Below are 456,138 nucleotides of genomic sequence, written 5' to 3' on the forward strand. Positions count from 1 at the left end.
GAACAGATCATCGTCGCCGACCTCGTACGCCACGACATGATTTGTTTTCGTGTGGATCACCGGCATCATCGTTTCTCCCGTGCGAGGCGTTGGCGGCAGGCTTCATCGAACCGCAGTGCCTTCGAAATAAGGCCGGTCGGGTCGCGCATGACGTCGCTGGGGGCCGGGCCTGCTGCATTGAAAAGCAGAATGTCGCGGTTGCCGGGCCGAAGTAGCGCCGTGGCTGTGCCATGGGTGGTGCGTTCGTTTTTCATACTGGTCTTGCCTCCAACAGAGTGATCCGGCCTTCGAGCTCTTCGACAGCCCTCGCGTTGGACAACGTGCCGATTGCCTCAATGATTTGGCGTCCAACATCTGGCGCCACAGCGCCTTGGGAAATCGAGGCAAGCACAGCTTCGATCTGCTTTGCTATCGGCGCGGACGGGTCCAGATCGAACCGCACCTTCTCTGCCTGGCTTTTTATTGCAGGAAGAATCCTGCCGAGGATCAGGTGAGCCGCGCCTGCGTCTCCATCGAGCGCCTTCTCGATCATAACCCCTACGATGCCGTCAGCGTCCGCAAGCATCTTCTCAGCGAGCTTTGCTCTCCGATCCACAATTCCTTTGGGCCTGCCGCGCGGATTGCCGCTCTGGCCCGGTATCCAGCGTCCGCTCGAAGCTGGCGGAGGAGCATCTGTGCTTCCGCCGTCGAGCCAGGGTGGTTGAATCTTGGTCATGCCTGATCCTGTTCAGAGCAGTGAGCGATCAGGCGCCGGGTTCGATCTGCAGGGCATCCAGCGCCGCCTGGTTCAGCGTGTCGATACCGCGCACTTCCTTCGCAGGCGCGCCGACAGCCTTCTGGATTTCCTTGATGATCTTGCGCGCGTCGCGGTCGATCTTTTCGCTGGCGCTCCGCATTACCTGAAGCCGCTCCACCAACGCGGGATTCTTCCTGGCGTGGTATTCATGCACGAAATGAGAATGATCCACGTTCGTCAGCCCCGAAAGGAAGGCCGGGCTGCCAAGGATGCTCGCGAGAGTGGTGTCGTCACCTGCCTCCATCGCTTCCCGAATGAGCGTCGAGCGCTCCGTCCGGCTAAGCGTCTTACAATGCCCCCGAATTTCGGCGTTGAGCGTCCCTAGGGCACGGGCTTCGAGAGGCTGCGATAGCTGCGCCTCAGTATGTGTGATCGTTGCCTCGAGGTCGCGGGACACTTGGTCCATGCGGCGAAGCAACCGTTCCTGCTGCTTCGACGCCTCTTTGCCAACTACAAGAAGACGCTGTTCCTCGGTCCAGGCAGGGTTTGCCTTCCCCGCTGAAGTGGCGTCATGTAGTTTCCCAATCGTGAGGTAAGCGTCCTGAAAGGCATTGACCACACCAGAGATGAACGGTGCCGTCGCATCGTTATAGCCCTCAATGGACTTGAGCGCTTCTCCGTCCAGCGCCGGTGATACGCGAATATCTACTTTGACTGTCATTGCGTGTTCCTAACCTGTTGGGGCTATTAATACGCTTATAGCAACTTGTTGTCTCCGTGTTTATTTAGCAATATCAATGTGATGCATCACAATTCCAACAGTTTGGTTGTTTGTTGGAGGAGTAATGGCGGGGTCCATCCGCCCCGCTCACTGCAATTTGCCCAGGACGTGGTGGCTTCGGCTCGGCTTATCTGACCACGCTATTGGTCGTTGCGCATCCATTCGCCCGCACGGCGGTTCGGCCAAGCATCGCAAATTATCCGCTGTGCCATGGCGAAAGCGCAGTCACGATGGAACATAACGCGGACTTGCCCTACGTGGGGCAGCGTCATATCGTAACCCACGGTTGGCCCGGCGCTCCGCTCGCCGCAGGCGGGGCAGGTTTCGTGATTATTGAACGGACTAGCCTTTGCGGCGTCGGTGTCCCTGTAAAAGGTCATTTTGCTCTCCTGAATTGATGTAGGCTCCCAGTATCTCTGCCAACTCTGCCTTACACACACGGCACCCTAGTGTAGGGAGGAGGTAAGCCCACCCCCTATGGTGCGCGCAAGGCAGAGATGGCAGGGATGGCACCATCACAATTTGATCCCTGCCATGTCTGCGTGCAAGTCAAGCCGTTTCGCCGATTGCATCGCGTACAGCGGCGCGGCGTGCTCGCCATTGCTCGCCCTCGCGGGCGAATAACTCTGCAACTCTGTGGTGAACCGCGTACCTGCTCGGCCATCCTCCGTAAGAGCGGACGTGCGTTTGGGCGCTCAACCAGTCGGCGTCTTCTAGTATCTGCACAGCTTCACGGCGCAGGCGGTCATCGGCCTTCTTGAAACCCTGACAGTGCTGGGTCATCCAATCGCGGCTGATTGTGGTCACCGCCTCCTCAGACGCCACCACCGAGCGTGCCAGTGCACGCGCCAACTCGAACGCCGGGGCGCTGCTCAGGATGCTGGAGTACAAAGTGTGTGCGTGTCGGCGCGCCTTGCGCATGTATCGAATGGCGTAGCCCATAGCCTCGGCCCCTACCTCTTGCCCAGGCGGACACCGCTCGACAGCGCAGAATACGTGGAAGGTCAGCGCCACCTCGGCCAACATGCCAGGGTGCTTGCCGAGGTGTGCGGCGTAGGCGGGGAAAATTCCTCGGTCGAGATAACAAGTTGTCGAAGTTGCCGGACCTCGGCCTCGAATAATGCGCGTGCTTCGGGCCCCAGCGAGATCTCTGTCGGCAACCCCGACGAGGTTACTTGGTACGCATATTCGAGCCGCCCGGCCCAATTCAACATGGCCTGCCGTGCGTCCCCAGTGGCGTCGAGGTTAGGGGAGGACAGGATGCATGGCACGAAGCGCTGGATGAGCCCATCTTCCGGCATTTGCTTCATCTGCTTTGCCAACCCGTCTGGCGTGCAAGCGGCAAGGACGGAAACTCCCCAGTTTGGCACGTAAACTGAACCGCGCTCGACCCGGTTGATCTGGTGCGGCCCTCCATCGCGCAGTTGGAGCCAGTCACCACGGTTCTTAGCCCCTTCCCCACGATCCGCAGCGTCTATCGCCCCGATCCACGAAGAGAACTCTTCCGTCAGCATGAGCATGCCGCGAGGATTGGCCTGCAACGCAATGGACAGCGCGGGGATCGTGCTGTCGCTGGTGTACAGCGCGGGCACCGGATCACGTTCGTTGCTGTGGAGGCTTTCGTTAGCCTCCCGCCAACGCTCGTAGAGCACGCCATGCATTTGCTTGATGTGGTCAGTAGCAGCTCGGATGCATGGAGACTTTCCCGCGCTCGGCCCGCCGCAGAGGAATGCCCACTGTCGTGCCGAAACGTTCCAATTGGACTCGGGACGTACCGAAAGCCGGTAGCCGTCATCAATTACCGACGATGCGGCGGTTACGCACGCAACGATGGAGCCGCTTCGGTCATAACCCGTAGCTTGGGAAAAGTGCCAAGCGAACTCTCCGATGCAGCGCGGCACGTCGTCAAATTCGTATGGCGGCGGCGCCGCCCGTCGCAGTATGTCGCGCGGTTCGCGTAAGTTGAAGTTCGGGTCGACGCGCGCAACCATGCCACCCGCCTTTATTCGTGCCTGCTCCGCTTTAGCTTCCTCGACGCGAGCAAGGTCTGCGAGAAGTTTGGATTTATGCTGCTCGTGAGCCTGTTTTTCCTCAGCACTCCAATAAAGATCGGCATTTGCGGTGCGTTGCTTGTGACTGTGATAATCCCAATCCGTCTTGCCGTCCTCTGTCAAAGGAGGATTGTAAGGCGGTTGCGTTTCACCATTAGGTTCTGGTATAGTCGCCATTGCTCAATAATACTTTCACTTAAGCGGTAGGTGGGATTAAGGCTCCTTCTGCCGCTTTTTCTTTTCCTGACTTACGATAAACTCACACGATACTTTCGTAACACGTATTTCCTTTAGATTTCAGGCGCTTGGATCGGAAGATGTGAAGTTATGGGATTTGGCAGGGGTTGCCGCAGCGCTGTACGCGCTGGTGCTGGCATAGGACTGAGCGTCCAGCCATCGCGCCACATCGTCACGACGATAGCGAATGGGGGATTGCTTTTGTCGGCCCAGCTTTACGAAGCGCGGCCCTTTGCCTTTGCTCCGCCAGATTTCGAGCGTGTTGGGGCGGATGCCGAGAAGTCCGGCGGTCTGCTCGTTATCGAGCAATTCATCGATAGCACTGAATTGGGACATGATGGGTGACCCGCGACAAGCGTTAGCTTTGTGCTGTGGTCACCAGCACCGGAAAAGGCCGATTACCTTTCCGGCAGTGTCCGGTTCCTGGGGGCTAGTTGGATTGCCCTTACTCACCGACTCACGTCACGGGTTCTTTTTTGTCGGCGCTCCGTGCAGCCCCGCCCCCGAAGGGACCACCCACCAACCTGGGTGTGCATAGCTTTACGCTACTGGCTTTACTTCAAGCAAGGCATTATTTTAGCAATAGCCCTATGGCAACTTTTCGAGCGAGCACCTTATGATCGAATTTACGACAGGCCAGCTTGTGCAGTTAAAATCTGGTGGTCCCAAGATGACCGTGGACAGCATAAACGAGTTTGGAATTACCGTTAAGTGGTTCGCTGGCGCGAAAATGGAATCTGCTCGTGTCGCACCCGAGGCCCTACAGCCCTATACTGAGGCAGAAAAGTGACCCCTAAAGAAGCGGCCGAATGGATGGTGGTAGAACTCAACCAACTCCAATGGCTCGACCAAGAGCATGTAGCGTATCATCTGCTGGAAAACGCCCCTGATTTGGTCTTTCTCAACGACAATGGCAATTATGGCATCGACAAGAAGGTGCTTGCCGCATTCAACCAACTTACGCCTGACGTTGTTTGGTCACGGGGCTCACGGCATTGGCGCATGCGGGAAGACTACGACACTCCCGGAAAGCGCCAGCAGGATTAGGCGCGGATAGGAACAACGTTCGCGCCATCTTTTACTTTGGCCTGTTGCTCGATCCAATCAGCTACGCGCTGAGTCTCCGGCTGTAAATATTGGAGACGAGACGTTTCAAGATAATGTCGGGCAGTGACGCCCTTCGGAACATGATTGGTTAGCAGTTCCACTTTGTAGTAATCGATGCCGCACTTAGCGACGGCTATGGTTGTGAATGTACGTCGTAGGTCGTGGGGCGTAATTTTTTCGCCAGCTATACCGCTGAGCTTTTTCATTATGTCGCGAGGGTCTTTAATATGCCCTGCCTCGCTCCATGACGGAAAAACGTATTTACTGCCTTCAACTCTCTTGCGTGTGGTCAGTAGATGCACCGCTTGTGTCGAAAGTGGCAACCAGACGGGGTTGGAGTTTTTGGGGTCCGGGAGATGAAACCATTCCTCCTCCAGATTCACACGATCCCATGTAAGCGGTGCTGCTTCACCGATGCGGCAGCCGGTTAGCAGCAGAAAGATCACAAGGTCGAGGCTAGACGCTGTATCTCGGTTATGCGCCGTCGCCCGCCATTCTTGAAGCCCTGACCACACGGCCCCTACCCTGCTATCGGGCACGCGGCTGGTGCGGGGCTTTAGTGTCACCCAATCATCTTTGAGTGCGGAGACAGGATTATGTACGATCAGGGGCAGGCCATTCGCCTGCCGGTGCTGGCGTCCGGCGAAATTGATGAGAGCGCGCAATACTGAAAACGCTTGGTTCGCCTGCCCGGGAGCACCCGCCTTCCCCCGCAAGCCCTTAGTGAGCATTTCGCGATATCGCTTCCGAACGTCGTCCTCCGTGATGGAGACGACCGGCTTGTCCTTCCACGCGACGAAAGTTGTGGCCACATGCCGCTTGATTTCGGCTTTGCTGCTGTTCTTTAGCTTGCCGGGGCGCGCAAGGTAGGCGTCGGCCACCTGTCCAAGCGTTACTTTGGTGGCAGCGGCTTGCTTGGCCACTTCCCTAGGGTCGGTGCCCATGCGCATTGTCCGAAGGTGCTCGCGGGCCTGGTCGCGCCCCTGCTCAACCGTAAAGACGCCAAATGGCCCTATGGTGATGCGCGCCTCCTTGCCGCTCCCTTCAACCCTACCTTGAACTACGAAGGTCATCTTGCCTCGTGAGGTGACCCTGACGCCGAAGCCCTTCACCTCCGTGTCCCAATGGAACTCGTCTTTCGTGCCGTGCTGGATTTTCTCGATGTACGTTTTCGTCAGCTTGGCACGGTTTGGCTGTGTGGCCATCGTATTCCTCGTAAGCAGCCCATAAGCAATGCGGGTAAAGCTACGACAACCTACAACAAATGTCTCGCGCCTTCAGAGGCGCAGTTTTCCGTCATTCTTATGCTTATGAACAGCTGCGCAAAGCTTGGTAAAGTAGAGCCTAGGCAAACTTGAAAACCGCCGTGGGTGCAAGCTCACCGTGGGTTCGAGATCCCACCCTGTCCGCCACTTGCTTTCGTCATCCGCTATCGCCGCCTTTGCTCTGTCTCTCGATGCGCCACTTGTGACGAGCAAGCCGCGTGATCGGTCGGGAGCAGCGGCGGCAATCGCTGCGATAGTGCGAGCCATCCCATTCAACCGAACGGCGAGGGCGATGGCGATTGAACAAACAGAAAAAGCGCCCGAAAGCCACGCTTAGCCCCCATACATGCAGAAAATTGAGACCAGATAATTCGCCGCCCCCTTCAGGCTCAACGAAACAAATCCGTCGCATTTCTCCGTGCATTTGCGGAAGAGCAAGGCGCCGCGAATAGTGAGAGCCTGCGCCATTCGGCGCGGGCTCTCATCGTTGCGTCTCAGTTCAGGCGCTGACGGGTTGGGGCCGGTTTGCCAGCAGGTTGTCGACCACCGACGGATCAGCCAGCGTCGAGGTATCCCCCAAGTTGGAGACGTCGTTCTCGCCGATCTTGCGCAGGATGCGGCGCATGATCTTCCCCGAGCGGGTCTTGGGCAGGCCCGGTGCGAACTGGATTACGTCTGGCGTGGCGATCGGGCCGATCTCGTGGCGCACCCACGCGATGAGTTCCTTGCGCAAGGCGTCGTCGGGCTCAACTTCGGCGTTGCAGGTGACGAAAGCGTAGATGCCCTGCCCCTTGATCTCGTGCGGCATGCCTACAACCGCCGCTTCCGCCACCTTGGGGTGAGCGACGAGTGCGCTTTCGATCTCCGCGGTGCCCATGCGATGCCCGGAGACGTTGATGACATCGTCGATGCGGCCGGTGATCCAGTAGTAGCCGTCCTCGTCCCGGCGGCAGCCGTCACCGGTGAAGTACGTGCCCTTGAAGGTGCTGAAATAGGTCTGGAAGAAGCGCTCGTGATCGCCCCAGACGGTGCGCATCTGGCCGGGCCAGCTGTCTGTGATGACGAGGCAGCCATCGCCCGGCCCCTCGATCTCCTTGCCGTCGTTGTCGAGCAGTTTCGGCTGCACGCCGAACATCGGGCGGGTGGCGGAGCCGGGCTTGAGCGGGGTCGCGCCGGGAAGCGGTGAGATCATCACGCCGCCGGTCTCGGTCTGCCACCAAGTATCGACGATCGGGCAACGCCCCTCGCCCACGACCTCGTGATACCAGGACCATGCCTCCGGGTTGATCGGCTCGCCTACCGAGCCGAGGAGGCGCAGCGACTGGCGGCTGGTCTTCTTCACCCAGTCGTCGCCTTCGCGCATGAGCGCACGCAGAGCGGTGGGGGCACCGTAGAAAATCTCGACGCCGAACTTGTCGACGACCTGCCAGAAACGGCTGGGATCGGGGAAGTTGGGGACGCCTTCGAACATCACGGTGGTCGCACCGTTCATCAGCGGGCCGTAGACGACGTAGCTGTGGCCGGTGACCCACCCGATGTCGGCCGCGCACCAGTAGATCTGGCCGGGGCGGTAGTCGAAGACGTACTCGTGGGTCATTGAGGCCCATACCGAATAGCCGCCGGTGGTGTGCAACACGCCCTTGGGCTTTCCGGTGGAGCCCGAAGTGTAGAGGATGAACAGCGGGTCTTCCGCGCTCATTTCGACCGGCTCGCATTCGGCGGCCTGGTCGGCGATGGCCGAGGCCCAGTCGATGTCGCGACCCTCGGCCATCGGTACGCCGGACTTGGTGTGCGCGAGGACGATCACGCTGTCGACGCCGGGACAGGCCTTGAGCGCCTCATCGACATTGGCCTTGAGCGGGACTTTCTTACCCCCGCGCAGGCCCTCGTCGGCAGTGAGGACGACGCGGCTGTCGCAATCCTGGATGCGGCCCGCCAGCGCGTCCGGCGAGAACCCGGCGAAGACGATCGAGTGGATTGCGCCGATCCGCGCGCAGGCCAGCATGGCAACGGCCGCTTCCGGCACCATCGGCAGGTAGAGAGTGACGCGCTCACCCTTCCGGACGCCGCGCGCCTTGAGGAGATTGGCCAAGCGGCAGACCTGCTCGTGCAACTGGCGGTAAGTGATGCGGCGCTCGGGAGCGGTAGGACTGTCCGGCTCCCACAGGATCGCGATCTGGTCGCCACGCTCCACGAGATGACGGTCGAGGCAGTTGGCCGAGAGGTTCAGGGTGCCGTCGGTGAACCACGAAATGCCGAAATCCTCTTCGTGGAAGCTGGTCTGCTTTACCACGCTGAAGGGCTTGATCCAGTCTATCCGCCGCGCTTCCTCACGCCAGAACGCTTCGGGCTCGGAAACCGACCTTTCGTACATCTCCTGATAGCGGGCATCGTCGATCAGGGCGTTCCGGCTCCACTCGGCGGGAACGGGATAGACGGCCTCGGCCATGCGGATTCTCCTCTCATATCGTAGGGTCGGGCTCTCCCGGCCTTGCATGTTGCATAGCACAATGGACCCGGGCCGTTCCCATTGGACAATGGTAGAACGGGCCGGGCGGAATCTCGTGCCGTTTCGACGAAGATGGCGGGCGATCTGATCTCGATCAAGGTGCATCGCATGATCGCGGTCTAGAGATTCGGCATTCCATCGAAAGGTACGCCTTCCATGATCGTCACCCTCCCCACCCGTTCGGGCATGACCTCGACGTGCGCCCGGCGACCGAGGCGGATGCACCCGCGCTGACCGATTTCTTCGCCCGCGTGACGGACGAGGATCGCCGCTTCCGTTTCCTGTCGGCGACCGAGCACGTCGGGCCGGTATTGCTGGAGCCGCTGGTCCACGCCGACCACTTCCGGACCAGATCGTGGGTCGGGATCAACCAGGCCAGCGGGCAGATCGTCGCGTCGGGGCTGTTGGCTTGTGACGGACCGCTGGATACCGGCGAGATCGCCATTTCGGTCTGCGGCAATCACCGCGGCAAAGGGATCGGCTGGGCCATGCTCGATTACCTCTCGGCCCAGGCCAAGGTCCGTGGCTGTCGCCGCGCCATTTCCATCGAGAGCCGTGACAATCGCGCCGCCATCGACCTCGAACGCGAAAGGGGCTTCAGGCCTGAACCGTTCGACGGCGATCCCGGGCTGGTCGTACTGGAAAAGACCTTCCGCTGAATAGGGTGGCAGCGTACGCGCGCCCGAATGCTAACGCGCTGGTAACCTGTTTTGCGGCATGGGGTTCTCCCCCAAGGAGACCCCATGCGCGATTCCCTCAAGCCCGGCCCGGCCGAAAGTCGGACCCCTCGTTCCGCACGCGTCGGCGTGTCGATCCTGTGCGAGGTGCGTCAGGGAACCCGTCCGTGGAAACCGGCGCGACTGGAGGACTTGTCGCCCGGAGGCTTCCGCATCGGCATGTTGCCCGATGCCCGGATGGAAGTGCCGCTGCGTATCCGCATCCCCGGCCTGCAGTTGCTAAGCGCACGCATCTGCTGGGTGCGCGAAGGCGCCGTCGGTTGCGAATTCGCCGAGCCCCTGCACGTGGCCGTGTTCGAGCATATCGTGCGCGCCGCCGGCTGATACGAAAAGGGCGGACCTTGCGGCCCGCCCTCTTCGTTTTTCCAGACCTTGCGGCGCGATCAGATGTGGATCGCGCGGCCGTAGGCGGCGAGGGTCGCCTCGTGCATCGTCTCCGAGATCGTCGGGTGCGGGAACACGGTGTTCATCAGTTCCGCCTCGGTGGTCTCCAGCGTCTTGCCGACGACGTAGCCCTGGATCATCTCGGTCACTTCGGCGCCGATCATGTGGGCACCGAGCAGCTCGCCGGTCTTGGCATCGAACACGGTCTTCACGAAGCCTTCCGGCTCGCCCAGCGCGATCGCCTTGCCGTTGCCGATGAACGGGAAAGTGCCGGCCTTGACCTCGTAGCCCTCTTCCTTGGCCTTGGCTTCCGTCAGGCCGACCGAGGCGATCTGCGGGTGGCAGTAGGTGCAGCCCGGAATGTTGCGGCGGTCCAGAGCGTGCGGGTGCACTTCCTTGTTGCCCAGTTCCTTGGCGATCGATTCGGCGGTGGTAACGCCTTCATGGCTGGCCTTGTGGGCAAGCCACGGACCCTTCACGCAGTCGCCGATCGCCCAGACGCCGGGGACGTTGGTGCGGCCATAGTCGTCCACCTTGACGAAGAACTTCTCGTCCGGCTCGATCTTGAGTTCTTCCAGGCCGATGTTCTCGACGTTCGGGACGATGCCGATGGCGACGATGACGTGGCTGAATTCCTGCGTCTCTTCCTTGCCGCCCTTCGGGGTGATCTTGACCGAGACGCCCTTGTCCGAAGCCTTGACGTCGCTCGCCTTGGCGCCGGTGAGGATCTTCATCCCCTGCTTGGTCAGCGCCTTTTCGAGGAAGGCCGAGACGTCCTTGTCCTCGACCGGGACGATGCGGTCCATCATCTCCACGACCGTCACGTCGACGCCCATGTCGTTGTAGAAGCTGGCGAACTCGATGCCGATCGCGCCCGAGCCGAGGACCAGCAGCTTCGTCGGCATTTCCTTGGGCGTCATCGCATGGCGGTAGGTCCAGATGCGGTTGCCGTCCGACTTGGCGCCGGGCAGTTCGCGCGCACGGGCGCCGGTGGCGATGATGATGTGCTTGGCCGAGAGGGTTTCGGCACCCTTCTCGCCGGTCACTTCCAGCTTGCCCGGAGCCACCAGCTTGCCGGTGCCCATGTGGACGGTGATCTTGTTCTTCTTCATCAGGTGCGTGACGCCCTGATTGAGCTGCTTGGCCACGCCGCGCGAGCGCTCGACGATCGCGTCGAGGTCGGCGGTGATGTTTTCCGCCGCGAGGCCATAGTCCTTGGCGTGCTTCATGTGGTGCAGGATCTCGGCCGAGCGCAGCAGCGCCTTGGTCGGGATGCAGCCCCAGTTGAGGCAGATGCCGCCGAGCAGTTCGCGCTCGACGATGGCGGTCTTGAGGCCAAGCTGCGCGCTGCGGATCGCCGCGACATAGCCGCCGGGGCCGGAACCGAGAACGATGACGTCGTAAGAATCAGCCACTCTTAACTCTCCTGTTCGATCGCGCGGGGGCGGCCCGCGTCGTCGATTGCGACGAAGGTGAAGACCGCTTCGGTCACCTTCACCTGTTCTTCTTCATGCCGGTGGCGCCGCCAGGCCTCGATGCCGATGGTCATCGAGGAGCGGCCCACTTTCCTGAGTTCACCGTAGACGCTGACTTCGTCGCCCACCTTGACCGGCTTGTGGAACTGCATGCCGTCCATCGCGATGGTGACCGCGCGGCCATGCGAGTGGCGCGCGGCGATCAGGCCGGCGCCCATGTCCATCAGGCTCATCAGCCAGCCACCGAAGATGTCGCCATAAGCATTGGCATCGGCGGGCATCGCGGTGATGCGGATGACGGGTTCGCGGTATTCTTCCGCCATTTCAGACGATCTCCGAAGTCGCGGCGATGGGCCTGGGGCGGTCGTTTTCATCCAGCGTCACGAATGTGAACAGCCCGGTGGCGACTTCCACCTGATGCTCGCTCGCCCGCGCCCGGCCAAAGCCGCGCGTGGCGATCGTCATCGAAGTGCGCCCCGTCCGCTGCACGCTCGCATAGACGTTGAGTTCGTCGCCCACGAGCATGACGCCGGGAAAGGTGAAGTCGGTCGCCCCCACCACCACGGCCTTGTGGCCGGTGCGGCGGGTGACCAGCGAGGCGGCGCCAAGGGCAAGCTGGCTCATCAGCCAGCCGCCGAAAACGCCGCCATAGGGGTTGAGGTCGGTGGGCATCGCGGTGACGCGGATGACCAGCTCTCCGGCCTCGAACTCCATATCAGGCGATCATGCTCAGCGGGTTCTCGACGAACTCGCGGAACGCGGCCATCAGGCGCGCGCCGTCGGCGCCGTCGACGGCACGATGATCGAAGCTGCCCGTCGCACTCATCACAGTCGCCACTCCCAGCGACCCGTCTGGCATGACCCAGGGGCGCTTGTCGCCTGCCCCAATGGCGAGGATGGTCGACTGCGGCGGGTTGATCACGGCCGAGAACGACTTGATGCCCATCATGCCCATGTTCGAGATCGAGGCGGTGCCGCCTTGGTACTCGTCGGGCTTGAGCTTGCCTTCCTTGGCGCGGCTCGCGAGATCCTTGGTCGCCTTGGCGATGGCCGAGAACGACTTCTCGTTGGCGGCGGTGACGATCGGGGTGATGAGACCGCCGGGGATCGACACGGCGACCGAGATGTCGGCGCGCTCGTACTTGATCAGTTCGTTGCCCGCGAACGTCACGTTGCACTCGGGCACCGCGACCAGCGCCATGCCGAGCGCCTTGACCAGCATGTCGTTGACCGAGACCTTCACGCCCTGCTTCTCCAGCGTGGCGTTGATCTGCGAGCGCAGTTCCAGCAGCTTGTCGAGCTGAACATCGACGCTGAGGTAGATGTGCGGCGCTTCCTGCTTCGACTGGGCGAGGCGGCGGGCGATGGTCTTGCGCATGCCCGAAAGCTTCTCGACCGAGTGCGGCACGCGGGCATCGAGCAGGGCGCGGGTCTCGTCGGCCATTTCGACCGAAGAGGTCGCGGCAGCGACGGGAGCAGCGGCCGGGGCCGAAGCTGCGGGCGCCGGAGCCGCCTTCTTGGCGGTGCCGCCCTGTGCGGCCTCGACGTCGGCCTTGACGATGCGGCCATTGGGGCCGGAGCCGGCGACGCCCGAGAGGTCCACGCCCTTGGCATCGGCGATGCGCTTGGCGAGTGGGGTGGCGACGACGCGATCACCCGAAGCTGCGGCCTTCGGCGCGGCTGCGGGAGCGGGCTTGGTTTCAGCCTTGGCTTCGGCCTTCGGAGCCTCTTCCTTGGCGGCGGCCTTCGGGGCTGCGGCCTTGGGTGCGTCGATCGCCGAGGCGTCCTCGCCCTCTTCGACCAGCACGGCGATGACGGTGCCGACCTTGACGCCTTCGGTGCCCTCGGCGACGCTGATCTTGCCGATCACGCCTTCATCGACGGCTTCGAATTCCATGGTCGCCTTGTCGGTCTCGATCTCGGCCATGATGTCGCCGGAGGAGACGGTATCGCCTTCCTTGACCAGCCATTTGGCCAGTTTGCCCTCTTCCATGGTGGGGGACAGGGCGGGCATCTTGATCTCGATGGGCATGGAAACTGTACGTTCCTTATTGTCCGTAGGGAGGCCGCTTTCGGGCGCTGGCCCCTTCCTTGGACGGCTTGAGCGTTGCGTTCAAGAACCTTGCAGTTTCTTTTTTCGCAACAGTGGTGGCTTGTCTTGCAGGCTTCGCGTATCGATAAGCCGGTTGGAGAGGGAACCACCCATGCGCATCTACCTGGTGATCGTCGACGAGAGCGAGGAAGCGCTCGTCGCCCTGCAGTTCGCGGCCCGCCGCGCGGCCAAGACCGACGGTGCGCTGCACCTTCTGGCGCTCGTCCCGCCGCAGCCCTTCAACGCCTTCGCGGGGGTTCAGGCGACCATCGAGGAAGAAGCCCGCGCCCGCGCCGAGACGCTGGTGACGGCGGCGGCCGGAAACCTTTTGTCGCAAGGCGCAAAGATGCCGGTCATCTCCGTTCACATGGGAGAAGACATCAAGATCGTGCGCAAATATCTGGAGGAGCACCCCGAGGTTTCGGCGCTGGTGCTCGGCGCGGCGAAGGAAGGCGGACCGGGCGCTCTGGTCGCGCACTTCACCGGGCCGGGCATGGCGCATATGACCTGCCCGGTGTTCGTGGTCCCCGGCGGGCTCGATGCCGAGGCGATCGAACGGTTGAGTTGAGCGGCACTGGGCGGCACCTAACGGCACTCAAGGGTGCCACAAACGGTCCATTGCCCCACACAACTTCGTCATTGCGAGCGTAGCGAAGCAATCCAGGGCGGTTTGCTCTGCCCTGGATTGCTTCGCTACGCTCGCAATGACGATGAGGGGCTGGATCGAGTGAGGGGCGTTACCGCTTGCCCCGCCCCTGATGCCGGATGTTCTTCGGCCGCCCACGCTGGCCGACGAAGTGCTTGCCCTTGTGCTTGAGCGCCGGAGCATTCCCGCGCGGTTCGATCCGGCCGCCGCCGTCGGGCAGCTCATGCTTGAGCGCGCCGGTCAGCGCATTGGCCTCCGCCAGTCGCAGCTTGAGGATCTGGCCGATCGAGAAGACCGTGCCCGTCTCGTCGCCGACCAGCACTTTGGCTTTCTCATCGAACGTGAACCGTTCGTCCCCTAGCGTCGAGACCGGCACCAGCCCGTCGCCGCCGAGGCCGACGATGGTGGCGAAGAAGCCGAACTTCTGGACGCCGGTGATGCGCGTGTCGAACACTTCGCCCACGCGGCTCGCCAGCCAGGCGGCGACGTAGCGGTCGATCGTTTCGCGCTCGGCTTCCATGGCGCGGCGCTCGGCCTGGCTGATCGCGTCGCTGACGCGGCCGAGGTCTTCGCGGTCACGCTCCGACAGGCCCGACAGCGCCGGAATGTCGGCTTTTGGCTTCGGCTGCTCCAGCCCATAGGCATCGACCAATGCGCGGTGTACCAGAAGGTCCGCATAACGCCGGATCGGCGAGGTGAAGTGCGCGTAGGACGCCAGCGCCAACCCGAAGTGGCCGGCATTGGCGGGGCCGTAATAGGCCTGCGTCTGGCTGCGCAGGACCGCTTCCATGATGAGCGCCTTCTCGGTCTCGTCGGTCACGTCCTTGAGCATGCGGTTGAACAGGCTGGGCGTGATGACCTGCCCCATCGCCAGCTTCTTGCCGAACGTCGCGAGGTAGTCCTTGAGCGCCATCAGCTTCTCGCGGCTCGGCGTCTCGTGGATGCGGTAGACGACGGGCGCGGTCTTGGCCTCCAGCGCCTTGGCGGCGGCGACGTTGGCGGCGATCATGAAGTCCTCGACGACGCGGTGCGCGTCGAGCCGCTCGCGGATCGCGATCTCGGTGATGCGGCCCTTCTCGTCCAGCTTCACGCGGCGCTCGGGCAGTTCGAGTTCCAGCGGATCGCGGTTGGCGCGCGCGGTGGCGAGTGCCTTCCACGCGGCCCACAGATTGGTCAGGTGCTCGGCCGCGCGGCCCTCGTCGATGCGCGCCTGCGCTTCTTCGTAGGCGATCACTTCGTCGATGCGCACGATCGCGCGGGTGAAGCGCCAGTCGGTGATCTTGCCCTCGGCGTCGATCTTCATGTGGCAGGCCATCGCCGCGCGGTCCTCGCCCGAGCGCAGCGAACAGACGTCGGCGCTGAGCACTTCGGGCAGCATCGGCACGACGCGGTCGGGGAAGTAGACCGAGTTGCCGCGCCGCCGCGCCTCGCGGTCGATTTGGCCGCCGGGGCGGACGTAGAACGACACGTCGGCGATGGCGACGAGCGCATCGAAGCCGCCCTGCCCGTCCGGGGCCGCCCAGATCGCGTCGTCATGATCGCGCGCGTCGGAGGGATCGATGGCGACGATCGGCAGGTGCCGCAGGTCTTCGCGGTGCTCGGCGCTGAGCGGCAGCTTGGCCGAAACCTGCGCCTCTTCCAGCACTTCCTCGATGAAGTGGTTGGGAATGCCGTGCTTGTGGATGGCGATCAGGCTGAACGACTTGGGCGCCAGCGGTTCGCCCAGCACTTCGGTCACCTTGACCGAAGGCCGCGCCGAACGGCCGATCGGCACGCCGAGCACGAGTTCGCCCGCCTTCGCCTCGCCAAGATCGGAGATCGGCGAGGAATTGCGGATGCGCTTGTCGACCGGGGCCAGGCAGGGCTTGCCGCCGCCGTCGATCTCGACGACGCCGAGGATCTGGTCGGCGCGCAGTTCCAGCTTCTTCATCGGGAAGGCGCGCCAGCCGGTAGCGCTTTCCTCGGTGCGCGACAGCACGCGGTCGCCCTTGCGCAGCGCCGAGCCGCGCCCCTTCTCGATCAGGCGGATGCGCGGCGGCGGGGTGGCGTCATCGGGCTGCCAGGTATCGGGGACGGCGATCGCCTCTCCCTCGTCGATGTCGATCACGCGCAGGACGGTGACCTTGGGCAACCCGCCCATCTTGTGGAAGGCGGTGCGCTTGCCGTCGATCAGGCCCTCTTCGGCCATGTCCTTGAGCAGCGCCTTGAGTTGGATCTTTTCATTGCCCTTGAGGCCAAAATGGCGCGAGATTTCGCGCTTGCCCGCAGGCTCCGTCGCGTTCTGGATGAAGTCGAGGATCTGCTTGCGGGTGGGCAGTCCCGGCGTGGGACGATCCTTTGCCGAACGATCCTTGACCGGACGGTTGACGGTGAGCCGATTGCCAGAGGTTCGGTTATTGGCGGGGCGGTTGTTTGCGGGCATTCCTCGCAGATGCCCCCTGCAGCCGTGCAATGCAATCTCGCAGGCGCGAATTGCCCCCGGAAGCTCCGGGTTCACCCCGCCTCATCGCCACCCGTCTCGTCATTGCGAGCGCAGCGAAGCAATCCAGGGCGGTTTACGTGGCTCTGGATTGCTTCGCTGCGCTCGCAATGACGAAATAGAGAGATGCAATGACGAACTGTGGCCCTCAGATGTGATCGGGCTCCGCACCGTAACGGTTGGCTCCGTCGCTCGAGGGCCAGACGCCGAACACGATGATGAGCAGCAGCGGCACATAGCCGAGCATGCCGTTCATCATCACGCTGGCCTGCGCCTCCTGCAGCTTCACCATGTCGCCGCTCTGGGCGATGATCATCATCTCGGCGACCTTGTCGACCGAAGCGACCGCCATGCCCAGCGCCGCGAACTGGATCAGCGCCGTCAGCCCGGCGATCCAGCCCGGCTTGTCGGAATCGTGCAGCCGCCGCGTGAACGAGGCGACCAGCAGACCGGTCAGCACGAGTGTGCTGGCGACGGAAGCCCAGACCGAAGTGCGCATCATCCCCGAAAGGCGGCTGAACATGCGCTTCTGCATCTCGGCTTCGCTCAGCCCCTGCTTCGCAGCCTCGAACACGTCGGCCATCATCGGTGCCGTCATCACCATCGAGATCACGATGGAAATCACGATCTGGATGATCGCCAGGAACAGGAAATAGAACCAGAAGGCCGAGCGACCCTCGCGTCCCTTGAAGTTGGTCAGGTTCGCGAGGTTGTATTTAATCGCTGCGATCATCCGGAGCCCCCGTGTGAAATCAGTAAGACCCCATTCAGTAGGATCGGGCGACGTATATCTTCTCCACGGCGCCACGTCCCGTGAAAATGCAGTTACCGGTCGCGGGTTCGGCGCCCAGCGGCGTATTGCGCATGGTGAGCTTAAGGCCCTTGAGCTTCTGAACCACCGCTTCGAGTTCATCACCGGTCGGGCGCGCCCACTCGACTTCGACCCAGCCCGGATAGCGCTTGTCGTCAGAGAAGAACGCCGCGAGTTCATCGAAGCTGGATGCCTTCGAGATGTTCGCGTCGCGCCTGGCCTTGGCTTCGGCGTGGAGCGAGACCTGGATGTCCTCGATCTCGGCCGAAGCGCGGGCCACGAACTCGTCCTTGGCGAGGCCGACGAAGTTCGCCTTGCCCGCCTCGGTCCACAGCTTGTCGCGGCGCAGCATCGAGACCTGACCGCCCGCCGCATCGCGCCCACCGATCTCGAGGATCAGCGGCACGCCCTTCTTGACCCAGGCCCAGCGCTTCTGCGTGGCCTTGCCGGGGCGCTTGTCGAGCAGCACGCGCACGCTTTCGCCAAGGGCCGACTGGCCGACGAGGGCCTTGCGCAGTTCCTCGCAGTAGGCGAGCAGCGCGTCGTCCTCGGGCGTGTCGCGCAGCATCGGCAGGATGACGATCTGGTGCGGCGCCACGGCGGGCGGCACGCGCAGGCCGTCGTCGTCGCCGTGCGTCATGATGAGACCGCCGATCATGCGGGTCGAGGTGCCCCAACTGGTCGTGTGGGCATACTGCTGCGTGCCCTCGCGGTCTTGGAAGGTGATGCCCGCCGCATGGGCGAAACCGGTGCCGAGATAATGCGAAGTGCCTGCCTGCAGCGCCTTGCCGTCCTGCATCATCGCCTCGATCGAATAGGTCGCGACGGCGCCGGGGAAGCGCTCGTTCTCGGGCTTTTCACCGGCGATGACGGGCATCGCCAGCTCGGTCTCGGCGAAGTCGCGGTACATTTCGAGCGCGCGCAGCGTCTCGGCCATCGCATCGTCCCGGTCGGCGTGAGCGGTGTGGCCTTCCTGCCAGAGGAATTCGCTGGTGCGCAGGAACATGCGGGTGCGCATTTCCCAGCGCACCACGTTGGCCCACTGGTTGACCATCAGCGGCAGGTCGCGCCACGACTGCACCCAGCGCGCCATCGCTTGGCCGATCACGGTTTCGGAAGTGGGGCGCACGATCAGCGGCTCTTCCAGCTTCGCCTCGGGATCGGGCACGAGGCCGCCCTTGCCGTCGCCGACGAGGCGGTGATGGGTGACGACCGCCATCTCCTTGGCGAAGCCCTCGACGTGCTCGGCTTCCTTGGCGAAGTAGGAGAGCGGGATGAACAGCGGGAAGTAGCAGTTCTGCACGCCCGCGGCCTTGATGCGGTCGTCCATCAGGCGCTGGATGCGTTCCCACACGCCGTAGCCCCACGGCTTGATGACCATGCAGCCGCGCACGCCCGATTCCTCGGCCATTTCGGCTTCAGAGATGACTTCCTGATACCACTGGGCGAAATCGTCTTCGCGCTTGGTGGAGAGGGCGTGGCGGATCGCGGTCTTCTGATTCATGGCGCGCCTGTTAGCGGGACTTGGCGCAAGGTTCAAATGAATGGCGACACGCTCGGCACGACCCTTCGACAGGCTCAGGGTGAGCCGGGGGTAGTGCAAACCTCCAAAACCCGCTCAGGCTGAGCTTGTCGAAGCCCCCGAAAGCCCGCGCGACCTTAGAACATCTCAGCGAGATCTTCCGGAAAATACGGTTCCTCCAGCGCGGCCAATGCCGCGCGGTCGAACCAGCGCCAGCTGCGCATCACCGAGCGTTCCAGTTCGGTGTGGCCGCCGGTATCGATCGCCTCGGGATCGGCGCCCGCAGGCGTGCGTACGCGGAAATAGCGCTCGTCGGCCGTCACCGGCACGCCTTCGATGGTGATGAAATCGGCGATCCGCTGCGCCACCTGCGGCCCCGGCTCTGCAACGAAGCCGGTTTCCTCCAGCAGTTCGCGCCTTGCCGCATCCTCGTAGCTTTCGCCGGGATCGACCGCCCCGCCCGGCGTGCACCAGAACGGGGGACGGTCGGGCGGGTCGAACCGGAACAGCAGTACGCGCTCAGCCGGATCGAGCAGGATGATACGCGCGGCAGGGCGAGCGACGCGGGAGGTCATCACTTCGCCTCTTCGGCCTGCTTACTTGCCCGCAATTATTTACCCAGCGCGTCGAGGCGCTTCTGGATTTCAGCCATCTGGTCGCGCAGCGCGGAGAGATCGCCTGCATCCTCCGCGGGCGGCGCCTTGGTTTCCGGCTGCTTTTCCGCGCCGGGCATGAAGGCGGAGGACGCAGCGCGAAACATCGCCATGTTCTGCTCAGCCAGCTTGGCGAGCGGATTATTGCCCAGGCTGTCCTCGAACGCCTTGGCGAGCTTCGCCTGGTTGGCGCGGAAGTTCTCCATCGAGGCTTCCAGATAGTGCGGGATCAGCGACTGCATCTGGTTGCCGTACATGCTGATGAGTTCGCGCAGGAAGTTGACGGGAAGCATCTGCTCGCCGTTCGATTCCTCTTCCATGATGATCTGGGTGAGGATCGTGTGCGTGATGTCGGCGCCGGTCTTGGCGTCGAGAACCTTGTAGTCCACCCCTTCGCGCGTCATCTTCGAGAGATGATCGAGCGTGATGTAGCTTGACGAACGGGTATTGTAGAGCCGCCGGTTAGCGTACTTTTTGATGATTACGGTGTTGTCTTCGCCAGACGCCGTTTCAGTCATTTCCAGTCCCCATTTGCCGGATAGTTAAGTTACCATTCCGGGATATCGCATTGCAACACAAATTGCTGCGCAGCAAAAGAGGAAATCGGCGGAAATTCCGCGATTTTCAGCGCCCGAACCGCCTGCCGAGCAACGTCAGCAGCTCATATTGCGACAGCCCCGTGGTTACCGCGGCCTGAGGCAGCGCATAGTCCGCCGTGATCCAGTCGCCCTCCGCCACGTCGGGAGCATGGGTGAGGTCGACGACGGTGAGGTCCATGCTCACCCGGCCGAGTACCGGCAGAATCGTTCCTGCAGCGCAAAAGCGTCCCTTGCCGGACCAGCACCGCAAATAGCCGTCGGCATAGCCGAGGGCGATCGTCCCTACCCGCATTGCGGCAGGCGCGGTGAACGTCGCGTTGTAGCCGATGGTCTCGCCCGCTTCGACATGACGGACCTGCAGGATCGCGGTCTGCGGGCGAACGACCTGGCGCAGCATGGGCGCCATCTCCGGCCGGGGCACTCCGCCGTAAAGGGCAATGCCGGGGCGGGTCAGATCGCCGTGATAGGCCTCGCCCAGCGCGATGCCGCCGCTGTTGGCGAGGCTTGCCCGCTTGTGGCGAACCCGCGTGCGGGCATCGTTCCAGCGTTCGCACTGGATGGCGTTGAGCGACGTGTCTTCCTCGGCGGCCACGAGATGCGAGAGCAGGACGTCGATCTTGAGCTGTGCCAGCATCGGCTCGCCCAGTTGGTCCAGCGTCACGCCCAGACGGTTCATCCCGGTATCGACCATCAGGTCGCAGCGCCCGCCTCCGGCGTCGATCCAGCGCCGCGCCTGTTCGAGCGAGTTGATGACCGGCTTCACGTCCGTCGCCTGCGCATAAGCGGCGTCCTGCGGCGTCAGCGGTCCGTGGAGAACAGACAGCGAGCCGGGGCTCGCCACTTCAAGTACCGCGCGGACTTCCAACCAGTGCGCCACGAAGAAATCGTCACATCCAGCGGCTTGCAGCACAGGTACGACCTTGTGCACGCCAAGGCCGTAGGCATCCGCCTTGACCGCCGCCCCTGCCCGCGCGCCGCCCGACATGCGGTCGAGTGCGCGCCAGTTGGATTGCAGCGCGTCATGGTCGAGGTCCAGGCGGAGCGCCGGAGCGGGCAGGTCGGAATACGAAGTCACGTGATGGCCCATAGACCCAGCTGTCGTGCCGGGGCAACTCGGCTGCAGTCGCTCAGATGCGGGAGATCGCCTCGACCGCCGCATCCCATGGCAGCAGGACCGCACCGTGCCGCGCAGGATAGTCCCGCGCGGCGGAGATCGCGGCGAGATCCGGGCCATTGCGGCAATGCGCCCTCGCCTGCCAGCCACGCTACCACGGCGGCGCGCGTCGCAAGGATGTCCTTGACGGACGCGCCCGGTGCATTGCGGGCGAAGATGGCGGCAGATGCCTGCCCGATCGCGCAGGCATGGCTGCGCAGCCCGACGCGCGCGATCGCACCGGCATCGTCGAAGGCGAGGCCCAGCGCTATCGTGCTGCCGCAACTGCGCGAACGGGCTTCGCCGCGCAGGGGCAAGTCGTCGGTCAGCGGATGACGGGCCAGTTCGATCGCGAGTGCGAGAACGTCCGGCGTATAAAGTACGGCCGTGGACACGCCGGTCTTACTGCGCTTCGTGCGCTGCTGCGGCCGCATGGGCCTCGGCACGGCGTTCGGCGATGAGCTGGACCAGCGCTTCGCTGCTGGCGTTGATGAAGGGGTAGGTACGGGCCTGCGTGATCCATTCGGGACGGCCGCCGATGCCCCAGATCGTATCGTAGCCCAAGACCAGCACCGAGAAGCCCAGCACGATCACGATGACGCCCTTCACCGCGCCGAACCCGAAGCCCAGCACCCGGTCGATCGGGCCGAGCACGGAGGCGCGGCTCTTGGCGCCGGCCCACTTGGCCACCAGCTTCACCGCCAGGAACGGAATGCCCAGCAGCAGCGCGAAGGCCAGCACTGCCGCTCCCGAATCCGAACTGATGTAAGCGCCGAGCACCGCCGTCAGCGGCGTGTGGAAAAGGCGGATGGCGAAGATGGCGAAAATCCACGCCGCCAGTGCAAGGATTTCCTGCACGAAGCCGCGAATGAAGCCGGTAATGGCGCCGAGTCCCACGAACAGGAGAACGGCAATGTCGAAGCCAGTCATAGACCGGCAGAATTAGGCATCGGACAGGATGCGGTCAACGAGGTTGGGCAGCATCGTGAGGCCAGAAAACGACAGGCCCTTTTCCGGCACGGGTCCGTTCGACGGACCGAACGCCTTCGAGAACCCCAGCTTGGCGGATCTGCGCTGCCGGATCGAAGCATGAGCCACCGGCCTGATCTCTCCGGCGAGCGAAACTTCGCCGAACCACACGGCATCGGTGGAGAGCGGCTTGTCGCCCAGCGCGGATACCAGCGCCGCCGCCACCGCGAGATCGGCGGCCGGGTCGCCGAGTCGGTAGCCGCCCGCGACGTTGAGATAGACTTCCGCGTTCGAGAAACTGAGCCCGCAGCGCGCTTCCAGCACCGCCAGCAACATTGCCATACGGCCCGAATCCCAGCCCACGACCGCGCGGCGAGGCGTGGCACCACTCTGCAACCGCACGATCAGCGCCTGGATTTCGACGAGTACGGGCCGTGTGCCCTCCATCGCCGGAAACACCGCGCTTCCCGCCATCGGTTCTTCGCGGCCCGAAAGGAACAGCATCGAGGGGTTACCGACTTCGGCGAGGCCCGAGCCCTCCATCGAGAACACACCGATCTCGTCCACCGGGCCGAAGCGGTTCTTGATCGAGCGCAGGATGCGATACTGGTGGCTGCGCTCACCCTCGAAACTCATGACGACGTCGACCATGTGCTCCAGCACGCGCGGGCCCGCGATGTTGCCGTCCTTGGTCACGTGGCCGACGAGGACCAAAGTAACATCGTTCTCCTTCGCATAGCGAATCAGTTCGAACGCGCAGCCGCGCACCTGGCTGACAGTGCCCGGCGCGCCCTCGATCTGGTCGGAGTGCATCGTCTGGATCAGAATCGATCACCAGCAGCGAGGGCTTGTCCATCATTCCTAGCGTGGTGAGAATGTCGCGTACCGAGGTCGCCGCCGCCAGCTGGATCGGCGCCTTTGACAGACCGAGACGCTCGGCACGCAGACGCACTTGCCCGGCCGCTTCCTCACCGCTCACGTAGACGGAAAGCCCGCCCTTAATCGCTACATTCGCCGAAACCTGCAGCAGCAGCGTGGACTTGCCGATGCCCGGATCACCGCCCATCAGGATCGCCGAGCCGGGTACGAGCCCGCCGCCCAGAGCACGGTCGAATTCCGAGATGCCAGTCGTCTGCCGCTTGGGCACTTCACCCGGCGCGTCGAGCGGGGTGAACCGGATCGGCCGGCCGCCCGAAGACAAGTCGTGCTTGGCGGAGAAGATCGTCTGCGGCGCGTCCTCTGCCAGCGTGTTCCATTCCCCGCAGTCGGGGCACTGGCCTTGCCACCGGGTGGAGACGCCGCCGCAGGATTGGCACACATATCGACGCTTGGGTTTAGCCATGCCGCCCGCGTAAACGGAACGGAATGAGAACGCAATTGCCAATCCTGTAACCCTCGGTAAGATACCGATATGCAGCAAAAAGAACTGCGGATCGCTCTGGTCTGTTACGGAGGCGTCAGCCTCGCCGTGTACATGCACGGCGTCACCAAGGAGCTGTGGAAGGCCCTGCAGGCGAGCCGCGCCGCCTGGGCCGATCTGCCTGGCGAAGCCGGCTTGCAAGGCAGCCCGGCGGTCTATCTCGACTTGCTGCGCAGGCTTGAAAGCAGCGGCAATCTCAAGCTGCGGATACTGGCCGACATTGCCGCCGGGGCCAGCGCGGGCGGGATCAACTCGCTGTTCCTCGCGCAGGCCATTCATTCGGGCCAGTCGCTGGAGCCACTGACCGACTTGTGGCTGGAGACGGCCGACGTCGACGTGCTGCTCGATCCTGACGCCCGCCCCGGCTCGCGTGCGGCCAAGTTCTGGGCCAGCCCTCTGGTGACGTACCTGCTTCATCGGCCGGGCAACGCCGTCAGTGCGAGCGTGGCCCCGGAAACACGGACGGAAGTTCGCGAGAAGCTCTCACGCCTGATCCGCTCGCGGTGGTTCGAGCCGCCGTTCAGTGGCATCGGATTTTCGAGGCTGCTGCACCGCGCTCTGACCGCCATGGCCGAAACTCCGGCCGGACCGCCGCTGTTGCCGGAGCACCATCCGCTCGACGTGTTCCTGACCTCGACCGACTTCAAGGGGCATCTGGAAACGCTGCGGCTCCATTCGCCGCAGCAAGTGCTGGAAAGCGAACACCGGATGACCTTCGGCTTTCACGTCAAGGCGGGCGCTGAGGAGCGCCGCTGGCGCCCTTGCCAGAACTGGTGATGGCGGCCCGGGCTTCGGCCAGTTTCCCCGGCGCCTTCCCGCCGCTGCAGATCGGCGAGATCGACCGGCTGGTGGACGAACAGGGCGGGACATGGCTGACGCGCGATGCCTTCCTCGCGCGGATCATGCCCGAACATGCGCGCCGCGGCGACCTGGACTGCGTATCGCTGATCGACGGGGCGGTGCTGGTCAATGCGCCTTTCGCCGATGCCATGCATGCCCTGCGGGACCGACCCGCCGCGCGCGAAGTGGATCGCCGCTTCGTCTACGTCGATCCGACACCCGATCATCTCGGCGCGGAAATGCGGCGCGATGCGAGCCTGCCGGGCTTTTTCTCGGTGATCTTCGGCTCGCTCTCCGCGATCCCCCGCGAGCAGCCTATCCGCGACAATCTGGAGGCGCTGGAAGCCCGCTCGCGCGAGATGGCGTCGCTGCGCGAGATCGTGCTGGCCCTGCGGCCGGAGATAGAGGAGACGGTGGACCGCCTGTTCGGGCACACCTTCTTCCTCGACCGCCCTACCCCCAAGCGGCTCGCGGCATGGCGCGCCAAGGCGCAGGGGGCGGCTTTCGAGCAGGCGGGGTTCGCCTATCACGGCTACGCGCAGGTCAAGTTCAGCGGTATCACCGCGATGATGGCCCGGATGGTGCTGGAAGCGGCGCCCGAACTCGACCTGCCTTCTCCGGAAGCGGTGCGGCTAAGGCTGATCGCGCACCTGGCGGCGCAAGGCCTCGACCGGGCGCAGGCATTGCGCGAGGCCGGTTCGCCGATGATGATCGAGTTCTTTCGCAACCACGATCTTGCCTTCCGCATACGGCGCCTGCGCCTGCTTGCTCGGCGCGTGACTCAGGAGTGGGAAGCGGAACCCGATGTCACCGAACAGGACCGCGATGCCGCGCGCACCGCGATCTACAAGGCGCTGTCGCTCTATATCGACCGCGAGCCGCTGGCGGCGCTGGGCGAGGATTTTCCGGCTGTGGCCGCGCGCTTTTTCGAGGAGCCGCAGGCAGTCGTCGATCATTTCGCCGAAGCTCGAAACTTGCTGGAGACCGACAACGCGGTGGACGAGTTGCTGGCAGAAGCCCTCGCCGCGATGCCGCAGGCGCTGCGTCGCAGGGTGCTGCTCGCCTATCTCGGCTTCCCGTTCTACGATACCGTGACCCTGCCGCTGCTGCGCGGCGAGGGCCTGACCGAGTTCGATCCGGTGCGGGTCGATCGCATCTCGCCCGAGGACTGCCACGCGATCCGCGACGGAATTCGCGAGGAGACGTTGCGCGGCAAGGAGTTCTTCAACTTCGGCGCGTTCTTCAGTCGCGGTTACCGGGAGAACGATTACCTGTGGGGGCGCCTGCATGGTGCGGAGCGGATGATGGACCTCATCGCTTCCACGCTCTCGGTCGAACATGCGATGACGCAGCCGGAACTGCTCGGGTTCAAGCGGCGGGCGTTTCTGGCGATCCTCGATGAGGAGAGGCAGCGCCTGCGTGCGGATCCCGAACTGCTGCGCCGGATCAGGCGCGAAGTGTTGGCGGGGAAGTAGGACACCTGAAGGTCGTCATTGCGAGCGCAGCGAAGCAATCCAGGGCAGTCTTGAGCCGCCCTGGATTGCTTCGCTGCGCTCGCAATGACGAGGTGGGGTGAGAAAAGCGGGTGGAGCACGCGTCCCACCCGCCTTAGTCACTCCGTCAGGTCGGTCCAGGCGTCCTTGATGCGGTCGAAGAAGCCCTTTGACTGCGGGCATTCGTCGCCGGTTTCGGTCGACTGCAGCTCGCGCAGGATTTCCTTCTGGCGTGCCGACAGCTTGGTCGGGGTTTCCACTGCGATCTCGATCACGAGGTCGCCGCGGCCGCGGCCCTGCAGCACCGGCATGCCCTCGCCGCGCTTGCGCAACTGCTTGCCGGACTGGATGCCTGCCGGAATGTCGAGCTGGATCGCCTCGCCGTCGATGCCGGGGATCTCGATCGAGCCGCCCAACGCCGCCGTGGTGAAGGTGATCGGCACCTTGGTCACCAGCGTCGTCCCGTCACGCTCGAACACGCGGTGGCGCTTGACGTGGAGGAAGATGTAGAGGTCGCCCGGGGGCGAGCCGAACGGCCCGGCCTCACCCTTGCCGGAGAGGCGGATGCGGGTACCCAGATCGACGCCCGGCGGAATGTCCACTTGCAGCGTCTGCGGCTTGTCCACCCGTCCCTCGCCGCCACACGAGCGACACGGCTTCTCGATTACCTCGCCCCGGCCGTGGCAGGTCGGGCAGGTACGCTCGACCACGAAGAAGCCCTGCTGCGCACGGACCTTGCCGTGGCCGCCGCACATCGAACAGCCGCGCTTGCCGGTGCCGGGCTGTGCGCCCGAACCGTTGCAGGGTTCGCACGATTGCGAGACTTCGATGGTGATCTCGGTGCTCTTGCCCCGGAACGCTTCGTCGAGGCTGACTTCCATGTCGTAGCGCAAGTCGGCGCCGCGCCGCTGCTGCTGACGAGCACCGCCACCGAAGGCGCTGCCGAAGATGGATTCGAAGATGTCGCCGATATCGCCGAAGTCTCCGCCGCCCTGACCGCCGCCTGCGCCCTGCTGGAACGCGGCATGGCCATAGCGATCGTAGGCCGCGCGCTTCTGCGGGTCCTTGAGGCAGTCGTAAGCCTCGCTGATCTGCTTGAAGCGCGCCTCGGAATCGGCGCAGCCCGGGTTCTTGTCCGGGTGGAAGCGCATGGCGAGCTTGCGGTAGGCCGACTTAAGGACCTTGTCGTCCGCAGTGCGCTCTACCTCGAGCAGTTCGTAATAGTCGATTTCAGTCGCTGACACGTGATATTTCCCCGTCGGAATACCTTAACCGCCACCGGCGCGGTTTGCACAGGTGGCGGCCAGGGTTTTCATCAGGACTTGTCAGCCCTTGTTTTCGTCGACTTCCGAGAACTCGGCGTCGACCACGTCGTCGTCGGCCTTGGCGGCTTCCGGCGAAGCAGCGGAAGCCTGCTCCTTCTCGTAGATGGCCTGACCGACCTTCATCGCCACCTGGGTCAGTTCCTGAGCCTTGGCGTTGATTTCGGTGGCGTCGTTGCCTTCCAGAGCGGTCTTGGTCGCGGCGATCGCGGCCTCGACTTCAGCCTTGAGCGAAGCGTCGATCTTGTCGGCGTGCTCGGTCAGCTGCTGCTCGGTCGCGTGGACGAGGCTGTCGGCCTGATTGCGGGCCTCGGCCGATCTCGCGGCGCTTCTTGTCCTCTTCGGCGAACTTCTCGGCGTCACGGACCATCTGGTCGATGTCGCTGTCCGAAAGGCCGCCCGAGGCCTGGATGCGGATCTGCTGTTCCTTGCCGGTGCCCTTGTCCTTGGCGGACACGTTCACGAGGCCGTTGGCGTCGATGTCGAAGGTCACTTCGATCTGCGGGACACCACGACGCGCCGCCGGGATGCCGACAAGGTCGAACTGGCCGAGCAGCTTGTTGTCCTGCGCCATCTCGCGCTCGCCCTGGAACACGCGGATCGTCACCGCCTGCTGGTTGTCCTCGGCGGTCGAGTAGACCTGGCTCTTCTTGGTCGGGATCGTCGTGTTGCGGTCGATCATCTTGGTCATGATACCGCCGAGCGTCTCGATGCCCAGCGACAGCGGGGTCACGTCGAGAAGCAGCACGTCCTTGACGTCGCCCTGCAGAACGCCGGCCTGGATCGCCGCGCCCATGGCGACGACTTCGTCCGGGTTCACGCCGGTGTGCGGTTCCTTGCCGAAGAAGTCCTTCACGACTTCACGCACCTTGGGCATGCGGGTCATGCCGCCCACGAGCACGACTTCGTCGATGTCCTTGGCCGAAAGACCGGCATCGGCGATCGCCTTGCGGCAGGGCTCCAGCGTGCGCTGGATCAGGTCGGCGACCATGCGCTCCAGGTCGGAACGGGTGATCGTCTCGACGAGGTGCAGCGGGGTGGTGGCGCCGCCTTCCATGCGCGCGGTGATGAAGGGCAGGTTCACTTCGGTCGTCGCGGTGGACGACAGTTCGATCTTCGCCTTTTCAGCCGCTTCCTTCAGGCGCTGCAGAGCCAGCTTGTCGGTCTTGAGGTCGAGGCCTTCCTTGGCCTTGAACTTGTCCGCCAGCCATTCCACGACCTTCGAGTCGAAGTCTTCACCGCCGAGGAAGGTATCACCGTTGGTCGACTTCACCTCGAACACGCCGTCGCCGATTTCCAGAACCGAGACGTCGAAGGTGCCGCCGCCGAGGTCGTAGACCGCGATGGTCTTGCCGTCCTGCTTGTCGAGGCCGTAGGCCAGCGCCGCCGCGGTCGGCTCGTTGATGATGCGCAGCACTTCGAGACCGGCGATCTGGCCGGCGTCCTTGGTCGCCTGGCGCTGGGCGTCGTTGAAGTACGCAGGCACGGTGATGACCGCCTGCGTGACCGTCTCGCCCAGATACGATTCGGCGGTTTCCTTCATCTTCTGGAGCGTGAAGGCGCTGATCTGCGAGGGCGAGTAATCCTCACCACCGGCCTGGACCCAGGCATCGCCGTTCTTGCCCTTGACGATGTGGTATGGAACCAGCTCGGTGTCCTTCTTGGTCACCGGGTCGTCGAAGCGGCGGCCGATGAGGCGCTTCACCGCGAAGATCGTATTGTTGCCGTTGGTCACGGCCTGGCGCTTTGCAGGCTGCCCGATCAGGCGCTCACCATCCTTGGTGAAAGCGACGATCGAGGGCGTGGTGCGCGCGCCTTCTGAATTCTCGATGACCTTGGGCTTGCCGCCGTCCATGACGGCGACGCAGCTGTTGGTGGTGCCAAGGTCGATACCAATTACTTTAGCCATTATCCCCATTCCTCACGTCAGTGGGTGACACCGTGCGGATCGCCTCCCTTACACAAGGCAAGGCAGCTTGCACGGCTCGGTGACGTTCCAAGTCGTCGAGGCCGGATATAGGTGACGTTTCGCTTGGAACAAGCCTGTGTGAATGGCATTAGGCGCAACGATTCAGAAACGGGGCATAACAAAGGGAAATGCCTGTGACCAAACGTAACCTGCCAGTCGCCCTGATCTGCTCCGTCGCGCTGATGTCCATGGTCGCCGGTTGCGGCAAGACGCCCGACAGCCCGACCAGATCGAACGACGCCACCCTCTCCGGCCCCAACGCCAAGCCCGGCATGGTGGCGAGCGACGGCAAGTTGGTGCTGCCCATCGTCGCGGGCCGTCCAGGCGCAGTCTACTTTACTGTGCGCAATGACGGCGCCGAGCCGGTTACGCTGGCAGGTGTCCATGTCTCCGGCGCAGCCAAGGCGGAGATGCACCAGAGCAACGGCGGCACCATGGCCAAGGTCGACAGCCTGCCGATCGACCCGGGCGCCTCGATGGTCTTCGCGCCGGGCGGCCTTCACGTGATGGTCTTCGACGTCTCGCCCGATCTCAAGCCCGGCGGAAAGGCGGAGCTGACGCTGACCTTCTCCGATGGCGACAAGCTGTCGATGCCGCTGCAGGTCGAGGCCCTGGGGAGCCATACGGGGGGCGGTGGCATGAACCATGAGGGCATGGATCACGGCTCCATGGAAGGAATGCAGCACTGATCGTCGGTCCGGCCGTGGATCAACGGGGCGAGCGGGCGCTGACGGCGGGCGAGGTCGATCTCGTCCGCTCGATCTTCGGGAATGCGGTGGACTGCACGCCGGTGCGTGTCCGTCGCCGCCGATGGTTCCCGTTCCAGCCCGTCAACACGGTCATGGCGCCTTGCGGGCACCTGCACTTCCATCCCCGCAGCGATCTCTATCTGGATGATTTCTCGCGCGCTGCGCCGGGACTGCAGGGGTTGTTCATCCACGAGATGACCCATGTGTGGCAAACCCAGTGCACGGGACGCTGGTATCTGCCTCTGATGCGTCATCCGCTATGTCGTTACGATTATGTGCTGAGGCCGGGCTGGACACTCGATCGCTATGGCATCGAGCAGCAGGCGGAGATCGTGCGGCACGTCTTTCTGCTGCGTGAGGGGCTGCACTTTCCCGGAGCGCCGGAACTGGCAGCCTATCGCGGGATTCTGCCGTTCGGGGCGTAACTATAACGCCATTGCGAGCGCAGCGAAGCAATCCAGGGCAGTTCCACCCCGCTCTGGATTGCTTCGCTGCGCTCGCAATGACGATGTAACTCGCAAAGGCGCATGTAAATCGTAGAACAAGCCTCTACGAAACAGGGCGCAGGCACTTATGCGCCCGCGCCCTGCTCGAATTAACCTGACTGCCTGATCAGCAATCGCGATCCCAGTAACGGTCGCCGCGACGATCATAACGATAGCAGCCGCGATCGTTCTTCTTGGCCTGCGAACCGGCTACGGCACCAGCCGCAGCGCCGATCGCAGCGCCGGTGCCGACGTCACCGCCCGCGATCGCGCCGACGCCCGCGCCGAGCGCTACCGCCTGCAAGGGCGCCCTCGCCCGCATAGTTGCTCGCGCAGCCACCGATGCTCAGCGCACCGGCGGCCAGAATGGGAAGGATGAGCTTGCGCATCGATGTTCTCCGAAAATTCTGTAGCCTATGCACAAGTGAACGGAAGCGCGCGCGTGAGGTTCCCCGGCAACAATACGATACGGCCCGCTTCCGGTATTTGCGGAGGCGGGCCGTATGTTCAGCTTAATGGAGAAACCCGATCAGTCCGGCTTCTTGGCCACCGCGACCATGGCCGGGCGCAGCAGGCGGTCCTTGATCATGTAGCCGGCCTGCATTTCCTGCAGGACCGTACCTGGCTCGGCATCCGCCGAGGAAGCTCGATCATCGCCTGGTGCTGGTTGGGGTCGAGCGGCAGGCCCATGGCGGCGATGCGGGTGATGCCGTGGCTGGCGAAGACCTTGTCGATTTCACGACCGGTGGCCTCGATACCTGCAACGAGGCCCTTGAGCTTGTCATCTTCGCGCAGTTCCGCGGGGATCGCGGTCAGCGCGCGGGCGAGGTTGTCGGACACCGAGAGAATGTCGCGCGCGAAACCGGTCGCGGCATAAGCGCGGGTGTCGGCGATGTCCTTTTCGAGACGGCGGCGCACGTTCTGCGTCTCGGCGCGGGCGTAGAGCACATCCTGCTCGGCCGTCGCCAGCTTCTCGCGCAGCTTCGCGATTTCCTCGTTCTCGCCCTTGGTGTCCACGAAGTCCTCCGGCACGCCCTGAAGTTCCTCTGCCACTGCGGGATCTATGGCGGGCGACTGCGTCTTGTCGTCGGTCATTTGTTCTTTGGTTCCAGCTATCCGATGAGCTTGCCCAGGCTCTGGGCAGTGAAGTCCACCATGGGGACGACGCGCGCATAATTCAACCGAGTCGGGCCGATTACCCCCACCACGCCGACCACCCTGCCCTCACGGTCGCGATAGGGCGAAGCGATGACCGAGGACCCGGAAAGCGCGAAAAGCCGGTTCTCCGAGCCAATGAAGATGCGCGTCGACTGCGCTTCGCGCGCAGTGTCGAGCAGGTCGGCGACCGACTGCTTGTTCTCGAGGTCGTCGAGCAGCGAACGGACGCGTTCGAGGTCGGTCAGCGCGGCCTCGTCGAGCAGGTTGGCCTGCCCGCGCACGATCAGCACCGGCCTTGCAGTGGCATCCTCGCTCCACACGGCGAGACCGCGCTCCACGAGATCGCTGCTGGCGGCATCGAGGGCGGACTTGCCCGAAGCGATTTCGGCGCGCATCGCTCGCGCAGCCTGCGCCAGCGTGCGACCGCCCAGATGCGCGGAGATGTAGTTGGAGGCTTCCTCCAGCGCGCCGGAGGGAAGGCCCATCGGCAGTTCCAGCACGCGGTTCTCGATACCGCCATCTTCGCCCACCAGCACCGCCAGCGCCCGGCCCGGTGCCAGCGGCACGAGTTGCAGGTGCGTGAGTCGCGGCTCCCGGCGCGGCACCATGACCACGCCTGCACCCGACGAGAGGTTCGAAAGCAGGGCGCTGGTAGCCTCCAGCGCCGCTTCGATCGGCCCGGGCGCGGCGATGCGGCGCTCGATGGCCTGCCGTTCTTCGGCGGTGGGTTCGGCCACCTGCATGATGCCGTCCACGAACAGGCGAAGCCCCGCCTCGGTCGGCAGGCGTCCCGCGCTGGTATGCGGCGCGGCGAGCAGGCCCAACCCTTCGAGGTCTGCCAGCACCGAACGGATCGAGGCGGACGACAGGCTCACCCCACCCGGGCCGGCGAGCGTCTTCGAGCCCACCGGCACGCCGGTCGCCAGATACCCCTCAACGACGAGGCGGAAGATGTCGCGGGCGCGGGTGGTCAGTTCGGTGATCGGGGGCGTGGGCATATCGCGTGTCAATCTAGGCAATCCCCTTGAACCCTCAACCCCAATGCGCCTAGGGCGAGCGGGTATTTTCACGACGAGGATTCCCAAGAATGCGCCCTTCCGGCCGTGCACCTGACGAAATGCGTGCCATCGACATCCAGACCGGCTTTACCAAGCACGCGGAAGGCTCTGTCCTGATCTCCTTCGGCGACACCCGCGTGCTGGTCACCGCCTCGGTCGAGGAGAAGGTGCCGCCGTTCCTGCGCGGCAAGGGCGAAGGCTGGGTGACGGCGGAATACTCGATGCTGCCCCGCGCCACGCATACCCGTGGCAGCCGTGAAGCCGCCAAGGGCAAGCAGTCGGGCCGCACGCAGGAAATTCAGCGCCTGATCGGCCGCTCGCTTCGCGCCGTGGTCGACATGAAGAAGCTCGGCGAACGCCAGATCGTGCTCGACTGCGACGTGCTGCAGGCCGATGGTGGCACCCGCACCGCCTCGATCTCGGGCGCCTGGGTGGCGCTGCGCCTTGCCGTCGACAAGCTGATGGCCGACGGCAAGATCAAGGAAGACCCGATCACCGCGCGCGTCGCGGCGATCTCCTGCGGCATCCACCAGGGCACCCCGGTGCTCGACCTCGACTACATCGAGGACAGCGGCGCCGATGCCGACGCCAACTTCGTGCTGATCGAAGGCGGCCTGATCGCCGAAGCACAGGCCACCGCCGAAGGCGCGACGTACGACGAGGAAGGCCTGCTGCGCCTCCTGCGCCTCGCCCGCATCGGCTGCGAGGGCATCTTCGCGGCGCAGGCCAAGGCGGTCGGCCGCTGATGACGCGCAAGCTGGGCGATACGAAGCTGGTCATCGCCACGCACAACGCAGGCAAGCTGCGCGAAATTTCCGCGCTGCTCGCCCCGTTTGGCGTGGACTGCGTCTCGGCGGGCGATCTCGGCCTGCCCGAACCGGAGGAGACCGGCACCACGTTCGTCGAGAACGCGCTGCTCAAGGCCCATGCCGCTGCGAAGGCGGCAGGGCTGCCCGCTCTGGCCGACGACAGCGGCTTGTCGGTGACGGCGCTCGGCGGACGGCCGGGCGTCTATACCGCCGACTGGGCTGAGCGGCAGTGGTTCGAAGGCGAGCCGGGCAAGGATTACAAAGGGCGCGACTGGTACATGGCGATGGGCAAGGTCGAGGGCCTGCTCAGCCAGCAGGGACCGGATGTGGACCGCTCATGCTGGTTCACCAGCGTTTTAGCGATCGCATGGCCCGAGGGCGACGAGGCAATCTACGAGGGGCGGGTGACCGGCACCTTCTCGTGGCCGCCGCGCGGGACGATGGGCTTCGGTTACGACCCCGTCTTCGTGCCTGAAGGACGCGACGTCAGCTTCGCCGAACTCACGGTCGCCGAGAAGCAGACGATCAGCCACCGCGCCGACGCTTTCGCGAAGCTCGTCGCGGACCAGTTCCCCGATCAGTCCACGGCGTGATACGTTAGGCCGATGGCCCGCGCCCTCTACATTCACTGGCCGTTCTGCCTCGCCAAGTGCCCGTATTGCGACTTCAACAGCCATGTCCGCGAGCGTGTCGATCACGCGCGCTGGCAGGACGGGCTGCTCGCCGACATGCGCCATGAGCACGCGCTTGCAGGCGGAGAGCCGCTGGAGTCGATCTTCTTCGGCGGCGGCACGCCCTCGCTGATGCCACCCGCGCTGGTCGCGCGTCTGCTGCAGGAGGCCGAGGCGCTCTGGGGCTTCGCGCCCGGCATCGAGATCACGCTGGAGGGCAATCCCTCCTCGGTCGAGGCGGCCAACTATGCGGCGCTGGCGCAAGTCGGCGTCAACCGCGTGTCGCTGGGCCTGCAGGCGCTGGATGACGCGACGCTGCGCTTCCTTGGCCGCTTGCACGATGCGTCAGAAGGCCTGAAAGCGCTGGAAGTGGCGCAGCGGCATTTCCAGCGCGTCAGCTTCGATCTCATCTATGCGCGTCCCGGCCAGTCGCTGAACGACTGGCGCGCCGAACTGGACCGCGCGCTGGCCTCCGGCACCGGACACCTCTCGCTCTACCAGTTGACCATCGAGCCGGGCACGCGCTTCGAGACGATGGTGCGCAAGGGCGACTTCGTTCCGCTGGACGAGGACGCCTGCGCCGATATGTTCGCGCTCACCCGTGAAGTGACGGTGGCTGCGGGGCTCCCCGCCTACGAGATCAGCAACCACGCCCGTCCCGGCGAGGAAAGCCGCCACAACCTGACCTACTGGCGCTATCAGGACTATTGCGGAATCGGCCCCGGCGCGCATGGACGCCGCGGCGGTGTGGCGACGGTGCGCCATCGGAAGCCGGAGAACTGGCTCGCCGCGATGGCGCAATCCGCGCATGGGATTGTCGAGGAACGCCCTCTCGCCATCCCCGAACAGGCAAGCGAAGCGATGCTGATGGGCCTGCGCCTGCGCGAAGGCGTGGACCTCGGCGCAATGGCGGCGCGCTTCGGCCTGACTGCAGATCAGCTGTGCGATCCCGCCAAGGCCCGGTTCTACGAAGGACAGGGCCTGGTCTGGCGCGACGGCGCGCGCGTCGGCGTTAACGGCGAGGGCATGGTTCTGCTCGACGGGCTGCTGAGCGAACTGGTGCCCGAACAACTGGTCGCAGGCTGATGGCGAACAAGGCCGACCTGCTCGAAGCATGGGGCGGACATCTGGCCGAAGGACGGCGGCGCAGCCCGCATACCGTGCGCGCTTACGTGGCGACGGCGGGGCGCCTGCTCGACAGTCTTGGAGAAAGCGACTGGCACCGGCTGGCCGCCCTCGATGCGGGGGCGCTGCGCGGGCATCTCGCGTCGCGGCGGCAGGACGGGATCGGCAATGTCTCGGCCGCGCGCGAGCTTTCGGCGCTCAAGGCGTTCCTCGTCTTCGCGCGGGAGAAAGCCGGGGTAGCGCAGGCGTCGGCCCCGCGCGTGAAGGGGCCGCGCGTCAAGAAGGGACTACCCCGGCCCGTCACCCCTGACGAAGCGGTGGGGCTTGCGGAAGGGGTCCAGGACGACGCCTCTGAGCCATGGATCGGTGCACGGGACCGGGCGGTGCTGCTGCTGCTCTACGGCGCGGGCCTGCGCATCGCCGAGGCACTTTCGCTGACCGGCGCGGCGCTGCCGCTGGGCGAGACGCTGATGGTCACCGGCAAGGGCGGCAAACAGCGGGTCGTGCCCTTGCTCCCGAAGGTACGCGATGCCGTGATGGACTATCTCGCCAAGTCGCCGTGGCCGGTGGAACGCGATCATGCGCTGTTCCGGGGCGCCAAGGGTGGGCCATTGTCGCAGGGGATGGTGCAGAAGGCAGTGGCGCGGGCGCGGATATGGCTGGGCCTGCCGGCGAGCGCGACCCCGCATGCGCTGCGGCACAGCTTCGCCACGCACCTGCTCGGTGCGGGGGCGGACTTGCGCTCATTGCAGGAACTGCTGGGCCATGCCTCGCTGGGATCGACGCAGATCTATACCAAGGTCGATGCGGCGACGCTGCTCGACGTCTATCGCAATGCCCACCCGCGCGAACGCGACTGACTATTCCGACCGCGGCTTCCAGCGCAGCACCCGCCAGACGTAGAACACTACGGTCACCACCGCGACCGCCAGCGTCGCCCAGCCGAGCCACTGCTCCGCCTGTGCCAGCGTGTTGCCGAGCCACTTGCCGCCGATGATCAGCAGGACATTCCAGATCGCCGCGCCGAAAAAGGTGAAGGCGAAGAACTTCACGTGCCCCATGTGGGCCAGCCCGGCCGGGATCGAGATTACCGAACGGAACATCGGCATGAAGCGGAACACGAAGACCACCCAGTGCCCGTGCCTGCGCAGGAAGCGTCCGGCCACTTCGACATCGTGCCATTCCAGCGTCAGCCAGCGGCCCCAGCGGTCGATGAACGGCCGCAGTCGCTCGTAGCCGAGGCGGTCGGATATCAGGAACAGCACGTAGTTGCCGAGGGTCGAGCCTAAAGTTCCCCAGAACAGCAGAGGCCAGAAATGCATGTCCCCGCGTGCGACGGCGATCCCTCCGAGGCCCATGATGACTTCGGAGGGGATCGGCGGGATGATATTCTCCAGCGCCATGAGGAACATGATGCCGAGATAGCCGCCCTGCCGGATGATTTCGTAGATCCATTCACCCACGATGAGCGACACCCGGTTGTCCTTGCCCTGTCAGGGGGAAGGATAGCGCAGCTTGGAAGCGGAGCTTGACCACCAGCCCCACCCAACTTCGGCTGGGCCGCTGAGCGGCCAAGCCTGCGTATCGCGCCCCTGAAGGGGCAGGAGAAAAGATCACATCGCGGCATGCCGCCTTTCGATCGCATCCCAAATGCGCGCGGCCGTATCTGTGCCGTTGAACCGGTCGATCGCCACGATGCCGGTGGGCGAAGTCACGTTGATTTCCGTCAGCCATTTTCCGCCAATCACGTCGATACCAACGAAAACCAGCCCCCGCGCCTTGAGTTCCGGCCCAAGCGCCGCGCAGATTTCCTCTTCCGCCGAAGTGAGCGTGCTGGCCTCGGCCGAGCCGCCCACCGCGAGGTTGGAACGGAACTCGCCCTCGCCCGGCTTGCGGTTGATGGCGCCCGCGAACTCGCCGTCGACGAGGACGATGCGCTTGTCGCCTTCCGACACGTCGGGGAGGAAGGGCTGGACCATGAACGGCTCGACCCAGGCGTTCTCGAACATCTCGATCAGCGCGCCGAGGTTCGATCCGTCGGCGGGCACGCGGAACACCGCCTTGCCGCCGTTGCCGTGAAGCGGCTTGATCACGAGGTCGCCGGGATGGCGCAAGTTGAACGCCTTCACGTCCTCGATCCGGCGGGCGATGAACGTCGGCGGCATGAACCGCGCGTAGTCGAGCACGAAGACCTTCTCCGGCGCATTGCGCACAGAAGCAGGATCATTGACCACCAGCGTCTTGCCCGCGAGCCTTTCCAGCAGGTGCGTCGCGGTGATGTAGCCGAGGTCGAACGGCGGGTCTTGGCGCATCAGCACCACGTCGATGTCTTCGACGAGGTCGATCAGGCGATACTCGCCGCGCGTGAAGTGATTGCCCTCGACGCGCTGGACGGTGACGGGCGCGCCCCAGCAGGTCAGGCGGCCGCCAGCGCCGTGCGCGGTGTCGTAGGCCAGCGTGCGCACGTCGTAGTGATAGAGGGTGTGCTCCCTCGCCTGCGCGGCGAGCATCAGGGCGAAGCTCGAGATCGCCCGCGATCTTGATCGTTTCGAGCGGGTCCATCTGGACGGCGACGCGCAAAGTCATGGCGGATTCGGGCCTTTCGGAGTCGGGGGTACTTTGGTCGGCGGCGGTCTAGCCGCGTTCGCGCCTAGGTGCGACCTCAATCGCGAGTTTCAAGTCCGCGTCAGCCTCCTGGCTGCCAGGCATTGATGATTCGGCGGGGCCAAACCCAAGGCGCGATCAGGATCACGTCGATGCGCTGGTCGTCGCCGGGACGGGCATAGCGGCTCGCTATCAATTGCGCGGCATCGGCCACGCGCCTGAGCCGCCGCTCATCGATGGCCATGGCGAGTTCCGCCTGCGTCGCCCGCCACTTCACCTCGACGAAGCAGACCGTGCGGCCGCGCCGCGCGACGATATCCACCTCGCCCTTGCGGGTCTTCACCCGCCGCCCGACCACGCGCCAGCCGGTGAGCCAGAGGTAGAGCGCGGCGAGCCATTCGCCCCGTCGTCCATGGCGCTCGGCCCGCTTGCGCCGCTCGCTCATTTGAGTTCGAGTGCCCGGGCATAGAGCGTCTTGCGGTCGAGCCCGGTCGCCTTCGCCACCGCCGCTGCCGCCTGCGATGCCTTGGCGGTGGCCAGGGCATCGCGCAGCAGGGCATCGACGTCCACTTCTCCCAACGGTTCCTCTCCGGGCGGTGCGATCAGCAGCACGATCTCGCCCTTGGGCGGGTGCGCGGCGTAGTATTCCGACAGTTCCTGTGGAGAACCGCTGCGGCATTCCTCGAATTTCTTGGTCAGTTCCCGTCCCACGGCAACCTCTCGCCCCGGCAGCACCGAGGCGATCGCGGCCAGCGACGCGTCAAGGCGCGGCGCCGTATCGTAGAAGATCAGCGTGGCGGGAACCTTACCCAGTTCAGCAAGCATGTCCTCGCGCGCCTTGGCCTTGTTCGGCAGGAAACCGGCGAACAGGAAGCGGTCGTTCGGCAGGCCCGAAAGCGTCATCGCCACGACCGCCGCATTCGGCCCCGGCAGGCTGGTTACCGCGATTCCCCGCTCCCTTGCGGTACGCACGAGGCGATAGCCCGGGTCCGAGATCAGCGGTGTCCCCGCATCGCTGACCAGTGCGACCGGCTCTGCTTCCATCAGCGCCAGCAGCCGTTCGCGATCGCCCTCTCCGGCATGGTCGTCGTAGCGTACCAGCTTCTTCTTCAAACCGAGGTGATGCAACAGCTTGCCCGTCACGCGGGTGTCCTCGCAGGCGACTGCGGAGACGCCGCGCAGGGTCTCGATTGCCCTGAGGGTAATGTCCCCCAGGTTGCCAATCGGGGTTGCGACTATGTAAAGGCCCGGCAAGAGTGTGTTTTCCATCGGCCAGACTCATGGCCCAGATACCGAGGGAGCGGCAAGCTATGTTCGACCTTAAAGGGAACGGGCGCCTCAATCGTCGCAGTCTTCTCGCCGCGGCCGCCATGGCTCTGGTCGCCGGTTGTACCGTGGTGCCCAAGGCGCCTCAGCCCGGCCCGCCGCCCGCGCCCACGCCTCCTCCCTCGCAGAGCGAACTGCCGGTGGACAAGGACCGTCACAGCATCGCGCTGCTGGTGCCGATGACCGGCGCCAACGCCGGTGTCGGCCAGGCGATCGCCAATGCCGCCAACATGGCCCTGCTCGACACCGCCGCGAAGAACCTGCGCGTGACGACGTACGACACCAGCGCCAATCCGGCCGAAGCTGCCCGCCGCGCGGTGACGGACGGCAACCAGCTGATCCTCGGCCCGCTGCTCGCCGACGACATCCCGGCCGTCTCGGGCATCGCCAAGGCGGCGAAGGTTCCCGTCATCTCGTTCTCCAATGACGAGCAGGCGGCGAACCGCGATGTCCTCATCATGGGCAACCTGCCCGGCCAGTCGGTGACGCGCACGGTGCAGTACGCCCGTTCGCAGGGCATCTCCACGTTCGGTGCGCTCGTCCCGCGCGGCGACTACGGCGACCGCACCAGTGCGGCGCTGCTGCAGGCGGTACGCGCCAGTGGCGGTTCCGTGATCGCTCTGGAGCCCTACGAACGCAGCGCCGTCTCGATCGCCTCGGCCGCGCAGCGCGTGAAGGCCAAGGGCGGTTTCGACGCCCTGCTGATAGCCGACAGCGGATCGCTCTCGGTTCGTGCCGCCACGGCCTTCAAGGGCGCCGCGAAGACGCCCGGCGTGAAGATCCTCGGCACCGAACTGTGGAGCGGCGAGCGTGACGTCAACGCCTCGGCAGCACTGGCAGGCGCCTGGTATTCGACCGTGTCCGACCAGCGCTTCGCACAGTTCTCCAAGAGCTACCGCGCGCGCTTCGGTAGCCAGCCGTTCCGTATCGCCACGCTCGGCTATGATGCGGTGCTCCTGACCCTTCGCGTCGCGCGCGACTGGAAGCCGGGCACCCGCTTCCCGGCCGATACCCTGCGCGACACCAAGGCGTTTCCCGGTGGCTTCCTCGGCGTGGACGGCGCGTTCCGCTTCACCAAGGGCGGCCTGATCGAGCGCGCGCTGGAAGTGCGTGAGGTCGGCGCGGGCACGGTGAAGGTGGTCAGCCCGGCGCCGGTGAAGTTCGGGGAGTAAGGCTCTGCCCACCCCGTCCGGCTAGGCAGCAAGCTGCCAAGCCTTCCGGCCCTCCCGCAAGCGGGCGGGCAAAAACGACATGAACTCCCTCCCGCTTGCGGGAGGGGCTGAGGGCGGGCCGGTTCCGACGCGACGCCTCAGACACTGCGGATAAAGCGCAAACCCCTGCTTGCCCCCACGATTCCGCGCGCCCTATAGTGGCCGCTATGTCCGACGACCTCTTCGACAAGCTCCCCGCCGCCACCGGCGAGTCCTATGACGGTTCCGCGATCGAGGTGCTGGAGGGGCTCGAACCCGTCCGCCGCCGTCCGGGCATGTACATCGGCGGCACGGATGAGCGCGCGCTGCACCACCTTGCGGCCGAAGTCCTCGACAACGCGATGGACGAGGCCGTCGCCGGTCACGCCAACCGCATCGAGGTGACGCTGGAAGAGGAGCCCGGCACCGCCGGCCGCATCACCATCACCGACAACGGCCGCGGCATCCCGGTGGACGAGCATCCCAAATTCCCGGGCAAGTCGGCGCTGGAGGTCATCCTCTCCACCCTGCACTCGGGCGGCAAGTTCTCCGGCAAGGCCTACGCCACCTCGGGCGGCCTGCACGGCGTCGGCATCTCGGTGGTCAATGCGCTGTCAGTGAAGACGCGCGTGGAAGTGGCGCGCAACAAGGAACTTTACGCGCAGGAATTCTCTCGCGGCGTGACGCTCGGCCCGATCCAGCGTGTCGGCGCAGCGCCGAACCGGCGCGGCACGGCCGTCACCTTCACGCCCGACACCGAAATCTTCGGCGACCAGAAGTTCAAGCCCGCGCGTCTGTTCAAGCTGGTGCGCTCCAAGGCGTACCTATTCGCAGGCGTCGAAATCCGCTGGAAGTGCGCGCCTGCACTCGCGGTGGACGGGGTTCCGGCGGAGGCGACCTTCCAGTTCCCCGGCGGCCTTGCCGATCACCTTGCCGAGCAGATCGGCACTCGCGAATGCGTGACCACGCAGTTCTTCTCCGGATCACAGGACTTCCCCAAGGGCGAGGACGGCTCCGAACAAGGCCGCGTCGAATGGGCGATCGCCTGGCCGCTCTACTCCGACGGCTCGTACTCGTGGTACTGCAACACCATCCCGACGCCCGACGGCGGCACCCATGAGCAGGGCCTGCGCGGCGCGCTGACCAAGGGCATTCGTGCTTTCGCCGACCTCGTCGGTCAGGCCAAGAAGGCCAAGGACATCACGCCGGACGACGTGGTGACCGGCAGTGAGGTGATGCTCTCGGTCTTCATCCGCGACCCGCAGTTCCAGAGCCAGACCAAAGACCGCCTGACCTCTCCGGAGGCAGCGCGCATGGTCGAAGCGGCGGTGCGCGACCATTTCGACCACTTCCTCACCGACAACCTCGATCGCGGCAAGGCCCTGCTCGGCTCGGTGATGGAGCGCATGGACGAACGCCTGCGCCGCAAGGCGGAGCGCGAGGTCAAGCGCAAGACCGCTACCAACGCCCGCAAGCTGCGCCTCCCCGGCAAGCTAACCGACTGCTCGGGCGAAGGCCACGGCGAAACCGAACTGTTCATCGTCGAGGGCGATTCGGCAGGCGGCTCGGCCAAGCAGGCGCGCGATCGCAAGACGCAGGCGATCCTGCCGATCCGCGGTAAGATCCTCAACGTCGCATCGGCCACGGCCGACAAGATCCGTGCCAACCAGGAAATCGCCGACCTCGGCCTCGCGCTCGGCTGCGGCACGCGCAAGGACTGCAACGCCGACAACTTGCGCTACGACCGCATCGTCATCATGACCGACGCCGACGTCGACGGCGCCCACATCGCCACGCTGCTGATGACGTTCTTCTTCCAGGAGATGCCGGACATCGTGCGGCGCGGGCACCTCTACCTCGCGCAGCCGCCGCTCTACCGCCTGACCTCGGGCGCGACCTCCGCCTACGCCCGCGACGATGCGCACCGTGCCGAACTGGAAGCGACGAAGTTCAAGGGCAAGAAGGTCGAAGTCGGCCGCTTCAAGGGCCTTGGCGAGATGAACCCCGGCCAGTTGCGCGAGACGACGATGAGCCCGGACACCCGTTCCCTGATCCGCATCACCCTGCCGCAGGAGAGCGAGGGCCGATTCGCAGTGAAGGATCTCGTCGACCGCCTGATGGGCCGCAATCCCGAACATCGCTTCCATTTCATCCAGAACCGCGCCGGCGACCTCGACCGCGAACTGATCGACGCCTGACGGATACCGCCCGATGAACATCCGTTGACCTTCATCCCGCCTGCCGTCAGCCTGCCCGCGATGGTCAGGCCGGGGGCAGGCAATGAGCGGATGGCGGGGTTTTCTCAGTTTCGTGCTGGCACTCGTTCTGGGTAGCGGCACGGCACATGCGCAGGACGATACCAAGGCTTTGCTCAAGCAGCGTGTCGCGGAGGTCGTCGCGGTCATGCAGGGCAAGCGCGATGCCGCAGAGACTTTCGACGCCCGCTTCCTGAACGAAGTTCCGGCCGAGCGCCTTCGTGCCCTCACCTCGCAGATCGCGGCGCAGGGCGGTGCGGTGGAAGGATATGCGGACTTCAAGCGCGAACAGCAGCGTTCGGCCACCTTCACCCTGAAACTCGCCAATGGCACCGCGCCCGCCCGGATCGAACTGGGATCGGGCGACAAGCCCCTGGTGGCGGGCTTTCGTATCTTCGCGGTGACGCCTGCAGGCGACAGCCTCGACAAGCTGGATGCGGATTTCGCAGCCTTGCCGGGAAAGGCCGGGTTCGCGGTCTATCGCCTCGGTGATGACGCGCCGGTGCTCGCCAAAGGCCGCGAGGTGACGACACCGTTCGCAGTGGGCTCCTCGTTCAAGCTCTACGTCCTCGCGGCGCTGGCGCGGCAGGTGAAGGAAGGCAAGCGGCGCTGGAGCGACGTCGTGCCCGTATCGGGCAAGTCCTTCCCGAGCGGCACCGTGCACACCCTCCCCGACGGTGCGCCGGTGACGGTGCATACCCTCGCCAGCCTGATGATCTCCATCAGCGACAATACCGCGACCGACATGCTGGTGCGCCTTGCTGGGCAGGAGGCATTGGCACGCGAAGTCCGCCTCGCCCGGCACGCAAGGCCCGAGGCGATGGCGCCGATAATGACGACCGCGCAGCTCTTTGCCCTCAAGCGTGGCGGTGACGCGGTCACGGAGCGGTATGCCAGCGCCTCGCCGCAGGAACGCCAGCGCCAGCTCGATGCGCTGGACCTCTCGCGGGTCTCCGAGGCCGACCCCGGCGAAGTGTTCGGTCATGGCCCGGTAGCGATCGACCGCATCGAATGGTTCGCCTCCCCGCAGACCTTGCGGGCGTGATGAACGACTTGCGCCGCCTCGACAGCCGCGAGGCGTTCGACATCCTCGCCATCAACCCGGCGATGGATAGCGCCACCGCCCGCACGCGGGCCTACGTGGGCTACAAGGGCGGCTCGGAAGACGGCGTGATGAGCATGACCTGGCTGCTGCAGGGCAAGTCGGGAGCGTGGTCGGTGGTGACGGGAAGCTGGAACGATCTGAAGGCGCCGATCGACAACAAACGCTTCGAAGTGCTCATGCTGCGACTGGCGAAGCTGGCCGGCTGACCCGTCGCCACAGCACTGCAAACAACAGGCCCAGCACGAGCGGCATCACCGGCAGGGCAAGGTTCATCGCCAACGGCCGCGCGAAGGCTGGCGCGGCGAAGGCGAGGAGGATCGCCAGCTTCTCCCACCCGGCGAAGCCGCGGCGCAGCCCTCCCCCACCAGCCAGAGTAGCGGGAACGCCAGCAGCACCATGTCGTAGTCGAGCACGAAGGGCGTCACCAGCGGCGCTCCGGCGAGGGCGAGGGCGGCCAGACCATCGGACCAACCCCTTCGCCATGCTGCCCGCGCCAACAGGCCCGCTATCACCAGCGCCACCACCGCCTGCACCGTATAGGCAATCGATGTCGCGGCGCCCAGCAGCTTGAGCGCCGCGAAGGGGCTCATCATCTTGGCGTAGCCGACCGCGCCTGCCGCCATGGCCTCCTCGGCGCGGGCACTGGCGGAGAGCCAGCCTGACCAGACCTCGCCACCGAACAGCAGCGCCGAGGCGGCGGCAAGCAGTGCGGCGGTGAGGACGGCTGCGAGGATCGTTCGCCATTGACCGGTGAGCAGCAGCACGATCGGCAGCAGCAGCCCGAACTGCGGCTTGATCGTCGCCAGCCCCAGCAGCACGCCCGCCAGCACCGGCCGCGTGGGCACGAGCCACAATCCAGCCCCGAGCAATCCCGCGACGAGGAACGCCGTCTGGCCGTGCGTCACCACGATCGGCACCGCCGGGAACGCGAGGAGCAGCAGCCACAAAGGAACCGGCACAAAAACCGGTGCCACCACGCCCGCACGCTCGCGACATAGACCGCCCCCGTCGTCACCAGCCACGCGGCGAGCGCCGGGAAATAGCCCAGCCCGCCGAGCGGCCAGCAGAATGGCAGGAACGAGGGCGGATAGAAGAAGGCGGTGTAACCGCCCTCGGATGCAAAGAAGGCCCTTTGCGCGGCGATATGCGCGGCGCCGTCGTACACGTCCGCGCCTGCCCGAAGCATGTGCCCGACCGTCCAGAAGCTGATGAAATCGCTCCCCAGCAGGAAGCCGTTGCGATCGACACCGCCATGCGAACTCGCCACCAGCCAAGCGAGCATCGCGACATTGAGCAGCGCGAGAATCCGCAAGTAAGCGCCGCAACGCGCCGCGCCCAGCCAGTCCATCTTTCGCAGGAAATCGAGCCCCATGCGCTCTGCTCTGCAACGCTCGCGCGGGGAAGTCCATCGCCTGCCCGTCGTATCCGGATCGATATTGCCTTGCAGCATCGCACCCCATAAGGCTTAATCAAACGGTTAAAGTCACAGGATGAGCCGATGCAGCGTTTCGAAGGCACCAGCAACTACGTCGCCACCGAGGACCTCAAGGTCGCCGTCAATGCCGCCGTGCTGCTGCGCCGCCCGCTGCTGGTGAAGGGCGAGCCCGGCACCGGCAAGACCGTGCTGGCCGAACAGATCGCCGAGGCTCTCGATGCGCCGCTCATCACCTGGAACGTCAAGTCCACCACCAAGGCGCATCAGGGCCTGTATGAATACGACGCCGTCGCCCGCCTGCGCGATGGCCAGCTCGGCGATGCGCGGGTCCACGACATCGGCAACTACATCCGCAAGGGCAAGCTGTGGGAGGCGTTCACCTCGCCGCGCCTGCCGGTCCTGCTGATCGACGAGATCGACAAGGCCGACATCGAGTTTCCCAACGATCTCCTCGCCGAACTCGATCGCATGGCCTTCGACGTCTACGAGACCGGCGAGCATGTCGCCGCCGTCGAGCGCCCGATCGTGGTGATCACCTCGAACAACGAGAAGGACCTGCCCGACGCCTTCCTGCGCCGCTGCTTCTTCCACTATATCCGCTTCCCGGACCGCGAGACGATGGAGGCGATCGTCGACGTTCACTTCCCCGGCATCCAGAAGGTGCTGGTGCGCAAGGCCATGGAGATCTTCTACGACTTACGCGAAGTGCCCGGCCTCAAGAAGAAGCCCTCGACCAGCGAACTGCTCGACTGGCTCAAGCTGCTGATGAACGAGGACATGCCGCTCGACGTGCTGCAGAACAGGGACTCCGCCAAGGCCATCCCGCCGCTGCACGGGGCCTTGCTCAAGAACGAGCAGGACGTGATGATGTTCGAACGACTGGCCTTCATGGCCCGGGGAAACCGCTGAGATGACCGCATCGTATTCGGGGCGCTGCAACTGCGGTGCCGTTACCGTCGAAATCACCGCGGAGCCGGTTGCCACGCGCCAATGCTGGTGCCGCCAGTGCCAGAAGGCCGCCGGTGGCGGCCCGACTCACAACGCGATGTTCCCGACCGACGCGGTGACGCTGACCGGGGATCGCGGCGAGTTCGTCTACGTCGCGGCCAGCGGCAATACGCTGACGCAGGAGTTCTGCGTGGCCTGCGGCAGTCCGGTCCTCGGCCGATCGAGCGCGCGCCCGCAGTTCCGCACCATTCGCATCGGCCTGCTCGAAGGCGACCACGGCGTGAAGCCCGCGATGGCGATCTGGACGGACGACGCACCGGACTGGGCGGTGATCGATCCGGCGCTGGAACGCTGGCCGCAGCAGCCCCTGCCCCGGCTCCCACGCCGCAGGACTGATCGGCGGCACCGGGTCATGACCGCAGGGCCGACCACGCACACCCGTTTCGCCGTGATCCGCGCGCGGCTCGAGGGCTTCACGCCGCGTCCGGGCTGGCGCGCGTGGGTCTACGAGTTCCTGCTGTTCGGCTTCAAGCAGGGCTGGGCCTGCCTGTTTGGCGGGCTGCTGCTCGCGCTGCTCCTTGGCACGCACCTGTTCTATCCCGACGATGCGCCGCTCGCCCGATACGATTTCCTGACCATCAGTGCGCTCGCCATCCAGTTGGCGATGCTCGCGCTGCGGCTGGAGACGTTGGACGAAGCCAAGGTCATCCTTGCTTTCCACGTCGTCGGCACCGTGATGGAACTGTTCAAGACCTCTGTGGGATCGTGGGAATATCCCGAGGCGGCGATGCTGCGGGTGGGCGGGGTGCCGCTGTTCTCGGGCTTCATGTATGCGGCCGTCGGCAGCTACATCGCCCGCGTCTGGCGTATCTTCGACTTCCGCTTCACCGGCTACCCGCGCGAGGGGCTTTCAGTGGTGCTGGCTTTGGCGATCTACGTCAATTTCTTCGCGCATCACTGGCTGCCCGACTTGCGGCTCGCGCTGTTCGCCATGCTGGCCCTGTGCTTCGCCCGCACCCGCATCTGGTTCCGTGTCTGGCGGGAGGATCGGTGGATGCCGCTGCTGCTCGGCTGGTTCCTCGTCGCGCTGTTCATCTGGTTCGCGGAGAACCTCGCGACGTTCTCGCACGCGTGGATCTACCCGAGCCAGCGCAGCGGCTGGGCGATGGTCCACTTCGGCAAGCTGGGCGCGTGGTATCTGTTGATGTATATTTCCTTCGTGCTGGTCGCGGCCGTGCATCGCCCCAAGTCACGCGTGACGGCCGAGGCATTTTCCTACACCGCGCAGGACCGGTAGCATGCGCCACATGAACTGCCTGCCGCCCCTCTCCAACCTGTCACCTTACGGTGCACCGAAAGGTCACACGGCACTTTTGAAAAGGCCCGGAAAACCGGAGGTTTCGGGAGTAAGGTTACACATTTTCACCGCTCGTTCCGTGTCAACCCGCAGAGGCAGCGCGCCATGTTCCTGAACTTCATCGACGAACTGCGCAGCGCGGGCATTCCGGCCTCGCTCAAGGAGCACCTCGTGCTGCTGGAAGCGCTCGACAAGGACGTGATCGAGCAGACGCCCGAGGCGTTCTACTACCTCAGCCGCGCGACTTTCGTGAAGGACGAGGGCCTGCTGGACCGCTTCGACCAGGTGTTCCGCAAGGTGTTCGAGGGCATTTTCAGCGACTACGGCCAGCAACCCGTCGAGATTCCCGAGGACTGGCTCAAGAAGCTCGCCGAACGCTACTTCTCGGCCGAGGAGATGGAGGCGGTGAAGGCGCTCGGTTCCTGGGACAAGATCATGGAAACGCTGAAGAAGCGACTGGAGGAGCAGGAAAAGCGGCATCAGGGCGGCAACAAGTGGATCGGCACCAACGGCACCTCGCCGTTCGGGCACTCGGGCTACAACCCCGAAGGCGTGCGCATCGGCGGGGAAGGCAAGCAGGGCCGCGCGATCAAGGTCTGGGAAAAGCGCGAGTTCGCCAATCTCGACAACACCCGCGAACTCGGCACCCGCAACATCAAGGTGGCGCTGCGCCGCTTGCGCCGCTTCGCCCGCGAAGGCGCGGCGGAGGAGCTTGATCTCGACGCCACGATCGCGGGCACGGCGAAGCAGGGCTGGCTCGACGTCGTCATGCGGCCGGAGCGGCACAATGCGGTGAAGGTCCTGCTGTTTCTCGACGTCGGCGGCTCGATGGACCCGTTCATCAGGCTGATCGAGGACCTGTTCAGCGCCGCTACGGCGGAGTTCAAGAACATGGAGTTCTTCTACTTCCACAACTGCCTCTACGAAGGCGTATGGAAGGACAACCGCCGCCGCTGGTCGCAGCGCACGCCGACTTGGGACATCCTCCACAAGTACGGCCACGACTACAAGGTGATCTTCGTCGGCGACGCCGCGATGAGCCCCTATGAGATCAGCCATCCCGGCGGCTCGGTGGAGCACATGAACGAGGAAGCGGGCACGGTCTGGCTGAACCGCGTGGTGCAGACCTATCCGGCGACGGTTTGGCTGAACCCCTCGCCGGAGCGGCAATGGGGTTATTCCGGTTCGACTCGCATGATCCGCGAGATCATGGGCGGAGCGATGTACCCGCTGACGCTCGACGGGCTGGACTCGGCCATGCGCGAGTTGACCCGCAAGAAGGGGTGAGCAGTCAGTTCGCAGACGGCTTGCGCGCGGCCAGATAGAGCCAGTCACCCATGCCCACGAGCGGCCCGAGCTTGGCGGCGGGTGCGAACAGGGCCGCATAGGCGAGCCGCTTGGGCATGCGCGCCAGCGTCGCCGGGGCGCCGAAGGTATAGGCGAGGTCGATGTTGCAATGGCGGGTGCCCGCCACCCGGAAGCCCGCGGACTCCACCATCCTCGCCAGCGTCGCCTCCGAGAACTGGAACAGGTGATGCGGCGGCTCGGGATGGGGCCAGTAGTCCAGCCGGTTCGCCAGCGGGTAGGACAGGCGTGGAAACAGCCCGTCGATGTTGGGCGTCGACAGCACCAGCCACCCGCCCGGTGCGAGGAGGTCAAAGGCAGCGCGCAAATCGGCGGAAGGATCGGGGACATGCTCGATCACGTCGAACAGCGTGAGTACGTCGCACGAACCGGGAGCCAGAGTGGTATCGTGCAATGTGCCCCGCTCGATCCCGAGGCCGGTGCGGCGGTGTGCCTCCTCGGCGGATCTGCGCGAGAATTCGATGCCGGAGCAGTCGAATCCGGCTTCGTGGGCAAGCAGCAAGAACTCGCCGGAGGAACAGCCGACGTCGACCAGTCGGCCTGATGCAACGAAGCGCCGCGTGAACTTCAGGTGCCGCGCCGCGATGGTAGCCATCCGGCGTGAGGCGGTGCTGCCGGGATCATGCAGTTCGGAGTGGTAATCGCTCTCCCCGCCGAGTAGAGCTTGCGCAGCGCATTCTCATCCGGCGGATTGGAAACGTAGGCGAGATCGCATTGAACGCAGCGCACGAGGTCGTAGCCCTTGGCGCGAAACAATGGCTTCGCGCTCGCACTGCCGCACATGTTGCATTCGGTCATGCTGCCCTCCGATCCGAACCACGGGCAATTCCCTAGGTCGGATTGGTGGACGGAGAGTTAACCTCGCCCTGAGCCTCAAGGATAGAGCAGAAGGCCCGCGATTTCCGCGCGCCATGCCGCTTCATCGGCGACGGCGATGGCTTCGAGATCGTCGGGCGTGGAGGCCGGATCGTCCACCCATTCGCGCAGGGCCGGACCGCCGTTGATGACGTCGATGGCCAGGCGCTCGAACTCGTACTCGTACGGGAAGTCGCGCCAGAGCGGATAGTCGGGATAGAGGCGGCGGATCGCCTTGAAGGCCAGCGCCTGCAACCGCCAGGGACGGAATGCATGGTGATCGTAGAACGCACCCTCGGCGTGGATCATCAGGCCATTGCACAGGCTTTTGGCATGCTTGTGGAAGGTCGGCTCGAACCAGCATTCGCGGATGGCGCAGCCCGCCAGCCATTCGGGCGCGAAGGCCTGCATCTCGGCGAGCACCGCCTTGGCGTCGATGTCCGGCGCGCCGAACAGGACTTCGAGCGGGCGCGTGGTGCCGCGTCCTTCGGAGACCGTGGCGCCCTCGATCATCACTGTCCCGGCATAGGCGCGGGCCATGTTGAGATTGGCGGCATTCGGGCTGGGGTTGATCCAGATGCGATCCTGCGGCCAGCCGAAGCCGGGCGCGGCCTCGGGCTCCCAGCCTTCCATCGCGATCACGCGGTAATCGACGTTCAGGCCGAAGCGGCGGATGAACCAGTGGCCCATCTCGCCCAGGGTCAGGCCGTGGCGCATCGGCATCGGCCCGGCGCCGACGAAGCTCTCCTGCCCCGGCAGCAGCGTGGTGCCCTCGATCGGGCGACCGGCGGGGTTGGGCCGATCGAGCACCCACACGCTCTTGCCCTGCGCGGCGGCCTCTTCCAGCAGGTAGAGCAGCGTGGTGACGAAAGTATAGATGCGGCAGCCGAGGTCCTGCAGGTCGAACAGGAAGACGTCGGCGGTGGACATCATCTGGCCCGTCGGACGACGCACTTCGCCGTAGAGGCTGAACACCGGGATGCCGTAAACCGGATCGGTCTCGTCGAGCGTCTCGACCATGTTGTCCTGCTTGTCGCCCTTGAGGCCATGCTGCGGGCCGAAGGCGCTGGTCACGTTGACCCCGGCCGCGATCAGCGCGTCGAGCGAATGGACAAGGCCCTCGGTCACCGAGGCCGGATGGGCGACGAGCGAAACGCGCTTGCCTTCGAGCGGAGCGCGCAGTGCGGGGTCCGCCAGCAGGCGGTCTATACCGAATTTCATGGTGCGCTCGGTGCCGCAATGGTTGCCGTGAAGCAAGCCGGATCGTGGAAGTCGGGTGCATCGCTGCTGTGGGCGAGCGACCAGTAGCTTTTGGTGCCGCCGTGCTCCTCGATCACCGCCGTGAAGCCGCAGCGCCACGGAGCGGGGGGCAGTCCGGCGGCGGGGATCGCGGCGTCGAAGATCGCCATGTCGGTGCCTTGCCGGATCGTGCACTCGGGTTCGCGCGGCATCGGCCTTTCGACCATGCCCTCGCGCCGGGCCGTGAAGTCGTAGACGTTCCAGCGCTCGGAGGGAGAAAGATTGATCTCGGTGTAGCCCGGTCCGTCTCCGTGCTGGAGGAACAGTTCGAAGCAGGTTGTCTGCCACAGGCCATCCGCCCTGCCCTTGCCTGCAAACGGCAGGACGACCAGTTGTGCCGCACCCATGATCTTCCAGCGCGCGCGTAACCACTCGGCGTCATGACCGATGATCCGCGCCTCCAAACTGCGGACGGCGAGCGGAGGATGTGCGGGGTGGAAGACGAGTTCGGTCATAACCACTCGCTATGCGCTGACGGGGCCGTGTGGCAATGCGGTTCCGGCGATATGCGGCGTCCCGGACGTGTGCCGGGACCGGAGGCTGTCTTCAGGCAATCCCGGATCAGGTCGGGGACGACGGCGGCAGACCATCCATTTATTTCCCCCTCCCCGTGCTAGGCGCGCGCTTCCCTTAAAACGAAGCGGAACCGATGACCTACAATTCGACCCTGCTGCGCCTCCTCGACGAGCGAGGCTACATCCACCAGCTCACCGATGCCGAGGGCCTTGACGCCTACGCCGCGAAGCAGGTGGTGCCGGGGTATATCGGCTTCGACCCGACGGCGCCTTCGCTGCACGTCGGGCACCTCGTCTCGATCATGATGCTGCGCCAGTTGCAGCGCGCCGGGCACAAGCCGATCGTCCTGATGGGCGGCGGCACCGGCAAGATCGGCGACCCCAGCTTCAAGGACGAAGCGCGCAAGCTGCTGACCGAGGATCTCATCAAGGAGAACGTCGCCTCGATCCGCCGCGTCTTCGAGCGCTTCCTGACCTTCGGCGACGGCCCCAGCGACGCGATCATGGTCGACAACGCCGACTGGCTCGACAAGCTGGAATACATCCCGTTCCTGCGCGACATCGGGCAGCACTTCTCGATCAACCGGATGCTCAGCTTCGACTCGGTCAAGCTGCGGCTCGATCGCGAGCAGTCTCTCAGCTTCCTCGAATTCAACTACATGATCCTGCAGGCCTATGACTTCCTGGAACTGTCGCGCAAGGCGGGTTGCCGCCTGCAGATGGGCGGCTCGGACCAGTGGGGCAACATCGTCAACGGCGTCGAACTCTCGCGCCGCGTCGACGGCACGCAGGTCTACGGCCTGACGACGCCGCTGCTCACCAATGCCGACGGCACCAAGATGGGCAAGACGGTCGGCGGAGCGGTGTGGCTGAACGAGGACCAGCTTTCGCACTTCGACTACTGGCAGTTCTGGCGCAACACCGACGACCGCGACGTCGGCAAGCGCCTGCGCCTGTTCACCGACCTGCCACTGGACGAGATCGAGCGCCTCGAAGCCCTTGAAGGCAACGAAATCAACGCCGCCAAGATCGTTCTCGCCAACGAAGCGACGAAGCTGTGCCGCGGTGAAGAAGCCGCGAAGTCCGCCGAAGCCACCGCGCAGGCGACCTTCGCGGGCGGCGGCATGGGCGGCGACCTGCCGACCATCGAAGTCGGCGCCGACGGCATCCGCCTCGGCGCGGCCTGCGTGGAACTCGGCTTCGTCGCCTCCAATGGCGAGGCCAAGCGCAAGATCGCCGAAGGCGCCGTGCGTCTCGACGACGTGGCGATGGACGATCCCACCCTGCTCATCACGTTGGCCAGCGGGGAAAGCCGCAAGCTCAGTGTCGGCAAGAAAAAGCACGGCGTCATCAAGGGTATCTGACAACTCAGTCCGCCGACTCCTGCCCGGGCTCCTTCGGGCTGTCCTTCCGGGCAGGGTCGGCGGAATTAACTGCTTGTTTGCCATTTGAGCCTAGAGTTCTTCGACGGCAAAGATCAAAAGGCATGAAACCATGAGTGCAGGAGCGCAGCTCACTGTAACCGACAAACGGCGCGCAGCGCGTCATCCCGTCGATTACACCGTGATCGCCGAGCACCGCCAACTCGGCGACCTCGATCTGCACATCGTCAACATCTCCGCCCAAGGCTTCATGATTCAAGGCGAAATGGCGCTGGAGCGCGGTGAACGCCTTGTTATGCGGCTGCCCGTAGTGGGCCGGATAGAGGCCCACATGATCTGGACTCACGAGGGCCGATCCGGTTTCCAGTTCGAGCGCATAATCCGTGTCGATGACTTTCTGAAACTGGTCGATACACTGCAGCCTAATCCCCGCCTGCGCCCTCGCCGATAATCAATTCGCAATATCCCCGTTCGACGAAACCGCCCGAGCCCTGCGCCAAGTCCATCTATTGAGAAAATCAAAGAAGAAAAATCAATATAGGCATGTCTTGGCAAGGGGAGGCCACGCTGCCATGCAGCCCGCGTGAGTCTCCCCATCCTTCTCCCGACGGCGCCCCCACTTCGCCGCTCCAGATCGCCGACTACCGCAAGTTCTGGCTGGCCCGCTTCTTCGCGGTGCTGGCGACGACGGGTACGGTCGTCATCATCGGCTACCAGCTCTACGACGTCGCCCGAACCGACTACGCCATGTCGATCACGCAGGCCTCGTTCCAGCTGGGCCTGCTCGGTTTCGCACAGTTCCTGCCGGTGTTCCTGCTGACCCCGGTGGCGGGCGTCGTCGCCGACCGTTTCGACCGCCGCAAGGTCGCCGGAACAGCCGCCCTGCTAGACATGTGCGTCGCGCTGGGCCTCGGCATCGTCACCACGCTGGAAATCCGCAGCCTGCCGGTGCTCTATGCCTTCGCGGTGATGCACGGCATGGTCCGCGTATTCATCAGCCCGGCCATGTCGGCGATCGCGCCCAACATCGTGCCGCCCAAGCTGATCCCGCGCGCGATCGGCTTCAACTCGATCGCGATGCAGGCGGGCACGATCATCGGCCCTGCCGCCTACGGTTTCATGTTCGCGGCCCACCACGCCCTGCCCTACTGGTGCTCGGCGCTGTTCACGCTGGGCGCCTCGATTGCCATCCAGGCGATCCGCCATCTGCCCGCCATCCCGCGCGATCCGGCCAAGGCTCACCCGATCCGCCAGATCGTCGAGGGCTTCCGGTTCGTCTGGAGCGAGCGCTTCCTGTTCGGCTGCATCACGCTCGACCTCTTTGCCGTGCTGCTCGGCGGCGCGACCGCGCTGATGCCGGTCTTCGCCCGCGATCTGCTGCACGTCGGTCCCGAGGGCCTGGGCCAGATGCGCGCGGCGACGGCGGCAGGCGCGGCGGTGGTGGCGTTCTGGCTCTCGTTCCGCCCGCTGCAGTCGAACGTCGGCGTCAAGATGCTGGCGGCCGTCGTGGCCTACGGCGCCGCGACGATCGGCTTCGGCCTCTCGCGCCACTTCCTGTTGTCGCTCGCCTGTCTCGCCTGCCTCGGCGCCGCCGACATGATCTCGGTGTTCATCCGCAGCTCGCTCGTCCAGTTGCGCACGCCCGACACCGTGCGCGGCCGCGTCTCGGCGATTTCCGGTCTCGCCGTCTCGGCCTCGAACGAGCTGGGCGAGTTCCAGTCGGGCTTCGCCGCAGCCCTTCTCGGCGCTACCGGAGCAGTTGTCTTCGGCGGCAGCGCTGCCATAGTCATCACCCTTGCCTGGGCCTGGTTCTTCCCGGAACTGCGCCGCGCCCGTACCTTCGAAACCCGTTGGGAGCAGAAATCATGAAGGCCGACAGCATCCTCGCCACCATCGGCGATACCCCGCACATCCGCCTCTCCCGCCTGTTTCCGGACCATGAGGTCTGGGTGAAGGCGGAGCGCGCCAACCCTGGCGGCTCGATCAAGGACCGCATCGGCCTCGCCATGATCGAGGCGGCGGAAGCCGACGGCAGCCTCAAGCCCGGCGGCACCATCATCGAGCCGACTTCGGGCAATACCGGCATCGGCCTCGCCATGGCGGCAGCGGTCAAGGGCTACACCCTTGTCCTCGTCATGCCCGAATCGATGTCGGTCGAGCGTCGCCGCCTGATGCTGGCCTACGGCGCCAAGTTCGACCTCACTCCGCGCGAAAAGGGCATGAAGGGCGCGATCGAGCGCGCCAAGGAACTGATCGAGGCGACGCCTGGCGCCTGGATGCCCCAGCAGTTCGACAACCCCGCCAACGTCGACGTCCACGTGAAGACGACCGCGCAGGAAATCCTCAAGGACTTCGCCGATGAACCCATCGACGTGCTCGTCACCGGCGTCGGCACCGGCGGCCACCTCACCGGATGCGCCGAGACGCTGAAGGCCAGCTGGCCTTCGATGAAGGCCTATGCGGTCGAGCCGACGCTCTCGCCGGTGATCTCCGGCGGCCAGCCCGGCCCGCACCCGATCCAGGGTATCGGCGCCGGTTTCATCCCCGGCAACCTGCACACCCAGTCGATCGACGGGGCCATTCAGGTCGACCCCGCCGACGCCAAGGACTGGGCGCGTCGCTGCGCAACCGAGGAAGGCATGCTCGTGGGCATCAGCTCGGGCGCGACGCTTGCCGCCATCGCCCAGAAGCTGAAGGACCTGCCCGCAGGCAGCCGCGTCCTCGGCTTCAACTACGACACCGGCGAGCGCTATCTCTCGGTGCCCGACTTCCTGCCGGAGTGATATCCATCGTGACGACTACCCCCACCCTCGAGCCCGTTTCCTACGAACACGCCGGTGTCGCCCTCACCGGCTGGCTCGCCCGCCCCGAAGGCGCGGCCCGCGCGGCCGTCGCCCTGTTCCCGACGATCGCCAACGTCATCCCGCTGATGGAGGAGCGCGCCCGCAAGCTCGCCGCAGAGGGCTATCTGGTGATGATCACCGACTTCTACGGCGAGCCGATCGAGAGCTTCGAGGCTTCGTTCCCCGTCGCCGAGAAGCTGCGCGCCGACAACGCCTACTACCGCGCCCGCGTCATCGCCGGGATCGAGGCGCTGCGTGGTCTTGCAGATGGGCTGAAGCTCTTCGCCATCGGCCACTGCATGGGCGGTCAGGCCGTGCTCGAAGCCGCCCGCGCAGGTGAGGATCTGGCCGGCGTGGTCAGCTTCCACGGCACCCTGCCGACCACTGCCCCGGCCCAGCCCGGCGGCATCAAGCCCCGCATCCTCGTCTGCCACGGCGATGCCGACCCGCTCGTGCCCCGCACGGATGTCGTGGCGTTCTGGGAGGAAATGGATGCGGCCGGAGCCGACTGGCACTTCCACAGCTACGGCAACGTGAAGCACGGCTTCACCGACCCGCACAGCCCGGACAAGGGCATGGCTTTCCTCGACTACAACGTCAGCGCCGATCGCCAGTCGTGGGCCTCGATGCTGTCGTTCTTCGACGAAATCCTGGGCTGACCACCAGTTCGTCATTGCGAGCGCAGCGAAGCAATCCAGGGCGGTTTACGCGGCCCTGGATTGCTTCGCTGCGCTCGCAATGACGAACTTGGGGTTTGCAGATACGACAATACCCGCTGGCGAGTGCGGGCCATTACGCCGGGGAAAGTCAACGCAACCGAGGTGAACATCGGGTCGGCGTCGGGAGCGTCCAAGCTGGGACGCGGGGTTTTGTTTTCCGTGACGCTCTAGCGAGCGGCCGGGTAACTCACGGTGCAGCCCGGCTCGACCTGTATTTCATCGGAAAGTCCCATGTAGCCGTCGTTAGGGCTCGCAGCGTTATCGGCCGATGGTTGTCCGGCGGGGACATCCGGTGTCCTGACGTATATCTCAGGAACGGGCGGATGACGCTTTCCGGGAACTCAGGGACAGTCCGGGTCTTCGAACGGACGCGTGAGTTGCGTAGCTACGGCTTGGAACCGCATCCCGGCCCACGACGCCGACCCGATACACCGAAGCGACGTGTACGGCGCCGCTCCGGATGTTGCGGCATATAACCTATTTGGCGATAAATGTCAAGAATGCGGCGGATGATCCCCGGTGCGCTCCAGCACTTCGCCATCAAGCCGCCGATAGAAGCAGCTGCGCGCACCGGTGTGGCAGGCCGGACCTTCCGGCGTCACGCGCAGTTCCAGCGCGTCCTGATCGCAATCGACGCGAATTTCCTCGACGCGCAGGAAATGGCCCGAGGTCTCGCCCTTCAGCCACAGCTTGCCGCGCGACCGCGAATGGAAGTGCGCCAGCCCCGTTTCACGCGTCTTCGCCAGCGCCTCGGCATCCATGTAAGCTACCATCAGGATCTCGCGCGAGCGCGGATCGACGGCGATGGCGATAAGCAATCCCTGGGCGTCGAAGCGCGGCAGGAACGCTGTTCCCAGTTCACGCTCGGCGGCTATCACGTCTGTCATCCTCGGACTAATCCCTGTTCCCGCTAACAGCGGCATAATTGTTGCACCACAGCCACAGCAAGGGACCAAAATCCACGTCAGTCAGCGAAGTCTCTTTCCAAAAAGACGATTCGATGAATTCTGGCTTTGCAGCTGGGGGCTGCTTCTGACCCACAGGTCGCTCGCAGGCAAGTGTTCGGCAAGGAACACCGGTCTGAAACGGAAAGCGGGCCACGGTTCAGGGAATGCTTTGATGAGGGATCGGACCAGGCGGTATCAGGGGCACCGCTGAACTGCGCAAGCAGGGTTCAAACAGTTTCGTCACGAGGACGCCCGGAACTCACAAGGTTCCGGGCGTTTTCGTATTCAGGGCGAATCGCCTCAGGCCGCATCGAGCGCTTCATCCAGCACGCGGGCGAAGCAGGCGATCACTACCCGCTCCGCCCCTGCCCGCTTCAGCGCCGATACGCAGGCATCGCTGGTGGCACCGCTGGTCAGCACGTCATCGACGAGCACAACCTTCGCACCCTTCAGCGCCGCCTTTCGCTTCGGATGGACGGCAATCGCACCCGACAAGGCCCGCTTGCGCGCCAGCTTGCCCATGCCGCCAAGCGAGCGAGTCGCCTTGCGCCGCACCAGCGCATCGACCGCGAGGCCCGCGCCGCTGCACCGCCCGATCTGGCGGGCCAGCTCGGCCGCCTGGTTGTAACCGCGTTTCCACAACCGCCAGCGATGCAGCGGCACCGGCACCAGCAGCCAGTCGGCATCGACGAAAGGCAGCTTGGGCACCATCAGCCCGGCCATCATCGGTGCCAGCGCGATGCGATTCCCGTGCTTGAACGCCAGCACCAGCTTGCGCGAAGGTTCGTTGTAGAGCGTCGCGGCCGCGATCCCGGCATGGCGCGGCGGATCGGCAAGGCACGGGCCGCACGTGCCGCCCTCCGGCATCGTATCGCCGAAAGGCCGCTGGCAGGCCGCGCAGGCCGGATCGCCCGGGATCACCAGCGTACTCCAGCAATCCGCACAGAGGCCCGCCGCCGAACCGATCGCCGCCCCGCACAGCGGACACCGCGGCGGAAACACGAGATCGACGAGCGGTGAAAGTACGTGTCCCAGGCCCATGGCGCGATCCTATGCACGCCGTGTTGCACGACAAGCACGCCACGAGGGCATTGCAAGGTTTTCATCGACGCGGCAGGGGAGCATCCATGGCAACCAAGGCTCCCCCCGCATCTTCTCCCCGCCCGCCGCGCCGCCCTGCGCCGCCGGATGCTGCGCCTCCAGCAACAGCCGGATGCACCGCGCTACCTGATCGACGACATGGTGGAGGACGTGCTCGAACGCCTCTCCTTCCTGCGCTTCGAGCCGAAGACGGCGCTGGTTGTCGGCGATTACTCGAGGGCGCTTCCCGCGGCGCTACGGGCACAGGGCGTGGAAGTGACCGAGGTGGACCCGGCCATCGGCTTCGTTGAGGAACAGCCCTGGCCGTTCGACGGCTTCGACCTCATCGCCAGCCTCGGCACGCTGGACACCGTCAACGACCTTCCCGGCGCCTTCGTCCACGCACGCAAGGCGCTGGCGCCAGGCGGACTGCTGATCGCCAGCTTCCTCGGCTCCGGCAGCCTGCCGGTCATGCGCGAGGTCATGCTGGCGGCGGACGGCGAGCGCCCTGCCCCGCGCCTTCACCCCTCGGTGGACGTGCGTGCGGGAGCGCAACTGCTCCAGCGCACGCTCTATGCCGACCCGGTGGCGGACCATCGCCATCTGGACGTGGGGTTCCGCAGCCTCGAACGCCTCGTCGGCGACTTGCGCGCGCAGGGTCTCGCCAATGTGCTCGCTGATCCCGGTCCGCAGCTGGGCAAGGCGGCGCGGGCGCGGGCGCACGATGCGTTTGCGGCCGCCGGTGAGGGCGGCCGCACGGTAGAGCGGTTCGAGATCATGACGCTGTCCGGGTGGAAGCGCTGAACCCGTAAATCTCATCGTCATTGCGAGGACCGAAGGTCGGAAGCAATCCAGAGCGGCCCAAACCGCCCTGGATTGCTTCGCTTCGCTCGCAATGACGAACGCTGGCTTGCTTACGCCAGCGCGGCCTGAGCCGCCGCCAGACGCGCGATCGGCACGCGGTAGGGCGAGGCCGAGACGTAATCCAGACCCACCTTCTCGCAGAACGCGATCGAGGCCGGGTCGCCGCCGTGCTCGCCGCAGATGCCGAGCTTGAGGTCGGCATAAGTCGCACGGCCGCGCTCGGCGCCGAGCTGGACCAGCTGGCCCACGCCCTCGATGTCGAGGCTGACGAACGGATCGCGCGGGTAGATGCCCTTCTCAACGTAGGGGCTGAGGAAGCGCGCGGCATCGTCGCGCGAGACGCCCAGCGTGGTCTGCGTCAGGTCATTGGTGCCGAACGAGAAGAACTTCGCTTCTTCCGCGATCTCGCCCGCCATCAGGGCTGCGCGCGGCAGCTCGATCATGGTGCCCACGAGATAGTCGAGCGTCTTGCCCTTCTCCTCGAACACCTTGGCCGCGGCCTGATCGACGACCTTCTTGAGGATCGCCAGCTCGCGCTTGGTGGCGACGAGCGGGATCATCACTTCCGGCACGATCGCCTCACCCGATGCCGAGGCGACGTCGCAGGCTGCCTCGAAGATGGCGCGGGCCTGCATCTCGTAGATCTCCGGGAAGGTGATGCCGAGACGGCAACCGCGATGGCCGAGCATCGGGTTGAACTCGTGCAGTTCGTCCGCGCGGCGCTTGAGCGTATCCACGCCGATGCCGATCGCGTCCGACAGCTCCGCGAATTCCGCGTCGCTGTGCGGCAGGAATTCGTGCAGCGGCGGGTCGAGCAGGCGGATGGTGACGGGCAGGCCCGCCATCACCTCGAAGATCGCCTGGAAGTCGGCGCGCTGTTCGGGGAGCAGCTTGGCCAGCGCCTCGCGGCGGCCCTTCTCGTCCTCGGCCAGGATCATCTGGCGCACGGCGGAGATGCGGCCTGCGTCGAAGAACATGTGCTCGGTGCGGCACAGGCCGATGCCCTCGGCACCGAACTGGCGGGCCATCTTGCAGTCGGCGGGCGTTTCGGCGTTGGTGCGCACCTTCATGCGGCGGTGCTTGTCGGCCCACTCCATGAGCGTGCCGAAATCGCCTGCCAGTTCCGGCTCGATGGTGGCGACTTCGCCCGCCATGATCTCGCCGTTGGCGCCGTCGAGGGTGATGAGGTCGCCCTCCTTCAGCTCGCGGTTGCCGATGCGCAGGGTGCGGGTCTTCATGTCGATCGACAGCCCCGATGCGCCCGAGACGCAGGGACGGCCCATGCCGCGCGCCACGACCGCCGCGTGGCTGGTCATGCCGCCGCGTGCGGTGAGGATGCCCTTCGCCGCGTGCATGCCGTGGATGTCCTCAGGCGAGGTTTCCACGCGGACGAGGACGACCGCCTCGCCCATTTCCGCGCGCTTCTCGGCGGTGTCGGCGTCGAGCACGATCGCGCCCGAAGCCGCGCCCGGCGATGCGGGCAGGCCCTTGCCGAGAATGTCGCGCGGCGCCTTGGGGTCGAGCGTGGGGTGAAGCAGTTGATCGAGCGCCATCGGATCGACGCGCTTGATCGCGGTGGCTTCGTCGATCAGGCCTTCCTCGACCATGTCGACGGCCATCTTGAGCGCAGCCTTGGCAGTACGCTTGCCCGAGCGGGTCTGCAGCATCCACAGCTTGTTCTGCTGCACCGTGAACTCGATGTCCTGCATGTCGCGGTAGTGCTTTTCGAGCAGGTCGAACACCGCGGCGAGTTCGGCGTATGCCTCGGGCATCGCCTCTTCCATCGACAGTGGCTTGGCCCCGGCGCGCTCGCGGGCGGCCCTGGTCAGGTACTGCGGGGTGCGGATGCCGGCGACGACGTCCTCGCCCTGCGCGTTGACCAGCCATTCGCCGTAGTAGGCGCGCTCGCCGGTCGCCGGATCGCGGGTGAACGCGACGCCCGTTGCCGAGGTGTCGCCCATGTTGCCGAAGACCATGGCCTGCACGTTGACGGCGGTGCCCCAGTCACCGGGGATGTCGTTGAGGCGGCGGTAGACCTTGGCGCGGTCGGCGTCCCAGCTGTCGAACACGGCCTGGATCGCGCCCCACAGCTGCTCCTGCGGGTCCTGCGGGAACGGCTTGCCAAGTTCGCGCTCGACGATCGCGGTATACTGCTTGACCAGCCCCCGCCAGTCGTTCGCGGTCAGTTCGACGTCGTTGTCGTACCCGTTGTCTTCCTTGGCGATCTCCAGCGCTTCCTCGAACAGATGATGTTCGACGCCGAGAACGACGTCCGAATACATCTGGATGAAGCGGCGGTAGCTGTCCCATGCAAAGCGGTCGTCACCCGAAGTAGCGGCGAGACCCTCCACGGTCACGTCGTTCAGGCCGAGGTTCAGCACGGTGTCCATCATGCCCGGCATCGAGACGCGCGCGCCCGAGCGGACCGAGACCAGCAGCGGATCAGTAGAATCACCGAAGGACTTGCCGACCGACTTTTCGATATGGGCCAGCGCCTCGGCCACTTCGGCCCGCAGTTCGTCCGAGAAGTTCGCGCCCTCCGCGAGATACTTCACGCATTCTTCGGTGGTGATGGTGAAGCCGGGAGGCACCGGCAGGCCGATTCCGGCCATCTCGGCAAGGTTCGAACCCTTGCCCCCGGTGATCACCTTGTCCTTCGCGCGCGGATCGTCGTGCTTTACGCCGCCGCCGAACGTGTAGACCTGCTTAGTCATTAGTCCCAAATCTCCGGGATTTTTGCGCAAGAATGCAGACCGTGGGGAAACCCTCCTACCCCTCGATCCGCGAGAAATCCGCTACGTTGTGCACCGCAGCACGGAAGCGATCAAGCAGTGCAAGACGAGATGTTCTTTTTATGGAGTCAGTATCGTTGACTGTCACCTGATCAAAGAACCCGTCAATAGGTGCGCGAAGCGATGCCAGCGCACTCATTGCACTTGCGAAATCTTCTGCAGCAACGGCTGTGGCTGCCCGAGGTTCCGCAGCATCGAGCGCGTCGATCAACGCCTGTTCCGCCGGTTCGGCCGCATAGCCGAGCCCCGAGCCTGCCGCAGCATAGATTTCCTGCATATCGGGATCGTCCACGTTTTCGAGCGGGTCCTCGTCGCCGGTGTGCGGGTGCGCGGGTGCAGCATCAGACGCCGACCAGTTCTCCTTGCGCAGGATATTGGCGGCGCGCTTGTAGCCCGCGAGGAGGTTGGCGCCGTCCTCGCTGCCGACGAACGCCTGCAGCGCATGAACCCGGGCGAGCAGGCGAACCAGATCGTCCTCGCCGCCGAGCGCGAACACCGCGTCGATCAGGTCGTGGCGAACACCCGCTTCCTTCTGCTGGACCTTGAGGCGGTCGGCGAAGAAGTCGAGAAGCGAAGCGGCTGCCTCACGCCCCGCAAACAACTGCTGTGCAAACTGATCCCTAATCGGTCCTTCGCTAGCGTCTCCTAACGAGAATGGATCAATTGATTTACCGAGCAATTGCGTCAACGCATCCTGCGCGGCCTGCCGCTTCGAGGTAACATTCTCGATAAGATCGATGACTACAAACGATGCATATGCATGAACATATGCATTGGTAAGCGGCATTCTAATGTTGCCTTCTACCAATGTTCTAATGATCGCTAGAACCGCTCGCCGAAGCGCGAAGGGGTCCTTCGAGCCAGTTGGTTTTTCTCCAATCGAGAAAAATCCGACAAGCGTATCCAACTTATCCGCCAGCGACACCGCCACGGTCACCGGAGCAGTCGGCACTTCGTCGCCCTGCCCAACCGGCTTGTAGTGGTCGCGGATGGCGTCGGCGACGGCGTCGGGCAGGCGCTCGGCGCGGGCGTAGTAGCCGCCCATGAGGCCCTGCAGTTCGGGGAACTCGCCGACCATCTCGGTGACGAGATCGGCCTTGCACAATTCCGCCGCCTGACGCGCCAGTACGGGATCGCAGTTCGGGACGATGCCCTCGGCCGCCAGCCACTCGGCCAGCTTGGCCACGCGCTCGACCTTGTCGGCGACGGTGCCCAGCTTCTCGTGGAAGGTGATGCGGGCCAGCTTCTTCGCCTGATCCGACAGCGAAACCTTGCGGTCCTGCTGCCAGAAGAAGCGCGCGTCGGACAGGCGCGCGGCGAGAACCTTGCGGTTGCCCGCGACGATGCCCACGCCGCCGTCGGTGGCGTCGATGTTGGCGGTGCAGACGAAGGCGTCTGCAAGGTTGCCGTCAGCGTCCTCGCAGACGAAATACTTCTGGTTGACGCGCGCGGTCAGCTGGATTGTCTCGGGCGGGACTTCGAGGAACGCCTCGTCGAAGCGGCCGAGCAGCGGCACCGGCCATTCGGTGAGGCCGGCGTTCTCGATCACCAGCCCCTCGTCTTCGACCAGCTTGAGACCGGCGGCGGCAGCGACGTTGCGCGCCTCGTCGCGGATCAGGTCCTGGCGTTCGACATGATCGACGATGACGTGGCAGGCGGACAGCTTGCGGGCATAGTCATGCGCGCCGCCGATGGTGATCTCGCCGGGCGCGTGGAAGCGGTGGCCCTTCGTGGCATAGCCCGAGCGGATGCCGCCGACTTCGCACTCGACGAGGTCCTCGCCCAGAATGGCGACGATGCCGGAGAGCGGGCGCACCCAGCGCAGCGAATCCGTGCCGATCGACGCGGCGCCCCAGCGCTGCGACTTGGGCCAGGGAAAGCGCGCACGATGGCAGGGATCGCCTCGGCCAGCACGTCCTTCACGGCGCGGCCGGGCTTCTCGACGACGGCGAAGTAGGTGTCCTTGCCCTTGACGTCGCGGACTTCAAGCTGGTCCTTGGTCAGGCCGGTCTTGCGCAGGAAGCCTTCGAGCGCCTGCTCGGGCGCGCTGGTGGCGGGGCCTTTGGTCTCCTCGCTGACGGCCTCGGTCACGTCCGGCATGCCATTGGCGATGAGCGCGAGGCGGCGCGGCGTGGACCACACGGTGATCTGGCCGGGCGTGACGCCTGCGGCCGCGAGTTCCTTGCGGAACAGTTTTTCCAGATCGGCGCGCGCGCCCGCCTGCATGCGGGCGGGGATTTCTTCACTGCGCAGTTCGAGAAGGAAGTCGGTCATACGGTCCACCCGGGGAACTTGGCTTCCCACTTGTCCTTGTTCACGTCGATCCACGCCTGACACGATCCCTTGGCGAGATCGCGCACGCGGGCCATGTAGCTGGCGCGTTCCTGCACAGAGATCACGCCGCGCGCCTGTAGCAGATTGAACAGGTGCGACGCCTCGATCGCCTGATCGTAGGCCGCGAGCGGCACCTTGGCGTCGATGCAGCGCATGCACTCGGCCTCGGCGGCCTTGAAGCCGGCGAACAGCGCATCGGTGTCGGCGATCTCGAAGTTGTACTTCGACTGCTGCTGCTCGTTGGCGAGGAAGACGTCGCCGTAGCTCACGCCTTCGTTGTTGAAGCGAAGGTCGTAGACCGAGTCCACGCCCTGAATGTACATCGCCAGACGTTCGAGGCCGTACGTCAGTTCGCCCGCGACGGGCTTGCAGTCGAAGCCGCCCATCTGCTGGAAGTAGGTGAACTGCGTCACTTCCATGCCGTCGCACCACACCTCCCAGCCCAGACCCCAGGCGCCCAGCGTCGGGCTTTCCCAGTCGTCCTCGACGAAGCGGATGTCGTGCTCCAGCGGATCGACGCCGATCTCGGCGAGGCTCTGCAGGTACAGTTCCTGAAGGTTCTCCGGGTTCGGCTTCAGGATCACCTGATACTGATAATAGTGCTGCAGCCGGTTCGGATTCTCGCCATAACGCCCGTCGGTCGGGCGGCGCGAGGGCTGGACATAGGCGGCCTTCCACGGCTCAGGGCCGAGCGCGCGCAGCGTCGTGGCGGGGTGGAAGGTGCCTGCGCCCATGCGCATGTCGTAAGGCTGCAGGATGAGGCAGCCCTGCGCGCTCCAGAAGTTGTGGAGCGTCAGGATCATGTCCTGGAAGCTGAGCGGCTGTTTGGCGGCGGTCATTGCGGTTCCGTCGAATTCTTGAATGCGCGGCCTTTGGCGGATCGGGGCTGTCAAATCAACAACACAAAGCATTGCGGTTCAGCCTCCGCGATCGGGCAATGTCAGGTTTTGTTGACACAGTCAGAGAATCGCGACATAAAGTAAGGCATACCTGACATATAGTCAGGACTTCATGACGAGGTGCATCATGACCCGTTTCGCAAAGAGCGTCACCGTCCGCAGCGTTCTGGAAACCCTGTTCTTCGGCAAGCCCGGCGCCACCGCCGAGGAACGCCGCAACTACCTGTGCTGGGGTCACCCCGCGCCGCGCGCCGAGCACAAGGTGATCGTGCTGCTGGCGATGGCGCTGACCGCACTCGCCGTGGCGCTGATCGCTTTCGAGGCGGATGCCGCCCCCGGTCGCAGACGCACAATGCCGAGCCGGTCTCGCGCATCGTGGTCCTCGCCCCGCTGGCCTGAATGTGAACAACCGGCTGAAAGTGCTGCGCGCGGAGCGCAACTGGAGCCAGGCCGAGCTTGCCGAGCGCCTCGACGTATCCCGCCAGGCGGTGAACGCGATCGAAACCGGCAAGCACGACCCCTCGCTCCCCCTCGCCTTCCGCATCGCGCGGCTGTTCGCCCTTTCCATCGAGGAGATATTCGATGACGGACATCGCTGAAACCAAGAAGCCGCTCGGCACCGTCGGCGTCGCCCTGAGGCTTGGCGGCGGGTTCTTCCTTGCGATCTTCGGAGCGGGGATCGCTGCGGGCGTGATCGCCGCATGGCGCGAGCATGGTGAGTTCCGCACCGGCGTCGTGATCGGCCTCGGGCTGGCCGCGCTGGCGCTCGTTGGCGGAGGATGGCTGATATTCTCGGCGCGAGGCACTCTCGCGTTACCGCGCAGTCCGCAGGTTCGACGTTCACGGATCGCGCTTTATGCTTCGCTCGGCATATCGACGGTTATCGGAGTGGCCGCCGGGTTTGCATGGCAGATGCAAGTCAGTCACGCCGATCCGGCGCATGGCATTGCGAACATGTTTTCAGCAACGCCCTTGAGCCTTCCGCTTACGCTGACAGTGCTGGCTGCGTGGATCGTCACGGTCGCCTTGTCGCTTTACTGGCACACCACCCTCGATGAAATCGAGCGCGCCGAATACGAATTCGGTGCGATGGCCGGGCTTTATGCCTTCGTCACGGTGGCGCCTGCGTGGTGGCTGGCGTGGCGCGGCGGGCTGCTGCCCGAACCGAACGGCGTCGCGATCTGCCTGATGGTCTGCATCGTCTGGTGCGTCGGGTGGGGCTGGCGCCGCTGGCGCTGATCCGTTCATTCATCCTTACAGTCTCCTGCCCGATAGGAATGCCATGACCCCCGCCCGCATCAAACTTCGCAACTGGCTTGGCTCCACCCTGCTCGCCTTCACTGCCCTGCCCTCGCCGCTGGCCTCGGCGCAGGAGGCCGCACAAAGCTCCACCGTTCGCCCCGCGCTCTGGAAAGTCGCGGACGAGGACACCACGATCTGGCTGTTCGGCACGATCCACGTCCTGCCCGAGCAGGTGGACTGGTACGCCGGTCCGGTCGCCAAGGCGCTCGACAGCGCGCAGGAACTGGTGACCGAGATACCCATAGACGACACCGAACAGGCGCAGGGCACGATCCTGCAGATGGCCGCGCGCAAGGATGGCAAGTCCCTGCGCGACATGCTCTCCGCCAAGGAGCGCACCGCCTACGAGGGCGCGCTGACATCCATCGGCATCCCGGCGCAGGCTTTCGATGCCAACGATGCCTGGTTCGCCGCTCTGATGCTGACGCTGATCCCGCTCAAGACCGCCGGCTACAACACCGAGACCGGCATCGACCAGCAGGTCGCGGCAAGGGCGCGGGCGCGGCATCTGGCCAACCATGCCTTCGAGACCGTCGACTACCAGATCGGCCTGTTCGACAACCTCTCCGAACCGACCCAGCGCGCCTATCTCGACGAAGTGGTCGAGGCCCTGCCCGACGTGAAAACCGATGTCGACAGGATGGTCGCCGCGTGGAAGGCGGGCGATGCCGACCACCTCGCCGAACTGATGAACGAAGACGAGAGCGATCCGGAAATCCGCAAGGTGCTGATCACCGACCGCAATGCCAACTGGGCGAAGTGGCTCAAGACGCGCCTCGACAAGCCGGGCACGGTGTTCGTCGCGGTGGGCGCCGGGCATCTCGCCGGGCCGGGCAGCGTGCAGGACCAGCTTGCCGCAGCGGGCGTTTCCTCGACCCGGGTGCAGTAGATGATCCGTCGTTTTGCGGTACTACTGGCGATCGCCGGGCTGGTCGCCTGTTCGAGCGAGCCCCAGCAGGCCAACCCCGCGTTGTGGCGGGTCGAGGACGGTCAGGGCCACGCCGGTTGGCTCTTCGGCACGATCCACAGCGCCGAGCGCCCCTTGCGTGGCGCACGGCGAAAGTCAGTTCCGCACTGGACGAAGCCGGATCAATCATGGTCGAAGTCGGCAACCTCGCGAACGAGGCGGAAGTCGCCGCCACTTTCGAAAGCCTCGCGCGCAGCGAGAACGAACCGCCGCTTTCCGAACGCGTACCGCCGAAAGACCGCGCCGCCCTCACCGCCTTACTCAAGAAGAGCGGCCGGGGCGACGGCGACTTCGCGGCGATGGATACCTGGGCCGCAGCCCTGACGCTCGCCCGCGCTGGAGCCGACGAAGGCGATACCCGCAACGGTGTCGACCGCGCCGTGATCGCGGCGGCGGGGCAAAGGCCGGTGGTCGAACTCGAAGGCGCTGCCGCGCAGCTCGGCCTGTTCGACGCCCTGCCCGAGCGCGAGCAGCGCGACCTCCTCGCCGCCGTCGTCGCCGAGGCCGCCTATCCCGAACGCGATCTTTCGGCCAGCTGGCGCAAGGGCGACATGAACGCGATCGAGGCGGAGACCCGCTCGGGCCTGCTCGCCGACCCGGAACTGCGCGCAGTGCTGTTCACCGGCCGCAACCGGCGCTGGACCGGCCGGATCGCACGGGCGGTTCGCTCGGGCAGCAAGCCGTTCGTGGCTGTCGGCGCAGCGCACATGGCCGGGCCTGAGGGATTGCCCGCAATGCTGACGGCCGAGGGGTTCACGGTCACGCGGGTGGAGTGAGGCTTTGGGGGCTTCGACAAGCTCAGCCTGAGCGGAATTGGGAGATTTATTCCAACCCCGCTCAGGCTGAGCTTGTCGAAGGGTCGCAACCGCCCCCTCAAACGCCGCGACATCCCGCCCACGGACGCACGAACGGCTTGCTTTTCCGCCCGTCTCCCAGTAAGGGCCGCGCCTTCCTGTCATGGTCATCCCTGGAGGCGTGGCAGGACGGTGCGCACCGATGAGCGGCGCGTCATCGCATTATTATCCAGTTTTGAAAGGCAAGATCCATGAGCGATACGCTTAACCTGCCGGCCGAGACGCGTGATCGGGCTGGCAAGGGAGCCTCCCGTGCACTGCGTCGTGAAGGTCGCGTCCCCGCCGTCATCTACGGTGGCAACGAAGAGCCCCTCGCGATCCACGTCCAGGAAAAGGAGTTGGCCCGCCAGCTCGGAACCGGCCACTTCTTCAACTCGATCATCGAAGTCGAAGTCGACGGCAAGAAGTTCCGCACCCAGCCCAAGGACGTTGCCTTCCACCCGGTCAGTGACCGTCCGCTCCACGCCGACTTCCTGCGTCTCGCCAAGGGCGCGACCGTGCACGTCAACGTGCCCGTCGTGTTCAAGAACGAAGAGCTGTCGCCGGGCCTGAAGCGCGGCGGCGTGCTGAACATCGTTCGCCACGACCTCGAACTGGTCTGCGACGCCGAGAAGATCCCGCACGAGATCACCATCGACGTGACCGGCTTCGACGTGGGCAGATCGATCCACATCAGCCACGTCAAGCTGCCCAAGGGCGTCGAGAGCGCGATCACCGACCGTGACTACACGATCGCGACGATCGCTGCTCCCTCTGCCCTGCGCAGCGAAGAAGGCGAAGCAGCGGCCGAGGCCGAGTAAGCTTCTCCTGCTTTCGGGTAGAAAACGGCCTCTCCCACCCCGCGTGGGAGGGGCCTTTTCTTTTCATGCAACCGCAAGGACGCAGGCAAGGAATACGGATGGCCACGCAGCTTTGGGTCGGTCTGGGCAATCCCGGTCCGCAGTATGTCTTCAACCGCCACAACGTCGGCTTCATGGTTGCCGACGCGATCGCCGAGATTCACGGCTTCGGCCCGGTCCAGAAGAAGTTCCAGGGCTGGCTGCAGGAAGGCCGCATCGGCAGCGACAAAGTGCTGCTGCTCAAGCCCGCCACTTTCATGAACGAGAGCGGCCGCTCGGTGAGCGAGGCGATGCGCTTCTACAAGCTGGACTTGTCCGCCCTCACCGTCTTCCATGACGAACTCGACCTCGCGCCGTTCAAGGTGAAGGTGAAGCAGGGCGGCGGCCATGCCGGGCACAACGGGCTGCGCTCGATCGACCAGCACCTCGGGGCGGAGTTCCGCCGCGTGCGGCTCGGCATAGGCCATCCTGGGCACAAGGACCGCGTCCACGGCTATGTGCTGGGCAACTACGCCAAGGCCGAGATGGACCCGCTGGCCGACATGCTGGGCGCGGTGGCGGCGGAAGCGGATCGGCTTGCGAACGGCGACGACGCCCGCTTCATGAACGACGTGGCGCTGCGCCAGCAGGACTGAAGGGTGTCGAGTTAGCTTACATATGGATCGCTTCACCCCTGCCTGATTCAATGAAATTGGCGGAAATTGGCGATTGGCACGGTGGTTGCGTATTGGCGGTCAACCAACACGGGTAACTGGGGTAAGACTACGATGATCCGCAAGACTCTGATCGCACTTACGATCACCGCCGGCGCAACCGTCGCCATGGCCTCGCCCGCGCAGGCGACCTATTCGAAGGGCAAGCATACGCACTCCTGCGATTGCGGCGACAAGACCGGCAGGAAGATGTGCGGCGGCAGCACCTCCACCAGCAGCTCGACTTCGGGCGGCACCACGACGACTTCGGGCGGCACGACCAGCACCTCGGGTGGCACGACGACTTCGGGCGGTTCGACCTCCGGCGGCACCACCTCGACCTCGGGCGGTTCGAGCGGTGGTTCCTCGGGCGGCACCGCGGTTCCGGAGCCGGGCATGCTGGGCATGCTGGGTGCAGGCCTGATCGGCCTGGCCTACGCGCGCCGCCGCAAGGCCCGCGCCTGATATTTCGGCACTGGTGCCCACCCCGCTGCGACTAAGGCCTTTGGCCTAAGTCTCGCTCTCTCCCGCAAGCGGGAGGGGTGGTGGCGGGTTCTACCTAATCTGGCAAAAGGCCGTCGCCGGATCGCCCGGCGGCGGCCTTCGCCTTTTTCAGCTCGCGCGCGATCGCACGGTTGGCGGGATCGAGATCGGCGGCTTTCTCAAGCAGTCGCTGCGCCTCGCCGAGATCGCGCCCCACCACGACGCGCACCAGTCCGGCGACATAGAGATAGTCCGGATTGTCGCTGCCCAGCGCAACCGCCTTGTCGGCGGCGCGGATGGCGGCATCCCCCTCACCCAGCCCGCTTCGCGCGAATGCGAGGCGCTTGAGCACCTCCGGGTCCTCACCGCGCATCAGCAGTCTCTCGTAGATTCCCGCCGCCGTGGCCCAGCGCTGCCCGGCGATGGCGGATCTGCCTTGGCCGACCAAGGCCATCGTCTCCTTGAGCCGCGCCGGATCGAGCCGCGCCTGCAGCGCCGCCGCCTCGGGTGCGTCGACCGCACGGGCAGCCTGTTCGGCAGCTTCCAGCACCTGCGGCCCGGCCAGCGTCGATGCCGCGAGCGGCTGCAGCGTTGCCCATGCCCCCTGACCGTCGCCGGTCGCCAGCTGCGACTCACCCAGCATCAGCCGGGCATAGGGATTGCCCGGAAGCGCCAGCACCGCCCGCCTGAAGATCACCCGCGCCTGCTCCGCATGGCCCAGCTGCAGCAATGCCTCGCCATAGCGCATGCTCAGCGTGGACCCTGCCGCCAGTTCGGATTCGCGCGTCTGGAGCGTGGTGCGGATCTTCTCCCACTGCCCTTGTTCGGACAGCAGCTGGATTCGCATTACCTTCACCTCCGGGTCGTCAGGCGCCACTTCGGCAGCCTGATCGACCAGCTTCGATGCTTCGTCCAGCTTGCCCAAACCGTCGTAATGCTCGGCCAGCGCCAGCATCGGCGCCGCACGGTCGGGGAAAGCATCGATAGCTGTGCGATAGGCGCGCGCGGCATCCTCTTCGCGGCCCTGCGCCGATGCCAGATCGCCTGCCATCACCAGTGCCTCATATGATCGTGGCGCGATGCGCTGCATCTCTCCAAGCAGCGAAGCCGCGCGCGCCAGGTCACCGTTCTCCAGCAGATAGCGGGCGTAGGATTGCGCCAGCCGGATATCGCCCCCGCTTTCATTCCCTTTTCGAAGGCATCGCGGGCGGCCTCTTCGTCTCCCAGCGCCAGCTGCGCCTCGGCGCGCACGCGCCATCCGTCCACCGAGGTCTCGTTGCCAAGCGTCGCCAGTGCCGCCTTTGCGTCACCACGCAGCAGGGCGACTTCGGCCTTCATTCGGGCCGTATCCTTGCCCCCTGCCCGTTCGAGCCGTCCGATCGCCCCTTCGGCCCCGTCCGGGTCGTCAAGCCGCAGCTGCGTCTCGGCCAGCAGCGTCAGCATCGCGGCGTCCGTGGGCCTGTCTTTCAGCGCGGAGGCCACTTCCACGCGCGCCCGCTGGTAGTTCCCGGCGGCGAAGTCCTCTCGTGCCTTGGCGTAAAGGGTTTCAGGACTGTCTCCGCAAGCCGCCAGGGCGACGAGGGCGACGAGCGGAAGGGCTAGGCGCATGGTGCTCTTCATGACGGCGGGCTTACGTGGAAGACCTGAAATTTCCGTCAACCGCCTGCAACCGCTCTCGCTCTGGCCAAGCGCCCCGCACCCGGCTATGGGCGCGCCTTAAACAGTTTTCGGAGTTTTCGATGGGTTTCCGTTGCGGAATCGTGGGTCTGCCCAATGTCGGCAAGTCGACCTTGTTCAATGCGCTGACCGAAACGCAGGCGGCGCAGGCGGCCAACTATCCGTTCTGCACGATCGAGCCCAACGTCGGGCAGGTCGGCGTGCCCGACCCGCGCCTCGATGCGCTGGCGGAAATCGCGGGTTCGGCCAAGATCATCCCGACGCAGTTGTCGTTCGTGGACATCGCCGGCCTCGTGCGCGGCGCGTCCAAGGGTGAAGGCCTCGGCAACCAGTTCCTCGGCAACATCCGCGAAGTCGACGCGATCATCCACGTCCTGCGCTGCTTCGAGAACGACGATATCCAGCACGTCGACAACAAGGTCGATCCCATCGCCGACGCGGACACCGTCGAGACCGAACTGCTGCTCTCCGACCTCGAAAGCCTGGAGAAGCGTGTGCCCGCTGCCCAGAAGAAGGCGACGCAGGGCGACAAGGAGGCTAAGATCGTGGCGTCCGTGCTCGGCCAGGCACTCGACCTGCTGCGCGACGGCAAGCCCGCCCGCCTGACGCAGCCCAAGGACGAGGACGAAGCGCGCGTCTTCGCGCAGGCGCAGCTGATCACCGCCAAGCCGGTACTCTACGTCTGCAACGTCGAGGAAGAAGCCGCCGCCGAGGGCAATGCCTTCTCCGCGCGGGTATTCGAGAAGGCCAAGGCCGAAGGCGCGAGCGCCGTCATCGTCTCGGCCGCGATCGAGGCGGAACTGACCGGCATGGACATGGAGGACCGCATGGTCTTCCTCGAGGAAATGGGCCTTGCCGAAGCCGGTCTCGCGCGCATCATCCGCGCCGGTTACGAACTGCTCGAACTGCTGACGTTCTTCACCGTCGGCCCCAAGGAAGCGCGCGCCTGGACCGTGCACAAGGGCGCCAAGGCCCCCGAGGCTGCGGGCACCATCCACTCCGACATGCAGCGCGGCTTCATCCGCGCCGAAACCATCGCTTATCCCGACTTCATCGCCTGCAAGGGCGAGGCGGGTGCCAAGGAAGCCGGCAAGTTCCGCCAGGAAGGCAAGGAATACGTCGTCGCCGACGGCGACGTGATGCACTTCCGCTTCAACGTCTGAGTAAACGCAGCATAACCGTCGTCCCGGACTTGATCCGGGACCGCTGGCGGTCTTCAGGCGCGACTTGTCAAGGATGCGCCCTGCGGCGATCCTTCAATTCCATCGTCGTCATTCCCGCGAAAGCGGGAACCCATCTCCTGACGGTTCGTGTTGCACCGGCATCAGATGGGTCCCCGCCTTCGCGGGGATGACGGTTCTATTTTAACGGCAACACTCCCCTCCTCGAACGCCGCGATGATCGGGCATGGTCCGGTGTCGCTTCCGGCGCATTCCCGAGCCAGCTTGTGCAAGGCGTCCCGCGCCCGTTCGAGGCGGGCGATCTCCTCATCCAGATGCGCGATCCGCGCCTGCGCCATGGCCCGCGCCCGCGCGCGGTCGTCGCTGGCGTCGAGGCCGAGCAGTTCGGCGATCTCGTCGAGGATGAACCCCGCATCCTTCGCTGCCCTCACGAAACGCAGGCGCCGCACGTCCTCCTCGCCGTAATGCCGCTGGCCTTTCGCACCCCCGGTGCTGGCCGGGCGCGGGTCGTGGAGGAGGCCCTTGCGCTGATAGAAGCGCACGGTCTCGACACCGACGCCCCCGGCATGGGCGAGTTGGGAAATCGTCAGGGCCACGCTTGACTCCGTACTAGGGTACGGAAGTTATAAGCATGGCATGAGCGATCACCAAGCCCCCGCCAGAACCGCCGTGCTGTATCGCATGGTCATGGAAAAACACGTCTGCCCCTACGGCCTCAAGGCCCGCCACTTGCTGAAAAGCCGGGGCTATCGCGTCAAAGACCACTGGCTGACCAACCGCGACGAAGTTGACGCCTTCAAGGCAGAGCACGGCGTCGCCACCACCCCGCAGATCTTCATCGATGGCGAACGCATCGGCGGCCATTCCGACCTCAAGCGCTTCCTCGGGCTCGATGATCAGGCCAAGCGCATGAGCTATGCGCCGGTGCTCTGGGTGTTCGGAACCGCCGCGGCCGTCGCGCTTGCCGCCAGTTGGGCTTCTCTCGGCTCCCCGCTGACGGTCCATGCGGCGGAGTGGTTCGTGGCTATCACCATGATGCTGCTGGCGATGCTCAAGCTGCAGGACATCGAGACGTTCTCCTCGATGTTCCTGGGCTATGACCTGCTGGCGCGGCGATATGTGCCTTACGCCTATGCCTATCCGTTCCTGGAATGGTTCGCGGGCGCCTTCATGGCGGCGGGCGTGCTGAACTGGCTGTCGATCCCGGTGGCGCTGGTCATCGGCGGCGTCGGCGGGGCCTCGGTATTCTACGCGGTCTACGTCCAGAAGCGCGAGTTGAAATGCGCCTGCGTCGGCGGATCGGGCAGCGTGCCGCTAGGCTTCGTGTCGCTGATGGAGAACGTGTTCATGGTCGCCATGGCGCTGTGGATGCTGCTGAAACCGATGGCCATGGGGTGACTGTCCTCAGGTCCGGCAGCGCATGACGCCGTCGGCGCGGTAAGCCACGCGCTCCTGCGAATCGTGGACGATCAGGCGCGCAGGCCAGGTCTTCTGGTCGCTGGCGTTACCTGAATCAGGCAGGCGTACGATGTCCACCCAACTGGACAGCCCAACATATGTCGTGCGCGCACCGCCCAGCAGATCGGCGCTCTCGTCTTTCGCGGCGAAGCGCTTGAGGTCGGCTCCCACGCGCATGAAACCTTCACCGCTGGTGGCGATGAAGATCGGGCCACGCTTTCCGGCGTCCTCTTCTTCGACCACGTCCTTCTCGAAATTGCACCCGGGCTTGTCGAGCCCATAGCGGTCCATGTCGAGTTCGGTGATCGGGATCGGCACGATGGGCTTGAAGGGTTCCTTGCTCATGCGTTCGACCATGGCGACATCATGCGCGTTCTCGGCCGCCTCCTCGGCAGGGGTTTCCTTGCCGCAGCCTGCCAAGAGAGCGAGCCCCCACAATACCATCGCGTGTTTTCGCATCATTCCCGCCCGAAAAATTTCTCTATGTCGTTCTGGGCAGGTTCGACCAAGCCAACGGCAGAACCACGAGCCGAAATGCCTGATTTCCAATACCCATCATGATGACAACGCGGATTGCAGGCAGAAGCTCCGAAGTAGCTGATTTGGCGAGCAAGAAGCGCAGTGCGTTCGAGGGGAACCCCAACGCCCTAACGGACATCGCCTTCGTAAATGACGAATTTTGCGGCAGGATTCCGCACGCAATACAAGTTGAAGTCTTCTGCAGGTAAACGTCGCTCTTCAATTGTCGCTCCGAACGGGAGACAGAAGCTCTCACCACATGGACCAACAGACATGCCTGAACAGGCGACAAGAGAGCGAAAGGGTATGACTTTCGACCAGACGATCGCAATACGGAGGAATTGCAGCTACTTGGACTGCCCTCACCTCGAACCAACAAAAAGGGTGCCGGTTTTCCGGCGCCCTTCTCGTTCAGGCAGAAGCGAAAGCTCAGTTCGCTGCAGGAGCCGTCGCCGCAGCAGGCGACGCCTTGCTCTTGGCATAGGCCGACCACAGCTTGGCGACAGGCGCGCGGGTGCCGGTAACCTTGGCGAAGTTCGCTTCCGCATCGGCGTACTTGCCCTGCAGAGCCTGCGACATGCCGAGACGCAGCGCGACCTTGCTGGCATCGACGCCCGGCATCGCCGCGGCCTTGGCGTAAAGCGGCTCGGCCTTGGCGGCCTGATCGTAGCTCAGGAACACGTCTGCGGCACCGACCACGGTAGCAGCAGTCGCGCCCGGCTTGTTGGCGTCACGCTCAGCGGCGGGCAGCGAGGCTTTGTCCGCTGCGACGCGACCATCGGTGTTGGCCTTGTCCGGCACGTCTCCGGCGGTCAGCTTGCCCTTCGCGATGCCGTCAGCCATGACCTTGCTTGCTTCGCCCGGGAACGCGCGCGGATCGGCGTTCTCGAGGTATTCGAAGTAGTCGCGCTTGTCGTTCATCGAACCGGTGAGGAACATCAGGCGCATCAGGTCGAGGTTCTGGTCGCGCGGCAGCGAGGCCAACTGGCGCACCACCGAGATCGCGGTGTTCCAGGTGCCCGGGTAATACTGGCCGAGCATCGCCGCATATTCGGTCGACGGCGCGAGCTGCTTGGCGGTGTAGGTCTGCTGGAGGACCGAGCGCAGCGCGGTTTCCGAAGGCGCCTGGCCCTTGGCCTGCGCGGCGGCGACATCGTCCTTGGCCATCTGCAGGGCGGCCTCGGGGTTGTTGTTGCGCTTATAGGCATCGGCGAGGACCGCATCGAGCTGGCCCGACGAATCAACGAAGCCGCCGTCCTTGGCCGCCTTCAGGTACGTCGCAGCGCTGGCGTAGTCCTTGAGCTGGTAGGCGGTAATGCCCGCGTCGTAGTTGGTCTTGCCGACTTCCTCGGCGGGCAGCTTGCCGCTGCCGAGGAGCATCTTGTTGCCTTCCTGCTTGAGAGCGAGGTCCTGCGAGATGATGCCGAAGTTGCGCATCATCGAGCCGAGCGCGTTCTTGTCGTCGGGCGTGGTGGCGGTCGGCACAGCGGCCTGGAACGCGGCCTTGCCGTCACCGCCGACGGCGCCGTCGAAGGCAGCCTTGGCCTTGGCCATCGCCTCGGGCGTCTGCTGGCCGCCGAGCGCGGCGATCGCGGCTTCCATGGCCTTCTGCAGCGGCTGTGCGGCCTTCACGAATTCGGGGAGAACTTGCCGCCTGCGGCTTCCTTCTCCTTCTTCGCAGCCATCGCGGGGGTGGCGACCGTAATCGCCAGACCGCTCGACAGCGCCACAGCAAGAGCGACACGGGAAACAAGGAACTTGCGAGCCATCAAGGCTACTCCTCTCAAGACAAACGATATCCTGCCCAGGCAGGATGAAAAAGGCCGAGAAGGTTTGGCGGGGAAAAAGACCCTTGGCAACCTCTCGCCGCAAATAGGTTTGCGCCACTGAACGCGCATTGAATGCAATTCGTCGCAGCCGTTCAGGTTCCCCGCACGCGCGCGTTCCTTATATGTGGAAAACGGCGCACATCGCCCTGCCCGACCCCCGGTTCCGGTGGCTTTCCCCCGAGCATGGCCTAGTGCGGTCCATCATTCTCTTTCCGTAGCAAAAGCGATCCAACCCGCGTGAGCGACGACACCAACGATATCCAGCCCGTAGGCCCCGAGGGCGAATTCACCCGCATCGACATCGTCGACGAGATGAAGACGAGTTACCTCGACTACGCGATGAGCGTGATCGTCAGCCGCGCGCTGCCCGACGTGCGCGACGGCCTGAAGCCGGTGCACCGCCGCATCCTCTACGCCTCGCAGGAAGGCGGCTTCGTCGCCGGGCGCCCCTACCGCAAGTCGGCCAAGATCGTCGGCGACGTGATGGGCAACTACCACCCGCACGGCGACAGCGCGATCTACGACGCCCTTGCGCGCATGACGCAGGACTGGTCGATGCGCGTGCCGCTGATCGACGGTCAGGGCAACTTCGGCTCGATGGACCCCGATCCGCCGGCCTCGATGCGCTACACCGAGGCGCGCCTCGCTCGCGTCGCCAACTCGCTGCTCGACGATCTCGACAAGGACACCGTCGACTTCGCGGACAACTACGACGGTTCGCGTCAGGAGCCGACGGTGCTTCCGGCGCGCTTCCCGAACATCCTGGTCAATGGCGCCGGCGGCATCGCGGTCGGCATGGCGACCAACATCCCGCCGCACAACCTTGGCGAAGTGATCGACGGCTGCTTCGCGATGATGGACAATCCGGGGATCACCTCGGAGGAACTGTTCCAGATCATTCCCGGCCCCGATTTCCCCACCGCCCCGCTGATCCTGGGCCAGCACGGCGCCCGGCTCGCCGCCACCACCGGGCGCGGCTCGATCATCCAGCGCTGCCGCAGCCACGTCGAGGAAGGGCGCGGCAGCCGCAAGGATTCGCGCTCGATCGTCCTCACCTCGATCCCTTACCAGGTCGGCAAGTCCAATTTGGTCGAGAAGATCGCCGAGGCCGCCAAGGACAAGCGGATCGAGGGCGTCTCCGACATCCGCGACGAATCCAACCGCGAAGGCGTGCGCGTGGTCATCGACCTCAAGCGCGACGCCTCGCCGGAAGTCGTGCTCAACCAGTTGTGGCGCAGCACCCCGGCACAGTCGAATTTCGCCGCGAACATGCTGGCGATCCGCGGCGGCCGCCCCGAGATCATGGCCCTGCGCGACATCCTGCAGGCGTTCATCCAGTTCCGCGAGCAGGTCATCACCCGCCGCACCAAGTTCGAACTGAACAAGGCGCGCGACCGGGCGCACATCTTGCTCGGCCTCGTCGTCGCCGTGTCCAACATGGACGAGGTGGTGAAGATCATCCGCGGCGCCTCCAATCCGGCCGACGCCCGCGCCAAGCTGCTCGCCAAGGAATGGCCGATCGGCGACATCGCGCAGTACATCCGTCTGGTCGAGGCGATCGAGCCCGAGGCCGAAGCTGCCGACGGCATCTACCGCCTGTCCGAAGTGCAGGTGAAGGCGATCCTCGACCTGCGCCTGCACCGCCTCACGGCACTGGGCCGCGACGAGATCGGCGACGAGCTGAAGCAGCTCGCGATCGCCATCGAGGAATTCCTCGCCATCCTCGCCGACCGCGTGAAGCTCTACGCCGTCATGCGCGAGGAACTGCAGGCCGTGCGCGACGCCTACGCCACCCCGCGCCTGTCCGAGATCACCGCCGCCTTCGACGGCATCGATGACGAGGACCTGATCGAGCGCGAGGACATGGTCGTCACCGTGACCATGGACGGCTACATCAAGCGCACCGCCCTCTCCGCCTTCCGCGCCCAGAACCGCGGCGGCAAGGGCCGCGCCGGCATGGCCACGAAGGACGAGGATGCGGTGACGACGATGTTCGTCACTTCCACCCACAACCCGGTGCTGTTCTTCTCGACGGCGGGCAAAGTCTACCGCCTCAAGGTCTACAAGCTGCCCGAAGGCGGCCCGACCACGCGCGGACGCCCGATCGTCAACCTGCTGCCGGCGCTCGACAAGGACGAGACGATCCAGACCGTGCTCGCCCTGCCCGAGGATGAGACGGAGTGGAGCGCGCTGTCGGTCGTGTTCGCCACCGCCAAGGGCAACGTGCGCCGCAACTCGATGGATTCCTTCGCGAACATCCCCAGCAACGGCAAGTTCGCGATGCGCTTCGACGAAGGCAGCGACGACCGCCTGATCGGCGTGGCATTGCTGGAGGCCAGCGACGACGTGCTGCTCGCCACCCGCCAGGGCAAAGCGATCCGCTTCCCCGGCGACGATGTGCGCGAATTCACGAGCCGCACGTCCACCGGCGTGCGCGGCATGACGCTGAAGGGCGACGACGAGGTCATCTCGCTCTCGATCCTCCACCGCGTCGGCACCGATGCCGAAGACCGCGAGCAGTATTTGCGCTTCGCCCCGTGGAAGGGCGACAAGGAGGGCGAGTCCACCTTGTCCGCAGAGCGCATGGCCGAACTGGAAGAGCGCGAACAGTTCATCCTGACGGTCTGCGCCAACGGCTATGGCAAGCTGTCCTCGGCCTATGAATACCGCCGCACCGGTCGCGGTGGTCAGGGCATCACCAATATCGACAACATCGGCCGCAACGGTCCGGTCGTCGCCAGCTTCCCGGCCACCCGCGCCCAGCAGCTGATGCTGGTGACCGACCAGGCCAAGCTGATCCGCCTGCCGCTCGATTCGCTGCGCGTCATCGGTCGCGGTTCGGCGGGCGTACGCCTGTTCACCGTCTCGGCAAACGAACACGTCGTCAGCGCGGTGCGCCTCGACGAGGAACCGGAAGTCGTAACCCCGGCGGCCGACGGGGCCGCGCCGGAGGTTCCGGAAGCCGAAGCGTGAGCGATACGATCGCGTATAAAATCCTGACGGGCGAGCAGCTTGCGCGGCTGCTCGCCGACGGGACTTTCACCGGGGCGCCGGTCGATCTGGCGGATGGTTACATCCACATGTCCACCGCCGATCAGGCGCAAGGCACGCTGGACAAGCACTTCGCCGGACAGGAAGACCTGCATGTCGCCGCCGTCGATCTGACCGCGCTGGGCGACACGGTGAAATGGGAAGTCTCGCGCGGCGGAGCGCTGTTCCCGCACATCTATGCCGACCTGCCGCTGTCGGCGGTGATCGCGCACAGCCCGGCCTTGCGCGACGCGGACGGAGCGCTGCAGCTTCCACGCTGATTGATCGATTGATCGTCATCCCGGCATGCGCCGGGATGACGACGTTGCTTGAGCATCATCTTGACATTTATAACCACATAGGTTATATGCCCCAGCATCCGGAGCGGTGCAGATCACATCGTCCCGGTGTATCGGGTCGGCGTCGTGGGCCGGGATGCGGCTTCAGCCGCGATCGCGCAAACCACGCGTCCGTTCGAAGACCCGAAGTGCCCCCGAGCTACTGGAAAAGCCGTCCATACGTTCCTGCGACTTGACGCAGGACTTGGGACGACCATCCCGGATAGCCATCGGCTGATAACGCTGCGAGCCCTAACAGACGGCCACATGGGACACTTCGATGGAATGCAGGTCGAGCCGGGCTGACCACCGCTACCCGGCCGCTCGCCAGAGCAGGTGGAAAACAAACCCCCGCGTCCCTGCTTGGACGCTCCCGGCGCCGACCCGATGTTCACTCTCGGATGCGTTGATTTCCCCGGCGTTAGGCCCGCACTCGCCAGCGGGCATTGTCGTATGACCTCGTCATTGCGAGCACAGCGCGCGCCGCAGGGGCTTCGACAAGCTCAGCCCGAGCGGGTTGAGAACAGGTCTTTAGTTCCGTCGAAGCGCCCTCCCCGCCGCCGTCAGAACTCCTCTCCGCGCATGCGCAGTTCTCCGGTCACCCCGGTCGCCAGCACCAGGTTGCCGATGTAGAACAACGGCCAGGCCACCATCGCCAGCAGTGCGCTGCCGCCAGAGGCCGCGATCTCCAGCACCACCCCCGCCACGATCGGCGCCGCGCCCAGACCCACGCGCGAGCGGGCGAACGTGCTGATCCACGCCGAAGCCGCCATGCCGCCCAAGGCCAGGCCAAGAAACAGCGGCACGCCTACGCCCGCACGGTCCGCCGCGAAGAAGCACAGCAGCGGCGTCCCCAGCGTCAGCGCCAGCGCCGCCACCTTGCGCCCGCCGTCCATCACCGCACGGCGGTGCATCAGGAACAGCGAAAGGCCGATCAGGAAGGCGATCAGCATTGCGTTCAGCCCGATCACCGGCACGTCGTACCACAGCGCCGAGCCGACCGCCTCCAGCGCCAGCATCCCCGCCAGCGAGCGCGTGTCGGTCCCCCGATGCCGCAGTACCGCATAGACCGCCAGCAAAGCCAGCGGCGCGCCCTTCAGCACGATCAGGTAAAGCCCAGGCAGGGTGCTCCCGCGCAGCCATACCCATGCCACGGCGAGGACGATGCTCGCCAGCAGCCAGGGACGGCGTTCGATCAGGGCGCGGTGCGGCATTCATCCTCCTGAGGTTGCCGCATTGCCATGACAGATGCCGCAGGGCTTTTCCATCGCTGCGATAGGGTCTAGGCGGCCAGCATGACCCATCAGATCCACATCATCGGCGGCGGCCTCGCCGGCAGCGAAGCCGCATGGCAGCTCGGCCGCCGGGGCTTCAAGGTGCGCCTCTCGGAAATGCGCGGGACCGGGGAACGCAGCCCGGCCCATCAGGGCGACGGCCTCGCCGAACTGGTCTGCTCGAACTCGTTCCGTTCCGACGATCACGAGAAGAACGCAGTGGGCCTGCTCCATCACGAAATGCGCCAGTGCGATTCTGCTCATCATGGACGCCGCCGCCAAGGCCGAAGTGCCCGCAGGGTCAGCGCTGGCCGTGGACCGCGAGATCTTCTCCGCCGAAGTCGAGGCGCGCCTTGCCGCCCTGCCAAACGTCGAGATCGTGCGCGAACGCATCGACGCCCTGCCCGCCGATGCGCCGGTGATCGTCGCCACCGGCCCGCTGACCGCCGAAGCGCTGGCCGGCTCGATCGGCAAGGCGACCGGCGCCGACAGCCTCGCGTTCTTCGACGCCATCGCCCCCATCGTCTACCGCGACACCATCGACATGGACGTGTGCTGGATGGCCTCGCGCTGGGACAAGGGCGAGACGAAGGACTACATCAACTGCCCGATGACCAAGGACCAGTATCTGGCATTCCACGCCGGTCTGGTCGCCGGAGAGAAGACCGCATTCAAGGAGTGGGAGGAGAACACCCCCTACTTCGACGGCTGCATGCCGATCGAGGTGATGGCCGAACGCGGCATCGATACTCTGCGCTTCGGCCCGATGAAGCCGGTCGGCCTCGACAACCCGCACTGGGCTACGCCCGAGCACCCGAACGGCCGCTGGGCCTATGCGGTGGTCCAACTGCGGCAGGACAACAACCTCGGCACGATCTGGAACATGGTCGGCTTCCAGACCAAGCTCAAGCACGCCGAGCAGGTGCGCCTGTTCCGCACCATCCCCGGCCTCGAAAACGCCGAGTTCGCCCGGCTCGGCGGCCTGCATCGCAACACCTTCCTCAATTCGCCGGTGCTGCTGGACCGCACCCTGCGCCTGAAGACCGCGCCGAATGTGCGCTTTGCCGGGCAGATCACCGGCTGCGAAGGCTATGTAGAGAGCGCCGCGGTCGGCCTGATGGCGGGCCTGATGGCCTCGGCTGAGCTGGCGGGCCGCGAATGGCAGGCCCCGCCGCGCACAACTGCGATGGGCGCCCTGCTCTCGCACATCACCGGCGATGCCGAGGCCGAGACGTATCAGCCGATGAACGTCAACTTTGGCCTGTTCCCGCCGCTGCACGACGTGAAGAAGAAGCAGCGCAAGGAAGCCTACACCGAACGCGCCAAGGCCGAAATCGTGCCGTGGCTGGAAAGCATGGCGGTCTGACGCTAGCGTGGCCCACCTCTGCCCCCTCCCGCAAGCGGGAGGGGAATGAGAGGCCTGCGCTTACCCCCTCCCGTTTACGGGAGGGGCAGCGAGACTTGCGAGCGTAGCGAGTTAGTCCCAGCGGGGTGGGCACCACCCTACCGCAAAAATCAACACGAACATTTCGGCTTCGGCTTCGGCTTGGGCGGCGGCGCCGTCTTGCGGAATTCGGCGGGCGTGAGATAGCCGTCGCGGTCCCCGTCCGCCCCGTCGAACTTGTCGACGGTTGCCACGGCCCATTCCTCGAACGTCAGCAGATTGTTGCCGTCCTTGTCGAGCTTGCGGAAAATGTCAGAACGCGTCGATAGCATCTCGTTGCGGGAAATCCGTCCGTCACGGTCGCGATCGTAGCGTCCGAAGCGGCGCTGCTCACGGCTGAGTTCGGTCGCCTCGGGAAGTTCGGGGCCGACCATGTCGCCCACATCGGCGCTCGGCAGCGGGGCAGGCTCCGTCGCCATCGGCGCGGCAGCAGGCGCGGCAGCCTCGACTTCGGCGTGTCCCTGCCACCAGAACAGGCCGATGCCCAGGAGTACGAAAACGGCGAGGCCGCCGAGCAGAAAGCGATTCATTGCGCGGTATCCATGACCCCGCGATCCTAGAACCACCCGGCGCGCGAGCGGAAATTACAACGCTGCAATCAGAAGCCCAGCAGCCCGAGCCGCATCGCCTTGAGCATGGCAGCGGGCGAAGTCGCGCCGGATCTCGTCACCCTTGGCGAGACGCCGCGCGGCTAGGCCATGCAGCACCATCAGCGGCCGCAACGCGCGGGAGACCCGAACGCCGCTGCTCGCCCGTGCAAGTTCGCGCGCGGTCTCACGCTCGCTGGCATGGCCGAGCCGCATCGCCAGATCGTTGAGTGCCCAGGCGCGGCCCAGCTTCAGCGCGGCCTCGCGCTCCTGGCTCCGGCCGAGAGCGTCGGCCAGCGCGGCGAACGCCTCGCCCCTGCCCTGCGCCATGGTCTCGAGCGCTTCGGCTGAAAGCGGCGCGGGCCCGGTCATGGCTTCCCAACCATCGACGAGCGCGGCGAGACCGCCGTGATGGCCGTTCCAGCTTTTCAGCAGCGCCAGCAGCGGCTCGCCATTGGGCCACTGCTCGACGGACTGGCCGAGCGATTCGCGCCACCATGCCAGACGCAGCTGCGCCATCATCGGCTCGCGCGAATGCCGCAGCAGATGGGCAAGGCGCGCATCGAGCGCCAGCAGCGCAAGCGTCTGCCCACGCGCGGACTTCGGCGCATAGACCAGCGCCAGGCGCGACACGGTGGGCAGCGACTGCAAGAGGATATCCTCGTTGGAGGCGGAAATCGTGGGAGTTGGGGAGTCGGTCACCCGGTTTCCCTAGTCGGTGCCGGAGCGCGGCGAAACCCCAAACGCGACACGGGCGACGGTGCCGAAACACCGCCGCCCCCGCATCATCCCAAGCCCCGAAGGGCCGCGAGATTACTTGTAGGTGACCTTCTTCACCGCCGCGACGATGCGGTCGGCGTCGATGATCGCCAGCTTTTCGAGGTTCGCGGCGTAAGGCAGCGGCACATCCTCGTTGCACACGCGCACGACCGGCGCGTCGAGGTTGTCGAAGCCGTCTTCCATGCAGATCGCGATGATTTCCGAGGCGATCGAGCAGACCGGGAAACCTTCCTCGGCCACGACCATGCGGTTGGTCTTGGCGAGGCTGGCGAGCACCGTTTCCTTGTCGAGCGGGCGCAGGGTGCGAAGATCGATGACTTCGGCGTCGATGCCTTCTTCGGCCAGACGCTCGGCCGCCTCGAGAGCGAGGCCGACGCCGATCGAGTAGGACACAATCGTCACATCCTTGCCTTCGCGCATGATCCGCGCCTTGCCGATCGGCAGGACGTGGTCGTCCAGCTCGGGCAGTTCGAAGGAACGGCCGTAGACCAGCTCATTCTCGAGGAACACGACCGGGTCTTCCGAACGGATCGCCGCCTTGAGCAGGCCCTTGGCGTCCGAGGCGTCGTAAGGCGCGATGACGACGAGGCCGGGGACGTTGGCGTACCACGGACCGTAGTTCTGCGAGTGCTGCGCACCCACGCGCGAGGCCGCGCCGTTGGGACCACGGAACACGATCGGGCAGCGCATCTGGCCGCCGGACATGTAGTTGGTCTTGGCGGCCGAGTTGATGATGTGGTCGATCGCCTGCATGGCGAAGTTGAACGTCATGAACTCAATGACCGGACGCAAACCGCCCATCGCCGCGCCGGTGCCGATGCCGGCGAAGCCGTATTCGGTGATCGGCGTGTCGATGACGCGGGTGGGACCGAACTCTTCGAGCAGGCCCTGAGTCACCTTGTAGGCGCCCTGGTACTCGGCGACCTCCTCGCCCATCACGAAGACGCGGCTGTCGCGGCGCATTTCCTCGGCCATCGCGTCGCGCAAGGCGTCGCGGACGGTCGAGGTCTTCATGTTGGTGCCGTGGGGCAGCTGCGGGTCGCGTGCGGTCTTGAGGTCGCTGGCGAGATTGGCGGTGCCGCTCTCGGCCGGCTTCTTCTCTTCCGACTTCGGAGCTTCCTCGGCCTTTTCGGCAGCCTTGGGCGCTTCGACGGCGGAGGCATCCTCGCCTTCACCGGCCAGCATCGCGATCACGGTGCCGACCTTCACGCCCTCGGTGCCTTCGGCGACGAGGATCTTGCCGACGGTGCCTTCGTCGATGGATTCGAATTCCATCGTCGCCTTGTCGGTCTCGATTTCAGCAAGGATGGTGCCCGAGGAAACCTCGTCGCCTTCCTTGACCAGCCACTTGGCCAGCTTGCCCTCTTCCATCGTCGGGGAGAGAGCGGGCATCTTCAGTTCGATCGCCATCTCAGTAGCTCTCCACCAGGACGTCGGTATACAGTTCGGGGGCGCTGGGCTCCGGCGAGTTCTCGGCGAAGTCGGCGGACTGGGCGACCTGCGCACGGATGCGCTTGTCGACTTCCTTGAGGCTTTCCTCGGTCACGCCCATGGCCAGCAGTTCGGTCTTGGCGTGGTCGATCGGGTCGCGCTTTTCGCGCACGCCCTGGACTTCCTCGCGACTGCGGTACTTCGCAGGGTCCGACATCGAGTGGCCGCGATAGCGGTACGTGTTCAGTTCCATGAGAACCGGACCGTTGCCTGCACGCACGTACTCCAGCGCGATCTCGGCCGACTTGCGGACTTCGAGAACGTCCATGCCGTCCACCGACATGCCGGGGATGCGGAACGCGGTGCCGCGGCGGTGGAAGTGCGTCTCGGCCGAGCCGCGCTTCACGGCGGTACCCATGGCGTAGCCGTTGTTCTCGATCACGAAGATGATCGGGAGCTTCCAGAGAGCCGCCATGTTGAAGCTCTCATAGACCTGGCCCTGGTTGGCCGCGCCGTCGCCGAAGTAGGCCATCGCGACGCCGCCGTCTTCACGGTACTTGTGCGCGAACGCCAGACCCGCGCCGAGCGAGACCTGCGCGCCGACGATGCCGTGGCCGCCGTAGAAGCGATGCTCCACGGAGAACATGTGCATCGAGCCGCCCTTGCCCTTCGAGATACCGGCTTCGCGGCCGGTCAGCTCGGCCATGATGACCTTGGGATCGATGCCGTAGGCGAGCATGTGGCCATGGTCGCGGTAACCGGTGATCACCGAGTCCTTGTCGTTGTCGAGCGCGGACTGCAGGCCCACGGCGACAGCTTCCTGGCCGATGTAGAGGTGGCAGAAGCCGCCGATCAGGCCGAGGCCATAAAGCTGGCCGGCCTTTTCCTCGAAGCGGCGGATGAGCAGCATCTGCTCATAGAAATGCAGGAGCTCTTCCTTGGAAGGCTTGTAGCGCTTGTCCGCGTCCAGGGCTTGCTGGAGGCTGTGGAGCGCGAAATCCTCTTCTACGGCAGCGGTTTCTACTGCCGGGGTCTTTGCTTTGGGCAACGGGTGCTCCCCATCGTTGGTGCGATCGTTTCAGTGAGGGCGGTATAGGAAGGACGCAGCCAAAGCGAAAGCGCGCAGGCTCGAAAACGGGCTCCGAACGTGGACTTTTTTGCAACGAGGTTTGCAAAAAACGGCATTGCGACATCTCTCCAACGAGAGGCAACGCGCGAGACCTCAGGGGAGTTGCATCACCATTTCGTCGGGACGCGCGACGTTCAGGTTGCTGCGGACCAGTTCGCCCGCGAGGTCGGGATCCATCTTCTTGGGATCGAGCAGTGCGACGCGGTTCTTGAGATGATCGCGATCGACCTTGAGATCGACCAGTTGCTTCTCGCGCTGATCGAGCAGGCGCTGGTTCTCACCCCAGGCAAGCAAGCCGCTGGGTCCGGCGACGCACCAGAGACCCATGAGCAACAGCAGCGCGAGGGCAAGGCCCTTCACGAGACGTTCTCTGGCTATGTTGGTGTCCTGTCGCACGGTCCGCATATGTCGCTTGAATCACATGTGATTCGGGGTTGCAAGCCCAAACTCTAAAGGATTCCTGCCGTTTGCGACAGGTGGAGGAGAAGTGCTGGAAACATGCGGGCAAAGTTTTCGTGTTGATAAGTTTCGCAAGGCGTCAAGTGTTAACTAGACGACGTTAAGAGCGCCTAACGGACGCAGGGGTTTACCACCCCTGCACCCCGTATACCGTCGAGGTCACGCGCGACGCATTCTTACGCCCGACGGTGAGATGGAAGACAAAATAGCCTTCGGCGCCATCTTGGCTGACAAGGCTGCACGCACAACGACGACCGTATGGGGTCTGGGACGATGGCCCCAGATTCCTTCTGTTGATCTTGTTCCGCTTTCCCGCCAAGCCTGCTAGGCGCTCGCGCCATGTTGAGCATTCGCGATATCACCGTGCGCCTTGGCGGCCGCACCATCATCGACGGCGCGTCGGCCACGCTGCCGCAGAACGGCAAGATCGGGCTGATCGGCCGTAACGGCGCCGGCAAGTCCACGCTGGTGAAGACCATCATTGGCGAACTCGATCCCGACGGCGGTTCGGTCGAGATGCCGCGCCGTGCGCGTCTCGGCTACATTGCGCAGGAGGCACCCAACGGCACCCGAACCCCATTCGAGGCAGTGGTAGAAGCCGACACCGAGCGCACCGCGCTTCTGGCCGAGGCCGAGACGTGCACCGATCCCAACCGCCTTGGCGACGTGCACGAGCGGTTGATCGCGATCGATGCCTACACCGCCCCTGCCCGCGCGGCGCGCATCCTCGTCGGTCTCGGCTTCGACGAGGAGATGCAGGCGCGCCCCCTCGACAGTTTCTCGGGCGGCTGGAAGATGCGCGTCGCGCTCGCCTCGCTGCTGTTCTCCGAGCCCGACGTGATGCTGCTCGACGAACCGTCGAACCACCTCGACCTTGAAGCGACGCTGTGGCTGGAGAACTTCCTCAAGAGCTACCCCAAGACGCTGCTGGTTATCAGCCACGAGCGCGACCTGCTCAACACCGTGGTCGACCACATCCTGCACCTGCAGCAGGGCAAGCTGACGCTCTATCCCGGCGACTACGACAGCTTCGAGCGCATCCGCGCCGAACGCGCTGCCCAGGCCGCCGCCGCGCGCGCCAACCAGGAAGCGCAGAAGAAGAAGCTGGCGGATTACGTCGCGCGCAATTCGGCGCGTGCCTCGACCGCCAAGCAGGCGCAGTCGCGCGCCAAGATGCTGGCCAAGATGCAGCCGATCGCCGCCATGGCCGAGGATGCGTCGCTTAGCTTCGACTTCCCCAGCCCCGACGAACTGCGCCCACCGCTCATCACGCTGGACCTCGCCGCCGTGGGCTACGTCGAGGACAAGCCGATCCTGCGCCGCCTCAACTTGCGCATCGATCCCGAGGACCGCATCGCGCTGCTGGGCCGCAACGGCAACGGCAAGACCACGCTGGCGCGCCTGCTTGCACGCCAACTGGAGCCGATGGAAGGCGGGATCACCTTCTCGCCCAAGATCCGCATCGGCTACTTCACGCAGTATCAGGTGGAGGAACTGCCGGGCGATTCCACCCCGCTGGAACTGATGACCCGCGCGATGGAGGGCAAGCCGCCGCTCGCGGTGCGTGGGCAACTCGGGCGCTTCGGCTTCTCCGGCAACCGCGCAACGGCGGTGACCGGTACGCTTTCGGGCGGTGAACGCGCACGTCTGGCACTGGCGCTGGTGACGCGCGACGCGCCGCACATGCTGATCCTCGACGAACCGACCAACCACCTCGACGTCGATGCACGCGAGGCGCTGGTGCAGGCGCTCAATTCGTTCGAGGGCGCGGTGATCCTCGTCAGCCACGATCGCCACATGGTCGAACTGGCGGCCGACCGGCTGGTGCTGGTCGAGGGCGGCACGGCCGAGAACTATGACGGGTCGATGGAGGACTACATCGACTTCGTGCTCGGCCGGAACCAGCCCAAGGTCGAGGCGGTCTCGGCGAAGGGCGGCGATGCGCCGGTCAAGAAGAGCGGCGCCATCGCGCGCGAGGAACTGAAGGCACTGCGCAAGAAGGTGACGGCGGCCGAGACGCGCATGAAGCGGGCACAGGCTCACGTCGACAGCCTGCTCGACGCGCTGGCCGATCCGGCCTCGGCGAAGGGGATCTCAAGGGCCTCGCGGTCGGCGCGCTGGGCAAGCTGCACGGCACGGCGGCGGAAGCCCTCGAACTGGCCGAGACCGAATGGCTGGAGGTCCACGAGGAACTCGAAACCCTGATGGGCCGCGGGAAATGAGCGTCGCCTTCCGGCGCGACGGGGATGAGGAGCATCTGGAACCCAAGTTCGAGGTGCCGATCCCGCCCGGGCCCAACCTCGTCACCGCGCGAGGCCGTGAACTGATCGCAGAGAAGATCGCGGAGCTGGAGGCGCACGTTACCGCGCTGACCGAGGAGACCGCCCTCAACTCCGCCAAGCGGGATCTACGCTACTGGCAGGCGCGGCTCGACACGGCGCAGGTGCAGCCGGTGCCGGAGGGCGGCATCGTCCGCTTCGGAAGCCGCGTGCGCTTCATGCTGGGGGACAAGGCGCGCGAGATCGTCATTGTCGGCCATGACGAGGCCGATCCGGCACACGACCGGCTTGCATTCGTCGCCCCGCTCGCCAAGGCGTTGCTGGGCGCCGAGGTCGGCGATTTCGTGGACTTCAACGGCCGGGAAGAGGCGATCGAAGTGCTGGAAGTCAGCGCGGGATAACCCGCCAACTTCTCGTCATTGCGAGCGAAGCGAAGCAATCCAGGGCAGCACCACGACGCCCTGGATTGCTTCGCTTCGCTCGCAATGACGAGAGGATAGTTTTAGCGCACCCAGTCTTTCTCGGGAATACCAAGCAGGCGCAGCACGCTGGTCAGGTCGCCGCGATCGATCCAGCCGTTCGAGGCCGCGCGTGCCTTGGGCTTGGCGTGATAGGCGATGCCGTAAGTCGCCGTCTCCAACATCGGAATATCATTCGCACCGTCGCCGGTCGCGAGACTGGTGACACCCTCGCCCGCCGCTTCCAGTTCGGCCAGCAGCGTCGCCTTCTTCACCGACGGATCGACGATCCCGCCGACGAGGCCGCCGGTCAGCTTGCCGTCCGCAACTTCAAGCCGGTTGCCGACGACATGCTCGAAGCCCAGCATCTCCGCCACGGGGTCGGCGAAGTGGTGGAAGCCACCGGTCACCAGCACGGTATGGCAGCCCAGCTTCTTGAGCGTTTCGACCAGCACTTTCGCACCCGGCATCGGCCGGATTCGCGTGGCGAGGCATTCGTCGATGGCGCTGGTGGAGAGCCCCTTCAGCAGCCCGACACGCTCGCGCAGGGCCTGCTCGAAATCGAGTTCGCCCTGCATGGCGCGCTCTGTGATGTCGGCGATGCGCTCCTTCAACCCTGCGAAATCGCCGAGTTCGTCGATGCATTCCTGCCCGATCATGGTCGAATCCATGTCGGAGATGAACACCTTGGGCACCACCGGTTCATCGGCGGTGACGAGGCCGTCGGTCGTGCCGAAATGCGCGTCGAGCGCGGCGCGCAGGACTTCGGCATCATCATCAGGCGAGTCGATCTGCATCGTCTGCCCGCAGAAATCGAGCATCGTCGCATCCGCGATCCGCACGCCGCCTTCAGCCATTTGCGCTTTCGCGGCTTCGAGACTGGTCGAAAGATGATCCGGTTCTGCTATCAGCCGGGCAATGAGCACTGCGAATTCCCTTGATGCGCCATACGATATCTCAGCCGGAGACCGGCCGCCGCTGGCGCTCATCGCAGGGCCGACCGCCAGCGGCAAGAGCGATTGTGCGGTCGCCCTGGCACAGGAACTCGAACGTCGGGGCCGCCGCGCGGTGGTGGTCAACGCGGACAGCTCGCAAGTCTACGCCGACCTGACGGTCCTGAGCGCGCGCCCGACCGAAGACGACATGGGCGGCATCGAGCACCGCCTGTTCGGCGCCTGGGACGGCGCGCAAAGCTGCTCCGCGGCCGACTGGGCGCGCGCGGCTGCCGCGACCATCGCGCAGGTTCATGCCGAGGGCGCGGTGCCGATCCTCGTCGGCGGCACCGGGCTTTATATCCGCACCCTGCTAGACGGGATCGCGCCGATCCCTGGGATCGATCCGGACATCCGCGAGGCGGTGCGCGCCCTGCCCGTCGCCGAGGCCTACGCCGCGCTCCTCGTCGAAGACCCCGAGCGTGCCGCTCGCCTCTCCCCGGCAGATACCACGCGCGTCGCACGCGCGCTGGAGGTCGTGCGCTCCACCGGTCACGGCCTCACGCACTGGCAGGCACAGACCGAAGGCGGCATCGGCCACGCGGTCGCGCTTCACCCGGCGATTCTGCTGCCCGAGCGCCAGTGGCTTTATGCGCGCTGCGACCTGCGGTTCGAGCGCATGGTCGAACGCGGCGCCCTGGCGGAAGTGGAGGCGCTCCTCGCCCGCGATCTCGACCCCGCCCTCGCGGTGATGCGCGCCATCGGCGTTCCGGAACTCGCAGGCGTCATCAAGGGCGAATGGACGCTGCAAACCGCCATCGAACGCGGATCGCAGGCAACGCGCAACTACGCCAAGCGCCAATTTACGTGGCTGAGGCACCAGCCCCCTGCGGAATGGCATCGCCTGCAATGTGAAAATTACAACTCAAATGCCATAAATGATATTTTATTGCGCTTTCCGGGTTGACCTGACATATCCACATGCCTAGAGGCCGATCCTACCTCGCTGATGGAAGTTATGCGGGGAGGAGAGGAGACGACCCGGTACGCCCAAGCCGACGTGCCGGGTCGGATTCATTAGGGAGGCAGCCGGAATTGCCGGTGCTCCCGCCCGAACGAATTAATGAAGGAATGTATTGTGAGTGAAGAGCGCAGCGGCGCGAGCATCCTGGTCGAAAGCCTGGTCAAGCAGGGGGTCGAGTTCGTATTCGGCTATCCCGGCGGCGCCGTGCTACCGATCTACGACGCTCTCTTCGGTGACGAACGACTTCGCCACATCCTCGTCCGCCACGAGGCCGGTGCGGCGCACGCCGCCGAAGGTTATGCACGCTCGACCGGCAAGCCCGGCATTGTGCTCGTCACCTCGGGCCCGGGCGCGACCAACGCGATCACCGGCATCGCCGACGCCTACATGGATTCGATTCCGATGGTCGTCATCACCGGCCAGGTCCCGACCGGGCTGATCGGCTCGGATGCGTTCCAGGAAGCGGACACCGTCGGTATCTCGCGCCACTGCACCAAGCACAATTATCTGGTGAAGGACCCGGCCGACCTTGCCGCGATCGTCGACGAGGCGTTCCAGATCGCCACCACCGGCCGCCCCGGCCCGGTGCTGATCGACATTCCCAAGGACGTCCAGATCGCCATGGCGACGTGGAGCGACGGCCCGATCCAGCGCAAGCAGCGCTACAGCCCGCGCACCGAAGGCACCCCGGACGAGATCGCCCGCGCGGTCGCCATGCTGGCGAATGCCAAGGCGCCGGTGTTCTACACCGGCGGCGGCGTCATCAACTCGGGCCCGCGCGCAACCGCGCTGCTGCGTGAACTGCAGGCGAAGACCGGCGCGGCCGTCACCTCGACGCTGATGGGCCTCGGCGCCTTCCCGGCCGACCACGCCGACTGGCTGGGCATGCTGGGTATGCACGGCACGTTCGAGGCCAACATGGCGATGAACCAGGCGGACCTGATCGTCTGTGTCGGCGCCCGCTTCGACGACCGCGTGACCGGCCGCCTCGACGCCTTCGCGCCAAATTCGGAAAAGATCCACATCGACATCGACCGCGCCTCGATCAACAAGACGGTGCCGGTCGACCTGCCGATCATTGGTGACTGCGCCACCGTCCTCGACCAGATGCTGGCCGAGTGGGGCACCCGCAAGGGGCAGGATCTCACGGGCTGGAAGGCCCGCATCGACGGCTGGCGCGAGCGCAAGAGCCTCGCCTACCCCGCCAACGCGGAAGCGATCATGCCGCAGCTGGCGATCGAGCGCTTGTACGAGCTGACCAAGTCGAAGGCCCCGGTGATCTCCACCGAAGTCGGACAGCACCAGATGTGGGCGGCACAGTACTTCCCGTTCTTCAAGCCCAACAAGTGGCTGACGTCGGGCGGGCTGGGCACAATGGGCTACGGCCTGCCCGCAGCGATCGGCGCGCAGTGCGGCAACCCGGACAGCCTCGTCATCGACATCGCGGGCGACGCCTCGATCCAGATGAACATTCAGGAACTGGGCACCGCCACGCAGTACCGCCTGCCGGTCAAGGTCTTCATCCTCAACAACGAGTGGATGGGCATGGTCCGCCAGTGGCAGGAACTGACGTACGAGAGCCGCTATTCGAATTCCTACTCCGATAGCCTGCCCGACTTCGTGAAGCTTGCCGAAGCCTACGGCTGGAAGGGCATCCGCATCGAGAACGAGAGCGAGCTCGATGCGGGCATCCAGGCGATGATCGACCATCCCGGTCCGGTGATCGTCGACTGCCTGGTCCACAAGGAAACCAACTGCTTCCCGATGATCCCCTCGGGCGCCGCGCATACCGACATGATCCTCTACGGCGACAGCGTTGCCGGCACGATGGACGACGAAGCCAAAGCGCTGGTCTGAGGACAAGAGACGAACCATGATGCACATCCAGCATGAAGCCGAGGAACGGCACGTCCTGACCGTGACGGTCGACAACGAGGCGGGTATTCTCGCCAAGATCGCAGGGCTCTTCACCGCGCGCGGCTACAACATCGACAGCCTCACCGTGGCCGACATCACCGACAACCATTCGGTGAGCCGGATCACGATCGTGACGCACGGCCCGCGCAGCCAGATCGACCAGATCCACGCGCAGCTCGAGCGTCTGGTGCCGGTTCACAAGGTCGTCGATCTCACCGAAGTCGGCCCGCATGTGGCGCGCGAACTGGCGCTGGTGAAGGTCGCGGGCATCGGCGAGAAGCGTGTCGAGGCCCTGCGCATCGCCGACGTGTTCCGCGCAAGGCCCGTCGACACCACGACCGAGAGCTTCATCTTCGAGATGACCGGCGCGCCGGACAAGATCGACAGCTTCGTGGCGCTGATGCGCGATCTCGGCCTCGTCGAGGTCGGCCGCACCGGCATCGTCGCCATGGCCCGCGGGCCGGAAGAAGCCTGAATTTCAAAATTGCGTCGGCCCGGCCGGGCGGCGCTTGGACAATAACCGTCCCGGCCTGCCGGGATGACGGAAGGAAGAACGATGAAGGTCTATTACGACGCCGATTGCGACATCAACCTGATCGCCGAGAAGAACATCGCGATCCTGGGTTACGGCAGTCAGGGCCACGCCCATGCCCAGAACCTGCGCGATTCGGGCGTCAAGAACGTCGCCATCGCGCTGCGTGACGGTTCGGCCACCGCCAAGAAGGCCGAAGCTGCAGGCTTCAAGGTCATGTCGAACAAGGACGCCGCCGCATGGGCCGACGTCATCATGATCCTCGCCCCCGACGAGCATCAGGCCGCGATCTACGCCGCCGACATCCATGAGAACCTGAAGCCCGGCGCCGCGCTCGCCTTCGCCCACGGCCTTAACGTCCACTTCGGCCTGATCGAGCCGCGCACCGACATCGACGTGTTCCTGATCGCGCCGAAGGGCCCGGGCCACACCGTGCGCAGCGAATACCAGCGCGGCGGCGGCGTGCCCTGCCTCATCGCGATCCACCAGGACACCACCGGCAACGCGCAGGACATTGCCCTCGCCTATGCTTCGGGCGTCGGCGGCGGCCGTTCGGGCATCATCGAGACCAACTTCCGCGAGGAATGCGAAACCGACCTGTTCGGTGAGCAGGCCGTGCTCTGCGGCGGCGCCACCGCGCTGGTCCAGGCCGGCTTCGAGACGCTGGTGGAAGCCGGCTACGCTCCCGAGATGGCCTACTTCGAGTGCCTCCACGAGCTGAAGCTGATCGTCGACCTGATGTATGAAGGCGGCATCGCCAACATGCGCTACTCGATCTCGAACACCGCCGAATACGGCGACATCAAGACCGGTCCGCGCATCATCACCGAAGAGACCAAGAAGGAAATGAAGCGCGTTCTGGAAGACATCCAGTCGGGCCGCTTCGTGAAGGACTTCGTCCTCGACAACCGCGCCGGCCAGCCCGAGCTGAAGGCTTCGCGCCTTGCCGCCAAGCGTCACCCGATCGAGGAAACCGGCGCCAAGCTGCGCGCCATGATGCCCTGGATCGGCGCCAACGCCCTGGTCGACAAGACCAAGAACTAAGGTTCATCCGAATCCTTGCGGCGGGCGGGTGGTCGAAAGGCTGCCCGCCCGCTTTGCTTTGGCTCACCACTTCCGCCGCGTCGGCGCATGAAAATCCGGCGGCTTTCCCGCCACCCAGCGCACGAACCGCGCGATCTCTTCCACCTTCAGAAGCTCCGCGCTTTCCGGCTTCATCCGCGCCAGTTGCACATTGCCCAGCGCCGCGTGGATCGTCCGGTGACAGATCGGATGAAGCGGCACCGTCTCGCGCCCTCCCCGGCTCTTGGGCACCGGGTGATGCCATTCCACCTTGCGCCCCAGCGGCCGTCCGCACAGCCAGCAGGTGCGATCGTCATCGTCCACTTCGCCCTCCGGTGCAGCGCATTAGTAAGTTATCAAAGTTTCAACCTTAACAGTGCCTGGAATTAGGCATGGATCGCCCCCTTCCAAGGGCGGCGCTTGAGGTTGACGGTTTCATGACGGCATTCGGTCGGCGCAACGGCATCGGTGGTATGGGTCAGGGCGCGCGCCCTGCTTTCGGTGTGGCCAAGCCGCTCAAGAGCGGAGGCGATGCAACCACTGCCCTTCCGGGCTCCGCTCCCGTACCTGGCGACCAGTTTCCGTCCATGTCCGGCGATTCGCTCATCCCGTCGCGCGACGACGCCATGTCGCGTCTGGCCGATCGCGCCAACGCCGTCCACGCAGAGTCGGAGCAGAACGGCTTCGAGGCCTCGATCCACAAGATCAAGGAGCAGGTTCTGCCGCGCCTACTGGAGCGCGTCGATCCCGAAGCCGCCGCCACACTGACCAAGGATGAGCTGTCGGAGGAATTCCGTCCGATCATCATGGAGGTCCTCGCCGAGCTGAAGATCACCTTCAACCGCCGCGAACAGTTCGCGCTGGAAAAGGTGCTGATTGACGAACTGCTCGGCTTCGGGCCGCTGGAGGAACTGCTCAACGACCCGGATATCTCCGATATCATGGTCAACGGCCCGAACCAGACCTACATCGAAAAGAAGGGCAAGCTGCAGCTCGCGCCAACCAAGTTCCGCGACGAGCAGCACTTGTTCCAGATCGCCCAGCGCATCGTCAATCAGGTCGGCCGCCGCGTCGACCAGACCACGCCGCTGGCCGACGCCCGCCTCAAGGACGGCAGCCGCGTCAACGTGATCGTCCCGCCGCTGTCGCTGCGCGGAACTGCCATCTCCATTCGTAAATTCTCCGAGAAGCCGATCACCATCGACATGCTCCAGGGCTTCGGCTCGATGAGCGAGAAGATGGCCACCGCGCTCAAGATCGCCGGCGCCTGCCGCATGAACGTGGTGATCTCGGGCGGTACGGGTTCGGGCAAGACGACGATGCTCAACGCCCTGTCCAAGATGATCGACCCGGGCGAGCGCGTGCTGACGATCGAGGACGCGGCCGAACTTCGCCTGCAGCAGCCGCACTGGCTGCCGCTGGAAACCCGCCCGCCCAACCTCGAAGGCCAGGGCGCGATCACCATCGGCGATCTCGTCAAGAACGCCCTGCGTATGCGTCCTGACCGCATCATCCTCGGCGAAATCCGCGGCGCCGAGTGCTTCGATCTGCTCGCCGCCATGAACACCGGCCACGACGGGTCGATGTGCACGCTCCATGCCAACAGCCCGCGCGAATGCCTTGGCCGTATGGAGAACATGATCCTGATGGGCGACATCAAGATTCCCAAGGAAGCGATCAGCCGCCAGATCGCCGAATCGGTCGACCTCATCGTGCAGGTGAAGCGCCTGCGCGACGGTTCGCGCCGCACCACCAACATCACCGAGGTGATCGGCATGGAAGGCGACGTCATCGTCACCCAGGAACTGTTCAAGTTCGAGTATCTGGACGAGACCGACGACGGCAAGATCATCGGCGAATTCCGCCCCTCGGGCCTGCGCCCCTACACGCTGGAGAAGGCCCGCCAGTTCGGCTTCGACCAGGCCTATCTCGAAGCCTGTCTGTAACGAAGTGCACCCCCGGCGGATCACCCCGGGGTTTACACAAACGAGGCAGTGAAACACCTGTCACCTTAGGCGCCCGGGCCATCGCTGCCGCCTGCCCGATCAAGCTGCGCGAGGAACGACAAAAGCGCGCGATTATCGGGCTTTAGTTCGGTCGCGACATGGCGACCGCCGTACATCCGCACCTTCAGCAGACCAAACCGAGCCCGCACCGCGCGCTCCTCGGGTGTGACCTTTCGCTTTACCGGCGGCTTGCCTGTCACCTTGTCCCAGGCGGCGGCAAAGCTGCCCGCGCCGGGCTTCGTGCGCAGGCGATAAGCACTCTCGCGCGAAAGCCCCACGCGGCGCGCCGCCGCCTCGACGGAGCGGCCCTGTGCTAGCGCGCCAAGAAAGGCCGCCTGCCGCGCGGGCGTCCACCCGTCCTTGCGCGGACGGACGGGCACGGGTGGAAAGGCGGGGACACGGATGTGGCGGGGGCGGTGTGGAGGATGGCTCATCGACCACGTTAAACGCGATCGCGCGGATGTAGGAAAGGGCGTGGGCACACCTCAAGCCTGCACCCAAACCTCGTCATTGCGAGCGCAGCGAAGCAATGACGAACGGAAGGGTGAGGCGCCAAAGAACGCCTCCCCTATCTCTCTTACTGCTTCTCGAACGCCGCGGTGATGGCGATCTGGGTCTCGTCGCTAACCAGCGGCGCGTACTTGGTGACGCCGAACTCGGTGCGCTTGATCGTGCCCACCGCGTTGAAGCCGAGCGTATAGACCTTCTTCATCGGATTGACGTTGGCCGCCTTGAAGCTCGCCTTGAGCGTCACCGGCTTGGTCACGCCGTGCAGGGTCAGGTTGCCGGTGACGTCGGCGGTGCTGGCGCCGGTCTTCACCACTTTGGTCGAAACGAAGCGCATCGTCGGGTACTGGGCGGCGTCGAACCATTCGGCACCGACCAGTTCCTCATCGAGCGTCTTGTTGGTGGTCGAGACGGAAGCCACCGGAACCGAAACATCCAGCTTCGCCGAGGCGAGGTTCTTCGGATCAAGCGACAGCGTACCCGACGCGCCCGGCAGGGTACCGAAGAACTCGCTGATGCCGAAGTGATCGACGGTGAAGCGCACCAGCGTGTGCGCACTGTCGAGCGCATAGTTGCCCGCCTGCACGGCAGCGGCATTGGTATCGGCCTGCTGCGCCACGATCGGGGCGGCAACGACGAGAGATGCAGCGGCCAGAGCCGATGCAAGATAGCGGTTCATTCGAATTCTCCGAAAGGAAAGGCGGGAAAGGTCAATGCTTGCGCGTTGATCCCATTGCCGATCCCTTACGGCCAGCCCGATAAAATCGATCCACTTGTTCAGGTTTGTCGAACAAGTCGACCTAATATCAACCGCCCAGCCACTCCCGCGCCGACAGGCCCAGCAGCAGCACCGCCACCATCAGCGAGAAGAAGAAGATGGGCGTCCACGGCATGAAACCCACCCGCTCGATGTTCTTGCGGCGATGCCGCCGGTGATCGCCCAGCCAGGCAATCACCGCGACCAGCGCGGCGAGGCTGCCGCAAATGGTCATCCAATGCAGAGAATCGTCCATGCCCCGCCTTGCCCTCGCGCGCGGCGGAGTTAAAGCGCCCTTTCGTGACCGCACCTTCCATCATCATTCGCAAAGACCGCCCGATGCTGGCCATCGCCCTGCGCCTTGCCGCGATGGTAATGCTTTCGACGATGTTCATGCTGGTGAAGCTGGCAGGAGAAGCAGGGGTCTCGCTGCCCGAACTGGTGTTCTGGCGACAGGCGATGGCGGTGCCGATCATCCTCGGCTGGCTGGCGGCGACCGGCAATCTCGGCCTCCTGCGCACCCGCCGCATGAGCAGCCACGCCATGCGCGCGACGAGCGGCACCGCCGGTCTGTGCTGCAACATCGGCGCCGCTACGCTGCTGCCCTTGCCGGTCGGCACGACGCTCGGGTTCACGACGCCGCTGTTCGCCGTGATCATAACCGCGCTGGTCCTTCGCGAAAAGGTCGGCCCGTGGCGCTGGACGGCGGTGGTGCTGGGCTTCGTCGGCGTTCTGGTCATCGCACAGCCCGGCGGTGCGCCCGTCCCCGCGCTCGGACTGGCGGCGGGGCTTGGCGCGGGATTGATCGTCGCCGTGGTCAGCTTCCAGATCCGCGACCTCTCGCGCACCGAGCCGCCGATCGCCTGCGTCTTCTGGTTCGCCTTCTACGGCTCACTGTTCGCGGCGATCCTGCTGCCACTCTATGGCACGGCGCACGGGACTTACGAATGGCTACTGCTCGTTGCAATCGGGCTTGCCGGGACACTGGCGCAGTTCCTCATCACCTCGGCCCTGCGCCTGGGGCAGGTCGCGACAGTGGTGGTGATGGACTACACCGCGCTGATCTGGGCTACACTCTACGGCTGGACGATCTGGGGACATGTGCCCTCGGCGGCGATGTGGCTGGGCGCGCCGATCATCGTCGCGGCTGGCCTGATCATCACCTCGCGCGAGCATTTCCTCGCACGGCGTGTCTCGCCCACCTCGGCGATCGATGAAAGCGCTGCGGAAGAAGGCGCTCAGGGAACCTGACCTGCCTATGTGTGTTCACCCCGATGCGCGGCGTGGCAGCACCCGTCGCACCGGAAAAAGGAACACCGAAATGGTCAAGAAGCTCGTACTCGCCCTCGTCGCGGGCGGCATCGTTTTCTCCGCCGCCGCTTGCAACACCGTCAAGGGTGCAGGCCGCGACGTGGAGTCGGTCGGCAAGGCCGGCGAAGACGCCATCAAGTAACGTGCTCTGCAGGCAGGTTCCAAGCCACCGACCGGAGCCTGCCTGCATCCGTCTCACGAACGCTTTTCCTGACACGTTTCCTGCGCTAATCGCCGCAGACAACGAAGGAACATGCGTTCGATGACCAGCAAGATTCTCGCCGCCATCATCCTTGGCGGCGTACTTTTCACCGCCACCGCCTGCAACACCGTCAAGGGCCTCGGCCGCGACATCGAGTCGGTCGGTCAGGCGGGATCGAACGCGATAAACTGAGCGCCTCAGGCGTCGAAGACGTGGTTCGCCACCATGTCTCGCGCCCGCAGCCAGAGCACGAGCCGCAGCGCCACGATCATCCCGAGCGCGAAGCCCAGCGTCGCGTCCATCATCAGGAGCGCGTTGCCGACCGGGTGTCCCGCCTGAACGCCGCCCTGAAACCCGCTCGGCAGCAGCAACCTTCGCGCCAGGAACACCGCGACGATCAGCAGGATCGCCAGCGGCGACTGGCGCATCATCACGCGCGCCTTGTCACCCTCGCCGTCGATATGCAGGTGCATCAACCGCGCCCGCTGCGCGCCGATTGCACCGCCGACGATCACGCCGGTCGCCAAGCATAGCCATCCCAACCCGCTCGGCGGCATGCCCGCAAGCGCCAGCGACACCGCCAGCACCACGATCACCGGCATGATCCACAAAGGGGAAGGCGCAGCGGCCGGGCCTTCTTCATCCGCATCATGCGCAGCGCCATGATGCCAACGAAAATCGCCAGCGGCAGATACGTGACGAGGCCGCGTCCACCTTCCCCCATATGCGTCAGCTTCCCCGATTTCGCTCAGCGAGGGTGTGCCCGGAATACCGGGTTCACCCTGCCATACGAGCACAGGCTTGCGCGCGGCGAGCGTTTCGTCAAGCCGCCTGCGCGGCGCGAAGTGCGGCGCGGAGTGCAGGCTCTCGTCGCCCGCCTTAGCCCGCTCGGCAAGGCTGCGCAGCGAGGCGATGAAGCGGTCGAGGCCCGCCTTGCTCTCGGTCTCGGTCGGCTCGACCAGCATCGCGCCCTTGACCACCAGCGGGAAGTAGACCGTCATCGGGTGGAAGCCCTCGTCGATCAGGCCCTTGGCGATGTCGAGCGTCGAGAAGCCCTCGGCAAGCCCGGCATCGCTGAACAGCGCTTCGTGCATGCACGGGCCGCTGTCGGCGAACGGAGCGGGCAGCAGGTCCTCGCAGCTACGCAGCACGTAGTTGGCGTTGAGCACCGCGTCCTCGGCCACCGTGCGCAGACCGTCCGCGCCGTGGCTGAGGATGTAGGTCAGCGCGCGGGTGAACATGCCCATCTGGCCGTGGAAGGCGACCATGCGGCCGAATGCCTGTGCATGGCCCTCGGCGGCGTTCTCCTCCTCGACGAGGTGGATCGAGCCATCAGCCCCGCGCGTCACGAAGGGCAGCGGCGCGAAAGGCGCCAGCGCTTCGGACAGCACCACCGGACCGGCACCCGGACCACCGCCGCCATGCGGGGTGGAGAAGGTCTTGTGCAGGTTGATGTGCATGGCATCGACGCCAAGGTCGCCCGGGCGCACCTTTCCGACGATGGCGTTGAAGTTCGCGCCGTCGCAATAGACGTAGCCGCCCGCCGCGTGGACCGCATCGGCGATCTCGCGCATGTCGGGCTCGAACAGGCCGCAGGTGTTCGGGTTGGTAATCATCACGCCCGCGACGTTGGGGCCGAGCTTGGCCTTGAGCGCCGCCACGTCCACGCGGCCCGCCGGGGTCGCGGGGATCGATTCCACCTTGAAGCCCGCGAAGGCGGCGGTGGCGGGGTTGGTGCCATGGGCGCTCTCGGGCACCAGCACGACGTCGCGCGTCTCGCCGCGCGCGTCCAGAGCGGCGCGGATGCAGAGCAGCCCGCACAGCTCGCCATGCGCACCCGCCTTGGGGCTCATCGCCACCGAGGCCATGCCGGTCAGCGTGATGAGCCAGTCGGCCAGCTGCTCGATGACTTCCAGCGCGCCCTGCACCGTCGTCTGCGGCTGCATCGGGTGAACGTCAGCGAAGCCCGGCAAGCGCGCCATCTTCTCGTTCAGGCGCGGGTTGTGCTTCATCGTGCAGGAGCCGAGCGGGAACGGCCCGAGGTCGATCGCGTAGTTCTGGCGCGACAGGCGAGTGTAGTGGCGCACCGTCTCCGGCTCGGTCAGCCCCGGGAGCGCGGGCGTGGACTTGCGCAGGAACTTGCTCAGGCCCGCAGCGGGGGCACGGCTCGGCTCGTCGATATCGACGCCACACTTGTCGGCGCTGCCCAGCTCGAAGCTCAGCGCCTCTTCGAGCATCAGGCCGTAATCGCCTGAAGAGGTTGCGAACTTTGCTTCTCCAGCCTCACCCATGGAGGGGCGCCAGCCGGATGCGTTGGGGGCGTTCATGCGCTCGCTCCTGCAAGAACGGCTTCCAGCGCGGTGGCGAAAGCCTCGATGTCTTCGTCGGTGGTGGTTTCGGTCGCGGCGACCAGGAGCCCGTTGTGCAGGCCATCGGCCACCGGGAACAGGCGGCCCAGCGACACGCCGCCGAGCACCTGACGGTCGGCCAGTTCGCGCACCACTTCGCGCGCGTCGCGCGGCAGGATCACCGTCGCCTCGTTGAAGTAAGCAGTGTTGAGGATCGTGACGCCCGGAACCTTGGCCAGACGCTCGAAGGTCTGCTGCGCGCGGGCATGGTTCACGGCGGCGAGACGAGCCAGGCCCTCACCACCCAGCAGGGTCAGGTGAATGCTGAAGGCCAGTGCGCAAAGCCCTGAATTGGTGCAGATATTGCTCGTCGCCTTCTCGCGGCGGATGTGCTGCTCGCGGGTCGAGAGGGTGAGCACGAAGCCGCGCTTGCCCTCGGCATCGACGGTCTGGCCGCAAAGGCGTCCCGGCATCTGGCGCACGAACTTCTCGCGGCAGCCGAACAGGCCGAGGTAGGGACCGCCGAACTGCAGGCCGACGCCCAGCGACTGCCCCTCACCCACGACGATGTCGGCACCCAGCATACCCGGTGCTTCGATCAGGCCGAGCGCCACCGGCTCGGTGATGACGGCGATGACCAGTGCGCCCACGGCATGCGCGGCCTCGGAAATCGCCGCGAGATCGGGGATGCGCCCCATGACGTCGGGGTACTGGACGACGACGCACGAGGTCGTCGCATCGATCGCCGCGATCACGGCGGCGTCATCGGGATCGGCGGTCAGTTCGGGCGCGAGGCTGACGATGTCATCCTTGGTGAACTTCGCCATCGTCCGCACGACTTCGCCGTAGTGCGGGTGCAGGCCGCCCGACAGCACGCTGCGGCCCTTGCGGGTGATGCGCGCAGCCATCAGGATCGCTTCCCAGCACGCGGTCGAGCCGTCGTACATCGAGGCATTGGCGATATCGGTGCCGAACAGGCGCGCCACCTGCGTCTGGAACTCGAACAGCACCTGCAGCGTGCCTTGCGCGATTTCCGGCTGGTAGGGCGTATAGGCGGTCAGGAACTCGCCGCGCTGGATCAGGTGATCGACCGAGGCCGGCACATGATGGCGATAGGCACCGGCACCGAGGAAGAACGGCGCGGCCCCCGCGCTCAGGTTCTTCGCGGCGAGCGCGGACATGTGGCGCTCGACGGCCATTTCGCTGGCGTGGGCGGGCAGGCCCTCGATAGGACCGGCAAGCCGGGCCTCGGCGGGCACGTCGATGAACAGGTCATCGACCGTAGCGGCGCCGATGGTCTCCAACATGGAGGCGCGGTCGGCCGGGGTCAGGGGAAGGTAGCGCATGAGGCGGGTTCCTGGGTCTTTCTAATTCCTCCCCGAGCTTGCTCGAGGAGGTGGCGCCGACGCAGTCGGTGACGGAGGGGCTATTCCTCCACCACCCGCTTCGCGGGCGGTCCCCCTCCCGAGGCAAGCTCGGGGAGGAATGGGCTCAGAGGCTGTCGACGTAGCTCTTGTACGCGGCCTCATCCATCAGCGTGCCGAGTTCGGCGGCGTCGGAGAGGGTCACGCGGAACAGCCAGCCGCCGGTTTCGGCTTCGGTGTTCACCAGTTCCGGCTGATCGGCCAGCGCTTCGTTGACGGCGGCGATCGTGCCGGAAACCGGGGTGTAGACGTCAGACGCGGCCTTCACCGAATCGACCACCGACACGGAATCGCCCTTGCTGACGCTGGCGCCTTCGGCGGGAACTTCGACGAAGGTGATGTCGCCAAGCTGGCCCTGCGCGTAGTCGGTGATGCCGACGGTGCCGAGGTCACCTTCGACTTCGATCCACTCATGGTCTTCGGAGAAATAGCGGGTCATGGGAAAGCTCCTCAGCGGTGATAGCGGTGGGGGACGAAGGGCATCGACACGACCTTGCCGTCGAGCTTCTTGCCCCGCATCTCGATGGTAAGCGCGGTGCCCTCTGCGGTGAGGGCGATATCGACGTAAGCCATGGCGATCGGCTGCTGCAGCGAGGGTGAGAAACCACCCGAAGTCACCACACCAACTTCCTGATTGCCGGAGAAAACCTTGGCGCCCTCACGCGCGGCCATGCGGCCTTCGACGATAAGACCGATGCGCTTGCGCGCGGTGCCCTCGGCGAAGTCCTTCAGCACGCGGTCCGAACCGGGGAAACCGCCTTCGGTGCGGCGGCGCTTGTTGACCGCGAACTTGAGGTCCGCGTCGATGACGCTGGTTTCGGGCGAAAGGTCATGGCCGTAGAGCGGCAGTCCCGCCTCCAGACGCAGGCTGTCGCGCGCGCCGAGACCGATGGGCTTCACTTCCGGCTCGCCGCAAAGCAGGTCGGCGACCATCGCCGCGGATTCGCCCGGAATGGCGATCTCGAAACCGTCCTCGCCGGTGTAGCCCGAACGGCTGATCCAGGCATCGACGCCGCCCAGCTTGAACGCAGCCCCCTTCATGAACTTTAGTTCGGAAAGCGGCGTGTCGCCTTCGACATGACGCTCCAGTGCAGCGAAAGCCTTAGGCCCCTGCAGCGCCAGCAGCGCACTTTCGTCGAGATGGTTGAGCGTCACATCGTCCGGCAGCAGTTCGCGCAGAGTACCGATATCGTCCCACTTGGTCGCGCCATTGACTACGAGATAGAAACCGGTCGCCCAGCGCGTCACCATCAGGTCGTCGAGAATGCCGCCGTCCTCGTCCAGAAGCAGCGAATAGCGCGGCGCGCCGAGCTTCAACGTGCCAAGATCGATGGGAAGTGCGGCTTCCACCGCGGCTTCCACCTCAGCGGTCACACCATGTTCACTGGAGATGTAGACCTGGCCCATATGGCTGACGTCGAACAGGCCCGCACTCTCGCGGGTCCAGAGGTGCTCGGCCATGATGCCCTCGTACTGGACAGGCATCCAGTAGCCGGCGAACTCAACCATACGACTGCCCTTCTCGCGATGCCATGCATCGAGCGGGAGGAGTCAGCGTGACGATCTCTTCGACAAGATCGTCATCGGAAACAGGATATTCGCTCAAGACACGACTCCGCGAGCAGACATGGTACACCAATAAGGTGCCCCCTCTGTCACGGAAACCTGAGAGCTTCCCCCGCGTCATCCCCAATGGGATGGGCCGGGTTACACCGTCGGCGGCCACGACCAGATGGGCGGGGCACTTTCCAGAGGCTCGCTGTCGACGCTGCGCGGTCCTTTTGCCTGAGAGATTCCGGGGCGGTTGCTCCTTCGGCGCCTCTTACCCGACGAGATCGGTCCGAGGTCTCTCCCGCGCGTGTCAGCGAGTGAGCCGAGCCTTGGGTGAGAGGCCGGTGTAAGTCAACGCAAGGTTTGGTCAATTCGGGAACTATTCCCCGGCGAGGCCATGTTTTTCCGGAAGCTCGGCCCGCCGCCACTTTCAGCGCATCGTGCTCATGAACATGGCGCCCCTCGGCCTGTTCCCGCACGAAGCCGAGAATCGCCCGCGCCACATCGCGTCCGCGGATGGACCGAAACCGGCGCCACGAACCGTGCAGCACCAGCACATCGACGACCGGCGCGACCATCTGCCAGCCCGCTTCCATCGGCCGGCGCTCGGCACGTTCGCCGCGCAGCAGGCTGGGGCGCAGCACATCGAGCCGCCGGAAGCCGACGCGGCCCAGCGCCTCCTCCGTCTCCCCCTTTACCGAGAGATAGAAATTGCGGCTCTCCCGATCCGCCTCGACGGAGGAGACCACGACCATGTGTTCGATTCCGGCCGATCGCGCGGCCTCCGCGGTGAAGCGGACGAGGTCATGGTCTATCGCGCGGAACTGCTCCCGGCTGCCGGCCGCGGCGATGGTCGTTCCCAGCGCACAGACCAGCACGTCGGCCTGCGCCGCGCGGATTAGTTCCGGCCAGTCGATCGGCTCACCGACCAGCATCTCCATGCGCGCGCCGGGTGGCAACGCCGCCTCGCGTCGCCCGACCCCGATGATGCGAACATCCTCGCGCCCCACCGCCTCCGCCATCAAGGCGGAGCCGACCAGCCCGGTCGCCCCGACCAGGCAGATCCGTGTCACCCCCTGCGTCACTTTCAGGCCTTACACATTGCTCAGGCCTTCCGGCGTGCGGCCGTAGATCTCGGCGTGGCGCGCGATGGCGAAGCGATCCGTCATGCCCGCGATGTAGTCGGCGATGTGGCGGCTGCGTGCGGGCTCGTAGCGCGGCATGGTATCGATCCAGCTTTCCTCCATCAGCACCGTCTCCTGCGAATAGGCAGAATAGAGTTCTGCCAGCAGCGCCCGCGCGCGCTTCGCCGTATCGAGCTGTTCGGGGTGATAGTAGAGCTTGTCGTACATGAATCGCTTGAAGGCCCGCTCCCCCTCGGCCATCTCGGGCGAGAAGGCCACCAGCGCCCTGCCCGCGTCGCGGACTTCATCGATGCTGCCGATGCCGACGAGATTCTTCTGCGTCTGCCCGACGAGGTCGTTGACCATGACGCCGATCTGGCTGCGGATCAGTTCGGCAAGCTGGCGGTCGAGCGGTACGCCCGGATAGCGGCGCTCCACCTCGTTCCAGTGATCGACGACGAACGGATGCGCGAGCAGTTCGTCGAGATCGAGGAACCCTGCCCGCAGGCCGTCATCGATGTCGTGGTTGTCGTAGGCGATGTCGTCGGACAGCGCGGCGACCTGCGCCTCCAGCGACGCATGCGTACCAAGGTCGAGATTATACGCCGCGTCGAGTTCGGCCAGCGCCCATGTCGGCGAAGCCACCGGACCATTGTGCTTCGCCAGGCCCTCCAGCGTCTCCCAAGTCAGGTTGAGGCCGTCGTGCTCGCAGTACGGACTGTCGAGCCGCATCAGCGTGCGCAGGGTATGGGCGTTATGGTCGAACCCTCCGGCCTTGTGAAGCGCAGCGTCGAGCGCGTCCTCGCCCGCATGGCCGAACGGCGGATGGCCGATGTCATGCGCCAGCGCCAGTGCCTCCGTTAAATCCTCGTCGAGACCGAGGATACGGGCGATGACGCGCGCGATCTGGGCCACTTCGAGGCTGTGGGTCAGGCGTACGCGATAGTGATCGCCGTCGGGCGCGACGAACACCTGCGTCTTGTAGCGCAGGCGACGGAACGCGATCGAATGGATGATCCGGTCGCGGTCGCGCTGGTAAGGGCTGCGTGCCCCCGGGCGATGCCGTTCTCGATCGAGAATTCGCGCCCGCGCGAACGGGACGGGTCGGAGGCGTAAGGAGCAAGTGTCAAACGGAACTCCGCGAGGAAGGCGACGACAGGACTGTCGCCGCGTGCCCTAGCGGGAGAGGCCGGTGCTGCACAAGAGCAGCGAAGTAGCCGTCACCTTGACCACACGCGGATCGTCGATCCGACGCGCGGCCTCGACCATCCCCTCCGGCGTGTGCGCCGCATCCTGCAGCGCGGTGAGCTTCTGGATTTGCCGAAGCGAGAGCTTGCGCACGAGGCGCTGCCCCATGCACGCGGCCGCCCGGTCGCTCAGGCCCGCCTCGGCGAAGGCAGTATGCACGCGGTACTCGGCGTACCAATGGGCACCGAACCACGTGGCAAGGCACAGGACAGCGATGAAAGCGGCGGTCTTGATGAGGCGGATCATGGGACGGGCATTACACCGGGGACGGCCGTAGAGAAACACTCACCATGCAAGGAAGAAGCAGGCAGGGCTTTACCACCCCTCACCCCGTATACTGTCGAGGATGTGCCTGCAGGGAAAATATCCTGCACCTGACATGCAGCAGATGAGGTCAGAGATGGGTGGGAAGAGGACGTTGCGCATTGCCCAGCCGTAGCCTATCGGTCCTCCCGCAAGCGGGAGGGCGAACACCGCTTTCCCCGCCCGCTTACGGGAGGGGCAGCGAGACTTACTGAGCCAAAGGCAAAGTTAGTCGCAGCGGGGTGGGCAAAGAGCAACGTACGCCATGGAGCGCTTGCCGCCATTTCCCCGCTCCATCGAATACCCCACCAGCGATCCAGATCTTACTCCGCCAGCGCCTTGTTGATGTCCTCGACCATCTTCTTGGCGTCCGCGAGGAGCATCATGGTCTGGTCCATGTAGAACACGTCGTTGTCGACGCCAGCGTAGCCCTGCCCGCCCATCGAGCGCTTGATGAAGAAGATCGTCTTGGCCTTGTCTACGTCGAACACCGGCATGCCGTAGATTGGCGAGGTCTTGTCGGTCTTTGCCGCCGGGTTCACCACATCGTTGGCGCCGATGATGAAGGCGACGTCGCACTGCGCGAACTCGCCGTTTATGTCCTCAAGCTCGAAGACTTCGTCGTAGGGAACGTTCGCCTCGGCCAGCAGGACGTTCATGTGCCCGGGCATGCGACCGGCGACCGGGTGGATCGCGTACTTCACGCCGACACCATGCTTCTTGAGCTGGTCCGCCATCTCGCGCAGCACGTGCTGGGCCTGCGCCACCGCCATGCCGTAACCGGGGATGATGATGACATTCTCGGCCTCTTTCATGAGGAACGCCGCATCCTCGGCCGAGCCGCGCTTCCATGGGCGTTGCTCCTGCGTCTCACCGCCGCCCGCGCCTGCTTCCGCGCCGAAGCCTCCGGCGATGACCGACAGGAAACTGCGGTTCATCGCCTTGCACATGATGTACGACAGGATCGCGCCCGATGAACCCACCAGAGCGCCGGTCACGATCATCGCGGTGTTGTGCAAGGTGAAGCCCATCGCCGCCGCTGCCCAGCCCGAGTAGCTGTTGAGCATCGAGACGACGACCGGCATGTCGGCGCCGCCGATCGGGATGATGAGCAGGAAGCCGATCGCGAAGGCCAGTCCAACGATGATCCAGAACAGAGGGTTCTCCCCGGTCCCGCCGCACCGGAGTGCGCGAAAAGCGCCGTCAGCACGAGGATCGCGCCCAGTGTACCCAGATTGATGACGTGGCGCGCGGGCAACAGGATCGGCGATCCGCTCATGTTGCCGTTGAGCTTGGCGAAGGCGATGACCGACCCGGAGAACGTGATCGCACCGATGGCCACGCCCAGCGCCATTTCCAGCCGGCTGACGGGCATGATGTTGCCATCGGCGCCAAGGATTCCGAACGCCTCGGGATTGAGGAACGCGGCCACTGCCACCAGCACGGCGGCGAGCCCGACGAGCGAGTGAAACGCGGCCACCAGTTGCGGCATCGCGGTCATCTGGATTCGGCGCGCCATGACGAAGCCGACACCGCCGCCGATCGCTATGGCGACGAGGATTTCGGGCAAGCTGGCGATCTCGTGCGTGACCAGCGTTGTCACGACGGCGATGCCCATGCCGAGCATCCCGTAGCGGTTGCCCCTGCGGCTCGTAGCCGGCGAAGACAGCCCCCGCAACGCGAGGATGAAACAGACCCCGGCGATCAGGTATGCGACCGCGACCCATGGACTGACGGAGTGCGCCTCCATCACTTGCGGTCCTTCTTCTTGTACATGGCCAGCATGCGTTCGGTCACCGCAAAGCCGCCGAAGATGTTGACGCTGGCCAGCACGACCGCACCCAGCCCCAGCCATTTCCCGACCGGCGATCCCGAAGCCGCGCTCGCCACCAGCGCGCCGACCACGATCACCGAAGAGATCGCGTTGGTCACCGCCATCAGCGGCGTATGCAGCGCTGGCGTCACCGACCACACGACATAGTAGCCCACGAAACAGGCGAGTACGAAGATCGAGAGGATCGAGACGAAATCCATGCTAGCCGCCCTGTTCCTGCAACCTCGGATGCACCACCTGCCCGCCGCGTGTCAGGCGAATGGCCTCGCCGATCTCCTCGTCCAGCACAGGACCACCCTGTTCCTTGTCCCAGAAGGCCGAGACGAAGTTGAACAGGTTGCGCGCATAGAGTGCCGAAGCATCGGCCGGGAGATGCGCGGGCGTGTTTGAATAGCCGATGATCCTGACTCCGTGGCGCTCGACCACCTGGTCCGGCACAGTCCCCTCGACATTGCCGCCCTGCGGCGCGGCAAGGTCGAAGATCACGCTGCCCGGCTTCATCGAGGCGATCTGCGCGTCGGTCACGAGGCGCGGTGCCGCGCGGCCCGGAATCAGTGCAGTAGTTATGACGATGTCCTGTTTGGCGATGTGCGCGGAGACCAGTTCCGCCTGCGCGCGCTGGTATTCCTCGCTCATTTCGCCTGCGTAGCCGCCCGAGCCCTCACCCTCGATCCCGGCTACGCTCTCGACGAAGATCGGCTTGGCGCCAAGTGACTGGATCTGTTCTTTGGTAGCCGATCGCACGTCCGTGGCGGAAACCTGTGCGCCCAGCCTGCGCGCGGTGGCGATGGCCTGTAGGCCCGCGACACCGACACCCATGACGAAGCACTTGGCCGCACTAACCGTGCCTGCCGCGGTCATCATCATCGGGAAGGCGCGGCCATAGGCACCCGCCGCCACCAGCACCGCCTTGTAGCCGGCAAGGTTGGACTGGCTGGAAAGCACGTCCATCGACTGCGCGCGGGTGATGCGCGGCATGAACTCCATAGCCAACGCCTCCAATCCGGCGGCGGCATGGCCATCCACGTGGGCACGCTGACCGAACGGATCGATAATCGCGACGACCCACGCCCCGGAAGCCACGCCGCCCAGCAGCGCGGGATCAGGCCCCTGCACCGCGAAGACGATCTGCGCATTCGCCAGAACTGCGTCCAGGGGACCGACTTCGGCCCCGGCAGCGCGATAATCCTCGTCGGAGATGCTGGCGGACAGTCCGGCCCCGCTCTCCACTGCCAGCACGGCACCGAGAGCGGAGAGCTTGCGAACCGTCTCGGGCGTGGCGGCAACGCGCGTTTCACCCGGCGCCCGTTCGGCGAGGACCGCGATGCGGCGCTGGAGCGTCAAGCAGCCGCCCCGCTCAGGAGGCGATCAGACCGACGACCAAGGCCGCAATGACGATAATGACCCCGGTGCTCCAGGTCGCGGCCTTGATGAAGCCGTTGTAGGTCTCGGTCGCGGCCTTGATGTCGTTACCCGAAGCCATTGTCTCTTTTCCCCAAAACTGTTTGCTTTCCAGTGGACACTAACCGGGCCGGGCTTGCCGCTCAAGGGCGAAGAAGGTCCATGACGGCGTCACTAACCGATCATGAACATCCGGTTCCGCGCGTTCCAACCGCAGCCTTAATCCGCTCTTTACCCGTTTGCCGTAAGTTCAAGTTCCAGAAAGCGAAGAGGCGACACGAAGCGACACCACCATGGCGGACCTTGACCAGCGCCTCCTCATGCTCATCGACGATGAGCCGGCCCAGAGCCGCCTGATCTCCGCACTCGCCTCGCGCGAGGGGTGGCGTACCCTGATCGTGCGCGATGCCGAGACGGCGATCGCCACGCTCGGCACCCGGCAGGGCATGCAGCTTTCGGCAATTATCCTCGACCAGTGGGTGCCCGGCGACGACGCCTGCGCGCTGATTTCCGAGCTTAAGGCCCGCCGTCCGGCCCTCCCGATCCTGATGCTGACCGCCAGCACCTCGCCGCTGCTCGCGGTGGAGGCGATGCGCGCGGGGGCGACCGATTACCTCGTCAAGCCGGTCGCCCCCGACCGGTTGATGCACGCCCTGCGCTCTGCGACGACGCGCGAGGCACCGCGCGATGAACTCGCGCCGCTGACGGAAAAGATGCCGTCGAACCCCGATTTCAGATCGATGATCGGCGCCGCGCCCAACTTCCGCAAGGCGCTGGCCGTCGCCGCCAAGGCGGCACGCGGCCATTCCCCGGTGCTGATCGAGGGCGAGAGCGGATCGGGCAAGGAAATGCTCATCCGCGCCATGCATGCCGCCAGCCCGCGTTCGCGCATGCCGCTGCGGATCATCAACATCGGCGGCGTACCAGCCAACTCCATCGAGTCGGTCCTGTTCGGCCATGAAAAGGGCGCCTTCCCCGGCGCGTTCGACCGCCAGATCGGTGCGCTCCAGCATTGCGACGGCGCCACCCTCGCCCTCGACGAGATCGACCGGCTGCCCGAATCGGTACAGGAACGCCTGCTCGAAGCGGTGAAGAAGGGCGACTGTCGCCCGATCGGTGCCCGCCACTCGTTCCGCGTCGATGTCCGCCTGATTGCCGCGAGCAACCTCCCGTTGGCGGACCTTTCCGACCAGGGCCACTTCATGCCCGAACTGCTGACGGCCCTGTCGCCCACCAAAGTGCTGCTGCCACCCCTGCGTGAGCGTACGGGCGATATTCCCGCGCTCACCCGCTTCTTCCTCGCCCGGATAGGCGAGCAGCCGGGGCTTCGCGAACTGGGCATCGCCGACGGCGCGCTCTCGTTGCTCGCCGCCTACGACTGGCCGGGCAACGTGCGTCAGTTGCAGGCGGTACTGTTCCGCGCAGCCGTGTTTTGCGACGGTGATGCGCTGACGTCGGAAGATTTTCCGCAACTTCTCAACATATTGGGCACAGGTTTGTCCACAGCCCCGCAGATGCCGGAGAGCGCCGGCGTTATGCTCTATACCGCCGACGGGAACCTGCGACCGCTGGACGAGATCGAGGCCGACGTCATCCGCCTTGCCATCGGTCTCTACCGTGGCCGCATGACCGAAGTAGCCCGTCGCCTCGGCATCGGGCGCTCCACCCTCTACCGCAAGCTGTCTGAGCTGGGCATCGACAACGCCGCCTGACCCGCCCAGACTTCTCGCACAGGAAAGTGGGAGAGATGAACGTGGATACGATGGAACGCCTCGCCGCGATCGAGGCGATCAGGCAAGTGGAGGCCCGGTATTTTCGCGGCGTGGACGATCGCAATTCTGCGCTCGTCCGCTCGATCCTGGTAGAAGACTGCATGCTCGACTATCGCGGGTGCTGCACCGACCCGGTCAGCGGCATCGACCACTTGCCCGCGATGAACAAGGTAATGGAAAGCCGCTCCAGCTGGCCCGATGCGCCGGCATCAGCCGGACCGGCCATGGTGACCGTCCATCAGGGCCACGACTCCGACATCACGATTGAAAGCGAGACCGCCGCTAGCGGCATATGGGCCTTTACCGATCGCCTGTTCCTGCCGCCGGGAGGCCCTTTTGCACAGTTGACCGGCTGGGGACGCTACCACGAAACTTACGTGCGGGACGACGAGGGCTGGAAGCTGCGCACCACCCGCATCGAACGGCTGCGGGTGGAAGTCGCCTGACGAGATCGACGGATACGAGAACCGGGGCCGCGCCGGACGCGCGGCCCTGATTGATAGTCCGGGGGAGTTGTCGGAAGAACTCAGAGGCCCTCGATCATGACCGACGGGATGCGATAGCCGCGCTTCGCCATTGCCTTGGCATAGGTGCCGCGTTCATGGCGCAGTTCGCTGCCATACTCCTCCCAGGCGTCGCGCTGGTCCTCGATGTCGCTAGCTTTACGCAAATCGGTGGCGAGTTCCTTCTGGGTCTCGTTCACGTTGGCGCGGTAGTTGAACCAGTGCTTGCCCTCGATACCGCCGATGGGAGACTGGATGATCCGGTTCTCCTCGACGCGGGCGACGCGCTCCTCGTACATTGCAGGCACAACAGCCATGGCAGAAACAGGAATGATGGCGAGCGCCACGGCAGCAGCGCGAATGATGGTGGTCTGCTTCATGGGTGAATCCCCTTTGTCGCTTTCCATGCGCGGGGCGGAATTGCCTCACGCTCGACGGGACAAACGGGCCGAAGCGCGATTGGCCTCCGCAGAAGGGACGAAGCGGGCGTTCGGCGCGACGTTTTGCAGTGCAGCAGGCCGTTGTGATAACCCGGTCACACAACTTGCGAAGGTCGTTAATCTGGCGGAAATCTCCGGTTCATCCGGCGTGCAGAAATTGCAGGCTCAGATTGGCAACTGCGAGAAGTCCGTCAGCGCCGCGTCTCGCAGGCCCCGCCAAACGCGCACCGCCTGCACCGTGTCGGACACGTCGTGGACACGCAGGAAATGCGCGCCGGCATCCATCGCCTTCACCGCCAGCGCCACCGAGCCGCCAAGCCGCTGATGCGCCGGAGCCTCGTTGGATAGCGCTCCGATCATGCGCTTGCGGCTCACCCCCACCAGCAACGGCTGGCCGAGCGCGTGGAACAGCGGCAGCGCATTGAACAACGCCAGGTTCTGCGCCAGCGAGAGCCCGAATCCGAAGCCGGGGTCGAGGATAATCCGCTCGCGCGCGATACCCGCGGCAAGGCAGGCATCGCGCCGCGCCTCAAGCCAGTCGAAAACGTCGAGCACCACGTCGTCGAAATCCGCGCCCGAATGCAGGTCGTCGGCCTTGCCCGGTGCATGCATCAGCACAACCGGCGCGCCGGATGATGCCGCCAGTTCCAGGCTGCGCGGATCGTAGCGCAGCGCCGAGACGTCGTTGATGATGTGGGCGCCCGCCGCCAGCGTCGCTTCCATCACTGCCGGGCGCCGGGTATCGACGCTGATCGCGGCGCCCATCGCGGCGAGCCGCTCGACCATCGGCACGACGCGCTTGAGTTCGTCGCCCTCCCATACGGCCGCCGCTCCGGGACGGGTGGATTCTCCGCCAAGATCGACAATCGCCGCGCCCGCCTCCAGCATGGCCGAGGCATGGGCGGCGGCGACTTCGAGATTGTCGAGAAACCTGCCGCCGTCGGAAAAGCTGTCGGGCGTCATGTTGAGGATCCCCATGACTTGCGGCTGCTCGAGCCGGATCATCCGGGCGCCGCACTGGATGGGCGCATGGACCTTGCGCAGATTGGCCCACTGCGTCTCTGCCATGGCGCCGAGGTCGGCGGGGAGCGCGGCCAACGCAGCGAGCATCTGCGAGGCGGACACCCGCTCGCGCGAGATAACTTTGCCGTCTTCCCGCACGATCAGCGCGAAGCGGCTCGCCCAGACCATCGCCCCGCCGAGACGCACGGCCTCGCCCTCCTCGCTCTGCGGGCTGTCGGCGAGGGCGATCGGGCGGATATAGAGCTTGCGGGTCATGACCGCGCCTTAGCGCGGGTCACGACGATAAGGAACCAACTCAGTTCCCGAGTTCGAGGCGCCGTTCCAAACGCTCGACACGCTCTTTCAAAGCGTCCAGCCGTGCCTATCCTCGATCTGCTCTTCATACGCATGAGCGTTATCTCGGCCGATGCGCGCAATCATCGATTCCAGCGAACCGAGACGTGTCATGATCTCCCGGTCGCGCGCACGCGCGACCGATTGTTCGGCCTGAATTTTCTTCAGCGGCTCGAGTAGCAGATTTTCGACGTTCTCGGTCATATCTGGTAGATAGCATCAACCCAGGCGCTGCACCACCTCACGGCTCTGTCGCGAGCAGGTACAGCTGGCGGATCGCGTCGATCGGCTTGATCTGGCCTTCGTGCTCCAGATGCCAATACGTCCAGCCGTTGCACGAGGGCGCGCCCTGCAAATCTTTGCCAACGCCGTGGATCGAGCCGTTGAGGTCGCCCGCCACCAGCGAGCCGTCCGCACGCACCGATGCAACGTGGCGACGCTTCTTGTCGAACAGCTCAGTGCCCGGCTGTATCCAGCCGGTTTCGATCAGCGTGCCGAACGCCACCTTTGGCGCGGTGCGCTTGGATTGCATGGTCTTGAGCGCGCTCTCGTCCAGCGGCAGCGCCATCTCGATGCGCTCCAGCGCGGCTTCGCGGTAGTCGCTCTCGCGCTCGCAGCCGATCCACTCGCGGCCGAGGCGCTTGGCGACGGCGCCGGTGGTGCCGGTGCCGAAGAACGGGTCGAGCACGACGTCGCCCTTGTTGGTCGTCGCCAGCATCACCCGGTAGAGCAGCGCCTCGGGCTTCTGCGTCGGGTGGACCTTGCGGCCGCCCTTCTTCAGACGCTCGGCGCCGTTGCAGATCGGCAGCACCCAGTCGGAGCGCATCTGCAGTTCATCATTGAGCGTCTTCATCGCGCGATAGTTGAAGGTGTACTTCGACTTCTCGCCCATGCTCGCCCAGATCAGGGTCTCGTGCGCATTGGTGAAGCGGGTGCCCTTGAAGTTGGGCATCGGGTTCGCCTTGCGCCACACGATGTCGTTGAGAATCCAGAACCCCATGTCCTGCATGATCGCGCCTAGACGGAAGATGTTGTGGTACGAACCGATCACCCACAGTGAGCCTTCGGGCTTGAGCACGCGGCGCGCTTCAGTCAGCCAGTCGCGGGTGAACTGGTCGTAGGTCGCGAAGCTGGAAAACTTGTCCCAGTCGTTCGTCACCGCGTCGACGTGGCTGCCGTCCGGGCGTGCGAGGTCGCCGCCGAGCTGCAGGTTGTACGGCGGATCGGCGAAGACCATGTCCACCGAAGCGTCGGGAATGGTGCGCATCGCCTTGATGCAGTCCCCGGCCAGGATGCGGCCGAGCGGAAGCAGCTCCTTCGGGGTGGGCGCAGGCGCCCGTGCCCGAATGCGTTCCTTGACCAAGATCTGACCCATGACTGCTCCGATGAGATAAACTGTGGATATGACCCCTAAGTGATTCATCCGGGACTCGCCGTCAAGCCGCGACTCGTGGTGAATCCTTGTGATTCACGTGTTCAGTCAAGCGGAACAAAACAGATCCAGCACTACATCTTGAGTCGCCGCGAATCGCCATGACTCAAGATGTAGTGGGTGTGACTGACGCGACTCGTGGATAACTTTTTGTCACACCCCGGAATTGATAGTGCAGTTTTATGCAACACCCATCCGATACGTTGCATTTGCAGCAATCGGCCGTGAAGCCCAAATGACCCTCGACGCTGCAGCGCAGCAAGCACATATCCATATAAGGTCGTCAGATGTTTTCGCTTATCTCACTCTACTTCTCGTATCGCCGCGACGTGCTCCTTGCGGAGCGCTACGTCGCCGGTCTGGCCGAGAAACCCGCGCAGGACGCCGCCGTTCCGGAAGCCAGGATCGAGGCACCGAAGTCCGAAGACCTCGCGCTCGCAGCCTAAAGCAGCGTGAGTTGAGCCACTGGCGCGAAGCTGCGCCGGTGATGCGGGGTGGGCCCATGCTCTCGCAGTGCAGCAAGATGCTGCGGCGTGCCGTAACCGGCATTGCGCTCCCACCCGTAATGCGGATGCACCAGCGCAAGATCGCGCATCAGGCGGTCCCGGTGCTCCTTGGCGATGATCGATGCCGCCGAGATACAAGGCTCGATCGCATCCCCGCCGACGATCGCGCGGGCATTCCAGCGCCATTCCTCGCGGCGACCATGCGGCGTCATGTTGCCGTCCACCAGCACCTCGTGCGGCTCCGAGCCCAGCGTAGCACATAGCGCCGCCACCGCGCGCGTCATCGCCAGCATCGTCGCGCCGAAGATGTTGAGGCGATCGATATCCTCCACATCGACCACACCGACCGCCCAGCGGCACCGGCGCTTGATGGTTGCCTCCAGTTCGGAGCGACGCATCGCGGAAAGCTTCTTGGAATCGTCCAGTCCGGAGGGGCGCGGCTTGCAGAGCATGACCGCGCCTGCAACAACCGGCCCTGCAAGCGGGCCGCGACCGGCCTCGTCGACACCGATCACGTAACGTTTCGTTGCCGAAGGCACGCTCGGGGAACTCGTGAAAGGTGCAAGCATTGGGCTCGGCATGTTCGCAAGACGTCTCCTTTTCGCCCTATCGCCGCTGGCGCTGACACTCGCAAGCTGCGGCAATGCCGCCACCGGGGAAAAGGCGCCGGAGGCCGAGGCAGCGGCGCCGTTCAGGATCGAAACCATCGCTCAGTTCGACGAACCCTGGGCGATGGCTTTCGACGAAGGCAGCGGAACGCTCGTCGTCACCGAGAAGAAAGGCACGATCCGCATCCGCACGCCGGACGGCCGGATCGGCGAGGTCAGCGGCATGCCCAAGGTCGACTACGGCGGCCAAGGCGGCCTCGGCGACTTCATCTTCGCTCCGGGCCAGGCGGGAACCGCGCTCGACCGACGCGTGGTCTATCTCAGCTGGGCAGAGTCCGGATCGGGCGACACGCGCGGCGCGGCGGTTGGCAAGGCGAACCTCGTCTGCAGCACACCTACGCAGTGCGCGCTGGAAAACCTCGCGGTGATCTGGCGCCAGACGCCCAAGGTGCCCGGAACCGGGCATTATTCGCACCGATTGCGCTTCTCGCCCGACGGCAAGTACCTTTTCGTCGCCTCGGGTGAGCGGCAGAAATTCACGCCTGCGCAGGATCTCGGCACCAATCTCGGCAAGGTCGTACGACTGCTGCCGGACGGCACCCCTGCCCCCGGCAATCCCTGGGCGGACAAGCCTGCGCCGACCAACCAGATCTGGTCCTACGGTCATCGCAACATCCTGGGCCTCGCTTTCGACGCGAAAGGTCAGCTATGGGATCTCGAACATGGCCCGGCAGGCGGTGACGAACTGAACCTCGTCAAGCCGGGCGCCAATTACGGCTGGCCGCTGGTTTCGGACGGCGACCATTATGACGGCCGCCCGATCCCGCGCCATTCCACCCGTCCCGATCTCGCGAAGCCGGCCATCAGTTGGAACCCCGTCATCGCGCCGGGCGACTTCATCTTCTACAGCGGCGATCTTTTCCCCGCGTGGAAGGATCAGGCGATCATCGCTGGCCTTGCAGCGGGCGTGGTCCGCGTATCAATCAACGGCGACAACGCCACCGAGGAGGCCCGCTACCCCATGGACAACCGCATTCGCGAAGTGCGGCAGGGACCGGACGACGCGATCTGGCTCCTGGAGGACGGCGAAGGGCCGGAAAGCGGCCACCTGCTTCGCCTCACTCCCGCGTCCGGAAATGCAAATTGAATCGACAAATCGGCGCGCCACTCCTATCGCGCGCGCGCCATGACAGAGATCCAGTCCGAAGCCGCCACGATCATTCCCCTCGACAACGTCGATCCCGTACTCGTCGAGGACCTGCTTGATGCGGCCTTCGAGCCAGCGCGCCACAAGCGCACCGCCTACAAGATCCGCGAAGGTACGGACTGGCTGCCTGCTCTCAGTTTCGCCGCACTCGATGCCAATGAGATGCTGGTCGGGACGATCCAGTGTTGGCCGGTCGCGCTCAATACGCCGGAGGGTCGCCCTTTCCCTATGATCATGGTCGGTCCGGTCGCCGTAATGCCCGGTCATCAGGGCATGGGCTATGGGCAGGCGTTGATGTCGACCAGCATGGCCAGCATCGACGACCGCGCGCCGCTGCCACAGGTCATGATCGGCGATCCCGAGTATTACGGCCGCTTCTGGGGCTTTTCCAACGAGGGCACCGAGGGCTGGGATCTGCCCGGCCCGTTCGAGCGCCGCCGTCTGCTGGTACGTTGCGCCAACATCGCGGTACTTCCGGAGCGCGGTATGCTGGGGCCGTGGCTGCGCTGAAGCACCGCTTGCCGCACCGCTAACCACACTGGACCTTGGCGCGCGAGACCCTATCTGGCATCGCGAGACGATGCCTTACGAACCGCCCCCGAACTTGCTGCGCTGAGCCTCGACCAAGTGGCCGGGCTTGTCGCCGCGCGCAAACTTCCACCGGTCGATCAGTGGTCGATTGCCGAGACTGGCGCCGAAACCGGCGACAGCGAGATGCGCATCGCCGCCGATGGGCGCTGGTTCCATCAGGATGGCGAGATCCGCCGCCCGGCCATGGTGCGCGCCTTCGCTTCGCTGCTGACTTCCGATGAAGAAGGGCGGCACTGGCTGGTCACGCCCGCCCAGAAACTCTCGATCGCGGTCGAGGATGCAGCATTCATCGCCGTCGACGTCAAGCGTGATGCCGACACTCTCGTCTTCCGGCTCAATACCGACGATCTGGTCATGGCCGGGCCCGAGCATCCGGTCACCGTCGAAGGCAATGCCGAGACGCCGGCTATCTACGTCGCCGTCCGTCACGGCACCCGCGCCCGCCTCAACCGCAGCACTTACGCGCAACTGATCGAGATCGCCCTGGAAAGCGACGATCTTTCCGTGACCAGCCAGGGCGCCCGCTTCTCGCTGGTTCCCGCATGAGCTCACTCTTCGACCAGGTTTCGCGCCGCCTGAAGGCGGGTCACGCCGCCACGCCGCCGCGTCTGTGGAGCGATCCGCGCATCCACGACATTGCCAGCTTCAAGCCTGCAGCCGTGCTCGTCGCCATCACCGAGCGCGAGCGCCCCGGCATGCTATTGCTGCACCGTCCGTCCACCATGCGCGCACACCCCGGCCAGATCGCCTTTCCCGGCGGCCGCCTCGACCCAGGCGAGGACGCGGTCGAAGCAGCCCTGCGCGAAGCGAACGAGGAACTCGGCATCCGCATGGGCGACGTGCGCGTCATCGGCACCAGCGACGTCTACCGCACCGGCAGCGGGTACGAGATCACGCCCGTCGTCGGCATCGTTCCGCCAGACCTCGAAATCCGGCCCAATCCCGCCGAAGTGGCACAGTGGTTCGAAGTGCCAGTCGACTTCGTGCTCGACCCCGCCAACCAGGCTACCCGCAACATCGAGTTTGAAGGCCGACGCCACAGCTTCATCGAGATCGTCTGGAACGACTGCCGCCAGGACCACGTCATCTGGGGCGTCACCGGCGCGATCCTCCACAACCTTGCCGGTCGCCTGAACTGGCTCGAAAGACAATCGAATGCCTGAGATTCTAAATGCGCCCTGGATGCACCGCGAAGACCTCGCCGGGCTCGTCGCCGTGCTGGGAGAAGGCAATGCCCGCTATGTCGGCGGAGCCGTGCGCGATACATTGCTGGGTCTGTCGGTCAAGGACGTCGACATGGCGACGGTGCTCTTGCCCGAAGCGGTGATCGAGCGGCTGAATGCCGCCGGCATCCGCAACGTCCCCACCGGTATCGAGCACGGCACCGTCACTGCCGTTCTTCCCCTCGGCCCGGTGGAAATCACCACCCTGCGCCACGACGTCTCCACCGACGGACGCCGCGCGACGGTCGCCTTCGCGCAGGACTGGCGCGAGGATGCGGCACGTCGCGACTTCACGATCAATGCGCTCTACGCCGATCCGCGCAGCGGCGAGGTCCACGACTGGTTCGACGGCCTCACCGACCTATCGATCCGCCGCGTCCGCTTCATCGGCGACGCGCGCGAGCGCATCCGCGAGGATCACTTACGCATCTTGCGCTATTTCCGCTTTCAGGCTCGCTTCGGCTCCACGCCCGCCGATGCCGAGGCGGAAGCCGCCTGTTCGGAACTGGCCGCGACGCTCAAGGGCCTCTCGCGCGAGCGGGTCGGCATGGAGACGATGAACCTGCTCGGCCTCCCCGACCCGGCGCCGACCGTGCAGCGGATGTACGAACTCGGCGTGCTTCAGGTCATCCTGCCCGAAGCCGATCCTGAAGCCCTTGCCGCGCTTGTCGCGGTCGAGCGGGCGCAAGGCATCGCACCCGAGGCGATCCGTCGGCTGGCGGCGCTGCTGCCCGCGCAACCGGCATTGGCCGAACATGTCGCCGCGCGCTTTCGCCTCTCCGCAGCCCAGAAGAAGCGCCTTTCGCTTGCCGCCGCGCGCGAAGCATCACCTTCTGAACCGCGTGCTCTCGCCTACCGCCTGGGCCGCGAGGCAGCGCTCGATCGATTGCTGATCGCCGGGGCGGACGTATCCCCGCTCACGGGTTGGGACGTGCCGACGATGCCGCTCAAGGGCGGCCAGATCGTCGCGCGCGGGGTAGGCGCGGGGCCTGACGTGGCGCGCATCCTGCGCCGGGTCGAGGATCGCTGGATCGCCGAGGGCTTCCCCGAGGGTGAGCGCGTCGATGCGCTGCTCGACCAAGTCCTGGCGGAACCGCGAGCGTGAACCTTCCTGATCTCGTCAGCTTCCTGATCGGGCAGCCGCTGCTTTCGTTGACGATCGCGGCGATCCTGCTGGCAGTGGCAGCCGGGATGGTCGCTGCGGGTAATCCCCGCCTCGGGCACGTGATGCGCAACTGCGCTTATCTCGGCCTGATCGCCGCCCTGCTGCTGACCGTGGCCGAACTGGCCGGACACAACGGGCGGTCGGAGGCGGCGCTCTGGCTGGACGCCACCCGCCCGGCCGAGATCGTGGGCAAAGAAACCGTCATCGCCATGCGCGCTGACGGGCATTTCTGGGTCGAGGCGCAACTGAACGGCGAGCCGGTCGAATTCCTGATCGACACCGGCGCGACTTACACCGGCATCTCGCAGCGCGTGGCCGATCGGGTCGGTATCCAGCCCGATCCCGAGGATCGTGGCATGATACTCGAAACCGCCAACGGCTCGATCGTCGCGCGGCGGGGTACGGCCGACGTCCTGCGTTTCGGCGGCATCGAAGCGAACGCCCTGACGGTTGCCATCGGCCCCGACACCGAAGTCGACACCAACGTCATCGGCATGAATCTGCTGTCGCAGCTGGCCGCGTGGCGGGTTGAGGGTCGGCGGCTCATCCTGACGCCAAAACCGAAGTGACAGTCAGCGTCGCGAAAGCCGCCGTGTGATAGAGCTGCCGTAATGGACATTGCCGAAATCCTGAAATTCCTTGCCGGACAGCCGTTGCTGGCGCTCGCCTTTGCAGGCATCGTCGCAAGCGTAGTCGGGGAATGCTGCGACGCGCGCTTCCGTTGCTGGGCGGCTTGCTGCGCGGGGTGGGCAATCTCGGCCTGCTGGCCGCGATGCTGCTGACGATCGCTCAGGTGACACGCCTGACCACGGGTGCAGACTTCGCGCTGCCCCAACTCGGCATCGAGCGCCAGAACGTCGCGGGCGGGGAGACGCGCGTGCCGATGCAGCCGGACGGTCACTTCTGGATCAGCGCTACCGTCAACGGCGTGAAGCGCGATTTCCTGGTCGATACCGGCGCCACGCTGACCGCGATATCCCCCGCGACGGCGCAGGAGGCGGGGCTGAAGGCCAATCCGCTCAACCGCTCGGTGCTGATGCGCACGGCCAATGGCACGGTGGAAGCGCAACTGGCGGTGATCGACGAGTTGCGGATGGGCAATGTCGTTGCGCGCGAGATCGATGCAGTGGTCGCGCCGGGGCTCGGCGACGCCAATGTCATCGGCATGAACCTGCTGTCGCGGCTCGCCAGTTGGCGGGTGGAGGGCAGGACGCTGATCCTGGTGCCGCATCATCCGCAAGCGGAGAAAACCGAGGCCTGAGCTCCTCCTCGCTGCGACTAACTCCGACAGCGAGTTTATCCTCGTCATCCCCGCGGAGGCGGGGACCCATCTGATGTCGGCGCAATCGGCACTGTAAGGAGATGGGTTCCCGCTTTCGCGGGAATGACGACCTGTTTTCAAATCATGCCCAGCTCTACGACTACCCTTGGAACTTGTTGTCCCGCGGGAACCCGTTCGGCGGCAAGCGCCCGGCCGCACCGCGCGCGACCTTCCAGAGCGCCATGTCCTTCTCGGTGCGCGTACGGCCGCTTTCGCCGCCCATCGTCCAAGAGAGCCCATCCTCCAGCTTGAGCGTCGTTACATCGGCCATGCCGCCATCGCGGTAGCGCTGGAGAGTGACCCCCTGCCCCTTTGCCATGACCGGCAATTCCTCAAGGCTGAAGATCACCAACTTGCGGTTGTCGCCGACAACTGCGACGTGATCGTGCTCGGCCGGAATCTCGCGCACGGTCGTCAGCGTGACGCCGGGCTTGGTAGACATGACCGCGCGACCCTTGCGGGTTTCGGCGAGCAGTTCGTCCATCTCCGCCGCGAAGCCGCGTCCGATGTTGGAAGCCAGCAGCAGTTGCGCCTTGGGCTTGTAGACGATCGCCTCGATGATATGCGCCTCGGCATCGATATCGACCATCGTGCGGATCGGCTCGCCGAAGCCGCGCGCTCCGGGCAGCTTGTCGGCGCCGAGCGTGTAGAAACGGCCGTTGTCCAGCGCGATCAGGATCTTGTCGGTGGTCTGCGCATGGAACGCGAAGGCCGGGCCATCACCCTCCTTGAACTTGAAGTCGCCATCCAGAGCCACATGGCCCCTTGCCGCCCTGATCCAGCCACGCGCGGAAAGGATCACCGTGACCGGCTCCTTCTCGATCATCGCGTCCATGGAGAACTCGACGGTCTTGGTCGCCTGCGCGATCGTGGTGCGGCGACGGCCAAGCGCGGTGTCCTCGGCATAGTCCTTGCGCAAGTTGGTGAGGTCGCGCTTGATGCGGGTGCGCTGGCGGGCCGGGCTTTCGAGCAGCTTGTTGAGGTCGTCCTGCTCCTTCAGCAGTTCCTCGTGCTCCTTGCGCAGTTCCATCTCTTCCAGCTTGCGCAAGCTGCGCAGACGCATGTTGAGGATGGCTTCGGCCTGGCGGTCGGTCAGTTCGAACTCGGCGATCATCACCGGCTTGGGCTCGTCCTCGGTGCGGATGATCTCAATGATCCGGTCGAGATTGAGGTAGGCGATGATGTAGCCCGCGACCAGTTCGAGGCGCGAGGCGATCTTCTCCAGCCGGTGCCGGGTGCGGCGCAGCAGGATGTCGATCTGGCTATAGACCCACTCCGACAGCAGCAGCTTGAGCCCCAGAACGCCCGGTGTGCGGTGAGAATCGAGCACGTTGAGGTTGAGACTGAACCGGCTTTCAAGGTCGGTCAGCTTGTAAAGGCTTTCCTTCAGCAATTCCGGATCGACGTTGCGGCTCTTGGGCACCAGGACGAGGCGGATTTCCTCGTCACTCTCGTCGCGGATGTCCTCGAGGATAGGCAGCTTGCGGTCGCCGATCAGTGCGGCGATCTGCTCGATCAGCTTGCCCTTCGGCAGCATGTAGGGAATTTCGGTGACCACCAGTTGCCACTGGCCCGAACCCAGCTTTTCGATGCCGGTCTCTTCCCACGCTCCGTCCGCACCGCGTCCGGTCGAGAAACGCGCCCGCACGCGAAAACCGCCCTTGCCGGTCTCGTAAGCATGGCTGATCGCCTCGGGGCTGTCGACTACGAGGCCGCCGGTCGCGAAGTCGGGGCCTTTGAAGACCTCCATCAACTGTGCGTGCTCGGCATGGGGATTGTCGATCAGCAGCAGCGTGGCGTCGATGATCTCGGCGACGTTGTGGCTGGGAATCGAGGTCGCCATGCCCACCGCGATGCCGGTGGCGCCGTTCGCCAGCAGGTTCGGGAAGATGCCGGGGAAGATGTCCGGCTCGCTCTCCTCGCCGTTGTAGGTGGGGATGAAATCGACGGTGCCCTCGTCCAGCCCGGCCATGAGCTGGATCGCGGTCTTGGTCAGGCGCGCTTCGGTGTAGCGGTAGGCGGCCGCGTTATCGCCGTCGATGTTGCCGAAGTTGCCCTGCCCCTGCACCAGCGGATAGCGCAGCGAGAAGTCCTGCGCGAGGCGCACCATCGCGTCATAGACCGAGGCGTCGCCGTGCGGGTGGTACTTGCCGATGACGTCGCCGACGACGCGGGCGGACTTCTTGTAGGCGCTGGCCGGGTCCAGCTTGAGCTGGCGCATCGCCCAGAGCAGGCGGCGGTGGACGGGCTTGAGGCCGTCGCGCAAGTCCGGCAGCGAGCGCGCGGTGATGGTCGACAGCGCATAGACGAGATAGCGCTCGGACAGCGCCGCATCGAAGGGCGCATCGACGATGGCGTCGAAGGGATCGGATCTCGTCGTCTGTCGTGGTCACCATGGTGGCGGGACCCTAGCAGCGCCCTGCCCGGGGCCAAAGCCGATTTCAGCCGTTTTCCAGAACTTGCGACTGCGATAGCTTCGAACGCAGATCGCGGGAGTTTCAAGAGGATGAAGATGCATCATTCGTTGCTGCTGCCGATCCTGCTCGCCACCGCGCTTTCCGGCTGCGGCAGCGAGCCTGCTTCCGAACAGCAGGCGACCACCGTGGACATCCGCGAGGAGCCGCCGAAGGCCGGACAGAGAGCGGAGGGCAAGAAGTCCGAAGCGATCTCCGTCAGCGCACCCAACGCCCCTCGCATCGCCTATATCTATGAGTACGGCTACCGCCTGCCCGCCGATCGCATCGCCGAGGTGCAGCGCAAGCAGGCTGACATGTGCGAGCGAATGGGACCGACGCAGTGCCAGATCCTCGACATGAAACAGGGCAGCGCGGAGGGGAACTACGCTTCAGGCTCGCTGTCGCTGGCAGTCGCCGCACCACGTGCACGCGCCTTCGGAGCGGAACTCGGCCGGGTCGCGGGGAGCGCCGGTGGCTCGCAGGCGTCCGGCGGCATCTCGGGCGAGGACCTGTCGAAGCAGATGGTCGATACCGAAGCGCGGCTTCGCGCCCGCACCGTGCTGCGCGACCGGCTGATGGAAGTGCTCGCCACGCGCAAGGGCACCGTCGCCGAACTGGTCGAGGCCGAGCGCGGCGTCGCGCAAGTGAACGAGGAAATCGACCAGGCGCGCAGTTGGCTGGCGGAAATGCAGAACCGCGTGAACTTCAGCCGCGTGAACCTGACTTACGAAGCGGGATCGCCCGCTAGTGGCGGCTTCCTCGCGCCGATCCGGGGAGCGCTGGGCAGCGTCGGCTCGGTACTAGGCACGATCGTCGCCATGCTGATCATGCTGGGCGCAGTTACGATTCCGCTGGGTCTCGTCGGCCTCGCCATTCGCTGGGCGGTGCTGCGCTGGCGGGGGCGCTCTTCGGCCGAGTGATGAGGGTCAGCCGATCTGCATGTCCCTGACGACGCCGGGGATGCGTACCGCGATGCCGTTCAACGCATCCGTCAGCTGGATCTGGCAGGAGAGCCGGCTGGTGCGCGTCACCCCTGCGGCGAGGTCGAGCATGTCCTCCTCGTCGTCCGAAGCCGGGATCAGCTTGTCGAACCAGTCGGGCGAAATGATGACGTGGCAGGTCGAGCAGGCCATCTGCCCCTCGCACGTTCCTTCGAGCGGCATCCCGGCGTTCTGAGCCACTTCCAGCAGGCGCGATCCCGGCTCGGCCTGCGCCGAGACCCGCGATCCGTCGATATTCACAAACAGGACATCAACCAAGTTATACTCCCTGCGCCGCCGCAGCGGCTTCTATTCTGGCGCAGGCATCCTCAATTTCCCTTAGTTCACTATATCGCCCGAATCCCAGACGGATAGAGCTTTTGGCATCTCTATCCGAAAGACCCAGTGCCTGCAGTACGTGGCTCGGTCTACCCGATCCGCTGGCGCAGGCCGATCCTGCCGAAAAGGCGAGGTCGCGCAGGTCCGACATCAGCCGCGCGACGTCCAGTCCGTCGAGGCGCACGTTGAGATTGCCGTGCCAGCGCTGCGTCGTCGATCCGTTAAGTGTCCAGCGCGAAAGGATTTCCCTCGCCCGCTCCCACAAACCGGCAACGTGAACGGCATCCTCCTCCATGCGTTCTTTCGCCAGCTTAGCGGCGGCGCCGAAGCCTGCGCAGAGCATCGGGCTCAACGTTCCCGAGCGCAATCCCTGCTCCTGCGCGCCGCCCCGGATCAGCGGTTTGAGGTCGAGCCCATCACGCAGCCACAGCGCGCCGATGCCCTTCGGACCGTGGAATTTATGGGCACTCAACGCTACCATAGCGGCACCCAGCGGCACCCTGACCTTGCCAACGCCCTGCACCGCGTCGCACAGGAACAGCGCACCGGCAGCCTGCGCCCGCTCGGCGAGACGGTCGACCGGCTGGACGGTTCCGATCTCGTTGTTGACCTGCATCACCGCGACGAGATCGGCATTTCCGATTCCCGCCTCGCCATCGACGAGGCCCTCGCCATCGACCGGCAGCACGGTCAGGTCGGCATCGACGCTGCGCGCGGTATCGAGCACCGCCGCATGCTCGATCGCCGAAACCGCGAGGCGGCTTGCACCGCTGCCGAGGATTGCAAGGTTGATCGCCTCGGTCGCCCCCGAGGTGAAGATCACCCTGCCGCCCGGCGGCATCAGCGCGGCGACTTGCGCGCGGGCCACCTCGACGGCGGCGGCAGCAGCCCGGCCCGGGCGATGAGGGCTATGCGGGTTGGCGAAACCTCCCGCGCCGCGCTCCCACTCCGGTCCGGCCAGCCAGGGCAGCATCGCCTCGCGCGCTTCGGGGGCGAGCGGCGTGGTCGCCTGATAATCGAGGTAGATCATGCGTTCACCTCGGCCCAGGCCTGTGCGAAGGCGTCCAGTTCGTCGGGCGTCGTGCTCCAGCCCAGCGAGATGCGGACCGTGCGCTTTGCCGTATCGGGATCGATACCGAAGCCCTGCAGCACCCGGCTCTGCTTGAGCGTGCCCGACGAACAGGCGCTTCCGGCCGAGATCGCGAAACCCTTGGCGTCCATGCGGATCAGCATGGCCGTCGCCGACATCTTCGGCGCGGCAACGGCGAAGATGTGCGAGCATTGCACGCCGGGCTGGATCACTTCACCATGCTCGGACAGTCGGTTCCTGAAATCGAAGCGCTGCTCCGCGCTGGTGGCCCAGCTTTCGACGCCGCACGCCTCCAGCGCCGCCGCGAAACCCAGCGCGCCCGGCAGGTTCTCGGTCCCCGCACGGTAGCCACGCTCCTGACCGCCACTGGGCTCGATCATCGCGAAGTCGCGCACCAGCAGCGCGCCGATGCCGATCGGGCCGCCCAGCTTGTGCGCCGAAAGCACCACCATGTCGGCATCGGGCAAAGCGGACTTCCCCGCCGACTGCGAACAATCGGCAAGGAACAGGCCACCACTCTCACGCACCTGCTGCACCAATGGATTGTCCGCATAGGACAGCAGCGCCGTCCCCGTCTCGGAATTGACCGATTGAACCGCGACCACCGCCCGTCCGGCCCCGGCAAGCGCAGCGGCAAGCGCCTCGCGATCCACCTCGCCCTCGCGGACGGGAATGACCTGCGCATCCGGCGCCGCGCGGAATACCGCATCATGCTCCACCGCCGAGACCAGACGCCGCTCCGCCTTGGCCCGGCCGAGACCCAGCGCCAGCGCCTCGCTGGCACCCGAAGTGAAGATCACCTCGCCCTGCCAGTCCAGCGCCGCCTTAACCCGCGCGCGGGCATCCTCCAGCGCCGCGCGGGCACCGCGACCGGCCGCGTGGGGGCTCGACGGATTGGCCCAGATCGCCGCTCCCTCCAGCCAGGCGTCGCGTGCACAGGGCATCATCGGCGTGGTCGCCGCGTGGTCGAGATAGATGTTCGGGAGGGCCATTGCCTGAGACATTGCTTGCGAAGTTGTTTTTGGGACGAATATTTCTATATAGCCAACCTTCCTCTTTTCCACTCCCGCGACGGATCGCTGCACAGCGACTCGCGGGAGTTTCAACAAGTCAGGCCGCAAACACCTATGCCCGCAGTCATCTTCCCCGGTCCCGAAGGTCGTCTCGAAGGTCGTTTCCAGCCCGCAACGCGCCCGCGCGCGCCGGTGGCGATGATCCTCCACCCGCACCCGCAGGCGGGCGGCACGATGAACGACCGCATCACCCAGCACATGTACAAGACCTTCGTGGCGCGCGGTTTCGCGACGCTGCGCTTCAACTTCCGCGGCGTCGGCCGCAGCCAGGGCAGCTTCGACAACGGCATCGGCGAACTGTCCGATGCGGCGGCGGCGCTCGACTGGGTGCAGTCGATCCATCCCGAGGCTTCGACCACCTGGATCGCGGGCTATTCGTTCGGCGCGCTGATCGGCATGCAGTTGCTGATGCGCCGTCCGGAGATCTGCGGCTTCATCTCGGTGGCGCCGCCGGCCAACATGTACGACTTCTCGTTCCTCGCGCCCTGCCCGGCTTCGGGCATCATCATCCAGGGCACCGGCGATACGGTCGTCACGCCGAACGCGGTGCAGAAGCTGGTCGACAAGCTGCGCACGCAGAAGCACATCACCATCCACCACGACGAAATTCCGCGCGCGAACCACTTCTTCGAGCACGAGACGCCCGAACTGATGCGCTCGGTCGACAACTACCTCGACATGCGCCTCGCGCCGGATTGCCCGATCAAGTAATCCGTCAGGCTAGGCAAATTACATCACAGGCGTCGGAGCATCACTCCGGCGCCTGTTCCTTTTTCGCCTCGCTCGACAGCGACCGGCCATCGCGGCCCGGCAGCGTCCAGATGGCGATGTTGACGATCATCACCCCTGCCAGCACCAGCATCAGCGCCGCCTGCTTGCGGTAGCCGCCGCGCCGCAGCAGCGCGATCGCTCCCAGCACGAGCGCGACGACGGTGAGCACGAGAAGCGAGAGAGCGATGTCCATCCCCCTGCCTAGCGCAAGATCGCGCGAAGGCGAACCGTCTCGTACTTCAGCTTCTCCATCCCCGCTCAGCCTGAGCTTGTCGAAGGCCCATAGGCTGGGCGCATGGCCCGATGCTTCGACAAGCTCAGCATGAGCGGTGTGCTCTGGAAGCAGGACACCCCACCCCATCCAGCGGTTTGACACCCGCGAACCGCCTCGCCATCGTCCGGGCATGAGCCACACCCCCATTCAATTTCCCGCCGTAGCGCGATCCACCTGCTCGCGGCCGGAACCGCCGCCGTCGCCCTGCCGGCCCGCGTTTTCGCGACCTCTCCCGCCCGGCCCGGTGCCGCCGCGCTGCTTGACGAGATCGCCTGGAGCCTCCTCGACCACGTTCCCGAAAGCGCCACCGGGCTCGGAGTCGATACCGGCGCTCACAACGCCTTGCGTTCGCGCATGGAGGACCGCTCGCAGGCCGGGCGCGATGCCTATGCCGCCACCTTGCGCAAGGGCCTCGCCCAGATCGAGGCGTTCGATGCCAAGGGGCTCGACCACTCCACGCGCACCAGCATCGCCGTAGTGAAAAGCGCCTTCGCCACCGCGCTGGAGGGCTTCGCGCTGCCTTATGGCGACGTCGCGGTGGGCGGTTGGCGCAATACGCCTTACGTCGTCATCCAGAACGTTGGCGCCTACCTCGACGCCCCGCGCTTCCTTGATGCCGACCATCCCGTCAACACGCCTGCCGACGCCGATGCGTGGATCGCGCGCCTGTCGCAACTGGACGACCAGCTCGAAGGCGAGCGCGGCCGGATCATCGATGCCGCCGCCAAAGGTCTGGTGCCGCCCGACTTCCTGCTCGACCGCGCCATCGCGCAGATGACCAGCACGATCGCCGACGCGCGCAAGGACGGCGGCAGCCTCGCCGCCTCGATCGCCGGGCGTACGGGCAAGATGAGCGGCACTTGGGCCACCGACGCCCGCCGCATCATCGCCGCCGACGTCGTACCTGCGCTGGAGCGCCAGCTTGCCGAACTCCAGCGCCAGCGCGGGCTCGCGAAGAGAGATCCCGGCATGCGCGAAAGGCGGCAAGGCTCCGAATATTACGCCTGGGCACTGCGCGCCAGCACCACGACCCGCGTGCCACCCGAGGACGTCCACCAGCGCGGCCTGCAGGAACTCGCCGAGTTGCATGCCCGGATGGACCCGATCCTGAAGTCGCTCGGCTATACCGTCGGCACTGTCGGCGCCCGGATGACCGCGCTGGGCGAAGACAAGCGTTTCCTGTTCGCCGAGGGCGACCCCGGCCGCGCCGAGATCCTCGCGTTCATCCAGAAGCGCGTCGACTGGATACGCGCGCAGATGCCGCGCGCCTTCCGCGAACTCGTGCCCGGCAATGTCGAGGTCCGCCGCCTGCCGCTCTCCGAAGAGCTCGGCGCACCGACCGCCTATGGCGGCGCGGGCTCCAAGGACGGCACGGTGCCCGGCAAGATGTGGATCAACTTGCGCACCACCGACCTCCATCGCAAGTACGACCTGCCCACCCTCGTCCACCACGAGGCGATCCCCGGCCACGTCTGGCAGGGCGAATATGCCAACCGCCTGCCGCTGATCCGCTCGATCCTGGCGTTCAACGCCTATTCCGAAGGCTGGGCGCTCTACGGCGAGCAGTTGGCCGACGAACTCGGCGCCTATGACGACGATCCGGTCGGACGGCTGGGCTACCTGCAGTCGCTGGCGTTCCGCGCCTGTCGCATGGTGGTGGATACCGGCCTCCACGCCAAGGGCTGGACGCGCGAGGAGGCGGTGCGCTTCTTCATGGAGAAGAACGGCAACAAGCGCGAGGAAGTGGTGAACGAGGTGGACCGCTACTGCTCATGGCCGGGACAGGCCTGCGGCTACAAGATGGGCCACTCGCAGATCGTGGCACAGCGCAAGCGCGCGCAGGATGCGCTGGGCTCGGCCTATGATCTGCGCGACTACGACCAGACGATCGTGGACGGTGGCAACGTGCCGCTCGACGTGCTGGCGCAGAACGTCAGCGAATATATCGCTACGAAGAAGCGGTAGGCACGGTACCCTCCCGGACGGAATCCGGGAGGGTTCGTGAGTTCACGACTTGCCGAACAGGCCCTTCGCCATGCCGGCGAGGTCGTCCATGACGCTGCCGTCGCCGTCCTTGTCGAAGAAGCTGGCCGCCTTGCCGGGGTCGGAGGCGATGGCGCTGGCGAACTGGGTCAGCGAACCTTCGCCGCCGATCTGGCCGATCAGTTGCTGGATCGTGCCCAGGTCGAGGCCGCTGCGCTCCGCCGCCAGCTGCGCGGTGTCACCGTCCTGCTGGTGCGCGATGCCGAGTGCGGCAATCGCCTTTTCCGCCACGGCCGGATCGAGCCCCAGCTTCGTCGCGAGATTGGTCACGTCCGCGTGTTCGCTGACCTGACCGAGAATGCCGTCGAAAAGTCCCATGTGTCTCACTCCAATGATGGACCCGTTGAATATGGGACCATGGCGTGACGAACGGAAGGCATGAAATGTCCCCGTTCGCCGCCCATGTCCCGCGCGCCTGCCTGCCCTTTCGCGGGGATAAGATGCAAGGCACGCAATTGACGAATAGGGCAGCGGAGGATAGCGCTCCTAGTCACACTTGCGTATGGTTGGGGGCAGCCTGAGCCGGGGTGTATTCTGACGCTGTGGGCGCGAGAGCCCGACAAGGACTAACGCATGAGCCTGACGGCTGCCGCTGTCGCGGTGATGATAAGCTCGGTCGCCCCCGAGGCCGGTGTTCCGGCTACGCCCCCGGTAACGACCGAAGCGACGACCGTTTCCCGGCCCGCTGCAGACGCGGCCGCCGATGCACAGGCAGCGCCTGCGCAGCCGACGACTGACGCCGCCGTGCCCGCTCCGGCCGAGCAGGCGGAAGCACCTGCCGATACCGCGCAGGCCGGCAATGAAATCATCGTGATGCCGCGCAAGCCGCCCCCGCCGGGCGACCCGCTGGAGCGCATCAACGAGAAGTCGTTCCAGACCGTGCAGGCGGTCGACAAGGCCGTGCTCGAACCGGTAGCGAAGGTCTACAACAAGGGCCTGCCGCGCCCGGTGCGCCAGGGCCTGCGCAACTTCTTCTCGAACCTGACCGAGCCGGTCGTCTTCGTCGCCTACCTGCTGGAACTGAAGCCCGGCAAGGCCGCCGAGACGGTGGGCCGCTTCGCGATCAACACCACGATCGGCGCGGCGGGCTTCGTCGACATGGCCAAGCGCAAGCCGTTCAACCTGCCGTACCGTCCCAATGGTCTGGCGAACGTGCTGGGCTATTACGGCGTTGGACCGGGGCCGTACTTCTACCTGCCGATCGTCGGCCCGACGACGCTGCGCGACATCATCGGCGACACCGTGGACAAGGCGCTGCTGCCCGCCGTGGTCGGCTCGCCGTTCAACAAGCCCGAGGTGGTGATCCCCTCGACGATCCTCAGCCAACTGGGCGAGCGCGCCGCCTTCGACGAGGAAATCCGCCGCATCCGCGAGGAAGAGAACCCTTACGCAGCCTATCGCGAACTCTACCTGCAACAGCGCAAGGCGGAGATCGAGGCCCTGCACGGCCGGGTTACGCCGGGCGTCGTGCCGGTCTACGGCCCCGGCATGAAGACGGCGGGCAAGGCGAAGCCTGCGGAAGAAGCCGCACCGGACGCCCCGACTGCCGAAGCGCCTACTCCGGAGGCAACAGTGCCGGAAGCCTCTCCCCTACAACAAGCACGCCGGGGATTCCCGCACCCACTCCGTCCATCGTGCCGGAACCCGTGCAGCCGTAAGCGATAACTTCGTCATTGCGAGCGTAGCGAAGCAATCCAGGGCGGCGTTTAACTGCCCTGGATTGCTTCGCTACGCTCGCAATGACGAACGGTGGGTTGATCAGCTTATGGTAGTAGCGAGGCTGGGGTGCTTCGCCCTCAAGAAAAAGGCCCCGGAACCGCAGTTCCGGGGCCTTTCTCATGCGTTACCGCCAGCCTCAGGCCGCGACGGGAGCCGCCTTGCGGACGCCCTCATCGACGTGCTCTTCGAACTGCTCGAAGTTGTCGATGAACTGCTTCACCAGCGTCTGCGCGGTCTTGTCGTACTCCGCGCCGTCCGCCCACGCACCGCGCGGATCGAGCAGCTTGGTGTCGACGCCCGGCACCGCCACCGGAACCTCGAAGCCGAAGTTCGGATCTTCCCGGAACTCGGCATCGTTCAGGCTGCCGTCGAGTGCGGCATTGAGCAGCGCGCGGGTCGCCTTGATCGGCATGCGCTTGATGCCTTCCATGGTCGCCTTGCCGCCCGACCAGCCGGTATTCACCAGCCAGCACTTCACGCCGCCCTTGGCGATGCGCTCCTTGAGGAGATTGCCGTAGACCGAGGGATGACGCGGCATGAACGGCGCGCCGAAGCACGTCGAGAACGTCGCTTCCGGCTCGGTCACGCCGATCTCGGTGCCCGCGACGCGCGCGGTGTAGCCCGAGAGGAAGTGATACATCGCCTGATCGGGCGTCAGCCGCGCGATCGGAGGCAGCACGCCGTAAGCGTCGGCCGTGAGGAAGATCAGGTTCTGCGGCACCGGCCCGAGGTTCTTCTCCGAGCAGTTCGGAATGAAGTCGATCGGGTAGGAACCGCGGCTGTTCTCCGCCAGCGAGTTGTCGTCGAGGTCGATCTTGCGGGTCACCGGGTCGATCACGACGTTCTCCAGCACCGTGCCGAAGCGGCGGGTGGTGGCGTAGATTTCCGGCTCGGCCTCTTCGGACAGGCGGATCATCTTGGCGTAGCAGCCACCCTCGAAGTTGAACACGGCGGTGTCCGACCAGCCATGCTCGTCATCGCCGATCAGCGTGCGCGAGGCGTCGGCCGAAAGCGTGGTCTTGCCGGTGCCCGAAAGCCCGAAGAACACCGCCGTATCGCCGTCCGGGCCGATGTTGGCCGAGCAGTGCATCGGCATCACGCCCTTCACCGGCAGCAGGTAGTTGAGGATGCCGAAGACCGACTTCTTCATCTCGCCCGCATAGGCGGTGCCGCCGATCAGGATCAGCTTCTCGGTGAAGTTCACCGCGATCACCGTTTCCGAACGCGAACCGTGGCGCGCGGGATCGGCGCGGAAGCTCGGCAGGTCGATGATGGTGTATTCCGGCGCGAAGCCCTCCAGCTCGGACGCGCTCGGACGCACCAGCAGGGTGCGGATGAACAGGTTGTGCCACGCGAACTCGTTGATCACGCGCACGTTGACGCGGTGTTCCGGCTGCGAACCGCCGAACAGGTCGGCGACGTAGAGCGTGTCCTTCTCACCCAGCGCCGCGAGGAAATCCTCCTTGAGCGCCGCGAAGTGCTCCGGCGTCATCGGCACATTGGTCTTGCCCCACCATACGGTGCTTTCCGTCTCGGCGTCCTTGACGATGAACTTGTCCTTCGCCGAGCGGCCGGTGTGCTTGCCCGTGGCGACGACGAAGGGACCATCGGCCGAAAGCACGCCCTCCCCGTTCTTCACCGCATGCTCGACCAGAGGGGCCGTACCGAGGTTCGCGAAGATCTGGGCCTTCGTCTCTATGCCCTGTTTCGAGAGCGGATGGTTAAGGGTGGTCAATGTCATCTCCTCCAAAAGATGGCGTCGCTACGGGTATTCCCGCTGACGCTAAGTCGATTCCTGCGCAAGAATCGTGCCGCCGACTAAGCGGAGCTCTCTTTTCCGTCAAATTGACTTCAATTGGAACCATCAAGGGTTATTGGACCTTACATTTAATGCCCGCAGCGCGAGAATTTGCCATGTGTATGGAGAGCCGCTAGTCAGGCTGGCCCACGCAGCAGAAAGCACCGTCGCCGCGCCAATGGCCGATCCTTTGAATGCTCCTGCCGACGATGCGCCGATGCTGCCGCCCGTGGCTCCCGCCGACACGCCGCGCCAGCAGACGATCGCGCTCGTCGATGACGACCGCAACATCCTCACCACCTTGTCGATCAGTCTTCATGCCGAAGGTTTCGCCACGCGCGTCTACGCGGACGGCGAAACGGCGCTGAAGGCTCTCCTCGATAACCCGCCCGACCTGGCGATCTTCGACGTGAAGATGCCGCGCATGGACGGCCTCGAATTGCTCAAGGTGCTACGCGCGCAGTCGTCGCTTCCGGTGATCTTCCTGACGTCCAAGGACGAGGAGCCGGACGAGGCCCTGGGCCTTGCGATGGGCGCCGACGACTACATCGCCAAGCCCTTCAGCCAGCGCCTGCTCGTCGCGCGCATCCGGGCCATCCTGCGCCGCAGCGAACTGGCCAAGGCGCCGCCCGAGGAAGCCTCCGGGGCAGACATGCCCGACCCCGTCTTGCGTGGCAGGCTTGCGCTCGATCCGGCGCGGCATCAGGTCACCTGGGACGGCAAGCCCGTCTCGCTCACCGTCACCGAATTCCTGATCCTCGAAGCCCTGGCGCTGCGCCCGGGCGTCGTAAAAAGCCGCAACCAGCTGATGGACGCCGCCTACAGCGACGACGTCTACGTGGACGACCGGACCATCGACAGCCACATCAAGCGCCTGCGCCGCAAGTTCCGCGCCGTCGATCCCGAGTTCGGCGCGATCGACACGCTCTACGGCGCCGGCTATTCCTTCGCCGATGGCTGAGCGATCCCGCTCCCGCCGGCGACGTCCGGCACGGCTGCTCCTGTCCTGGCGCGTATCGCTGACCGCGCGCATTCTCGCGGTCAACTTCATCGCCCTCGCCCTGATGGCCGGCAGCCTGTTCTATATCGACAGCTATCGCAACGAACTGCTCGCTGAGCGCTACCGGCTCGCCAAGTCCGAGGCGGAGATCACCGCTGATGCGCTTGCCGATGAAAGCCCGACCGGTCGTCTCGAACTGATTACCCGCATCGGCACGGAGCAGGATCTGCGCCTGCGCCTGTTCGACAGCCGTGGCGAACTCGTAGGCGACAGCTTCACGCTGGCGCCGCCCTCCTATCGCCTGATCGACCCGGCCTCCGAACCCTGGTTGCAGGACGCCGCGCGAATGCTCGACCGGGGGATGGACTTCATCCTCGGTGCCCCGGAAATCGCCGATTACCGCGACCCGACCGACACCAGCGCGCGCGGCTGGCCCGAAGTCCGCGCGGCTTTGGTCGGCCGGGAAACCTGGATCAACCACAAGGCCGCGCCCGACCGCACCCCCGTCATCATCGCCGCCACGCCCGTCGGCACCGACGGTTCCGCGCTGCTGGTGACCCGCAACGCCCGCGACATCACCGAGAACGTGCGCATGGCGCGCCAGACCCTCGCGATCATCGTCGGCGGCGCGCTGGGTGTATCGATCCTGCTCTCGCTGTTCCTCGCCCGCACCATCGTCGAGCCGCTGCGCAAGCTGGTGCGCGCCGCCGTGCGCGTGCGCCTCGGCCGCGACCGCAGCGTCATCGTCCCGCGCCTGCCCGATCGCCGCGACGAGATCGGTCTTCTCGCCCGCGCCATCTCCGACATGAGCGGCGCCCTGCGCCAGCGCATCGACGCGGTCGAGAGCTTCGCCGCCGATGTCGCCCACGAGCTCAAGAACCCCCTGACCTCCCTGCGCAGCGCGCTGGAAACGCTCGACCGCGTCGACCAGCCCGACTTGCGCCGCCAGCTCCTCGGCATCGCGCAGGACGACGTGCGCCGCATCGACTTTCTCGTCACCGAGATCGCGGACGCAAGCCGCATCGACGCCCAGCTCAGCCGCACCACGTTCGAGCCGCTGGACATGGGCCGCCTCGTCCAGAACCTCGTCGCCGAACGCGACCAGCGCGGCGTCAACGGCTCCAGCCCGGTCACCGTGACGATCGAGGATGCCGAACTGACCGTCCCCGGCGACCCGCCGCGCCTCGAACGCGTCCTGCAGAACCTCATCGATAATGCCGTGTCGTTCTCACCCCCGGACGGCCCGATCGAGATCACCCTGTCGCACATCGACAACCGCGTGAAGATCGCCGTCGCCGACCACGGACCCGGCATTCCCGAAGCATCGCGCGAACGCGTGTTCGAACGCTTCCACTCGCTGCGCCCCTCCCGCGAGGAATTCGGCACCCACAGCGGCCTCGGCCTCGCCATCGCGCGCACCATCGTGGAAGCCCACTTCGGCCGCCTGATCGCCACCGACCGCACCGACGGCCAGCCCGGCGCACGGCTGGTCATCTCCCTGCCGCGCTGGGAGAACGAGACGTGAGCGCCGAAGCCCGGCAATCGACCTGCGTTGCCATCGGCAACCGCGCCATCCTGATCGAAGGCGCTCCGGGCTCGGGAAAATCCAGCCTTGCGCTGGCCCTGATCGACCGGGGCGCAATGCTGGTCGGCGACGACTCCGTGATGCTCGAAGCTCGCGACGGATGGCTCTTCGCCAGCCCCCACCCCCACACACGCGGCCTGCTGGAAGTCCGCAACCTCGGGCTGGTCCCGCACGACTGCACCGAGAAAGTCGCGGTCGCGCTCGTCCTGCATCTCGACGGCTCCGCACCGCGCTACATCGAAAAGGCTGAGAGCATCGCGATCGGCGGCGTCGAGGCGCCCCTCATCCGCCTTGCACCACACGACGCAGTGCTCGCGATCAAGGCGGAACTTGCCCTGCAACGCTACGGGCTGCCCGTATAAAACCCCTCGCACGGCGGGGACGGCCTTTTGGCCCCTTCCCTTTCCCGGCGGCAAGGCGCAGATAGCGACAATGGGGACTAAAGTGGGAAATCCGCAGCGCTTGCTGCTGGTTACGGGCATGCTGGGTGCGGGCAAGACGACGGCCTTGCGCGTGCTGGAAGACCTTGGCTGGGAAATCGTCGACAATTTCCCGGTCCGCATGCTCGAAGCGCTCATCGACGGCGCCCCCGAAGGCGATCCCACGCCGCTCGCCATCGGTTTCGATCTCGCGTACCCGGGGCTTCGATCCCGAGCGCGTGATCGCGCAGGTCAAAAGCCTCAGCGAACGCCGCGACCTCGAAATCACCACGATGTTCCTCGACTGCTCCAGCAAGGAACTCGAACGCCGCTACAACGAAACGCGCCGCCGCCATGCCCTCGCCGCCGATGCGCCGGTCTCCACCGGCATCCGCGCGGAACGCGAACTGCTGGCGCCGCTGCGCCGCTGGGCGGACCTGCTGATCGAGACCACCGAATTCACCTCGAACGACCTGCAGCGGTCGATTCGCGAGCGTTTCGCCGAGAGCACCGCCGACGAACTCACCGTCACCGTCTCCAGCTTCGGTTTCTCTCGCGGGATGCCGCCGGTCGCCGACCTCGTCTTCGACATGCGCTTTCTCGACAACCCGCACTGGGACATCGAACTGCGCCCTCAGACGGGGCAGGACGCGCCTGTAGGCGACTATATCCGCAAGGACCCGGCCTGGGACGAGGCCTTCGCCCGCATCCGCGATCTCATCCTCCTGCTGCTTCCCCGCTACCGGGCACAGGGCAAAGCCTATGTCCACATCGCCTTCGGCTGTACCGGAGGGAAACATCGTTCGGTATTCACCGCAGAACAGATCGCAGCGGTCTTGCGTCAATCGGGATTTTCGCCCACATTGCTGCACCGCAACCTGGGCTCACGGGCGGCGGATCTTCTCGAAGGGGGTCTGCGGCGTGGAAAATAGAGACATGAACCGGGTGCGATTGCAGGAATTTCGGAGCGCACTCCCGGCATGATCGGCATGATTCTGGTTACTCACGGCAATCTCGCCGAGGAGTTCGTACACGCGATGGAACACGTCGTCGGCGATCAGGCCGATGTCGAGACCGTCTGTATCGGCCCGAACGACGACATGGAACGCCGCCGCTCCGAAATCGCCGACGCCATTGAAAAGGTGGACAGCGGCGAAGGAGTGATCGTCCTCACCGACTTGTTCGGCGGGACGCCCTCCAACCTCGCGATCTCGCTGATGCAGGCGGGCAAGGTCGAAGTGATCGCCGGGATCAACCTGCCGATGCTGATCCGCCTCGCCAAGGCGCGCGGCTGCATGCCGGTGCGCGAAGCGGTCGCCGCCGCGCGCGATGCAGGCCGCAACTACATCACGATCGCCAGCGAATATCTGGGTCAGGACGCATGATCGACTGTCGCGATTCGGTGCTGATCGTCAACAAGCGCGGCCTCCATGCCCGCGCCAGCGCCAAGTTCGTCGGCCACGTCGCCGATCTGCCGGGCGGGGTTTCGGTGACGGTCAGCAAGGACGGAATGTCCGCTGAAGGCGGCTCGATCCTCGGCCTGATGATGCTCGGTGCGGCAAAGGGCGACACCATCGAAATCGCCTGCTCGGGCAACGGCGCCGATGCCGCGCTGGCGGTTCTGGCGGGCCTGGTACGCGACGGCTTCGGCGAAGAGTGAGCACCCCTATTCGCCGAGCGGCATCGAACGCCGCACGATCACCGGCTTTTCCAATCCCCTCGTCAAGTTCCTGCGCTCGCTTCGCGACAAGAAGCACCGCAAGCGCGAGAAGCGCTTTCTGGCGGAAGGCCTGCGCCTGCTCACCGACGCGCGCGAATGCGGCGTGCTGCCGGAGATGCTGGTCATGGCCATCGGCCGCGATCCGCATCCGCTGCTCGATGCGCTCGAAACCGCCGTCGCGGCGGCGGGCGGAGAGATCGTCGAGATGGACGTGGAAATCCTCGCCAAAGTCACCGGCAAGGATAATCCGCAGGCCGTCGCGGGCGTCTTCGCCGAATTCGACACGCGCCTCGCGAACCTCGACCGAGCCAGTTCGCCGATCTGGCTGGTGGCGCAGGCGCTGCGCGATCCGGGCAATCTCGGCACCATGCTGCGAACCGGCGACGCCGTGGGTGCGGGCGGCCTCATCCTCATCGACGATTGCGCCGATCCGTTCTCGGTCGAGGCGGTACGCGCCAGCATGGGCGCGATCTTTACCCAGAAGATCGCCATCGCGCGCTGGGAGGAATTCCAGGACTGGCTGCGCGGCGGTGACGGCCAACTGGTTGCAGCCTCGCTGCGCGACCCGACCGACTATCGGCAGGCGCCTTATGCTGCGCCGTGCTTCCTCATGGTCGGCAACGAATCGCAGGGGCTTCCGGCCGATTACGAGCAAGCCTGCGATCTGCGCGTCACCATGCCGATGCTGGGCCGCGCCGACAGCCTGAATGCCGCCGTCGCGGGTGCGGTGCTTGCCTATGAGGCCCTCGCGCATCTGCGGAGATCCTGAGGCTCCACGTTCATCCCATCCTCACCTCTCGGGCGTAAGACTCGATGGGTGATGCGACGACTCGCCCTCCTTCTCTGTCCGCTCCTTCTGGCTGGATGCTCCGACGCGGGGCACCTCACCCAGCGCGGTCCTGCGGGAGAAAACTGGGTGGGCAGCCAATGGCACTTCGCCGCGATCGATGGCCGCGCCCCTGAGGACACTAGCGCTCAAGTCGCGTTCGAAGGCGAGCACCTTCTGGTGCAGGTCGGCTGCAACCAGCTCAAGGGACCCTGGCGGATGGAGGCGGAACGCCTGATCGCCGGGCCTTTCGACCAGACCGAAGCCGTCTGCCCAAGTGCCTCATGGGAACAGGGCAATGCCGTCAGCGCCCTGCTCGCCGCAACGCCGCGCGTGACGGTGGAGGGCAAGCGGATGATCCTGCAGTCGAGTGGCCACATCGCAGAACTGACGCGCGCGGCCGACTAAGCCGGGCGCCTCAAGAGCATTACACTTTACGTAGAATAGTCATTGCGAGCGCAGCGAAGCAATCCAAAGTAGTCTTGAGCCACCCTGGATTGCTTCGCTGCGCTCGCAATGACGAAGGGTAGATCACGTCAGACCATCAAATCGAGGCACCCGCCCTCATCGTGAAACCATCTGACGCAGGTTCGATCGGCGCCGTCAGAAGATGGGTTCCCGCCTTCGCTGGAATGACGACGACGATATACGCTTGATCCGGTGACTTACTCCGCAGCCTCCGCAGCTTCCTCGCTACTATCCTCGATCTGAACGCCGGTATCGGCATAACGCGGCGCAGCCTCGATCGAGGGGACATCGTCGGAGATTTCGCGCTTGCCAATCTTGATGTGCTTTTCGCTGAGGCGGCGGGCTCGGCTCATCACGTTGCCCTCGTAAGTGCGGGCGAAGTCGTTGAAGCTGTTGACCGCGCGGCCCATGTGCACACCGACCTTGGCCAAGTCGTCCTGAGTCTTGGCGAGGCTGTCGTAGAGGTCTGCCCCCAGCTTGCCGATCTCGCGCGCCTCGCGGGCAAGCCCTTCCTGCTGCCAGACCTGCGCGATCGTGCGGGCGATCGCGACGAGGTTAGTCGGGCTCGCCAGCAGCACCTTGCGGTCGAATGCGAAGTCCCAGAGGCCCGAATCGTGGTCGAGGGCGGCGGCGATGAAGTGTTCGCCCGGCACGAACATGATCACGTAATCCGGCGCATTCTCGAACTGGCTCTGGTAACTCTTGGCGCCGAGCGTCTGGATATGGTTGCGCATCGATGCCGCATGCTGGCCCATGAAGGCGAGGCGCCCAGCTTCGTCCTCGGCCTCGAAGGCATCCTGATAGGCGTTGAGCGAGACCTTCGCGTCGATCACCAGTTGCTTGTTGCCTGGAATGCGCACGATCGCATCGGGGCGTAGGCGGCCCTCCTCGGTATTGATCGACTGCTCGGTCTCGAAGTCGGTATGCTCGGTCAACCCGCACTGTTCCAGCACGTTCTTGAGCTGTTGTTCGCCCCAGCGTCCGCGCGCTTTGGGCGCATTGCGCAGCGAGTTACCGAGCCGCACGGCCTCCGCGCGCACCAGTTCCTGCCCGACGCGCAGCGCCTCGATCTGGCCGGTCAGTTGGCCGAAGGCATCTACACGCTTGGCTTCCAATGCCGCAACCTGATCCTCGTAGCTCTTGAGGCGCTGGCCAACCGGCGTGAGGATCGAATTGAGGCGTTCGGCGCTGGCTTTCTCACTCTGCTCGAAACGCTCGCCGGCGCGGCGCAGGAATGCCTCCTGCGCGCCCGCAAGCACTTTCGCACCGGCGTTCTCGAACTCCTTGCGCAAGGCTTCTTGCGCTTCGAGCAGCAGGCGCTTCTGCTCGTCGAAATTCGCCGATTTTTCGCGCAAGGTCGAGAGTTCATCAGACAGAATGCGCTGTTCACGCAGCAACCCGTCCACGCGTGCGGCATGTTCGGTGCGGGTCTTGTCGAGAACCTGCGTCAGCTCTGCACGGGTACGTTCGACCGCTGCGGCGCCGTCATGACGCAGGCGTTCGGTCAGGGCTTCATGGTCGGTGCGTGCGCGGTCGAGCGCCTGCTCGAGCGCATCGGCCCGCCCGGCCCGCTCGCGCGCGGCTTCAAGATCGGCGAAAGTACGTAAATATTTGGCGTCGCCTTCGCGTGCCTCACGCTCACGCGCTTCGGCTTGCGCCCGCCATTGCGCGGTCGGGCGCGAACCGAAAAACCAGCCTGCAGCGAGGCCGATGACGAGAGCGAGAATCGTGGCGACTACAAGTTCCATGGCTCCAGCCTAGCCGGAACATTTCAGGAACTCCAGTCCTCGACGGCGATTTTCCACCGGGGCGCGAAACGCCCCGGAAGAAATCAGGCGGCCTTGCGCAGCTTTTCGAGCTTCTTGAGCGCCATCTGGCGCTTCAGGCGCGAGAGGTGGTCGATGAAGAGGATACCTTCGAGGTGGTCCATCTCGTGCTGGAGACAGATCGCGAGAAGACCGTCCATGTCCTCCTCGTGCACCTTGCCGTCGAGGTCCTGCCAGCGTGCGCGGATGCGCGAGGGGCGCTCCACATCGGCGAAGATCTCGGGGACCGAGAGGCAACCTTCCTGATAGACGATGTGCTCGTCCGAGGGATCGAGGATTTCCGGATTGATGAAGATCCGGGGTTCCTTCTTGGTCGGCTGATGCGTGTGGTGGTGATCGCCATGCGACGTGCAGACTTCCGGCTCGGCGTCCTCGTCGTCAGGCTGGAGGTCGATCACCAGTACACGGAGAGGAACGCCGACCTGGATCGCGGCGAGACCGATGCCGGGAGCGTGGTACATCGTTTCGAACATGTCATCGACGAGCGTTTTAAGCTCGTCGTCGAACTTTTCGACGGGGGCCGAGACCTGCTTGAGGCGCTGGTCGGGAACTTCGAGGATTTCGCGGATAGCCATCTGCGCCAGATAATCGCGAAAGCCCGATTTCGCAAGATCAGGCACCGCAGGCCGAAATCGCGTCAGGCGACAGGACGACGAGCGCGGATCGCCTGGGCCAGTGTGCCCTCGTCGAGATAATCGAGTTCGCCGCCGACCGGCAGGCCGTGCGCCAGTTGCGTTACCCGCACCGGGAAGCCTTCAAGCCGCTCGGCGATGTAGTGCGCAGTGGTCTGGCCTTCGAGCGTGGCGTTCATCGCGAGGAGCACTTCATCGATGCCGCCCTCGCCGATCCGGCGCAGCAGGCTGTCGATTGCCAGGTCTTCGGGGCGGACGCCGTCCAGCGCCGAGAGGCGTCCACCAAGCACATGGTAACGCCCCGTGAACAGGCGCGCGCGGTCAAGCGCCCAGAGGTCGGCGACTTCCTCGACCACGCAGATCGAGCGTGCGTCGCGGCGGGGGTCGGCGCAGATACCGCAAGGGTCGGTGGTATCGACGTTGCCGCAGGTCCGGCACTCGACCAGCGCCTCGCGCACGGCGTCCAGCGCCTCCAGGAGTTGCACCAGCGCGGTTTCCCGCCGCTTGATCAGCCACAGGACGGCACGGCGCGCCGAACGCGGGCCGAGGCCGGGCAGGCGCGACAGGGCGGCGGTCAGCGTCTCGATCTCTTGCGATGCCATGGATCGGGAGATAGGGCCTGCGCCTGATCTTAGAAAGCCCGCTCAGGAGTTCCCCACATCATGCGTATCATCTTCATGGGAACGCCCGATTTTGCGGTCCCCGCTCTGGTGGCTCTTGTCGAGGCGGGGCACGAGGTCGTGGCTGCCTATACGCAGCCACCGCGACCCGGCGGACGGCGGGGCAAGGAACTGACGCCCTCGCCCGTGCAACGGGAAGCCGAAGCGCGCGGGATCGAAGTGCGCCATCCGGTTTCGCTGAAGGGGGCGGAAGAGCAAGCCGCCTTCGCCGCGCTGGAGGCAGACATTGCCGTCGTCGCGGCTTATGGGCTGATACTGCCGCAGGCGGTGCTGGATGCGCCGCGCCTCGGGTGCCTCAACATCCATGCCTCGATCCTGCCGCGATGGCGCGGTGCGGCGCCGATCCAGCGGGCGATTCTGGCGGGCGATCCGACCACGGGGATCACCATTATGCAGATGGAAGCCGGGCTCGATACCGGACCGATGCTGGCGACGCTGCGCACAACGATCGACGCGAAGACGGCCGGGGAACTGACCTCCGAACTTGCGGAACGGGGTGCGCAACTGCTGGTCGGCACCCTACGCGACCTCGCCGTTCACCGCGCGGTGAAGCAGCCGGAGGACGGGGTGACTTACGCGCGCAAGATCGACAAGGCCGAAGCGCGACTCGATTTCACCGCAAGCGCGGTCGACGTGGAGCGCCAGGTGCGCGCCTTCATGCCCGTGCCGGGCGCGTTCTTCGAACTGGACGGCGAGCGCTACAAGGTGCTGGCGGCGCGGATCGTCGAGGGCTCCGGCGAGGCGGGCAGCACGCTCGACGATGCCCTGACGGTCGCGTGCGGGGAACAGGCGCTGCAGGTCACCCGCATCCAGCGCGCGGGCAAGCCGACCATGGACGTAGCCGACCTGCTGCGCGGACGCCCCATTCCGGCAGGCACGAAGCTGGGTTGAGTTCAGGCCTTCTCGGGCATCCGGCGCTGCGGCGGCGCTTCGTCGGCCCAGCGGGCGTGGCCTTCGCGCAAGGTCGCGGCGGTCTTTTCCCATGCGCTGAGGGGCTTGTCGCGGACGCGGATGTTGAAGCGGTCGGTGCCCCGAAATTCGAGGACTTCGGCGCCTTCCGGGCCTGCGGTGTAGGCATAGGGCACTTCGGCGCCGACGAAGAAGCCGTCGCCAGCAGCCAGCGTCTCGGTGCCCATGCGGATCGAGCCGGCGACGATGTAATAGAGGCAATCGCAGTCGTGGCTGTGGAGCGGCAGCGGGAAACCGCTCTTCACCCATAGCCGCGCGAGGCTCATATCCTCGCGGCGGTAGGGGACGTCGGCATATTCGCCCCTCACCTGCATCGCCTCCATCAGCAATGGCTGGGCGGCGACGAGGTTGGGCGTGTCACCCTCGTAAGTCATGCAGTCGCACTCTTCCAGCGCGGGAGCGTCAGCGCCGCGGAAGATCTGGAAGCGGGGCTCTTTGTTCTCGGCCATGGCAGGCTCCTTTCCCGGTGAGCGGATGGTGACACCGGATGCGCAGGACGCCAAGCCCATTGCGCGGCGGCACCAGTCCTGTATCGGCGGGGCGAAATGACCCGTTTTGCGCTCACTCTCGAATTCGACGGCAGCCCGTTCATGGGGCTGCAGCGGCAAGCCCATGGTCCCTCGGTGCAGCAATCGGTCGAGGATGCGGCTTTCATGGTCACCGGCGAGCGCGCCATCATGCACGCGGCCGGGCGCACCGATGCCGGAGTCCACGCGCTCGGAATGCGCGCCCATATCGACATCGCGAAGCCGTTCGAGGCGTATAAACTGCTGGGGGCACTCAACGACAGGTTGCGGCCTCATCCGATCGCGGTCCTGTCCTGCGAGGTCGTGCCGGACGACTGGCACGCGCGGTTTTCCTGCGTCGGCCGCGCTTATATCTACCGCATCGCCAATCGACGCGCGCCGCTGACGCTGGAGAGGGGCAAGGCATGGATGGTGCCCAAGCCGCTCGATGCCGATGCTATGCATCGTGCCGCGCAGATACTTGTGGGACTGCACGATTTCACCACGTTCCGTTCGGCGCATTGCCAGTCGAGTTCGCCGCTCAAGACGCTCGACCGGCTGGAAGTGCGACGCGAAGGCGAGATGGTGCTGATCGAGGCGGAAGCGCGCAGCTTCCTGCATCATCAGGTGCGCTCGATGGTCGGCTGCCTCGCACTCGTCGGCATGGGACGGTGGAGCGAGGAGGATCTGCGCGAGGCGCTCGCGGCGCGCGATCGCCGGAAGCTCGGCCTAAATGCACCGCCGGACGGGCTCTACTTCGTCCGGGCGGTCTATCCCGAGGCGTGAACCGGCCGAGCAGAACGCCTCAATAGATCGGATCGATAGACCAGCCGGTCAGCTTCAGCATCGCCAATCCGATGTCGCGCACTTTGCCGATGCGGGGGCTCCACGCCTTATCGAAGCGGTAGCCCTTGGCGTCGACCGCCTCAAGCACCCATTCCGCGCCATCCGTACCCAGCGGATCGGCAATGCCGCATTCCTTGAGGACAGGCCGACGGTTCGCGACCGAGGATGCCTCTGTCAGCCGCGATCCCGACAATACAGCTTGCAGCATGGCGGCTTCCTCCTTGCGCAACGGACGATCGAGGACCGGGCCGGGCACACCGGGGTCATAGCCGCCCCGTCCCGTCAGCGCGGTCGCGACCAGCTGCGGTGCCGCTGTCCCCAGCCCCATCACACGCACTACTACGGGTGCATGGAAGCTTCGTAGCCAGGTAAAACGGATCACGCTGCCCGATGCGTTGCCGGTGCCCGCCATTTCCGCAAGCGACGGCTCCTTTGCCGCGTACAGGAAGCGTGAATACCATTCCCGCTCGAACGCACTGAGCTGTGCCGCGCTTCGGACCTTGCCCTGATGCCGACATTGCGGGATCTGCTCACTCAGCGAAGCCGGGAAATAAACCGGAACGCCGCTCACCGCTAAGCCCTGCGCCGCCAACAGCAAGGGAACCGTGAATATCATCCCAGCCATTTCAATCTCCACCGGTGACATGAAAAAACGGGCGCACTCCCTTGGGAGCACGCCCGTTTTTTGCATCTTCGAACACCTTCAGGCTTACGCCTTGGCGACGACGCTTTCCGGCAAATCCTGCCCGAATACGCGCTGGTAGTATTCGGCCACCAGCATGCGCTCGGTCTCGTCGCACTTGTTGAGGAACGAGAGGCGGAAGGCAAAGCCGACGTCGTTGAAGATCGCCGCGTTCTGTGCCCAGGTGATGACCGTGCGCGGGCTCATCACCGTCGAGATATCGCCGTTCATGAAGCCTTGGCGCGAGAAGTCCGCGACCTTGACCATGTTGGCGATCACCGACTTGTCGATCTGCGGCACCTTCGCGGCGACGATGCCGGTCTCGGTGGCGTGGGGCAGGTAGTTGAGCGCCACCACCAGGTTCCAGCGGTCCATCTGGCCCTGGTTGATCTGCTGCGTGCCATGATACAGGCCCGAGGTGTCGCCCAGACCCACCGTGTTGGCGGTCGCGAACAGGCGAAAGTGCTTGTCCGGACGGATCACGCGGTTCTGGTCGAGCAGGGTCAGCTTGCCCTCGGTTTCGAGGATGCGCTGGATCACGAACATCACGTCCGGACGGCCCGCGTCGTATTCGTCGAACACCAGCGCGACAGGGTGCTGCAGTGCCCATGGCAACAGGCCCTCGCGGAACTCGGTCACCTGCATGCCGCCGCGCAGGACGATGGCGTCGCGGCCGATCAGGTCGATGCGGCTGATGTGGGCGTCGAGGTTGATGCGGATGCACGGCCACTTGAGGCGCGCCGCGACCTGTTCGATGTGCGTCGACTTGCCGGTGCCGTGGTAGCCCTGCACCATCACGCGGCGGTTGTAGGCGAAGCCCGCCAGGATCGCGAGCGTGGTGTCCGGGTCGAACACGTAAGTCTCGTCGAGGTCGGGGACGCGCTCGTCGGCCACGGAGAAGGCCGGGACCTTCATGTTGATGTCGATCCCGAAGGTCTCGCGCACGTCGAGTTCGATGTCGGGAGCGGCCAGTACGGTGGCGTCGCGATTCTCGGTCTGGGTCTTGGAGTCAGTCATCGTAGGGCATCGCGTATAGGACCGGCCGCTGCATCGCAATAAGGTTTGGGTGACTTGCCTTGCTCAACTCGCGCATTTGGGAGGGAGGCTGAACAGATCGACGAAGCGCTGGACCAGCGATGGGTCGCCTTCGATCCGCAGTGCCTGAACCTCCTCGCGCGGCCACTTGCCGTAGAATACCGCGAGGAAAGGGAAACCGCCTTCGGCCGCGAAGACCAGATCGGGGTCCGGATCGCCATTGCTGGAGGGATGGATCGCCAGTTCGCCCTGCCCCAGCCGCCCGGTGAATTTGCTGACACCCACCTCGAAGCGCACCGTAAGTGCCAGATCGCCGATCCGCTCGGGATGGATCATCGTGCGCAGCGAGAGCATCAGCGAGACCGGCGTGATCGGCAGCGTGGGATCGTGGAGGGTCGAGCGCACCGCCCATCGCCCCAGTTCCTGCATGACGGGCTCCAGCGCCAGGCCCCATTCGGTGAGTCGATAGACCTGTACCGAAGCGGGCGGCGGCAGCACTTCGCGCGTGACGATACCCGTCCCTTCGAGGCTCTCCAGCCGCTCGGTCAGCGTCTTGGCGCTCAGGCCCGGCAGTTCGGCGCGGATCTCGGAGAAACGGCGCGGGCCGAGCATCATCTCGCGTATGATCGGCAGCGACCAGCGTTCGCCGATGAGTTCCATCGCGAAAGCCGCCCCGCAGGCATCCCCATACCAGCGGCCATGTGCGCGTTTCACACTATCCGTCGCGCTTTCCGAACGTATGGTTTCTTTTTGTGACTTCATGGTTGCTTTTAGTTACCACTGAGGTCAGGTTCGGGCAAGAGGCGATTCGCCCTTCTGAAGGAGAGAGCAGATGGCACGCATGATCTTCGTGAACCTCCCCGTCACCGATCTGGAGCGCTCCAAGGCGTTCTACACCGCGCTAGGCTTCACCAACGAGCCGCGCTTCACTGACGACACGGCGGCCTGCATGGTGTGGTCGGAATCCATCTTCGTGATGATCCTGACGCACGACAAATGGCGCACCTTCACCGACCGCCCGATCCCCGACACCGGCTCCAGCGAAGTGGCGCTCTGCCTTGCATGTGAAAGCAAGGAAGAGGCCGCGGAGATGAAGGCCAAGGCTGCGGCGGCAGGCGGCACGCCCGACATCAATCCGCCACAGGACTATGGCTTCATGGTCAGCCACGCCTTCACCGACCTCGACGGGCATGTCTGGGAGACGATGTGGATGGACCCTGCCGCCGCCTCGGGGGAAATGGAAATCCCGACCACGGCGTGACATAAAGAAACGGGAGAGGGAGAAGACGATGCCTATCGATCCGACCTCACAGATAGAGATCACCGCCTACGAATGGGTGCCCTCCTTCGCGCAGGGGCAGGTCCGCGACTTGCGCCCGCGCTGGGCCTGCGAGGAATACGCCCTGCCCTACAAGGTGCGCCTGATCAGCGCGATCGAGCGTCCCGAATGGTACTATGACGACCAGCCCTGGGGGCAGGTGCCCTTCGTCCGTGACGGCGAGGTCGGGATATTCGAAAGCGGCGCAACGCTCATCCATCTCGCCGAGAAGGCGGGCGCCCTGCCTCCGACCGGCTCGCAGGAACGGGCAAAAGTCCTGAGTTGGTTGTTCGGCGCGTTCAACTCGATCGAGCCTTTCGTGATGGAGTTCGTCAACTGCACGTTCTTCTCGCGCAAGGAGGACTGGGCGCCGCTGCGCCGTCCTTCCCTCACTACCGCGCTGGAAGGCCGCCTAAAGCGCCTCGAAACGGCGCTGGGCGACGACGAGTGGCTGGCCGGGGACTTCTCGATCGCCGATATCGCGATGACCACGATCCTGCGCGCCATCCCCGACCCGTCCGTGCTGGCGCCGACGCCCGCGCTCGCGGCGTACGTCGAACGCGGCACGGCTCGCCCGGCATTCCAGCGTGCGCTGGAGGCGCAACTCGCGCCTTTCGCCGAGCATGATCCGAAGACCAAAGCCAAGGCCGAAAACCCTGCCAAGGAAGGAGTCTGACATGACCTACGTAGAAGGTTTCGTGATCGCCGTCCCCAAGGCGAACAAGGACAAGTTCATCGCTCACGCCGAAATGGGCGACGCCGTCTTCATGGAGCACGGCGCCACCCGCGTCCTCGAATGCTGGCAGGACGACGTGCCCGAAGGCAAGCAGACCGACTTCTTCCGCGCGGTGGAGTGCAAGGAGGACGAGGCGGTGGTCTTCTCGTGGATCGAATGGCCCGACAAGGCGACTCGCGAAAAGGGCATGGCTGCGGTCATGGACGCGATGAACACCGACCCGCGCATGGATCCGGAGAAGAACCCCATGCCTTTCGACGGCATGCGCATGATCTACGGCGGCTTCCAGCCCGTCGTCACGCTGGGAGGCTGAGCCATGGGCAACCCTGTAGGCAGCTTCATCTGGTACGAGCTGATGACCAGCGATTCCGACGCCGCGGCCGCCTTCTACGGCAGTGTCGTCGGCTGGAAGATCGGCGCCAACGTCATGCCGGAAATGACCGGCGATTCCGGCATGGACTACCGCATGATCGAGCGCATCGATGGCGGCGGCGCGGGCTGCGGCTATACCGGCGGCGTCTTCGCACTCGACGACGAGATGATCGGACAGGGCGCTAGCCCCGCGTGGATGGGCTACATTTACGTCCCCAACGTCGATGCAAAAGTGGCCGAGATCACGGCTGAGGGCGGCGCCATCCACGTCCCCGCCACCACCATGGAAGGCGTCGGCCGCTTCGCCATGGTGACCGACCCGCAGGGCGCCGCGTTCTACGTGATGACGCCGGAACCGCCCGCCGACGATCCCGACGCCACCAGCGACGTGTTCAGCGTGGACAAGCCGCAGACGGTGCGCTGGAACGAACTCGTCACGCCGGACGACGATGCGGCGGTGGCGTTCTATACGAAGCACTTCGGCTGGGCCCAGCAAGGCGCGATGCCGATGGGGCCGCTCGGCGACTACCGCTTCCTCCAGCTGGAGGACGTGCAGATCGGCGCGGTTATGAAGCAGGCTGATTTCATGCCGGTGCCAGGCTGGACCTACTACATCGGCGTGGACGATATTGACCGCGCACTGACCGCAGTAAAGGACGGCGGCGGCAAGCCTATGGGCGATCCGCAGCAGATCCCCACCGGCGAATACACCGTCCACGCCTTCGATCCGCAAGGCGCCTACTTCGGCCTCGTCGGGCCGCGCAGATAACCGGGCGGACGGTGATTGACGCCGTCCATTCGTTCCATCAATGTTCCACCCTCATCTAAGGGAGAATCCCGATGGCCGACTACACCTTCTTCACCAACCCGATGTCGCGCGGACAGATCGCCCGCTGGGCGCTGCACGAGGCCGGGGCGGACTACGAACAGGTTCTCGTCGACTGGAAGGACAAGCCCGCCGCGTTCCTAGACGCCAACCCGATGGCCAAGGTGCCGACGCTGATCCACCATGCCGACGACGGCGACCGCGTCATCACCGAGGCCGCCGCGATCTGCCTCTACCTGGCGGAGATGAACCCGGAAGCGCACCTGCTTCCCAACGACGGCGAGATGGCGGACTACTACCGCTGGACCTTCTTCGCCTCCGGCCCGATCGAGCAGGCGATCACCTCGCGCGCGCTCAAGTTCGAGCCGACGCCGCAGCAGGAGATGATGGCCGGCTGGGGCAGTTTCGAACGCACCCTCGCCGCCATCGAGGAAAAGCTGGCCGAGGACGACTGGGTCTGCGGCACCCGCTTCACCATGGCCGACGTCTATGTCGGCAGCGCGATCGACTGGGGCATGACCTTCGGCATCATCCCGCCGCTGCCCCCGCTCGTCGCTTACGCCGAACGTTGTCAGGAACGCCCCGCCTACCGCACGGCCAAGGGCATCGACGGCAAGCTGATAGAGGAGATGAAGAAATGACGGCCAAAAACCGGATCTGCCTCTGGTACGACGGCACCGCCGAGGACGCTGCGAACTTCTACGCCACCGTCTTCCCCGACACCCGCGTCGATTCCGTCCAGCGCGCGCCCGCCGATTATCCTGACGGCAAGCAGGGCAACGTACTTGTCGTCGAATTCACGGTGATGGGGATCGAGTGCATCGGCCTCAATGGCGGGCCGCAGTTCCCGCAGTCGGAGGCGTTCTCGTTCCAGGTCGCCACCGACACGCAGGAAGAGACCGATCGCTACTGGAACGCCATCGTCGGCAACGCCGGGGCGGAAAGCATGTGCGGCTGGTGCAAGGACAAGTGGGGCCTCAACTGGCAGATAACCCCGCGCGCCCTCACCGATGCCATGGCGAACCCCGACCGCGCCGCCGCCAAGCGCGCGATGGAAGCGATGATGACGATGCGCAGGATCGACATCGCCGCGATCGAGGCGGCGGTGAAAGGCTGATGCTGGCACTCTACGGCCACCCCTTCTCGTCCTACACCTGGAAGGCGCAGATCGCGCTGCTGGGATCGGGGCTGGAACATGAGTTCCGCATCGTCGACGGCGATCACCCCGATCATGGCAAGATCGTCGCCATGGCCGGACCAGCGGGCAAGTTCCCGGTCCTGCAGGACGGCCAGAACCTGATCTTCGAGGCGACTTCGATCATCGAGCACCTGCAACTGCACCATGTCGAGCCGGATGTCCTGCTGCCCTCCGATGCCGAAGCGGCGATCGGCGTACGCATGCTCGACCGGGTTTTCGACAACTACGTCATGGGCAACATGCAGGAGGTCGTGAACGAACACATTCGCGATGCCGAAAACCCGGACATGACCCGCATCGGCGAAGCGCGGGAACGGCTGGAACGCAGTTACGCCTGGTTGGAGGGCTGGCTTCAGTACTACCCGGCGCAAGGCCAGGTTACCCTGATCGAGTGCGCCGCCGCGCCCTCGCTGTTCTACGCCGACTGGGTCCTCCCCATCGCCGACAGCTTTCCGCGCCTGAAGGCATGGCGCGCCCATCTGCTCGCCTTGCCGCCGGTCAGCACCTGCGTCGAGGCCGCCCGCCCGTACCGCGCGTTCTTCCCTCTTGGCGCGCCTGATCGAGATTGAGGAGAACAACGATGAGCAACGAACTGTCCGTCACCCGCTACATTGCCGCACCGCCTGCGAAAGTGTGGGGCGTCATGGCCAACCGCCAAAACGAATGGTGGTGCCCTACCCCATGGCGCGCCGAGGTCGATGAACAGGACAAGCGCCCCGGCGGCGTCTGCAAGATGACGATGTACGGCCCTGACGGCGAAGTCATGCCCCAGAACGGCATCTACCTTGCCTATGAGGAAGGCCGCCGCTTCGCCTCGACCGATGCGGTGGTGGACGATCTCCAACCGAGCGGGCCGTTCATGATCGGCATCTGGGAAGTCGCTCCGGAAGGCGAAGGCACGCGCTATACCGCCACCGCCCGCCACTGGAGCGCGGATACCTGCAAGCAGCATGAGGAAATGGGCTTTACGCAAGGCTGGGCCGCCTGTGCGGACCAATTGGCAGCGATCTGCGAGGGCGAGGACGAATAACGCGCCCTGCTCCTCTTTCCACTTCGTCACCCTGAAACAAGTTTAGGGTGACGGGGAATGTAGGGCCAAGATGGGTCCTACCCGAAAGCCGCCGCGTTCTTGAGGACCTGATACGCCTCGACCACCCCCTGCAGCCGCGCGGCATGGCTGTGATCGCCGCCGTTGTGGTCGGGATGATACTGCCGCAGAAGCCGCGTATAGCGAAACCGCAGGGTCTTGCGGTCGATGTCCCCGTCCAGCCCCAGCGTCTCCAAAGCCTTGCGCTCGTTCGGAGTGAAGCGCGCGTTTTCGGGCTTCAGGTCAGCCCTGCGCCGCTTCACATGCGCCCTCGCCCGTGCCTGAATCGCCTCAAGCGGGTCGGAGAAGTTCGCCCAGTTCGGCGCCTGATCCACGCCCGCATCAGGCCGGAACGCACGGGTCTGCGTTTCCCAACCGTGGAGCGGGGACTGCGCGCGCATGATCTCCTCTGCTTCCATGCCTTCGAAGTAGTCGTAGCCCGAATTGAACTGGCGCACATGCTCGAGGCAGAACCAGCGGTAGTCGCCCGGCCCATCGAACCCGGACGGCCGACCGCCCGGAGCGCGAAACTCGCCCGCCTCATCGCACCCCGGCCAGGCGCACTCGTGACCGGTGGATTCTGAACCTTCCATGAAATCTATGCTGTCTCACCGGCTTCCAGATGGGACATCGATCGCCTAAATGGAACCCCATGTCTGGACCACTCGAACAGGAAATGCGGCAGCTTCTGACCGCCGCCTTCGCTCCCACGTCGCTTGACGTGGTCAACGATTCCGCCACGCACCGCGGCCATACCGGCGATGACGGCAGCGGCGAATCGCACTTCACCATCCTGATCGAGAGCCCGCAGTTCGCCGGTGTCTCACGTCTGCAGCGCCAGCGACTGGTAAATGCGGCGCTGGGCGACATTCCCGGCAATCGCGTCCATGCGGTGGCGATCAAGGCCAGCGCGCCGGGGGAATAAGAGCGAAGCCCGCAGACATACACCCGTCATCCCAGCGAAGGCTGGGACCGCTGGCAATGCTTTAGGCGATAGCTGGCCGAACAACACCCTGCCGTTGGGTGGGTTGTTCACGGCCAGCGATCCCAGCTTTCGCTGGGATGACGGCGTGTTGCCCTGTAGCTTGCTCAGGGCAAACACCCCGGTTGCCCTTTGCGCCTTGCCCGACTAAGGCGCGCACCATGCCGACACCTCTGACTTTCGCCGTGCCCAAGGGCCGAATCCTCGACGAAGCATTGCCGCTCATGGCGCGCGCCGGTGTGATTCCCGAGGCGGAATTCCATGACAAGAAGTCTCGCGCGCTCTCCTTCGCTTGCGAAAACAGCGATATGCGCCTGATCCGCGTGCGCGCCTTCGACGTCGCCACGTTCGTCGCGCATGGCGCTGCGCAAGTCGGCATCGTTGGCTCGGACGTGGTGGAGGAATTCGCCTACTCCGATCTCTACGCGCCGGTAGACCTGAACATCGGCCACTGCCGCCTCTCGGTCGCCGAAAAGGTGGGCGAGACCGGCGGCGCGCTGCCCTCGCACCTGCGCATCGCCAGCAAGTATCCCAACCTGACCCGCCGCCACTTCGAGAAGCTGGGCGTGCAGGCAGAGGTGGTGAAGCTGAACGGCGCGATGGAACTGGCGCCGTGCCTCGGCCTGTCGAGCCGGATCGTCGATCTCGTCTCCACCGGCCGCACGCTCAAGGAGAACGGCCTCGTCGAAACGAGCCGCATCCTCGACATTTCCGCGCGCCTGATCGTCAACCGCGCTGCGCTCAAGACCGACGAACGCGTGGCCGCGCTGGTCGAGGCCTTCCGCGCGCTGGTGGCCGAGAAGGAAGCCGCCTGATGCTGCGCCTGTCCAGCACTGACCCCGGCTTTGCCGACGCGTTCGCCCGCGTCGTGTCCGACCGCCGCGAAAGCGCGGCTGACGTGGCCGCTGACGTCGCCGCGATCCTCCGGGACGTGCGCGAGCGTGGTGATGCAGCGCTTGCCGATCTCACGGCGAAGTTCGACGGCCATGACCTCGACCAGACCGGCTGGAACGTCGATGCCGCTACCTGCAAGGCCGCCTTCGACGCGCTCGAACCGACCTTGCGCGCAGCGCTGGAACTCGCGGCAGAGCGTATCCGCGCCTACCACGCCGCGCAGTTGCCCGAAAACCGTGACTACACCGATGCCGCCGGCGTGCGCCTTGGCGCGACGTGGAACGCGGTGGATGCGGCGGGTCTCTACGTCCCCGGCGGGCGCGCGGCCTATCCGTCCTCGCTGCTGATGAACGCCATTCCCGCCAAGGTCGCAGGCGTGGAACGTCTCGTTGTCGTCACGCCTACGCCGAAGGGCGAAGTCAATCCGCTCGTCCTCGCTGCCGCGCATCTTGCGGGCGTGGACGAAGTGTGGCGCGTAGGCGGTGCCCATGCTGTCGGCGCGCTGGCTTATGGCACCGACCGCATCGCCCCCGTCGATGTGGTAACGGGCCCCGGCAATGCCTGGGTGGCCGAGGCCAAGCGCCAGCTCTACGGCGTCGTCGGCATCGACATGGTCGCGGGGCCGAGCGAAATCCTCGTCATCGCGGACGCCAAGAACGAGCCGCGCCGGATCGCCGCCGACCTGCTCAGCCAGGCCGAGCACGACCCGACCTCGCAGTCAATCCTCATCACCGACGACGCGGCTTATGCCGATGCGGTGGCTGAGGCAGTCGAAATCGAACTGGCCGCGCTCGCCACCGAGAAGACCGCCCGCGAAAGCTGGAGCGTCAACGGCGTCATCGTCGACGTCGCCAGCTTCGACGAAGCGCCCGCGCTCGCCAACGCGCTGGCCGCCGAACACGTCGAGATCGCCACTGACGATCCCGAAAGCCTTATGCGCCGCATCCGGCACGCTGGTTCGGTATTCCTCGGCCGCATGACCCCCGAGGCGGTCGGCGATTACGTCGCCGGGCCCAACCACGTCCTGCCCACCGGGCGCCGCGCGCGGTTCTCCTCGGGCCTCTCGGTCCTCGATTTCATGAAGCGGACCAGCTTCATCCAGCTCGATTCCGCGGCGCTGGAGGCCATCGGCCCCGCCGCCGTCGCCCTTGCCGAAGCGGAAGGGCTTCCCGCGCACGCGCGCTCCATTTCCGTAAGGCTGAACTCATGAGCAATCCCAAGCAGAAGCGCGCCGCCGCGCGCCTCGCCGCCGTCCAGGCGCTGTACCAGTTCGACATGGAGGGCACCCCGATGGCCTCCCTGCTCGACGAATTCCACCGCCACCGCCTCGGCATGGAGATCGACGACGCGCAGTTCGCGCAGGCCGAAGTCGCGTTCTTCGACGACGTCGTGAAGGGTACCATCGCCCGCCGCGACGAGATCGACGAACTGCTGGCCTCCAAGCTGACCGAGGGCTGGTCGCTCGGCCGTCTCGACAAGACGATGCTGCAGATCATGCGCGCGGGCGCCTACGAACTCATAGCCCGCGCCGACATTCCGACCGGCGCGGCGATCAGCGAATACCTCGACGTCTGCCATGCCTTCTTCGACCCGCGCGAGGCGAAGTTCCTCAACGGCGTCCTCGATTCAGTAGCGAAGTCGGTCCGCTGACGGCATAGTTCCGGGATGACCGGCGAGCACGCCTTCATCCACGCGCTGCGCGCCATCGCCACCGACCCCGCCGCACGGCGGCTGGCGGACGATGCCGCCGTGCTCCAGATCGGTGGCGAGGCGCTGGTATTGACGATGGATACCGTCGTCGAAGGCGTTCATTACTTGCCCGGCGATCCGCCTGCAGACGTCGCCTGGAAACTGGTGGCGGTGAACGTCTCCGACCTCTCCGCCAAGGGCGCGACGCCGGTAGGGTGCCTCTATTCGCACGCGCTCGGCAATGCCGACTGGGACGCCGCGTTCCTCGCCGGACTGGACGATGCCTGCCGCCGGTTCGCCATTCCGCTGCTGGGCGGGGACACCGTGCGCATGCCCGAAGGCGCGCCCCGCAGCTTTTCCCTCACCGCGCTAGGCACCGGGCGACAGCATTGCCCCGTGCCCTCGCGTAGCGCCGCGAAACCCGGGGACCGGCTCTGGGTGAGCGGGACCATCGGTGACGCCGGACCAGGCCTCGCGGCCGCACTGGGTCGGCTTGAAGGCCCGGAAACCACCATCGCGGCACTTCTCGCACGCTATCGACGCCCCTCGCCCGAGCCGCGCCTCGGCGTGGCACTTGTACCACTGGTCCATGCGATGATGGATGTCTCTGACGGGTTGCTCGTCGATGCCTTGCGCATGGCTGAGGCGAGCGGTGTCGGCATTGCACTGGACGCTGGCGCCGTGCCCCTTTCCCCCGCACTGGTCGCCATTGCCGGTGAGACGGTAGAAGCGCGAATGGCCGCAATGACAGCCGGGGACGACTACGAACTGCTGTTTACCGCACCACTGGAGCATACCGCGCGCATTCTGGAAACAGCCAGCGCGCTGGACCGGCAGGTCACGCCGATAGGCTCGGTAGAGGATGGCTCAGGCTTGTCCCTGTCGATTGACGGCAGGCAGCTGTCACTGCCAGACCGCCTCGGTTACCAGCACTAGGCCGTAAGCGACTCTCTTCGAGATTGCCGGTGGTACGGTGTCATCCCCGCTTGCCACCCATTCGGCTTGTCTATAGCCCTAGTCGTCGCGAGCGGGAAAACCCGCCGCTACAACATATTGGGAAGGGGACGTCTTCGTGGATCTAGTCACGATTTCAATAGTCCTGGCACTTCTTGCCATCATTTATGGCATCATCACCAGTCGCCAGGTGCTCAGTTCTCCCGCAGGCTCCGAAAAGATGCAGGAGATTGCCGCCGCCATTCAGGAGGGGCGCAAGCCTACCTGAAGAGGCAGTATTCCACCATCGCCGTGGTCGGCGTGATCGTCGCGGTCATCCTCGCCTTCACGCTCGGGGCCGTTTCGGCCACCGGTTTCGTGATCGGCGCGATCCTGTCAGGCCTGGCCGGGTTTATCGGGATGAACATCTCGGTACGCGCGAACGTCCGTACCGCCGCAGCGGCGCAGAAAGGACTGCAGGACGGTCTGACGCTGGCTTTCCGAGCGGGTGCCATCACCGGCATGCTGGTGGCCGGCCTCGCGCTGCTCGCGATCGCGGTATTCTACTGGTATCTCACCGGTCCGGCCGCACATACCGTGGGCGGAGAGGACCGCACCGTGGTCGAGGCGCTGACCGCCCTCGCCTTCGGCGCCTCGCTGATCTCGATCTTTGCGCGCCTGGGCGGAGGCATCTTCACCAAGGCGGCAGACGTCGGCGCAGATCTCGTCGGCAAGGTGGAAGCCGGCATTCCCGAGGACGATCCCCGCAACCCCGCCGTGATCGCCGACAACGTCGGCGACAATGTCGGCGACTGCGCCGGCATGGCTGCCGACCTGTTCGAAACTTATGTCGTCACGGTCGGCGCGACGATGGTGCTGACCGCACTGCTGCTCAAAGGCACAGACAGCCTCGCCACGATGATGGCGCTGCCGCTGCTCATTGGCGGCGTCTGCATCGTCACCTCGATCATAGGCACATACTTCGTGCGTCTCGGCGGTTCGAAGAACATCATGGGAGCCATGTACAAGGGTTTCCTGGTGACAGCAGTGCTTTCGATCCCGGCGATCTGGTGGGCCGTGTCCCATGCCCTCGGCGACATGGAGACCGTCATTCCGGGCGGCGACTTCAACGGGCGCACACTGTTCTACTGCGCGCTCGTCGGTCTTGCCATCACGGGGCTCATCATCTGGATCACCGAATACTATACCGGGACCAATTACCGTCCGGTCCGCTCGATCGCCAAGGCCTCCGTCACCGGCCACGGGACGAACGTGATCCAGGGCCTCGCGATCAGCCTCGAGGCGACGGCGCTCCCGACCCTCGTGATCGTCGCAGGTATCATCATCGCCCACCAGTTGGCCGGATTGCTGGGGATCGCCTATGCGGCCACTGCGATGCTGGCGCTGGCCGGCATGGTCGTGGCGCTGGACGCCTATGGTCCGGTGACGGACAACGCCGGAGGCATCGCCGAGATGGCCGGCCTCGACGACGCCGTGCGTGAAAAGACCGACGCGCTCGACGCCGTCGGCAATACCACCAAGGCCGTCACCAAGGGCTATGCCATCGGCTCGGCTGGCCTTGCCGCGTTGGTATTGTTCGCCGCGTATACTACCGATTTGCGCGAGTTCTTCCCGCTGCTTGAAGTTAACTTCAGCCTGGAGAACCCCTACGTCATCGTCGGGCTGCTGCTCGGCGCGCTGCTGCCCTACCTTTTCGCGGCGATGGGCATGACGGCGGTGGGCCGCGCGGCGGGCGACGTGGTGGTCGATGTGCGCGAGCAGTTCCGCGAGAAACCGGGGATCATGACTTACGCCGAAAAACCCGACTATGCGCGGACTGTCGATCTTGTCACCAAAGCGGCGATCAAGGAGATGATAATCCCCTCGCTGCTGCCGGTATTGGCGCCGATTGTGGTCTATTATGCGATCAGCTGGGTCGCGGGGCCGGAGAATGGCTTCGCGGCGCTTGGGGCTCTGTTGCTGGGCGTGATCGTCGGCGGGCTTTTCGTGGCGCTCTCGATGACTTCGGGCGGCGGCGCTTGGGACAACGCCAAGAAGTTCATCGAAGACGGCAACCACGGTGGCAAGGGGTCGGAGGCCCACAAGGCCGCGGTCACCGGCGACACCGTGGGCGATCCCTATAAAGACACCGCCGGCCCTGCGGTGAACCCGATGATCAAGATCACCAACATCGTCGCGCTGCTGCTGCTCGCGGCGATGGCGAAGGGCTGATCACGGCGGCACCGCGCCCGCGATACAGGCGCGGTGCCGTTAGCGTTTCCTTGATTTCTCGCCACTAGTTCAGGCCTTGAACACGCAACGTTCCGGCAACAGGATTCGCTCTGCAAGTGGCTGGCGAGGCATACCGCAAAGAGGCTCCACCGGTGCTCGAAGCCGAGCCTGCACCCGTGCGCCCGTCTTCTAGCAACCTTTCTGCTCTGCCCTGGCGCGCGCTGGAAAGCGAGGTCGAAGCCTGGGATGGCCTTGCCCTCGACGCGAGCGAGCCCAATCCCTTTTTCGAAAGCTGGTATCTTCTGCCTTCCTTGCGCCACTTACCGAATACCGATGACGTGACGATTCTGCGCTTCGAACAGGACGGCCGCCTCGCCGGCCTGCTGCCGATCGCTCATCCCCGGCGCTACTACCGCTGGCCGATGCCGCATTTGTCGAGTTGGCTCCACGCAAATTGCTTCTGCGGCGTGCCGTTGGTTGCGAAGGGTGCCGAAGTACCTTTCTGGCAGGCCGTACTGCGATGGGCCGACGCACGGCCGGGCGCAGCGCTGTTCTTGCATTTGCGCGGCATGGTACTGGGCGGGCCGCTTTACGCCGCGCTGGAGGCCGTGGCGGCACAGGGTTCGCGACAGTTGGAGATCGTCCACCGCGAGGCACGTGCCATGCTTGCGTCGGACCTATCGTCGGACGCTTATCTGGAAAGTGCACTTTCCGGCAAGAAGCGCAAGGAATTGCGCCGTCAGGCCAACCGTCTCGGAGAGGAGGGCGCCCTCGCCTTCGAGCACCGCACCGATGCGCGCGACGTGGCACAGTGGAGTACGGACTTCCTTACTCTGGAGGCTGCGGGCTGGAAGGGACAGGGCGGTTCCGCGCTGGCAAGCTCCGAACGGACTGAGCGGATGTTCCGCGAAAGCCTCGAAGGCGCCGCCCTGCGCGGAAGGCTGGAGAGGCTATCGCTGACGCTCGACGGTCGCCCCGTCGCAATGCTGGCGACGTTCCTGACCGCGCCAGGCGCCTATTCGTACAAGACCGCATTCGACGAGACGTATGCGCGCTTCTCTCCGGGCGTGCTGCTCCAACGCGAGAACCTAGCCATGCTGGACCGCCCGGAGATCGTCTGGACCGACAGTTGCGCCAGCGCCGACCATCCGATGATCGACCACCTCTGGCGCGAGCGCCGAGGTATCGGGCGGCTCTCCATCGCCATCGGTGGAAAGCTGCGCCGTGCCGTCTTCCGACAGTTCGTGCGCGCAGAAACCGCGCGCCATCCCGCCGGACAGGAAGCATGAACGCCCCAACTATCCTCCAAACAGGTCCGGTGTTCCCGGATGCCGCGCGCGACGCCTTCGCATCGCACTATCCCGAAGTGCCGCACAAGCTGACTCATGCCCTCGGTGCGCATCCGCTGATGGAACTGGAGGCACTGGCGCGGCTGGCGGAGGGGCTTCCGGCAGCCTCGGTCGAATACAATGCCAGCGACCAGCCCATCGGCGTCGAAGGCAAGCCCGCGCCGACCGGCATCCCCATCGGGGAAACGATCCGCCAGATTGAGACGACCCGCTCTTGGGCGGTGCTCAAGAACGTCGAGCAGGACCCGGCCTATGCCGCTCTTCTCTCCGAACTGCTGGCGGAAATCCGCCCGGCCATCGAGATCGCGCACCGGGCGCATGCTCAAGACGCAGGCCTTCGTCTTCGTGACCAGCGCTGGGGGCGTGACGCCCTATCACTTCGATCCAGAGCACAACATCCTGATGCAGGTGCGCGGCTCGAAAGTCATGACGCAGTTCTCGGCCGGCGATCCGACCTTCGCGCCGGACGAAGTCCACGAGACCTATCACACCGGCGGCGGCCGCGAACTGAAGTGGCGTGAAGAGCTGCTCTCCGGGGGTCGCGAATTCCCGCTTGGGCCGGGAGAAGCGCTCTACGTGCCGGTGATGGCACCGCATTTCGTCCGCAACGGGCCGGAGCCGTCCGTTTCGCTGTCGATCACCTGGCGTTCGGAGTGGAGCTTTGCCGAAGCCGACGCACGGGCCTTCAACGGCCTGTTGCGCCGCTGCGGGCTCAAGCCGAAGCCGCCAGGACGCTGGCCGGATCGCAACCGCATCAAGGCGACGGGCTGGCGCATCGCGCGCGAGCTGGGCCTGTAAATAGTCCGCCCTCCATTCGTCGGTGGATGCGGATCGGTTCAGGCGATCACAGTTCTCAGCATCGCCGGTTTATTATTGCAGATAAGTCGCATTAAAGGGATTATCGAAAGGATCGCCCGATGACCCGCGATTTTGCAAAAACTTTCAGCTTCCTCGCCCTGCACCTGATGGTGGGCTTCATAGTCGCTTATCTCGTCACCGGATCGATCACTATGGCGGGTGGGATCGCCCTGATCGAACCTCTGGTGAATGCCGTCGTGTTCTTTTTCCACGAACGCGCATGGCAGGGCGGCGCGTCGTTCAGCAACCTTCTGACGCACCACCACGCCGCGGGCTGATGCAGGATCAGGAACGCCGGGTCGTTTCCTTACGCAAGTCATGGATGCGGCCGCCGCGATGCTCAATCACCGGGCTGAAGTTTTCCGGCTCGTTGACGAGATCGTCGAACAGCGCGCGGTAGTGGATCATCGCCCGGCGCAGTTCCTCGGTGCCTGCCTCGCCGCGGGCATGGCTGGCGGCGATGTGATGGCCGGTGCGATAATGCGCGACGACCTCGCCGTGATCCACCGACAAGTCTTCGTAGCGCTGGTCGAAGTCCGCCACCGGATAGCCACGCGCCGTCATGACGTCGGCAAGCAGCACGTCGGCGCGCTGGACGGCACCCGCCGGGTCATCGACGAACTGGGCCTGAACTTCCAGCCATGCGCGCACGAACGCTTCCCGCCGGGCGGGCTCCAACGGGCGAATGTCGAAGGCGGCGACGCGCTGCTCGCGCTCATGGAGCACGGTCTCGGCCTCATACATGCTGCCGGACTGGTCGATAGTGCGATCGTATTCGTCGCCAAATCGATCACGCAACCGCGCTGTATGGCGACTGCGCATGACTGTCACAACAACGCCGACCAGAACGGTCAGCGCGATCAGGCCGACGGCTATGGCGAGCGGACTAAGTGTAACCACGTTGCATCTCCCGTTTCCCGCCTCCGTCCTACGGAAACTTCAACCGGGGAGATGATCGTCAGTTGCGCGGCCCGCCGCAGGTGTCGCGCCGCTCAGCCGTTCGGATGGTAGAAGTCGTAGATCGTCTGCGCCACCGCCACGCTGACACCCGGCGCGCGGCGCAAATCTTCGAGGCTCGCCGCGCGCACCTTGCCGGCCGTGCCGAAGTGCAGCAGCAGCGCGCGCTTGCGGGCCGGGCCGATGCCGGGAATCTCATCGAGCGGGCTGGCGGTGATCGCCCGGCTGCGCTTGGCGCGGTGGGCGCCGATGACGAAGCGGTGGACCTCGTCACGCAGGCGCTGGAGGTGGAACAGCACGGGTGAGTTCACCGGCAGCATCTTCTCCCGCCCGTCGGGGAAATGGAACACCTCGCGCCCCTCGCGCCCGTGATGCGGCCCCTTGGCGATGGCGATGAGGTTGACGTCCTCGATGCCGAGTTCCTCCAGCGCGTCCTTCACCGCGTTCATCTGGCCCTTGCCGCCGTCGATCAGGACGAGGTCAGGCCAGGTGCCGCCGGTGCGCTCGGGGTCTTCCTCCTGCACGCGGCCGAAGCGACGGGTCATGACCTCGCGCATCATCGCGTAATCGTCGTCGGTCTGCGCGGACTTGATGTTGAACTTGCGGTACTGGCTGGTCTGGAAGCCCTCCGGCCCCGCCACCACCATCGCGCCCAGCGCCTTGGTGCCCGAGATATGGCTGTTGTCGTAGACTTCCACGCGCTGCGGCAGGTCGGGCAGCTCGAGGAAGTCAGCCATCTCGCGCCAGACTTTCGCCTGCGTGCCGCGCTCAGCCTGGCGGCGGTCGAGCGCTTCCACCGCGTTGCGCGTGGCCTGCATCATCAGGTTGCGGCGGTTGCCGCGCTGGGGGACGGAGATTTCCACCTTGCCGCCCGCGCTCTCGCGCAGGGCTTCGGCGATGAGGTCCGCCTCGGGCAGTTCGCGATCGACGAGGATGCAGCGCGCGGGCGGCACTTCCTCGTAGAACTGCGCGAGGAACGCCTGCATCACCTCTTCCTCGCTCAGCCCTTCGGTATGGGTGGGGAAGAAGGCGCGGTGGCCCCAGTTCTGGCCGCCGCGGATGAAGAAGGCCTGCACGCCGACCTGCCCGCCCTTGCTGGCCATCGCGAAGATGTCGGCATTGTCGAGACCTTCCGCGTTGATCGCCTGGCTGCCCTGGATGAAAGTCGCCGCGCGCAGGCGGTCGCGCAGCATCGCCGCACGCTCGAAGTCGAGGTCGGCGGCGGCTTCTGCCATCTGCGCCTCGATCTTGCGCTGGACCGCGTTGGACTTGCCACCGAGGAAGTCCTTCGCCTCCTGCACCAGTTCCTTGTAGCCCGCCTCGTCGATGCGATCGACGCAGGGCGCCGAGCAGCGCTTGATCTGGTAAAGCAGGCAAGGCCGGTCGCGCCGGGCGAAGAAGCTGTCGGTGCAGCTGCGCAGCAGGAACAGCTTCTGCAGCGCGTTGATCGTGGTGTTGACCGATCCGGCGCTGGCGAAGGGGCCGTAGTAATTGCCCTTCATCCGCCGCGCGCCGCGATGCTTCATGATGCGCGGGAATTCGTGATCGGTGCGCAGCAGGATGAACGGGAACGACTTGTCGTCGCGCAGCAGCACGTTGTACGCGGGCCGGAAGCGCTTGATGAGCTGCGCTTCGAGCAGCAGCGCCTCGGCTTCCGAATTGGTCGTCACGATCGTCATCGAGCGGGTCTGGCTGACCATGCGCTGCAGGCGGCCGGGCAGACGCTCCCACTGGGTATAGTTGGCGACGCGGTTCCTCAGCACCCGCGCCTTGCCGACATAGAGCACATCGCCGCGCGCGTCCTGCATGCGGTAGACGCCGGGCTTGGCGGGTAGCGTGCGGACGGTGTCGCGGATCACCTCGACGCCGGCCTGCAGGTCGGGCTGGTCGGAGCCGCGCACGGTGTAGGTCGCCCGCTCCTCGTTGAAGCGTTCGAGATGGTTGGGCTGCTCAGGAGTGCCGGCTGGTGTTCTCGCCATGTTCGTGCAGATAGGGAAGGTTCGCGCGAAGGGGAAGTGCCCGAACGCGCCCACCCCCAGCCTCTCCCGCAGGCGGGAGGGGGACCGCTCATTTCTCCCTTCCCGCATGCGGGAGGGGCTGGGAGTGGACCTTGCCTGTCCTCAGAACATCTTGCGGAAGTCGATCCCCAGCACGCGCCCCTGCGGCTCGCGGTAAGCACGCTGGTAGGCGATCGGCGTCGCGCCGTTCTGGTCGGTGACCTTCTGGCGCAGATCGAGCAGGTTGTCGGCCCGGAGCGACAGGCGCGAGCCCTTGAGGAACGGCATCTTCGCCACCAGCGCCTCGTTGCGGCCGAGATCGGCAAAGATCCGCAGCGATACGTCGAAGGTGCTGCCGAACCGCAAGTCCTGGCTCCCCGGCGCGCCAGAGCCATCGACCCGCGCGGCGGCATTCCACTCGGCCTTCAAACGCAAGCCATAGCCGTTCTTGAACAGGCCGCCCTCCGCCTCAATCGTGTGGCGCGGGGTGCCGCCCGCCGTGGTGGAATCGCCATTGAGCTGATCGAGCACCGGCACGCCCGGAGCGATCAGGATCGTGTCGGTGAAGCGCCAGGTGTGATAAACCGAGAGGTTCCAGCGACTGCCACCCCGTCCACCCGGCGGGCCGAAGCCGCCGCCCGGAGGGCCACCCGGTCCACCGCCCGGTCCGCGCCCGCCAGATTCAGCACGCGTCCCACCGGCGCCCCGCTCGCCTGCATTGGAAGCCATCGGCGGTTGCCCCCGAAAGCACCCGGGGGCGGGAACATCGGTTGCTCGCCCTGCGCGCGGGTCGTGCCGGGGGCCGGCGTCGGCGCATTGCAGAAACGCTCGCGCAGTTCGGCGAGCTTGGCCGGATCGACCTTGCCGTCGGCGCCCATGATGCGCTCGCGCATGCGGTCGGGCAGGCTCGCCACGTCCGGTGGGCCACTGCCGCCCGCGCAGAGCGCGGTACGGATGCGTTCGAAACGCTCGGGGTCCATCGGACCTCGGCCGCCGCCTTCGCCGGGAGTGGCACCCTGCCCTTCGGCCGAACAGGCACGCTGCTTGAACTCGGCCAGCTTGGCCGGGTCGATCTTGCCGTCCGCACCGGAGAGACGATTGCGCAATCCTTCGGGCAGGCCCGCCGGATCGGGATCGCCTGCGCCGGGCGCGCAGAGCTTTTCGCGGATCGCGGCGAAGCGCGATGGATCGAAGTTCGGACGCCCCGCCTCACCAGTCGCCTGCCCGCCATTCAACACCTGACCGCCCGCCATCGGCCCATTCGGACCGGTGACCGACTGCGTCGGCGCAGCGCTCATCGGCGCGGGCTGGCCTGCCGGCGTACCGCCGCCAGCCGATGACGAACCGCCAAGGCTGCCCGAAATGTTGAAGCCCCAGCGCATCGAGGAAGTCTTCACTTCGTCGAAAGTCACCGCGCGCCGGTCGATGCGGGTCAGGTTGCCGTCCGCGTCGCGCGTCACGCGGTCCGGGAAGGCGTCCTCGATCGCCGAGGTCAGCAGCGGGAACGACTGGGTGACGTTGCTCGACCGGTTCCGGAAGTATTCGACGATCAGGTTTGAGCGCTGGAAGAACGGCAACTTCCACTGCGCCGAGATCTTCCAGTCGCGCTGGGTTTCCTTCTTCAGGTCCGGATTGCCGCCGGTCACCGTGGTGACGAGCGCGGTGCGCGAATTCGTGAAGTCGTAGACCGCGACGTTGTATGTCTCGACCATCGGCGCGGCCAGCTGGGTCAGCTTGGGCGCGGCCTGATCGACGATATAGCTCGCCTGCAGCATCAGCGTTTCGGTCGGCGCCCATGTGACGCCCGCGCTCCAGTCCGTCAGCGTTCCGAAGTCCGACAGGTGGTCCAGTCCGCCGCTGAAATTCAGCGTGATGTCGCCCACCGCGCCAAGGAAATCCTCTCCCTTGCTGGTGAGCGGCAACGCCAGATTGACGCCGCCCAGCAGATCGCCGCGCCGGAGCGTCACGTTGCCCACGGTGGTGCGGGTGTCCTCGCTCATCGAGCGGTCGTAATCGTACCCACCCTTGACCGTCAGGTTGGCCTCGCCCGCAGGCATGCGGAAGGGCTTGCCCGACAGGGTGACGAGGTTGGACAGCGTCAGTTGGCGCGTGGTCGCGACGTCCACGCCTGCGCCCGGCACATTGGGCAGCGCTCCGGTGATGGAAAGCGCGCCGGATGCGACTTCGGCCTGCAGGTCGCCGTACTGCGTCTCGGTGCGACGGCGATCGACGCGGGTATTCGTGTCGGTATACGTCGCATTGGCGGTGGCGCTGACCTGCCATTCGCCGAGCATCGTGCTGTAGCCGAGCCCGCCCTCGAACGTATCGGTGATCGAGCGGTTTCGCAGCGGATCGGCCAGCGTGCGGCGCAGCGTCTGGCCGTCATAGGTCAGCGGAACCGTGTCGAGGCCCGAAAGCGAGAGCGTGTTCGAGCGGGTATATCCGCCGGTCGCGGTGATCGCCCCGGCCAGGCCCTTCTCGCCCAGCCCCTGCGTCATCGTGCCTTCCAGCGTCAGTTCGTGGTCCTGCGCGGCGAGGCTGCGATAGCGCGCCGGATCGGGATCGCCCGCGACTTGGGAAACGCGCGATTCGTCCTGCGTGATGCCGCGCTCGGCCTCGGTCAGCATGCTGGTGTTGTCGAGCTTGCCGTTGACGTTGAAGCGGCGCGGCCCGGCGATCTTGAACAGGCCGCCTTCCAGCTCGTAATTGTCGTAGCCGCCGCGCGTCGGGCGATTGTATTCGCCCGAAGTCGTCACCGCCGAGAACTGGTCCTTGAGGATGATGTTCACGACGCGCTGGTTGGCCGAATAGCCGAAGCGCAGCGCCACTTCCTCGGGCAGCACCTCGACCCGGCGGATCGCCTCGGGCGGGATGCCGCGCATCTCGCGGAAGCTGGAGATGCGCTGGCCGTTGAGCAGCATGACCGGCGAGCCGCCGCGCCCGCGGCCGCTGCCGGTCTGCGGGCTGATCGCATCCAGCAGTTCCTCGATCGAGGCGACGCCATAGGACGCGATGTCGTTCTCGTCGAAGACCGCAATGGGCTGCTGGGGCACGTCGATCGAGCCAATCACGCGCGGCGCGGTGACGAGAATCTCGTTGCCATGGACTTCCAGCGGGTTGTCGGGATCGGTGTCGTCATCCTTGATGACCGGCACGCTGGGTGCGTCAGCCGCCGCTTCCGCCGCGAACGCAGGCATCGGCATGGCGAGGCTCGCCACGAGGCTGATCAGAGGTAAGGAACGCAAGTGCAGTCTCCGCCAAGGTGCATCTGTGAAATAGTGATGTGTTCCTTCCCCTCCCGCGCTATTGCCTTGGCCTCTTGCGGACCACAAGCTGGGGCGCGGTATCATTTTGTCGCAATCGTCTTGCGCGAACATGAACCGGCGGCCCTTGCTGCTGTACGCATCGTCGCGAAGTCGTTGCGGGCCATGGCGCGATGCGCAAATGGCGACAAAGCAGTCACACGAACGGCAAAAATGCCGCCAAGGCTTCCATTTTCGCGGAGTCGTGGCTATGTCGCGCGCCGATGACACACCAGAACAATGGAAACTGATCGCCAATGGCGAAAGAAGAACTCCTCGAAATGCGCGGCCGCGTGGTCGAACTTCTCCCCAACGCGATGTTCCGCGTCGAGCTGGAGAACGGCCACGAAATCCTCGGCCACACCGCAGGCAAGATGCGCAAGAACCGCATTCGCGTGCTGGTCGGCGACGAAGTGCTCTGCGAGCTGACCCCCTACGATCTCACCAAGGGTCGCATCACCTACCGCTTCATGCCGGGCCGTGGCGGCCCTGGCCAGTTCGGGTCCTGACCTGACTGCGGCAGATTTGTCGGCGGGGCATGGCGCCCCCGACTCGTTCTCGCTTCCGCCAGCCCGCGACGCCGCGAACTGCTCTCCCGCATCGGGATGAGCGACTTCACGGTGGAAGCTGCAGACATCGACGAGACTGCGCATCCCCGCGAGGTACCGCGCGATTACGCCCGGCGCATGGCGCGGGAAAAGGCGCTTGCGCTGCCTCCCGGCGATGCTTTCGTGCTGGCTGGCGATACCGTAGTCGCCTGCGGCCGCCGCGTGCTGCCCAAGGCCGAAGATGAGAAGACCGCGCGCGAATGTCTCGCGCTGCTTTCGGGCAGGCGGCACCGCGTCCTCTCCGCCATCGCCCTGCGCGCGCCCGGCGGCACCCTGCACGAGCGGCTGAACGAGACGATCGTGCGCTTCAAGCAATTGTCAAAAGACGAGGTCGAAGCCTACATCGCCGGCGGCGAGTGGGAGGGCAAGGCCGGTGGCTATGCCATCCAGGGCAGCGCCGAAGGCCTCATCGCGTGGATTTCCGGCAGCCACTCAGGCGTCGTCGGCCTCCCCCTGTTCGAGACGCGCGCCCTGCTGAAGGGCGCAGGCTTCCCCATTGGCTGAATGGCTGGTCGAAGAGGGGATCGGCGAAACCCGCGCGATTCTCGTCGATAACGGCCATGTCCTTGCCGCAAGGCTGGAATGGCCGGGCCGGCTGACCGCCGGTGAAGTCGCTGACGCAGTGCTGGTATCGCGCCGCGCCGGAGCCTCACGCGGGACGGTTCGCTTCGATTCGGGCGAGGAGGCGTTCGTCGACGGCCTCCCCAAGTCCGCCAGCGAAGGCGCACGCCAGCGGGTGATCGTCACCCGCACAGCGATGGCCGAGACCGGCCGCTACAAACTGGCCCAGACCCGCGCCAGCGATCTTGCCCTCCGACCTGCCCCCACCCTTGCCGAATCGCTGCGTGGCGGCGGACTGCCGGTCAGGAAGGTCCGCCGCTTTTCCGACGATCCCTGGCCCGAGATCGTGGCCGAGGCGCTTGACGGCGTGATCGCCTTCGAGGGCGGATCGCTGGTGGTGACGCCGACCCCGGCGATGACGCTGATCGACATCGACGGCATCCTCCCCTCGCCGCGCTGGCGCTGGCCGCCGTGCCCGCGATCGCCGACGCGGTCGGGCGGCTCGACCTTGCCGGCTCGATCGGCATCGACTTCCCTCACTGGAGCGCAAGGACGACCGCCGCGCGGTGGACGATGCTCTGGCCGAAGCGCTCGACCACTGGCCGCACCAGCGCACGGCGATGAACGGCTTCGGCTTCGTGCAGCTCATCGCGCGACTGGAGCGCCCTTCGATCCCGCAGCGGGTGCGTGCCGCCCCCGCCGCCGCCGCCGCGCGCCTTCTTCTGCGCAGTGCCGAACATGTGGCCGAACCGGGCGCGCTGCTGCTCACCGCGCACCCCGCCGTGCGGGCCGCCATGAGCGAGGAATGGCTCGCCGACCTCGCGCGGCGCACCGGGCGCACGATCCGCTGGCAGGAGGAGCGCACGCTTGCGCTGGCCGCCGGATTCGCGCAGGCGGTGCCGCTATGACCCTCTCCGAACGCAAATGCCCGATCTGCCGCAAACCCCGCGCCGCCGAGTTCACGCCGTTCTGCTCCAAGCAGTGCCGCGATCGTGACCTGCTGAAGTGGCTGGACGACGGCTACGCCCTGCCTGGCCAGCGCCACGATCCCGAGGACTTCGTCGGGCAGGAAAAAACAATCCACAGGACGATTGAAATTTCTTCGTCATTTAGGGCTTGCCAAGGTCGGCCACCTTCTTCATAGGCCCGCCCACACCGCTCGCCGGTCTCTTCCAGAGGCCGCCGCCGAACGAGTGCCCGAGTAGCTCAGTTGGTAGAGCATGCGACTGAAAATCGCAGTGTCGGTGGTTCGAATCCGCCCTCGGGCACCATTTCCTTTCCTTTGGTGTCGCGCCCGAAATAAATCTCCATTACGGGAAACTGTGATGGATTTCGGCACGTTCAGCCGGATTGCCATGCGACTTTGATCTTTAGTCGCAAATTGTCGCATCTGCGAAATGGGCGCTTGCTCGCACACCGTTTTGCTGAATAGGACAGGGCAACATCCAACAAGGCGTGCGACTTGAACAGCTTCCCCCTTATGCCCTTCGCCGGCCCTCCGGTTGGCGCTGGCCGCTCCTGCCTGTTGCCGCCCTCGCGCTTGCCGGAGTGTCGCTTGCGGCATGCTCCGGCGGATCGTCAAAAGGTCAGCAGCAGCGCACTGCCGAAGTCGGCTATATTGTCGCGCAGACCAGCAGCGTCCCCCTCTCGGCAACGCTCAGCGGCCGTACGGTCGCCTTCGAGACGTCCGAGGTGCGTCCGCAGGTGACCGGCGTGATAAAGCGCCGCTTCTTTACAGAGGGCAGCACGGTCAAGGCAGGGCAACCGCTGTTCGAGATCGATCCCAGCCTCTACCGCGCGGCGGTGAACCAGGCGCAGGCGAACCTCTCCAGCGCGCGCGCCACGGCGGATGCAGCCTCGGTCAAAGCGGATCGCTATCGCCCGCTCGCCGACATGGAAGCGATCGCCAAGCAGGACTATACCGACGCCCTGGCGGAATCGAGGACAGCCAAGGCCGCCATCGCGCAGAACGCCGCCGCGCTCGACACGGCAAAGATCAACCTTCGCTTCACCACCGTTCCCGCGCCGATCAGCGGGAAGATCGGACGCCAGCTGTTCACCGTCGGCGCCCTCGTCAGCGCCACGCAGGCCGATCCGCTCGCGGTGATCCAGCGCATGGACCCGATCTACGTCGACATGCAGCAGTCCGCCGCCGAGCTGACGAGCCTGCGTCGCCGCCTTGCCGAAGGCGGCGTGACCCCGGCAGCACCGAGGTCCACCTCATGCTGGACGGCGGCATCCGCTATCCGCAGGCGGGCACCGTGCAGTTCTCCGAAGTCACGGTCGACCAGACCACCGGCACCGTCACCTTGCGCGCGCGCTTTCCTAACCCCGACGGCATTCTGCTTCCCGGGATGTTCGTGACGGCGATGTTCGACCAGGCTTCGGACCCGAACGCCTTCCTCATCCCGCAGAACGCCGTGCAGCGCGACTTCGACGGCAGCGCCTTCGTGATGCTGGTCGGCGCCGACAACAAGGCGCAGCGCCGCAAGGTCACCGCCGACCGCACGTACAATGAGTTCGCGGTCGTGACCGGCGGGCTGAAGAAAGGCGACAAGGTCATCACGCAAGGGCTCAACGGTCTGCGTCAGGGCGCTCCGATCAAGCCGGTCGTGAGCACGGCGCCTCAGAAGGTCGAGCCGCGCAAGGAAGGCCAGGGTGCGGGAAGCGGCGCAGAGGCAGGCCAATCCGGCCACAAGCGCGGCTGACGGTTCATGTCCCGCATCTTCATCGATCGCCCGATCTTCGCCTGGGTTCTGGCGATCATCGTGATGCTCGCCGGCCTCGGCGCGCTGAATTTCCTGCCCAATGAGCAATACCCGGACATCGCGCCGACGCAGGTGAACATCCGCGCCACTTATCAGGGCGCGTCGGCGCAGACGATCGAGAACTCGGTGACGCAGATCATCGAGCAGCAACTGACCGGCATCGACGGCCTGCTCTACTTCAGTTCCGAATCGAGCAATCGCGGGCAGGCGAGCATCAGCGCCACTTTCGCCAAGGGCACCGACCCCGACATCGCGCAGGTCCAGGTCCAGAACAAGGTCCAGTCGGCGATCCCGCGCCTGCCGCAGACCGTGCAGGCGCGCGGCGTCACCGTGACCAAGTCGAACGCCGACCAGCTGCTGCTGGTGGCGGTCTACGACGAGACCGACCAGCGCTCCAACCAGGACGTGTCGGACTATCTTGCCTCGAACATCCAGGACCCGCTTTCGCGCGTCCAGGGCGTGGGCGACGTCAACGTGTTCGGCGCGCCGCACGCGATGCGTATCTGGCTGGACCCGCGCAAGCTTGCCGCCGTGGCGCTCATGCCCAGCGACGTGACCTCAGCGATCACCGCCCAGAATACCGAAGTCGCGGCGGGCGAGATCGGGGGCACGCCTGCGGTCGACGATCAGGCGATCAACGCCGTCGTCACCGCCGGTTCGCGCCTGCAGACCGCCGACCAGTTCCGCGCCATCGTGCTCAAGACCAACCCGGACGGTTCGGTCGTCACCATTGGCGATGTCGCACGGGTAGAGATCGGCGCGGACAGCTACTCCTCGGTCAGCCGCGTCAACGGTCACCCCGGCGCAGGCATCTCGATCTCGCTGGCGCCCGGCGCCGACGCCCTGCGCACGGCAGAAGCGGTCAAGGCGAAGATGCAGGACCTCGCGGCAGAGATGCCCGACGGCGTGAAGTACATCTACGGCAGTGACTCCACGACGTTCATCAAGCTCTCGGTCGAAGAGGTCGAGAAGGCGCTGTTCGAGGCGATCATCCTCGTTGTCATCGTGATGTTCGTGTTCCTGCAGAGCTGGCGCGCCACGCTGATCCCGGCGATCGCGGTGCCGGTGGTGCTGCTGGGCACCTTCGCGGTGTTCTACGTGATGGGCTTCTCCATCAACACGATGACGCTGTTCGGGCTGGTGCTGGCTATCGGCCTGCTGGTCGATGACGCCATCGTCGTGGTCGAGAACGTCGAGCGCCTGCTGGAAGAGAACCCCGGCATGTCCCCGCGCGACGCCACCATCAAGTCGATGGAGGAGATCCAGGTAGCGCTGGTGGCTATCGCGCTGGTGCTTTCGGCGGTGTTCCTGCCGATGGCCTTCTTCGGCGGCTCGACGGGCGTGATCTACCGCCAGTTCTCGCTGACCATCGTGACCGCGATGGTGCTTTCGGTGCTGGTGGCGCTGATCCTCAGCCCGGCGCTGACGGCGACGCTGCTCAAGGCCAAGAAACCCCATGGCGAGGAAAATCACGAGCCGAACTGGATCGAACGCCACCTGCCCTGGCTCGCGCGCGGCTGGGAGAAGTTCCACACCTGGTTCAACCGCAGCTTCGAGCGTGTTACCGATGCCTATGTGCGCAAGGTGGACGTCGTGGTTGCCCACAAGTGGCGCTGGCTCGCGCTGTTCGCGGTTACTTGCGTCGGTACGTTCCTGCTGTTCCAGCGGCTGCCGACAGGCTTCCTGCCGAACGAGGACCAGGGCAACATAAGCGTACAATGGCGCCTGCCCGCCGGCACCCCGCGCTCGCGTACCGAGCAAGTGCAGCGCGAAATCGAGAAGTACTTCACGACTTACGAGAAGCACAACGTCGCGGGCATGTTCTCCGTCGCGGGCGGCGGGCGCGGTGCATCCGGCCAGAACAGCGGTCAGGGCTTCATCAACCTGACCGACTGGTCGCAGCGCACCGACCCGAAGGACGGCGCCGACGCCATCGTTCAGCGCGCCAGCGCCGCCTTCCGCAGTCTTCGAGACGCGCAGGTCTTCGTGCTGGTGCCGGGCGCCGTTCGCGGCCTCGGCGATTCGGCGGGCTTCACGATGGAGTTGCAGAACGCCAGCGGACTGTCGGACGACAAGTTCATGGCCGCTCGCGAAAAGCTGCTCGCCGCCGCTGGCGCGAACGACCAGTTGTCGGGCGTGCGCCTGAGCAACCTGCCGGACGTCTCGACCCTCAAGATCAACACCGACATCCGCGCTCTCACCGCGTTCGGCCTGACCCCCGGCAACGTCAACGCCACGCTTTCGACGGCCTGGGGCGGTACGTACGTCAACGACTTCATCGACAAGGGCCGCGTCAAGCGCGTCTACGTACAGGGCGATGCGCAGTTCCGCTCGCGCCCGGAAGATCTGGCGCAGTGGTTCGTTCGCGGCTCCGACGGGCAAATGGCGCCCTTCTCTTCGTTCTCGACGATCGGATGGTCGACGGCGCCGAGTTCCACCTCGCGCTTCAACGGCCTGCCCGCTTATGAGTTCTCCGGTAATGCCGGTTCCGGCGTCAGCTCGGGCACGGCGATGAACGTGATGGAGCAACTCGTCGCCGATATTCCCGGCGTGAGCGTCGCATGGGCGGGCTCCTCGTATCAGGAGCGGTTGTCGTCCGGACAAGGGCCCATCCTCTACGCCCTGTCCCTGCTGGTCGTGTTCCTGTGCCTTGCGGCGCTTTACGAGAGCTGGTCGATCCCGGTTGCGGTAATCCTCGTCATTCCGCTCGGCCTGTTGGGCGCCATCGCCTTCGTCACGCTGCGCGGGTTGGAGAACGACGTGTACCTGCAGATCGGCCTGCTCACGACCATGGGCCTTGCCGCGAAGAACGCGATCCTGATGATCGAATTCGCCGAGCAGGCGGAACGGCAAGGCAAGCGCGTCATCGACGCCGCGCTGGAGGCCGCAAAGATCCGACTGCGCCCGATCCTGATGACCAGCTTCGCGTTCATCTTCGGCGTGCTGCCGCTTGCCATCGCTACCGGCGCGGGCGCTAACAGCCGCGTCGCCATCGGCACGGCGGTGGTCGGCGGCATGCTCACCGCGACGATCCTTGCGATCTTCTACATACCGCTGTTCTTCGTGCTCGTGCGCCGCAGCGTGCGCGACGGTCTTGCCGCAGCACGAGAGAAACTGCAGCAGCGCCGCGGGCGCTCGGGAGACCCCGCATGAAGCGCATGAGCATCCGCCTGATGGCGGGCGTCCTGCCTGCCCTGGCCCTTGGCGCCTGCTCGCTGGCTCCAAAATACGTCCAGCCCGACCTGCCCGTCCCGACCTCGTGGCCGGTTGGCGACGCATACCTGCAGCAGAGCGAGGCTTCGCTGCCGGAGGTGTCCTACAAGGACATATTCCGCGACCCTCGCCTGCAGTCGCTCGTCGAGGAGGCACTGGCCAACAACCGCGACTTGCGCGTGGCGGCGGCGAACGTCGCGGCGGCGCGGGCACAAGTGCGCGTAACTCGGGCGAACCAGTTCCCGGCTGTCGGCATCAGCGGCTCCGCCACCGACACCGAGACCGGCGGCGGCTTCGGCCTCAACGGCATGAGCTATTCGGTACAGGGCGGTATCTCCAGCTTCGAGCTGGACCTGTTCGGCAAGCTCGCCAACGCCACCCGCTCGGACCGCGATACAGCGCTGGCGACGGAAGCGGCAGCGCGCACGGTTCGCCTTGGTCTCGTCGCCGATCTTGCGCAGGCTTGGGCGACGTATGCCGCCGACACCGACTTGCTCAAGCTGGCACAGGCTACTGCGGCCAACGCCAAGGATAGCGTGCGGCTGTCGTCCGCCCGTCTCAAGGGCGGCGTCGCCGCGCGTACCGAACTTCGGCAGGCCGAACAGGTTCTCGAAACCGCCAATGGCGACCTCGCCACGCAGACCGCCGCGCTGGCGCAGGACATCAACGCGATCCGCCTTCTCGTAGGTGCGGAATTCGATCGCGCGCTGCTGCCGACCGGGATCGACGAGGTCAACGCCAGCCTCGGCGAAGTGCCTGCCGGGCTTTCGACGCAAGTATTGCTGCGCCGCCCGGACGTGGTTCAGGCCGAATACCAACTGCGCGCCGCCAATGCCGACATAGGTGTCGCACGGGCACAGCTCTTCCCCACGATATCGCTAAGCGCCCTGATCGGCTTCGCCAGCCAGTCGCTATCGAGCCTGTTCGACACGGCCTCGCGCACGACGACGCTGGGTGCGGATGGCAGCTGGTCGGTGTTCAACGCAGGGGGCCGCAAGGCCAATGTCGAGGTGACCAAGGCCCAGCGCGACGCGGCCCTGGCGACTTACGAGAAAGCGATCCAGACCGCCTTCCAAGAAACCGCCGACGCCCTCGCCGACCAGGGCACCCTCGCCGAACGCCTGCGCGCCGCGACGGCCTTCACCGGCGCGGCACAGGACACCGCTACGCTCACCGAGGCGAGCTATCGCCGAGGTATCGTCGGCTCGCTCGACAACCTCGATGCGCAGCGCAGCCTCTATTCCGCGCGGCAGGCGGAGATCGCGGTGCGGCTGACACAGGCGGGCAACCGGATAGCGCTTTACCGCGTATTGGGTGGCGATCAGTCGACGCCGACGGTGGCGGGGCCGGCAACTCAGCCGTAAAGCGGGACGATCTGCGGCAGTTCGACGGTAGTGCGAATGCCCGGCGCGGCCGCACAGACCGCTGGAATGGCATTGATAGGTCGATGCGCGGTCAAGCCGGGCGTGTAGGCGGCGTAGTCTTCCTCCGCGACCGGGAAAGTAATGTCCACCTTGACAGGCGTGTCGCCCTCGGTGCTGATCCGCCATCCGGACTCGCGCAAGTCCCATTCGTGCTCGATGTCGGTGGTGACGTACCAGTTAGCGCGGAAGCGCAGGATCGGACGACCCTGATGCTTGCAGGTGATGGTTGTACGCATCGCGCCGACGGTGCCGGCGGGCACTTTGCCGGCCGCTATATCGAGGTCACCGCGCGTCGCGGAAAGTTCGCCGACCGCTTCTATATCATCGCAAGGTAGCCCCATGGCCTCGGCGACCTGCGAAAGCGAGCTGCCGAAATCCCCCTTGAGATGCTCGGCCCGGCACTGGTCGAATGGTGCCATCGGCGCCGCGAAGCCCATGATGTGAAACAGCATGTCGGGCGAATTGCGGCTCGACACGTCGGCATATTCGTCGATCGTGAGCAAACCATGTTCGCGCTGGAGCGACAACAGAGGGATCGCCAGCGCTTCCGTGACGAAACCGGGGCTCGACCCGGTGGAATGGATCGACGTACCCCCTGCCGTACAGGCCTCTTCGACCCGGGCGCGTCTTCCGGCATCCATGAGAGGTGGATAATGGAAGTCGCCGCGCGTCGTCACCACGTTCTTGCCCGAAGCAAGGAGCGCGCACAGGGCGTCCCAGTCGGTCCCCTGCGGCATGAACAGGACACAGTCGGCATCGAGGGCGACGATCTCCTCAAGCGAATTCGTCGCCTTGATGCCGGTTTCCGCAAGACCGCAGAGTGCGCCCGCGTCCTTGCCGACCTTCTCCGGCGAACTGACCCACAGGCCCACCAGTTCCATCCGGGGATGCTCGATGAGCATGCGCAAGGCCCGACTGCCGACGTTGCCGGTCGCCCACTGGACGACACGCCAGGTCCTGTTTGCATCTTGCGGCATCGATCTCTCCCTTGTGCTGCGTTCAGCCTGAAACCGGCAGGTCAGCAACTGTCGTTGCATGTGGCAATTCCCATCAGGGAACGCCCTCTGCTCAGAACTTCACGCCCAGTTCCACGCCGTACGTGACCGGCTTGCTCCAGTTCGCGCCAATGCCGAAGCTCGAATACTGCGCCTGCGTGAGGTATCGGCTGTTGGTGACGTTGTCCCCGAAGACCGCTACGTGGAACCCGTCATCCGGGGCGTTCCATTGCGCCCGAAGGGCCAGGGTTTCGTAGCCACCCTGCTCGAACTGGACACCCGAGGGGCCGAAGAAGAAGCTCGACGAGTAGAACAGGTTGCCCGACAGCGCGAGTTCGCCGCCCGCCAGATCGGTCTCGTAGCGCGCGCCGACGAAGCCAGTGAATTCCGGGGTGCGTTGCATCGTCACGTCTTCCAGCGTGGTGGGCACCACGACGAAGCTGACCCCGTTGGCGGCGCAAGTCGCGGCGGTTTCCTCGCCCAGTTCGGAGCAGCGCACATAGACCGGCGCGTTGTTGAATCGCTTGTAGCGTGCATGGACGTAGGAGGCGCCAGCGTTGATCTGGAACGCAGGCGTGACCTGATAGTGCAATGCGCCTTCCAGCCCGTAGATTTCCGAGGTCGCGGCGTTGATGATCTCCGCCGTGCCGGTGCGGTAAATCGACACCTGCAAGTTCTTGTAATCATAGTAGAACGCGGCGGCCTCGAACGAAAAGCCGCGATCCTCGTACTTGAAGCCCACTTCGTAGGCGTTGATATCCTCGGGCTTGACGCGGTTGCAGGTATAGTTTGTGTCGGGGATCTGGCACGAACCTCCGACGTCCGAGATCGCCGCCTTGTAGCCCTTCGTGAACGAGGCGTAGATACTCGTCCGGTCGGTCGGCTTGTAGCGCAGCACCACGCGCGGGGTCAGCTTGTTGTTCGAGATGTTCGGCACCGGCATCTCGGTGAGAGCGAATTGCTGGTTCCAGTAGGCATCGACGATCTTGTCGATCGAATAGCGCGCGCCGGCCGTCAGGAAGAATTGCGGCGTGATCTCGTAGGTGGCGTCGAGAAAGGCGGCGTAGCTCTTGACCGTGGTGCTCGACCCGCCGAGCCGGATGCGCTGGTCGGGCGCGTTGCCGCCATTGTTGATGTAAGTGATGTAAGTGTCGCTATTCTGGAAGTAGAACAGCCCCGCCGTCCACTGCAGCTTCGGCCCCGCCTTCGACGTGAGCAGCAGTTCCTGGCTCCAGGTCTCGTTGAGATTGGGCAGGCCTAGTTGAAACAGGTCGAGCCCCGAATAGTCGAGGTCCTGCGACATCAGCGAGTTCTCGCTGCGGTACTGGCTGTAGGAGGTCAGGTCCGCGAAGCCGAGGTCCGCACGGATCGTGCCCTGCACTACGTCGGTGTTGGAGCGGAAGACTTCCGGCACCGAGCCACTGGCAATGCGGTTCTTCGCCGTGGTGTAAGTCCCCGGCACTCCGCCGAACGGCGCGCCGAGGCCAAAGTCCGAGGTGTTTAGGCTGGACGCCAGCATGGTCGAGGGATCGTCCACCTGGCCGTGCTTGTAACGCAGCAACACGTCCACCGTGTCGGTCAGTTCCGCCTTGAGGCCGAGACGGAACGACCAGTTCTCGTAGTCGCCAACGCGCCGATCGTTATTGGAGATATCGTGCTGCCAGCCGTCACCGCGACGATACTGGCCCTCGAGGCTCAGTGCCACGCGGTCGGAAATGACGTAGTTGGCGAAGGCTTCCGCCTTGGCCTCGTTGTAGCGGCCGTAAGTCACGCGGCCCTCGAAGGCATTGCCCGAAGTGGACGGCTCGCGGGTGGTGACGAGGATCGCGCCACCGGTGGTGTTGCGACCGAACAGCGTGCCCTGCGGCCCCTTAAGCACCTGAATCGAACTGACGCTGATGAGATCGAAGTCGGCCGCCAGCGGGTTCGGCGAATAGAACCCGTCGATGTAGATGCCGACGTTGCCACCGCCGCCCGAGGTCGTCACCGCCGTACCGATGCCGCGAATGGTGGGCTGGAAGAACCCACCCGCGAAGTCGAAGCGCAGCGCCGGAGTGACCTTGCCGATATCGGCAAGCTGCTGGACGCTGGCGGTCTTTAGCGCGTCGCTCGAAAGGTTGGTGATCGAAATCGGCACATCGACCTGCGCCTCCGCGCGGCGTTGTGCGGTAACGATGATCGCGCCCTCCTCAGCCGTGGCGGCCTCTTGCGCGCCCTGCGCATGCGCTGAAATCGGCGTCAGCATCGCCAGTGCGAACACGGACGTGCAAGCCCCTGCTATCTTCACGGTATCCCTCCCAACTGCTTTTGCAGCGAGGCTACACGAGGCCGTCACGCGATCCAGTGATGGACCGAGATCCAGCTTATATATCGCGCTGGCAGATTTCACGCGACATCAGGTTCCCGGCGTGATGTAGCCGATCGTCTCCTGTCGCGGATCGAAGGACTCCGCCTTCCAGCGCACCGAACCGAAGGGCCTTTCGAGAAGACGACGCACCCGGCGGCCATGATTGCTGCGGTTGAAGCCGTCCGCCTGTGCCTGGATGTCGAAATCGCTCTGGGTGTAGCGGCCGCGCATGCGCAGGTAGTCTCCCCAGGTCGGGCAGTGGTATCGCTCGGTCCAGAGGGCCGGGTTTTCGATGTCGCGCGAGATCGTCCAGTCGAAGCCGCCGTTGCGCTTGCGCACTTTCTGCATCGTCATCATGACTTCGTAGAACTCGCGGGCCTGCCCGGGATCGACGTCGTATTCAACCTCGACGACCAGCGGCCCGGACCGCAAGGTCAGCGGCAGCGCGGCTGAGGGCTCATGGCCGATCTCGACCGAATCCATATCGGCCTCGGGATCCTCCCGAATTGGCAATATCGTACCGAGGAGCGCCGTCGCGGCAACGGCCATGCCAGAGGCCACCAGCGCGAAGGCCACGTCATGCCGCGCGGCGACCACGCCCCAACCCCAGGCGCCGACGCCGATCCCCGCTGTGATCGCGGAGGAGAACAGTGACAGCGCCCGCGCCGTCACCCATCGCGGGGCCGACAGTTGCACTGTCACGTTCAGCATCGCGATAGTCAGGATATTGCCCGCGCCCACCAAAAGGAACGCGAGGCATGTGACCGTAAGCGAGTGACTGAACCCGATCGCCACCAGCGCCGCCCCGCTCATGATCGCGAACAGCCTCACCGCCCACTCGGTAGAGATCATCGCCCGGATCTGGCTGACGAACAGCGCGCCGCCCACCGCGCCAACGCCTTGAGCGCCAAGCAGGATACCGAACGTTGCAGCATTTCCGTGCAGCAAATCCTTTGCAATCAACGGGGCAAGCGCGGAAGCCGTAGCCGTACTCAGCCCGAATCCCAGTACACGCAGCAGCGCAGTACGCACTGCGGGCGCATGCAGCGCATAGCGCGCGCCGGTCAGGATCGCCCGGTCTATCCGTTCGGGCGGCAGCCGCGAAGGCACATGAGTCCGCCGCCACAGGAAGAACGCCGTCAGCAGCGGCAGGTAGAGCAGTGCGGTCATGCCAAACACGACCTTCACGCCGTAGAGCACCACGATCAGGCCGCCCAATGCGGGACCGAAGCTGCGCGCGACATTGTAGCTAATCGTCCCCAGCGCTACAGCGGCAGGCAGGTGAGAGCGCGAGACCTGCTCCGGGATCGATGCCTGCCACGAAGGCGAGAACAGCGCCACGCCCGCGCCGATCAGGATGCAGAACGCCAGCAGCATTCCGGGCGTCGTCAGTCCTGCAAAGGTCACCGCTGCGAGCACCGCCGCGCTCACCGCGCTGAACGTAAGGCCGGTCATGGCGATCCGGCGGCGATCGAACATGTCGGCGATGGCGCCGGCCGGAAGCGTCACCAGCATCAGCGGGATCATCATCGCCGTCTGCACCAGCGCGACCATGCTCGCCGAATTGCTCAGCCGCGTCATCTCCCATTGCGCGCCGACGCCCAGAAAGAGCTGTCCGAAGTTGGAGAACAGGCTGGCGGTCCAGATATTGCGGAACGTACGTTCGCGAAGCGGTGCGAAGGCGCCGCCTGCCTCCTCATCCTGCGCCGTCGCCATGGCTGCTCATCCCCTGTTGTTATGTCTGTCCGCCGATGTTGAACGCACCGGCGCAGCCGTCAACCTGCCCATCGCGAAGACGATCCATTGACGCAAGCGAACACAATTCCGACATACTAACCATAGTCAGCAATCGCTGCGGCGATAGCGCCCGCTACCTAGATTGCAAATCGGGCAGCAGGCCCGCATCACGCGAAAAACCGCGCTTTGCTGCGCGAAGGAACGCGAGGAGACCTGTCTTGACCGAGGCCTATATCATCGACGCCGTGCGCACCCCTCGCGGGATCGGCAAGATGGGCAAGGGCGCGTTGTCGCAGATGCATCCCGAACATCTTTCGGCAACGGTCCTCGCCGCGCTCAAGGATCGCAACGGGCTCGAAACCGCGGACGTCGACGACGTGATCTGGGGCGTCTCGGCCGCACTGGGACTGCAGGCGGGCGACATCGGGCGCATGGCGGCACTGGACGCCGGTTACGACGTGAAGGCGGGCGGCGTCACACTCAACCGCTTCTGCGGATCGAGCCTCACCGCCACCAGCCTCTCAGCGGCAATGATCAAGTCGGGCATGGCCGACCTCATGGTGGCCGGCGGCATGGACATGCTCTCCTACGCCAATATGTACGGTATGAAGATGCGCGAGGCCGGGGTCGGCAGTGCCGGCATGGGGGCAGGCAATACGCGCCTGCAGGCCAGGCACCCGCAGTCGAACCAAGGCGTCTGCGCCGACGCGATCGCCGCGATGGAAGGCATCACCCGCGAGGAACTCGAAGCACTCGGTGTCGAGAGCCAACGCCGGGCCGCCGTCGCCCTGGCGGAAGGGCGTTTCGACAAGTCCACGATCGTCGTGAAGGACGACGAGGGCAAAGTCATCCTCGACCACGAGGAGTACCCTCGCCCGGAAACCACCGCCGAAAGCCTCGCCCAGCTCAAGCCGGCTTTCGAAATGTTCCTGAACATGCCGTCCGCGCCCGGCGGGAAGACTTACGGCGAATTGATCAACCAGGTCTATCCCGAGATCGAGATCAAGCCGATCCATCACGTCGGCATCTCCTCGGGTGTGGTCGATGGTGCCTCGGCGATCCTGCTGGCGTCGAAGGAGTACGCAGAGGCACACGGCCTGAAGCCGCGTGCCCGCATCGTCGCAATGGCGGAGACGGGCGACTGTCCGACCCTCATGCTCAACGGCCCTGTGCCCGCGGCGCGCAAGGTGCTCGCCAAGGCGGGGCTCACTACCGACGATATCGACGTCTTCGAAGTGAACGAGGCATTCGCCGTCGTCGTCGAGAAGTTCATCCGCGACCTTGACCTCGACCGCGCCAAGGTCAATCCCAATGGCGGGTCGATCGCGCTCGGCCACCCGATCGGCGGCACCGGCGCCATGCTGATCGGCACTGCTCTCGACGAACTCGAGCGCACCGGCGGGCGTTACGGTCTCATCACGATGTGCGCGGCGGGCGGCATGGCCCCTGCCATAATCATCGAGCGCGTCTGAAGGCGCAGTACAAGGAGCACCTAGTGGCGACCGAAGCCGACGAAAAGCCGATGGGAACGATCAGCAACCCCTTCAACATGCGCGACGAGAGCCCTACGCGGCAGGTCGGGCTGCGCATGACCATCGTGTCGCGGCTCCAACGCAACAATTTCGACCGCAAGGTCGCCGCGCTCAACGTGACGCGCTCGCAGTGGGCGATGATTGCGATCGTGGCGCGCTATCCCGGCTCGACGCAACGGACCGTCGCGGAATACCTGGAGATGTCGGAAGCATCCGCCGGTCGCCTGATCGACCGCCTCTGCGCCGAGGGGTTGCTGGAACGTCGCGACCGCCGCGACGACCGCCGCGCCCGCGCCGTCTACCTGACGGAACAGGCGCAACCGCTCCTCGAGAAGCTCGGTACCATCGCCACCGAGAGCGAGCAGAAGATGTTTGCCGGATTCTCCGAGGAAGAGGTCGATACGCTCCTCGATTTCATGACGCGCATCTACGAGAACGTCAGCCGGGGCTGAGGGCCTTTCGCCACCCTGCTTCGTCGAGCAAGCGGAGCTACCTGCCACCCATCCCAAAAAGAGGGCGACGCCATCCGGCGCCGCCCTCTTCTTCTTGAGAGTATCGCGAAAACTTACTTCGCGGCAGCAAGTTCCTTCTTCGACATCGAAGTAGTCACCTTGCCGCTGTTGTCACTGAGGCTGGAGGCCGGAACAGTCACGAGACGACCATTGAGGATGACCTGCGGGTTGCCATCGGCGGTAACGCGATAGATCGGGGCAATGCGGTAGCCATCGGCGGCATAGAGCATCTTGCCGGCGTTGACCGAGACGGCGCCTGCAGCGGCTTCCTCGGTGGCTTCGCGGACCTGGGTGGTCTCGGCGAAGGCGACGGCAGGCACCGAAGCGATGGTGGCGATAGCGACGAGGGTGGCGAACTTCTTCATGGCGTTTCTCCGAAAACTGCGAACCTGAACGGTCGGACTTATTTACTTACTAAGCTGGGTTAGTATTTTTTGAACACCCGGTCAATTGCGAAATTCGCATCTTAAAAAGCGCTTTGAGCAACATCATCGCCTCTGCGGCATTCTCCACTGCCCTGCTTGCGGGCCCGTCCGAAACCCTTGGAAAGCGGGCGCTTGCAGGCATGATCGTCGGCACGATGGGCCACCCGGTTGATCCCTCCCGGCTTTACGCGCACACCGGGACCACAGGCGAAACGGCGGAAAACCCGGGCGCCAGACAGAAAATCACGGGGATTGGCAGCAGATGTCGACAAAGGTCATGCAGGGCGTCCGCGTCCTCGAAGTGGCGCAGTTCACCTTCACGCCCGCAGCGGGTGGCGTCCTTGCCGACTGGGGCGCGGACGTTATCAAGATCGAGCATCCCGTGCGCGGTGACACCCAGCGCGGCTTCCTCAACATGGGCGGTGTCACGCTCGACCCGCTGCGCCACACGCTGTTCGAACACCCCAATCGCGGGAAGCGCAGCGTCGGCATCGACCTGTCCACGCCCGAGGGCCAGGAAGTGCTCTACGAACTGGCGAAGCAATGCGACGTGTTCCTGACCAACTACCTCCCGCAGGTGCGCCAGAAGAACAAGTTCGACGTCGAGCACATCCGCGCGGTCAATCCCAACATCATCTACGCGCGCGGCTCGGCGCTCGGCAACAAGGGGCCGGAGCGTGAGGTCGGCGGCTTCGACGGCACCTGCTTCTGGTCGCGCAGCGGCATCGCCTATTCGATGACGCCCGAGGAACTACCCGGACCGATCTCTCAGGGCATCCCGGCGTTCGGCGATTCGATCGGCGGCATGTTCATCGCCGGCGGAATCTCCGCCGCGCTGTTCCACCGTGAGAAGACCGGCGAGGCGGTCGAACTGGACGTCTCGCTGCTGAGCACCGCTGCCTGGGCTTCGGGCGCGGTGATCGCACAGGTGGCCGAGACCGGCGTGCTGACGCGCAACCCGATGCCCGGCACCGGCGGCGCGGCGCGCAACCCGTTCATGGGCAATTATCAGACGAGCGACAATGGCACGATCAACTTGTGCACGATCTCGCCCACCGGCCACATCCGCAGCCTGTTCGAGCACCTCGGCGTGCCTGAAGCGGCCGACGATCCGCGTTTCTCCGAACCGCGCGCGCTGTTCGAGAATGCAGGCGCCGCCAGCGACATCCTCATCAAAGCCTTCGGTGCGCAGCCCTTCGAATATTGGCGCCAGCACCTCAAGACGTTTTCGGGCCAGTGGGCGCCGATCCAGAGCTTCCATGAGCTGCTGACCGACGAGCAGGCCCTTGCCAACGACATGATCATCGAGGTGGAAGGCGCTGACGGCGGGGCCCCGCTCAAGCTGGTGCGCGGCCCCGTGCAGTGGAACGGGGAGGCGGTGGAAACCACTCGTTCGCCGCAGGCCTCGGAGCACACCGAGATCGTGCTCATGGAAATGGGCGTCGAGTGGGACCGGATCGAGGAATGGAAGGCCAAGGGCGCGATCGCCTGAGCCGTGACTGCCTGCACCACGGCCCGAGCATACGATACACAAGAGAACAAGGAAGCCGAGATGAAGCCTGGAACCCGCCTGAAAAGCGCCGCTTGCGACACCGAAGTCATGGTGATCCGCGCGGCCGAAGGCCAGATCGAATGCGGCGGCGCGCCGATGGGTGAGGCCAAGCCCGCCGAGGCAGCCCCCTCGCCGCCGACTTCTCGGCCGGCACATTGATGGGCAAGCGCTATGTCGATGCCGCCGGCCAGTACGAACTGCTCTGCGTGAAGCCCGGCAAGGGCTCACTCTCTGTCGATGGGCAGGCGCTCGTCGTCAAGGACGCCAAGCCGCTCCCAGCCTCGGACTGACACGCAAGGTAACCGGCGCTCCGATGAACATCGCTCTCCTTCTCGAAATGGCGGCCGAGGCCGCACCCGACCGCGTAGGCCTCGTCTGCGACGGCAAGCGCTGGACTTATGGCGACCTCCTAGCCGCCGCGCGCGGCGCTTTCTCGATCATTCAGAATAGCGGCGCCGAATATGTCGCGCTCCTCGACGAGAGCAGCGAAGCGGCGGTGATCGCGGTCTTCGGCGCGGCGTTAGCCGGAGTGCCCTACTGCCCGCTCAATTACCGCCTGCCCGACGCCGACCTCGCCGCGCTGCTGGGGCGCATCGCCCCGGCCCTCGTCATCGGCGACGAGGAGCGCGTTACGCGCATAGCAGGGGGTCAGGGCCATACGATCCTTTCGCGCGAGGAATTCACCCTTAAAGCGCAGGAAACCGTCCCTGCCGACGATGCACGCGAGTACGATCCGGGTGAGGGCGTGGCGATCCAGCTGTTCACCAGCGGCACCACGGCAGCGCCCAAGGCGGCAATCCTGCGCCATTCCAACCTGCTGGGCTATATCCTGGGCACCGTCGAGTTCGCCAGTGCCGACGAGGCCGACGCCGCGCTGGTGGTCGTGCCGCCCTATCACATCGCGGGAATCTCGGCGCTGCTGTCCTCGATATATGCCCAGCGCAAGATCGTCATGCTGCCCGCATTCTCGCCCGAGGGCTGGCTGGGCCTCGTCGAGGCGGAGGCGATCACCAACGCCTTCGTCGTGCCGACCATGCTGGCCCGCATCGTCGATGCCATGGACAAAAAGGCTGCGGATGGAGGCGCGGTCGTCCGGACCGCATCCTTGCGCGCCATCGCCTACGGCGGCGGCAAGATGCCGCTGGAGGTCATCCACAAGGCTCTCGAACGTTTCCCGGCAGCGGGTTTCACCAACGCCTATGGCCTGACCGAGACCAGTTCCACCATCGCCCTGCTTGGCCCCGACGATCACCGCGAGGCGCTCGCCTCCGAAGATCCGAAAGTCCGCGCCCGCCTGACCTCGCTCGGCAAGCCGATCCCGACGGTCGAGATCGAAATCCGCAGCGAGAGCGGCGAAGTCCTGCCACTCGGCGAGGCTGGCGAGATCTACGTGCGCGGCGAGCAGGTCTCCGGTGAGTACAAGGAAAAGAGCGCGCTCGATGCAGAAGGCTGGTTCCCCACGCGCGACGCCGGCTACATGGACGAGGACGGCTACCTGTTCCTTTCCGGCCGCGCCGACGACGTGATCGTGCGTGGCGGCGAGAACATGTCGCCGGGCGAGATCGAGGACGTGCTGCTCACGCACCCCGCCATCGCCGATGCCTGCGCTTGCGCGATCCCCTCGGTCGAATGGGGAGAGGCGGTAGGCATTGCCATCGTCACGCGCGACGGGTTCGAGGCTCCAGCCGAAACCGAACTGAAGGACCTCGTCCGTTCGCGCCTGCGCTCCTCGCGCGTGCCGGAGAAAGTCGCCTTCTTGGCAGAGCTTCCCTACAACGAGATGGGCAAGCTGCTGCGCCGTAAGGTAAAGGAAGTCCTTGCCGGCTGACCGCACTCCCCCGCTCCTGCGATCCCGCTCGCGCGGTGGGCAGACCGGCAGTTGCAGGCCATGACGACTTGGCATGGGCTGCCCAGGCTCGATGGTGCCACATTGATGGGCGAACGCGGGGCGAACGGCGGCTACACGATCACGGGCACCACCTCGGCCGGGCTAGGCGGCAGCAGGCTCATGCCTGCGCGTGACGGCGAATGGTTTGCGCTCACCCTGATCCGCGAGGTGGACCGCGAGCTGTTACCCGCGCTGTTCGGCGATGCTGCGATCGATACGGGCGACTGGGAGGCGATTGCTGCAGCCGTGCTGCGCCATGACGCCAGGGACCTCGTGCAGACCGGGCGCACGCTCGGTCTACCCGTCGCCCGTGTCGATGAAACTCCGGCATCGCCCGCAATCGACGTCATGCTGCGCGGCGAACGCCGCGACAGGCCGGAAGGGCATCGGCCACTAGTCGTAGATCTCTCCGCGATCTGGGCCGGGCCACTGTCGGGCCACCTGTTCTGGCAGGCAGGCATGGAAGTTCTGAAAGTCGAGAGCCTCACCCGCCCGGACCTGATCCGTCGTGACGATCCGGAGACCTTCGACCGGATCAACCAAGGCAAGGCCAGCCTCCTCGTCGACTTTACCGACGATGCGCAGAAGGTGGCCCTCATGGCGCTGATCCGGCGGGCAGACATCGTGATCGAAGCCTCGCGACCGCGCGCATTGCGGCATCTCGGCATTGATGCGGGAGCCTTGATGCGCGAAACGCCGGGGCTGGTCTGGCTCTCCATCACGGGTCACGGAGCGAGCGGAGATCCCGCCGACTGGGTGGGCATCGGCAACGACTGCGGCGTGGCGGGCGGCCTTACCCGCGCAATGGCCGATGCGGGTGGCGGCATCGGCTACGTGGGCGATGCCATTGCCGACCCCTCACCGGCATCGTCGCCGCGCGCGAAGGGCTTTCCGCCTTGCGCAGCGGCGTGGCCCAGCAAATCGGCCTGTCGATGAGCGCGATCTGCGCCATGGCACTCGCCGAGGAACGGGCGCATGATCGCGCGATGATCGACGCCGAACTATGTGCATGGGGACAGGCGATCGGCGCCCCTTTCCCCACAGTGAGCCCGCGCGCACTGACCGCACCCGTGCGACCCATCGGCGCCGACACGGCGCATTATCTGAACGCTTTCGCACGATGCTGATCCGGAATGCCGAGATATGGGGCACCGGGCCCGGCGACGTGAGGATCGAAGGCCCGCGTATCGCATCGATCGGCACCCTGCTTCCCCGCTCCGATGAGCAGGTCATCGACGCACGAGGCGGATTGCTGCTGCCGGGCCTGCACGATCACCACATCCATCTTGCAGCGCTTGCCGCGCAGCAATCCTCGATTTCCTGCGGACAACCCGATGTCCTGACTTCGGCACAATTGGCGCGGGCCCTCCAGGCGCCCGGCACAGGATGGCTGCGCGGCGTCGGCTTCCATGAAAGCGTCCTCGACGGCGTGTTGCCCGATGCGGCGATGCTGGACCGCATGGTTGCCGATCGTCCGCTGCGCATGCAGCATCGCACCGGGCGAATGTGGTTGCTCAACTCGCGCGCGCTGGAGGAACTGCTTGCGATCGCGGACGCGCCGCCAGGGCTGGAAAGGGCCGGCGGACGCTTTACCGGCCGTCTGTTCGAAGAGGACGCATGGCTCAGCCGCACGCTCGGAGGGTCGCTTCCCGATTTCGCGCAGACCAGTGCCCGGCTTGCCCGCTGCGGCGTGACCGGCATAACCGACATGTCGCCGCGCAACGATCCCGGCGTCGCTAGGCATTTCGCGCAGCAACGCAGTGACGGGCGCCTCCTGCAGTCGTCGATGATCGCGGGCAGCCTTGCGCTGGGGGAACATCTGCCGCCCGGATGCACTCTCGGCCCGCTCAAGCTGCATCTCCACGAGAACGCCTTGCCCGACTTCGACGAGGCTGTCGCTCTTGTGCGTTCCGGACATGCCCAGAACCGCGCGGTCGCAGTTCATTGCGTGACCGAGGTGGAATTGGTCTTCGCACTCGCCGTGCTCGAAGTGGCCGGCAGCGTCCGCGGCGACCGGATCGAACATGTGTCCGTAGCCTCTCCCGATCTCGTCTCCCGCATGCGCGACCTCGGCCTGTCAGCCTGTGTCCAGCCCCATTTCATTGCCGAGCGTGGCGACCGCTATCTGGCAGACGTCGATCCGAGGCACCACGCAGACCTTTATCGCCTGCGCAGCCTGGCCGCCGCAAGCCTGCCCCTCGCCGGAGGGAGCGACGCACCTTATGGCGAAGCCGATCCATGGAAATCCATGACCGCCGCCGTCAACCGCCGCGCCCCGAGCGGGGCAGTGATCGGTGCCGATGAAGGATTGACGCCGGAGGAGGCGCTGGCGCTCTATCTAACGGAACCGGCCGACTTCTCACGCCAACGCGCCATTGCGGTCGGCGCAATGGCCGACTTGTGCCTTATGGACCGCCCATGGTCCGAAGTTCGCGCCTGCCTCAACAAAAGCGACGTAAGAATGGTGATCGCAGGCGGAAACCTAGTCCACCAGCGCATCGACCAGTCCCCACTCGAGCGCCTTTTGCGCGCTGATGCGTCGGCCTGACAGCACCATCAGGGCGGTCCGCTGACGCCCGATACGGCGAGTGAGCGAGACGCAACCTCCGGCGCCGGGAATGATTCCCATCGCCAGTTCCGGCAGTTGAAACCACGAGCGACGCGTTGCCGTGATACGCGATGCGAACGCGGCCAGTTCGAGTCCCGACCCCACGCAGGCACCGTCGATCTCGGCCACAAAGCGATCGGCGCAGCGCAGCGCCTCGTTGGCGGGCAACGTGCGACGCCGGATGGCATGCGCCATCGCCAGGTCGAGCGTCGTGCCGAACTCGTCAAGGTCAGCGCCGAGGCTGAAGCAGCGCCCCGTCCCCTGCAACGTGACCGAGGTGATCGTGGTGTCGAGGTTCGCAAGCGCGAAGGCCTCGTGCAGCGCATCACGCATCGGCCGGTCGATCGCATTGCCCGCATCCGGACGGTCGAGCGTCACCGTCACGGCATCACCTTCGCGAGTCAGCAGGACGGCACCGGGCGCTCGTCCGTCCGCCGCCCGCACTCGCCCCGCCTGCCATTTGCAGTGCTCGCTGCTCCCCTGCAGCGTGGCATAGGCCAGCGACTCGGCCACAAGGCCATCTTCCAGACTCAGCGAAGGCAGCAGGCGCAGCAGTTGCACCAGAGTCGCCGCAGCGATCGGGCGGGCTTCGACCGCTCTGCGGATTTGTCTCGCATCAAAGCCATCCTCGACGAAAGTATCCAACTTTGCAAAGGCATCGTGCCACTTTCCCTTCGCGATCACCGGCCAAGGCGGCAGGCCCAGATGGTGGAAATCAGGCGAAAAGCTATCGCTATCGATGAAGGTTATCGGCTCGACCAGCACGAATCCGCCAGAGACAAAATCAGTCGCAGGAACGGTCAAACCGTATATTCCCCGGCTCTCCATATGACTCCTTGCTGATTTCCGTTCGTCCCGTACAGGCATGAACCGCCCTGATTGAATTGACCAGCCCCTCCACCGACCGACACAGTTTACCGGCCTTTTCCGCGCCATCAGCTCGGCTCGACCGGCGGAAAACCGCGCTCGTCTCTCTTTCAACGTTCGTATACAAAAAGGACGCTTGATGAACAGCGTTGTTGATGCTAACCAAAGTCAGCAAAAAACGAGAATGACTCAGTTATCTGGGATTACGACTCGGGGATTGAGGCAAGCTCGACGCTAACGATCGAGTTCATCAACCACGCGAGAGGGAAGGAGAGAGACCTCATGGCTGGCAAGGCAACGTCATCGAACAAGGCAAAGATCGCACGCCGGGTGATCGAGGTACTGGAGTACTTCGACGACGCGCACCGCGAAGCGACCGTCATGGATATCGTGCGCCGGTATAACCGGCCTCAGTCGAGTACCTCGGAACTGCTTTCGAGCCTCGTCGAGCTGGGTCTGCTGCACAAGGATCCCTACTCACGCGCCTACAGCCTTACCCCTCGCGCGGCGCTGATCGGCACTTCCGGCCAGCCCGAGCTGGTGCGTGACGGCCGCATCGTGCGCCTGATGGACCGCCTCGTCGCGCAGACCGGGCTTTCGGTGGCGTTGCACTCGATGGTCGGTCTCGACGCGCAGATCGTGAACTGGCGCCATGGGCCGCGCGCGCCCGCTGCCACCCGCGAACTGGCTGGCGGCGTCAAGGAGCCTCTGGCACGCAACGCGCCGGGCTGGCTGATGCTGTCCACCGTCACCCGCCAGCGCTGCGAAGGCATGGTGCGCCGCCTCAACGCCGAAGCGGCGGAGCAGGACAAGTTCGCCTTCTCGGAAATGATGGCCCGCATCGACGCCTGCCGCGATCCGCGCCACCTGTTCGGACCGGCCGGCTTCTCCACGGGCGCCGATGCGCTCAGCGGCCTCGTCCCGCGCCAGCCAGAGGGGCACCCGCTGGTCGTCAGCATCGTTTACGGCAAGGATGACAAGGTGAACCCGGAAGCGTTGTTCCAGTGCCTGAGCGACGCCATGCGCGCGTGCCTGCCCGATCCCGTGGCCCATCACCCGCAGTCCAGCGTGGAGCAGTTCTCGCACGCTGCCTGAATTCACACTTCCCAACGGGAAAGGGCCTCGCGAGCACGTCTCGCGGGGCCTTTTCTTTTGTTTGCCATCCATCGTCCCGAATTTTCTCCAGGACGATGCCTCCCTTCACGCTTGTCGTTTGCTCACATTTGTCGTTTGCTTACGCCTCCTGTCCGGCCATGCGGCCGAGACGATCGGTGTCCTCGTGGCGCCTGAACATCTTCATGATGTCGCCCGATGTGACCGGCCGCACTTCGCCTTGCTCCAGCGGACGCTCGCCGAGCGAGGACTTCGGGCTTGTATCCACGCCTTGTGCCGCTGCCCTGGCCCGCAGAGCGCCGACGGTCAGGTCTGCTTTGGCGTGATGCTTGAACGGATCGAAGCGGAACCAGCGCATGGCATTTCCGTGCGTGATCTTGTCGATCTGCACGTTGGTCAGGTGATTTATCGTCGGCCAAAGCCTCTCCGGCACCTCGGGCCAGAGCGTGTCCGAGTGCGGATAATCGCATTCGTAAGCAATGTTGTCCTCGCCGATGAAACCGATGTTCTGCAGGCCAAAAGCATCGTCGATGAAGCAGTTCAGGAAATGACGCCGGAACATCTCGCTGGGCTTCAGGTCCTGGAAACGCGAATGCGTCCAGTACTTGTGGCGCGAGTTGGAGAAATCGGCCCGCTCGGTGAAGTAGGGCACCCAGCCGATCGAGCCTTCCGACAGCGCGATGCGCATGTCCGGATACTCGTGCAGTGCCTCCAGTTGCAGCCAGTCCGACGCCGCATAGGCAATCGTCATCGGCATCGTCGAAATCCATGCCTCAATCGGTGTCTCCATAGATGCATGCGGCGCCGGATTGCCGCCGCCGATGTGGATGCAGATCGTCATGTCGAGATCGGCGATCGCCTTGTAGAACGGCTTCCAGTATTCGTTGTGGATGCTCGGCAGGCCCTGGCAGGTCGGGTTCTCGCTGATCGAGACGGTGTGGCAGCCCTTGGCGCTCACGCGCTTCAGTTCGGCGATCGTGGCGTCCATGTTCCAGGTCGGCAGAATAGCGCAGGGTATGAAGCGCCCGGGATGCGCGCCGCACCATTCGTCGATGTGCCAATCGTTGTAGGCGCTGACGTGCTTCACCGCCAGATCGCGGTCGGGCACCCGGTGCAGGCGCCCTCCGGCGAAGTCAAACACCGAGCCGAAGTTGAGCGAGGCCGCAACGCCGTTGACGTCCATGTCCTTCACGCGCTCGTCCACCATGTAGACCCCTTCGCGAAGCTGGTCGAGCGAGGTCGGCTCCATGCCGTATTCCTCGAAGGGCCGCCCCACCACGGCATTGAGCGCAACCGAAGCGAAGCTTTGTCCCTGATAGACCCAGACGTCCTTGCCGTTCTCGTCCTTGACCATCTTCGGCGCGGATTCGAGGAGTGCGCCGGACAAGTGGTTCCGGAACATGTCGGGCGGTTCGCTGATGTGGTCATCGACGCTGATGATGACCATGTCGTTCATTTCCATCTCTCGTCTCCCGTGAGTGCGTTCGCCGGTGCTTCGCCCCGCTTGTCTTATTGCCGTCGAGACTATCGCTCCCACGCCCCGCTAGCCACTCGCGAGCCCGAGCCATCGCTTGTGCGATTGCCCCGTTCCTTGTCATCCGCATCGTGCCCGCGATTGCCGCCGAGGCCGGATTGAACGCCCTTCCAACCTGTGTTCAGGACCAATGGTGAAGGAAAACGATAAGCTCCGGGAAAGCCTGCCATGAACTTCGATCTCACTGACGAACAGGAAATGATGCGCGACACATTCGCGCGCTTTCTCGACGAGCATTCCAGCACCGTGCGCGTTCGCAAGGCACAGGAGACCGATGGCTTCGATGCGGCGCTGTGGAGCGGTCTGGCCGAACTCGGCGCCTTCGCCATGCGCGTGCCGGAGGATGCGGGCGGCATGGACCTGGGCCTGTTCGACGCGGCACTGTTGATGGAGGAGGCCGGGCGCACGCTCGTCTCCGGCCCTCTGGCCGAAACGCTGGTGTCGGCACGCCTGCTCGCTCAGCTTGGTGGCCAGGACGATCTTCTCGAAGCGACGATCGGCGGTGAGTCGGTCGTGACGATCGCCATGCAGGATGCTGCGCAGCATTCGAAGCAGTGGATCGCCGGCGGAGCAGTGGCGAAGGCGGTCGTCGCGCGGCGTGGCCGGGATGTCGTGCTGGTAACACCTGCGGGTGCGAAGGCCGAAGCCAACCTGGCCACCACGCCGATCGCGGAGATCGATCTTGCCGCAGGCGAGACGATCGTGCTCGGCTCCGGCGAGGAGGCGCTAGCCCTCTTCGCCGCCGGGCTGGAGGAGTGGAAGCTCTACATGGCGGTCGCGCTCTCCGGCATCGGCCGGCAGGCGTTGCAGATGGCAGCCGTCTACGCGGGTGAGCGCAAGGCGTTCGGCCAGCTCATCGGCACCTTCCAAGGCATCTCGCATCCCCTCGCCGACCTGCTGTGCGACGTCGATGGCGCCAAGTTCCTTGCCTGGAAGGCGATCCGCGACATCTACGACGGCTCCGACGCGGCCGCCGCCACGATCTCGCTCGCCTACTGGTACGCCTGCGATGCTGCGGCACGATCGGTGGCGCAGGGCCTGCACACTTTCGGCGGCTACGGCTTGTCGAACGAATACGACGTACACCTCTACAACCTGCGCGCAAAGGCATGGCCACTGGTCGCCGGCGACCCCGCACTCGCTCTGGAAGAAGCCGGACGCCGCCTTTATGCCGTAGAGACGGTCGCCCTGCCCGCTTCTGGCGAAGTCCCGCTCGATTTCGATCTCGGCGACGAGGCTCGCCAGGTCTGCGCCGAGATCGCCGAGTTGTTCGCCACCAAGGTTACGCAGGAACAGAAGGCCAGGTTCCACTATTCCTGGGAAGGCTACGTGCCTGAGGTTCACAAGATGCTGGCCGAGCACAACCTGCTGTTCCCCGGCCTGCCCGAGCATCTCTCCGGCCGCAATATCACTCCTTACGCACGCATTGCCGCGATGGGCGAGATGGAGCGGCAGGGCTACAACACGCCGGGTGCCAATGTCGCGGCGATGGTGGCGATGATGATCGACAAGTACGGGTCGGACGAACTCAAGGCCGAGGTCCTGCCCAGGATCGTCGGCGGCGACGTGCTGTGCTCGCTGGGCTATTCGGAGCCCTCGTGCGGCTCGGACGTCTTCGCCGCACAGTGCAAGGCGACGCAACTGGACGACGGCTCCTGGCGCATCGACGGCACCAAGATGTGGACCAGCGGCGCCAACCTTTCGAGCTACGTGCTGATGCTCACGCGTACCAATCCCGACGTGGCGAAGCACAAGGGCCTGACGATGTTCATCGTCCCTCTCAAGACCGAGGGCGTGACGGTGCAGGCCGTCCACACCTTCCAGGACGAGCGCACCAACATCACCTTCTACGACGGCGTGGTGATCCCCGATTCCTGGCGTCTCGGCGAGATCGACGGCGGCACGAAGACGATGAGTGCAGCGCTGGAACTGGAGCACGGCGGCGGCTTCTCCAAGGTCATGAAGGCCATGATCGAGGCGGCCGAGGAAGTGACCCGCGAACTCGGCATCGACGGCGAGGTGCGCACCCAGTGCCGCCTTGCCCGCAGCGTGGCGCACTTGTGGATATCGGACATGCTGACCTACCGCGCGCAGTGGTCCAGCATCGAGAAGAAGCCGAACCATGCCTTCGGGCCCATGTCTAAGATGTACTCCTCCGAGAAGTTCCTCAGCGACAGCCGCGACCTGCTAGACCTGACGGCACCGCTCTCGCTTTCCAAGCGCGAGGGGGCAGTCGCGCTGCTCAACCAGTGTTACCGTCACGCGGCGGGCACGACGATCTACGGCGGCACCAGCGAAGTGCACCGCTCGATGGTCGCCGAACGCGGGCTCGGCCTGCCGCGCACTCGCGGTTGAGGGAGATAACAATGACCGAAGACGCACCGCACCTTCTGACCGAAGAAATCGACGGCATTCTCGTCGCCACGCTCAACCGGCCGGACAAGCTCAACGCCATCAGCCGCGAGATGATGGACCTGCTCACCGAAGCCGTGCTGCGGCTACGCGAACGGGCGGACCTCAAGGTCATGCTGATCCGCTCGGCCGGGCGCTACTTCAGTTCAGGCGCGGACTTGCGTGGCGGCAACCGCAACATCGTGTCCGAAGCCAACGTCGCGGCGAACTCCGCCAGCAAGGTGCGCGAAAACCATCGGCTCAACCTCAACAACATGCAGCAGCTCTGGGACGAGATGGAGCACGTCGAGAAGCCCATCGTCGCGGCGCATCACGCCATGTGCGTGGGTGGCGGGCTGGAGATGAGCCTTTCGTGCGACTTCCGCCTTGCCGCGAAGAGCGCGGCCTATGCCTTCCCGGAAGGATTGTTCGGCGTTCTGCCCGCTTCGGGTGGCGTCTCACGACTGACGCGGATCTGCGGGCCGCACTGGGCGCGCTGGCTGATCATGGCCAACAAACCTGCCAGCGCCGACATGGCCTTCACCATGGGGCTCATCCATCAGGTCTACGAGGACGCGGAGTTCGAGGCGGAGGTGATGGATTTCTGCCGCCACCTGGCGAAGCAGAACGGCGAGCAGATGGGCGCCGCCAAGGTGGCGATCGAACTGTGCGCCGAAGTCGGCCGCGATTCCGCGCGCCATGTCGAGCGCATGGCGAACAGCGCGCTGATGCTGAACCCCGACTACATCGAGGGCATGGAAGCCTACCTCAAGGGCGTTGGCGGCAAGGGCAAGTGAGGTCCGATTCCTCCCCGGTGGGGGAGGATTTATCTGCGCGCATCGCTGATCGCGAATTCCATCAGCCTTGCGCCGGGCACCAGATAACGATCCTCGCTCATTTCCGGCTCGATGCCGACGAGCTTGCGCAGTTCGCGGTCGGTCACCAGTGTCACGGAACGCTCGATGCCGATCATCACCATCGTTGCCATTGAGGTATGGGGTCCGAGACCGACCGGCTCGTCGCTCATCTGCCGCACGAGCAGCGCGATGATAGGACGGCTGCTGCGGATACGATGTGCCATCATGCGCGCATCCTGCTGATCAGCCAGCGCATTGCGCAAGTGCAGCAGCCGTGAATGCCTTGCCCAGAAACCATGGTAGGCGCGCACGAAGGCATAGCAGCGCGCGTAGAGTTCCTCGTCCGCCCAGCGCTCGCGAGCGAGCGAGAGGTAATCGTTCTCCGCCGTCGCCATGACCGGGTCGAGCACCGCCAGCAACAGTTCGGTCATGTCGGTGAAGTAGTTGTAAACCGAGGTCATGCCCAGCGACGCCCCCGCGCTACGCGGGCGAGCGTCACCGGCTCCTCCGAATCCTCGATCAGTTCTATCGCCGCAGCCAGGATGCGCTCACGCGTCACCCTGCCTTTGCGGCCTAGGCGCTGTCCGTTGAGATTGTGGCTGACCGCAGCACAGGCGGTGATCACCGCAGCCGCAAGGGGCTGAGGCAGACCCGCGAAGTGATCGGTCTCTACACTCTCTTCAGGCCCCACCCGTCTAATCATCGCGTCTCAGGCGGCTTCCACTTGCCCGACCGGCCAGGCGAGCAGCTTGACGTCGGTGAATTCCTCGATGCCTTCCAGACCCCATTCGCGGCCCATGCCGCTGGCCTTGAAGCCGCCGAAGGGAATGTCGCCGGCGATGCACATGCCGTTGTTCACGCTCATCGAACCGGTGCGCACCTTGCGCGCAATGTTGATCGCGCGGTCGTGGCTGCCCGAGACGCCGCCCGAAAGGCCGTAGGAACTTTCGTTGGCGATGCGGATGGCATCCTCGTCGTCCTCGTAGGGAATGACGACCAGAACGGGGCCGAAGATCTCTTCCTGAGCGATGCGCATGTCATTGGTAACGTCCACGAAGCATGTCGGCTCCACGAAATATCCGCCGCCCTTGTCCGGACGGATGTTGCCACCCGCAAGCAAGGTCGCGCCTTCCTGCTGGCCTAGGTCGATGTAGCTCTTCACCCGCTCCATCTGCCGCTTCGACACGACGGGGCCCATGATGTGCGCCGGGTTTTCGACGTCTCCCCAGTTGTCGCCGAAGTTGCCGTAGGCGCCCTTGAGGATGGCCTTGGCCTCTTCGTAGCGGCTCTGCGGAACCAGCAGGCGCGAATGGACGGCGCAGCCCTGCCCGGCGTGGAAGACCAGCATGGTCATGCCCACGTCCATCGCGAAGTTGGGCGCATCGTCGAGCACAATCTTGGCCGACTTGCCGCCCAGTTCGAGGAACACCCGCTTCAGCGTCGGCGCGCCCTGCTCCATGATGCGCTTGCCGACGCCGGTGGAACCGGTGAACGAGATCAGGTCGACACGCGGATCGGTAACCAGCATCTCGCCTGCCAGCGCCGCGTCGGCGCCGAACACGACATTGATGACGCCATCCGGGAAGCCTGCCTCGGCTGCCAGCTCACCGAAGATCGCGCCCATGCCCGGAGTATCCGGCGCCGGCTTGAGGATCACCGTGCAACCGGCCAGCAGCGCTGCCACGACCTTGCCGATGTTGACGTAGAGCGGCACGTTCCACGGCGTGATGGCGCCGACGACGCCCACCGCCTCGCGCACGCCGAGGCGCTTGTGGATCATGCCGAAGGCTGGCTTCTCGCCGTAGTCCTTCTCCCACTCGAGCTTGTCGAACACGGCCATGTAATCGTCCCAGCCGTCGATCGCCATGCCGACATGAGCGCGGCCCACGGCGCCCTGCGCCGCGCCGGCCTCATGGATCGCCAGTTGTGCCAGGCGGGGGCGTTCACGCTCGAACAGTTCGCGATACTTCTTGACCAAGGCGACGCGCTTTTCGACGTTGGTGGACCAGTCGGTCTCGTCGAAGGCGCGGCGGGCGGCGGCGATCGCTTCGTTCACGTCGGCGGCAGTGGCGTCAGCCGCCTTGCCGACGGGCTCGCCGGTCCAGGGGCTGATGACGTCGAAAGTAGCGCCTCCGGTGGCATCGCGCAGCTTGCCGTCGATGTAGAGCCGGGCTTCGGGAAGAGTGGTCATGTCATGTCCTTCAAGAGAGGGTCAGGCCCGGATGGTCAGATCTTGCGCGCGCCGATCGAGACGTGGCTGACGCGCACGTCTGGCGGCAGGTCGATCACCGCGCGGAACACGGAAGTGGGCGACGCGGAATGCGAAACCGGCCGCGCGCGCAGGTCCAGCCCGTTCTTCGCGCAGCCCATGTGGAACCGCATGGCGGCATCGCGGTCCCAATTCGGCGAGGACTTGCCGTCATCGTACATCGGCCCGGCGCGCAGCAGGGCGACGCGGATCCCGGATTCCTCCAGTTCCGCCTCCAGCGCGGTTGTGAACATCTCCAGCCCCGCCTTGCTCGACTGGTAGAGCGAGAGCATCACGAACGGCACAGCGACGGACTCGCTGCCCACGTTGATAATCAGGCCGCCGCTCTCCATCATCGGGATCGCCGCACGGCAGCAGTAGATCGGCCCCTTGAGATTGGTGTTCAGAATGCCGTCGATCTGCTCGTCGGTCGCCTCGGCCACGGTGAATGGCTCGTAGATCCCGGCATTGTTGATCAGGACATCGATCTTCGGATGCGCCTCGGCGATCTGCGCGAAGGCGGTGCGTACCGAGCCCGCATCGGCGACGTCGCATTCGATCGCCAGGGCCGGCCCGCCCAGTTCGTCCGCAAGGGCCTGCACCTTGGACAAGGTGCGGCCGAGCAGGATCACGGTTTCACCCTCACTGGCGAAACGCTGCGCCAGAGCCTTGCCGAGGCCTGCTCCGGCACCTGTGATGACGATGGTCTTGCCCACGCTTCCTCCGCTCCCTTCGCCGCCCGCTGCATGAGGGTCGGCTGCTTCGGAGAGTACCATAGCGGCTCGCTCTGGCCCCGCCTATCGCCGGACGACGCGCCCCAGCGATTACATCAGAGCGATGACGTCATGTGGAAGGCCGCGCGACCTCAAGGATCAGCCGCGTCAGCACCTGCTCGGCGATTCTCCACCCTCCGGGCGTGCGCACGCAGATCTCGTGATAGTGGCCATAGCCGGTGAGCGCGAAGTCGCCCTTGATGACCCGGTCCTGCATCGCCCATACTACTTGCGCCCGGTCGCCGAAGATGGCGATCTCGGGCGAATGAATCTGGTGCGCGGTCCGGGCGTTCGCCAGCGCCTCGCTGACCTGCGCGACGAAACGGTCGCGGCCCTGCTCCCGGGTGCCGCCGCTGGCTGTCGTGTCGAGCACGCAGTCCTCGGTGAAAAGCTGTTTCCAGCCCTCCCAGTCCTTCGTGTCGAGCAGGCGGCAATAGGCGGCCTTGAGGTTGCAGAGGGCGAGCCAGTCGGCGAAGTCGGGCTCGCCCACCGCTCAGGCGTCCGCCAGCCGTTCCGCTGCCAGCTTGCGCAGTTCGGCGGTCTTGATCTTGGAGCTGCCGGTAGTCTTGAGATCGTCCTCGGCGACGAAGAGGATGCGGCGGGGCAGCTTGTAGCTGGCCAGCTTCTCCTTCGCGAAATCGCGGATCGCCTCGGGACTGGGGCTGGTTCCCTCGACCGGCACGATGCACGAGACCACGAGTTCGCCTAGCAGTTCGTCGGGCACGCCCACCGTCTGCGAGACCTTCACTTCCGGATGCGCCCGGATGACCTCGTCGATCTCCAGCGGAGAAACATTCGCGCCGCCGGTCTTGATGATGTCGTTGAGGCGGCCTTCCCAGAACAGGCGGCCCTCTGCGTCCACATAGCCCCCGTCTGCAGTGCGCAGGAAACCGTCTCCATCGGTCGAGTCGCCCAGCGGAATGCCGAGGTAGCCTAGCATCACCGTCGCCCCCTTCACCGCGATCTCCCCGCGTTCACCCAGCGGCATGGTGGCGCCGGTGAGCGGATCAACGATCTTGATCGTGGAGCCCGCCGTCGGGATCCCGTGGGACTTGCCCGCGACAGCCTCGGGCGTTCCGGCGGGGAAGACGGTGATGAGCGTGAATGTCTCGGTATTGCCGTAAGCCTGTCCGGGCTCGCGCCAGGTGGTCGATACGGTGGGCTGACGGGCGATCGGCATGTTCGCATCGACGTAGACCAGCGACGACAGGTCGACGTCGCGATAGTTCGGCGCGGCCTCCAGCTGCGGCCACTGATGCGGCCACGCGAGCGCCATGTTGGCCCGCTCCGCCGCCATGAGGTCAAGTGCCTCGGCCGCGTCGAACCAGCGCTGCAATACCAGCGTGCCTCCGCGCGAGAGCGTGCCGCCGAGCGCCGATGCGAAGTTGCCCGACCAGAAGAAGCCGTTCGCCGACCACGTCCGGGCGGGCAGGTCGTCACGGATGGCGTACCACTGCGGCCAGCGCCAGAGCTGCAGGCACACGCCGCGGTGGGCGCTGAGAATACCCTTGGCCTTGCCGGTCGAGCCCGAGGAGAACAGCAGGATGCCGGGGTCCGACGGCGCCACCGCATCGCTCGCCGCAAGGACGAGGTCTTCTGCCACGTTGCGGCCGCGCGCGGCAAAGGCGGCGAAACCCTCGATCATGCCGAAGGCCTCTTCGCTGTCGATCATCGCGGCGTAGCGCAGGAACGGGAACTTGCGCGAAGCGAGCGTGCCGGGCTCGGCGGTCAGGACTTCGGGTTCCAGCCCGGCCAGCATTTGGGCGAAGTCCTTCCTGAGCACCGAGCGCTCCAGCAGCAGCACCGACACGCCCGAGGCCTTGAGCACCACTTCCAGCTCGGCAGGCGTGAAGAACGTGCTGACCGGCGTAGCCACGCAGCCCGCGAGCGCCGCGCCGAAGACGGCGGACAGGAACTCCGGCCGGTTGGTCATCAGCACACCGACGCGCGTGCCTTTCCCCGTCCCCAGCGCGATGAGCGACTTCGCCACCTCCAGCGAGCGGGAGTAGAGATCGTCGTAAGTCCAGCGCACTGCGTCAGCGTCAAGGTGGATCACCGCGGCCTCGCGCGGGCCGTAGCGCGCGGCGATTTCGCGCACGTAGCCGCCCAGCGTGAGCGCGCCTATGCCCTGCTCCTCGCCGAGCGGAATGCCGTGGACCACGGAGAGACCATCCGCCACCTTGACCGAACCCGTCATGCCATCCTCTTCATTATGGTGAAGCGGCGGGCTCGCGGCCCGCCGCCTTTCACGGTCAGGCGTTCACGTCGACGATGAAGCGGCCCTTGACCTCGCCCGACATGAACTTCTTCGCCGCTTCCACCGCGTCGCCGAGGCCGATGGTCTGGCCGATGGTGTCGAGCGCGGCGGGATCGAGATCCTTCGCCAGACGGTCCCATGCCTTCAGACGCTTGGCCTTCGGCGCCATGACGCTGTCGATGCCGAGCAGTGCCACGCCGCGCAGGATGAACGGCATCACCGTCGCCGGAAGGTCCGCACCCTGCGCCAGACCGCAGGCCGCCACCGCGCCGCCGTACTTCGTCTGCGCGCAGGCATTGGCGAGGGTGAAGCTGCCAGCCGTATCGACGACGCCAGCCCAGCGCTCCTTCTGCAGCGGCTTGCCCTTCTCGGCCAGTTCGGCGCGGTCGATGATGGTTTCGGCGCCGAGCGCCTTGAGATAGTCCGCCTCGCCCGGCTTGCCGGTCAGCGCGGCGACCGAATAGCCCAGCTTCTTGAGGATCGCGATGGCGACCGAGCCGACGCCGCCGGTGGCGCCGGTGACGAGCACCTCGCCCTGATCCGGGGTCACGCCGAAATCGACCAGCGCATCGACGCACAGCGCCGCCGTGTAGCCCGCCGTGCCGATCGCCATGGCTTGTGCCGGGGTGAAGGCCGAAGGCAGCGGCACCAGCCAGTCGCCCTTGAGGCGCGCTTTCTGTGCAAGACCGCCCCAGTGGACTTCGCCCACGCCCCAGCCGTTGAGGACGACGGTGTCGCCCGCCTTCCACTCGCCGTGGCTGCTTTCGGTCACAGTGCCGACGAGGTCGATGCCGGGCACCATCGGGAACTTGCGCACGACCGGCGAGGCGCCGGTGATCGCGAGGCCGTCCTTGAAGTTGAGCGTCGAGTAGGCGACGTCGATGGTCACGTCGCCTTCGGGCAACGCGCTTTCGTCGAGCTGCTGCAGGCCGACGGTCTGGCCCTGTTCGGTCTTGTCGATGACGATGGCGGAAAACATCTCTGGCGAACTCCCTCTTCGGCCCGATACGGGGTCGAACTCGCCTGCCGTGCTGACGGGTTCGGACCCCATGCGTCAATGCCGGCGGGACATGGCATCGCGGAGGCGAAATGGAAGTGCGGGGCCGGTAACCCAACCATCCCTTCGCTATGCTCGCAATGACGGCGATAGAGTACCGAGGATAACGGACGAGGAATGATTCCTCTCTCAGTCCCGCTTGGCCCCATCCTCCGCCGCCAGCCGCGCCGCCACTTCGGGAAAGTGCGAGGCGTTCATCGAGCCGTACATCGAGAGGCGCAATATCTCGTGGCTGAAGCGCTTGGTCAGCGCATTGCGCTCCTCCTCGTTCGCGGCATGGGCGCGCGCGAAGATCGGCCAGAAGAACACGCCGGCAAGGTTCATCACCGAGAACACCTCGGCATCGATCCCCGGCATCGCCAGCTTGGTATCGGCAAAGCGCTGCAGCGATCCCGCATACTCGCGCCAGAACGGGTCCTGGCTGGGGTCGGGCGACGCCAGCACCTGCTGCAGCCAGACGCGGCAGATTTCCGGGTTCTCCATGGCGAAATCGCACAGGCGGTCGGTGAGCGCGGCGGTGTCGACTTCCTCGACGCGGCGATCGCCGATCGTCTCGGGATCGCCGAACACGGCGCGGAACAGCTTGTCCGAGACCCACTGGATCGTCGCCTCGATCAGCTTCTCGCGCGTTTCGAAGTGCTGGTAGGCTGTGCCCCGGTTGACGGCCGCCAGATGCGCCACGGCTGAGAGGCTGACCCCCTCAAGCCCGTCCTTTGCCAGCAGGTTGCTGGCCGCCTCGAGGATCGTCTCGCGCGTCGCAATCGGGTCCCTGACCCTGCGCCTGGTCCTCGCTTCCATGTCTGCCCCCGATTACCCGTAAAAGGGGGCGGCTATAGCGGGGGCGTCACTGAACAGCAATGTTGACTGAGATGTGATACACAATCGATAGCAAAATGCCGTGGGGGCGTTGTGCCGCGAATGCAGTTCTTGCGTCAGACCGCCCGTCATCCCAACGAAGGCTGGGACCGCTGGCGGCCTGACGAGAGCTTGCGCCGAGGCTTCGGCGAATGACGCTGCGGCCTCACGCAGGCTTGCATGATGGCCACAACGGTCCCAGCTTTCGCTGGGATGACGACGCAGTGGGCGAATGAAGGGGCCGCGCTCAAACCAGCGCCGCGACCTCGCGCAGCACCATGTCGGCGTGTTCCTTCCGGCAGATCAGCAGGTCGGGCATGTAGACGTCCTCGCGGTTGTAGACCAAAGGCGAACCGTCGATCCGCGAGACGTGCAGCCCCCAGCCGAGCGCCACGGCGGCCGGCGCGCAACTGTCCCATTCGTACTGCCCGCCCGAGTGCAGATAGATGTCCGCCTGCCCGAGCAGGATCGCCATGGCCTTGGCCCCGGCCGAGCCCATCGGCACGAGTTCGGCGCCGATCGTCTCGGCAACGCTGGTGGCCTCCTTCGCGGGCCGGGTGCGGCTGACGACCATGCGCAGCTTTTCCGGCGCGGGCGGAACCTCGCCCGGCTGGTCCGAGCGCAGCACGAGGTCGGCGCCCGGTAGCGCCACCGCGCCCAGCACCGGCACGCCGTCCACCGCAAGGCCGACATGGACCGCCCAGTCGGCGCGCTCCTCGCCGTATTCGCGGGTGCCGTCCACGGGGTCCACGATCCACACCCGGCTCATGGCCAGGCGCTCGGCGTTGTCCTTCTCTTCCTCGGAGAGCAGGCCGTCCTCGGGACGCTGCTCACGCAGGGCGTGGCAGAGGAACTGGTTGGCGGTCTGGTCGCCCGCCTTGCCCAGTGCTTTCCCGCCGAACAGGCCGGAGCCGCGCACGCTGAGGAGGATCTTGCCCGCCTCATCCGCCAGCTTCGCTGCGAGATCGCCGTCGGTATAGGACATCAGGCGTCTCCCAGCAGGGTGTTGACGATGAGTTCAGCCGCTTCCTCCGGCGAGATCACCGTCGTGTCGATCCGCACCTCGGGATTGCGCGGCGCTTCGTAAGGGCTGTCGATGCCGGTGAAGTTCTTCAGCTCACCGGAACGCGCCTTCTTGTAGAGGCCCTTGACGTCGCGCGCCTCGGCGACCTTCAGCGGGGTGTCGATGAACACCTCGATGAACTCGCCCTCGGGCAGCATCGCGCGCACCATCTCGCGGTCCGCCTGGAACGGCGAGATGAAGGCAGTGATGACGATCAGCCCTGCGTCGGTCATCAGCTTCGAGACTTCGCCCACGCGGCGGATGTTCTCGATGCGGTCGGCCTCGGTGAAGCCCAGATCCTTGTTCAGACCGTGGCGCACGTTGTCGCCGTCGAGCAGGAAGGTGTGCCGGTTCATCCGGTGCAGCTTCTTCTCGACCATGTTGGCGATCGTGGACTTGCCCGAACCCGAAAGACCGGTGAACCACAGCACGGCGGGCTTCTGGTTCTTGAGGCCCGCATGCTGCTTGCGGTCGATGTCGACTGCCTGCCAGTGCACGTTCTGCGAACGGCGCAAGCTGAAGTTGAGCATGCCCGCTGCGACGGTCGCGTTGGTCATCTTGTCGATCAGGATGAAGCCGCCGAGCGTACGGTTTTCGGCATAAGGCTCGAAGACGACCTGCTTGTCGGTGGTCAGTTCCGCCACGCCGATGGCGTTGAGGTCCAGCGTCTTGGCCGCCATGTGCTCCATGGTGTTGACGTTGACCGTGTACTTGGGCTCGGCCACGGTGGCGGAGACCTGCTGTGTGCCCAGCTTGAGCCAGTAGGCGCGGCCAGGGATCAGCGCCTCGTCGGCCAGCCACACGATCGTCGATTCGAACTGGTCGGCGGTCTGCGGCGGATTGTCGGCGACCGAGATGACCGAGCCGCGCGAGCAGTCGATTTCATCTTCGAAACACACCGTAACCGACTGGCCGGCAACGGCTTCGTCGAGATCGCCGTCATAGGTAACGACGCGGGTGATCGCGCTGGTCTTGCCCGAGGGCAGGACGCGGATCTTGTCGCCCGGCTTGACGCTGCCGGTGGCGATGAGGCCCGAGAAGCCGCGGAAGTCGAGGTTGGGACGGTTCACCCACTGCACCGGCAGGCGGAACGGCTTGTCGGCATCGACCGAGGAGAGAACCTCGACGGTTTCGAGGTGCTCCACCAGCGTCGGCCCCTTGTACCAGGGGTATTGGCCGAAGGCGTGGTGATGTTGTCGCCCTTGAAGCCGGAGATCGGCATCGCGGTGAAGCTGTCGATCCCGATCGACCTGGCGAACTCGGCGTAGTCCTTGACGATGCCGTCGAACACGGCCTGGTCGTAGTCGACGAGGTCCATCTTGTTCACCGCCAGGACGATGTTCTTGATGCCGATCAGGTGGCACAAGTACGAATGGCGGCGCGTCTGCACCAGCACGCCCTTGCGCGCATCGATCAGGATCACCGCGAGGTCGGCGGTCGAGGCGCCGGTCACCATGTTGCGGGTGTACTGTTCGTGGCCGGGGCAGTCTGCGACGATGAACTTGCGCTTCTCGGTGTTGAAGAAGCGGTAGGCCACGTCGATCGTGATGCCCTGCTCGCGCTCGGCAGCAAGGCCGTCGACGAGGAGCGCGAAGTCGATCTCCTGCCCCTGCGTGCCGACCTTCTTGGAGTCGGCGGTGAGCGCGTCGAGCTGGTCCTCGAAGATCATCTTCGAGATCGTAGAGCAGGCGCCCGATCAGGGTGGACTTGCCGTCGTCGACGCTGCCGCAGGTGATGAAGCGCAGCATCGTCTTGTGCTCGTGCTGGACGAGGTAGGCGTCGATGTCCTCGGCGATGAGCTTGTCGGTAACGTAGACCGCTTCCTTGGTGTCGATGTCGGCCATCAGAAGTACCCCTGCTGCTTCTTGACTTCCATGCCGGCACCGCCGGCGTCCTTGTCGATGGCGCGGCCCTGCCGCTCGCTGGTCGTGGTGAGCAGGGTTTCCTGGATCACCTCGGGCAGCGTCTTCGCCTCGCTCTCCACCGCGCCGGTCAGCGGGTAGCAGCCAAGCGTGCGGAAGCGGATCGAGCGTTCTACCGGAACCTCGCCGGGCTGCAGCGGGAAGCGGTCGTCATCGACCATCAGCAGCATGCCGTCGCGCTCCACGGTGGGGCGCTTGTCCGCGAAATAGAGCGGGACGATGGGGATGTCGTTGAGGTGGATGTACTGCCAGATATCCAGCTCGGTCCAGTTGGAGATCGGGAACACGCGGATCGATTCCCCGCGCGCCTTGCGGGCATTGTAGAGGTTCCACAGTTCCGGACGCTGGTTCTTCGGATCCCAGCCGTGCGAAGAGGTGCGGAACGAGAAGATGCGCTCCTTGGCGCGGCTCTTCTCTTCGTCGCGGCGGGCGCCGCCGAAAGCCGCGTCGAAACCGTACTTGTCGAGCGCCTGCTTCAGACCTTCGGTCTTCCACATGTCGGTGTGGAGCGCGCCGTGGTCGAACGGATTGATGCCCTTCTCGGCCGCTTCCGGGTTCTGGTAGACTAGCAGCTCCATACCGCTGTCGCGCGCCATCTTGTCGCGCAGCTCGTACATCGCCTTGAATTTCCACGTTGTATCGACGTGAAGCAGCGGGAACGGCGGCGGCGAGGGGTAGAACGCCTTGCGCGCAAGGTGCAGCATCACCGCGCTGTCCTTGCCCACGGAATAGAGCATCACCGGCTTCTCGGCCTCGGCGACGACTTCGCGGATGATATGGATGGCTTCGGCCTCGAGTCTGTCGAGGTGCGTCAGGGTCTTCATCAGGATCTCTGGTCCTTTGGCCTTCGCAGGGTCGCCCTCTTGTTGGGCTCAGATCGCTCTTTGCAAGGATGACAAATCGCAGAACCTCCCATATGGGAGGGAGGTATGGCTCTGACATCCAACGACGAGACAGATTTGCTGCTGCCGCTGATAGCGGGGATTGGCGACAAGGCGCAGTTTGCCGAGTTTCTCGAGCGCCTGCGTCGCCGGAGCGATGCCGAGTACGTCAGCATCGTGATGAAGCAGGGCGACGGCCCGCATGCCCAGATCACCGACTTCCACGCCGGACGCGACTTGCGCAGCGAGGCGCGCGAACTCGATCCGTTCGAGATGCATGCGCTGGAGCGCCTGCGCTACGACCAGCTGCGCCCGGGCCGCGTCTACAGCGTCGGCGAGTTCGTGGACCACGATCCCGTCTTCCGGGCCGACCGCCTGGCCAAGATGGCGCGCCTCGGTATCGCCGACGAGCGGGTGGTGCGCCTGCCGCGTGTCGCGGAGACCGATGCATGGCTTATCCTCGCCCGCGCGAAACCTTGCGAGGCGGCGGACAGCGCCCTGCTCTCCTCGCTCGCGCCTTACGTGGAGGCGGCGCTGCGCAGCTATGTCGCGCTGGAGCACCACCGCATCCGCGCCAGCGTCAGTGCGCAGGGCATGGCGCGCAGCGCTACGGCGTGGATGGTGTTCGACCGCGAGGCGCGGCTATTGGCGATCGACCCGCGCCTCGATGCATGGATGCGCGGGAATCTCGGCTACACGCCGCGCGTGGGGAGCGCCTGCGCGATCTCGGCGTCCATGCGGAGCGTGAACTGGGCGGGGCAGCCGTGCTGTTCGCCTCGTCGACACCGCCCCCGCCGCGTGCGGTAATGCTGCATGAGGACCCCGGCTGGAAGCGCTGCTGACGGCCACCAGCGACATGCCGCGCCCCTCGATGCTGGCGCTGTGCCGCCTGCCCAATGCCAGAACGCCGGCGAGCGTGGAGCGCCTCACCCGCCTGTTCGACCTGCCCCCGCGCGAGGCCCAGCTGGCGATCGCGCTGAACGAGGGGCAGTCTATCGCCGAGGCGGCCGAAAACATGGGCCTGACGCTGGAAACGGCGCGCAACTACTCCAAGCGGCTCTACGCCAAGCTGGGCGTACGCGGGCAAGCGGAACTGGTGCGGCTGGTCAGCGACAGCGTGGCGGTGATGGGATAGCCGTTCAACCGTCATTGCGAGCGAAGCGAAGCAATCCAGGGCCACATAAACCGCCCTGGATTGCTTCGCTTCGCTGGCAATGACGGCGCTATGTGGTTCACCCCCAAAGCGCCTCCGCCGCCGCCAGCCCCTGCTCGCCGCGCCCGCCCAGTTCGGCGGTCAGCAGCTTGAGGCGATAGGTCCACAAGTGCAGCGGATGTTCCAGCGTCATGCCCATGCCGCCGAGGAACTGGTGATAGTCGTAGCACACCCGCTTCGCCGCCTCCTGCGCATGCAGCAGGGCCAGCGCGGCGTCGCCGGGATCGCCGGTCCCGGCCGCACGCAGGGCGAGCCAGTAGACCGAGTTGGTCATGACCTGATCCTCGGCCAGACGATGCCGCATGCCCTGGAAGGTGGCCAGCGGACGGCCGAACTGCTTGCGCTCTGACACGTAAGTCACCGTAGACGCCAGCGCCGCGCCCAGCAGGCCCGCGGCTTCGGCCGCGATTCCCACGCGCCACGACCGCAGCACTTCGGCGGGATCGACCTCATGCGCGGTCATCGCATCCGGAAGACCGGTCAGGAACGCCACGGGATAGGCATAAAGCGCATCCTCCTGCGCTCCCGCGATCACGCTCTCGTCAGCCTTGAAGCTGCGCACGCCCGAAGGCCCGACGATCACGACGCTCGCCCCCGGCCGCAGGAAACGCACCGGACCACCTGTGCGCCCCTCCTCGACCAGACACAGCGGACGCGGCAGGTCCGGATCGATAAGGGGGCGCACGAAGGACGATGCCGCCGCCTCCACCGCGAAGGGCAGCCGCGCCAGCTTCTCCACCACCAGCGCGGCGGTGACGGGGCCGAGTTCCTCGACCATCAGCACGTCGAGAAAACCGTTCTCGACCAGCGCCGCGTCAAGTTCCGCGCTTTCGAGCGTGAGACCGGCATCGTGCAGCGGCACGCCCGCGTAAGGCCGCGCGAGGCTGTCGATGAAGTCGAGGACCTGCCGCTGGTCCTCATTGAGAGACAGATGCATCAGCGCGGCTCCCGGGGCAGTTCCAGCACGTCGCTGGCGATGATGTTGAGCTGGATTTCCGCCGACCCCGCCGCGACGCCCGCGACGATCCCGCGCTGGTGATGCATCTTGAGATACGGCGAGGCCCCCGCGAGCGCTTCGGGCAGGAACTCGACGACGAATTCGCACACCGCCCGCTCGGCCATGACGGTGGCGTAGCGCGCGGAACTGGACTCCGCACCGATGGCGAGGCCATCGACGCGCTTCTGGACGACGGCGTAGTTCGCCGTGCCCGCGGCCTCGCACAGTGCGGCACAACGCGCCGCCTCGATCCGCACATATTCGCGCGCAAAACGGCCCTGCTCCTGCAGCATCGTCACCGCCCGGTCCAGCGCGGCGCGCGCCAGCGTGAAGCGCGGGATGCCGAGGCGCTCATTGCGCAGCGAATAGGCGACGATCTCCCAAGCCTGTCCTTCCTCGCCGAAGCGGGCGGTCTCGGGCACGGTCACGTCGTCGAAGAAGACTTCGTGAATGTCGCCCTCGCCGATCAGCGAGGGGATCTGGCGCACGGTGATGCCGGGCGTATCCATCGGCACCAGAATGATGGTGATGCCCTTCTTGCGGTCGTCGCTGGTGCGCGTCAGCAGGAAACAGGTGTCGGCAAGGCCCGCATAGCTGGTCCAGATCTTCTGGCCGCTGATGACGTAGTTGCCTTCGGTCAGCGTGGCTCGCGTCCGCAGCGAGGCTAGGTCCGACCCGGCGTCAGGCTCGGAAAAACCCTGACACCACAGCGATTCCCCGCGCGTGATCGGCTCGAGGTAGCGGGCCTTCTGCTCGGGCGTGCCGTACTTCTCCAGCGTCGGGCCGATCCAGTTGACGTTCATGTACTGGCCGCCGCGCGGCTCGCCCGCGATCCACATCTCTTCGGAAAGGATCTGCTGCTCCCACGGACCCAGGCCCTCGCCGCCCATCTCGAGCGGCCAGTGCGGGAAGAGAATGCCCGCGTCGGCCAGCTTGACGCAGAAGTCGCGCGCGAAGGCGGTCAGTGCCGGGGACGCAGGGCCGTGTTCCGAGAATTTCTCCCAGTCCGCAGGCAGGTTGGCGTGCAGGAAGTCGCGGATCTTGTGCCGGAAGGCGTCCTGCCCGGCGGTCCATTCGAATTGCATCGGGGCGGCGCCCTCCTCTCAGCCTTTCGTTAGGCACAGGCAGCCTCGCCCCACAACCGCCGGGGCGTTGGAATCGCTGGCGCGATTGCGCATCGACCACTTGTGCTGGAAATCGCCTGCGGAGTACCGCAAGGACACAGCGAAGAGATAAGAAAGGACACGGGTGAGCGAGAAGGCATTCGTCGCGGTGGCGAAACTCGATGAAGTTCCGCAGGGCGGCAAGAAAGTGGTCGAGGTGGGCGGGATCAGCGTGCTCCTCGTCGGCGCGCGGAATCAGGTCTACGCGGTGCGCAACTTGTGCAGCCACGCCTACGAAACGCTTGAATGCGGCCGCGTGCGTGCGGGGTGGATTTCCTGCCCGGTTCACGGCGCGCGCTTCGATCTGGAAACCGGCAAGCCGATAAACCCGCCCGCCTCGATGCCGATCGATACTTATGAAGTGCGGATCAAGGGCGACGTGATCGAGGTGGCGGTCTAACCTCCCGATATCGCCCGCGCGTACCGCCCCTTATGGACGCGCCGCCGTGCCCCGTGCTTGGACGGTGTCCATGACCGATACGCCCGATCTCGAAGCGCTGCGCCGCGAAGTGCGCGCCTTCCTAGCCGCCGAGGCGCCGACCGGCTGGCGCGACGCGAGCCGCACGCAGGACGACTTCGTCCGCACCCAGCGCGACTGGTTTACGCGGCTGGTTTCGGCAGGCTACGCCATCCCGCACTGGCCCGCCGCATTCCCCGGCGGCGGCCGCAGCCTGGCCGAGCAGAAAGTGATCTACGAGGAACTGGCGAAGGCAGACTGCCCGCGCCTGCTGCTCTCCTTCGTCTCGACGTACCATGCTTTCGCAACGTTGCACGAATGTGCGACCCGGGAGCAGCAGGACCGCTACCTCCCGCGCATCCTCGAGGGCGAGACATGGTGCCAGGGCTTCTCCGAGCCCGGCGCCGGATCAGACCTCGCCGCCATCAAGACCAGGGCGGAACGCAAGGGCGACGTCTACGTCGTCAACGGCCAGAAGGTCTGGTCGACGATGGCGCAGTTTGCCGACAAGTGCCTGCTGCTGGTGCGCACCTCCTCGGACGGCCCCAAGCAGGCGGGCATCACGTACCTGCTGATGGACATGAAGGCACCCGGCGTCTCTGTCCGCCCGATCCACCAGATCCAGGGCGACGAGGAATTCGCCGAGATCTTCCTCGACAACGTGGAAATCCCCGTCTCCGAGCGCGTCGGCGAGGAAGGCAAGGGCTGGGCCGTGGCGCAGGCGACGCTTGCCTCGGAACGCGGACTGACGCTGATGGAGCTGTCCTACCGGATGCGCGGCGCCCTTGCACGCGTTGCCTCGCTGATCCGCGAGCACGGACACGAGGACGATCGCGGAGTGCTGCGGGATTTCGGCGAACTGGTGACGCAAGTGGACGCCGTGTGCGCCGTCGCCGACCAGTTCCTGGACAACCGGATCAAGGGCATCGAGCGCATTGGCGACGCCTCCATCATCAAGAACAGCTACAGCCGCGCGCTCAGGGCCTATGCGAAGCTGGGCCTGCGCCTTGGCGGCATCGCGGAGCAATACGTAGCGCCGATCACCTTCGGCGACCTCAATACCGGCAACTGGATGGCGGACTTCATGAACTCCTATGCCTGGACCATCGCCGGGGGCAGCGAGGAAGTGCAGCGTAATATCATCGCCGAGCGCATGCTCGACATGCCACGCGAGCCGAAAGCCTGGGTGGCCTGACATGATCGAACTGAACGAACTGACCGACGCCGCGCAGAAGGCGTTTCCTGCCGATGCACTCTCCCCCGGCCGCGACGAAAGCTGGCGGCTGGTGGCGGAGATGGGCTGGCTGATGGTGCGCCTGCCCGAGGAAGACGGCGGCCTCGGCCTTGATCGAGAGGCTTCCGCCGCGATCCATTTCGAGATGGGCCGCGTGCTGGCGACGACGCCGCTGATCCCGGCGCAATTGGGCCTGCAGGCCGTGCTGGCGAGCGAGATTGCGGCGCGGGTCGAGTGGCTGGAACGGCTGGCGGGTGGCGAATACGCCCCCTGCACCTGCTCCCCGCGAAGCTGGAGGCGGCACCGAACGGCACGCTTTCGGGCGTAGTCGGCGGTGTGTTCGATGCGGACATGGCGATGGCGGTCGTTGCGAAGCTGCCCAGCGGCTATGCCCTCGTGCCGACCGATGCGCCGGGTGTTTCTATCGTGGAGCGCGCGATCTGGGACCCCAGCCGGCGCCTGTTCGACATCGTTCTTGATGGATACGCGCCCGATCCGGCACTCATGCTCACCGATGCGGACGGCGCTGCAGCGCTGCACGACGCGCTGGCGCCCGAAGCGCACCTTGCCGTCGCCGCCGACTGCCTCGGTGCCGCGAATGCCGCGTTGGAACTCACCATCGAGTACATGAAGATGCGCCGCCAGTTCGACCGGCCCATCGCCATGTTCCAGGCTCTCAAGCACCGCGCCGCCGATATGAAGGCGCGCATTGCCGTGGCCGAGGCGCTCCTGTGGAACCGGGTGCGCGACGATGCTGCAACCCTCGTCCAGTGCGGCGCGGCGAAGACGCTCGCGGCCGAGGCCTTCGCATTCGTCACCGAAGAGGCGATCCAGCTTCACGGCGGCATCGGCCTGACCGAGGAACACCCGATCCACCGCTTCATGAAACGCGCGATGCTGAACCTGCAGCTTTGCGGATCGCCAGACCTGTGGAACGAGCGGACGGGGCGAGAGGCGCTGGGCTGACAGATCGGCCGGAGCAATTCGTCGTCCCGGACTTGATCCGGGACCGGTGGTTGTCTTTAGGCGCAGTTCATGCGGCAAGTTATCTAAGCGACGGGTAGGCTGTTCACGGGCAGCGGTCCCGGATCAAGTCCGGGACGACGGTAAGCAACGCCCTGCCCCGCCGCTCGTTGTGCCGGGCATGGCCAAGACTTCCGGACACATCCGCGACAACATCGTCCTCTACGGTGCGCTGACGGCGAACATGGGCATCGCCGTCGCCAAGTTCGTGGCGGCAGGTATCGGCGGCTCTTCCGCCATGGCGACCGAGGGTGTCCATTCGCTGGTTGACAGCGGTAACCAGATCCTGCTGCTCTACGGCCAGAAGCAGGGCAAGCGCGCAGCCGACGCCGCCCATCCCTTCGGCTACGGGCGCGAGCTGTATTTCTGGGCCTTCGTGGTCGCGATCCTGATCTTCGCGGGCGGCGCGGGCATCTCGATCTACGAGGGCATCGCCCATATCCGCGAGCCGCGCGCCGTCGAGGACCCGACGCTCAGCTACATCGTGCTGGGCATCGCCTTCCTCATGGAGGGCGCATCCTGGGCCATCGCGGTGAAGGAGTTCAACGCGGGCCGCGCCGGGCAGAGCTGGTGGCAGGCAATCCGCCGCTCCAAGGACCCGCCGGGCTTCATCGTCCTGTTCGAGGACAGCGCAGCGCTCATCGGCCTCACCATAGCAGCGGCGGGCATCTGGGCGAGCGGCCACTTTGCGGAACCAAGACTCGACGGCGCGGCATCGGTGGTGATCGGGCTGGTGCTGGCGGCCGTCGCGGTGCTGCTGGCGCGCGAGTCCAAGGGCCTGCTGATCGGAGAGGCCGCCGACCCGGCACTGATTGCCGGGCTGCGCGGGGTGATGGAAGGCAACCCGCACATCACCTCGGTCAACCATGTGCGCACCGTACACACAGGACCGGACGCGGTGTTCGTGGCGATCAGCGCGGACTTTGCCGACGACCTGCCGATGGGCGAGGCGGAAACGCTGATCGAGGAACTGGAGATGCGCATGAAGGCGCTGTCACCGAAGATCACCTCGATCTACATCCGGCCCGAGAAGCGCGAACAGGCGGTGCTGGGTTAAGTAAGGCCCACTCCTGCCCCCTCCCGCAAGCGGGAGGGGAATGAGAGACCTGCGCTCCGCCCTCCCGCGTGCGGGAGGGACGGTAGGCTTGAGAGCGCAGCGAACTAGCCGGACGGGGTGGGTATCAGATCGCCATCAGCCGCTTAACCTCCGCGACGATCTCGGGCGGCTGCACGAGATAGGCATCCTCCAGCTTCTTCGCGAAGGGCACCGCGCAGTACGGCGCACCGAGGCGGCCGACGGGAGCCTTGAGCTTGCCGAACAGCACTTCCTGCGCCGTTGCGGCGATCTCCGCGCCGGGACCGAAGTTGCGGCCCGCTTCGTGCACCACCAGCAGGCGTCCGGTCTTCTCGGCCGAGGCCAGCACCGTTTCCTTGTCCCACGGCGAGATCGTGCGCAGGTCCACCACTTCGACCGAGACGCCTGCCGCCGTCAGTTCCTCGACCGCCTGCATCACCGTGAACATCATCTGCCCGTAGGAGACGATGGTGAGGTCGCTGCCCGGTACGACCACGTTGGCCTTGCCCAGCGGGATCGGGCCCTGGTTGACCGGCGTGTCCATCGGCACGAACAGGGTCTTGACGCTTTCGATGATGATGACCGGATCGGGGTCCTGGATCGCCGAGAGATAGAGGCCCTTCATGTCGCCCGGGGTCCAGGGGATCACCACCTTGATGCCCGCGGTATGCGCGAACCACGCCTCGTAGAAGTCGGCGTGCTGCCCGGCGGTCTGGTTGCCGCCGCCGGTCATGGTGCGGATCACCAGCGGCACCTGGCTCTGGCCGCCCGACATGAAGCGCAGCTTGGCCGCGTGGTTCACGATCATGTCCATGGCGACGGTCGTGAAGTTCATCAGCATGATCTCGGCCACCGGCTTGTAGCCGGCCATGGCCACGCCGATCGCCGCGCCCATGATCGCCTGTTCGGAGATCGGGGTGGAGCGCACGCGGCTGGTGCCGAACTTCGTCGACAGCCCGCGCGTCACACCGCAGACGCCGCCGCCCTCGTTGTCGGCGATGTCCTCGCCCAGAACGAGGACCTTGGGATCGGCTTCCATCGCCTCGCTCAGCGCGGCGTTGATGGCTTGCAAGCCGTTCATCTTCACCGTCTCGACGACGGGGGCTTCGAGAGTTTCAGTGCTCATGCCGGAATCTCCTCGGCAAAGACGTCGCGGCGCAGTTCGTCGTCGGACGGGAATTCACAGGCCATTGCGTAGTCGATGGCGTCGTTTACTTCGGCCTCGATCCTCGCGGTCAGCGCATCGAGTTCCTCGGCCGAGGCGACGCCGTCGTCGATCAGCTTCTGGCGGAAGCGCGGCAGCGGATCGGCCTCGATCGCGGCGGCCTTTTCTTCCTTGGTCATGTAGGCGTCGTTGTCGCCGAAGACGTGGCCCATGAAGCGGAAGGTCTTGCACTCCAACAAGGTCGGCCCTTCACCGGCGCGGGCGCGCTCGATGGCGGCGTGGGCATGGGCATAAACGTCGAGCGGATCGTTGCCGTCGACCGTGTAGCCCGGCATACCGTAACCGGCCGCGCGCTTGGCGATGAAGTCCACCGAAGTGCCGTTCTCGTAGCGGGTGTGCTCGGCAAAGCCATTGTTCTGGCACACGAAGATCACCGGCAGCTTCCACACCGAAGCGAGGTTCAGCGCCTCGTGGAAGGCGCCGATGTTGCTGGCGCCGTCACCGAAATAGGCGACCGTCACCTGCTTCGTCCCGTCGAGCAGCGCCGCCCAGCCGAAGCCGTTGGCGATCGGCATCGAGGAGCCGACGATGCCGGTCGTCACCATCACCCCGGTTTCCGGATGCGTGAGGTGCATCGGGCCGCCCTTGCCCTTGCAGGTGCCGTCGACGCGGCCGCAGATTTCTGCCCACAGGGGACGCAGCGGCATGTCCTTGGCGACCATGTCGTGGATGCCGCGATAGATCGTGCAGATCTTGTCGTCGTTGTTGAGCAGCACCGAGATTGCCGAGGGAATGCACTCTTGCCCGCGCGCCGAATAATACGGCGCGGTGATGCGGCCGCGGCGGATCTGCTGACGGGTGAGGTCGTCGTTGCGCTCGATGCGGATCATTCGACGGTAGATGTCGACCTGTGTGGCGGCGTCGGGGATGGCCCGGTTGGTTGGCGTTTCGCTCATGATTCCTCTCTCGGACAGCTCGTGGCTGCTGGGATGGCTGAACATTGGTTCAGGGCAGGCCCCGCTGGCAAGGGCGAGTGAACCGCCCTGCGGTATCTGCGTTTCAGGACACCTGGTTGCCGAGGCCGGCCGCGTGCTTGGCCGCGATCCAGCCGAAGGTCATCGACGGGCCGACACTCGCGCCGGCGCCGGGATAGACGCGGCCCATCGGCGATGCGGTGGTGACGCCGCATGCATAGAGCCCCTCGATCACCGAGCCGTCCTCGCGCAGAACGCGCAGATCGCAGTCGCACACGACGCCGCCGTAAGTCCCGACGTCACCCGGATAGACCGGGAAGGCATAGAACGGCGCCTTGTCGATCGTCCCCATCGTCTGGTTCGGGCCGTCCTTGAAGAACGGATCGCCGAGGAAGTTGTCGTAGGCCCGCTCGCCGCGCTGGAAATCCTCGTCGCGGCCGCCGCGCACGAAGCCGTTCCAGCGTGCGACCGTGGTTTCCAGAGCACCCGGGGGACGCCGATGATCCCGGCCAGTTCGCCTACCGTGTCGGCCTTGCGCATCCAGCCCGAGGCGAGCCACTTGGCCATGTTCTTCTTGGCCGTGCCCTTACCGGCGACGGCGTATTCGTCCATGTATTGCTGGTCGAGGATCGCCCAGCTCGGCACTGCGGGCACGGTGCGGTTGCGCACCAGCATGGTCTCGCAGAACGCCTCGTAGGAGCCGCCCTCGTTCATGTAGCGCAGGCCCGACTGGTCGACCTGGATCGCATGCGGCTTGGCGGTGGTGCTCTGGGTGCCCGGCTTGACGTAGTCGGCGTCCCAGCCGGGCGCGTCGGTCATCTGGAAACCGACCATCTGGTCCATCTGCGCCAGCGCAGCCCCTTCGCGGCGAGTTCGCGGTGCATGTCGCCGGTGTCGGTCTCAATGCCGTTGGACCACTTCGACTGCGTGCCCGGCATGTAGGTGTCGCGCATCGCCTGGTTCATCGAGAACCCGCCCGCGTTCATCAGGATGCCCAGCCGCGCGCCGATGCGCCATGGCTTGCCGTCCTTCTCGGTGACGACGCCGACGGCCTTTTCGCCTTCCATGATGACTTCGCTGACGGGCGAATTCACTCGGATGTCGGCCGCCTGCTTGTCCAGCACGGCCTTCAGCATCCGGCCCTGCAGCGCCGCACCCGCCGTGACCCAGTGCTTGCCGGTGAGCTTTCCGGCGACGAACTTGAAGGCGATCTTGATGAAGACGCGCTTGAGTTCCCACGAATGCTTCATGAACGGCAGCTTCATCCCGTCGTCCAGCTTCACCGGCACTTCGAGGAAGCCCTTGCGCAGCTTGGCCGCCCATTCCTTGCCCAGTTCGTTCTTGTCGAAGGGCAGCGCGGTGACGGTGCGGCTGGTCTTCATGCCGCCGGGGAGTTCGTCGTAGTAGTCGGGCCAGAAGCGGGAGCCGCGCTCCATCCGCACGCCTTGCGCGACGATGAAGTCCAGCATCTTCGGCGCCTCGACCGCATAAGTGCGGCGCCGCGCCGGGCTGGTGCCGGGGATTCCGCATCGTCGGGCACCACGGCATCAAGGTACTGACAGGCGCGTTCCAGACTGTCCTCGCCGGGGTCCATGAAGCGGTTGCCGGGTATCCACATGACCCCGCCGGACTTCGCCGTGGTGCCGCCGACCCACTGCGCCTTCTCGAGGATCACGACGGTCTTGCCCGCCTGCTTCATCAACAATGCCGAAGCCATCGAGCCTGCGCCGCTGCCCACGACCACCCAGTCGAAAGTCTCGTCGAACTGCGTCATCGTGCCGTAACCTCTCCGCCTAGCCGCGCTGCTGCGCATGCGTTCAGCCCGGTAGATCGAACTTCGCCCGCTTTGGCAACGCGAGGGGCAAAGGTTTCGCCGGAGCGAAAGGTTTGGGCAAAATCGCGTTTTCGCATGGCCCTCGATACCGCCCGGCCTATGACGCTGGAGGGAAGAGGAGACCTGCCGAAATGACCGATACCGCGCCCGCCCTGCCGCAGTTGGCCACGATCGAAATGGCCCGCGAAGGACGGCTGCTGCGCATCACGCTCAACCGGCCCGAGGCGCTGAACGCGGTAAACCTGCAGCTTCACGACGATCTGGCCGAGGCGATGTGGTTCGCACAGGTCGATACCGGATCGGACGTCGTCGTGCTGACCGGCGCGGGCCGCGCCTTCTCGGCGGGCGGTGACCTCGACCACATCGAGAACAATGCGCGCAACCCACATCTCTTCGACCACGAGACGCGGGTAGCCAAGCGCATCGTCTCTACCCTGCTCGACATCGACAAGCCGGTGGTGTGCCGGATGAACGGCCACGCGGTCGGCCTCGGCGCGACGCTAGCGCTGCTGTGCGATGTGATCTTCGCCGCCGAGGGCGCGAAGATCGGCGACCCGCACGTCGGCCTCGGCCTCGTCGCGGGGGACGGCGGCGCGGTGATCTGGGCGCAGCGCATCGGCCTGACGCGGGCCAAGGAATACCTGCTGACCGGCGACCTGCTTACGGCCAGCAAAGCGGCCGAGATCGGGTTGATCAATCACTGCGTGCCGGCGGGCGAACTCGACGCGGCGGTCGATACGTTCTGCGCGAAGCTGCTGGCAGGCGCGACGGTGGCGATCCGGGCGACCAAGATCCTCACCAACCTCGAACTCAAGCGGCTGGCGACGGCGCTGATGGACGCGGGGATCGCCTACGAAAGCGTCTCGGTCCGCAGCATGGACCATCTGGAGGGCATTCAGGCCCTCAGGGAAAAGCGGCCGCCGAAGTTCGTGGGCCGCTGAGTCTCCTCACTTCGTCATTGCGAGCGCAGCGTAGCAATGATGAGGAAGGGTTAGCCCGGCACCACCCGCTCGCCGTGCTCGGTGAACAGCGCGGTGTAGCAGGTGCCCATGTCCTGCGCGTCGCTCTGCGTCAGTTCGCCCGACTTCGAGGCCGCGCCCAGCGCGCCGAGGAAGGCCATCGGGTCATCCGCCTCGATGTCGTAGATCGCGAGGAATTCGTTGGGATCCGCGCCCATCAGCCGCGCCGCCAGCTTGTAGCGCTGGGCGCCCGCCATGCCGAACGTGTTGACCAGTTCGGGCAAGTGCTTGGTGTCGTACCATTCGTGATACTCGGCCTCGCGACCGGGCTGCGGGCGAGTGAGCGCGACGAGCTTCATCTTCATGGCAATTCCTCTCTTCCAGACGTTCTTGCCGCCGAGGATTGGCCAGCCCCGACACCGATGCAAGCGGCCACTATCCGGTTGCCGAAAGCATCGCCCCGCCGTCCCTGGCGAACACCGGACACGATCCGAACGGCTCCTCCGCACTCACCGCGATCATCTCCTGCACCGCGCTCTCTCCGCGATACTCGCGCGGGTTGGCGCCGAAGACGCGCTTGAACATGCGGCTGAAATGCGCGGGGCTCTTGAAGCCGACGCCATAGGCGATCTCCCCGATCGACACCTCGCGCGGGTCGGAAGCCGCGAGCCAGTCCCTCGCCTTCGCCAGTCGCTGCTCCCAGACCAGTTCCGAGAACGAGGTGTCGCGCATCCGCAGCAGGAACGAGAGATAGCGCGGAGAAATGCCGCAGCCCTTCGCCACCATCGCCGTCGACAGCAGGGGATCGGCGAGGTGGACCTCAATGAACCGCAGCACCTGCTCCAGCCTCCGCTCGGCGATCGACAGGCGGGCGGGCGCGGTGTCTTCCCCGCGCGGATGGCATTGCCGATCAGGCCGAGCGCGGTATCGACCAGAAGCCGCGCCGACGCCTCGCCGATGCGCCCCTCGTCGGCCAGCACTTCGTCCAGCAGAGTCTCGGCCAGCGCGAGTTCGGCGCGCTCCATCGCCATGAACAGGCCGTTGTTGAATTCCTGCCGCACGAAGCCGCGCAGGATGTGGGTGGGCACGGCGAGGTTCAGCACTTCGTGCATTCCGTCCTGGCCTATCCGGCACTCCACGCAGAACGGCGACATCGAGCGGGTGATGAGGAAGTCCCCGGCTTTCGCCACCTTGCCGCCGCACTGGTTGGAGACGGCGAGTTCCCCCGCTTGACGAACCACAGGATCGAGAGGTCCGTCGCATCCTCGCGAATATGACGGCGCGAGCGGCGGAAGAACAGATTGGCGGCCGAACGTCGCCGTATGATCGAGATTGCACCGACTGCCTTGCGCTCCGAATGCAAGTCGGCGGTCGCCGCATCGTCCGCGATCCAGATGTCACCCCGGCAGTATTCCTGCCCGCGACTGCCGTGAAACAGGCAATCGCGGTGCTCGCGCATCTGGAACGTGAACAGAGTCTCCGCCATGGCTCTCTCCCGATGGCGGGACCGAGGCGCTTCTGTCGGCGTCGGTGCTCCCCACCATTCGTATCACCTGTGCGGGATGCTACCCGACATTGTCGGCAAATCGACCGGCATTGCGTACACGGCCGTCTAGCATCGCCCGGGCGTTACTCCATTACCAGCACGACCCGGCCAGCAGCCTTGCCCGAGAAGGCCGCGTTCATCGCCTCGGCATGACGCTCAAGCGGATAGCGTTCGGCGATCGCGGGGGAGAACACACCCTCGCCAGCCAGTTCCATCACCTTGCGCCGCAGGGCGGCGGCCTCGGTGGGACGCCGCAGCGCGTGATCGCGCATCTGCACGCCCACGAGGCTGGCGCTCTTGAGCAGCGGCAGGTTCGTGCGCAGCGCCGCGATCCCGGCGGTGAAGCCGATCACCAGATGGCGCCCGTCGTAGCCGAGATTGCGGAAGGCCGGTTCGCTGGCCTCGCCGCCCACGGGATCGAAGACGATGTCGACGGGCTTGCCGTCGTTCGCCGCCATGACCTGATCGCGCCAGTCCTGCGCGCCGGTGGTGACGACCGCATGCGCCCCGCCCGCCAGTGCCGCCGCCTGCTTCTCCGGACTGGATGCCGAGGCGATGACGTGCAAGCCAAGGTGCCTGCCGACCTGGATTGCCGCGTATCCGGTCCCGCCCGCCGCGCCGAGCACCAGCAGCGTCTCGCCCGGCTTCGCGCGCCCGCGATCGGCCAGCGCGTAGTACGCGGTCTGGTAGTTCACCGCGAAGACAGCGGCCTGCTCGAACGTCATCGCCTCGGGCACTTTCGCCATGTTGGCGGCGGCGAAGAGATTGGCCTCGGCGAACAACCCGCCGAGCCCGCCGCAGAACACGCGGTCACCGGGGGCGAGGTGCGTCACGCCCGGCCCCACCGCCTCGACCAGGCCCGCCGCCTCGCTGCCGGGGATGAAGGGCATCGGCGGCTTGAACTGGTAGTGCCCCATCGCTGTCAGCACATCGACGTAGGACACCCCCGCCGCCTTGATGGCGACGCGCACCTGACCCTCGCCGGGAGCACCGGGGTCGAACGCTTCGAGGACATAGCTCTCCGGCGGCCCGAAGGCGCGGCCGATGACCGCGCGCGGGCTCAATGCTGCCCCCGTCGCAGCGCACGATCGAGCCCGTCACGTTGACCGAGGCAGGGCTGGCCAGGAACAGCGCGGCGGTGACGATCTCCTCCGGGTTCGCCGCATGCCCGCGCGGGATCGGGATCGGCCCCTGCCCCTTGTCGGGCCATGCCTCGACGATATCGGTGCGGAATGCGCCCGGCGAGAGCGTGTTGACCCGCACGTGCGGCGCATATTCCCACGCCAGCGAGCGGCTCATCGCATTGAGCGCGGCCTTGGACGATCCATAAGTCACCACCTGCGGTAGCGGCATCATCGAGCCCGAGGAGGTCACGTTGATGATGCAACCGCCCGGCCCGCCTGCCTCGGCGCGGTCGAACATGCGCTTGCCCACCAGTGTCGAAAGGCGGAACGGCCCCTTGAAGTTGAGGTTGAGCACGGAATCGAACAACTTCTCGCTGACTTCGTGGCTGGGCATGCGCGGGCTCATCCCCGCATTGTTCACAAGGATATCCACAGCCCCGAAAGCCGCATAGGCCTCCTCGACCAGCCGCTCGCATTCGTCCCAGCGGCCGACGTGGGCGCTGATCGCCATCGCCTTGCGGCCAACACCGCGCATTTCCTCGCAGACCGCCTCGCAGACATCGAGCTTGCGACTGGCGACGATCACGTCGGCACCGCGCTCGGCGAAAGCGCGGACCATCTGGTAGCCCAGCCCGCGCGACCCGCCGGTGACGAGCGCGACCTTGCCGGTGAAGTCGAACAGCGGGTCCATCTCAGGCATCTCTCGCATTCGGGTAGCGCTCCAGCGCCTTCGCGGTGCGCGTCGGGATATGCTCAGTCGGAAACATCCCTTCCGCCGGCCGCACCCGCTTGAGATAGGCGCGCGCCAGTTGCGAGCGGTGCGCGTCGGTCGGCCCATCGGCGAAGGCCAGCGCCATGTTGCCGCCGTACCATTTGGCCAGCGGCATATCGAGCGAGATGCCCAGAGATCCATGCACCTCCAGCGCCCGCCCGACGACGTTCGCATAGACCGAGGCCATCGCCACCTTGCACATGCCGATGTGTTTGCGCGCCGCGCCGTGCTTCAGGCGGCCCGCCTCGATCTCGTCGATCAGCCATGCGGTCTTGAGCACCAGCAGGCGGAACTGCTCCAGTTCGATCACCGAATCGGCGATCTTGGCCTGCACCAACTGGTGATCGCCCAGCATCGCGCCCTTGGTGCGGCGCGAGACGGCGCGTTCCAGCATCATGTCGAGCGCGCGGTTGCACATGCCCACCGTGCGCATGGCATGGTGGATGCGGCCCCCACCCAGCCGCGCCTGCGCCACCTTGAATCCTTCGCCCGGCCCCCGAGCATATGATCGAGCGGCACCCGGACCCGGTTGTAGCGGATATGCGCGTGATGCCCGTTCTCGGGATCGAAGTCCCCGGCGATGGCGACGTTGCGCAGGATCTCGATCCCCGGCGTGTCGGCGGGAACGACGAACATGCTCATCCGCTCGGTCAGCGGGGCGTCCGGATCGGTCACGGCGATGACCAGCAGGAAGCTGGCGAACCGGGCATTGGAGGAGAACCACTTCTCGCCCTCGATCACCCATTCGTCGCCTTCCTGCACGGCGCGGCATGTGAAGACGTCGGGGTCGGCGCCGCCCTGCGGCTCGGTCATCGAGAAGCACGAGACGATCTCGCCGGCCATCAGCGGGCCGAGGTACTTCTGCTTCTGCTCCGCCGTGCCGAACAGGGCGAGGATTTCGGCATTGCCGGTATCGGGCGCGGCGGTGCCGAACACCGTCGGCGCCCAAGTGGAGCGGCCGATGATCTCGTTCATCAGCGCCAGCTTGACTTGTCCGTAGCCGGGACCGCCAAGATGCGGGCCGAGATGGCAGGCCCAGAGCCCCTGCGCCCTCACCTGCTCCTGCAGCGGCTTCAGGTGCCGCCGGGCGGCCGCGTAGGAGGGATCGAACTGCGCGCCCTGTTCGGGGAACAGCAGGTCCATCGTCTCGCACTCGTCGCGCACGAAGCGGTCCATCCAGTCGAGCCTGGCCTGGAACTCCGGGTCCGTCGAAAAATCGATCATCGTTCTCTCCCATTCCTCCCCGTACCGGAGAGGAATTCACTGCATTCTCGCCACTTGCGCGGCGGTATCGCGGAAGCACTGCTCGACGATGCGCGCGAAGAAGCGCCCCGTCTCCTTCGGCAATATCCCCGCCTCCGCCTGCGCCACCTTGTATTCGAGCAGGCACCCGGACTTGAATTTCGAGAGCACCGAGAACCATTCGAAGTCGCGAATGTCGCGCCCGGTGCCCGCGCAGTAATAGCGCGCCAGCTCCTGCTTCGTCGGGAAGTTGGCCGGGTTGTTGAGTGCGGTCGGGAACTCCCGGTCCGGATCGTCCTCGTCGCGCATGCCGCCGGTGAACCAGCCCATGTCGATCATAGGATCACCGATGGTGGACAGTTCCCAGTCGATCATCGCCGCAAGGCGCGCCGGAGGGCCGTGGCGGAACATCATGTTGGGGGTGCCGACATCGCCGTGGATGATCCCGCGCACTTCCTCCGGCATCCGCGCGTGCCGCAGCCAGTCCTCGGTTTCGGCATAGCCTTCGAGCACGCGGCCCTCGTAGCCGTAGCGCTCCTTGTAGGACGCCAGCTGGCCCGCCCAGCGATCGACCTGCCGTTCCAGGAACCGGCCCGGCTTGCCGTAGTCCCCAGCCCGATCGCCTCGTGATCGACGTTGGCGAGCGCGATCAGCCCGTCGACGATGGCAAAGGGGATGCCGTATTCGCAAGGCATCGTATCGAAGGGCGGCTCGTTGTGAATCTTCTCGCCGCGCAAGTTCGGTGCCCAGCCCTCGACTTTCTCCATGACGTAGAACGGCGCGCCGACCACGCTGTCGTCGGAACAGGACCCGTAGCACACCGGATGGGGCACCTGAGTGCCTTTGAGTGCCGTCAGGATACGCGCCTCGCGCAGCACGCCCTTCTCCGCTCCCGGCGGCGGCACGGCGGGTGGACGGCGCATGACCATCGGCTTCTCGCCCCGGTCGATCGTCAGCACCACGTTCGACGTGCCCCCGAGAGTACCGCGGTGCGCAGCGGCCCCTTGCCCAGTTCGGGCACGAAGGCGTCCAGCCATTCGGTCAGCGGCCCGACTGGGGCCAGCCGGTCGAGATCGGCGTCCATCATCCTCTCCTCAGCGAGCGCGGAAATGCGCCTCTATCTGCCTGCGCACCGCGCGCAGCGCGGTCGTCGCGGCCGCGACTTCTTCGGAATCGAGCACCAACCGCGCAGCCAGTGCATCGGCGCGCGCGTCGATCTGACGCTTGAGCGCGGCGCCCTTCGCGGTCGGACGCAGCAGCATGGCGCGCTTGTGTGCGGGATTTTCGAAAGTCTCGACCAGCCCGGCATCGCGCAGGGCATTGGCGGCGCGCTGCACCAGCTGGCGCGCGTGGCCCATCGAGCGGCCGATCTGCGCGACGGTGGGGGCATCTTGCGCCTCCACCACCGCGGTGAGCACCATGTGCTCGCTGTCGTTGAGCGCGCATCCCGCCCGCGCCTCGCCGAAGACGCTGCGCAGGCGGCCGTTCAGGCGGATGGTCTCATCGACCAGTCCTACCAGCGGATGACGCGACTCAGATACTCCCGTTTCCATGGAAACGGGGTGTCATGTTGACACGATCGTGTCATTTCTTTGGAGGCGCGGCCTCGTCAAGCATCGCCCGGGCGACATGGAGGAACGCCGCCGTGTCGGTCTGGGCCGAAGGGATCGCCTTGCGGAACGTCGCGAAGCCGTGGATCAGACCCTTGCCCTCGAAGTAGGCGGTCGGCACCCCGGCCTCGACCAGTTTGGCGGCATAGGCACGGCCCTGGTCGCGCAGCGGATCGAGCCCCGCCGTCACCAGCACCGTCGGCGGCAGGCCCGCCAGATCACCGAGGATCGGCGAGGTGCGTGGGCTCTTCGAGATCGGCCGCATAGTGCTCGGTAAAGCTCGCCATGCTCTTCGCGTCGAGCATGTAGCCCTCGGCGAACAGTTTCGAAGAGGGATAGAGCTTGCCGAAATCGGTCGCCGGATAGATCGGGATCTGCATCACCACCGGCACCGCCGCAGGCTTGTCGCGCAGGGCCGCTGCCGTGATCAGCGTGAGGTTACCGCCCGCGCTGTCGCCGCTGAGGATCAGGCCGGTGAACGCGCGCCCGAACGCCTTGCCGTTGGCCGCCACCCAGCGCGCCGCCGCCTCGCCGTCGTCCGGCGCGGCGGGCCAGGGGTTCTCGGGCGCGAGGCGGTACTCGACCGACACCACCGGCAGGTCCAGTTGCCGCGCGATCTCCGCCGCAAGGCCGGCGTGAGTATCGATGCTGCCGAGCACGTAGCCGCCGCCGTGATAGAACACCACAACCGGCCCGGGACCGCGCTCGGGGCGCGGATCGAACAGGCGCAGCGCCATCGGCCCGCCGGGCCCGGGCATCGTCACGTCCTTCGTGGTAACGTTCCCGATCGGCAGATCCTGCTGCGCCATCGCCGCCAGCGCAGCAGGCGGCAGCTTGTGTATCTGCATCAGCAGTTCGCGCGTGAAAGGCGGGTTGGGCTTGGCGTAGAACGCCTTGAGATAGGCCGCGACGTCCGGGCGGACATCGGGCGCGGCGCTCGTTTCCTGCGCCGCAGGAGCTGCCTGTCCGGACGCGACCGGCGCCGTCGCCAGCATCAGGGCCATCACTCCGCAGCCTGCAATGCCGCGCATACCCGCCATTCTCTTCATCGACTTCCCTCCTGTTCGGCCGGCGGCGCATGTCCCGTCCGGCCCCGGCGGGGATCAGTATACCCCGCCCTGCTCTTCCGCAAAGTTGCCCATGTCACCCGCCGCTGCCGCCGCATTCGCATCGCGCGCGTCGCGGGCACTGCGGATCGAGGCCACCAGCGCGTCGCGGCGGCGGCTGAACTCGTCCTCGGCGGTGTACTGGCGCGGTTCGGTGTCGGGCTTGAAGGCCTCCCAGATTACCGAGGCTTTCGGCTCGTCGGTAGGCTCGACGCCCATGACGCGCTTGCCGGTCACGCGGTCGATGCGGACCATACGGATGCCCTGCGGCGCCACGAAAGGCTGGTGCGACCAGCGGCCCGGCGTCGCCAGCACCACGTCCTTGAATATCGGCGCGGCGATGCGGCCACCCTGCGCGTAACCGCCCAGCGAGCGCGGCGTGTCGTAGCCGATGTAGACGCCGCCCACGTAGTCCTGGTTGCCGCCCATGAACCACACGTCGGTCGGGCCGTTGGTGGTGCCGGTCTTGCCGAACATTGGCAGCTTGAGGTCGCGCAGGCGCTCCGCCGTGCCGCGGGTGACGACGCCTTCGAGCATGTGCACGGTCTGGTACGCCGTCGGCGCGTCCATCACCTGCTTGCCGACGCGCTGGATGCGCGGCATCGGCTTGCCGTCCCATTGCGCCATGTTGCAGGCGTTGCAGGTGCCCTTGTCGGCCCGCCAGATCACCTTGCCATTGCGGTCCTGGACGTAGTCGATCACCGAGCCGGAGAACTGCACGCCGTTGTTGGCCAGCGCCGCATAGGCGTTGATCATGCGTCCCACCGTCGTCTCGCCCGCGCCGAGTGCGAACGACAGGTACTTCTGGTAATCGCCGATGCCCATGTTGTGGAACGTGCGCGTGACCTTGGCCATGCCCACGTCGTTGGCGATGCGCACAGTCATCAGGTTGCGCGACTGTTCGAGGCCCCAGCGCAGCGTATGACTGCCCGAACCGCCCGCACCGCCGAAGTTACGGAAGCACTTGTTGCCCAGACCCGCGCCCTGGAACACGCAGAAGGTGCCGTCGAGCACTTGCGTGGCGGGGGTCATGCCGTTCTGCAGCGCGGTCGCGTAGACGAAGGGCTTGATGGTCGAGCCGGGCTGGCGTTCGGCCTGCGTCGCGCGGTTGAAGCTGTCGATCCCGGAATCGAAGCCGCCCTGCATGGCAAGAATGCGACCCGAACCAGGCTGCTCGATGATCATGCCGCCCGAGACTTCGGGAATGCCGCGAAGCGCCCAGGTGCTGCCGCCCATCGGCTGGGCCGCGACCAGATCGCCGACCTTGGCCTTGTCGGAAATACCGGTCAGCGTGGAAACGTTGCCGTCGGAGAAGCCGATGCGCCCCGTGCTGCCCGAGGCATCGAGAATGACGCCGACGCGCCAGTCCTTGTAGTCGATCGTCTTGTTGGCGACGACGAGCTGGCTCTGCCAGTTCTCGAGGTCGCTCAGATGCGCGATCGGCCGCACGAAGCCGCGATTGCCGTGATAGAGCAGCAGCCCCTTGCGCAGCGCATCACGCACCGCGACCTGCATCTGCGGATCGAGCGAAGTGCGCACCCAAAGACCGCCCGCATAAACGCTGTTCGGACCGTCTTCGGCCTTTTCGCCGTACTTGCCGATCAGGCGGCGGCGAACTTCCTCCAGGAAGTAACCGTTCGACGGCTCGTACGTGCTGGTACGCTGTGTCACGAGGCCGAGCGGCTCCGCCTTGGCGGCGGCGGCGTCCTGCGCGCTGGCCCAGCCGTTGCGCACCATCTGGTCGAGCACCCAGTTGCGGCGCTCGATCGCGCGGTCCTCGTTCTTCTTGCGGCCGTAGACTTCCGGCGCACGCGGCAGAATTGCGAGGAACGCGCTCTGGCTGAGCGACAGGTCCTCGACGTCCTTGTCGAAATAGGCGCGCGATGCCGCCTGCACGCCGAACGAACGGCGGCCGAGGGAATCTCGTTGAGGTAGAGTTCGAGGATCTGCTGCTTGGTCAGCACGCCCTCGATACGGCGGGCGACGATCATTTCCTTGAGCTTGCGCGTCACGGAATATTCGTCGCCGATCAGGATGTTCTTGGCGACCTGCTGGGTGATCGTCGAACCGCCCTTGGCGCGCACGCCCGAGCCGTACTTGGTGACATAATCCACCACCGCGCCCGCCAGACCACCGACGTCGACGCCGCCGTGCGTCCAGAACGTGCGGTCCTCGGCCGAGAGGAAGGCGTTGACCATCGGCCTGGGGAAATCGACAAAGCGCAGCTGCACGCGCCGTTCGCGGGCGTAAGAATAGACGATCTCGCCGTCCATCCCGCGCACCATCGTCGGCAGCGGCGGCTGGTATTCCAGCAGCTTGTTGGCGTCCGGCAGGTCGTGGGCAAGGAACACCCAGAACGCGGCGATGCCGGCAAAGCCTGCCATGCACAGATAGCCGAAACGGCGCATCCACTTGCGTTCGTGCCAAGCCCTGCGCAGAGCGGCAAGGCGTCCCGGCCCATCGCGGCGGATGCGGTAGGTCGCGTCTTCGGGCGGCTGTTCGCCGGGATCAATCGCGTCGGTCATTGCGTGCGCCCTCTAGCACGGCGTTTTGGCGCAAGGAAACCACTCTCGTCGCAACTCTTCGTCGTCCCGGACCTGATCCGGGACCGCTGGCCGTAAACAGCGCACGAAGCTGCCCGCGGCCTGCCGCCCAAAGACCGCCACCGGTCCCGGATCACGTCCGGGACGACGCGTTCAGCCCGCTCAACCACCAGGGTTCCTTGCGAAATAGGCGCGGATCGCCTTCGCGCCCGCCTCCGCCAGCACCTGCTGCCCCTGCTTCGATCCCAGCGCCTGCGCGTCGTCGGGATTGTTGATGTAGCCCGTCTCGAACAGGATCGAGGGCATGTCGGGCGCCTTCAGCACCGCCAGCGCGGCGGCTTCAGGCCGGTCGCGGTGCATGCCGACGCCCGCGTCGCCCAGTTCGCGCAGCAGCAGCGTCGCGACTTGCGTAGAGCGCGCCTGCGCCCCGCGCTGCGAGAGGTCGAGCAGGATCGCGCCCACTTGCGCGCTCGTCTTCGACAGCTTGACGCCGTTCACGCGGTCGGCGCCGTTTTCCCGTTCGGCGAACCGCTCGGCGGCCTGGCTCGATCCCTTTTCCGAGAGGACATAGACACTTGCCCCGCGCGCCGAATCAGCCTCGGCGCTGTCGGCATGGATCGAGACGAACAAGTCCGCGTTCAGCCGCCGGGCAATGTCAGGGCGATCGGCGAGCGCGATGAAGCGGTCGGTGTCGCGCGTCAGGGCCACGCGCAGGCCGCCGCTTGCCAGCAGCTTCTCGCGCAGCGCCAATGCGATCTGCAGCGCCACGGCCTTTTCCTTCAGCGCTCCGGCCCCCGCGCCGGGATCGAAGCCGCCATGGCCCGGATCGATGACCACCAGCGGACGGCTGGCGTCGGGCGGCCCATCGACGCGCGGCAGGTCGATCGGCGCGTTCACCCCGGGCAGGTCGAAGCGGATGACGTAGTCGTAGCCCCCGGCCCGCACCGGCCATGCCCCGCTCACCGCGAACGCGGCGGCAAGCACCGCCAGCGGCGCGACGAAGACGAGGATCAACTGCAAGGTGCGCGACATTTGCGCCAAGGACTAAGCCGCGTTTGGCGGGCGGGCAATCCTGCGCCCCCGCGCTTTCCCACAGGCTGGTCAGCCGCTCCGCCCCGGGCCGATGCCCGCCAAATTCCAACGGTCCAAGCAACTTGCCGTCTTGCGTCATGAATGCTAGGCCAGCAGAACCGAGGCGAGGAATGCGCGTCGGTCCTCGCAATCCGGCAATACCATAACCATATGGCGCCGGACAGGACCGGCAGAGCCAGACGCAAGCCTCGGCCCAGGGAGCCGGAAATAATCCTTTTTCCGGAGCGCCTTATCAGGTTGAAGTGAGCCATGAGAAGCCAGTTGCCGCCTTGCCATTCGACGCCCGAAAGGGCGCGGGCGGCGTGGTCGCAACTTTCCGCGCGTTCTAATACGCCGCGCGTGTCTTCGCTCGCAGACGCACATGCTGCCACACATGCTACTGGGGCAGCCACTACTTTCGCCGCGCATGGAGCGCTGGATTGCTCCACCATTGCGCCAAAACTCGCCCCCTCAGTTTGGAACGCCGCCCCAAGTGGCCGCGTCGTGATTCTGCGGGGCGCATTCGCCTACAGTGAACATACGCGCATCCGCCAGGCTGATCCGGCCCGGCGTCGACGCGCACGGAGAATACCAAATGGCAACCCGCATGCTGATCGATGCGCGCCACCCGGAAGAAACGCGGGTGGCGGTCGTCAAGGGAAACCGCATTGAAGAGTTCGACTTCGAGTCGACCGAACGCAAGCAGATCAAGGGTAACATCTACCTCGCGAAGGTGACGCGCGTGGAGCCTTCGCTCCAGGCCGCGTTCGTGGACTTTGGCGGCAACCGCCACGGCTTCCTCGCCTTCAGCGAAATCCACCCGGACTACTACCAGATCCCCAAGGAGGACCGCGAGGCCCTGCTGGCGGAAGAAGCCGCCCATGCCGAGGAAGAAGCCGCCCTGCGCGCCACCGAAGGTGACGACGAGGACGAAGACGGCGACTACAACGACGATGGCGGCCTCACCGAGGTCGATACGTCCGAAAAGGACCATGTCGCCACGATCGAGGACGGCGCGGTAGAGAACCCGTTCCACGCCGACGACGACGGCGAGCATGAGGGCGAGCACGGCGACGAAGAGTCCGAAGGCAATAACCGTCGCGGCCGTGGCCGTCGCCGCCAGGGTGGCCGTCCCTCGGGCCGCTCGAAGGAAGCCGACGACCTGCGCGCCAAGCGCATGGCACTGCGCCGCCGCTACAAGATCCAGGACGTCATCCAGCGCCGCCAGGTGCTGCTGGTCCAGGTCGTCAAGGAAGAGCGCGGCAACAAGGGCGCGGCTCTCACCACCTACCTCAGCCTCGCGGGCCGCTACTGCGTGCTCATGCCGAATTCGAGCCACGGCGGCGGCATCAGCCGCAAGATCAGCTCGGCCTCGGACCGCAAGCGCCTGAAGTCGATCATCGCCGAGATGGACCTGCCCCGCTCGATGGGCTGCATCGTCCGCACGGCGGGCCTCCAGCGCACCAAGACCGAGATCAAGCGCGACTTCGACTACCTCGCCCGTCTGTGGGACGAGCTGCGCGAACAGACAATGCGCTCGGCTGCCCCTGCGCTGATCCACTCGGACAGCGACCTCATCAAGCGCGCCATCCGCGACATCTACAACCGCGACATCGAGGAAGTGATCGTCGAGGGCGAGGCCGGCTACCACGCCGCCAAGGACTTCATGAAGCTCCTGATGCCCAGCCACGGCCGCAAGGTTAAGCCTTACGCCGATCCCGTCCCGCTGTTCCAGCGCTTCGGCGCCGAGGACCAGCTGACCGCGATGTACGACCCCGTCGTGCAGCTGCGTTCGGGCGGCTACATCGTCATCAACCCGACCGAAGCACTGGTTTCGATCGACATCAACTCGGGCCGCGCCACCAAGGAGCACGGGATCGAGCAGACGGCGGTTGCCACCAACCTCGAAGCCGCTGCCGAAATCGCCCGCCAGCTGCGCCTGCGCGACATGGCCGGCCTCGTCGTGATCGACTTCATCGACATGGAGTACGGCTCCAACGTCCGCAAGGTCGAGAAGGCGATGAAGGAAGCGCTCAAGAACGACCGCGCCCGCATTCAGGTCGGCCGCATTTCCAGCTTCGGCCTGATGGAAATGAGCCGCCAGCGCCTGCGCACCGGCGTTCTCGAAGCGACCACGCGTTCGTGCCCGCACTGCGACGGCACCGGCCTCGTCCGCACCGCCAGCTCCGCCGGTCTCTCGGCGCTGCGTCTGATCGAGGACGAAGCGGCCAAGGGCAAGGGCATCGTGGTCTCGCTGTTCGCCTCCACCGAGGCGGCGGTCTACATGCTCAACGCCAAGCGCACCGACCTCGCCGACATCGAGGAGCGCTACGGCGTCACCGTCGAAGTCATCCCCGAGGGTGAGAACGAAGGCGCCAAGATGCGCGTCATGTCGTCGGGCCCGCGCAACGAGTTCGTGCCCCGCTTCGAGCCCATCGCCGAGGACGTCGAGGACGACTTCGTCGAGGAAGAGTACGAGGACGAAGAGCTGGAAGCCGAAGAGGCTGCCGAGCGCACCGAAGCGTCCGAGGACGGTGAAGGCCGCCGCAGCAAGCGCCGCAAGCGCCGCCGTGGCCGCAACCGCGATCGCCGCGAGGACGGTGCCGAGACCGCTGAGGTCGAAGCTGCCGACGCTTCGGACGAAGGCGACGACGCCGAAGACGAAGGCGAGAGCATCGTCGAAGCCGAGGGCACCGAGGCCGAGGGTGACAACACCAACGCACCCAAGAAGCGCCGCCGTCGCGGTGGTCGCCGTCGTCGCGGTCGTCGCGGTGAAGGTGAGGCCGAGAACGGCGCAGAGGGCGAGGACGCCGTGATCGGCGCTGAAGGTCTCGAACTGGCTGCCGAAGAAGCCGCGCTGCCGGTCGCCGATGGCGGCATCAGCGCCGAGCCGATCGTCCCGGCCGAACCGGTCGCCGAAGAAGCGCCTGCAAAGCCCAAGCGCACCCGCCGCAAGAAGGTGGACGTCGAAGCCGAAGCCGTCGTCGAAGCGCCCGAACCGGTCGCCGAGGAAGCGCCGGCAAAGCCCAAGCGTACCCGTCGCAAGAAGGTGGACGTCGAGGCAGAAGTCGTCGTCGAAGCGCCCGCAGCGCCGGAGCCGGTCGCCGAGGAAACGCCTGCCAAGCCCAAGCGCACCCGTCGCAAGAAAGCGGACGTCGAGGCAGAAGCTGCCGTGGCTCCGGCTCCCGAGCCGGTCGCCGAGGAAGCTCCGGCAAAGCCCAAGCGCACCCGTCGCAAGAAGGCGGACGTCGAGGCAGAAGCTGCCGTGGCTCCGGCTCCCGAGCCGGTTGCCGAACCCGAGGTCGCCGCTGAGGCTGCTCCGGCTGACGCGGAAGCCTCTCCGACGCCGCGCCGTGGCTGGTGGCAGCGCACTTTCGGCGAGTAATCGCTAAAAGTCTGAAAACGCAGGCGCCGCGCGCGATCCCACGGGGTCACGCGCGGCGTCTTTGCGTTCAGGGCAGATTCCCCTGTTTCGTCATTGCGAGCGCAGCGAAGCAATCCAGGGCGGTTTACGCGGCCGTGGATTGCTTCGCTGCACTCGCAATGACGTCACTTTGGGAGGTCCGAACCCACCCTGCCCTATGACATGTCGGAGTGGCTGTCGGTCCCCGCCGAAACCTACAGTGCCCGCATAAAGAACAAGCGGCGCAGGCGGTCTTCCGCCGATCCTGTCGTCCGCGAACGGCCTGTTGGGAGACGGACTGGATGACACAAGACGCGAATTGGGATCTCGAGGCCGACGTCGTCGTGCTCGGATCGGGCGGCGCGGCCATGACCGCAGCGATCGCCGCGCATGATTTCGGCGCGAAGGACGTGGTGATCCTCGAGAAGACCGGCATGGTCGGCGGCACCACCGCGATGTCGGGCGGCATGCTGTGGATTCCGGGCAACCACCACCAGCTCGAAGCAGGGATCACCGAAGACGACGAAGATGTCGTCGCCTATCTCGACTCGCTGGCACCCGGCGCGCTCGATCCCGATACGCTCATGGCCTTCATGGAAACCGGGCCGGAGATGATCCGCTATCTCGCGGACAAGACGCCGGTTCGCTTCCACGCCTATGCCGATTTCCCCGATTACCAGCCCTATATGCCCGGCGCCAAGCCCGACGGCGGCCGCTCGCTCGACAACGATGCCTTCTCGTTCGAACGGCTCGGCAAATGGGCGACCCGCGTGAACCCGACCAAGATGGCCTACCCGGTGCGCGGCAGCCTGATGGAAGCGATCAACGGCACGCTGGACGAAGCGACGCTCGCCGAGCGCGAGGCAGGCGATTATCGCGGTCTGGGTCAGGCATTGGCGGGATCGCTGTTCCTCGCGGTGATCGATCGCGGCATTCCCGTCGAGTTCGAAAAGCGCGCCCGCAAGCTCGTGAAGGACGGCGATCGGGTGATCGGCGTCGTCGCCGAGGATGCGGGTGGCCGCGACTACCGCGTGCGCGCCCGGCGCGGCGTCGTCATCGCCACCGGCGGTTTCGAGTGGAACGAGACGCTGGTGAAGACCTTCCTGCGCGGCCCCTCACCGGCCCCGTCAGCGTGCCCGAGAACGAGGGCGACGGGTTGCTCATGGCGATCGAGGCGGGCGCCCAGCTCGGCAACATGCAGCACGCCTTCTGGCAGCAGAGCGTACTGGAATTCCAGCCCCAGCACCGCGCCGCCAAGCCGAACTACCTGCTCGGTTCGGACGAACGCGCGCGCCCCGGCGCGATCCTCGTCAACCGTGCGGGCAAGCGCTTCGTGAACGAGGCGGCCAATTACAACGCCATGGGCAAGGCGCTCCACGCCTTCGATGCAGGTACGCACGCCTACGCCAACCTGCCGTACTGGCTGATCATCGACCAGCGCTATCGCAGCAAGTACCAGACCTTCAACACGCCCCGGGCGGTCCCGTGCCCTCGTTCATGATGCAGGCCGACACGCTGGAGGAACTCGCCGAAAAGGCCGGGATCGATCCGCAGGGGCTCGCGGCGACGGTGACGCGCTTCAACGATCTGGTCCGCAAGGGCCACGACGACGACTTCAACCGCGGCGACAACACCTACGACAACTTCTACATGTGGGGCGATGCGGAGTTCGAACCGCCTTACCGCACGCTCGGCGTGATCGATCAGGGGCCATTCTTCGCGGTGAAGATGGAAGCCGGGGCGCTCGGCACCGCCGGTGGTCCGAAGACCAACGCCGATGCGCAGGTCCTCGACTGGAGCGGCAATCCGATACAGGGCCTCTACGCGGCGGGCAACGTCATGTCGGCGGTGCTGGGCGAGGCCTACGGAGGCGCAGGCGGCACGCTCGGTCCGGGCATGACCTTCGGCTACATCGCCGGAAAGCACCTCGGCACGCATCTGCCGAACTACTGACCGCAGCTTTCCTACAGGGACATGGGCGGAGTATTTTTCCGGCCATGTCCTCTTGCGTTCTCACTCTTTTGTTTTCGATCCGAGGCACCGTGTTCCGGCTCGCGGCTTTCCGTCGCAAGGTGACAGGTCCGGCCCGCAAGGTGACACCCCGGGATCGTAAAGTGACACCCAAGGTGACACATCGGCGCCGCAAGGTTACACACAAGGTAACACATTCCAGCACAGGAATGGCGGATTTTCGTGGGATGGCAGCGGCCAGACCGCGCAAAGTGACACCTTTTCCCTCTGGACCGTGTAAACCGTGTAAACCTCGACGCCCGCGACTTTCGCAACGGCACTTGCGCGCCATGCGCCCGCAAGGCCCGCTGCAGCGCCGATATCGGTGCATTTCCCGATATTCCACCGCTCACCTCTCCATAGTCACCTCTTGCCCTATGCGGACGAATCGCTAGAGGGGGACCACAAAGCGGTTCATGCCGCACTGCAAGATCACGGGGATTCTACCATGGCGACCTTCACCCTCCCGGCGAACAGCAAGATCAGCAAGCGCGGCAACGTGCACAAGGCTGAGGGCGCCACCAAGGTCAAGAAGTTCACCGTCTACCGCTACGACCCGGACTCGGGCGAAAACCCGCGCTACGACCAGTTCGAGATCGACCTCGATGCGTGCGGTCCGATGGTCCTTGACGCGATCATCAAGATCAAGAACGAGATCGACCCCTCGCTGACGTTCCGCCGCTCGTGCCGCGAAGGCATCTGCGGTTCGTGCGCGATGAACATGAACGGCAAGAACGGCCTCGCCTGCACCACCGCGATCGAGGACCTGAAGGGTGACATCCGCATCACTCCGCTGCCGCACATGGACGTGATCAAGGACCTCGTGCCCGACTTCACGCACTTCTACGCGCAGTACGCCTCGATCCGTCCCTGGCTGCAGACCGTCTCAACCACCCCGTCGGGCAAGGAGCGCCTGCAGAGCCCCGAACAGCGCGAGAAGCTGGACGGCCTCTATGAGTGCATTTTGTGCGCGTGCTGCTCGACCTCGTGCCCGAGCTACTGGTGGAACTCCGACAAGTTCCTCGGCCCGGCGATCCTGCTGCAGGCCTACCGCTGGCTGGCCGACAGCCGCGACGAGATGACCGGCGAGCGCCTTGACGAGCTGGAAGATCCCTTCCGCCTCTACCGCTGCCACACCATCATGAACTGCGCGAACGTGTGCCCCAAGGGCCTCTCTCCCGCGCGCGCCATCGCCGAAATCAAGAAGATGCAGGCCGAGCGACAGGTCTGACAGGACAGGTCTGATCGGGCTGCGTCGCCGTGGTGCAGAATGCATTCGTCCATGAGCCGGACCCGGAGTTTCCGGGCTGGCACACATGGGAACTGAACGAGGGACCTCGGTTCAACTCCCATGGGCTGGGCCGGATGATCGTCCGCCCCGAAGGCCCGCGGAGCGCGTGCTTGCGACTGCTTGAAGTCGACGAGCGGCACAGCAACATCCTCGATGCGATCCACGGCGGCGTCACCCTGGCGATGATCGACGTGGGCATGTTCGCCGCCGCCTGCCTTATCGTCGGCCCGGCGATGATCGGCGGCGTGACGCTGGAACTGACCAACCAGTTCATCGGCGCCGGCCGCATCGGCGAGCCGCTCGACGTCGTGTCCGAAGTGATGAAAGAAACCGGTCGCCTCGCATTTATGCGCGGCACCGTGCAGCAGGGCGACCATCTCGTCGCCAGCTTCATGGGTACCTTGCGCAAGCCGGGCGCGCCACGATGAGCGCGATGCTCGAACGCTACGAGGCGCTGGTCGCGACCGGCGAACTGCGCTCCGATCCGGAGCAGGCAGCGGCCGCCGAGCGACTGAGCCGTTTGCAACGCGAATTCTACAAGTCGTCGTCCTCGACCGGTCTTTTCGGCAAGCTGCTGGGCAAGAAGGCCGTCACGCCACGCGGCGTCTACATGTGGGGCGGTGTCGGACGCGGCAAGTCGATGCTAATGGACCTGTTCGTCCAGACGCTCGACATTCCCGGCAAGCGCCGCGTGCACTTCCACGCCTTCATGCTGGAAGTCCATGCGCTCCTGCGCGACGAGCGCAAGAAGGAAACCGGCGACCCGATCCCGCCGGTCGCCGCCGCCATTGCTAGAAACGTGCGTTGCCTCGCCTTCGACGAGATGGTGGTCAACAACTCGGCCGATGCGATGATCATGAGCCGGCTCTTCACGTACCTGATCGCCAACGAAGGCGTGACGATCGTAACGACGTCGAACCGCGCGCCCTCCGAGCTCTACAAGGACGGTCTCAACCGCGAGCATTTCCTGCCGTTCATCGGACTGATCGAGCAGGAACTCGACGTCCTAACCCTGAACGGCCCGACGGACTATCGCATGCAGCGCCTCGGTGGCATGGCGACCTGGCACGAACCGCTCGGAGAACCTTCGACGGAAGCTGCGCGAGAGGCGTTCTACCGTCTCACCGACTACCCCCGAAGACAGCGAACATGTTCCGTCGGCGGATATCGACGTCGGCGGCGGCCGGATGCTTCACGTCCCGAAGAGCCTCAAGGGCGTCGGCGTGTTCAGCTTCAAGCGGCTCTGCGGGGAGGCTCGCGGTGCGGCGGACTACCTCGCGATCGCCCGCGCCTATCACACGGTGATCCTCGTCGGCATTCCGAAGATGGGGCCGGACCGTCGAAATGAGGCGGCACGCTTCGTGACGCTTATAGACGCACTTTACGAAAACAAGGTCAAGCTGATTGCAGCTGCTGATGCAGCTCCTGAGGATTTGTATGAATCCGGGACTGGACGGTTCGAATTCGACCGCACGATCAGCCGCCTTAATGAAATGCAGAGCGCAGATTACCTCGCACTCGGCCACGGCGAAGGCTAAACTTCGTTAACAAGTCCCGAATCGGGATGCGCTTCGTTATGCCGAAGCCGCATAATTTTGCGCGGCATCGTCCGATATATTAGTTGGTTAACCAACTAATGGCGGCGGTTTGCATGCACATCTGGCGCTATTACTCATTCCCATTTGCACAAACATATGCAGTAGATAAAGAAAAAGCGCTTTCCAAAAGACAGGAGTTCTTCTGGAAAGCGCTTCTTTTTATTCGCAGTGATCCGAGTCAATTATCTCGGACTAGTGCAACGGAAATCTCTATTAGAGACCGCCGCCCCACCAACCACCGCCCCAGATGTCCTTGTTCATCTTCATTCCCCATGTGAACGACCGCATTGCTACGGTCGAACTCATGGATAATAGTTAGTTAACGAGTCATCAAGGAATTTTTAACCAATCAAACGCGCCCTCCGGCCGGATACGAAGTCCAAGAAATCCCGAAATGGGACAGGGCGACTCACATGATAACCCTGAACTAGATCACAATTGAGGCCTGACAGCATCTCCAAAACCTTAGCAGTCTCGACACCTTCGGCCACGACGACGCGGTCCAGCGAGTGCGCCATCTCGATGATCGACTGCACTAGCAGCAGATCTTCCTTGCTACCCTCCATCGACGACACGAATGTCTTGTCGATCTTCACTTCGCTTGCAGGCAGGTAGCGCAGATAATCGATCGTCGCGTTACCGGTGCCGAAGTCGTCGATCGAAAGGCGCAAACCGGACTGGACCAGGCGCTGGAGCATCTGGAACGTCTTGGAGCTGCGATCGAGACGATCGGTTTCAGTGATTTCAAGAATCAGGCGGTTAGGCGAAAGGCCATGCGCCGCGAGAATTTCCGCGATCATTCCAGGCAAGCCCGGATTGCGCAGGAGTTGGGCCGAAATATTGACGGACATCGTCATCTCGTACCCATGGCGCTCCAGTTCGACTGCAACCCTCACCGCGTCGTTGATGACGAAACGGGTGATGCGCTCGATCCGGTGAAATTCCTCGGCAATGCGGATGAACTTATCCGGGCTAATCGGTCCGCGCTCGGGATGAGTCCAGCGAACCAGAGCTTCGGCTCCGCTGATGCGGTTCGACCGCAAGTCGAGCTTAGGCTGGTAGGCCACCCAGACTTCCCCGTTGTCGATCGCGCGATCCAGCGATGTCAGCAGCGAGATTTCCCACTGCGCCTCATGCTTGCGGGCATCGTGTTGATAGACCAGTTCGTCATTTCGCACGGCTTCTTCGGCTGCCTGCATGGCGCTGGCGACCCGGCCCGAAAGCGGACGATCGAAATCCGAGTCGATGCCGCAGTTGAACGACAGGTCGATGTCGATACCACCTACCTGGATGCCATTCTGGACGATCCTGTGCAAACCTTCGAGATTCTCGAAGAGGTCGAAAGTGCTGCGGATAGATGACAGCCAGACGAACATTCCGCCTTCGTGATAGATCAGGACGCTTTCGTCACTGATGCGGATACGTCGCACGATCTCCTTGGCGAGTTGCGCTTCGACATGCTCGGCGAAGCTGCCGATGATCCCACCGTAGTTGCGGATTTTCAGGGCAACCAGAATGCGCGTGGACAGATCAGGCGAATTGCGCAAAGCCTGAACGCTGGGCAAGCCCGAACCTGTGTTGGTTTCTCCCGCCTCCTCGACCCTGTCGAGGTTCCGCATACGAATGACAGCCACCAGCGCCACGGAAAAGGCAGGAATGACCTCAACCTGGACATTTACATAGTCCAAAAGGAACGGCACAGCACCCACCACCGCAACCAGGCCCGTAAAACGGTAGACGTCAAGGACGCGCCCTCGGCCAAGACCCGATGCAATAACGACCAGAACCAGCAGGTATGCAGGAAACCAGCCATACTCACGCGGCATGCCAAGCTTCAGAGTATCGGCGCCAATCGCATGGAAATAGCCCCCGGTGCGTTAACGTCCTGACCGGGGATCGAATGAATATCATTGAAGGTTACTGCAGCCGGAACAATCAGAACATTCTTGCCGCGAACAAGCGAATGATCGAAATGACCGCGCATCACATCGATATAAGTTAAAGTGGGATACGAACTGACGGCGATTGAAAAGTCCGGGAAGAACAGTTCGTCGGTGCTGCCATTCACCCCGGCAATCGCAGCTGCAAGGGAGGGAATCTTGCCCACCGGGCTTCCAGATGCATAAGGAAGCTGGACGTTCTGATTGAGTGGGCGATGGCGAACCAGCACCGATGCCACTCCGGCATGGTCGCGATAAGCCTGAAGCGGAATCTTGCCGGCAAAGTTACCCATCTGGCCATTGCTGTCCACCGCAGCACCCAGCACCACCTTTCCATGGTTCGCCTTCAGCGCTGCCACAAACTTGGCATCGTCAGCTGCGTTACCCGGCATCGAAAACGACCGGTCGAAGAAGACTCGCTTTGCGCCTGCAGCAAAGAGTTGGTTGATCGCATCTGCGTCGTTACCATGAGAGATGTCATTGGCGCCGAGTTGAATAAGAGTCTGAGAGTCCTGCAGAACGATGGCGATGTCGCCGCTCGCCGGTTGTGTGCGGGACATCCAGCGCACGTTGCGCAAGTAGTCCTCAAGCGGCAGACCAAGACCGCTGATACCCATCGCAAGGCCCGTCAACGCTGCCCAGAAAACGATCCGGACACGCGGCCTTTTCCAGAAGCTGCGGAACTGCCCCCACACGTCGGTCATGGCCTTCCCCTGCCCGAACCGTGAGGTTGCCCCAGGCGCACTTCACCAGCGCGGCAGGCTTCCGCTCTGAATACTGGTGATGGCGACCGATTCTGTTCATTCATGCCCTGCAAATGAGGCTCTGGTGGGCATGAGCTATCGCAAAGGTACTAAGAAACTGTGTAGTTAATGGCGTGGTCGGCCCGAAACGCCGAATTTCCGGGCAAAGGGCCGTCAAGCGGGCCGATTAATTGACACCCAGCGAGGTAAATGCCTTGTCAAGCATGAGCATCTGCCAGAGCAATCGGGAATTGTCCGAAGTTCCCGATACATGCGCGTCGACGAGACCCAAGAGGCGCCGCTGATTGAACCAGCCGGTGCGCGCCAAGGCAGTTCCTCCCGCAATGTCACGGGCCGTTTCGGCGAGCGGACCACGAAACCATTGCGCGATCGGCGTCACGAAGCCCTGCTTGGGCCTAAAGAGCACGTCATCGGGCAGATAGCGCCGCATCGCCCGCTTCATCAGCCACTTGCCCTGCCCGCCCTGTACGCGCATCCGCTCCGGCAAGCTCGCCGCGAATTCGATCAGGCGGTGATCCAGCAGCGGCTCGCGCGCCTCGAGGCTGACCGACATGCTCGTGCGATCGACCTTGGTGAGAATGTCGCCCGGCAGCCAGACCTTGAGGTCTGCATATTGGGCGCGATCGAGCCCGGAACGAGCCGGCGCCCCGCGCATCAGCGCGAGCACCGGGTCCTCGGCGCGGTAATCGCCTCGCAGACGGCGGAACTCGTCGGAATAGAGGCGGTCGCGCAATTCGGGCGGCAGAAACGCCATGGAACGCGCGTAGCCTTGCGCAGAATCACCCGCCAGCGCGAGAAGGGTCGATTTCGCGCGCAACGGCCGCGGAGCCCAGTCGGCCTTCGGATAGACCTTACCAAGCGCTCCGAATACCGGCCCCCGCAGCGATTGCGGCAACAACGCCCTGACCCTGTCCTCGCCGGCCTGGAACACATGCCGGCGATAGCCACCGAGCGCCTCATCAGCACCGTCCCCCGACAGCGCCACCGTAACCGATTCACGCGCCAGCTGGCAGACCCGCCACGTCGGGAGGGCAGAGGCGTCGGCGAACGGTTCGTCGAACATGCCCGCGAGCTGGTCGATGGCGGCGAAGTCGTCGGGGGAAACGATCCGAGAGGCGTGGTTCGTGCCGAAGCGCTGCGCGATCTTCGTCGCATAGGCACTCTCATCGAGCCCGGCGACATCGAATCCGATCGAGCAGGTGCGTACCGGATTGCCGCTCGCCTCGGCCATGAATGCGACGACGCTGGAACTGTCGACGCCGCCCGACAGGAACGCGCCCAACGGGACATCGGCGACCATGCGAGATGACACCGCCTGGCGCATCAGATGCAGCAGTTCGGCTTCAAGGTCGGCGGGTTTACCCTTGCGCCGTTCTGCAAAGGAGACGTCCCACCACTGCGCCGGGCGCGGCATCGGCGCCCCATGCCGCAGCAGCAAAGAATGTCCCGCCGGCAGTTTGGAGACGCCCTTCAGGATGGCGCGATCGTCAGGGACATAGCCCCAGGTGAGGTAATCCTCGACGGCCAGCGGGTCGATCTCCCGCCGTAGCAGCGGATGAGCGGTCAGGGCCTTGAGTTCGGAGCCAAAGGCCAGGCTTCCGTCGCTCAACTGCGCGTAGTACAGCGGTTTCACGCCCAGTCGATCGCGCGCAAGGAACAGCGTGCGTGCATCCAGATCGTAGATCGCGAAGGCGAACATGCCGAACAGCCGAGTGACGCAATCCGGCCCCCAGCGCCGCCAGGCTGCCAGAATGACCTCGCTGTCGCCATCGGTGCGGAAATGCTCCCCAGCCGCCTTCAAATCATGCCGCAGTTCGCGGTAGTTGTAGATCTCGCCATTGAAGACGAGCATCGCGCGGCCATCGAGAGAGGCCATGGGTTGCGGTGAGCCTGCCAGGTCGATGATCGACAGGCGGCGATGCCCCAGGGCAACGCCCGGTGCCGTCCATACGCCCTGCCCGTCAGGCCCACGATGCGCGATGGCGTCGCACATAGCCTCGACCCGGGCGCGATCGACCGGCTTGGGCGTTTCCAGATGATAGATTCCAGCGATCCCGCACATCGTCGCTCGACCTACCTGACCTGAGCGATACCGTCCATCCAGCGCGCAAGCGATCCGGTGGAGGCGCGGAAGGAAGCGATCGACTGCTCGGCCATGCCACGCGGCATGTCTTCGGCGGAAAGAATCAGCATGGTCGTGGGTTCCGCCCGGAACAGCAGATGGTCGGCGATCACCGCGAGCTTGAGCCCGGCATTGCTCCCGCTCAAAAGGGCGCCCTGACGATACCACGTCATGGCCAACCGCTCGACACTGCCGTTGCCGAGGAGGCGTTCGCCCTTTCCACCTTCGAGAGAGGGCCCGGGTGCCTGCCACGCCCAGGCGCTGGCGGGGACTAGCGCGCCCTGGCCGAAACCGCCGGCCTCGCGCCCTTCTCCCTGACTGGCATAGAGCGCGACGAAGACATCGACCTGATGCCCCCTGGCATCGCGGTAGCGCCCGAGGAGGCGATGATCGGAGCCTTGAGCGCGCGGTTCCCACCAAATCGCCGGCGCGTAGTCCACGCGGGTCCATCCCTCGACTACAGGCAGGTCGATGCGCGCGGGCATCGGCGCGGCGATAGTATCCGCCGCAAGCGCCCAGCACCGCGCCGCGCCCAGCACGAGCGCGAACCCGACCAACGCTGCAGTGCCGGGAAAGGCGAAGCCCTCCAGACGACCCAGCCAGGAGGCATTCTCAATGGCGACAAGGTCGATCACCGGAGCATTCAGGGGCCGATCGAAAAATCGCCAGGCGCACGCGATCACCAGCGCCAGCACGATCGCGAAGAAGAACCAGCCGTAGACGATATGGTCGAAGCCCGCCGCCGCCTCGATACCGAAAATCTGGGCGGCATAGATCGTACCCCAGGCACGAACGCCATTCGCCAGGATAGGTACGGCCACGCAGGCCAGCAGCATCGCCGTACGGCGACGCCAGCTCAGAAAGCAGACATTGGCCGCAAGAACGCCGAATGCGGCCATGGCAATGAGGAACTTCACGCCCGAACAGGCTTCAGCGACCTCGAAGAGACCGGCCGGCGTATTGATGAAGACACCGTCGATCTCGGCGGGAATGCCGCTGAGGTGCGTCAGGGCGATTGTGATCTCGGCGGTAATCGTCTGCAGGACGTTTACCAGTTCCTCACCGACGGGGACCAAGAACACAAGATAGCCGAGTGGGAACACCAGCGCCGCGCTGATTCTGACACCAAGGATCAAGGGGACGCATGCCCCCAGCATGGCCACGACTCCCGCCTGCCGGGCAAGGTCCAGCCCCGACATTGCCCCTAGCAACCACAGGAACGCCGCGCCCGAAAGCAAGGCCAGGCCCGGCCACCAGGCCAGGGGCGTAAGCTGCTCCAACTGTGGCCAGCGCTGCCAGACTAGCCAGCCGAGGATCACAGGGATCAGCAGGACATGGTTGTAGGTGGAAATGTCCCACCACTGCCGCGCCATCGCCGCCCAGTCTCCCGCAAAGCCGGCCAGCAGCACCAGCCATGCCGCGCCGAGGCGCGGGAGAGCGCCGCGCCATTGCGGCGAAAGAGCGCGCCACGCACGGGCGGGCCCCGCAATGGATGCGGCCAGCTCAGGCGACATCCGTAAGCGCCTCGCTCATCGTTCCGAGATATTCGGGAAGGCGCGCCAGTGCGGCCTCCCAGCTGGCATTGCCGACGATCCACGTCCGGGCAGCAGCACCCATCAGTTTCGCGGCCTCTGGCGCGCGCGCGAGGTCGAGGACGGCTTGTGCCATCGCGGCATCGCCGTCACGCATCGCGAAATCCCGCCCGTCGAGCGCGTCGATGCCGATCGCCGCGCCAGGGGAAAGAACTACGGGCAAGCCCATCGCCATCGCTTCAAGTACCTTGTTCTGCACACCGCGCGCGATTTCGAGCGGCACCAGGGCGACATCCGCAGCGGTGAGCCACGGCCGGATGTCATCCACCCTGCCCCAGACTTCGATGCCATCCCGTCCCGAGCGGTCCCGCAGAACCGGTGGCGGATTGCGGCCTACGATATGCAGCGTGGCGTCGGGACAGGTCTGGCGCACGAGCGGCAACACGCGATCGATGGCGCGCGTGGCGGCCTCGATGTTGGGCGCGTAGTCCATCTGTCCGGTGAAGACGATGCGCGGCGCGCCCTTCTCTATCATGCGCGGTTCCGGGCTTACTGCGCCGGGGTCGAAATATGCGGCGTCAAGGCCATTGCCCATTGCCCGCACGCGGCCATGCTCGCCGTAACGCTCTCCATGGCTATCACTGGCGAGGCGCGAACGCAGGAGGCCCACTTCGGCGCCGCTTATCAGCAACGTGACGGAGGCACCTGCGCATATCCTCGCCTCTTCCTGGCGCAGAAGGCGGCCCTCTCGCCGCTCCATCCATGATCGAAAGCCACGTCCTTTCGCGGCGTAGGCTTCGAACTTGGCGGAGTCGACGTCCACCAGGTCGGCAACGACGCGGCCACGGAATTCGCCGGGCACGTATTGGGCCATCTGGCCGGAGAAAACGTAGACGGTATCGATGTCCCGCTCGGCAAGCAGGTCGCGCACATAGGCTTCGAGCTGCTTGTCGTAAAACGCGGTGAGGCTGATCGGCCGACCGCTGGCCAGTGCCTGCACTCCGGCGACCGGCAGCGACTTGGACCGCTCGACCAGGCGATAGCTTGCGGCAAGGTTGGCAAGGTCCGGCTCGAACGCACGGTCCTGCTCGTCGTCGCAGAATGTGGCCACGTGCACCGGAGCCAGTGCGGCAAGCGCCTTGAGCACGTGATGGGAGCGTATCTTGTCACCGCGATCCGGGGGAAACGGGATGCGGTGCGCCAGGAACAGAATTTCACCCATCAGCCGATACCGCGTGCAATCAGCGGGCCGAGGCGATTGGCCACTGCCAGAGCGCAGGCGCTGCCACAGCTTGATCTGAAGCGAGAGCTTGCCGCTCGTCGGGTCGGCATCGCGCCTGGCAATGCCGGGAGCCGTCCAGGTCGCATACGTCAGCGGCTCCGGCTCGAAGCCCCAGTTGCGCTTGAAATTATAGGCCCCGCTGTCCGTCTTCGAGCGGCCGAAGTCGAATACCGTGCAGCCGCGCCGCCGGGCGTGGAGCATGAGTTCGTAGTACATCCGGTCGTTGCCCCTGAGGCGCCGGGCGTCCCAGGTTCCGCCGCCCCAATACGGCATGACGGCGCCCTGATGATAGACGCTGATGACGCTCGCCACCGGCACGCCCTGATGCCGCACCGTGAGAATGTCCGCATCGTCGCCGAAACCATCGATGATCGCATCGAGCAGCGCTCGGGGAAAGACCGGCGTGCCGAGGTTGCGATAGCTTTCGCAGAACACGGCGTAATGTGCGGCGCGATCCGCTTCCGCAGTGCCTATCTCGATCGTCAGGTCCATGCCCAGCGAGCGGCGCACTTCGGCGCGCTGCTTGCGCGGGATGTCCAGCAGTTGCGCTTCGTCGTCAGCCGCGAGCGGGCGGGCGAAGTTGGCGTGTGAACGGGTCTTGAGTGCCCAGCCATCGCCCGCCGGAGGAAGTACCCCGCCGCGAAGTTCGATCGTCGGGCAGGTGAGGCGCAGTGCCAGTTCCTCAACGGCGGCGAATACGGCGGTGGTATCGGCGTCCCCGGTCGCCAGCAGCCCGCCACCGACCGCGAACCCGGTAGAGGCCAGCAGTCGGCCGAATACCGGCGAATGAATGGCATCGAGCGGCAGGAAAGCGACGATCTCGCCCCCTTCTCCTGAACGAGCGCCAGCGCGCGGTTGCCGGTCGCCTTTGCCACCGAGACGAACCATGCGGGGCGATGGAACGGCGTCCCCTGCGGATGGCGCGCCACGAAGCCTTGAAGGCGCGCGACCTCACCCGGGTCGGTCAGATCGACGAGGCGGACTTGCGCTGTCAGTGGCACGAAGGGCGCGTTCACGCGGCGAAGGCCAGCGGTTCGGCGCGCAAGGCTTCGCGCGCGGCCAGTTCGTCCATGCGGCCCCAGCGGAATTCGCCGACCAGTCGCTCCAGCTTGTCGGCCATCACCGACAGGTTCGTATAGTGCCGGAAACGCGAGCGCAGCGGCGCGCCTTCGACTCGGGGTTGATCGGGGTCGATCTCCCACGGATGGAAGTAGAACACCGCCGGCCGCCGATCATCGCGGTTCACCTGCCGGATCGCCCAGCGCGAGAACCCGTAAGGAAGCACCCGAAAGAAGCCGCCGCCGCCTGCCGCCAGCCGCCGTCCGGCGAACCGGGCGGTCGTGACCGGGATCTCGATCAGTTCAGCATCGACGATAGGCCGGAACGCGAAGCGCGGAGCCTCCCGCCAGCCATAATGGTCATGCGCGATCGGAGCCACGCTGGAGCTATACACATAGCCCTGCTCCGCCAGCACCTCGAAGGCCCAGGGCGTACGGGCATCGATCGAGAAGCTGGGCGCGCGGTAGCCTTTGACCGCCTGGCCCGAGGCGTCCTCGATCACCTTGCGGGCACGGTTGATGTCGGCGGCGAAGGCCTCCCTGCCGAGACGGAACACGCGCTCGTGATCCCAGCCATGGCTGGCGACCTCGTGGCCTTCTTCGGCGATCCGCCGCATCAAGGCGGGATTCCGTTCCGCCACCCAGCCGAGGGTGAAGAACGTGCCCTTCACCCCCGCGTCGGCGAAAAGCCGCAGGATTTCGTCGCAGTTACGCTCGACGCGCGTGGCCAGCGAGTTCCAGTTCTCCCGGTCGATCACCTTCTCGAAGGCGCCGACCTGGAACCAGTCCTCGACATCGACCGACAGGCCGTTGATCGGCACCGACATGGGGTAGAACTCCCTCAGGCGACGTTGCGCTGGCCGTCGCCGCTCTCGATCCACTCGATCAGCATGGTCAGCGTGTGACGCAGCGTGCGCTCGGTCTCGCCGAGGCGCGCCTCGAGCTTGTCCGAGCGGGCGATGGCATCCGCCAGTTGCTGCTCAAGCGCCCCGAACTGCTCGCCCTGCGCTTGCCGTGCCGAGGCTTCGCGCTCTTCGGCAGCAGCGGTGAGTTGTGCGATCGCCGAGTGCAGCTCACTGAACTGCGCGTCGCGCCCGGCCATGGCCGCCTCGATCAGCGCATTGGCGCCGGCGGTGTCGAGCATGTCGCGATGAGCGAGCGCCGCCTCGATGAGCGCGGTCGCGCCTTCCGTATCCAGCGCCTCGCGATCGGCGAGTGCCGACTCGATCAGCGCCATGACAACGGAGGTATCGATCGCCTGCACCGGCGCACTTGCGAAACCCGCGGCTTCCACCGGTTGCGCAGCGGCAACCTCGGGCTCCGCGACTTTGGTGACCACTGCCAGCGCGCCGTCGTCATTCATCTCGTCAAGCACCTGCTCGAGCATCGCGGCGTCGAGGTGCTCTCGGCGGTCCACCGCACCCAGCAGGAGCAAACGATTGACGATCTGGTTGATGCGGCGCGGAATACCGCCGGTCGCCTCGTGGATCGCCGGGAACAGTGCCGGATCGAAGCTCGGGTTACCCTTCCAGCCGACGCAGCCGAGGCGGTGCTCGACGTAAGGCTGGACCTCGCGCACGTGCATCGGGCCGAGGTGGTGCGTCGCGATAACGCGCTGACGCAGCTGTTCGAGCTGGTTGCTCTCCAGCAGAGTCTCGCGGAACTCGGGCTGGCCGAGCAGCAACGTCTGCAGCAGCGGGTGCGAGCCGAGCTGGAAGTTGGAGAGCATGCGCAGCTCCTCCAGCGCGCTGACCGAGAGGTTCTGCGCCTCGTCGACGATCAGCAGGCAGCGGCGGCCGGCGCGCGCCTCGTCATGGAAGAACGCCTCCAGCGTGCCGAGCGCGGAGGCCTTGTCATGGCCCTGCACCGGCAGCCCGAACGACTGCGCGACGACATGGACGATCTCCTCGCCGTCGAGCGCGCTGGTCACGACGTTGGCGGCGGTCATGCGCGCCGGATCGATGGTCGCCATCAGGTAGGCGACGAGTGTGGACTTGCCCGCACCGACCTCGCCGGTGATGACCACGAAGCCCTCGCCCTGGGCAAGGCCGTAGCCGAGGTAGGACAGCGCCTTCCTGTGCGTGCTGCTCTCGAAATAGAACGCGGGGTCGGGGGTCAGCTGGAAAGGCCTGGCGTCGAGCCCGTAGAAGTCGTCGAACATCGGGTTTCTCTCCTCAGAAGGTATAGCGCAGACCCGCGAGCGCCGAGGCGGTCCACAGGTCGTCGATGGAGGGTGTATCGTACTTCGCCCCGTCGATGCCGACAGCGAGCGTACCACGCAGGCGCGGCGCGAACATCTTGTAGTAGCTGGCCGAAGCACCGTAGCCGGCAACGTCGCCGGTCAGCGGGTCGTTGCTGCTGATCCAGTTGGCGTAGACGTTGGCCGACCAGCCCGCGTCGCGGCCCAGATCGCCGCCGACATAGGCCGCCAGCCACCAGTTCTCGTCCAGCACGCCGTTTGCGGAGGCGAGGACGGTGTTGCGCGCGGCAATGTACTTGCGGCGGTCGTATCCGGCACCGAGACCTGCACGCATGCGGCCGAACTTCATCGAGTAGCTCGCCGTCACGCCGCGCGCCCGGAAAGTGGACGAACGCAGCGAGCCAAGTGCGCCGGACAGGCAGCTGCCGCCTTCCAGCGAGGCGACGCAGCCGCGCAATTCGCCGGTGACGGGATCACGCACGACCTCGAAGTCATCCGGCAACTGGTCGAGCGCGCGGTTGACCTGCCCGCCGAAGCCCGAGACGTTGTCGTAGACCGCGACGTTGAACTGGGCACGGTCGCTCGGCGCATAGGCTAGCGTGCCGCCGAAGCTGGTCGAGCCGTAGCGGCGGCCGATATGGGCCGACAGCGAGGTTCGGCGGCTCGGGCGCCACATGACGGCGGCGTCCCAGATGAGGCCGCTGACGTCGTAGGCCATTACGCGCGGGGAGGACTTGTCGGTCACGTAGCGGCCATCGGAGCCCAGCACCGGCAGGCCGTTTGCATCGCGCACGGCATCGCGGCTGGAAATCTCCACGTCCTCATAGCCGATCGCGCCGACCACCTGCACGGTGCGGCTGACCGGCACGGTGACCATCGCACGGGCCTGCATGTCGCGGGCACGCTGGTCGAGGTTGGAGATGTCCTCCTGATAGAAGCTGCCGCCGACGCCCACGCCCACCGGTAACACCGTGCCCGGCGCGAAGCCCGCCTGGACGTCCGCCGACTGGACGACGCTCTTGTCGAAGACATCGGCCGCTGCGCCGGTCTGGAGATTGCGCGCGGCGTTGGACTGCTCGACCTTGGTGAAACCGGCCCGGTAATTGGCGCCCACATCGAGATCGCCGATCCGCTTGGTTACCGAAGGGCCTCCGTAGACAGAGTAGACCGTCGACTTGCCGTTGCCCGACAGCGGCCCGGCGGCGAGCGCGGAACCGCCGTTCTCGACGTTGACCTGCGAGGCCAGCGCGCCCGCTTCGACCGTCACACCCGGAACGATGGTCGTGTAGCCGCGCACGACGCCGCTGATAGCGTCGCCGTCGCCTGCCTTCTTGCCCCAGCCGAATTGGCGCTGATAGCGCACCGAGGCCGAAGCCCCATTGTTGCGGCCCTGGATCGAGGCGTCCACGCCGACCGCGACCTGGGTGTAGGTCAGCACGTCGCTACCGGGGGACAGTTCGGCGGTCACGATCTGGTCGACCTCGATATAAGGCGCGATCTCGATGCGCTTGCCGCCCTGCCCTTTGGCACCGCGCCGCGAAGCGCGGTCGGACTTGCCGGAAGCTGTGTCGGATGTGCTGTCGCCGCCCATCCCGGCACCGGAACTCCCCATGCCTCCGCTCATGCCGCCGCCATAGCCGGTCGACTGGGCATGGCCGGCTGCCGGTAGCGCAAGAGCGATCACGGCCAGCGCCACCATGCCTGATGCCTGCTTCATGCGGCTCATCCCTTGTATCCGTAGTAGGAGCCGAACCGGCGACCGCTCGGGCTGAACTGGGCCGCGTTGAGCAGCAATTGCACGTTCGGGCATGCGCCCAGCAGCGAGATCGCATCGTCGAGCGCCCCTCGCCCGGTCTTGTCCGCGCGCGCGATCACGACGGTCTGGCCGACATACTTGGCAAGTTCGGCTGCAGGCGAAGCCGCCAGCGCCGGAGGCGAATCGAAGATCACCATCCGGTTGGCCGCACCCTGCGTCAGCCGGTCGAGAATACGGGCGGTGCGTGAACTGGACAGGTATTCGCTATCATGCGCCGTCGTATCTCCGGCGGGGAGCACCCAGAGCCCGGGAATGTCGGTGCCGAGCACGCAAGTCGCAACGTCGATCGTCTCGTCCATCAGCGCGTCCATCAGCCCCGGACCGCCCGGAAGGCCGAGCGCGGAGAGGATCGAAGGCTTGGCGAAGTCGGCATCGACGAGCAGGACTTCGCTCTCTTTCTCCGCCGCGATCGATAGCGCGAGATTGAGTGCGCAGTAAGTCTTGCCCTCGCCCGGATGCGGCGAGGAGATCAGCACGCGCTGTGCCATCGGCCCCGCCTTCTGGCGGCGCAGGTCTGCAGCCTGAACCAGCAGCTGGCGCTTGATGATGCGAAACTCCTCCAGAAGCTCGGTGACCGCGCCTTCGGGCACGATCAGGCCCTGCTCGCGCAGGTGCTCGCGATCGACGGGATGCACGGTATCGCTGAAGCGTGCGGGCTCAGGCGCCGGTTCTGCGGCGGGCTGAGGCGCCGGAGCCGGAACCACGGCTGCAGGCGCGTGTGCGGGTCGAGCGGAAACGGGCTCTGACCTTGCGGGCGCGCGCCTTGCAGGCCGCTCCGGAAACGCCACCGGCTTCGCAATCAGCGTGTTGAAGTCGAACCGGCCATTGGCGCGCTCGAACAGCGATCTGCCTTCGGGTTCATCGGGCTGGTCAGGTACGGGGATCTTGCGATGATCGGTCATGTCAGTCCCCTCACGCCACCATGCCGCGCTGGATGAACTCGGCGGCGAGCAGCACCACGAACAGTCCGCAAAGCGCAGCCGTCCCGGCATAGAAATACTTGAGACGCTTGGCCCTCAGCGCCCGTGCACGATCGGTCAGGCTGTGCGAGATCGCGCCCAGTACCGGCAGGCCGGTCGCCTTCTCCAGCCCCGCAGTGGTGGCGAAGACCGAACGCACCCGGCTCAAGGCAAAGGCGCCGGCGCATCCACCCGCGAAGCCCACGATCAGCACGCCCAGCAGCAGCACCGGACGGTTCGGCGCGACCGGCGTACGCGGGCTCGTCGGCGGATCGACGACCTGGAACTTCACCGCTTCGCGCTCGGTCTTCACTTCGCCGCGCAGGCGCAGTTCCTCGCGGTCCTGGAGAAGCTTGTCGTACTGCTGGCGAAGCACGTCGTAGTCACGATTGATGCGCTGGGCCTGGGTCGCGAGTTCGGGATCGGAGATCGCGGAGGCAGTCAGCGAGGCGATGTCGGACTGCGTCGCGGCCTTACGCGACTGCAGCGCCTGCACGCTCGCCTGCCGCTCGGCGCGGATCGACTGGAGCGAGGAATAGGCCGGGTTGATGGTGCCGCCGCCGCTCGCCGCTTCCTGCGCCGCCGGAGCGCGCAAGGCCGCAACCTGGTTCTTGGCCGCGATCACGTCGGGGTGATTCTCGGTGAGGCCGCGCGCCCGCATCGCCGCGAGATCGGCCTGTGCGCGCGCCAGCGAGGACTGCGCCCCGCCATCCGCGGCACCGCCCGCGATCGTGCGCGGCGTGCCCGCAAGCTGCCCGTCGATCGCTGCCGAAGCGCTCTGCGCCGCCGAAAGGTCGGCATCGATATCGCGCAGCGTCGAACGCGCGCTCTCCAGACGCTGCGCCACGGCGGCGCCGCCAAGCGCCATTTCCGGGTGCTGCGCCTCGAAGGCGGTGCGTTTGCTCTCGGCCGATTCCAGCTCGCGTTCACGCGCGCGCAGTTGCTGGTTCACGAATTCCAGCGTCTCGACCATGTCGCCGCGATTGCCGGAGAGATTCTCTTCCCGGAAGATATCGATCAGCTTCTGCGCAACACTCTGCGCCAGCTTGGCGTTCTCGGCATCGGAGAAGGAGCTGTCGTTGGCGGTCGCGGTGATCTCGAAGAGGTTGTCCTCCTGGCTCACGACCTTGACGTTCTTGCCCAGCTTGAGGACCGCCGCTTCCATCGCCTTGGGGTTCTCGATGGTGTCGCCGAGGCGCGTCGCCCGAACGACCTTCTCGAGGTTCACGGCGCTGGTGAGGGTCTGGCGAATTCGCTCGATGTCGCGCTTCTTGTCCGCCACGCCGATACCGACCTGCTCAGCCAGGGCGTCGTCGAGCTGGATAAAGATGCGCGCGTGCGATTCGTAGCTGTTCGGGATCAGCGCCACGACCAGCCAGCCCGCAAGGCAGACCGCCCAGGCCACAGCCAGCGCGATCCAGCGACGATGCCAGATGCTGTGCAGTCCGGCGAGCAGTTCTTCGTAGAGCGAATCCATCTTAGAACATGCTTTCCGGGATGATGATCACGTCACCGGGAGACAGCATGACGTTGGCCTTGCTGTCGCCCTTCTTGAGCAGGTCGCCGAGGCGCAGTTTGTATTCCTGCTGCTTGCCCGCCGTCTTGTCGAAGCGGATCAGACGCGCGCTGTTGCCCGAGGCATATTCGGAAAGCCCCCACCGCGATCATCGCGTCGAGCACGGTCATGTTCGCCCGGTACGGGATCGACGCAGGCTTCTCGGTGGCGCCGACGATGCGAATCTGCTGGCTGAACGTGCCCGAGAACCCGTCGACGATGACCGAAACCAGCGGGTCCTCGATGTATTGCGACAGCTGAAGGCGCAGGTCCTCGGCCAGCATCGAAGGCGTCTTGCCCACGGCGGGCATGTCGGTGATCAGCGGCGTGGTGATGCGGCCATCGGGGCGAACCTGCACTTTCGCGCCGAGTTCGGGGTTGCGCCAGACGAAGACGGTCAACTGATCGAGCGGACCGATGACGTATTCCTCACCCGGCCCTTCCTGCATCGACACGAAAGACGCGGGCGGCAATTCCCGGGCAGGGCCGCCGGAGGCGCCGCATCCGGTCAGGGCGACGCTGGCAAGCGCGGTAGCGGCCAGAAGTCGGGCTGGAAGATGCGGCATCAAAACGTCCTCGTCCTGCGCCCGGCCCGCTTCGCACGCCATGCGCGCAAGTCAGGCCCGGCAAAATTCAGTCCCCCGTATCGATGCAAACGGTGAATATTGCGTTAGCCTTGCAAGGCTAATTCCACGGCGGTCCCAAATCGGGACGCGAGCGATTCAGGCGTTAACGTACGGTCAGACTAGCATTTCTTTCGCGGGGCCCTGGCCGAGGAAGCTGGCCGGACTGGCGCTGGCACCATAGGCCCCGGCGCAAAACACCGCGATCAGGTCGTCCACTTCGGCGCGAGGGAAACCGCCTTTGTCCGCCAGCTTGTCGAGCGGCGTGCAGAGGCATCCGACGATCGAGGCTTCCTCCTCCACTTCCGCGCCGAAACGAGTGGCGATCGCCGAAGGGTAATTGCGCCGCACCACGGTCCCGAAATTGCCCGAAGCCGCAAGCTGATGATGCAGCCCGCCATCGGTGATGAGAAAGACTTCGCCGTGGCTGATCTTGCGATCGACAATACGCGCGATATAGACGCCAGCTTCACCGACGAGATAGCGCCCCAGTTCGATGCAGAACTGCGTGTCCCGCAGCACCTCGGGAAGTGTCTCCAGTCGCGCAGCCAAGCGCTCGCCGAGGAGCGAAAGATCAAGCGGCGTGTCCCCTGGGAAATAGGGAATACCGAGCCCGCCACCCAGATTGCAGTGCGGGAGTGGCGTTCCACTGTCTTCGGCGAGCCGAGCCGCCAGCGCCAGCGCCTGGCCCTGCGTCTCGGCGATCGCCTCGGCATCGAGCGCCTGACTTCCCGCGAAAATATGAAACCCGCGCCATTCCGCACCACTGGCGACGACCTCGCGCACCAGCGCAGGCACCCGTTCGGCATCGACACCGAACGGTTTGGCGCCGCCGCCCATCTTCATTCCCGATCCCTTGAGATCGAACTCCGGGTTCACGCGAATGGCGAGACGGGGAGCGATGCCCAGCCGATCACCGATGGCGATGGCGCGGACTGCTTCGCCCTCGGATTCCAGATTGAGCGTCACGCCGGAGAGGATCGCCGTTTCCAGTTCGGCGTCGCGTTTGCCCGGCCCGGCAAAACTGACGTGATGCAAAGGGAGGCCCGCATCGCGGACGATTTCGAGCTCCCTCCCGATGCAATGTCGAACCCGTCGACCAGCCCGGCCATCAGCGCCAACAGCGGCGGGAACGGGTTGGCCTTGACTGCGTAGTGGAGAGCGACACGCCCAGGCAGCGACGAGCGCAACGCGGCCACACGTCCACGGATGAGGTCGCTGCTATAGAGAAACAATGGCGTCGACGCCGCTTCCTCGACCCAATGCGTCACGGGTCGGCCACCGATAGCAAGCGTGCCGCCGATGGCTTCGTACCCGACCGGAATCGGCCCCAGCGGCTTCATGCGGCTGCCCCCTTGCTCGATCCCATGCACGATCTCGGTGGCAAGACCGGTACGATCGAGCTTTCCATTCGGGCTGACCGGCATCGTTTCACGCCAGTGAATCACTTTGGGCTGCATGAAATTCGGAAGTTCCTGCATGAGTTTACGTGGCAGTTCTTCGACTGCGTCTGAAGTTTCCGGCGAGGCCCGGACCACCAGATGAACGGCCTGCCCCAGTCGTTCGTCCGGCACGCCCAGAGCGACCGCCTCAGCGACAAGCCCGGTCGCAAGCGCGGCGTCCTCGACCTCCTGAGGCGAAATGCGATTGCCTGCGCTCTTGATCATCGCATCGCGGCGACCGACGAAATACAGCAAACCGTCCGGCTCGCGCTTCACGCGGTCCCCAGACCAGACGGCGATCCCGCCATATCGCGAGGCGGCAGGCGCCGGTCTGTAGCGTTCGGCGGTGCGCGCCGGATCCTGCCAGTATCCTTGCGCCACCAGTGGTCCGCAATGGACCAATTCCCCCTCTTCTCCATCCTGAGATACAGTATTCAAGTCATTGATAACAAGTATTTCTGCGTGGGGAATGGCCATGCCCATGGACGTGGGATGCGTATCGACGAGATCGGGGTCTAGATATGTCGAGCGAAAAGCTTCGGTCAGGCCGTACATCGGGAACAGCCGAGCTTGGGGGAACAGCGCCCTGAGTCGCCGAACGAGGTCCACGGTCAAGGCGCCGCCGCTGTTGGTTAGGCGCCGCAGGCGCGATGCCGTTTGCACCGGCCATTCCATTTCGGTGACCTGCACCCAGAGCGGGGCACGGCCGCCAGTGTCGTGATGGCATGCTTCTCCACCGCCTTCACCAGATCGCGCGGCATCAGATAGTCGAGCGGGACTACACAGCCCCCCGCATGCCAAGTCGAAAGCAACTGGTTCTGCCCGTAATCGAACGAAAGCGGCAACACCGCCAAGGTCCGGTCGTCCCGCGCCAGACCTAGGTAGTCCGCGACACTTTCGGCCCCGAGCCACATGTTCGCGTGGCTCAGCATGACCCCTTCGGGCGCCCCGTGGATCCGCTGGTGTACAGAATTGCGGCCAGGTCATCGGGATCAGCCTCGGAAGGTAGCATATCACCGTCGAGTTCGGCCGCAGTCGAAAGTGCCTCTGCCTCCCCCAACTGCCGACAATGCGCGGGAACGTCGTCCGCTTCCAGCGTCTTGAGCCGGGCCGGCGTTCCGATCAGCAGCACAGCACCGCTATCCGAAAGGATATGCGCGACCTGTGCATGCTTGAGCAGCGGATTAACCGGAACATGCACCAGCCCCGCCCGCGCCGCCGCCATCGGCATGAGGCAGGTGAGTTCCCCCTTGGCCGCCCACGTCGCCACCCGCGCGCCCCGCTCGGGAACCTCGCTAGCCAGCCAAGCGGCAAGAAGAGAGACACGCCTTCTTAAATCCTTCCAGCTAAGCACGCCTTCGCGCAGCACTAGCGCGTCATCTGAATCGACCCCTCGCAGCACGAGGTGATCGAGCGGCAGGATCGGATTTTCGGCGCTATCGGACATTGGGCCGAGCGTTGTTGGGCCGGGCATGAGAAGGAAAGGCTCCGCGAGGGGTACGTGGCGAGTTTGCAGATCGACTATCACTCCGATCTTAAGGAAGTGCAATCGGATGAAGCGCTTGCGCGGCTGCTCTCCGACGCGCAGCAGCATGCGCCCTTCGATCGACTGGCCTGGTGGCAGGGCTTGGTCGAACACTGCGGCATCCTGCCAGTGCTTGCGGTGGCGAAATCAGCTGATGGCGTGGCGATTCTTCCGCTCTGCGGGCATCGCGGCCAGCTTTCGGCACTGGCTAACTGGTACACTTTCCGGTTCAGACCGATCCTCAGCGGCGAAGCTCCCCTGCAGGCTCTGGCTCGCGATCTGGCCCGCCGGACACACCGCGTGACGCTTCACGGATTGCCGGAAGAGGACGGGAGCATGTCCACCCTCACCAGAGCATTCAAGGCCGCCGGGTGGCTCGTTCGACGCGAAGTCTGCGACACCAATCGCGTGCTTCCGGTCATGGAGCGCAGTTTCGAGGACTATCTCGCCGGCCGCCCCGGAAAGCTGCGCACGACCCTCAAGCGCAAGTCGGGCAAAGTCACGACCCGGGTGTTCTCCCGCTTCGACGCCGAAGCCTGGAAACAGTACGAAGCAATCTACTCCGAGAGTTGGAAGCCCGAGGAAGGCTCGCCCGCCTTCCTGCGTACTTTTGCCGAGGCAGAGGGCACGGCGGGCCGCCTGCGCCTTGCCTTGGCCCATGCTGCCGATGCTCCCGAAGGCCCTGCCATTGCCGCCCAGATGTGGACGGTGGAGGGGGCACCGCGTTCATCCACAAGCTCGCCCACCGGGAGGCCGCAAAGCCGCTTTCTCCCGGCTCCGTACTGACGGCGGCGCTGATGCGCCACGTGATCGAGATCGACCGCGTGGATCTCGTCGATTTCGGCACCGGCGACGATGCCTACAAGCAGGACTGGATGGAAACCCAGCGGCCCCGCTACCGGCTCGACATGTTCCGCCCTTTCGATGCGCGCAATTGGGCTTCTCTTGCCGGGATCGGTCTGCGGTCACTTGCCGCAAGTGCGAAGCGCGGCTAGAGGGCGCCGTCAAGAATGACAGATTGCCGAGGGGCCATGCCAGACCAAACCGACCTGCTGCTGCGCCGCATCCTGACGGATGTGCTTGGGCTCAAGCCGGGTCAGGCCGATACGTTCGATGATGACACAGGCCTGTTCGGGCACCTTCCCGAACTGGATCTCGATGGCCGTGGCCGGCCTTCTGACTGAACTCGAGGATCGCCTCGACATCATCATCGAGGACGACGAGATCGAAGGCGAGATGCTGGAGACTTACGGCGGCCTGCTCGCGTTCGTAGAGGCGAAGCGCGGCGCCTGATGGTTCCGGCAAGCTGGCCCTGCCCGCTCCCCGGCGGCGGCACCAGCGAGGAATTCGCGTTGTCCTGCGATGCGGGGCGCGATCATCGCCTGCTGATCATACCCGCCCTCTTCGATGAGGGGAACAAGCTGCGTCGCTTCACCGTAGAGGTCATGCGGCGACTCGAACTTGCCAGGATCGACAGCGTTTTGCCCGATCTCCCCGGTTGCAACGAGAGCATGCTGCCCCTCGTCATTCAGAATCCGGCGGGCTGGCTGGATGCCATGACCTCCGCTGCCCGGCATTTCAGGGCGACCCACGTGCTGGGCATGCGCGGCGGCAGCCTGTTTACTCCGAAGTCTCTGCCCGCATTCCACTATGCCCCCGTCAAGGCAGCGACGATCCTGCGCCAGTTGGTACGCGCACGCATCCTCTCCTCCCGCGAAGCCGGGCGGGAGGAAAACCGCGAAGCTCTCGCTGAAACAGCGGTCACGCGCGGCATAACCCTCGCCGGTTACGAAATCGGTCCCGACTTCTACCGCGATTTCGAACCGATGGTGCCGGACGCCCTCCCCACTATCATCGGGCAGGATGAAGTCGGTGGAAGCGGCCTCTGGCTACGCGCGGAGCCCGATGAGAATGGTGCACAGGCCGACGCCCTTGCCGCCCTGCTGACAGGAGCGCTCAGGGCATGAAGCGACGGCACCTCTTTTTCGCCTGTGCCGGTCAAAGGCTCGCAGCTACTCTAGACGAAGCTCAAGGAAACTGCGCAATCCTGCTCGTCTCGGGCGGGAACGAAGTGCGCGCCGGAGCGTGGAACGGTCAAGCCCGCTTCGCCGCCCGAATCGCTGCCCACGGCTTTCCAGTCCTGCGCTTCGACCGACGCGGCGTGGGTGACAGCGAAGGCGAAAATCTTGGATTCAGGCACAGTTCTGCGGATATTGCCGCGGCGCTGGAAGCCCTGCGAAGCCAAGCCCCCATGTTCAGCATGTCATCGGTTTCGGCAATTGCGACGCTGCCAGTGCCCTGATGCTTGCAGGAGGCGCAGGTCTGGACGGCCTTGTGCTTTCAAACCCCTGGACCATCGAGAGTTCCGACGAGGAAGCCCCTGCCGAGATCGTGCGCGATCACTACCGGCGGCGTCTCGCTGATCCAGCGGCAATCAAGCGATTGCTGACCGGCAAGGTCTCACTGTCAAAGCTGGCCCGGAGCCTGGTTACCGCCACCCGCCCCGCGCCTTCGACACTGAGCGGGCTGACTGCCGAAATAGCGCAAGGTATCGCAGGCTTCAAAGGGTCGGTGCGCTTCCTGATCGCGGGACGCGATCGTACCGGACTGGCCTTCCTTTCCCACTGGGACAAGACCGACGACCGCATCCGTATCTGCAGCAAAGCCAGCCACAGCTATGTCGAACCCGATGCCCAGGACTGGCTGCTCGGTCAGGTTCTCGAGATATTGCGGGACTGAGGAATGATCAGGCTCGCATGAGCGCGCCCGCGAGCCCTTCGCGAATCTCCGAAAGTCTACGGAAGAAATCTTCTGCCGATGATTCTTGCCGATTGCTCATTTCGGGTGCCGCAATACTTGCTACCGCCAGTGACGATTTGTCGCTGATCGCCTTGGCTGCGCCGCGCAGGGTGTAACCCTCACGATGGACAAGCCGATCGATCTCGCGGATCAACTCAACGTCCTCCGGACGGTAATATCGTCGATTTCCGCTACGTTTAATCGGCTGGAGCGACGCGAACTGCTCTTCCCAGTACCTTAGCACATGGGGCCTGATCGCGAGCGCCTTGGCCACTTCGCCGATCGTGCGTAGCGCCTGCGGCTCCTTCCCGTCTTCGAAAAGCGGGGCATCTTCGAAAAATGCTGCCCTTACAGGCGCACCGGGTGCTGAAACGTCCATACCTGCCTTTTCCCGACGGAACTTTCCCGTCAATCTGTGGCGATACGGTCCTTCAGCATCTGGCTGGCACGAAAGGTCATGACGCGCCGGGGGTGATCGGCACTTCTACGCCGGTCTTCGGGTTGCGGCCTATCCGTTCGCCCTTGTCGCGCAGCAGGAAAGTGCCGAAGCCCGAGATTTTGACGTTCTCGCCATCGCTGAGGGCCGTCGTCATGTGCTGCAGGATCGCTTCCACCATGGCAAGCGACTCGGCACGGGATATGCCCAGCTTGCGATGAATCGCCTCGGCAATCTCAGCCCTTGTCAAAGTATCCGTAGCGCGCATCAATCCCGCATCCCCATAGTGCGCCGATGTGACGCATAATATTAGAAACAGGGAAGAAATCAACGGTGCGTCCAATATTGAACGCAACCCGTGCGGTGCAGTCGCTTGTCAGATGCGAATCAGGCTCGCACCCCACGTAAATCCGCCACCCATGGCCTCCAGCATGACGAGATCGCCCTGCTTGATGCGACCGTCGCGCACTGCCACATCGAGTGCGAGCGGAACCGACGCAGCCGAGGTATTGGCATGCTGGCCGACCGTCATCACCACCTTTTCGGGCGGCAGACTGAGCTTCTTGGCCGTCGCATCAAGGATGCGCGCATTGGCCTGATGCGGCACGAGCCAGTCGATGTCGGAGGTGGAAAGGCCAGCCTCTTCAATGACTTCACGCAGGACTTCCGCAAGGTTGACGACGGCGTGGCGGAAAACCTCGCGGCCTTTCATGCGCAGCTTGCCGACCGTACCGGTGGTCGAGGGACCGCCATCGACGAAGAGCAACTGGTTGTGCGCGCCATCGGCGTGAAGCCGGGTCGCGAGGATTCCTCGGGGAGTTTCACCCACCTGTTCCTGCGCCTCCAGCACCACGGCGCCCGCGCCGTCGCCGAAGAGCACGCAAGTCGTGCGGTCTTCCCAGTCGAGAATGCGGCTGAAAGTCTCCGCCCCGATGACCAGCGCACGCCTGGCCATGCCGGTGCGCAGCATCGAATCGGCAACGCCGACGGCATAGAGAAAGCCCGAGCACACCGCAGCAACGTCGAAGGCGATTCCGCCCGCACGGCAACCGAGCCGGCTCTGGACGATCGTGGCGCTGGCGGGGAACGTCTGGTCGGGCGTGGCAGTCGCCAGCACGATCAGGTCGATCGAATCGGCATCGATGCCCGCAGCCTCGATCGCCTTGCGCCCCGCTTCGGTGGCGAGGCTGGAGGTGGTCTCGTCGGCCTCGGCGATGTGGCGGTTGGAGATGCCGGTACGTTCGACGATCCATTCGTCGCTGGTATCGACCCGCTCTGCCAGTTCGGCATTGCTGACGGCATTGCGCGGGAGCGCGGAGCCGGTTCCGATCAGTACCGAACGAATCATCAGGCGCGCTCTTCCTGTACGCCGGTCAGCCCCTTAGGCATGCGCCAGGTCGACCCTCCCAGACGGGCCAGGTCGGCAGAGATACGCTCGGTCACGTTTTCCTCCAAGAGCCGGGCGGTGACCGCCACGGCATTGGCCACGCCTGCAGCATTGGCGCTGCCGTGGCTCTTCACGACAATGCCGTTGAGGCCAAGGAAGACCGCGCCATTGTGATTGTTGGGATCGAGGTGGTGCTTGAGCAGGTCGGTAGCCGGCTTCGAGATCAGGAACCCGATCTTGGAGCGCAGCGAACTGCTGAAGCCGCGGCGCAGCAGGTCGGCGACGAAACGCGCCGTGCCTTCCACCGCCTTGAGGGCGACGTTGCCGGTAAAACCGTCGGTCACGACCACATCGACGTCGCCGCGGCAGATCTTGTCCGCCTCGGTGAAGCCGTCGAAGGACATCGCAAGGTTTTCGGCCGCGCCCTTGAGCACAGCGGCTGCATCGCGCAGTTCCTCGGTGCCCTTGGTCTCTTCGGTGCCGATGTTGAGCAGACGCACACGCGGTTCGGCGCGGCCGGTGGCCACGCGCGAATAAGCCGCGCCCATGATCGCGAACTGGACCAGGTTACGGCTGTCGCACTCGGTATTGGCACCGAGGTCGAGCATGATGACGTCGTTGTCGCCCAGCGTCGGCAGCAGGGCCGCCAGTGCAGGACGATCGATGCCGGGCATCGTGCGCAAGGTCAGCTTGGAGATCGCCATCAGCGCGCCGGTATTGCCGCCGCTGACGGCAGCCCCGGCATGGCCGAGCTTCACCGCTTCGATCGCACGGCCCATGGACGTGCCCTTGGCCCGGCGAAGCGCCTGGCTGGGCTTGTCCTCACCGCTGATCACGCCATCGGTGTGCAGGATTTCGGAGCTGGTCCGCAAGTTCGGATGATTTTCGAGCGCGGCCTTGATCCGCACCTCGTCACCGACGAGCAGGAACTTGAAACGGTCATGACGGCGGCGCGCAAGCGCGGCGCCTTCAATCATGACGCGCACGCCCTCGTCGCCGCCCATCGCATCGATAGCGATACGCGGCAAACTCATGGGGCTTTCTCCGAAATACGTCGTAGGATCTAAGTCTTAGACTTCGACCGCGACGATTTCACGACCGTTGTAGTGGCCGCAAGAATTGCACAGGTTGTGCGGGCGCTTCAGTTCGCCGCAGTTGCCGCATTCGTGGAATGCTTCAACCTTCAGCGCGTCATGGCTGCGGCGCATGCCCCGGCGGGAGGGCGAAGTCTTTCTTTTAGGGACAGCCATTTCGGCACCTGTTCCTGCAAATACGTGTCTGTCAAAAAGGCCGCCGGTGACCGGGTAGGGACACGGCGGCTTGCGAAGGCGCGCCTATAACCCATTTCACGCGAGTTGCAACCCGTTACTCCCTCCACCATCAAGCCGTCACCAATCGGGAGTACGCCTATATGATTCTGCAGACCACCCTCAGCATGTCCGCCGCAGCAGCCGTCGTCGCCTTCTGGCTGGCGGTGCGTACCGGCAAGGCGCGCATGGCGGCGAAGGTGTGGCACGGCGACGGCGAGAATCCCGTGCTTCTGCGCCGCATGCGCGCTCAGGCCAACTATGGCGAGAGCGCGCCTTTCGTGCTGATGCTGGTCGCCGCTATCGAGCTTTCCGGCAAGGCCGGGCAATGGCTTGCGATCGTCGGCGCACTCTATCTGCTGGCGCGCATCGCCCACGGGATCGGGATGGACAAGGCGGAGAAATCTCCCCTGCGCGCGGCCGGCTTCATCATCTCGGTGCTGACGCTGCTGGGACTCGCACTGATGGCCGTGCTGATCGCGACGGGGCGATTCTAGACCGGTAGCCCGCGTTTGATCGCCTCGTCGCTGACGTAGGGATTCGTCAGACGCTCCTGCCCGAAAGTGCTTACCGGGCCATGGCCGGGGACGAATGTGACGTCGTCTCCGAGCGGCCAGAGCTTCTGTGTGATCGAGTGCACCAGATCGTCGAGATTGCCGCGCGGGAAGTCCCAGCGGCCGATGCCGTTCTGGAACAGCACGTCGCCGACCATGGCGAACTTGCTGGGCTCGTGATGGAAGATGACGTGGCCGGGCGTGTGCCCCGGACAATGAACGACGTCGAGTTCCAGTTCGCCTACGGTGACCTTGTCGCCATCCTCCAGCCAGCGGTCGGGCTCGAAGGTATGCGCCTCCATGTTCCAGCGCGGCCCGTCGTCGTCGAGCTGCGCGATCCAGAAGCGGTCTTCCTCCTGCGGCCCCTCGATCGGCACGCCAAGCTCCTTGGCCAGCACGCCGGCCTGCCCGCAGTGGTCGAGGTGGCCGTGGGTGACGAGGATCTTCTCCAGCGTCACTCCGGTCTTCTCCAGTGCCTGCTTCAGTTTGTGCAGGTCACCGCCGGGATCGACCAGCGCGCCCTTCATCGTGGCGGTACACCACAGGAGCGAGCAGTTCTGCTGGAGGGGCGTGACGGGAATGATCCCCACGCGCATCTGTTGTTCGGTGCCTTGCGTCATGCCCTTGGAAATGGCCGCAGAGCGCCGCGAATGCAACCGGGCTGAAGTTTGTCCGCTTCAGGCGGATTCGGCACCGGCCCACGCCCCCACCCGACCTCCCATCAAGGATACACTAGCGGGAGGTCGGGTGGGGGCGTGGGCCGGTGCCGCTTCAACAGAACAAACTCTAGATGCGCCCACCCTTCCAGACCACCCTGCCGATCACCTCGACGTCGCGGGTGCCGCATTCGACCGGAGGATAGGCAGGGTTGTCGCTGATCAGTACGACCAGCCCCGGCCGCGAGACGTCGATGCGCTTCACCAGCAGGCTGTCCCCCAGCCGAACGACATGAATACCGTCGCGCAAGGCACGCAAGGTCCGGTCGACGAGGATTTCATCGCCGTCACGCAGCGTCGGCTCCATCGAATCGCCGCTCACCACGATGGTGGAGAGGTTTTCCGGCTGTAGCCCCATCGACCGCAGCCAGCGCCCGGAGAAGCGGATGGTGTCCACCACCTGCTCTCCTTCGGCCGTCGCCCCCGGCCCCGCCGAAGCACCCACCGCCAAGCGCGGAACATCGATCCAGCTGCGTCTGCGTGATTGCTCCGGAACGGCATAGGAAATTTCCTTCGATTGGCCCAGTTCCGCCTCATCCACACCGAAGAACCGCGCGAGCATCCCGCGATCGTGCTCCTCCAGCTTGCGCGGACTACCCTTGCGGATGAATTGCTGAAGATAGGCGGGGTTTTTGCCCAGCATGGCCGAGAGTTTGGACAAACTCACGCGCCGCTTCTCGGCCAGTTCCAGCAGGCGCAGACGGGTCGGGTCGCTTACCATTTTGTAATCCGTATCCGTAGGAAATTTCCTAGACATGTAGGATTTAGAACGGAACAAAATGGAAACATCAAGCGAATTCCTACATGAAAGGACCAGACCGGATGCTCCTGCGCGAGATCGAGCGCTTCCTACGCCAGACCGACATGCCGTGGACCAAATTCGGCCGCCTCGCCGCGCAGGACCCGCGCTTCGTGGCGGATCTGCGCAACGGCCGGGTGCCGCGCGGTGACACCGCCGCGCGAGTCGAGCGATTCATGCAGACCTACCTTACCGGCGCCGGGGAGAACCGCCATGCAGTCTGAACTCACGCGGGAAATGCGCCGTGCTTTCGTGCCCGCCAAGGCCCCGACACGCGGTCCTTGGCTGCGGCTGCTGTCCGAGGTGCTCGGCCTCGCCGGTTCCGAAGCCGACTTGCTGAGCCATGCCGAGCGCGACTGGGCCAGCGCCACGTTCTCCGGCGCACGCCATACGATCGTGCTGGCCTTCGAAGGCGCGGAAGCGGTGACCAAGGGAGAGGCATTCATCGCTGCCCTGCCCGACCACGAATTCACCATCCCGCGCCATCTCGTGGCCGATGCAGCGGTAACGTCGGTCGAGCACAGGCAGGACCTGCCGCGCATGACCGTGCACATCGAAGTACTGGTGCTGGTGGATTACTGAGGCATCGCCGCCAGAGCGCTGTTTAAACCTTCCTCGTCATCCCCGCGAAGGGGGGATCCATCTCCTGACATTGCCTGTTGAAAGATCATCAGTTGGGTTCCCGCCTTCGCGGGAATGACAGCGATATGATTGAAGGTACCTTGCACGAATACCCGAAACGAAGACCCCAGGACAGCCTGATGCTACCCTGGGGCGTCGTTTCATTCGCGATGGCGAAAGGCCTTACAGAGCCCGCGAGAGTTCCTTGATCTCGGTATTCAGGATGCGATCGTTCTCGGAATAATCGACCGGGCAGTCGATCAGGTGCACGCCGGGCGTATTACGGCAGTGCGCGAGCAGTTCCTTGAGGTGCGCGGCGCTCTCAACCCGGTAGCCGTTGGCGCCGTAGCTCTGCGCATACTGCACGAAGTCCGGGTTTCCATAGTTCAGCCCGAAGTCCGCGAAGCCCATGTTCGCCTGCTTCCAGCGGATCATGCCATAGGCATTGTCGTTCAGGATCAGCACCGTCAGGTTGAGACCGAGGCGCACCGCCGTCTCCATCTCCTGGCTGTTCATCATGAACCCGCCGTCGCCGCAGACCGCGAAGACCTTGCGCTCGGGATAGACCATCGCGCTCGCCATCGCCGAGGGCAGCCCTGCCCCCATCGTCGCCAGCGCGTTGTCGAGCAGCACCGTGTTGGGCTTCATCGCGCAATAGCCGCGCGCGAACCACAGCTTGTAGACGCCGTTGTCGAGGCAGACGATCGCATCGTCGGGCAGCGCGTCGCGCACCTGCTGCACGGCATGGGGCGGGAAGATCGGGAAGCGCTCGTCCGCCGCCAGCTTCGCGGTGTGCTCGACCTCGGCGGCGCGGAAGCGCAGCATCGAATCGAAGTTCCACTTGGGCGAAGGCGTGATCGCCTCCTTGATCTGCCACATGGCGTTGGCGATGTCGCCGATCACCTCGATGTGCGGGAAGTAGACCGGATCCACCTCGGCCGTTTTGGTCGAGATGTGGATCACCGTGCGGTCATCGCGAGTGCCGTCGTTGTGCATGAAGAACGGCGGCTTCTCGATCACGTCGTGGCCGATGTTGACGATGCAGTCGGCGTCCTCGATCGCGCGGTGCACGAAATCGCCCGAGGACAGCGCAGCGCAGCCCAGGAACTTGGGATGGCGCTCGTCGATCACGCCCTTGCCGAGTTGGGTGGTGAGGAACGGAATGCCGGTCTTCTCGACGAACTCGCTCAACATCTTGCTGGTCATCTTGCGGTTCGCGCCTGCGCCGATCACGAGAACGGGACGCTTCGCCGTCTGCAGGGCATCGACGGCCTGGACGATCGATTTCACGTCCGCCGTCGGGCGCCGCACGATCGAGCGCGGAACGGGGCGCGAATCGGTGTGCTCGTCGGCAATATCCTCGGGAAGCTCGATATGCGTCGCACCCGGCTTCTCTTCCTCGGCGATGCGGAACGCCTCGCGCACGCGGCTCGGAATGTTGTCCGAGGATGCCATCTGGTGCGCATACTTGGTGATCGGCTGCATCATCGAGACGACATCGAGGATCTGGAAGCGGCCCTGCTTCGACTTCTTGATCGGCTTCTGGCCGGTGATCATCAGCATCGGCATGCCGCCGAGCGTCGCATAAGCGGCAGCGGTGACGAAATTCGTCGCGCCCGGCCCCAGCGTCGAGAGGCAGACACCAGCCTTGCCCGTGTGGCGCCCGTAAGTGGCGGCCATGAACCCCGCGCCCTGTTCGTGACGCGTCAGGATCAGCTTGATCTGCTTCGAACGCGACAGCGAATCCAGAAAATCGAGGTTTTCCTCGCCCGGCACGCCGAAGATATACTCGACACCTTCCTGCTCGAGACATTCGATGAACAGGTCCGACGCCTTGCGCTTGTCGCTCTCGGCCATGATCCAGCTTTCCCTCTTCCTGCCGCCGGTCCCTGATGCCCGGCCGTCTTGATCGAGGCTGATACGCGATTCTGTTCAGGACCGTCCCTGATGAATTAATCAGCCTCGCCGTAGAAAATATCAGGCGGGGGCAAGCAGAGCTAGTAACCCTGCGCGAGATCGACCTGATGCGCCAGCGGCTCTCCGCGTAAATAGCGCCCGAGGTTACCGAGAAACCGCGCCGAGCCGCGCGCGAACAATGCATCCTGCGCGCGGCCGGACAAGTGCATGGAGATATGCACGTTCTCGCGCGACCACAGCGGATGGTCCGAGGGCAGCGGCTCGGGCGTGGTCACGTCGAGGAACGCCCCACCCAGATGCCCCGAATCGATCGCGGCGAGCAGCGCGTCCTGGTCGATCACCGTACCGCGCGCGAAATTGAGCAGGACCGCGCCCGGCTTCATCGCCGCGAACTGCTCCGCGCCGAACATGCCGGTCGTCTGCGGCGTCGAGGGGACGATCAGGATCACCCAGTCGAACCGCCCGAGCGCGCCCTGCCATTCGTCCTGCCCGAGTTCGCCTTCACCCGGCGTGCGGCGCGCGGCGGTGACTTTGGCGCCGAATACACACAGCATCCCGGCGATCTTCGCGCCGATCTCGCCCGCGCCGATCACCAGCACTTCGCTGTCCAGCAACTCGCGCTTGCCCGGCGAATCGGGCAGCCATTCGTGGCGATCCTGCGCCCGCACGACCTCGCGCCAGCCCTTGGCCATCGTCAGCATGCCCATGAGCGCATATTCGGATACGCTCTGCGCATGGATTCCCGCGCCATTGGTCAGCGCGACGCCGCGCTCCCGGAAAAGGTCGAGCGGCAGCCAGTCCACGCCCGAGGACATGGCGCAATACCACTTGAGCCCGGTCATCAGGGGCAATGCCTCGCGGGCCTTGGGCGGTGCGATCATATCCAGCCATGCCACTTCGGCGCGAGGTGCCAGCGCCATGAGTTGGTCGGCATCCTCGAACCACAGCGGCTCGACGCCTTCGGGCAGCTTGCCCTCCAGCCATGGGCGCGAGTTGGCATTGATCAGCGCGGCGGTCATGGGGCACTCCTAATCCGGGCAACTACAATAGCTTGCCAGCCTCGGAGCATCCGCGCGGGAAGACAAGGGCGGGTTCGGCATTCGCCCTTACGTTCATGGCAACAATCAGGCCAGCTTCCATTCCCAGCCGAGCGGATCGCCGTCCATCGCCTCGACACCCTTGGCGACAAGTTCGTCACGCAGGGCGTCGGAAGTCGCGAAGTCCTTGTCGGCACGCGCCTGCTTGCGGGCAGCGAGAACGTCCTCGATCTCCGCCTCGGTAATTGCCGCCGTCTTGGGACGCAGGCGCAGATCGGCGCGCGCGGTGCCGAACAGGTCGAGCCCGAGCACCGCGTCCATTGCCTCGACCACGGCGCGCTTGGCGGCGGGATCGACCTTCTTCGCGGCCAACACCTCTTCCAGCGCGGTCAGCGCGATCGCGGTGTTGAGGTCTTCGCCGATCGCCTTCTCGAACGTTTCGAGCATCGGCGCGAGCTTGGGATGCGAGGGTTCACCGGCTTCCACGTCGGCAAGACGCTCGGCGACGATGATCATGCGCTTGAGACGCACCAGTGCGGCCGCAAGACCTTCCCAGCTGAATTCCAGTTCGCTGCGGTAATGCGCCTGCAGGCACATCATGCGGTAGCCGAGTGGGTGGTAGCCCTTGTCGATCAGCAATTGCAGCCGCAGGAATTCGCCCGAGGACTTGCTCATCTTGCCTGAGCGCTCGACAAGAAAATTGTTGTGCATCCACACCTTGGCGCCCGAATTTGCGGGCACGTCGAGGCCGCAGGAGTCTCCGGGGTTGCAGCAGAACGCCTGGTTCTGGGCGATCTCGTTGGGGTGATGGATCTCGCGGTGGTCGATGCCGCCGGTGTGGATGTCGAACGGAAAGCCGAGCAGATCGCCGCTCATCACCGAGCATTCGAGATGCCAGCCCGGCGCGCCTTTGCCCCAGGGCGAATCCCACTCCATCTGCCGCTTCTCGCCCTCGGGCGTCTTGCGCCAGATCGCGAAGTCGGCGGCGTTGCGCTTGCCGTCCACGGCCTCGATGCGCCCCTCGCCCTCCTCGGTGACGGCGCGCGCGAGGCGGCCGTAATCGGCGACGGTGGAGACGTCGAAGTAGAGACCGCTTTCCAATTCATAACAATGGATTGGCGCGATCTTCTCGGCGAATTCGATCATCTGCGGAACGTAGTCGGTGGCGATCGACCACTTCGCAGGCTGGCGGATGCCCAGCGCCTTGATGTCGGCCCAATAGGCCTGCGTGTAATGCTCTGCGATGTCCCAGATGGATTGGGACTGCGTGCGCGCCATCTTCTCCATCTTGTCCTCGCCCGCATCGGCATCGTCGGTCAGGTGGCCGACGTCGGTGATGTTGATGACGTGGGTGAGCTTGTAACCCTTGTGGCTCAACGTCCGGCCCAGAATGTCCGCGAAGACGTAGGCGCGCATGTTGCCGATGTGTGGGTAGTTGTAGACCGTCGGCCCGCAGGTATAGACGCGCGCCTCGCCCGGGTGGACGGGCTCGAACATTTCGAGCTTGCGGGTCAGGCTGTTGAACAGCGTCAGTTGGGATGCGTCGGTCATGCCTTGCCGAATAGGCGGAGGCGCGCGGCAGTCAAGCGGGAGGCGCAGGACGCCTCCCGCTTGACAGATTACTTGACAGTGGCCTGAACAGTCGTCGCCGCGACAGGTACGGAGGCCGGTGCCGCAGGGGCCGCGTTCATCGACTGGCGTAGAAACACCGCCTGGTCGAGCTTTTCGAAGGCGTCTTTGTAGACTGCCACATCAAGGATCGGTTCTTCGTCCTGCGGCTGCGAGGAATAAATCGTCGATTTCATCTTGGCCATGACGAAATTCAAGCGAATGCGCGTGATAGCGGGGCCAATCTTCTCGATATAGGCACTGACGAAAGGCGTTTTCTTCGACTTTCCGAACCCGGTCAGGAGATTGTAGGTCAGCTTGCCCTTCGACGACCCAAGACCGGTGATAAGACCTGTATCCAGATCAGCCGCCTGAATACGATAACCGGCATCCTGCAGCACGCTCATCACCGAGCTGAATACAATCGACTTGTCGGCCTCGACATCGTGGCTCTGGATCTGCTGCAGCTCCAGTCCCGACAGTTCGGGAGCCTTGTCTTTTGCGATGGCGGGAACGGCGCAAGCGATCGCAGTTGCAGCGACGAGCGCTGCGACAGACTTCGTGATATTCATGATGTGAAGCCTCAGAAAGAGCTGGAACGGCTGCGGAAATCGGAAACGATCTTCGCCCGGTCGAATTTGATGATGAGCGTCATGGTGCGCTGCGACGTTTCTGAGGACGACTTCTTCTTGCCGAAGCCGAGACCGCCGAGACCAGCAACGCCGTCACCGCCGGCACCAAGACCCAGGCCGATCGAGAAGCCGCCGGACTTGTTGCTGGTCACGGTAGCGTGCCGGTCATAGACCCACATCTCGTTCCCCTGACCATCGACAGTCGTGATGTTGGGCGCCCCGAAAGTCTCAAGCACTTCGCCCTGCGAGGTCTTTCCCACCTCCAGGGTCATCTGCACCATGCCCTGCGTCAGGGTATTGCCAGACTGCGCGCCTGCTTGCGCGAATGCCGTCGGCGCCACGCCAACCGCAAAGGCCAGCCCAAGGCCAACCGCCAAAAACTTTTTCATCTAACCCCCGTTTCTTCCTGCCCCAGGAAGAGGATCGAGAATTAGTTCAAGTTAAACTTCCGGGCAATCGCAATCTGGCGATTAAAAATCGTTCACTCCTCCTCGAACAACCCCGCCAACTGCTCGATCATCGTCCCGCCGAGCTGTTCCGCGTCCATGATCGTCACGGCGCGGCGGTAGTAGCGGGTCACGTCGTGGCCGATGCCGATCGCCACCAGCTGGACCGGGGACTTACTCTCGATCCATTCGATCACGCGGCGCAGGTGCGCTTCCAGATAGCCCGCCGAGTTCACCGAGAGGGTCGAATCGTCCACCGGCGCGCCGTCGGAGATGACCATCAGGATGCGGCGGTCCTCCTGACGCGCCAGCATGCGGTTGTGCGCCCAGAGCAGCGCCTCGCCGTCGATGTTCTCCTTGAGCAGCCCCTCGCGCATCATCAGGCCGAGGTTCTTCTTGGCGCGGCGCCAGGGTTCGTCCGCCTTCTTGTAGACGATGTGGCGCAGGTCGTTGAGGCGGCCGGGGTGCGCGGGCTTGCCGTTCGCCAGCCAGCTTTCGCGGCTCTGGCCGCCCTTCCACGCGCGGGTGGTGAAGCCGAGGATCTCCACCTTCACGCCGCAGCGCTCCAGCGTGCGCGCCAGCACATCCGCGCTGATCGCCGCGATCGAGATCGGGCGGCCGCGCATCGAGCCGGAATTGTCGAGCAGCAGGGTGACGACGGTGTCCTTGAACTCCACGTCGCGCTCGATCTTGTAGGACAGCGACTGCCCCGGCGAGACGACCACGCGCGCCAGACGCGCGGCATCGAGCAGGCCCTCTTCCTGGTCGAAGTCCCACGAGCGGTTCTGCTGCGCCATCAGGCGGCGCTGCAGGCGGTTGGCAAGCCGCGTCACCACACCCTGCAGGCCCTTGAGCTGCGCATCCAGATAAGCGCGCAGGCGGGTCAGTTCTTCTTCGTCGCAAAGGTCCGAAGCGCCGACGACTTCGTCGAAGGCCTCGGTGAAGACTTTGTAATCGAAGCTGTCCGGGATGTCCGTCCATGGACGGTTCGGGCGAACGGGGAGCATGCCCTCCTCGCCTTCCTGGCCTTCTTCGCCCTCCTCCATGTCGTCGGAGGTTTCGCCTTCGGCCTCGCTCTCGCCTTCGTCGTCGCCCTGCGAAGGTTCGGCGGCCATTTCGGCGGGGTTCTGGTCCTGGCCCTCTTCGCCGCCTTCCTCCTGCTCCTCGGTCTCTTCCTCGCCGTCCATGTCCTCCATGTCGGTAGGTTCCTGCGGCACTTCCTCCGCGCGGGTGAGTTCGAGGTGCTGCAGCATGTCGAGCGACAGGCTCTGGAACGCCTTCTGGTCGTGCAGCGAATTCGCCAGGGCATCGAAGTCGGTGCCCGCCTTGCGCTCGATCCACTTGCGGACCATTTCGACGCCGGGGCGGGCGATCTCGGGGATTTCCTGACCGGTCAGGCGCTCGCGCAGCAGCAAGGCCAACGCGGCGGGGACCGGCACGGCGTCGGGCGTGTCAGCGCGGCTGATCGGGTCGGAGATGATGCGCGTCAGCAGCGCGGCGTCCAGATTGTCGCGCATGCCGTCGTAGGCATTGGCGCCCAGCGCCTCGTAGCGCACCGTCTCCACCGCATCGAACGCGGCGCGCGCGGTCGGCTCGGCGGGGGCATTGCGCATGTGCAGCTTGTCGTCGTGGTGGCGCAGCTTGAGCGCGAAGCTGTCGGCGAAGCCGCGCGCCTGCATCGCGGCGGCGCGCGGCAGGCTGCGGCCGGGCATCGGCACGCGGAAGGTGTTGCCTGTGGAACTGGGCGCATCGGCGGTCCAGTTCACTTCGACCTCCGCCTCCTGCGCGATGGCGCGCGAGGCTCCGGTGAGGACGGACTTGAAGCGATCGGTTGGGGATTCGTCGGACATTGCCCGAGGTGCCTAGCGCATTGGCGCGGCTGGCTCAAATGGGCGATGTGAGAGGGGTGGTTTGGGGCGTGAGGCTGAAGCCCACCTCTGCCCCCTCCCGCAAGCGGGAGGGGAATGAGAGCACTGCGTCTTGCCCTCCCGCATGCGGGAGGGCCGGGAGGCTTGGCCCGCAAGGCCTAGCCGGACGGGGTGGGCAGACCCCGCCCCGTCAGATCAGATCGACTGCCCGGTCTTCGCCCAGTCGGCGAGGAAGCCTTCGATGCCCTTTTCGGTCAGGACGTGCTTGAACAGGCCCTTGATGACCGACGGCGGCGCGGTCATCACGTCGGCGCCGATGCGCGCGGCTTCCAGAACGTGAACGCCGTGGCGCACCGAGGCGACGAGGATCTCGGTCGCGAAGTTGTAGTTGTCGTAGATCAGGCGGATGTCGCTGATGAGCGCCATGCCGTCGAAGCCGTTGTCATCGTGACGGCCGACGAAGGGCGACACGAAGGTCGCGCCGGCCTTGGCGGCGAGCAGCGCCTGGTTGGCCGAGAAGCACAGCGTCACGTTGACCATGGTGCCTTCGCCGGTCAGCGCCTTGCAGGTCTTGAGGCCGTCGATGGTGAGCGGCACCTTGATGCAGACGTTGTCGGCGATCTTGCGCAGGATTTCGGCCTCGCGCATCATGCCCGCGTGGTCGAGCGCGACGACTTCGGCGCTGACGGGGCCGGTGGTCAGCTTGCAGATCTCGGCGGTGACTTCCATGAAATCACGGCCCGACTTGGCGATCAGCGACGGGTTGGTGGTCACGCCGTCGAGCAGGCCGGTGTCGGCCAGTTCCTTGATGTCGGCGATTTCGGCGGTGTCGGCGAAGAACTTCATGGCGTGCGTATCCCTGCGGCGCCGCGACGGGGGCGGCGATTCTGGGCGCCCCTATAGGCAATGCCGCGCCGGGGTGCCACCCGTGTTGGCATGCGCGCACACCCTCGTCATCCCAGCGAAAGCTGGGACCGCTGGCCTGTTACGGCCAACGCGCGTTCGAACTCAGCCCCGCCGAGGGTTGGGCTTGGCTCGGCCAGCGGTCCCAGCTTTCGCTGGGATGACGGGGCTTTATCGATTAAATGCCCTTAGCCAGCTTCAACGCCGCGATCAGCGCGCCGTCATTGGTGCTTTCGGGATGCGCGCGGATATCCGCTTCCTGCGCGCCGATCTCGTACCAGATCGCATTGTCCGCCTCGAGCGCCAGGGCATGCGCCGCGTCCGCCATGTTCACGCCGGTCAGCGCATTGACGGCGGTATTGAGGATCGGGTCCTCGGCCATGCGCATCACCCGGTCGAGTTCCGGGATCATCGCATTGACGAGGCCGGAGCCCATCGACTGGCGCAGGAACGTCGTCGCCGAAGTATCCCCGCCCCGCAGCAGAGCCAGCGCGTCGGTCACCGTCAGCGAGCGGACCGCGTCGTAGACGATCGGTGCCGCGACGCGCGCGCCGTCCTCGGCGATGCGGTTCAGTTCGCGCTGGAGCTTTTCCTTGAACAGCGGCGAGCGGAATATTTTCTGCGCCACCGACCCCGGACGGCCGAACAGCACCGGCATGTTGATCCGGGCGACCTGGCTGTCCCAGAAACCGTCGGGCTGCGTCAGCCGCGCGAAGGCGCGCTGGCTGGAAAGCATCAGCAGGTTCTCGATGATATCGGTATAGCTGGGCCGCCCGATCGTGGTGCAGCCCGGTAGTGCCATGACGCCCGTAGCCAGAAATCCGGCCAAAACTGCCCGTCGTCCCACTGCCTGCATGCTCGATCCCCCATTCATCTGCGCGTACTCCTTCACGACCCCGTTTGCCCGCGCCTATATGAACGCAGATGCAACGTGTCCGACTCCTCGTCTTCAACGCCGCGCTGGGCGTCCTCGACTATCGCGTGCCGGAGGGAATGACGATCGAATTCGGATCGATCGTCGTCGCCCCCTCGGTCCGCGACAGGTGTTGGGCATCGTCTGGGAACCAGAACGCCTAAATGCGCAGGAAGTGCCTGAAAGCAAACTGAGACCTTTGCTCGGCGTGATGCCCGCGCCGCCGCTGTCGGAGCGGTTGCGGCGACTGATCGAATGGACCGCCGATTACTACTGCGCCCCGCTGTCGTCGGTTGCGCGCATGGCGCTGGGCAGCATGTCGGCGCTGCGCGGCGGCGGCACGACCACCGAATACCGCCTGACCGGCGAGGAGCCCGCCCGCCTTACGCCCCAGCGCGCAGCAGCGCTCGATGCGCTGCAGGGGGAGCAAGGCTCGATCCGCGAGCTGGCGGAACTCGCCAGCGTATCGGAGGGCGTGCTGCGCGGCATGGTCGGCGCGGGACTGCTGGAGGCGGTGACGGTCGATCTCGACCGGCCCTATCCCCCTGCCCGCCCGGAATTCGCCGAGCCGAAGCTCAACGACATCCAGCAGCACGCCGCCGACATTTTCGTCGAGGCGGTGAAGGCAAAGAAGTTCGCCCCCTTTCTGCTCGACGGCGTCACCGGCTCGGGCAAGACCGAGTGCTACTTCGAGGCTGTCGCCGAAGCGATACGCATGGAGCGGCAAGTGCTGGTGCTGCTCCCCGAGATCGCGCTGACCGAAAATTTCCTGCGCCGCTTCGAGCATCGTTTTGGGGTGCCGCCGGTGCTGTGGCATTCGTCCTTGAAGTCCAGCGAAAGGCGCCGGGCGTGGCGTGCGGTATCGTTAGGTGCCGCTAAGGTCATCGTGGGTGCCCGCTCTGCGCTGTTCCTGCCTTACGCAGATCTGGGCCTGATCGTGGTCGACGAGGCGCACGAAATCTCGTTCAAGCAGGACGACGGGGTGCGCTACAACGCCCGTGACGTGGCCGTGATGCGCGCGAAATTCGAAGGAATTCCTATAGTTCTGGCCAGCGCCACCCCGGCGCTGGAATCGATGCAGCTGGCCGAAGCCGGGGTCTACCGCAAGATCGACCTGCCCTCGCGCTTCGGCGGCGCGACATTGCCCGCGATCAACATCCTCGACCTGCGCGAAGAGGCCCCCGAACGCGGCCGCTGGATCGCGCCAAGACTGGTGCAGGCGATGAAGGACCGGCTGGCCAAGGGCGAGCAATCGCTGCTGTTCCTCAACCGCCGGGGCTATGCGCCGCTGACCTTGTGCCGCAACTGCGGCTACCGCTTCCAGTGCCCCAACTGCACTGCATGGCTGGTAGAACACAGGTTTTCCAAGAGGTTAGCCTGCCACCACTGCGGCCACGAGACGCCCGTGCCGGAAGCCTGTCCCGATTGCGGCACCGGCGACTGCCTCGTCGCCTGCGGCCCCGGGGTGGAGCGCATCGCCGACGAAGTGGCGGAAATCCTGCCCGAAGCGCGCACCGCCCTCGTCACCTCGGACACCATGAACACCCCCGCCGCGATCGGCGAATTCGTCGCGATGGCGGAAAACAAGGCGATCGACGTCATCATCGGCACCCAGCTGGTGACCAAGGGCTACCACTTCCCCGACCTGACGCTGGTGGGCGTGGTAGACGCCGACCTCGGCCTCGAAGGCGGAGATTTGCGAGCCGGTGAAAGGACTTACCAGCAGATCGCCCAGGTCGCCGGCCGTGCGGGACGGGGCGAGAAGCCCGGCGAAGTCCTCATCCAGACCCGCCACCCCGAAGCCGCCGTCATCGCCGCCCTGGCCAACGGCGACCGCGACGCCTTCTATGCCGCCGAGACCGAAGCCCGCCGCGACGCTGGGGCGCCGCCCTTCGGGCGTTGGGCTGCGATCATCGTCAGTTCGGAGGACCAGGCCGAGGCACTATCCGCCGCCCGCGCGATCGGCGGGACAGCGCCGAACCTCCCCGACATGCTGGTGCTCGGCCCTGCCCCCGCTCCGCTCTCCCTGCTGCGTGGCCGCCATCGCTTCCGGCTGCTGATCAACGCGCGCCGCTCGGCGGAACTGCAGAAAACATTGCGCGAATGGCTCGATCCGCTCGAGTTTCCACGCGGGGTGCGCGTGAACATCGACATCGACCCCTACTCGTTCGTGTGACACCGCTTCCAGCGCGGCGGCATGAACTCCCCTTGCGGTAGGCGTATCGCAGCAGGGCGACGCCCGCGATCGTCGCCACCACCAGCGCCACGCCCGAGGCTTCGAGCCCGAACGCCCCGCCGGTCAGGAGTTCAGGCCCGCTGAGGCGCGTCTCCACCAGCCCGCGCGGCGTCCCTCCCCGGAAACGGGGATCGACCAGATCCACCCCTGAGTGAAGTTCCAGCCCATGTGCAGCCCGATCGGCGCCCATAGTCGCCGCGTTACAAGATAGGCCGCACCCAGCAGGATCCCCGCCTCGCAAGCGATGGCGAAGGCGGCAAACAAGCTGGCACCGGGATTCATGAGATGGGCGAGATCCGAAGAATGCGGACGTCAGCGCCAGCGCCGCCCATGTTCCGAAAACTGCCTCGAGCTGGCGCTGGATGACGCCGCGGAACACGGCCTCCTCCACCATACCGCTATAGAATGCGATCCCGAACCAGACCCACAAGTCGCCCGTGCCTCGCAGCCCGACGATCGAAAGCCCTCCAAGCAGTGCGACCGCTCCGACGACAAGGCTGAACAGGATCACGCCGCCCAGCACACCCGCTGTCAGTTCTCCTCCGGCGCGCCCGGGCCGGACGCCATTGCGCGGCTCCCGCACGATCCAGCGCAGGAAGGCATGATAAGCCAGCAGTCCGCAAATCCCGACCAGCAAGCCCGAGAGCGCCCGCAGCGGCGAGGAACGATCGATATGAAGCGCGTTGATGACGAAGCCCGGCAGGATCGCGCCAAGAGCCACCAGAACCACGCCGATCGGCAGAAGCACCAGTGGATGCGCAAGAAAGCGGCGAAACGGCTCCCATTTGCCACGTTCCTGCCCTGCTTCATCGATAGCGTTTGTCATACCGCCCCCGCTCCTGCCCCGGGGCTTGAAGCGGAAGTTTCGATGACTGTCGAGCGGAAGCCGGAAGTCGGTGCCCTTTTGCTCGCCAGCAATCGGGGCCTCCCATTTCATCCGCGCCGCCCGTGAACCGGATAGCATGAAAAATGTCCTCCCTGCGACGACGAGCGACATTCCGCCAAACGGGTCCGCATTCCCCAATGCCGTCCAAGACGACATATCGCATAGGCGGTTCGCCGCGAAAGGGCCGCATCTCAGTTCGAGCCATCGCATAATGGTCGGCATCGCTGCTCCGTCGGCATCGTCCAGAGTAACGCTGCAAAGAAGCACCGATCCGCATCGACGGCCATGCACCGAGGCGTCCGTTCACCCAAGTTCTCTGGCCGTCAGCCGTAATACAACTGGCGGCACGGCGCGGGCCAGACCCTCGATTCGATGGGTTGTCGGAATACTCCGCAGCGAATTCGTGCCCGACATTGCACGCCGCTTCGCCGGCAGGCTTCCTGCCGCTTGCTTTTAAACTGTTTACCTGTCCTTTGTCCCCAGGGCCAAAGGGGCACCTTGCGTTGTAACGGTATCGTCGCTATGCGCGCCCCGTCAGCGGGCTGGGGAGCACGCGCTGTTGTTGCGTCCCCGACCCGAACCCACCTGCGATGTAAGGATAGGACAGGCGTGGAGAATTCCGGAGGCATCAAGGCCAGCTTGCAGGGACGCTACGCTTCGGCGTTGTTCGATCTCGCGAGCGAGAACGGCTCGGTTTCGGCCGTTGAGAACGACCTCGACAACCTCGGCCAGGCCCTGCGCGAGAGCGACGAGCTTGCCGCGCTGATTCGCAATCCGCAAATCAGCCGCGATGCCGCCGCCAAGGCGATCGAAGCGGTCGCGGGCGTGCTCGGCACCTCGCCGCTCACCAAGAACTTCCTCGGCGTTCTGGCAGGCAATCGCCGCCTGTCGGCCCTGCCCGAGATCATCCGCGCCTTCGCCAGCATCGCCGCCGCCCAGCGCGGCGAAGCGACGGCCGAAGTCGCATCCGCCCACGCGCTTTCCGACGAGCAGGTCGAACAGCTTCGCCAGAAGCTGGAAGTGCGTGAGGGTCGCAAGGTCAAGATCAAGACCAGCGTCGATCCGGAACTGCTCGGCGGCCTCGTCGTCACCATCGGTTCCAAGCGCATCGACAGCTCGATCCGCACCCGTCTCAATTCGCTCGCCCAGGCCATGAAGGGCTAAGAAAGGCAGAACAATGGATATCCGCGCAGCAGAAATCTCGAAGGTCATCAAGGACCAGATCGCCAGCTTCGGCACCGAAGCCCAGGTTTCGGAAGTCGGTTCGGTTCTGTCGGTCGGTGACGGCATCGCCCGCATCCACGGCCTCGACAACTGCCAGGCCGGCGAGATGGTCGAATTCTCGAACGGCGTGCAGGGCATGGCCCTCAACCTCGAAGCCGACAACGTCGGCGTCGTGATCTTCGGCTCGGACGCCGAGATCAAGGAAGGCGACAGCGTCAAGCGCACCGGCACCATCGTCGACGTTCCCGTCGGCAAGGGCCTGCTCGGCCGCGTGGTCGATGCGCTCGGCAACCCGATCGACGGCAAGGGCCCGATCGTTGCCGACAAGCGCGCCCGCGTCGAGATCGAAGGCTCCGGGCATCATCCCGCGCAAGTCGGTGCACGAACCCGTGCAGACCGGCCTCAAGGCGATCGACGCTCTCGTTCCCGTCGGCCGTGGCCAGCGCGAGCTGATCATCGGTGACCGCCAGACCGGCAAGACCGCCGTAGCCATCGACACCTTCATCAACCAGAAGGAAGCGAACCAGGGCGACGACGAGGGCAAGAAGCTCTACTGCATCTACGTCGCAGTCGGCCAGAAGCGCTCGACCGTCGCGCAGATCGTGCGTCAGCTCGAAGAGAACGGCGCGATGGAATACTCCATCGTCGTCGCCGCGACCGCTTCGGAGCCGGCTCCGCTGCAGTACCTCGCGCCCTACACCGGCGCCGCGATGGGCGAATTCTTCCGCGACAACGGCATGCACGCCGTGATCGTGTACGACGACCTTTCCAAGCAGGCCGTCGCCTACCGCCAGATGTCGCTCCTTCTGCGCCGTCCGCCGGGCCGTGAAGCCTACCCCGGCGACGTGTTCTATCTCCACAGCCGCCTGCTGGAGCGCGCGGCCAAGCTCAACGACGAGAACGGTGCCGGCTCGCTGACCGCCCTTCCCGTCATCGAGACGCAGGCCGGCGACGTTTCGGCCTACATCCCGACCAACGTGATCTCGATCACCGACGGCCAGATCTTCCTTGAAACCGGCCTGTTCTACCAGGGCATCCGTCCGGCCATCAACGTGGGTCTGTCGGTGTCGCGCGTGGGCGGTTCGGCCCAGACCAAGGCGATGAAGAAGGTCGCCGGTTCGATCAAGCTGGAGCTGGCGCAGTACCGCGAAATGGCGGCGTTCGCCCAGTTCGGTTCGGACCTCGACGCCTCGACCCAGAAGCTGCTCAACCGCGGTGCGCGCCTGACCGAACTGCTCAAGCAGAAGCAGTTCTCGCCGCTCGCCTTCGAAGAGCAGACCGTGTCGATCTTCGCCGGCACCAACGGCTACCTCGACGCCCTGCCGGTCTCGAAGGTCACCGAGTACGAGGCCGAGATGCTCAGCTACATGCACTCGGAACATGCCGACGTGCTGGCGCTGATCCGCTCGACCAAGGACTTCGGCGACGAAGCCAAGAGCAAGACCAAGGCCGCGCTCGACGCCTTCGCCAAGCAGTTCGCTTAAGTTAAACCGTCATCCCGGCGAAAGCCGGATCGCAGGCGGTCTTGAAGCAGCCTTCCTGAAAGGCCCCGCCTAAAGACCGCCACCGGTCCCGGATCAAGTCCGGGACGACGCAACGAGGAACAACGAGTGGCTTCGCTCAAGGAACTCAAAGGCCGCATCAACTCGGTCAAGTCGACCCAGAAGATCACCAAGGCCAAGCAGATGGTCGCCGCGGCCAAGCTGCGCAAGGCGCAGGCCGCCGCCGAAGACGCTCGCCCTTACGCGGCGCGTCTCGCCGAAGTGATGGGATCGCTGGCGTCGAAGATCACCGTCTCCGATAACAGCCCCAAGCTGCTCGCCGGAACCGGGAGCGACAAGGTGCACCTGCTCGTCGTCGCGAACTCGGACAAGGGCCTGTGCGGCGCGTTCAACTCGAACATCGTCAAGGCGGCCCTCGCCAAGGCGCGTGATCTGCAGGCGCAGGGCAAGACCGTGCTGTTCTACCTCGTGGGCCGCAAGGGCCGCGCGGTGATCCGCCGCGAACACCCGAACCAGATCGCCCACATGTTCGACACCTCGGACGTGCGTAACCCCGGTTACGACGAAGCCGAGCGCGTCGCCGACGAACTCGTCGCGATGTACGAGGCGGGCAAGTTCGACGTGGCGCACCTGTTCTACTCGAAGTTCCGTTCGGCGCTGCTGCAGGAACCGACCGACCAGCAGATCATCCCGGTCCCGGCCCCCAAGGCGGTTGCCCAGACTGCCGACGCCGTCACCGAATACGAGCCCGATGAGGAGGAAATCCTCGCCGCCCTGCTCCCGCGCTACCTGAAGACCCAGCTCTTCGGCGCGCTGCTGGAGAACGCCGCGTCCGAACAGGGTGCGTCGATGACGGCGATGGATAACGCCACGCGCAATGCGGGCGACCTCATCAAGAAGCTGACGATCGTCTACAACCGCACCCGTCAGGCTGCGATCACCACCGAACTCGTCGAAATCATCGCGGGCGCGGAAGCGCTCTAAGAACCGCAGGCTAAGGAAACCGAAATGGCCACTGCACCCGTGCTCAACCTCACCACTACCGGCAAGATCAGCCAGGTCATCGGCGCTGTCGTCGACGTGACCTTCGAAGGCGAGCTGCCCGCCATCCTCTCCGCGCTGGAGACCGAGAACAACGGCCAGAAGCTGGTTCTCGAAGTCGCCCAGCACCTCGGCGAGAACACCGTGCGCACCATCGCGATGGACGGCACCGACGGCCTGACCCGCGGTCAGGCAGTCGCCAACACCGGCAAGCAGATCTCGGTGCCGGTCGGCCCCAAGACCCTCGGCCGCATCATGAACGTCGTCGGCGACCCGATCGACGAGCGCGGCCCGATCGGCTCGGACATGTTCTCGCCGATCCACGCCGAGGCTCCCGCCTTCATCGACCAGTCGACCGAAGCCTCGATCCTGGTCACCGGCATCAAGGTCATCGACCTTCTCGCCCCTTACGCCAAGGGCGGCAAGATCGGCCTGTTCGGCGGCGCGGGCGTGGGCAAGACGGTTCTCATTCAGGAACTGATCAACAACATCGCCAAGGGCCACGGCGGCGTCTCGGTCTTCGCGGGCGTCGGTGAGCGTACCCGTGAGGGCAACGACCTCTACCACGAGTTCCTCGACGCCGGCGTCATCGCCAAGGACGCCGAAGGCAACGCCACCTCGGAAGGTTCCAAGGTCGCCCTCGTTTTCGGCCAGATGAACGAGCCCCCGGGCGCCCGCGCCCGCGTCGCCCTGTCGGGTCTGACCATGGCCGAATACTTCCGCGACCAGGAAGGCCAGGACGTCCTGTTCTTCGTCGACAACATCTTCCGCTTCACGCAGGCGGGCGCAGAAGTGTCGGCTCTCCTTGGCCGTATTCCTTCGGCCGTGGGCTACCAGCCGACCCTGTCGACCGACATGGGCGCGCTGCAGGAGCGCATCACCTCGACCACCAAGGGCTCGATCACCTCGGTTCAGGCGATCTACGTTCCCGCGGACGACCTTACCGACCCGGCGCCTGCTGCCTCGTTCGCGCACCTTGACGCGACGACCACGCTGAACCGCGCCATCTCGGAGCTGGGCATCTACCCGGCCGTCGACCCGCTCGACTCGACCTCGCGCGTTCTCGAACCGCGCATTGTCGGTGCCGAGCACTACCAGACCGCCCGCCGCGTTCAGGAAACCCTGCAGAAGTACAAGTCGCTGCAGGACATCATCGCCATTCTAGGCATGGACGAGCTGTCGGAAGAGGACAAGGTCACGGTCGCCCGCGCCCGCAAGATCCAGAAGTTCCTCTCGCAGCCGTTCCACGTTGCGGAAGTCTTCACCGGCATCTCGGGCAAGTTCGTCCAGCTGGAAGACACCGTGAAGTCGTTCAAGGCCGTCGTCGACGGTGAGTACGACCACCTGCCGGAAGCCGCGTTCTACATGGTCGGCGGCATCGACGAAGCGGTCGAGAAGGCCAAGAAGCTGGCGGCGGACGCCTGATATGCCCCTGCACTTCGAACTCGTCACGCCTGCGAAGCTGGTCCGTTCCGAGGACGTCCACATGGTGGTCGTCCCCGGCACCGAAGGCGAGTTCGGCGTGCTGGCGGGCCACGCGCCCTTCATGTCGACGATCGCCGATGGCGCCCTGAAGGTCTACAAGACCGAGAACGGTGCGCCCGAGGAAATCCGCATCACCGGCGGCTTCGCCGAAGTGGGTGACGCGGGCCTGACCGTGCTGGCCGAGCACGTCGAAGGCTGATCCTCGCGGACAGGCTTATCGAAAGGGCGTGGCCGGGAAACTGGCGGCGCCCTTTGCTTTTGCTCCACGCACCCCGCTCATCCTAAGCTTGTCGAAGGATGGGAGGCACAGCGCCACGCCTCAGGAGGCTTCGACAAGCTCAGCCTGAGCGGGGTTGGAAGCTGGGTTTTATAGCCCCACCTTGCGAAACCTCCACCGCACCGGCTCGGTGTCGGCATTCGCCAAATGGTAAGACTTTCTTGACTATGAAGCCCCGTGAATTTGCGGGGATTTCGATGGCGGGCATGACGATGGAGACACCGGATGCCGGACGCGCGGGACGCCTTGCGCGCATCGTCGCCGACAGTCGCCTTGCCCAGTTCGCCTGCCTGCTAGCCTTTGCCACCCTCATCCGCTGCCCGGCATGGGGCGAGTGGAATTTCGGCATCGACGACCAGTTCTACGCCCTCGTCGGGGAACGGCTGGCCAAGGGCGACTTGCTTTACGTAGATATCTGGGATCGCAAGGGGCCGCTGCTCTACCTCATCTTCACGGCGATCGCTCTCGTCTCGCCAACGATGCTGGCCTACCAACTGGTGGCCACGCTCTCGGCGGCGCTGGGGCCTACGGCGTCAACCGCATCGCCCGGATGATCGCAACGCCGGGCAGCGCGATGCTCGCGGCCCTCTCCTATCTCGCGCTGCTCAGCCGCTTCGAGGGCGACAATCTGGAAGCGGGAGTCTTCTTCAACACGCTGATCATCGCTGCGGCATGGCTGCTTCTCTCGCGCTTCGATCGCTTGCGCGAAGGGCGCATCGACGCAGGGTTGCTAACAGGATTCTTCTGCGCCGGGATGGGAATCGCGATCAAGCAGACGGTGGCGCTGGAAGGCGCGCTGTTCGGACTGACGGCGATCCTGTTGCTCGCCCGGAGCGGCCGATCCGTCATCGGCGTCGCCTGGAGGGCCGGGCTTCTGGCGCTCGCAGGTAGCCTGCCGATGCTGGCGACCGGGCTGTTCTACTGGATGGACGGGCACTTCGCCGACTTGTGGAACGCGATGGCCACCTCGAACTTCGCGCGCGGCTATGCCGACCCGGCGATCCGGGTGCAGCGGATCTTCACGATGGCGGGGATGCTGGGCATCCCGATGGTCTTCGCCGGGATCGGGCTTCACGCGCTACACCGGCGACAAGAGAGCCGCCCCGTCGCGCGACTGATTGCGCTCTGGGCATTCGTCGCGCTGGCGCTGATATTCTCGTTCCCCAACATCTACGTGCATTACGCACAGTCCGCGCTGGCCCCGCTGGCGATCCTGTGCGCCGGGTACTTCGCCCATCGCCGCCCGGTCTGGCCGGGCCTTGTCGCGGTGATCGGTCTGAGCCTTGCCCTGTCCGGCACGTTCCACCTGCACGACCGCTGGCGTGCCCGGCCCGCTGCCGCAGCGCTGGTCGGCTACGTCGATAAGGAGACGCCGCAGAAGCGCCTCCTCGTATGGGGCGCCCCGAACTACCTCTATGCGAAGATCGGCGCCGATCCGGTGAGCCCGCTCGCCTTCTCGCCGCATCTCTACGAGGGGCGCGAGTGGACCGGCCTCGACGAACGGCGCGAAGTGCGCCGTATCCTCGCCGTCCGTCCGGAGACCGTGGTTGCGCAGACGCCCCTGCCCTCCTCGCCGCTCAACGAGGCAACGGTGGCGATGGTCGATGCCTATACCCGCACCTGCCGCAAGCAGCGCCGTTTCACGATCTACGATCATAACGGCGAGCAGGTGCATACGGTGTTCTCTGCCTGCGCCGGATAGCGCGTTGCGTCCTCGTTCAGCTTCGCTAGGCTAGCGGGCCGGGAAAGGAGAGCACCCATGTCCCCCAAAGCCTTCATCGCCCCTGTAGCCATGGCCATGACGCTGGCCGCCTGCGCCACGCAGACCCCGCCTGAAGCCGCCCCGCCCCCTGCTGCGGAAGTCGAACCGACCTGCGGCGCCGATCAGTTCGCCAGCTATGTCGGCCAGCCCGCCACCGATGCCACGATCGCTGCCATCCAGTCGAAGCGCGGCGACAAGCCGATCCGCGTGATCAAACCCGGCATGGCGGTAACGATGGATTACCGCGCCGAACGTCTCAACGTCGATGTCGACGAGAGCGGCGCGATCAAACGCTTCTACTGCTCCTGATCCCGGCGCAACATTCGGCAAGCCCACCTCGGCGACGGAAAGCGAAATTGCGCCGCCGTCGCCGCATTGCCTCTTTACACGGCGCGCGCGCGTGCCCATAGGCGAGGGCATGACCCTTCTGCTCGGCCTTACCCTGCGACTTATCCGCCCTTGGGCGTGAAGTAGTGCGTCGGCCTGCGGCGCGCTCGGCGCTCAAGGGGACCTGAACCGACATTGCCTGCAGACGAATTACCGAGCGAGAATACCCCATGACCATGCTGAAAGACCCTTCGGTCAAGTATCGCCCCTTCCCGCAGATCGACCTGCCGAACCGCCAGTGGCCCTCGCAGGTCATCACCAAGGCGCCCCGCTGGCTCTCCACCGACCTGCGTGACGGCAACCAGGCGCTGATCGACCCGATGGGCGCGGAGAAGAAGAACCGCTTCTTCGACCTGCTGGTGAAAGTCGGCCTCAAGGAAATCGAGGTCGGCTTCCCGAGCGCGGGCGCGACCGAGTTCGACTTCATCCGCGGCCTCGTCGACCAGAATCGCATCCCCGAGGACGTGCTGGTGCAAGTGCTGACCCAGTCGCGACAGGACCTGATCGAGCGTACGTTCGAGAGCCTGGCTGGCGTGCACGCGGGCATCGTCCACCTCTACAACGCCGTCTCGCCGCTGTGGCGCAATGTCGTGTTCGGCATGGAACGGCATGAAATCCGCGGCATTGCGGAAACCGGCGCGAAGATCATGCGCGATCAGGCGGCGAAGTACCCGCAGACCAAGTGGCACTTCGAATACTCGCCGGAGACGTTCTCGACCGCCGAACTCGATTTCTCGATCGAGTGCTGCGAAGCGGTGATGGAAATCCTGAAGCCTACGCCGGAGAACCCCATCATCCTCAACCTGCCCGCGACGGTCGAGGCGGCGACGCCGAACATCTACGCTGACCAGATCGAGTACTTCTGCCGCAACCTGCCGAACCGCGACGCGGCGGTGATCTCGCTGCACACCCACAACGATCGCGGCACCGGCGTCGCGGCGGCGGAGCTGGGCCTGATGGCGGGCGCCGACCGCGTCGAGGGCTGCCTGTTCGGCAACGGCGAGCGCACCGGCAACTGCTGCCTCGTGACCGTGGCGATGAACATGTACACGCAGGGCGTGAACCCGGAACTGGACTTCTCGGACATCGACGAAGTGATCCAGACGGTCGAATACTGCAACCAGCTCAAGGTCGCCGAGCGTCATCCCTACGGCGGCGAACTGGTCTTCACCGCGTTCTCGGGCTCGCACCAGGACGCGATCAAGAAGGGTTTCGCCGCGCAGGAGAAGCGTAACGACCAGATCTGGTCGGTGCCCTACCTGCCGATCGACCCGGCCGATCTGGGCCGCAGCTACGAGGCGGTGATCCGCGTCAACTCGCAGTCCGGCAAGGGCGGCTTCGCCTGGGTGATCGAGCAGGACCAGGGCCTCAGGCTGCCCAAGCGGATGCAGGCGCACTTCTCCAAGCACGTGCAGGAACTGGCCGACGAACTCGGCCGCGAACTGCAGGCGGGCGACATCTGGGACGTGTTCCAGAAGGCCTACCGCCTGAGCGGCGAGCAGCGCTTCCAGCTGATCGACTGGGATGAGGCCAAGGGCCCGGACAACACCCGCGTCTTCGCCGGCAAGATCGGCGTCGAGGGCAAGGAGCAGTCGGTGTCCGGCAAGGGCAACGGCCTGATCTCGTCCGTCACCGCGACGCTGGCCGAGAGCTTCGGCGTGCAGCTGGACGTCAAGGACTATGCCGAGCACTCGATGGGCAAGAGCACGGACGCCCGCGCCGCGGCCTACGTCGAATGCGCCCTGCCCGACGGTCGCACCGTATGGGGCGTGGGCATCGACGAGGACGTCGCCACCGCCAGCGTGCGCGCCGTTCTGAGCGCCGCCAACGCGGCCTGATCCCTTTTCGGCATCGCATTCGAAAAAGGCCCGGCCGGCAACGGCCGGGCCTTTTCATGAATCCGAAAAAGCATCTCCATCGACCGGGAGGAAGTTGCAGCCGCTATGGCGGCAAACCGCGTTGCCCCCTTTTGCGTGCCCTTCACGCAGCATTGCGTGTTCGAAAAACCGCAGGAAACCGGTCTTGCGTAAGCATATGCGGTCCGCATCCCGGATTTGCCGAAGCCGCAGCCCGGATTTCATAACGGGGGCATCGGGCCGTTTCACAAGCATCGGCACAAACGATCGACACGGCTCCGTCTGTCCGCGGCGTCTGTCCCCAACAGGCCTAACGCCCTGCTTACGGAGCATTTTACGGAGGCAACACCATGTCGATCAATTCATCGCGATCCTTCCGGCAAACCCTCATGGGCGCGGCGGCGATCCCCCTTCTGCTGCTGGGCGCCTGTGCCGATGGAAACGGCTTCAATCCCGGCTCCGGTGTGACGCCCACCCCCAGCCCCTCACCTACACCGGGACCGACGCCTACACCGAGCCCCACGCCGACACCCACCCCGGGACCAACCCCGACGCCTTCCCCGACGCCGACCCCCACGACCACCAGCTACACCGGTTCGGCCGTCGGAGTAGCCATTGGCGGCACTTCGATCCTCGGGCCGAGCGGCTCGGGCACACTGGTCGACGTCAACGTGGCGCCGCCCGCCGCAGGGCAGTCCACCAGCGGCCTCGCCGTCGATGTTCTCAGCGGCGACGGCAAGGCCATAGCAGTTACGCTGCCCACCACACCGCAGGCGACCCAGGCAGCGCTGGCTCCGGTGGGCGCCATTGCCGGAGCGCTGCTGGGGCCTCAGGTCGGCTCCATCGTCAACAGCGTCACGGATGGACTTTCCCCGACCGTGGCGGTGGTTACCTCGACGGTCAGCCAGGTGACCAATCCATTGCTGGGCACGGTCGATGGAGTGCTGGCGCCGGTATTGGGCCAAGGGGGACTGCTTGCCCCGGTTTCCGGACAGCTTGGCGGTCTGGTCGATGGCCTGACCGGCGCGTTGCCAGGCGGCGGCTCCGGCCCGGCGCCGACGTACACCGGGCCGCTCGTAGGTCTGGATCTGGGCAACAATGCGCTGACAGGTCCGAGCACGAGCGGCACGCTCATCGGTGCTAACGTACTGTCCGAAGATCCCGGACTCGTCTCCGGAACCCTGCTGACGGCCGATGTGCTGTCGGCCGACAAGGTTGTCGATGTCACCTTGCCGACCACGGCCGACGGCGTGGCGCAGGGGCTTGCGCCGGTGGGCAACCTCGCCGGTGCGCTGCTGGGCGAGCAGGTCGTCAGCGGGGTCACGCAACTGACCAACGGACTTTCACCGGTCGTGGCCCCTGTGACGGGCGTGGTGAACTCCGTCGCCTCGCCAGTGCTCGATGCCATGAACGGAGCTGTCGGCCCCGTGGTGGGGAGTATCGGGGGCGGCGTCGGCAGCGGCGGCGCAGGTTCAGCCCTCGCGCCAGTCACCGGGCTCGTCAATGGACTGCTCGGCGGAGTTACCGGCGGGGCCCAATCGGGCGATGTCCTGGCGCCCGTTACGGGGCTTGTGAACGGTGTCGTCGGCACGCTGAACGTCAGCTTGAGCGGCACCCTGACCGGAACCGTCAGCGGAGGATTGTTGGGCGGAACGACAGGTTCGGGGGCGACGCACTAGCCCCCGTCACCGGACTGCTTGGCGGATTACTGGGAGGAAGCACCGGCAATTGAGATGAAGGTCCGCGTGTCCTTCCGCTCTGTTGCCCTCCCCAGGGAGGACACGCTGCGACCCTGCTGCGGTGACGCGACGGGGGAGGAGGCGGCCCATGCCGGGGCCGCCTCCTTTCGCGTCACTTCTTCTTGGGCAGTTCGATCTCGGCCACGCCCATGCACATCTTGACGCCCTTCTGGTTCTGCATGAGGTGTTTGACCTGAACCAGATGGCGCCCGTCCTCATCGACCATCTTGTCGACCACTTCGGCGGTCTGGATGGTGACGTCGCCGCTAAGGGCAGGACCGCGATAATTGGCGGTCGAGTGCACCACCATGCCCCATTCGCCTGCCCAGCCGGCGAGATAGTCGGTCACCCACGCCCCCATCGAGGCGCCGTAGCCATAGGCGCGTGGCATGCCGATCTTGCGCGCATACCTGGGGAACAGGTGCCCGCGTGACGGGCCGTAGTACGCGCCGTCAGTGAGTTCCGGATTGATCCGCTCCATCACCGGATCGTTCTCGTGACCCGCCATTTCCTTGGTGAAGCCAAGAGCCTCCAGGTCGATCGTGCGGCGATCTAGGGTGCCCCATACCGTGAACAGGTACGAGCGCCATTCCGTCGTGAAGCTGGCCACGGTGTGGGGTCCGAACACGCGCTCGGGCAGCTGGTCGCCGATGTTAACGTCATCCCACCAGCGTTCGCCGTGGCCCAGATCGTGCAGCATTTTGATCCAGCCGAACTTGCGCTCCTCGAGCTTCTCGATCTCGGCGTCCGTCCACTCCGGTTCCTCGAACTCGGAGGTATCGACGCGCGCACCGCCTGCCGCCGCGCGGTAGCGGATGGCAGTCGAACGCTGCTTGGCGATCAGTTCGCCGTGCTGGTTGCGGTAATAGTTGTCACCGCGCTGGAAGCAGGTCGGGCCGAACCCGGTATCCTTGACGCTGTAGTCGTAAGGAATGCGCTCGTTGGTGATGGTATCGCCGCCGAACACGCGCGGGCCGTAGTGCCAGAACTCGTCGCCGCCGAACAGCAGGTGCGATTCGGCGATGCCGCCCATGCAGGAGGACGACGTGCCGTGGCTGTCGTCCATCACGATCGGAAAACTCTGCGGCGCCACCAGCTTGCCCCAGCGGCTCGCGGCCGCGAAGGCCGGGTCGTAATGGGCGAGATTGGGGTAGTGCATGGCCTGCACCCAGCGCCGAATATCGTTGTTCCCCAGCGGCTCGCGGATCGGCGAACTGTCGATGACGGTGCCAAGATACTGGTCGATGTCCGAACAATCGAACGTGGCTTCCCCGATATCCGACATGGTGTGCTCCTTCTCCGCTTCTGCCTGTTAATCGACAGTGGTGTCTATTTCAGTCGTCAACGAACGTCACGCCTGCGCCCGCCAGAAACGCGGGGGCGGTACGGCGGTCTGCACTCGACACCATGGATGGACCGGATTATGCGATGATTTAATCGAACGATTAAATGGAGACGAGATGCCCCTTTCCGCGCTGTCCAAATCTCTGCGCCTGCCCGTGATCGCGGCGCCGATGTTCATCGTCTCCAATCCGGAGCTGGTCATCGCACAAGTGCGCAGCGGGATCGTCGGCAGCTTCCCGGCGCTCAATGCCCGGCCCGCCAGCCAGCTCGACGAATGGCTTCACCGCATCACCGAGGAAACCCGGGGATGCGCCGCGCCTTTCGCGGTCAATCTCATCGTCCACCGCACTAACACGCGGCTGGAGGAAGACCTTGCGATGCTTGAGAAGTGGAAGGTGCCGCTGGTGATCACCTCGCTCGGCGCCAATGTGCAAGTCAACGCGGCGGTGCATGGCTGGGGCGGCATGGTCCTGCATGACGTGATCGACGACATGTTCGCCCGCAAGGCCGTGGAAAAGGGCGCTGACGGGCTGATCGCGGTCGCGGCCGGAGCGGGCGGCCATGCCGGGCCGCAGTCGCCGTTCGCGCTGATGCAGGAGATACGCAGCTGGTTCGACGGTCCGGTGGCGCTTTCCGGTGCGATCGCTAACGGACGCTCGATCCTTGCCGCGCAGGCGATGGGCGCGGACTTCGCCTATATCGGCACACCGTGGATCGCCACGACAGAAGCCAATGCGGATCAGGGCTACAAGCAGGCGATCGTCGATGGCCATGCCGCTGACATCGTGAATTCCAGTCTCTTCACCGGGATTCACGGCAATTACCTGCGCCCCTCGATCGTCGCGGCGGGCATGGACCCGGACAATCTTCCGCATGGCGACAAGAGCCAGATGGACTTCGGTTCCGGCGGCAATACTGCGGCGAAAGCCTGGAAGGACATCTGGGGTTCCGGACAAGGCATCGGAGCCATTCGCGCCGTCGAAACCGTGGCCGAGCGGGTGGAGCGCCTCGCGGCCCAGTATCAGTCTGCGAAGGACGAGTTGCGGATTCGCGCCGGCATTGCCTGAACCAGCGGCGCCGTGGCGACGCGCGTGGAGCCCCACAGCGCATCGACCATGGCGTCGAGTTCGGTGAAATCCACACCCACACCCAGCGGATCGCGGCGGTTCAATTTCAACCGCCGCCGTTGCCCGTCCAGCAGATAGCGTCGCAAGGCGCGCTGCAGCAGGTCAAGCCGCATATGCGCCTATATGGCGGCGCCTTGTGGATCCTTGTCGCACATTGCCGCCCAGCCGCTCTCGATCTGCCCCACCCGCTCGACGACAAGCTGGCTGTAGAGCCGATGCGGCCCGCGATGTAGCGGCAACCCCATGCGCAGCGCCGCCGGCTCATCACAGGGTAGGAGCAGGCCGTTCTCGCGAAAATCTTCGAAGCGGTGCCGATGACCACCGATACTCTCCAGCATCCGCATGAAGGCCGACTGCCCAAGCAACTGGCGCGGCAGCAGATGATGGCGTTGCAGGCCGGGATCGTAGCCGGGCGCGTCGCTGCGATTGACGGCGCGGAAGGAGAGGTATCCCCTGAGTGCGCTCAGCCCTCGTCCTCACGCCACACCAGCAGGAGCTTACCCACCTGCGACGGCTCCAGCAGCAGCGCCTGCCCACCGGCGTCGATCCGCAGGGGTTCCACGATGCGCCCCCGGCGCACGAGTTGGTCGATCACCCGAACCGCGAGCTTCACGGTATCTGCCGCGGCCTCACCCCGTCGCCCTTCGAGTTGCACTTCCTGCCCCGTGAAATGGGCGAGCCCCCGACTGGCAAGGCTGCCGTCTTCCGCCTGCAGCAGCGCCGTCAGGCCAAGCGCCGGGAAAGCACCGCCGCCCAGCCAGTTGAGCACGCTGCGGCAAAAGTAGCGCGGCTCCATCCAGGTCTGCGCAGGCGCCCAGCCGACCGCACGCACCGGCAGTTCGAGCGCTAGGTTTGCCGCCAGGCCCATCATCGTGCGCAGGACCGGCTGCAATCCAGCCCCGGAAACGATGTGTCCTGAAGGCACAAGCTCGACCGCTTCGCCTTCCCCGGAACATCGTCCTCGCCGAAGCCGAAATGCTGCTGTACCTGCGTCATCCGGCCAGGAGCTCCTGGGTCGAGCCCGATCAGATCGAACGTCAGTCCGCTCGCCAGCAACTCAAGCCATCCGGCCTCCGGAGCAGGACGATGGCTGACGCTGGCTGGCAATCCCGCATCCGCCGAAGCCGCGACAAGTCGTGCCACGATATCGGCATCCGGCCGCGTGCCGTGATCGAAAAACAGGCACAGCCCTGTGGTCCTGTCGGCTCCCTGCGGCATCGGACAAATAGGCATCATTTCCAGCGTAGCGTCGAGTCCATTCGGCACTGTGAAAGCCCTCCTCAGAAAATCCCCAGATGCAGCCCTTCGGCCATCGCGGCGCCGAGATCGCTGCAGGCATCCAGCCGGTCCTGCGGCACATGCTTCTCGGCAAGTATCGCCTCGGGCGTCTGGGCGCCGAGGTTGACTATCATCGGGTCCGCCACGCGCCTGAGACGCCATCCTGTGACGATACGATCGATCTGCGCCTGCGCACCGCGCCCGTCGGAACCGGCCGCGATCGCGGTCGCATAGGCCCTGCCTTCCACGCGCCCCAGCAGCGGATAGTAGCAACGGTCGAACATCTCTTTCATCATGCCCGTCATCGCACCCAGGTTCTCCGGGCAGACGAAAACGTAGCCTGAAGCGGCCAGCAGGTCTTCGGGAGATACATCCGAAGCAGCGATCAAGCACGCATCTGCGCCCGCGCCTTCATGCAGCGCCTCGGCTATGGCGCGCGCTGCGCCGGTACGACTGTGCCAGATAATCGCGAGCAGAGAATCAACACCCCTTGTTGCCTGCGCCCATCATACCTCCAAGCCCACCGAGCATGCCACCCAACCCCTTCTTTTTCGGCTTGCATTCAGGCTGCTGTACGCCGTCCTGACCTTCTTCCCGAGCGCTCGCGCCCACGCCCCCCATTTCCATGCCTTGGGCCTGCATCCAGTTCGTCGTCGATCGGTGACGAATTCGGGCGGTCCATTCCGGCTTCCACACGACCTTCGTATCCGCCGGGCGCGGTGGGTAGGCGAAGCTCTCCTGCGGACCGAACGCCGTCAGCGTGCCCAAGCGGAAGTCCGGGAATGCCGCGACGACCTCGGCCGGGATGACGCAGCTCGTGCTCGTGGGAGCCATCAACGTTCCGCTCGTCACCAGCGATGCTGCCTGTTCGGGCGTGATCCAATCCATCAGGCCCCCACCGAACTGCTTGTCGGCACTGCTTGTCCACATCACCACGTCGCCGCTGGCGTCCCCGTTCGGTCCCTGCTTGCCACCGGTCAGGAAGGCCAGCCAGGCCGTCGCACCGGGGATACCCGTCCAGCTCAGGCGCGAAGCCTCGCTCGGCAGCGTCGCCGTGCGCGACGTGATCGGCGCCATGAAATCCTTCGCAAGCGTGAAGCTGATCTCCGGCGCATAAGTGCTCACCACCTTGTGCGCACCGATCAGCGAACTGTCCACCTTGACGAACTTGTGATCGTCCGCCGGCCAGCGGGCGAAGCTGCGCGAATTGTCCGGGGTGGGCCCCCAGTCACGCACCACTGCCGAACCGGGCATGCCGGGAGGCATCTGTCCGGCCGCGATCTTCGCGAAGTCCAGCACGACCGGCTGCCCCTTGGGCGCATGTTCGCCGCAGCCCCAGAAGATCAGCAGGCGCCCCTTGGGCTTCTCGGGCAGGAGGTCCGGCGCTGCCTGCTCACGCGGCGGAGCGACCAGCGCCACCGACTTGCCCAGCCTGGCCGCCGGCGGCACGAAATGGTCGGCCTTGGCCTTCCCGCCGACCGGCGCCTGCTGGGAACCCAGACGCAGGTAGAGTTCATGCTGCACGCTCCCGCCGCCACCTCCCATCATCATGCTCATCGCAGGCCCCATACCGCCTCCGGAGCCACGTCCCATGCCGCCGAATCCGGATACCGTCCCGGCCCGCATGTCGTAGCGCGCAATTGGCGCGGGATCGCTTGCCGCCACCACGACAACCGGGACTGCCGCCAAAGGCAATGAAATCAAAGAAAACCTGAAGCCGTTACTCCACGGCATCATCCGCTCTCCTACCCGTTGGTTACGTTTTACTTGGGAGAGGAACGGCGGGCTAACGACAAATGCCGTCACGAAATGCGGGGATCGACGAAACCCTTCCACTTCCCGTCGAAGGACGGCTGGGGTAACGCCAGCCTCATGGAATCACGATCCGCCTGTGTCTTCGGGATCGACCGCTCGCTGACCGGCAAAGCCTGGCGTTGGCGCGGCGGTAACATGGACCTCTCCGACAGCTTCGGCAGAGGTCCGGCCGGTCTCGAAGACGATATCGTCACCCAGCTCCTGCTCTCGCGCGGCGTCGCCCGCGAGGATCTCGAGCGCCATCGCAATCCCAGCCTGCGCGCGTTCCTGCCCGACCCTTCGGCTTTCCGCGACATGGACGCCGCGGCGGAGCGGCTGGCGCAGGCGGTCATGACGAACGAGACCACAACCGTCTACGGCGACTATGACGTCGATGGAGCGACCAGCGCGGCGCTGCTGATCCTGCTGCTGCGCGCGCTTGGCCACCAGGCCCGCTATTACATCCCTGACCGGCTGCTCGAAGGCTATGGCCCCTCGGGTGAGGCGCTGGTGAAGATCGCCGGCGAAGGCTCCAGCCTGATCGTCACCGTTGATTGCGGGGCGATGGCGCACGAAGCGCTCGACATGGCCCACGAGGCAGGGGTCGACGTGATAGTCGTCGATCATCACAAGTGCTCGCCGGTGCTGCCCCGCGCCACCGCGCTGGTGAACCCCAACCGGCTCGACGAAGACGACCTGGCGGCATCCCACGGCCATCTCGCCGCCGTTGGCGTCGCCTTTCTGCTGGCCGTCGCGACGGTCCGTACGCTGCGCAAGCGCGGCTACTTCGAAAGCCGCCGCGAGCCCGACCTGTTCGCCCTGCTGGACCTCGTCGCGCTTGGCACCGTTGCCGACGTCGCCGCACTGCATGGCCTCAATCGCGCCCTCGTAGCGCAGGGCCTGAAGGTCATGGCCAAGCGCGACAACATCGGGATGTCGGCGCTGATAGATGCCAGCCGTCTCGGCCGGGCACCCACCTGCAGCGACCTTGGTTTCGCACTGGGCCCGCGCATCAACGCCGGAGGGCGCGTTGGCGAATCAACCCTCGGGGTACGCCTGCTCACCAGCACCGATGTCGACGAAGCACGCGACATCGCCGCACAACTCTCCCGCCTCAACGACGAGCGCCGCTCCATCGAGCAGGCAGTCCAGGAAATGGCCGAAGCCCAGATCGAACGGCAGCATAACCGTGCCGTCATCATCTGCGCGGGCGAAGGCTGGCACCCCGGCGTGATCGGCATCGTCGCCGGTCGCATCAAGGAAAAGACCGGCAAGCCTGCCCTCGTCATCGCGCTCGGCGCGGACGATGCGGGCAACGGCAAGGGATCGGGCCGCTCGATCTCCGGCGTGGACCTTGGCGCTGCAATCATCGCCGCGCGCGAGGCAGGGCTGCTGCAGGCCGGTGGTGGACATGCCATGGCCTGCGGTCTCACCATCGCGCCCGACAAGCTGGATGCGCTGTCGGACTGGCTGGATGACCGTCTCGCCGCCGACGTATCCCTGGCCAGCGCCAACCGCCACATGCTGCTCGATCTGGCGCTGGCACCGGGCGGTCTCGTTCCCTCGCTTATAGAGACACTCGAAAGCGCCGGTCCTTACGGCATGGGCTGGCCGGGCCCACGCGTAGCGGTCGGCCCGGTGCGCATCGTCAAGGCGGACGTCGTGGGCGCCGACCACCTGCGGCTGATCGTCTCCGGTCCCGACGGCGGCCGGTTCAAGGCGATGGCCTTCCGCAGTGCCGAAACCGACATGGGCCAGGCCCTTCTCCACGCCACCCACGGCCGCAAGCTCTGGCTCGCGGGCCGGGCGAAAATCGACGACTGGGGCAGCCGTCCGGCGGCGGAATTGCACCTCGACGACGCAGCATTCTGCGATTGAAACGAAAGGTTCAAAAAAGTTTCCAGATAAGGGTTGACCACCCTTGGGCCCGCGTTTAGAGGGCCGGTCCTGCCTCCGGCGCAACCCGGTTTGGCCCCTTCGTCTAGCGGTCTAGGACGCGGCCCTTTCACGGCTGAAACACGGGTTCGATTCCCGTAGGGGTCACCATCGGTCACGGTGGGAGGTAACAAAACGGCTTTATGGCCCCTTCGTCTAGCGGTTAGGACGCGGCCCTCTCACGGCTGAAACACGAGTTCGATTCTCGTAGGGGTCACCATCCGGAATTTTCCGGAAAAGTCGTTTGAAATGGCCAAATGGCCCCTTCGTCTAGCGGTCTAGGACGCGGCCCTTTCACGGCTGAAACACGGGTTCGATTCCCGTAGGGGTCACCATTTATCACGGTGTATCAAGCGCCTCGCCCATCACCGGCAAGCTCCCCAACCTCCTGTTCGCTGCGCCTGATCGAGGTGCAGGTGATCGGCATGCGCGGCATTGTAGTCGGGTGACAGCACCGTGGAGAAGGTGCCGCAGGCATTGTCGCGGACTTCGTGCAGAAAGCGCGATGCTGCGGAATCTCTTCCTGCCCAATCACGTAAAACGCTGATTCGACGCCCATTTTTCAGCACGAAGGCGGCGACATCGATTGCGTTGCCGGTCGCATGTTCGCTCCAGCGACCTTCCTTGCCGCCGCCGATCCTGCGGCAGTTTGCGGTGCCGAGATGCTCGATGCGCGCCACCTTCGTACCCAATGCGGATTGAGCAGCGGGCTGCACTCCATGGCGCAGCCACCATGCCAGACCGGCATCGACGGCGCAGGTCGCCTGCGCTCCGGCCGGGCGCAGCTCTACGCCCAGTGCCTCCGGCGCGGAAAGCCGTTTGCGGTCGTCACGGCGGCACTCAGCGGCACTCAACGGTGCCAGAGCCGTACCATCGATGCCCGAACGCTCCAGAAACGTGCGGCAAAGCTGCCTGTCCGCGCGCAAGGCAGCGAGTTTGCGCCCCGTCGCCCAGCCATCGGCATCGTCGAGCGAAAGAGGCGCCCACGGATCATGCTGCGGATGGTCGTGAAGCCATGCCCGTCCCGCCAGCAGGACACCGCCCAGCAGCAGGAGTGTCAGGGCGATGCGGTCGAGCAGAGCCAGCGTCATACCCCTGGATAAGTCTCGCGCCGGTCTATCGTTGCCTCCCATGGGCAAGTCCGCGGAGGCTGTTCGCAAGCCTGTGGAAAACGCGTGGATATAACGCGCAAAAAGGGGAGCGCATCGCACTCCCCTTTTCGATCCAGTGAAGCAGCCGACCTCAGGAGATCGGCGGCACCGGCTGCGAAGGCGCGTCCGCGTCTTCCTCATGGACTTCGACCAGCCCGCGCCCGACGTGGCTCTTGCGGTAGCCATAGGCGAAGTAGAACACGAGGCCGATCGCGCCCCAGATCGGCAGCACCAGCATCGCTTCCGTTGGCAGGTTGAAGAACAGCGTCACGCAGCCGATGATCGCGATTGGAGCCACCACCCACACCAGCGGCGTGCGGAACGGACGATGGCGATGCGGATCACGCACGCGCAGGATCAGCACCGCGACCGACACCATCAGGAACGCGAAGAGCGTGCCCGAGTTGGAGATGTCCGCCAGCTGGCCGACAGGCAGCAGCGCCGCGGCGATCGCCACGAAGACGCCGGTGATCAGGGTGACGATGTGCGGCGTCTTCCACTTGGGGTGGATGGTCGCCAGCTTCTCCGGCAGCAGACCGTCGCGCGCCATCACGAAGAAGATGCGGGTCTGACCGTAGAGCATCATCAGGATGACCGAAGGCAGCGCCAGGTTCGCTGCGAGGCCGATGAGGTCGCCCGCGCGGGTGTAGTTGATCGAGCGCAGGACGTGCGCCAGCGCCTCCTGCGAGCAGACCAGCGGCTGGCTGCCCTTGGCGGCGAGCGCCGCGCACTGCGCGGTGAACTCTGCCGAGCCGGGCTGCGTGCCCAGCGCGGTCGGCTGGGCGCCGATGGCACCGATCGCGCCGGCTGCGACGAGCAGGTAGAACACGGTGCACAGCGCGAGGCTTCCGATCAGGCCGATCGGCACGTTGCGCTGCGGGTTCTTCGTCTCTTCCGCAGCGGTCGAAACCGCGTCGAAGCCGACATAGGCGAAGAAGATGGAAGAAGCGGCCCCGACTATGCCGAGACCGCTGGTGCCGGCCGGTCCGAACCAGCCATTGGGTGCGAAGGGTGCGAAATGCTCGGTATTGAGCACCGGCAGCGCAAGGATGACGAACATCGTCAGCGCCGCCACCTTGATCGCGACCAGAACCGCGTTGAAAGTCGCGCTTTCCTTGGTGCCCAGCATCAGCAGGAAAGTCACCGCGAGTGCCACGACCACGGCGGGCACATTGATGATGCCGCTGGAGAAGTCGACGCCGGTGAGCGACCACGTCGGCCCGGCCGCCAGCATCGCCGGTAGCTCGAACCCCGTCAGACTTTTGAGCAGGCCCATGAAGTAGCCGGACCAACCGACGGAGACCGCCGAAGCCGCGACGGCGTATTCAAGGATCAGCGCCCAGCCGACCATCCAGGCCAGCACTTCGCCGACGACGGCATAGGAGTACGTGTAGGCCGAGCCCGAAACCGGCACCATCGAGGCCAGTTCCGAATAGCAAAGCGCCGCGACGGCGCAGACCGCGCCGGCGATGATGAAGCTCCACATCATGCCGGGACCGGCCTTCTGCGCAGCTGCGGCAGTGAGCACGAAGATACCGGTGCCGATGATGGCGCCGACGCCCAGAAGCGTCAGTTGGACAGGACCCAGTGATCGGTGAAGAGATTTCTTTTCCGCCGTCGCCAGAATGGCGTCGAGCGGCTTTACGCGTCCGAACATTTGGACCCCCGAATTGCGAATGACGGGAGGCTAACGACAAGGAGCCGCTTGGCAAGAGCCCCCTCCGCTAAATTCCCCAGCATTGTAATATTCTTACAACAATCCGGTATATCCGGAGCGACCCGCGATCGCACGGGCCATTCTGAAGATTTGCCGGGGACCAGATCGGGCGCTAGAAGCCCCACCATGTCCACGACATTCCAGATCGACACCGCGACCAGCCGCGCAAATCCCACTCCGGCACCGATGAAGCGCCTGACGATTCCGGCGATTCGCCGGCGCAAGAAGGACGGCGTGACCGAAGAACCGATCGTCATGCTGACGGCGTACACGGCACGGCAGGCGCAGTTGCTCGACGCGCATTGCGACCTCCTGCTCGTCGGCGACAGCCTCGGTCAGGTGATCTACGGATTGCCCTCCAGCGTGCCGGTGACATTGGAGATGATGATCGCCCACGGCGCCGCCGTCGTGCGTGGCAGCTACCATGCCGCCGTCATCGTCGACATGCCCTTCGGCACTTACGAGCAGTCGCCCCAGCAGGCCTTCGCGAATGCCTCGAGGCTGCTCAAGGAAACCGGCTGCGCGGGCGTGAAGCTCGAAGGCGGAGCGGCGATGGCGGAAACGGTGCGCTTCCTGAACGAGCGCGGTATCCCCGTGCAGGGCCACATCGGCCTGACCCCGCAGGCGGTGAACGTGCTCGGCGGCTACAATGCGCGCGGCCGCAGCGAGGCCGAGGCGGCCAAGATCGTCGCCGATGCCAAGGCGCTCGACGAAGCCGGGGCGTTCTCGATCGTGATCGAGGGCGTCGTCGAGACGATCGCCATCGAGGCCACCCGCGCCATCGCCTGTCCCAGCATCGGGATCGGCGGCTCGGCGCAGTGCGACGGGCAGGTGCTGGTTACCGAAGACATGCTCGGCATGTTCGAGCGGGTGCCGCGCTTCGTGAAGAAGTATGCCGACATGGGCTCGGTGGTTTCGGAAGCAGCCGCGCAGTACGCCGCAGAAGTGCGCGATCGCAGCTTCCCCGGCATCGAGCAGACCTACCAGCCGAAGTGACCGGGTCAGGTGACCCACGCGAAACCAGCTTTTCCGGTTTCGCCCGTTGCGGTGGTTTATCCTCCCTGTCGCGCAGCGATGGGGAGGGGACCGCCCGCGCAGCGGGTGGTGGAGGGGTAGAACCCCTCCGTCAGCCCTGCAGGCTGCCACCTCCCCATTGCTTCGCAACAGGGAGGATGAACTACCGCTCACCACCCCAATCAGACCACCCACCCCGCTCAGCCTGAGCCTGTCGAAGGCCCCGAGGCAGGGCGTAAGGTTCCCTATGCTTCGACAAGCTCAGCATGAGCGGGGTGGGTGGGGCAACGTCCATTTCCCACCCACTCAGCTGTAGTCGCCGTCGAAAATACGGCGCGGAAGCATACCCGGCGCCTAGCGTGCCGCCCTGCCCTGCAACCGGCGACGGGCCTCGGCGACGGGCGCGGTATTGCCAAGCAGCGCCTGCGCCTTGTCGAGCAGCGCCCGCGCTTGTGGGGCATAGTCCCCGCTTGCCGCATAGCTGTATCCCAGGGCCTGCGCCGCAAGCGGATTCGATCGCTGGAGGCGATAGGCCGCGAGCGCATTCTCCCGCGCAGCGGCAAGGTCACCGGTGCCGGCCTCCGCCATGGCAAGGTCTGCGCGCAGATCCACGTCGCCCTCGCCGCCATTGTTGCGCAGCCACGCCAGGATCGTCCGGGCGCGCCCGAGATCGCCCGCGCCGACCGCCAGTTCCGCCGCCGCGCGCAAGGCCGGGCGGCTTGTGGGGTTCTGGCCGAGGTAAGCGGTGACCAGTTCGCGCGCGCCCTTTGGTCGTGCGCCATCGCATAGGCCGCGAACCGGCGCTCGAAGAGGCTTTCCGGCAGCCGGATCTGCGAGGCCAGCGCGTAGCGCTCCTGCGCCTCGGCGGCGTGACCCATCGCCAGTTGCACGTCGCCTGCGAGGGCCTGCGCATCGTAGAATCCGGGGTCGGACCGGCGCAGCGCCTCCGCTGCGACTTGCGCCTCGCCGGTCTGGCCGAGATGCAACATCTGGCCGATGCGGCCGCTCTCGCCCAGTACCCGAAGCTGCGCGCCCTGTCCCCTCGCCGCCCGATCAAGCAACTCCCCTGCATGCTGACGATCGCCGAGAACTTCCCACGCCCGCGCCACGGTGGTGAGCATGTAGGGTGATGCGTCGCCGTCGGCGATGTCGTCGGCGAAGCGCAGGATGGCATAGCGGTACTGCCCCGCCATGACGATCGCACGCAGCAGCAGTTCGCGGGCGTGCATATTGTCCGGGCGCAGCCGCAGCGCCGCTTCGAGCGCCTCGGCCGCCGCTTCAGGGTTGTCGGCAGCGATCTCAGTGATGCCGCGCAGGATGAGCACGGCGGGCTGGTCGTCGAGCTTGCCCTTTGTCCGCGCCAGCAGCCCGCGCGCGAGGCCGTAGTTGCCCGCCCTCGCCGCCAGCACCGCCTGCAGGTAGAAGGCGCGCGGATTCTTCGGACTGAGTTCGAGTACGCGCCGGGTGATCGTCAGGCACTCGCTCGCGTGGCCCAGTTCGCCCAGCGTCGCGGCATATTCGAGCAGGACCGAGACGTCCTTGGGGTCGCGCGTGATCGCGCGCTCGAACCACGGGATCGCAGCCAGCAGGCCGTAGCGATCGCGCACCAGCTGACCCCGGAATTCCAGCGCGCGCACGTTATTGCCATCAAGCTCAAGCGCGCGGTCGGCCGCCTCGATCGCCAGCAGGTGCTCGCCGCCCGCATAACGCAGACGCCCGACCTCGACCCAGAGCCCGGCATCGTTCGGCGTGATCGCCAGTGCCCGGTCGTAGGCACGTCCGGAAGCCGGAAGGTTGCCGTCGAGCCGCTCCAGCAGCCCCAGTGCGCGCCAGCCCTCGGCGGCGCTGGCCTCGGTGAACTCGCCGCGGGCAAGATAGGGCCGCGCGCGGTCGCGGCGGCTTTGCGCGAGCAATGCCTCGCCCATGTAGGCGTTGACCTCCGGCGGTGCGGCTCCCTGTTCGAGCGCCGCGCGCAGCTTCATTTCCGCGTCGATGCCGTCTCCCCGGGCGATGGCCTTGCGGCCTTGCCCGATGAGCTTGTCGGCGCGGGAAATCTCGCCGACGGCTATCGGCGTCGCGGTCGTCAGCACCAGCGAGAAGCACACGGCCAGCACCAGCAGCGGCGGTATCACCGCCGCGCCCCACCTGACAAATCTCCAGAAACGCCCCCGCGCATCGAAGATCAGGACGGCTGCAAGTCGTACTGCTTGAGCAGGTCGTACAGCGTCGGCCGGCTGATCCCGAGCATCTTGGCAGTGCTGGAAATGTTGCCCTCGCTGCGGGCGAGAGCATGGCGGATGACCTTGCGGTCCGCCGCCTCGCGCGCGGTCTTGAGGTTCAGCGCCGTCGCCACCTGCTCGTCGGGACTGGCCAAGTCGAGGTCGCTGGCACAGACCAGTTTCTCATCCGCCATGATCACCGCACGCTTCACCCGGTTCTCAAGCTCGCGCACGTTGCCGGGCCAGCCCCAGGCATCGATCGCCGCCAGCGCATCGGCGGAAAAGCCGCGCACGCGCGGGTTCATCTCCTTGGCGTAGCGGGTCAGGAACGCCTTCGCCAGCAGTGTCGGATCGCCCGGCCGCTCGGCGAGGCCGGGGATGCGCACGACGATCTCGGCGAGGCGATAAAACAGGTCTTCGCGGAACCGCCCTTCGGCGATCATCCCCTCGAGGTTCTGGTGCGTGGCGCAGACGACGCGGGTATCGACCGGGATCGACTGGCGGCTGCCGACGCGCTCGATCACGCGCTCCTGCAGAAAGCGCAGCAGCTTGACCTGCAGTTGCAGCGGAATGTCGCCGACTTCGTCGAGGAACAGGGTGCCGCCCGCAGCCTGCTCGATCTTGCCCGGCGTGGTCTTCACGGCGCCGGTGAAGGCGCCCTTCTCGTGCCCGAACAGCTCGCTTTCGAGCAGGTTCTCCGGGATCGCCGCGCAGTTGATCGCCACGAACTCGCGCTTGGCGCGGCCGCTGGCCTCGTGGAGCCCGCGCGCCAGCAGTTCCTTGCCGGTGCCGCTCGCCCCCAGCAGCATCACCGATACGCTGGTATTCGCCACGCGCTCTATGGTGCGCGCCACTTTAACCATTTCCGGCGCGGCGGTGATCATCCGGCCGAGGACTTTCTCGTCCTTCTCCACCTTGCCGGCGAGGCGGCGGTTCTCTTCCTCGAGCCGGTGCAGGTGAAGCGCGCGGCGCACGATGTGACCGAGCGCATCGATGTCGACCGGCTTCTGGTAGAAGTCGTAGGCCCCGCGCGCGATCGCCTGCAACGCGCTTTCCCGCGCCCCGTGGCCCGATGCGACGACGACCTTGGTGTCGGGCTTGAGCGCCATGATCTCGTCGAGGATCGCAAAACCCTCGGTGGTGCCGTCCGGGTCCGGCGGCAGGCCGAGGTCGAGCGTCACCACGTCCGGCATCTCCGAGCGCAGCAGCGCGATGGCGCTGGCGCGGTCCCCGGCGACGAAGACCTCGAAATCCTCGTAGGCCCACTTGAGCTGTGCCTGAAGCCCGGCGTCGTCCTCGACGATGAGCAGCTTGGGCAGAGATTCAGTCATCAGGCCACCTTCTCGGCGTAGTTCGGATAGATGTCGGTCGCCGCCGCCAGCGGCAGGCGCACCGTGAAGCGAGAGCCCAGCCCCTCGCGCGATTCGACGTCGAGACGGCCGCGCATCGCGCGCACCAGTTCGCGCGCCTCGAAGGCGCCGATGCCGAAGCCGCCCGACTTGGTCGAGACGAAGGGCTTGAACAGGCGGTTGCGCACGAAGTCGGCGCTCATGCCGGTGCCGCTGTCGAGCACCTCGAAGCGGGCGTTGATCCCTTCGACCACGAGCGACAGGAACACCGGGCTCTCCGGCTCGCTGGCATCGACGGCATTCTGGACGAGGTGCACGAGCACCTGCTCCAGCGAATGCCGACTGGCGGTGACCATGATGTCGCGCGATTCGGCGAGGACGACCTGCGGGCTGTCCTTGAAGCGTTCCATGACCAGCCCGAGCACCTCGGTCGCGGCCACCTGCTCGACCCGGTCCACGCCGCCCGAACCGTAGCGCGAGAGCCGCGCCAGCAGGGCATTGAGCTTGTCCGAGGAATTGCGCAGCGTCACCAGCATGTCGGCGCGGAAGGCGGGTTTTTCCGCGTGAAGTTCGGCATTGCGCGCCAGCAGGCTGAACTGGCTGGCGAGGTTCTTGATGTCGTGCATCACGAAGGCGATGCGACGGTTGAAGTCCTCGAACCGCGCGGATTCGGCGAGCGCGAGCTGGCTGGCATTCTCCGAGAGATAGCTTGCTACCTGCTGGCCGATGACGCGCAGGAGGTCGAAGTCCTCCCAGTCGAACTTGCGCGCCAGTTGCGGCCGGGCCAGCACCACCATGCCGACGAGGCGGTCGTAGTGAACAAGCGGGATCAGCGCCCAGGCGCGCGGGTGGTCGATCAGCCAGTTCGGGATCGTGGTTCCGCTCTCACGACCCGCGCGCACATCGTCGAGATCGGCGATATAGCCGGTGCGCTCGAAATGGGCGATGTCCTGCACCGGGATCGCGACTGCGGGCACCTCGATCTCGCGCCAGTTCCAACGGGCGGCAAGGGTCAGTTCGCCGTGCTCGCCGGGGGTAAGGAGCAGGCCCGCCGGGCTCTCGAAGACATCGGCCATCGACTGGACGACGCGCTCGCCGAGGGCCGCGCTCTGGTCGGAGCCGATGGTGCGGGTGAAGCGCAGCCATTCCTCGCGATAGTCGTAGCGGTGCTGGAAGAAATGCTTGGCGAGGATGACCTTGAACCACGACCGCACCCGCCGCGAGGGCAGCACGACCAGGGCGAAGGCGCTGCCGAGCGTCAGGAAAGCCAGTTCCACCAGCCGCGCGAAGTTGCCGCCCGCGTAGGACAGCCACTGCGCCACAGCCACCATGGCGACGAGGTAGACGCCGATGACCATCAGCGAGAAGGTCTGGAACGTCACCGCGCGCGACGGGCGCAGGCGCAGGTCGTCACGGTTCTTCGCCCCGCCGATTGCGATGCAGACGGCGACGGCGATCGCGGCGAGGCCTCGAATCGCGGCGATCTCGTAAGGCCAGTTACCCGCGAGATAGGCGATGGTGTAAAGGTTGAGGTCGAAGGCCCAGAGCACCGCCAGCCCCATCGCGGGCCAACGCAAGGCCCCCGCGATTCGCGCGGCGCCCCCGCATAGAGATTGTGCGCGAGAACGAGACCGCCAACGGTCACCAGCAGCCGGAACATCACGTTGAACTGGAACGCGAAGCTGAGAACGTCGCTGTCGATTTCCAGCCGCGAGAGGCTCGAATTGACGACGAGATGAATGATCTCGACCGCGCCGAGCGCGAAGATCACCGGCCGGATCGGCGCCACGCTGGCATCGCGCCCGTCGCTCGCGAACAGGCGATAGACCACCACCAGCCAGGTGAGGTTGCGGGCGCTTTCCGAAAGCGCAGGCAGGAACGTCACTTCCGGCGTACCGATGCCGAAAGCGCACGCCAGGCTCCACAAGCCGGTAAAAAGCAGCGCGACGACCATGGCCGTGCCCGCAGCGCCGAACCGGTCGCGGCGGGAGAACAGCCAGATTGCGATGCTCGCCAGCGCGATGGCCCCCGTCAGGTCGAGCCCGACGCCCATCGTCGCCCAGACGGCGGAGGCCTTCATCATCGCGCGCCCTCGCTCCAGAGCACCACGCGCAAGGTCTGGAGGATGATCAGGAAGTCGAGGAAAGGCGTGTAGTTCTTGGCGTAATAAAGATCGTATTCGAGCTTGTTGCGCGAATCCTCGATCGAGGCGCCGTAAGGGTAGTTGATCTGCGCCCAGCCGGTGATGCCCGGCTTCACCATGTGGCGCTCGGCGTAATAGCGCAGTTGATCCTCAAGATCGGCGACGAACTCCGGGCGCTCGGGGCGCGGGCCGACGAAGCTCATTTCGCCCTTCAGGACGGTCCAGGCCTGCGGCAGTTCGTCGATGCGGACCTTGCGGATGAACTTGCCGATGCGGGTGACGCGCGGGTCGTCCTTCGATGCCCACTGCGCGCCCGCAGCCTCGGCATCGGTACGCATGGAGCGCAGCTTGATGACGTCGAAATGCTGGCCGAACAGACCGACGCGCGGCTGGCGATAGAAGGCCGGTCCCCGGCTATCGACTTTCACCAGAAGCGCGAAGATCAGGATGACCGGCGCGGTAGCCGCCAGCAACAGCAGGCTGACGGCGATGTCGAACACGCGCTTGGCCGCGCTGGAGATCGCCCGGCCGGACGAGAAACCGTCGGAGAAGATCAGCCAGCTCGGGTTGACGGTGTCGAGATCGACGCGGCCGGTCTCGCGCTCCAGGAAGCTGGAGAACTCGTTGACGTGGACGCCCGCCGTCTTGATGCGCAGCAGGTCCTTCAATGGCAGCGCGTTGCGCCGCTCCTCCAGCGCCAGCACCACTTCGCTGACTCCGAGGTTCTCGACGTAGCGGGTCAGGTTGTTGATGGCCGAGCGGGAGATGGCCTCCTCGACCACCGGCACGCTTTCGCTCATGGCGACGTAGCCGACGATAACGAAGCCGCTCTCGGGACGCTCTCCCAGCACCCGCAGGCGCTGCGCGCGCTCGCCCGCGCCAAGCACGAGCACCCGGCGGCGAAAGGCGCTGGTGCCGAGGAAACCGCCCAGCAGCAGCCGGTTGAAGATCATCAGCACGATTGCGAAGGCCATCGAATAGGCCAGCGTCGAGCGCCAGAAATTCTGCCCGCCGACAAGAAAGTCCACGAAGGACAGTGCAATGACGCCGAGCGAGATCGCCACCAGCAATCGCGCCGCCGCGAACCGCATCGATCGCAGCGCGTCGGCTCCATAGACGCCTACCGCCACCATCGACAGCGAGATCACCGCGGCGAAGGCGCCATGCGCGATAAGCCGGTCGGCCAGCGGCGCCGGGTCGATGCCGATCTGCTGGGCGCGCAGCCGCCATGATGTCTCGTTGGCCGCCGCCAGCAACAGCACGTCGACCAGCCAGAGCAGCACCACGGCATGCGGGATATAGTGTTTGAACAGACGAATCATCGTCGCTTGCGCCATCCTTCGTGGCCGAATTCCGGCACTCGAACGATGGCCTAGGCTAAAGGCGTAAAATGTCGGTTACCTTGACAGGTGTGCCAATAAAATCAGTATTTTTGCCGAAAACCTGAAACACTGCGCTGTCGGAGCGCCTTACATCCCCTGCTTCGCCATAAGGCGCAGCGCCGTCAGCGTGAGGGCCTGTGCGCCCGAGGCGATCACCTTGTCGGCCTGCGGTGCCCAGAACGGGCTGTGCAGCGAAGGCATCGGCGGACCTCCGGCCTTCGCCGCCGCCAGCTTGGCGGGATCGGCCCCGCCGACCCAGAAGATCACCGACTTGATGTGCGCCTCATCGGCGCGGCGGAACTCGCCGAAATCTTCGCCGCCCATCGCCGAAGGGGTGATCACCACGTTGTCCGCACCCATTTTCCCCTTGAGGTCGGCAACGGCCTCCTCGGCGAACTCGGGCGTGTTCCAGGTCGCGCGGGTGTGCGGCTCCTTGACCTGGATCTGCGGCATCAGGGCGTCCGGCAGGCCCGACGCGATCGCCTCCCCGCGCGCGACGCGGGCGATGCCGTCGAGCAGCCGCTGGCGCGTCTCGTCGGAATAGCTGCGCACCGTCAGTTCCAGCTTCGCCTGATCGGAAATGATGTTGTGCTTGGTCCCGGCGTGGAACGACCCGACCGTCACCACTACGGGATCGAGCGGATTGGTCTCGCGGCTCACCAGCGTCTGCAGCTTCATCACGATCGCGCTCGCGAGCACGATCGGGTCGCGCGTGGTCTGTGGGTAGGCGCCGTGCCCGCCGACCCCGCGCACGAGCATGTCCACGCTGTCCACATTGGCGAGCGCCCAGCCTTTCGCCGCGCCGACGACACCGGCGGCAAGCTCCGGCGTGTCATGGAACGCCAGCGTGTAATCAGGCTTGGGAAAGCGCGTGTAGAGCCCGTCCTTGAGCATCTCCAGCGCGCCCAGCCCCATCTCCTCGGCCGGCTGGCCGATCATGACCAGCGTGCCCGACCATTCGCCCTTGCGCGCGGCCATGAGACGCGCCGTTTCGATCCAGGCGGTCATGTGCGTGTCGTGACCGCAGGCATGCATGATGCCGCTTTCCACGCCCGCCGTGGACGTGCCGCGCCTGTTTGACGCGAAGGGCAGCCCGGTCTGCTCGATAACCGGCAGCCCGTCCATGTCCGCGCGGATGAGGATGGTCGGCCCCGGCCCGTTCTTCAGGACCGCGACTATGCCGGTGCGTCCGACCTTCTCGGTGACCGTGAAACCCACCTTGCGCGCGGCATCGGCCATGATCTTGGCACTGCGCACTTCCTGAAAGCTGAGTTCGGGATTGGCGTGTAGATCGCGATAAGTCTCCATCAGCCCCGGCAGGTCACGCGCCACTGTATCGGCAACGGGCTCTGCCATTGCAGGCAGGGAAACGCTCGCAAGAACGCAGGCGGATGCAAGGAGAACGGCGCGCATGAGCGAAAGCTACGTCAGCCCCGTCAGCTCCGCAATCGGCGTGAAGTTTTTCTCATAGGCCCGATAGAAACTCCGTATAGACATTCTCTACCAAATAAATAGATTGACCCTCGAAGCGCAGGGTTCGCCTGTTCTTCCGCGGCATTTGATGGCTGTCAGCTTGCTCCGCGTCACCAACCGCTAAAGCGCACGAAACCGCAAGGCGACAACGCCGGGCTTCGTGCCTCCCGATGGAGATACGAAATGTTCAACTCGATCCCCCGCATCACCTCGCAAGTCCTGCGTGCCCGGCCCGGTACCGACGTGCGCCTGCCACATCCCTCGTGGCGCGGCGCCACCGATTCGCCGCCGAGAGGCGGCGCGGCCACGATCCGCAGCGCGGGCGACTTCTGGTCCCGCCTCGGCCTGTGAGGCTTCTGCAATGACCCCATCGGGCGGCATCGAAATCCGCATCTCTCCAGCCGGAGTTCGATGTCGCCCGTTAACATCACTTGTGACACAGTAGGCCCGTGAAGACCGCGCTCATCATCCGCCACGTTCCCCACGAAGGGGTCGCAGGCTATCGCAAGCCCATCGAGGACGCCGGCTACGAAGTCAGCCGGATAGACGTCACCGACCCGGAATTCTCAACCCTCGATCTGCGCGAGCCGGACCTGCTCATCATGATGGGCGGGCCGATGGGCGTCTACGAGCAGGACCGTCATCCCTGGATCGGCTGCCAGCTACGCCGCCTTGCTATGCGACTGGAGGCGGACCGTCCGACGCTGGGCGTGTGCTTCGGCGCGCAGATGATGGCCAGCGCGCTCGGCGCCAGGGTGTTTCCCGGCCCGGCGAAGGAAGTCGGCTTCCACCCCGTTCAGGTTCACGAGCACGCCGCCGACAGCCCGCTGCGCCATGTGCGCGAAGTGCCGGTGCTGCACTGGCACGGCGACACGTTCACCAAACCGGAGGGCGCGGAATTCCTCGCCTCGACCTCGCTTTACGAGCATCAGGCGTTCCGCCGGGGCCGCAACCAACTGGCGTTGCAGTTCCATGCCGAAATGGGCGAGGACCCGCGCTTCGACGCCTGGATCGACCAGTGGCCCGAAGCCGTCGTCGAGGCGGGAGGCTGCCCTCAGGCCCTCCGCCAGCGACACGACGAACTCGGCCCCGGCGCGGTTGCGGCGGGGCGCGCGATGATCGCTGACTGGCTGCAGGGCTTGAACTAGCCATACCGCCCGATCTGCGCGACGCTCCGGCTGGCGGCGGGGGCGTAGCAGGATTACTCTGCGGCCATGGCTGACGGCATTCCCACGCGGCGCTCGATGAACTGGCGCACCTTGCCCCCACACTCGCCCGAGCGCTGGCGGGATTCTTCCCGGTCGGCGTCTTCGCGCTAGTCCTGCTGTGGATGATGGGCGAGCGGGGCGTCCTTGGCGGCATGATCGCAGGAACCGTGCTCGGCGCCGTGGCCGCCTGGGCGCTGACGCGGCTGATCGCGGCCTACCCGCTGGTACAGTGGGTAGCGGCAATCGTCGTCGCGCTGTTGCTGGTCCTCGTCATCGCCTCATTGTTCTGAGGACGATCGAAGGAAGTGGTGCCCCTGGCCCGACTCGAACGGGCACGCCTTTCGACAAACGATTTTGAGTCGTTCGCGTCTACCATTCCGCCACAGGGGCACGGAAACGAGGCGCGACGCTTAGACGGCACTTCGTCAGGGTTCAAGCCCGTTCAGAAGATCCAGTCCATCGCGACGTGGAGAAGACGCGATTTCATCGCCCCCTTGCGCGATCCAAGCGTCCCGATCTCGAAGCGCGGACCATCATCGTCGGTCTGATATGTCAGCTTCAGCCACGTCTTCTCGGGCTTGAGCAGCTCGATCTCGCCCACCGCCTGCGATCGCAGCGACGTGCGCGCGTTGATCGTCGGCACGGCGGTCAGGTCGAATTGCCGTTGCTTCGCCAGAGGCACCGGCTGCTCGGCAAATGCAGGCGAAGGCGCCGCCGCAAAAAGCAGCGCAAGGGCGCAACGGCGAGGGACATGGCGTTCCATGTCCCGGCGTTTTACACCCGTTTGCGGAAAATTCCGCGACGGTTTCGTTTCAGTTCAGAGAATCACCCTCCGAGACACGCCGAAACGTGCCCCAGAGGGTGATGAAATCATGCCTTGAGGGCGGTCGCGACGATCTTGTGCAGGCGCGAGTGCAGCACGTCGTTACCCGCGAGGATTTCGGTGTCGCAGATCGGGTTCGAACGACCCTTCCAGTCCGACACGAAACCACCGGCCTCACGCACGAGCAGGCAACCCGCTGCGGTATCCCACGGCTTGAGGTCCGATTCCCAGAATCCCTCGTAGCGGCCCGAGGCGACCCAGGCGAGATCGAGCGCGGCCGATCCGAAGCGGCGAATGCCCGCCACCTGCGGCGCGAGGCCGTGATAGATCTTGGTCCAGACGCCGTGATCGCCGTGCCCCGCGAACGGAATGCCGGTTGCGATCAGGCTCTCGTCGAGATGACGGCGCGAGGAGACGCGCAGGCGGCGGTCGTGCAGCCACGCACCGCGTGCCTTCTCGGCCCAGTAGCTTTCGTCGGTGACCGGGTTGTAGATCAGGCCGGCGGTGACCTCACCCCAGCCCTTCCCGTCCAGACGCGGCTCCTGCACCGCGATCGAGATCGCGAAGTGCGGGATGCCGTGAAGGAAGTTGGTCGTGCCGTCGAGCGGATCGACGATGAAGCGCGGCTTAGTCGGGTCGCCCTCGATCTCGCCGGCTTCCTCGAACAGATAGCCCCAGTCCGGCCGCGCGGCGCGCAGTTCGTCCCAGATGGTGCGCTCGGAAGCCTGGTCGGCCTTCGACACGAAGTCCGCAGGGCCCTTGCGGCTGACCTGCAGGTGCTCGATTTCGCCGAAGTCGCGACGCAGGCGGTTGCCGGCCTTGCGGGCGGCCTTCTCGATGACGCGGATGAGACCGGAAATGGCGGCCATGACTGTACTTCACTCCTGTGGGCCGACATCGGCCCCGATTGTCAGCGGCCTTGCGGCGCGGGTTTGGCGGGGGCCGCGCCAGCGGCAGGCGCAGTCGGCTTGTAGCCGCAGATCTGTGCCATGACGCTCAGCAGTTCGCTGGGATTGTCACGGCTGATCTTGCCTGAATTCTCGGCGATCACCTTGTCCATCGATTCGGTGATCTTGCCGAGCGAATTGTCGTAGATGCAGCCGACGAGCGCGCCCTTGACCGGTTCCTCGATCTTGTCCGACTGCAACCCGCTGATGAGCACCTTGAGGTAGAGCATCGCGTGCTGTGCCTGCGAGTCGCCGCCTGCGGGTGCCGCAGCGGCAGGCTTGGCGGCGCTCTTTGCAGCAGCCTTGGGGGCAGCAGCGTAAGCAACGGAGGAAGTTCCCGCGATCGCCAGGGCGGCGGTCGCGACGGTCAGGACGAGCTTGTTCATTCAGTCTGCCTTCTTCACGTAAGTCTTTTCATAGACGTCCACGATGATGCGCGTACCGCTTTCGATGTGCGGCGGCACCATCACGCGCACGCCGTTGTCGAGAACGGCGGGCTTGTAGCTGGACGAGGCGGTCTGGCCCTTCACCACGGCGTCGGCTTCGACGATGGTGGCTTCGACCTGCTCGGGGAGCTGGACCGAAATCGGGCGCTCTTCCCACATTTCCAGGCTCACCTGCATGCCGTCCTGAAGGAACGCGGCAGCATCACCCAGCAAATCGGCGGGAAGCGAGATCTGGTCGTAGTTCTCGGTATCCATGAACACCAGGTCGTCGCCCTCGGCGTAGAGGAACTGGAAGTCCTTGGTGTCGAGGCGGACGCGCTCGACGGTGTCGGCACTGCGGAAGCGCACGTTGGTCTTGCGGCCGTCGATCAGGTTCTTCATCTCGACCTGCATGAAGGCGCCGCCCTTGCCGGGCTGCGTGTGCTGCGTCTTCGCGACCTTCCAGATGCCCTTTTCGTATTCAAGGATGTTACCGGGACGGATATCGACGCCACTGATCTTCATGGTTCTGGCCTTCAGGATGGGAAAGAGCTGAATCGTGGGGCCACAGCAGGCGCGACCCTCGAAAGGATGCGCCCTTAGACGAGGTCGCGAGGCATGGCAATTGCTTCGCGCCGATGCTAGCTGAATGCCATGAAGCGTGCCTCCCTTCCCGTTGTGCTGTTGGCCCTCGTCGCCGGCTGCGCCTCCGCAGAGCCTGCCCCGCCTCCGGTGAGCGGCGGGCTGATCTCCACCCTGCCCATCGGCACTTACAGCTGCGAGATGGCGGGCGACGCGGGCGGCCTCGTCGGCAAGCCTTTGCCGGACTACGAGTTCCGCGTGGTCAATGCCTCGGCTTACAAGGCGGGCGGCATTCGCGGCAGCTACCTGCTGACAGGCGACTACGTGACGATGACCGGCGGCAAGCTCAAGGGCCTCAAACTGCACCGGCTCAAGGACACGTACTTGCGCAAGGTCGAGGACAACGGCAGCGACGGCGAAATGCGCTGCGTTCGCAGTTCGCGCCGCTGATCGCTCCGGCGGTTTGCCCTTGAGATAGGGCGGCCCTAGCTCTCGGAAAACTCCGGGAGCGGGCGATGGAACTTCAACTGCAGGGCAAGGTCGCGATCGTCACCGGCGCGACCGCGAACATCGGCCGCGCCGTCGCGCTGGACCTCGCAGCCGAGGGCGCCCTTCCCGTCCTCGTCGGCAGAGACCACGAGGCAGGCGCAAGGCTGGTCACCGACTGCAAGGCGCGCGGCGCACCCGAGGCGGTGTTCGTCGCCGCCGACATGCTGGACCCTGTCTCTCCCGCGATAGTGCTGAAGGCCGCCGAAGCGCTCGGCCCAATCTCGGTGCTGGTGAACAACGTCGGCGGCAACGTCGATCAGGGCCTCTTCGTCGATCCTGATCCGGCGAAATGGATGGCGGACATCGACCTCAACTTCGGCACCGTGCTGCGCATGACCCATGCCGTGTTGCCCGGCATGATCGCCCGCAAGGCCGGGGCGATCGTCAACGTCGGTTCAACCGCCGCACTGGTGGGCGACTACATGCTGCCGGTCTATTCGGCCGCCAAGGGGGCGGTGCACAGCTTCACCGTGGTGCTCGCCAAGGAAGTCGGCGCCCACGGGATCTCGCGTCAATGCCGTCGCGCCTTACGCCACGATCCCGACCGACCCGGCCAGCCTCAGCAGCGGCAGCCGCTTCAACCCCGAAACCGGGCTGTTCTCGAAAGGCACCGCCAGCGTCAGCGAAGAGGACCGCGCGCTGCGCCAACGCCGCACGTTCGTCGGCCGTCCCTTTGCGGCGCCTGAGGAAATGGCGGCGATGGTGACTTTTCTGGCCTCGGCGCGGGCCAGCTTCATCACCGGGCAGGTCTACCCCGTGGACGGCGGCGCCCTGCTCTGACGGGAGATAAACGATGATCGACCAAACTGCCGTGCAGGCACTCATCGACAAGGAAGCGATTCGCGAACTGGTGCTGCTCTACTCGCGTGCGATCGACCGGCAGGACATCGCCCTGCTGCGCGACCTCTATACCGATGATGCCACCGACACCCATGGCGACAGCTTCGACGGTCCGGCGGGGACTACTGCGACTTCATCGCCCGTGCCTTTCCGCACATGCCCTACTCCGGGCATCACGTGTGCAACCACCTGATCGCGGTCGATGGAGACGTGGGCAGCGGCGAGGTCTACGGCCTGGCCTGGCACCTCATCCCAACCCGCGAAGGCGGGCGCGAGGAGGACTTCATGGCCGTGCGCTACATCGACAACTACCGGCGCTGTGCCGACGGGCGGTGGCGCTTCTCCAGGCGGGTCGTGACGTATGATTTCAAATTGCGCCGTCCGTTCGACGGCAGCGGCCTGCTGGGGCTCGCAGAGCGCGATCCAAGCTATGCCGAATGTCTCCAGCCGCTGCTCCGCAGGGGAACGCGCGGCTGAAGCCTCATGTTCGGGAGGTCAGGCCCCGACCAGCCCGCGAATCGCGCTTTCGAACAGGCCGCGCCCGTCCGTACCGCCATGCGTGGTCTCGATCGCGCGCTCGGGGTGGGGCATCATGCCCAGCACATTGCCCGCATCATTGAGCACGCCCGCGATCGAACGCGCCGAACCGTTGACCTCCTCGGCATAGCGGAAGGCAACGCGGCCCTCGCCCTCGAGGCGGTTCAGCGTCTCATCGTCGGCGAAGTAGTTGCCGTCATGATGCGCCACCGGAATGCGCACGACCTGCCCCGCTTCGTAGGCATTGGTGAACAGCGACTGCGCGTTCACGACCTCGAGCCCGACTTCACGGCACACGAAGTTCAGCCCGGCATTGCGCAGCAGCGCGCCCGGCAGCAGCCCGCTTTCGGTCAGTACCTGGAAGCCGTTGCACACGCCGAGCACCGGCACACCCTTGTCCGCTGCCGCGATCACCGCCTGCATGATCGGCGAGCGCGAGGCGATCGCGCCGCAGCGCAAGTAATCGCCGTAGGAGAAGCCGCCCGGAACCGCGATGAAGTCGAGGCCCTCGGGCAGTTCGCTGTCGCCGTGCCAGACGCGGTGGGGCGCGGTGCCCGAAACCTTTTCCAGCGCCACCGCCATGTCGCGGTCGCAGTTCGAGCCCGGGAAGGTGATGACGGCGGAGGTGAAGGCCATCAGGCGGCCACCTTCTCGATGCGGTAGTTCTCGATCACCATGTTGGCGAGGAGCTTGCGGCACATGTCGTCGATCGCCTCGTCGGTGACGCTCTCGGCAACGTCCAGCTCGAACAGGCGGCCGGCGCGCACGTCGTTGACGCCGGAAAAGCCGAGGCCCTCCAGCGAGTGGTGGATCGCGCGACCCTGAGGATCGAGGACACCGGGCTTGAGGCTGACGTGGACGCGGACTTTCATCTGGCAGGCCTTTCGCAGGATAGCGGGCAGATCTCGTTGGATGCGCCTATGACCCTTCGCAGCCGCCGGGGCAAGGTTGAACGCGCCGTCGAATGGGCGGCCTGTTGAATGGCGACCTGCGACCTGCCATCACCGGGCGATGAGCAGCGCAGCATCCATTTCCTTCACCGATCAGGTCGCCATAGTTACCGGAGCAGGCACCGGGCTCGGCCGCGCCTATGCGCTCGAACTGGCACGGCGCGGGGCCAAAGTCATGGTCAACGATCTCGGCGCGGCGCGGGACGGATCGGGCCAGTCCGACGCGGCTCTGCAGGTCGTCGAGGAAATCCGTAGCCTGGGCGGTGAGGCCATGGCCGATGGCGGCGACGTCTCCGACTACGCACAGATGGAAGCGATGGCCGCCCGCGCGAGGGAAGCCTGGGGCGGCATCCATGTCCTCATCAACAACGCCGGCATCCTGCGCGACCGCACGTTCGCCAAGATGGACCCCGCCGATTTCGAGCTGGTCGTGCGTGTCCACCTCCTCGGCAGCGCCTTCGCGACGAAGGCTGTATGGGAGACGATGCGCGAGCAGACCTACGGCCGCGTCTTGATGACCACGTCCTCGACCGGGCTTGGCGGCAATTTCGGACAGGCGAATTACGGCGCGGCCAAGGCGGGCGTGCTCGGCCTCGCCCGAACGCTCCGGCTGGAAGGCGCGAAGTACGGCATCCGCGTCAATACCATTGTGCCGACCGCCGGCACCCGCATGACCGCCGACATCTTCCCCGAGGAAGCCTACAAGGCGTTCGAGCCCGGCAATGTCGTGCCCGCCGCCGTGTTCCTTGTCTCTCCCGAGGCGCCGACCGACACCATCCTCGCGGCCGGTGGCGGCGTGTTCCAGGGCACGTGGATCACCATGAACGATGGCGTCCTGCTCCCGGAATCCGCCCGCAGCGCCGAGGACGTCGCCGCCGCATGGCCGCGCATCGCCGACCGGTCGGGCGACCATCCGTTCGAGACCGGCATGGACCAGGCACATCACGCGCTGTCGATGCTGATGCGGGCGCCTTAACAAGCGGAGGCAATTGCGATTGACGGTGCCTGCCCACGCGGGCAGCTTCGCAGCCGCTTAAGGGGAACGCCTTGTATTCCGAAGACGATCTGCAATCCGCCGTCAGTGCCGAAGCCATCAGCGCCGAGGCGGCGGACGCCTTGCGCGCCCATGTGGCTACGACACGCGTGGTGCCGATGGCGGACGAGGAAAACATTCGCCTCGTCACCAGTTTCAACGACATCTTCGTGGGCATCGCCTGCCTGCTGGTGATCTTCTCCGGCGTTTACGCGGCGGGCGCCAACGACCAGCGCTGGTGGATGGCCGGCCTGCTCGTCGCCATGGCCAGCTGGCTCATGGCCGAGATCTTCACGCGCAAGCGCCGCATGGCCCTGCCCTCGATCATCGTGCTCGCCTCGTTCGTCGTCGGCCTCGGGCTTTTTGCCGGAGCGCTCGTCGCGGAGGCCATGCCCGAGCATCGGGTGCCGGTCTATTACGAGTTCAACGGCGAGCGGCACACCTGGCACCGGATGGAGCGCTATCCCTGGCAGGACGCAGCCATCATGCTGAGCGCCGCCATAGCGGCCGGAGTCGGGGCGCTGCTCCACTGGCTGCGTTTCCACGTGGCGATCACGATTGCGGCCGGAACCGGCGCCGTCGTGCTGCTCCTGCTTTCGGCGATCGCCTGGGCCACCGGGCAGGCATTGGCGGCCAACCCGGTCCTCGCGCCCGCCGCCTTCCTGTGCGGGCTGGCGGTCTTCGCCTTCGCCATGCGCTGGGACTTGTCCGACCGGGCTCGGCGGACCCAGCGCGCTGACATCGCGTTCTGGCTCCACCTGCTCGCCGCGCCGCTGATCGCGCATTCGCTGTTCTACTGGCTGGGCGTGCTGAACGGCGACGACGTGACTCCGGGCCATGCCGCAGGGGTGCTCGTCACCTATGTGGCATTTGCGCTCGTCGCCCTGCTGGTGGACCGGCGGGCTCTGCTGGTGTCGGCGCTGATCTACGTGCTGGCGGCATTGAACGGCCTCCTGCGCAATGCCGGTACGATCGAGATGAACCTGGCGATCTCCACGCTGTTCGTCGGTGCGGCGCTGCTCGCGTTGTCGGTGTTCTGGACCCCGCTGCGCCGCGCCCTGCTGACGCTGGCGCCGGAAAGCTGGCGCGAACGGCTACCCGCTTCGGCTTAAGCATCCTCCCTGTCGCAAAGCAATGGGGAGGTGGCAGCGACACAGTTGCTGACGGAGGGGGTGTTTGCGCCGCTGCCCCTCCACCACCGACTGCGTCGGCGGTCCCCCTCCCCATTGCTTCGCAACGGGGAGGATACACTTGCCGTCATCCCAGCGAAGGCTGGGACCGCTATGGCCATGAAGCGCCCTATCGACGGGCCGGTGTAGTTTCGCCGCAGCCTTGCCGAGACCTCGCGATATGACGAAAGCGGTCCCAGCCTGCGCTGGGATGACGGGCTTTCAACCGAGAACGCTCAGTCCTCGACAACCTTGAGCAATTTGCGTTCCAGCGAACTCAGCACATTCGAGAGTTCGTGCCCGCGCTTGAGCACTTGCCCCGCTTCGCCGAACAGGGTCCACATGCCTTGTTTGCCGCGCAGCGAGGGGCGCTTCTCGATCCGCGCCTGCGGGCGTTCGGCGGCGCGGCGAAAAGCGCTGAAACTGGCGGCCTCGCGCGCGAAATCCATCGCGTAGTCGCGCCAGAGCCCGGCCGCGACCATCCGGCCGTAGAGATCGAGAATTCGCTGGAGTTCCAGCCGGTCGAACCCGACCTGCGACGGCTGGACGCCGGGAAACGGGACGACGCTACCTGAGGTAATTCCGCCTGCCACCATTCAGCGGCTCACCAGCGCTCGTTTTCGCGCGCTGCGTGCTGACGCTCGGAGATAAGTTCCTCCACCTGAGCGCGCAGCAAGGCCACCTGCTGTTCGAGATCCTCGACGCGCTGGGCGCCGCCGGTGGGCTCGCAGGGTTCCTTGCAAGGCGTGCCGTAGGGCATGAATTCCTTGGCCCAGGTCTCCGCCTTGACCAGCGTGGAGCGGGCCTTGAGGCCGATCATCGTCGCACCCTCGGGCACGTCTTCGGTCACGACTGCGCTGGCGCCGATGCGGGCACGGCGGCCGATGGTGACGGGGCCGATGATCTGCGCGCCCGAACCCACGATCACGTTGTCGAGCAGGGTCGGGTGGCGCTTGCCGCCGACGCCGTTGGTGGGGTTGGAACCGCCCAGCGTCACGCACTGGTAGATCGTCACGTTGTCGCCGATCACCGCGGTCTCGCCGATCACGGTGAAGCCGTGGTCGATGAAAAAGTTGCGGCCGATCTGCGCGCCCGGATGAATGTCGATCGCGGTCAGGAAGCGCGCAAGGTGGTTCACCACGCGGGCGAGGAAGAACAGGTCCGCCTGGAACAGGGCATGCGCGATGCGGTGCCAGAACAGAGCCCATACGCCCGGATAAAGCAGCACTTCCCAACGCGAACGCGGCGCAGGATCGCGTGCGACAACCGAGTCCAGATAGCGGATGATATTACCCAGCATCGCCGGAAATTCCCATCAATCGTTCCACTTTGCAACTTTTGTTGCAAAGCCGCCCTCACGTTACCGTCTGGAAATGCGCGATATGCGCATTTCGCGGCACCAGCCGCCCGGAAAATGCAGCGCATTTTCCAGACAAACCCTTAAGTCTGGGCGCCACCTTTAGTCTCTTCCAGCGCGTCGCGCCAGATGGCCATTGTGGGGGCCGTCTTGCGCTCGAGACTGAGCCGGTCGATGGCGGCGACCAGACGTTCGACGCCCACATGGCTACGGGTACAACGTCCTACAAGATATTGCGTTGCCGAATGATCGAGAACCAGCCCGCGCATCTCGGCATGAACTTCCATCAGCGCGATGAGCATCGCATCGTCCGGCTCGCCGATCGCAAGGTTCAGCGCGGCACCAAGCCGCGAGGACAAGTCCGGCAGGCGTACCCGCCAGCGTTCGCCATCACTGTCGCCTACGCCCGGTGCGAAAGGCTTGTCTGCGACGATCAGCAGAGGACGGCCCAGTTCCTGCGCCCGGTTCCAGCGGTGGAACAGTGCGTCCTCGGGCATGCCTTGCGCATCATCGACAGCATCGCCTGCGCCCGATTCGACGAACCAGCGCGCCAGCAGCGACTTGCCGGAGCGCGGCGGGCCGGAGAGGATCGCGGTGCGGAAAGGCCACTGGCCCGGCTCTATCAGCGCATCGATCGCAGGCGCGTTGGCCTCACCCACGACAATGCGCGGCGGACTGTCGCTCGCGGCGGACAGCGGAAGGGCGATCTGTCGCATGGCGAGGATCCTAGCGGCTGATCCTAAGCGAGGTGCCCCCGCCGGAAACCTTCCAACCCTGCCCGCGCAAGGCACCCGCAAGCCGCTCGCCACCGCCGGATACGGTGACCCGCATGACCGAGGTGCCGCCGATCGCGAGGCTTACGGTCGCGGCGCCCTGCACACCCGGCACACCGCGAACGGCGGCGAGCGCGGCGTCTACCGCAGCGGCATCGGGCGTAGCGAACTGGACCGTTACGGTCTCGACCGGAGCGCCCGACACGTCTTCGGTGCGAATCACCGGGATCGGCGTCGGCACCACCACGGGTGCCTCGCCCTTGGGCATCAGCTTTTCGCGCAGTTCGGCAAAGGCGCGGTCCAGCGCTTCTCCGCCTGCGTTGATAGAGGGGTCAGGGCGCAGTTCGCCGGTCGCCAGCGCGTCGCGGTAGAGGCCGTCGACGCGGGTGACGGCCTGCTCCAGCATGCGCGGCAGGTCCTGCTCGCTGGCGGCATCCATGGTGAAGCCGCCGAGGAACTTGTTGTCCGGGCCGTAGCGCGCCGTGAAGGTGCCCTTGATCGGGCCGCCGGGCCATTGCCGCTCCAGCCGCGCGACGGGCATCACCACGTCAGAGGCGTCGAACTGGCCGAGCACCGTACGCCACCACAGGCGGCTGCGGCGCGAGGTCTGTCCGGCGGTGAGAATCAGCGATTCGCCGCCCGAGCCGGTCGGGCGCACGTAATCGACGGGGCTGGCGGCAGCCTGGAACTCGGCCCAGGCGCGCTGCCACGGCCCGCGCACCTCGAAGACCTGCCTGACACCGCCCGAATCGAGCACCGGGATCAGCAGCAGCGGCGCCGAACGCGGACCGGAGCCCGCTCCAGCGCCGACATATTGCCCAGCCTTGGCCTTGTCGAAAATGACGCCGAGCGTCGCGATATAGCGCTTGGGGCCGACCTGTTCGTGGCCGATGACCACCGAGGTCACCATCGCATCAATCGATTCTGTCGGCATGTCGGGGCCGCCCAGCTTCTTCCAGGCTTCCTTTTCCGCCAGTTTCCAGCCGTCGATCCGGGCCTGCGCGCCGGTCTTCGCGGTCACGTCGACGCTGATGCCGTTGACCTGGATGTCCTGCGAATTGGCGAGCGGAGCTATACCGCGATCGCCCTCGATCTGCGCCAGAAGCTGGACGCCGGTGATCGTCGCCACTGCGAGAACGGCCGCGCCGCCCCACCACAACATGGCCCTGGAGGCGGCACCCTTGCGGCTGAACCGCAGGCTTTTGGGGAAATCGTGATTGCCATGTCGAAACCGGGGGCCTTGTGCCCAATCGAAGATGGAAATCCAAGTCACAAAGCGCTAGGCGCGCCCACATGTCCGACGATAACTCCCAGAAGAGCTATAGCTACGAGCAGGCCGGCGTCTCGATCGCGGCCGGTAACGCGCTGGTCAAGGCCATCGCCCCGCTCGCGAAATCCACCGCGCGCCCGGGCGCCGATGCGGAACTGGGAGGCTTCGGCGGCTTCTTCGATCCGCGCGCCGCGGGCTACAAGGATCCGCTGCTGGTCGCCGCCAACGACGGCGTCGGCACCAAGGTCAAGCTGGCTATCGACCACGACCGCCACGACCATATCGGCATCGACCTCGTCGCCATGTGCGTCAACGACCTTATCGTGCAGGGCGCGGAGCCGCTGTTCTTCCTCGACTACTTCGCCACCGGCAAGCTGGAGAACGGCGTCGCCGAGCGCGTCGTGGCGGGCATTGCCGAGGGCTGCAAGATTTCGGGCTGCGCGCTCATCGGCGGTGAAACCGCGGAAATGCCGGGCATGTACGCGGCGGGCGACTACGACCTCGCGGGCTTCTGCGTCGGCGCGGTGGAGCGCGGCGAGCAGCTGACCGGGGACAAGGTCGCGGCCGGCGACGTGCTGCTGGGCCTCGCGTCCTCGGGCGTCCATTCCAACGGGTATTCGCTGGTGCGCCGACTCGCGCAGGACAAGGGCTGGAAGCTGAACCGCCCCGCCCTGTTCGATGCCGACACCCTGCTGATCGACGCGCTGATCGCGCCCACCCGCATCTACGTGAAGAGCCTGCTGCCCTTCATCCGCGCGGGCCGGATCCACGCCCTCGCCCACATCACCGGCGGCGGCCTGCTGGAGAACATCCCGCGCGTGCTGCCCAAGGGCCTGCACGCCCGCATCGACGCCGATGCCTGGCCGCAGCCGCGCCTGATGGCGTTCCTGCAGGCGCAGGGCAACATCGAGCCGGGCGAGATGGCGCGCACTTTCAACTGCGGCGTCGGCATGGTGCTGGCGGTCGCGGCCGACGAGGCCGAGGCGCTCAAGGCCGACCTCGAAGCCGCCGGAGAGACCGTCTTCACCATCGGCCGCATCGAGCCGGGCGAAAAGGGTTGCACCGTGACAGGATCGGCCGAGGCGTGGTCCGCGCGCGAGCCGTGGGAAGCCGTTCACATCGGTTGATCGAGGCCACGCCTCCTCACACGCTGCGTCACCCTGAACTTGTTTCAGGGTCCATGGTGCGCCACACCCCGGTCATGCCGGAAGGCGCAATGGATCCTGAATCGAGTTCAGGATGACGGTTCGGGATTACGCAATGACCCGCCAGAAAGTCGCCGTACTGATTTCCGGAAGCGGCACCAACATGGCCGCCCTGCTCTATGCGAGCCGCGCGGCCGACTGCCCTTACGAGATCGTGCTGGTCGCTGCCAACGATCCCGAGGCCAAGGGACTGCGGCTCGCCGAAGCGGAAGGCGTTAAGACCTTCGCGCTCAGTCACAAGGGCATGAAGCGGCCCGAGCACGACGCGGCGATGGACGCGGCGATTCGCGCCAGCGGCGCGCAGTGGGTCGCGCTGGCGGGCTACATGCGCATCCTGACGCCGGAATTCGTGGGCAGCTGGGAAGGCCGGATGGTCAACATCCACCCCTCGCTGCTGCCCAAGTACACCGGCCTGCACACGCATGACCGCGCGATCGAGGCGGGCGACAGTCATGGCGGCGTCACCGTTCACCTCGTCACCGCCGAACTCGACGATGGCCCGATCCTCGGCCAGACGCCGGTGGCGATCCTGCCAGGCGACACCGCCGACACGCTCGCGGGCCGTGTGCTGATCGCCGAGCACCAGCTCTACTCGCGCTGCCTCGCCGACCTCGTCACGCGAGAGACGCGGCCCGAATGGCTGCTTGAGCAAGTGCGCGAACGCGCCCTCGCCTTGCCCGAGAGCGATGAGACGGTCAGCCACGGCATGGCCTGCTTCGGCGTGATAAAGGGCAAGAAGTTCGCCTACTTCAGCGCCGACCATCACGGGGACGGCCGCGTCGCGCTGCTGATTAAGATCAGCGGCGCCGACGAACAGGCGATGCTGATCGAGCAAGACGACGACCTATACTTCCGCCCCGCCTACTTCGGCGACGGCTGGCTCGGCATTCGCCTCGATCGCGGCGACACCGACTGGGAGGCGATCGCCGACTGGCTCTGGCTGTCGTGGCGGGCAGTGGCGCCCAAGCGGCTCACCGCGCTGATGGATGCAGCCGGACAGTTCTAAAAGGTATAGCCCACCGAAAGCTGGACGATCGGGTAGACCTTGTAGTTGTCCACCTCGCCTTCGATTTCGGCGCGTTCGCGGGCGAGATCTTCCTGGAACAGCGGGTTGCTTGCCAGCTCACCCGTAGCGACGACGTCTTCGGTCCGGGGCCTTCCGTGGAGCATCACCCCTGCATCGAGGCTCCACGCAAAGCCCTTATCCCGGTTCTTCGCGAACCCCACGGTGAACGTCGGCGCGAACCGGCGGGCTCGGACCTTGCCCTCGATAGTGCCGATTTCCTCGGGCGTGTAAACTCGCTGGCCGACCGTCACCGCCTCGGTCGGCGTCGCGACAAGGTCGATCTCGATTGCTGCTCACACGAAACCCCGCGGAGAGCCGGAAGCCGTTGCGGAAGGGATAGATATCCGCGTTAGCGCCCCATGATCGAAGCTTGAGGTCGCCATGGTAGTTGATGTCGTCGACATCGACATTGTGACCAAGCCCAAGAAAAGTCGCGGACGCCCGAACGCCGATGATCGGCGAAGGTCGAAAGCCCACTTCCGGCCCGATGCCCAGCGAACCACCGGTCGCGGCGACAGTCACGCCAGTGGGCTTATCCTGCGCATGACAGACCGACGGCAGCCACGATGCCATGATCAGACCGGTTGCGCCTGCGATATGCTTCAAAGTCATGCGGTCTCCTCAGCCCGCCCCGCATGACTGATCCTCGCCGCCGATGGTAAACCGAGGCTTGCTCCCGCCCTCCGTAAACCTACGCGGCGGCGTCAAATTTCTGTGTAGTCGACTTGCGGCCTGCTCTCGCGCGTGCCGCGATAGCGCTTGCCGGGGTCCTGCGGGTCTCCGGCGATCAGAACGTAATCCTCATGCACTTCCGTCAGCGTGCCCGCGAAGGGGAAGCCTTCGAGGCTGCCGTTGACGCGGAAACTGACGGTGTCGCCGACCTTGAAGGTTTTTTCGTCGAAGTTGAATTCGAAGGGACAGCTTTCGCCGGTTTCGCCCATTCCCTGCATCGTGGTTCTCCTCTGCTACGAACGTACAGCAGTGAGCCGCGATGGATCAAATCGAAACTCGGTGCGTGAACAGCGCGGCGCCGATAACTCGATCGTGTGACTCAGTTCGTGGGATCAACGGTACTGCGTCGCCGCCCGCGCTTGCATGCCCGCGCCCGGCCTTACCGGATCGGTACTGGCTACATGAGACATCAACACCGCTGCGCAGAACGAGAGGGATGCCGCAATCAGGATCGTCTTGGCCATCAGGATTTCCGCTGTAACGAATTACCCATAGAATAAGCACCCGACACACAAGCACCAAAAGAAAAAGGCCGCCGAAACCGGCGACCTTCTCCCGAATTACGAAGATTTAACCGTCAGCTTCAGCCGACGATCTCTTCCGGCTTGAAGAAGTAGGCGATCTCGATCGCCGCGTTCTCTTCCGAATCCGAACCGTGGACCGAGTTGGCTTCGATCGATTCGGCCAGTTCCTTGCGGATGGTGCCGGCGTCGGCGTTCTCGGGGTTGGTGGCGCCCATGATGTCACGGTTGCGCTTCACGGCGTCTTCGCCTTCGAGCACCTGGACGACGACGGGGCCGGAAATCATGAACGAAACCAGGTCGTTGAAGAACGGACGCTCGGCGTGGACGGCGTAGAAGCCCTCCGCCTGTTCCTTCGACATCTGGATGCGCTTGGAGGCGACGACGCGCAGGCCGGCTTCCTCGAGCATCTTGGTGACGGCGCCGGTCAGGTTGCGGCGGGTGGCGTCGGGCTTGATGATCGAAAAGGTGCGGGTAACCGCCATGGGACTATTCCTTGGACAAGGGCGTTATTGTTGGGCGCGCCCCTAGCCGGGAATGGGGTTGTCCGCAAGGTGGGCACCAAACTGGAAATACAGAACACTGAACTGTCCGCGTTCAAACGAAGAGCCGGCGCCTTCAGCACATGGAAGCGATGAACATCTGACACCTTTGCAGGACCGGCAGGCGCGGACTTCAGATCCAGTCGCGCCCATCGGCGGAACCGCAACCGTAAGGAGGCAGTTGGCCAGGAAAACGGGTCTGCATCTTGTGACACCCCCAACTCCGCAGCGGCCCCGGGGCATAGCCATTCAACGCGATGCCCACTTCGTCATAAGGGCTGCTGCCCTGCGCCACATACATGTACCAGCGACCGCCGAACATCACCAACGCAGCGACGACGACCACGATCACGACCCGCAGGACTTTCTGCATTCTCACTCCGTAAACAACTTTTCGGGGGAGCGTGCCTGTGCCCATCACCGCATTCTTCAGCAAGCCCATTGTCGACTTTCCGAACATGTCCGTGAAGACGACTTTCCGCCTTATTCTTCGGCTTTCTTGGCCCAGCGGCCGTCTTCCTGCGCCCAGTATTCCTTCTTAACCCCTTCGCGGCCGCGCAAGTCGCGCCAGACCTCGCGCGCCTGCGGCTTGGTCTCGTCGTCGAAGAGGTAGAAGGTGCGCTCGAACGGCTCTTCGCCCTCGCACCATACGCCGTCGGCGATGATGAGGAACCGGGCGCCGTTCGCCGGGTCGGGAATGTCGGACAGGAGGACCGGCTGGCGATCCTCGTGCCCCTCGCCCATCTGGCCGTTGGCGAGGAAGCCGTCGGGCCGGTGCGACCACAGCGCCGCCGAAATCCGGCCGCGCTGCTGCTCGTCGGCGGAGACCACGAGCACGCGCCCCCGCCCTCGACGATGCGCCGGGCCAGCAGCGGTACGACCGCATGGGCCGGGTCGCGGCTGAGTTCATAGAACATGACCTGCACCTGGCCGCGTCCTTTTCTGGCTCAGGCTTCGATCGTGTCGCGCACGAAGCGATCGAGCAGGCGCACGCCGAAGCCGGTCGCACCCTTGTCCCAGGTAGCGCCGGGCTTGTCGGTCCACACGGTGCCCGCGATGTCGAGGTGCGCCCAGGGCGTATCGTTCTCGATGAAGCGCAGCAGGAACTGCGCCGCCGTGATCGAGCCGCCGAAGCGCGGGCCGACGTTCTTCATGTCGGCGATCGGGCTGTCGATCATCTTGTCGTAGGTCGGCCCCATCGGCATGCGCCACAGGCGATCGCCCGAGGCATCACCCGCCGCGTTCAACTCGGCCGCAAGACCGTCGTTGTTCGAGAACAGGCCCGCATATTCGTGCGAGAGGCTGAGGATGATCGCGCCGGTCAGGGTCGCGAGGTCGATCACCTTGGCAGGCGCATATTCGCGCTGCACCCAGGTCAGCGCGTCGCACAGGACGAGGCGGCCTTCGGCGTCGGTGTTGATGACCTCGATGGTCTGGCCCGACATGGAAGTCACCACGTCGCCCGGACGCTGGGCATTCCCGTCAGGCATGTTCTCGACGAGGCCGCACACGCCGATGACGTTGGCCTTGGCGTTGCGCAGAGCGAGGGCGAGCATGGTACCCGCAACCGCACCGGCGCCGCCCATGTCCCACTTCATGTCTTCCATGCCGCCTGCCGGCTTGATCGAGATGCCGCCGGTATCGAACGTCACGCCTTTGCCGACGAAGGCCACGGGCTTTGCGCCCTCTTCGCCGCCCAGCCACTCCATGACGAGCAGGCGCGCGGGGCGAACCGAACCTTGCGCAACGCCGAGCAGCGAGCCCATGCCGAGCGCCGCCATCTCCTTGTCGTCGAGCACGCGGATGGTCAGGCCCGAGCCCTCCATGCGCGCTTTGCAGCGTTCCACGAAACTCTCGGGGTAGATGATGTTCGCGGGTTCGGTGACGAGTTCGCGGGTGAAGGAAACGCCTTGCGCGATCGCCTGCTCGATCTCCCAAACCGCCTCGGTGCCTTCGGGCGCGCCGACGAGCGAAACTTCGGCAAGGCTCGGCTTCGCATCGGCGGCCAGCTTGGTGCGATAGACGTCATGGCGCCACGAACGCAGCTGCGCGCCGAGCAGTGCCCCTGCCGCTTCCTCGGCCGAGAGACCCGCGCCGGTGATGTCGAGCGTCAACACCGTCTCGCCGCTGGTGAGGTACTTGGCGACGACGGCCGCGCCGGCCTTTTCCACCGCAGCCTTGCGGTCCCTTGCCGAAGCCTCACCGATCCCGGCCAGCGCCACGCGCACGGCTTTACCGCTGCGCTCGACGAAACCTTCGAAGACCTGGCCCGCCTTGCCCGTGAAACGCGCGCGCTTCGCGCCTTCCGCCAGCACCGCTTCGAGGTCTGCAGGCACCGCGTCCTGATTGACGAGACGCGCGATGACGCCGGAGTTCGACTCATCTGCCGCCCCAAGGAACTGGATCTTCATGGATTCTCCTGGATTTCCCCGGTGAAACGCCGATCTTGTGCGCTTCACCGCATGACTGGATTGCAGTTAGGCACAGGCGATGCGATAGGCAACCCATGCTCCCAGCCGTGCAGACTTCGCTGCAAGCCCCGTTCCGCCGCTTGCGTCCGCTTTCGCTGCACGCGCTCGCCCTCGGAATCGCGACGCTTTGCGCGCCCCACGCCGCTTTCGCGCAAGACGTGGCCCGCCCCGTTGATACCGGCCCGATCGCCGGGGCGCCCGCCGCTCCGCCCGTCTCCACCGGCGAGACCGAGCCCGTCGCCTTCGAGGCCGACGACGTCCAGTACGAGCAGAACAGCGAAGTCGTCACCGCGACCGGCAACGTCGTCCTGCGCCGCCGCGACGACAAGGGCCAGGTCCAGTCCGTCCGCGCCGACAAGGTCACCTGGAACCGCCAGAGTGGCAAGATCCTTGCCGACGGCAATGTCCGCATGGTCGACCAGGACGGCAACCAGCTCTACACCGAACAAGTCGAGCTGACCGACGAACTCAAGACCGGCATGATGGAGAACCTGCTCCTCGTCATGCGCGAAGGTGGCCGCCTCGCCGCGCTCAAGGGCGAGCGAATCGCGAACGGCGACGTCATCCTCAACAAGGCGGCCTACACCGGGTGCGACGTCACCGACGACGACGGTTGCCCCAAGAAGCCCAGCTGGCGCATCGTCGCCAAGCAGGTCATCTATTCCGACACGCAGAAGCGCGTGCGCTTCAAGGACGCGCGGATCGAGTTGTTCGGCGTAGTGCAGTTGCCGCTGCTCGGCCTGACCATCAGCACAGACGGCCACGCGGTCTCCGGCTTCCTGATGCCCGACCTCAAATCGAGCCCGTCGAACGGCATCGAAATCGCGCAGTCCTACTACTGGAAGCTCGCAGAGAATCGTGACCTTACCGGCACGGTCTCGGCCTTCACCCAAGCCGCACCGATGGCATCGCTGCAGTACCGCGCGCTGACCGACAAGGGCGCCTACCAGATCACCGGCCTGGCCACCGCCAGCAGCAGGATCCCGATCTACAGCGGCACGGGCGAGGAAATCACCAGCGGCGAACGTTCGTTCCGCGGCTACATCTTCGCCAACGGCAAGTTCCAGCTCGACGACAACTGGAGCGTAACCGCCTCGATCCGGCGCGCGACCGACCGCACGTTCCTGCGCCGCTACGACAACAACCGCGACGACCGCCTGCGCTCGATGGTCGAAGTGGAGCGGATCGACCAGGACAGCTACTTCACGATCGCAGGCTATGCGACGCAGACGATGGTGGCCAACCGCACTCAGGGCCTGATCCCCGTGGCGTTGCCGATGATCGACTATCGCCGCCGCATCGACGATCCCCTGCTTGGCGGCAAGTTCGAGCTGCAGGCCAACTCGCTGGCGATCAGCCGGACCGATGGACAGGACACCCAGCGCGCCTTCGCCAGCGCCCAGTGGTCGCTGCGCCAATTGACGAACATGGGTCAGGAGATCACCTTTACCGGCCTCGTACGCGGCGACGTCTATCATTCGTCCGACAATGCCCTGACCACCGAAGACCTCTATCGCGGGCTTTCCGGCTGGCAGCAGCGCGGCATCGCCACGGCTGCGGTCGATGTGAAGTGGCCGCTGGTGGGACAGGCTTTCGGCGGCACCCAGGTGCTGACCCCGCGTGTCCAGCTGGTCGCTTCGCCGCACGTCAAGAACCTGGCGATCCCCAACGAGGATCTGCGTGCGGTCGACCTCGACACCGGCAATCTCTTCGCCCTCAACCGCTTCCCGGGCTACGACCGGGTCGAGGACGGGGTGCGCTTCACATACGGCTTCGACTGGCAGTTCGAGCGGCCGCGCTGGAAGATCAAGACCACCGTGGGCCAGTCGGTGCGCCTCAGCAACCAGAACACCGTGCTGCCCGACGGCACCGGCCTCTCCAACAAGACTTCCGACATCGTCGGCCGCACCGAGATCCGCTACCGGGACTTCCTGAACTTCATCCACCGCTTCCGCGTGGACAAGGACACGATGGCCGTTCGCCGGAATGAATTCGATGCGGTGATCGGCAACACCCAGAGCTATCTGGAACTGGGCTACACCCGCCTCAACCGCAATATCGTCAACGATATCGAGGACTTGCAGGACCGCGAGGAACTGCGCGCCGCAGGCCGCATCGCCTTCGCGCGGTACTGGTCGATGTTCGGCTCGGCCGTCGTCAACATGACCAGCCGCAAGGACAACCCGGAATACGGGTCCAACGGTTTCCAGCCGCTGCGGACCCGCTTCGGCGCGGCTTACGAAGACGACTGCGTCCAGATTTCGCTGACCTGGCGCCGCGACTACGTGGCTCTCGGCGACGTGAAGCGCGGCGACTCGTTCCAGTTGGGCTTCGCGCTGAAGAACATCGGCGGGGGCAGCTAGACCTTCGTGCCCCGGTGCAACTCGTGATGCATTCGAGCAAAGATTGGCACATTCCGGCAAAGCCGCTATCGGGTGTGCTCATTTTCAGTTAAGCCGCCTCCCGGCAGGTGTGACTTTGATAAATGCGGCGGCAATTCCCGGCTTCGGGACTTTCCGCCGTTGATGCACCGGCCCCACGGGTCGGTCGAAAACGGGATTGATACAACGGTGCAAGCAGTTAACCGCAAGTTCCTCAAGCGCGCCCTCCTCTGCGTCGGCGGCCTCGCTGCGATGTCTTCCGCGCTCACCGTGTATTCTCAGCAGGCTTTGGCTCAATCCGCCCCGCAGGGCGAGATTTCGATCCCCGACGACGTGAAGATTTTCGGCAACGACAACCCGAACATGCGCCGCGCCACTGCGGTCGTGAACGGCGATGTCATCACCGGCACCGACGTCGACCAGCGCCTCGCTCTCATCGTCGCGGCCAACCAGGGCAAGATCGACGAGGAAGAACTCAAGCGCCTGCGCCTGCAGGTGCTGCGCAATCTCATCGACGAGACGCTGCAGATTCAGGAGGCCAAGGCCGCCGACGTTGCCGTCGACGATGCCGAGATCAACCAGTCCTACGCCCGCGTCGCGCAGCAGAACTTCGGCCAGAACACCTCCGCCATGGACGCTTACCTCAAGCGCGTCGGTTCGTCGGCGGACTCGCTCAAGCGCCAGATCTCGCGGCGAGCTTTCGTGGCAGCGCCTGCTCCAGCGCAACGTCCAGCCCTTCATCAACGTTTCCGACGACGAGGTGAACGACGTGCTGGCCCGCCTCAAGGCCGCCAAGGGCACCGACGAGTACCGCCTCGGTGAAATCTACCTCGCCGCTTCGCCCGAGGCGCGCGATCAGGTCTACCAAAACGCCACGCAGATCGTGCAGCAGCTCAAGGGTGGCGGCAGCTTCGTCGCCTATGCCCGCCAGTACTCGCAGGCGAGCACAGCCTCAGTCGGCGGCGACCTGGGCTGGGTGCGCCTTGCGCAGTTGCCCACCGAACTGCAGGCCGTTGCCCGCGACATGGAATCCGGCCAGCTGGTCGGCCCGATCGAGGTTCCCGGCGGCTTCGACATCCTCTACCTGATCGACAAGCGCCAGGTCCTCACCGCCGATCCGCGCGATGCGGTTCTCGCGCTCAAGCAGATCTCGCTGCCGTTCCCCAAGGGCGTGAGCGAGGCCGAGGCCGGCAAGCGCGCCGAGGCGTTCCAGACCGCGATGAAGGCGGCCAAGGGTTGCGGCGACGTCGATGGCGTGGCCAAGGGTCTCGGCGCGCAAGTCGTCACCAACGACCAGGTCAAGGCGCGCGACCTTCCGGCGCAGATCCAGAACTCGATCCTGCAGCTTTCGCCCGGCGAAACGCTGCCGCCGTTCGGCTCGCTGGAAGACGGCGTGCGTATCCTCATGCTCTGCGGCCGCGACGACCCGCAGACCGAGAGCGGCCCGAGCTTCGAACAGCTTCAGGCCCAGCTCGAGGACGACCGCGTCAACAAGCGCGCGCAGACCTACTTGCGCGACCTGCGCCGTGATGCCGTCATCGAATACAACTGATCGGACTATGACGGCTCCACTCGCCGTGTCTTTGGGCGATCCCGCCGGGATCGCCCCCGAAGTGATTGCCGAAAGCTGGGTGCGGCGCCGGGAAATGGCCCTCGCGCCGTTCTTCGTCGTAGGCGGCGCGGCTGTTCTACGTGCAGCAGCGGCGACGCGCGGGATCGACCTGCCTGTCGCGTCGATCTCGGCGCCTGGTGAAGCGGCAAGCGTATTCGGCTCGGCCCTGCCCGTGCTGGGCGACGAGGACTGTGCCCCGGCATTCGGCGAACCGACCATCGAAGGCGCGGCGCTCGCCCTGCACTCGCTGACCAAGGCCACCGCGCTCGCGCTGTCGGGCGAGGCGGGCGGCGTGGTCACCGGCCCGATCGCCAAGTCGAAACTGGCCGCAGTCGGCTTCACCCAGCCCGGGCAAACCGAATTCCTCGCCGACGCCTGCGGCTTGCCCCACGAGGCAGCCGTTATGATGCTCGCCGGGCCGTCCTTGCGCACCGTGCCGCTGACCGTCCACGAAGCACTGGCGGCAGTGCCGGGCCTCGTCACCCGCGACCTCATCGAGAGCAAGGCCCGCATCGTCGCACGCGCCCTCGCCCGCGATTTCGGCCTGCCGTCGGCGCGCATCGCGATCACCGGCCTCAACCCCCACGCGGGCGAAGACGGCCGCATGGGCACCGAGGACCGCGACGTCATCATCCCCGCCATCGCCGCCCTGCAGGCCGAGGGGCTGGCCGTCACCGGCCCGCATCCCGCCGACGCCCTGTTCGCCGCCCACGCGCGCGAGGGCTACGACGTGGCGCTATGCATGTACCACGATCAGGCGCTGATCCCGATCAAGACGCTCGACTTCGATCAGGGCGTGAACGTGACGCTCGGCCTGCCGATTGTGCGCACCTCGCCCGACCACGGCACCGCCTTCGCCATTGCCGGCAAGCACTTGGCGAGCGCGGGCGCGATGATCGCCGCGATCCGCATGGCGGGTGAATGCGCTGCGCGGAGGGCCGCATGATCAGCCTCCATCATCCTCGCGTCCCCGCTCATGCTGAGCTTGTCGAAGCACCCGAGCGGCGCGCTACGTCGACTGCATGCTTCGACAAGCTCAGCATGAGCGGTGTTTTGAGGTGGAAAAGCGTTTCCGAATGACCACCCTCCCCCTTACGCGAAGTTATCGCCCGCCACGGCCTTTCGGCCTCCAAGGCGCTCGGCCAGAACTTCCTGTTCGATGAGCAACTGCTCGACCGGATCGCCGCGATTCCCGGATCGCTGGACGGCAAGGACGTGCTCGAAGTCGGCCCCGGCCCCGGCGGCCTGACCCGCGCCCTGCTGCGTGCGGGCGCCAACGTCACCGCAATCGAGATGGACCGCCGCTGCTTGCCCGCCCTCGCCGAACTGGCGGAGGCATTCCCCGGCAAGCTCAAGGTCATCGAGGGCGATGCGCTCAAGATCGATCCGAAGACGCTGTTCGCGGGCGAGTATCACATCCTCTCCAACCTGCCCTACAACGTCGGCACAGCGCTGTTCACCGGCTGGCTATCGGGAGAGGCATGGCCGCCGCAGTGGGCCTCGCTGACGCTGATGTTCCAGGAGGAAGTGGCCCGCCGTATCGTCGCCGAGCCGGATACTTCCGCCTATGGCCGCCTTGCGGTGCTGGCGCAGTGGCGCTCGAAGGCGAAGCTGGCGATGAAGGTGCATCGCAGCGCCTTCACCCCGCCGCCCAAGGTCATGTCGGCGATCGTCCACGTCGTGCCCGGCGAAGCCCCCGAGGGCGTTTCCATGCGCGTGCTGGAGCGCGTGACCGAGGGCGCCTTCGGCCAGCGCCGCAAGATGCTGCGCCAGAGCCTCAAGGGCGTGCCCGGCGCACTGGATGCACTGGAAGCCCTCGGCATCGACGCCCAGCGCCGGGCCGAAACGCTGTCGGTCGCGGAGTTCGTGAGCGTGGCCAAGGCTTTGACGAAAGCCTGATCGCCCGTCGACGCGAGTGCAGCGTCGGGCTTGGTGCGTGATCACTTTACCCTGAATCGTCATTGCGAGCGAAGCGAAGCAATCCAGGGCGATCCAAAACTGCCCTGGATTGCTTCGCTTCGCTCGCAATGACGAAGGGTGGTTCAATCCAATGTCATCGCGCTCACTGATACCGCAGCGTCTTTTCGAACCCTTCGTTCGCCTTGGTCATCTTGGCCAGCTTGCGTAGCTGGCCGCGGACGTTCCGCTGGAAGCGCGCATCGTCGTAGATGCCCGTCACCCGGTATTCGTCCTGGCCGATCAGTTCCTTGATCCGCGCGGCGAAGGCGGTCTGGTCGTCCACGCAGTCCGCCGCCTTCAGCGTCCGGCAGACCCATTCCTCGGCCGCCGCCTTGTCGTAGTCGTCCTGCGCCTCGTAGCCGCGCCTGTCGGCGTCCGCCTGGTCGAGTTTCGCCGCTTCGAACCGGCGCTCCAGCCATTTGCGCACTTGCGGCGCGTCCCACGCCTTCGACGGATTGCTCATCGTATTCTCCAAACCTGAGCCGCTATAGCGCGCGCCAGCGAAAGGCCCGCCCCGCATCGCGCGGGACGGGCCTTTTTCTCTAGCCGCCGAGGAAGATCAGGGCTGCGGCTGACCGCGCTCGCGGGCCAGACGCTCCTGACGGTCGATCGCCGATTCGGTCTGCACGAAGCTGTCCGACTTCACGCCCAGCCAGATCAGGATCGGCGCGGACATGAAGATCGAGCTGTACGTACCGATGAAGATGCCCAGCGTGATCGCGGCGGTGAAGCCGAAGATCACGTCCGGCCCCAACAGCAGCAGCGCCACCAGCATGATCAGGATCGACAGCGAGGTGACCACCGTGCGCGACAGCGTCTCGTTCACCGAAAGGTCGAGCAGTTCGGCCATCGGCATGCGGCGGTGCTTCTTGAGGTTCTCGCGGATGCGGTCGTAGACCACGATCTTGTCGTTCAGCGAATAACCCAGCAGCGTCAGCAGCGCGGCGACGATGTTGAGGTCGAACTCCATCTGCGTCAGCGAGAACATGCCTACGGTCAGCAGGATGTCCTGGATCAGCGCGAACAGGGCCCCTGCGGCGAACTGCCATTCGAAGCGCACCCAGATGTAGATCGAGATGCACAGCATCGCCAGGCTCAGCGCCAGCACGCCGGTCTTGAGCAGTTCGCCCGAGACCTTGCCTGAGACCGAATCGACGCCGTCGATGCGCGCATCCGGGAATGCCTGCTTGACCGTGGTGGTGATCTTCTGCGCCATCGCGTCGGCCAACTGCGGCTGCGCCTCGGTGCCCTCGGGCAGCCGCATGCGCAGCGAGACTTCGTTGGGCTTGCCGAAGTTCTGCACCACCGGCTCGCCGTAGCCGAGCTTGTCGACGGTCTTGGTCAGCGCGTCCACCGGGGCGGTCGCACTGCGCTCGAAGGTCACGCGGATCATCTGTCCGCCGACGAAGTCGACGCCCAGATTCAACCCGTGCGTGAACAGCAGCACCACCGAGGCGACCATCAGCACGATGTTGCTGATGAAGAACGGCCACTGCCACTTGAGGAAGTGGATGTTGGTGTTGTCGGGAATGAGCTTGAGGAGCTTCATTGTCTCTCTCCGCGCTTACAGGTTGAGGTCCGACGGGCGCGCCTTGCGCAGCCATCCGGCAACCCACATGCGGGTCAGGGTCACGGCGGTGAACACCGAGGTGACGATACCGATCATCAGCACGACCGCGAAGCCGCGCACCGGACCCGAGCCAAACGCGAACATCAGCAGCGCCGCGATCGAGTTGGTGATGTTGGCGTCAAAGATCGCGCGGCTCGCTTCCTTGTAGCCCAGTTCCACCGACTGCACCACGCGGCGGCCCTTGGACCGTTCCTCGCGGATGCGTTCGTTGATGAGCACGTTGGCGTCCACCGCCGCGCCCAGCGTCAGCACGAAGCCGGCGATGCCCGGCAGCGTCAGCGTGGTGCCGAACACCGCCATCACGCCCAGAATCATCAGGATGTTGATCGCAAGGGCGCAGATGCAGGCATAGATGCCGAAGCGGCCGTAAGTCAGGATGATGAAGAGCACGAGCGCCAGCGTGCCGACGCCCATCGCGACGGCGCCCTTGTGGATCGCCTCGGCGCCGAGGTCGGGACCGACGGTGCGTTCCTCGACGACCTTGAGGTCCACAGGCAGCGCGCCCGAACGCAGCGCGATCGCCAGTTGGGTGGCCGACTTGGTGGTGAAGCTGCCCGAAATCTGCGCGCTGCCGCCCAGGATCGCCTCGTTGATCGAAGGCGCCGAGAGCACCTTGCCGTCGAGAATGATGGCGAAACGCTTACCGACGTTGGCGCTGGTCAGCGCCGCGAACTTCTCGCCGCCCTGCTGGTTGAAGGTGATGTTCACCACCGCGCGGTTGTTCTGCTGGTCGAAGCCCTGCTTGGCGTTCGTCAGCTGGTCGCCGGTGATGCCGCCGAGGCGCTTGACCGCGATGACCGGGCTCGGCCCTTCAGCCATGCCCTCGGCATAAGGCGCGATCTCGTCGCCCGGAGGCGCGATGCCCTGTGCGAGGTCGGCGGGCGATGCGGTCTCGTCCACCATCTTGAATTCGAGCTTGGCGGTCTGGCCGAGCAGCGCCTTGAGCGCCGCCGGATCCTGCAGACCGGGCACCTGCACGTCGATGCGGGTGCCGCCGAGGCGGCGGATGTCGGGCTCCTTGGTGCCCAGCGCGTCAATACGCTTGCGGACGACCTCGACGGCGGTTTCCATCGCGTTGCTGACTTCGAGGTCGATGCCTGCCGAAGTCGGCGCCAGCACGAACTGGTTGCCGTTGACCACCGAGATGTCCCAGTCACGCTGGCCGGTCAGGCCCGCGCCATTGGTCAGCGGCAGCAGCGCCTCGCGCGCGGCGTCCACCTGCGACGTGTCGCGTACGGTGAAGGTCAGACGGCCGCCCCGGCTCGATACGTCACCGATGCCGATGGCGGGCTCGGCCGCGCCCAGCTTGGTGCGGACCGATTCCTCCATGCCCTGCAAGCGCTGCTGGACGACCTGGTTGCGGTCGGCTTCCAGCAACAGGCGCGAGCCGCCCGCAAGATCGAGGCCGAGGTTGACCTTGGGCGCGGGAACGCCTGCGGGCAGATGGATATTGGTGAAGGTCAGCAGCGTGGGTACGGACAGCAGGCAGAGCACCGCCGCTATCCCCCAGTACCAGACCTTCTTGAAGATCGAGAATTCAAGCATCGCCTAATCGCTTTCCCAAAGGAGCGTCCGGTCGGTTCAGTCGTTCGCGGGCTTCGAGCCTGCGGGTGGGATCACGTCGACGATCGTGGACTTGAGCGCCTTGACCTTCACGCCCTGCGCCAGTTCGATTTCGGCGTAGTTGTCGTCGACCTTGACGATCTTGCCGATCAGGCCGCCACCGGTCAGCACCTCGTCACCCTTCTTGAGCGCCGCGAGCTTGTTCTTCTGCTCCTTCTGCTGCTTCATCTGCGGGCGCAGGATAAGGAACCAGAAGATCGCGGCCATCGCCACGAACGGCAGGTAAGTCATCCAGGCCGGCGGCGCACCGGCGGGGGCGGCTGCGGCAAGCTGGGCGAGGATCGAGGTCTGCATGGAAATGATGGGCCTTCTCGTGTCGCGTGTCGGACGGCGAATCGTGTGCCGACCGGGCCTGACGCGCATGACGGTATGATCCGCAGCCTGCGCGCAGGCGGATGCGGGCGGTTAGCAATAAAGCGAAGCGCTGGCAACGCGGGCTTCCCGCGCCTCCCCCACTGTGTCTGGGCTAGATAGGGCGCGCACGCCTTCGTTCAAGCGAGTGGACAACGCGATGAAAAACTATGCCGGAGGCGCTTGCGCATCCCGAAAGACCTGCCTATAGGCCGCGCTCCGGTCGGGACGTAGCGCAGCCTGGTAGCGCATCACACTGGGGGTGTGGGGGTCGGAGGTTCGGATCCTCTCGTCCCGACCAATCAAAAACGCCGTCTCCTGCTTCATGCGGGAGACGGCGTTTTTCGTTCCGGCAACGATCATGGGGCCATGACATTAGCCGTCATCGGCTCCCCGTACTTGACCAGATAGCCTTGCGCAGCCATCCCGGACACCTTCCATGGTCTGACATGTCGGGGTGAACATGAAGCTCTCACTTGCAGTCGCCGCCTTCGGGCTGTCCGCCTTCGCGACCTCTGCTGCGATGGCGCAGACCGCGTCGTGCTATCGCCTCGGCAATGTCGCATCGTGCACGACCACCCGGACCATGGGCGACAATCCGGCCCAGCAGCGATACTCGGGCTTTCAAGAAGTCGAGCGCCTGCGCGACAAGAACGAGGAGCGCGAGGCGGTCCGTCAGGAACAGGGTCTGCGCGAGGAAGTCGGCGCGCTGATCGCTGACGGCAAGTGCGCGGATGCGCGAAAGGCGGCGCTCAGGGCCGGAGATTTCGCGCTGGCGAAAGAAGCCGGTTCGATGTGCCAGCCTGCGCAGCGGCGCTAACCCAGCGCTCGCGCCCAAGAATTCATTTTCCTACACGAACCGATATGGTCATTTGAAAGCGGGTCACTTTTACAAAGGATCCTGCCATGGCCCTCCTCGATCTGCTGCTCGGCCCCGTCACCCGCATCATCGACAAGGTCGTCCCCGACCCGGAGGCGCGTGATCGCGCCAAGCTGGAACTGCTGAAGCTCGAGAACACACAGGAACTCGAAATGCTGCAGGCCAGCCTTTCGGCCATAGTCGCCGAAGCCAACAGCGCCGATCCCTGGACCAGCCGCGCGCGGCCGAGCTTTCTTTACGTGATGTACCTCGTGATCCTCTGGGCCTTGCCGATGGGCGTGGTCGCGGCGTTCAATCCGGGGCTCGCCAAGGCCATCGGCGCGGGGATGAACGGCTATCTCGCGGGGATTCCGGAACCGCTCTACGCACTCTTCGGCACCGGCTACCTCGGCTATTCGGCGATGCGCCAGTGGGGCAAGACCAAGGGCTCCGACCGGTAAGCGAAACGCTAACGCTTTCGCGCTATCCTGCGCACATGATCGTGCGCTCCATCCTTCACCGTCCGCTCGGCAAGGCCCTCCTCGGCCTTGCGGGGCTTTTTCGCTCGCGAGTTGCAGCCAACCGCCTGCACCCGCACCGACCGAGAACTCCGCCGAGGACGCGGCCGCAGAAGCCAAGGCCCGCGCCAGGGCCGAGCGCGAGGCGAAGCTCGCCGCCTTCTACGGCGGCGACGCCCCTGCAAGCGAAGAAGCCCCGAAAAAGGAAGATGCATCGGGCAATTCCCCGCCGCCCGCCGCAGCGCCGCCTCCCCGGCGCCCCCGGCACCCAGCGTCGGCAGCGCGCCGGCCGCGCCCGATCCCGGCATCGGCAAGGTTGAATGACACGCCAAGGTTGAATGACACGGGGCGCCGTCCGGCTTGCACCCTGCGCAGGGCCCGCTAAACCTCGCGCCACACAACGCGCGCTGCATTGGCGGAAGGTATCCAAGTCCATGACGGAAAAGCTGGTCTACGTGCTCAATGGCCCCAACCTCAACCGGCTGGGCAAGCGCGAACCGGCGATCTACGGATCGCAGACCCTCGATGACATCGGCGCGATGCTCGAGGAACGCGGCAAAGCGCTGGGCATCACTATCGTGCTCTTCCAGTCCAACCACGAAGGCGACCTCGTCGACTGGCTGCACGAGGCCGAGGACGCGGGCGCCCACGCGGTGCTGCTGAACGCCGGGGCCTATACGCATACATCGGTGGCGCTGCTCGACGCGATCCGCGCGATCACCGCGCCGGTGATCGAGGTCCACCTCTCCAACCCGCACACGCGCGAGGACTTCCGGCACACGTCATGGGTCGGCATGGCGGCCAAGGGCACGATCGCCGGGTTCGGCGCGCAAAGCTACATGCTGGCGCTGGAGGCTGCTGCGGGGCTTTGAGCGGCAGCACGATCGTCATCCCAGCGAAGGCTGGGGCCGCTATGACCATGTTACGCCCTATCGGCAGGGCAGCGCGGATTTTGCGGGGTCTTGCAGATAGCGCGCGCTCTGACGAGAGCGGTCCCAGCCTTCGCTGGGATGACGGGCGCTATGAAGGCGACTTCGGTACGTCACTCCTTGCAGTGACGCAATTCCCCCGGCCATCGCGAACCGCAACGATCCGGTGCACCGACACGCCCAGCGGATCGACCGCATCGGGCAGCGCAACAAGGCAAATACCCTGCCCGGTAAGATTGAGGAGCGCCTTGCGCACATCCTCGGTGGTCGCCTGCTGCGCCAATCCCGCGATGACGAAACCCGGACGCTTGCCGCGCGGTTCTGCTGGCAACATATGCCCGTGAAGATCGGCAATCGGCTTGCCCTGCACCAACCAGCGGTCGGCAGCGGCGTCATAGAACGGCGCGGCGTCAATGTCCGCACGCGTGATGCCTGCCGCCACTGAACCTCGCCCGTAGTCGCTGCTGTCGGCGAGTTGGAAAGCCGCTGTATTCTGCGCATCGCCGCGCGGCCAGAACCACCAGGCGTTCGCCGCCACCAGCAACGCCACCGCCGCTACCAGCAGCGGCGTACGCTTCGACCGTCCCGTCACGCGCATCGCTCCAACCTCAGCCCAGCGGAACGCCCGGGATGCTCTTGGCCGTGCGGATCGTCAGCGAGGTCTTGACGCTGTCCACGTTGGGCGCGGGCGTCAGCTTGCTGGTGAGGAATTCCTGGAAGCTCTGCAGATCGCGGCTGACGATCTTCAGGATGAAGTCGATCTCGCCGTTGAGCATGTGGCACTCGCGCACTTCGGGCAGGCCCTTCATGTGGTCCTCGAAGGCGCGCAGCGATTCCTCGGCCTGGCTCTTGAGGCTGACCAGCGCGAAGACGGTGATCGTGAAGCCCAGCTTCGACGCGTCGAGATCGGCGTGATAGCCCTGGATCACGCCCGCTTCCTCGAGGCTGCGCACGCGGCGCAGGCACGGCGGCGCGGTCAGACCCACGCGCTGGGCGAGTTCGACATTGGTGATGCGACCTTCCGCCTGCAATTCCGCCAGCAGGCGACGGTCGATTTCATCGAGATTGATCATTCAAATTCCCCAGGCACACGCCTCTCGCTTCGCCTTGTTGCAACATCTACATCGAAAATGCGAGCGCGCCGTAATATTATTAGCCCATAGCGTAATCGTCCCGCTTTGCAACGGCCGAAACTCGGCTCTTTCGATCCCGACGCACTTTGCTACGAAAAAGCGACCCGGTGTTTTCCTTATGGTAAACATCACGCGGGCATAGGACCGAATCTGCCACGTAACCCGAGGCGCGCCTTTCGCGTCTGGAGATGGAATGCATTTCGACGATCGCCTTGCCACGGTCCTGCGCCTCCCGTCCTCGGGGGACAGTCTCGCGCGGATCCAGTTCAGGCAGCTCATCGACATTCTCGGACGTGCGACCGATCTCGCAGGAGACGGGCGAGACGGTCGAAGCCGCCTACGCTCGGCTCGATCAACTCGGCAGAGAACTTCCCGCGGCCGAGCGCGTAAGACTGCTTCGTGGGCCGTTGCAGCCGATGACGAACCCGCGGCTGCTGAAATGGTTGGCCGACGCCGAACCCGACGTCGCCTGCGCCGGGATTGCCTCTGCGGACCTCGATGATGCGGCGTGGCTCGGACTCATCCCGCGCCTTCCGGTCCGCGCTCGCGGCATCCTGCGCCACCGCCGCGACTTGTCGCCACGGGTCAATGCTCTGCTGGAACAACTCGGCGTGTACGATCGCGGGCTGCCTGCGGGCCCGGCCGACCCACATCCGGAGGATTCTCTGCCAGAGCCCCAATCGCGCCTCCAGCGACCCACGGGCAACATCGCCGTCGATCAGGACATGTCGGATGATGTACTTGAACTACTCGATATGGCGGATGCGCCGCCACCGCCGACTTCCTTGAGCGAATGGGCCCGCGCGCGCGCGGCTCAGCAGCACAAGGACCTGCAGCACAAGGTCGCCACCGCCCCCGCGTCCAGCCCTCGCGAAGCTGGAATCGGGGCGATCGTCCGGCGCATCGAGGAATTTCGAAAGGCTCGCGAGGCCAAGGGGCCGCCCGAAATCCATGCAGATCTCGCCACGCCTGCCGCTGGGCGACACGACCATCCTCGCAACCCAGCGACTTGCTACCGCCATCGACTTCACCACCGGGCTTGAAGGACGCATCGACTGGGCGGATGGCCCACATGCGCCGTCCGTGGTCGGACTTTCGCTCGGCACGCATGATCCGCAAGCCGCGCAGATATCTCATGCCATGGAGCACTGCCTGCCTCTGCGCGAGACCCGAATCATCATCACCGGTGCGCCTGCCGTTAGCGGCCCTTGGCAAATCGATGCCATCGCCCGCTTCGAACATGGCCGCTTCGCCGGATACTGCGGCCGCCTTCGTCGCCTTGCTGCCCCTGCGGAAGCTCTCGCAGCGCCGGTCGCCGCTCATGCAGAGGCCGATCGCATGCGCGAAGTTCTTCACGAGTTACGCACGCCCGCCAATGCAATCCAGGTAGCGGCCGAGATCATTCAGCAGCAACTCTACGGCCCGGCCCCGCACGAGTACCGCGCGCTGGCGGCCGCCATCGCCGGCGACTGCGCGCATATTCTGGCTGGCTTCGAGGAACTCGACCGGCTGGTGAAGCTCGAATCGGGTGCGATGCGGCTCGAGGACGGCGAGTGCGATCTTGCTCGGGTACTTGCCCAGACCATCGTGCGCCTGCGTGCCTGGACCGAGCCGCGCGGCAGTGGGTTTTCGATGCTCGCCGATCCCTCGGCAACGACATTGCCGGTGCGCATAGCCCGGCCCGAAGTGGAACGACTGGTTTGGCGGCTGTTCGCCGCCCTCGCCGGATCGACTCTACCGGGTGAAACGCTCGACTTGCGCTGGAATCAACGTACCGATCCAAAATCTGCGATGATCGAGCTTTCAGTTGCGCTGCCCGCGGTTCTGGCCGAGCGCGCGCCGGAAGCGCTTTTTGATCCTGTCGCCGGCGAACGCGGCCAATCGCTTGCTGCAGGCATGTTCGGTATTGGCTTCACTCTGCGCCTTGCCGCAGCAGAAGCCGCGGCGGCCGGCGGCTCGCTGCAACGTGTAACAAACAACCTTCACCTGTCGCTGCCTACCTTGACCGAGCGGGCCACACACAATAGCACTTCGGCAACTTTTTCGCAGTAATCCCTTGGTGATGCGACGCAGAGGGAAAGACTTTTTGCCAGTTCCGAACCTTCTGCAGCCGCCCGGCAGGCAGGCCTTCGCCGCATTCTGCCACGACTTTGGCCAGCGCTTCATCGTCACCGTCGATACCGAAGAGGAATTCGACTGGTCGGCTCCGCTCGACCGCAAGGCGCACAGCGTCGTCGCCGTACCCGCCCTGCGCAAATTCCAGCAATTCTGCGAAGGGTTCGGTGTTGTCCCGTCCTACCTCATCGACTGGCCGGTCGCGGATTCCGCCTTCGCCCCCGAAGCGATCGGCGATGCGGTTTTATCTGGGCGTGCCGAAGTCGGCGTCCAGCTTCACCCTTGGGTAAACCCGCCGTTCGTCGAGGATGTCAACGAACTCAACAGCTACGCGGGTAATCTGCCCTTCGAACTGGAACGCGAAAAGCTGCACACCCTGCGTGACCGGATCGAAAGCGCCTTCGGCACGCCCCCGCGCATCTACCGCGCCGGCCGCTACGGCCTCGGCACGCGCACGGCAGAAATCCTTCTCGAATGCGGCATAGCCATCGATACCTCGGTACGGGCGCGCTTCGACTATAGCGGTACCGGCGGCCCCAATTATCGCGAGCATCCGCTCCACCCCTACTGGGTCGGCAAGGAGCGCGAACTTCTCGAATTGCCGCTCACCACCGTATATTGGGGGCCGTTGCGGCAGGTCGGCAATGTCATCTACCCGCACTTGTGGCGCGCCCCGACAATGCGCGGTGTCCTCGCGCGCGCAGGCCTGCTGGAACGCATCCCCCTAACGCCTGAGGGCATCACCGCGGAGGAAGCACTGCGCGGCGTTGATATCGCCATCGATGAGGGCCTACCGGTACTTGTGTTCTCGTTCCACAGCCCGTCGCTGGCTACGGGCCACACGCCCTATGTGCGAAGCGAAGCAGATCTCGACGCGCTCTACGACTGGTGGCGCACACTGTTCACGCACCTCGCGCGACGAGGTGTGAAGCCGACAAGTGTGCATGAAATCATGAACAGTGTGCAACGCGGATAGAACCGCGCTTGCGTCATACGCATTGCCAAGCTAACGGGCTTGGCACCCGGCCATCGTCGATGGGGTCGGGTCCGGCACGGGGGCCTGTAGCTCAGCGGTTAGAGCTGGCCGCTCATAACGGCTAGGTCGCGGGTTCGAATCCTGCCGGGCCCACCATTCGCCGGTTGCTGCCTTTCCGGCAGCAGCATCGACAACCCCAGGTCGGGGAGTGGCGCAGTCCGGTAGCGCGCTTGCTTTGGGAGCAAGATGTCGCAGGTTCGAATCCTGTCTCCCCGACCAACTCATAACGTCTCAGCGCAGCTCATACCGCTCCAAATTGTCCTAAACTTCCGGTGGCTTGCAAGGCCAACCATGGCCGCTGGGCAGGAAACAGTGAGTGCTGCCAAATTTCGTCGTCACTTTCTCCCCACGCACTGCAGCGCGCCGATATCCGATAGCGCTGCGGGAAATGTGGTCGCCTCCATTTTTGTGTAGAGCGTGCCACGAGACATTCCCATACGCTCGAGAACAGCGGGAAGCCTGAGCAAACGGTCTGCGTACCTGCATCCATAGCGCAACCTCCTGCGTGTTCGGCGATAGACGCCAACTCCTTCGAAGATGAATGCTTAAAGCTTGAATAACAGCAGCAAGCGGACGCAAATATACTCAACGTCAATTGATGACCGTCGCTAGTTCTAAAATGATATAAAAATCTCAGCTTATATCCACTGTTATGAGGGAAGTTCGGTGTACGAGCCACTGGAGCGGTCCCCACTCATTCCGGGCATATCCGCTAGAGCTGAAGTAGTTGGCGTACTCGGTGGTGCTTGAACAGATCGACGAGTCTGTCAATCAGGTTCCACAGCCGTGCCTTCCAGCCTCCCGACGGCACCTCTAAAATCTTGCAATCAATTCGCAGTAGCAATATGTGCGCCGCACAATCGAGATCACCCTCGGGGAGCACCACATAATGTATCATACCCATTCCCGCCTTAGCGCCGGGGCGAGCGGACTTGCGCTTGTTCTGGCTATCGCTAACGCCGCGCCCGTATGCGCCGAAGAAGCCGCCGCCGACGGCGCGCCGCAGGACGTCAGCTCCTCGGAAATCACCGTACTCGGCGCGCGCAGCAAGGATTACAAGGTCGACCAGTTGACCACCGCCACGCGCACCGGCACCAGCATCATGGACGTGCCGCAGTCGATCCAGTTCGTGCCGCGCGACGTCATCGACGATCAGCAGATCCTCGATCTCACCAGCGCGCTGCGCAACGTCAGCGGCATTCAGGCTGGCACCGACGCGGGTAATCGGTCGGAGAGCTTCACCATCCGCGGTTTCCGCTCTTCCTACTACGCCATCGATCTGATCATGCTCAGCCCGGCGATCGAGACCAACGACAGCTACCGCGACCTTGCCAACGTGGAGCGCATCGAAGTGCTCAAGGGTCCGGCCTCTGTGCTCTACGGCCGCGGCGATCCGGGCGGCCTGATCAACATCGTCACCAAGCAGCCGCGCTTCGAGCGGGGGATGAACTTCTCCGTCCAGGGCGGCAGCAACGACTTCATGCGCGGGCAGGTGGACGTGACCGGTCCGGTCGATGCCGCCAGGACGCTGGCCGTGCGCTTCATCGCCGCCGCGCAGACCGGCGACACCTTCCGCGACGTGTTCCAGCCCTACCGCCGCCAGTTCCTGTCCGGCTCGGTGTTGTGGCAGCCGACCGACCGCACCCGCGTCATCGCCAGCCTGACGTATGCGCACCAGAAGAACCAGACCGATCGCGGCATCGTCGCCACCACCGACGCCGACGGCGATCTCGTCGTCAACCTCCCGCGCGACCGGTTCCTGGGCGAAGAGTGGGCGACCACCGAATCCAGCCGCTACGAGTTCAACTACCGCATCGAGCATGAACTGGCCGACTGGCTGACCGTCCGCCAGATCGGCCATTACGACGAGGGCAAGCTCGACCTGTTCGGCATCAACTACGGCAGCAGCGTCGCGGTCAATGCCACCACCGGCGCGCGCACCGTTACCCGCACCGCCGTCGAGCAGCACGAGAACAACCACAACTACGATGCGCAGGCCGACATGGTCGCGCGCTTCTCCACCGGCGGGATCGGGCACACGGTCGTATTTGGCGGCGAGTACGTGAAGTCCTATCGCTTCCGTACGTTCGCGCGCGCCACGCTGGCGGCGATCAACATCGACGATCCGGTCTATGGCGCCACGCCGGGCACCTGGGTTCCCGCCGCCGACCGCAAGGTGCAGTCCAAGTCGCTGTCCGGCTACCTGCAGGATCAGATCGATATCGGCGACAAGATCAACCTGCTGGCCGGCGTGCGCTACGACCATGCCCAGCAGTCCGACCACGGCACCACCCAGTACGCCTCTGACGACAAGGCATGGTCGCCGCGCGTGGGCGTGGTATTCAAGCCGGTGCCGAACGTCTCGTTGTTCGCCGACTTCACCCGCTCGTTCCAGTCCAAGCCCGAGCCGACCATCGACGGCAAGCCGATCGATCCGGAAAAGGGCAAGCAGTACGAGGCCGGCATCAAGGCTGAACTGTTCGGCGGCCGCCTTGCCTCCACGCTGTCGGTCTACCAGCTGACGCGTGAGAACGTGACGCAGCAGGACCCCAACAACGTCGGCTACAACATCAACGCGGGCGTCCAACGCTCGCAGGGTGTCGAGTTCGACATGTCCGGCGCGATCACGCCGAGCGTCAAGGTCATCGCCAACGGCGCCTATACCGACGCCGCCGTGCGCTCCTCCACCGACTACGCCAAGGGCAACAAGCTGATCGGCGTGCCCAAGTGGAGCGGCAGCCTGTGGGTGACGCTGGAGCCGGTGGACGGCCCGCTGAGCCGCTTCGGCCTCGGCGGCGGCGTGGTTGCGGCGAGCAACCGCATGGGCAATCTGGAGAACACCTTCTCGGTTGGCGGCTACACCCGCTTCGACAGCAGCCTGTGGTACAAGCTGGCCGACAAGGTGCGCCTGACGGTGAACGTCAAGAACATCACCAACGAGTACTACATCGCCAGCACCGTCTCCCGCGCGCAGATCACGCCGGGCGAGGGCCGCAGCTTCCTCGTCGGCCTGAGCGGAGGGTTCTGAGGATGACCAAGGCATTCGCCGCCGCGCTGCTGGCGCTGGCCATTGGCACGGCTCCCGCCCCGGCCTTGGCGGCGGATGCCGGCAAGGTGCTGTTCCTGATGCGCGCCGATCCCCCGGCGGTTCGGCCGACCCGGCGGTCAAGGCGCGACTGGAGGCGATGGGCTATGCCGTCACCACCAGCGAGGGGCTGGACGGCGCGCCGGACCCTTGCGGGTTCGACCTTGTCGTCATGTCCTCGACGGTGCGCTCCAACCAGTTCACCGCCAACCGCCCCATGATCGCGCGATGGCGCGACATGGGCGTGCCGCTGGTGACCTGGGAGAACGACCTTCTCGACGACTTGTGGATGACCGGGCTGCGCCGCGACACCGACTTCGGCGAACTGGAGACCGGCCACTACTTCTGGCTGGTGCGCGCGCCGCATCCGATGGCGGCGGGCATTCCGGCGGGCCTTGGCACCTGGACCGAGGCGCGCACGCCCGCAGGCTGGGGCAGGCCCGGGCTCGGCGCCGACGTCATCATGACCTGGCCTGGAGAGCCGGACAAGGCGACCCTGTTCGGTTACGAGGCGGGCGCGACGATGGACCATGACCACCTCGCCCCGGCCCGCCGGGTGTTCATCGGCATGGAGAACAACAGCTTCACCCGCATGACCGATACCGGCCGCAAGCTGTTCGACGCCGCGATCCAATGGGCGCGCGCGGGCGCGAAAGTGTGCAAGGTGAAGAAGTGAGACGCGCGCTTGGCTTCGCGCTGGCAACCGCCCTGCTCGCCGGCTCCGCTTCGGCGCAGGACAGCGGCCCCATCCCCGAGGCGCAGCCGCTGCTGGCGCGCTACGTGCTGGCGGACGGCGCCCTCGCTGTCGGCGGCGGCCCGGAAGCCGGTGCCATCGCAGCGGCAGCCAGCGGCCTGTCCCCCCGCATCGTCGGCCCTGCCGGAGCGATGCCGCTGCTGACGCAAGGCGCCATCGCGCTCGCCGTGATCCCGCGCGAGATGACCGTGATCGAGCGCGCCGCCGTGCGCCGCTTTTCCGGCGGCCTGCCGCTGGCGGTGCCGGTGATGCAGGGGCTCTACCTCTATGTGCGCTGCGACAAGGACGGCGCCCTCGATGAGTGGGTGAAGCCGGTGCTGCAGGCGCTGTTCTCGGACGATGGGCAGGCGCGCCTGAAGGCGGTGCTGGCGACATACAAGCCGCTCGATGCCGCCGCGCTGGCGGATGCGCGGGAACGGATCGCAAGGCTGCACGGGATCACGATCCCGCGGCGCGAGGCGGGCTACGTCGCCCCGGACGGCAGCCTCTCGATCATCGGCAGCGATACGCTGACGACGATCATGCCCGACATGCTCGCCGCCTACGCGCGTCACGCGCCCAAGGTGCGCTTCACCGCCGACTTGCGCGGCTCCTCCACCGCGATGCCTGCGCTGACGGCCGGAACCACGATCTTCGCGCCGATGGGCCGTGAGCTGTGGGAGAACGACCTCGACGGCTTCCGGCAGGTAAAGGGCTACGATCCGGTGCGCATCCGCATCGCCTATGCCAGTCACGGCCCCCGCGCGGGCGGCAAGACGCCGCCCGCGATCTACGTCAACGCGAGCAACCCGCTTGCCGGACTATCGATGGCGCAAGTGAAGCGCGTCTTCGCGGCAGGCGCATCCGGCGGCGACATTGCCGACTGGTCGAATTTGAGCGCCGCGGCAGGCGCGATCCACGTCTATGGCGCGCGCGACGATGGCGGGTTCGGCTCGGCCATGCGCGCCTCGAAGCTCGACGGGCTGCCGTTCAGCGCCCGCTACCAGGCGATGCCGAGCGGAAAGGCGATCCTCGCCGCCGTCGCGGCGGACCCTCACGGCATCGGCTATGCGACATGGATCGACGCGGGCGAGGCACCGGAAGGCGTGCGAGTCCTGCCGCTGTCCGCACGCGACGGCGGCCCTTACGTCCTGCCTCAAGAGGGCGCGGACCGGGGCGCCTGGCCGATATCCTATTTCCTCAACATCTACATCGATAAGGCGCCGGGCAAGTCGATCAATCCGGAAATCAAAGGCCTGTTGCGGTTCATGCTCTCTGTGGAAGGGCAGGCTATCATTGCACACCATATGTCAGAAGATGATGGCTATGTGCCACTCGACAGGCGGGACCTCGCTGCCGAGAGGCGCCGGGTTGATACCTTGTAAGCGGAAATCTTTCTGTGAGCAGGTGAAAGCTGTCAACTGTGCGCCAGGTGAGTAAGGTAGCAAGCATGGATCGCCGATCTTATCTTCGTTCGATTATCAAGGATCATACGGCATCTTCATATCGAAATACTGTTTCCTTTCTTTCCAGATTCGCGTGAATTGGTCAATAATCAGCAGTATTCTGGCTAATTCCTCTCACAATACTTTCCCACATTTTTTCATATCGAAAGTAATTAACCTCCTCCACTCGCGCATACCAGAGCAAGTGCGACAGTATCTTTAACTATCTGCCGGCTTACCCACCGCGACTGCGCAAGCGGCGATGGGGCGCATGCCCTCAATATTCATCATCGTACGTTGCGCCGCCGCCTCAAGGATGAAGGGACAACGTTTCAGGACGTGAAGGACGACCTGCACCGCGATCTGTCTCTCTATTATCTGCGGAAAACCCGGCTGGATTTCAGGGGCATATCTGAAAAGCTGGCCTTCGCGGAAAAGGCCGTCTTCTCGCGAAGCTGCCGTCGCTGGTCCGGGCAATCGCCTTCACAACTGCGCGCGGCGCCTAAGTCTGCAACGGCAAGGGGAACTTTGTCCTGATAGGTCAAGCCATACGCGTCTGATTGCGCGACTATGCCCGTCAACGACGAACCAGCGACGTTGCAGGCCTGCCCTGCGTCGCGTGGTTTCGCGAGGAGGAGCGGGACATGGCCGAAGCGGATCCCAGGATCGAAATGGATATCAGCGACGTCGAATGGCGTCTTGGCCATCAGGTCGGCGGCGGAGAGCTCTGGGAGCCGTGCAACAAGACCGACATCCGCCGCTGGGTCATGGCGATGGACTACGTCAACCCGATCCACTGGGACCAGCGATTTGCGGCGGCGTCCAAATTCGGGGACATAATCGCACCGCAATCCATGCTGGTCGCACTCGATTACGGGCATGGCAACAATCAGGCCTGCGTGGGCCGGATCGATGGCCAGCACATGATCTTCGGCGGCGAGGAATGGTGGTGGTACGGCGTGAACGTCTGGCCCGGCGACCAGATCAGCCATGAGCGGATCTTCACCGGCTACAAGCTGACAGACACCAAGTTCGCCGGTCCGACCCTGTTCCAGCGCGGCGACACGATCCATCGTAATCAGCGCGGTGACCTCATCGCCAAATCCTGCCCTACCGTGATCCGCTATCTTGCCAAGGAGGCCGAAAAGCGGGGCATGTATGCCTCCACCGCAGGCACGCCGCACAAATGGACACAGGCGGAACTGGCGGAAATCGACCAGGTGCGGCGCGACTGGTTTCTTTCCAATCGCGACGGCAAGTCACCGCATTTCGAGGACGTCGCGGTGGGCGACAAGCTGCCGCGCCGGGTGATCGGCCCGCACTCGATCGCGAGCTTCACCACCGAATACCGCGCTTTCGTGTTCAACATCTGGGGCAGCTTCTACTGGCAGGGCGTGGATGGCGTGCCCGACTGCTGGGTCAATCAGGACATGGGGTGGATCGACGGGTTCAGCTTCGACGAGGAAGGGGCGATGATCGATCCGCGCCTGCGTGACGGGCTCTACCTCGGCCCATCGCGCGGCCACATCGACGACAGCCGGGCGAGCGAGATCGGGATGCACCGTGCTTACGGCTACGGCGCTACGATGGCCGCGTGGAACACCGACTACCTGGCCTTCTGGGCCGGTCACGACGGCATGGTCCGCCACGCCAAGTCCGAGTTTCGCGGTCCTGCGTTCGAGGGCGACGTCACCTGGATCGAGGGTGAAGTGGTCGAGAAGATCGCGGAATCGGACTGGGGCTTCCCGGTAGTGCGGATCGAGGTGCGGATGACCAACCAGGACGGCAAGACGGTCGTCACTTCGGTCAACGAAGTCCAGCTTCCCTACTGACCGGATCGGCGCCGTGACCCAGCATCGCTTCATAGCCGATCAGGCCCTGTCCGTCTCCTGCGGTCTGCCGCTCGGCGACGAGACCGGTCTGGGCGCACTGACGCTCGGGGGCTTCCTGCGCGAAGTCACGGCGCAATATTGCAGCCGCGAGGCACTGGTCCATTCCCGGCCGGATGGCACGACCGAGCGCTGGTCCTATGCGGACCTCTGGCGGGAAGCCAATGCGGTGGCCAAAGCGCTCGTCGCCTGTGGGCTTGCGCACGGCGAGCGGGTCGGCGTTCTGATGACGAACCGGCCGGAGTTCCTATCCGCCACTTTCGGCATCGCGCTCGCCGGAGGTGTCGCCGCGCCGATCGGGACCTTCTCGACGGCCGCCGAGCTTGGTTACCTCATCGAGAAATCGGCGATCTCAACGCTGCTGTTCGAGCGCACCGTGCTCAAGAAGGACTTCCTGGTGGCACTGGCCGAACTCGATACCCGGGTTACCGAGGCCACGCCGCATAGCTTCGCCTCGCTGCGCTTTCCCTTTCTCAAGACGCTGGTCATGGTCGGCGACGGGGCCTGCGGAGCGGTGCAGGACTGGTCCGCTTTCCTCGCGGCGGGCAACGCGATCGCGGAGGCGAGTATTGCCGCGCGTGCCGCTGCGGTCTCTCCGGCCGATGCCGGCGTGCTGTTCTTTTCCTCAGGGTCCACCGCGCTTCCCAAGGGCATCGTATCCTCGCATCGCGGGGTGACCTTGCAGATGTGGCGCATGGGGCCGCAGCAAGGACTGAGCGATGGCGTCCGCAGCTGGACCGCGAATGGCTTCTTCTGGTCCGGCAACTTCGCGATGATCGTGGGCGGCACGCTGGCGAAAGGCGGCACCATCGTCCTGCAGTCCACGTTCCAGCCTGCCGAGGCGCTGGCGCTGATGGAGGCCCACAAAGTTCAGTTCCTCTTCGCCTGGCCGCATCAGTGGGAGCAACTGATCGCCGCACCGAACTGGGCCGAAGTCGATCTGTCCTCGCTGGTCTATGTCGACGAGACCTCGCCGATCGCCCGGCATCCGACGGTCGAGGTCGACTGGATCGAGCCACGGCATTGCTATGGCAACACCGAGACCTTCACGCTCAGCGCCGCCTACCCTGCCCAGACGTCGCGGGAAGAAGCGGCGGAAAGCCATGGGCTGCCCTTGCCGGGCAATATCCTCAAGATCGTCGATCCTCTGACCGGCCGGACCATGCCGCTGGGCGAACGCGGGGAACTGGCGGTCAAGGGGCCGACGCTCATGCTCGGCTACCTCGGCGTGGCCCTTGCCGACACGCTCGACGCGGAGGGCTTCCTGCGCACCGGGGACGGCGGGTGGCTCGACGATGCCGGACGGCTGCACTGGGAAGGCCGGCTGAACGACATCATCAAGACCGGGGGGCCAACGTCTCCCCGCTGGAGATCGACGAGGTCATCCGCGAATGCGCAGGCGTCAAGGTCGCCCAGACGGTCGGCGTACCGCACGATACGCTGGGTGAGATCGTGGTGTCCTGCGTCGCCCTTCACGAGCGCGCGCAGGTCAGCGAGGAAGACCTGCGGTCTCACGCCCGAACCCGGCTGGCCAGCTACAAGGTTCCACGCCGGGTGCTGTTCTTCGCGCCCGAGGATCTGGCCGTCACCGGCAGCAACAAGATCAAGACAAGCGAGCTGCGCCGGGTCGCGGCAGAAAGGCTCGCCATGCAGACCTGACAATTCGTGTTGCGCCCGATCGGTCGGAAAGAGCCGGCGAGCGATGGTTTTCAACCAAGAAGGGGAGGATAATATGATGAAATTCAATAAGAAGCGCACCGCGTGGCGTTTTGCGATCGGCGTGGCCGGGATCGCCCTGATCCCGGGCATGGCGGCGGCACAGGAGAAAGCGCCGCCCGCCGAGGACACCTCGGCCGACCAGATCACGTCGGAGCCGATCGTGGTGACCGGAACTCTGATCCGCGGCATCGCACCGGCGGGCAACAACGTCATCGGCGTCACCAGCGAACAGGTCACCGCAACCGGCGCCGCATCGACGAGCCAGGTTCTCGCCAGCGTTCCGCAAGTGGGTAACTTCTTCAACGCCCTGCCCGCCGGTGTGTCGCCCCAGGCCGGAGCGAACGCCTCCAATCCGATCAACCGTCCGAACCTGCGCAACCTGCCCGGTGCCAACACCAGCGGCGGCGCCCAGACGCTCGTGCTGTTCGACGGCCAGCGTGTGGTCGGTGCAGGCATCCAGCAGGTTGCGGTCGATCCCGACATCATCGCGCCCGGCGTCATCGCGCGCGTCGAGGCCATGACCGATGGCGGCTCGGCCGTCTACGGCTCGGACGCGCTTGGCGGCGTGCTGAACTTCGTCACCCGCGACCGCTTCAACGGCGTGCAGGTCGACGCCCGCTATGGCCTGGGCGAAAATTACAAGTCGGTCGATGCCAGTGCGATGGCAGGCAAGGATTGGGGCTCGGGCGGCTTCTACGTCGCCTACGGCTATTCGCACCATGACAGCGTCTATGGTTCGGACCGGGACTGGGTTAAGCAGATCAACTGGGACACCAAGGTGCCGACCGGTCGCAACTGCGCCGCTCCGAACGTCAGCGTCGGCACGGCAACCTACGTGCCGTCGGGCCCCGGGCTGGCGGCCGGTGGCCCCAATGTCTGCGACTTCTCGGACACGGTTGCCATCTATCCCACCGCGACGCTGCACACGGTCTTCGCCCGTTTGAACCAGCGTCTGTCGGACTCGGTTCGTTTCGACGTGACCGCACTCTATGCGAACCGTGCCATCGAGGCCGTCGGCGGCACGCTGGGGACCGGCGCTCTGAGCACCGGAGCCACAGCGCAGGCGACGCTGACCGCCGCTTCGCCGTATTACCGCCCCACCGGCGATGCCAACACCGGCCTGCCGCAAGTCGTTCGGTACGACTACAGCCCCCTGTTCGGCGCTCGCTCTGCCACGCAGGAAACCAATCTGGAAACATGGCGCATCGCGCCGTCGATCTCGATCGAACTCGGCTCCGACTGGGAACTGAGCGGCCTGTTCAGCTACGGCATCGCCACCACCTCGTTCCGCAACGCACAGATCAGCACGACCGCGCAGGCCAGCGCACTCGCGTCCGGGGCATTGAACCCCTATGACGTGGGCACCGCCAGCCCTGCCACGGCCGCCAGCCTGCTGCGTTACGCCGAGGGCGTGGGACGCAACGAATTGTTCGATTATCGCGCAATCGCCAACGGCCCGCTGTTCGCCCTCCCGGGCGGCTCGGTCAAGGCTGCCGTGGGCTACGAGCACATGCAGGACAATTTCCAGCGGCGCACGACCAACGCCACCACTTACGCCTTCCAGGACCCTACCAGCTACACGCAGAAGGTCGATTCCGTCTTCGGCGAACTGCAAGTGCCGATCGTCGGCAGCGGTAACGAAATGTCGTTCCTCAACGAGCTGTCGCTGTCCGCCTCGGCCCGCTACGACAAGTACAGCGACTTCGGCGACACCTTCAATCCCAAGTTCGCCGCCACGCTGCGCCCCGTCGAATGGATCGCGATCCGCGGCAACTGGGGCAAGTCCTTTACCGCACCATCACCTGTCGACCAGCTTGGCGTTCTGGCATCGGCGGTCGCGACGGTGCCTGCCGCGTTCCTGCGCACGCCGCCCGGCGTGACCGCAGCGCCCGGCGAGGTCGGTCTCTTCGTGTCCGGCACGGCCCCCGGCCTGCAGCCGCAGAAAGCGACCAACTGGTCGGCCGGACTGGAAATCGAGCCGCCTTTCGTGCCGGGGCTCACCCTCAACGCCAGCTACTACAACATCGACCTGTCCGGCACGATCGGCCGGCCGGTGACGAGCGCCGATCTCACCGACTACTATGCCAACTTCCCGCAGCTCTACTCGGTGCGGCCCACTGGTCAGGAACTGGCAGCCTATCTGACGCAGTTCAATCCGGCCAACTTCAACTTCACGGTCGCCAACCCCACCTCGACCTCTCAGGCGCTGATCACTGCGGGCGGGGTCACCACTCCCGTACTGGTTTCGCTCGATACCCGGTCGCGTAACCTTGGGACCGCGAAGCTCGATGGCATCGACTTCAGCGCCAACTACGTGCTCGACACCAGCTTCGCCTCGTTCGATGCGAGCGCATCGGGCAACTATCGACTGTCGCAGAAGTCCCGTGCTCTGCCATCGCTCCCGATCGCGGACGACCTGGCGTTCAATACGCCCGTGTTCCGTATGCAGGGCACGCTGGGAACGACGATTGGCGGCCTTCGCGCACAAGTCACTTGGAACCACACCTCCGGCTACAAGCGCGGCACCGTCGAATTCGGCCAGACCAAGATATCCGCGTTCGACGCCATCAACCTGTTCTTCAAGTACGACGTGAAGTCCGATTCGGTCCTGACGAGCAACCTGTCGTTCACGCTGAACGTCCAGAACCTGTTCGACACCGAACCGCCCGAGTTCCGCAGCGCTACCGGGCTGGGTTACGACGCGACCCAGGGTTCCGCCTTCTCGATCGGCCGCATCGTGCAGTTCGGCGTGCGCAAGAACTTCTGACCGTGCGCGGCGAGGCCGGGCCACTGGTCCGGCCCCGACCGAGCAGGGCGAAAAATGCGGCTCCGGGGTCTTCCCCGGAGCCGTTCTTGTTTGATCGGAAAAGATGGCGCGTCGTGACTACTTTACCACGACACGAACCCGGCCGAGGTTCATGATCCGTCCATACGGACTTCCCACTTCCGCTTCCCGCTGGGCCGTCACGCGCAGTCCCACGAAATAGGTCCCCGGCACCGCGAAAGCGTGAGTGACGCTCACTGCGGCGCTCCCGTCCTTGCGAAACTCCAGAACCGCAGGATCGCTGAAACTGCCCTTCCCCTCGAAATCCCACTCCCCGCCGACGATGCGGCCAGTACCTTTTGGAAGGCGAGCCTCGGCGGTCAGGGTGACCGGCTTTCCGGCGGCGACCTCGGCGCGCAGGCCGCCATTGGCCCGCAGCGCGACCACCGGCTGAATGCCCAGCCGCGCCGCTGCCGTCGGCGGCACGATAACCTGTCCGTCCTTGATGGAATAAGCGGTGCTCGGCGCCGGTGCGATGCCCTTTTCCACCCAGGCGCTGACGTCGAGCAGCGCCTGCTGCAGCACGCCGGTGAAAGTCACCAGCTCGGCGCTGCCCTGACCTCCATGTTCGGCATGCTCGGTGAACCAGACCCGGAAGGCGTCGTCGGCTTTCTTGCCGAGGTGCTCGCCTACCTTGGTACGATACCAGTCCGCACCCCACGGCCATGCCGCAGTGTCCGAGAGATTTTCGACGAGAATGACCTTCGCCCCGATCCTGCCGGTGGGCACGGCGCCTGCCGCTCCGATGGCGAACTGGGGACCGAGCAGCTTGGGCCGCTGGGGTCCCAACGGTTTGCCATCCGGGCCGCGATACTGGTTCCAGGTGTAGAAGTCCGGGGTCGGGACCTGATGCCGGTGATAGGTCTGCGCGGCCAGCCAGTTCGAGTTGTCGATCTGCACTTCGTCCCCGGCGGCAAGCTTGGCGAGAACGGCCGGATCGTTGCTCTGCAGGACTACGATCTTCCCGTCGACGCGCTGCAGCCGCAGCAGGGCTCCCGCCGCTGCGCCGCTGTTGACCTTCAGGTCGGCCGCGCTGCCGAAGTCACGCTGCGGAACGGCGTCGAGTTCGATGGCGACCGGCAGTTCGCTGCCTCCCGGACCAAGGAGCGCCTGCCACGCAAGCTCCGCCGTGCCCCGGGCCTGACCCATCTGCGGTTTGAGCGTGATCCCTAGCCGGTTAGCATCGGCCGCCATGATCAGCCGCACGACCTTCGCCTTTTGCTGGATACGGGCGTCGCGCAAGGACTTGGGCGGATCGAACCCTTCATAGCCGGGCTTGGCCCAGAAGTCGGTGAAGTACGTCGGGTCGGCCGCGAGCATGCCCGGATAAAGCACCGGAAAGGCGCCGACGTAGCCGCGTGCGAGGGCGCGCAACTCGGGCAAGGGATAGCCGAAGTCCAGAATCTCCCGAAGCGCCGAGCGCTGCTCGGCGTCCAGCCCCTTGTACGGGTCCCCCGTTCCGCCGACGTCGAAAGCGTCGATGATGCCGGGCAGTTTGTCTCCCAGGACCCGATAGGCGTAGAGCGGCGCGGTGAAATTGTACGGCGTCGCCATCGCCGAGCCCATCACGAAGGGAACCGCCCCGTCCCAGACACCGGCCGTGTTCTCGATGCTGCCTACGGTCCGATAGGCGCCGCCGCTGCCGCCCCAGATGTAACCGAAGGGGCGCTTGCCCCCATACATCCGGGCGGCGACGACGCGGGAGAATTGGGCTGCAGCCGCATTGGCCCGGTAGGCCCCGATGGTCGGGTCGGTCGCGTATGCAGGCCCCGAGTTGGCGCTGGCCCCGCCGCCGTTGGTTTCGATGTAATAGCCGCCATGGTTGACCGCGAAACCGATGTTGCCTCCGCCATCGCGCGTGTCCTTCTGCGCGAGGTTCTCGCTGTCCGGCACCGGGGTGACGTATTCGAAGAAGCGTCCTTCGTACTTTTCCTTGGGCGGGAGGTAGAAGGAAAAACGCATGTCGGTGCCGGTGAAGCCGCCATGCACGTAACGGTGCCGCACCGGTGCATCGCGCCATTCGTCGATGTCGACATAGGGTTTGGTGAAAAGGGGATCGGCGGCGGCTCCCGGCGGAACGGCCTCGGGCCAGGCAATCGCCTCTGGCGCCGGAGATGCAGCTTCGCCCGGAATGGCACCGGCAGTCAAAAGCAGTCCGGTGACGATGCACATCGCCGTACCCAGACCGCATCGCGAACGAACTCTGGCTGAACGTCCCATTTTCTCTCCCCTGCCGTGTTTTTGTTTCGATCCTCGGATAGTGTAGGCGCCAAGGCGGGGCGCAAAACTGAACTGCATCGTCCACGCGAATAAGCGGGGGCCCCGCCCTCGCATTTCTATTTGGGGGGCGTTCAGGCGCGGACGGCGATCTGATACTGCTCGATGTAATCCCGGAAATGGCGGCGAACGCCTTCCTGGCTCAGGCCGTACTCGGCCAGATCATACTTGTGAGAACCGTGCTTGCCCTTGGGGTTACGGGCGAGGTAGGCCTCCATGGCCGTGCGCGCGGCCGGTGTCAGGGGCTCGTCGAAGCGGCGGTAGATGGACTCGATCGACGCGAGGGGATCGCGCACGAGGTCGCGGTACTGCACATCGAAGACCGCGTCAGCGCCGTGCCGCTCTCGGTAGTCGTTCACCCGTGCGATCATGAGGTCGAATGTGTCCATCAGGTTCTCGCCGATGGCCCTGAGATCGACCTGGTCGCTGTACATGCGCCGCACTTCCTTGAGCAGACTGCATGCCGAGCCAACGACCTCCACAGGATCGCGATGGGTCATGACGAGCTGCGCGTCAGGAAATTCCGCCGTGAGCGCATCGAGGAACAGGGGATGCCACGGGTTCTTGAGCGTCCAGCGCCCCGGAGATTCCGCCTGAAGAAGCTGCAACAGGCGCTTCTCGTAGCGGAACGCGGGGCCGTAGTCGGCCTCGTGGAGGAACCAGCGATGATAGCTGGGGATGTCGGCCTGGGAATCGAATATCTGGGCGCAGAACGAGGCGGACATCGCGAACTGACATTCGGTCGGACTATCGGCATCCTCGTAGTGGATCGCGGCGATCTGCGGGGCGAATTGAAGGCCCTGCTGGGTTTTCACGTGACAGGCATCGAAACGGGGTCCGGCGTGCAGTTCGTCGGGGCGCGGCGGAGGCACCGAGTCGAATGCCTCCCACCGCAGGAACGACCGACGGGCGGGATCCGCTTCGAGAAGGTTGATCGCCAGAGTCGTACCGGTTCGCGGCAGCCCGAATACGAAGAGAGGCTTTTCGACCGGACGATCCAGAAGTTCGGGGTGACGAGCCAGCCAGTCCTCGACCCGCATCCTGTTGGCCATGGCCGACACCAGCGCGTCCACGGACCGCTTCATGCCCGTTTCGGTGAACCTGGCTTCCTGCTCGTAGGCGTTCAGGAGCACCGTCAGGCCATCCAGAATCGCAGGATCTCCAAACTCGTTCAACCCGGTCAGCTTACCCGCTGCCGCGACGATATCCTCAGCCCGCATCTCTCACCATCTTCCTGGGATGGGTGCCCATAGCACCGGCATTCCCGGGAGCATGCGGCCATTGAGCATACTTTAGAAGAAATGTTCGCATCATCGTGGCGATATCGTTCAGCCGCACTCCAAAAAAGTATCCTGTATTGTAGCCTTGTCGATGCGATGAGCCCAAATCCATCGGCGAGGCAATGAGGAATTAAGGGCATGAACCGGCTTGGAATCGATTCACAAACGGTGTTCGGAATGCCTCCCGGGGACCACATCGATCTGGCGGCGCGGCTTGGCTGCGGGCACATCTCCATTGGCCTTGCGCCGGTCCCATGGCGGCTCCCGCAATTCGCACCATGGTCGCTGCGCGACGAGCGATCCGCGCGGCTCGAGGTGGTACAACAGGCCAATGACAAAGGGATAAGCCTGTCACTCGGTGAGGGATTTGCGATCCGGCCCGGCTCCTCCGTCGCCGCGCTCGACAAGGATCTCGACTTCATGGCTGAAATGGGTGTGGTCGCAATCGGCACGGTAGCCATCGAAACGGACCCGATGCGCGCCATGGATGAATTGGCGATACTGGCATCGATGACACACGATCGCGGTCTCGGCCTCTATCTCGAATTTGCGCCTCCTCACGCCTTTCCCGGCCTTCAGCACGCTTTGAGCGCACTGGACGCGCTGGGATCGCCGCACGCCAAGCTGATCATCGACGCTATGCACCTGTTTCGCTGCGGCAACAGCGCGGAACAGGTCGCGCAGCTTGATCCGCAGCTTCTGGGACGCGTGCAGATGTCCGATGCGGCGATGGTAGGCCCCGGCAAGCCGTACATGGAAGAGGCCTGCTTCGAACGATCCCTTCCCGGCGAAGGGGAACTCCCCCTGAAGGCTCTCGCTGCTGCCCTTCCCCCGCATGTCCCGGTCTGTCTCGAAGCGCCAAACCGGAAAGAGGCACCGGATATCGCCAGCCTTGAAGACTACGCCGGGCGGGCGATGCGGCAGGTCCGTGCCCTGTTCTGAAACACGCGCACTGGACCGCCCCGCGCGTTCTGTGCTTGAGATGCATCCATGAGCATCGCCGCCAAAACCCGTACCCCCTGGAAGTCGCCGCGGAACGCCTTCGCGAAATTTCGCTCGCCAGTCCGGAGGGCACGCTTCTCGGGAGCGAAGAGGCGCTCATCGTTCAGCTCGGTTGTGCGCGCGCCACGGTGCGTCAGGTCGCCCGCCTGCTGGAGCGTGAAGGCCTGCTGCGCGTGCGGCGCGGCATGAACGGCGGGTACTTCAGTGCACGCCCGGACGCCGACACGATCGAAGCGACCGTCAGCGCGTATCTCGAGACGCTCGACATGGAGCCCAGCGACGTGACCGTGCTTGCCTCGGCGCTGTGGGTGGAGGCAGTGCGCAAGGCCGCAAGCCGCAATCCTCAGGTGATCGAGCCGACATGCAGCCGCCTGAAGGAAAAGATCGCGGCGCTCAAGGATGAGGCCACCTTCGATGCGGTCAGGGTGCTCGAACGCGAGACGCAGGATGCGATCTTCGCGCTGGCGCAGAGCGAATACATCAAGCTCATCTTCGATATCAATTCCGCCTTCTCCCGTCGGCGGTTCGCAGAGCCGATCGAGGACAACGACAGCGCCGAGCATCGCGTGTTCGTGCGCGAGTGGCGGAACGCGAAACTGCTCGAACTTACCGCGATTGGCCTCGGTGACGGCGAACTTGCGGTACTCGGCGCCCAGCTGAGCCGCAAGATCTGGCATTCGCGCCTGAAGCGCCGCTTCGTCGCTCTAGCCGCTGATACGTCAGCTTCTACCGGGCAACGCGGATGACGCGCGGCGGCGGGATGCAAATTAAGAACCCTTTATTCCGCCGCTGATCGATGATGCATCCAATGGGCGTAGCGGCGAATAGTAGATGAAATCTCGCCGTCCAGCCGCGCATATCGCTTGAGCGTTGTACTGACCCCCTAAAAGAGGATACTTTTAGTGGACGACCGCTGTCCTCGCCCCATACTGATCTCCCAAAGAAGAATCGCGCACCGCGACAAGCCTGGGCACAAGGGAGAGGTTGCATATGACTGGAGAGCTCGTTTCCGCATCGGCCGAGTGGCGTCGCTACTGGCCGGTCGTGCTCGCCTCTTCGATCGGCTTCTCGTTCATGTCGTTCATGACCCCCGCCGCCGGGGTGTTCATGGACCCGCTGGCGCGCGACTTCGGATGGGACCGCACGCAGCTTTCGAGCGGCCTTGCCGCGGCTGCCCTGATTTCCATCGTGCTCTCGCCGTTCATCGGGGCATTGATCGACCGCAGCGGAGTGCGCCGCATCGCCTTGCCGGGCCTTGTGCTCACGACCGCGTCCATCTGCGCCTTCGCGCTCGCGTCGGGTTCGTTCGTGCAGTGGATCGTATTGTGGCTGGTGTGGGGCGTGTTCGTCCTGTTCGTCCAGTCGACGCTGTGGTCCACCGCCGTGGCGGCCACTTTCACCAAGGGCCGCGGGCTGGCCCTTGGCATAACCATGTCGGGCACCGCGCTGGCGCAGGTCATCGCGCCGCCCCTCAGCAACTGGCTGATCACGCATTTCGGCTGGCGGGAAGCATTCGTAATTCTGGGACTGGGCTGGGGCGGCGTTGCCCTTGTCCTGTCCGTGCTGTTCCTCAGGGGGAAAAGCGCGGCCGCTACGCCCGGTGACCGGCGAGCCCAGAAACCGGCACCGGCCTCGGACGTGCCCGGCCTGACGATCGCGCAGGCGTGGCGCAGTGTCGCGCTCTGGAAGGTCGCGATCGCCACCTTCCTTATCCTGACCGCGACCATCGCCGTCGTGGTGCATCAGTTCCCCATTCTGGTCGAGGCCGGGGTCTCGCGCGAAAGTGCCGCCTGGCTCGTGAGCTTGTCCGGGATCGCCGGGGTTGCGGGCAAACTCATCACCGGAACCCTGGTCGACCGCTTTCATGCCCGCTGGATCGGCGGCCTGACCCTGGCATCGACCGCTATCGCCTGGCCCCTGCTCATGGACGGGGTCGCCACTCCCGCACTGGTCGTCGTGGGCATGATGATCAGCGGCTATGCGGCCGGCACGAAGATGCAGCTGTGCAGCTACCTGACTGCCCGCTACGCGGGCCTTCGCCATTACGGTGCGATCTTCGGCGTGATGACGAGCATGATCGCGCTGGCCTCGGCCATCGGCCCGCTTTCCGCCGGCGTGGCGCACGACGCCTTCGGCAGTTACTCCCCCTTCTCCTCACCGGTGTCAGCATTTCGATCGTCAGTGGCCTGATCGTGCTCAGCCTCGGCGCTTATCCGGACTGGACGCCCGCCCTGCGCGGTAATGACGAAGGCGCCCCAGAATGAGCGGCGTTCCGGGCCGGACCCGGAGGCCCGACCTTCCGCTGGCGGTCGTCATCGGTGCCGGTGGGATGGGCTCGGCCGTAGCAAGGCGCATGGCGCAGACCCACCGCGTGCTGCTGGCCGACATCGATGGTGAGGCAGCCCGTGCACAGGCCGATGCACTCGCCCGTGACGGCGCGGATGTCCATCCGCTCGCATGCGATGTCACTGACACCGACGCGGTCGCGGCACTCTCCTGCATGGCGGAGGGCCTGGGCGGATTTCGCTGTCTGGTGCACATTGCGGGCCTGTCGATCGCGGCCGACGATTTTGCGAGAATACTGGCGGTGAACCTGCGTGGACCAGCGCTGGTTGCGGCAGCGTTGCGGCCGCTCGCCCGGCCGGGTGCAAGCGCCATCCTCATCGCGTCGCTGGCCGCCCACAGCTTCCGCCCTTCACCGGCCGTGATCGAAGTCCTTGAAATGCCGGCCGCACCGGACCTCGCCGACCGCGTCGCGGGGGTACTGGGTGCCGAGAATGCCACGCCTGCGACCGCCTACGCGCTCTCGAAGGTCGGCTTGCTTCAGATGGCACGGCGCGAGGCGGCGGACTGGGGCCGGGTCGGCGCGCGTATCGTGTCGCTGTCGCCCGGCCTCATCTCGACGCCCATGGGGGCGCTCGCCTACGAGAAGAGCGCGGGCAAGCGGGCAATGTTCGCACAGACCCCGTTGTCGCGCGAAGGCGCCATGTCGGAAATCGCGGACGCCGTCGAATTCCTGGCTTCCGATCGCGCATCGTTCATCAGCGGGACCGATCTTCTCGTGGACGGCGGGCTTGCCGCCGCGCTCGGATATCCTCAGCGATAGCCGCTCTAAGCCACTCGTTTGCCGCATTTTCCGAGTCATCAGGTGATTCCACCTGATTAGAAAATGCTCTAGGCGCGATGCACGGCCGCATCGAGAAAGTCGGCGGCGGCCTCGTCCAGGACGAGACCCGGTCCGTTCACGCCAAGGCTTGCCCTCAGGAGGGCGACATCCTTGCGCAGGAGCGCCGCGCCGTGCTCGAAGTCCTCGGGACGCGGAAGTCGCGCATAGACCTCGAAGCCGAAGCTGCGGCCGCTGCTGCCCTTGATCAGCTCTGCCGCCGCCTTGCGGTCTATGCCGAGCGCCTCGGCTGCCGCGAGGGCGGCATGAGCCAGTCCCATGTTGGCCGCCATCAGCGAATTGTTCACGATCTTCGCGCGTTGCCCGGCCCCCGCGCCCCCGAGGTGCAAAAGCAGCCCGGCGAATGCCTCGAAAACCGGCTTCGCCTGCGCAAAGGCTTGCTCCGTGCCGCCGCACATCACCGTCAGGGAGCCTGCCGCCGCCGCCCCGCCGCCGCCGCTGACAGGGGCATCGACAAATGCGATCCCGGCCGCTTCGCAGCGGCGCGCCAGGCGCTCGCAGCTTTCGGGCAGGATCGTGGAGTGGATCGCCAGCAGGCTGCCCGGCCGCATCGCAGGCAGCAATTGCTCGCAAATAGCGGCAACGCCGGCATCGTCGACCACGCAGATACCCACGTGGTCGGCCCAGGCGGCAAGTTCCGGCAAAGATGCCGCCGCCAGAGCGCCTTGCGCCACGAACGGGGCGAGCGCCTCCGGCCGCCGCGCCCAGACCGTCAGCGGGAAGCCTGCGGCGAGCATACGCTCGGCCATAGGCGCGCCCTGGCTGCCCAGCCCGATGAAGGCGGTCCGGATGGGCTGCGTGTTCATCATGCGTCCCACGGCAGACCTTCCCGGTGGTTCCTGATCATCGTCAGCACCGCGCCCTGGATCACGGAAGCCTTCGGCCACCCTGCATGGACGGCGTACTGCAGGACGAACTCCTGCAACTCGTGCGCGGTACAGTTGCCGCTCGAAAGCGCCGCGTAGAAGTGCGTCTTGATCGGCGTCGCCGCGCAGCTTTCGGAAACGCCGACCAGCGTGATCCATCGCCGCGAGCGTTGGTCCAGTGCACCGCGCTTCCACATTTCCCCGAACACGAAATTATCGATGCCCGCCTCGAAATACGGGGTCATCGGCGGCGGTCCCGGAAAGCCCATGACCGTGTTGAATTCGTCTATGCCGTCCCGCACGCGGAAATCCGGATCCCAGGGCTCGGCCCTGATCGCGTCGTATTCGCTGACCTGCTGCCCCAGCGCCATCGTCACGCGGGTGATCGCCCGATCCAGTTCCACGCCGCGCGACCACCCGGCATAGACGGCGAGGTGCAACGCCGCCTCTCGCAGCTCCGGCTGGGTCAGTTCACGGGTAACCAGAGCGCCGCGAATGTAATCCTCGACAAGATCGGCCGGGCCGTTGCTGCTGGCCGCGCTGGCGATCGAGATCAGGTAGCGGGCGCGCATCTCGAGGCCCGGTCGCGCCCAGATTTCCGCGAAGATGAAATCGCGCCAGCTCGCCTCGGTCGGCGTGGCCGGAACCTCGTGCTCGCGCGCCGTGACGCGCACCGCGACCTGCGCACCGCGCGCCGAACGTTCGTGGGGATCGAGCAAGGTCATTATCGTCCCTTCAGCCCCGGATCGAATCGATGACGGCCTGGGTGATGCCCGGCTTGCCGGGATCGCCCGCCATGAATTCGGCATGCTTCTTCTCGATGAAGGCATCGGGGTTCGCGGCGACCTCGGCCAGCGTCGCCCAGACCTCCTCGTGGGTGGGCACGACGATCTCCCCGCCCTCCATCGCATCGGACAGGATCCGTGCCGTCTCGGGCTGCGACTTGACGAACAGATGGCTTCCCGGCGCCCGCATCGTGTAGCCTTCGCTGAAGTGCTTCATTGCATCGGGCGAGGTCGTCATGACCGGGCCGGGACACAGGCAGCTCACGCGAATTCCGAACTGCATGAGATAGAGCGCGAGGTTCTGCGACATCGACAGCACCGCCGCCTTGGACGCCGCATAGTGAATGCGGCTCGCGGCGAACGGATAGAGGCCGGCGAAGCTGGCCGTATTGACGATGTGCCCCTCGCCGCGTCCCATCATGCGCGGAACCACGACGCTGTTGGCGCGCACCATGCCGAAGAGATTGACGTCGAACATGCGCTGCCATTCGGCAAGCGGGATGTCCTCGGGATTGCCGCCCGAGAGTATCCCGGCATTGTTCATGTGGATGTCGAGGGGACCGAGCGCGGCTTCGGCGGCATCGATGGCTTCCAGCACCGACGCCTCGTCGAGCACGTTGCAATGCAGCCCGGTGCTCTCCGCGCCCAGCGCGCGCACGAGTTCGGCGGTCTCTTCGGCCCCATCCCTCGATATGTCGGCAACCGCGACGCGGGCGCCGCGGCGGGCCCATTCGAGGGCGATCTGGCGACCGATGTTCTGCCCGGCGCCGATGATCAGTGCCGTCTTGCCTTCGAATGTAGACATCTTCCCGTTCCTCTCCCGTTATTATTCGCGACCGGCGCTCAGATCCCGGCCGCGTAAAGCAGCTCCGAAGCCGCCTCGATGCCCGCCCGAAACTCGGCCTCTCCGGTGTCTGCGGTGTAGTCCGCAGGCACGACCTCAAGGTCGAACACACCCTCGTAACCGGCTTCCAGCACGTCGTTCATCATGCGGCCGAGCGGCAGGTCGCCCTGCCCGACATGCAAGCGCCCGCCCGGTCCGGAGATGGCGATGTCGCCGATCTGGACAAGCGCGATGTGCGGCATGGCGCGCTTCAGGGTCTGGGCAAGGCCCCGCTCCATCCAGTTGTTGCTGAAGTCGGAAACGATCCCGAGCCCGGTTCGCTCGGCGATATCCACTGCGTCGGCAAGGCGCGTGCAGAACGAAACACTGGTCCGCAAGCTGGGTTCGAAGGCAGCGATCACGCCGTTTGCGCGGGCATGCTCGACGGTCGGCGCAACAGCCTGCGCGAACAGCGCCACATCCTCGTCCCAGTCGCAGCGCACCGTCCGGCCGCTGGTGAAATAGATCGAATGGCCGCCATGCGCCGCGACCAGATCGATCATCGCCTTGTGCGTTTCGCGCGTCGCATCCCACGTCTCGGGCGCGGCGAGCTGGAAGCCTGCGGTGATGAGCGTGCTGATGCGGATACCGGCATCGTCGAGAGCACCAAGGTGGCGCTCCGGATCGTCCGCGATCTTGTTCATCAGCAGGCCCGCGTGCGTGACGCCCACGTCCTTCCACAGTGCCAGTTCGCGCTCGAACGGCCACCGGAACGTGCACATGGCATCCAGAGACAGACGCGGATGGGTCACTGCGCTTCACCCAGGGCCGTCTCCAGCCGGAGGATCTCGCTTTCCAGCCAGCGCACTTCGCTGAAGTTCTCCCGCCCCGCGCCTTCGAGCACGGCCCGCTGGGCCGCAAGCTGGACGCCGAGCGCGTCACGATGCCCGGGCACCCCGGCGGGAATGGCCTCGGCCAGATGGAGCGCGTGGAGCGGCTTGCCTTCCTCCAGCAGCGCCCTCGCCCGCCCGAGCACCGGCGCATGGCCTCCCGCGAGCGCGACGAGTTCGGGAAACACGGCTTGGGGCGGAACCGAATAGAGTTCGGTGGAGGATCTGTAGCGGAACCAGCCCAGATGCTCCTCCCAGATGGAACGCACGATCCAGGGCACTTTGCCGTGCCCTTGCGGGATGGCGAGTTCCTCAGGCAGGCGGATGGTATCCATCAGTTCCCACAGGCCCTTGCCTGCGTTCATGCCCTCGAAGGTCCGGTCGCGCAGGTACTGCGCCGCATCGCGCATGCGGGTCAGGCGAGAGCGGATCTCGGCAGCGCCGCGCACCGGCTCCCCGTGACCGGTGATGAGCACTTCGGCTTCGAGATCGATGACGCGCTGCACGCTGTCGATGTACCACTGCACATAGCGATAGCGCTCGCCCCGCACGGTGTAGAGATTGGGCACGTGGCCGAAGATCGGCCCGGTCATGTTGCCGGTGAAGACGATACGCTCCTGCGGCAGCCAGACGGCAAGCGAATCGACCGTTTCCCCGCCCTTCACCGACAGCAGCTCGAATGCGCGGCCGCCCTGTTCGAAGCGGTGACTGTCCTGGAACGTGGTGGTCAGCACCGGCTCGGGCCGCTCGGTCAGTTCGCGCTTCTGGTCGCGGCTCCACAACCGGCGAGAGCGCGCGCCCATGGCGGTGCCGAGGTCGCGGTACTGCTTGCGCACGAACGGCAGGTTAGCCTGGCCGATGGTCTCCACGTCCGGGCCGCTGAAGGTCGGCCAGCCGCCGATGTGATCCTCGTGGCTCTGCGTCAGGACGATCCTGCGGATCGGCTGGTCGGAGACGGCATCGAAGCGCCGCCTGTTCTCCGCCGCGCTATAGATGATGCCGGTATTGACGAGGACGTTGCCGTCCGCAGTCGTCACCAGATAGAGATTGGACACGTCTCTGGACATGAAGATGCCATGGCCGAGATCGACCGCATCCTGCCGCCCGGCGCCGTCGTTGATGATCTGGGCATTGAGGGGTTCATTGGCGTCCCGAGCCGTCTGGGTCATGTCCATTCTCCCGAAGTCTTGTTTTCTTTGCGGCAGCGAAATCGGCTGCTCAGGCCTTCACTTCCACCCGCACCGGGAAGCGATCGAGGTAGAATGCGAAGCGTTTCCGAAGCGCCGGGATGTCGAGGTTGAAGTCACCGGCGAGGTCGTAGACCACCCGTCCGTCCTTGCCGCGCGGATGGCTGTCCATGTATTCGCGCATGTCGGCGATACTGTCCTCGCTCGAGGGGAGCCCGGCGAACTCCAGCACCTTCTGCGCGGTCCCGACATCGTCGGCGATGACGTCGCCGAACAGGATGTCGAGCCGCTGGCCCTGAGGCACCGTGTCCATGTCGCGCAGGTACGCGCGCAGCATGCGCTCGATGCGATCGACCCAGTAGGCGACATGCGCCTGGATATCCGGCTGCTTCTGGTGCGCGAGGACGGAAAGGCCCCGCATGGTCAGCACCGACTGCAGCAATGCCAGCGGGTCGCGGTGGATCTGGACGACATAGGCGTCCGGATAGTTGGCGACGAGCGCGGGTATCTGCTCGGAATGCTGGTTGCCCTTGAGGATCCAGCGCCGGTCCGACGGGAACTGGTGAGCGATGGCCTTGAGCATCCGCTTGCCATAGGCGTAATGCGGCGTCTGGTCGTGGCCGAGCAGATGATCGCGCCAGCGCGGCACCTCTGCCATCCATTCCCACTGATAGGTGGTGAAATCGGGCATCTGCAGTTCGTTCTCGCCGCAGGCGTGGTCCGGCGAATGCTCGTGCATCGCGGCCATGATGGCGTTCTGCTTCATCCGGTCCCAGTGCGCGCTGGAACGCAGCCAGCGCGGATCGACCCCGTCCGGCCCCGGCGCTTCGCCGGGCGCGAGCACTGCCTCGGAGCCGAGGTAGACCGGCAGGTGGCGCAGCCGGCGATCGGCGGCGATCAGGTTCTCGAGATGCGTGGTGCCCGAGCGCGGCAGGCCGACGATGATGATCGGGCGGTCGATGACCTCGCGATCGACCTCGGGATGCGCATCGAGGTAGGCCTTGTTCTTCAGGCGGTTCGCGACCTGCTTGACGCAGGCGGCGCGGAAGTTCGCCTTGGCGAAGCGCCACAGGTTGGGATTGCTCCCGACCTCTTCCAGCAACAGGCCCAGACGTTCGGTGAAATCGCCCGGCCCGAAGTCGGACAAGCCCGTCTGAGCCTGCGCGGCTGCGAGGACGGCTTCGACGGTCATGTCCAGCGGCTCGGCCTCGGCGGCTTCCAGCTCGGCCCGCCGCTCGGCGGGAAGCACCGGGTCGCGGAACTGCTCGACGCGGAAAACCTTGGTCTTGACCTCGGTTACGGTATCGGACGTGCTCATGCTCGGCGCTCCAGCGAGGTATTGAGCTTGCCGGCATTGGCCATCCAGCCGCCGTCGACCTTAACCAGATCGCCGGTGTGGTAACGCGATGCATCGCTCATAAAGTAGACCCCTATCCCTTCGAAATCCTCGGGTGTGCCGAACCGCGGGATCGGGCAGCGCTCACGCACTTGCGAGCCGAGCGGGGAATCGGGGCCCTGGTCCTTGACGGTCTCGCTCTCAGTGTAGCCGGGGCAGACGGTATTGGCGCGAATGCCATATTTGCCGAGATCGACGGCGATCCCCCGGGCCAGCGACGCCATCGCGCCCTTCGAGGCATTGTAGTGCTGCATGCCGATCGAGCCGGTTACGGCGGACAGGCTCGCACAGAACAGGATCGATCCGCCGGCGTCGCCCGCCTCCGCGCGCCCCCGCATATGGCGCGCGGCCTCACGGGCGAGGTAGAATGCGCCGTGCTGGTTGACCGACAGCAGCAAATGCCACGCCTCGCCGGTCATGTTGGTGAAGCAGCCCTGATTCATCATCAGGCCGGCATTGGCGATGGCACCATCCACGCGGCCCATCGTCGATACGGCCTGTGCGAAAGCCTCGATCACCCGGTTCTCGTCGGACACATCGACTTCCTGCGTGAACACCTTGGCGCCCAGGCCGCGCAGCTCGTCCGCCGCGACTTCATTCTTGTCCTGGCGCCTTCCCCAGATGACAAGGTCGCCGCCGGCCTTTGCAATGCCGCGGGCAAAACCCAGGCCGATGCCGGCATTGCCCCCGGAAATAACCACGACTCGCCCCTGCAAGTCCCACGGTAGACGAGCCATCGCCGCTCCACTCCACTATCTGTTTTTCATCGGCCGAACGACAAGACCGTCTCGGCACGTGGATTAAAAACAGTATCCTTTATATATGTCAAGTCGATCGACCGACGGACTCCTGCCGCCCAATTGAAGCAAACATTCGGAATGAGCGGAAAAATACACCACCCGCTTCATGCCGGACCTGGAACACGCAGCAAGATCGCGGAGACGATCTACTTTCCTGAGAAATTGACCCGGACAAACGGCGGCAACCTTCGACCGCTCATGCCTTTAGCCGCAAACGATCGGCACGGCCTTTCAACTCCATGTGAGCCAAGAGAAATCATATTGCAGACCCTTGCTCAGAGCCCGAAATAGAAATACAGTGTACTTTAATTAGTCAATCAGGGTGAGGATCAATGGTGCGTCAACGCGGCCTCCGCCTCACGGCGGCAAGGAACCCGCGCGCCTCTCGCGATCGGTGCTGCACAGTCTGATGCAGGATCTGCGCGATGGCCGGTACGAACGCGGAGAACGGTTGCCAGCGGAACGCGTTCTCGCGCAGGCTCTGGGTGTCAGCCGCCCCATCATTCGCGAAGCCCTGCACGCGCTCGACCTGCTCGGCGTGGTCGAGACGCGAGTGGGATCGGGCACGTATGTCGTCGATGCGCATCGCGACCTCGGCAATCAAGTCTTGCACGCTTCCGCCTTCGAAGTTCTCGGCACCCTCTCGACTCTGGAATGCTCTGCCCTGTTTCATGCTGCAGGCCTAACCGACAAGACACTGCTGGACGCACTTGCGGAAAGGCTGGAAGAGGCAATCCGCGCGGATGCCGACTTCGAAAGTTGGCACCATGGTCTGGCGGAATTCCACGTCACCCTCGCGAAAGCGGGAGGAAACGAAGTCCTCAACCTCATGATCGGGCAGCTTTGGCAGGTACGCCTTGGCACCTCGACAACGCACAGTCTTGTCCAGCGGGCGTGGCTGGCGGGATCGCTTGCCGACCACGAAACCCTTAGGCGGCTTCTGGCGGCCTTGCAGGCCGGCAACCACGATGTGGCGGGCCGGGAACTCAGGGCCGAGCACGACCGGGTCCTTGCAGCGGTCCTCGACATCCACGCCGAGGACGAAGTGGCGCGCGCTCGCGAATCCGTATCGCAGTTGCGCGCGAGATCCGTGCTGCCGCCTGCGGGATTCGGGCGCATGCCCACGTGCCGGTAATCCCGGAAGGAACACCGGCATGGCGAAAGCACATGCCTTCAATTGAGGGCCGAAGCGGCAATGCCCGCTTCGGCCCCGTCACCGTGCAGTCTGCCGGTCAGAACGTGTAGCGCACTCTCGCACCATACATGCGCGGATCACCGTAGTACCGCGACGTGAAGCCGCGCGAACCGGAAAGGCTGCGTGCCTCGTAATACCGCTTGTCGAATGCGTTCGTCACGAAGACCTGGAGATCGACGGGGGCGTCGAACGGCTTCTCCCAGTTCAGGTTGAAGTTGACCAGGTCATAGCTTGGCGCGACTTGCGTGTCGTAATTGGGATCCGAGGGGGCGAATACGCTGTAGACCCGGTTCGGCAAGGACGCATCGGCGCCGTAGAAAACCGAGCCAGTGTAGACATACGTAGCACCGAGGCTGACCTGGCCCACCGAGCCGGGCAACGGAAGCGTGTAGTTGGCCGTGACCGACAGCTTGTGGTTCGGCGTGAACTGCAGGCGCTTGCCCTCGATCGGAGTGCTTGCCACGAGGTTGTAGCCGCCGACCGGCTGCGTCGAGAGATCCGGCGCAATGAACTCGAGCAGCTTCGTGTTGAGATAGGCGTAGCTGGCCTGAAGCGTGAGGCCCTCGAAGGGAGAGATCGACGCTTCCGCTTCGAGGCCCCAGATCCGCGCCTTGCCGGCGTTGACCACGGCCGGGCCAGAGGGCAGGTTCGGCGCGATGCCGTTGGTATCGACGAACGAGACCTGCAGCTGCATGTCCTGGAAGTCGTTATAGAACCCCGAAAGATTGAAGCTGCCCGGCATCGCCCCGTGCCAGCTCGTCTTGATTCCGCCTTCATAGACGTCGACGCGCTCGGGCTCGTAAGTCTTGAAACCTACTGCCGCCAGCGGGCTGACCGATCCCTGCCGGTAGCCTCTTGCATACTTCGCGTAGACCATGATGTCCGGCATGATCTTGTAGTTCAGCCCGATCATCCATGTCGGCGCCTTCGAGCTCTGGCTATAGCGCTCGAGGCACGTCGCGGGTGAGCCGCCATACGTGAGGGCGGGATTGGTGCACGTGAACATCGGGGTGTTCCAGCCGGTGGCTGCGGCATAGGACGCCACCATGTTGGTGGAACTGCCCGTCGTCTTGTCCCAGGTATAGCGGATGCCCGCATCCAGAGTCAGGGCCGAGGTCAACTTGTAGCTGCCCTGCGCATAAGCGGCCATGTTGCGGAACGCCACGCGGCCGACATTGAAGTTTCTGCTACCCGTGGCGGTCGCCGCGCCGGTGACGGCCGAGGCATCGGTGCAGGCAAATTCCGCCCACTCCGCTTCACTGTCGCACAAGACCCCGTTCATGCTCTGCGAGCCCGCCCAGCCGAGCGGCAGGCTGCGCTCATAGTAGAGGCCTGCCTGCCAAGTCAGGTTGCTGCCGAAGTTGGTGCCCTGAAACTGCAGTTCCTGCGTGAACGTCTCCTGCTGTCCGCTGTGAAGGCCCGGCGGGCTGATCGATGTGTCGCTGCCCCAGCCCTTCCCGACATACTGGCTGGGCACGTTGACGGTCCTGAAATAGGGCGCGGTGCTGATCGGAACCCGCAGCGTGTTGCCGAGCGGAACCCACACGCCGAACAGGTCGATGGCCTGGTCCTGGATGATCTGGCCGTAGCTGTTGATGTTCTTGATCGTGAGGTTGTCGCTGACTTGCCACTTCAGCGAATTCACGATCTGCCAGGTCTCCAGCTTCTGGTACGCCCATGGCAGGGCGTTGGTCACCGTGAGGTCGCCGGCATCACGCTCGCGCTGGATTTGCTGGCAACTGTACCCGTTGGGACCGTTGGTGGTGACGCCGGCGGCACTGCTGGCATAGCAGTCGGTCGTCCTCGAGGCCGCGCCGTTGGTCTTCGAGCGGGTATAGGAGATGACGGTGTAGTTCTCCACGTTGTCCGAGAGGTCGGCGACCGCGCTCACCCGCGCGGCGACATAGCCCACGTCCGCGAAATCGCGGGGACCGACACCCGAGATGTTGCGCAGATAGCCGTCGCGCTCCTGGGTATCGACGCCGAAACGCAGTCGGAAGCTCTCGCCCACGGGCAGGTTGAGCACTGCCTGCACGCGTTTCATATCGTAGTTGCCTGCGGACGCCTCGACATATCCCTCGAAGTCGTAGGTCGGACGATTGGGGACGAGGACAACCGCGCCGCCGGTCGTATTGCGACCGAACAGGGTCCCCTGCGGCCCCTTGAGAACCTGGACGCTTTGCAGGTCGAACAGATGGCCCGGGCCCGCACCGTCACCCGAGGCGCTCAAAGGCGAGGAACGCGGCACGACCGCATCCGCGAAATAGACGCCAACCGAGGTCGTGGTGCGCGCCTCCTGGGTGAAACCGCGGATGGCAAAGGAGGCAAAGTCGGCCCCGTACCGCGAGTTTGCCGTCAGCGACGGCGTGTAGGTCGCGAGATCCTTCGCGGAGAACACGTTCTGGCGATCAAGCGCCTTCTGGTTGAACACCGTCATCGAGATGGGCACGTCTTGGAGGCGTTCCTCGACGCGGCGCGCGGTGACGATGATGTCGCCCGCAGAAGGAGATCCGGCGTTGTCGTCCCCGCCCTGATCCTGAGCGATAGCCGCCTGTAGCGGGATCGTCGCAAGCGTGGTGGATGCCAGGAGCACCAGCGCGGTCTTCTTCATTGTCTCTCCCTCCGGGCAAACGCTGTCCACGCTCACCGATGATAGTTCGCCCCCGACTGATCGCGAGGCACGTTTTCCTCGTGGACCGGCTTGTTCTTGCTCACACGGACGAGGCGCGATCCATTAAGGGTCCTTTTATCTGGATAATTTATTATCGGTCAAAGCGCTGTGGCGATTTCAGGTTACTCTAACTGAAACGCGGCGCAAGAAAGCACCTTGCTTTGGCTGCATTGGGTACAGAATGGTTCGATTACGCCGCCTTATGAGTTGCTCCGGCACAGGTCCTAGCTCAAAATCAAGGTAGGAGAGCCACGCTGGGCGGGAGGCAAACCGGGGTTGATTGGGGCTCGAATTGGCTGGACATGGCGATGATCCTCAGCCGCAACTCGGGGTAGAACGAGCGTGCGCTGCATCGCTGCCTACTAGTTCACATCTTCCACCAGCTTTACGAATTTCGCCATCACTGTCGCCAGCGCTGAACAACAGCTTCGCCGGGATCGCTCCCACCTGCGTGCCAGCATTTGGCGCGCCCTAGATTTTCGGCGCAATAGCCGCCAACCTCGCGAGCGAGATCATCTTCCCGCCAGCCCTGATAGAGGAAACTGCATGAGCCGCGTCCGTCGCCTTATGGATGCCGCGACCTATCACGACTTCATCCTCAAGATCATCCGTCATGCCGACGAGGAACCGGGCTTCAAAGTACTGCCAAGGCGTTTGGGTCCTCGACGCATTTTCGTATGGATGGCCCGCTGGAAACGGCTCGTTTGCGATTACGAGCAACGGATAGGCGTCTCGTACGCGATGATCCATGTCGCTCTCGGCAGCCTCATGCTCCGAAGAATTGTCCATCCATGAGCATTCTCAAACAGGCTCTTAGCTCGACTTTGTACGTTTTTGGTCAGGTCCAGGTCCAGAAGATGCTGTTTTCAGCAACGTGGTCGAGTGCTTGATCGAGGGGCAAGACGCATCCGCCCATATCATCGATATTTTCCCATTTTCGCTGGTGTGACCAGTAGCCGAGCCTGACTTCGTCACGCGTGCCGACAGGCTTGAGGCGGGCGATCGGTGCCTCGGTTGCCAGCAGATAGAGATGGTAAGCGCCTTTGTTCTCATACCATCCGACGCCGCCGCCGTTGGCCGCGTCGAACGTTTCGATGCGCAGAATGATTTCCTCGTCTTTCATGGTGCATCCATTGCCGCCGTCAGGTCACAGCATATCCGAGTCATCTCACCGCATGGCAACAGCCTAAGCGTTGCAACGTGCTTCAGTCAGGACTCGAAGCATGGGATGTTGGACCAGAACAAGGCCGTGATCGGCGATCCCGTCCCCCAGATCCTGCGCCAATGGCTGCAGGCATGGCGTCCCTGCTTTACGGCTCCCAGTTGGGAGCATGTACTTGTTCTTGTGATGGGGGGCGTGCTGGCCACGGGCAAACGGACCGTCACGTCTTGCCTGCGCGTGACCGGCCGGGGCGATGCTGCCAACTTTGCAACCTATCACCAGATCCTCAACCGCGCCCGCTGGAGCTCCCGTGCCGTTGCCAGGCGTTTACTGGGCATTGTGGTCGAACGGCTCGTGCCCGATGGTCCTGTGGTCATCGGTATGGACGACACCATTGAGCGGCGATGGGGGCGCCGGATCACCGCACGGGGTATCTACCGCGACCCGGTCCGCTCCAGTCACGGCCATTTCGTCAAAGCTAGCGGACTGCGCTGGCTCAGCTTTATGGTGCTCACCCCGGTGTCATGGACCCGCCTGATCAAAGCGCTGCCAGTCTTGACGTTGCTCGCTCCTTCGGAACGATCGAACCGTCAACGCGGCTGTCGTCATAAATTGCTGACGGACTGGGCGCGGCAGGGCGCGCTACAGCTGTCTCGCTGGCTGCCGGGTCGGCGGATCATCTTCATTGGCGACAGCAGCTTTGCTGTCCACGAACTGGCACATGCAATTGTCCGCCGGGCCACACTCATCAGCCGACTGCGGCTCGATGCCAACTTGTTTGCACAGCCTGCGGGGCGAACGGCACGCACGATGGGGCGCCCCGCACAGAAAGGGCGAGCATTACCAAAACTCAAGACCCTGCTCGCCAACCCGGCGACACGCTGGACCAGCATTCTCGTCTCTGCCTGGTATGGCCATGCGGGCGGCAAGACGCTCGAGATCACATCTGACATCGCCCTATGGTACAGGCCCGGCACCCCGGTCTTGCCGGTCCGCTGGGTCCTGGTTCGCGATCCTGACGCAAAGCGCGACCCGCAGGCCTTCTTCAGTACCGACATCACCCTCGAGCCCGCCGAGATAATCGCCCTCTACGTCCGCCGATGGCAGATCGAGGTCACCTTTGCAGAAACCCGCGCTCACCTTGGTGTCGAAACACAGCGCCAGTGGACCGACAAAGCCATAGCGCGAACCACGCCGGCGCTGCTGGGTCTCTACAGCCTAATATCGCTATGGGCCTGCGATCTGTTGACCATTAAAAGCACCCCTTATTCCGCCGCCTGGTATCGAAAAACCAACCTGACATTCAGTGACGCCATCGGAGCTGCCCGTCTCCAACTCTGGGTCGGCGACATTAATCAACACTCCCCGCCGCACCCAGAACCGAACTATATTCCCACAACCCGCCTAAAACGTATGGCTCAGGCACTATGCTTCGCTACCTGATCGTACAAAGTCGAGCTTAGGCGTCCGGGTCCTGCTCATAATTGCAGATGAAATGAGCAATCATGGTCGTGTCCCGCGGGGTGGTGTAGGAAGGTTTCCCTGAGAGGGTGGCCACCGTCGATCTTCTGGTAGGGTTCGGATGCGAACTCGAACCTGGAGAAGAAGACGATGACCGACGACAGAATGGCCCTTGTCGAGCTAATTGAGCAAGGGGCTGATAGCGATTTGGTGCGTGAGATGCTGGCTTTCGCCGCGGAGCGCATGATGGATCTGGAGATCGAGGCGAAGACGGGCGTGCCTTGCGGATCACGCAGCCCGGAGCGGCTGAACCACCGCAACGGCTACCGCGAGCGCAGTTGGGATACGCGAGCTGGCCGGATTGATCTGGCAATCCCGAAGCTGCGCAAAGGCAGTTACTTCCCGAGCTTCTTGGAGCCACGCCGCACCGCCGAGAAGGCCTTGGCGGCAGTGATCCAGGAAGCCTACGTCCACGGCGTTTCGACCCGTTCGGTCGACGATCTGGTCAAGGCTATGGGCGCCAGCGGTGTATCAAAGAGCCAGGTCAGCCGTTTGGTTGCCGAGATAGACGAGCGGGTGAATGCCTTCCTTACGCGGCCCATTGAAGGTGAGTGGCCCTATCTATGGATCGACGCCACCTACCTCAAAGAGCGCGAGGGCGGACGGATTGTCTCGACGGCGGCGATAATCGCGGTGGGCGTCAACACCGATGGCCGGCGCGAGGTTCTGGGCGTAGCCACCGGCCCGTCGGAAGCCGAACCCTTCTGGAAAGCCTTCCTGCGCTCGCTGGCGGATCGCGGCCTGCGAGGTGTGAAGCTGGTCATCTCCGACGATCACAAAGGGCTGCGCGCCGCGGCCAGCAAGGTATTTGCCGCAACCCAGCAGCGCTGCCGGGTGCACTGGATGCGCAACGCGTTTGCCCATGCCGCGCCGAAACAACGACCCGCTGTCATTGCCATGATCAAGACCATCTTCGCGCAGGAAACGGCCGAGGCAGCGCACCAGCAGTGGGACCAAGTTGCTGATGCCCTGCGCGAGAAGTTTCCAAAGCTGGCCGACATGATGGACGCATCACGCGAAGACGTGCTCGCCTACATGGCCTTCCCCAAGGATCATTGGGCGCAGATCGCGTCCACCAACCCGCTGGAAAGAGTCAACAAGGAGATCAAGCGAAGGGCCGACGTGATCGGCATATTCCCGAATGACGCTGCCGTCGTTCGTCTCGTCGGAGCGCTCATGCTGGAGCAGAACGATGAGTGGGCGGTATCGCGCCGCTACATGACACTGGAAACTCTCGGCTCGGTGAGCCATAACCCTATTGTCAGCTTGCCAGCACTGGCCGCCTGACCTGAACCTGATCCTGCCGTAGATCGACGGTTCCTACACCACCCCGCGGGACACGACCGCAATCATGTGGGCCCGGTTGCGCGTGCGGGTCTTGAGACGCACGTTTTCAACATGCCGTTCAACCGTGCAAGGCGCAATTAGGAGGACTCTCGCGACTTCTTTTGCAGACTTACCCGCGGCAATAAGGTTTATGATTTCGCATTCTCTCGGCGTGAGGCGAAGTTTCAGGTCTTTCATCGATACCCCCTGCTTTTATGTAATTTCTGGAACTTCAGAGATAGACTTGAAATTAAGTGAAAGAATAAGGGATCCAGCCGAATTATTGACTTCAATTGACCATTCATCACTTTGCCAAAATGTTCCTTCTGCATGGACAAGAAGGTCTCCCGCAAACCTGATTGCCTCGAGACGCACCTCGGCAAGACCTTCCAGGACAGTTCCTTGAAGATCAGGAAATGATTTACCATCCAGAACATGGAAAAAATATCTAGGCACTGTTCATAATTTCCTGTGATGAAAACACAAAATCAAACACTTAAAATAAAAATCGCGTCACAATTATGGATATATAAATAAATCTGTGCGATATTTTATAATTTAATACTCTATTGTTGTTATAATTTAACAAAAATGAAACAAATATCATCTACAGATCATTCTTGAGAAGCTCGACCAACGTTGTCACTTTCACGGTAGAAAACGTCGAGAAGGTGTCAGAAATGGCGTATGGCAGAACGATCCGCTCACCGAAGCGCATGGCCCCGCAAGAGTAGACCACATTGGGAACATATCCTTCGCGCTCTGCGGCTTCCGGCCCCACAAGGGGCTCACGAGAACGGCCGATCACCCGGGTCACATCCTCCTTGTCAAGCAGGACCGCGCCTATTGAATAATGCCGCATCGGTCCCACCCCGTGGATGAACAGTAGCCATCCCTCGTCGAGTTCAATGGGCGATCCGCAAGCGCCGATCTGGATGAATTCCCCAGGAAACTTCGGCGCCAATAAAGGCGTCCCACCAGTCCATTCGGACAAGTTGTCAGAATAGAGCAGGTAAAGATTTTCGTTGTCGTACCGCGCGATCATGGCATATCGCCCGTTCAACTTGCGGGGAAACAGGGCCATGCCCTTGTTCTCGGCCGCAGTGCCTTTGAGCGGGACCAGCCGGAACGATAAGAAATCGGCGGTTTCCAGCAGTTCGGAGCGGATCGAACGCCCGCTGTAAGCGGTGTATGTGGCGTAATATGTGATCGTTCCTTCGTGCTCAAAGGCCACGAAGCGTGCATCTTCTATGCCGTTGGACTGCGCATCCGTAATCGGGAAGATCACTCTTTCCGATGGATCACTTTCGGGCATGAAGGACAGTTCGATCCGGTCTCCCACACACGCCGTGACGGCCGGCAATCTGGCAAGGCGCGCAGGCGGGTCGATGTCCATTGCTCCGTCAGGGCCTATGGTTCCGGAGCGAAACGTCAGGGAGGAAATGTGCCCTTCGCCAACCGCGCGCAAAGAGAGAATTACGCGGATGCAGCCGAGCTTCGCGCCGGTCTGACATGGGTGAGGAACGATGCTGGGATTAAACAGCGCGGCGGCTTCGAAGCTGTATTCATTTAGGAAATAAGCGCCGATCAACTGACGCTGGGAAAGAGAGAGCGAAGCATCTCCGAAATAGGACACTTCCATTTCCCGGGCGCGTCGTTCGAAGATTTCGGGAAGGTTGTGGTGGCGATCGTCGAAGCTGTCCAGAGTCGCCTGCAGCAGGGAGACCACTTCGTCCACGCCAAGACCTAATACCCAATCGACGATATGATTGACGCGAGTCTTGTCGAGAGGATTGTGGTCGCGTGGCTCGATCGAAGGTCGGAAGGGGCGAACCACTACGCGCGAAGGATCGGGTCGCAGGTACAGCGCCTGGCGATTGAAGAATGGATGCTGTTCCACGCCGTTTCTCAGTTGGATAACTGATTGTGAAGAGATGCAGCATCCAGAGGGCGCAGCGTTGAGACGGTGACATCCATTCGCTCGATCCTTCGCATGTCGACAAGGGCGAGCAGATAGGCAAGCAGGGATTCCGCGCCGCGATTCTCGTTGGCTCGGTCGGGGTGCAGTCCGTCACGGCAACTGCCCGTGTCAGAATCGACCAGCGGCACTTCAAGATCGTTTTCGCCCATGAACCATGCGAAGGCCCGAAGCGCTTCTCTTTTCCACTCCCCTGCCGGATCGACGGTGATAGCGGCGAGACAAGCAGCGATCGTTGCACATGCCTCGACCGGCTGCTGGTCGAAAGGCAATGGATGTTCGCGGTGCCGAAGCATGAACCCTTGCGATCCGACCGGACGGAAGTGCGCGTCCTGCCCAGGCCGTGCGGGTGCGGTCTGGATGCCCGTCAACCAGCGCAGAGTGCGCAATCCCTGAGTGACGAGATGGTCTGCGCCGATGGCTGCACCGGTGACGATCAGCGCTTCGCACAAGCGAGCATTGTCATAGGAAAGCCGATCCTCGAACCAGAGCCAGTCAGGGCTTTCACATTGGAGCAGAAGATTTTCCAGCCGTATGGCCAACTCCAGGCGAAAGCCCTTCGCTTCACTGCCGTTCGGATGTGCCGGGCAGAACGCGGCGAGTCCCAGCAACGTGAAGGCCCACGCGCGCGGCGATGTGAACGCCTCGACCGAAGCCAGCGCGCTCGTGAACATAGCTGTGGCCCATTGTGCCAGTACCGGATCATTAGTGCCCGCCGAGGCGGCGCCAAGCGCCCAGAGCGTGCGACCGTGGCTGTCTTCCGAACCCGCCGGTTCAAGCCAGCGGCGGTCGAAGCCCATGAAGTTACGGAAACGGCCTTGGTCCGGGTTCCAGGCATGCTGGATGAAAGCCGCGAAACGCGGGGTCATCGTTTCGAATGAGGGCACCGGCGCATCGATTGCCATGCCGCAGCACAGCAACAGGGCCCGCGCGTTATCGTCGATGCAGTAGCCATGGTTGCGATCGGCGATGCCATAGACCGCATGCTGGAACATTCCCGTATCGTCGCACATGGCTGCGAAGTGCCCCAGGGCCAGAGGGGGCAAAGCGCTTGCGGAAGCCTTCCCACAACGCCGACGCAGTTCTGCCCGGAACGCATCGCGATAGCGTCTGGCAGAATTCCCCAGGTCGTCGCCCGGCTTGCCGCATAGGCTTTCCCGCCCATGGCCAGGCGCGCCTCGTCGTCGATCAGCAGGTCGGCAACCGCCGCGCCAAGGGCATCAGGGTCCCCGAACGGCACCAGTATGCCCGAGCCGTTGGTCAGCAATTCCTCCGCGTGCCAGTAGGGCGTGGACACAACGGGCCGCCCCATGCCGTGCGAATAGGCCAACGTACCTGAGGTCATTTGCGATTTTACCAAGTAGGGGGTCACATAGACGTCGCACATCGCGATGTGCTCAAGCAGTTCGGGGCGGTCCACGAAGCGGTTGAGGAACAGCACATGGCCGTCGAGATTCAGTTCGTGAACCCTTGAGATAAGGCTGTCGCGATAGGTTTCACCCGTTTCGCGCAGCAGCACGGGGTGGGTAGCCCCCATCACTACATAGATCGTATCAGGCGCTTGCTCGAGCACGACAGGCATCGCCTCGATCATCGTTTCGATGCCCTTGTTGGGGCTGATCAGGCCGAACGTGAGGATGACGCGGCGACCGGCGAAGCCCAGGCGCTCTTTTGCGCCTTGCGGGATGACCAGCGGAACGTCCGGGATGCCATGCGGAATGACGAGAATCTTTTCGGGATCGGCACCATAGCAGTCGATCAGAACCCTGCGCCCTTCCTGCGCCATGACCACCACACGCGCCGAAGCAGCGAGGATCGTGTCAATTACCGCGCGTTGCGCGCTGGTGGGGCTGTCCAATACGGTATGCAGAGTCGTGAACAGCGGGACGCGAAGCGCGGCGATCAGGCCAAGCACCAGTTCTCCCGCCTCACCGCCGAAAATTCCGAACTCATGCTGGAGGCATGCGACGTCGAAGTTCTGACCGTTTATGAAGTCTGCCGCCGCAAGATAGCCTCCGGCATCTTCCTCGGCGATCGACCATCGGACGTGAGGTGGAAATGCATACTGACCGCCGGGGTCGCACATGGCGATGATCGCGGTCTGAGCCACATCGTCCAGGCTGCGGACAGCCAGTTCAAGGTCGGTGGTAAATGTGGCGATGCCGCAGCGACGCGGCAGGGCATTACCGATAAAGGCAATCCGCAATCCGGGAAGGGAACGCTTGTCTCAGAGCTTCCCTTTCTGTTTACGCGTTACAGAAAGGACTGGTGAGGCATCTGCCGAAGGCAGCCCGACCGGCGGCTTGGGCTTGGACGCTTTCGGTTTGCGGACTTCGCGGTTGCTGCGCTTTTGCGATTTTGCCATTTCAGGCTGCTCCCTGCATGGAAACTGGCTCGGATGTCGCGACAAGCGGACGGGTGACCTCACTCGGATAGAGCGCCATTCCACGCGAGGCGGCAAAAAACGGGCGATGGGGGTAAGGGATCGACGCGAAGCTGGCTTTGGAAACCACGAACTGCCCTTCGCAATTTGCAATCTCACGAGCGTCCGTAGCGCGAGTGAAACGCATCATGGCAAGCTGTTCATCTTTGAATATCTGATTGATGCACATGATGTGCGCTCCTGCATCAAGCGGGGGCACATTGTATCCCTCAGCCGTGAGTGGCTCGGATGCGAAGTCTCACGATATGGCGTTCATAGCATGGATCGCCGATTACCTTGCATACATTCGCTGGAACAAGAAAGCCAAGCCGCGCGACGATCTATGAAGAACGTCATCATGCTATCCGCTTTTTATAAAATGGGCACTATAGTGAGGATTAATATTTTATCTTCCAGGTTAGTCTGGTGCGCAGACCAATAGCACCACGCTTCGCACCCAAGTTTCGACAGCGGGCGGAAAGGAGGCGCCCATCGACAAGCTTTTGGCCGCTTGCGGAGCGGGTTCACCAGTAAGCTTCGCTGTCTGGCTGAAGCCCAAAGACGACCAGTCGCCTTTCATGTGACGGTTGGAGAAGCGACGGATCAAGGTCTATGATGCGCTGATCACCTGCCCGAACAGCAGCCAAAGGCGCTTCTCGCCGACAAAGGCTACGGTGCCGATGCAATCCGCGCAGACCTGATGAGCCGTAGCATCCAGGCGGTCATCGTGGGCCGATCAAACCGCCGCGGTAAGATTGAACATGGCCGTACACTCTACAAGAAACGCAGCTGCATCGAGCACATGTTTGGCGGTTAAAAATCAAACGGGCCATCGCCACCCGCTATGATCAGCTTGCAACCAGCTTCATGAGCATGGTCCATATCGCCACCGTCAGATACCGGCTCAATTCGTCCGCCCCGACTAAAACATCATCCGCATGCCGAACGCGGCGGATACGCCCGATACGTCATCACCTGAAGCACGCGCGAGCCGGGCGGTGCCAGCAAGCTTGCGCTCCCAATGCACACCAACGTAAGGCGCAAACGAACGATTCCGCTCATAACGCAGGCGCGCTCCGAGTTCGAAGCGCTCGAAGCCGGCCCCCACGTTCAGCGCGGACACGTCCTGAAACGCGAAATCGACTTCGGCTTCCGGCTCGACCACCAGCGACTGGGTGATGCGCTGCTGGTAGCCCGCCTTGCCACGCGCATGGACGTCCCCCTTCTCCGACACGAGCAACTGGCCTGTCACGTCGAACCAGTAGGGCGCCAGCCCCTCGATGCCGACCAGCGCGTAAGTGCGCTGCGGATCAGGCCGAAAATCGTGGCGCATGCCCAGTTGCAGGTTGAACCAGGGGTCGAGCGCGTGACGCCAATAAGCGGCCAACTCGATGCGTTCGGCCCGCTTGCCCAAGCTGCCCTCGCCTTCGCTGGCGAGGACCATGCGGTCGATGTCGCCGCCATACCATGCCTGCCCTTCCCAGCCGAAACCATCCTTGCCATTTGCGGCGCGATATTCCAGCCGGTCGATCTGCAGCGCAAACGTGGAGAAAGTCATCTCCCGGACCATCGCCTTGCGCGAGGCGGCCATGCGATCGGGCGCGAAGAAGAGATCGGCGGGATGGTCTGCCGGCACCGGCGGCGCGGGCGCGTCGCCCGGCTGATCGGCCACGGTCGCACCGGGAATGGAGTGTGCGGAATGGTCTATCGCCGGAGCTGCATCCTGCGACATATCCATGCCGGACATGTCATGGTTCATGCCCGAATGATCCATATGAGAGTGGTCCATGCCTGCATGATCCTGTGCCCACGACGGGACAGGCACAGCGATCATCAGCAGGGCCGGGATCGACTGCAGAGAGGCAGGGTGCAGCGCCATCAGCCCTGTCTCTCCGCCTGCTCGCGTCGCACGGTGACCACGCGCATCATCCCCGCATGCATGTGCAGCAGCATGTGGCAATGAAATGCCCAGTCTCCCTCGCCGTCCGCCGTCAGATCGAACGCGACCTTGCCGCCGGGCAGAACGTTGACGGTGTGCTTGCGTACGCGGTGGCCGGGTTCACCCTGCACCAGTTCGAAGAAATGCCCGTGCAGATGGATCGGGTGCGGCATCATCGTGTCGTTGATCAGGGTGACGCGGACCCGCTCGCCGAGCCGAAACGGAATCGGCGCCGGGTTCTCAGACATCGCCACGCCGTCCATCGACCACATGTAGCGTTCCATGTTGGCGGTAAGGTGGACCTCCACCTCGCGCGTCGGCACGCGTGGATCGGGGTTGGGATCGCGCGAGCGCAAGTCCGCATAAGTGAGCACCCGGTGGTCGGCGTCCTCCAGCCCGGTCGGGCGATCGGCGAGCCGGTCCACCGGCATTGGCGCCAACGTGGCGACACCCGGCCCCATCTTCACCGAGGGCGCAACCGATGCATCGCGCATCTTCATCGAATGCCCGCCCATGTCGGCATTGGCGGGCTTAGACAGGTCGATCTCGCCGGCCTCGCCCATGTCCATGCCGGACATGTCCATACCCATGTCACGCATGGTCAGGAGCGGACGCTTGCGGATCTGAGGAAATGCGGCGACAAGGCCCATGCGCTGCGCCAGCGTCGCGCGGACCTGCCCCGAACGGTCGAGCGCCTCTGCGATGACGGCATAGCTTTCCGCCTCGCCCGGTGTAACGACGAAGTCGTAAGTCTCGGCAATCGCGATCTGCACTTCGTCGGTCTCGACCGGCTGCACCGGGTTGCCGTCCGCCGCCACCACGGTCAGCGGCAGGCCGGGAATGCGGAAATTGAAGTTGGTCATCGACGAGGCGTTGATCACGCGGAGCCGCACCCTCTCACCGGTTGCGAACAGGCCGGTCCAGTTCTCCGCCGTGCCATGGCCGTTGATCAGGAAGCTGTAAGTCGAACCCGTTACGTCCGAGATATCGGTCGCATCCATTCGCATCTGCCCCCAGGCGAGGCGATCCGGCAGCGACTGGTCCCCGTTCGCCTTCGCCCCCGCCATCAGTCCTGCCAGCGTCTGCTTCTGGCGATTGAAATAGCCGCTCATCATCTTGAGCCGACGCATCTGTTCGTGGGGGTGGAGCGGGCTCCAATCGCTCAGGACCAGCACGTGTTCGCGCTCGCCGGCAAGCGGGTCTTCTCCAGCGGGGTCGATGACGATCGGGCCGAACAGCCCCTCGGCTTCCTGCATGCCCGAGTGCGAATGATACCAGAAGGTTCCCGAATGGGTCAGCGGAAGCTCGTAGGTGAAAGTCTCGCCCGGATCGATGCCGGGGAAGCTGATACCCGGCACGCCGTCCATCTGGAACGGCACCAGCAGCCCGTGCCAGTGGATGGAACTCTGTTCGCGCAGCCTATTGGTGACAGCGATCCGCACCGTCTGTCCTTCGCGCAGGCGAAGCAAGGGCGCGGGCAGCGTGCCGTTGACCGTCACCGCATGGCCGGTACGCCCCCCGGTAGCAAAGTGGCTCTGCCCGATCTGCAGCGCGATGGTGTCACCCGACAACACCCCCGAACCGGCGCTGGCATCCGCGATCCCCCGGTTCCGCTGCGCGCCCATGCGGGAAACAGCCCTGCCATTCCGACGCTGCCAGCCAAAGCCCCCCCATCGCCAGGAATTTACGGCGGGGGACGGCGCTTCGGGCGCAAGTTTCGAAGATCGACATGCCCTCTTATACGCGCCGCGCTCGCTTATCCCTCGACCAGATGAGACAATTCTGACGTGCCCTGTAAATGCGCGTTCTACGGCGTTGTGGTGGATGTCGATCCACGCGGACTACATGCGCCCCCTCCATCTGTCGCGCTTTCCCCAGCAAAACGCAGGAGCCAGAAACTGACTGTCTCCCCAAAATGCTTCCCTCCGGAAATGAAAGGCCGCGGCGACCGGATACCGATCGCCGCGACCGCTGCCGTTTGACAGGGGGTTAGCATTGCTGACCCGTCGGCAGCACCATCAGTCTCGTTCGTCGGCGCAAGCACACCAATCCGGATTAAACGGACATACGGACTCACCATCGACGAGCTTGCAAAGAACTGGATTGGAACATACAAGGAACAAATGTCTCGTACCTCCATCATGGATCGTCTCGAAATCCTTGCCGACGCCGCCAAGTACGATGCCTCATGCGCTTCCTCCGGGACCACGAAACGTCACAGCCGCGATGGACGAGGCATCGGTTCGACCGAGGGGATGGGAATTTGCCACGCTTATGCGCCCGACGGACGGTGCATTTCCCTGCTCAAGCTTCTGCTGACCAACCATTGCATTTTTGATTGCCATTACTGCATAAACCGCAAGAGCTCCAACGTACGCCGCGCGCGGTTCTCGCCGCAGGAAGTGGTCGATCTGACGCTTTCTTTCTATCGGCGGAACTATATCGAGGGCCTGTTCCTCAGTTCGGGTATCGTGAAGTCGTCCACGCATACGATGGAACAACTTATAGAGGTTGCGCGCATCTTGCGCGAAGAGCACGATTTTCGTGGCTATATCCACCTCAAGACTATCCCGGAAGCTGACCCCGAACTCGTGGCGCAGGCAGGGTTGTGGGCGGATCGCGTATCGATCAACGTCGAATTGCCGACAGACGCCGGGCTTTCCCGTCTGGCTCCCGACAAGAACAGCAAGACGATCGAAGGCGCCATGGGCAGGCTTTCAAGCGCCATCACCGAGGCACACGACGCCCGCTCTCGCTTTCGCAAAGCACCTGTCTTCGCGCCGGCGGGGCAATCCACCCAGATGATCATCGGCGCGGACGGTGCAAGCGACGCGCAGATCGTCGGTAAGGCCAGCACGCTTTATGACCGCTTCTCTCTCAAGCGTGTCTACTATTCCGCCTTCAGTCCAATTCCCGAGGCCAGCGCCGTGCTGCCGCTCAAACGCCCCCGCTGATGCGAGAGCATCGGCTCTATCAATCGGACTGGCTAATGCGCTTCTATGGGTTCGCTCCACAGGAAGTGCAGCAAGCGACGGAAGACGACGGCATGCTTCCGCTCGACATCGATCCCAAGTTGGCCTGGGCACTCAAGTTCCGCGACCGGTTTCCGGTCGATCTCAATCGTGCTCCGCGCGAGGCGATGCTGAGGGTGCCGGGGCTTGGCGTAAAGGCAGTCGACGCCATATTGGTCGCGCGGCGGCATCGGTCGATCCGGTTGGACGATCTTGCGCGGCTCAGTGTTTCGGTGAAGAAGCTGCGCCCGTTCATCGTCACGGATGACTGGCGCCCTACTCTGCTCCTCGACCGCGCCGATCTCCGCGCCCGTCTCGCGCCACAGGCCCGGCAGATGGAACTTTTCGCGTGATCGCGGCGGCTATGGTGCAGCCCGACGATTTCGAGGCATGGCGCGATGAAGCGCGGCGACTGGTGGCACGCGGAGTCTCGCCTGACGCGACCGCCTGGGGAGAACCGGATGGGCCGGCGGATCTCTTCGCCACGGCCGTCCTACCTAACCTGCCGTCCGATCCCTTGCCCCAAGTCCGCGCCAGCCGGGCCTTTCTCGACCTCGCCCGGTGCGTCATCCTGCACCGCGATCCGACCCGGCTGAGCCTGCTCTATCGCGTGTTGTGGAGACTGCAGAAGCACCCTCGACTGATCGAGGATCTGGCCGATCGCGACGTCGCGACGCTGGAAGGCATGGCGAAGCAGGTGCGCCGCGACATTCACAAGATGCGCGCCTTCGTCCGGTTCCGCTCCACGCCCGATCAGGACGGCATCGAACGATTTGTCGCCTGGTTCGAGCCCGAGCATCGGATCGAGCGTGCCAATGCCGATTTCTTCGTCAATCGCTTCGCCAGCCAGCGCTGGTCGATTCTGACGCCGCGCCTTTCACTGCACTGGGACGGTGAGCAACTTCTGGAAGGCCCGGCCGTCTCCCGCGGGGACGCCCCGGCAGAAGATGCGACCGAGGAACTCTGGCTCGGCTATTACCGCTCGATCTTCAACCCGGCGCGACTCAAGGTGGGCATGATGCTCAAGGAGATGCCCCGGCGTTACTGGAAGAACCTGCCTGAGGCGCGCCAAATTCCCGATCTCATCGCCGGGGCACACAAGCGCGAGGCTGCCATGATCGCCACCGGCGCCGACTTGTTCGAAAGAGAAGCCAAACCCGCCAGCCTACAGGCGATCGCAGGAGGAATTGCGCAGTGCCGCCGCTGTGCGATCGGTTGCAACGGCACTCGGGCGGTCATGGGCGAAGGCCCCCGAATTCGGACCTCATGATAGTCGGTGAACAGCCCGGCGATACCGAAGAGCGAGAGCACAGGCCTTTCATCGGACCGGCCGGACAATTGCTCGATCAGATACTTGGCGAGGCCGGGGTGAACCGCGCCGGAGCCTACGTCACGAACGCGGTCAAACACTTCAAGTTCACGCCTCGCGGCAAGCGGCGTCTCCATCAGCCCCCGACTGCCGGGGAGATCGACATCTGTCGCTGGTGGCTGGACGGAGAGCGTGCCTTGGTAAAGCCAAAGGTCGTTTTGGCTCTCGGCGCGAGCAGTGCACGGGGGTTGCTGGGACGCACGCCGGCGATCGGACGAGAGCGCGGCCAAGCCATCCGCCTTTCCGATGGCACGCTAATCTGGCTTACCGCGCATCCAAGCTATTTGCTTCGCCTAGATGGCGATGCACGCACACGCGAACATGCGCGCTTCGCACAGGATATTGCCGGTCTCGCGCAGATTCTTGCGGCGAATGGAGTTTCCCAAATGCAACTCCAAAGGGAAATGCGCGTTAACTGAGACGGCAAACATTGAAGGGGAATGGTCATGGCCAGCGAATGCACTGCCTACCGCGACTCCAAGGGTGGGCTTCACAGCAGCCCTGAACGCGCAACGCTCGAAGACCTTGCCGGCGTATTGGGCCGGGTGGGAGACGAAGGCGGGATGACGTCGGGCGTCGCCCGCATGATTTTCGACAAACGCAGCGAAATCGAGCGTATCTTCGCCGAACATGACCATATGCTGGAAGCGGCTCCGCCAGCCGCGATCGAGCCGGGTCATCACATTCGCGCGGTGAACTGAAATCATTTGATCTGCTCCGCCGTCATCCCGACATCGCGATCAATGTCGGGATGACGGCACTTCCCCGAAGGCGTGCGAACGTCTATCAGGCTGCCCGATCAAGAGTAGCCCAAGACATCCGCGCCCTTTCTTCGTGACCGCAGAAACCTCCCCCACAGCCGGCCTCGAAGCGGCTTTTCTCGAACATCGGGAGAAGCTGTTGCGCTTCCTGCGCGCGCGCGGCGCCGGGGATGCGGCCGAAGACCTCGTGCAGGAGGTCTGGCTGAAGATCAGCGCCAGCCGCCTCGGCCCGGTCGCTTCACCGCTATCCTATCTCTTCCGCACCGCCGACCTGCTGATGATCGACCGTTTCCGCTCGACCAGGCAAGCGGACGTGCGTGACCGGGACTGGTCCGACGTGAATGCAGGTGATCCGCCGGGCGTTTCCGCAGAACCCTCCGCCGAACGCCGCATGGCCGCCGCGCAGGAGGCCGCCAGCGTGCTGGCCCTGCTCGACGGGCTGGGTACGCGGACGGCAACGATCTTCCGCCGCCACCGTATCGAAGGCACGGCGCAAAAGGTCGTAGCGGCGGAAATGGGCCTCAGTTTAAGCACCGTCGAAAGCGATCTGCGGATCGCTTACCGGGCGTTGGCGGAATGGAAGGAACGGTCGAAATGAGGCCCGCGATGAGGCTGCAGCCGATCGTCTCCGTCATCGCCGATGAAGGAGCGCCCGATGGCGAACGAAATGGCGAGTGACAATGGTATCCGGGACGCGGCGCTCGGCTGGGCGGTGCGTGCGGGTGACCCCGCGTTCGCCGACTGGGAGGCGTTCACCCTCTGGCTGGAGGCCGACCCGGCGCATGCGCGCGCTTATGACGAAGTCATGGCTTCGGTAGCCGACGCGGCCGAACTCGTGGCCGCCTCCGGCCCGGCCAACGACGATGCCCCTTCCGCCGAACCCGCGCGCCGCCGTCGCCCCTGGCTGGCGAGTGCGATCGCCGCGAGCCTTGCGGTCGTGGCGGGGTTCTGGGCCTTCCAGGGGCAGCAACGCGATCTCTACACCGTCGAGACGGCGCTGGGCGAAACCCGCCGCGTGACGCTCGATGCCGATACCCGCATCGAACTCGCAGGCGGCACCGCAGTCGAGTTCGACCGCAAGGACAAGCGCTATGCCCGGCTGGAACGCGGGCAGGCGCTGTTCACCGTGCGTCACGATGCCGCGCATCCCTTCGAGGTCGCCGTCGGCAACGAGCGGCTGGTCGACATCGGCACCGTCTTCGACGTTCGCCACGATGCGCTGGGACTGAGCGTCGCGGTCTCAGAAGGCGCCGTGCAGTTCGATCCAGACGGCGCCGACGTGCGCGTATCGCCCGGCGAAGTCCTGCGCCGCCCGGCGGGAGCCAGCGACTATACGCTCACCCGACTGCCCACCGAGCAGGTCGGCGAATGGCGCGAAGGTCGCCTGACTTTCGAGAGCGCTTCGCTCGAGGACGTCGCAGCACAACTCAAGCGGGCCACCGGCATCGAATATGTCGCTGCATCCAGCGCTTCGGGCGCGGTTTCCGGCTCGATCCTCGTGGCGCCGCTGCGTAAGGACCCGGGCTCGATCGGGCCTCTGCTGGGACTGTCGGTGCGGTCCGAAAACGGACGCTGGATCATCGGCTCGCGCTGAGGCGATGCGCGGCGCCATCTGCATCGTGGCGGCCGCAGCGGCCATGCCCGGCACCGCCTCCGCGCAGGAGGTGGCTGTCGATACGCGCGCCGGATCGGTCGGGCAGGTCGCGATCGATCTTGCGCGCCAGACCCGCTCCAGCATCGTCGTGTCCGATCCGGTAGTGGCCTCCCGCATGGTCCCGGCGATGCGCGGGCGGATGGGGGCCGCGGAGGCGGTGCGGCTGCTGGCGCGCAGGGCGGGCGGCCGGGCCATCGCCGTCGCGCCCGGCGCCTGGCGCATCGAGGCCACAGCTACCGTCAGACCGCCCGCTCCCCGCCCTACCCCTGCCCGCGCGGCAATGCCTGTAACCGTCCAAGCCGAGGCGGCCAATCCGATCGTCGTCGTCGCCTCCAAACGCGACCTCACCCTCGGACAGTTGCCGGGACAAGTCACCATCCTCGACGGGGAATCGCTGGAGGTCGGCGGCGTCGGCGGCACGGAGAAGATCACGCAGCGCGTCGCCACCGTCACATCCACGCACCTTGGCAGTGGGCGCAACAAGCTGTTCATTCGCGGCATCGCGGATTCCAGTTTCACCGGGCCGACGCAGGCAACGGTGGGGCAGTATCTCGGCGACCTCAGGCTCAGCTACAACGCGCCCGACCCGGACCTGCGCCTGTCCGACATGGCACGGGTGGAAGTGCTGGAGGGGCCGCAGGGCACGCTCTACGGCGCCGGATCGCTGGGCGGCATCATCCGCCTCGTGCCCAATGCACCGGTTGTCGGCGAGACCGAAGGCGCGATTTCGGTCGGCGGCTCGCTGACGCAGAGCGGTGCGCCCGGCGGCGATGCGGCGGCTATGGTCAACGTGCCGCTCGGCAACTCGGTGGCCTTGCGCGCCAACTTCGATGCGGCGACGCTGGGCGGCTATATCGACAAGCCCTTGCTCGGCCGCAAGGATGTCAACCGCACACGTATTCTGGGCGGCCGCGCCGGTCTTCGCGCGGAGATCGCGCCGGACTGGACGGTCGATCTCATTGGCCTCGGCCAGTCCACCGATGCGCGCGACAGCCAGTACGCCGGCCGCAATGCCCGCCCGCCGCTGACCAGCAGCGCGCAAGTTCGCGAGGGTTCGGACGCCGACTACCTGATGGGCCAACTGGTGATCTCCGGCCGCGTCGGCGAAGTGCGCGTGCGCTCGACCACCGGCGCGGTGCGCCAGCATCTGGAAGAACGCTACGACGCCACCGTCGATCCCGACGCACCGCGCCTGTTCTCGCAGGAGAACCGCACGCGCATGATCGCGCACGAGACGCGGATCTGGCAGCCCGAGACCCGCGGTTTCGGCTGGCTGGTCGGCGCCAGCTATACGCACAACCGCACGGTGCTGACGCGCAGTTTCGAGAACTTCGTGACGACCACCGCCGCCACCGGCGTGCGCAACACCATCGACGAGTTCACCCTCTACGCCGAGGCCAGCCTGCGCATCCGCCCCGGTCTTACCGCGACTGCGGGCGGGCGTCTGACCCACTCGCGGCTTGACGGCTCAGGTGAAGACGTGATGCCTGCCGTGTCTTTCGCCATGGCGCAGGCCCGGGCGCAGGTCACGGCAGACCGCACGACCACCACCGTGCTCCCCTCGCTGGCGCTCAACGCCGAAGTGATGGAGGCCACGAACCTCTACATGCGCTACCAGGAGGGCTTCCGCCCCGGCGGCTTCGCGATCGAGAGCGACTTCGTGCGCCGCTTCCGAAGCGACCGGACGCGAACCTTCGAGTTCGGCGTGAAGCACGGCCAGCCCGGCGTCAGTCCCTTCGATCTTGCGGCCAGCGTCTCCTACACGCGCTGGCGCGATATCCAGGCCGACTTCATCGACAATTCGGGCCTGCCGAGCACCGCCAACATCGGGGATGGCCGGGTCTGGTCGGCCAGCGTGACGGGGGCGTCGAGCTGTTGCAAGGCCTGAGGCTGGAGGCCGGGGCGACGTGGAACCAGAGCAAGGTCGACCAGCCACCCGCCGAGCTGCTCGGGCTCGTTGCGCGATCGATGTCGGCCGTCGACATGTCGCCGTCGGGGCTGCTCGACGCGACGCTCGCCCGGTCGATGCAGGTGCCGAACATCGCGCAGTTCTCGGGCCGGATGAGCCTCGGCTGGAACCGCGAGATCGGCGAGAACCTGCGGCTGACCGCCAATGGCTGGGCCAGCTATGTCGGCAAGTCGCGCCTCGGCATCGGCCCGGAACTGGGTGATCCGCAGGGGGATTACCTCGACAGTGGTGCTGACCTGCGGGTCGGGACCGAGCGTTACGGTGTGACGCTGACGCTCAGCAACATCACCAATTCGCGGGGCAATCGCTTCTCGCTCGGGACGCCGTTCGGGACCGGGCGGGACCAGACGACGCCGCTGCGGCCGCGTACGGTTCGGGTCGGGCTGGACGCGCGGTTTTAGGAAAGAAGGAAGGCCCACTCCCGGCCCCTCCCGCAAGCGGGAGGGGGGAAAGACGGGGTCACCCTCCCGCTTGCGGGAGGGTCGGAAGGCTTGGCGATTTATCGCCTAGCCGGACGGGGTGGGCGAGAGCGCAGCGCCTCGATCTCCATGCGGATCACGGTAAGCACCCCGTCAAGCTGACCGAACACCGCTTCGTTGGAAAAGCGCAGCACCCGATAGCCCTGCTCCGCCATCCACCGATCCCGCGCAGCATCGTAGTCCAAGCGAAGCCCGTGGGATTAGCCATCAAGCTCCACCACAAGCGATAACTCGCGACACAGAAAGTCGGCGAAGTATGGCCCCACCAGCATCTGCCTGCTGAATTTTGCCCCCAGCGCCGAGCGGGAAATATATCGCCACAACCGCCGCTCCGCTGGCGTCGCTTCTCTGCGTAGCAAACACGCCCTGCCCGTATCCCGAAGTCCAACCCCCGCCATCCGCCGAATTTCGCGCCAAAACCCAGCGGCACGAAATGAAATGTCGGCACGCCGGAACTTTTTCCAAGGCTGCCTCCCGGCGCCTCCGTCTCAAGGGTCAGACTACAGACCTAAAAGGGACGAAGATGCCTTCCCAGCTTACCGCCAGGACCCTGCTTGCCACCACCGCCGTGCTCGCCTTCGCGACCGCCGCGCATGCCGAGGACGTCAAGACCAAGCTCACCGCCCCCATCCGCACTTCAACCATCAAGAGCGGCGCGGCGGATGCCATCAACATCACCGCCGAAGGCTCGGTCGTCCTGACCTCTGGCACCGCAGTCACGCAGGACAGCAACCACGCGGTCACCAACGCGGGCACTATCACCATCACCAATTCCGACGGCGCAGTCGGCATCAATTCGGTCGCAGGCGCCAGCGGTGACATCACCAACACCGGCACCATCACCGTCGACGAGACCTACACGCCGACCGACACCGACAAGGATGGCGACCTCGACGGTCCCTTCGCGCTGGGATCGAACCGCGTCGGCATCCGCACCCAGGGCGACCACACCGGCAAGCTCACCCAGAACGGCAAGATCATCGTCGAGGGCAACGATCTGGCGGGTATCCAGCTTGGCGGCAAGCTGACCGGCGCCTTCACACATGATGGCTCCACCACCATCGTCGGCGACCGCACCATCGGCGTTTCGGCGCAGGGTATCGACGGCAACGTGCGCCTTGCGGGCACCGTCTCGGCGCAGGGCAAGGACGCGATCGGCGCGCGCTTCGCAGGCGACGTCAACGGCGCGATGGTCGTGCAGGGCACGGTAGCCGCGACCGGCTATCGCTACACCACCCCGCCCGCAGATCCGTCGAAGCTCGATGCCGACGACCTGCTGCAGGGCGGCTCGGCGCTGATCGTCGAGGGCAACGTGACCGGCGGGATCATCCTCGCCGCCGCGCCCAAGGCCGACCCCGCGAAGCCGGACTCCGATGGCGACGGCATCGACGACAGCAAGGAAGGCACCGCCAAGGTCGTCTCCTACGGCAACGCCGCCGCCATGCAGGTGGGCGCGACCGATCACGCCGTCACCATCGGCCCTGTCGCCAACACCGGCAGCAAGTTCGGCCTGATCATCGAAGGTTCGGTCGAGGGTCAGGGCCTCTACTCCGGCGTGGCCGCCAATGGCCTCGTCATCGGCGGACGCGGCGGCGCGGTGACGATCGCCAACGGCATCGGCGTATCGGGAGCGGTGGTCGCTACCGCCAACGGTGCCAACGCCACCGCCCTTCGCATCGGCGCCGGCGCGACGACGCCGCTGCTGCAGAACACCGGTAACATCGCCGCAGCATCGGGCAATGCCGACAATGCGCTGGCGACTGCCGTGCGCATCGACGCGGGCGGCAACCTGCCGACCATCCGCAACAGCGGCACGATCAAGGCCGTTGCCGGCGAAAAGGGCTCGGCCACGGCCATCGTCGACGCCAGCGGCACCCTGAACCTGATCGAGAACGCAGGCACCATCTCGGCCACCGGCGCCAAGGACGGCGCGCGCAACATCGCCATCGACTTGCGCGCCGCGACCGGCGACGTCACCGTCAGGCAGACGCAGGTGGCCTCCGGCGTGACCGCGCCCGCCATCGTCGGCGACGTGCTGTTCGCGGGCGGCAACGACCTGCTCGACCTCGCCGATGGGACCCTCACCGGCAACGTCGCTTTCGGTGCCGGCAACAATACGCTGAACCTCTCGGGCGACGCGGTGCAGACCGGCAACGTGAGCTTCGGCGCGGGCACCGACACCGTCTCGCTGGCGGGCACCAGCGGCTTCAACGGCGCCATGGACTTCGGCGGCGGCGCGGACGTGCTGAACATCTCGGGCAGCGCGTACTTCTCCGGCTCGATCACCAATTCGGCGCAGCTCGCGGTGAAGGTCTCGGGCGGCGTGCTCGATATGCAGAAGCCGGCATCGGTGGCCTCGCTGGACATCGGCAGCACCGGTGTCGTCCTCGTCACGCTCGACAAGACGGCGGGTGCCGGTTCGTCCTACACCGTTTCGGGCAACGCGACTTTCGCGGAAGGCTCCAAGCTGGCGATCCGCCTGGCCGACGTCTCGACCGCCGAGGGCACGTACCAGGTCCTAACCGCAGGTAGTCTGACCGGCCGCGACAAACTGACCACCAACACCGACCTCGTCCCCTTCATGTTCAAGGCGGAACTGGACAAGGACGCGGCGGCCAACACCATCGTCGTCGACGTCTCGCGCCGCACGGTCAGCGAACTCGGCCTCAACCGCTCGGGCGCGGCCGCCTATGACGCGGTGTTCAAGCAGCTGGCCAAGGACGACAAGATCGAGCAGGTCTTCCTCGGCCTGACCAACGGCGATGCCTTCCGCTCGGCCGTGGGCCAGATGCTGCCCGACCACGCGGGCGGCGGCTTCGAGGGTATCAGCCTCGGCACTCGCGCCCTCGCCCGCCAGATGCAGGACCCACAGGGACCGATCACCGCGAGCGGCCGCTTCTCCACCACGCTCAACATGGCGATCTGGGGCAGCGACCGGAAAGCGGGCAACACCGCCGCCTACAAGCTCAACGGCTATGCCTGGTCGGCGACCGCCGAGTACCAGACCGGCATCGGCAAGTTCGGCGGCACCGTCGCCTACATCAACAACAACCACAAAAACGGCGAACTGACCGACGTGAACTCGGACGCCTTCGAACTGGCGGCGCACTGGCGCGGCAAGTTCGGCCCGGTCAGCGCCTTCGCGCGCGGCTCGGCCGGCACAGCCAAGTTCGACGGCGAGCGCAACTTCTACGGCATGGTCGGCTCGGAGACGGTGCGCCGCACCATGGACGCCAAGTGGGACGGCAAGTTCGTCACTTTCGCAGGCGGCGCCGCGATCGAGGGCGGCTCGCAGTTCTTCTTCTTCCGTCCGGGCGTGACGGTCGACTACGTGCGCCTGAAGGAAGACGGCTACTCGGAAACCGGCGGCGAGAAGCTGAACCTCACCGTCGCCTCGCGCACCAGCGACGAACTGGCGGTGAACCCGAGCATGACCGTGGGCATCGACTTCCTCGGCATGAAGGCACGGGACGAGAACTGGTTCCGCATGGAAACCGAAGGCGGCTGGCGCGAGATCGTCAATGGCGGCATCGGCTCGACCACCGCGCACTTCGAGGGCGGCGACAAGTTCACCCTCGAAGGCGACGGCGCGACAAGCGGCTGGTTCGCGCGCCTGCGTGCGATCGGCGGCTCATCGGGCTTCACGATGGGCGGCGAACTCTCGGCCGAGGATCGCCACGGCCGGGTCGATCTCGCCCTGCGCGGCTCCGTGACCATTGGCTGGTAAGGACAGGACGATGCGTGGACCACTCCTCTGCGGCATCGTACTGGGCGCCGGGCTGCTGTTAAGCTGCGCCCCCGCGTGCGGCCCGGCGCCGCCTCCTCCCCGCTCCGGCGGGGAGGAACTGCGCATATCGCGCGGTCCGTGCTTCGGGTTCTGCCCGGTGTACAAGGTGGCCGTGACACCCGCCGGACGCGTGGACTTCACCGGCGAGCGGCATACCGCCGTGCTGGGCCAGCGTGCCCATTCGGTCGGCCGCGCGACGTACGAGGACGTGCGCCGCGCCCTCGCCCCGATGCGTCCACAGACCGGCGAAGAGCGTGCCCAAGCCTGCACCGAGGCCGCCACCGACATGTCGAGCGTGACCGTCGAGTGGATCGGCGCGGACGGCCGCCGCACCGCGCTCACGTACAACATGGGCTGCCGTTCGCCGGAAGGCTCCGCGATGGCACGCACGGTTGAACAGCAACTCGGCCGCCTCGGCGTCGAGAAATGGGCCGCGCAGAAGACCTGGCCGGGCGACAGCCGGGGCTGAGGTGCGGCGGCATCCCCTCCAGTCCTCCCCACCTTCGTCATTGCGAGCGCAGCGAAGCAATCCAGGGCAGTCTCGAGCCACCCTGGATTGCTTCGCTGCGCTCGCAATGACGAAACGAAGGACGCCGACGAAGCGAGGGGACGCCCCGTCAGTCCATGAACCCCCGCTCGTTCAACGCATCGAACTTGCGCACGCCGGAAACGTCGATGCGCTCGGCCCAGCCGCCGAGCACGGCCGTCACTGCCGGTTGCGCAAGGTGCGTGGCCAGTGCAGCCTCGTCACGCCAGCGTTCGAAGACCAGCACCGTCCCTGCTGCCGGATCATCGATGGCGAAGTGGTAGTTAAGGCACCCGTCCTCCTTCAGCGTCGGCTCGACCAGCCCGCGCAAGGTCGCGGCAAGGTCTTCGACGAGCTCGGGAGCGGTCTTCAGGTGTCCGGCAAGAATGATCATCGTGAGGTTCCTCTCGTTACCACGCGGGGGCATCGCCGCCGGGGACGGCAGGGCCGGTCAGCCAGTCGCCGGTGATGCCGATGCGGATTTCGGAGCCCTTCGGCACTTCGGTCCCGGCATCGGGAGTGACGAACATGATCCGGTTCGGTGCCCAGACCGAGCCGATGATCTCCTCCTCGTCCTCCGACAGCGTGACACCGGCGGCCGCGCACATCTCGCGCGCGCGCTCACGCGTCTGGCCGCGCACTTCGGGGACGTAGGCCTTGGCCGGGTCCTCGTGCACCCTGAGCACGCGCGCATTCTCGCGTTCTGCTTCCTCGGCAGCCAGCGTCTCGTCGAATTCGGGTCCGTGGTAGTCGATCTCCCAGTCGAACGAGATCATGTTCTCGAGGATGTCCGGCAGGAACGGCGTCATCCGCAAGTGCGACCAGTGCGACATGTAGCGCTCCATCGCCTCGTAGGTGTCTATGTCGCAGCAGTTGGCGAAGTCGAAATCGCCCGAGTGGAAGCGCGTGTGGACGACTTTGCCATGGCTGTAGTCACGCACCTCGCGGTTGAGATGCGACAATTTCTTCACCTCCTCGATGAAGAGGTCGATCTTGGCCGGATCGGCATCCTTCTTGAACTTGAGCATCACGACGTGACGGATCATCGGTCTCTCCCCTATCGCGCCCGCGCCGCGATTGGTTCGCGGGGACTCGGCGCTGCGGGAGGAAGACTAGCGCGGCGGGTTTAAGGCCATGCCTGTCAGATAAAACAGGTGCCAAAAGCGCTCCTTACCTCCGGGCAACCGTTGCGCATCCGTCCGATTGCGTATCAAATCATTGCTACACCTCCTCCTCCAGTTGACGCGGGAGCCGGGCGGGTGTGTGCAAAATCCGCAGAGGCATATCGGCACCGTGCGGCCGGGCGGTATGCTGCAGGAGAGGATCAAGAGGTGGCCCGTCCCTTCGCGCCGCGTTTCGCGGTCTATGTCGCACTGGTGTTCATGCTACTCGGCGTGCTGCAACTGGCTGCCAGCCTCGTGTTCTACCAGTCGATCGACCGGCAGACGCTGAACGAGGACCACGCGCGCCGCATCGGCGAACTGCTCGTCGTCAGCGACCGCATCCACTCCGCCGATCCGCGCCTGACCGCGCCGACCATGAGCACGCGTCACCTCGCCGCCGCCGTTGGCAATGCGCCCAGCGTGGCGACCGCCACGACCGACGAGATCCCTCATCCGCATCGAGCGGCGCATCATCGAGTGGGAGCCTTCGCTCGGCGGGCGTTCGCTGCGGCTGGCCATGCAGGGACCGCCGGGAGGCAAGTGCGATCTCGTCGGCGCGATCCGGCTGGCGGACGGGCACTGGCTCAACTTCCGCTCGCGCGATATCAACGCGATGTGGCCGGTGGCGCTGCGGGCGACGGTGCTGACGCTTGCGACGACGGTGGCCTTCCTCGCCATCGGCCTCGCTGCGCTGCACGTGCTGACCCGCCCGCTGCGCCGCATGAGCGATGCCGCCGACGCCATCGGTCGGGGCCGGCAAGTGGTCATCGCCGAGGGTGGCACCCCGGACTTGCGCCAGCTCGCCCACTCCATGAACCTCATGCAGGAGCGCATCGCGCGGCTGCTGCAGGATCAGGCCAGGTCGTTCGAGGCGATCAGCCACGACTTGCGCACGCCGCTCTCGCGCCAGAAGGTCGCGGCGGAACTCATCGACGATGCCGAACTGGGCGGGGTGATCCTTGCCAGCGTGGACGAGATGGAGGCCCTGCTCGCCTCGCTGCAGCGCTTCCTGCGCGCGCAGCATCTCGACGCCGAGCCCGAGACGCTGGACCTCACCGAAGTGGTCGCGCACGTGCTGCACCCTTACGGGACGCGCGCCCGCTTCGATGCCTCCGTCCCCACCCTCGCCCGGACCTTCCGCGAGCCGGTGGAACTGGCGCTGGCGGCGTTGGTGGAGAACGCCATCCAGTTCGGCGGCGAGGCTCAGGTCGCCGTGCTCCGCCACGAAGGGCACTGGCGCATCGAGATCGCCGATTCCGGACCGGGCATCCCTTCCGCCTATTTCGAGGCGATCCTCGACCCGTTCTTCCGCCTCGACGCGGCGCGGGCGCGGGACACCAAGGGCTTCGGCCTCGGCATCCCGACCGCGCACCGGCTGATGGCGCGCTTCGACGGCCAGCTTTCCTTCGCCGCCGCGCCCGAAGGCGGCCTGATCGCGCGCCTGGATGTGCCCCAGCCGCCAATGGGTTGACGAAGATCGTCGTCCCGGACTTGATCCGGGACCGCTGGCAGTCTTTAGATGCGAGCTTGCCGCGGGACGGCCCATCGAAAGGTGGGCTTTTCACGGCCAGCGGTCCCGGATCAAGTCCGGGACGATGAGAGAATATGGAGAGCGACCTGTGAACTGGTGGACCATCGACGAAACCCATGACCCTGCCCGCAAAAGCTGGGTCGACAGCGCCGACGGCCACCACGACTTCCCGGTCCAGAACCTGCCCTTCAGTGTGTTCTCCACCTCAGAAGAGACACCGACGCGGATCGGTGTTGCGATCGGCGACCAGATCCTGGACATCCGTGCACTGGCCACAGCAGGCCTCGTCCCCGCAAACCTCGCCGAAATCTGCAGCGATGCGGACATGGCCCGCCTGCTGGCCATCCCCGCGCAAGACCGCCGCCCCCTGCGCCATGCCCTCTCCGACCTGCTCTGCGACGAAACCCGCCGCCCGGTCATCGAGCCCATGCTGCACCCGGTCGAAGCCTGCATGCTGCACCTGCCGACACGCATCGGCGACTACACCGACTTCTATGTCGGTATCCATCACGCCAACAACATCGGCCGCCAGTTCCGCCCGGACAACCCGCTGCTGCCCAACTACAAGCATGTGCCGATCGGCTACCACGGCCGCGCGTCCTCGATCCGTCCCTCGGGTGTTCCGGTCGTGCGCCCCACCGGCCAGCGCAAGCCGCCCGAGGCCGATGCGCCGATCTTCGCGCCGACTGCAAGGCTCGACTACGAACTGGAGATGGGCGTCTGGATAGGCCGCGGCAACGACCTCGGCGAGCCCGTGCCGATCACCGATGCTGCGCAGCATATCGCCGGTTTCTGCCTGCTCAACGACTGGTCCGCGCGCGATGTGCAGGGGTGGGAATACCAGCCGCTCGGCCCGTTCCTGTCGAAGAACTTCCACTCGACGATTTCGCCATGGGTCGTCACGCCCGAAGCCCTCGCGCCCTTCCGCGCGGCCCAGCCGCCCCGACCGGAAGGCGACCCGCAGCCCCTGCCCTATCTGTCTGACGCGGATGATCAGGCCCACGGCGCGCTGGGCGTCATGCTGCAGGTCCACCTGACCACGCAGGCCATGCGCAAGGCCGGGCTTCCGCCCCATCGCCTCAGCCACGGCCCGGCGACCAACATGTACTGGACGGTGAACCAGATGGTCGCGCACCATGCATCCAACGGCTGCAACCTGACGCCCGGCGACCTGCTCGGCACCGGCACGATTTCCGCTCCCGAGCGGGAGGGTTTCGGCAGCCTCATGGAATTGTCGCAGGGCGGCAAGTCGCCCCTCACCTTGGCCAGTGGCGAGACCCGCACGTTCCTGGAGGACGGCGACGAAATCTCCATCACCGCCACCGCCGCCGCTGAGGGCTTCGTTTCCATCGGTTTCGGAGAATGCCGCGCCCGCATCCTTCCGGCACGCTGAAACCAACACTTGCGCCCACCCCTGCCTCCCGGTATCCGCCGGGAACAAGATCGCGCCGGTGCCCCGCAAGGGGCTTAAAAGGGAAGGCGGTGGGAACGGTTCGCCGTTCGAGATCCGCAGCTGTCCCTGCAACTGTAAGCGGCGAGCGCGATGCACATCGCTTCCCCCTCACCGTGCGGGGAGGCAGCCACTGAGGCCGGACGCTGCGACATGCGAGGCTTCGGGAAGGCCGTGCATCGATGCGTTGACCCGCGAGCCAGGAGACCTGCCGGCGTCTGGTCGCTCTTGCCTTGGTCCAGGGGATGGCTGCGGCACGGTTCACCGTCTGAGCGACGACACGCATGCGGCTTAGGGGCCGCAGCGGAGCAGGTCGCCGGGCGTCTTCGCGCCTGTCCGTCGCCCCTGCCCCGCGCCGGCGCGAAAGCGCCGGTACGCCCCGCCGCGAGAAGTCGCCGGCGCGGGAGTTGAGAGCCTTGAGCAAAGTACCCACCACCGTCATCACCGGCTTCCTCGGCGCCGGCAAGACCACGCTGATCCGCCACCTGCTGCAGAACGCGAAGGGCCGCCGCCTCGCCCTCGTCATCAACGAGTTCGGCGACGTCGGCGTCGACAGCGAACTGGTCAAGGGCTGCAACGACGAGGCCTGCCCCGAGGACGATATCCTCGAACTCGCCAATGGCTGCATCTGCTGCACCGTGGCCGACGACTTCCTGCCGACGATGCAGAAGCTGCTCGACCGCGAGACCCCGCCCGACCACATCATCATCGAGACGTCGGGCCTCGCGCTGCCCAAGCCACTGGTCAAGGCCTTCCAGTGGCCGGACATCCGCACCCGCGCGACGGTGGACGGCGTGATCGCCCTGATCGACGCCGATGCCGTCGCCGCCGGTCGCTTCGCCACGGACGAGGAAGCCCTCGCCGCCGCCCGCGCCGCCGATCCCAACCTCGACCACGACAGCCCGCTCGAGGAACTGTTCGAGGAACAGCTGGGCTGCGCCGACATGGTGGTGCTCAACAAGACCGACCTCGTCGATGCGGACGTGCTGGCCGAAGTCGAGAAGACCGTCGCCGCCGAGACGCGCGCCGGCGTCAAGATCGTGCGCGCGGACCACGGCGCGGTCGACATCGCCGCGCTGCTCGGCATCGTCGCGGCGGCCGAGGACGACCTCGACAGCCGCAAGTCGCACATCGACGGCCTCGACGACGATCACGACCATGACGACTTCGACACCTTCATCCTGAACGGCGGCGAAGTGGCCGATCTCGACGCGCTGCTGGCGGGCATGAAGGAACAGATCGCCGCGCATGACGTGCTGCGCGTGAAGGGCATGGTCGCGCTGGCGGGCAAGCCCAGCCGCCTCGTGCTGCAGGGCGTCGGCCCGCGCATCCAGCACTTCTTCGACCGCGCGTGGAAGCCCGAAGAACCGCGCCGCACGCAGCTGGTGGTGATCGGCCAGAAGGGGCTCGATCAGGCCGCCATCGAAGCCGCGCTGGCAGGCGTGCTGGGTTCGGTCCCGGCGTGATTCCTTCTCTCTCCCTTCGTCATTGCGAGCGGCGCAGCCGCGCGGCAATCCAGAGCCGCGCGAACCGCCCTGGATTGCTTCGCTGCGCTCGCAATGACGAGCGGTTGGGAAGCGGACGGGCGTTGAACGAAGACCTCCGGCTCTACCCCCTCCTTCGTCATTGCGAACCCGCGCAGCGGGTGAAGCAATCCAGGGCGGTTAGCTCTGCCGTCAGCCCGGCGAGCGCCGCCTAATGCACCTGCTTTCCGCCACCCCGGGCACGATCTCCAACGGCGAGGAGGCGATCGACCTCGACCAGCCTCCGGGCGACATCGTCATCCTGACGGTGGCGGACAGCGAACTCGCCTGCTTCGCCAAGGCAGCGGCAGGGCTGCCGGAGGGCGCGCCCAGCGTCCGCCTCGCCAACCTGCTGCAGTTGCGGCACCCGTATTCGGTCGATCTCTACGTCGAGAAGGTGATCGCCCACGCAAAATTCGTGTGCGTGGTGCTGCTCGGCGGCAAGAGCTACTGGCCCTACGGCATCGACGAAATCGCCCTGATCGCCCGCGAGAAGGGCATCGCCTTCGCCGCCATCGCCGACGGGCGCGAGGATGATCCGACGCTGACAGTCGCCTCCACCCTCCCCGCCGAGACGGTCGAGCACCTCCGCGACTATCTGCGGCAGGGCGGCAGCGCGAATGCCCTGTCGTTCCTCCGCACCGCCGCGCGGCTGATCGGCGAGGACTGCGGCCAGCCGGACGACCCGGTGCCGGTGGCCGACGCGGGGCTCTATCTGCAAGGCGTGGACCGGCCGAGCTTGGCCGACTTGCGCGCATCATGGCGCCCCGACGCCTCTGTCGTGCTGCTGGTATTCTACCGCGCGCTGATGATCGCGGGCACGCTCGACGCCGTGGACGCGATGGTCGCCGCATTGCAAATGCGCGGGTTCAACGTCGCCGCCGTCCATGTCCGCGCGCTGCGAGAGCCTTTCGCCATCGACTGGCTCGGCGGCCTGATGGCCGAGATTGCGCCCGACGTGATCGTCAACGCCACCAGCTTCGCCTCCTCTTCCTCGGGAGAACCGCGCGTCGGCGGCGTGCTCGAACGCGCCGACTGCCCGATCCTGCAGGTCGCCTTCGCGGGTGTCGAGGAAGCCGACTGGCAGGCCGCCGCACGCGGCCTAGGCCCGCGCGATCTGGCGATGAACGTGGCGCTGCCCGAACTCGACGGCCGCCTGTTCACCCGCGCCGTCGCCTTCAAGGCCGCCGAACGCTTCGACGAAGTGACGAAGTGCGGCATCGTCGTCCCCCGCGTCGCGCCCGATCGCGTGGCCTTCGTAGCAGACCTCGCCGCCAACTGGGCGAGCCTGCGCCGTACCGTGCCCGCGCAGCGCAAGGTGGCGCTGGTGCTCGCCAACTATCCCAACCGCGACGGGCGGATCGGCAATGGCGTCGGCCTCGACACGCCCGCCAGCGCGGCCTCGATCCTCTCCAGCCTTCGTGCCGCCGGATACGATACCGGCGGCGCGCCCGAGGACGGGCAGGCGCTGATGCGGCTGATGACCGGCGGGGTGACCAACGACCTCACATCACTGGATCGACCCGGCGAGATTTCGCTGCCGCTGGCCGACTACGAAGCCGCCTTCGCCGGAGTGCCCGAAAGCGCACGCAAGAAGATGCTGGAGCGCTGGGGTGCGCCTTCTGCCGATCCCTTCGTGAAGGACGGCGCGTTCCGGCTGGCAGTCCACCGCTTCGGCAATGTCTGCGTCGCCGTGCAACCGGCGCGGGGGTACAACATCGACGCCAAGGAAACCTACCACGACCCGGCGCTGCCGCCGCCGCACGCCTACCTCGCCTTCCACGTCTGGCTGGGGCGGCGGTTCGGCGCGCAAGCGCTGGTGCATGTGGGCAAGCACGGCAATCTCGAATGGCTGCCCGGCAAGGCGATCTCGCTCTCGGCCGAGTGCTTCCCCGAGATCTGCGCCGGGCCACTGCCGCAGCTCTACCCCTTCATCGTCAACGACCCCGGCGAGGGCACGCAGGCCAAGCGTCGCATCGGCGCGGTGATCGTAGATCACCTGACCCCGCCCCTCACCCGCGCCGAGAGTTACGGACCGCTCAAGCACCTCGAAGCGCTGGTGGACGAATACTACCTCGCCGCCGGGATGGACCCGCGCCGTCTGGAGCGGCTGCGGCGCGACATCATCGATCTCGCCCGCTCGCAGGGTCTGGACAAGGACGCCGGTGCCGAGGGTGACGGCGACGATGCGCTGTCGGCGATCGACAACTATCTGTGCGAACTCAAGGAACTGCAGATCCGCGACGGGCTGCATGTCTTCGGGCAATCGCCGGAGGGGCGCTTGCGGCGCGATCTGCTGGTGGCGCTGGCACGCACGCCGCGCGGGTATGACGGGCCGGGGCAAGCCTCGCTGCTGCGGGCGATGGCGGAGGATTTCGCGCTGGGGTTCGACCCGCTCGACTGCCGTATGGCGGACCGCTGGGATGGCCCGAGGCCGGAAGTGCTGGCGGCGGTTTCGGGTGAGCCCTGGCGCACGCTCGGCGATACTGTGGAGCGGCTGGAACTGCTGGCGGCGGAATGGGTATCCCGTCGTCCCGGACTTGATCCGGGACCGCTGGCCGTGAACAGCCTACTCATCGGCGCGCCCGGCAAGGTCCCGCCCCAAGTCTTGCCAGCGGTCCCGGATCAAGTCCGGGACGACGACCTGCCGCGCACCGCCGCCGTCCTCCACGCCATCGCCGCCGACCTCGCCCCGCGCGTGGACGCCTGCGGCCCCGCCGAAAGCGCCGCCCTGCTCGCAGGGCTCGACGGCCGCTTCGTCACCCCCGGCCCCTCCGGCGCGCCCACGCGCGGCCGCCCGGACGTGCTCCCCACCGGCCGCAACTTCTACTCCGTCGACACCCGCGCCGTGCCCACCGCCGTCGCCTGGGATCTCGGCCAGCGCTCCGCAGAGTTGCTGGTGGAGGACTACCTCCAGCGCGAAGGCGAATACCCAAGGGCCATCGCGCTCTCCGCATGGGGCACCGCCAACATGCGCACCGGCGGCGACGACATCGCGCAGGCCCTCGCGCTGATGGGCGTGCGGCCGCGCTGGGAATGGACCTCGGGCCGCGTCACCGGGTTCGAGATGATGACGCTGGCGGAACTGGGCCGCCCGCGCGTGGACGTGACCTTGCGCGTCTCCGGCTTCTTTCGCGACGCCTTTCCCGAGCAGATGGACCTGATCGACAGCGCCGCCCGCGCCGTCATGGCGCTGGAGGAAAGCGAAGAGGACAATCCCGCCGCCGCCCGCCACCGCGCCGAAACCGCGATGCTCGCAGCGCAAGGCCAGGACGAGACCGTCGCCACCCGCCGCGCCGGAGCCCGCGTGTTCGGCTCCAAGCCGGGGGCTTACGGCGCCGGCCTTCAGGCCATGATCGACGAGAAGCTGTGGCACGAGCGCGCCGACCTCGCGCAGGTCTACCTCGACTGGGGCAGCTACGCCTATGGCGCGGGCGTCGAGGGCGATGCCGAACGCGATCTCTACGCCGCGCGGCTGACCCAGGCCGACGCGGTGGTCCAGAACCAGGACAACCGCGAGCACGACCTGCTCGACAGCGACGATTACTACCAGTTCGAGGGCGGCATCGCCGCTGCGGTCGAGCACCTGAAGGGCCGCGCGCCGGTCAGCTACCACAACGACCACTCGCGCCCCGAACGCCCGGTGATCCGTACGCTGGCGGACGAAATCGGCCGCATCGTGCGCGGGCGCGTGACCAATCCCAAATGGATCGCGGGCGTGATGCGTCACGGCTACAAGGGCGCGTTCGAGATCGCCGCCTCGGTGGACTACCTCTTCGCCTTCGCCGCTACGACCAGCGCGGTGAAGGACCACCACTTCGATGCCGTCCACGCCGCCTTCATTGAGGACGAGGCGGTGCGGGAATTCATGGCGCAGGCCAACCCCGCCGCGCTTCGCGAGACCGCCGCGCGGCTGGCCGAGGCGCTGGAGCGCGGCCTCTGGAAACCCCGATCGAACAGCGCGGGCCTGCTGCTCGCCCAAGTCTCAGGAGCATGATGATGGCCGAACGCACCGACGAACAGCACGCCGAGAAGATGAAGAAGAAGCAGGCCGCGCATGACCGCATCATGGCGGGCAAGACCGTGGAAAAGGGCCTGCTGATCGTCAACACCGGCAAGGGCAAGGGCAAGACCACGGCCGCGCTCGGCATGGTGGTGCGCATGATCGGGCATGGCAAGAAGGTGGGCGTCGTCCAGTTCGTTAAGGGCGCGATGACCACCGGCGAGAAGGCCGTCTTCGACGCCTTCCCGAACAACGTCGAGTTCAAGGCGATGGGCGAAGGCTTCACCTGGAACACCCAGGACCGCGCCCGCGACATCGCCCTCGCTCGTGAAGCGTGGGAAGAGGTGAAGCGCATGGTCGCCGATCCGGCCTACGACATGGTGCTGGCGGATGAGCTGAACATCGTGCTGCGCTATGACTACCTGCCGCTTGAGGAAGTGCTTGAGGTGCTGACCGCGCGTGCGGAGATGAAGCACGTCGTCGTGACGGGGCGCAATGCGCCGCAGGGGCTGATCGACGCGGCGGATCTCGTGACGGAGATGACGCTGGTGAAGCACCCCTTCCGCGAGCAGGGCGTGAAGGCGCAGACGGGGATCGAGTTCTGATGCTCCTCCTCGTCACTGCGAGCGTAGCGAAGCAATCCAGGGCGGTTTGCGGTGCCCTGGATTGCTTCGCTACGTTCGCAATGACGAGGTTTGGTTTGGTCTCTGATTGCATGACCGCTCCCACCTTCTCCCCTCGTTCCAGAGCGATCTCGCCGCGCTGCTCGCATGGCGGCGCGACGTCCGGCATTTCCGGCGCGATCCGTTGGACGAGAGTCTCGTCGCCGACCTGCTCGCCACCGCGCAACTGGCGCCCTCGGTCGGCAATTCGCAGCCCTGGCGCTTCGTGCGCGTGCGCTCTCCCGCCTTGCGCGAAGTGCTCGCCGCGCATGCCGATGGCGAAGTCTCCCGCGCGGGCGACACCGCCTACGAGGGCGAGCGCCACGCCGCTTACACCGCGCTGAAACTCCACGCGCTCGACCACGCCCCCGAAGTGATCGCGGTGTTCTGCGACGAGGCCACCCCCATCGGCATGGGCCTTGGCGCGGCGACGATGCCGCAGACGCGCGAATGGTCGGTGGTCATGGCGATCCACACGCTGTGGCTCGCCGCCCGTGCGCAAGGGCTCGGGCTTGGTTGGGTGTCGATCGTCAAACCGGAAACGGTCACCGACCTGCTACAAACGCCGCCATCATGGCGCTTCGTCGCCCTGCTCTGCCTCGGCTATCCCGAGGAACCGGACGACGTACCCGAACTCGAACGCAAGGGCTGGCAAGCCCGGCTCGACGGACACGCGCATGTCAGCGAGCGTTGACGCCTTTCGCCAGCGCCCGCGCCGCCTTGACGTAGGCGGGGCCGCCGCAGACCGTCCAGGCCTGCGGAATGGCGACGCGCGGAATGCCGTCCAGCACCGGATGGTGCATCATCGCCGTGCCCTGATCGACCACCTTGTCGGTCGCGGCATCGACCACGATCACGTCGGGACGCGCGGCCGCCAGTTCCTCGATCCCCATTTGCGAGAGCGCGGGCTTGCCCAGCTTGCCCGCAAGGTTGGTCACGCCCACGCGGGTCATCAGGTCGTCGATCAGCGTGCCGGTGCCGGTGAGATAACCGCGCCGCTGCCAGTACGCGGCGACGATCTTGCCCTTGGGGCCTTTCCGCGCGCGCGGGATATGCGCAAGGTCGCGCTCCATGCCCGCGATCAGGGCCTCGCCGCGCTCGGGATGGCCGACCGCGAGCGCCACCTTGCGGATCGACGCGAGGATCGCGTCGTAGCCATCGGCGGACTTGAGATCGACGGCGGGATAACGCGTCTTGAGCGCCTTGATCGCGGGGTTACGCCGCGCGGGCATGCCGACGACGAGGTCCGGGTCGATCGCCATGATCTCCTCCGCCGCGCCGCGCAGGATCGGCAGGCCCTTCGCCCGCACCGCCTCGGCCGACATGGCGGGATCGGCGGCATAGCGAGTGAGCCCGGCGATCTGCTCGCGGTCGGCCAGCGCCAGCACCAGCTGATCGGCGCACAAGTTCAGCGAGACGATCCGCTTCGGAGCCGCTACAGCCCCCTCGATACAGGGGGAGACGACGCGGAAACGCCGCAGACTGCAGCCAGTCCAAGCAGGCCGACCGAAGCCGAACGAAGAGTAGTCGAAAGCGCCATATGCGCGTTTCCATAGCAACACGACCCCGGGACACAAGCGTGACGGGGAGCCGATCCAGCCAGAGGTGCTCGTGCCCGAAATTCCCGTCCTGCGCGCCCGTAACCGGGCGCTGATTCCGCTTCTCCTGCTGGGTATCGCCTTGGTGGCGATCGCCTCACTCATGCTGGGCGCGGTGCCGATCCCGACCGCGCGACTGCTCGATGCTGCGCTCGGCCATGGCGATCCGGTGGTGCGCGCGATCCTGCTCGAACTGCGCCTGCCGCGCACGCTCGTCGCGCTTATGGTGGGCGGAATGCTGGGCCTCGCGGGAGCAGCCCTGCAGGGGTACTTGCGCAATCCGCTGGCGGAACCTTCGGTGCTCGGTGCGTCGAACTCGGCGGCGCTGGGCGCGGTCGCAGCGATCTACTTCGGCATCGGCGATTACAGCCCCGCCGTGCTGCCCGTGCTTTCGATCCTCGCGGCACTGGCGAGCCTCGCGCTGCTGTTCGTGCTCGCGGGCCGGGCCGAGGGGCCGCTGGCGCTGATCCTTGCGGGCATCGCCGTCTCGACGCTGGCGGGCGCGGGGATCAGCCTTGCGCTCAACCTCTCGCCCAATCCTTTCGCGGCGATGGAGATCATGGCCTGGCTGCTCGGCTCGATCGAGAACCGGGCGATGGACCACGTCTGGATCGCCCTGCCCTGCATCGTCGGCGGCGCGGCGCTGCTGCTGTGGGACGGGCGCGCGCTCGACGCGCTGTCGCTGGGCGAGGACGGGGCGCGCTCGCTCGGCGTGGACCTGGCGCGCACGCGCGCGCGGCTGCTGCTGGGCGTCGCCATCGGCGTCGGCGGCGCCGTGGCGGTGTCGGGCTCGGTCGGCTTCGTCGGGCTGATCGTGCCGCATCTGGTGCGCCCGCTGACCGACCGCAGCCCTTCCGCCGTGCTGCTGCCCTCGTTCCTCGGCGGCGCGGCGCTGCTCACCGGCGCCGATATTCTCGTGCGGCTGATCCCGACCGCGGGCGAGTTGAAGCTGGGCGTAGTGACGGCGTTCCTCGGCGTCCCCGTCTTCCTTGTCCATCTGCTGAAGGAGCGCCGCCTGTGGTGACCGTGACCCTCAATGGCCTCTCTGTGGACCTGCGCGACCGCGCGGTGCTGCACGGGATCAGCGCCACGCTGCGCCCCGGTGAACTGACCGGGATCATCGGCCCCAACGGCGCGGGCAAGTCGACGCTGGTGCGCGCGCTGCTCGGGCTGATCCCGGCGACGCGGGGCGCGGTCGAGATCGACGGGCACGACATCGCGCGGATGACGCCGAAGGCGCTGGCGCGGCTGGTCAGTTACCTGCCGCAGGGACAGGCGCTGCACTGGCCGCTCAGCGTCGAGCGACTGGTGGCGCTCGGCCGCCTGCCGGGACTCGGCCCGATGTCGCGGCTGGGCGCGGACGACCTCGCCGCCGTCCATGCCGCCATGAAGCGGGCCGACGTGCTGCACCTTGCCGGGCGCACCGCTACCGAACTGTCGGGCGGCGAGCGGGCGCGGGTGATGCTGGCGCGGGCGCTGGCGGTGGGCGCGCCGGGACTGGTCGCGGACGAGCCGCTCGCCGCGCTCGATCCGGGGCATCAGATCGACGTGATGGAACTGCTTGCCGCCGAGGCTAATTCGGGCGCGCTGGTGGTGACGGTGCTGCACGACCTGACGATGGCGGCGCGCTACTGCAAGCGGCTGCTGCTGGTCGATCGCGGCATGCTGGTGGCGCAAGGATCGCCGCAGGAGGTCTTGACGAGCGACCGGCTGCGCGCGGTCTACGGCGTGACCGGGCGGATCGAGTTCGGCGGCGGCTCGGCGATGGTGGTGCCGCTGGAGCGGGTTTGAACCACCTGCCCAGAGGCACCACCCCTCGTCATTGCGAGCGTAGCGAAGCAATCCAGGGCAGTTGAGCGCCGCCCTGGATTGCTTCGCTACGCTCGCAATGACGAAACTTGGGGCCTAGCGCGCGAAAGCCTTCACCTCCGCCAGACGGATCGCGCGGCCTTTTGCCGGAATCATCGACACGCGCAACTTCCCGGTCTCGACCGCAGGCCACGTCACCCGCGTCACCCCGTTGGCAAGCGGCTTCACCGGCGCGCCGACCTGCTGCCAGCGACCCTCGCGCCAGACCTCGACACTCACGCTGCGAGGTGCAGCAAAGCGTGCAGCATCGGCGAAGAACGCCAGCTCGGCGCTGCCCAGCGAAACCGCCTTGCCGAAGTCCAGCGCGTACCACTGCGCCTTGCCCGAGGCGTCCGAATCCCACCCGTTGGGAAGTTCCGGGTAGAACCACGCGCGGCCATCGACCGCATCGTGCAACTTCTCCGCATCGTTGCCGGACGAGGCGCTGGCCTTGGGGAAACCGCTGCGCACGAGTTGCACCGCAAGGTTTTCCTCACGCACGATCGGCGCGTTGGCCTTGCGCGTAACGGGCACCTCGATCCGGCCAAGGTCGGCGCGGCGGGCCACTTCCACCCCGTCCACCATGACGGCGAGGCCCTTGCCGTAGCGCGTACCCTTCGCATCCCATGTCACCGAGACTTCGTGCCCGTGGTACGGTACCCGCTCGATGCGGAACCAGTCGAGACCCTGCTGCAGCGGATTGACCTCCAGCACATCGTCGCTGCGCGGGCGGATGCCGACGAGGCCGGTCAGGATCAGGTCGATGTAGCCCGAGTGGAAGTAGTGGTGGCTGCGGTCCAGCCCGACGATCGGCTTGCCGGTCTCCGGGTCGTAGTCTTCCTCGAGGTCGAGCTTGTCGCCCTGATAGTGAAGCTGGGTGTACTGGCGCAGCATCGCCATCCAGTCGGCACGGGAGACGGGACCGTGCGCCTCGTAATGGTCGAGCAGGTTGGCCATCGCGGTCAGCACCTGCGTCGTCTGGTAAGGCCAGATCGGGCCGTTCCACTGGCACTCAGGATCCGGCCCGAGGTAGCGGTACTGGCGCATGTAGTATTCGTAGCTCTTCTCGACCGTGCGCATCCCGGCCTTGCCCGCCAGCGACTGCGGGTCGGTCAGGTGCCCCCATGCTGCAGCATATTGCGCATCGTCGGGGACGAGATCGAACATCCACGGCAGGTAGCCGACCAGTTCGCGATTGCGGATCGGCTCCCAGTATTTGACGTGTTCGTTGGTAATCTGGTGGCGGTCGGTGAAATGCTGCAGCTTCGGGTTCCACAAGTCCGCCAGCACACGCGCCTTCAAGGCCTCGGCACGGGCGGCATAGTCCTTCGCCATCGCCGCGTCGCCCGCCATCTGCGCCATGCGCGACAAGGCGCGGGCATTGGCGAACATGTAGGCGTTGACCGAAGGCCGGAACGCATCGCCGCCGCGGAACCCGTCCTTGCCGCCCGAGGCGTCGATCGAGGACACCGTGTACTCGGTCGCGTCCAGCAGCGGTTCGACGAAATACAGGCCCTTGTCGAAGTCGAACTTCTCGTCCCACAGGCGGTAGACGTGTCGCATCGTCTTCAGGTGCGCGAGCAATGCCTCTCGGTCGCCGTCGACCAAGTAGCGGCCCCATACCGAGTCCGCCATGTGGTCGGTGAAGTGGCGGTCGTTGCCGCCCTCGTACATGAAGTTGATGTAGTCGTCGGTGAAGCGCCGGTCGTTCAGCCAGCGGCCTTCGGCGATGTGGAAGCCGCTCGCGTCGTTGAGGCTGGCGTAGGGTTCGCGCTGCCAGTCGACGTCGTCGGCGAACTCGGTGGTGATATAGCCCTGCTTGCCGAGATCCCGCTGGTGGGCACGGAACAGGCCCCAGCGGTAGTAGTAGACCGCGTCGATCTTCGCGTCCGAGGATCTCGAAAAAGGGAATGCGCCCCTCGTACCACGCCGCATCGTTGCCGTAGCGGGCCTCGGCGATGGCCTCGTGGTCCATCGGCGGACTGGCGGCAGCGGCAAGCAGCGCCATAAAGGGCAGCGCCGCGAGGGCCAGTTTCTTGCGCACGTCAACGGTCCTTCCGTGAACGGCCCAAGCTGAGGGGCTTCGACAAGCTCAGCCTGAGCGGGATTTAAAGACCTGCTCTCAAACCCGCTCAGGCTGAGCTTGTCGAAGCCCCCGCCTGAAGACACTGTCAGGCACAGTCAAATGGACGGCCGCGCGAGGCCGGGGTGTTGGGAGAGGAAGTATCCCGACCGGACGCGGCCGCCCTGAGCCGGCCCCGGCGCGCAGAATGGCAAGCGCACCGGGATCGGCCGAAGTGGCAATTACTTGAACGTGAAGCGTGCACCCACCGCAAAAGTACGGGCCAGTTGCAAAGTACCCAGGTTGAACTGCTCGGCATTACCCGCGCTGCCGTACTTGTAGTAGTTCTGCTGCTTCGACTTGGTGAGGTTCACCGCGTCGAAGGTGATGCCGACGTTGTCCATGACGTTCAGCGTCAGCTGGAAGTCGAGGCTCTCTTCCGACTTGTACCACACGCCGATCGGGTTGGCGAAGAGGCGCGCCTCGTTGTTGTGCAGGAAGCCCTTGCGCCAGATGTACGACAGGCGCGCGCTGACCGGGCCGTGATCGTAGGCCAGCGTCGCATTGTACGACAGCTTCGAGACGTTGAAGAACGGCGACTGCGTCTGGGTGATGTTGCCCAGTTCGTCCGCCTCGGGAATGTTCTGGCTCGAGTCCAGAACGGTCAGGCTGCCCTGGAAGCCGAGGCCGTCGAGCAGGCCGGGGAAGTAGGTCGGGTAATAGGTCAGGCCCACTTCCACGCCCTTGAGCACGCCGTCAGAGGCGTTCACCGGACGGGTGACCGAGAAGTAGTCGGTCGCGCCCGCCTCGATCCCGTTGTTCGGGATGTAGTCCATCGAGGTCAGCGGCACCACCAGCCCGCTGATCTCGCGGCGGAACGCGGTGACGGTGATCGCGCTATTGCGCTCGAAGTACCATTCCAGCGCAAGGTCGAAGTTCTTCGAATGCGTGGGCTTCAGGCTGGCGTTGCCGACCGTGCCGCTGCCGTAGCCGACATTGGTGAGGTCGCCGGTCAGCGCATAGGTCGGGTTGATGTCGCCGAAGTTCGGGCGGCGCAGCGTCTCGCCGTAGTTGAAGCGCACACGCAGGTTCGGCTCGATCTCGTACCGGGCAGTGAAGCTCGGCAGGAACTTCTCCGACTGGCTGCCGCCGCGCGTCAGGGCGCCGTTGGCGTAACGGTCGAAGAAGCTGGAGTTGGTCACCACCGAAACGAAGCGCACGCCGCCCTGGATATCCAGCGGACGCCCGAAGATCGTCAGCTGGCCGTCCGCGAGCAGGTAGCCCGACATCGTGGTTTCCTCAATGTCGAAGGTCTTCGCCAGCGAGAGCGCGTCCGAGGTCGGCAACCCGTAGAGACCGCGCACGTAATCGGCGTTGTCATGCAGCCAGTAACCGTTGGCCAGCGTCCAGCTGCGCGGCACGTCGGCGACGCCCGACATGAAGTCGGAGTTGGTGAAGGCCGCATCCTCACCCAGCGAGGCGAGGCTGACGCCGAGGTTGTTGGCGCTCTGGGTGCGGGTGTAGCTGGTGGCGGTGCGACGGTCGATGCGCAGGCCCGCCTTGATGCGGCGCAGGAAGCCCTCGTCCCAGGTATAGTAGCCGTCGAGGCTGCCGGTGATGGCATCGCCCTTGTTGCGGTCGGCGTTGTCGTAGAGCTGCGCGACGTTCCACAGGCTGGTGTCGTTCAGCTGCAGAATCGTCATTGAAGTGGTACGAAGGCACGCCGCCACCGGCGTTGAAATCGACGTTGATCTGGTCGGCCACGCGGTCGGTACGCATGGCGATGAACGAAGACTTGTTCACGCTGGTCTGGTACGCAACGTCGCCGATGATCTTGCCGCGATCGCCCAGATCCCACTTGCCGTTCAGGGCATAGACGTAGCTGTCGGTGCTGCTCTTGGTGTAGTCACCCGAGTTGAAGCCGTAGACGCTGTTGGCAGTACGCGACTTCACGATGTTGGTGCCGTCGTAAAGCGTGGGCGACTGCGGATCGGCCCAGTAGTCGACGAAGCTGAACTGCAGCGAGTTGAAGGTCTCGCCGCGGAAACCGGCGTAGAACACTTCGGCGGTGTAGACCGAACTGGAGTTCGGCGCCCACTGCAGCGCGGCGTTGAACGAAGGCCGTTCACGCTTGCCGTAGAGGTCCGAGGAGAACACCGCATCGCGTGAGAGGTAGTACGGGGTATCGACGCCGTTGATGTTCAGCGTCGAGCCCGGCGCGGTCGAAAGGCCGGCGTTGAGGCCAGGCGTCCAGTTCTCGTTGTCGGGACCGGGGAAGATGCGCTCCAGCGGCGACAGGCCCGTGCCGTCGGCCGGGTTCTCGGTGGCGAACGGCACCAGCGCGCCTGCCGTCGTCGACATGTTGCGGTACTTGGTGCGGCTCCACGAACCGTTCACCAGCAGGCCGATATCGCCGATGCCGGTTTCCCAGCGGTTGGACACCAGCAGCGCGGCGTTCGGGTTGTAGCTGTCCGCCTGCTCGTTGTAGATGCCGCGCACGAGGCCCGAGATCGCGAAGCCGTCGAAATCGAACGGGCGGCGGGTCTGGACGTCGATCTGGCCGGCAAGGCCGGTTTCGATCTGGTCGGCCGAGCGGGTCTTGAAGACGTCGACCTGCTTGACGAGGTTCGCCGAGATATCCTGCAGCGCGAACGACTGGCCCGCGGCGGTGAAGATGTTGCGGCCGTTGAGCGTGGTCAGCGGATCGGCAAGGCCACGGATCGTGACGGTGCCCGCCTCGCCGCCGGCGCGGTCGGTCACCTGCACGCCGGTGACGCGCTGCAGCGCCTCCACCACGTTGTTGTCAGGCAGCTTGCCGACGTCCTCGGCGACGATCGAGTCGACGATCTGGACGCTGTTCTTGCGCACGTTGAGCGCGCCGACGATCGAGGCGCGCACGCCGGTGACAATGATGTCCTCGGCGCTCGCATCATCGGCGGCGGCCTGAGGCGCGGTATCCTGAGGCGCAGCGTCCTGGGCCTGCGCCACGGTAGCAAGGCCGAGTGCGAGAACGGATGCGGTGCAGAATGCAAATGGCTTGAGCGCCATGGATCAACCCTCCCATGGGGGCTGGCCGATTACCATGCCCCGATAAACTGTGGCGCCTGATTATTAGTCGGACTATTTAGGCGCAAGCGGAAAATGCATTGCTCCGACAAAAAGGGCGGGGATATGTGGCATATGGGGCGCACCTTGGCGGCATCTCCTGAACGTGCTGGCCGATTTCCACCCAATTAATCAGACAATAAGCCTCCCCTATCGATCGCCATCGCGAGCGAAGGGAAGCAATCCAGGGCAGTGTTGCGCCGCTCTGGATTGCTTCCCTTCGCTCGCAATGACGAGATGGAGGGTGATCGGCTCGTGGCGCTCCGATCACCCCAGGGCCTCAATCCGCCAGCCAGGCCACGCTGGCGTCGTAGTCGTCGGCCAGCACCACGCGGTCGCCCGAATGCGCGAGCGCCCTGCCCTCGTAAGCCACCGAGGCGAAGCGCACGGTGCCGGTGGCGGGGCCGACCTCGCGGCGGAAGCGGTCCTCGGCGGCGACGTCGCTGACCACGTCGCGCGGGGCGAGGCGCACCGCTCCGTCGGGGCCGGCGGCCAGGCACAGTTCGGGCCGCAGGATCGGCACGAGCTGCACGGTGCCCTCGCCCGCCTCGATCGAACGGAACTGGGTCTGCGGCAGCGGGGCATCGCTCACCGAAAGGGTCATGCCGTCGCAGGCCATCCGCACGGTGCGACGCACGGCCGGGATGAAGCGCTCGGGGATCGCGCCGTTGCCCACCGGCACGCCGAAGTCGGGCACACCGTCCGCATCGTAATAGATGCGCTGGATGCGGGTGTGGCGGTCAGGGTTGAACAGCGGGTCGCCTTCGATCTTCTCGTAGTCGCGGCCGTGGTAGACGAGGATGTCGCGCCCCTCTTCGTCCACGGTGAAGCTGTTGTGGCCGGGGCCGTAGACCGAGGTTTCACGGCAGGTTTCGAAGACCGGCCGGGGAGACTTCACCCAGTTGCGCGGGTCCATGATGTTGGCGGTCTCGTCCACGCTGAGCAGGCCCATACAGTAGCGCGCATCGGTGGCGCTGGCCGAGTAGGTCATGAACAGGCGGCCGTTGCGGTTGAGGAAGGCCGAGCCCTCGTTCACCTTGAAGCCGCGCACTTCCCAGTCGAGCGTCGGCACCGTCAGCCGCGCGGGCGCCGAGGCGAGCGTCAGCGCGTCTTTCATCGGCGCGATGTAGACGTTGGAATTGGTCTCGATCCCCGGCTCGCGCTGCGCCCACGAGAAGTAGCGCACGCCCCGATGCGTGAAGATCGTCGAGTCGAGGTTGAAGCTGTCCCACGGCGCCTTGAACTCGCCGAGGACGGACCAGTTGCCGGTCATCGGATCGGGTCCATCGCAGACCACGGCGAAAGTGCGGATGCGGAACACGTCCTCGCCGCCGCCGCTGGGGCCGGCCGCGAAGTAGACGATCCACTTGCCGTCGACGTAGTGCAGTTCGGGCGCCCACAGGAAGCCCGACATCGGCCCGCTCGCCTCATGCCGCCAGAGCACCCGCTCCTCGGCATCGGTCAGGCCCGCCAGCGTCTTCGACCGGCGCAGCGCGAGGCGGTCGTACTCGGGCACGGAGCCCATCGCGTAGTACCAGCCGTCGTCGTGGCGGAAGATCTGGGTGTCGGCGCGCTGCTTGATGAGCGGGTTGCTCGCGGCGGGTGCTTGCGGGCTTTTCGAGGTGCCGATCACGCTCTTGCCCGGCGCGGTGCAGGCGATCGGAAGCAGCGATGCGCCGACGCCAAGACTGGTGGCGAAGCTGCGGCGCGACAGGGGAAGTTCATCATGGCCTCTCCGGCGGTTCTGGTGCGTTGTGGTAGCGTTAGGGGTACGTTAGGTGCCGCTCAGTGCCACCCGAAAAGACGCCCCGGCCAAGTATCGATAGGCGGCCGGGGCGTATTCAGGTGGGTGTTCTCAGTATTCGGCAACAGGCCAGCCGTCCGCGTCCCACCGCAGCGGCGCGATGCGCAGCGTGGGGCGGCCGTCGGCCTCCTTGTCGTAGGCGTGGTAGACGAGGTAGGTCGTGCCGTCCTTGTCGGTGAAGGCTCCGGCATGGCCAGGCCCGCGGAAACGCTGCTTTTCCTGCAAGTCGGAGCGCAGCAGGATAGTTCCCTCGCCCTCCATCATCGAGCTGCCGTCACGGCCCAGATAAGGGCCGGTGATCTTTTTCGAGCGACCGACGACGGTGTAATACGTCGAGTTCACGCCCTTGCAGCAATAGTCGTAGGACGCGATCAGGAAGTACCATCCGCCGTGCGGAATGATGAACGGCGCCTCCACCGGCGCCGCCGCTCCCGCAGGCGCGCGGCGGCGTGCGATCGCGTACGGCTCGGTGCCGGGCACGACCTTGCCGGTCTTCGCGTCGAGCGGGAACAGCTTGAGACCGCTCCAGAAACTGCCGAGCGACAGCCACTGGCGCCCCTGTGCGTCGACAACGAAATTGGGATCGATGGCGTTGAAGTCATCGTCCTTCGTGGACATGACGACGAGGCCATGATCCTGCCATTTCGCCTTCGGCCCCAGCGTCTTGCTGGTCGCGAGACCGATCGCCGAACGGTTGGAGCCGAAGGTCGAGACCGAATAGTACAGTCGGTATTCGCCGTTCACATACGAAATATCCGGCGCCCAGATACCTTCAGTTCCGGGAGCCGCATCTTTCGCCCACGCCGGTATTTCGGAGAACACCGAACCGGCATCCTTCCACACCTTCAGGTCGGTCGAGGTCTTGATGCCGATATACTTGCCCACGGTGCTGAACACGTAATACGTGTCCCCCTCGCGGATGATGACCGGATCATGCACGACAAGGTCACCGGAAAGCTGCGAATTCAGCGTCCCGGCCCCCTTCTCGCCGACCTGCTGGGCACTCGCGGAACCGGCAAGAACCAGCGCCGCGAGCCCAAGGAAGGCCGCCTTCATCACTGCAGTTCCAGCACCACAACCGACTTCGCCGGCAGCGTCACGACCATCTGGCCGCCCTGCACGCTCGCCCCGGTGAAGGCGGCGGGCTTGACGACGTCGGGCGCGTCGAAAGTGTTGTGCGAATTGATCGCCGAGCCCGTCAGAATACGGCCGGAAACCGCCGTTGCGCTAACGCCGTCGAGCTTGATCGTCACCGTGTTCGACTGGTTCGGATCGAGGTTCGACAGCGCGACATGCACCTTGCCGTCCTTCGCCTTCACCGCCGAACCGCTGACCGCAGGCATCGTGAACTCGTCCTTGGAATACCACGGCGACTTGATCTCGAGCGGCAGAACGGTGGCGTCCTGCCAGGGCTTGTACATCTCGAAGACATGGTAGGTCGGGGTCAGCACCATCTTGCTGCCCTGCGTGAAAATCATCGCCTGCAGCACGTTCACCATCTGCGCGATGGCGGTCATGCGCACGCGGTCGGCGTGCTTGGCAAAGATGTCGAGGTGCACAGAGGCGATCAGCGCATCACGCAAGGTGTTCTGCTGCCTCAGGAATCCGGGGTGCGTACCCTCGTCCTGCGCATACCACGAGCCCCACTCGTCGACCGCGAGGAAGACGCGCTTTTCGGGATCGTACTTGTCCATGATCGCCGAGTGCTTGGTGATCAGCTCGTCCATGTGCCGCGCGCCGTTCAGCGCATCGGCCCAGCCATGCTCGTCGAAGTTGACGGCAGGCGCACGCGGGGGCCAGCCACCGGCGGGGTGGACATAATAGTGCAGCGAAACACCGTCGAGCTGGTTCGCCGCGACGCGCATCATCGTCTCGGTCCAGTTGTAGTCATCGACGTTGGCGCCGGCCGCGACCTTCAGGATTTTGGTCCCGGCGGGCGGCTTGATGAAGGTGGCGTAGCGGCGCGTCTCGTCCGCCGCGAACTCGGGGCGCATGTTGCCGCCGCAGCCCCACAGCTCGTTGCCGACGCCGAAGTACTTGACCTTCCAAGGTTCCTTGTGCCCGTTCTTCGCGCGCTCATCGGCCAGCGAACCGGCGGGCGAGGTCATGTACTCGACCCATTCGGCCATTTCGCGCGGCGTGCCGTTGCCGACGTTGCCCGCGACGTAGGCCTCCGCGCCGACCTGGCGGATCAGCTCGAAGAACTCGTGCGTGCCGACCGCGTTGGGCTCGGTCACGCCGCCCCAGTGGGTGTTGATCTTGACCGGGCGCTTGGCCTGTGGGCCGATGCCTTCACGCCAGTTGTACTCGTCGGCGAAGCAGCCACCCGGCCAGCGGATTACCGGCACCGACAAGTCCTTCAGCGCCTTGACGACGTCGTTGCGGAAGCCGTTGGTGTTGGGGATCTTACTCCCCTTGCCGACCCACAGGCCGCCGTAGATGCCCTCGCCCAGATGCTCGGCGAACTGGGTGAAGACGTCTTTGTTGTAGACCGGGCCGGGCTTGCCGCCCTCGATCGTGGCGGTGGTGGGCTGGCCGCCCGTATCGGCCGAAGCCGTCTGGCTCAGGGGCGCGGAAAGCACCGTCGCTGCCATCAGCATGGCGAGCGACGTGCGGCGGAAGAACTTGGTCATTTCAGTCCCCTCCCTAGGGATCAATCGTGGAATTCGTCCACCAGCTTGCGGTGGCCGCGCAGGAATGCGTCGGCGACGAGGCGCAGCGGCGCCACGTCCACGTCGCTGCGGCCACCCCGGATGAGGCTGGCGAAGCGCGCGTAGAGGCCCGGATATTCCATGTCCTCGGCATGCTCGGTGCCACTCGGAAGCGTCAGCACCGCGCCGCCGTTCGACAGCTTGAGGGTTCCTTCGTCCGTCTCGACGACGATGTCCCACGACTGCGGGCCGGTCTGGCGCCAGTCGAGGTCCATGTGGATCGGCGCGCCTGCGGTGTCGCGGAACTCGATGTCGGCGGCGATCGGCGCGGCGCGGTTGGCCGGGATTTCCAGCGTCGCGCCCTGCAGGAACATCGGGCGCGGCAGGATGTGCGTGACGATCGAGAGCGCATTGATGCCCGGATCGAACACGCCAAGGCCGCCCGGCTCCCAGATCCAGGCCTGGCCCGGATGCCACACGCGCACGTCCTCGCGCCACACGATCGAGACCTTCTCGATTCTGCGGTCGGACAGCCACGCGCGCGCCGGGGCCACGCCTGCCGCAAAGCGCGAATGCCACGAGGCGAACAGCGTCGCGCCGACCTTCTCGGCGCGGCTTTCCAGCGCCACGACTTCGGAAAGCGTCGCGCCCGGCGGCTTTTCGAGGAACACGTGCATGCCCTTCGACAGCGCCTGCACGGCGAGGTCGTAGCGCACCTGCGGCGGCGTGCAGAGCGCCACCGCATCGACCGCCGGACCATTCGCGATCAGTTCGTCGAGGCTCTTCGCGTGGGGCACGCCCTCGACGCCCGGATCACGCGGGCTGACGGTGGCGGCGAGGCTGAACGCCTTGTTCCCGGCGATGGCGGGAAGGTGCTGGTCGCGGGCGATCTTGCCCACGCCCACCACCGCAATGCGGATCGGGTCCATCGATCAGAGCGCCTTCACGGCAAAGGCGCGTTCGGGAACGCGGACCAGCTTGTTGGCGACCGGCAGCGTGAAGGGCGCGGCCGAAATCTCGAACACGTCGCCTTCCTGCGTCTGCACGCCGTCGCTGAACGAAAGCGTCGCGGTGCCGAAAAAGTGGACATGCACGTCGCCCGCGCGGCGGAACAGGTCGTACTTGAAGTGGTGATGCTCAAGGTTCGCGAACGTATGCGACATGTTACCCTCGCCCGAGAGGAAGGGCTTTTCCCAGATCGTCTCGCCACCCCGGATGACCTTGCTGGTGCCCTCGATGTGCGAGGGCGGCGTGCCGAGCAGCAGCTCCGGGCCGAGCGCGGCCTGACGCAGCTTCGAGTGGGCCAGCCACAGGTAGTTGTGGCGCTCGGTGACGTGATCCGAATACTCGTTGGCGAGCGCAAGGCCGAGGCGGTAGGCCGTGCCGTCCTCGCCGATCAGGTAGATGCCTGCCAGTTCCGGCTCCTCGCCGCCGTCCTTGGCGAAGGCGGGCATTTCGAGATCGTCGGTCGGGCCGACGAGCTGCGAGCCGTCGCCCTTGTAGAACCATTCCGGCTGCTGGCCGACTTCGCCCGGCGCGGGCTTGCCGCCTTCGAGGCCTTCCAGGAACATGCGCATGGAGTCGGTCGGCTTCTCCTCGGAAGCGGCCGCCTTGTGCATCTTGTCGCGGCCCTCGGCGGAACCGAGGTGAGTCAGGCCGGTGCCCGCGAGCAGCAGATGTGCGCCGTCCTCGTGATCGATCGGCGCGAGCAGGCGGCCAGCCGCGAACTCGGCGGCGATGTCGACAGCTTCGCCCTGCCCGGCATCCTTCGCGGCGTCGGCAAGCGTCTGGCCTGCAGCGATCGCGCCGAGCGCGAGTTCACGCACCGAAGCGACGCCCGGCAGGAAATGCGCGGCATCACCGTCGGCGAGAATGACGGAACGAACGCCCTCGGCGCTCAGGTGCTGGAGCAGGCGAAGATAAGTCATGGGTACTCTCCCAAAGGCGGCGCGCTTCTTGAGAGCGCGCCGCCCGGATGGATGGATCAGATCAGTTGAGGGTCAGCGTGCCGTCGATCAGGCGCGGGGCGCCGTCGCCGAAGGCATCGTCACGCAGTTCAGCGGGAAGCAGGCCCTGCGCGAAGTTCTGGTAGCTGACCGGACGCAAGTAGCGGTCGATCGCCATGCTGCCGACCGACGTGGTGCGCGGGTCGGAAGTCGAGGGGAACGGGCCACCGTGAACCATCGCGTGGCACACTTCGACGCCGGTGGGCCAGCCATTGACGAGGATGCGGCCGACCTTGCGCTCCAGCACCGGCAGGACGCGGGCGGCGGCGCCCTCGTCAGCGCCGTCCATGTGCAGGGTGGCGGTCAGCTGGCCTTCAAGGCCTTCCAGCACGGTCAGCAACTCGGCTTCGTCCTTGCAGCGCACGACGATCGAGGAGGCGCCGAACACTTCGTCGCCCGCCGCCTTGTCCGCAAGGAACTGCGCGGCCGAGGTCTGGAACAGGATCGCGCCGCCGGTGGTGACGCTGCCCTCTTCGCCCTTGGCCAGCGTTTCGACGCCGGGAAGAGCTTCGAGCGCAGCGACGCCCTTGGCGTACGCGGCGGCGATGCCGGTGGTCAGCATGGTCTGCGGCTTGGCTTCCGACACGCCAGTGGTTGCGGCGGTCACGAAGGCGTCCAGCCCCTCACCCTCGACGGCGAGGATCAGGCCGGGGTTGGTGCAGAACTGGCCTGCACCCATCGTCAGCGAGCCGACGAAAGCCGCGCCGAGCGCTTCGCCGCGCGCCTTAAGCGCCTCGGGAAGCAGCAGGACGGGGTTGATGCTCGACATTTCGGCATAGACCGGGATCGGCACTTCGCGCGCCTGCGCCACCTTGGCGAGAGCAAGACCGCCGCCACGCGAACCGGTGAAGCCGACCGCCATGATCGCCGGGTGCTGCACGAGCGCCGCGCCCAGTTCGTTCGAGGGACCGACGAGGTGCTGGAACACGCCCTCGGGCAGACCCGCATCCTTCACCGCCTTGGTGATGGCGGCAGCGATCAGCGCGCCGGTGACCGGGTGCGCCGGGTGGCCCTTGACGACGACCGGGCAGCCCGCCGCCAGCGCCGAAGCGGTGTCACCACCCGCCGTCGAGAACGCGAGCGGGAAGTTCGAGGCGCCGAACACTGCGACCGGACCGACCGGGATCATGCGCAGGCGCAGGTCCGGACGCGGCAGCGGCGCGCGGTCGGGCAGCGCGGGATCGATACGAAGCTGCTGCCACTGGCCCTTGCGCACGACGTCGGCGAACAGGCGCAGCTGGCCGCAGGTACGGCCACGCTCGCCCTCACCGCGCCCGCGCGGCAGGCCACTCTCGGCGATGTAGGCTTCGATCAGCGGCTCGCCGATCGCCATGATCTCGTCGGCGATTCGCTCGAGGAACGCAGCGCGCGTCTCGCGATCGGTCGCGCGATAGGTATCGAACGCAGCAGCCGCGGCAGCGCAGGCAGCGGCCACATCGGCGGTGGTGCTGATGGCGAGCGGCTCACCCTGAGGCTCACCGGTAGCAGCGACGATGGAACGAAATTCAGTCATTGGGCACTCCCTATTTACTCCGACATATTTCCTGTGCGAGCGAAACGCAATGTTTGTCGTTCCTTCTCGCGCAAACCGCTGTTAGTTTCGCTCCCGGAGGAGCCCTTACCTGTGCCAGATGCCGATTTGACGACCGCCGACGAAAACACCAAACAGGGCGAAGAAGCCCGAGGCCCCGGCCGCAGACTGCACGGAGCCATTGCACACAAGCTCGGTACTGCCATCTTGTCAGGCAAATATGCTCCCGGCGACATTCTGTCGGGCGAAGTCGCCTTCGCCGAGGAACTGCAGGTTTCACGCAGCGCCTATCGGGAGGCGATCCAGGTGCTGACCGCCAAGGGCCTCGTCGCGAGCCGCCCCAAGGCCGGCACCCGCGTCCTCCCGCGTGATCGCTGGAACCTGCTCGACCCCGAAGTGCTCGGCTGGGCCTTCGCGGGCGAGCCCGACATCGAATTCGTCCGGAGCCTGTTCGAACTGCGCGCCATCGTCGAACCCGCCGCCGCCCGCCTCGCCGCCCAGCGCCGCGACAAGGCGGACCTCAAGGCGATGAAGGACGCCCTCGCCGCCATGCGCCGCCACACCCTCACCACCGAGGCCGGACGCGCCGCTGACCGCGATTTTCACAAGGCGATCCTCCAGGCGACACGCAACGACGCGCTCCTCACGCTCAGCGCCTCAATCGGCGCGGCGGTGAACTGGACCACGCAGTTCAAGCAACGCGCTCGCGCCCTGCCGCGCAATCCGATCCCGGATCACGTCAAGGTCTACGACGCGATCGCCGCAGGGGATGCGGCTGCCGCTGCGGAGGCGATGAACGTGCTGGTGGATCTGGCTCTGGAAGATACGCGTAGCTCGATGGAAGATTGAACAGGGGAAAAGCAGGGGTTTACCACCCCTGCACCCCGTAATCGTCGAGGGCACGCGCGCCGCCTCCTCAGGCACAACGGCGAGCCGGGAGACTGAATAGCCTGCGGCGCAATAGAGCACCGAGACTGCTGCGCGCATCACGCCGCCAAGTCCACGGGGTGCAGGGGTGGTAAACCCCTGCCCTTCTCTTCCCTTCTAAACAAAAAAGCCCCGACGATCTCTCGCCGGGGCTCATTTCCTATCTGCCGCGCGCTTATTCGAAAGTCGCTTCCGGCGGCGGCACCGCGTTGGTGACCTTGCTGCCCCACAGCGCGTAGAACAGCACGTAGAGTTCGCAAGCCGCCGTCAGCAGGAACGAGGTCTGCAGCCCGTAGTTGTCGGCCAGCCAGCCCTGCACCACGACCAGAGCGCCGCCTGCGATCGCCATGACGAGCAGGCCGGAGCCTTCCTCGGTCAGCGGGCCGAGGCCCTTGATGCCGAGGGTGAAGATGGTCGGGAACATGATCGAGTGGAACAGGCCGACGAGGATCAGCGACCACATCGCCACTTCGCCATGGGCGAACACCGTCACCATCATCACCGCGAAGGCGCCGACAGAGAAGAACGCCAGCACCTTGCCGGCATCGAAGCGCTGCATCACGGCGGAGCCGGCGAAGCGGCCGACCATCATGCCGCCCCACAGGAAGCTCAGGTACTTGCCCGCCTGCTCGTGCGTCAGGTTGGCGATGTCGGGCTGGCTGACGAAGTTCACGAAGAGGTTGGCGACGCCGATTTCCGCAATCAGGTAGATGAAGATCGCCGGAATGCCGAACACCAGGTTGCGGTGGTTCCAGAGCGAGAGGTGCTTGCGCTGTTCCTTGGCGACGCGCGAACCGGCCGAGCCCATCGCGGGCAGCGGGAACTTGGCGATGATGACCGCGAGGATCACCAGCACCACGGCGACGAGCGCGTAAGGCAGGATCACCGAGTGGGCGTCCGCCATGCGTTCGGCTTCGGTCAGGACGGTCCCGGCGGTGGCCGTGCCGCCCTTGGAGCGGCCGAGGATCAGGTAGGCCCCGAAGAGCGGCGCCAGCATCGTGCCCATCGAGTTCAGCGCCTGCACCAGATTGAGGCGCGAGGACGCGGTCTCGGGCTTGCCGACGACGGCGACGTAGGGGTTCGCGGCCACCTGCAGCAGCGTGATGCCGCTGGCGATGACGAACAGCATGACGAGCGTGACGCCGTAGGACGGGATGCTGGCTGCCAGCATCATGCCGCATGCGCCTGCAGCCATGATGAGCAGGCCCGCGACGAGCGACTTCTGATAGCCGATCCGCTCGATCAGCTTGGCTGACGGGATCGAGGCCACGAAGTAGGCGATGAACCATACCGATTCGATCAGTGTCGTCTGGGTGTAGCTCAGCTCGAATACGCTGCGCAGGTGCGGCAGCAGCGTATTGTTGATGACGGTGATGAAGCCCCACATGAAGAACAGGCTGGCGAGCAGCGTAAGCGCGGGACCGTAGCGCACGCCGGCGGGCTGGGCGTGCAGCACCGGGGCGTCGGTGGATGAGACCACTGGGGGCATGACATTCCTCTCGATAGCGACGCCGGACGACCACTTGTACCGTGAACCGGCTTGCGCTCTTTCTATTTGTCGGACTATATGCGCGAAGCGGCGTCGTCAATGGGGCGCGTCTTCGTACAAGAATCGAAATCTCACCGAAATGCGGGAGCTAAGGGAATGAGGAATCCGGTCAAGGCCATCACGACGGCAGCGTCCGTTCTGGCACTGGCATTTAGCGCCAATGCCGCGCTGGCCACCGAAGCGACGCAGGCGAGCGCGGGCAAGCTGTCGAACGGCAGCGAGGTCACCGCGGTGACTCTGACGGCAGGCAACGGCGTTTCGGCCACTATCCTGACCTTCGGCGCGACGCTGTGGAAGCTGAACGCGCCGGACCGCGACGGCAAGACCGCCGACGTCCTCGTCGCCTACGACAAGCTCTCCGACTTCGATACGCGCCCGAACTTCTGGGGCGCCACCATCGGCCGCTACGGCAACCGCATCGCCGACGGCAAGTTCACGCTTGACGGCAAGACCTACCAGCTGCCCGGCAACGATCATGGCCAGTCACTCCACGGCGGCGGCAAGGGCTTCGACGTGCAGAACTGGAAGCTCAGAATCGGTGAAGTCGGGCAAGGTGGCGACCACAGTGTTCTCGCTCGTCAGCCCGGACGGCGATTCCGGCTATCCCGGTACCGTGAAGGCCAAGGTGACGTATTCGCTCGACGAGATCCGGCAACCTGCAGATCGTCTTCGACGCGACGACCGACAAGCCGACCGTGCTCAACATGACCAACCACGCCATCTTCAACATGGCGGGCGAAGGCTCCGAGCGCGACGCGATGACCAACGTGCTCACCCTCCCGGCGAGCAAGTACACTCCCGTCAACGAAAAGCTGATCCCGACCGGCGAACTGCGCCCCGTCGAGGGCACCCCGTTCGACTTCCGCAAGGGCAAGCCGGTCGCCGTGGGCCTGCGCGACGGCAACGACCAGCAGATCGTCTACGGCCGCGGCTTCGATCACAACTTCGCGCTAGATAAGGGCCAGACCAAGACCCCCGAACTCGCCGCCCGCCTCGAAGACCCGGTCTCGGGCCGCGTGCTGGAACTGCTGACGACCGAGCCCGGCGTCCAGTTCTACTCCGGCAATTTCCTCGACGGCACCTTCATCGGCAAGCAGGGCCACCTCTACCGCATGGGCGACGGCATCGCGCTGGAACCGCAGAAGTTCCCCGACAGCCCCAACCACGCCAACTTCCCGAGCACCCGCGTCGATCCCGGCAAGCCGTACCGGCACGTCATGATCTACCGCGTCACCACTTCTCCGCGCTGAACCGGACCAAAGAAAACAACCATGACCGAAACCCCTGCTCCCAAGCTGCGCTCGCGCGCCTGGTTCGACAATCCCGACAACATCGACATGACCTCGCTCTATCTGGAGCGATACCTGAACTTCGGCCTCAGCCTTGAGGAACTGCGTTCGGGCAAGCCGATCATCGGCATAGCCCAGTCGGGCAGCGACCTTAGCCCGTGCAACCGCCATCACCTCGTGCTGGCCGAGCGCATCCGCGAAGGCATTCGCGAGATGGGCGGCATCGCGCTGGAATTCCCGGTCCACCCGATCCAGGAAACCGGCAAGCGCCCCACCGCCGGGCTCGACCGCAACCTGTCGTACCTCGGCCTCGTCGAGGCGCTCTACGGCTACCCGCTCGACGGCGTGGTGCTGACCACCGGCTGCGACAAGACGACCCCGGCGATGCTCATGGCTGCAGCCACCGTCAACATCCCCGCCATCGCGCTGTCGGTCGGCCCGATGCTCAACGGCTGGCACAAGGGCGAGCGCACCGGTTCGGGCACGATCGTGTGGAAGGGCCGCCAGATGATGGCGGCGGGCGAACTGGACGCGGACGGCTTCATCAAGCTCGTCGCGTCTTCGGCACCCTCGACCGGCTACTGCAACACCATGGGCACGGCGACGACGATGAACTCGCTGGCCGAGGCGCTGGGCATGATGCTGCCCGGTTCGGCGGCGATCCCCGCGCCTTACCGCGACCGCCAGGAATGTGCCTACCACACCGGCAAGCGCATCGTGGACATGGTGCGGGAGGACCTAAAGCCCTCCGACATCCTGACGCTCGACGCCTTCCACAACGCGATCGTCGTCAATGCCGCGATCGGCGGTTCGACCAACGCGCCGATCCACCTTGCCGCGCTGGCCCGCCACGTCGGCGTGGACCTGCCGCTCAAGGACTGGGAGCGCCTCGGCCACAAGATTCCGCTGCTGGTGAACCTGCAGCCCGCCGGTGAGTACCTCGGCGAGGACTACTACCACGCGGGCGGCGTCCCCGCCGTCGTCGCGCAGCTGATCGGCCAGGGACTGATCCAGGAGAGCGCCCTCACCGTCAACGGCAAGACCATCGGCGACAACTGCCGCGACGCCACGATCGAGGACGACAAGGTCATCAAGACCTTCGACCAGCCTCTGGTCGAGGAGGCGGGCTTCCTCGTCCTGTCGGGCAACCTGTTCGACGCCGCGATCATGAAGACCAGCGTGATCTCCAAGGAATTCCGCGACCGCTACCTCTCGAACCCCGCCGACCCGGACGCCTTCGAAGGCCCCGCCGTGGTGTTCGACGGTCCCGAGGACTATCACCACCGCATCGACGATCCCTCGGTCGGCATCACCCCCGAGACGCTGATGTTCATGCGCGGCGCCGGGCCCATCGGCTACCCCGGCGCGGCCGAAGTCGTGAACATGCGCCCGCCCGCCTACCTCATCACCGAGGGCGTCAGCGCCCTGCCCTGCATCGGTGACGGCCGCCAGTCGGGCACTTCGGGCAGCCCCTCGATCCTCAACGCCTCTCCGGAAGCGGCGGCGATGGGCGGTCTGGCGCTGCTGAAGACCGGCGACCGGGTGCGCATGGACCTCAAGGCGGGCAAGGTGGACGTGCTGATCTCCGACGAGGAGATGGCAACGCGCCGTGCCGAACTGGAAGCCGCCGGCGGCTACCAGTACCCCGCCTCGCAGACGCCGTGGCAGGAAATCCAGCGCGCCCTCGTGGGCCAGATGGATACCGGCGCGATCCTCGAGGGTGCGGAAAAGTACCAGCGCATCGCCCAGACCATGGGCCTGCCGCGCGACAACCACTGATCCAGCATAAACCTCGTCATTCCCGCGAAGGCGGGGACCCATCTCTTGGAAGTGCCTGTTGCACCGACGTCAGATGGGTCCCCGCTTTCGCGGGGATGACGAGGTTTTTATGGGCCGACAGATCAGCGGCCTCGACATGGGAGAGAGAACGATGACCCTCTGGCGCAAGATCGAGCGCGACACGCGCGACACCCTAGGCGAAGGCGCGTTGTGGTGCGAGCGGGACCGCGCGTTCTACTGGGTCGATATCCTTGCCCCCGCCCTCAACCGGCTAACGCTGGCCACCGGCGCCATCGAACGCTGGGACATGCCCGCGCCGCTCGGCTGGGTGGCTCCGCGCGCCTCGGGCGGTTTCCTCGGCGGTTTCCGCGACGGCGTCGCCGCGATCACCCTCGATCCGCTGACCATCGGCGAGCGCTCCGATCCCGAACCGCACCTGCCCGGCAACCGCATGAATGACGGCAAGGCCGACCGCCACGGCGCCATCTGGTGCGGCACCATGGACATGGCCGAGGAGGAAGTCTCCGGCTCGTTCTACCGCCTCTCGCCGCAGGGCGAATGGCAGGTCGTCGACACCGGCTACACCGTGACCAACGGTCCGGCGTTCTCGCCGTGCGGGAACTGGCTCTACCACACCGATTCCGGCCGCCGTACCATCTACCGCTTAGCCCTCGACAAAACCGGCGCCCGTGATCGGCAGGAATTCATCCGCTTCTCCGAGGACGACGGCTATCCCGACGGCATGACCACCGATGCGGAAGGGTTCCTCTGGGTCGCCCACTGGGACGGCGGCCGCATCAGCCGCTTCGCCCCGGACGGCACCCGCGACCGCTCGATCGAGCTGCCCGCCAGGCGCATCACCAACATCGCCTTTGCCGGGGAGAACCTCGACCGCATGTTCGTGACTTCTGCGGCAACGGGCCTGCCGGAATCGGAATTCGACGGCGCGCTCTACGAGGTCGATGCGGGCGTTACGGGTCTTCCCTCCGGCATCTATCAGGGCTGATCCCCAAGGCTGCTCTTTGTCGCAGGGATTGGCGCAACCGTTACACATTGCTACCAAAATCCCTGCTTACAAGCTGCCTTCCAGCGGCCATACGAAGCAGCATGTTCACCACTCGTCGCATCGTGATCGGCGGCGTCGTACTCGGCGCGTGCGTTCTCCTTCTCGTCTGGAAGCTGTTCCTCGCCGCTCCGGCCGAGCCTGACGTCGCGACCGTGAAGGTCGCGCGCGGGGCGCTCGAACGCACCGTCGAGGCGACGGGCACGCTGGAGCCGAAGGAACTCGTCAGCGTCGGCGCGCAGGTGTCCGGCCGTCTCGACGAACTGAACTTCGAGATCGGCGACGTGGTCCACAAGGGCGACCTCATCGGCCTGATCGACCCGCGCACCCAGACCAACAGCCTGGAGACCGCCCGCGCCGACCTTGCCAACATGCAGGCGCAGGCCGCATCGGCAAAGGCCACGCTGGCGCGCACGCAGCTTGCCTTCAACCGCCAGAAGATGCTTGGCGCCGGCGAGGCGACATCGCAGCAGGACTTCGAGACGGCACGGCAGGAACTGCAGTCCGCCCAGGCCAGCTACGACGCCCTGCAAGCGCAGATCCGCGCCGCCAGCGTCAGCGTCAACACCGCCGAAGTGCAGCTGGGGTACACCAAGATCACCGCGCCGATGGACGGCGTCGTCGTCGCCGTCGTCACCAAGCAGGGCCAGACCGTCAACGCCAACCAGTCGGCACCGACGATCGTGATCCTCGCCAAGCTGGACGTGATGACGATCAAGGCCGAGGTCTCCGAAGCCGACGTCATCAACGTGAAGCCCGACCTGCCGGTCTACTTCACCATCCTCGGCGATCCCGACAAGCGCTACGAAGCCAAGCTGCGCATGATCGAACCGGCGCCGGAATCGATAGTCGATGAAGTCAGCTCCAGTTCCAGCAGTTCCTCGTCGAGCAGTTCGTCGTCCAGCACCGCGATCTACTACAACGCACTGTTCGAGGTGCCCAACGAGGACAACCGCCTGCGCGCGCTGATGACCGCCAAGGTCACCATCGTCCTCGACCGCCGCGCCAATGCGCTGACGATCCCGGCCACCGCGCTCGGCGCGAAGGGCAAGGATGGCACCTATGCCGTCCGCGTGAAGACAGAAGACGGGACAATCGAGAGCCGCAAGGTCAGGATCGGCCTCAACAACAACGTCAACGTCGAGGTCCTGTCAGGCCTCAAGGAAGGCGAGAACGTCGTCATCGGCGAGGCCAAGGCCGATAGCGGAACGAGCGGTCGCCGCCGCATGGGGCCGCCGGGCTTCTGAGGCGGGTGATGGAACCCGCCCCGCTCCTCTCGCTCTCGCACGTCCGGCGCGAGTATCCTTCGGGTGACGGCGTCTTCGCGGCGCTCAAGGACATCGACCTGACCATCGAGGCCGGCGAGATGGTCGCGATCGTCGGCCAGTCCGGTTCGGGCAAGTCCACCCTGATGAACATCCTGGGCTGCCTCGACCGGGCGACCTCGGGATCGTACCGGGTCAACGGCCGGGACACCGCAGAACTGGAGCCCGACGAACTGGCCGCGCTGCGCCGCGAGCACTTCGGCTTCATCTTCCAGCGCTATCACCTGCTGACCGACCTCTCGGCGCTCGGCAACGTCGAGGTTCCGGCGATCTACGCGGGCAAGCCGCGCGGCGAACGCGCGTCGCGCGCAGCACAGATCCTGTCCCGTCTCGGCCTCGGCGAGCGGACCGGGCACCGGCCGGGCCAGCTTTCGGGCGGCCAGCAGCAGCGCGTCTCGATCGCGCGCGCGCTGATGAACGGAGGCGAGGTGATCTTCGCCGACGAACCCACCGGCGCGCTCGATTCCGCCAGCGGCGTCGAAGTCATGGCGATCCTCGGCGAACTTCACGCCGAAGGCCACACGGTCATCATCGTCACGCACGACATGCACGTCGCGGAGCACGCCGAGCGCATCATCGAGATCCGCGACGGCGCAATCATCGACGATCGCCGCACCTCCGAACCCAAGACCGCGCCCGCCCTCGCCCCACCGCCGACCGGCGCCAGCGGCTTCGGCCAACTGGCCGACCGTTTCCGCGAGGCGTTCCACATGGCCGTGCTCGCCATGTCGGCGCACAAGCTGCGCACCTTCCTGACGATGCTGGGCATCATCATCGGCATCGCCTCGGTGGTCTCGGTGGTGGCGCTGGGCAACGGCTCGCAGGCCAAGATCCTCTCCGACATATCGGGGCTCGGGACCAGCACGCTCACCGTCTATCCGGGCAAGAGCTTCGGCGACATGCGATCGGGCAAGATCCAGACGCTCAAGGACAGCGACGCCGAGGCGCTCGGCCAGCTCTCCTACATCGACAGCGTGACGCCCAGCGTCTCCACCAGCGTGACCGCACGATACCGCAACGTCGCGGCGACCGCACAGGTCAGCGGCGTCGGCGCCGACTACTTCCGCGTGCGCGGCCTGACGCTCAATTCCGGGAGCCTGTTCGATACGCAGGCAGTGCGCGAACTGGCGCAGGACGCGGTGATCGACGAGAACACCCAGAAGACCCTGTTCCCCGATGGCGAGGACCCGCTCGGCAAAGTCGTGCTGCTCGGCAAGGTGCCCGTCCGCATCGTCGGGATCGTCGGCACCCAGCAGCAGGGCTTCGGCGGCAGCGACAGCCTGACCGCCTATGTCCCCTACACCACCGCGATGAGCCGGATGCTGGGCCAGAGCTACGTCTCCAGCATCACCGTGCGCATCAGCGACAACGTCTCGACCTCGGCGGCGCAGGACGCCGTGACGCAGCTGCTGACCCAGCGGCACGGCACCGTCGATTTCTTCATCAGCAACTCCGACGACATCCGCGCCACGATCACCAGCGCCACGCAGACGATGACCCTTCTCGTCGCCGCGATCGCGGTCATCTCGCTGGTCGTCGGCGGCATCGGGGTGATGAACATCATGCTGGTCTCGGTCACCGAACGCACCGCCGAGATCGGCGTGCGCATGGCGGTGGGCGCGCGCCAGTCCGACATCCTCCAGCAATTCTTGATCGAGGCGATCCTCGTCTGCCTGATCGGCGGCGTCATCGGCGTCGGCCTGTCGCTGGCGCTGGGCGTGGTGTTCTCCTACTTCGCCTCCGACTTCGCGATGGCCTATTCGACTACCTCGATCGTCGCCGCCTTCGCCTGTTCCACCCTCATCGGCGTCGTGTTCGGCTTCCTGCCCGCGCGCCGTGCGGCCCGGCTCGATCCGGTCGACGCCCTTTCGAGAGACTGACGACGATGCGCCCTCACCTCCTTGCCGCGCTGGCCCTGCTGCCGCTGACCGCAGGCTGCGGCAGCGTGGTCCGTTCACACTATGCCGCGCCCGCCGTGCCGGTCGCCGCGAACTGGGATGCGGGTGTACTGGGCGCGCCGCAGAAGGTCGGCGCACCGTGGTGGAACGAGTTCGACGATGTCGCGCTGACCACACTCGTCGACCGGGTCCTTGCCGACAATGCCGACCTCGCCGCCGCCGGGCTACGCCTCAAGCGCGCGAAGCTGTCGTCGGACCTCGCACGGCAGGCATTGTTGCCCAGCCTCTCCGCCAGCGCCTCATCCGACGCATCCAAGGCGCTGGAAGGCGGGTCGGCATGGAACAAGAGCAGTTCCGCCACGCTTGGCGTCTCCTGGGAGATCGACCTGTTCGGCCGCCTCGATGCCCAGGCCGACGCCGCCCGCTGGGAAGCGCAAGCCACCGCGCAGGACCTTGCCGAAACCCGCCTCGCACTCGTCAGCACCACGGTTCAGGCATGGTGGCAGCTTGCCTATGCAAACGAACAGATCGCGCTGGGCGAACAAAGCCTTGCCTATGTACGCCGGGCGCTGGAACTGGTGCAGCGACAATACGATGCGGGCGCCGTCTCCCGCCTCGAACTGCGCGACGCGCAGCAGACCGTCGCGTCGCAGGAGTCCGCGCAAACGCAGCTGGTGCAGGCCCGCGTCGAAGCGCTCAAGACCATCGCCGCGCTGCTCGCCCGGCAGGATTACGAAGGGCAGGAACCGCAGGCGCTGCCTCAGGCCGACCTGCCCGCCATCGCGGCGGGCGTCCCGGCCTCGCTGCTCGCCAACCGCCCAGACCTTGCCGCAGCCGAACTGCGCCTGCGCTTCACGCTCGCAACGAGCGACGCCACGGTGGCGAGCTACTACCCCAGCTTCAGCCTGACCGGCGCGCTCGGCACGGCCAGTTCCTCGCTGCTCAAGTTCTTCACCAACCCGGTCGCGAGCTTCGGCGGCGCGCTGTCGCTGGCGGAGTTGAACCCGGCCAAGGTGCGCCTCGCCACCGGCGTCGCGCGGGCCGACTACGACATCGCCGTGCAGGACTTCCGCCAGACGTTCTACGATGCCCTGCGCGACACGCAGGTCTCACTCTCGGCACGCGACCAGTACATCCGGCAGGCTCAGTTCACAGCGCAGAACTACGAAGCCGCCGTCGATGCAGAGGCGCTATATGAACGCCAGTACCGCGCCGGACTTATTCCCCTGCGCGATTGGCTCGACGCGCAGGAACGTGCCCGCAGTGCGCGCAGCGGCCTCATCCAAAACCGCTACAACCGGCTTGTCGCCCAAGTGCAGGTCTACCAGGCTCTCGGCGGTCAGATTCCCTCAGCGGGAAGCTAGGCGCAGCGCCTTTACGCCCACCCGCCGGTCTATCATCGCTGCAATTTCCGGATCATCCTTCCACACGGCGCAGAATCCGCGGGATCAGCGCGGCGTCGCCCCACGCCTCTTCCGCCCGATCGGCCGCTTGCAGGAGATCGACAACCGAAGCTCGTTCGCGTTGCAAAGATGCGACGAGCACCGGCCATGCCCGGCTGCGCGACCCGTTGGCTACGTCGGCCAGTGCCTGCTTGTAGACTACATCCAGCAGCCGCCCCTGCCTTGCACGGACCAGTTCCGCTGCTTTGGTGAGCAGTCGATCATCGGCCCGTACTTGCGCGAACCGGGTAAAGTGACGCACGTAGCCGACACCGTCTCCATCGACGAGGGCAATCACTGCCAGACAATCCTGGGCAACCGGAAATTCAGGATGGCTTGCAGCGATCTCCTTCAGCGTCGCGGTGGCGATCGCATCCTGTCCTGCCGACCACCGCGCCCAGGCAAGATCAGTGCGGATTGCAATCGAGTCCGGCTCCAGCATTGCCGCGCGCTCCAGTTGCGCCAGCGCCGGACCATGGTCGCCATGGTCACTGAGAATATTACCGTACCAGAAATGCGACAGCACATCGTTCGGATCGAGGGCAAGCGCCCGCGCAAAACGTTTCTGCGCCAGCGCGAAATCGCGATCCCGCCAATAGGCGATAAATCCAAGCAGGCGATGCCCGGAGGCTAGGTCCGGATCCAAGCGCACCGCCGCCGCAGCAGCTTCCCGCGCCTGCCTGAAGGCATCCGCATCCGCCCTTCCCCCAAACTCGCGCGAGAGGATCAGCGCTTCGGCAAGACCTGCATGACCCGGCGCGAAGCCAGGAGCCTGCGCCGTCACCCCTTCGAGCAGCCCGATGGCCCGTTCCAGCCCGGCTGTCTCCCGATCAGCGACAAGATCCTGCGCCACCAGCAACCGTCCGCCGATGGTCGGGTCGGACGGCAATTCCGAAGGAACGCCCGTCGCCGCCGAGGCACTTCCGGTTATCGTGTACGTATTGCTCGCAGCGGCCATGAACATGCCTGCCGCGGCAAGCAACGCCGCCGCCATCAGCACGCCCTCGAAAGCCGCAAAAGGACGCAGTGCGGATACCGGCATGTCATCGGAAGATTCGCGCGGAGGCAAATTCCCCGGCGACGCTGTATTGTTTGCGACACCTGCCCTGGTGCCCCCACCTGAACCGGTTCGCATCGACGGCACGTTCATCATGGAACCCACCATTTCGCTTTCGGGGCACCCCCTGATGCCCTCCACCAAATGTTTAGGCTCCAAATCCCGAACACCGCATCCACCATCTGTTTAGGCCCGGCATCTTTTCAGACCGGAGAAATCGTCCCGAAACGATGCACCAGACTGGAAAGTCCGGCGAAACTACGTGTTGCCGTCTTTTCGTAAATTCGATGGAGATGCGTGCGCGCGGTCGCGCGCGCCATACCCTGTCGATCGCCGATCGCGGTGATGTCGCCAGTATCGACAGCATCCTTCAGCACCCGCAATTCCGTGGCAGTCAGTCCGTAAAGACTACCGATCGCATCGAAAGCGATGGCGCGGGGCAAATCCACGCGGGTCACATGCACCGCGAACGTCGCCGCAGGCCCATCCGCAAGATCGCCGAAGCGAGTCGTGTCGAGCCGCCGCGCTTCGAGCAGCACACGAACCGTGGATACGTCGTCCCCGAGTACGACTTCCGCCGCGACCGGCTCCTCGTGCTTGATCGTCCGCGCGATGGCGCTGCCCAGGACGCCCTCGCCCACCGGCTCTCCGATGCGCAGGCGCAGCAGGGGTACGAGCGCCGGGGCCGCCTCAAGCAGAACGTGTTCAGCGCTCAGCAGCATGACGGAACTCCCCGCACTTCCTGCAAAGGCACGATCGGCCGCAGCATGTTCCTGTGCACGCACGAGATGGCTCTGGATATAGATGGCGCGCCGCAAGTGCGGCACCAGCACCGCAAGCTTCGCGCATTCCGCTCTAGTGTAACGCTCTGACGGCATGCGGCGCAGCAGCGCAAGGCTGGCAACGATGCCTGGCCGCTTGATAAGGTTCACAGCCAGGTTGTCGACGATGCCCTGCGGAGCGAGATATTCGCGATAGAACGCGCTATCGCGCACTTCAGGCATCTGCAGCAAGTCCCAGGCCGGCTGGCATTCGCCTTCCGGAATGGCATGAAGGTGCGGCAACAATACGTCCTGCGCCGCATAAGTCTCGACATAGCGGTTCAACCAGACCGGATCGTTGCCGTACTGGAACTGAAACCCGACCTGCCGGTCCGGATCGCTCCAGCCGATAAAACCTGCCTGCGCCCCCATTGCGACGCCAAGCCGCTCGATCAGTCCGGGAAAGCGCGTACGATCAAAGGCTGCGTCGTAAATTTCCCCGATATCGAACGCCATGCCCTACCCTGTTAACCCGGGACGATACCTCCAGTTTGCCGCTTGTACGGGAATTGTCGAGCCTCGACCCGCCCCACCTGTTTCTCTGTGGGTAATTTGCCCCACATTTTGTCTTCTGCCCTCTGGCTGACTGCTCTGTACCGGGCATAATGCGCAATATGATCGAGCCCGCAAAGACGCAGCGCATTTCCGCCAAGGGAGAAGCGACGCGCAATCAGATTCTCGACGCTTCCGAAGTGCTGTTCGCCCAAAGCGGCTATCTTGGCACCTCGCTGCGCGACATCGCCCAGGAAGCGGGCGTGCGCATGGGACTTGTGCATTACCATTTCGGCAACAAGCACTTGGTCCTCGATGCAGTGCTGGAGCGCAAGCTGGATCTGCTGCGTGACACCATCGCTGCCAGCTTCGCACGCGCCGAGGAAAACGGGGCCAGGGAAAAGGTCGCGAACGAGATCTGACAAGCCGGGGCTCGGGCCGAAGCTGGGGCTGGAACAGATCGTCACAGCGTTCATCCTGCCTTTCCTGCAGTCCGCCTCGCGCTCCGACGACCCCTTGCGCAACTACATTGTCATGACCTCGCACTTGATGAGTTCATACCGCCTGCCTGAACTGCGCCCGATCCTCGCCAAGCTGTCGGTGGTTTCGCAGCTCCTGATCGACCGCCTGCGCAAGTACCGTCCCGACATCCCCGAACGCGAACTGCTGGCCGGAACCTACCTTATCGAGGCAGCACTCGTGTTCATGGTCCAGGATCCCGGTTTTCTCGATGACATCAGCCAGGGTCACCACTCGGTCGCGCGCCTGGAAGACATGGCAGGTCCCGCCCTACGCTTCTTCTCCGGTGGACTCGAAAGCCTCCGCGCACCGTGATCACAACAACCAGCTGATCGGCAAACGCGATGCAAAGCCGATGAGCAGACTGTCTAGGAAGCCCAGCCCCGGCTCACGCGCGCCGCTGCCCCGCTCGCCTGTCCAGTGCAGCCTGTCCCGCTCGTCGAGAGTAACTTGATAGGCCGCGCCAGGAACGATCGTCTCGAACGCTTCCGCCACCTGCCCGGCCAGTACGGGGCTGTAGATCACGAAGCCCAATTCCGTATTAAGCCGGAGCGAACGCGGGTCGAAGTTGAACGAGCCGACGAACAACCGCTCTCGATCCGCAGTGATCGTCTTGGCATGGATTGTCGCCGCGCCCGAGCGCAGAGCCGCGAACGAGCCGCTCCCGCTTGGTCGCAGACGGCTACCGATACCGAGACGGTTACCTTGCCGCCGCTGCTTCTTCGACGGCGCATCTCGCACTTCCGCCACCGTCTCGAACAATCGCACACCCGCGCGCAAAAGCCGCCTGCGCCAGGGTGCGTATCCAGCATGGACCAACGCTACGTCGGTCGCGGAATAGCCGTTGGTCAGGACCGTCACCTTTATACCCGAACGGGCATAATCCGCCAACTGACGTGACCCCTGTTCACCCGGCACGAAATAGCCTGATACGATTGTCATTTCCCGCGCGGGCCGGCCAATCGCCTCGTCGAGCTTTCCCGCCAGCAGATTGCGGTACTCGATGTCGCGCACGACTTTTGCCGGATCATCGCTGATCATCCGCACTTGCGCCCATTCGAACGTGAGCGTGCCTTCGACCACCTCCTTCACGAGCGGCAGGCTGCGGATACGCTCGACATAGCGGCGAGCGGACGCATCGCTCTCCACCACCGAGGCTCGCGAGCGCAGCTTCGCACGCTTGTGGCGCCCTACGATCGGCAGGATCTGGCGCGCGGGATAGGCCGATTCGCTGGTCCAGTAGCGCTCGAAGTCAGCTTCCACGTCGCGCGCGACGGGGCCGATGGCAAAAACGTCGAGGTCGGCGAAAAGCGCACCGTCGCCCGCTCCGAAATATTCGTCGCCGATGTTGCGGCCACCGACAATCGTAACCGCGCCATCGACCGTGAAGCTCTTGTTGTGCATTCGTCGGTTAAGCCGGCCGAAATCCACAAGAAAACCGATCGCCTTGGGATAGCGGATACGGAAAGGATTGAAGAGGCGCACCTCGATATTGCGATGCATATTGAGCCCTGCGAGCACGCCATCGAGCCCGGCGATGCCGTTGTCATCGAGTAGCAGCCGCACCCGCACCCCACGCTCGGCGGCCTCGTGCACGGCCTCCAGCAGCAACGTCCCGGTGCGATCACCATGCCAGATATAATATTGCAGGTCGATCGTGCGCTCGGCCGCCTTCAGTAGCAGCAGACGCGCCGCAAAGGCATCGACCGCGTCAGGCAAGAGATGCAAGCCCGATAGCCCTGGACGTCGGGCTGCCCGCTCTCGCGCAACGCGCCAAAGCGTGGTCTCTGCATTGGCAGGAGACGGCAAGTCGGGAGAAGCACGGCGACGAGGAAGCCGATTGGCGCGAATCAGTCCGAAAGCTGCGGCGCCCAGGCCGGTCATTGTAAGCAGCGTTACCTGCCATTGCCGCATAAGGGCCATTCACATACCTCGATCTCACCCGCCACGCCGTGGTAGGGGAGAGGACATGCAAACCCAAGCCTCATAGCGTGAGGCCGCTAACAGATTATATGTGATGATTCAGGAATTATGGTAGCGGAGGAGGGACTCGAACCCCCGACACGCGGATTATGATTCCGCTGCTCTAACCGACTGAGCTACTCCGCCATACCATTCCGCTGCTAACAGCGGTTCCGATCTGGTGCCCCGTTGCTGCGGGGCAGGCCGCGTCCTCTAGGGGCAAGGTTCGCATCGGTCAACACCGAAAAAGCACCTTCAACGCCGAAAAGATACGAGGCGGATCGGGCGCCACAGGCCCTCCTCCCAGGCATAGAGTCCGAAGCCGCGAAAACGGAATGTGCGCGGCTGCAATTGCTGCGCCAGTTCCGCCTGCAGCGCCCTCGCCGCCTGCGCCGTCACCTTGTTCTGGATCGTCACGTGAAGGCGTAGCGGCTGTGCGTCCTGCTGGGTGAGCAGGCCGTGCATGCGCTCGGCGATCTCCGCGTGGAGCGCCACCATTTCCGGGCTTTCGATGGAAAGAGCCGTGCCAGTGCCCAGCTTCATCAGCCCCTCGATCCGCGCTGGCGGCGGCGCGGCACGGGCGAGGTCGCTCAGAAGGTCGATCAGTTCCTCTTCGACCGAGGGCGGCAGCGCATGGAACAGCGTCACATGGGCGCGCAGGCGATTACGCTCGGGCGGGTAATGCGCACGCCTGAGGGCGTCCGCCCAGCCCAGCACGTCGGACGGCAGTTCCGCAGTGACGAGCAAGGGTGCGCCCGCCTTACGCGGGCCGGTCGCGACCCAGTTTTTGGCGGGCCAGTCAGGCGATTGTTCGGTCATCGTGAAACTCCGCTGCCCGTCCCGAATCCGCCCCGATTGCCAGAAAGAGCGACGCAGGGCAAAGTTCGCGCCGGGAGTGCATGAAGGGGGAAGCAGATGCGAACGTTCCGCGTGATCTCGATACTGATCCTGATCTGGAACCTGATCGGCGATGCCGCTTATCTGATGCAGGTCAACGCCGATCTCGACGATGTCGCGAAGACGGACCCGGTCACCGCACAGGCCTTCGGCTCGATGCCCGCATGGGCGTGGGCCGCTTATGCCGTGGCGGTCTGGGGCGGCACGCTGGGCGCGATCCTGCTCCTGATGCGCCGCGAGATCGCGTGGGTGTTCTTCGCGGCCTCGCTGGCGGGCGTGGTGGTGCAGTTCGGCTGGAGCTTCCTCGGCTTCGGGATGATCGCGGCCAAGGGGTGGTCGACGGCGGTGTTCCCGGCCGTGATCTTCGCCATCGCCCTCACCTCGCTGCTCTATGCGCGGGCGAAGGCGAAGGACGGAACTCTGAGCTAGCTTACAGTTCCCCACGCTCGCGGCGAATGGCGAACCACTTGGCGACGTTGCGGTTATGCTCGGCCAGAGTGCCCGCGAAGGCGTGGCCACCGGTGCCGTCCGCGACCATGTAGAGCGCGTCGGTCTTGGCCGGGTTCAGCACCGCCGCGATCGATTCGCGGCTGGGGTTGGTGATCGGCCCCTTGGGCAGACCGACCATCGTGTAGGTGTTGTAGCCGTTGACCGCCTGAATCTCCGACTGGAGGATGCGGCGGCCGAGGCGCTTGCCCTTGGTGATGGGGTAGATGATCGTCGGGTCGGCCTGAAGCAGCATGCCGGTCCGCAGTCGGTTCGAGTAGAGCCCTGCCACCATGCGCCGCTCGGAGGGCTTGCCGGTTTCCTTCTCGACGATCGAGGCGAGGACGATCGCCTGCTCCGGCGTCTTTACGACGAGGCCCTTGGCGCGGTTCGCCCAGAGTTCCTTGAGCGTGCGGCTCATCGCCGCCTGCATGCGCCGCACCAGTTCCTCGCGCGCCTCGCCGTTCTCGAAGTTGTAGGTGTCGGGCAGGATCGAGCCTTCTTCCGGCACCGCGACGTCACCGGTCAGCGCCGTCTGTGCCTTGAGGCGATCATAGACCATGACCGAGGGCATGCCTTCGGGGATCGTCACGAAGCGCCGAATGATCTCGTCGCTGGAGATGATCGCCAGCACGGCCGAGGGGCTGGCATGGGCGGGAATGGCAAACTCGCCCGCCTTGATCCCGCTGCCGCCGCCGAACACCCGCGCGCGCAGCTTGAAGCCGGAAGCGGAGGCGATCATGCCCTGCTTCTCCAGCCTGTCCGCAACGTCCCCAAGGCTGGCGCCGGTGGGGACGACGAAGTGCTTGTCTTCTTCCAGCGGGCCGGAGCCGTACCAGCCGCCGAAGAAGGCCCAGAGGCTCCCGACGAAGAGTACGGCGACGACTGCCGCCAGGCCGCATCCGCGCCGGGAGATCATGGGCTTAGTCGATCTTGCGCATCACGAGGCTGGCGTTGGTGCCGCCGAAGCCGAAGCTGTTGTTGAGCACCGCGCGCACTTCGCGCTTGCGGGCGACGTGCGGCACGAGGTCGACGCCCTCGCAGCCCTCGTCCGGGTTGTCGAGGTTGAGGGTCGGCGGCACGATCTGGTCGCGCAGCGCAAGGATGCAGAAGATCGATTCGACCGCACCCGCGCCGCCCAGAAGGTGGCCGATGGCCGACTTGGTCGAGCTCATCGAGACATTGCCGATGGCGTCGCCGAACAGGCGGCGCACGGCGCCCAGTTCGATGGTGTCGGCCATGGTCGAGGTGCCGTGGGCGTTGATGTAGTCGATGTCGGCAGGCGTCATGCCGGCCTTCTTCAGCGCCATCTGCATCGAGCGGTAGGCGCCGTCGCCGTCCGGGTGCGGGGCGGTGACGTGGTAGGCGTCGCCCGACAGGCCGTAGCCGATCACTTCGCAGTAGATCTTGGCGCCGCGCGCCTTGGCGTGCTCGTACTCTTCCAGAACGAGGACACCGGCGCCCTCGCCCATGACGAAGCCGTCGCGGTCCTTGTCGTAGGGGCGGCTCGCCTGTTCCGGGCGGTCGTTATAGCTGCAGTTGAGCGCACGGGCCTGCGCGAAACCGGCGATGCCGATCGGGCAGACGGTCGATTCGGCGCCGCCTGCCAGCATGATGTCGGCGTCGCCGTCACGGATCATGCGCGCGGCATCGCCGATCGAGTGCGCGCCGGTCGAGCAGGCGGTGACGACCGCGTGGTTCGGACCCTTGAGGCCGTACTTGATCGAGACCTGGCCCGAGATCAGGTTGATGAGGCGTCCGTGGACGAAGTGCGGCGAGACGCGGCCCGGGCCCTTCTCGGCCAGCACCAGCGATTCGCTCTCGATGCCAGGCAGGCCGCCGATGCCCGAGCCGATCGAGCAGCCGGCCATGAGCTTGTCTTCCTCGCTCATGTCGGTCAGGCCCGCGTCCTCGAGCGCCTGGCCCGCGGCGTCGATGCCGAAGACGATGAAGGGATCGACCTGGCGCTGGATCTTGTGGTCGACGCGCTTTCCGGCGTCGAAGCCGTATTCGTGATCGGCGGGCTTCACTTCGCACGCGATCAGGCACTTTTGGCCCGTCGTGTCGAACTTGGTGATCGGACCTGCGCCCGACTTGCTCGCGAGGATGTTGGCCCAAACGGTCTCCACGTCAGCGCCCAGGGGGTGACGAGACCAAGTCCGGTTACGACGACACGACGCATATGCTCTCCGAAAATCTCAAATAGCCGCATCCGGTCGTCGCGAAACCGACGGCCCGAAAACGGCGACAGGCCCGCCCCCTTAAAGGGCGAGCCTGCCGATTTCAATCCGGTGTTGCATTCACGCCCCACTCCTCACGAGCGGAGCGCCGAAATGCAGGCCCGAAATCAGACCGAAGGGATTAACCCTTGTTCTCTTCGATGTACTTGATGGCATCGGAGACGGTGCTGATCTTCTCGGCGGCATCGTCCGGAATCTCGACGCCGAATTCTTCTTCGAACGCCATGACCAGCTCGACGATGTCGAGCGAGTCGGCGCCCAGATCGTCGATGAAGCTGGCGTCCTCGGTGACCTTCTCGGCTTCAACGCCGAGGTGCTCGACGACGATCTTCTTAACCCGATCGGCGGTATCGCTCATTTGTATAGACCCCTTCGAAAATAGGCGGGTTTGAATTACGCTAGTCGCCCTAAAGACTGGGCGGCGCGCTGGCAAGAGCCTTGGATCAGGCCCCGAATGTGACATGTCCCGCGTTATCCACGGTCCATGCCGGATTCCAAGCGATTTCCCACGCATGGCCGTCCGGATCGGCGATATAACCGCGATAGCCGCCATGTGGCGGGCGATCGGCCGGGCGCAGAACGATACCGCCCGCCGCCGCAAGACGGGTCATGGCGTCGTCCACCGCAGATCTGCTTTCGACGTTGTGCGCCAGAGCGAAGCTGCCTGTCGGTGCGCAGGGACGGTTCATGTCCGCCTCCAGCTTTTCCTTCTTCCAGATGCCGAACACCAGCCCGTTCATCTGGAAGAATGCGATCTCATCGATCTCGAACACCGGCTCCCAGCCAAAGCCGTCGCGGTAGAACGCTCTGGATCGGGCCATGTCGGCGACGCCGAGGGTGATGACGGAAATCTGCTGCTGCATGAGCGGGAGAACGCCGACCGCGCGGCCGGGTTCCTCCCGCTCCCAGGTAGATCACCCCGCGTCGGGCACAGCAGTCTTGGCTGCTGCCGGAGCACCCTGCTTGACCGGCTCCACCACACGCAAGTGCAGTTCGCGCAGTTGCTTGGGCTCGGCGTGGCTCGGCGCGTTCATGAGGAGGTCCTCGGCGCGCTGGTTCATCGGGAACAGCGTGATCTCGCGCAGGTTCTGCGCACCGCACAGCAGCATCACGATGCGATCCACACCGGCGGCCATGCCGCCGTGCGGCGGGGCGCCGTACTGGAACGCGCGGTAGAGGCCGCCGAAGCGATCCTCCACGTCCGCTTGCGTTAGGCCGGTCATCTCGAACGCCTTGACCATCAGTTCCGGCGACTGGTTGCGGATCGAGCCCGAGGCGATCTCGAAGCCGTTGCAGACGAGGTCGTACTGGTACGCCTTGATCGTCAGCGGGTCCTGGTTCTCCAGCGCGTCCATGCCGCCCTGCGGCATCGAGAACGGGTTGTGCGCGAAGTCGACCTTCTTGTTGTCCTCGTCCCATTCGTAGAACGGGAAGTCGACGATCCAGCACAGCTCGAAGCGGTCCTTGTCGATCAGACCCAGCTGCTCGCCCACGCGGGTACGCGCGAGGCCCGCCAGCTTGGCGGCCTGCTCTTCCTTGCCTGCGGCGAAGAACACGCCGTCGTTCGGGCCGAGACCGAGCGCCGCGATCAGCGCGGCGGTCTTTTCCTCGCCGTGGTTCTTGGCGATCGGGCCGCCGGGGACGCCGTCCTTGATGTTGATGTAGCCGAGGCCCGAGTAACCCTCGCCGCGTGCCCAGACGTTGGTGTCGTCGAAGAATTTGCGGCTGCCAGCACCCGCGCCCGGAGCCGGGATCGCGCGGATCGTGCCGCCATTGGCGACGATGCCCGCAAAGATGCCGAAGCCGGATTCGACGAAGTGTTCGGTCACGTCCTTGATCAGCAGCGGGTTACGCAGGTCCGGCTTGTCCGAACCATAGTCCAGCATCGCCTGCGCGTGCGGGATGCGGCGGAACTCACCGGCCGGGGTGACGGGCTTGTCGCCCGCGAACTCGGCGAAGGTTGCGCGCAGCACCGGCTCCATCGTTTCCCAGACTTCTTCCTGGGTCACGAAGCTCATTTCGAGGTCGAGCTGGTAGAATTCGCCCGGCAGACGGTCGGCGCGCGGGTCCTCGTCGCGGAAGCACGGCGCGATCTGGAAGTAGCGGTCGAAGCCGGCCACCATCAGCAGCTGCTTGTACTGCTGCGGCGCCTGCGGCAGCGCATAGAACTTGCCGGCGTGGATGCGGCTCGGCACCAGGAAGTCGCGCGCGCCTTCGGGGCTGGAAGCCGTCAGGATCGGCGTCGAATATTCGGTGAAGCCGGTGTCTTCCATGCGGCGGCGCATGTCGCGGATGATCTGCGTGCGCTTGACGATGTTGGCGTGCAGCGTCTCACGACGCAGGTCGAGGAAGCGGTACTTGAGGCGGATGTCCTCCGGGTACTCCTGCTCGCCGGCGACGGGCATCGGCAGTTCCTCGGCCTTGCCCAGCACGGTGGCGACGCGGGCGTAGACTTCGATCTCGCCGGTGGCGAGGTTCGGGTTTACAGTGCCTTCCGAACGCGCCTTCACGGTACCCTCGACCGTCACGACGCTCTCCGCGCGCAGCGGATCGAGCACGGCGAGCGCCGGGCCGTCGCTGTCGGTCACGACCTGGGTGATGCCGTAATGGTCGCGCAAATCGACGAACAGGACGCCGCCGTGGTCGCGCTTGCGATGGACCCAGCCCGAGAGGCGCACGGTCTGGCCGACCTCGGCCGCGCTCAGGGCGCCGCAGGTGTGGGAGCGGTAGGGATGGGTCATGACGGGCTCTTTTGGTCGAATGGAATAGTTGCGGCCCCACTAAAGGAGTGCCGCAGCGATTGCCAGATGGGGATTCGCGTAAAATCCCCGTCATCCCGGCGCAGGCCGGGAACGCTTGCGGTCTTCAGGCATTGGCCGGGAGCCTCGATGCAAGGTGGGCTGTTCATCGCCAGAGGTGCCGGCCCGCGCCGGGATGACGGCGGTAACTCCAAATAAACCATTTGGCGATTATGCTCCCGCGCACGGGTCGCCACACCAAAAACCGGGAAATGCAGATGTTTGCTGACGGCAAGCTGGACGAAACCATCTTCCACCCGACCGACGAAGGGAAAGCGGCGCAGTACCAGGAATGGGCCGACGCACCGGTTTCCGCGCCTGCGAGCGCTTCGGTCGAGGCCGAATTTCCGGCCATGCTCGACTTGCGCGAACTCGCCGATCCGGAAGCGGACCCGGGATATGAACCCGAGGGCCTGTACCTTCCCCTCCCCTACGGTCACACCACCGGATCGCAGTTGCGCCACCGCTTCGTGACGGCCGAGAGCATTGCCGAACTGGCCGACATCAAGAAGCCCAGCCTGTGGCAGCGGCTCCTCGGTCGGAAATAAACTGCGACAAAACGGTAACACGGGGCGTTGATCCCCCGCGCGGTTAGGCGTAACGCCCTCGTTCAATGAAAATTCACCCGCTGATAACGAAAACCGAAGATCTTGCCGCCCTGTGCGAGCGTCTCGCGAAGTCCGATTTCGTGAGCGTCGACACGGAGTTCATGCGCGAGAACACCTATTGGCCCGAACTCTGCCTCGTGCAGATCGCCAATACCGAGGAAGCGGCGGCGATCGATCCGCTGGCGGACGGCCTCGACATGACCCCACTGCTCGACCTGCTGACGCAGAACGAGGACGTCCTCAAGGTCTTCCACGCGGGCGGGCAGGACGTGGAGATCATCTTCAACTTCACCGGCCGCACCCCGCACCCGATATTCGACACCCAGATCGCGATGATGGCGATCAGCCAGTCCGAGCAGATCGGCTATTCCAACCTCGTCGAGATCGTGGCAGGGCCTGACGATCGACAAGGGCGCCCGCTTCACCGACTGGTCGCGCCGCCCGCTGACCGACCGCCAGATCGAATACGCGATCGGCGACGTCACGCATCTTTCCAAGATCTTCCCCAAGATCCTCAAGCGCCTGATCAAGACCGGGCGCGGTGCCTGGCTGGACCAGGAGATGGAAAAGCTGGCCGATCCGGAGAACTACCGGAACGACCCCAAGGAAGCCTGGCACCGGATCAAGGCGCCGGGCCGCAACCCGCAAGTGCTTGGCCGCCTGCGCGCGATCGCCGAATGGCGAGAACTGGAAGCGCAGGGCAAGAACATCCCGCGCGGCCGCATCGCCCGTGACGAGACGCTGGCCGACATCGCCAGCCACCCGCCCAAGAGCCAGGCCGATCTGGCTAAAGTGCGCGGCCTGTCGCAAGGCTGGAAGGATAACGAAATCGGCCGCCGCCTGATGACCGCCATCGCCAAGGCGGAGCCACTGACCGACGACGAGATGCCCGCCCGCGCCCCGCGCGGCGCGCCGCTCGGCAAGGAAGGCTCGCTGGTCGCCGACCTGCTCAAGCTGCTGCTCAAGATCCGTGCCCGTGAAATCGATGCCGCGGCCCGCCTGCTGGCGCGCAGCGACGAACTGGAACTGCTCGCGGCGGGCGTTCGCAAGAACCTCAGCCTGCTGCAGGGCTGGCGCTACGACGTGTTCGGCCGCGATGCGCTCGATCTCGTCGAGGGCAAGCTCGCCTTCGCGGTGGAGAACGGCAAGCTCAAGATGACGCGCGTGGAAGACGTCGTCGACGATACGGTGGCCGAATAAGCCCACCCCGCTGCGACTAGGTCCTCCGGACCAAGTCTCGCTCCTCCCGCAAGCGGGAGGGGCAACGCTGCGATTTTCCTCCCTCCCGCTTGCGGGAGGGGCCGGAGTGGGCTCCCTTCCTCCTTCTTCCGCATTGCACAACGCCGCTTGGCGAACCGCTCCCACCGTGCAATAGCCACCACATGACCGTCTACCAACCGACGCTCAAGCAGCTCCAGTATCTCGTCTCGCTCCACGAGCACGGCCATTTCGGCCGTGCCGCCGATGCCTGCTTCGTGTCGCAATCGACACTGTCGGCGGGTCTGCGCGATCTGGAAACGCTGCTTGGCGTAGTCCTCGTGGAGCGCACCAAGCGCGCCGTCCGCTTCACGCCGCTGGGCAATGCCGTGGTCGAGAAGGCCCACCGCATCCTGCGCGAGACGGAGGAACTGTCCGAACTCGTCCAGTCCAGCGGCAAGCCGCTCTCGGGCGAAGTGCGCATGAGCGTGATCCCGACGATCGCGCCGTTCCTGCTGCCCCGGATGCTGCCACGCCTGCGCCGCGAACGCCCGAATCTCAAGCTCTTCCTGCGCGAGGAACCGAGCCAGGCGGCGATGGAATCGCTCCACCATGGCCGCGCCGACTGCGTGCTGCTCGCCCTGCCCTATGCGACCGGCGAGGTGGAGAAGGAGACGATCGAACTCGACGCCTTCTTCGTCGCCTTCCCCGCGACGATCCGCGCGATCCGCCCGCCGAAGTCAGCCCCGACGTGATCGACGAGAACCGCCTGCTCCTGCTCGAGGACGGGCACTGCCTCAAGGACCATGCCCTCGCCGCCTGCAACCGGCCCGAACTGCGGGCCAGCGCGACGATGATCGGCACCTCGCTGCATACGCTGGTGCAGATGGTCGACAACGGGCTGGGCCTGACGATGCTGCCGGAAATGGCGCTCGACGCAGGGATTCTCAATGGAACCAACGTCGTCGCCCGGCCGCTGATCTCGCCCAACGCGAGATCGCGAGATCACGCTGGTGTGGCGCAAGAATTCCCCGCGTGCAGAGGAATTCCGGATGCTGGCGGACGAGTTGCGGGCTGGTTGACCTGGCTTTGTAGCCTGAGGGGGCTTCGACAAGCTCAGCCTGAGCGGGGTTCAAGAACTAGCTCTCAATACCGCTCAGGCTGAGCTTGTCGAAGCCCCGGCGTCCTAGCGCCGCCGCAGCACCTGCAGCGCCACGCCGAGCACCGAAATGCCGATCCCGAGCGCCGAGACCCCGCCCCAGCCCCACTGATGCCATGTCGCCGTCGCCGCGCCCGAACTGGCTGCCCCGGCCAGAAACATCATCGCCATGTAGACGGTGTTGATGCGTGAGCGCGCCTCAGGCCGCAGCGCGTAGATGATGCTCTGGTTGGAGATCTGGCTGAGCTGCACCGCCACGTCGAGCACCAGTACCCCCACGATCAGCCCGGCGATCGAGTGCCAGAAACCGAAGATCAGCCAGGCCGCCAGCGTCATCACCGTGCCCAGCACGATAGCCGGATGCGGACCGCGACGGTCGGCGAGTCGTCCTGCGACCGGTGCTGCAAGCACGCCCGCCGCACCGACGATACCGAACAGTCCCGCAGCTTCCGGCCCAAGGTCGAAGTGCTCCTGCAGGCGCAGGGCAAGAATGGTCCAGAACACGCTGAAGACGCCGAACTGGCAGCACTGGGTATAAGTCGCCAGCCGCAGCGCGGGAAATTCGCGCCACAGACTCCAGAGCGAGCGCAGCAGGCCGACATAGCCGAGTCCGGTGTCTTGCGGACGACTGCGCGGAAGCTGGAACGCCATGAGCAGTGCGGTCAAAAGCGCCAGTGGAACCGCGAGCCAGAACATCTCCCGCCACCCGAGCGTTCCGGCAACGAAGCCTGCCAGCGTACGGCTGAGCAGGATACCACACAGGAGACCGGCCATCACCGTACCGACGATTGCGCCGCGCTTCTCGTCAGGGGCGAGATTCGCCGCGAACGGCACGATCTGCTGCGCAACCGAAGCGAGCAGCCCGACCAGCAACGATGCGGCCAGCACCAGCCCGGCACTCGGCGCGATGGCGACGAGAGCCAGCGCGGCGGTCAGCGCCAGGCATTGCAGCACGATCAGCCTCCGCCGCTCCACCAGATCGCCAAGCGGCACCAACACGACGAGGCCGAAGGCGTAACCGAGCTGCGTCGCGGTCGGCACGTAAGTCGCCGCCGCACCCGCAAGGTCGCGCTCCATCAGCCCGATCATCGGCTGGTTGTAGTAGATGTTGGCGACGGTCAGCCCGGCAGCGACGGCCAGCGAGAAGACGACCGGGCGGCTGGGGCCGCTGACGGCACTGGACGCCGACATGGTGCTGGACGCGACGGTAATGGTGAAATCCTTCGTGCTGTAGCCCCCGCTCCGAGCGCAAATGGCCCTCGAGCCGCGTCAGACCAAGTGCGGGGAACGCAAGTCCGCTTGCCCGCACCGCAAGCGCAAGGGGTTCAGTCCATGTGCTTGAGGCCGACCCGCAGATAGTCCCAGCCCGTCACCACCGTCAGTGCGGCGGCCGCCCACAGCGTCGTCAGGCCCACGGTATGCGGCACGTTGATTACCAGCGCGCCGAGGTCGAGATTCCACCACGGCATCGCCACGCCAAGGATCAGCGCCCCCAGGCAGATCAGCTGGAACGTCGTCTTCCACTTCGCAAGGCGGCTGACTGGCACCGAAACCTGCAGCCCCCAAGAAACTCACGCAGGCCCGACACGGCGATCTCACGCACGAGGAT

Annotated in this window: 411 protein-coding genes, 9 tRNA genes, 49 pseudogenes and 3 riboswitches (2 of these 472 cut by a window edge); of the genes and pseudogenes, 222 read left to right on the plus strand and 247 right to left on the minus strand. The window is 65.3% G+C overall.

The window, feature by feature from the left end; translation table 11 throughout:
• The 7 genes from KZO24_RS06330 to KZO24_RS06360 form a co-directional block, all read right to left on the minus strand.
• Window positions 1-69: the 5' portion of a hypothetical protein gene (locus tag KZO24_RS06330; RefSeq protein ID WP_486486996.1), read on the minus strand. 348 nt of this gene lie to the left of the window's left edge; the window shows 69 of its 417 coding nt (coding positions 1-69); its start codon is at window positions 67-69; its stop codon lies beyond the left edge, outside the window.
• Entirely contained in the window at window positions 66-254 is a 189-nt protein-coding gene (locus KZO24_RS06335; protein ID WP_486486997.1) for a hypothetical protein, read from the minus strand. Before KZO24_RS06335 ends, KZO24_RS06330 begins: the two co-directional genes overlap by 4 nt.
• On the minus strand, window positions 251-715 hold the full coding sequence (locus KZO24_RS06340; protein WP_486486998.1) for a DUF5681 domain-containing protein: 465 nt from the start codon (window positions 713-715) through the stop codon (window positions 251-253). Before KZO24_RS06340 ends, KZO24_RS06335 begins: the two co-directional genes overlap by 4 nt.
• 28 nt (window positions 716-743) lie before the next feature.
• A complete protein-coding gene (locus tag KZO24_RS06345; RefSeq protein WP_486486999.1) occupies window positions 744-1,457 on the minus strand; it encodes a hypothetical protein in 714 nt (237 codons plus the stop codon).
• 609 nt (window positions 1,458-2,066) lie between these two features.
• Window positions 2,067-2,459, minus strand: coding sequence for a hypothetical protein (locus tag KZO24_RS06350; RefSeq protein ID WP_486487000.1), 393 nt, complete (start codon window positions 2,457-2,459; stop codon window positions 2,067-2,069).
• 62 nt (window positions 2,460-2,521) lie between these two features.
• Window positions 2,522-3,745 carry a DUF3987 domain-containing protein gene (locus KZO24_RS06355; protein WP_486487001.1) on the minus strand — a complete coding sequence of 408 codons (1,224 nt, stop codon included), beginning with the start codon at window positions 3,743-3,745 and terminating at the stop codon, window positions 2,522-2,524.
• 120 nt (window positions 3,746-3,865) lie between these two features.
• Window positions 3,866-4,141 (minus strand): helix-turn-helix transcriptional regulator, encoded by a 276-nt coding sequence (locus KZO24_RS06360; protein ID WP_486487002.1) that lies wholly within the window; start codon window positions 4,139-4,141, stop codon window positions 3,866-3,868.
• A 334-nt stretch (window positions 4,142-4,475) separates the two neighbouring features.
• Here KZO24_RS06360 and KZO24_RS06365 point away from each other — a divergent pair, with 334 nt between their 5' ends.
• Together KZO24_RS06365 and KZO24_RS06370 are read left to right on the plus strand one after the other, a co-directional pair.
• Window positions 4,476-4,595, plus strand: coding sequence for a hypothetical protein (locus KZO24_RS06365; protein WP_486487148.1), 120 nt, complete (start codon window positions 4,476-4,478; stop codon window positions 4,593-4,595).
• The gene (locus tag KZO24_RS06370) at window positions 4,592-4,852 is read left to right on the plus strand and encodes a DUF6953 family protein (RefSeq protein ID WP_486487003.1); all 261 of its coding nucleotides are present in this window, start codon (window positions 4,592-4,594) and stop codon (window positions 4,850-4,852) included. The genes KZO24_RS06365 and KZO24_RS06370 overlap by 4 nt, the downstream gene beginning before the upstream one ends.
• Here KZO24_RS06370 and KZO24_RS06375 read toward each other — a convergent pair.
• Both KZO24_RS06375 and acs read right to left on the minus strand, forming a co-directional pair.
• Window positions 4,849-6,117 carry a tyrosine-type recombinase/integrase gene (locus tag KZO24_RS06375; RefSeq protein ID WP_486487004.1) on the minus strand — a complete coding sequence of 423 codons (1,269 nt, stop codon included), beginning with the start codon at window positions 6,115-6,117 and terminating at the stop codon, window positions 4,849-4,851. The two genes, KZO24_RS06370 and KZO24_RS06375, sit on opposite strands and share 4 nt — an antisense overlap.
• Before the next feature lie 559 nt (window positions 6,118-6,676).
• Entirely contained in the window at window positions 6,677-8,626 is a 1,950-nt protein-coding gene (gene acs, locus KZO24_RS06380; RefSeq protein ID WP_271183315.1) for an acetate--CoA ligase, read from the minus strand.
• A 257-nt stretch (window positions 8,627-8,883) separates the two neighbouring features.
• Between acs and KZO24_RS06385 the strand changes: the two genes are divergently transcribed.
• A complete protein-coding gene (locus tag KZO24_RS06385) occupies window positions 8,884-9,345 on the plus strand; it encodes a GNAT family N-acetyltransferase (protein ID WP_486487005.1) in 462 nt (153 codons plus the stop codon).
• An 84-nt stretch (window positions 9,346-9,429) separates the two neighbouring features.
• Window positions 9,430-9,747: a PilZ domain-containing protein gene (locus tag KZO24_RS06390; protein WP_008832722.1), complete on the plus strand. Its 318-nt coding sequence runs from the start codon at window positions 9,430-9,432 to the stop codon at window positions 9,745-9,747.
• Window positions 9,748-9,806: 59 nt separating this feature from the next.
• Here KZO24_RS06390 and lpdA read toward each other — a convergent pair whose 3' ends face one another.
• Genes lpdA through KZO24_RS06410 form a run of 4 tightly spaced genes read right to left on the minus strand, consistent with a single transcriptional unit; the run spans window position 9,807 to window position 13,314 of the window.
• Complete coding sequence (lpdA, locus tag KZO24_RS06395; RefSeq protein WP_486487006.1) at window positions 9,807-11,222, minus strand: dihydrolipoyl dehydrogenase; 1,416 nt, start codon at window positions 11,220-11,222, stop codon at window positions 9,807-9,809.
• A gap of 2 nt (window positions 11,223-11,224) precedes the next feature.
• A complete protein-coding gene (locus tag KZO24_RS06400; RefSeq protein WP_008832724.1) occupies window positions 11,225-11,605 on the minus strand; it encodes an acyl-CoA thioesterase in 381 nt (126 codons plus the stop codon).
• 1 nt (window position 11,606) lies between these two features.
• Entirely contained in the window at window positions 11,607-11,996 is a 390-nt protein-coding gene (locus tag KZO24_RS06405) for an acyl-CoA thioesterase (protein ID WP_271183318.1), read from the minus strand.
• Between the two features lies 1 nt (window position 11,997).
• Window positions 11,998-13,314 carry a pyruvate dehydrogenase complex dihydrolipoamide acetyltransferase gene (locus KZO24_RS06410; RefSeq protein ID WP_271183319.1) on the minus strand — a complete coding sequence of 439 codons (1,317 nt, stop codon included), beginning with the start codon at window positions 13,312-13,314 and terminating at the stop codon, window positions 11,998-12,000.
• Between the two features lie 172 nt (window positions 13,315-13,486).
• On the opposite strand from KZO24_RS06410, the gene KZO24_RS06415 reads away from it, so the two are divergent.
• Entirely contained in the window at window positions 13,487-13,942 is a 456-nt protein-coding gene (locus KZO24_RS06415; RefSeq protein ID WP_008832727.1) for a universal stress protein, read from the plus strand.
• Between the two features lie 169 nt (window positions 13,943-14,111).
• Here KZO24_RS06415 and rnr read toward each other — a convergent pair whose 3' ends face one another.
• The 9 genes and pseudogenes from rnr to radA form a co-directional block, all read right to left on the minus strand.
• Window positions 14,112-16,442 carry a ribonuclease R gene (rnr, locus tag KZO24_RS06420; RefSeq protein WP_486487007.1) on the minus strand — a complete coding sequence of 777 codons (2,331 nt, stop codon included), beginning with the start codon at window positions 16,440-16,442 and terminating at the stop codon, window positions 14,112-14,114.
• 205 nt (window positions 16,443-16,647) lie between these two features.
• Window positions 16,648-17,232 carry a DUF805 domain-containing protein gene (locus KZO24_RS06425; protein WP_036523161.1) on the minus strand — a complete coding sequence of 195 codons (585 nt, stop codon included), beginning with the start codon at window positions 17,230-17,232 and terminating at the stop codon, window positions 16,648-16,650.
• 34 nt (window positions 17,233-17,266) lie between these two features.
• Window positions 17,267-18,814, minus strand: a complete 1,548-nt coding sequence (proS, locus tag KZO24_RS06430) for a proline--tRNA ligase (protein WP_271183321.1) — start codon at window positions 18,812-18,814, stop codon at window positions 17,267-17,269.
• A gap of 155 nt (window positions 18,815-18,969) precedes the next feature.
• Window positions 18,970-19,407 (minus strand): NUDIX hydrolase, encoded by a 438-nt coding sequence (locus KZO24_RS06435; RefSeq protein ID WP_271183322.1) that lies wholly within the window; start codon window positions 19,405-19,407, stop codon window positions 18,970-18,972.
• A gap of 35 nt (window positions 19,408-19,442) precedes the next feature.
• Window positions 19,443-20,003, minus strand: a complete 561-nt coding sequence (phaR, locus tag KZO24_RS06440) for a polyhydroxyalkanoate synthesis repressor PhaR (RefSeq protein WP_008832732.1) — start codon at window positions 20,001-20,003, stop codon at window positions 19,443-19,445.
• Window positions 20,004-20,109: 106 nt separating this feature from the next.
• Window positions 20,110-21,069: an alanine racemase gene (alr, locus tag KZO24_RS06445; RefSeq protein WP_486487149.1), complete on the minus strand. Its 960-nt coding sequence runs from the start codon at window positions 21,067-21,069 to the stop codon at window positions 20,110-20,112.
• Between the two features lie 142 nt (window positions 21,070-21,211).
• Window positions 21,212-21,671, minus strand: a pseudogene (locus KZO24_RS06450) (iron-sulfur cluster assembly scaffold protein).
• Window positions 21,640-22,167 (minus strand): CvpA family protein, encoded by a 528-nt coding sequence (locus KZO24_RS06455; RefSeq protein WP_271183325.1) that lies wholly within the window; start codon window positions 22,165-22,167, stop codon window positions 21,640-21,642. The pseudogene KZO24_RS06450 and the gene KZO24_RS06455 overlap by 32 nt, the downstream one beginning before the upstream one ends.
• 12 nt (window positions 22,168-22,179) lie before the next feature.
• A pseudogene (radA, locus tag KZO24_RS06460) lies at window positions 22,180-23,548 on the minus strand (DNA repair protein RadA).
• Window positions 23,549-23,617: 69 nt separating this feature from the next.
• On the opposite strand from radA, the pseudogene KZO24_RS06465 reads away from it, so the two are divergent.
• Window positions 23,618-25,941 (plus strand): annotated as a pseudogene (locus KZO24_RS06465) (patatin-like protein).
• A gap of 137 nt (window positions 25,942-26,078) precedes the next feature.
• On the opposite strand, the gene dnaJ reads toward KZO24_RS06465, so the two are convergent.
• Both dnaJ and dnaK read right to left on the minus strand, forming a co-directional pair.
• Window positions 26,079-27,203 (minus strand): molecular chaperone DnaJ, encoded by a 1,125-nt coding sequence (gene dnaJ / locus KZO24_RS06470; protein ID WP_486487008.1) that lies wholly within the window; start codon window positions 27,201-27,203, stop codon window positions 26,079-26,081.
• An 81-nt stretch (window positions 27,204-27,284) separates the two neighbouring features.
• Window positions 27,285-29,190: pseudogene (gene dnaK / locus KZO24_RS06475) on the minus strand (molecular chaperone DnaK).
• A gap of 188 nt (window positions 29,191-29,378) precedes the next feature.
• Between dnaK and KZO24_RS06480 the strand changes: the two are divergent.
• Both KZO24_RS06480 and KZO24_RS06485 read left to right on the plus strand, forming a co-directional pair.
• The gene (locus KZO24_RS06480; protein ID WP_486487009.1) at window positions 29,379-29,939 is read left to right on the plus strand and encodes a copper chaperone PCu(A)C; all 561 of its coding nucleotides are present in this window, start codon (window positions 29,379-29,381) and stop codon (window positions 29,937-29,939) included.
• Between the two features lie 14 nt (window positions 29,940-29,953).
• Window positions 29,954-30,424, plus strand: coding sequence for a vgr related protein (locus tag KZO24_RS06485; protein ID WP_271183329.1), 471 nt, complete (start codon window positions 29,954-29,956; stop codon window positions 30,422-30,424).
• Window positions 30,425-30,611: 187 nt separating this feature from the next.
• Here the strand turns inward: KZO24_RS06485 and KZO24_RS06490 are convergent, their stop codons facing one another.
• From KZO24_RS06490 to hrcA, 3 genes and pseudogenes are all read right to left on the minus strand, one after another.
• A complete protein-coding gene (locus KZO24_RS06490; RefSeq protein ID WP_486487010.1) occupies window positions 30,612-30,788 on the minus strand; it encodes a hypothetical protein in 177 nt (58 codons plus the stop codon).
• Window positions 30,789-31,013: 225 nt separating this feature from the next.
• Window positions 31,014-31,579, minus strand: a pseudogene (locus tag KZO24_RS06495) (nucleotide exchange factor GrpE).
• A 17-nt stretch (window positions 31,580-31,596) separates the two neighbouring features.
• Window positions 31,597-32,640 carry a heat-inducible transcriptional repressor HrcA gene (gene hrcA, locus KZO24_RS06500; RefSeq protein ID WP_008832745.1) on the minus strand — a complete coding sequence of 348 codons (1,044 nt, stop codon included), beginning with the start codon at window positions 32,638-32,640 and terminating at the stop codon, window positions 31,597-31,599.
• Between the two features lie 89 nt (window positions 32,641-32,729).
• Here hrcA and rph point away from each other — a divergent pair, with 89 nt between their 5' ends.
• Genes rph through KZO24_RS06520 form a run of 4 tightly spaced genes read left to right on the plus strand, consistent with a single transcriptional unit; the run spans window position 32,730 to window position 36,165 of the window.
• Window positions 32,730-33,446, plus strand: coding sequence for a ribonuclease PH (gene rph / locus KZO24_RS06505; RefSeq protein WP_008832746.1), 717 nt, complete (start codon window positions 32,730-32,732; stop codon window positions 33,444-33,446).
• Complete coding sequence (gene rdgB / locus KZO24_RS06510; protein ID WP_271183330.1) at window positions 33,446-34,102, plus strand: RdgB/HAM1 family non-canonical purine NTP pyrophosphatase; 657 nt, start codon at window positions 33,446-33,448, stop codon at window positions 34,100-34,102. Before rph ends, rdgB begins: the two co-directional genes overlap by 1 nt.
• 12 nt (window positions 34,103-34,114) lie before the next feature.
• Window positions 34,115-35,266 (plus strand): radical SAM family heme chaperone HemW, encoded by a 1,152-nt coding sequence (gene hemW, locus KZO24_RS06515; RefSeq protein WP_271183331.1) that lies wholly within the window; start codon window positions 34,115-34,117, stop codon window positions 35,264-35,266.
• A complete protein-coding gene (locus tag KZO24_RS06520; RefSeq protein ID WP_271183332.1) occupies window positions 35,266-36,165 on the plus strand; it encodes a tyrosine recombinase XerC in 900 nt (299 codons plus the stop codon). The genes hemW and KZO24_RS06520 overlap by 1 nt, the downstream gene beginning before the upstream one ends.
• Here the strand turns inward: KZO24_RS06520 and KZO24_RS06525 are convergent, their stop codons facing one another.
• The 4 genes and pseudogenes from KZO24_RS06525 to rsmI all read right to left on the minus strand — a co-directional run bounded on the left by KZO24_RS06525 (window position 36,166) and on the right by rsmI (window position 39,178).
• Window positions 36,166-36,768 (minus strand): DedA family protein, encoded by a 603-nt coding sequence (locus KZO24_RS06525; RefSeq protein WP_271183525.1) that lies wholly within the window; start codon window positions 36,766-36,768, stop codon window positions 36,166-36,168.
• A gap of 150 nt (window positions 36,769-36,918) precedes the next feature.
• Window positions 36,919-37,891, minus strand: a pseudogene (gshB, locus tag KZO24_RS06530) (glutathione synthase).
• A 100-nt stretch (window positions 37,892-37,991) separates the two neighbouring features.
• Window positions 37,992-38,354 (minus strand): YraN family protein, encoded by a 363-nt coding sequence (locus KZO24_RS06535; protein WP_271183334.1) that lies wholly within the window; start codon window positions 38,352-38,354, stop codon window positions 37,992-37,994.
• A complete protein-coding gene (gene rsmI, locus KZO24_RS06540) occupies window positions 38,351-39,178 on the minus strand; it encodes a 16S rRNA (cytidine(1402)-2'-O)-methyltransferase (protein ID WP_271183335.1) in 828 nt (275 codons plus the stop codon). The genes KZO24_RS06535 and rsmI overlap by 4 nt, the downstream gene beginning before the upstream one ends.
• 41 nt (window positions 39,179-39,219) lie before the next feature.
• Here rsmI and KZO24_RS06545 point away from each other — a divergent pair, with 41 nt between their 5' ends.
• The 4 genes from KZO24_RS06545 to KZO24_RS06560 all read left to right on the plus strand — a co-directional run bounded on the left by KZO24_RS06545 (window position 39,220) and on the right by KZO24_RS06560 (window position 43,991).
• Complete coding sequence (locus tag KZO24_RS06545; protein WP_271183336.1) at window positions 39,220-40,407, plus strand: penicillin-binding protein activator; 1,188 nt, start codon at window positions 39,220-39,222, stop codon at window positions 40,405-40,407.
• A gap of 206 nt (window positions 40,408-40,613) precedes the next feature.
• Entirely contained in the window at window positions 40,614-42,623 is a 2,010-nt protein-coding gene (parE, locus tag KZO24_RS06550; protein ID WP_271183337.1) for a DNA topoisomerase IV subunit B, read from the plus strand.
• A gap of 82 nt (window positions 42,624-42,705) precedes the next feature.
• Window positions 42,706-43,725, plus strand: coding sequence for a serine hydrolase (locus KZO24_RS06555; protein WP_486487011.1), 1,020 nt, complete (start codon window positions 42,706-42,708; stop codon window positions 43,723-43,725).
• Window positions 43,692-43,991: a hypothetical protein gene (locus tag KZO24_RS06560; RefSeq protein ID WP_486487012.1), complete on the plus strand. Its 300-nt coding sequence runs from the start codon at window positions 43,692-43,694 to the stop codon at window positions 43,989-43,991. The genes KZO24_RS06555 and KZO24_RS06560 overlap by 34 nt, the downstream gene beginning before the upstream one ends.
• A gap of 63 nt (window positions 43,992-44,054) precedes the next feature.
• Here the strand turns inward: KZO24_RS06560 and KZO24_RS06565 are convergent, their stop codons facing one another.
• Together KZO24_RS06565 and KZO24_RS06570 are read right to left on the minus strand one after the other, a co-directional pair.
• Window positions 44,055-44,759, minus strand: coding sequence for a glycosyltransferase family 87 protein (locus KZO24_RS06565; protein WP_486487013.1), 705 nt, complete (start codon window positions 44,757-44,759; stop codon window positions 44,055-44,057).
• Window positions 44,687-45,157: a hypothetical protein gene (locus KZO24_RS06570; RefSeq protein WP_486487014.1), complete on the minus strand. Its 471-nt coding sequence runs from the start codon at window positions 45,155-45,157 to the stop codon at window positions 44,687-44,689. Before KZO24_RS06570 ends, KZO24_RS06565 begins: the two co-directional genes overlap by 73 nt.
• A 126-nt stretch (window positions 45,158-45,283) precedes the next feature.
• Here KZO24_RS06570 and KZO24_RS06575 point away from each other — a divergent pair, with 126 nt between their 5' ends.
• The 4 genes and pseudogenes from KZO24_RS06575 to KZO24_RS06590 all read left to right on the plus strand — a co-directional run bounded on the left by KZO24_RS06575 (window position 45,284) and on the right by KZO24_RS06590 (window position 48,812).
• Entirely contained in the window at window positions 45,284-46,129 is an 846-nt protein-coding gene (locus KZO24_RS06575; RefSeq protein ID WP_271183340.1) for an AAA family ATPase, read from the plus strand.
• 1 nt (window position 46,130) lies between these two features.
• Window positions 46,131-46,418: pseudogene (locus KZO24_RS06580) on the plus strand (GFA family protein); the annotation flags it as partial.
• 162 nt (window positions 46,419-46,580) lie between these two features.
• Window positions 46,581-47,465, plus strand: coding sequence for a DUF817 domain-containing protein (locus tag KZO24_RS06585; RefSeq protein WP_271183342.1), 885 nt, complete (start codon window positions 46,581-46,583; stop codon window positions 47,463-47,465).
• 165 nt (window positions 47,466-47,630) lie between these two features.
• Window positions 47,631-48,812 carry a vWA domain-containing protein gene (locus KZO24_RS06590; protein WP_271183343.1) on the plus strand — a complete coding sequence of 394 codons (1,182 nt, stop codon included), beginning with the start codon at window positions 47,631-47,633 and terminating at the stop codon, window positions 48,810-48,812.
• Between the two features lie 4 nt (window positions 48,813-48,816).
• On the opposite strand, the gene KZO24_RS06595 is transcribed toward KZO24_RS06590, so the two are convergent.
• From KZO24_RS06595 to KZO24_RS06610, 4 genes are all read right to left on the minus strand, one after another.
• Entirely contained in the window at window positions 48,817-49,485 is a 669-nt protein-coding gene (locus KZO24_RS06595) for a class I SAM-dependent methyltransferase (protein WP_486487015.1), read from the minus strand.
• A complete protein-coding gene (locus KZO24_RS06600; RefSeq protein WP_486487016.1) occupies window positions 49,458-49,688 on the minus strand; it encodes a hypothetical protein in 231 nt (76 codons plus the stop codon). The genes KZO24_RS06595 and KZO24_RS06600 overlap by 28 nt, the downstream gene beginning before the upstream one ends.
• A 75-nt stretch (window positions 49,689-49,763) precedes the next feature.
• Window positions 49,764-50,966, minus strand: a complete 1,203-nt coding sequence (locus tag KZO24_RS06605; RefSeq protein ID WP_271183345.1) for an exo-beta-N-acetylmuramidase NamZ family protein — start codon at window positions 50,964-50,966, stop codon at window positions 49,764-49,766.
• Window positions 50,963-51,499 (minus strand): DOMON-like domain-containing protein, encoded by a 537-nt coding sequence (locus KZO24_RS06610; protein WP_271183346.1) that lies wholly within the window; start codon window positions 51,497-51,499, stop codon window positions 50,963-50,965. The genes KZO24_RS06605 and KZO24_RS06610 overlap by 4 nt, the downstream gene beginning before the upstream one ends.
• 194 nt (window positions 51,500-51,693) lie before the next feature.
• Between KZO24_RS06610 and tyrS the strand changes: the two genes are divergently transcribed.
• From tyrS to KZO24_RS06635, 5 genes are all read left to right on the plus strand, one after another.
• Window positions 51,694-52,923: a tyrosine--tRNA ligase gene (gene tyrS, locus KZO24_RS06615; protein ID WP_271183347.1), complete on the plus strand. Its 1,230-nt coding sequence runs from the start codon at window positions 51,694-51,696 to the stop codon at window positions 52,921-52,923.
• A 130-nt stretch (window positions 52,924-53,053) separates the two neighbouring features.
• On the plus strand, window positions 53,054-53,392 hold the full coding sequence (locus tag KZO24_RS06620; protein WP_271183348.1) for a PilZ domain-containing protein: 339 nt from the start codon (window positions 53,054-53,056) through the stop codon (window positions 53,390-53,392).
• 92 nt (window positions 53,393-53,484) lie between these two features.
• Window positions 53,485-54,810: an MFS transporter gene (locus KZO24_RS06625; RefSeq protein WP_486487017.1), complete on the plus strand. Its 1,326-nt coding sequence runs from the start codon at window positions 53,485-53,487 to the stop codon at window positions 54,808-54,810.
• Window positions 54,807-55,724 (plus strand): cysteine synthase A, encoded by a 918-nt coding sequence (cysK, locus tag KZO24_RS06630; RefSeq protein WP_008832783.1) that lies wholly within the window; start codon window positions 54,807-54,809, stop codon window positions 55,722-55,724. Before KZO24_RS06625 ends, cysK begins: the two co-directional genes overlap by 4 nt.
• Before the next feature lie 8 nt (window positions 55,725-55,732).
• The gene (locus KZO24_RS06635) at window positions 55,733-56,443 is read left to right on the plus strand and encodes a dienelactone hydrolase family protein (protein WP_271183350.1); all 711 of its coding nucleotides are present in this window, start codon (window positions 55,733-55,735) and stop codon (window positions 56,441-56,443) included.
• Between the two features lie 554 nt (window positions 56,444-56,997).
• Here KZO24_RS06635 and hisI read toward each other — a convergent pair.
• On the minus strand, window positions 56,998-57,390 hold the full coding sequence (gene hisI / locus KZO24_RS06640; protein WP_486487018.1) for a phosphoribosyl-AMP cyclohydrolase: 393 nt from the start codon (window positions 57,388-57,390) through the stop codon (window positions 56,998-57,000).
• 360 nt (window positions 57,391-57,750) lie between these two features.
• A complete protein-coding gene (locus KZO24_RS06645) occupies window positions 57,751-58,491 on the minus strand; it encodes a ComF family protein (RefSeq protein WP_271183352.1) in 741 nt (246 codons plus the stop codon).
• A 147-nt stretch (window positions 58,492-58,638) separates the two neighbouring features.
• Between KZO24_RS06645 and KZO24_RS06650 the strand changes: the two genes are divergently transcribed.
• Entirely contained in the window at window positions 58,639-59,334 is a 696-nt protein-coding gene (locus KZO24_RS06650) for a methyltransferase domain-containing protein (RefSeq protein WP_486487019.1), read from the plus strand.
• 110 nt (window positions 59,335-59,444) lie between these two features.
• On the opposite strand, the gene ppdK is transcribed toward KZO24_RS06650, so the two are convergent.
• The 3 genes and pseudogenes from ppdK to KZO24_RS06665 form a co-directional block, all read right to left on the minus strand.
• On the minus strand, window positions 59,445-62,108 hold the full coding sequence (ppdK, locus tag KZO24_RS06655) for a pyruvate, phosphate dikinase (RefSeq protein ID WP_271183354.1): 2,664 nt from the start codon (window positions 62,106-62,108) through the stop codon (window positions 59,445-59,447).
• Window positions 62,109-62,163: 55 nt separating this feature from the next.
• Window positions 62,164-64,460: pseudogene (glyS, locus tag KZO24_RS06660) on the minus strand (glycine--tRNA ligase subunit beta).
• Window positions 64,457-65,359, minus strand: coding sequence for a glycine--tRNA ligase subunit alpha (locus KZO24_RS06665; protein ID WP_008831867.1), 903 nt, complete (start codon window positions 65,357-65,359; stop codon window positions 64,457-64,459). Before KZO24_RS06665 ends, glyS begins: the two are co-directional and overlap by 4 nt.
• A gap of 461 nt (window positions 65,360-65,820) precedes the next feature.
• Here KZO24_RS06665 and KZO24_RS06670 point away from each other — a divergent pair, with 461 nt between their 5' ends.
• The 7 genes from KZO24_RS06670 to KZO24_RS06700 all read left to right on the plus strand — a co-directional run bounded on the left by KZO24_RS06670 (window position 65,821) and on the right by KZO24_RS06700 (window position 70,538).
• The gene (locus KZO24_RS06670; RefSeq protein WP_271183357.1) at window positions 65,821-66,018 is read left to right on the plus strand and encodes a helix-turn-helix transcriptional regulator; all 198 of its coding nucleotides are present in this window, start codon (window positions 65,821-65,823) and stop codon (window positions 66,016-66,018) included.
• Complete coding sequence (locus KZO24_RS06675; protein WP_271183358.1) at window positions 66,002-66,658, plus strand: hypothetical protein; 657 nt, start codon at window positions 66,002-66,004, stop codon at window positions 66,656-66,658. The genes KZO24_RS06670 and KZO24_RS06675 overlap by 17 nt, the downstream gene beginning before the upstream one ends.
• 43 nt (window positions 66,659-66,701) lie before the next feature.
• Entirely contained in the window at window positions 66,702-67,610 is a 909-nt protein-coding gene (locus KZO24_RS06680) for a TraB/GumN family protein (RefSeq protein ID WP_271183359.1), read from the plus strand.
• Window positions 67,611-67,816: 206 nt separating this feature from the next.
• The gene (locus KZO24_RS06685) at window positions 67,817-68,464 is read left to right on the plus strand and encodes a TraB/GumN family protein (RefSeq protein WP_486487020.1); all 648 of its coding nucleotides are present in this window, start codon (window positions 67,817-67,819) and stop codon (window positions 68,462-68,464) included.
• Between the two features lie 269 nt (window positions 68,465-68,733).
• The gene (locus KZO24_RS06690) at window positions 68,734-69,342 is read left to right on the plus strand and encodes a 50S ribosomal protein L25/general stress protein Ctc (protein ID WP_486487021.1); all 609 of its coding nucleotides are present in this window, start codon (window positions 68,734-68,736) and stop codon (window positions 69,340-69,342) included.
• A 98-nt stretch (window positions 69,343-69,440) separates the two neighbouring features.
• Complete coding sequence (gene pth, locus KZO24_RS06695) at window positions 69,441-70,016, plus strand: aminoacyl-tRNA hydrolase (protein WP_271183362.1); 576 nt, start codon at window positions 69,441-69,443, stop codon at window positions 70,014-70,016.
• A gap of 132 nt (window positions 70,017-70,148) precedes the next feature.
• Window positions 70,149-70,538 carry a PEP-CTERM sorting domain-containing protein gene (locus KZO24_RS06700; protein ID WP_271183363.1) on the plus strand — a complete coding sequence of 130 codons (390 nt, stop codon included), beginning with the start codon at window positions 70,149-70,151 and terminating at the stop codon, window positions 70,536-70,538.
• A 94-nt stretch (window positions 70,539-70,632) separates the two neighbouring features.
• Here KZO24_RS06700 and KZO24_RS06705 read toward each other — a convergent pair whose 3' ends face one another.
• Window positions 70,633-71,646, minus strand: a complete 1,014-nt coding sequence (locus KZO24_RS06705; protein WP_486487022.1) for a tetratricopeptide repeat protein — start codon at window positions 71,644-71,646, stop codon at window positions 70,633-70,635.
• Entirely contained in the window at window positions 71,607-72,164 is a 558-nt protein-coding gene (locus tag KZO24_RS06710; protein ID WP_486487023.1) for a tetratricopeptide repeat protein, read from the minus strand. Before KZO24_RS06710 ends, KZO24_RS06705 begins: the two co-directional genes overlap by 40 nt.
• 131 nt (window positions 72,165-72,295) lie before the next feature.
• On the opposite strand from KZO24_RS06710, the gene ychF reads away from it, so the two are divergent.
• Window positions 72,296-73,396 carry a redox-regulated ATPase YchF gene (gene ychF, locus KZO24_RS06715; protein WP_036523078.1) on the plus strand — a complete coding sequence of 367 codons (1,101 nt, stop codon included), beginning with the start codon at window positions 72,296-72,298 and terminating at the stop codon, window positions 73,394-73,396.
• A 161-nt stretch (window positions 73,397-73,557) separates the two neighbouring features.
• On the opposite strand, the gene KZO24_RS06720 is transcribed toward ychF, so the two are convergent.
• The gene (locus tag KZO24_RS06720; RefSeq protein ID WP_486487024.1) at window positions 73,558-74,010 is read right to left on the minus strand and encodes a MerR family transcriptional regulator; all 453 of its coding nucleotides are present in this window, start codon (window positions 74,008-74,010) and stop codon (window positions 73,558-73,560) included.
• A gap of 40 nt (window positions 74,011-74,050) precedes the next feature.
• On the opposite strand from KZO24_RS06720, the gene KZO24_RS06725 reads away from it, so the two are divergent.
• On the plus strand, window positions 74,051-74,812 hold the full coding sequence (locus tag KZO24_RS06725; protein WP_271183366.1) for a MauE/DoxX family redox-associated membrane protein: 762 nt from the start codon (window positions 74,051-74,053) through the stop codon (window positions 74,810-74,812).
• Window positions 74,813-74,818: 6 nt separating this feature from the next.
• Here the strand turns inward: KZO24_RS06725 and KZO24_RS06730 are convergent, their stop codons facing one another.
• From KZO24_RS06730 to KZO24_RS06740, 3 genes are all read right to left on the minus strand, one after another.
• Window positions 74,819-75,334 carry a hypothetical protein gene (locus tag KZO24_RS06730; protein ID WP_379525538.1) on the minus strand — a complete coding sequence of 172 codons (516 nt, stop codon included), beginning with the start codon at window positions 75,332-75,334 and terminating at the stop codon, window positions 74,819-74,821.
• 486 nt (window positions 75,335-75,820) lie between these two features.
• A complete protein-coding gene (locus KZO24_RS06735; RefSeq protein ID WP_486487025.1) occupies window positions 75,821-77,023 on the minus strand; it encodes a hypothetical protein in 1,203 nt (400 codons plus the stop codon).
• Window positions 77,020-77,160: a hypothetical protein gene (locus KZO24_RS06740; protein ID WP_486487026.1), complete on the minus strand. Its 141-nt coding sequence runs from the start codon at window positions 77,158-77,160 to the stop codon at window positions 77,020-77,022. The genes KZO24_RS06735 and KZO24_RS06740 overlap by 4 nt, the downstream gene beginning before the upstream one ends.
• 297 nt (window positions 77,161-77,457) lie before the next feature.
• On the opposite strand from KZO24_RS06740, the gene gyrA reads away from it, so the two are divergent.
• Both gyrA and KZO24_RS06750 read left to right on the plus strand, forming a co-directional pair.
• Window positions 77,458-80,193: a DNA gyrase subunit A gene (gene gyrA, locus KZO24_RS06745; protein WP_271183369.1), complete on the plus strand. Its 2,736-nt coding sequence runs from the start codon at window positions 77,458-77,460 to the stop codon at window positions 80,191-80,193.
• The gene (locus KZO24_RS06750; protein ID WP_486487027.1) at window positions 80,190-80,531 is read left to right on the plus strand and encodes a DUF952 domain-containing protein; all 342 of its coding nucleotides are present in this window, start codon (window positions 80,190-80,192) and stop codon (window positions 80,529-80,531) included. Before gyrA ends, KZO24_RS06750 begins: the two co-directional genes overlap by 4 nt.
• 620 nt (window positions 80,532-81,151) lie before the next feature.
• On the opposite strand, the gene KZO24_RS06755 is transcribed toward KZO24_RS06750, so the two are convergent.
• The gene (locus KZO24_RS06755; protein ID WP_271183371.1) at window positions 81,152-81,802 is read right to left on the minus strand and encodes a hypothetical protein; all 651 of its coding nucleotides are present in this window, start codon (window positions 81,800-81,802) and stop codon (window positions 81,152-81,154) included.
• Between the two features lie 81 nt (window positions 81,803-81,883).
• Here KZO24_RS06755 and trmFO point away from each other — a divergent pair.
• Window positions 81,884-83,228, plus strand: a pseudogene (gene trmFO / locus KZO24_RS06760) (methylenetetrahydrofolate--tRNA-(uracil(54)-C(5))-methyltransferase (FADH(2)-oxidizing) TrmFO).
• Window positions 83,229-83,377: 149 nt separating this feature from the next.
• Here the strand turns inward: trmFO and KZO24_RS06765 are convergent.
• The 5 genes from KZO24_RS06765 to KZO24_RS06785 form a co-directional block, all read right to left on the minus strand.
• Window positions 83,378-83,836 (minus strand): EF-hand domain-containing protein, encoded by a 459-nt coding sequence (locus KZO24_RS06765; protein WP_271183373.1) that lies wholly within the window; start codon window positions 83,834-83,836, stop codon window positions 83,378-83,380.
• Window positions 83,837-83,890: 54 nt separating this feature from the next.
• Complete coding sequence (locus KZO24_RS06770) at window positions 83,891-84,595, minus strand: hypothetical protein (RefSeq protein WP_486487028.1); 705 nt, start codon at window positions 84,593-84,595, stop codon at window positions 83,891-83,893.
• Between the two features lie 111 nt (window positions 84,596-84,706).
• Window positions 84,707-86,083 (minus strand): pyruvate dehydrogenase complex E1 component subunit beta, encoded by a 1,377-nt coding sequence (locus KZO24_RS06775; protein ID WP_271183375.1) that lies wholly within the window; start codon window positions 86,081-86,083, stop codon window positions 84,707-84,709.
• Window position 86,084: 1 nt separating this feature from the next.
• On the minus strand, window positions 86,085-87,152 hold the full coding sequence (pdhA, locus tag KZO24_RS06780) for a pyruvate dehydrogenase (acetyl-transferring) E1 component subunit alpha (RefSeq protein WP_271183376.1): 1,068 nt from the start codon (window positions 87,150-87,152) through the stop codon (window positions 86,085-86,087).
• Between the two features lie 174 nt (window positions 87,153-87,326).
• Entirely contained in the window at window positions 87,327-87,638 is a 312-nt protein-coding gene (locus KZO24_RS06785) for an FtsB family cell division protein (protein WP_271183377.1), read from the minus strand.
• Window positions 87,639-88,031: 393 nt separating this feature from the next.
• On the opposite strand from KZO24_RS06785, the pseudogene KZO24_RS06790 reads away from it, so the two are divergent.
• Window positions 88,032-89,914: pseudogene (locus KZO24_RS06790) on the plus strand (ABC-F family ATP-binding cassette domain-containing protein).
• A complete protein-coding gene (locus KZO24_RS06795) occupies window positions 89,911-90,372 on the plus strand; it encodes a GreA/GreB family elongation factor (protein ID WP_271183379.1) in 462 nt (153 codons plus the stop codon). Before KZO24_RS06790 ends, KZO24_RS06795 begins: the two are co-directional and overlap by 4 nt.
• Window positions 90,373-90,473: 101 nt before the next feature.
• Here KZO24_RS06795 and serB read toward each other — a convergent pair whose 3' ends face one another.
• Window positions 90,474-91,286, minus strand: coding sequence for a phosphoserine phosphatase SerB (serB, locus tag KZO24_RS06800; protein ID WP_486487029.1), 813 nt, complete (start codon window positions 91,284-91,286; stop codon window positions 90,474-90,476).
• Between the two features lie 61 nt (window positions 91,287-91,347).
• On the opposite strand from serB, the gene miaA reads away from it, so the two are divergent.
• The 4 genes from miaA (at window position 91,348) to ilvC (ending at window position 95,878) form a co-directional block, all read left to right on the plus strand.
• On the plus strand, window positions 91,348-92,328 hold the full coding sequence (miaA, locus tag KZO24_RS06805) for a tRNA (adenosine(37)-N6)-dimethylallyltransferase MiaA (protein WP_486487030.1): 981 nt from the start codon (window positions 91,348-91,350) through the stop codon (window positions 92,326-92,328).
• A gap of 171 nt (window positions 92,329-92,499) precedes the next feature.
• The gene (gene ilvB / locus KZO24_RS06810; protein WP_271183382.1) at window positions 92,500-94,242 is read left to right on the plus strand and encodes a biosynthetic-type acetolactate synthase large subunit; all 1,743 of its coding nucleotides are present in this window, start codon (window positions 92,500-92,502) and stop codon (window positions 94,240-94,242) included.
• A gap of 16 nt (window positions 94,243-94,258) precedes the next feature.
• The gene (ilvN, locus tag KZO24_RS06815) at window positions 94,259-94,777 is read left to right on the plus strand and encodes an acetolactate synthase small subunit (RefSeq protein WP_271183383.1); all 519 of its coding nucleotides are present in this window, start codon (window positions 94,259-94,261) and stop codon (window positions 94,775-94,777) included.
• 81 nt (window positions 94,778-94,858) lie between these two features.
• Window positions 94,859-95,878 (plus strand): ketol-acid reductoisomerase, encoded by a 1,020-nt coding sequence (gene ilvC / locus KZO24_RS06820; RefSeq protein WP_008833476.1) that lies wholly within the window; start codon window positions 94,859-94,861, stop codon window positions 95,876-95,878.
• Between the two features lie 63 nt (window positions 95,879-95,941).
• Here ilvC and KZO24_RS06825 read toward each other — a convergent pair whose 3' ends face one another.
• Complete coding sequence (locus KZO24_RS06825) at window positions 95,942-96,220, minus strand: HNH endonuclease (RefSeq protein ID WP_271183384.1); 279 nt, start codon at window positions 96,218-96,220, stop codon at window positions 95,942-95,944.
• A 113-nt stretch (window positions 96,221-96,333) separates the two neighbouring features.
• Here KZO24_RS06825 and KZO24_RS06830 point away from each other — a divergent pair, with 113 nt between their 5' ends.
• Window positions 96,334-97,842, plus strand: a complete 1,509-nt coding sequence (locus KZO24_RS06830; RefSeq protein ID WP_271183385.1) for a TadA family conjugal transfer-associated ATPase — start codon at window positions 96,334-96,336, stop codon at window positions 97,840-97,842.
• 65 nt (window positions 97,843-97,907) lie between these two features.
• Here the strand turns inward: KZO24_RS06830 and KZO24_RS06835 are convergent, their stop codons facing one another.
• From KZO24_RS06835 to KZO24_RS06845, 3 genes are all read right to left on the minus strand, one after another.
• Window positions 97,908-98,336 (minus strand): helix-turn-helix domain-containing protein, encoded by a 429-nt coding sequence (locus KZO24_RS06835; protein WP_370424085.1) that lies wholly within the window; start codon window positions 98,334-98,336, stop codon window positions 97,908-97,910.
• Window positions 98,337-98,479: 143 nt separating this feature from the next.
• Window positions 98,480-99,088: a YceI family protein gene (locus KZO24_RS06840; RefSeq protein ID WP_008833472.1), complete on the minus strand. Its 609-nt coding sequence runs from the start codon at window positions 99,086-99,088 to the stop codon at window positions 98,480-98,482.
• Window positions 99,089-99,215: 127 nt separating this feature from the next.
• Window positions 99,216-99,422, minus strand: coding sequence for a hypothetical protein (locus KZO24_RS06845; protein ID WP_008833471.1), 207 nt, complete (start codon window positions 99,420-99,422; stop codon window positions 99,216-99,218).
• Window positions 99,423-99,505: 83 nt separating this feature from the next.
• Between KZO24_RS06845 and KZO24_RS06850 the strand changes: the two genes are divergently transcribed.
• The 3 genes from KZO24_RS06850 to KZO24_RS06860 all read left to right on the plus strand — a co-directional run bounded on the left by KZO24_RS06850 (window position 99,506) and on the right by KZO24_RS06860 (window position 100,871).
• Entirely contained in the window at window positions 99,506-100,417 is a 912-nt protein-coding gene (locus KZO24_RS06850; protein ID WP_271183526.1) for a DMT family transporter, read from the plus strand.
• Window positions 100,418-100,487: 70 nt separating this feature from the next.
• Window positions 100,488-100,619 (plus strand): entericidin A/B family lipoprotein, encoded by a 132-nt coding sequence (locus KZO24_RS06855; protein WP_008833469.1) that lies wholly within the window; start codon window positions 100,488-100,490, stop codon window positions 100,617-100,619.
• A gap of 120 nt (window positions 100,620-100,739) precedes the next feature.
• Window positions 100,740-100,871 carry an entericidin A/B family lipoprotein gene (locus KZO24_RS06860; RefSeq protein WP_271183387.1) on the plus strand — a complete coding sequence of 44 codons (132 nt, stop codon included), beginning with the start codon at window positions 100,740-100,742 and terminating at the stop codon, window positions 100,869-100,871.
• A gap of 545 nt (window positions 100,872-101,416) precedes the next feature.
• Here the strand turns inward: KZO24_RS06860 and gcvPB are convergent.
• The 11 genes and pseudogenes from gcvPB to KZO24_RS06915 all read right to left on the minus strand — a co-directional run.
• Window positions 101,417-103,006 (minus strand): annotated as a pseudogene (gene gcvPB / locus KZO24_RS06865) (aminomethyl-transferring glycine dehydrogenase subunit GcvPB); the annotation flags it as partial.
• Entirely contained in the window at window positions 103,003-104,373 is a 1,371-nt protein-coding gene (gene gcvPA / locus KZO24_RS06870; protein ID WP_271183390.1) for an aminomethyl-transferring glycine dehydrogenase subunit GcvPA, read from the minus strand. The pseudogene gcvPB and the gene gcvPA, both read right to left, overlap by 4 nt.
• Window positions 104,374-104,518: 145 nt before the next feature.
• Window positions 104,519-104,890, minus strand: coding sequence for a glycine cleavage system protein GcvH (gene gcvH, locus KZO24_RS06875; RefSeq protein ID WP_271183391.1), 372 nt, complete (start codon window positions 104,888-104,890; stop codon window positions 104,519-104,521).
• Between the two features lie 11 nt (window positions 104,891-104,901).
• Window positions 104,902-105,960 carry a glycine cleavage system aminomethyltransferase GcvT gene (gene gcvT, locus KZO24_RS06880; RefSeq protein ID WP_486487031.1) on the minus strand — a complete coding sequence of 353 codons (1,059 nt, stop codon included), beginning with the start codon at window positions 105,958-105,960 and terminating at the stop codon, window positions 104,902-104,904.
• 133 nt (window positions 105,961-106,093) lie between these two features.
• Window positions 106,094-106,213: riboswitch (glycine riboswitch) on the minus strand.
• Between the two features lies 1 nt (window position 106,214).
• Window positions 106,215-106,316, minus strand: a riboswitch (glycine riboswitch).
• Window positions 106,317-106,769: 453 nt separating this feature from the next.
• Window positions 106,770-107,024: pseudogene (locus tag KZO24_RS06885) on the minus strand (Rossmann-fold NAD(P)-binding domain-containing protein); the annotation flags it as partial.
• 72 nt (window positions 107,025-107,096) lie between these two features.
• Window positions 107,097-108,256: pseudogene (locus KZO24_RS06890) on the minus strand (deoxyguanosinetriphosphate triphosphohydrolase).
• Between the two features lie 46 nt (window positions 108,257-108,302).
• On the minus strand, window positions 108,303-108,620 hold the full coding sequence (locus tag KZO24_RS06895) for a hypothetical protein (protein ID WP_271183395.1): 318 nt from the start codon (window positions 108,618-108,620) through the stop codon (window positions 108,303-108,305).
• 380 nt (window positions 108,621-109,000) lie between these two features.
• Window positions 109,001-110,427 (minus strand): annotated as a pseudogene (locus KZO24_RS06900) (NAD(P)(+) transhydrogenase (Re/Si-specific) subunit beta).
• Window positions 110,427-110,711, minus strand: a complete 285-nt coding sequence (locus KZO24_RS06905; RefSeq protein WP_271183397.1) for an NAD(P) transhydrogenase subunit alpha part 2 — start codon at window positions 110,709-110,711, stop codon at window positions 110,427-110,429. The pseudogene KZO24_RS06900 and the gene KZO24_RS06905 overlap by 1 nt, the downstream one beginning before the upstream one ends.
• 1 nt (window position 110,712) lies before the next feature.
• Window positions 110,713-111,855: an NAD(P) transhydrogenase subunit alpha gene (locus tag KZO24_RS06910; RefSeq protein ID WP_486487032.1), complete on the minus strand. Its 1,143-nt coding sequence runs from the start codon at window positions 111,853-111,855 to the stop codon at window positions 110,713-110,715.
• 13 nt (window positions 111,856-111,868) lie between these two features.
• Window positions 111,869-111,994, minus strand: coding sequence for an aa3-type cytochrome c oxidase subunit IV (locus KZO24_RS06915; protein WP_081798950.1), 126 nt, complete (start codon window positions 111,992-111,994; stop codon window positions 111,869-111,871).
• Window positions 111,995-112,205: 211 nt separating this feature from the next.
• Here KZO24_RS06915 and KZO24_RS06920 point away from each other — a divergent pair, with 211 nt between their 5' ends.
• Window positions 112,206-113,624, plus strand: a complete 1,419-nt coding sequence (locus KZO24_RS06920; protein WP_486487033.1) for a sigma-54-dependent transcriptional regulator — start codon at window positions 112,206-112,208, stop codon at window positions 113,622-113,624.
• 35 nt (window positions 113,625-113,659) lie between these two features.
• The gene (locus KZO24_RS06925; RefSeq protein ID WP_271183400.1) at window positions 113,660-114,130 is read left to right on the plus strand and encodes a nuclear transport factor 2 family protein; all 471 of its coding nucleotides are present in this window, start codon (window positions 113,660-113,662) and stop codon (window positions 114,128-114,130) included.
• 80 nt (window positions 114,131-114,210) lie between these two features.
• On the opposite strand, the gene KZO24_RS06930 is transcribed toward KZO24_RS06925, so the two are convergent.
• The 4 genes from KZO24_RS06930 to KZO24_RS06945 all read right to left on the minus strand — a co-directional run bounded on the left by KZO24_RS06930 (window position 114,211) and on the right by KZO24_RS06945 (window position 117,358).
• Complete coding sequence (locus KZO24_RS06930; protein WP_271183401.1) at window positions 114,211-114,567, minus strand: hypothetical protein; 357 nt, start codon at window positions 114,565-114,567, stop codon at window positions 114,211-114,213.
• Window positions 114,568-114,792: 225 nt separating this feature from the next.
• Entirely contained in the window at window positions 114,793-115,905 is a 1,113-nt protein-coding gene (gene folP / locus KZO24_RS06935) for a dihydropteroate synthase (protein ID WP_271183402.1), read from the minus strand.
• Between the two features lie 87 nt (window positions 115,906-115,992).
• Window positions 115,993-116,187, minus strand: a complete 195-nt coding sequence (locus tag KZO24_RS06940) for a hypothetical protein (RefSeq protein ID WP_271183403.1) — start codon at window positions 116,185-116,187, stop codon at window positions 115,993-115,995.
• A 37-nt stretch (window positions 116,188-116,224) separates the two neighbouring features.
• Window positions 116,225-117,358, minus strand: a complete 1,134-nt coding sequence (locus KZO24_RS06945; RefSeq protein WP_486487034.1) for a DNA methyltransferase — start codon at window positions 117,356-117,358, stop codon at window positions 116,225-116,227.
• A 344-nt stretch (window positions 117,359-117,702) separates the two neighbouring features.
• Here KZO24_RS06945 and KZO24_RS06950 point away from each other — a divergent pair, with 344 nt between their 5' ends.
• The gene (locus tag KZO24_RS06950) at window positions 117,703-117,861 is read left to right on the plus strand and encodes a hypothetical protein (protein ID WP_155986203.1); all 159 of its coding nucleotides are present in this window, start codon (window positions 117,703-117,705) and stop codon (window positions 117,859-117,861) included.
• Here the strand turns inward: KZO24_RS06950 and KZO24_RS06955 are convergent.
• Window positions 117,858-118,490, minus strand: coding sequence for a ribonuclease HII (locus KZO24_RS06955; RefSeq protein ID WP_370424095.1), 633 nt, complete (start codon window positions 118,488-118,490; stop codon window positions 117,858-117,860). The genes KZO24_RS06950 and KZO24_RS06955 overlap by 4 nt on opposite strands.
• A gap of 10 nt (window positions 118,491-118,500) precedes the next feature.
• On the opposite strand from KZO24_RS06955, the gene KZO24_RS06960 reads away from it, so the two are divergent.
• The 7 genes and pseudogenes from KZO24_RS06960 (at window position 118,501) to KZO24_RS06990 (ending at window position 123,976) form a co-directional block, all read left to right on the plus strand.
• Window positions 118,501-119,676: a PQQ-dependent sugar dehydrogenase gene (locus tag KZO24_RS06960; RefSeq protein ID WP_271183406.1), complete on the plus strand. Its 1,176-nt coding sequence runs from the start codon at window positions 118,501-118,503 to the stop codon at window positions 119,674-119,676.
• 39 nt (window positions 119,677-119,715) lie between these two features.
• Complete coding sequence (locus KZO24_RS06965) at window positions 119,716-120,246, plus strand: GNAT family N-acetyltransferase (RefSeq protein ID WP_271183407.1); 531 nt, start codon at window positions 119,716-119,718, stop codon at window positions 120,244-120,246.
• A gap of 70 nt (window positions 120,247-120,316) precedes the next feature.
• Window positions 120,317-120,873: pseudogene (locus KZO24_RS06970) on the plus strand (DUF1285 domain-containing protein).
• Window positions 120,870-121,490 (plus strand): CoA pyrophosphatase, encoded by a 621-nt coding sequence (locus tag KZO24_RS06975; RefSeq protein WP_271183409.1) that lies wholly within the window; start codon window positions 120,870-120,872, stop codon window positions 121,488-121,490. The pseudogene KZO24_RS06970 and the gene KZO24_RS06975 overlap by 4 nt, the downstream one beginning before the upstream one ends.
• A complete protein-coding gene (locus KZO24_RS06980; RefSeq protein ID WP_486487035.1) occupies window positions 121,483-122,655 on the plus strand; it encodes a CCA tRNA nucleotidyltransferase in 1,173 nt (390 codons plus the stop codon). The genes KZO24_RS06975 and KZO24_RS06980 overlap by 8 nt, the downstream gene beginning before the upstream one ends.
• Window positions 122,652-123,284, plus strand: a complete 633-nt coding sequence (locus KZO24_RS06985) for a retropepsin-like aspartic protease family protein (RefSeq protein ID WP_271183411.1) — start codon at window positions 122,652-122,654, stop codon at window positions 123,282-123,284. Before KZO24_RS06980 ends, KZO24_RS06985 begins: the two co-directional genes overlap by 4 nt.
• Before the next feature lie 131 nt (window positions 123,285-123,415).
• The gene (locus KZO24_RS06990) at window positions 123,416-123,976 is read left to right on the plus strand and encodes a retropepsin-like aspartic protease family protein (protein WP_486487036.1); all 561 of its coding nucleotides are present in this window, start codon (window positions 123,416-123,418) and stop codon (window positions 123,974-123,976) included.
• A gap of 160 nt (window positions 123,977-124,136) precedes the next feature.
• Here the strand turns inward: KZO24_RS06990 and parC are convergent, their stop codons facing one another.
• On the minus strand, window positions 124,137-126,389 hold the full coding sequence (gene parC / locus KZO24_RS06995; RefSeq protein WP_486487150.1) for a DNA topoisomerase IV subunit A: 2,253 nt from the start codon (window positions 126,387-126,389) through the stop codon (window positions 124,137-124,139).
• Window positions 126,390-126,542: 153 nt separating this feature from the next.
• Here parC and KZO24_RS07000 point away from each other — a divergent pair, with 153 nt between their 5' ends.
• Entirely contained in the window at window positions 126,543-127,412 is an 870-nt protein-coding gene (locus KZO24_RS07000; protein WP_271183414.1) for a DUF4349 domain-containing protein, read from the plus strand.
• Window positions 127,413-127,418: 6 nt separating this feature from the next.
• Here the strand turns inward: KZO24_RS07000 and KZO24_RS07005 are convergent, their stop codons facing one another.
• The 3 genes from KZO24_RS07005 to KZO24_RS07015 are packed head-to-tail and all read right to left on the minus strand — an operon-like array spanning window position 127,419 to window position 129,893.
• Window positions 127,419-127,751: a 2Fe-2S iron-sulfur cluster-binding protein gene (locus KZO24_RS07005; RefSeq protein WP_271183415.1), complete on the minus strand. Its 333-nt coding sequence runs from the start codon at window positions 127,749-127,751 to the stop codon at window positions 127,419-127,421.
• A 1-nt stretch (window position 127,752) separates the two neighbouring features.
• Window positions 127,753-128,841 carry a cysteine desulfurase family protein gene (locus KZO24_RS07010; protein WP_271183416.1) on the minus strand — a complete coding sequence of 363 codons (1,089 nt, stop codon included), beginning with the start codon at window positions 128,839-128,841 and terminating at the stop codon, window positions 127,753-127,755.
• Window positions 128,838-129,893 (minus strand): cysteine desulfurase family protein, encoded by a 1,056-nt coding sequence (locus KZO24_RS07015; protein WP_271183527.1) that lies wholly within the window; start codon window positions 129,891-129,893, stop codon window positions 128,838-128,840. Before KZO24_RS07015 ends, KZO24_RS07010 begins: the two co-directional genes overlap by 4 nt.
• A gap of 135 nt (window positions 129,894-130,028) precedes the next feature.
• Between KZO24_RS07015 and KZO24_RS07020 the strand changes: the two genes are divergently transcribed.
• Entirely contained in the window at window positions 130,029-130,685 is a 657-nt protein-coding gene (locus KZO24_RS07020) for an alpha/beta hydrolase (RefSeq protein WP_486487037.1), read from the plus strand.
• A gap of 40 nt (window positions 130,686-130,725) precedes the next feature.
• On the opposite strand, the gene KZO24_RS07025 is transcribed toward KZO24_RS07020, so the two are convergent.
• Entirely contained in the window at window positions 130,726-130,938 is a 213-nt protein-coding gene (locus KZO24_RS07025; protein WP_271183417.1) for a hypothetical protein, read from the minus strand.
• A 435-nt stretch (window positions 130,939-131,373) separates the two neighbouring features.
• Between KZO24_RS07025 and KZO24_RS07030 the strand changes: the two genes are divergently transcribed.
• The gene (locus tag KZO24_RS07030) at window positions 131,374-132,984 is read left to right on the plus strand and encodes a DUF885 domain-containing protein (RefSeq protein ID WP_486487038.1); all 1,611 of its coding nucleotides are present in this window, start codon (window positions 131,374-131,376) and stop codon (window positions 132,982-132,984) included.
• A 42-nt stretch (window positions 132,985-133,026) separates the two neighbouring features.
• On the opposite strand, the gene KZO24_RS07035 is transcribed toward KZO24_RS07030, so the two are convergent.
• Window positions 133,027-133,380, minus strand: a complete 354-nt coding sequence (locus KZO24_RS07035) for a hypothetical protein (RefSeq protein WP_271183419.1) — start codon at window positions 133,378-133,380, stop codon at window positions 133,027-133,029.
• A gap of 255 nt (window positions 133,381-133,635) precedes the next feature.
• Between KZO24_RS07035 and KZO24_RS07040 the strand changes: the two genes are divergently transcribed.
• On the plus strand, window positions 133,636-134,727 hold the full coding sequence (locus tag KZO24_RS07040; RefSeq protein ID WP_486487039.1) for an MlaA family lipoprotein: 1,092 nt from the start codon (window positions 133,636-133,638) through the stop codon (window positions 134,725-134,727).
• Window positions 134,728-134,917: 190 nt separating this feature from the next.
• Here KZO24_RS07040 and KZO24_RS07045 read toward each other — a convergent pair whose 3' ends face one another.
• On the minus strand, window positions 134,918-136,522 hold the full coding sequence (locus tag KZO24_RS07045) for a phosphoenolpyruvate carboxykinase (protein ID WP_271183421.1): 1,605 nt from the start codon (window positions 136,520-136,522) through the stop codon (window positions 134,918-134,920).
• A 274-nt stretch (window positions 136,523-136,796) separates the two neighbouring features.
• Here KZO24_RS07045 and KZO24_RS07050 point away from each other — a divergent pair, with 274 nt between their 5' ends.
• The 8 genes and pseudogenes from KZO24_RS07050 (at window position 136,797) to KZO24_RS07085 (ending at window position 142,537) form a co-directional block, all read left to right on the plus strand.
• A complete protein-coding gene (locus KZO24_RS07050) occupies window positions 136,797-137,540 on the plus strand; it encodes a response regulator transcription factor (protein WP_271183528.1) in 744 nt (247 codons plus the stop codon).
• Window positions 137,533-139,104, plus strand: coding sequence for a sensor histidine kinase (locus tag KZO24_RS07055; RefSeq protein ID WP_271183422.1), 1,572 nt, complete (start codon window positions 137,533-137,535; stop codon window positions 139,102-139,104). Before KZO24_RS07050 ends, KZO24_RS07055 begins: the two co-directional genes overlap by 8 nt.
• Complete coding sequence (locus tag KZO24_RS07060; protein ID WP_271183423.1) at window positions 139,101-139,526, plus strand: HPr kinase/phosphorylase; 426 nt, start codon at window positions 139,101-139,103, stop codon at window positions 139,524-139,526. The genes KZO24_RS07055 and KZO24_RS07060 overlap by 4 nt, the downstream gene beginning before the upstream one ends.
• A gap of 70 nt (window positions 139,527-139,596) precedes the next feature.
• Window positions 139,597-140,515 (plus strand): annotated as a pseudogene (rapZ, locus tag KZO24_RS07065) (RNase adapter RapZ).
• 48 nt (window positions 140,516-140,563) lie between these two features.
• A complete protein-coding gene (locus tag KZO24_RS07070; protein WP_008829470.1) occupies window positions 140,564-140,968 on the plus strand; it encodes a PTS sugar transporter subunit IIA in 405 nt (134 codons plus the stop codon).
• Window positions 140,965-141,243: an HPr family phosphocarrier protein gene (locus KZO24_RS07075; RefSeq protein WP_008829471.1), complete on the plus strand. Its 279-nt coding sequence runs from the start codon at window positions 140,965-140,967 to the stop codon at window positions 141,241-141,243. Before KZO24_RS07070 ends, KZO24_RS07075 begins: the two co-directional genes overlap by 4 nt.
• A 22-nt stretch (window positions 141,244-141,265) precedes the next feature.
• A complete protein-coding gene (locus tag KZO24_RS07080; RefSeq protein ID WP_486487151.1) occupies window positions 141,266-142,072 on the plus strand; it encodes a TrmH family RNA methyltransferase in 807 nt (268 codons plus the stop codon).
• A 147-nt stretch (window positions 142,073-142,219) separates the two neighbouring features.
• Window positions 142,220-142,537: an META domain-containing protein gene (locus KZO24_RS07085; protein ID WP_271183426.1), complete on the plus strand. Its 318-nt coding sequence runs from the start codon at window positions 142,220-142,222 to the stop codon at window positions 142,535-142,537.
• A gap of 257 nt (window positions 142,538-142,794) precedes the next feature.
• Here KZO24_RS07085 and KZO24_RS07090 read toward each other — a convergent pair whose 3' ends face one another.
• From KZO24_RS07090 to recR, 3 genes are all read right to left on the minus strand, one after another.
• Window positions 142,795-144,345: a DNA recombination protein RmuC gene (locus KZO24_RS07090; protein WP_271183427.1), complete on the minus strand. Its 1,551-nt coding sequence runs from the start codon at window positions 144,343-144,345 to the stop codon at window positions 142,795-142,797.
• A gap of 83 nt (window positions 144,346-144,428) precedes the next feature.
• Complete coding sequence (gene def, locus KZO24_RS07095) at window positions 144,429-144,998, minus strand: peptide deformylase (protein ID WP_008829475.1); 570 nt, start codon at window positions 144,996-144,998, stop codon at window positions 144,429-144,431.
• Window positions 144,999-145,060: 62 nt separating this feature from the next.
• Window positions 145,061-145,657 (minus strand): recombination mediator RecR, encoded by a 597-nt coding sequence (gene recR, locus KZO24_RS07100; protein ID WP_008829476.1) that lies wholly within the window; start codon window positions 145,655-145,657, stop codon window positions 145,061-145,063.
• Between the two features lie 60 nt (window positions 145,658-145,717).
• Between recR and fmt the strand changes: the two genes are divergently transcribed.
• Entirely contained in the window at window positions 145,718-146,626 is a 909-nt protein-coding gene (gene fmt / locus KZO24_RS07105; protein ID WP_271183428.1) for a methionyl-tRNA formyltransferase, read from the plus strand.
• 2 nt (window positions 146,627-146,628) lie between these two features.
• Here the strand turns inward: fmt and KZO24_RS07110 are convergent, their stop codons facing one another.
• Window positions 146,629-147,153 carry a cupin domain-containing protein gene (locus KZO24_RS07110; protein ID WP_211150017.1) on the minus strand — a complete coding sequence of 175 codons (525 nt, stop codon included), beginning with the start codon at window positions 147,151-147,153 and terminating at the stop codon, window positions 146,629-146,631.
• A 96-nt stretch (window positions 147,154-147,249) separates the two neighbouring features.
• Between KZO24_RS07110 and truA the strand changes: the two genes are divergently transcribed.
• Window positions 147,250-147,996, plus strand: a complete 747-nt coding sequence (gene truA / locus KZO24_RS07115; protein WP_271183429.1) for a tRNA pseudouridine(38-40) synthase TruA — start codon at window positions 147,250-147,252, stop codon at window positions 147,994-147,996.
• A 19-nt stretch (window positions 147,997-148,015) separates the two neighbouring features.
• Here the strand turns inward: truA and KZO24_RS07120 are convergent, their stop codons facing one another.
• The 3 genes from KZO24_RS07120 to KZO24_RS07130 all read right to left on the minus strand — a co-directional run bounded on the left by KZO24_RS07120 (window position 148,016) and on the right by KZO24_RS07130 (window position 150,535).
• Window positions 148,016-148,747: a hypothetical protein gene (locus KZO24_RS07120; protein WP_271183430.1), complete on the minus strand. Its 732-nt coding sequence runs from the start codon at window positions 148,745-148,747 to the stop codon at window positions 148,016-148,018.
• 18 nt (window positions 148,748-148,765) lie between these two features.
• Entirely contained in the window at window positions 148,766-149,755 is a 990-nt protein-coding gene (gene cobS, locus KZO24_RS07125; protein WP_271183431.1) for a cobaltochelatase subunit CobS, read from the minus strand.
• Between the two features lie 63 nt (window positions 149,756-149,818).
• Window positions 149,819-150,535 (minus strand): winged helix-turn-helix transcriptional regulator, encoded by a 717-nt coding sequence (locus KZO24_RS07130; protein ID WP_271183432.1) that lies wholly within the window; start codon window positions 150,533-150,535, stop codon window positions 149,819-149,821.
• 70 nt (window positions 150,536-150,605) lie between these two features.
• Here KZO24_RS07130 and KZO24_RS07135 point away from each other — a divergent pair, with 70 nt between their 5' ends.
• The 8 genes from KZO24_RS07135 (at window position 150,606) to KZO24_RS07170 (ending at window position 155,253) form a co-directional block, all read left to right on the plus strand.
• Entirely contained in the window at window positions 150,606-151,034 is a 429-nt protein-coding gene (locus KZO24_RS07135; RefSeq protein ID WP_036524588.1) for a VOC family protein, read from the plus strand.
• Window positions 151,035-151,062: 28 nt separating this feature from the next.
• Window positions 151,063-151,767 (plus strand): glutathione S-transferase family protein, encoded by a 705-nt coding sequence (locus KZO24_RS07140; RefSeq protein WP_271183433.1) that lies wholly within the window; start codon window positions 151,063-151,065, stop codon window positions 151,765-151,767.
• A gap of 1 nt (window position 151,768) precedes the next feature.
• Window positions 151,769-152,140, plus strand: a complete 372-nt coding sequence (locus KZO24_RS07145) for a DUF1428 domain-containing protein (RefSeq protein ID WP_008829484.1) — start codon at window positions 151,769-151,771, stop codon at window positions 152,138-152,140.
• A 3-nt stretch (window positions 152,141-152,143) separates the two neighbouring features.
• Window positions 152,144-152,968, plus strand: coding sequence for a VOC family protein (locus KZO24_RS07150; protein ID WP_271183434.1), 825 nt, complete (start codon window positions 152,144-152,146; stop codon window positions 152,966-152,968).
• 71 nt (window positions 152,969-153,039) lie between these two features.
• Window positions 153,040-153,666 (plus strand): glutathione S-transferase family protein, encoded by a 627-nt coding sequence (locus KZO24_RS07155; RefSeq protein ID WP_271183435.1) that lies wholly within the window; start codon window positions 153,040-153,042, stop codon window positions 153,664-153,666.
• The gene (locus KZO24_RS07160; protein WP_271183436.1) at window positions 153,663-154,142 is read left to right on the plus strand and encodes a VOC family protein; all 480 of its coding nucleotides are present in this window, start codon (window positions 153,663-153,665) and stop codon (window positions 154,140-154,142) included. The genes KZO24_RS07155 and KZO24_RS07160 overlap by 4 nt, the downstream gene beginning before the upstream one ends.
• Entirely contained in the window at window positions 154,142-154,792 is a 651-nt protein-coding gene (locus KZO24_RS07165) for a glutathione S-transferase family protein (RefSeq protein ID WP_202902827.1), read from the plus strand. The genes KZO24_RS07160 and KZO24_RS07165 overlap by 1 nt, the downstream gene beginning before the upstream one ends.
• 11 nt (window positions 154,793-154,803) lie before the next feature.
• On the plus strand, window positions 154,804-155,253 hold the full coding sequence (locus KZO24_RS07170; protein ID WP_271183437.1) for an SRPBCC domain-containing protein: 450 nt from the start codon (window positions 154,804-154,806) through the stop codon (window positions 155,251-155,253).
• Window positions 155,254-155,330: 77 nt separating this feature from the next.
• Here the strand turns inward: KZO24_RS07170 and KZO24_RS07175 are convergent, their stop codons facing one another.
• Entirely contained in the window at window positions 155,331-155,903 is a 573-nt protein-coding gene (locus KZO24_RS07175; RefSeq protein WP_486487040.1) for a J domain-containing protein, read from the minus strand.
• Between the two features lie 59 nt (window positions 155,904-155,962).
• Between KZO24_RS07175 and KZO24_RS07180 the strand changes: the two genes are divergently transcribed.
• From KZO24_RS07180 to KZO24_RS07220, 9 genes and pseudogenes are all read left to right on the plus strand, one after another.
• Window positions 155,963-156,235 carry a BolA family protein gene (locus KZO24_RS07180; protein WP_008829491.1) on the plus strand — a complete coding sequence of 91 codons (273 nt, stop codon included), beginning with the start codon at window positions 155,963-155,965 and terminating at the stop codon, window positions 156,233-156,235.
• A 218-nt stretch (window positions 156,236-156,453) separates the two neighbouring features.
• Window positions 156,454-157,107 carry an ATP phosphoribosyltransferase gene (hisG, locus tag KZO24_RS07185; protein ID WP_271183439.1) on the plus strand — a complete coding sequence of 218 codons (654 nt, stop codon included), beginning with the start codon at window positions 156,454-156,456 and terminating at the stop codon, window positions 157,105-157,107.
• A complete protein-coding gene (hisD, locus tag KZO24_RS07190) occupies window positions 157,107-158,396 on the plus strand; it encodes a histidinol dehydrogenase (RefSeq protein WP_271183440.1) in 1,290 nt (429 codons plus the stop codon). Before hisG ends, hisD begins: the two co-directional genes overlap by 1 nt.
• On the plus strand, window positions 158,393-158,836 hold the full coding sequence (nusB, locus tag KZO24_RS07195) for a transcription antitermination factor NusB (protein ID WP_271183441.1): 444 nt from the start codon (window positions 158,393-158,395) through the stop codon (window positions 158,834-158,836). Before hisD ends, nusB begins: the two co-directional genes overlap by 4 nt.
• 15 nt (window positions 158,837-158,851) lie before the next feature.
• Window positions 158,852-159,811 carry a thiamine-phosphate kinase gene (thiL, locus tag KZO24_RS07200; protein ID WP_271183442.1) on the plus strand — a complete coding sequence of 320 codons (960 nt, stop codon included), beginning with the start codon at window positions 158,852-158,854 and terminating at the stop codon, window positions 159,809-159,811.
• A 136-nt stretch (window positions 159,812-159,947) separates the two neighbouring features.
• Window positions 159,948-162,040 (plus strand): annotated as a pseudogene (locus KZO24_RS07205) (sodium-translocating pyrophosphatase).
• Window positions 162,041-162,192: 152 nt separating this feature from the next.
• A complete protein-coding gene (locus KZO24_RS07210) occupies window positions 162,193-163,329 on the plus strand; it encodes a GNAT family N-acetyltransferase (RefSeq protein ID WP_486487152.1) in 1,137 nt (378 codons plus the stop codon).
• Window positions 163,326-164,187 (plus strand): annotated as a pseudogene (locus KZO24_RS07215) (cupin domain-containing protein). The gene KZO24_RS07210 and the pseudogene KZO24_RS07215 overlap by 4 nt, the downstream one beginning before the upstream one ends.
• 119 nt (window positions 164,188-164,306) lie before the next feature.
• Window positions 164,307-164,525, plus strand: coding sequence for a DUF2061 domain-containing protein (locus KZO24_RS07220; protein ID WP_271183446.1), 219 nt, complete (start codon window positions 164,307-164,309; stop codon window positions 164,523-164,525).
• Window positions 164,526-164,532: 7 nt separating this feature from the next.
• On the opposite strand, the gene KZO24_RS07225 is transcribed toward KZO24_RS07220, so the two are convergent.
• The 4 genes from KZO24_RS07225 to KZO24_RS07240 form a co-directional block, all read right to left on the minus strand.
• Window positions 164,533-165,147 (minus strand): hypothetical protein, encoded by a 615-nt coding sequence (locus KZO24_RS07225; protein WP_271183447.1) that lies wholly within the window; start codon window positions 165,145-165,147, stop codon window positions 164,533-164,535.
• Between the two features lie 92 nt (window positions 165,148-165,239).
• Complete coding sequence (gene uvrC, locus KZO24_RS07230; RefSeq protein ID WP_271183448.1) at window positions 165,240-167,183, minus strand: excinuclease ABC subunit UvrC; 1,944 nt, start codon at window positions 167,181-167,183, stop codon at window positions 165,240-165,242.
• Window positions 167,184-167,324: 141 nt separating this feature from the next.
• Window positions 167,325-167,732 (minus strand): hypothetical protein, encoded by a 408-nt coding sequence (locus KZO24_RS07235; protein ID WP_486487041.1) that lies wholly within the window; start codon window positions 167,730-167,732, stop codon window positions 167,325-167,327.
• 17 nt (window positions 167,733-167,749) lie between these two features.
• Window positions 167,750-170,446 carry a TonB-dependent receptor plug domain-containing protein gene (locus KZO24_RS07240; RefSeq protein WP_486487042.1) on the minus strand — a complete coding sequence of 899 codons (2,697 nt, stop codon included), beginning with the start codon at window positions 170,444-170,446 and terminating at the stop codon, window positions 167,750-167,752.
• 314 nt (window positions 170,447-170,760) lie between these two features.
• Here KZO24_RS07240 and infA point away from each other — a divergent pair, with 314 nt between their 5' ends.
• From infA to KZO24_RS07280, 8 genes and pseudogenes are all read left to right on the plus strand, one after another.
• On the plus strand, window positions 170,761-171,012 hold the full coding sequence (infA, locus tag KZO24_RS07245; RefSeq protein ID WP_008832182.1) for a translation initiation factor IF-1: 252 nt from the start codon (window positions 170,761-170,763) through the stop codon (window positions 171,010-171,012).
• A 96-nt stretch (window positions 171,013-171,108) separates the two neighbouring features.
• Window positions 171,109-171,615, plus strand: coding sequence for a Maf family protein (locus KZO24_RS07250; RefSeq protein WP_008832183.1), 507 nt, complete (start codon window positions 171,109-171,111; stop codon window positions 171,613-171,615).
• Window positions 171,608-172,580, plus strand: a pseudogene (locus tag KZO24_RS07255) (ribonuclease). Before KZO24_RS07250 ends, KZO24_RS07255 begins: the two are co-directional and overlap by 8 nt.
• Window positions 172,577-172,816 carry a DNA gyrase inhibitor YacG gene (locus KZO24_RS07260; protein WP_486487043.1) on the plus strand — a complete coding sequence of 80 codons (240 nt, stop codon included), beginning with the start codon at window positions 172,577-172,579 and terminating at the stop codon, window positions 172,814-172,816. The pseudogene KZO24_RS07255 and the gene KZO24_RS07260 overlap by 4 nt, the downstream one beginning before the upstream one ends.
• Window positions 172,817-172,867: 51 nt before the next feature.
• A tRNA-Phe gene (locus KZO24_RS07265) sits at window positions 172,868-172,943 on the plus strand.
• Between the two features lie 247 nt (window positions 172,944-173,190).
• Window positions 173,191-174,380 (plus strand): annotated as a pseudogene (locus KZO24_RS07270) (efflux RND transporter periplasmic adaptor subunit).
• A gap of 6 nt (window positions 174,381-174,386) precedes the next feature.
• Complete coding sequence (locus tag KZO24_RS07275) at window positions 174,387-177,593, plus strand: efflux RND transporter permease subunit (protein WP_271183452.1); 3,207 nt, start codon at window positions 174,387-174,389, stop codon at window positions 177,591-177,593.
• Window positions 177,590-179,017 (plus strand): efflux transporter outer membrane subunit, encoded by a 1,428-nt coding sequence (locus KZO24_RS07280; protein WP_271183453.1) that lies wholly within the window; start codon window positions 177,590-177,592, stop codon window positions 179,015-179,017. Before KZO24_RS07275 ends, KZO24_RS07280 begins: the two co-directional genes overlap by 4 nt.
• On the opposite strand, the gene KZO24_RS07285 is transcribed toward KZO24_RS07280, so the two are convergent.
• The 3 genes from KZO24_RS07285 to KZO24_RS07295 form a co-directional block, all read right to left on the minus strand.
• The gene (locus tag KZO24_RS07285) at window positions 179,008-180,054 is read right to left on the minus strand and encodes an NAD(P)H-dependent amine dehydrogenase family protein (protein WP_271183454.1); all 1,047 of its coding nucleotides are present in this window, start codon (window positions 180,052-180,054) and stop codon (window positions 179,008-179,010) included. The two genes, KZO24_RS07280 and KZO24_RS07285, sit on opposite strands and share 10 nt — an antisense overlap.
• Window positions 180,055-180,145: 91 nt before the next feature.
• Window positions 180,146-182,359, minus strand: a complete 2,214-nt coding sequence (locus tag KZO24_RS07290) for a TonB-dependent receptor (RefSeq protein ID WP_271183455.1) — start codon at window positions 182,357-182,359, stop codon at window positions 180,146-180,148.
• Window positions 182,360-182,467: 108 nt separating this feature from the next.
• The gene (locus KZO24_RS07295) at window positions 182,468-184,135 is read right to left on the minus strand and encodes an MFS transporter (protein ID WP_271183456.1); all 1,668 of its coding nucleotides are present in this window, start codon (window positions 184,133-184,135) and stop codon (window positions 182,468-182,470) included.
• A 239-nt stretch (window positions 184,136-184,374) separates the two neighbouring features.
• Between KZO24_RS07295 and KZO24_RS07300 the strand changes: the two genes are divergently transcribed.
• A complete protein-coding gene (locus KZO24_RS07300; protein ID WP_271183457.1) occupies window positions 184,375-185,628 on the plus strand; it encodes an acetyl-CoA C-acetyltransferase in 1,254 nt (417 codons plus the stop codon).
• Window positions 185,629-185,651: 23 nt separating this feature from the next.
• A complete protein-coding gene (locus KZO24_RS07305) occupies window positions 185,652-186,140 on the plus strand; it encodes a MarR family winged helix-turn-helix transcriptional regulator (protein ID WP_271183458.1) in 489 nt (162 codons plus the stop codon).
• Between the two features lie 113 nt (window positions 186,141-186,253).
• Here KZO24_RS07305 and KZO24_RS07310 read toward each other — a convergent pair whose 3' ends face one another.
• The gene (locus tag KZO24_RS07310) at window positions 186,254-186,565 is read right to left on the minus strand and encodes a hypothetical protein (RefSeq protein ID WP_271183459.1); all 312 of its coding nucleotides are present in this window, start codon (window positions 186,563-186,565) and stop codon (window positions 186,254-186,256) included.
• 322 nt (window positions 186,566-186,887) lie between these two features.
• Here KZO24_RS07310 and KZO24_RS07315 point away from each other — a divergent pair, with 322 nt between their 5' ends.
• The 7 genes from KZO24_RS07315 to KZO24_RS07345 are packed head-to-tail and all read left to right on the plus strand — an operon-like array spanning window position 186,888 to window position 192,613.
• Window positions 186,888-188,117, plus strand: coding sequence for a CaiB/BaiF CoA transferase family protein (locus KZO24_RS07315; RefSeq protein ID WP_271183460.1), 1,230 nt, complete (start codon window positions 186,888-186,890; stop codon window positions 188,115-188,117).
• A 60-nt stretch (window positions 188,118-188,177) separates the two neighbouring features.
• Window positions 188,178-188,336, plus strand: a complete 159-nt coding sequence (locus tag KZO24_RS07320) for a hypothetical protein (RefSeq protein ID WP_486487044.1) — start codon at window positions 188,178-188,180, stop codon at window positions 188,334-188,336.
• Window positions 188,336-188,467, plus strand: a complete 132-nt coding sequence (locus KZO24_RS07325) for a hypothetical protein (RefSeq protein WP_379525543.1) — start codon at window positions 188,336-188,338, stop codon at window positions 188,465-188,467. The genes KZO24_RS07320 and KZO24_RS07325 overlap by 1 nt, the downstream gene beginning before the upstream one ends.
• Window positions 188,468-188,490: 23 nt before the next feature.
• Window positions 188,491-190,005 (plus strand): class I adenylate-forming enzyme family protein, encoded by a 1,515-nt coding sequence (locus KZO24_RS07330; protein ID WP_271183462.1) that lies wholly within the window; start codon window positions 188,491-188,493, stop codon window positions 190,003-190,005.
• Between the two features lie 60 nt (window positions 190,006-190,065).
• Entirely contained in the window at window positions 190,066-191,001 is a 936-nt protein-coding gene (locus KZO24_RS07335; RefSeq protein WP_486487045.1) for a CoA transferase, read from the plus strand.
• On the plus strand, window positions 190,974-191,192 hold the full coding sequence (locus KZO24_RS07340) for a hypothetical protein (RefSeq protein WP_486487046.1): 219 nt from the start codon (window positions 190,974-190,976) through the stop codon (window positions 191,190-191,192). Before KZO24_RS07335 ends, KZO24_RS07340 begins: the two co-directional genes overlap by 28 nt.
• Window positions 191,186-192,613 (plus strand): amidohydrolase family protein, encoded by a 1,428-nt coding sequence (locus tag KZO24_RS07345; protein WP_271183464.1) that lies wholly within the window; start codon window positions 191,186-191,188, stop codon window positions 192,611-192,613. Before KZO24_RS07340 ends, KZO24_RS07345 begins: the two co-directional genes overlap by 7 nt.
• Here KZO24_RS07345 and KZO24_RS07350 read toward each other — a convergent pair.
• A complete protein-coding gene (locus KZO24_RS07350) occupies window positions 192,548-193,501 on the minus strand; it encodes an enoyl-CoA hydratase/isomerase family protein (protein ID WP_486487047.1) in 954 nt (317 codons plus the stop codon). The genes KZO24_RS07345 and KZO24_RS07350 overlap by 66 nt on opposite strands.
• A 321-nt stretch (window positions 193,502-193,822) precedes the next feature.
• Here KZO24_RS07350 and KZO24_RS07355 point away from each other — a divergent pair, with 321 nt between their 5' ends.
• Window positions 193,823-194,635, plus strand: coding sequence for a helix-turn-helix domain-containing protein (locus tag KZO24_RS07355; RefSeq protein WP_271183466.1), 813 nt, complete (start codon window positions 193,823-193,825; stop codon window positions 194,633-194,635).
• Between the two features lie 139 nt (window positions 194,636-194,774).
• Here KZO24_RS07355 and KZO24_RS07360 read toward each other — a convergent pair whose 3' ends face one another.
• A complete protein-coding gene (locus KZO24_RS07360) occupies window positions 194,775-196,115 on the minus strand; it encodes an amidohydrolase family protein (protein ID WP_271183467.1) in 1,341 nt (446 codons plus the stop codon).
• Between the two features lie 240 nt (window positions 196,116-196,355).
• On the opposite strand from KZO24_RS07360, the gene KZO24_RS07365 reads away from it, so the two are divergent.
• A complete protein-coding gene (locus tag KZO24_RS07365) occupies window positions 196,356-198,542 on the plus strand; it encodes an acyl-CoA dehydrogenase family protein (protein WP_486487048.1) in 2,187 nt (728 codons plus the stop codon).
• Between the two features lie 11 nt (window positions 198,543-198,553).
• Window positions 198,554-199,375 carry an enoyl-CoA hydratase/isomerase family protein gene (locus KZO24_RS07370; protein WP_271183469.1) on the plus strand — a complete coding sequence of 274 codons (822 nt, stop codon included), beginning with the start codon at window positions 198,554-198,556 and terminating at the stop codon, window positions 199,373-199,375.
• Window positions 199,376-199,404: 29 nt separating this feature from the next.
• On the opposite strand, the gene KZO24_RS07375 is transcribed toward KZO24_RS07370, so the two are convergent.
• The 11 genes and pseudogenes from KZO24_RS07375 to cysD all read right to left on the minus strand — a co-directional run bounded on the left by KZO24_RS07375 (window position 199,405) and on the right by cysD (window position 210,434).
• Entirely contained in the window at window positions 199,405-199,896 is a 492-nt protein-coding gene (locus tag KZO24_RS07375) for a hypothetical protein (RefSeq protein WP_486487049.1), read from the minus strand.
• Window positions 199,893-200,126 carry a hypothetical protein gene (locus tag KZO24_RS07380; protein WP_486487050.1) on the minus strand — a complete coding sequence of 78 codons (234 nt, stop codon included), beginning with the start codon at window positions 200,124-200,126 and terminating at the stop codon, window positions 199,893-199,895. The genes KZO24_RS07375 and KZO24_RS07380 overlap by 4 nt, the downstream gene beginning before the upstream one ends.
• Before the next feature lie 18 nt (window positions 200,127-200,144).
• Window positions 200,145-201,626, minus strand: coding sequence for an aldehyde dehydrogenase family protein (locus KZO24_RS07385; RefSeq protein WP_271183471.1), 1,482 nt, complete (start codon window positions 201,624-201,626; stop codon window positions 200,145-200,147).
• Between the two features lie 35 nt (window positions 201,627-201,661).
• Window positions 201,662-202,399, minus strand: coding sequence for an SDR family oxidoreductase (locus KZO24_RS07390; protein ID WP_271183472.1), 738 nt, complete (start codon window positions 202,397-202,399; stop codon window positions 201,662-201,664).
• 127 nt (window positions 202,400-202,526) lie between these two features.
• A complete protein-coding gene (locus KZO24_RS07395; protein WP_271183473.1) occupies window positions 202,527-202,946 on the minus strand; it encodes a nuclear transport factor 2 family protein in 420 nt (139 codons plus the stop codon).
• 3 nt (window positions 202,947-202,949) lie between these two features.
• A complete protein-coding gene (locus tag KZO24_RS07400) occupies window positions 202,950-204,653 on the minus strand; it encodes a class I adenylate-forming enzyme family protein (protein WP_486487051.1) in 1,704 nt (567 codons plus the stop codon).
• Between the two features lie 55 nt (window positions 204,654-204,708).
• Window positions 204,709-205,692 carry an acrylyl-CoA reductase (NADPH) gene (acuI, locus tag KZO24_RS07405; protein ID WP_271183475.1) on the minus strand — a complete coding sequence of 328 codons (984 nt, stop codon included), beginning with the start codon at window positions 205,690-205,692 and terminating at the stop codon, window positions 204,709-204,711.
• A gap of 207 nt (window positions 205,693-205,899) precedes the next feature.
• Complete coding sequence (locus KZO24_RS07410; protein WP_271183476.1) at window positions 205,900-206,568, minus strand: TetR/AcrR family transcriptional regulator; 669 nt, start codon at window positions 206,566-206,568, stop codon at window positions 205,900-205,902.
• 304 nt (window positions 206,569-206,872) lie between these two features.
• A complete protein-coding gene (locus tag KZO24_RS07415; RefSeq protein ID WP_008830319.1) occupies window positions 206,873-207,610 on the minus strand; it encodes a 3'(2'),5'-bisphosphate nucleotidase CysQ in 738 nt (245 codons plus the stop codon).
• Window positions 207,610-209,532, minus strand: a pseudogene (gene cysN, locus KZO24_RS07420) (sulfate adenylyltransferase subunit CysN). Before cysN ends, KZO24_RS07415 begins: the two are co-directional and overlap by 1 nt.
• Entirely contained in the window at window positions 209,532-210,434 is a 903-nt protein-coding gene (gene cysD / locus KZO24_RS07425) for a sulfate adenylyltransferase subunit CysD (RefSeq protein ID WP_271183477.1), read from the minus strand. The pseudogene cysN and the gene cysD overlap by 1 nt, the downstream one beginning before the upstream one ends.
• A 105-nt stretch (window positions 210,435-210,539) precedes the next feature.
• Here cysD and KZO24_RS07430 point away from each other — a divergent pair, with 105 nt between their 5' ends.
• Window positions 210,540-211,298 carry a hypothetical protein gene (locus tag KZO24_RS07430; RefSeq protein WP_486487052.1) on the plus strand — a complete coding sequence of 253 codons (759 nt, stop codon included), beginning with the start codon at window positions 210,540-210,542 and terminating at the stop codon, window positions 211,296-211,298.
• Window positions 211,299-211,347: 49 nt separating this feature from the next.
• Window positions 211,348-211,626, plus strand: a complete 279-nt coding sequence (locus KZO24_RS07435; RefSeq protein WP_486487053.1) for a helix-turn-helix transcriptional regulator — start codon at window positions 211,348-211,350, stop codon at window positions 211,624-211,626.
• 97 nt (window positions 211,627-211,723) lie between these two features.
• Here the strand turns inward: KZO24_RS07435 and KZO24_RS07440 are convergent, their stop codons facing one another.
• On the minus strand, window positions 211,724-212,641 hold the full coding sequence (locus KZO24_RS07440) for an acyl-CoA dehydrogenase family protein (RefSeq protein WP_271183479.1): 918 nt from the start codon (window positions 212,639-212,641) through the stop codon (window positions 211,724-211,726).
• A complete protein-coding gene (locus KZO24_RS07445; protein WP_271183480.1) occupies window positions 212,641-213,786 on the minus strand; it encodes an acyl-CoA dehydrogenase family protein in 1,146 nt (381 codons plus the stop codon). Before KZO24_RS07445 ends, KZO24_RS07440 begins: the two co-directional genes overlap by 1 nt.
• A 163-nt stretch (window positions 213,787-213,949) precedes the next feature.
• Here KZO24_RS07445 and KZO24_RS07450 point away from each other — a divergent pair, with 163 nt between their 5' ends.
• The 5 genes from KZO24_RS07450 (at window position 213,950) to KZO24_RS07470 (ending at window position 217,635) form a co-directional block, all read left to right on the plus strand.
• Window positions 213,950-214,264 carry a Rieske (2Fe-2S) protein gene (locus KZO24_RS07450; protein WP_271183481.1) on the plus strand — a complete coding sequence of 105 codons (315 nt, stop codon included), beginning with the start codon at window positions 213,950-213,952 and terminating at the stop codon, window positions 214,262-214,264.
• Between the two features lie 70 nt (window positions 214,265-214,334).
• Window positions 214,335-215,516, plus strand: a complete 1,182-nt coding sequence (locus tag KZO24_RS07455; protein ID WP_271183482.1) for an acyl-CoA dehydrogenase family protein — start codon at window positions 214,335-214,337, stop codon at window positions 215,514-215,516.
• 1 nt (window position 215,517) lies between these two features.
• Window positions 215,518-215,883, plus strand: coding sequence for an acyl-CoA dehydrogenase family protein (locus KZO24_RS07460; protein ID WP_486487054.1), 366 nt, complete (start codon window positions 215,518-215,520; stop codon window positions 215,881-215,883).
• Window positions 215,790-216,521 (plus strand): acyl-CoA dehydrogenase family protein, encoded by a 732-nt coding sequence (locus KZO24_RS07465; RefSeq protein WP_486487055.1) that lies wholly within the window; start codon window positions 215,790-215,792, stop codon window positions 216,519-216,521. Before KZO24_RS07460 ends, KZO24_RS07465 begins: the two co-directional genes overlap by 94 nt.
• Window positions 216,522-216,699: 178 nt before the next feature.
• Complete coding sequence (locus KZO24_RS07470) at window positions 216,700-217,635, plus strand: cation diffusion facilitator family transporter (RefSeq protein ID WP_271183484.1); 936 nt, start codon at window positions 216,700-216,702, stop codon at window positions 217,633-217,635.
• Between the two features lie 124 nt (window positions 217,636-217,759).
• On the opposite strand, the gene KZO24_RS07475 is transcribed toward KZO24_RS07470, so the two are convergent.
• The 3 genes from KZO24_RS07475 to KZO24_RS07485 form a co-directional block, all read right to left on the minus strand.
• Window positions 217,760-218,779, minus strand: coding sequence for an alpha-ketoacid dehydrogenase subunit beta (locus KZO24_RS07475; protein ID WP_271183485.1), 1,020 nt, complete (start codon window positions 218,777-218,779; stop codon window positions 217,760-217,762).
• Window positions 218,776-219,774 (minus strand): thiamine pyrophosphate-dependent dehydrogenase E1 component subunit alpha, encoded by a 999-nt coding sequence (locus tag KZO24_RS07480; RefSeq protein ID WP_271183486.1) that lies wholly within the window; start codon window positions 219,772-219,774, stop codon window positions 218,776-218,778. The genes KZO24_RS07475 and KZO24_RS07480 overlap by 4 nt, the downstream gene beginning before the upstream one ends.
• A gap of 103 nt (window positions 219,775-219,877) precedes the next feature.
• Window positions 219,878-220,240 (minus strand): FAD-binding protein, encoded by a 363-nt coding sequence (locus KZO24_RS07485; RefSeq protein ID WP_486487056.1) that lies wholly within the window; start codon window positions 220,238-220,240, stop codon window positions 219,878-219,880.
• Window positions 220,241-220,291: 51 nt separating this feature from the next.
• Between KZO24_RS07485 and KZO24_RS07490 the strand changes: the two genes are divergently transcribed.
• Window positions 220,292-220,489, plus strand: a complete 198-nt coding sequence (locus KZO24_RS07490) for a hypothetical protein (protein WP_486487057.1) — start codon at window positions 220,292-220,294, stop codon at window positions 220,487-220,489.
• Between the two features lie 118 nt (window positions 220,490-220,607).
• On the opposite strand, the gene KZO24_RS07495 is transcribed toward KZO24_RS07490, so the two are convergent.
• Both KZO24_RS07495 and KZO24_RS07500 read right to left on the minus strand, forming a co-directional pair.
• Window positions 220,608-221,261 (minus strand): FAD-binding protein, encoded by a 654-nt coding sequence (locus KZO24_RS07495; protein ID WP_486487058.1) that lies wholly within the window; start codon window positions 221,259-221,261, stop codon window positions 220,608-220,610.
• The gene (locus KZO24_RS07500) at window positions 221,171-221,566 is read right to left on the minus strand and encodes an FAD-binding protein (protein WP_486487059.1); all 396 of its coding nucleotides are present in this window, start codon (window positions 221,564-221,566) and stop codon (window positions 221,171-221,173) included. The genes KZO24_RS07495 and KZO24_RS07500 overlap by 91 nt, the downstream gene beginning before the upstream one ends.
• Before the next feature lie 191 nt (window positions 221,567-221,757).
• Here KZO24_RS07500 and KZO24_RS07505 point away from each other — a divergent pair, with 191 nt between their 5' ends.
• Window positions 221,758-222,567: an enoyl-CoA hydratase/isomerase family protein gene (locus KZO24_RS07505; RefSeq protein WP_271183488.1), complete on the plus strand. Its 810-nt coding sequence runs from the start codon at window positions 221,758-221,760 to the stop codon at window positions 222,565-222,567.
• A gap of 50 nt (window positions 222,568-222,617) precedes the next feature.
• Here KZO24_RS07505 and KZO24_RS07510 read toward each other — a convergent pair whose 3' ends face one another.
• The 14 genes and pseudogenes from KZO24_RS07510 to KZO24_RS07575 form a co-directional block, all read right to left on the minus strand.
• Window positions 222,618-222,950, minus strand: coding sequence for a hypothetical protein (locus tag KZO24_RS07510; protein ID WP_271183489.1), 333 nt, complete (start codon window positions 222,948-222,950; stop codon window positions 222,618-222,620).
• Between the two features lie 70 nt (window positions 222,951-223,020).
• Window positions 223,021-223,422: a helix-turn-helix domain-containing protein gene (locus KZO24_RS07515; RefSeq protein WP_486487060.1), complete on the minus strand. Its 402-nt coding sequence runs from the start codon at window positions 223,420-223,422 to the stop codon at window positions 223,021-223,023.
• A gap of 286 nt (window positions 223,423-223,708) precedes the next feature.
• The gene (locus KZO24_RS07520; protein WP_486487061.1) at window positions 223,709-224,071 is read right to left on the minus strand and encodes a hypothetical protein; all 363 of its coding nucleotides are present in this window, start codon (window positions 224,069-224,071) and stop codon (window positions 223,709-223,711) included.
• 143 nt (window positions 224,072-224,214) lie between these two features.
• Window positions 224,215-225,060, minus strand: a complete 846-nt coding sequence (locus tag KZO24_RS07525; protein WP_486487153.1) for an NADPH:quinone oxidoreductase family protein — start codon at window positions 225,058-225,060, stop codon at window positions 224,215-224,217.
• Window positions 224,942-225,964 (minus strand): SDR family NAD(P)-dependent oxidoreductase, encoded by a 1,023-nt coding sequence (locus KZO24_RS07530; RefSeq protein WP_486487062.1) that lies wholly within the window; start codon window positions 225,962-225,964, stop codon window positions 224,942-224,944. The genes KZO24_RS07525 and KZO24_RS07530 overlap by 119 nt, the downstream gene beginning before the upstream one ends.
• Window positions 225,948-226,502, minus strand: coding sequence for an acyl-CoA dehydrogenase family protein (locus tag KZO24_RS07535; RefSeq protein ID WP_486487063.1), 555 nt, complete (start codon window positions 226,500-226,502; stop codon window positions 225,948-225,950). Before KZO24_RS07535 ends, KZO24_RS07530 begins: the two co-directional genes overlap by 17 nt.
• Window positions 226,421-227,251 carry an acyl-CoA dehydrogenase family protein gene (locus KZO24_RS07540; RefSeq protein WP_486487064.1) on the minus strand — a complete coding sequence of 277 codons (831 nt, stop codon included), beginning with the start codon at window positions 227,249-227,251 and terminating at the stop codon, window positions 226,421-226,423. Before KZO24_RS07540 ends, KZO24_RS07535 begins: the two co-directional genes overlap by 82 nt.
• A 36-nt stretch (window positions 227,252-227,287) precedes the next feature.
• Window positions 227,288-228,088 (minus strand): phosphotransferase, encoded by an 801-nt coding sequence (locus KZO24_RS07545; RefSeq protein WP_486487065.1) that lies wholly within the window; start codon window positions 228,086-228,088, stop codon window positions 227,288-227,290.
• Window positions 228,079-228,198 (minus strand): annotated as a pseudogene (locus KZO24_RS07550) (phosphotransferase family protein); the annotation flags it as partial. The gene KZO24_RS07545 and the pseudogene KZO24_RS07550, both read right to left, overlap by 10 nt.
• A gap of 23 nt (window positions 228,199-228,221) precedes the next feature.
• Window positions 228,222-228,356: a hypothetical protein gene (locus KZO24_RS07555; protein WP_486487066.1), complete on the minus strand. Its 135-nt coding sequence runs from the start codon at window positions 228,354-228,356 to the stop codon at window positions 228,222-228,224.
• Window positions 228,357-228,363: 7 nt separating this feature from the next.
• On the minus strand, window positions 228,364-228,822 hold the full coding sequence (locus KZO24_RS07560) for a MarR family winged helix-turn-helix transcriptional regulator (protein WP_486487067.1): 459 nt from the start codon (window positions 228,820-228,822) through the stop codon (window positions 228,364-228,366).
• Between the two features lie 31 nt (window positions 228,823-228,853).
• Window positions 228,854-229,928 (minus strand): annotated as a pseudogene (locus tag KZO24_RS07565) (alpha/beta hydrolase).
• A 54-nt stretch (window positions 229,929-229,982) separates the two neighbouring features.
• Window positions 229,983-232,510 (minus strand): annotated as a pseudogene (locus KZO24_RS07570) (penicillin-binding protein 1A).
• Between the two features lie 180 nt (window positions 232,511-232,690).
• The gene (locus tag KZO24_RS07575; RefSeq protein ID WP_271183531.1) at window positions 232,691-233,560 is read right to left on the minus strand and encodes an N-acetylmuramoyl-L-alanine amidase family protein; all 870 of its coding nucleotides are present in this window, start codon (window positions 233,558-233,560) and stop codon (window positions 232,691-232,693) included.
• 634 nt (window positions 233,561-234,194) lie between these two features.
• On the opposite strand from KZO24_RS07575, the gene KZO24_RS07580 reads away from it, so the two are divergent.
• From KZO24_RS07580 to zapE, 8 genes and pseudogenes are all read left to right on the plus strand, one after another.
• Window positions 234,195-236,984, plus strand: a complete 2,790-nt coding sequence (locus KZO24_RS07580) for an Rne/Rng family ribonuclease (RefSeq protein WP_271183497.1) — start codon at window positions 234,195-234,197, stop codon at window positions 236,982-236,984.
• Between the two features lie 386 nt (window positions 236,985-237,370).
• Window positions 237,371-238,030: pseudogene (locus KZO24_RS07585) on the plus strand (FAD-binding protein); the annotation flags it as partial.
• 134 nt (window positions 238,031-238,164) lie between these two features.
• A pseudogene (locus KZO24_RS07590) lies at window positions 238,165-238,329 on the plus strand (FAD-binding dehydrogenase); the annotation flags it as partial.
• Between the two features lie 6 nt (window positions 238,330-238,335).
• Window positions 238,336-238,503, plus strand: a complete 168-nt coding sequence (locus KZO24_RS07595) for a hypothetical protein (RefSeq protein WP_486487220.1) — start codon at window positions 238,336-238,338, stop codon at window positions 238,501-238,503.
• Complete coding sequence (locus tag KZO24_RS07600; protein ID WP_486487068.1) at window positions 238,488-238,955, plus strand: FAD-binding protein; 468 nt, start codon at window positions 238,488-238,490, stop codon at window positions 238,953-238,955. The genes KZO24_RS07595 and KZO24_RS07600 overlap by 16 nt, the downstream gene beginning before the upstream one ends.
• Before the next feature lie 505 nt (window positions 238,956-239,460).
• The gene (locus KZO24_RS07605; protein WP_008832647.1) at window positions 239,461-240,243 is read left to right on the plus strand and encodes a succinate dehydrogenase iron-sulfur subunit; all 783 of its coding nucleotides are present in this window, start codon (window positions 239,461-239,463) and stop codon (window positions 240,241-240,243) included.
• A gap of 170 nt (window positions 240,244-240,413) precedes the next feature.
• A complete protein-coding gene (locus KZO24_RS07610; RefSeq protein ID WP_271183499.1) occupies window positions 240,414-240,731 on the plus strand; it encodes a PaaI family thioesterase in 318 nt (105 codons plus the stop codon).
• A pseudogene (gene zapE, locus KZO24_RS07615) lies at window positions 240,728-241,841 on the plus strand (cell division protein ZapE). The gene KZO24_RS07610 and the pseudogene zapE overlap by 4 nt, the downstream one beginning before the upstream one ends.
• Window positions 241,842-242,242: 401 nt before the next feature.
• Here the strand turns inward: zapE and KZO24_RS07620 are convergent.
• From KZO24_RS07620 to KZO24_RS07685, 14 genes and pseudogenes are all read right to left on the minus strand, one after another.
• On the minus strand, window positions 242,243-243,727 hold the full coding sequence (locus KZO24_RS07620) for an EAL domain-containing protein (protein WP_486487069.1): 1,485 nt from the start codon (window positions 243,725-243,727) through the stop codon (window positions 242,243-242,245).
• A gap of 8 nt (window positions 243,728-243,735) precedes the next feature.
• Window positions 243,736-244,545, minus strand: a complete 810-nt coding sequence (locus tag KZO24_RS07625; protein ID WP_486487070.1) for a CHASE2 domain-containing protein — start codon at window positions 244,543-244,545, stop codon at window positions 243,736-243,738.
• Window positions 244,546-244,771: 226 nt separating this feature from the next.
• Window positions 244,772-246,667: an XrtA/PEP-CTERM system amidotransferase gene (locus KZO24_RS07630; RefSeq protein WP_271183502.1), complete on the minus strand. Its 1,896-nt coding sequence runs from the start codon at window positions 246,665-246,667 to the stop codon at window positions 244,772-244,774.
• Window positions 246,668-246,678: 11 nt separating this feature from the next.
• Entirely contained in the window at window positions 246,679-248,241 is a 1,563-nt protein-coding gene (gene xrtA, locus KZO24_RS07635) for an exosortase A (protein WP_271183503.1), read from the minus strand.
• A complete protein-coding gene (locus KZO24_RS07640) occupies window positions 248,231-249,481 on the minus strand; it encodes a TIGR03087 family PEP-CTERM/XrtA system glycosyltransferase (RefSeq protein WP_271183504.1) in 1,251 nt (416 codons plus the stop codon). Before KZO24_RS07640 ends, xrtA begins: the two co-directional genes overlap by 11 nt.
• Window positions 249,481-250,557, minus strand: a pseudogene (locus KZO24_RS07645) (FemAB family XrtA/PEP-CTERM system-associated protein). The gene KZO24_RS07640 and the pseudogene KZO24_RS07645 overlap by 1 nt, the downstream one beginning before the upstream one ends.
• On the minus strand, window positions 250,554-251,426 hold the full coding sequence (locus KZO24_RS07650; protein ID WP_271183506.1) for an XrtA system polysaccharide deacetylase: 873 nt from the start codon (window positions 251,424-251,426) through the stop codon (window positions 250,554-250,556). Before KZO24_RS07650 ends, KZO24_RS07645 begins: the two are co-directional and overlap by 4 nt.
• 14 nt (window positions 251,427-251,440) lie before the next feature.
• On the minus strand, window positions 251,441-252,760 hold the full coding sequence (locus KZO24_RS07655; protein WP_271183507.1) for an XrtA/PEP-CTERM system-associated ATPase: 1,320 nt from the start codon (window positions 252,758-252,760) through the stop codon (window positions 251,441-251,443).
• A gap of 13 nt (window positions 252,761-252,773) precedes the next feature.
• Window positions 252,774-254,525 (minus strand): preprotein translocase subunit YajC, encoded by a 1,752-nt coding sequence (locus tag KZO24_RS07660; protein ID WP_271183508.1) that lies wholly within the window; start codon window positions 254,523-254,525, stop codon window positions 252,774-252,776.
• Complete coding sequence (locus KZO24_RS07665) at window positions 254,522-255,517, minus strand: P-loop NTPase family protein (RefSeq protein ID WP_486487071.1); 996 nt, start codon at window positions 255,515-255,517, stop codon at window positions 254,522-254,524. Before KZO24_RS07665 ends, KZO24_RS07660 begins: the two co-directional genes overlap by 4 nt.
• Before the next feature lie 10 nt (window positions 255,518-255,527).
• On the minus strand, window positions 255,528-257,051 hold the full coding sequence (locus KZO24_RS07670; RefSeq protein WP_008829432.1) for an XrtA system polysaccharide chain length determinant: 1,524 nt from the start codon (window positions 257,049-257,051) through the stop codon (window positions 255,528-255,530).
• Window position 257,052: 1 nt separating this feature from the next.
• Window positions 257,053-257,695: pseudogene (locus KZO24_RS07675) on the minus strand (XrtA/PEP-CTERM system exopolysaccharide export protein).
• Window positions 257,696-257,869: 174 nt separating this feature from the next.
• Window positions 257,870-259,095, minus strand: a pseudogene (locus tag KZO24_RS07680) (pyridoxal-dependent decarboxylase, exosortase A system-associated).
• Window positions 259,096-259,125: 30 nt separating this feature from the next.
• A pseudogene (locus tag KZO24_RS07685) lies at window positions 259,126-260,641 on the minus strand (acyl-CoA ligase (AMP-forming), exosortase A system-associated); the annotation flags it as partial.
• 237 nt (window positions 260,642-260,878) lie between these two features.
• On the opposite strand from KZO24_RS07685, the gene KZO24_RS07690 reads away from it, so the two are divergent.
• The 4 genes and pseudogenes from KZO24_RS07690 (at window position 260,879) to KZO24_RS07705 (ending at window position 262,686) form a co-directional block, all read left to right on the plus strand.
• Window positions 260,879-261,505: a GNAT family N-acetyltransferase gene (locus KZO24_RS07690; protein ID WP_486487072.1), complete on the plus strand. Its 627-nt coding sequence runs from the start codon at window positions 260,879-260,881 to the stop codon at window positions 261,503-261,505.
• Entirely contained in the window at window positions 261,421-261,714 is a 294-nt protein-coding gene (locus KZO24_RS07695; RefSeq protein ID WP_486487073.1) for a GNAT family N-acetyltransferase, read from the plus strand. The genes KZO24_RS07690 and KZO24_RS07695 overlap by 85 nt, the downstream gene beginning before the upstream one ends.
• Before the next feature lie 36 nt (window positions 261,715-261,750).
• Window positions 261,751-262,012 (plus strand): annotated as a pseudogene (locus KZO24_RS07700) (phosphopantetheine-binding protein).
• Complete coding sequence (locus tag KZO24_RS07705) at window positions 262,012-262,686, plus strand: hypothetical protein (protein WP_271183514.1); 675 nt, start codon at window positions 262,012-262,014, stop codon at window positions 262,684-262,686. Before KZO24_RS07700 ends, KZO24_RS07705 begins: the two are co-directional and overlap by 1 nt.
• Window positions 262,687-262,736: 50 nt before the next feature.
• Here the strand turns inward: KZO24_RS07705 and KZO24_RS07710 are convergent, their stop codons facing one another.
• Complete coding sequence (locus KZO24_RS07710) at window positions 262,737-262,964, minus strand: hypothetical protein (protein WP_486487074.1); 228 nt, start codon at window positions 262,962-262,964, stop codon at window positions 262,737-262,739.
• Between the two features lie 56 nt (window positions 262,965-263,020).
• On the opposite strand from KZO24_RS07710, the gene KZO24_RS07715 reads away from it, so the two are divergent.
• Window positions 263,021-263,458, plus strand: coding sequence for a hypothetical protein (locus tag KZO24_RS07715; protein ID WP_486487075.1), 438 nt, complete (start codon window positions 263,021-263,023; stop codon window positions 263,456-263,458).
• A gap of 7 nt (window positions 263,459-263,465) precedes the next feature.
• On the opposite strand, the gene KZO24_RS07720 is transcribed toward KZO24_RS07715, so the two are convergent.
• The 5 genes and pseudogenes from KZO24_RS07720 to rpmF form a co-directional block, all read right to left on the minus strand.
• Window positions 263,466-263,897: a MerR family transcriptional regulator gene (locus KZO24_RS07720; RefSeq protein WP_271183516.1), complete on the minus strand. Its 432-nt coding sequence runs from the start codon at window positions 263,895-263,897 to the stop codon at window positions 263,466-263,468.
• A 29-nt stretch (window positions 263,898-263,926) separates the two neighbouring features.
• Window positions 263,927-264,222, minus strand: a pseudogene (locus tag KZO24_RS07725) (integration host factor subunit alpha).
• Window positions 264,223-264,330: 108 nt separating this feature from the next.
• Entirely contained in the window at window positions 264,331-265,302 is a 972-nt protein-coding gene (locus tag KZO24_RS07730; protein WP_271183517.1) for a beta-ketoacyl-ACP synthase III, read from the minus strand.
• Complete coding sequence (gene plsX / locus KZO24_RS07735; RefSeq protein ID WP_271183518.1) at window positions 265,302-266,375, minus strand: phosphate acyltransferase PlsX; 1,074 nt, start codon at window positions 266,373-266,375, stop codon at window positions 265,302-265,304. The genes KZO24_RS07730 and plsX overlap by 1 nt, the downstream gene beginning before the upstream one ends.
• 36 nt (window positions 266,376-266,411) lie before the next feature.
• Window positions 266,412-266,591 (minus strand): 50S ribosomal protein L32, encoded by a 180-nt coding sequence (gene rpmF, locus KZO24_RS07740; RefSeq protein WP_008829420.1) that lies wholly within the window; start codon window positions 266,589-266,591, stop codon window positions 266,412-266,414.
• 161 nt (window positions 266,592-266,752) lie between these two features.
• Between rpmF and KZO24_RS07745 the strand changes: the two genes are divergently transcribed.
• A complete protein-coding gene (locus KZO24_RS07745) occupies window positions 266,753-267,145 on the plus strand; it encodes an MAPEG family protein (protein WP_271183519.1) in 393 nt (130 codons plus the stop codon).
• Here the strand turns inward: KZO24_RS07745 and KZO24_RS07750 are convergent.
• Together KZO24_RS07750 and KZO24_RS07755 are read right to left on the minus strand one after the other, a co-directional pair.
• A complete protein-coding gene (locus KZO24_RS07750) occupies window positions 267,142-267,822 on the minus strand; it encodes an MBL fold metallo-hydrolase (protein ID WP_271183520.1) in 681 nt (226 codons plus the stop codon). The two genes, KZO24_RS07745 and KZO24_RS07750, sit on opposite strands and share 4 nt — an antisense overlap.
• A 166-nt stretch (window positions 267,823-267,988) precedes the next feature.
• Complete coding sequence (locus tag KZO24_RS07755; protein ID WP_271184209.1) at window positions 267,989-268,639, minus strand: S24 family peptidase; 651 nt, start codon at window positions 268,637-268,639, stop codon at window positions 267,989-267,991.
• Between the two features lie 101 nt (window positions 268,640-268,740).
• On the opposite strand from KZO24_RS07755, the gene KZO24_RS07760 reads away from it, so the two are divergent.
• Together KZO24_RS07760 and KZO24_RS07765 are read left to right on the plus strand one after the other, a co-directional pair.
• Window positions 268,741-268,941, plus strand: coding sequence for a hypothetical protein (locus KZO24_RS07760; protein ID WP_271184290.1), 201 nt, complete (start codon window positions 268,741-268,743; stop codon window positions 268,939-268,941).
• A complete protein-coding gene (locus tag KZO24_RS07765; protein ID WP_271184210.1) occupies window positions 268,931-269,299 on the plus strand; it encodes a hypothetical protein in 369 nt (122 codons plus the stop codon). Before KZO24_RS07760 ends, KZO24_RS07765 begins: the two co-directional genes overlap by 11 nt.
• A gap of 222 nt (window positions 269,300-269,521) precedes the next feature.
• Here KZO24_RS07765 and KZO24_RS07770 read toward each other — a convergent pair whose 3' ends face one another.
• From KZO24_RS07770 to KZO24_RS07805, 8 genes are all read right to left on the minus strand, one after another.
• Entirely contained in the window at window positions 269,522-271,195 is a 1,674-nt protein-coding gene (locus tag KZO24_RS07770; protein WP_271184211.1) for an acetolactate synthase large subunit, read from the minus strand.
• A 140-nt stretch (window positions 271,196-271,335) separates the two neighbouring features.
• Window positions 271,336-272,274, minus strand: coding sequence for a D-2-hydroxyacid dehydrogenase (locus KZO24_RS07775; protein WP_271184212.1), 939 nt, complete (start codon window positions 272,272-272,274; stop codon window positions 271,336-271,338).
• A 105-nt stretch (window positions 272,275-272,379) separates the two neighbouring features.
• Window positions 272,380-273,843, minus strand: a complete 1,464-nt coding sequence (gene cysS, locus KZO24_RS07780; RefSeq protein WP_271184213.1) for a cysteine--tRNA ligase — start codon at window positions 273,841-273,843, stop codon at window positions 272,380-272,382.
• 68 nt (window positions 273,844-273,911) lie between these two features.
• Complete coding sequence (locus KZO24_RS07785) at window positions 273,912-274,472, minus strand: hypothetical protein (RefSeq protein ID WP_271184214.1); 561 nt, start codon at window positions 274,470-274,472, stop codon at window positions 273,912-273,914.
• An 11-nt stretch (window positions 274,473-274,483) separates the two neighbouring features.
• Window positions 274,484-274,921, minus strand: a complete 438-nt coding sequence (locus tag KZO24_RS07790) for a hypothetical protein (protein WP_271184215.1) — start codon at window positions 274,919-274,921, stop codon at window positions 274,484-274,486.
• Window positions 274,922-275,013: 92 nt separating this feature from the next.
• Window positions 275,014-276,828 (minus strand): cobaltochelatase subunit CobT, encoded by a 1,815-nt coding sequence (gene cobT / locus KZO24_RS07795; protein WP_271184216.1) that lies wholly within the window; start codon window positions 276,826-276,828, stop codon window positions 275,014-275,016.
• 213 nt (window positions 276,829-277,041) lie between these two features.
• Window positions 277,042-277,692 (minus strand): fructose-6-phosphate aldolase, encoded by a 651-nt coding sequence (gene fsa / locus KZO24_RS07800; RefSeq protein WP_008830036.1) that lies wholly within the window; start codon window positions 277,690-277,692, stop codon window positions 277,042-277,044.
• A gap of 235 nt (window positions 277,693-277,927) precedes the next feature.
• Window positions 277,928-278,551: a DUF4197 domain-containing protein gene (locus KZO24_RS07805; protein WP_211150085.1), complete on the minus strand. Its 624-nt coding sequence runs from the start codon at window positions 278,549-278,551 to the stop codon at window positions 277,928-277,930.
• A gap of 122 nt (window positions 278,552-278,673) precedes the next feature.
• Here KZO24_RS07805 and KZO24_RS07810 point away from each other — a divergent pair.
• Window positions 278,674-280,838 (plus strand): annotated as a pseudogene (locus tag KZO24_RS07810) (primosomal protein N').
• A gap of 123 nt (window positions 280,839-280,961) precedes the next feature.
• Here KZO24_RS07810 and KZO24_RS07815 read toward each other — a convergent pair.
• Both KZO24_RS07815 and KZO24_RS07820 read right to left on the minus strand, forming a co-directional pair.
• A complete protein-coding gene (locus tag KZO24_RS07815) occupies window positions 280,962-281,180 on the minus strand; it encodes a CPBP family glutamic-type intramembrane protease (RefSeq protein ID WP_486487076.1) in 219 nt (72 codons plus the stop codon).
• Between the two features lie 73 nt (window positions 281,181-281,253).
• Window positions 281,254-282,006, minus strand: a pseudogene (locus KZO24_RS07820) (hypothetical protein); the annotation flags it as partial.
• Between the two features lie 387 nt (window positions 282,007-282,393).
• Between KZO24_RS07820 and KZO24_RS07825 the strand changes: the two are divergent.
• The 10 genes and pseudogenes from KZO24_RS07825 to KZO24_RS07870 all read left to right on the plus strand — a co-directional run bounded on the left by KZO24_RS07825 (window position 282,394) and on the right by KZO24_RS07870 (window position 292,997).
• The gene (locus tag KZO24_RS07825; RefSeq protein WP_008830032.1) at window positions 282,394-282,948 is read left to right on the plus strand and encodes a F0F1 ATP synthase subunit delta; all 555 of its coding nucleotides are present in this window, start codon (window positions 282,394-282,396) and stop codon (window positions 282,946-282,948) included.
• Window positions 282,949-282,961: 13 nt separating this feature from the next.
• Window positions 282,962-284,492 (plus strand): annotated as a pseudogene (gene atpA / locus KZO24_RS07830) (F0F1 ATP synthase subunit alpha).
• Between the two features lie 126 nt (window positions 284,493-284,618).
• Window positions 284,619-285,494, plus strand: coding sequence for a F0F1 ATP synthase subunit gamma (locus tag KZO24_RS07835; RefSeq protein WP_271184220.1), 876 nt, complete (start codon window positions 284,619-284,621; stop codon window positions 285,492-285,494).
• A gap of 24 nt (window positions 285,495-285,518) precedes the next feature.
• Window positions 285,519-286,976, plus strand: a complete 1,458-nt coding sequence (gene atpD, locus KZO24_RS07840; protein ID WP_211150043.1) for a F0F1 ATP synthase subunit beta — start codon at window positions 285,519-285,521, stop codon at window positions 286,974-286,976.
• A gap of 1 nt (window position 286,977) precedes the next feature.
• The gene (locus tag KZO24_RS07845; protein ID WP_007682679.1) at window positions 286,978-287,235 is read left to right on the plus strand and encodes an ATP synthase F1 subunit epsilon; all 258 of its coding nucleotides are present in this window, start codon (window positions 286,978-286,980) and stop codon (window positions 287,233-287,235) included.
• A gap of 245 nt (window positions 287,236-287,480) precedes the next feature.
• Window positions 287,481-287,867, plus strand: coding sequence for a hypothetical protein (locus KZO24_RS07850; protein ID WP_486487077.1), 387 nt, complete (start codon window positions 287,481-287,483; stop codon window positions 287,865-287,867).
• On the plus strand, window positions 287,864-289,015 hold the full coding sequence (locus KZO24_RS07855; protein ID WP_486487078.1) for a hypothetical protein: 1,152 nt from the start codon (window positions 287,864-287,866) through the stop codon (window positions 289,013-289,015). The genes KZO24_RS07850 and KZO24_RS07855 overlap by 4 nt, the downstream gene beginning before the upstream one ends.
• A gap of 57 nt (window positions 289,016-289,072) precedes the next feature.
• Window positions 289,073-289,384: an I78 family peptidase inhibitor gene (locus KZO24_RS07860; RefSeq protein ID WP_008830027.1), complete on the plus strand. Its 312-nt coding sequence runs from the start codon at window positions 289,073-289,075 to the stop codon at window positions 289,382-289,384.
• Between the two features lie 248 nt (window positions 289,385-289,632).
• On the plus strand, window positions 289,633-291,300 hold the full coding sequence (gene leuA, locus KZO24_RS07865; RefSeq protein WP_271184222.1) for a 2-isopropylmalate synthase: 1,668 nt from the start codon (window positions 289,633-289,635) through the stop codon (window positions 291,298-291,300).
• Between the two features lie 368 nt (window positions 291,301-291,668).
• Window positions 291,669-292,997: a hypothetical protein gene (locus KZO24_RS07870; RefSeq protein WP_486487079.1), complete on the plus strand. Its 1,329-nt coding sequence runs from the start codon at window positions 291,669-291,671 to the stop codon at window positions 292,995-292,997.
• Between the two features lie 172 nt (window positions 292,998-293,169).
• Here KZO24_RS07870 and KZO24_RS07875 read toward each other — a convergent pair whose 3' ends face one another.
• Window positions 293,170-294,342, minus strand: a complete 1,173-nt coding sequence (locus tag KZO24_RS07875) for an FAS1-like dehydratase domain-containing protein (protein ID WP_271184224.1) — start codon at window positions 294,340-294,342, stop codon at window positions 293,170-293,172.
• 175 nt (window positions 294,343-294,517) lie between these two features.
• Between KZO24_RS07875 and KZO24_RS07880 the strand changes: the two genes are divergently transcribed.
• Window positions 294,518-295,468 (plus strand): NAD(P)H-dependent flavin oxidoreductase, encoded by a 951-nt coding sequence (locus KZO24_RS07880; RefSeq protein ID WP_486487080.1) that lies wholly within the window; start codon window positions 294,518-294,520, stop codon window positions 295,466-295,468.
• Here the strand turns inward: KZO24_RS07880 and KZO24_RS07885 are convergent.
• From KZO24_RS07885 to KZO24_RS07910, 6 genes are read right to left on the minus strand one after another with little or no spacing between them, the layout of a single operon-like run.
• On the minus strand, window positions 295,423-295,641 hold the full coding sequence (locus KZO24_RS07885) for a hypothetical protein (protein ID WP_486487081.1): 219 nt from the start codon (window positions 295,639-295,641) through the stop codon (window positions 295,423-295,425). The two genes, KZO24_RS07880 and KZO24_RS07885, sit on opposite strands and share 46 nt — an antisense overlap.
• Before the next feature lie 6 nt (window positions 295,642-295,647).
• Window positions 295,648-295,995, minus strand: a complete 348-nt coding sequence (locus tag KZO24_RS07890) for an AHH domain-containing protein (RefSeq protein ID WP_486487154.1) — start codon at window positions 295,993-295,995, stop codon at window positions 295,648-295,650.
• On the minus strand, window positions 295,992-296,420 hold the full coding sequence (locus KZO24_RS07895; RefSeq protein ID WP_486487082.1) for a hypothetical protein: 429 nt from the start codon (window positions 296,418-296,420) through the stop codon (window positions 295,992-295,994). Before KZO24_RS07895 ends, KZO24_RS07890 begins: the two co-directional genes overlap by 4 nt.
• Window positions 296,396-296,794 carry a hypothetical protein gene (locus KZO24_RS07900; protein ID WP_486487083.1) on the minus strand — a complete coding sequence of 133 codons (399 nt, stop codon included), beginning with the start codon at window positions 296,792-296,794 and terminating at the stop codon, window positions 296,396-296,398. Before KZO24_RS07900 ends, KZO24_RS07895 begins: the two co-directional genes overlap by 25 nt.
• Before the next feature lie 14 nt (window positions 296,795-296,808).
• The gene (locus KZO24_RS07905; RefSeq protein ID WP_271184292.1) at window positions 296,809-297,237 is read right to left on the minus strand and encodes a flavodoxin family protein; all 429 of its coding nucleotides are present in this window, start codon (window positions 297,235-297,237) and stop codon (window positions 296,809-296,811) included.
• 49 nt (window positions 297,238-297,286) lie between these two features.
• Window positions 297,287-298,642, minus strand: a complete 1,356-nt coding sequence (locus KZO24_RS07910) for a hypothetical protein (RefSeq protein ID WP_271184227.1) — start codon at window positions 298,640-298,642, stop codon at window positions 297,287-297,289.
• A gap of 36 nt (window positions 298,643-298,678) precedes the next feature.
• Here KZO24_RS07910 and recJ point away from each other — a divergent pair, with 36 nt between their 5' ends.
• The 4 genes from recJ to KZO24_RS07930 all read left to right on the plus strand — a co-directional run bounded on the left by recJ (window position 298,679) and on the right by KZO24_RS07930 (window position 300,870).
• Window positions 298,679-300,478 (plus strand): single-stranded-DNA-specific exonuclease RecJ, encoded by a 1,800-nt coding sequence (recJ, locus tag KZO24_RS07915; protein ID WP_271184228.1) that lies wholly within the window; start codon window positions 298,679-298,681, stop codon window positions 300,476-300,478.
• 92 nt (window positions 300,479-300,570) lie between these two features.
• Window positions 300,571-300,646, plus strand: a tRNA-Glu gene (locus tag KZO24_RS07920).
• A 34-nt stretch (window positions 300,647-300,680) separates the two neighbouring features.
• Window positions 300,681-300,755: transfer RNA gene (locus tag KZO24_RS07925), tRNA-Glu, on the plus strand.
• A 39-nt stretch (window positions 300,756-300,794) separates the two neighbouring features.
• A tRNA-Glu gene (locus KZO24_RS07930) sits at window positions 300,795-300,870 on the plus strand.
• A gap of 30 nt (window positions 300,871-300,900) precedes the next feature.
• On the opposite strand, the gene KZO24_RS07935 is transcribed toward KZO24_RS07930, so the two are convergent.
• A complete protein-coding gene (locus KZO24_RS07935; RefSeq protein WP_271184229.1) occupies window positions 300,901-301,626 on the minus strand; it encodes an extensin-like domain-containing protein in 726 nt (241 codons plus the stop codon).
• Window positions 301,627-301,777: 151 nt separating this feature from the next.
• The gene (locus tag KZO24_RS07940) at window positions 301,778-303,343 is read right to left on the minus strand and encodes an amino acid permease (protein WP_271184230.1); all 1,566 of its coding nucleotides are present in this window, start codon (window positions 303,341-303,343) and stop codon (window positions 301,778-301,780) included.
• Window positions 303,344-303,529: 186 nt separating this feature from the next.
• On the opposite strand from KZO24_RS07940, the gene panB reads away from it, so the two are divergent.
• A complete protein-coding gene (gene panB, locus KZO24_RS07945) occupies window positions 303,530-304,399 on the plus strand; it encodes a 3-methyl-2-oxobutanoate hydroxymethyltransferase (RefSeq protein WP_271184231.1) in 870 nt (289 codons plus the stop codon).
• A gap of 263 nt (window positions 304,400-304,662) precedes the next feature.
• Here panB and KZO24_RS07950 read toward each other — a convergent pair whose 3' ends face one another.
• The 5 genes from KZO24_RS07950 to KZO24_RS07970 all read right to left on the minus strand — a co-directional run bounded on the left by KZO24_RS07950 (window position 304,663) and on the right by KZO24_RS07970 (window position 312,923).
• A complete protein-coding gene (locus tag KZO24_RS07950; RefSeq protein WP_486487084.1) occupies window positions 304,663-306,549 on the minus strand; it encodes a tetratricopeptide repeat protein in 1,887 nt (628 codons plus the stop codon).
• A gap of 50 nt (window positions 306,550-306,599) precedes the next feature.
• Entirely contained in the window at window positions 306,600-307,967 is a 1,368-nt protein-coding gene (gene prsR / locus KZO24_RS07955) for a PEP-CTERM-box response regulator transcription factor (protein ID WP_271184233.1), read from the minus strand.
• Complete coding sequence (gene prsK / locus KZO24_RS07960) at window positions 307,967-309,535, minus strand: XrtA/PEP-CTERM system histidine kinase PrsK (protein ID WP_486487085.1); 1,569 nt, start codon at window positions 309,533-309,535, stop codon at window positions 307,967-307,969. The genes prsR and prsK overlap by 1 nt, the downstream gene beginning before the upstream one ends.
• A 529-nt stretch (window positions 309,536-310,064) precedes the next feature.
• Window positions 310,065-311,450 (minus strand): TIGR03013 family XrtA/PEP-CTERM system glycosyltransferase, encoded by a 1,386-nt coding sequence (locus KZO24_RS07965; RefSeq protein ID WP_271184235.1) that lies wholly within the window; start codon window positions 311,448-311,450, stop codon window positions 310,065-310,067.
• Between the two features lie 147 nt (window positions 311,451-311,597).
• Window positions 311,598-312,923, minus strand: coding sequence for an amidohydrolase (locus KZO24_RS07970; protein WP_271184236.1), 1,326 nt, complete (start codon window positions 312,921-312,923; stop codon window positions 311,598-311,600).
• Between the two features lie 243 nt (window positions 312,924-313,166).
• Here KZO24_RS07970 and KZO24_RS07975 point away from each other — a divergent pair, with 243 nt between their 5' ends.
• From KZO24_RS07975 to KZO24_RS07985, 3 genes are all read left to right on the plus strand, one after another.
• Window positions 313,167-313,334 carry a hypothetical protein gene (locus KZO24_RS07975; RefSeq protein WP_271184237.1) on the plus strand — a complete coding sequence of 56 codons (168 nt, stop codon included), beginning with the start codon at window positions 313,167-313,169 and terminating at the stop codon, window positions 313,332-313,334.
• 98 nt (window positions 313,335-313,432) lie between these two features.
• Window positions 313,433-314,131, plus strand: coding sequence for a glutamine amidotransferase (locus tag KZO24_RS07980; RefSeq protein ID WP_008828396.1), 699 nt, complete (start codon window positions 313,433-313,435; stop codon window positions 314,129-314,131).
• Between the two features lie 212 nt (window positions 314,132-314,343).
• Window positions 314,344-314,481 (plus strand): hypothetical protein, encoded by a 138-nt coding sequence (locus KZO24_RS07985; protein WP_486487086.1) that lies wholly within the window; start codon window positions 314,344-314,346, stop codon window positions 314,479-314,481.
• A gap of 16 nt (window positions 314,482-314,497) precedes the next feature.
• On the opposite strand, the gene KZO24_RS07990 is transcribed toward KZO24_RS07985, so the two are convergent.
• The 5 genes from KZO24_RS07990 to efp all read right to left on the minus strand — a co-directional run bounded on the left by KZO24_RS07990 (window position 314,498) and on the right by efp (window position 316,911).
• Window positions 314,498-314,581, minus strand: a tRNA-Leu gene (locus KZO24_RS07990).
• Between the two features lie 52 nt (window positions 314,582-314,633).
• Window positions 314,634-314,954, minus strand: coding sequence for a hypothetical protein (locus KZO24_RS07995; RefSeq protein ID WP_379525554.1), 321 nt, complete (start codon window positions 314,952-314,954; stop codon window positions 314,634-314,636).
• A gap of 107 nt (window positions 314,955-315,061) precedes the next feature.
• A complete protein-coding gene (locus tag KZO24_RS08000) occupies window positions 315,062-315,883 on the minus strand; it encodes an inositol monophosphatase family protein (RefSeq protein WP_008828399.1) in 822 nt (273 codons plus the stop codon).
• Window positions 315,884-315,924: 41 nt separating this feature from the next.
• Window positions 315,925-316,347: a hypothetical protein gene (locus tag KZO24_RS08005; RefSeq protein WP_036524335.1), complete on the minus strand. Its 423-nt coding sequence runs from the start codon at window positions 316,345-316,347 to the stop codon at window positions 315,925-315,927.
• Window positions 316,348-316,911, minus strand: coding sequence for an elongation factor P (gene efp / locus KZO24_RS08010; RefSeq protein ID WP_008828401.1), 564 nt, complete (start codon window positions 316,909-316,911; stop codon window positions 316,348-316,350).
• A gap of 129 nt (window positions 316,912-317,040) precedes the next feature.
• Between efp and KZO24_RS08015 the strand changes: the two genes are divergently transcribed.
• From KZO24_RS08015 to KZO24_RS08035, 5 genes are all read left to right on the plus strand, one after another.
• A complete protein-coding gene (locus KZO24_RS08015) occupies window positions 317,041-317,418 on the plus strand; it encodes a hypothetical protein (RefSeq protein ID WP_008828402.1) in 378 nt (125 codons plus the stop codon).
• A 65-nt stretch (window positions 317,419-317,483) separates the two neighbouring features.
• Complete coding sequence (locus tag KZO24_RS08020; protein ID WP_486487087.1) at window positions 317,484-318,203, plus strand: SDR family NAD(P)-dependent oxidoreductase; 720 nt, start codon at window positions 317,484-317,486, stop codon at window positions 318,201-318,203.
• Window positions 318,157-318,297 carry an SDR family oxidoreductase gene (locus KZO24_RS08025; RefSeq protein ID WP_486487155.1) on the plus strand — a complete coding sequence of 47 codons (141 nt, stop codon included), beginning with the start codon at window positions 318,157-318,159 and terminating at the stop codon, window positions 318,295-318,297. The genes KZO24_RS08020 and KZO24_RS08025 overlap by 47 nt, the downstream gene beginning before the upstream one ends.
• 13 nt (window positions 318,298-318,310) lie before the next feature.
• On the plus strand, window positions 318,311-318,550 hold the full coding sequence (locus KZO24_RS08030) for a nuclear transport factor 2 family protein (RefSeq protein ID WP_486487088.1): 240 nt from the start codon (window positions 318,311-318,313) through the stop codon (window positions 318,548-318,550).
• On the plus strand, window positions 318,535-318,834 hold the full coding sequence (locus KZO24_RS08035) for a nuclear transport factor 2 family protein (protein WP_486487089.1): 300 nt from the start codon (window positions 318,535-318,537) through the stop codon (window positions 318,832-318,834). Before KZO24_RS08030 ends, KZO24_RS08035 begins: the two co-directional genes overlap by 16 nt.
• A gap of 18 nt (window positions 318,835-318,852) precedes the next feature.
• On the opposite strand, the gene purQ is transcribed toward KZO24_RS08035, so the two are convergent.
• Window positions 318,853-319,530 (minus strand): phosphoribosylformylglycinamidine synthase subunit PurQ, encoded by a 678-nt coding sequence (gene purQ / locus KZO24_RS08040; protein WP_271184242.1) that lies wholly within the window; start codon window positions 319,528-319,530, stop codon window positions 318,853-318,855.
• Window positions 319,530-319,766: a phosphoribosylformylglycinamidine synthase subunit PurS gene (purS, locus tag KZO24_RS08045; protein WP_008828408.1), complete on the minus strand. Its 237-nt coding sequence runs from the start codon at window positions 319,764-319,766 to the stop codon at window positions 319,530-319,532. Before purS ends, purQ begins: the two co-directional genes overlap by 1 nt.
• A 139-nt stretch (window positions 319,767-319,905) precedes the next feature.
• Here purS and KZO24_RS08050 point away from each other — a divergent pair, with 139 nt between their 5' ends.
• On the plus strand, window positions 319,906-320,820 hold the full coding sequence (locus tag KZO24_RS08050) for an SDR family NAD(P)-dependent oxidoreductase (protein ID WP_271184243.1): 915 nt from the start codon (window positions 319,906-319,908) through the stop codon (window positions 320,818-320,820).
• 71 nt (window positions 320,821-320,891) lie between these two features.
• On the plus strand, window positions 320,892-321,989 hold the full coding sequence (locus KZO24_RS08055; protein ID WP_271184244.1) for a hypothetical protein: 1,098 nt from the start codon (window positions 320,892-320,894) through the stop codon (window positions 321,987-321,989).
• A 293-nt stretch (window positions 321,990-322,282) separates the two neighbouring features.
• Here the strand turns inward: KZO24_RS08055 and KZO24_RS08060 are convergent, their stop codons facing one another.
• The 4 genes from KZO24_RS08060 to KZO24_RS08075 form a co-directional block, all read right to left on the minus strand.
• Complete coding sequence (locus KZO24_RS08060; protein ID WP_008828411.1) at window positions 322,283-322,642, minus strand: DUF2794 domain-containing protein; 360 nt, start codon at window positions 322,640-322,642, stop codon at window positions 322,283-322,285.
• 8 nt (window positions 322,643-322,650) lie between these two features.
• The gene (gene epsC, locus KZO24_RS08065) at window positions 322,651-323,346 is read right to left on the minus strand and encodes a serine O-acetyltransferase EpsC (RefSeq protein WP_008828412.1); all 696 of its coding nucleotides are present in this window, start codon (window positions 323,344-323,346) and stop codon (window positions 322,651-322,653) included.
• Between the two features lie 140 nt (window positions 323,347-323,486).
• Window positions 323,487-324,119, minus strand: coding sequence for a P-loop NTPase family protein (locus KZO24_RS08070; RefSeq protein WP_271184245.1), 633 nt, complete (start codon window positions 324,117-324,119; stop codon window positions 323,487-323,489).
• Window positions 324,120-324,129: 10 nt separating this feature from the next.
• Window positions 324,130-325,338, minus strand: coding sequence for a heavy-metal-associated domain-containing protein (locus KZO24_RS08075; protein WP_486487090.1), 1,209 nt, complete (start codon window positions 325,336-325,338; stop codon window positions 324,130-324,132).
• A 131-nt stretch (window positions 325,339-325,469) separates the two neighbouring features.
• Between KZO24_RS08075 and purM the strand changes: the two genes are divergently transcribed.
• On the plus strand, window positions 325,470-326,573 hold the full coding sequence (gene purM, locus KZO24_RS08080) for a phosphoribosylformylglycinamidine cyclo-ligase (protein ID WP_271184247.1): 1,104 nt from the start codon (window positions 325,470-325,472) through the stop codon (window positions 326,571-326,573).
• Between the two features lie 133 nt (window positions 326,574-326,706).
• A complete protein-coding gene (purN, locus tag KZO24_RS08085; RefSeq protein WP_271184248.1) occupies window positions 326,707-327,657 on the plus strand; it encodes a phosphoribosylglycinamide formyltransferase in 951 nt (316 codons plus the stop codon).
• Here the strand turns inward: purN and KZO24_RS08090 are convergent.
• The 7 genes from KZO24_RS08090 to KZO24_RS08120 form a co-directional block, all read right to left on the minus strand.
• Entirely contained in the window at window positions 327,654-327,968 is a 315-nt protein-coding gene (locus KZO24_RS08090) for a hypothetical protein (RefSeq protein WP_486487091.1), read from the minus strand. The two genes, purN and KZO24_RS08090, sit on opposite strands and share 4 nt — an antisense overlap.
• Before the next feature lie 453 nt (window positions 327,969-328,421).
• Window positions 328,422-328,667: a hypothetical protein gene (locus KZO24_RS08095; RefSeq protein ID WP_271184250.1), complete on the minus strand. Its 246-nt coding sequence runs from the start codon at window positions 328,665-328,667 to the stop codon at window positions 328,422-328,424.
• Between the two features lie 114 nt (window positions 328,668-328,781).
• Window positions 328,782-328,913, minus strand: coding sequence for a hypothetical protein (locus KZO24_RS08100; RefSeq protein WP_271184251.1), 132 nt, complete (start codon window positions 328,911-328,913; stop codon window positions 328,782-328,784).
• Between the two features lie 119 nt (window positions 328,914-329,032).
• The gene (gene ndk / locus KZO24_RS08105; protein ID WP_036524317.1) at window positions 329,033-329,455 is read right to left on the minus strand and encodes a nucleoside-diphosphate kinase; all 423 of its coding nucleotides are present in this window, start codon (window positions 329,453-329,455) and stop codon (window positions 329,033-329,035) included.
• A gap of 190 nt (window positions 329,456-329,645) precedes the next feature.
• Window positions 329,646-329,954, minus strand: a complete 309-nt coding sequence (locus KZO24_RS08110; protein WP_486487092.1) for a hypothetical protein — start codon at window positions 329,952-329,954, stop codon at window positions 329,646-329,648.
• Window positions 329,955-329,995: 41 nt separating this feature from the next.
• Window positions 329,996-330,349, minus strand: a complete 354-nt coding sequence (locus KZO24_RS08115) for a DNA polymerase III subunit chi (protein WP_486487093.1) — start codon at window positions 330,347-330,349, stop codon at window positions 329,996-329,998.
• 110 nt (window positions 330,350-330,459) lie between these two features.
• Window positions 330,460-331,923, minus strand: coding sequence for a leucyl aminopeptidase (locus KZO24_RS08120; protein WP_271184254.1), 1,464 nt, complete (start codon window positions 331,921-331,923; stop codon window positions 330,460-330,462).
• Window positions 331,924-332,018: 95 nt separating this feature from the next.
• Here KZO24_RS08120 and KZO24_RS08125 point away from each other — a divergent pair, with 95 nt between their 5' ends.
• From KZO24_RS08125 to rsmA, 4 genes and pseudogenes are all read left to right on the plus strand, one after another.
• On the plus strand, window positions 332,019-334,346 hold the full coding sequence (locus tag KZO24_RS08125) for an LPS-assembly protein LptD (protein WP_486487094.1): 2,328 nt from the start codon (window positions 332,019-332,021) through the stop codon (window positions 334,344-334,346).
• A 207-nt stretch (window positions 334,347-334,553) separates the two neighbouring features.
• Window positions 334,554-335,916 (plus strand): annotated as a pseudogene (locus KZO24_RS08130) (peptidylprolyl isomerase).
• A 7-nt stretch (window positions 335,917-335,923) separates the two neighbouring features.
• Window positions 335,924-336,922 (plus strand): 4-hydroxythreonine-4-phosphate dehydrogenase PdxA, encoded by a 999-nt coding sequence (gene pdxA, locus KZO24_RS08135; RefSeq protein WP_271184257.1) that lies wholly within the window; start codon window positions 335,924-335,926, stop codon window positions 336,920-336,922.
• A gap of 158 nt (window positions 336,923-337,080) precedes the next feature.
• On the plus strand, window positions 337,081-337,875 hold the full coding sequence (gene rsmA / locus KZO24_RS08140) for a 16S rRNA (adenine(1518)-N(6)/adenine(1519)-N(6))-dimethyltransferase RsmA (protein ID WP_486487156.1): 795 nt from the start codon (window positions 337,081-337,083) through the stop codon (window positions 337,873-337,875).
• Between the two features lie 163 nt (window positions 337,876-338,038).
• Here the strand turns inward: rsmA and KZO24_RS08145 are convergent, their stop codons facing one another.
• The 4 genes from KZO24_RS08145 to yajC all read right to left on the minus strand — a co-directional run bounded on the left by KZO24_RS08145 (window position 338,039) and on the right by yajC (window position 341,482).
• The gene (locus tag KZO24_RS08145) at window positions 338,039-338,398 is read right to left on the minus strand and encodes a hypothetical protein (protein ID WP_271184259.1); all 360 of its coding nucleotides are present in this window, start codon (window positions 338,396-338,398) and stop codon (window positions 338,039-338,041) included.
• A 96-nt stretch (window positions 338,399-338,494) separates the two neighbouring features.
• The gene (gene secF, locus KZO24_RS08150) at window positions 338,495-339,484 is read right to left on the minus strand and encodes a protein translocase subunit SecF (RefSeq protein WP_036524310.1); all 990 of its coding nucleotides are present in this window, start codon (window positions 339,482-339,484) and stop codon (window positions 338,495-338,497) included.
• 15 nt (window positions 339,485-339,499) lie between these two features.
• The gene (secD, locus tag KZO24_RS08155) at window positions 339,500-341,110 is read right to left on the minus strand and encodes a protein translocase subunit SecD (RefSeq protein WP_008828381.1); all 1,611 of its coding nucleotides are present in this window, start codon (window positions 341,108-341,110) and stop codon (window positions 339,500-339,502) included.
• A gap of 36 nt (window positions 341,111-341,146) precedes the next feature.
• The gene (gene yajC / locus KZO24_RS08160; protein ID WP_008828382.1) at window positions 341,147-341,482 is read right to left on the minus strand and encodes a preprotein translocase subunit YajC; all 336 of its coding nucleotides are present in this window, start codon (window positions 341,480-341,482) and stop codon (window positions 341,147-341,149) included.
• Window positions 341,483-341,763: 281 nt separating this feature from the next.
• On the opposite strand from yajC, the gene KZO24_RS08165 reads away from it, so the two are divergent.
• The 4 genes from KZO24_RS08165 to aroQ all read left to right on the plus strand — a co-directional run bounded on the left by KZO24_RS08165 (window position 341,764) and on the right by aroQ (window position 343,788).
• Window positions 341,764-341,840 (plus strand) — tRNA-Pro (locus KZO24_RS08165).
• 162 nt (window positions 341,841-342,002) lie between these two features.
• Window positions 342,003-342,359, plus strand: a complete 357-nt coding sequence (locus KZO24_RS08170) for a hypothetical protein (protein WP_486487095.1) — start codon at window positions 342,003-342,005, stop codon at window positions 342,357-342,359.
• A gap of 86 nt (window positions 342,360-342,445) precedes the next feature.
• Window positions 342,446-342,859 (plus strand): holin family protein, encoded by a 414-nt coding sequence (locus KZO24_RS08175; protein ID WP_486487096.1) that lies wholly within the window; start codon window positions 342,446-342,448, stop codon window positions 342,857-342,859.
• Between the two features lie 491 nt (window positions 342,860-343,350).
• The gene (gene aroQ, locus KZO24_RS08180) at window positions 343,351-343,788 is read left to right on the plus strand and encodes a type II 3-dehydroquinate dehydratase (RefSeq protein ID WP_271184262.1); all 438 of its coding nucleotides are present in this window, start codon (window positions 343,351-343,353) and stop codon (window positions 343,786-343,788) included.
• A gap of 148 nt (window positions 343,789-343,936) precedes the next feature.
• Here aroQ and KZO24_RS08185 read toward each other — a convergent pair whose 3' ends face one another.
• Together KZO24_RS08185 and KZO24_RS08190 are read right to left on the minus strand one after the other, a co-directional pair.
• Window positions 343,937-344,437, minus strand: coding sequence for a hypothetical protein (locus KZO24_RS08185; protein ID WP_486487097.1), 501 nt, complete (start codon window positions 344,435-344,437; stop codon window positions 343,937-343,939).
• 16 nt (window positions 344,438-344,453) lie between these two features.
• Window positions 344,454-344,918, minus strand: a complete 465-nt coding sequence (locus KZO24_RS08190) for an Lrp/AsnC family transcriptional regulator (protein ID WP_008828388.1) — start codon at window positions 344,916-344,918, stop codon at window positions 344,454-344,456.
• A 353-nt stretch (window positions 344,919-345,271) separates the two neighbouring features.
• On the opposite strand from KZO24_RS08190, the gene KZO24_RS08195 reads away from it, so the two are divergent.
• The 5 genes from KZO24_RS08195 to KZO24_RS08215 all read left to right on the plus strand — a co-directional run bounded on the left by KZO24_RS08195 (window position 345,272) and on the right by KZO24_RS08215 (window position 348,348).
• Window positions 345,272-346,021, plus strand: a complete 750-nt coding sequence (locus KZO24_RS08195) for a hypothetical protein (protein ID WP_486487098.1) — start codon at window positions 345,272-345,274, stop codon at window positions 346,019-346,021.
• Window positions 346,022-346,061: 40 nt separating this feature from the next.
• Window positions 346,062-347,030 carry a histidine kinase gene (locus tag KZO24_RS08200; protein ID WP_486487099.1) on the plus strand — a complete coding sequence of 323 codons (969 nt, stop codon included), beginning with the start codon at window positions 346,062-346,064 and terminating at the stop codon, window positions 347,028-347,030.
• A 34-nt stretch (window positions 347,031-347,064) separates the two neighbouring features.
• On the plus strand, window positions 347,065-348,069 hold the full coding sequence (locus tag KZO24_RS08205; protein ID WP_271184293.1) for a polysaccharide deacetylase family protein: 1,005 nt from the start codon (window positions 347,065-347,067) through the stop codon (window positions 348,067-348,069).
• A gap of 80 nt (window positions 348,070-348,149) precedes the next feature.
• Window positions 348,150-348,225: transfer RNA gene (locus KZO24_RS08210), tRNA-Ile, on the plus strand.
• Window positions 348,226-348,271: 46 nt separating this feature from the next.
• Window positions 348,272-348,348 (plus strand) — tRNA-Pro (locus KZO24_RS08215).
• A gap of 116 nt (window positions 348,349-348,464) precedes the next feature.
• Here KZO24_RS08215 and KZO24_RS08220 read toward each other — a convergent pair.
• A complete protein-coding gene (locus tag KZO24_RS08220; RefSeq protein WP_486487157.1) occupies window positions 348,465-348,566 on the minus strand; it encodes a hypothetical protein in 102 nt (33 codons plus the stop codon).
• A gap of 452 nt (window positions 348,567-349,018) precedes the next feature.
• Between KZO24_RS08220 and KZO24_RS08225 the strand changes: the two genes are divergently transcribed.
• The 8 genes and pseudogenes from KZO24_RS08225 to KZO24_RS08260 all read left to right on the plus strand — a co-directional run bounded on the left by KZO24_RS08225 (window position 349,019) and on the right by KZO24_RS08260 (window position 359,767).
• On the plus strand, window positions 349,019-351,157 hold the full coding sequence (locus KZO24_RS08225; protein ID WP_486487100.1) for a TonB-dependent siderophore receptor: 2,139 nt from the start codon (window positions 349,019-349,021) through the stop codon (window positions 351,155-351,157).
• A 157-nt stretch (window positions 351,158-351,314) separates the two neighbouring features.
• On the plus strand, window positions 351,315-351,890 hold the full coding sequence (locus tag KZO24_RS08230) for a hypothetical protein (protein WP_486487101.1): 576 nt from the start codon (window positions 351,315-351,317) through the stop codon (window positions 351,888-351,890).
• Window positions 351,887-353,332: a PstS family phosphate ABC transporter substrate-binding protein gene (locus KZO24_RS08235; RefSeq protein WP_271184267.1), complete on the plus strand. Its 1,446-nt coding sequence runs from the start codon at window positions 351,887-351,889 to the stop codon at window positions 353,330-353,332. Before KZO24_RS08230 ends, KZO24_RS08235 begins: the two co-directional genes overlap by 4 nt.
• Before the next feature lie 357 nt (window positions 353,333-353,689).
• Window positions 353,690-353,929, plus strand: a complete 240-nt coding sequence (locus KZO24_RS08240) for a hypothetical protein (protein WP_486487102.1) — start codon at window positions 353,690-353,692, stop codon at window positions 353,927-353,929.
• A gap of 107 nt (window positions 353,930-354,036) precedes the next feature.
• Window positions 354,037-355,224: a MaoC family dehydratase gene (locus KZO24_RS08245; protein WP_271184268.1), complete on the plus strand. Its 1,188-nt coding sequence runs from the start codon at window positions 354,037-354,039 to the stop codon at window positions 355,222-355,224.
• 13 nt (window positions 355,225-355,237) lie between these two features.
• Window positions 355,238-356,446: pseudogene (locus tag KZO24_RS08250) on the plus strand (AMP-binding protein); the annotation flags it as partial.
• A 119-nt stretch (window positions 356,447-356,565) separates the two neighbouring features.
• Window positions 356,566-356,823 (plus strand): annotated as a pseudogene (locus KZO24_RS08255) (AMP-binding enzyme); the annotation flags it as partial.
• Window positions 356,726-359,767 (plus strand): TonB-dependent receptor domain-containing protein, encoded by a 3,042-nt coding sequence (locus tag KZO24_RS08260; RefSeq protein ID WP_486487158.1) that lies wholly within the window; start codon window positions 356,726-356,728, stop codon window positions 359,765-359,767. The pseudogene KZO24_RS08255 and the gene KZO24_RS08260, both read left to right, overlap by 98 nt.
• Window positions 359,768-359,884: 117 nt before the next feature.
• Here KZO24_RS08260 and KZO24_RS08265 read toward each other — a convergent pair whose 3' ends face one another.
• Entirely contained in the window at window positions 359,885-362,044 is a 2,160-nt protein-coding gene (locus tag KZO24_RS08265; protein ID WP_271184271.1) for a PKD domain-containing protein, read from the minus strand.
• A 131-nt stretch (window positions 362,045-362,175) separates the two neighbouring features.
• A complete protein-coding gene (locus tag KZO24_RS08270) occupies window positions 362,176-363,321 on the minus strand; it encodes a sulfotransferase family protein (protein WP_271184272.1) in 1,146 nt (381 codons plus the stop codon).
• Window positions 363,322-363,519: 198 nt separating this feature from the next.
• On the opposite strand from KZO24_RS08270, the gene KZO24_RS08275 reads away from it, so the two are divergent.
• The 4 genes from KZO24_RS08275 to KZO24_RS08290 all read left to right on the plus strand — a co-directional run bounded on the left by KZO24_RS08275 (window position 363,520) and on the right by KZO24_RS08290 (window position 367,489).
• Window positions 363,520-364,323 (plus strand): sugar phosphate isomerase/epimerase family protein, encoded by an 804-nt coding sequence (locus KZO24_RS08275; protein ID WP_271184273.1) that lies wholly within the window; start codon window positions 363,520-363,522, stop codon window positions 364,321-364,323.
• A gap of 188 nt (window positions 364,324-364,511) precedes the next feature.
• Window positions 364,512-365,129: a hypothetical protein gene (locus tag KZO24_RS08280; protein ID WP_486487103.1), complete on the plus strand. Its 618-nt coding sequence runs from the start codon at window positions 364,512-364,514 to the stop codon at window positions 365,127-365,129.
• Window positions 365,130-365,373: 244 nt separating this feature from the next.
• The gene (locus KZO24_RS08285; RefSeq protein WP_486487104.1) at window positions 365,374-366,573 is read left to right on the plus strand and encodes an MFS transporter; all 1,200 of its coding nucleotides are present in this window, start codon (window positions 365,374-365,376) and stop codon (window positions 366,571-366,573) included.
• 163 nt (window positions 366,574-366,736) lie between these two features.
• A complete protein-coding gene (locus KZO24_RS08290) occupies window positions 366,737-367,489 on the plus strand; it encodes an SDR family oxidoreductase (RefSeq protein ID WP_486487105.1) in 753 nt (250 codons plus the stop codon).
• 68 nt (window positions 367,490-367,557) lie between these two features.
• Here KZO24_RS08290 and KZO24_RS08295 read toward each other — a convergent pair whose 3' ends face one another.
• From KZO24_RS08295 to KZO24_RS08325, 7 genes are read right to left on the minus strand one after another with little or no spacing between them, the layout of a single operon-like run.
• Window positions 367,558-368,376: an NAD(P)-dependent oxidoreductase gene (locus tag KZO24_RS08295; RefSeq protein ID WP_486487159.1), complete on the minus strand. Its 819-nt coding sequence runs from the start codon at window positions 368,374-368,376 to the stop codon at window positions 367,558-367,560.
• The gene (locus tag KZO24_RS08300) at window positions 368,373-369,158 is read right to left on the minus strand and encodes a carboxymuconolactone decarboxylase family protein (RefSeq protein ID WP_271184278.1); all 786 of its coding nucleotides are present in this window, start codon (window positions 369,156-369,158) and stop codon (window positions 368,373-368,375) included. Before KZO24_RS08300 ends, KZO24_RS08295 begins: the two co-directional genes overlap by 4 nt.
• 10 nt (window positions 369,159-369,168) lie before the next feature.
• Window positions 369,169-370,023, minus strand: coding sequence for an SDR family NAD(P)-dependent oxidoreductase (locus KZO24_RS08305; RefSeq protein ID WP_271184279.1), 855 nt, complete (start codon window positions 370,021-370,023; stop codon window positions 369,169-369,171).
• A gap of 38 nt (window positions 370,024-370,061) precedes the next feature.
• On the minus strand, window positions 370,062-370,853 hold the full coding sequence (locus KZO24_RS08310; protein WP_271184280.1) for a sugar phosphate isomerase/epimerase family protein: 792 nt from the start codon (window positions 370,851-370,853) through the stop codon (window positions 370,062-370,064).
• Window positions 370,850-372,100 (minus strand): alkyl sulfatase dimerization domain-containing protein, encoded by a 1,251-nt coding sequence (locus KZO24_RS08315; RefSeq protein ID WP_486487106.1) that lies wholly within the window; start codon window positions 372,098-372,100, stop codon window positions 370,850-370,852. The genes KZO24_RS08310 and KZO24_RS08315 overlap by 4 nt, the downstream gene beginning before the upstream one ends.
• 49 nt (window positions 372,101-372,149) lie before the next feature.
• A complete protein-coding gene (locus tag KZO24_RS08320; RefSeq protein ID WP_271184282.1) occupies window positions 372,150-373,436 on the minus strand; it encodes a sulfotransferase family protein in 1,287 nt (428 codons plus the stop codon).
• Window positions 373,433-374,215: an SDR family NAD(P)-dependent oxidoreductase gene (locus KZO24_RS08325; protein ID WP_271184283.1), complete on the minus strand. Its 783-nt coding sequence runs from the start codon at window positions 374,213-374,215 to the stop codon at window positions 373,433-373,435. Before KZO24_RS08325 ends, KZO24_RS08320 begins: the two co-directional genes overlap by 4 nt.
• 508 nt (window positions 374,216-374,723) lie before the next feature.
• On the opposite strand from KZO24_RS08325, the gene KZO24_RS08330 reads away from it, so the two are divergent.
• Window positions 374,724-375,449 carry a FadR/GntR family transcriptional regulator gene (locus KZO24_RS08330; protein ID WP_486487107.1) on the plus strand — a complete coding sequence of 242 codons (726 nt, stop codon included), beginning with the start codon at window positions 374,724-374,726 and terminating at the stop codon, window positions 375,447-375,449.
• A gap of 97 nt (window positions 375,450-375,546) precedes the next feature.
• Here the strand turns inward: KZO24_RS08330 and KZO24_RS08335 are convergent, their stop codons facing one another.
• Complete coding sequence (locus tag KZO24_RS08335; protein WP_486487108.1) at window positions 375,547-378,120, minus strand: TonB-dependent receptor; 2,574 nt, start codon at window positions 378,118-378,120, stop codon at window positions 375,547-375,549.
• 606 nt (window positions 378,121-378,726) lie between these two features.
• Here KZO24_RS08335 and KZO24_RS08340 point away from each other — a divergent pair.
• Window positions 378,727-378,975 carry a hypothetical protein gene (locus tag KZO24_RS08340; RefSeq protein ID WP_271184286.1) on the plus strand — a complete coding sequence of 83 codons (249 nt, stop codon included), beginning with the start codon at window positions 378,727-378,729 and terminating at the stop codon, window positions 378,973-378,975.
• A gap of 43 nt (window positions 378,976-379,018) precedes the next feature.
• Here the strand turns inward: KZO24_RS08340 and KZO24_RS08345 are convergent, their stop codons facing one another.
• Entirely contained in the window at window positions 379,019-379,303 is a 285-nt protein-coding gene (locus KZO24_RS08345) for a hypothetical protein (protein ID WP_036528601.1), read from the minus strand.
• A 105-nt stretch (window positions 379,304-379,408) separates the two neighbouring features.
• On the opposite strand from KZO24_RS08345, the gene KZO24_RS08350 reads away from it, so the two are divergent.
• Window positions 379,409-380,785, plus strand: coding sequence for an IS701 family transposase (locus KZO24_RS08350; RefSeq protein WP_486487109.1), 1,377 nt, complete (start codon window positions 379,409-379,411; stop codon window positions 380,783-380,785).
• A 168-nt stretch (window positions 380,786-380,953) separates the two neighbouring features.
• On the plus strand, window positions 380,954-382,150 hold the full coding sequence (locus tag KZO24_RS08355; RefSeq protein ID WP_103094720.1) for an IS256 family transposase: 1,197 nt from the start codon (window positions 380,954-380,956) through the stop codon (window positions 382,148-382,150).
• A gap of 33 nt (window positions 382,151-382,183) precedes the next feature.
• Here the strand turns inward: KZO24_RS08355 and KZO24_RS08360 are convergent, their stop codons facing one another.
• The 7 genes and pseudogenes from KZO24_RS08360 to KZO24_RS08390 all read right to left on the minus strand — a co-directional run bounded on the left by KZO24_RS08360 (window position 382,184) and on the right by KZO24_RS08390 (window position 390,173).
• Window positions 382,184-382,387 carry a helix-turn-helix domain-containing protein gene (locus KZO24_RS08360; RefSeq protein WP_486487110.1) on the minus strand — a complete coding sequence of 68 codons (204 nt, stop codon included), beginning with the start codon at window positions 382,385-382,387 and terminating at the stop codon, window positions 382,184-382,186.
• 15 nt (window positions 382,388-382,402) lie between these two features.
• On the minus strand, window positions 382,403-382,645 hold the full coding sequence (locus KZO24_RS08365; protein ID WP_271184288.1) for a DUF6894 family protein: 243 nt from the start codon (window positions 382,643-382,645) through the stop codon (window positions 382,403-382,405).
• A gap of 151 nt (window positions 382,646-382,796) precedes the next feature.
• Complete coding sequence (locus KZO24_RS08370) at window positions 382,797-384,089, minus strand: glycoside hydrolase family 130 protein (RefSeq protein ID WP_379525556.1); 1,293 nt, start codon at window positions 384,087-384,089, stop codon at window positions 382,797-382,799.
• A 943-nt stretch (window positions 384,090-385,032) separates the two neighbouring features.
• Window positions 385,033-386,373 carry a glycosyltransferase family 4 protein gene (locus tag KZO24_RS08375; RefSeq protein ID WP_486487111.1) on the minus strand — a complete coding sequence of 447 codons (1,341 nt, stop codon included), beginning with the start codon at window positions 386,371-386,373 and terminating at the stop codon, window positions 385,033-385,035.
• A 160-nt stretch (window positions 386,374-386,533) separates the two neighbouring features.
• Complete coding sequence (locus KZO24_RS08380) at window positions 386,534-386,779, minus strand: hypothetical protein (protein ID WP_430098156.1); 246 nt, start codon at window positions 386,777-386,779, stop codon at window positions 386,534-386,536.
• Between the two features lie 732 nt (window positions 386,780-387,511).
• Window positions 387,512-388,378: a copper resistance protein B gene (locus KZO24_RS08385; protein ID WP_486487112.1), complete on the minus strand. Its 867-nt coding sequence runs from the start codon at window positions 388,376-388,378 to the stop codon at window positions 387,512-387,514.
• An 89-nt stretch (window positions 388,379-388,467) separates the two neighbouring features.
• Window positions 388,468-390,173, minus strand: a pseudogene (locus KZO24_RS08390) (copper resistance system multicopper oxidase).
• 478 nt (window positions 390,174-390,651) lie between these two features.
• Between KZO24_RS08390 and KZO24_RS08395 the strand changes: the two are divergent.
• The 7 genes and pseudogenes from KZO24_RS08395 to KZO24_RS08425 all read left to right on the plus strand — a co-directional run bounded on the left by KZO24_RS08395 (window position 390,652) and on the right by KZO24_RS08425 (window position 397,693).
• Window positions 390,652-391,892, plus strand: a pseudogene (locus tag KZO24_RS08395) (putative DNA modification/repair radical SAM protein).
• Window positions 391,889-392,809, plus strand: coding sequence for a TIGR03915 family putative DNA repair protein (locus KZO24_RS08400; protein ID WP_486487113.1), 921 nt, complete (start codon window positions 391,889-391,891; stop codon window positions 392,807-392,809). The pseudogene KZO24_RS08395 and the gene KZO24_RS08400 overlap by 4 nt, the downstream one beginning before the upstream one ends.
• Complete coding sequence (locus KZO24_RS08405) at window positions 392,734-393,327, plus strand: UdgX family uracil-DNA binding protein (RefSeq protein WP_486487114.1); 594 nt, start codon at window positions 392,734-392,736, stop codon at window positions 393,325-393,327. Before KZO24_RS08400 ends, KZO24_RS08405 begins: the two co-directional genes overlap by 76 nt.
• A gap of 27 nt (window positions 393,328-393,354) precedes the next feature.
• Window positions 393,355-393,609, plus strand: a complete 255-nt coding sequence (locus tag KZO24_RS08410) for an RNA-binding protein (RefSeq protein WP_370425397.1) — start codon at window positions 393,355-393,357, stop codon at window positions 393,607-393,609.
• 133 nt (window positions 393,610-393,742) lie between these two features.
• On the plus strand, window positions 393,743-394,267 hold the full coding sequence (locus KZO24_RS08415; protein ID WP_486487115.1) for an RNA polymerase sigma factor: 525 nt from the start codon (window positions 393,743-393,745) through the stop codon (window positions 394,265-394,267).
• A 57-nt stretch (window positions 394,268-394,324) separates the two neighbouring features.
• Window positions 394,325-395,263, plus strand: a complete 939-nt coding sequence (locus KZO24_RS08420; RefSeq protein ID WP_486487116.1) for a FecR family protein — start codon at window positions 394,325-394,327, stop codon at window positions 395,261-395,263.
• Between the two features lie 4 nt (window positions 395,264-395,267).
• Window positions 395,268-397,693, plus strand: a pseudogene (locus KZO24_RS08425) (TonB-dependent receptor).
• 98 nt (window positions 397,694-397,791) lie between these two features.
• Here the strand turns inward: KZO24_RS08425 and KZO24_RS08430 are convergent.
• Window positions 397,792-398,169: pseudogene (locus KZO24_RS08430) on the minus strand (endonuclease domain-containing protein).
• A gap of 125 nt (window positions 398,170-398,294) precedes the next feature.
• On the opposite strand from KZO24_RS08430, the gene KZO24_RS08435 reads away from it, so the two are divergent.
• Together KZO24_RS08435 and KZO24_RS08440 are read left to right on the plus strand one after the other, a co-directional pair.
• A complete protein-coding gene (locus tag KZO24_RS08435; protein ID WP_486487117.1) occupies window positions 398,295-401,498 on the plus strand; it encodes an autotransporter outer membrane beta-barrel domain-containing protein in 3,204 nt (1,067 codons plus the stop codon).
• Window positions 401,499-401,508: 10 nt separating this feature from the next.
• Window positions 401,509-402,027: a DUF6438 domain-containing protein gene (locus KZO24_RS08440; RefSeq protein ID WP_486487118.1), complete on the plus strand. Its 519-nt coding sequence runs from the start codon at window positions 401,509-401,511 to the stop codon at window positions 402,025-402,027.
• A gap of 148 nt (window positions 402,028-402,175) precedes the next feature.
• On the opposite strand, the gene KZO24_RS08445 is transcribed toward KZO24_RS08440, so the two are convergent.
• The 3 genes from KZO24_RS08445 to KZO24_RS08455 all read right to left on the minus strand — a co-directional run bounded on the left by KZO24_RS08445 (window position 402,176) and on the right by KZO24_RS08455 (window position 403,766).
• A complete protein-coding gene (locus KZO24_RS08445) occupies window positions 402,176-402,478 on the minus strand; it encodes a putative quinol monooxygenase (RefSeq protein WP_370424218.1) in 303 nt (100 codons plus the stop codon).
• Between the two features lie 16 nt (window positions 402,479-402,494).
• Window positions 402,495-403,130 carry a Dabb family protein gene (locus tag KZO24_RS08450; RefSeq protein ID WP_370424220.1) on the minus strand — a complete coding sequence of 212 codons (636 nt, stop codon included), beginning with the start codon at window positions 403,128-403,130 and terminating at the stop codon, window positions 402,495-402,497.
• A 339-nt stretch (window positions 403,131-403,469) separates the two neighbouring features.
• Window positions 403,470-403,766: a hypothetical protein gene (locus KZO24_RS08455; RefSeq protein WP_486487119.1), complete on the minus strand. Its 297-nt coding sequence runs from the start codon at window positions 403,764-403,766 to the stop codon at window positions 403,470-403,472.
• On the opposite strand from KZO24_RS08455, the gene KZO24_RS08460 reads away from it, so the two are divergent.
• The 6 genes from KZO24_RS08460 to bluB all read left to right on the plus strand — a co-directional run bounded on the left by KZO24_RS08460 (window position 403,765) and on the right by bluB (window position 413,110).
• Complete coding sequence (locus KZO24_RS08460) at window positions 403,765-404,718, plus strand: sensor histidine kinase (RefSeq protein WP_486487120.1); 954 nt, start codon at window positions 403,765-403,767, stop codon at window positions 404,716-404,718. The genes KZO24_RS08455 and KZO24_RS08460 overlap by 2 nt on opposite strands.
• A 148-nt stretch (window positions 404,719-404,866) precedes the next feature.
• Window positions 404,867-406,171 (plus strand): fumarylacetoacetase, encoded by a 1,305-nt coding sequence (gene fahA / locus KZO24_RS08465; protein WP_271181558.1) that lies wholly within the window; start codon window positions 404,867-404,869, stop codon window positions 406,169-406,171.
• A 39-nt stretch (window positions 406,172-406,210) separates the two neighbouring features.
• Window positions 406,211-406,458, plus strand: a riboswitch (cobalamin riboswitch).
• Window positions 406,459-406,644: 186 nt separating this feature from the next.
• Complete coding sequence (cobW, locus tag KZO24_RS08470) at window positions 406,645-407,694, plus strand: cobalamin biosynthesis protein CobW (RefSeq protein ID WP_271181559.1); 1,050 nt, start codon at window positions 406,645-406,647, stop codon at window positions 407,692-407,694.
• A gap of 232 nt (window positions 407,695-407,926) precedes the next feature.
• Window positions 407,927-411,748, plus strand: a complete 3,822-nt coding sequence (gene cobN, locus KZO24_RS08475; protein WP_271181560.1) for a cobaltochelatase subunit CobN — start codon at window positions 407,927-407,929, stop codon at window positions 411,746-411,748.
• Window positions 411,749-411,750: 2 nt separating this feature from the next.
• Window positions 411,751-412,359 (plus strand): cob(I)yrinic acid a,c-diamide adenosyltransferase, encoded by a 609-nt coding sequence (gene cobO, locus KZO24_RS08480; protein WP_271181561.1) that lies wholly within the window; start codon window positions 411,751-411,753, stop codon window positions 412,357-412,359.
• Window positions 412,360-412,465: 106 nt separating this feature from the next.
• Window positions 412,466-413,110 carry a 5,6-dimethylbenzimidazole synthase gene (gene bluB, locus KZO24_RS08485; protein WP_486487121.1) on the plus strand — a complete coding sequence of 215 codons (645 nt, stop codon included), beginning with the start codon at window positions 412,466-412,468 and terminating at the stop codon, window positions 413,108-413,110.
• On the opposite strand, the gene KZO24_RS08490 is transcribed toward bluB, so the two are convergent.
• A complete protein-coding gene (locus tag KZO24_RS08490; RefSeq protein WP_486487122.1) occupies window positions 413,097-413,822 on the minus strand; it encodes an ABC transporter substrate-binding protein in 726 nt (241 codons plus the stop codon). The two genes, bluB and KZO24_RS08490, sit on opposite strands and share 14 nt — an antisense overlap.
• A gap of 205 nt (window positions 413,823-414,027) precedes the next feature.
• Between KZO24_RS08490 and KZO24_RS08495 the strand changes: the two genes are divergently transcribed.
• Window positions 414,028-415,038 carry a FecCD family ABC transporter permease gene (locus tag KZO24_RS08495; RefSeq protein WP_370424225.1) on the plus strand — a complete coding sequence of 337 codons (1,011 nt, stop codon included), beginning with the start codon at window positions 414,028-414,030 and terminating at the stop codon, window positions 415,036-415,038.
• Window positions 415,032-415,805: an ABC transporter ATP-binding protein gene (locus tag KZO24_RS08500; RefSeq protein ID WP_271181564.1), complete on the plus strand. Its 774-nt coding sequence runs from the start codon at window positions 415,032-415,034 to the stop codon at window positions 415,803-415,805. Before KZO24_RS08495 ends, KZO24_RS08500 begins: the two co-directional genes overlap by 7 nt.
• Window positions 415,806-415,919: 114 nt before the next feature.
• Here the strand turns inward: KZO24_RS08500 and KZO24_RS08505 are convergent, their stop codons facing one another.
• The 8 genes and pseudogenes from KZO24_RS08505 to KZO24_RS08540 form a co-directional block, all read right to left on the minus strand.
• Window positions 415,920-417,797, minus strand: coding sequence for an MGH1-like glycoside hydrolase domain-containing protein (locus KZO24_RS08505; RefSeq protein WP_486487123.1), 1,878 nt, complete (start codon window positions 417,795-417,797; stop codon window positions 415,920-415,922).
• A 369-nt stretch (window positions 417,798-418,166) separates the two neighbouring features.
• Window positions 418,167-420,972: pseudogene (locus tag KZO24_RS08510) on the minus strand (TonB-dependent receptor).
• 337 nt (window positions 420,973-421,309) lie between these two features.
• On the minus strand, window positions 421,310-422,743 hold the full coding sequence (locus KZO24_RS08515) for a family 43 glycosylhydrolase (protein ID WP_486487160.1): 1,434 nt from the start codon (window positions 422,741-422,743) through the stop codon (window positions 421,310-421,312).
• A gap of 141 nt (window positions 422,744-422,884) precedes the next feature.
• Window positions 422,885-423,889: an arabinan endo-1,5-alpha-L-arabinosidase gene (locus KZO24_RS08520; RefSeq protein WP_271181568.1), complete on the minus strand. Its 1,005-nt coding sequence runs from the start codon at window positions 423,887-423,889 to the stop codon at window positions 422,885-422,887.
• Complete coding sequence (locus KZO24_RS08525; RefSeq protein ID WP_271181569.1) at window positions 423,889-425,466, minus strand: alpha-N-arabinofuranosidase; 1,578 nt, start codon at window positions 425,464-425,466, stop codon at window positions 423,889-423,891. The genes KZO24_RS08520 and KZO24_RS08525 overlap by 1 nt, the downstream gene beginning before the upstream one ends.
• Before the next feature lie 20 nt (window positions 425,467-425,486).
• Window positions 425,487-426,413, minus strand: coding sequence for a Gfo/Idh/MocA family protein (locus KZO24_RS08530; RefSeq protein WP_271181570.1), 927 nt, complete (start codon window positions 426,411-426,413; stop codon window positions 425,487-425,489).
• 3 nt (window positions 426,414-426,416) lie between these two features.
• Window positions 426,417-427,412, minus strand: a complete 996-nt coding sequence (araD1, locus tag KZO24_RS08535; protein WP_271181571.1) for an AraD1 family protein — start codon at window positions 427,410-427,412, stop codon at window positions 426,417-426,419.
• 61 nt (window positions 427,413-427,473) lie between these two features.
• The gene (locus KZO24_RS08540; RefSeq protein ID WP_271181572.1) at window positions 427,474-429,003 is read right to left on the minus strand and encodes an aldehyde dehydrogenase (NADP(+)); all 1,530 of its coding nucleotides are present in this window, start codon (window positions 429,001-429,003) and stop codon (window positions 427,474-427,476) included.
• Between the two features lie 111 nt (window positions 429,004-429,114).
• On the opposite strand from KZO24_RS08540, the gene KZO24_RS08545 reads away from it, so the two are divergent.
• Window positions 429,115-429,870 (plus strand): FadR/GntR family transcriptional regulator, encoded by a 756-nt coding sequence (locus KZO24_RS08545; protein ID WP_271181573.1) that lies wholly within the window; start codon window positions 429,115-429,117, stop codon window positions 429,868-429,870.
• 253 nt (window positions 429,871-430,123) lie between these two features.
• On the opposite strand, the gene KZO24_RS08550 is transcribed toward KZO24_RS08545, so the two are convergent.
• A complete protein-coding gene (locus tag KZO24_RS08550; RefSeq protein ID WP_271181574.1) occupies window positions 430,124-431,437 on the minus strand; it encodes a sugar MFS transporter in 1,314 nt (437 codons plus the stop codon).
• A gap of 156 nt (window positions 431,438-431,593) precedes the next feature.
• Here KZO24_RS08550 and KZO24_RS08555 point away from each other — a divergent pair.
• The 6 genes and pseudogenes from KZO24_RS08555 to KZO24_RS08580 all read left to right on the plus strand — a co-directional run bounded on the left by KZO24_RS08555 (window position 431,594) and on the right by KZO24_RS08580 (window position 440,215).
• Window positions 431,594-432,747, plus strand: a pseudogene (locus KZO24_RS08555) (aldose epimerase family protein).
• A 21-nt stretch (window positions 432,748-432,768) separates the two neighbouring features.
• Window positions 432,769-434,565 (plus strand): IlvD/Edd family dehydratase, encoded by a 1,797-nt coding sequence (locus KZO24_RS08560; RefSeq protein ID WP_271181576.1) that lies wholly within the window; start codon window positions 432,769-432,771, stop codon window positions 434,563-434,565.
• A 151-nt stretch (window positions 434,566-434,716) separates the two neighbouring features.
• Window positions 434,717-435,571, plus strand: a complete 855-nt coding sequence (locus tag KZO24_RS08565) for an SMP-30/gluconolactonase/LRE family protein (RefSeq protein WP_271181577.1) — start codon at window positions 434,717-434,719, stop codon at window positions 435,569-435,571.
• A 101-nt stretch (window positions 435,572-435,672) separates the two neighbouring features.
• The gene (locus KZO24_RS08570) at window positions 435,673-436,875 is read left to right on the plus strand and encodes an efflux RND transporter periplasmic adaptor subunit (protein ID WP_008829565.1); all 1,203 of its coding nucleotides are present in this window, start codon (window positions 435,673-435,675) and stop codon (window positions 436,873-436,875) included.
• Between the two features lie 8 nt (window positions 436,876-436,883).
• Entirely contained in the window at window positions 436,884-438,833 is a 1,950-nt protein-coding gene (locus KZO24_RS08575) for a MacB family efflux pump subunit (RefSeq protein ID WP_271181578.1), read from the plus strand.
• A gap of 5 nt (window positions 438,834-438,838) precedes the next feature.
• A complete protein-coding gene (locus tag KZO24_RS08580) occupies window positions 438,839-440,215 on the plus strand; it encodes an efflux transporter outer membrane subunit (RefSeq protein ID WP_271181579.1) in 1,377 nt (458 codons plus the stop codon).
• Between the two features lie 52 nt (window positions 440,216-440,267).
• Here KZO24_RS08580 and KZO24_RS08585 read toward each other — a convergent pair whose 3' ends face one another.
• Together KZO24_RS08585 and KZO24_RS08590 are read right to left on the minus strand one after the other, a co-directional pair.
• Window positions 440,268-441,446: a tetratricopeptide repeat protein gene (locus KZO24_RS08585; protein WP_486487124.1), complete on the minus strand. Its 1,179-nt coding sequence runs from the start codon at window positions 441,444-441,446 to the stop codon at window positions 440,268-440,270.
• A gap of 107 nt (window positions 441,447-441,553) precedes the next feature.
• Window positions 441,554-442,627, minus strand: a complete 1,074-nt coding sequence (locus KZO24_RS08590; protein WP_486487125.1) for a helix-turn-helix transcriptional regulator — start codon at window positions 442,625-442,627, stop codon at window positions 441,554-441,556.
• Window positions 442,628-442,785: 158 nt separating this feature from the next.
• On the opposite strand from KZO24_RS08590, the gene KZO24_RS08595 reads away from it, so the two are divergent.
• Both KZO24_RS08595 and KZO24_RS08600 read left to right on the plus strand, forming a co-directional pair.
• Complete coding sequence (locus KZO24_RS08595; protein ID WP_486487126.1) at window positions 442,786-443,085, plus strand: TetR/AcrR family transcriptional regulator; 300 nt, start codon at window positions 442,786-442,788, stop codon at window positions 443,083-443,085.
• On the plus strand, window positions 442,979-443,497 hold the full coding sequence (locus KZO24_RS08600; RefSeq protein ID WP_486487127.1) for a hypothetical protein: 519 nt from the start codon (window positions 442,979-442,981) through the stop codon (window positions 443,495-443,497). The genes KZO24_RS08595 and KZO24_RS08600 overlap by 107 nt, the downstream gene beginning before the upstream one ends.
• On the opposite strand, the gene KZO24_RS08605 is transcribed toward KZO24_RS08600, so the two are convergent.
• From KZO24_RS08605 to KZO24_RS08615, 3 genes are all read right to left on the minus strand, one after another.
• Window positions 443,498-445,066, minus strand: coding sequence for a phospholipase D family protein (locus KZO24_RS08605; protein WP_379525559.1), 1,569 nt, complete (start codon window positions 445,064-445,066; stop codon window positions 443,498-443,500).
• A 148-nt stretch (window positions 445,067-445,214) separates the two neighbouring features.
• Window positions 445,215-445,291 (minus strand) — tRNA-Met (locus KZO24_RS08610).
• Window positions 445,292-445,399: 108 nt separating this feature from the next.
• On the minus strand, window positions 445,400-445,963 hold the full coding sequence (locus KZO24_RS08615) for a 2'-5' RNA ligase family protein (RefSeq protein WP_271181584.1): 564 nt from the start codon (window positions 445,961-445,963) through the stop codon (window positions 445,400-445,402).
• A gap of 96 nt (window positions 445,964-446,059) precedes the next feature.
• Between KZO24_RS08615 and KZO24_RS08620 the strand changes: the two genes are divergently transcribed.
• Window positions 446,060-446,470, plus strand: a complete 411-nt coding sequence (locus KZO24_RS08620; protein WP_271181585.1) for a sugar transporter — start codon at window positions 446,060-446,062, stop codon at window positions 446,468-446,470.
• A gap of 1 nt (window position 446,471) precedes the next feature.
• Here KZO24_RS08620 and mltG read toward each other — a convergent pair whose 3' ends face one another.
• The 5 genes and pseudogenes from mltG to aspS form a co-directional block, all read right to left on the minus strand.
• Entirely contained in the window at window positions 446,472-447,446 is a 975-nt protein-coding gene (gene mltG / locus KZO24_RS08625) for an endolytic transglycosylase MltG (protein ID WP_271181586.1), read from the minus strand.
• A gap of 4 nt (window positions 447,447-447,450) precedes the next feature.
• Window positions 447,451-448,709: pseudogene (fabF, locus tag KZO24_RS08630) on the minus strand (beta-ketoacyl-ACP synthase II).
• A gap of 179 nt (window positions 448,710-448,888) precedes the next feature.
• Complete coding sequence (locus tag KZO24_RS08635; RefSeq protein WP_007679564.1) at window positions 448,889-449,125, minus strand: acyl carrier protein; 237 nt, start codon at window positions 449,123-449,125, stop codon at window positions 448,889-448,891.
• 85 nt (window positions 449,126-449,210) lie between these two features.
• A complete protein-coding gene (locus KZO24_RS08640; RefSeq protein WP_486487128.1) occupies window positions 449,211-449,630 on the minus strand; it encodes a VOC family protein in 420 nt (139 codons plus the stop codon).
• 51 nt (window positions 449,631-449,681) lie between these two features.
• Entirely contained in the window at window positions 449,682-451,508 is a 1,827-nt protein-coding gene (gene aspS, locus KZO24_RS08645; RefSeq protein WP_486487129.1) for an aspartate--tRNA ligase, read from the minus strand.
• A gap of 269 nt (window positions 451,509-451,777) precedes the next feature.
• Between aspS and KZO24_RS08650 the strand changes: the two genes are divergently transcribed.
• The 3 genes and pseudogenes from KZO24_RS08650 to KZO24_RS08660 all read left to right on the plus strand — a co-directional run bounded on the left by KZO24_RS08650 (window position 451,778) and on the right by KZO24_RS08660 (window position 454,452).
• Complete coding sequence (locus tag KZO24_RS08650; protein ID WP_271181589.1) at window positions 451,778-452,113, plus strand: hypothetical protein; 336 nt, start codon at window positions 451,778-451,780, stop codon at window positions 452,111-452,113.
• Window positions 452,114-452,178: 65 nt separating this feature from the next.
• Window positions 452,179-453,373: pseudogene (gene rnd, locus KZO24_RS08655) on the plus strand (ribonuclease D).
• 182 nt (window positions 453,374-453,555) lie between these two features.
• Window positions 453,556-454,452 (plus strand): annotated as a pseudogene (locus KZO24_RS08660) (hydrogen peroxide-inducible genes activator).
• A gap of 104 nt (window positions 454,453-454,556) precedes the next feature.
• Here KZO24_RS08660 and KZO24_RS08665 read toward each other — a convergent pair.
• Together KZO24_RS08665 and pgsA are read right to left on the minus strand one after the other, a co-directional pair.
• Window positions 454,557-455,720, minus strand: coding sequence for an MFS transporter (locus KZO24_RS08665; RefSeq protein WP_271181590.1), 1,164 nt, complete (start codon window positions 455,718-455,720; stop codon window positions 454,557-454,559).
• A gap of 134 nt (window positions 455,721-455,854) precedes the next feature.
• Window positions 455,855-456,138: pseudogene (pgsA, locus tag KZO24_RS08670) on the minus strand (CDP-diacylglycerol--glycerol-3-phosphate 3-phosphatidyltransferase) (it continues 309 nt past the right edge of the window).

Source organism: Novosphingobium sp. NFX11 (assembly GCF_057376415.1).

Coding starts and splice junctions, on each gene's coding strand:
- KZO24_RS06335 (WP_486486997.1), bottom strand. CDS start 254: ATGAAAAACGAACGCACCACCCATGGCACAGCCACGGCGCTACTTCGG.
- KZO24_RS06340 (WP_486486998.1), bottom strand. CDS start 715: ATGACCAAGATTCAACCACCCTGGCTCGACGGCGGAAGCACAGATGCT.
- KZO24_RS06345 (WP_486486999.1), bottom strand. CDS start 1,457: ATGACAGTCAAAGTAGATATTCGCGTATCACCGGCGCTGGACGGAGAA.
- KZO24_RS06350 (WP_486487000.1), bottom strand. CDS start 2,459: ATGGGCTACGCCATTCGATACATGCGCAAGGCGCGCCGACACGCACAC.
- KZO24_RS06355 (WP_486487001.1), bottom strand. CDS start 3,745: ATGGCGACTATACCAGAACCTAATGGTGAAACGCAACCGCCTTACAAT.
- KZO24_RS06360 (WP_486487002.1), bottom strand. CDS start 4,141: ATGTCCCAATTCAGTGCTATCGATGAATTGCTCGATAACGAGCAGACC.
- KZO24_RS06365 (WP_486487148.1), top strand. CDS start 4,476: ATGACCGTGGACAGCATAAACGAGTTTGGAATTACCGTTAAGTGGTTC.
- KZO24_RS06375 (WP_486487004.1), bottom strand. CDS start 6,117: ATGGCCACACAGCCAAACCGTGCCAAGCTGACGAAAACGTACATCGAG.
- acs (WP_271183315.1), bottom strand. CDS start 8,626: ATGGCCGAGGCCGTCTATCCCGTTCCCGCCGAGTGGAGCCGGAACGCC.
- KZO24_RS06390 (WP_008832722.1), top strand. CDS start 9,430: ATGCGCGATTCCCTCAAGCCCGGCCCGGCCGAAAGTCGGACCCCTCGT.
- KZO24_RS06400 (WP_008832724.1), bottom strand. CDS start 11,605: ATGGCGGAAGAATACCGCGAACCCGTCATCCGCATCACCGCGATGCCC.
- KZO24_RS06405 (WP_271183318.1), bottom strand. CDS start 11,996: ATGGAGTTCGAGGCCGGAGAGCTGGTCATCCGCGTCACCGCGATGCCC.
- KZO24_RS06410 (WP_271183319.1), bottom strand. CDS start 13,314: ATGCCCATCGAGATCAAGATGCCCGCCCTGTCCCCCACCATGGAAGAG.
- KZO24_RS06415 (WP_008832727.1), top strand. CDS start 13,487: ATGCGCATCTACCTGGTGATCGTCGACGAGAGCGAGGAAGCGCTCGTC.
- rnr (WP_486487007.1), bottom strand. CDS start 16,442: ATGCCCGCAAACAACCGCCCCGCCAATAACCGAACCTCTGGCAATCGG.
- KZO24_RS06425 (WP_036523161.1), bottom strand. CDS start 17,232: ATGATCGCAGCGATTAAATACAACCTCGCGAACCTGACCAACTTCAAG.
- proS (WP_271183321.1), bottom strand. CDS start 18,814: ATGAATCAGAAGACCGCGATCCGCCACGCCCTCTCCACCAAGCGCGAA.
- KZO24_RS06435 (WP_271183322.1), bottom strand. CDS start 19,407: ATGACCTCCCGCGTCGCTCGCCCTGCCGCGCGTATCATCCTGCTCGAT.
- phaR (WP_008832732.1), bottom strand. CDS start 20,003: ATGACTGAAACGGCGTCTGGCGAAGACAACACCGTAATCATCAAAAAG.
- alr (WP_486487149.1), bottom strand. CDS start 21,069: ATGTCGGGCGGCGCGCGGGCAGGGGCGGCGGTCAAGGCGGATGCCTAC.
- KZO24_RS06455 (WP_271183325.1), bottom strand. CDS start 22,167: ATGACTGGCTTCGACATTGCCGTTCTCCTGTTCGTGGGACTCGGCGCC.
- KZO24_RS06480 (WP_486487009.1), top strand. CDS start 29,379: ATGCCTGTGACCAAACGTAACCTGCCAGTCGCCCTGATCTGCTCCGTC.
- hrcA (WP_008832745.1), bottom strand. CDS start 32,640: ATGCCCACGCCCCCGATCACCGAACTGACCACCCGCGCCCGCGACATC.
- rph (WP_008832746.1), top strand. CDS start 32,730: ATGCGCCCTTCCGGCCGTGCACCTGACGAAATGCGTGCCATCGACATC.
- rdgB (WP_271183330.1), top strand. CDS start 33,446: ATGACGCGCAAGCTGGGCGATACGAAGCTGGTCATCGCCACGCACAAC.
- hemW (WP_271183331.1), top strand. CDS start 34,115: ATGGCCCGCGCCCTCTACATTCACTGGCCGTTCTGCCTCGCCAAGTGC.
- KZO24_RS06520 (WP_271183332.1), top strand. CDS start 35,266: ATGGCGAACAAGGCCGACCTGCTCGAAGCATGGGGCGGACATCTGGCC.
- KZO24_RS06535 (WP_271183334.1), bottom strand. CDS start 38,354: ATGAGCGAGCGGCGCAAGCGGGCCGAGCGCCATGGACGACGGGGCGAA.
- rsmI (WP_271183335.1), bottom strand. CDS start 39,178: ATGGAAAACACACTCTTGCCGGGCCTTTACATAGTCGCAACCCCGATT.
- KZO24_RS06545 (WP_271183336.1), top strand. CDS start 39,220: ATGTTCGACCTTAAAGGGAACGGGCGCCTCAATCGTCGCAGTCTTCTC.
- parE (WP_271183337.1), top strand. CDS start 40,614: ATGTCCGACGACCTCTTCGACAAGCTCCCCGCCGCCACCGGCGAGTCC.
- KZO24_RS06555 (WP_486487011.1), top strand. CDS start 42,706: ATGAGCGGATGGCGGGGTTTTCTCAGTTTCGTGCTGGCACTCGTTCTG.
- KZO24_RS06560 (WP_486487012.1), top strand. CDS start 43,692: ATGGTTCGCCTCCCCGCAGACCTTGCGGGCGTGATGAACGACTTGCGC.
- KZO24_RS06570 (WP_486487014.1), bottom strand. CDS start 45,157: ATGGGGCTCGATTTCCTGCGAAAGATGGACTGGCTGGGCGCGGCGCGT.
- KZO24_RS06575 (WP_271183340.1), top strand. CDS start 45,284: ATGCAGCGTTTCGAAGGCACCAGCAACTACGTCGCCACCGAGGACCTC.
- KZO24_RS06585 (WP_271183342.1), top strand. CDS start 46,581: ATGACCGCAGGGCCGACCACGCACACCCGTTTCGCCGTGATCCGCGCG.
- KZO24_RS06590 (WP_271183343.1), top strand. CDS start 47,631: ATGTTCCTGAACTTCATCGACGAACTGCGCAGCGCGGGCATTCCGGCC.
- KZO24_RS06595 (WP_486487015.1), bottom strand. CDS start 49,485: ATGGCTACCATCGCGGCGCGGCACCTGAAGTTCACGCGGCGCTTCGTT.
- KZO24_RS06600 (WP_486487016.1), bottom strand. CDS start 49,688: ATGACCGAATGCAACATGTGCGGCAGTGCGAGCGCGAAGCCATTGTTT.
- KZO24_RS06605 (WP_271183345.1), bottom strand. CDS start 50,966: ATGAAATTCGGTATAGACCGCCTGCTGGCGGACCCCGCACTGCGCGCT.
- KZO24_RS06610 (WP_271183346.1), bottom strand. CDS start 51,499: ATGACCGAACTCGTCTTCCACCCCGCACATCCTCCGCTCGCCGTCCGC.
- tyrS (WP_271183347.1), top strand. CDS start 51,694: ATGACCTACAATTCGACCCTGCTGCGCCTCCTCGACGAGCGAGGCTAC.
- KZO24_RS06620 (WP_271183348.1), top strand. CDS start 53,054: ATGAGTGCAGGAGCGCAGCTCACTGTAACCGACAAACGGCGCGCAGCG.
- KZO24_RS06625 (WP_486487017.1), top strand. CDS start 53,485: ATGTCTTGGCAAGGGGAGGCCACGCTGCCATGCAGCCCGCGTGAGTCT.
- cysK (WP_008832783.1), top strand. CDS start 54,807: ATGAAGGCCGACAGCATCCTCGCCACCATCGGCGATACCCCGCACATC.
- hisI (WP_486487018.1), bottom strand. CDS start 57,390: ATGACAGACGTGATAGCCGCCGAGCGTGAACTGGGAACAGCGTTCCTG.
- KZO24_RS06645 (WP_271183352.1), bottom strand. CDS start 58,491: ATGGGCCTGGGACACGTACTTTCACCGCTCGTCGATCTCGTGTTTCCG.
- KZO24_RS06650 (WP_486487019.1), top strand. CDS start 58,639: ATGCTGCGCCTCCAGCAACAGCCGGATGCACCGCGCTACCTGATCGAC.
- ppdK (WP_271183354.1), bottom strand. CDS start 62,108: ATGACTAAGCAGGTCTACACGTTCGGCGGCGGCGTAAAGCACGACGAT.
- KZO24_RS06665 (WP_008831867.1), bottom strand. CDS start 65,359: ATGACCGCCGCCAAACAGCCGCTCAGCTTCCAGGACATGATCCTGACG.
- KZO24_RS06675 (WP_271183358.1), top strand. CDS start 66,002: ATGACGGACATCGCTGAAACCAAGAAGCCGCTCGGCACCGTCGGCGTC.
- KZO24_RS06680 (WP_271183359.1), top strand. CDS start 66,702: ATGACCCCCGCCCGCATCAAACTTCGCAACTGGCTTGGCTCCACCCTG.
- KZO24_RS06685 (WP_486487020.1), top strand. CDS start 67,817: ATGGTCGAAGTCGGCAACCTCGCGAACGAGGCGGAAGTCGCCGCCACT.
- KZO24_RS06690 (WP_486487021.1), top strand. CDS start 68,734: ATGAGCGATACGCTTAACCTGCCGGCCGAGACGCGTGATCGGGCTGGC.
- pth (WP_271183362.1), top strand. CDS start 69,441: ATGGCCACGCAGCTTTGGGTCGGTCTGGGCAATCCCGGTCCGCAGTAT.
- KZO24_RS06700 (WP_271183363.1), top strand. CDS start 70,149: ATGATCCGCAAGACTCTGATCGCACTTACGATCACCGCCGGCGCAACC.
- KZO24_RS06705 (WP_486487022.1), bottom strand. CDS start 71,646: ATGCAGCGCATCGCGCCACGATCATATGAGGCACTGGTGATGGCAGGC.
- KZO24_RS06710 (WP_486487023.1), bottom strand. CDS start 72,164: ATGCGCCTAGCCCTTCCGCTCGTCGCCCTCGTCGCCCTGGCGGCTTGC.
- ychF (WP_036523078.1), top strand. CDS start 72,296: ATGGGTTTCCGTTGCGGAATCGTGGGTCTGCCCAATGTCGGCAAGTCG.
- KZO24_RS06725 (WP_271183366.1), top strand. CDS start 74,051: ATGAGCGATCACCAAGCCCCCGCCAGAACCGCCGTGCTGTATCGCATG.
- KZO24_RS06730 (WP_379525538.1), bottom strand. CDS start 75,334: ATGATGCGAAAACACGCGATGGTATTGTGGGGGCTCGCTCTCTTGGCA.
- KZO24_RS06740 (WP_486487026.1), bottom strand. CDS start 77,160: ATGGCTCGCAAGTTCCTTGTTTCCCGTGTCGCTCTTGCTGTGGCGCTG.
- KZO24_RS06755 (WP_271183371.1), bottom strand. CDS start 81,802: ATGCCGCACCGCGCCCTGATCGAACGCCGTCCCTGGCTGCTGGCGAGC.
- KZO24_RS06765 (WP_271183373.1), bottom strand. CDS start 83,836: ATGAATCGCTTTCTGCTCGGCGGCCTCGCCGTTTTCGTACTCCTGGGC.
- KZO24_RS06775 (WP_271183375.1), bottom strand. CDS start 86,083: ATGGCGATCGAACTGAAGATGCCCGCTCTCTCCCCGACGATGGAAGAG.
- KZO24_RS06785 (WP_271183377.1), bottom strand. CDS start 87,638: ATGCGGACCGTGCGACAGGACACCAACATAGCCAGAGAACGTCTCGTG.
- KZO24_RS06795 (WP_271183379.1), top strand. CDS start 89,911: ATGAGCGTCGCCTTCCGGCGCGACGGGGATGAGGAGCATCTGGAACCC.
- serB (WP_486487029.1), bottom strand. CDS start 91,286: ATGGCTGAAGGCGGCGTGCGGATCGCGGATGCGACGATGCTCGATTTC.
- miaA (WP_486487030.1), top strand. CDS start 91,348: ATGAGCACTGCGAATTCCCTTGATGCGCCATACGATATCTCAGCCGGA.
- ilvN (WP_271183383.1), top strand. CDS start 94,259: ATGATGCACATCCAGCATGAAGCCGAGGAACGGCACGTCCTGACCGTG.
- ilvC (WP_008833476.1), top strand. CDS start 94,859: ATGAAGGTCTATTACGACGCCGATTGCGACATCAACCTGATCGCCGAG.
- KZO24_RS06830 (WP_271183385.1), top strand. CDS start 96,334: ATGACGGCATTCGGTCGGCGCAACGGCATCGGTGGTATGGGTCAGGGC.
- KZO24_RS06835 (WP_370424085.1), bottom strand. CDS start 98,336: ATGAGCCATCCTCCACACCGCCCCCGCCACATCCGTGTCCCCGCCTTT.
- KZO24_RS06840 (WP_008833472.1), bottom strand. CDS start 99,088: ATGAACCGCTATCTTGCATCGGCTCTGGCCGCTGCATCTCTCGTCGTT.
- KZO24_RS06845 (WP_008833471.1), bottom strand. CDS start 99,422: ATGGACGATTCTCTGCATTGGATGACCATTTGCGGCAGCCTCGCCGCG.
- KZO24_RS06850 (WP_271183526.1), top strand. CDS start 99,506: ATGCTGGCCATCGCCCTGCGCCTTGCCGCGATGGTAATGCTTTCGACG.
- KZO24_RS06855 (WP_008833469.1), top strand. CDS start 100,488: ATGGTCAAGAAGCTCGTACTCGCCCTCGTCGCGGGCGGCATCGTTTTC.
- KZO24_RS06860 (WP_271183387.1), top strand. CDS start 100,740: ATGACCAGCAAGATTCTCGCCGCCATCATCCTTGGCGGCGTACTTTTC.
- gcvPA (WP_271183390.1), bottom strand. CDS start 104,373: ATGCGCTACCTTCCCCTGACCCCGGCCGACCGCGCCTCCATGTTGGAG.
- gcvH (WP_271183391.1), bottom strand. CDS start 104,890: ATGACCCGCTATTTCTCCGAAGACCATGAGTGGATCGAAGTCGAAGGT.
- gcvT (WP_486487031.1), bottom strand. CDS start 105,960: ATGGTTGAGTTCGCCGGCTACTGGATGCCTGTCCAGTACGAGGGCATC.
- KZO24_RS06895 (WP_271183395.1), bottom strand. CDS start 108,620: ATGATCCGCCTCATCAAGACCGCCGCTTTCATCGCTGTCCTGTGCCTT.
- KZO24_RS06905 (WP_271183397.1), bottom strand. CDS start 110,711: ATGGATTTCGTCTCGATCCTCTCGATCTTCGTACTCGCCTGTTTCGTG.
- KZO24_RS06915 (WP_081798950.1), bottom strand. CDS start 111,994: ATGGCTTCGGGTAACGACATCAAGGCCGCGACCGAGACCTACAACGGC.
- KZO24_RS06920 (WP_486487033.1), top strand. CDS start 112,206: ATGGCGGACCTTGACCAGCGCCTCCTCATGCTCATCGACGATGAGCCG.
- KZO24_RS06925 (WP_271183400.1), top strand. CDS start 113,660: ATGAACGTGGATACGATGGAACGCCTCGCCGCGATCGAGGCGATCAGG.
- KZO24_RS06930 (WP_271183401.1), bottom strand. CDS start 114,567: ATGAAGCAGACCACCATCATTCGCGCTGCTGCCGTGGCGCTCGCCATC.
- folP (WP_271183402.1), bottom strand. CDS start 115,905: ATGACCCGCAAGCTCTATATCCGCCCGATCGCCCTCGCCGACAGCCCG.
- KZO24_RS06940 (WP_271183403.1), bottom strand. CDS start 116,187: ATGACCGAGAACGTCGAAAATCTGCTACTCGAGCCGCTGAAGAAAATT.
- KZO24_RS06945 (WP_486487034.1), bottom strand. CDS start 117,358: ATGGGTCAGATCTTGGTCAAGGAACGCATTCGGGCACGGGCGCCTGCG.
- KZO24_RS06950 (WP_155986203.1), top strand. CDS start 117,703: ATGTTTTCGCTTATCTCACTCTACTTCTCGTATCGCCGCGACGTGCTC.
- KZO24_RS06955 (WP_370424095.1), bottom strand. CDS start 118,490: ATGCTTGCACCTTTCACGAGTTCCCCGAGCGTGCCTTCGGCAACGAAA.
- KZO24_RS06960 (WP_271183406.1), top strand. CDS start 118,501: ATGTTCGCAAGACGTCTCCTTTTCGCCCTATCGCCGCTGGCGCTGACA.
- KZO24_RS06965 (WP_271183407.1), top strand. CDS start 119,716: ATGACAGAGATCCAGTCCGAAGCCGCCACGATCATTCCCCTCGACAAC.
- KZO24_RS06975 (WP_271183409.1), top strand. CDS start 120,870: ATGAGCTCACTCTTCGACCAGGTTTCGCGCCGCCTGAAGGCGGGTCAC.
- KZO24_RS06980 (WP_486487035.1), top strand. CDS start 121,483: ATGCCTGAGATTCTAAATGCGCCCTGGATGCACCGCGAAGACCTCGCC.
- KZO24_RS06990 (WP_486487036.1), top strand. CDS start 123,416: ATGCTGCGACGCGCGCTTCCGTTGCTGGGCGGCTTGCTGCGCGGGGTG.
- KZO24_RS07000 (WP_271183414.1), top strand. CDS start 126,543: ATGAAGATGCATCATTCGTTGCTGCTGCCGATCCTGCTCGCCACCGCG.
- KZO24_RS07010 (WP_271183416.1), bottom strand. CDS start 128,841: ATGATCTACCTCGATTATCAGGCGACCACGCCGCTCGCCCCCGAAGCG.
- KZO24_RS07015 (WP_271183527.1), bottom strand. CDS start 129,893: ATGGCCCTCCCGAACATCTATCTCGACCACGCGGCGACCACGCCGATG.
- KZO24_RS07020 (WP_486487037.1), top strand. CDS start 130,029: ATGCCCGCAGTCATCTTCCCCGGTCCCGAAGGTCGTCTCGAAGGTCGT.
- KZO24_RS07025 (WP_271183417.1), bottom strand. CDS start 130,938: ATGGACATCGCTCTCTCGCTTCTCGTGCTCACCGTCGTCGCGCTCGTG.
- KZO24_RS07030 (WP_486487038.1), top strand. CDS start 131,374: ATGGAGGACCGCTCGCAGGCCGGGCGCGATGCCTATGCCGCCACCTTG.
- KZO24_RS07035 (WP_271183419.1), bottom strand. CDS start 133,380: ATGGGACTTTTCGACGGCATTCTCGGTCAGGTCAGCGAACACGCGGAC.
- KZO24_RS07040 (WP_486487039.1), top strand. CDS start 133,636: ATGAGCCTGACGGCTGCCGCTGTCGCGGTGATGATAAGCTCGGTCGCC.
- KZO24_RS07045 (WP_271183421.1), bottom strand. CDS start 136,522: ATGACATTGACCACCCTTAACCATCCGCTCTCGAAACAGGGCATAGAG.
- KZO24_RS07050 (WP_271183528.1), top strand. CDS start 136,797: ATGCTGCCGCCCGTGGCTCCCGCCGACACGCCGCGCCAGCAGACGATC.
- KZO24_RS07055 (WP_271183422.1), top strand. CDS start 137,533: ATGGCTGAGCGATCCCGCTCCCGCCGGCGACGTCCGGCACGGCTGCTC.
- KZO24_RS07070 (WP_008829470.1), top strand. CDS start 140,564: ATGATCGGCATGATTCTGGTTACTCACGGCAATCTCGCCGAGGAGTTC.
- KZO24_RS07075 (WP_008829471.1), top strand. CDS start 140,965: ATGATCGACTGTCGCGATTCGGTGCTGATCGTCAACAAGCGCGGCCTC.
- KZO24_RS07090 (WP_271183427.1), bottom strand. CDS start 144,345: ATGGAACTTGTAGTCGCCACGATTCTCGCTCTCGTCATCGGCCTCGCT.
- def (WP_008829475.1), bottom strand. CDS start 144,998: ATGGCTATCCGCGAAATCCTCGAAGTTCCCGACCAGCGCCTCAAGCAG.
- recR (WP_008829476.1), bottom strand. CDS start 145,657: ATGGCATCGCAAGAGATCGAGACGCTGACCGCCGCCCTGTCGCGCCTG.
- fmt (WP_271183428.1), top strand. CDS start 145,718: ATGCGTATCATCTTCATGGGAACGCCCGATTTTGCGGTCCCCGCTCTG.
- KZO24_RS07110 (WP_211150017.1), bottom strand. CDS start 147,153: ATGGCCGAGAACAAAGAGCCCCGCTTCCAGATCTTCCGCGGCGCTGAC.
- truA (WP_271183429.1), top strand. CDS start 147,250: ATGACCCGTTTTGCGCTCACTCTCGAATTCGACGGCAGCCCGTTCATG.
- KZO24_RS07120 (WP_271183430.1), bottom strand. CDS start 148,747: ATGCAAAAAACGGGCGTGCTCCCAAGGGAGTGCGCCCGTTTTTTCATG.
- cobS (WP_271183431.1), bottom strand. CDS start 149,755: ATGACTGACTCCAAGACCCAGACCGAGAATCGCGACGCCACCGTACTG.
- KZO24_RS07130 (WP_271183432.1), bottom strand. CDS start 150,535: ATGAAGTCACAAAAAGAAACCATACGTTCGGAAAGCGCGACGGATAGT.
- KZO24_RS07135 (WP_036524588.1), top strand. CDS start 150,606: ATGGCACGCATGATCTTCGTGAACCTCCCCGTCACCGATCTGGAGCGC.
- KZO24_RS07140 (WP_271183433.1), top strand. CDS start 151,063: ATGCCTATCGATCCGACCTCACAGATAGAGATCACCGCCTACGAATGG.
- KZO24_RS07145 (WP_008829484.1), top strand. CDS start 151,769: ATGACCTACGTAGAAGGTTTCGTGATCGCCGTCCCCAAGGCGAACAAG.
- KZO24_RS07150 (WP_271183434.1), top strand. CDS start 152,144: ATGGGCAACCCTGTAGGCAGCTTCATCTGGTACGAGCTGATGACCAGC.
- KZO24_RS07155 (WP_271183435.1), top strand. CDS start 153,040: ATGGCCGACTACACCTTCTTCACCAACCCGATGTCGCGCGGACAGATC.
- KZO24_RS07160 (WP_271183436.1), top strand. CDS start 153,663: ATGACGGCCAAAAACCGGATCTGCCTCTGGTACGACGGCACCGCCGAG.
- KZO24_RS07165 (WP_202902827.1), top strand. CDS start 154,142: ATGCTGGCACTCTACGGCCACCCCTTCTCGTCCTACACCTGGAAGGCG.
- KZO24_RS07170 (WP_271183437.1), top strand. CDS start 154,804: ATGAGCAACGAACTGTCCGTCACCCGCTACATTGCCGCACCGCCTGCG.
- KZO24_RS07175 (WP_486487040.1), bottom strand. CDS start 155,903: ATGGAAGGTTCAGAATCCACCGGTCACGAGTGCGCCTGGCCGGGGTGC.
- KZO24_RS07180 (WP_008829491.1), top strand. CDS start 155,963: ATGTCTGGACCACTCGAACAGGAAATGCGGCAGCTTCTGACCGCCGCC.
- hisG (WP_271183439.1), top strand. CDS start 156,454: ATGCCGACACCTCTGACTTTCGCCGTGCCCAAGGGCCGAATCCTCGAC.
- hisD (WP_271183440.1), top strand. CDS start 157,107: ATGCTGCGCCTGTCCAGCACTGACCCCGGCTTTGCCGACGCGTTCGCC.
- nusB (WP_271183441.1), top strand. CDS start 158,393: ATGAGCAATCCCAAGCAGAAGCGCGCCGCCGCGCGCCTCGCCGCCGTC.
- thiL (WP_271183442.1), top strand. CDS start 158,852: ATGACCGGCGAGCACGCCTTCATCCACGCGCTGCGCGCCATCGCCACC.
- KZO24_RS07220 (WP_271183446.1), top strand. CDS start 164,307: ATGACCCGCGATTTTGCAAAAACTTTCAGCTTCCTCGCCCTGCACCTG.
- uvrC (WP_271183448.1), bottom strand. CDS start 167,183: ATGGCGAGAACACCAGCCGGCACTCCTGAGCAGCCCAACCATCTCGAA.
- infA (WP_008832182.1), top strand. CDS start 170,761: ATGGCGAAAGAAGAACTCCTCGAAATGCGCGGCCGCGTGGTCGAACTT.
- KZO24_RS07250 (WP_008832183.1), top strand. CDS start 171,109: ATGAGCGACTTCACGGTGGAAGCTGCAGACATCGACGAGACTGCGCAT.
- KZO24_RS07260 (WP_486487043.1), top strand. CDS start 172,577: ATGACCCTCTCCGAACGCAAATGCCCGATCTGCCGCAAACCCCGCGCC.
- KZO24_RS07275 (WP_271183452.1), top strand. CDS start 174,387: ATGTCCCGCATCTTCATCGATCGCCCGATCTTCGCCTGGGTTCTGGCG.
- KZO24_RS07280 (WP_271183453.1), top strand. CDS start 177,590: ATGAAGCGCATGAGCATCCGCCTGATGGCGGGCGTCCTGCCTGCCCTG.
- KZO24_RS07285 (WP_271183454.1), bottom strand. CDS start 180,054: ATGCCGCAAGATGCAAACAGGACCTGGCGTGTCGTCCAGTGGGCGACC.
- KZO24_RS07295 (WP_271183456.1), bottom strand. CDS start 184,135: ATGGCGACGGCGCAGGATGAGGAGGCAGGCGGCGCCTTCGCACCGCTT.
- KZO24_RS07310 (WP_271183459.1), bottom strand. CDS start 186,565: ATGAAGAAGTTCGCCACCCTCGTCGCTATCGCCACCATCGCTTCGGTG.
- KZO24_RS07315 (WP_271183460.1), top strand. CDS start 186,888: ATGTCGACAAAGGTCATGCAGGGCGTCCGCGTCCTCGAAGTGGCGCAG.
- KZO24_RS07320 (WP_486487044.1), top strand. CDS start 188,178: ATGAAGCCTGGAACCCGCCTGAAAAGCGCCGCTTGCGACACCGAAGTC.
- KZO24_RS07325 (WP_379525543.1), top strand. CDS start 188,336: ATGGGCAAGCGCTATGTCGATGCCGCCGGCCAGTACGAACTGCTCTGC.
- KZO24_RS07330 (WP_271183462.1), top strand. CDS start 188,491: ATGAACATCGCTCTCCTTCTCGAAATGGCGGCCGAGGCCGCACCCGAC.
- KZO24_RS07335 (WP_486487045.1), top strand. CDS start 190,066: ATGACGACTTGGCATGGGCTGCCCAGGCTCGATGGTGCCACATTGATG.
- KZO24_RS07345 (WP_271183464.1), top strand. CDS start 191,186: ATGCTGATCCGGAATGCCGAGATATGGGGCACCGGGCCCGGCGACGTG.
- KZO24_RS07350 (WP_486487047.1), bottom strand. CDS start 193,501: ATGGAGAGCCGGGGAATATACGGTTTGACCGTTCCTGCGACTGATTTT.
- KZO24_RS07355 (WP_271183466.1), top strand. CDS start 193,823: ATGGCTGGCAAGGCAACGTCATCGAACAAGGCAAAGATCGCACGCCGG.
- KZO24_RS07360 (WP_271183467.1), bottom strand. CDS start 196,115: ATGGAAATGAACGACATGGTCATCATCAGCGTCGATGACCACATCAGC.
- KZO24_RS07365 (WP_486487048.1), top strand. CDS start 196,356: ATGAACTTCGATCTCACTGACGAACAGGAAATGATGCGCGACACATTC.
- KZO24_RS07370 (WP_271183469.1), top strand. CDS start 198,554: ATGACCGAAGACGCACCGCACCTTCTGACCGAAGAAATCGACGGCATT.
- KZO24_RS07375 (WP_486487049.1), bottom strand. CDS start 199,896: ATGACCTCGGTTTACAACTACTTCACCGACATGACCGAACTGTTGCTG.
- KZO24_RS07385 (WP_271183471.1), bottom strand. CDS start 201,626: ATGACCACTCTTCCCGAAGCCCGGCTCTACATCGACGGCAAGCTGCGC.
- KZO24_RS07400 (WP_486487051.1), bottom strand. CDS start 204,653: ATGACGGGTTCGGTCAAGGTGGCGGATGGTCTCTCCGTGGTCCACGGC.
- acuI (WP_271183475.1), bottom strand. CDS start 205,692: ATGTTTTCCGCCATCGTCATCGACAAGACCGAACAGGGCCAGACCGTC.
- KZO24_RS07410 (WP_271183476.1), bottom strand. CDS start 206,568: ATGGAAGCGAGGACCAGGCGCAGGGTCAGGGACCCGATTGCGACGCGC.
- KZO24_RS07415 (WP_008830319.1), bottom strand. CDS start 207,610: ATGTCCTATACCGACGGCGATCTCGCAGCGAAGCTGGCGGATGAGGCG.
- cysD (WP_271183477.1), bottom strand. CDS start 210,434: ATGAAGACCCTGACGCACCTCGACAGACTCGAGGCCGAAGCCATCCAT.
- KZO24_RS07430 (WP_486487052.1), top strand. CDS start 210,540: ATGGCTCTGACATCCAACGACGAGACAGATTTGCTGCTGCCGCTGATA.
- KZO24_RS07435 (WP_486487053.1), top strand. CDS start 211,348: ATGCCGCGCCCCTCGATGCTGGCGCTGTGCCGCCTGCCCAATGCCAGA.
- KZO24_RS07440 (WP_271183479.1), bottom strand. CDS start 212,641: ATGCATCTGTCTCTCAATGAGGACCAGCGGCAGGTCCTCGACTTCATC.
- KZO24_RS07445 (WP_271183480.1), bottom strand. CDS start 213,786: ATGCAATTCGAATGGACCGCCGGGCAGGACGCCTTCCGGCACAAGATC.
- KZO24_RS07455 (WP_271183482.1), top strand. CDS start 214,335: ATGACCGATACGCCCGATCTCGAAGCGCTGCGCCGCGAAGTGCGCGCC.
- KZO24_RS07460 (WP_486487054.1), top strand. CDS start 215,518: ATGATCGAACTGAACGAACTGACCGACGCCGCGCAGAAGGCGTTTCCT.
- KZO24_RS07470 (WP_271183484.1), top strand. CDS start 216,700: ATGGCCAAGACTTCCGGACACATCCGCGACAACATCGTCCTCTACGGT.
- KZO24_RS07475 (WP_271183485.1), bottom strand. CDS start 218,779: ATGAGCACTGAAACTCTCGAAGCCCCCGTCGTCGAGACGGTGAAGATG.
- KZO24_RS07480 (WP_271183486.1), bottom strand. CDS start 219,774: ATGAGCGAAACGCCAACCAACCGGGCCATCCCCGACGCCGCCACACAG.
- KZO24_RS07490 (WP_486487057.1), top strand. CDS start 220,292: ATGATCCCGGCCAGTTCGCCTACCGTGTCGGCCTTGCGCATCCAGCCC.
- KZO24_RS07495 (WP_486487058.1), bottom strand. CDS start 221,261: ATGCTGGACTTCATCGTCGCGCAAGGCGTGCGGATGGAGCGCGGCTCC.
- KZO24_RS07500 (WP_486487059.1), bottom strand. CDS start 221,566: ATGACGCAGTTCGACGAGACTTTCGACTGGGTGGTCGTGGGCAGCGGC.
- KZO24_RS07505 (WP_271183488.1), top strand. CDS start 221,758: ATGACCGATACCGCGCCCGCCCTGCCGCAGTTGGCCACGATCGAAATG.
- KZO24_RS07510 (WP_271183489.1), bottom strand. CDS start 222,950: ATGAAGATGAAGCTCGTCGCGCTCACTCGCCCGCAGCCCGGTCGCGAG.
- KZO24_RS07520 (WP_486487061.1), bottom strand. CDS start 224,071: ATGGCGGAGACTCTGTTCACGTTCCAGATGCGCGAGCACCGCGATTGC.
- KZO24_RS07530 (WP_486487062.1), bottom strand. CDS start 225,964: ATGCGAGAGATGCCTGAGATGGACCCGCTGTTCGACTTCACCGGCAAG.
- KZO24_RS07540 (WP_486487064.1), bottom strand. CDS start 227,251: ATGATCGATTTTTCGACGGACCCGGAGTTCCAGGCCAGGCTCGACTGG.
- KZO24_RS07555 (WP_486487066.1), bottom strand. CDS start 228,356: ATGATGGACGCCGATCTCGACCGGCTGGCCCCAGTCGGGCCGCTGACC.
- KZO24_RS07560 (WP_486487067.1), bottom strand. CDS start 228,822: ATGGAAACGGGAGTATCTGAGTCGCGTCATCCGCTGGTAGGACTGGTC.
- KZO24_RS07575 (WP_271183531.1), bottom strand. CDS start 233,560: ATGTCGCGCACCTTGCAGTTGATCCTCGTCTTCGTCGCGCCGCTGGCG.
- KZO24_RS07580 (WP_271183497.1), top strand. CDS start 234,195: ATGGCAACCCGCATGCTGATCGATGCGCGCCACCCGGAAGAAACGCGG.
- KZO24_RS07605 (WP_008832647.1), top strand. CDS start 239,461: ATGGCGACCTTCACCCTCCCGGCGAACAGCAAGATCAGCAAGCGCGGC.
- KZO24_RS07620 (WP_486487069.1), bottom strand. CDS start 243,727: ATGCCGCGTGAGTATGGCTGGTTTCCTGCATACCTGCTGGTTCTGGTC.
- KZO24_RS07625 (WP_486487070.1), bottom strand. CDS start 244,545: ATGACCGACGTGTGGGGGCAGTTCCGCAGCTTCTGGAAAAGGCCGCGT.
- KZO24_RS07630 (WP_271183502.1), bottom strand. CDS start 246,667: ATGTGCGGGATCGCTGGAATCTATCATCTGGAAACGCCCAAGCCGGTC.
- xrtA (WP_271183503.1), bottom strand. CDS start 248,241: ATGTCGCCTGAGCTGGCCGCATCCATTGCGGGGCCCGCCCGTGCGTGG.
- KZO24_RS07640 (WP_271183504.1), bottom strand. CDS start 249,481: ATGGGTGAAATTCTGTTCCTGGCGCACCGCATCCCGTTTCCCCCGGAT.
- KZO24_RS07650 (WP_271183506.1), bottom strand. CDS start 251,426: ATGTCGGTGCCGATCAACGGCCTGTCGGTCGATGTCGAGGACTGGTTC.
- KZO24_RS07655 (WP_271183507.1), bottom strand. CDS start 252,760: ATGTTCGACGACTTCTACGGGCTCGACGCCAGGCCTTTCCAGCTGACC.
- KZO24_RS07660 (WP_271183508.1), bottom strand. CDS start 254,525: ATGAGCCGCATGAAGCAGGCATCAGGCATGGTGGCGCTGGCCGTGATC.
- KZO24_RS07665 (WP_486487071.1), bottom strand. CDS start 255,517: ATGACCGATCATCGCAAGATCCCCGTACCTGACCAGCCCGATGAACCC.
- KZO24_RS07670 (WP_008829432.1), bottom strand. CDS start 257,051: ATGGATTCGCTCTACGAAGAACTGCTCGCCGGACTGCACAGCATCTGG.
- KZO24_RS07705 (WP_271183514.1), top strand. CDS start 262,012: ATGGTTCCGGCAAGCTGGCCCTGCCCGCTCCCCGGCGGCGGCACCAGC.
- KZO24_RS07715 (WP_486487075.1), top strand. CDS start 263,021: ATGCTTGCAGGAGGCGCAGGTCTGGACGGCCTTGTGCTTTCAAACCCC.
- KZO24_RS07720 (WP_271183516.1), bottom strand. CDS start 263,897: ATGGACGTTTCAGCACCCGGTGCGCCTGTAAGGGCAGCATTTTTCGAA.
- KZO24_RS07730 (WP_271183517.1), bottom strand. CDS start 265,302: ATGATTCGTTCGGTACTGATCGGAACCGGCTCCGCGCTCCCGCGCAAT.
- plsX (WP_271183518.1), bottom strand. CDS start 266,375: ATGAGTTTGCCGCGTATCGCTATCGATGCGATGGGCGGCGACGAGGGC.
- rpmF (WP_008829420.1), bottom strand. CDS start 266,591: ATGGCTGTCCCTAAAAGAAAGACTTCGCCCTCCCGCCGGGGCATGCGC.
- KZO24_RS07745 (WP_271183519.1), top strand. CDS start 266,753: ATGATTCTGCAGACCACCCTCAGCATGTCCGCCGCAGCAGCCGTCGTC.
- KZO24_RS07750 (WP_271183520.1), bottom strand. CDS start 267,822: ATGACGCAAGGCACCGAACAACAGATGCGCGTGGGGATCATTCCCGTC.
- KZO24_RS07755 (WP_271184209.1), bottom strand. CDS start 268,639: ATGGTAAGCGACCCGACCCGTCTGCGCCTGCTGGAACTGGCCGAGAAG.
- KZO24_RS07760 (WP_271184290.1), top strand. CDS start 268,741: ATGCTCCTGCGCGAGATCGAGCGCTTCCTACGCCAGACCGACATGCCG.
- KZO24_RS07765 (WP_271184210.1), top strand. CDS start 268,931: ATGCAGTCTGAACTCACGCGGGAAATGCGCCGTGCTTTCGTGCCCGCC.
- KZO24_RS07770 (WP_271184211.1), bottom strand. CDS start 271,195: ATGGCCGAGAGCGACAAGCGCAAGGCGTCGGACCTGTTCATCGAATGT.
- KZO24_RS07775 (WP_271184212.1), bottom strand. CDS start 272,274: ATGACCGCCGCGCTGATCAATGCCAACTCGCGCCCATGGCTGGAGGGC.
- cysS (WP_271184213.1), bottom strand. CDS start 273,843: ATGACCGACGCATCCCAACTGACGCTGTTCAACAGCCTGACCCGCAAG.
- KZO24_RS07785 (WP_271184214.1), bottom strand. CDS start 274,472: ATGAATATCACGAAGTCTGTCGCAGCGCTCGTCGCTGCAACTGCGATC.
- KZO24_RS07790 (WP_271184215.1), bottom strand. CDS start 274,921: ATGAAAAAGTTTTTGGCGGTTGGCCTTGGGCTGGCCTTTGCGGTTGGC.
- cobT (WP_271184216.1), bottom strand. CDS start 276,828: ATGTCCGACGAATCCCCAACCGATCGCTTCAAGTCCGTCCTCACCGGA.
- fsa (WP_008830036.1), bottom strand. CDS start 277,692: ATGAAGTTCTTCGCCGACACCGCCGAAATCGCCGACATCAAGGAACTG.
- KZO24_RS07805 (WP_211150085.1), bottom strand. CDS start 278,551: ATGGCACTACCGGGCTGCACCACGATCGGGCGGCCCAGCTATACCGAT.
- KZO24_RS07815 (WP_486487076.1), bottom strand. CDS start 281,180: ATGAATCCCGGTGCCAGCTTGTTTGCCGCCTTCGCCATCGCTTGCGAG.
- atpD (WP_211150043.1), top strand. CDS start 285,519: ATGGCCACTGCACCCGTGCTCAACCTCACCACTACCGGCAAGATCAGC.
- KZO24_RS07845 (WP_007682679.1), top strand. CDS start 286,978: ATGCCCCTGCACTTCGAACTCGTCACGCCTGCGAAGCTGGTCCGTTCC.
- KZO24_RS07850 (WP_486487077.1), top strand. CDS start 287,481: ATGAAGCCCCGTGAATTTGCGGGGATTTCGATGGCGGGCATGACGATG.
- KZO24_RS07855 (WP_486487078.1), top strand. CDS start 287,864: ATGATCGCAACGCCGGGCAGCGCGATGCTCGCGGCCCTCTCCTATCTC.
- KZO24_RS07860 (WP_008830027.1), top strand. CDS start 289,073: ATGTCCCCCAAAGCCTTCATCGCCCCTGTAGCCATGGCCATGACGCTG.
- leuA (WP_271184222.1), top strand. CDS start 289,633: ATGACCATGCTGAAAGACCCTTCGGTCAAGTATCGCCCCTTCCCGCAG.
- KZO24_RS07870 (WP_486487079.1), top strand. CDS start 291,669: ATGTCGATCAATTCATCGCGATCCTTCCGGCAAACCCTCATGGGCGCG.
- KZO24_RS07875 (WP_271184224.1), bottom strand. CDS start 294,342: ATGTCGGATATCGGGGAAGCCACGTTCGATTGTTCGGACATCGACCAG.
- KZO24_RS07880 (WP_486487080.1), top strand. CDS start 294,518: ATGCCCCTTTCCGCGCTGTCCAAATCTCTGCGCCTGCCCGTGATCGCG.
- KZO24_RS07885 (WP_486487081.1), bottom strand. CDS start 295,641: ATGCGGCTTGACCTGCTGCAGCGCGCCTTGCGACGCTATCTGCTGGAC.
- recJ (WP_271184228.1), top strand. CDS start 298,679: ATGGAATCACGATCCGCCTGTGTCTTCGGGATCGACCGCTCGCTGACC.
- KZO24_RS07935 (WP_271184229.1), bottom strand. CDS start 301,626: ATGACGCTGGCTCTGCTCGACCGCATCGCCCTGACACTCCTGCTGCTG.
- KZO24_RS07940 (WP_271184230.1), bottom strand. CDS start 303,343: ATGTTCGGACGCGTAAAGCCGCTCGACGCCATTCTGGCGACGGCGGAA.
- panB (WP_271184231.1), top strand. CDS start 303,530: ATGTCCACGACATTCCAGATCGACACCGCGACCAGCCGCGCAAATCCC.
- prsR (WP_271184233.1), bottom strand. CDS start 307,967: ATGACTGAATCTCTGCCCAAGCTGCTCATCGTCGAGGACGACGCCGGG.
- KZO24_RS07965 (WP_271184235.1), bottom strand. CDS start 311,450: ATGATTCGTCTGTTCAAACACTATATCCCGCATGCCGTGGTGCTGCTC.
- KZO24_RS07970 (WP_271184236.1), bottom strand. CDS start 312,923: ATGCGCGCCGTTCTCCTTGCATCCGCCTGCGTTCTTGCGAGCGTTTCC.
- KZO24_RS07975 (WP_271184237.1), top strand. CDS start 313,167: ATGTTCAACTCGATCCCCCGCATCACCTCGCAAGTCCTGCGTGCCCGG.
- KZO24_RS07985 (WP_486487086.1), top strand. CDS start 314,344: ATGATCGCAGGAACCGTGCTCGGCGCCGTGGCCGCCTGGGCGCTGACG.
- KZO24_RS07995 (WP_379525554.1), bottom strand. CDS start 314,954: ATGGAACGCCATGTCCCTCGCCGTTGCGCCCTTGCGCTGCTTTTTGCG.
- KZO24_RS08000 (WP_008828399.1), bottom strand. CDS start 315,883: ATGGCCGCCATTTCCGGTCTCATCCGCGTCATCGAGAAGGCCGCCCGC.
- KZO24_RS08005 (WP_036524335.1), bottom strand. CDS start 316,347: ATGAACAAGCTCGTCCTGACCGTCGCGACCGCCGCCCTGGCGATCGCG.
- efp (WP_008828401.1), bottom strand. CDS start 316,911: ATGAAGATCAGTGGCGTCGATATCCGTCCCGGTAACATCCTTGAATAC.
- KZO24_RS08015 (WP_008828402.1), top strand. CDS start 317,041: ATGAAGCGTGCCTCCCTTCCCGTTGTGCTGTTGGCCCTCGTCGCCGGC.
- KZO24_RS08020 (WP_486487087.1), top strand. CDS start 317,484: ATGGAACTTCAACTGCAGGGCAAGGTCGCGATCGTCACCGGCGCGACC.
- KZO24_RS08030 (WP_486487088.1), top strand. CDS start 318,311: ATGATCGACCAAACTGCCGTGCAGGCACTCATCGACAAGGAAGCGATT.
- purQ (WP_271184242.1), bottom strand. CDS start 319,530: ATGGCCTTCACCTCCGCCGTCATCACCTTCCCGGGCTCGAACTGCGAC.
- purS (WP_008828408.1), bottom strand. CDS start 319,766: ATGAAAGTCCGCGTCCACGTCAGCCTCAAGCCCGGTGTCCTCGATCCT.
- KZO24_RS08050 (WP_271184243.1), top strand. CDS start 319,906: ATGAGCAGCGCAGCATCCATTTCCTTCACCGATCAGGTCGCCATAGTT.
- KZO24_RS08060 (WP_008828411.1), bottom strand. CDS start 322,642: ATGGTGGCAGGCGGAATTACCTCAGGTAGCGTCGTCCCGTTTCCCGGC.
- epsC (WP_008828412.1), bottom strand. CDS start 323,346: ATGCTGGGTAATATCATCCGCTATCTGGACTCGGTTGTCGCACGCGAT.
- KZO24_RS08070 (WP_271184245.1), bottom strand. CDS start 324,119: ATGCGACAGATCGCCCTTCCGCTGTCCGCCGCGAGCGACAGTCCGCCG.
- KZO24_RS08075 (WP_486487090.1), bottom strand. CDS start 325,338: ATGTTGTGGTGGGGCGGCGCGGCCGTTCTCGCAGTGGCGACGATCACC.
- purM (WP_271184247.1), top strand. CDS start 325,470: ATGTCCGACGATAACTCCCAGAAGAGCTATAGCTACGAGCAGGCCGGC.
- purN (WP_271184248.1), top strand. CDS start 326,707: ATGACCCGCCAGAAAGTCGCCGTACTGATTTCCGGAAGCGGCACCAAC.
- KZO24_RS08095 (WP_271184250.1), bottom strand. CDS start 328,667: ATGCAGGGAATGGGCGAAACCGGCGAAAGCTGTCCCTTCGAATTCAAC.
- KZO24_RS08100 (WP_271184251.1), bottom strand. CDS start 328,913: ATGGCCAAGACGATCCTGATTGCGGCATCCCTCTCGTTCTGCGCAGCG.
- ndk (WP_036524317.1), bottom strand. CDS start 329,455: ATGGCGGTTACCCGCACCTTTTCGATCATCAAGCCCGACGCCACCCGC.
- KZO24_RS08110 (WP_486487092.1), bottom strand. CDS start 329,954: ATGGGCTTGCTGAAGAATGCGGTGATGGGCACAGGCACGCTCCCCCGA.
- KZO24_RS08120 (WP_271184254.1), bottom strand. CDS start 331,923: ATGAAGATCCAGTTCCTTGGGGCGGCAGATGAGTCGAACTCCGGCGTC.
- KZO24_RS08125 (WP_486487094.1), top strand. CDS start 332,019: ATGCTCCCAGCCGTGCAGACTTCGCTGCAAGCCCCGTTCCGCCGCTTG.
- pdxA (WP_271184257.1), top strand. CDS start 335,924: ATGACGGCTCCACTCGCCGTGTCTTTGGGCGATCCCGCCGGGATCGCC.
- KZO24_RS08145 (WP_271184259.1), bottom strand. CDS start 338,398: ATGAGCAATCCGTCGAAGGCGTGGGACGCGCCGCAAGTGCGCAAATGG.
- secF (WP_036524310.1), bottom strand. CDS start 339,484: ATGAAGCTCCTCAAGCTCATTCCCGACAACACCAACATCCACTTCCTC.
- secD (WP_008828381.1), bottom strand. CDS start 341,110: ATGCTTGAATTCTCGATCTTCAAGAAGGTCTGGTACTGGGGGATAGCG.
- yajC (WP_008828382.1), bottom strand. CDS start 341,482: ATGCAGACCTCGATCCTCGCCCAGCTTGCCGCAGCCGCCCCCGCCGGT.
- KZO24_RS08170 (WP_486487095.1), top strand. CDS start 342,003: ATGAAGCTCTCACTTGCAGTCGCCGCCTTCGGGCTGTCCGCCTTCGCG.
- KZO24_RS08175 (WP_486487096.1), top strand. CDS start 342,446: ATGGCCCTCCTCGATCTGCTGCTCGGCCCCGTCACCCGCATCATCGAC.
- aroQ (WP_271184262.1), top strand. CDS start 343,351: ATGACGGAAAAGCTGGTCTACGTGCTCAATGGCCCCAACCTCAACCGG.
- KZO24_RS08190 (WP_008828388.1), bottom strand. CDS start 344,918: ATGATCAATCTCGATGAAATCGACCGTCGCCTGCTGGCGGAATTGCAG.
- KZO24_RS08220 (WP_486487157.1), bottom strand. CDS start 348,566: ATGGGAATGTCTCGTGGCACGCTCTACACAAAAATGGAGGCGACCACA.
- KZO24_RS08225 (WP_486487100.1), top strand. CDS start 349,019: ATGTATCATACCCATTCCCGCCTTAGCGCCGGGGCGAGCGGACTTGCG.
- KZO24_RS08230 (WP_486487101.1), top strand. CDS start 351,315: ATGGGCTATGCCGTCACCACCAGCGAGGGGCTGGACGGCGCGCCGGAC.
- KZO24_RS08245 (WP_271184268.1), top strand. CDS start 354,037: ATGGCCGAAGCGGATCCCAGGATCGAAATGGATATCAGCGACGTCGAA.
- KZO24_RS08265 (WP_271184271.1), bottom strand. CDS start 362,044: ATGGGACGTTCAGCCAGAGTTCGTTCGCGATGCGGTCTGGGTACGGCG.
- KZO24_RS08270 (WP_271184272.1), bottom strand. CDS start 363,321: ATGCGGGCTGAGGATATCGTCGCGGCAGCGGGTAAGCTGACCGGGTTG.
- KZO24_RS08275 (WP_271184273.1), top strand. CDS start 363,520: ATGAACCGGCTTGGAATCGATTCACAAACGGTGTTCGGAATGCCTCCC.
- KZO24_RS08285 (WP_486487104.1), top strand. CDS start 365,374: ATGACTGGAGAGCTCGTTTCCGCATCGGCCGAGTGGCGTCGCTACTGG.
- KZO24_RS08290 (WP_486487105.1), top strand. CDS start 366,737: ATGGCGCAGACCCACCGCGTGCTGCTGGCCGACATCGATGGTGAGGCA.
- KZO24_RS08295 (WP_486487159.1), bottom strand. CDS start 368,376: ATGATGAACACGCAGCCCATCCGGACCGCCTTCATCGGGCTGGGCAGC.
- KZO24_RS08300 (WP_271184278.1), bottom strand. CDS start 369,158: ATGACCTTGCTCGATCCCCACGAACGTTCGGCGCGCGGTGCGCAGGTC.
- KZO24_RS08305 (WP_271184279.1), bottom strand. CDS start 370,023: ATGTCTACATTCGAAGGCAAGACGGCACTGATCATCGGCGCCGGGCAG.
- KZO24_RS08315 (WP_486487106.1), bottom strand. CDS start 372,100: ATGACCCAGACGGCTCGGGACGCCAATGAACCCCTCAATGCCCAGATC.
- KZO24_RS08320 (WP_271184282.1), bottom strand. CDS start 373,436: ATGAGCACGTCCGATACCGTAACCGAGGTCAAGACCAAGGTTTTCCGC.
- KZO24_RS08330 (WP_486487107.1), top strand. CDS start 374,724: ATGCAGGATCTGCGCGATGGCCGGTACGAACGCGGAGAACGGTTGCCA.
- KZO24_RS08335 (WP_486487108.1), bottom strand. CDS start 378,120: ATGAAGAAGACCGCGCTGGTGCTCCTGGCATCCACCACGCTTGCGACG.
- KZO24_RS08340 (WP_271184286.1), top strand. CDS start 378,727: ATGAGCCGCGTCCGTCGCCTTATGGATGCCGCGACCTATCACGACTTC.
- KZO24_RS08345 (WP_036528601.1), bottom strand. CDS start 379,303: ATGAAAGACGAGGAAATCATTCTGCGCATCGAAACGTTCGACGCGGCC.
- KZO24_RS08350 (WP_486487109.1), top strand. CDS start 379,409: ATGTTGGACCAGAACAAGGCCGTGATCGGCGATCCCGTCCCCCAGATC.
- KZO24_RS08355 (WP_103094720.1), top strand. CDS start 380,954: ATGACCGACGACAGAATGGCCCTTGTCGAGCTAATTGAGCAAGGGGCT.
- KZO24_RS08360 (WP_486487110.1), bottom strand. CDS start 382,387: ATGAAAGACCTGAAACTTCGCCTCACGCCGAGAGAATGCGAAATCATA.
- KZO24_RS08380 (WP_430098156.1), bottom strand. CDS start 386,779: ATGTGCATCAATCAGATATTCAAAGATGAACAGCTTGCCATGATGCGT.
- KZO24_RS08385 (WP_486487112.1), bottom strand. CDS start 388,378: ATGGACCACTCTCATATGGATCATTCGGGCATGAACCATGACATGTCC.
- KZO24_RS08410 (WP_370425397.1), top strand. CDS start 393,355: ATGGCCAGCGAATGCACTGCCTACCGCGACTCCAAGGGTGGGCTTCAC.
- KZO24_RS08420 (WP_486487116.1), top strand. CDS start 394,325: ATGGCGAACGAAATGGCGAGTGACAATGGTATCCGGGACGCGGCGCTC.
- KZO24_RS08435 (WP_486487117.1), top strand. CDS start 398,295: ATGCCTTCCCAGCTTACCGCCAGGACCCTGCTTGCCACCACCGCCGTG.
- KZO24_RS08440 (WP_486487118.1), top strand. CDS start 401,509: ATGCGTGGACCACTCCTCTGCGGCATCGTACTGGGCGCCGGGCTGCTG.
- KZO24_RS08445 (WP_370424218.1), bottom strand. CDS start 402,478: ATGATCATTCTTGCCGGACACCTGAAGACCGCTCCCGAGCTCGTCGAA.
- KZO24_RS08450 (WP_370424220.1), bottom strand. CDS start 403,130: ATGATCCGTCACGTCGTGATGCTCAAGTTCAAGAAGGATGCCGATCCG.
- KZO24_RS08460 (WP_486487120.1), top strand. CDS start 403,765: ATGCAGGGACCGCCGGGAGGCAAGTGCGATCTCGTCGGCGCGATCCGG.
- KZO24_RS08455 (WP_486487119.1), bottom strand. CDS start 403,766: ATGGCCAGCCGCAGCGAACGCCCGCCGAGCGAAGGCTCCCACTCGATG.
- cobN (WP_271181560.1), top strand. CDS start 407,927: ATGCACCTGCTTTCCGCCACCCCGGGCACGATCTCCAACGGCGAGGAG.
- cobO (WP_271181561.1), top strand. CDS start 411,751: ATGGCCGAACGCACCGACGAACAGCACGCCGAGAAGATGAAGAAGAAG.
- KZO24_RS08505 (WP_486487123.1), bottom strand. CDS start 417,797: ATGCGGCGTGGTACGAGGGGCGCATTCCCTTTTTCGAGATCCTCGGAC.
- KZO24_RS08520 (WP_271181568.1), bottom strand. CDS start 423,889: ATGAAGGCGGCCTTCCTTGGGCTCGCGGCGCTGGTTCTTGCCGGTTCC.
- KZO24_RS08525 (WP_271181569.1), bottom strand. CDS start 425,466: ATGACCAAGTTCTTCCGCCGCACGTCGCTCGCCATGCTGATGGCAGCG.
- KZO24_RS08530 (WP_271181570.1), bottom strand. CDS start 426,413: ATGGACCCGATCCGCATTGCGGTGGTGGGCGTGGGCAAGATCGCCCGC.
- araD1 (WP_271181571.1), bottom strand. CDS start 427,412: ATGACTTATCTTCGCCTGCTCCAGCACCTGAGCGCCGAGGGCGTTCGT.
- KZO24_RS08540 (WP_271181572.1), bottom strand. CDS start 429,003: ATGACTGAATTTCGTTCCATCGTCGCTGCTACCGGTGAGCCTCAGGGT.
- KZO24_RS08550 (WP_271181574.1), bottom strand. CDS start 431,437: ATGCCCCCAGTGGTCTCATCCACCGACGCCCCGGTGCTGCACGCCCAG.
- KZO24_RS08560 (WP_271181576.1), top strand. CDS start 432,769: ATGACCGAAACCCCTGCTCCCAAGCTGCGCTCGCGCGCCTGGTTCGAC.
- KZO24_RS08565 (WP_271181577.1), top strand. CDS start 434,717: ATGACCCTCTGGCGCAAGATCGAGCGCGACACGCGCGACACCCTAGGC.
- KZO24_RS08570 (WP_008829565.1), top strand. CDS start 435,673: ATGTTCACCACTCGTCGCATCGTGATCGGCGGCGTCGTACTCGGCGCG.
- KZO24_RS08575 (WP_271181578.1), top strand. CDS start 436,884: ATGGAACCCGCCCCGCTCCTCTCGCTCTCGCACGTCCGGCGCGAGTAT.
- KZO24_RS08580 (WP_271181579.1), top strand. CDS start 438,839: ATGCGCCCTCACCTCCTTGCCGCGCTGGCCCTGCTGCCGCTGACCGCA.
- KZO24_RS08585 (WP_486487124.1), bottom strand. CDS start 441,446: ATGATGAACGTGCCGTCGATGCGAACCGGTTCAGGTGGGGGCACCAGG.
- KZO24_RS08590 (WP_486487125.1), bottom strand. CDS start 442,627: ATGGCGTTCGATATCGGGGAAATTTACGACGCAGCCTTTGATCGTACG.
- KZO24_RS08595 (WP_486487126.1), top strand. CDS start 442,786: ATGATCGAGCCCGCAAAGACGCAGCGCATTTCCGCCAAGGGAGAAGCG.
- KZO24_RS08600 (WP_486487127.1), top strand. CDS start 442,979: ATGCAGTGCTGGAGCGCAAGCTGGATCTGCTGCGTGACACCATCGCTG.
- KZO24_RS08605 (WP_379525559.1), bottom strand. CDS start 445,066: ATGACCGGCCTGGGCGCCGCAGCTTTCGGACTGATTCGCGCCAATCGG.
- KZO24_RS08615 (WP_271181584.1), bottom strand. CDS start 445,963: ATGACCGAACAATCGCCTGACTGGCCCGCCAAAAACTGGGTCGCGACC.
- KZO24_RS08620 (WP_271181585.1), top strand. CDS start 446,060: ATGCGAACGTTCCGCGTGATCTCGATACTGATCCTGATCTGGAACCTG.
- mltG (WP_271181586.1), bottom strand. CDS start 447,446: ATGATCTCCCGGCGCGGATGCGGCCTGGCGGCAGTCGTCGCCGTACTC.
- KZO24_RS08635 (WP_007679564.1), bottom strand. CDS start 449,125: ATGAGCGATACCGCCGATCGGGTTAAGAAGATCGTCGTCGAGCACCTC.
- KZO24_RS08640 (WP_486487128.1), bottom strand. CDS start 449,630: ATGCAGCAGCAGATTTCCGTCATCACCCTCGGCGTCGCCGACATGGCC.
- aspS (WP_486487129.1), bottom strand. CDS start 451,508: ATGACCCATCCCTACCGCTCCCACACCTGCGGCGCCCTGAGCGCGGCC.
- KZO24_RS08650 (WP_271181589.1), top strand. CDS start 451,778: ATGCAGATGTTTGCTGACGGCAAGCTGGACGAAACCATCTTCCACCCG.
- KZO24_RS08665 (WP_271181590.1), bottom strand. CDS start 455,720: ATGTCGGCGTCCAGTGCCGTCAGCGGCCCCAGCCGCCCGGTCGTCTTC.